The 461,373-nt window shown below is 43.5% G+C and carries 335 protein-coding genes, 2 tRNA genes, 1 other RNA gene, 8 pseudogenes and 1 riboswitch (1 of these 347 only partly in view); of the genes and pseudogenes, 170 read left to right on the top strand and 176 right to left on the bottom strand.

What is annotated here, in order from left to right; genetic code table 11:
* A protein-coding gene (locus IP510_RS09270; RefSeq protein ID WP_194364492.1) for a M20 aminoacylase family protein crosses the window boundary here: on the top strand, window positions 1–75 show its end. 1,089 nt of this gene lie to the left of the window's left edge; the window shows 75 of its 1,164 coding nt (coding positions 1,090–1,164); its start codon lies off the left edge, out of view; its stop codon occupies window positions 73–75.
* Between the two features lie 49 nt (window positions 76–124).
* The gene (locus tag IP510_RS09265) at window positions 125–1,441 is read left to right on the top strand and encodes a DUF3100 domain-containing protein (protein WP_227669615.1); all 1,317 of its coding nucleotides are present in this window, start codon (window positions 125–127) and stop codon (window positions 1,439–1,441) included.
* Between the two features lie 83 nt (window positions 1,442–1,524).
* Here IP510_RS09265 and IP510_RS09260 read toward each other — a convergent pair whose 3' ends face one another.
* A complete protein-coding gene (locus IP510_RS09260) occupies window positions 1,525–2,430 on the bottom strand; it encodes a LysR family transcriptional regulator (RefSeq protein WP_194364491.1) in 906 nt (301 codons plus the stop codon).
* A gap of 346 nt (window positions 2,431–2,776) precedes the next feature.
* The gene (locus tag IP510_RS09255; RefSeq protein WP_194364490.1) at window positions 2,777–4,156 is read right to left on the bottom strand and encodes a PLP-dependent aminotransferase family protein; all 1,380 of its coding nucleotides are present in this window, start codon (window positions 4,154–4,156) and stop codon (window positions 2,777–2,779) included.
* A 265-nt stretch (window positions 4,157–4,421) separates the two neighbouring features.
* Between IP510_RS09255 and IP510_RS09250 the strand changes: the two genes are divergently transcribed.
* Entirely contained in the window at window positions 4,422–5,603 is a 1,182-nt protein-coding gene (locus tag IP510_RS09250; protein ID WP_194364489.1) for an MFS transporter, read from the top strand.
* A gap of 883 nt (window positions 5,604–6,486) precedes the next feature.
* On the opposite strand, the gene IP510_RS09245 is transcribed toward IP510_RS09250, so the two are convergent.
* A complete protein-coding gene (locus tag IP510_RS09245) occupies window positions 6,487–6,696 on the bottom strand; it encodes a hypothetical protein (protein WP_194364488.1) in 210 nt (69 codons plus the stop codon).
* Here IP510_RS09245 and IP510_RS09240 point away from each other — a divergent pair.
* Window positions 6,679–6,996 (top strand): PepSY domain-containing protein, encoded by a 318-nt coding sequence (locus IP510_RS09240; RefSeq protein WP_265087581.1) that lies wholly within the window; start codon window positions 6,679–6,681, stop codon window positions 6,994–6,996. The genes IP510_RS09245 and IP510_RS09240 overlap by 18 nt on opposite strands.
* A 169-nt stretch (window positions 6,997–7,165) precedes the next feature.
* On the opposite strand, the gene IP510_RS13975 is transcribed toward IP510_RS09240, so the two are convergent.
* The 3 genes and pseudogenes from IP510_RS13975 to IP510_RS09230 form a co-directional block, all read right to left on the bottom strand.
* Window positions 7,166–8,101: an ATP-binding cassette domain-containing protein gene (locus tag IP510_RS13975; protein WP_413786476.1), complete on the bottom strand. Its 936-nt coding sequence runs from the start codon at window positions 8,099–8,101 to the stop codon at window positions 7,166–7,168.
* Between the two features lie 66 nt (window positions 8,102–8,167).
* Window positions 8,168–8,914: pseudogene (locus tag IP510_RS13970) on the bottom strand (ABC transporter transmembrane domain-containing protein); the annotation flags it as partial.
* A gap of 147 nt (window positions 8,915–9,061) precedes the next feature.
* The gene (locus IP510_RS09230; RefSeq protein ID WP_194364486.1) at window positions 9,062–11,383 is read right to left on the bottom strand and encodes a TonB-dependent receptor; all 2,322 of its coding nucleotides are present in this window, start codon (window positions 11,381–11,383) and stop codon (window positions 9,062–9,064) included.
* Window positions 11,384–11,780: 397 nt separating this feature from the next.
* Between IP510_RS09230 and IP510_RS09225 the strand changes: the two genes are divergently transcribed.
* The 7 genes from IP510_RS09225 (at window position 11,781) to IP510_RS09195 (ending at window position 19,807) form a co-directional block, all read left to right on the top strand.
* Window positions 11,781–13,097, top strand: a complete 1,317-nt coding sequence (locus IP510_RS09225; RefSeq protein WP_194364485.1) for a flavin-containing monooxygenase — start codon at window positions 11,781–11,783, stop codon at window positions 13,095–13,097.
* The gene (locus IP510_RS09220; RefSeq protein WP_194364484.1) at window positions 13,094–13,981 is read left to right on the top strand and encodes a bile acid:sodium symporter family protein; all 888 of its coding nucleotides are present in this window, start codon (window positions 13,094–13,096) and stop codon (window positions 13,979–13,981) included. Before IP510_RS09225 ends, IP510_RS09220 begins: the two co-directional genes overlap by 4 nt.
* Window positions 13,974–14,936 (top strand): SDR family oxidoreductase, encoded by a 963-nt coding sequence (locus tag IP510_RS09215; protein WP_194364483.1) that lies wholly within the window; start codon window positions 13,974–13,976, stop codon window positions 14,934–14,936. Before IP510_RS09220 ends, IP510_RS09215 begins: the two co-directional genes overlap by 8 nt.
* A 26-nt stretch (window positions 14,937–14,962) precedes the next feature.
* Window positions 14,963–15,757, top strand: coding sequence for an SDR family oxidoreductase (locus tag IP510_RS09210; protein ID WP_227669614.1), 795 nt, complete (start codon window positions 14,963–14,965; stop codon window positions 15,755–15,757).
* Between the two features lie 560 nt (window positions 15,758–16,317).
* On the top strand, window positions 16,318–17,499 hold the full coding sequence (locus IP510_RS09205; protein ID WP_194364482.1) for an alpha/beta fold hydrolase: 1,182 nt from the start codon (window positions 16,318–16,320) through the stop codon (window positions 17,497–17,499).
* A 121-nt stretch (window positions 17,500–17,620) separates the two neighbouring features.
* Window positions 17,621–18,805: an L-lactate dehydrogenase gene (locus IP510_RS09200; protein ID WP_194364481.1), complete on the top strand. Its 1,185-nt coding sequence runs from the start codon at window positions 17,621–17,623 to the stop codon at window positions 18,803–18,805.
* 24 nt (window positions 18,806–18,829) lie between these two features.
* Window positions 18,830–19,807 (top strand): dihydrodipicolinate synthase family protein, encoded by a 978-nt coding sequence (locus IP510_RS09195; protein ID WP_194364480.1) that lies wholly within the window; start codon window positions 18,830–18,832, stop codon window positions 19,805–19,807.
* Between the two features lie 8 nt (window positions 19,808–19,815).
* Here IP510_RS09195 and IP510_RS09190 read toward each other — a convergent pair whose 3' ends face one another.
* Window positions 19,816–20,424 carry a Crp/Fnr family transcriptional regulator gene (locus IP510_RS09190; protein WP_194364479.1) on the bottom strand — a complete coding sequence of 203 codons (609 nt, stop codon included), beginning with the start codon at window positions 20,422–20,424 and terminating at the stop codon, window positions 19,816–19,818.
* A gap of 320 nt (window positions 20,425–20,744) precedes the next feature.
* The gene (locus IP510_RS09185) at window positions 20,745–22,394 is read right to left on the bottom strand and encodes a BCCT family transporter (protein ID WP_194364478.1); all 1,650 of its coding nucleotides are present in this window, start codon (window positions 22,392–22,394) and stop codon (window positions 20,745–20,747) included.
* A 326-nt stretch (window positions 22,395–22,720) separates the two neighbouring features.
* On the opposite strand from IP510_RS09185, the gene IP510_RS09180 reads away from it, so the two are divergent.
* From IP510_RS09180 to IP510_RS09155, 6 genes are all read left to right on the top strand, one after another.
* The gene (locus tag IP510_RS09180; RefSeq protein ID WP_194364477.1) at window positions 22,721–23,914 is read left to right on the top strand and encodes an aromatic ring-hydroxylating oxygenase subunit alpha; all 1,194 of its coding nucleotides are present in this window, start codon (window positions 22,721–22,723) and stop codon (window positions 23,912–23,914) included.
* Between the two features lies 1 nt (window position 23,915).
* Window positions 23,916–25,346 (top strand): aldehyde dehydrogenase family protein, encoded by a 1,431-nt coding sequence (locus IP510_RS09175; protein WP_194364476.1) that lies wholly within the window; start codon window positions 23,916–23,918, stop codon window positions 25,344–25,346.
* Between the two features lie 26 nt (window positions 25,347–25,372).
* A complete protein-coding gene (locus IP510_RS09170) occupies window positions 25,373–26,728 on the top strand; it encodes an FAD-dependent oxidoreductase (RefSeq protein WP_194364475.1) in 1,356 nt (451 codons plus the stop codon).
* Between the two features lie 10 nt (window positions 26,729–26,738).
* The gene (locus IP510_RS09165; RefSeq protein WP_194364474.1) at window positions 26,739–28,055 is read left to right on the top strand and encodes an NAD(P)/FAD-dependent oxidoreductase; all 1,317 of its coding nucleotides are present in this window, start codon (window positions 26,739–26,741) and stop codon (window positions 28,053–28,055) included.
* 19 nt (window positions 28,056–28,074) lie between these two features.
* Window positions 28,075–28,425, top strand: a complete 351-nt coding sequence (locus IP510_RS09160; RefSeq protein ID WP_194364473.1) for a cupin domain-containing protein — start codon at window positions 28,075–28,077, stop codon at window positions 28,423–28,425.
* Between the two features lie 280 nt (window positions 28,426–28,705).
* Entirely contained in the window at window positions 28,706–29,629 is a 924-nt protein-coding gene (locus IP510_RS09155; RefSeq protein WP_194364472.1) for a LysR substrate-binding domain-containing protein, read from the top strand.
* A gap of 336 nt (window positions 29,630–29,965) precedes the next feature.
* On the opposite strand, the gene IP510_RS09150 is transcribed toward IP510_RS09155, so the two are convergent.
* Window positions 29,966–30,370 (bottom strand): contact-dependent growth inhibition system immunity protein, encoded by a 405-nt coding sequence (locus IP510_RS09150; protein ID WP_194364471.1) that lies wholly within the window; start codon window positions 30,368–30,370, stop codon window positions 29,966–29,968.
* A gap of 338 nt (window positions 30,371–30,708) precedes the next feature.
* On the opposite strand from IP510_RS09150, the gene IP510_RS09145 reads away from it, so the two are divergent.
* Together IP510_RS09145 and IP510_RS09140 are read left to right on the top strand one after the other, a co-directional pair.
* Window positions 30,709–33,129: a type I restriction-modification system subunit M gene (locus IP510_RS09145; protein ID WP_194364470.1), complete on the top strand. Its 2,421-nt coding sequence runs from the start codon at window positions 30,709–30,711 to the stop codon at window positions 33,127–33,129.
* Entirely contained in the window at window positions 33,129–34,490 is a 1,362-nt protein-coding gene (locus IP510_RS09140) for a restriction endonuclease subunit S (protein WP_194364469.1), read from the top strand. Before IP510_RS09145 ends, IP510_RS09140 begins: the two co-directional genes overlap by 1 nt.
* Window positions 34,491–34,578: 88 nt before the next feature.
* On the opposite strand, the gene IP510_RS13965 is transcribed toward IP510_RS09140, so the two are convergent.
* From IP510_RS13965 to IP510_RS09125, 3 genes are all read right to left on the bottom strand, one after another.
* Window positions 34,579–34,812 (bottom strand): HNH endonuclease, encoded by a 234-nt coding sequence (locus IP510_RS13965; RefSeq protein ID WP_194364468.1) that lies wholly within the window; start codon window positions 34,810–34,812, stop codon window positions 34,579–34,581.
* On the bottom strand, window positions 34,805–34,969 hold the full coding sequence (locus tag IP510_RS09130; RefSeq protein WP_194364467.1) for a hypothetical protein: 165 nt from the start codon (window positions 34,967–34,969) through the stop codon (window positions 34,805–34,807). Before IP510_RS09130 ends, IP510_RS13965 begins: the two co-directional genes overlap by 8 nt.
* Before the next feature lie 120 nt (window positions 34,970–35,089).
* A complete protein-coding gene (locus tag IP510_RS09125; RefSeq protein ID WP_194364466.1) occupies window positions 35,090–35,326 on the bottom strand; it encodes a hypothetical protein in 237 nt (78 codons plus the stop codon).
* Between the two features lie 320 nt (window positions 35,327–35,646).
* Between IP510_RS09125 and IP510_RS09120 the strand changes: the two are divergent.
* A pseudogene (locus tag IP510_RS09120) lies at window positions 35,647–38,936 on the top strand (type I restriction endonuclease subunit R).
* Window positions 38,937–39,244: 308 nt separating this feature from the next.
* Here the strand turns inward: IP510_RS09120 and IP510_RS09115 are convergent.
* From IP510_RS09115 to IP510_RS09075, 9 genes are all read right to left on the bottom strand, one after another.
* Window positions 39,245–41,989 (bottom strand): DUF927 domain-containing protein, encoded by a 2,745-nt coding sequence (locus IP510_RS09115; protein ID WP_194364465.1) that lies wholly within the window; start codon window positions 41,987–41,989, stop codon window positions 39,245–39,247.
* Between the two features lie 106 nt (window positions 41,990–42,095).
* Window positions 42,096–42,470 (bottom strand): hypothetical protein, encoded by a 375-nt coding sequence (locus IP510_RS09110; protein ID WP_194364464.1) that lies wholly within the window; start codon window positions 42,468–42,470, stop codon window positions 42,096–42,098.
* Complete coding sequence (locus tag IP510_RS09105; protein WP_227669610.1) at window positions 42,463–42,747, bottom strand: hypothetical protein; 285 nt, start codon at window positions 42,745–42,747, stop codon at window positions 42,463–42,465. The genes IP510_RS09110 and IP510_RS09105 overlap by 8 nt, the downstream gene beginning before the upstream one ends.
* A 2-nt stretch (window positions 42,748–42,749) precedes the next feature.
* Window positions 42,750–43,052, bottom strand: a complete 303-nt coding sequence (locus tag IP510_RS09100; protein WP_194364463.1) for a helix-turn-helix transcriptional regulator — start codon at window positions 43,050–43,052, stop codon at window positions 42,750–42,752.
* 132 nt (window positions 43,053–43,184) lie between these two features.
* On the bottom strand, window positions 43,185–44,291 hold the full coding sequence (locus IP510_RS09095; protein ID WP_194364462.1) for a hypothetical protein: 1,107 nt from the start codon (window positions 44,289–44,291) through the stop codon (window positions 43,185–43,187).
* A 154-nt stretch (window positions 44,292–44,445) separates the two neighbouring features.
* Window positions 44,446–45,912 (bottom strand): tyrosine-type recombinase/integrase, encoded by a 1,467-nt coding sequence (locus tag IP510_RS09090; protein WP_194364461.1) that lies wholly within the window; start codon window positions 45,910–45,912, stop codon window positions 44,446–44,448.
* A 213-nt stretch (window positions 45,913–46,125) separates the two neighbouring features.
* Window positions 46,126–46,201: transfer RNA gene (locus tag IP510_RS09085), tRNA-Arg, on the bottom strand.
* Between the two features lie 73 nt (window positions 46,202–46,274).
* Window positions 46,275–47,075 (bottom strand): hypothetical protein, encoded by an 801-nt coding sequence (locus tag IP510_RS09080; protein WP_194364460.1) that lies wholly within the window; start codon window positions 47,073–47,075, stop codon window positions 46,275–46,277.
* Window positions 47,076–47,138: 63 nt separating this feature from the next.
* Window positions 47,139–47,669 carry a hypothetical protein gene (locus IP510_RS09075; protein ID WP_194364459.1) on the bottom strand — a complete coding sequence of 177 codons (531 nt, stop codon included), beginning with the start codon at window positions 47,667–47,669 and terminating at the stop codon, window positions 47,139–47,141.
* Window positions 47,670–48,202: 533 nt separating this feature from the next.
* Here IP510_RS09075 and IP510_RS09070 point away from each other — a divergent pair.
* From IP510_RS09070 to recD, 3 genes are all read left to right on the top strand, one after another.
* Window positions 48,203–52,735: an exodeoxyribonuclease V subunit gamma gene (locus tag IP510_RS09070; protein WP_194364458.1), complete on the top strand. Its 4,533-nt coding sequence runs from the start codon at window positions 48,203–48,205 to the stop codon at window positions 52,733–52,735.
* Window positions 52,736–52,899: 164 nt separating this feature from the next.
* Window positions 52,900–57,420: a UvrD-helicase domain-containing protein gene (locus tag IP510_RS09065; protein ID WP_413786475.1), complete on the top strand. Its 4,521-nt coding sequence runs from the start codon at window positions 52,900–52,902 to the stop codon at window positions 57,418–57,420.
* Between the two features lie 102 nt (window positions 57,421–57,522).
* On the top strand, window positions 57,523–59,769 hold the full coding sequence (recD, locus tag IP510_RS09060; protein ID WP_194364456.1) for an exodeoxyribonuclease V subunit alpha: 2,247 nt from the start codon (window positions 57,523–57,525) through the stop codon (window positions 59,767–59,769).
* Between the two features lie 113 nt (window positions 59,770–59,882).
* On the opposite strand, the gene IP510_RS09055 is transcribed toward recD, so the two are convergent.
* A complete protein-coding gene (locus IP510_RS09055) occupies window positions 59,883–60,446 on the bottom strand; it encodes a hypoxanthine-guanine phosphoribosyltransferase (RefSeq protein WP_194364455.1) in 564 nt (187 codons plus the stop codon).
* A gap of 102 nt (window positions 60,447–60,548) precedes the next feature.
* Window positions 60,549–61,217 (bottom strand): hypothetical protein, encoded by a 669-nt coding sequence (locus IP510_RS09050; protein WP_194364454.1) that lies wholly within the window; start codon window positions 61,215–61,217, stop codon window positions 60,549–60,551.
* Window positions 61,218–61,536: 319 nt separating this feature from the next.
* Between IP510_RS09050 and IP510_RS09045 the strand changes: the two genes are divergently transcribed.
* From IP510_RS09045 to IP510_RS09035, 3 genes are all read left to right on the top strand, one after another.
* The gene (locus tag IP510_RS09045; protein ID WP_194364453.1) at window positions 61,537–63,228 is read left to right on the top strand and encodes a carbon starvation protein A; all 1,692 of its coding nucleotides are present in this window, start codon (window positions 61,537–61,539) and stop codon (window positions 63,226–63,228) included.
* Between the two features lie 115 nt (window positions 63,229–63,343).
* Window positions 63,344–63,637, top strand: a complete 294-nt coding sequence (locus tag IP510_RS09040) for a cory-CC-star protein (protein ID WP_194364452.1) — start codon at window positions 63,344–63,346, stop codon at window positions 63,635–63,637.
* Window positions 63,638–63,702: 65 nt separating this feature from the next.
* Window positions 63,703–64,746: an ArsA family ATPase gene (locus IP510_RS09035; RefSeq protein WP_194364451.1), complete on the top strand. Its 1,044-nt coding sequence runs from the start codon at window positions 63,703–63,705 to the stop codon at window positions 64,744–64,746.
* Window positions 64,747–64,797: 51 nt separating this feature from the next.
* On the opposite strand, the gene IP510_RS09030 is transcribed toward IP510_RS09035, so the two are convergent.
* From IP510_RS09030 to IP510_RS09020, 3 genes are all read right to left on the bottom strand, one after another.
* Complete coding sequence (locus IP510_RS09030; protein ID WP_194364450.1) at window positions 64,798–66,474, bottom strand: DUF3482 domain-containing protein; 1,677 nt, start codon at window positions 66,472–66,474, stop codon at window positions 64,798–64,800.
* Between the two features lie 240 nt (window positions 66,475–66,714).
* A complete protein-coding gene (locus IP510_RS09025; RefSeq protein WP_194364449.1) occupies window positions 66,715–67,686 on the bottom strand; it encodes a sterol desaturase family protein in 972 nt (323 codons plus the stop codon).
* A gap of 145 nt (window positions 67,687–67,831) precedes the next feature.
* Entirely contained in the window at window positions 67,832–69,217 is a 1,386-nt protein-coding gene (locus tag IP510_RS09020; RefSeq protein WP_194364448.1) for a DUF2868 domain-containing protein, read from the bottom strand.
* A 204-nt stretch (window positions 69,218–69,421) separates the two neighbouring features.
* On the opposite strand from IP510_RS09020, the gene IP510_RS09015 reads away from it, so the two are divergent.
* Entirely contained in the window at window positions 69,422–70,213 is a 792-nt protein-coding gene (locus IP510_RS09015; RefSeq protein ID WP_265087580.1) for an SDR family oxidoreductase, read from the top strand.
* A gap of 38 nt (window positions 70,214–70,251) precedes the next feature.
* On the opposite strand, the gene IP510_RS09010 is transcribed toward IP510_RS09015, so the two are convergent.
* From IP510_RS09010 to IP510_RS08950, 13 genes are all read right to left on the bottom strand, one after another.
* Window positions 70,252–71,796, bottom strand: a complete 1,545-nt coding sequence (locus tag IP510_RS09010) for a bifunctional 2-methylcitrate dehydratase/aconitate hydratase (protein WP_194364447.1) — start codon at window positions 71,794–71,796, stop codon at window positions 70,252–70,254.
* Between the two features lie 143 nt (window positions 71,797–71,939).
* Window positions 71,940–72,566, bottom strand: a complete 627-nt coding sequence (locus IP510_RS09005) for a GNAT family N-acetyltransferase (protein ID WP_194364446.1) — start codon at window positions 72,564–72,566, stop codon at window positions 71,940–71,942.
* A 71-nt stretch (window positions 72,567–72,637) separates the two neighbouring features.
* Complete coding sequence (locus tag IP510_RS09000; protein ID WP_194364445.1) at window positions 72,638–74,491, bottom strand: ABC transporter ATP-binding protein; 1,854 nt, start codon at window positions 74,489–74,491, stop codon at window positions 72,638–72,640.
* A gap of 38 nt (window positions 74,492–74,529) precedes the next feature.
* Entirely contained in the window at window positions 74,530–75,783 is a 1,254-nt protein-coding gene (gene prpF / locus IP510_RS08995; RefSeq protein ID WP_194364444.1) for a 2-methylaconitate cis-trans isomerase PrpF, read from the bottom strand.
* Window positions 75,784–75,863: 80 nt separating this feature from the next.
* The gene (locus tag IP510_RS08990; protein ID WP_194364443.1) at window positions 75,864–76,124 is read right to left on the bottom strand and encodes a Txe/YoeB family addiction module toxin; all 261 of its coding nucleotides are present in this window, start codon (window positions 76,122–76,124) and stop codon (window positions 75,864–75,866) included.
* A 35-nt stretch (window positions 76,125–76,159) separates the two neighbouring features.
* The gene (locus IP510_RS08985; RefSeq protein WP_194364442.1) at window positions 76,160–76,465 is read right to left on the bottom strand and encodes a type II toxin-antitoxin system Phd/YefM family antitoxin; all 306 of its coding nucleotides are present in this window, start codon (window positions 76,463–76,465) and stop codon (window positions 76,160–76,162) included.
* Between the two features lie 213 nt (window positions 76,466–76,678).
* On the bottom strand, window positions 76,679–79,312 hold the full coding sequence (acnD, locus tag IP510_RS08980; protein ID WP_265087584.1) for a Fe/S-dependent 2-methylisocitrate dehydratase AcnD: 2,634 nt from the start codon (window positions 79,310–79,312) through the stop codon (window positions 76,679–76,681).
* A 61-nt stretch (window positions 79,313–79,373) separates the two neighbouring features.
* Window positions 79,374–79,544 carry a hypothetical protein gene (locus tag IP510_RS08975; protein ID WP_194364440.1) on the bottom strand — a complete coding sequence of 57 codons (171 nt, stop codon included), beginning with the start codon at window positions 79,542–79,544 and terminating at the stop codon, window positions 79,374–79,376.
* A 76-nt stretch (window positions 79,545–79,620) separates the two neighbouring features.
* Complete coding sequence (gene prpC / locus IP510_RS08970) at window positions 79,621–80,748, bottom strand: 2-methylcitrate synthase (protein WP_194364439.1); 1,128 nt, start codon at window positions 80,746–80,748, stop codon at window positions 79,621–79,623.
* Between the two features lie 96 nt (window positions 80,749–80,844).
* Window positions 80,845–81,498: a DUF2059 domain-containing protein gene (locus tag IP510_RS08965; protein WP_194364438.1), complete on the bottom strand. Its 654-nt coding sequence runs from the start codon at window positions 81,496–81,498 to the stop codon at window positions 80,845–80,847.
* A 93-nt stretch (window positions 81,499–81,591) separates the two neighbouring features.
* Window positions 81,592–82,485, bottom strand: coding sequence for a methylisocitrate lyase (gene prpB, locus IP510_RS08960; RefSeq protein WP_194364437.1), 894 nt, complete (start codon window positions 82,483–82,485; stop codon window positions 81,592–81,594).
* Window positions 82,486–82,868: 383 nt separating this feature from the next.
* On the bottom strand, window positions 82,869–84,155 hold the full coding sequence (locus IP510_RS08955) for an NRAMP family divalent metal transporter (protein WP_194364436.1): 1,287 nt from the start codon (window positions 84,153–84,155) through the stop codon (window positions 82,869–82,871).
* Window positions 84,156–84,440: 285 nt separating this feature from the next.
* Window positions 84,441–85,466, bottom strand: coding sequence for a LysR family transcriptional regulator (locus IP510_RS08950; protein ID WP_194364435.1), 1,026 nt, complete (start codon window positions 85,464–85,466; stop codon window positions 84,441–84,443).
* A 258-nt stretch (window positions 85,467–85,724) separates the two neighbouring features.
* On the opposite strand from IP510_RS08950, the gene IP510_RS08945 reads away from it, so the two are divergent.
* Both IP510_RS08945 and IP510_RS08940 read left to right on the top strand, forming a co-directional pair.
* Entirely contained in the window at window positions 85,725–86,753 is a 1,029-nt protein-coding gene (locus tag IP510_RS08945) for a hypothetical protein (RefSeq protein ID WP_194364434.1), read from the top strand.
* A gap of 174 nt (window positions 86,754–86,927) precedes the next feature.
* Entirely contained in the window at window positions 86,928–87,356 is a 429-nt protein-coding gene (locus IP510_RS08940) for a hypothetical protein (protein ID WP_194364433.1), read from the top strand.
* Between the two features lie 87 nt (window positions 87,357–87,443).
* Here the strand turns inward: IP510_RS08940 and IP510_RS08935 are convergent, their stop codons facing one another.
* Window positions 87,444–88,355 (bottom strand): LysR family transcriptional regulator, encoded by a 912-nt coding sequence (locus IP510_RS08935; protein WP_194364432.1) that lies wholly within the window; start codon window positions 88,353–88,355, stop codon window positions 87,444–87,446.
* 163 nt (window positions 88,356–88,518) lie between these two features.
* Here IP510_RS08935 and IP510_RS08930 point away from each other — a divergent pair, with 163 nt between their 5' ends.
* The gene (locus tag IP510_RS08930) at window positions 88,519–89,703 is read left to right on the top strand and encodes an MFS transporter (RefSeq protein WP_227669609.1); all 1,185 of its coding nucleotides are present in this window, start codon (window positions 88,519–88,521) and stop codon (window positions 89,701–89,703) included.
* Window positions 89,704–89,772: 69 nt separating this feature from the next.
* Window positions 89,773–90,912: an MFS transporter gene (locus IP510_RS08925; protein WP_194364431.1), complete on the top strand. Its 1,140-nt coding sequence runs from the start codon at window positions 89,773–89,775 to the stop codon at window positions 90,910–90,912.
* A 122-nt stretch (window positions 90,913–91,034) separates the two neighbouring features.
* Here IP510_RS08925 and IP510_RS08920 read toward each other — a convergent pair whose 3' ends face one another.
* From IP510_RS08920 to IP510_RS08910, 3 genes are all read right to left on the bottom strand, one after another.
* Entirely contained in the window at window positions 91,035–92,201 is a 1,167-nt protein-coding gene (locus IP510_RS08920) for a TauD/TfdA family dioxygenase (RefSeq protein ID WP_194364430.1), read from the bottom strand.
* Window positions 92,202–92,457: 256 nt separating this feature from the next.
* Window positions 92,458–95,235, bottom strand: coding sequence for a phosphoenolpyruvate carboxylase (ppc, locus tag IP510_RS08915; RefSeq protein ID WP_194364429.1), 2,778 nt, complete (start codon window positions 95,233–95,235; stop codon window positions 92,458–92,460).
* Between the two features lie 258 nt (window positions 95,236–95,493).
* Complete coding sequence (locus IP510_RS08910; RefSeq protein WP_194364428.1) at window positions 95,494–96,762, bottom strand: tyrosine-type recombinase/integrase; 1,269 nt, start codon at window positions 96,760–96,762, stop codon at window positions 95,494–95,496.
* A gap of 709 nt (window positions 96,763–97,471) precedes the next feature.
* On the opposite strand from IP510_RS08910, the gene IP510_RS08905 reads away from it, so the two are divergent.
* From IP510_RS08905 to IP510_RS08895, 3 genes are all read left to right on the top strand, one after another.
* Complete coding sequence (locus IP510_RS08905) at window positions 97,472–97,921, top strand: MarR family winged helix-turn-helix transcriptional regulator (RefSeq protein ID WP_227669606.1); 450 nt, start codon at window positions 97,472–97,474, stop codon at window positions 97,919–97,921.
* Window positions 97,922–98,038: 117 nt separating this feature from the next.
* Window positions 98,039–98,833, top strand: coding sequence for a siderophore-interacting protein (locus tag IP510_RS08900; protein WP_194364427.1), 795 nt, complete (start codon window positions 98,039–98,041; stop codon window positions 98,831–98,833).
* Window positions 98,834–98,867: 34 nt separating this feature from the next.
* On the top strand, window positions 98,868–99,353 hold the full coding sequence (locus IP510_RS08895) for a DUF2798 domain-containing protein (protein WP_194364426.1): 486 nt from the start codon (window positions 98,868–98,870) through the stop codon (window positions 99,351–99,353).
* 273 nt (window positions 99,354–99,626) lie between these two features.
* Here IP510_RS08895 and IP510_RS08890 read toward each other — a convergent pair whose 3' ends face one another.
* The 3 genes from IP510_RS08890 to IP510_RS08880 all read right to left on the bottom strand — a co-directional run bounded on the left by IP510_RS08890 (window position 99,627) and on the right by IP510_RS08880 (window position 102,844).
* The gene (locus IP510_RS08890) at window positions 99,627–100,559 is read right to left on the bottom strand and encodes a homocysteine S-methyltransferase family protein (protein WP_194364425.1); all 933 of its coding nucleotides are present in this window, start codon (window positions 100,557–100,559) and stop codon (window positions 99,627–99,629) included.
* 349 nt (window positions 100,560–100,908) lie between these two features.
* The gene (locus IP510_RS08885) at window positions 100,909–102,036 is read right to left on the bottom strand and encodes a zinc-binding dehydrogenase (protein WP_194364424.1); all 1,128 of its coding nucleotides are present in this window, start codon (window positions 102,034–102,036) and stop codon (window positions 100,909–100,911) included.
* 130 nt (window positions 102,037–102,166) lie between these two features.
* Window positions 102,167–102,844, bottom strand: a complete 678-nt coding sequence (locus IP510_RS08880; protein WP_194364423.1) for a glutathione S-transferase family protein — start codon at window positions 102,842–102,844, stop codon at window positions 102,167–102,169.
* 185 nt (window positions 102,845–103,029) lie between these two features.
* Between IP510_RS08880 and IP510_RS08875 the strand changes: the two genes are divergently transcribed.
* The 3 genes from IP510_RS08875 (at window position 103,030) to IP510_RS08865 (ending at window position 105,886) form a co-directional block, all read left to right on the top strand.
* On the top strand, window positions 103,030–103,932 hold the full coding sequence (locus tag IP510_RS08875; RefSeq protein WP_194364422.1) for a LysR family transcriptional regulator: 903 nt from the start codon (window positions 103,030–103,032) through the stop codon (window positions 103,930–103,932).
* 175 nt (window positions 103,933–104,107) lie between these two features.
* Window positions 104,108–105,115: a hypothetical protein gene (locus IP510_RS08870; protein WP_194364421.1), complete on the top strand. Its 1,008-nt coding sequence runs from the start codon at window positions 104,108–104,110 to the stop codon at window positions 105,113–105,115.
* Between the two features lie 30 nt (window positions 105,116–105,145).
* Complete coding sequence (locus tag IP510_RS08865) at window positions 105,146–105,886, top strand: hypothetical protein (protein ID WP_194364420.1); 741 nt, start codon at window positions 105,146–105,148, stop codon at window positions 105,884–105,886.
* Window positions 105,887–106,274: 388 nt separating this feature from the next.
* On the opposite strand, the gene cueR is transcribed toward IP510_RS08865, so the two are convergent.
* Entirely contained in the window at window positions 106,275–106,667 is a 393-nt protein-coding gene (cueR, locus tag IP510_RS08860; protein ID WP_194364419.1) for a Cu(I)-responsive transcriptional regulator, read from the bottom strand.
* 106 nt (window positions 106,668–106,773) lie between these two features.
* Window positions 106,774–109,236 carry a heavy metal translocating P-type ATPase gene (locus IP510_RS08855; RefSeq protein ID WP_194364418.1) on the bottom strand — a complete coding sequence of 821 codons (2,463 nt, stop codon included), beginning with the start codon at window positions 109,234–109,236 and terminating at the stop codon, window positions 106,774–106,776.
* A 385-nt stretch (window positions 109,237–109,621) separates the two neighbouring features.
* On the opposite strand from IP510_RS08855, the gene IP510_RS08850 reads away from it, so the two are divergent.
* On the top strand, window positions 109,622–110,071 hold the full coding sequence (locus IP510_RS08850; RefSeq protein WP_194364417.1) for a hypothetical protein: 450 nt from the start codon (window positions 109,622–109,624) through the stop codon (window positions 110,069–110,071).
* Window positions 110,072–110,278: 207 nt separating this feature from the next.
* Here the strand turns inward: IP510_RS08850 and IP510_RS08845 are convergent, their stop codons facing one another.
* Together IP510_RS08845 and IP510_RS08840 are read right to left on the bottom strand one after the other, a co-directional pair.
* Complete coding sequence (locus tag IP510_RS08845; RefSeq protein WP_194364416.1) at window positions 110,279–110,782, bottom strand: hypothetical protein; 504 nt, start codon at window positions 110,780–110,782, stop codon at window positions 110,279–110,281.
* A gap of 242 nt (window positions 110,783–111,024) precedes the next feature.
* Window positions 111,025–111,498: a winged helix-turn-helix transcriptional regulator gene (locus IP510_RS08840; protein ID WP_194364415.1), complete on the bottom strand. Its 474-nt coding sequence runs from the start codon at window positions 111,496–111,498 to the stop codon at window positions 111,025–111,027.
* 102 nt (window positions 111,499–111,600) lie between these two features.
* Between IP510_RS08840 and IP510_RS08835 the strand changes: the two genes are divergently transcribed.
* The 4 genes from IP510_RS08835 (at window position 111,601) to IP510_RS08820 (ending at window position 115,693) form a co-directional block, all read left to right on the top strand.
* Complete coding sequence (locus IP510_RS08835; RefSeq protein ID WP_194364414.1) at window positions 111,601–112,329, top strand: SDR family oxidoreductase; 729 nt, start codon at window positions 111,601–111,603, stop codon at window positions 112,327–112,329.
* A 57-nt stretch (window positions 112,330–112,386) separates the two neighbouring features.
* Complete coding sequence (locus tag IP510_RS08830; RefSeq protein ID WP_194364413.1) at window positions 112,387–112,980, top strand: 2-hydroxychromene-2-carboxylate isomerase; 594 nt, start codon at window positions 112,387–112,389, stop codon at window positions 112,978–112,980.
* A gap of 233 nt (window positions 112,981–113,213) precedes the next feature.
* The gene (locus tag IP510_RS08825) at window positions 113,214–114,170 is read left to right on the top strand and encodes an alpha/beta fold hydrolase (protein ID WP_194364412.1); all 957 of its coding nucleotides are present in this window, start codon (window positions 113,214–113,216) and stop codon (window positions 114,168–114,170) included.
* A gap of 809 nt (window positions 114,171–114,979) precedes the next feature.
* Complete coding sequence (locus tag IP510_RS08820) at window positions 114,980–115,693, top strand: DUF6977 family protein (protein ID WP_194364411.1); 714 nt, start codon at window positions 114,980–114,982, stop codon at window positions 115,691–115,693.
* Window positions 115,694–115,877: 184 nt separating this feature from the next.
* On the opposite strand, the gene IP510_RS08815 is transcribed toward IP510_RS08820, so the two are convergent.
* Window positions 115,878–117,185, bottom strand: a complete 1,308-nt coding sequence (locus IP510_RS08815) for a siderophore-interacting protein (RefSeq protein WP_194364410.1) — start codon at window positions 117,183–117,185, stop codon at window positions 115,878–115,880.
* Window positions 117,186–117,359: 174 nt separating this feature from the next.
* Here IP510_RS08815 and IP510_RS08810 point away from each other — a divergent pair, with 174 nt between their 5' ends.
* From IP510_RS08810 to IP510_RS08750, 13 genes are all read left to right on the top strand, one after another.
* Window positions 117,360–118,124 (top strand): ABC transporter ATP-binding protein, encoded by a 765-nt coding sequence (locus tag IP510_RS08810; RefSeq protein WP_194364409.1) that lies wholly within the window; start codon window positions 117,360–117,362, stop codon window positions 118,122–118,124.
* 51 nt (window positions 118,125–118,175) lie between these two features.
* Window positions 118,176–119,168, top strand: a complete 993-nt coding sequence (locus IP510_RS08805) for an ABC transporter substrate-binding protein (RefSeq protein ID WP_194364408.1) — start codon at window positions 118,176–118,178, stop codon at window positions 119,166–119,168.
* Window positions 119,165–121,336 carry a Fe(3+)-hydroxamate ABC transporter permease FhuB gene (fhuB, locus tag IP510_RS08800; protein WP_194364407.1) on the top strand — a complete coding sequence of 724 codons (2,172 nt, stop codon included), beginning with the start codon at window positions 119,165–119,167 and terminating at the stop codon, window positions 121,334–121,336. The genes IP510_RS08805 and fhuB overlap by 4 nt, the downstream gene beginning before the upstream one ends.
* Before the next feature lie 357 nt (window positions 121,337–121,693).
* Window positions 121,694–123,043 (top strand): diaminobutyrate--2-oxoglutarate transaminase family protein, encoded by a 1,350-nt coding sequence (locus IP510_RS08795; protein ID WP_194364406.1) that lies wholly within the window; start codon window positions 121,694–121,696, stop codon window positions 123,041–123,043.
* A 114-nt stretch (window positions 123,044–123,157) separates the two neighbouring features.
* On the top strand, window positions 123,158–124,669 hold the full coding sequence (locus tag IP510_RS08790; protein WP_194364405.1) for a pyridoxal phosphate-dependent decarboxylase family protein: 1,512 nt from the start codon (window positions 123,158–123,160) through the stop codon (window positions 124,667–124,669).
* Window positions 124,666–126,495 carry an IucA/IucC family protein gene (locus IP510_RS08785; protein ID WP_194364404.1) on the top strand — a complete coding sequence of 610 codons (1,830 nt, stop codon included), beginning with the start codon at window positions 124,666–124,668 and terminating at the stop codon, window positions 126,493–126,495. Before IP510_RS08790 ends, IP510_RS08785 begins: the two co-directional genes overlap by 4 nt.
* A 103-nt stretch (window positions 126,496–126,598) precedes the next feature.
* The gene (locus IP510_RS08780; RefSeq protein WP_194364403.1) at window positions 126,599–127,993 is read left to right on the top strand and encodes a lysine N(6)-hydroxylase/L-ornithine N(5)-oxygenase family protein; all 1,395 of its coding nucleotides are present in this window, start codon (window positions 126,599–126,601) and stop codon (window positions 127,991–127,993) included.
* Between the two features lie 77 nt (window positions 127,994–128,070).
* On the top strand, window positions 128,071–128,673 hold the full coding sequence (locus IP510_RS08775) for a GNAT family N-acetyltransferase (RefSeq protein WP_194364402.1): 603 nt from the start codon (window positions 128,071–128,073) through the stop codon (window positions 128,671–128,673).
* A complete protein-coding gene (locus IP510_RS08770; protein WP_194364401.1) occupies window positions 128,673–130,157 on the top strand; it encodes an MFS transporter in 1,485 nt (494 codons plus the stop codon). The genes IP510_RS08775 and IP510_RS08770 overlap by 1 nt, the downstream gene beginning before the upstream one ends.
* Window positions 130,158–130,277: 120 nt before the next feature.
* A complete protein-coding gene (locus IP510_RS08765; protein ID WP_194364400.1) occupies window positions 130,278–132,182 on the top strand; it encodes an IucA/IucC family protein in 1,905 nt (634 codons plus the stop codon).
* Between the two features lie 4 nt (window positions 132,183–132,186).
* Window positions 132,187–134,259, top strand: coding sequence for an IucA/IucC family protein (locus IP510_RS08760; RefSeq protein WP_194364399.1), 2,073 nt, complete (start codon window positions 132,187–132,189; stop codon window positions 134,257–134,259).
* Window positions 134,260–134,287: 28 nt separating this feature from the next.
* Window positions 134,288–134,944 (top strand): RraA family protein, encoded by a 657-nt coding sequence (locus IP510_RS08755; protein WP_194364398.1) that lies wholly within the window; start codon window positions 134,288–134,290, stop codon window positions 134,942–134,944.
* A gap of 185 nt (window positions 134,945–135,129) precedes the next feature.
* The gene (locus tag IP510_RS08750) at window positions 135,130–137,538 is read left to right on the top strand and encodes a TonB-dependent receptor (RefSeq protein ID WP_194364397.1); all 2,409 of its coding nucleotides are present in this window, start codon (window positions 135,130–135,132) and stop codon (window positions 137,536–137,538) included.
* A 163-nt stretch (window positions 137,539–137,701) separates the two neighbouring features.
* Here the strand turns inward: IP510_RS08750 and eutC are convergent, their stop codons facing one another.
* From eutC to eat, 3 genes are all read right to left on the bottom strand, one after another.
* The gene (gene eutC, locus IP510_RS08745) at window positions 137,702–138,646 is read right to left on the bottom strand and encodes an ethanolamine ammonia-lyase subunit EutC (RefSeq protein WP_194364396.1); all 945 of its coding nucleotides are present in this window, start codon (window positions 138,644–138,646) and stop codon (window positions 137,702–137,704) included.
* Between the two features lie 43 nt (window positions 138,647–138,689).
* Entirely contained in the window at window positions 138,690–140,084 is a 1,395-nt protein-coding gene (locus IP510_RS08740; RefSeq protein WP_194364395.1) for an ethanolamine ammonia-lyase subunit EutB, read from the bottom strand.
* 186 nt (window positions 140,085–140,270) lie between these two features.
* Window positions 140,271–141,713 carry an ethanolamine permease gene (gene eat / locus IP510_RS08735; protein ID WP_194364394.1) on the bottom strand — a complete coding sequence of 481 codons (1,443 nt, stop codon included), beginning with the start codon at window positions 141,711–141,713 and terminating at the stop codon, window positions 140,271–140,273.
* 1,013 nt (window positions 141,714–142,726) lie between these two features.
* Window positions 142,727–142,892: riboswitch (FMN riboswitch) on the top strand.
* 114 nt (window positions 142,893–143,006) lie between these two features.
* Here eat and IP510_RS08730 point away from each other — a divergent pair.
* Window positions 143,007–143,936, top strand: a complete 930-nt coding sequence (locus IP510_RS08730) for a DMT family transporter (RefSeq protein WP_194364393.1) — start codon at window positions 143,007–143,009, stop codon at window positions 143,934–143,936.
* Window positions 143,937–144,012: 76 nt separating this feature from the next.
* On the opposite strand, the gene IP510_RS08725 is transcribed toward IP510_RS08730, so the two are convergent.
* Window positions 144,013–144,381, bottom strand: a complete 369-nt coding sequence (locus tag IP510_RS08725) for an HPP family protein (protein WP_194364392.1) — start codon at window positions 144,379–144,381, stop codon at window positions 144,013–144,015.
* A 636-nt stretch (window positions 144,382–145,017) separates the two neighbouring features.
* Between IP510_RS08725 and IP510_RS08720 the strand changes: the two genes are divergently transcribed.
* The gene (locus tag IP510_RS08720) at window positions 145,018–145,398 is read left to right on the top strand and encodes a hypothetical protein (protein WP_068408622.1); all 381 of its coding nucleotides are present in this window, start codon (window positions 145,018–145,020) and stop codon (window positions 145,396–145,398) included.
* Window positions 145,399–145,588: 190 nt separating this feature from the next.
* Here the strand turns inward: IP510_RS08720 and IP510_RS08715 are convergent, their stop codons facing one another.
* Window positions 145,589–146,119: an SMI1/KNR4 family protein gene (locus tag IP510_RS08715; protein WP_194364391.1), complete on the bottom strand. Its 531-nt coding sequence runs from the start codon at window positions 146,117–146,119 to the stop codon at window positions 145,589–145,591.
* A gap of 263 nt (window positions 146,120–146,382) precedes the next feature.
* Between IP510_RS08715 and IP510_RS08710 the strand changes: the two genes are divergently transcribed.
* A complete protein-coding gene (locus IP510_RS08710; protein WP_194364390.1) occupies window positions 146,383–147,102 on the top strand; it encodes a tetratricopeptide repeat protein in 720 nt (239 codons plus the stop codon).
* Window positions 147,103–147,205: 103 nt separating this feature from the next.
* On the opposite strand, the pseudogene IP510_RS13910 reads toward IP510_RS08710, so the two are convergent.
* Both IP510_RS13910 and pqqA read right to left on the bottom strand, forming a co-directional pair.
* A pseudogene (locus tag IP510_RS13910) lies at window positions 147,206–147,666 on the bottom strand (MBL fold metallo-hydrolase); the annotation flags it as partial.
* Window positions 147,667–147,734: 68 nt separating this feature from the next.
* A complete protein-coding gene (gene pqqA, locus IP510_RS08700) occupies window positions 147,735–147,809 on the bottom strand; it encodes a pyrroloquinoline quinone precursor peptide PqqA (protein ID WP_075107140.1) in 75 nt (24 codons plus the stop codon).
* A 456-nt stretch (window positions 147,810–148,265) separates the two neighbouring features.
* On the opposite strand from pqqA, the gene IP510_RS08695 reads away from it, so the two are divergent.
* Together IP510_RS08695 and IP510_RS08690 are read left to right on the top strand one after the other, a co-directional pair.
* Window positions 148,266–148,694 carry a DUF2231 domain-containing protein gene (locus IP510_RS08695; RefSeq protein ID WP_194364389.1) on the top strand — a complete coding sequence of 143 codons (429 nt, stop codon included), beginning with the start codon at window positions 148,266–148,268 and terminating at the stop codon, window positions 148,692–148,694.
* Window positions 148,691–149,989, top strand: a complete 1,299-nt coding sequence (locus IP510_RS08690; RefSeq protein WP_194364388.1) for a PQQ-dependent sugar dehydrogenase — start codon at window positions 148,691–148,693, stop codon at window positions 149,987–149,989. The genes IP510_RS08695 and IP510_RS08690 overlap by 4 nt, the downstream gene beginning before the upstream one ends.
* A gap of 703 nt (window positions 149,990–150,692) precedes the next feature.
* Here the strand turns inward: IP510_RS08690 and IP510_RS08685 are convergent.
* Window positions 150,693–151,493 carry an alpha/beta fold hydrolase gene (locus IP510_RS08685; protein ID WP_194364387.1) on the bottom strand — a complete coding sequence of 267 codons (801 nt, stop codon included), beginning with the start codon at window positions 151,491–151,493 and terminating at the stop codon, window positions 150,693–150,695.
* A gap of 432 nt (window positions 151,494–151,925) precedes the next feature.
* Here IP510_RS08685 and IP510_RS08680 point away from each other — a divergent pair, with 432 nt between their 5' ends.
* Window positions 151,926–154,799, top strand: a complete 2,874-nt coding sequence (locus tag IP510_RS08680) for a helix-turn-helix transcriptional regulator (RefSeq protein ID WP_194364386.1) — start codon at window positions 151,926–151,928, stop codon at window positions 154,797–154,799.
* Window positions 154,800–154,844: 45 nt separating this feature from the next.
* On the opposite strand, the gene IP510_RS08675 is transcribed toward IP510_RS08680, so the two are convergent.
* Window positions 154,845–155,588, bottom strand: coding sequence for an SDR family NAD(P)-dependent oxidoreductase (locus tag IP510_RS08675; RefSeq protein WP_194364385.1), 744 nt, complete (start codon window positions 155,586–155,588; stop codon window positions 154,845–154,847).
* Window positions 155,589–155,966: 378 nt separating this feature from the next.
* On the opposite strand from IP510_RS08675, the gene IP510_RS08670 reads away from it, so the two are divergent.
* Complete coding sequence (locus tag IP510_RS08670) at window positions 155,967–156,476, top strand: 2,4'-dihydroxyacetophenone dioxygenase family protein (protein ID WP_194364384.1); 510 nt, start codon at window positions 155,967–155,969, stop codon at window positions 156,474–156,476.
* A 726-nt stretch (window positions 156,477–157,202) separates the two neighbouring features.
* Here IP510_RS08670 and IP510_RS08665 read toward each other — a convergent pair.
* Complete coding sequence (locus IP510_RS08665; protein ID WP_227669604.1) at window positions 157,203–157,694, bottom strand: hypothetical protein; 492 nt, start codon at window positions 157,692–157,694, stop codon at window positions 157,203–157,205.
* Between the two features lie 242 nt (window positions 157,695–157,936).
* Here IP510_RS08665 and IP510_RS08660 point away from each other — a divergent pair, with 242 nt between their 5' ends.
* On the top strand, window positions 157,937–158,605 hold the full coding sequence (locus IP510_RS08660; protein WP_194364383.1) for a hypothetical protein: 669 nt from the start codon (window positions 157,937–157,939) through the stop codon (window positions 158,603–158,605).
* A 144-nt stretch (window positions 158,606–158,749) separates the two neighbouring features.
* On the opposite strand, the pseudogene rhuM reads toward IP510_RS08660, so the two are convergent.
* From rhuM to IP510_RS08640, 4 genes and pseudogenes are all read right to left on the bottom strand, one after another.
* Window positions 158,750–159,745, bottom strand: a pseudogene (gene rhuM / locus IP510_RS13960) (RhuM family protein).
* Window positions 159,746–159,818: 73 nt separating this feature from the next.
* Window positions 159,819–160,562 carry a zinc-dependent peptidase gene (locus IP510_RS08650; RefSeq protein ID WP_194364382.1) on the bottom strand — a complete coding sequence of 248 codons (744 nt, stop codon included), beginning with the start codon at window positions 160,560–160,562 and terminating at the stop codon, window positions 159,819–159,821.
* A gap of 174 nt (window positions 160,563–160,736) precedes the next feature.
* Window positions 160,737–162,791, bottom strand: coding sequence for an autotransporter domain-containing protein (locus tag IP510_RS08645; RefSeq protein ID WP_194364381.1), 2,055 nt, complete (start codon window positions 162,789–162,791; stop codon window positions 160,737–160,739).
* Window positions 162,792–162,988: 197 nt separating this feature from the next.
* Window positions 162,989–163,585 (bottom strand): TetR/AcrR family transcriptional regulator, encoded by a 597-nt coding sequence (locus IP510_RS08640; protein ID WP_194364380.1) that lies wholly within the window; start codon window positions 163,583–163,585, stop codon window positions 162,989–162,991.
* Window positions 163,586–163,704: 119 nt separating this feature from the next.
* Here IP510_RS08640 and IP510_RS08635 point away from each other — a divergent pair, with 119 nt between their 5' ends.
* Both IP510_RS08635 and IP510_RS08630 read left to right on the top strand, forming a co-directional pair.
* Entirely contained in the window at window positions 163,705–165,144 is a 1,440-nt protein-coding gene (locus IP510_RS08635) for an NAD(P)-binding protein (protein WP_194364379.1), read from the top strand.
* A 50-nt stretch (window positions 165,145–165,194) separates the two neighbouring features.
* The gene (locus IP510_RS08630) at window positions 165,195–166,277 is read left to right on the top strand and encodes a DUF2855 family protein (RefSeq protein ID WP_194364378.1); all 1,083 of its coding nucleotides are present in this window, start codon (window positions 165,195–165,197) and stop codon (window positions 166,275–166,277) included.
* A gap of 148 nt (window positions 166,278–166,425) precedes the next feature.
* On the opposite strand, the gene IP510_RS08625 is transcribed toward IP510_RS08630, so the two are convergent.
* Entirely contained in the window at window positions 166,426–167,064 is a 639-nt protein-coding gene (locus IP510_RS08625) for a GDSL-type esterase/lipase family protein (RefSeq protein ID WP_194364377.1), read from the bottom strand.
* A 230-nt stretch (window positions 167,065–167,294) separates the two neighbouring features.
* Here IP510_RS08625 and IP510_RS13905 point away from each other — a divergent pair.
* The 7 genes and pseudogenes from IP510_RS13905 to IP510_RS08590 all read left to right on the top strand — a co-directional run.
* A pseudogene (locus IP510_RS13905) lies at window positions 167,295–168,881 on the top strand (circularly permuted type 2 ATP-grasp protein); the annotation flags it as partial.
* A gap of 956 nt (window positions 168,882–169,837) precedes the next feature.
* Window positions 169,838–170,623 (top strand): transglutaminase family protein, encoded by a 786-nt coding sequence (locus IP510_RS08615; RefSeq protein ID WP_194364375.1) that lies wholly within the window; start codon window positions 169,838–169,840, stop codon window positions 170,621–170,623.
* Window positions 170,624–170,657: 34 nt separating this feature from the next.
* Window positions 170,658–171,398 carry a peptidase gene (locus IP510_RS08610; RefSeq protein WP_194364374.1) on the top strand — a complete coding sequence of 247 codons (741 nt, stop codon included), beginning with the start codon at window positions 170,658–170,660 and terminating at the stop codon, window positions 171,396–171,398.
* 594 nt (window positions 171,399–171,992) lie between these two features.
* A complete protein-coding gene (locus IP510_RS08605) occupies window positions 171,993–175,391 on the top strand; it encodes a BRCT domain-containing protein (protein WP_194364373.1) in 3,399 nt (1,132 codons plus the stop codon).
* 70 nt (window positions 175,392–175,461) lie between these two features.
* Window positions 175,462–183,207 carry a HEAT repeat domain-containing protein gene (locus IP510_RS08600; RefSeq protein ID WP_194364372.1) on the top strand — a complete coding sequence of 2,582 codons (7,746 nt, stop codon included), beginning with the start codon at window positions 175,462–175,464 and terminating at the stop codon, window positions 183,205–183,207.
* Entirely contained in the window at window positions 183,204–185,456 is a 2,253-nt protein-coding gene (locus IP510_RS08595; RefSeq protein ID WP_194364371.1) for a hypothetical protein, read from the top strand. The genes IP510_RS08600 and IP510_RS08595 overlap by 4 nt, the downstream gene beginning before the upstream one ends.
* Window positions 185,457–185,459: 3 nt before the next feature.
* The gene (locus IP510_RS08590) at window positions 185,460–186,860 is read left to right on the top strand and encodes a reverse transcriptase family protein (protein ID WP_194364370.1); all 1,401 of its coding nucleotides are present in this window, start codon (window positions 185,460–185,462) and stop codon (window positions 186,858–186,860) included.
* A gap of 112 nt (window positions 186,861–186,972) precedes the next feature.
* Here IP510_RS08590 and uvrA read toward each other — a convergent pair whose 3' ends face one another.
* The 6 genes from uvrA to yghU (IP510_RS08560) form a co-directional block, all read right to left on the bottom strand.
* Window positions 186,973–189,540: an excinuclease ABC subunit UvrA gene (gene uvrA / locus IP510_RS08585; RefSeq protein WP_194364369.1), complete on the bottom strand. Its 2,568-nt coding sequence runs from the start codon at window positions 189,538–189,540 to the stop codon at window positions 186,973–186,975.
* 276 nt (window positions 189,541–189,816) lie between these two features.
* Window positions 189,817–191,043: an acetamidase/formamidase family protein gene (locus IP510_RS08580; RefSeq protein WP_194364368.1), complete on the bottom strand. Its 1,227-nt coding sequence runs from the start codon at window positions 191,041–191,043 to the stop codon at window positions 189,817–189,819.
* A 191-nt stretch (window positions 191,044–191,234) separates the two neighbouring features.
* Window positions 191,235–192,479 carry a DUF819 domain-containing protein gene (locus IP510_RS08575; RefSeq protein ID WP_194364367.1) on the bottom strand — a complete coding sequence of 415 codons (1,245 nt, stop codon included), beginning with the start codon at window positions 192,477–192,479 and terminating at the stop codon, window positions 191,235–191,237.
* 189 nt (window positions 192,480–192,668) lie between these two features.
* On the bottom strand, window positions 192,669–194,336 hold the full coding sequence (locus IP510_RS08570; protein ID WP_194364366.1) for a DEAD/DEAH box helicase: 1,668 nt from the start codon (window positions 194,334–194,336) through the stop codon (window positions 192,669–192,671).
* A gap of 602 nt (window positions 194,337–194,938) precedes the next feature.
* Window positions 194,939–196,219, bottom strand: a complete 1,281-nt coding sequence (locus tag IP510_RS08565) for a DUF1176 domain-containing protein (protein ID WP_227669602.1) — start codon at window positions 196,217–196,219, stop codon at window positions 194,939–194,941.
* Window positions 196,220–196,455: 236 nt separating this feature from the next.
* Window positions 196,456–197,286 (bottom strand): glutathione-dependent disulfide-bond oxidoreductase, encoded by an 831-nt coding sequence (yghU, locus tag IP510_RS08560; RefSeq protein ID WP_194364365.1) that lies wholly within the window; start codon window positions 197,284–197,286, stop codon window positions 196,456–196,458.
* A gap of 442 nt (window positions 197,287–197,728) precedes the next feature.
* On the opposite strand from yghU (IP510_RS08560), the gene IP510_RS08555 reads away from it, so the two are divergent.
* The gene (locus tag IP510_RS08555) at window positions 197,729–199,105 is read left to right on the top strand and encodes a DHA2 family efflux MFS transporter permease subunit (RefSeq protein WP_194364364.1); all 1,377 of its coding nucleotides are present in this window, start codon (window positions 197,729–197,731) and stop codon (window positions 199,103–199,105) included.
* A 183-nt stretch (window positions 199,106–199,288) separates the two neighbouring features.
* On the opposite strand, the gene bfr (IP510_RS08550) is transcribed toward IP510_RS08555, so the two are convergent.
* The 3 genes from bfr (IP510_RS08550) to IP510_RS08540 form a co-directional block, all read right to left on the bottom strand.
* Entirely contained in the window at window positions 199,289–199,768 is a 480-nt protein-coding gene (bfr, locus tag IP510_RS08550) for a bacterioferritin (RefSeq protein ID WP_194364363.1), read from the bottom strand.
* A 65-nt stretch (window positions 199,769–199,833) separates the two neighbouring features.
* A complete protein-coding gene (bfr, locus tag IP510_RS08545; RefSeq protein ID WP_194364362.1) occupies window positions 199,834–200,322 on the bottom strand; it encodes a bacterioferritin in 489 nt (162 codons plus the stop codon).
* Between the two features lie 380 nt (window positions 200,323–200,702).
* A complete protein-coding gene (locus IP510_RS08540) occupies window positions 200,703–200,894 on the bottom strand; it encodes a bacterioferritin-associated ferredoxin (RefSeq protein ID WP_194364361.1) in 192 nt (63 codons plus the stop codon).
* A 365-nt stretch (window positions 200,895–201,259) separates the two neighbouring features.
* Here IP510_RS08540 and IP510_RS08535 point away from each other — a divergent pair, with 365 nt between their 5' ends.
* A complete protein-coding gene (locus IP510_RS08535; protein ID WP_194364360.1) occupies window positions 201,260–201,589 on the top strand; it encodes an ArsR/SmtB family transcription factor in 330 nt (109 codons plus the stop codon).
* A gap of 164 nt (window positions 201,590–201,753) precedes the next feature.
* Here IP510_RS08535 and IP510_RS08530 read toward each other — a convergent pair.
* From IP510_RS08530 to IP510_RS08510, 5 genes and pseudogenes are all read right to left on the bottom strand, one after another.
* A pseudogene (locus IP510_RS08530) lies at window positions 201,754–202,473 on the bottom strand (sulfate/molybdate ABC transporter ATP-binding protein); the annotation flags it as partial.
* A 38-nt stretch (window positions 202,474–202,511) separates the two neighbouring features.
* Window positions 202,512–203,450, bottom strand: a complete 939-nt coding sequence (cysW, locus tag IP510_RS08525; protein ID WP_194364358.1) for a sulfate ABC transporter permease subunit CysW — start codon at window positions 203,448–203,450, stop codon at window positions 202,512–202,514.
* Window position 203,451: 1 nt separating this feature from the next.
* Entirely contained in the window at window positions 203,452–204,336 is an 885-nt protein-coding gene (gene cysT, locus IP510_RS08520; RefSeq protein ID WP_194364357.1) for a sulfate ABC transporter permease subunit CysT, read from the bottom strand.
* Between the two features lie 264 nt (window positions 204,337–204,600).
* Entirely contained in the window at window positions 204,601–205,692 is a 1,092-nt protein-coding gene (locus IP510_RS08515; protein WP_194364356.1) for a sulfate ABC transporter substrate-binding protein, read from the bottom strand.
* 268 nt (window positions 205,693–205,960) lie between these two features.
* Entirely contained in the window at window positions 205,961–206,998 is a 1,038-nt protein-coding gene (locus IP510_RS08510) for a sulfate ABC transporter substrate-binding protein (protein WP_194364526.1), read from the bottom strand.
* Between the two features lie 427 nt (window positions 206,999–207,425).
* On the opposite strand from IP510_RS08510, the gene IP510_RS08505 reads away from it, so the two are divergent.
* On the top strand, window positions 207,426–207,983 hold the full coding sequence (locus tag IP510_RS08505) for a hypothetical protein (RefSeq protein ID WP_194364355.1): 558 nt from the start codon (window positions 207,426–207,428) through the stop codon (window positions 207,981–207,983).
* Window positions 207,984–208,117: 134 nt separating this feature from the next.
* Here the strand turns inward: IP510_RS08505 and sat are convergent, their stop codons facing one another.
* Window positions 208,118–209,368 carry a sulfate adenylyltransferase gene (gene sat, locus IP510_RS08500; protein WP_194364354.1) on the bottom strand — a complete coding sequence of 417 codons (1,251 nt, stop codon included), beginning with the start codon at window positions 209,366–209,368 and terminating at the stop codon, window positions 208,118–208,120.
* A 348-nt stretch (window positions 209,369–209,716) separates the two neighbouring features.
* Between sat and IP510_RS08495 the strand changes: the two genes are divergently transcribed.
* From IP510_RS08495 to IP510_RS08470, 6 genes are all read left to right on the top strand, one after another.
* Entirely contained in the window at window positions 209,717–211,408 is a 1,692-nt protein-coding gene (locus IP510_RS08495; RefSeq protein WP_194364353.1) for a nitrite/sulfite reductase, read from the top strand.
* On the top strand, window positions 211,401–212,021 hold the full coding sequence (locus tag IP510_RS08490) for a DUF934 domain-containing protein (RefSeq protein ID WP_194364352.1): 621 nt from the start codon (window positions 211,401–211,403) through the stop codon (window positions 212,019–212,021). The genes IP510_RS08495 and IP510_RS08490 overlap by 8 nt, the downstream gene beginning before the upstream one ends.
* 84 nt (window positions 212,022–212,105) lie before the next feature.
* The gene (locus IP510_RS08485) at window positions 212,106–212,744 is read left to right on the top strand and encodes a phosphoadenosine phosphosulfate reductase family protein (RefSeq protein ID WP_194364351.1); all 639 of its coding nucleotides are present in this window, start codon (window positions 212,106–212,108) and stop codon (window positions 212,742–212,744) included.
* Between the two features lie 288 nt (window positions 212,745–213,032).
* On the top strand, window positions 213,033–214,673 hold the full coding sequence (gene cysG, locus IP510_RS08480) for a siroheme synthase CysG (RefSeq protein WP_194364350.1): 1,641 nt from the start codon (window positions 213,033–213,035) through the stop codon (window positions 214,671–214,673).
* Between the two features lie 170 nt (window positions 214,674–214,843).
* Window positions 214,844–216,457: an exonuclease SbcCD subunit D C-terminal domain-containing protein gene (locus IP510_RS08475; RefSeq protein WP_413786474.1), complete on the top strand. Its 1,614-nt coding sequence runs from the start codon at window positions 214,844–214,846 to the stop codon at window positions 216,455–216,457.
* An 88-nt stretch (window positions 216,458–216,545) separates the two neighbouring features.
* Window positions 216,546–220,478 carry an AAA family ATPase gene (locus IP510_RS08470; protein WP_194364348.1) on the top strand — a complete coding sequence of 1,311 codons (3,933 nt, stop codon included), beginning with the start codon at window positions 216,546–216,548 and terminating at the stop codon, window positions 220,476–220,478.
* 150 nt (window positions 220,479–220,628) lie between these two features.
* Here IP510_RS08470 and IP510_RS08465 read toward each other — a convergent pair whose 3' ends face one another.
* The gene (locus tag IP510_RS08465) at window positions 220,629–225,476 is read right to left on the bottom strand and encodes an NAD-glutamate dehydrogenase (RefSeq protein WP_194364347.1); all 4,848 of its coding nucleotides are present in this window, start codon (window positions 225,474–225,476) and stop codon (window positions 220,629–220,631) included.
* A gap of 454 nt (window positions 225,477–225,930) precedes the next feature.
* On the opposite strand from IP510_RS08465, the gene purD reads away from it, so the two are divergent.
* On the top strand, window positions 225,931–227,259 hold the full coding sequence (gene purD / locus IP510_RS08460) for a phosphoribosylamine--glycine ligase (RefSeq protein WP_194364525.1): 1,329 nt from the start codon (window positions 225,931–225,933) through the stop codon (window positions 227,257–227,259).
* 552 nt (window positions 227,260–227,811) lie between these two features.
* The gene (locus IP510_RS08455) at window positions 227,812–229,206 is read left to right on the top strand and encodes an ABC1 kinase family protein (protein WP_194364346.1); all 1,395 of its coding nucleotides are present in this window, start codon (window positions 227,812–227,814) and stop codon (window positions 229,204–229,206) included.
* Between the two features lie 274 nt (window positions 229,207–229,480).
* Here IP510_RS08455 and IP510_RS08450 read toward each other — a convergent pair whose 3' ends face one another.
* Window positions 229,481–230,158, bottom strand: a complete 678-nt coding sequence (locus IP510_RS08450) for a DUF938 domain-containing protein (RefSeq protein WP_194364345.1) — start codon at window positions 230,156–230,158, stop codon at window positions 229,481–229,483.
* 313 nt (window positions 230,159–230,471) lie between these two features.
* Between IP510_RS08450 and IP510_RS08445 the strand changes: the two genes are divergently transcribed.
* Entirely contained in the window at window positions 230,472–230,663 is a 192-nt protein-coding gene (locus tag IP510_RS08445) for a DNA gyrase inhibitor YacG (protein WP_194364344.1), read from the top strand.
* A gap of 42 nt (window positions 230,664–230,705) precedes the next feature.
* Entirely contained in the window at window positions 230,706–231,887 is a 1,182-nt protein-coding gene (locus tag IP510_RS08440) for an aspartate aminotransferase family protein (RefSeq protein WP_194364343.1), read from the top strand.
* Between the two features lie 324 nt (window positions 231,888–232,211).
* Here the strand turns inward: IP510_RS08440 and IP510_RS08435 are convergent, their stop codons facing one another.
* From IP510_RS08435 to IP510_RS08410, 6 genes are all read right to left on the bottom strand, one after another.
* Window positions 232,212–233,111: a LysR family transcriptional regulator gene (locus IP510_RS08435; protein WP_194364342.1), complete on the bottom strand. Its 900-nt coding sequence runs from the start codon at window positions 233,109–233,111 to the stop codon at window positions 232,212–232,214.
* Between the two features lie 252 nt (window positions 233,112–233,363).
* Window positions 233,364–235,346, bottom strand: coding sequence for a DNA polymerase III subunit gamma/tau (dnaX, locus tag IP510_RS08430; protein WP_194364341.1), 1,983 nt, complete (start codon window positions 235,344–235,346; stop codon window positions 233,364–233,366).
* 399 nt (window positions 235,347–235,745) lie between these two features.
* A complete protein-coding gene (locus IP510_RS08425) occupies window positions 235,746–237,011 on the bottom strand; it encodes a hypothetical protein (protein ID WP_194364340.1) in 1,266 nt (421 codons plus the stop codon).
* Between the two features lie 116 nt (window positions 237,012–237,127).
* A complete protein-coding gene (gene lysS, locus IP510_RS08420) occupies window positions 237,128–238,666 on the bottom strand; it encodes a lysine--tRNA ligase (protein WP_194364339.1) in 1,539 nt (512 codons plus the stop codon).
* A 152-nt stretch (window positions 238,667–238,818) separates the two neighbouring features.
* Entirely contained in the window at window positions 238,819–239,913 is a 1,095-nt protein-coding gene (prfA, locus tag IP510_RS08415; protein ID WP_194364338.1) for a peptide chain release factor 1, read from the bottom strand.
* 241 nt (window positions 239,914–240,154) lie between these two features.
* Window positions 240,155–241,300 (bottom strand): beta-ketoacyl-ACP synthase III, encoded by a 1,146-nt coding sequence (locus IP510_RS08410; RefSeq protein WP_194364337.1) that lies wholly within the window; start codon window positions 241,298–241,300, stop codon window positions 240,155–240,157.
* A gap of 294 nt (window positions 241,301–241,594) precedes the next feature.
* On the opposite strand from IP510_RS08410, the gene pnuC reads away from it, so the two are divergent.
* The 4 genes from pnuC (at window position 241,595) to creD (ending at window position 245,259) form a co-directional block, all read left to right on the top strand.
* Complete coding sequence (pnuC, locus tag IP510_RS08405; protein WP_194364336.1) at window positions 241,595–242,305, top strand: nicotinamide riboside transporter PnuC; 711 nt, start codon at window positions 241,595–241,597, stop codon at window positions 242,303–242,305.
* Entirely contained in the window at window positions 242,256–242,855 is a 600-nt protein-coding gene (locus IP510_RS08400) for an AAA family ATPase (protein WP_194364335.1), read from the top strand. Before pnuC ends, IP510_RS08400 begins: the two co-directional genes overlap by 50 nt.
* Window positions 242,856–242,961: 106 nt before the next feature.
* The gene (locus IP510_RS08395; protein ID WP_194364334.1) at window positions 242,962–243,486 is read left to right on the top strand and encodes a TIGR00645 family protein; all 525 of its coding nucleotides are present in this window, start codon (window positions 242,962–242,964) and stop codon (window positions 243,484–243,486) included.
* A gap of 159 nt (window positions 243,487–243,645) precedes the next feature.
* Window positions 243,646–245,259 carry a cell envelope integrity protein CreD gene (creD, locus tag IP510_RS08390; protein WP_194364333.1) on the top strand — a complete coding sequence of 538 codons (1,614 nt, stop codon included), beginning with the start codon at window positions 243,646–243,648 and terminating at the stop codon, window positions 245,257–245,259.
* 157 nt (window positions 245,260–245,416) lie between these two features.
* Here creD and IP510_RS08385 read toward each other — a convergent pair whose 3' ends face one another.
* A complete protein-coding gene (locus IP510_RS08385) occupies window positions 245,417–246,100 on the bottom strand; it encodes a DUF421 domain-containing protein (RefSeq protein WP_194364332.1) in 684 nt (227 codons plus the stop codon).
* Window positions 246,101–246,419: 319 nt separating this feature from the next.
* On the opposite strand from IP510_RS08385, the gene IP510_RS08380 reads away from it, so the two are divergent.
* Both IP510_RS08380 and IP510_RS08375 read left to right on the top strand, forming a co-directional pair.
* Window positions 246,420–247,361, top strand: coding sequence for a DMT family transporter (locus IP510_RS08380; RefSeq protein WP_194364331.1), 942 nt, complete (start codon window positions 246,420–246,422; stop codon window positions 247,359–247,361).
* Between the two features lie 270 nt (window positions 247,362–247,631).
* A complete protein-coding gene (locus IP510_RS08375; RefSeq protein WP_194364330.1) occupies window positions 247,632–248,306 on the top strand; it encodes a hypothetical protein in 675 nt (224 codons plus the stop codon).
* A 140-nt stretch (window positions 248,307–248,446) separates the two neighbouring features.
* Here the strand turns inward: IP510_RS08375 and IP510_RS08370 are convergent, their stop codons facing one another.
* Window positions 248,447–248,860: an organic hydroperoxide resistance protein gene (locus IP510_RS08370; protein ID WP_194364329.1), complete on the bottom strand. Its 414-nt coding sequence runs from the start codon at window positions 248,858–248,860 to the stop codon at window positions 248,447–248,449.
* Window positions 248,861–249,026: 166 nt separating this feature from the next.
* Between IP510_RS08370 and IP510_RS08365 the strand changes: the two genes are divergently transcribed.
* From IP510_RS08365 to IP510_RS08355, 3 genes are all read left to right on the top strand, one after another.
* Window positions 249,027–249,881 (top strand): AraC family transcriptional regulator, encoded by an 855-nt coding sequence (locus IP510_RS08365; protein ID WP_194364328.1) that lies wholly within the window; start codon window positions 249,027–249,029, stop codon window positions 249,879–249,881.
* Window positions 249,882–249,966: 85 nt separating this feature from the next.
* Entirely contained in the window at window positions 249,967–250,755 is a 789-nt protein-coding gene (locus IP510_RS08360) for a DUF2071 domain-containing protein (RefSeq protein WP_194364327.1), read from the top strand.
* 254 nt (window positions 250,756–251,009) lie between these two features.
* Window positions 251,010–251,339, top strand: coding sequence for a hypothetical protein (locus IP510_RS08355; protein ID WP_194364326.1), 330 nt, complete (start codon window positions 251,010–251,012; stop codon window positions 251,337–251,339).
* A gap of 70 nt (window positions 251,340–251,409) precedes the next feature.
* Here the strand turns inward: IP510_RS08355 and hrpA are convergent, their stop codons facing one another.
* From hrpA to IP510_RS08335, 4 genes are all read right to left on the bottom strand, one after another.
* Window positions 251,410–255,684 (bottom strand): ATP-dependent RNA helicase HrpA, encoded by a 4,275-nt coding sequence (hrpA, locus tag IP510_RS08350; protein ID WP_227669601.1) that lies wholly within the window; start codon window positions 255,682–255,684, stop codon window positions 251,410–251,412.
* 206 nt (window positions 255,685–255,890) lie between these two features.
* Window positions 255,891–256,481, bottom strand: a complete 591-nt coding sequence (locus IP510_RS08345) for a DUF1543 domain-containing protein (protein ID WP_194364325.1) — start codon at window positions 256,479–256,481, stop codon at window positions 255,891–255,893.
* Between the two features lie 71 nt (window positions 256,482–256,552).
* On the bottom strand, window positions 256,553–257,572 hold the full coding sequence (locus IP510_RS08340; protein ID WP_194364324.1) for an alpha/beta fold hydrolase: 1,020 nt from the start codon (window positions 257,570–257,572) through the stop codon (window positions 256,553–256,555).
* Window positions 257,573–257,822: 250 nt separating this feature from the next.
* Window positions 257,823–259,244 carry an SLC13 family permease gene (locus tag IP510_RS08335; RefSeq protein WP_194364323.1) on the bottom strand — a complete coding sequence of 474 codons (1,422 nt, stop codon included), beginning with the start codon at window positions 259,242–259,244 and terminating at the stop codon, window positions 257,823–257,825.
* Window positions 259,245–259,631: 387 nt separating this feature from the next.
* Here IP510_RS08335 and IP510_RS08330 point away from each other — a divergent pair, with 387 nt between their 5' ends.
* On the top strand, window positions 259,632–259,784 hold the full coding sequence (locus tag IP510_RS08330; RefSeq protein WP_194364322.1) for a hypothetical protein: 153 nt from the start codon (window positions 259,632–259,634) through the stop codon (window positions 259,782–259,784).
* A gap of 92 nt (window positions 259,785–259,876) precedes the next feature.
* Here IP510_RS08330 and IP510_RS08325 read toward each other — a convergent pair whose 3' ends face one another.
* Both IP510_RS08325 and IP510_RS08320 read right to left on the bottom strand, forming a co-directional pair.
* Window positions 259,877–260,572, bottom strand: coding sequence for a YoaK family protein (locus IP510_RS08325; protein ID WP_194364321.1), 696 nt, complete (start codon window positions 260,570–260,572; stop codon window positions 259,877–259,879).
* A gap of 137 nt (window positions 260,573–260,709) precedes the next feature.
* Complete coding sequence (locus IP510_RS08320) at window positions 260,710–261,519, bottom strand: enoyl-ACP reductase (protein WP_194364320.1); 810 nt, start codon at window positions 261,517–261,519, stop codon at window positions 260,710–260,712.
* Between the two features lie 380 nt (window positions 261,520–261,899).
* Here IP510_RS08320 and folE point away from each other — a divergent pair, with 380 nt between their 5' ends.
* Window positions 261,900–262,496, top strand: coding sequence for a GTP cyclohydrolase I FolE (folE, locus tag IP510_RS08315; protein WP_227669600.1), 597 nt, complete (start codon window positions 261,900–261,902; stop codon window positions 262,494–262,496).
* Between the two features lie 123 nt (window positions 262,497–262,619).
* Here the strand turns inward: folE and IP510_RS13900 are convergent, their stop codons facing one another.
* The 13 genes from IP510_RS13900 to ffs all read right to left on the bottom strand — a co-directional run bounded on the left by IP510_RS13900 (window position 262,620) and on the right by ffs (window position 281,311).
* Window positions 262,620–264,848: a YadA family autotransporter adhesin gene (locus IP510_RS13900; RefSeq protein WP_320154190.1), complete on the bottom strand. Its 2,229-nt coding sequence runs from the start codon at window positions 264,846–264,848 to the stop codon at window positions 262,620–262,622.
* 207 nt (window positions 264,849–265,055) lie between these two features.
* Window positions 265,056–266,276, bottom strand: coding sequence for a peptide-methionine (S)-S-oxide reductase MsrA (msrA, locus tag IP510_RS08300; protein ID WP_194364318.1), 1,221 nt, complete (start codon window positions 266,274–266,276; stop codon window positions 265,056–265,058).
* Window positions 266,277–266,606: 330 nt separating this feature from the next.
* Entirely contained in the window at window positions 266,607–267,893 is a 1,287-nt protein-coding gene (locus IP510_RS08295) for an iron-containing alcohol dehydrogenase (protein ID WP_194364317.1), read from the bottom strand.
* Window positions 267,894–268,068: 175 nt separating this feature from the next.
* Complete coding sequence (locus tag IP510_RS08290) at window positions 268,069–269,751, bottom strand: dipeptide ABC transporter ATP-binding protein (protein ID WP_194364316.1); 1,683 nt, start codon at window positions 269,749–269,751, stop codon at window positions 268,069–268,071.
* A 1-nt stretch (window position 269,752) separates the two neighbouring features.
* Window positions 269,753–270,838 (bottom strand): ABC transporter permease, encoded by a 1,086-nt coding sequence (locus IP510_RS08285; protein WP_227669599.1) that lies wholly within the window; start codon window positions 270,836–270,838, stop codon window positions 269,753–269,755.
* A 3-nt stretch (window positions 270,839–270,841) separates the two neighbouring features.
* Window positions 270,842–271,912, bottom strand: coding sequence for a microcin C ABC transporter permease YejB (gene yejB, locus IP510_RS08280; protein ID WP_194364315.1), 1,071 nt, complete (start codon window positions 271,910–271,912; stop codon window positions 270,842–270,844).
* Window positions 271,913–271,996: 84 nt separating this feature from the next.
* Window positions 271,997–272,776, bottom strand: a complete 780-nt coding sequence (gene gloB / locus IP510_RS08275) for a hydroxyacylglutathione hydrolase (protein WP_194364314.1) — start codon at window positions 272,774–272,776, stop codon at window positions 271,997–271,999.
* 153 nt (window positions 272,777–272,929) lie between these two features.
* On the bottom strand, window positions 272,930–274,762 hold the full coding sequence (locus IP510_RS08270) for an extracellular solute-binding protein (protein WP_194364313.1): 1,833 nt from the start codon (window positions 274,760–274,762) through the stop codon (window positions 272,930–272,932).
* Window positions 274,763–275,018: 256 nt separating this feature from the next.
* Complete coding sequence (gene serC, locus IP510_RS08265) at window positions 275,019–276,155, bottom strand: 3-phosphoserine/phosphohydroxythreonine transaminase (protein WP_194364312.1); 1,137 nt, start codon at window positions 276,153–276,155, stop codon at window positions 275,019–275,021.
* Window positions 276,156–276,268: 113 nt separating this feature from the next.
* Complete coding sequence (locus tag IP510_RS08260) at window positions 276,269–277,147, bottom strand: hypothetical protein (RefSeq protein WP_194364311.1); 879 nt, start codon at window positions 277,145–277,147, stop codon at window positions 276,269–276,271.
* Between the two features lie 244 nt (window positions 277,148–277,391).
* Window positions 277,392–280,253 (bottom strand): M48 family metalloprotease, encoded by a 2,862-nt coding sequence (locus tag IP510_RS08255; protein ID WP_227669596.1) that lies wholly within the window; start codon window positions 280,251–280,253, stop codon window positions 277,392–277,394.
* Window positions 280,254–280,398: 145 nt separating this feature from the next.
* A complete protein-coding gene (locus IP510_RS08250; RefSeq protein ID WP_194364309.1) occupies window positions 280,399–280,995 on the bottom strand; it encodes a LemA family protein in 597 nt (198 codons plus the stop codon).
* Window positions 280,996–281,214: 219 nt separating this feature from the next.
* An RNA gene (ffs, locus tag IP510_RS08245) (signal recognition particle sRNA small type) lies at window positions 281,215–281,311 on the bottom strand.
* A 258-nt stretch (window positions 281,312–281,569) separates the two neighbouring features.
* Here ffs and IP510_RS08240 point away from each other — a divergent pair.
* On the top strand, window positions 281,570–282,286 hold the full coding sequence (locus IP510_RS08240) for an SIMPL domain-containing protein (RefSeq protein ID WP_194364308.1): 717 nt from the start codon (window positions 281,570–281,572) through the stop codon (window positions 282,284–282,286).
* A 114-nt stretch (window positions 282,287–282,400) separates the two neighbouring features.
* Here IP510_RS08240 and IP510_RS08235 read toward each other — a convergent pair whose 3' ends face one another.
* Together IP510_RS08235 and glnA are read right to left on the bottom strand one after the other, a co-directional pair.
* Window positions 282,401–283,159 (bottom strand): DUF4124 domain-containing protein, encoded by a 759-nt coding sequence (locus IP510_RS08235; protein WP_194364307.1) that lies wholly within the window; start codon window positions 283,157–283,159, stop codon window positions 282,401–282,403.
* Window positions 283,160–283,382: 223 nt separating this feature from the next.
* Window positions 283,383–284,792 (bottom strand): type I glutamate--ammonia ligase, encoded by a 1,410-nt coding sequence (gene glnA / locus IP510_RS08230; RefSeq protein ID WP_194364306.1) that lies wholly within the window; start codon window positions 284,790–284,792, stop codon window positions 283,383–283,385.
* Window positions 284,793–285,682: 890 nt separating this feature from the next.
* On the opposite strand from glnA, the gene IP510_RS08225 reads away from it, so the two are divergent.
* The 5 genes from IP510_RS08225 to IP510_RS08205 all read left to right on the top strand — a co-directional run bounded on the left by IP510_RS08225 (window position 285,683) and on the right by IP510_RS08205 (window position 290,151).
* Window positions 285,683–286,306, top strand: a complete 624-nt coding sequence (locus tag IP510_RS08225) for an anthranilate synthase component II (RefSeq protein ID WP_194364305.1) — start codon at window positions 285,683–285,685, stop codon at window positions 286,304–286,306.
* Window positions 286,307–286,417: 111 nt separating this feature from the next.
* Window positions 286,418–287,539: an anthranilate phosphoribosyltransferase gene (gene trpD, locus IP510_RS08220; RefSeq protein ID WP_194364304.1), complete on the top strand. Its 1,122-nt coding sequence runs from the start codon at window positions 286,418–286,420 to the stop codon at window positions 287,537–287,539.
* Window positions 287,540–287,618: 79 nt separating this feature from the next.
* Window positions 287,619–288,512 (top strand): indole-3-glycerol phosphate synthase TrpC, encoded by an 894-nt coding sequence (gene trpC / locus IP510_RS08215; RefSeq protein WP_194364303.1) that lies wholly within the window; start codon window positions 287,619–287,621, stop codon window positions 288,510–288,512.
* Window positions 288,513–288,605: 93 nt separating this feature from the next.
* Window positions 288,606–289,337: a Smr/MutS family protein gene (locus IP510_RS08210; RefSeq protein ID WP_194364302.1), complete on the top strand. Its 732-nt coding sequence runs from the start codon at window positions 288,606–288,608 to the stop codon at window positions 289,335–289,337.
* A 181-nt stretch (window positions 289,338–289,518) separates the two neighbouring features.
* Window positions 289,519–290,151: a DNA-3-methyladenine glycosylase family protein gene (locus tag IP510_RS08205; protein WP_194364301.1), complete on the top strand. Its 633-nt coding sequence runs from the start codon at window positions 289,519–289,521 to the stop codon at window positions 290,149–290,151.
* 355 nt (window positions 290,152–290,506) lie between these two features.
* Here IP510_RS08205 and IP510_RS08200 read toward each other — a convergent pair whose 3' ends face one another.
* Window positions 290,507–292,408 (bottom strand): mechanosensitive ion channel family protein, encoded by a 1,902-nt coding sequence (locus tag IP510_RS08200; protein ID WP_413786473.1) that lies wholly within the window; start codon window positions 292,406–292,408, stop codon window positions 290,507–290,509.
* A 491-nt stretch (window positions 292,409–292,899) separates the two neighbouring features.
* Between IP510_RS08200 and IP510_RS08195 the strand changes: the two genes are divergently transcribed.
* From IP510_RS08195 to IP510_RS08160, 8 genes are all read left to right on the top strand, one after another.
* Entirely contained in the window at window positions 292,900–294,843 is a 1,944-nt protein-coding gene (locus IP510_RS08195) for a TonB-dependent receptor (RefSeq protein ID WP_194364299.1), read from the top strand.
* 348 nt (window positions 294,844–295,191) lie between these two features.
* A complete protein-coding gene (ahcY, locus tag IP510_RS08190; RefSeq protein WP_194364298.1) occupies window positions 295,192–296,616 on the top strand; it encodes an adenosylhomocysteinase in 1,425 nt (474 codons plus the stop codon).
* Between the two features lie 23 nt (window positions 296,617–296,639).
* The gene (locus tag IP510_RS08185) at window positions 296,640–297,488 is read left to right on the top strand and encodes a methylenetetrahydrofolate reductase (RefSeq protein WP_194364297.1); all 849 of its coding nucleotides are present in this window, start codon (window positions 296,640–296,642) and stop codon (window positions 297,486–297,488) included.
* A 275-nt stretch (window positions 297,489–297,763) separates the two neighbouring features.
* Window positions 297,764–298,630, top strand: coding sequence for a 16S rRNA (uracil(1498)-N(3))-methyltransferase (locus IP510_RS08180; protein WP_194364296.1), 867 nt, complete (start codon window positions 297,764–297,766; stop codon window positions 298,628–298,630).
* A 153-nt stretch (window positions 298,631–298,783) separates the two neighbouring features.
* On the top strand, window positions 298,784–300,496 hold the full coding sequence (locus tag IP510_RS08175) for a putative bifunctional diguanylate cyclase/phosphodiesterase (RefSeq protein ID WP_194364295.1): 1,713 nt from the start codon (window positions 298,784–298,786) through the stop codon (window positions 300,494–300,496).
* A 544-nt stretch (window positions 300,497–301,040) separates the two neighbouring features.
* Window positions 301,041–302,834, top strand: a complete 1,794-nt coding sequence (locus IP510_RS08170) for an acyl-CoA dehydrogenase C-terminal domain-containing protein (protein ID WP_194364294.1) — start codon at window positions 301,041–301,043, stop codon at window positions 302,832–302,834.
* 305 nt (window positions 302,835–303,139) lie between these two features.
* Window positions 303,140–304,924 (top strand): acyl-CoA dehydrogenase C-terminal domain-containing protein, encoded by a 1,785-nt coding sequence (locus tag IP510_RS08165; RefSeq protein ID WP_194364293.1) that lies wholly within the window; start codon window positions 303,140–303,142, stop codon window positions 304,922–304,924.
* Between the two features lie 253 nt (window positions 304,925–305,177).
* Entirely contained in the window at window positions 305,178–307,619 is a 2,442-nt protein-coding gene (locus IP510_RS08160; RefSeq protein WP_194364292.1) for a site-specific recombinase, read from the top strand.
* Between the two features lie 86 nt (window positions 307,620–307,705).
* On the opposite strand, the gene IP510_RS08155 is transcribed toward IP510_RS08160, so the two are convergent.
* The 4 genes from IP510_RS08155 to IP510_RS08140 form a co-directional block, all read right to left on the bottom strand.
* Window positions 307,706–308,545 carry a symmetrical bis(5'-nucleosyl)-tetraphosphatase gene (locus tag IP510_RS08155; protein ID WP_194364291.1) on the bottom strand — a complete coding sequence of 280 codons (840 nt, stop codon included), beginning with the start codon at window positions 308,543–308,545 and terminating at the stop codon, window positions 307,706–307,708.
* A gap of 45 nt (window positions 308,546–308,590) precedes the next feature.
* Complete coding sequence (rsmA, locus tag IP510_RS08150; RefSeq protein WP_194364290.1) at window positions 308,591–309,454, bottom strand: 16S rRNA (adenine(1518)-N(6)/adenine(1519)-N(6))-dimethyltransferase RsmA; 864 nt, start codon at window positions 309,452–309,454, stop codon at window positions 308,591–308,593.
* A gap of 252 nt (window positions 309,455–309,706) precedes the next feature.
* On the bottom strand, window positions 309,707–310,585 hold the full coding sequence (locus IP510_RS08145; protein WP_194364289.1) for a DMT family transporter: 879 nt from the start codon (window positions 310,583–310,585) through the stop codon (window positions 309,707–309,709).
* A 14-nt stretch (window positions 310,586–310,599) separates the two neighbouring features.
* On the bottom strand, window positions 310,600–311,304 hold the full coding sequence (locus IP510_RS08140) for an SDR family oxidoreductase (protein WP_194364288.1): 705 nt from the start codon (window positions 311,302–311,304) through the stop codon (window positions 310,600–310,602).
* A 122-nt stretch (window positions 311,305–311,426) separates the two neighbouring features.
* Here IP510_RS08140 and IP510_RS08135 point away from each other — a divergent pair, with 122 nt between their 5' ends.
* Window positions 311,427–312,302, top strand: coding sequence for a LysR substrate-binding domain-containing protein (locus IP510_RS08135; protein ID WP_320154189.1), 876 nt, complete (start codon window positions 311,427–311,429; stop codon window positions 312,300–312,302).
* 919 nt (window positions 312,303–313,221) lie between these two features.
* Here the strand turns inward: IP510_RS08135 and pdxA are convergent.
* On the bottom strand, window positions 313,222–314,322 hold the full coding sequence (gene pdxA, locus IP510_RS08130; protein WP_194364286.1) for a 4-hydroxythreonine-4-phosphate dehydrogenase PdxA: 1,101 nt from the start codon (window positions 314,320–314,322) through the stop codon (window positions 313,222–313,224).
* 447 nt (window positions 314,323–314,769) lie between these two features.
* Here pdxA and dnaB point away from each other — a divergent pair, with 447 nt between their 5' ends.
* The 3 genes from dnaB (at window position 314,770) to argF (ending at window position 318,537) form a co-directional block, all read left to right on the top strand.
* A complete protein-coding gene (gene dnaB / locus IP510_RS08125; protein WP_194364285.1) occupies window positions 314,770–316,173 on the top strand; it encodes a replicative DNA helicase in 1,404 nt (467 codons plus the stop codon).
* 129 nt (window positions 316,174–316,302) lie between these two features.
* Window positions 316,303–317,409: an alanine racemase gene (gene alr, locus IP510_RS08120; protein ID WP_194364284.1), complete on the top strand. Its 1,107-nt coding sequence runs from the start codon at window positions 316,303–316,305 to the stop codon at window positions 317,407–317,409.
* A 204-nt stretch (window positions 317,410–317,613) separates the two neighbouring features.
* Window positions 317,614–318,537 (top strand): ornithine carbamoyltransferase, encoded by a 924-nt coding sequence (gene argF, locus IP510_RS08115; protein ID WP_071001655.1) that lies wholly within the window; start codon window positions 317,614–317,616, stop codon window positions 318,535–318,537.
* A 118-nt stretch (window positions 318,538–318,655) separates the two neighbouring features.
* Here argF and rpiA read toward each other — a convergent pair whose 3' ends face one another.
* Window positions 318,656–319,315: a ribose-5-phosphate isomerase RpiA gene (rpiA, locus tag IP510_RS08110; protein ID WP_194364283.1), complete on the bottom strand. Its 660-nt coding sequence runs from the start codon at window positions 319,313–319,315 to the stop codon at window positions 318,656–318,658.
* A gap of 394 nt (window positions 319,316–319,709) precedes the next feature.
* Here rpiA and ilvA point away from each other — a divergent pair, with 394 nt between their 5' ends.
* The 8 genes and pseudogenes from ilvA (at window position 319,710) to IP510_RS08070 (ending at window position 326,609) form a co-directional block, all read left to right on the top strand.
* Entirely contained in the window at window positions 319,710–321,263 is a 1,554-nt protein-coding gene (gene ilvA, locus IP510_RS08105; protein WP_194364282.1) for a threonine ammonia-lyase, biosynthetic, read from the top strand.
* Window positions 321,264–321,615: 352 nt separating this feature from the next.
* Window positions 321,616–321,774, top strand: a pseudogene (locus tag IP510_RS13845) (excalibur calcium-binding domain-containing protein); the annotation flags it as partial.
* Between the two features lie 196 nt (window positions 321,775–321,970).
* Complete coding sequence (locus IP510_RS08095) at window positions 321,971–322,390, top strand: RNA-binding S4 domain-containing protein (RefSeq protein ID WP_194364281.1); 420 nt, start codon at window positions 321,971–321,973, stop codon at window positions 322,388–322,390.
* Window positions 322,391–322,611: 221 nt separating this feature from the next.
* Window positions 322,612–323,109, top strand: a complete 498-nt coding sequence (locus IP510_RS08090) for a low molecular weight protein-tyrosine-phosphatase (RefSeq protein WP_194364280.1) — start codon at window positions 322,612–322,614, stop codon at window positions 323,107–323,109.
* A 162-nt stretch (window positions 323,110–323,271) separates the two neighbouring features.
* Window positions 323,272–324,420 carry a UDP-N-acetylmuramate dehydrogenase gene (murB, locus tag IP510_RS08085; RefSeq protein ID WP_194364279.1) on the top strand — a complete coding sequence of 383 codons (1,149 nt, stop codon included), beginning with the start codon at window positions 323,272–323,274 and terminating at the stop codon, window positions 324,418–324,420.
* A complete protein-coding gene (locus tag IP510_RS08080) occupies window positions 324,410–325,183 on the top strand; it encodes a YdcF family protein (protein WP_194364278.1) in 774 nt (257 codons plus the stop codon). The genes murB and IP510_RS08080 overlap by 11 nt, the downstream gene beginning before the upstream one ends.
* Before the next feature lie 72 nt (window positions 325,184–325,255).
* Window positions 325,256–325,573: a cbb3-type cytochrome oxidase assembly protein CcoS gene (ccoS, locus tag IP510_RS08075; RefSeq protein WP_194364277.1), complete on the top strand. Its 318-nt coding sequence runs from the start codon at window positions 325,256–325,258 to the stop codon at window positions 325,571–325,573.
* Window positions 325,574–325,712: 139 nt separating this feature from the next.
* The gene (locus tag IP510_RS08070; protein ID WP_194364276.1) at window positions 325,713–326,609 is read left to right on the top strand and encodes a sulfite exporter TauE/SafE family protein; all 897 of its coding nucleotides are present in this window, start codon (window positions 325,713–325,715) and stop codon (window positions 326,607–326,609) included.
* A gap of 120 nt (window positions 326,610–326,729) precedes the next feature.
* On the opposite strand, the gene IP510_RS08065 is transcribed toward IP510_RS08070, so the two are convergent.
* Together IP510_RS08065 and IP510_RS08060 are read right to left on the bottom strand one after the other, a co-directional pair.
* Window positions 326,730–327,884, bottom strand: a complete 1,155-nt coding sequence (locus IP510_RS08065; RefSeq protein WP_194364275.1) for a DEAD/DEAH box helicase — start codon at window positions 327,882–327,884, stop codon at window positions 326,730–326,732.
* Window positions 327,885–328,355: 471 nt separating this feature from the next.
* Window positions 328,356–328,571: a cold-shock protein gene (locus tag IP510_RS08060; RefSeq protein WP_194364274.1), complete on the bottom strand. Its 216-nt coding sequence runs from the start codon at window positions 328,569–328,571 to the stop codon at window positions 328,356–328,358.
* Between the two features lie 549 nt (window positions 328,572–329,120).
* Between IP510_RS08060 and aroQ the strand changes: the two genes are divergently transcribed.
* Together aroQ and IP510_RS08050 are read left to right on the top strand one after the other, a co-directional pair.
* Window positions 329,121–329,657, top strand: a complete 537-nt coding sequence (aroQ, locus tag IP510_RS08055; protein ID WP_194364273.1) for a type II 3-dehydroquinate dehydratase — start codon at window positions 329,121–329,123, stop codon at window positions 329,655–329,657.
* Window positions 329,658–329,822: 165 nt separating this feature from the next.
* Window positions 329,823–331,127 carry an ABC1 kinase family protein gene (locus IP510_RS08050; RefSeq protein ID WP_194364272.1) on the top strand — a complete coding sequence of 435 codons (1,305 nt, stop codon included), beginning with the start codon at window positions 329,823–329,825 and terminating at the stop codon, window positions 331,125–331,127.
* A 27-nt stretch (window positions 331,128–331,154) separates the two neighbouring features.
* On the opposite strand, the gene IP510_RS08045 is transcribed toward IP510_RS08050, so the two are convergent.
* Window positions 331,155–331,985 carry an ion transporter gene (locus IP510_RS08045; protein WP_194364271.1) on the bottom strand — a complete coding sequence of 277 codons (831 nt, stop codon included), beginning with the start codon at window positions 331,983–331,985 and terminating at the stop codon, window positions 331,155–331,157.
* Between the two features lie 320 nt (window positions 331,986–332,305).
* On the opposite strand from IP510_RS08045, the gene IP510_RS08040 reads away from it, so the two are divergent.
* The 3 genes from IP510_RS08040 (at window position 332,306) to feoB (ending at window position 335,604) form a co-directional block, all read left to right on the top strand.
* Complete coding sequence (locus IP510_RS08040) at window positions 332,306–333,055, top strand: YebC/PmpR family DNA-binding transcriptional regulator (RefSeq protein WP_194364270.1); 750 nt, start codon at window positions 332,306–332,308, stop codon at window positions 333,053–333,055.
* 200 nt (window positions 333,056–333,255) lie between these two features.
* Complete coding sequence (locus IP510_RS08035) at window positions 333,256–333,594, top strand: FeoA family protein (protein WP_194364269.1); 339 nt, start codon at window positions 333,256–333,258, stop codon at window positions 333,592–333,594.
* Between the two features lie 90 nt (window positions 333,595–333,684).
* A complete protein-coding gene (gene feoB, locus IP510_RS08030; RefSeq protein WP_227669592.1) occupies window positions 333,685–335,604 on the top strand; it encodes a ferrous iron transport protein B in 1,920 nt (639 codons plus the stop codon).
* Window positions 335,605–335,887: 283 nt separating this feature from the next.
* Here feoB and IP510_RS08025 read toward each other — a convergent pair whose 3' ends face one another.
* Both IP510_RS08025 and ftsY read right to left on the bottom strand, forming a co-directional pair.
* Window positions 335,888–336,454 (bottom strand): methylated-DNA--[protein]-cysteine S-methyltransferase, encoded by a 567-nt coding sequence (locus IP510_RS08025; protein ID WP_194364267.1) that lies wholly within the window; start codon window positions 336,452–336,454, stop codon window positions 335,888–335,890.
* Window positions 336,455–336,508: 54 nt separating this feature from the next.
* On the bottom strand, window positions 336,509–337,420 hold the full coding sequence (gene ftsY / locus IP510_RS08020; RefSeq protein WP_320159125.1) for a signal recognition particle-docking protein FtsY: 912 nt from the start codon (window positions 337,418–337,420) through the stop codon (window positions 336,509–336,511).
* A 923-nt stretch (window positions 337,421–338,343) separates the two neighbouring features.
* Here ftsY and IP510_RS08015 point away from each other — a divergent pair.
* The 3 genes from IP510_RS08015 (at window position 338,344) to IP510_RS08005 (ending at window position 341,705) form a co-directional block, all read left to right on the top strand.
* Window positions 338,344–338,496: a hypothetical protein gene (locus tag IP510_RS08015; protein ID WP_194364266.1), complete on the top strand. Its 153-nt coding sequence runs from the start codon at window positions 338,344–338,346 to the stop codon at window positions 338,494–338,496.
* A gap of 58 nt (window positions 338,497–338,554) precedes the next feature.
* On the top strand, window positions 338,555–340,057 hold the full coding sequence (locus tag IP510_RS08010) for a M16 family metallopeptidase (RefSeq protein ID WP_227669589.1): 1,503 nt from the start codon (window positions 338,555–338,557) through the stop codon (window positions 340,055–340,057).
* A gap of 67 nt (window positions 340,058–340,124) precedes the next feature.
* Complete coding sequence (locus tag IP510_RS08005; RefSeq protein ID WP_194364265.1) at window positions 340,125–341,705, top strand: M16 family metallopeptidase; 1,581 nt, start codon at window positions 340,125–340,127, stop codon at window positions 341,703–341,705.
* A 191-nt stretch (window positions 341,706–341,896) separates the two neighbouring features.
* Here IP510_RS08005 and IP510_RS08000 read toward each other — a convergent pair whose 3' ends face one another.
* Together IP510_RS08000 and IP510_RS07995 are read right to left on the bottom strand one after the other, a co-directional pair.
* Window positions 341,897–342,478, bottom strand: coding sequence for a hypothetical protein (locus IP510_RS08000; protein ID WP_194364264.1), 582 nt, complete (start codon window positions 342,476–342,478; stop codon window positions 341,897–341,899).
* 431 nt (window positions 342,479–342,909) lie between these two features.
* On the bottom strand, window positions 342,910–343,869 hold the full coding sequence (locus tag IP510_RS07995) for a D-Ala-D-Ala carboxypeptidase family metallohydrolase (RefSeq protein WP_194364263.1): 960 nt from the start codon (window positions 343,867–343,869) through the stop codon (window positions 342,910–342,912).
* Between the two features lie 299 nt (window positions 343,870–344,168).
* Between IP510_RS07995 and rodA the strand changes: the two genes are divergently transcribed.
* The gene (gene rodA, locus IP510_RS07990; protein ID WP_194364262.1) at window positions 344,169–345,311 is read left to right on the top strand and encodes a rod shape-determining protein RodA; all 1,143 of its coding nucleotides are present in this window, start codon (window positions 344,169–344,171) and stop codon (window positions 345,309–345,311) included.
* A 1,129-nt stretch (window positions 345,312–346,440) separates the two neighbouring features.
* Window positions 346,441–346,782 (top strand): annotated as a pseudogene (locus IP510_RS13955) (septal ring lytic transglycosylase RlpA family protein); the annotation flags it as partial.
* A gap of 309 nt (window positions 346,783–347,091) precedes the next feature.
* On the opposite strand, the gene radA reads toward IP510_RS13955, so the two are convergent.
* From radA to IP510_RS07930, 11 genes are all read right to left on the bottom strand, one after another.
* A complete protein-coding gene (radA, locus tag IP510_RS07980) occupies window positions 347,092–348,531 on the bottom strand; it encodes a DNA repair protein RadA (RefSeq protein WP_194364260.1) in 1,440 nt (479 codons plus the stop codon).
* Window positions 348,532–348,769: 238 nt separating this feature from the next.
* Window positions 348,770–349,549 (bottom strand): LPS export ABC transporter ATP-binding protein, encoded by a 780-nt coding sequence (gene lptB, locus IP510_RS07975; protein WP_194364259.1) that lies wholly within the window; start codon window positions 349,547–349,549, stop codon window positions 348,770–348,772.
* A gap of 74 nt (window positions 349,550–349,623) precedes the next feature.
* Complete coding sequence (gene lptA / locus IP510_RS07970; RefSeq protein WP_194364258.1) at window positions 349,624–350,202, bottom strand: lipopolysaccharide transport periplasmic protein LptA; 579 nt, start codon at window positions 350,200–350,202, stop codon at window positions 349,624–349,626.
* Window positions 350,203–350,298: 96 nt separating this feature from the next.
* On the bottom strand, window positions 350,299–350,883 hold the full coding sequence (gene lptC, locus IP510_RS07965; RefSeq protein WP_194364257.1) for an LPS export ABC transporter periplasmic protein LptC: 585 nt from the start codon (window positions 350,881–350,883) through the stop codon (window positions 350,299–350,301).
* Between the two features lie 11 nt (window positions 350,884–350,894).
* Entirely contained in the window at window positions 350,895–351,446 is a 552-nt protein-coding gene (locus IP510_RS07960) for a KdsC family phosphatase (RefSeq protein WP_194364256.1), read from the bottom strand.
* 120 nt (window positions 351,447–351,566) lie between these two features.
* A complete protein-coding gene (locus IP510_RS07955; protein WP_194364255.1) occupies window positions 351,567–352,559 on the bottom strand; it encodes a KpsF/GutQ family sugar-phosphate isomerase in 993 nt (330 codons plus the stop codon).
* 247 nt (window positions 352,560–352,806) lie between these two features.
* Window positions 352,807–353,349, bottom strand: a complete 543-nt coding sequence (hfq, locus tag IP510_RS07950) for an RNA chaperone Hfq (RefSeq protein WP_194364254.1) — start codon at window positions 353,347–353,349, stop codon at window positions 352,807–352,809.
* Between the two features lie 426 nt (window positions 353,350–353,775).
* On the bottom strand, window positions 353,776–354,933 hold the full coding sequence (miaA, locus tag IP510_RS07945; RefSeq protein ID WP_194364253.1) for a tRNA (adenosine(37)-N6)-dimethylallyltransferase MiaA: 1,158 nt from the start codon (window positions 354,931–354,933) through the stop codon (window positions 353,776–353,778).
* 54 nt (window positions 354,934–354,987) lie between these two features.
* On the bottom strand, window positions 354,988–356,763 hold the full coding sequence (gene mutL, locus IP510_RS07940) for a DNA mismatch repair endonuclease MutL (protein WP_194364252.1): 1,776 nt from the start codon (window positions 356,761–356,763) through the stop codon (window positions 354,988–354,990).
* 50 nt (window positions 356,764–356,813) lie between these two features.
* On the bottom strand, window positions 356,814–357,359 hold the full coding sequence (gene tsaE, locus IP510_RS07935; RefSeq protein WP_194364251.1) for a tRNA (adenosine(37)-N6)-threonylcarbamoyltransferase complex ATPase subunit type 1 TsaE: 546 nt from the start codon (window positions 357,357–357,359) through the stop codon (window positions 356,814–356,816).
* Window positions 357,359–357,979, bottom strand: a complete 621-nt coding sequence (locus IP510_RS07930; protein ID WP_194364250.1) for a 6-pyruvoyl trahydropterin synthase family protein — start codon at window positions 357,977–357,979, stop codon at window positions 357,359–357,361. Before IP510_RS07930 ends, tsaE begins: the two co-directional genes overlap by 1 nt.
* Window positions 357,980–358,393: 414 nt before the next feature.
* Here IP510_RS07930 and IP510_RS13840 point away from each other — a divergent pair, with 414 nt between their 5' ends.
* Window positions 358,394–358,516 carry a hypothetical protein gene (locus tag IP510_RS13840; RefSeq protein WP_265087577.1) on the top strand — a complete coding sequence of 41 codons (123 nt, stop codon included), beginning with the start codon at window positions 358,394–358,396 and terminating at the stop codon, window positions 358,514–358,516.
* A 271-nt stretch (window positions 358,517–358,787) separates the two neighbouring features.
* On the opposite strand, the gene IP510_RS07925 is transcribed toward IP510_RS13840, so the two are convergent.
* Genes IP510_RS07925 through IP510_RS07915 form a run of 3 tightly spaced genes read right to left on the bottom strand, consistent with a single transcriptional unit; the run spans window position 358,788 to window position 360,617 of the window.
* Entirely contained in the window at window positions 358,788–359,120 is a 333-nt protein-coding gene (locus tag IP510_RS07925; protein WP_194364249.1) for a YnfA family protein, read from the bottom strand.
* Between the two features lie 6 nt (window positions 359,121–359,126).
* Complete coding sequence (locus IP510_RS07920) at window positions 359,127–359,948, bottom strand: PhzF family phenazine biosynthesis protein (protein WP_194364248.1); 822 nt, start codon at window positions 359,946–359,948, stop codon at window positions 359,127–359,129.
* Window positions 359,949–359,981: 33 nt separating this feature from the next.
* Window positions 359,982–360,617: a hypothetical protein gene (locus tag IP510_RS07915; RefSeq protein ID WP_194364247.1), complete on the bottom strand. Its 636-nt coding sequence runs from the start codon at window positions 360,615–360,617 to the stop codon at window positions 359,982–359,984.
* Window positions 360,618–360,783: 166 nt separating this feature from the next.
* Here IP510_RS07915 and htpX point away from each other — a divergent pair, with 166 nt between their 5' ends.
* Window positions 360,784–361,698, top strand: coding sequence for a protease HtpX (gene htpX, locus IP510_RS07910; RefSeq protein ID WP_194364246.1), 915 nt, complete (start codon window positions 360,784–360,786; stop codon window positions 361,696–361,698).
* Between the two features lie 368 nt (window positions 361,699–362,066).
* On the opposite strand, the gene IP510_RS07905 is transcribed toward htpX, so the two are convergent.
* Together IP510_RS07905 and IP510_RS07900 are read right to left on the bottom strand one after the other, a co-directional pair.
* Complete coding sequence (locus IP510_RS07905; protein ID WP_194364245.1) at window positions 362,067–363,341, bottom strand: saccharopine dehydrogenase family protein; 1,275 nt, start codon at window positions 363,339–363,341, stop codon at window positions 362,067–362,069.
* Window positions 363,342–363,652: 311 nt separating this feature from the next.
* Window positions 363,653–364,894 carry a carboxynorspermidine decarboxylase gene (locus IP510_RS07900; protein WP_194364244.1) on the bottom strand — a complete coding sequence of 414 codons (1,242 nt, stop codon included), beginning with the start codon at window positions 364,892–364,894 and terminating at the stop codon, window positions 363,653–363,655.
* A 99-nt stretch (window positions 364,895–364,993) separates the two neighbouring features.
* On the opposite strand from IP510_RS07900, the gene IP510_RS07895 reads away from it, so the two are divergent.
* The gene (locus tag IP510_RS07895) at window positions 364,994–365,659 is read left to right on the top strand and encodes a DUF924 family protein (RefSeq protein WP_194364243.1); all 666 of its coding nucleotides are present in this window, start codon (window positions 364,994–364,996) and stop codon (window positions 365,657–365,659) included.
* 118 nt (window positions 365,660–365,777) lie between these two features.
* Here IP510_RS07895 and IP510_RS07890 read toward each other — a convergent pair whose 3' ends face one another.
* The 3 genes from IP510_RS07890 to lpxB all read right to left on the bottom strand — a co-directional run bounded on the left by IP510_RS07890 (window position 365,778) and on the right by lpxB (window position 369,471).
* Window positions 365,778–367,022, bottom strand: coding sequence for a CAP domain-containing protein (locus tag IP510_RS07890; RefSeq protein WP_194364242.1), 1,245 nt, complete (start codon window positions 367,020–367,022; stop codon window positions 365,778–365,780).
* Window positions 367,023–367,260: 238 nt separating this feature from the next.
* The gene (locus IP510_RS07885; RefSeq protein ID WP_194364241.1) at window positions 367,261–368,172 is read right to left on the bottom strand and encodes a ribonuclease HII; all 912 of its coding nucleotides are present in this window, start codon (window positions 368,170–368,172) and stop codon (window positions 367,261–367,263) included.
* 51 nt (window positions 368,173–368,223) lie between these two features.
* The gene (gene lpxB, locus IP510_RS07880) at window positions 368,224–369,471 is read right to left on the bottom strand and encodes a lipid-A-disaccharide synthase (RefSeq protein ID WP_227669622.1); all 1,248 of its coding nucleotides are present in this window, start codon (window positions 369,469–369,471) and stop codon (window positions 368,224–368,226) included.
* 485 nt (window positions 369,472–369,956) lie between these two features.
* Between lpxB and IP510_RS07875 the strand changes: the two genes are divergently transcribed.
* Window positions 369,957–371,039, top strand: coding sequence for a 3-deoxy-7-phosphoheptulonate synthase (locus tag IP510_RS07875; protein ID WP_194364239.1), 1,083 nt, complete (start codon window positions 369,957–369,959; stop codon window positions 371,037–371,039).
* Window positions 371,040–371,170: 131 nt separating this feature from the next.
* On the opposite strand, the gene pepN is transcribed toward IP510_RS07875, so the two are convergent.
* The gene (pepN, locus tag IP510_RS07870; protein WP_227669621.1) at window positions 371,171–373,771 is read right to left on the bottom strand and encodes an aminopeptidase N; all 2,601 of its coding nucleotides are present in this window, start codon (window positions 373,769–373,771) and stop codon (window positions 371,171–371,173) included.
* A 387-nt stretch (window positions 373,772–374,158) separates the two neighbouring features.
* On the opposite strand from pepN, the gene IP510_RS07865 reads away from it, so the two are divergent.
* From IP510_RS07865 to IP510_RS07855, 3 genes are all read left to right on the top strand, one after another.
* On the top strand, window positions 374,159–374,761 hold the full coding sequence (locus tag IP510_RS07865) for a DUF6231 family protein (RefSeq protein WP_194364237.1): 603 nt from the start codon (window positions 374,159–374,161) through the stop codon (window positions 374,759–374,761).
* A 151-nt stretch (window positions 374,762–374,912) separates the two neighbouring features.
* The gene (gene pal / locus IP510_RS07860; RefSeq protein WP_194364236.1) at window positions 374,913–375,431 is read left to right on the top strand and encodes a peptidoglycan-associated lipoprotein Pal; all 519 of its coding nucleotides are present in this window, start codon (window positions 374,913–374,915) and stop codon (window positions 375,429–375,431) included.
* A 186-nt stretch (window positions 375,432–375,617) separates the two neighbouring features.
* Window positions 375,618–376,460 carry a 4'-phosphopantetheinyl transferase superfamily protein gene (locus IP510_RS07855; RefSeq protein WP_194364235.1) on the top strand — a complete coding sequence of 281 codons (843 nt, stop codon included), beginning with the start codon at window positions 375,618–375,620 and terminating at the stop codon, window positions 376,458–376,460.
* Between the two features lie 123 nt (window positions 376,461–376,583).
* Here the strand turns inward: IP510_RS07855 and IP510_RS07850 are convergent, their stop codons facing one another.
* Window positions 376,584–377,498 carry a hypothetical protein gene (locus IP510_RS07850; RefSeq protein WP_194364234.1) on the bottom strand — a complete coding sequence of 305 codons (915 nt, stop codon included), beginning with the start codon at window positions 377,496–377,498 and terminating at the stop codon, window positions 376,584–376,586.
* 604 nt (window positions 377,499–378,102) lie between these two features.
* Between IP510_RS07850 and IP510_RS07845 the strand changes: the two genes are divergently transcribed.
* Window positions 378,103–378,861, top strand: a complete 759-nt coding sequence (locus IP510_RS07845; RefSeq protein ID WP_194364233.1) for an IclR family transcriptional regulator — start codon at window positions 378,103–378,105, stop codon at window positions 378,859–378,861.
* A gap of 156 nt (window positions 378,862–379,017) precedes the next feature.
* Here the strand turns inward: IP510_RS07845 and mmsB are convergent, their stop codons facing one another.
* The 8 genes from mmsB to IP510_RS07805 form a co-directional block, all read right to left on the bottom strand.
* A complete protein-coding gene (gene mmsB / locus IP510_RS07840; RefSeq protein ID WP_194364232.1) occupies window positions 379,018–379,962 on the bottom strand; it encodes a 3-hydroxyisobutyrate dehydrogenase in 945 nt (314 codons plus the stop codon).
* 107 nt (window positions 379,963–380,069) lie between these two features.
* Window positions 380,070–381,335, bottom strand: coding sequence for an enoyl-CoA hydratase/isomerase family protein (locus tag IP510_RS07835; RefSeq protein WP_194364231.1), 1,266 nt, complete (start codon window positions 381,333–381,335; stop codon window positions 380,070–380,072).
* A gap of 55 nt (window positions 381,336–381,390) precedes the next feature.
* Window positions 381,391–382,173 carry an enoyl-CoA hydratase gene (locus tag IP510_RS07830; protein ID WP_194364230.1) on the bottom strand — a complete coding sequence of 261 codons (783 nt, stop codon included), beginning with the start codon at window positions 382,171–382,173 and terminating at the stop codon, window positions 381,391–381,393.
* 32 nt (window positions 382,174–382,205) lie between these two features.
* A complete protein-coding gene (locus tag IP510_RS07825) occupies window positions 382,206–383,366 on the bottom strand; it encodes an acyl-CoA dehydrogenase family protein (protein ID WP_194364229.1) in 1,161 nt (386 codons plus the stop codon).
* A 225-nt stretch (window positions 383,367–383,591) separates the two neighbouring features.
* The gene (locus tag IP510_RS07820) at window positions 383,592–385,076 is read right to left on the bottom strand and encodes a CoA-acylating methylmalonate-semialdehyde dehydrogenase (RefSeq protein WP_194364228.1); all 1,485 of its coding nucleotides are present in this window, start codon (window positions 385,074–385,076) and stop codon (window positions 383,592–383,594) included.
* 348 nt (window positions 385,077–385,424) lie between these two features.
* Window positions 385,425–387,446: a propionate--CoA ligase gene (locus IP510_RS07815; RefSeq protein ID WP_194364227.1), complete on the bottom strand. Its 2,022-nt coding sequence runs from the start codon at window positions 387,444–387,446 to the stop codon at window positions 385,425–385,427.
* Window positions 387,447–387,767: 321 nt separating this feature from the next.
* On the bottom strand, window positions 387,768–389,438 hold the full coding sequence (locus IP510_RS07810; RefSeq protein WP_194364226.1) for a fatty acid--CoA ligase: 1,671 nt from the start codon (window positions 389,436–389,438) through the stop codon (window positions 387,768–387,770).
* 216 nt (window positions 389,439–389,654) lie between these two features.
* On the bottom strand, window positions 389,655–390,818 hold the full coding sequence (locus IP510_RS07805) for an MFS transporter (RefSeq protein ID WP_320154191.1): 1,164 nt from the start codon (window positions 390,816–390,818) through the stop codon (window positions 389,655–389,657).
* Between the two features lie 655 nt (window positions 390,819–391,473).
* Here IP510_RS07805 and IP510_RS07800 point away from each other — a divergent pair.
* A complete protein-coding gene (locus IP510_RS07800) occupies window positions 391,474–392,220 on the top strand; it encodes a hypothetical protein (protein ID WP_194364225.1) in 747 nt (248 codons plus the stop codon).
* A gap of 98 nt (window positions 392,221–392,318) precedes the next feature.
* Entirely contained in the window at window positions 392,319–393,065 is a 747-nt protein-coding gene (locus tag IP510_RS07795; RefSeq protein WP_194364224.1) for a hypothetical protein, read from the top strand.
* A gap of 150 nt (window positions 393,066–393,215) precedes the next feature.
* Here the strand turns inward: IP510_RS07795 and IP510_RS07790 are convergent, their stop codons facing one another.
* From IP510_RS07790 to IP510_RS07775, 4 genes are all read right to left on the bottom strand, one after another.
* A complete protein-coding gene (locus IP510_RS07790) occupies window positions 393,216–393,731 on the bottom strand; it encodes an Rrf2 family transcriptional regulator (protein ID WP_194364223.1) in 516 nt (171 codons plus the stop codon).
* Window positions 393,732–393,830: 99 nt separating this feature from the next.
* Window positions 393,831–395,078, bottom strand: a complete 1,248-nt coding sequence (locus IP510_RS07785) for an NnrS family protein (RefSeq protein WP_194364222.1) — start codon at window positions 395,076–395,078, stop codon at window positions 393,831–393,833.
* Window positions 395,079–395,277: 199 nt separating this feature from the next.
* Window positions 395,278–395,715, bottom strand: coding sequence for a DUF3429 domain-containing protein (locus IP510_RS07780; protein WP_194364221.1), 438 nt, complete (start codon window positions 395,713–395,715; stop codon window positions 395,278–395,280).
* A 69-nt stretch (window positions 395,716–395,784) separates the two neighbouring features.
* Window positions 395,785–397,167 (bottom strand): DASH family cryptochrome, encoded by a 1,383-nt coding sequence (locus tag IP510_RS07775; RefSeq protein WP_194364220.1) that lies wholly within the window; start codon window positions 397,165–397,167, stop codon window positions 395,785–395,787.
* A gap of 217 nt (window positions 397,168–397,384) precedes the next feature.
* On the opposite strand from IP510_RS07775, the gene IP510_RS07770 reads away from it, so the two are divergent.
* The gene (locus tag IP510_RS07770; RefSeq protein ID WP_010201084.1) at window positions 397,385–397,633 is read left to right on the top strand and encodes a hypothetical protein; all 249 of its coding nucleotides are present in this window, start codon (window positions 397,385–397,387) and stop codon (window positions 397,631–397,633) included.
* Window positions 397,634–397,757: 124 nt separating this feature from the next.
* Here IP510_RS07770 and IP510_RS07765 read toward each other — a convergent pair whose 3' ends face one another.
* Window positions 397,758–399,242, bottom strand: a complete 1,485-nt coding sequence (locus IP510_RS07765) for an aldehyde dehydrogenase family protein (protein WP_194364219.1) — start codon at window positions 399,240–399,242, stop codon at window positions 397,758–397,760.
* Window positions 399,243–399,594: 352 nt separating this feature from the next.
* On the opposite strand from IP510_RS07765, the gene IP510_RS07760 reads away from it, so the two are divergent.
* From IP510_RS07760 to IP510_RS07730, 7 genes are all read left to right on the top strand, one after another.
* Window positions 399,595–400,194, top strand: a complete 600-nt coding sequence (locus tag IP510_RS07760; protein WP_194364218.1) for a TetR/AcrR family transcriptional regulator — start codon at window positions 399,595–399,597, stop codon at window positions 400,192–400,194.
* Between the two features lie 313 nt (window positions 400,195–400,507).
* Complete coding sequence (locus IP510_RS07755) at window positions 400,508–401,719, top strand: iron-containing alcohol dehydrogenase (protein WP_194364217.1); 1,212 nt, start codon at window positions 400,508–400,510, stop codon at window positions 401,717–401,719.
* A gap of 159 nt (window positions 401,720–401,878) precedes the next feature.
* Complete coding sequence (locus IP510_RS07750) at window positions 401,879–402,928, top strand: NADP-dependent oxidoreductase (RefSeq protein WP_194364216.1); 1,050 nt, start codon at window positions 401,879–401,881, stop codon at window positions 402,926–402,928.
* A 307-nt stretch (window positions 402,929–403,235) separates the two neighbouring features.
* A complete protein-coding gene (locus IP510_RS07745; RefSeq protein ID WP_194364215.1) occupies window positions 403,236–403,913 on the top strand; it encodes a type 1 glutamine amidotransferase domain-containing protein in 678 nt (225 codons plus the stop codon).
* A gap of 44 nt (window positions 403,914–403,957) precedes the next feature.
* The gene (locus IP510_RS07740) at window positions 403,958–404,587 is read left to right on the top strand and encodes a glutathione S-transferase family protein (RefSeq protein WP_194364214.1); all 630 of its coding nucleotides are present in this window, start codon (window positions 403,958–403,960) and stop codon (window positions 404,585–404,587) included.
* A gap of 413 nt (window positions 404,588–405,000) precedes the next feature.
* The gene (locus IP510_RS07735) at window positions 405,001–406,689 is read left to right on the top strand and encodes an MFS transporter (RefSeq protein ID WP_194364213.1); all 1,689 of its coding nucleotides are present in this window, start codon (window positions 405,001–405,003) and stop codon (window positions 406,687–406,689) included.
* A gap of 89 nt (window positions 406,690–406,778) precedes the next feature.
* Window positions 406,779–408,047, top strand: coding sequence for an HlyD family secretion protein (locus IP510_RS07730; protein WP_194364212.1), 1,269 nt, complete (start codon window positions 406,779–406,781; stop codon window positions 408,045–408,047).
* A gap of 136 nt (window positions 408,048–408,183) precedes the next feature.
* Here IP510_RS07730 and pdxH read toward each other — a convergent pair whose 3' ends face one another.
* The 5 genes from pdxH to cysS form a co-directional block, all read right to left on the bottom strand.
* Window positions 408,184–408,855 carry a pyridoxamine 5'-phosphate oxidase gene (gene pdxH, locus IP510_RS07725; protein WP_194364518.1) on the bottom strand — a complete coding sequence of 224 codons (672 nt, stop codon included), beginning with the start codon at window positions 408,853–408,855 and terminating at the stop codon, window positions 408,184–408,186.
* 52 nt (window positions 408,856–408,907) lie between these two features.
* Window positions 408,908–410,278, bottom strand: a complete 1,371-nt coding sequence (glmM, locus tag IP510_RS07720) for a phosphoglucosamine mutase (RefSeq protein WP_194364211.1) — start codon at window positions 410,276–410,278, stop codon at window positions 408,908–408,910.
* Between the two features lie 215 nt (window positions 410,279–410,493).
* On the bottom strand, window positions 410,494–411,966 hold the full coding sequence (guaB, locus tag IP510_RS07715) for an IMP dehydrogenase (RefSeq protein ID WP_194364210.1): 1,473 nt from the start codon (window positions 411,964–411,966) through the stop codon (window positions 410,494–410,496).
* 335 nt (window positions 411,967–412,301) lie between these two features.
* The gene (locus tag IP510_RS07710; RefSeq protein WP_227669586.1) at window positions 412,302–414,293 is read right to left on the bottom strand and encodes a mechanosensitive ion channel family protein; all 1,992 of its coding nucleotides are present in this window, start codon (window positions 414,291–414,293) and stop codon (window positions 412,302–412,304) included.
* A 265-nt stretch (window positions 414,294–414,558) separates the two neighbouring features.
* Complete coding sequence (gene cysS, locus IP510_RS07705) at window positions 414,559–416,019, bottom strand: cysteine--tRNA ligase (RefSeq protein ID WP_194364209.1); 1,461 nt, start codon at window positions 416,017–416,019, stop codon at window positions 414,559–414,561.
* Window positions 416,020–416,235: 216 nt separating this feature from the next.
* On the opposite strand from cysS, the gene IP510_RS07700 reads away from it, so the two are divergent.
* Entirely contained in the window at window positions 416,236–416,832 is a 597-nt protein-coding gene (locus tag IP510_RS07700) for a cob(I)yrinic acid a,c-diamide adenosyltransferase (protein WP_194364208.1), read from the top strand.
* A 138-nt stretch (window positions 416,833–416,970) separates the two neighbouring features.
* Here the strand turns inward: IP510_RS07700 and IP510_RS07695 are convergent, their stop codons facing one another.
* Window positions 416,971–417,921: a hypothetical protein gene (locus tag IP510_RS07695; RefSeq protein ID WP_194364207.1), complete on the bottom strand. Its 951-nt coding sequence runs from the start codon at window positions 417,919–417,921 to the stop codon at window positions 416,971–416,973.
* A 342-nt stretch (window positions 417,922–418,263) separates the two neighbouring features.
* Here IP510_RS07695 and IP510_RS07690 point away from each other — a divergent pair, with 342 nt between their 5' ends.
* From IP510_RS07690 to IP510_RS07660, 7 genes are all read left to right on the top strand, one after another.
* Entirely contained in the window at window positions 418,264–418,992 is a 729-nt protein-coding gene (locus IP510_RS07690; protein WP_194364206.1) for a glycerophosphodiester phosphodiesterase, read from the top strand.
* A 472-nt stretch (window positions 418,993–419,464) separates the two neighbouring features.
* Window positions 419,465–420,643, top strand: coding sequence for an acyl-CoA desaturase (locus IP510_RS07685; protein ID WP_194364516.1), 1,179 nt, complete (start codon window positions 419,465–419,467; stop codon window positions 420,641–420,643).
* A 325-nt stretch (window positions 420,644–420,968) separates the two neighbouring features.
* Complete coding sequence (locus tag IP510_RS07680) at window positions 420,969–422,435, top strand: protein adenylyltransferase SelO (RefSeq protein ID WP_194364205.1); 1,467 nt, start codon at window positions 420,969–420,971, stop codon at window positions 422,433–422,435.
* Window positions 422,436–422,768: 333 nt separating this feature from the next.
* Complete coding sequence (locus IP510_RS07675) at window positions 422,769–425,090, top strand: NADP-dependent malic enzyme (RefSeq protein ID WP_194364204.1); 2,322 nt, start codon at window positions 422,769–422,771, stop codon at window positions 425,088–425,090.
* A 307-nt stretch (window positions 425,091–425,397) separates the two neighbouring features.
* Entirely contained in the window at window positions 425,398–426,585 is a 1,188-nt protein-coding gene (locus IP510_RS07670; protein ID WP_194364203.1) for a tRNA nucleotidyltransferase, read from the top strand.
* A 31-nt stretch (window positions 426,586–426,616) separates the two neighbouring features.
* A complete protein-coding gene (locus tag IP510_RS07665) occupies window positions 426,617–427,429 on the top strand; it encodes a pteridine reductase (protein ID WP_194364202.1) in 813 nt (270 codons plus the stop codon).
* Between the two features lie 94 nt (window positions 427,430–427,523).
* A tRNA-Ile gene (locus IP510_RS07660) sits at window positions 427,524–427,600 on the top strand.
* 159 nt (window positions 427,601–427,759) lie between these two features.
* Here the strand turns inward: IP510_RS07660 and IP510_RS07655 are convergent.
* A complete protein-coding gene (locus IP510_RS07655) occupies window positions 427,760–429,442 on the bottom strand; it encodes an NAD-dependent malic enzyme (RefSeq protein ID WP_010199744.1) in 1,683 nt (560 codons plus the stop codon).
* Between the two features lie 565 nt (window positions 429,443–430,007).
* Here IP510_RS07655 and IP510_RS13950 point away from each other — a divergent pair.
* The 4 genes from IP510_RS13950 to IP510_RS07635 all read left to right on the top strand — a co-directional run bounded on the left by IP510_RS13950 (window position 430,008) and on the right by IP510_RS07635 (window position 433,282).
* Window positions 430,008–430,232: an IS3 family transposase gene (locus IP510_RS13950; RefSeq protein ID WP_413786472.1), complete on the top strand. Its 225-nt coding sequence runs from the start codon at window positions 430,008–430,010 to the stop codon at window positions 430,230–430,232.
* A 74-nt stretch (window positions 430,233–430,306) separates the two neighbouring features.
* A complete protein-coding gene (locus tag IP510_RS07645; protein ID WP_194364200.1) occupies window positions 430,307–431,002 on the top strand; it encodes a VIT family protein in 696 nt (231 codons plus the stop codon).
* Window positions 431,003–431,159: 157 nt separating this feature from the next.
* A complete protein-coding gene (locus IP510_RS07640; protein WP_194364199.1) occupies window positions 431,160–431,861 on the top strand; it encodes a DUF1003 domain-containing protein in 702 nt (233 codons plus the stop codon).
* Between the two features lie 509 nt (window positions 431,862–432,370).
* Window positions 432,371–433,282 carry a haloalkane dehalogenase gene (locus tag IP510_RS07635; RefSeq protein ID WP_194364198.1) on the top strand — a complete coding sequence of 304 codons (912 nt, stop codon included), beginning with the start codon at window positions 432,371–432,373 and terminating at the stop codon, window positions 433,280–433,282.
* 168 nt (window positions 433,283–433,450) lie between these two features.
* Here IP510_RS07635 and IP510_RS07630 read toward each other — a convergent pair whose 3' ends face one another.
* Both IP510_RS07630 and IP510_RS07625 read right to left on the bottom strand, forming a co-directional pair.
* Window positions 433,451–434,035, bottom strand: a complete 585-nt coding sequence (locus tag IP510_RS07630; protein ID WP_194364197.1) for a TetR/AcrR family transcriptional regulator — start codon at window positions 434,033–434,035, stop codon at window positions 433,451–433,453.
* Window positions 434,036–434,169: 134 nt separating this feature from the next.
* Window positions 434,170–434,850: a glutathione S-transferase family protein gene (locus IP510_RS07625; RefSeq protein ID WP_194364196.1), complete on the bottom strand. Its 681-nt coding sequence runs from the start codon at window positions 434,848–434,850 to the stop codon at window positions 434,170–434,172.
* A gap of 219 nt (window positions 434,851–435,069) precedes the next feature.
* Here IP510_RS07625 and IP510_RS07620 point away from each other — a divergent pair, with 219 nt between their 5' ends.
* The 7 genes from IP510_RS07620 to IP510_RS07590 all read left to right on the top strand — a co-directional run bounded on the left by IP510_RS07620 (window position 435,070) and on the right by IP510_RS07590 (window position 441,032).
* Entirely contained in the window at window positions 435,070–435,360 is a 291-nt protein-coding gene (locus IP510_RS07620) for a putative quinol monooxygenase (RefSeq protein ID WP_194364195.1), read from the top strand.
* Between the two features lie 477 nt (window positions 435,361–435,837).
* Window positions 435,838–436,392, top strand: a complete 555-nt coding sequence (locus IP510_RS07615; RefSeq protein ID WP_194364194.1) for a carboxymuconolactone decarboxylase family protein — start codon at window positions 435,838–435,840, stop codon at window positions 436,390–436,392.
* A gap of 126 nt (window positions 436,393–436,518) precedes the next feature.
* A complete protein-coding gene (locus tag IP510_RS07610; RefSeq protein ID WP_194364193.1) occupies window positions 436,519–437,172 on the top strand; it encodes a DsbA family protein in 654 nt (217 codons plus the stop codon).
* 85 nt (window positions 437,173–437,257) lie between these two features.
* The gene (yghU, locus tag IP510_RS07605) at window positions 437,258–438,133 is read left to right on the top strand and encodes a glutathione-dependent disulfide-bond oxidoreductase (protein ID WP_194364192.1); all 876 of its coding nucleotides are present in this window, start codon (window positions 437,258–437,260) and stop codon (window positions 438,131–438,133) included.
* Window positions 438,134–438,311: 178 nt separating this feature from the next.
* Window positions 438,312–438,854 (top strand): peroxiredoxin-like family protein, encoded by a 543-nt coding sequence (locus IP510_RS07600; protein ID WP_194364191.1) that lies wholly within the window; start codon window positions 438,312–438,314, stop codon window positions 438,852–438,854.
* A 344-nt stretch (window positions 438,855–439,198) separates the two neighbouring features.
* The gene (locus tag IP510_RS07595; RefSeq protein ID WP_194364190.1) at window positions 439,199–440,173 is read left to right on the top strand and encodes an acyltransferase; all 975 of its coding nucleotides are present in this window, start codon (window positions 439,199–439,201) and stop codon (window positions 440,171–440,173) included.
* A 115-nt stretch (window positions 440,174–440,288) separates the two neighbouring features.
* A complete protein-coding gene (locus IP510_RS07590) occupies window positions 440,289–441,032 on the top strand; it encodes a hypothetical protein (protein WP_194364189.1) in 744 nt (247 codons plus the stop codon).
* 146 nt (window positions 441,033–441,178) lie between these two features.
* On the opposite strand, the gene IP510_RS07585 is transcribed toward IP510_RS07590, so the two are convergent.
* From IP510_RS07585 to IP510_RS07555, 7 genes are all read right to left on the bottom strand, one after another.
* A complete protein-coding gene (locus IP510_RS07585; RefSeq protein ID WP_194364188.1) occupies window positions 441,179–442,348 on the bottom strand; it encodes an HlyD family efflux transporter periplasmic adaptor subunit in 1,170 nt (389 codons plus the stop codon).
* Window positions 442,349–442,350: 2 nt separating this feature from the next.
* Window positions 442,351–444,678: a type I secretion system permease/ATPase gene (locus IP510_RS07580; protein ID WP_194364187.1), complete on the bottom strand. Its 2,328-nt coding sequence runs from the start codon at window positions 444,676–444,678 to the stop codon at window positions 442,351–442,353.
* A gap of 72 nt (window positions 444,679–444,750) precedes the next feature.
* Window positions 444,751–446,295: a TolC family protein gene (locus IP510_RS07575; RefSeq protein ID WP_194364186.1), complete on the bottom strand. Its 1,545-nt coding sequence runs from the start codon at window positions 446,293–446,295 to the stop codon at window positions 444,751–444,753.
* Window positions 446,296–446,660: 365 nt separating this feature from the next.
* Entirely contained in the window at window positions 446,661–451,580 is a 4,920-nt protein-coding gene (locus IP510_RS07570) for a CapA family protein (RefSeq protein WP_194364185.1), read from the bottom strand.
* Window positions 451,581–451,757: 177 nt separating this feature from the next.
* Window positions 451,758–456,533, bottom strand: a complete 4,776-nt coding sequence (locus IP510_RS07565; protein ID WP_194364184.1) for an Ig-like domain-containing protein — start codon at window positions 456,531–456,533, stop codon at window positions 451,758–451,760.
* Between the two features lie 1,506 nt (window positions 456,534–458,039).
* Window positions 458,040–458,708, bottom strand: coding sequence for a cupin domain-containing protein (locus tag IP510_RS07560; protein ID WP_194364183.1), 669 nt, complete (start codon window positions 458,706–458,708; stop codon window positions 458,040–458,042).
* Window positions 458,709–458,786: 78 nt separating this feature from the next.
* The gene (locus IP510_RS07555) at window positions 458,787–459,650 is read right to left on the bottom strand and encodes a universal stress protein (RefSeq protein ID WP_194364182.1); all 864 of its coding nucleotides are present in this window, start codon (window positions 459,648–459,650) and stop codon (window positions 458,787–458,789) included.
* A gap of 426 nt (window positions 459,651–460,076) precedes the next feature.
* On the opposite strand from IP510_RS07555, the gene IP510_RS07550 reads away from it, so the two are divergent.
* Window positions 460,077–460,610 (top strand): DUF2058 domain-containing protein, encoded by a 534-nt coding sequence (locus IP510_RS07550; RefSeq protein ID WP_194364181.1) that lies wholly within the window; start codon window positions 460,077–460,079, stop codon window positions 460,608–460,610.
* The last annotated feature ends 763 nt before the right edge of the window (window positions 460,611–461,373 follow it).

Genomic DNA, 461,373 nt, shown 5'->3' with positions numbered 1-461,373 from the left:
GACGATGCTATTGAGACAGGAATCAAAGTATGGGTCTCTTTAGTTGAGTCTCAGCTACCAAAAATTTCTGCATAAACCAAATCATCAAAAAACGTAGGCATCATAAAATGCAAAAGGAACTGCTATGAATAATACCACTATACTATCAAGTACAATGACGAAGCACTTATTTGATTGGAAGCTGCATTTACTAGTAATTATTACATCGCTATTTGCAGAATGGATAGGGATCATTAAGATACCTATTGGTATTGGTACACTAGTCTTACTGCCTTTGCTATACGCATTCATATTTACACTACTATTGAATCCCAACGTTATACCTTCAATGAAAGCGGTAATTTCTAGAGACCGAGCAAAATTTGCAAGCTACGCCGTTCTCTTGAGCATCATGCCATTCATTGCAAAATTTGGTGTTGGTGTCGGTCCTAAGGTCGAAGAAATCATAGCCGCAGGTCCCGCCCTTTTGCTACAAGAGTTGGGGAATGTAATGACTGCTCTTATCGCCTTACCCGTTGCGGTATTGGTATTTGGAATGGGGAGGGAGGCTATTGGTGCCACTCACTCAATTGCTCGTGAACCTAATATTGCGCTCATTGCTGATAAGTATGGACTTCAGAGCGCCGAAGGTATCGGTGTCATGGGTGTCTATGTAATGGGTACCTTGTTTGGCGCAATTTACTTTTCATTAATGGCAGGTATTATTGCTTCTATGGATATCATGGATGTTCGAGCGCTCGCTATGGCTTGTGGTATTGGTAGTGGTAGTATGATGGGTGCCTGTTCAGCAGCGCTCGCAGAAACGGTACCTGCTCAAGCGGAAACTATTACTGCCTTTGCGGCGACTTCTAATTTATTAACTTACGCCACAGGGCTGTTCGTCAGTTTGTTTGTGGCCCTACCATTCACAGAGTTTTTATATAAAGTTATTAACAAATTTAAGAAGAATAATGATATTAGTACTGCCACACAAAAAGGTTTTGGTTTAAAAGTGCCAGAGCAATCTATTTTATCAGTAAAGCAGTCTTTATCCCTATTGGCGGTTATCTGTATCGTTCTATTACTCAGTAATTGGGTAGGGCAAGGCGTTGATCCTATCTCTGCTTTACCTGCCATGTTAATTCTGTTCGCTTGTTGTATCGTTGGTGTCTTATTGAAAGAAGTCATTCCTGTCAATGTCCCCGCTATTGCTTGGATATCCATAGTGGCTATTTTGATATCTCTACCACAGTTTCCAATGAGTGAGTATGTCTTAGTAGAAACAGAAAAGCTTGGTGTATTACAGCTTATTACGCCAGTACTTGCCTACGCAGGGTTTGCCATCTCTCAGATGGAAGTAACTTTGTTTAAAAAATCTGGATTTAAAATCGCAGTGGTTGCGCTGCTTACTTTTACCGGCACTTTCTTAGGTTCTGCCATAATAGCCCAGGCCATGCTTTAAAAGGTGCGAAGCCGTTCAGTTCTACGTTAATAGCTATTTCAAAACAGCATCCAGCAACTCAACGTTGCTGGTATGCAGTCCGCTTACAAAGCTTTCATCCATGACTTCATATGCTGTAGTAATTCATTAGGGCCTTGGGATAGATGACGACCCAATCGAGTGACGATATGAGCTTCACCGCTTGACAGTAGCGTATTGTCTATAGGGATAGCTATCAAATGTCCGTCTTTCACTTCTTTGGACACTACAAAATACGGTAGAAAGGTAAAACCCATATTTGAGCGAGCAAAATTCTTTAGCACCGTGAATGAGTCAGTGGTTAGGATAGGGTCAAATCGAATTTTTTGTTGAAATTCGGCCATCGCTAGTAACTGACGCACGCCAAAACGACTTTCAGCCAGCCCCACTGGATATTCCAAAAGCTCCTTTAACTGCATAGGTTTACTTCGATTGGCCAACGGGTGGTCGGGCGAAACAATAATATACATTGGCTGACAACTGATAACCTGTGAGCGGATGCGCGGATGACTGCTAGGATGGAATACTAGGCCGATATGCACTTCATCTTCCTCAACCTGACGAATCACCTCGTTTGATCCACCAGTACTGATTGAAAGTGTTAGCGCCGGATATAAACGGGAAAACTCAGATAATGGACCCAGCATCAAATCCCCAACAAAACCATCACCCATTGCTAGCTTTATATGACCCCGCTGTAATCCTAACAACGCCTGTAATTTGGAAACACAAGTCTCCTCAGCGGAGAGTGATTCCCGATAAAACTGTAAGAGAATACTACCAGCTTCTGTTGGTGTTACTCCTCTGCGGTGCCGTTCAATAAGAATGCATGCTAATTCTTCTTCTAACAGAGATATTTGTCGGCTGATGGCTGAGGGAGCAATATCTAGCTTATCTGCTGCAGCCCGGATCGTCCCCATAGTTACAGCCTCATAAAGATAAGATAACCGCTTTCCATTGATCTCTGTCATTGCTTTCTCTTGCCCTGTTCTTGGTTTCATTGAATAAGTGCAGCACTTTGACCCATGGATGTAGCAATGAGGGCCATTATCGGCATACTACTTAGAGAAACCTATAAAAGTGCCCATGATGTATCAAAAAGTATACCTTAATAAAAATAAACAGTGACCTAGACTTTTTTAAAACGATAAGCTCCCAAGTTTACTTGTACGGTTTCTTCAGCATAGCTCAGAGTATTGTTATTCATTTTCGGAAGTGATTAGATTTGATTGTGTTTGGCTGATGTTTATGCTTAGAATTATAGTCGAAAGGTCACTATATAATAAGACGGTACTAGCACTATAAATCTTCGACTAGTCAGTCTAACGATTGAGCCAATACCTCGAAAACTTTTGAATGACTCATCTGCGCCACATTGAACCGCATAAAGTTCTCAGCATTGTCCGATTGACTAAAAACATTGCCCGGCGCTAATACCACACCCTGTGATAAACAGCGATTGGCCAATTCGGTCGCATTATTATTCTCAGGTAATCGGCACCATAGGAACATGCCTGCTTGTGGGAGCAGCCACGGTACGATGCCTAATTTAGCCAATCGTGGTAGCGTATGAGTACGCGCGCTTGCCAGCCGAGTATGGATATCATTCATATGTTTACGGTAGCCGCTATCAGTCAACGCTGAGAACACAACCGCCGCTGCTAACTGACTGCCACCAAAGCCAGTCGCTATCTTTAAATCTACCAAGCTCTCGACCCACTCTGTAGGCGCTGCAATATAACCACAGCGTAGGGATGCGGATAACGTTTTAGAAAAACTGCCGATATAGAATACTCGTGATAACCCATCTAAAGCCGCCAATCTCGCTGCAGGCTTAACTTCAAAGTCTGCAAAAATATCGTCTTCGATGATGTACAAACCAGCCGCTTGGGCCAACTGTAATACACGGTATGCCGTAGCAGGTGATAACGTTGCGCCCGTAGGATTATGGATGGCAGCGTTGGTAATGTACAGGCGCGGCTTATGCTCATCTAAAATCGCTGCAAAGGCATCTACATCTGGCCCATTTGGCGTATAAGGGACGCCAACTACTTTCACCCGATGGGCAAGCAGCTGTGCTCGAAAGTTAAAATAGCAAGGATCATCTACGATGACCGTATCACCCGGCGTCAGCAAAAATCGAAAAATCAAATCTATTGCCTGAGTGCCTGAATCCGTCAATATGACCTGTGACGGTTCTGCATTGATACTCAATCCTGCCATACGCCGTGTGAGTAATTGGCGCAATGCTAACAGTCCTAGCGGCGTTGCATACTCACTGATAATGGACGCGTCAGCCTTTGCCACATTTCGTAGACCACGGCGTATACCTGCCTCAAACAGCCAATCCGCTGGTAACCAGCCGCAGCCTGGCTTTAGCGCACCATTGGGTGGTTCCAGCGACTGCCGTGATACCCACAATGGATCTACCACTCGATCAATTTTTGGTGCTATATCTGTCAGTGATAGCGGCGCTGTTGTTTCTGCCACATAGAATCCTGCACCAGGCCGAGAGTAGATAACCCCCTCAGTTTGCAGGCGCTCGTAGGCTTCAACCACGGTCGATGGTGAGAACCCATAATCTTTGGCAGCGGCACGGACGGAGGGTAGTCGCGACTCTGGCATGTAGATAACGGTCGCTATTTTCTCTTTTACGTCAGCCATGACAATTTCGATGCGTGTTAACTTTTTATTCATATTTTTTACAGTTTTTAGTAGGTCAGATTCTATGAGGTCTCGTCTCAAAATTATAGATGAGAAACTACATTGATTTGATCATCCGAACTGTATGGGTTCTATAGACCAAACAGTTCTGTCTAATTGTACTGGATTGTATATAGATAACCTACTGCGCTTTTGTTTTAATCATTGAACGTAAACGATGTGGAGGTAGGTGTGTTTCTATTGTGAATCGCACTTACCTCAGTCAATTCAACGATTATTCTTCAAAAAGCAGCGATATATGACCACGAAAAAATATAATAAATATCTGGCTTTTGCCTTATGCGTGATAACGACAAGCGTCAATATTCAAGGCCCACTTTATGCCGTTTACGCACACAATGATGGCTATGGTGTACTAGCAACTACGATAGCGTTTTCCTTTTATGTATTGGGTGTCATACCTATATTGTTAGCTTTTGGTGGATTGTCTGATCGCATCGGACGGCGCAAGGTGATTTTAATCTCTCTAGCCCTATCGATAGCAGCGACGGCTCTTATGTTGTTTTATCCGTACACGCGAGCATTAGCAGTAGCACGATTCGTACTGGGTGTGGGAACGGCTCTGATGGCTGCTACGGCGACTGCCTATATGATTGAGCTGCTTGGCTCATCAGATACGATGCGTGCGACAGCGTGGGTGACAGCCAGTACAACGATAGGTTTTGGCCTTGGCCCTGTATTGACGACGGTTTCTTTGATGTTTTATGAAACCGATCAGCCAGCCAGTTTTTTCTTACTGCTAGCGAGCGGGCTGTTCGCTATGTTTTTGTTATATCAATTACCAGAGACAGCACCTAAACGCACTAATTTGCCCACCTCTATGCTACGGCTACCTTATTTTAACCGTGAGGTCATCTGGTATGGCAGCGGTATTTTGATTTGTTGGGCGACGACAGGTTTGGTACTGTCAGTTATTCCCTCAGTACTGGCCACGCATGGACTCGCTAAGTATGCAGGGATATCCTCTATGTTAGCCATCAGTTGTGGATTGATCGTTCAGCCAATCGCCCGAAAACTTGACCCTCAAGTTTCAAGCAAGCTTGGTCTTCTGATCTTACTACCAGCTTATGCTTTATTGGCTTGGGGGACGTTGAATGCCAATCTACCAGTGATTCTTTTGGCGGCATTTTTGGCCAGTACTAGTTGCTATGGCTTTGTCTATTTGGGCGGTATGTTAGGAGTCGCAAAATCTGCTGGAAATGAGCAGGCACGTGCGAGTGCAGGCTATTTTCTGATGGCATATATAGGGTTTAGTGTCCCCGTCATCTTTACTGGTTTGATTGTGGATCGGTATGGTGCTGCTACTGCATTCTACGCCTTTGGTGTGTTTTCATTAGTTGGTGTGATTGTCTTGTTTGCCAGCCAGCCTATGTTGAAAGTTAGGCGTCATTCGAACAATAATATGCGTAGTGTTACTTAAAGTGAATTACCCGACTATATCTGAGGATGATTTACTTCTTTTATCCAAGTTATTTGCTATAACGTCCGTTATGGGAATAATCGAGGTTTTAGTGTTGTTAGCAATAGCTTAAAAAGCTTAGTATATTCAGACTTAATTATGCATTTATAAGCATGCACTTTGTTAATCATAGTCATTCTTCCTCTCATTACAGCTTTAGCCATACCTATGTTGATATCCTATTTTCTGTTTAAGTCTAAAGGGTTGTTTTTATTAATGATTTGGCTATTTATAGCTACTGAGTTCACTCTATCTTTTTTTTATTCAAATCTAGTAATCTCTACCATGTCAAAGTCAGTCAACTAAACAGTATGTTATGACTATATCTTGCATATATTTATTTTATTAGCTTGTAGATATCATGCGACTGAATAATCACAATTTAAATTGTAATCTAATAAAATTTAACACGCATTTAGGTGCGATATTTTTGTAGTATTTTTACCGTCACTCTATTGTCAGATTATACTGAAAACATCAACAGTAAGTCTTTAAATGATAAATAAGCAGGGTTTTCCATCGTTTGGTATTTGGCGGAATGTGATAGGAGGGCCAACTGTTACTTTTGAACTCGGGAGACTATGCGATTAAAGATAGTATTCACTATGTGGCATTTGAGGCTTAAGCAATTTACTAGGATTCAAATTATAGGATGCTAAGTAAGATATTGTTTTACTATCATTGCTCGCTTGATCGATTACTATTTCTCAAGTTATTTTCTAGGGTAGTGACAGCATAGATCAAGCCGGTTATGGCTGAGAATAAAGTGACTGACATTAAGGGCAAAAGCCTCTGCTACGATTACAATCAGTAGCAGAGGACTATTTGATACATATAAAGATATCTACAGAACCGCTTTGGTCGCGCCAGCCGCCCGTTCGATCAATAAATCCACAGGAGCATCAGGACTTAATGTACCAAAAGCTAGCCCATGCTCATTCCCAATCCTAGAACGACAAAATGCCTGCGCGATCTCCATATGTTCAGTCTGTAGTAGTATCGAAGCTTGTAGCATCAATGCTAGGCGCTCAATCACATGGCGGCTGGTATCCATATGGGCACGCTCGGATGGTGGAGCGTACTGGCTAATGTGCTGTTTTGCCTAGCAGTAATCGCTATTTGTGTCAGTGGCTATATCATGTGGTGGCAGCGTCGCCCTCGTCATGCGAGTGATAGCGCGGGATTAAACCCACCAGCTCGCGGCTTGAATGTTTCCGTCTGGTGGCTGCTTGCTATTCCATTATTAGTTGTGGCTATCATATTCCCGACTGCTATCATCACGATTGTGGCTATCGCGCTATTAGACTTCTTGGTGATTTCTCGAGTTGGGTTTTTGCAGAAATGGTTAAAATAAGCGAACGGTAAGATATCGTTGTTCTCGATATAGCAAAGGAGCGTCTTGTAGTAAGGCGCTCCTTTTTTTGCTTAAAAATTGCTCAGATTAACTGCTACTTAGCTTAAAATTGATCAAACGTTTTATGGGATTGAAATAGCCCGGTTCATGCTAGTAGTTAAAGCATTGCTTACTTAAGCATAGCAATGGCATCTTTACTGGCGCGCTGTCGCTCTTCAGCATTTAGCTCAATGAGACGGCCTTCTTTCATCAGTAATAATCGATCAGCATGCTCAAAATAACCGTCATCATGACTAATAATAAATAGTGTCTTACCCATGGCTTTTAGCTCAGGGATGAGTGTCTGGTAAAATACGCGGCGAAAAGCAGGGTCTTGATCGGCTGCCCACTCATCGAGCAGTAATATGTCCTTTTGTTCAGCGACGGCGATTAGCATGGCCAAGCGTTTTCTCTGACCTTGTGACAACTTATCTGTAGAGAGCTTATGGTCAGACACACTCACTTTTTCTTGTAGGTTGAGCTTATGCAGCCAGTCAGATACTAGGGCCGCATCAGGTTTATTACCCTGATATCCAATCAACTGCTTAAATAAATGTTGGTCGCTAAAAATCGCAGAAAATAGCTGTCTAAAATCGGCATTGTTCTCTGAATTAACGCTTTGTCCATCGACTTGTACCGTTCCTGTAGTAGGAGTAAAGATACCAGTAATGATTTTGGCAAGGGTGGATTTACCGCTACCATTCGCACCGATTAAGAAAACCACGTCACCTCGGCGCAAGGTTAGATTGACTGACTTTAAGATATTATTGGAAGGGTTCAGATTGTTATCACTGTTATCACTGTTATCACTGTTATCACTGTTATCACTATTTTGAGCATTATCATTAACCGCTGTGTCTGATGCATTACTACTATGACTATTACTGCCTATATAGCGATAATTGATATTATTCAAAGTTATGGATTGCCAGTTCTGGGCAACAGTACCTGTCGCAAAGCTTGGCTGATGCTCGGCCAACTCTAAAGACTGTATCTTTTCTAGCGCAACTTGAGCGGTCTGAAATGTTGGATAAGCACCAACCGCATGTAGGAGCGGCGATTGCATAAACAAAATCGTCAAAGAAAAGGTAGTAGCAACTCCCATCGGTATATCGAGATAATTGGCCACTGCAAACACGATACCAATCGATGCGAACATCATAATATTGGACCAGTTCACCGCTGATAAATGAAAAGTATCAGATTTGGTTACGGTCTTCTCGTACGATTTAGCATGAGCCAAGAAATCATCTGTATACAGTTTTTCTGCTCGGTGTTGGTTAAGAGCCAGCTCTTTACGACCTTCTATTATCGATTGATAATCCTGATATAACGCGTCATTAACCTCTCTCAATTCGGTCAAATGTGTGTAGACATGCTTGACTAAAATGGTACTTATCCAAATCGTCATCACAATCCAAAACATGACAATAAACAATAATGGCAACGACAACCAGCCCAGATATAGCCCAACGCCAATAGATAGAATAATACCTTGTACCAGCTCTGGCATGCGGACAAAAGCGACGGTAATTGATTGAATGTCTGAAGACAAGCTGGCAAGTAAGCGTGCGCTACCCAAATGGTCTATCTGAGGAACGGTAGTATCGATGATTTGTTTGACCAGTTTGGTTCTAAGCTCATAGACAAATCTATGTCCCAATCGCGTCAAAGCATATTGCGATAAAAAAGTCGTCACTAGCAGTAATAGTACGAGCAGTGAAAACTGCCCCAAGCTGAGCCAAGATAAAGTATCAAATACTGGCTGACTAATAAAGGTGTGATTGATATAGGCAATAATACCCACACTGACAGCGGCATTGACCAGATTTAGCAGAATGACTTTAAGAAACGGCAGACGATAATTCACCCAAATCATATGATATAAAGAAGCGGTCGTACGAGAGGACGCTGTGGCATGAGAAGACATAGTAACTCAATAATAAAATAAATTTTTGATAGTAGAAAAGGGAGTAGGCCTCGCCTAATCCCTTTTCTGGAACCTAATAAAGCATACTAACAAAGCTTAAAAATCGAACGTTGCCGATACTTTTAAGGCTGTTGGTTCACCTGCATTTAAATAGCCATAGCCTGGTAATCCACCTACAGATTGCCAGTAGTCTTCACCTGTGACATTAGTCACCATACCTTTTAGAGTAACGTCTTGCCCTGCTAGCATAGTGCGATAGCGAGCACCCAAATCTAGGGTAGTATAGCCATCAACTTTTAAGGTATTGGCAGCATCGGCATAACGCGCACCTGTATGGATGATATCGCCCGTTAAAGTTAATCCTTCAACGGCGGCCAAATCATACTCTAGGTTGACGTTACTCTGTAAGGTAGGAAGGCCAATGACGCTGTTGCCATCTAATGCACTATCGCCAGTGTCTTTTTGCTTAGCACTTAAATAGGTAACACCAGCATTGAGACGCATGTTTTCGCTTGGACTACCAAAGACAGTCAGTTCAGCACCTTGATGACGGTTCTCGCCAGTTGCGGTAAAGGTATTATTGTCATCGATATAAGCTCGTGGCTCATCAGTATGGAATATGGCAAAACTGCTACCGATCACGCCATTGTCGTATTTCACACCCAGCTCAGCTTGTTTGCTTACATAGGGATCTAGGTTTTGTCCTGCATTGGTTATTGCATTGCCAGAATTATCAACCAATGGTGCAGCGGCACCTTTGGCAAGATTTTCAATATAGTTGCCATATACAGACCAGTCCATCGTTGGCTGATAAACGATACCGACGCTTGGTGTCCATGCGCTTTTATCATAGCTAGCTGTTTTGGCTTGGGTATTATAGTCATAGCTGGTTGTTTTGATATTTTGATGACGTACGCCTACCGTAGTTTTTAGCTTATCGTTGAACAGTGAGAACGTGTCTGCAAGCGCAAAACTCTGTAATTGAGTTTTACTCGTTCGCTTAGGATCATCAAAACGTCCGCCAAAGAAAGCGGTATCTGACCAAGCATTGTCATAATTTGTCGGACGGTACAAATTGGTCGCGAGTTGGTTACCAAAGTCAAAAGCGTAAGCGCCTTTTTCCTCTTGATCATAAAGATCGGCGGCTAGTACCCAGTTGTGATCAATCTTACCTGTTTGCCATTGACCACGCAGACCAAGCTCAGCACTTTGTACTTTATCTTCTCGAACATTATCAAAGCGGTAGGTTGAGCCAGTGCCATCTGCGTCAGATACTGTAAGGTTGGCTAGCGAGTTGTCCTCATCACCATGTCTGATACCGTAGGCACCATAACCAGTAATGTTGTCATTAAAATCATATTCTCCGCGAATCGTACCAAAGACATCCTCTTCGTTCGAATAACTCCAAGGCTGCGCCCAGTTTTTTGAGCCGTCTGGTGCTTTTGGTACATGAGAGACGCCAGCAAGCGTCACACTAGGTCGAGTCTCTGACAGCTTATTGTCTTGCCAGCCCAAATCGGCTGATAAACGATATTGATCCCCTCTATAGTCCAAACCAAGTGCAGCCAAACCCAAGGTCGATGACTCATCGTCGATAGCGCTGTCACCATCTTGATAAGCAGCATTAAAACGAACGCCAATAGCATCATCGCTACCAAAGCGATCACTGACATCGATTGCGACCTTACCTTGGTCGCCTTGACCATAGCCAACCGTTAGCTGACGTAGCGGCTCATTATCCGCTCGTTTGGGTAATAGGTTAATTGTACCGCCTGCGTTACCACCACTCGGTGCTGCGCCATTTAACATCGCTGAGGCACCGCGCTGTACTTCGACGCGCTCGAACAATTCAGTTGCGATATATTGTCTAGGTAGTATGCCGTATAGACCATTGAACATCGTGTCGTCTGAGGTGGTCACAAACCCACGCATAAAATACGCTTCTTGAAAATTACCGAAACCTCTAGCCACACGCACAATAGGATCTTTTTTGAGTAGGTCGCCCACACTATGTGCTTGTTGATTGGTGATATATTCATTGGTATATGAGGTGGTAGAGAACGGCGTGTCCATGATGTCTTGATTGCCCAAGAGTCCGACGCGGCTGCCTGTCGCCACCTGTCCACCTTCATACGCGCTAGGTAACCCATCTGCTGACGCATCAGCACTACTGGTCACGACGATAGTATCAAGTACCACATTAGGAGTGGTTTGAGCATATACATCATCTACTAGCGCCCATGCCGAGTGACTTGTGGTTAATACGATGACAGAAGTAGATAGACAGGTTGAGCATAGTGTCTTTAAAGAGAGTGATTTCGTCGATACCAATCGCGAGGGTATAGATGCTAATCGTAGAGAAGAACCAGATACATTCGAAAGATTAAATAACGCAGCAGATAAGCGAGATAGTTGCATGAATATTTCCAGCATGTAAGTTAAATGCTTATTATAATGATAATCATTTCTATTACAATGAATTGCTGAATCAATTTTAAATATACTTTTTTTGAGTAAAGTACCGCTGTCGCTTGATAAGGTGCCAATAGCATCATCTATAAATATGACAGTGCTGCTACATTTGGGCGTAGGGTGGGCTCTTTAGGATCAGTAAAAAAGAAGTATAAAGCAGAGGATGGGTTTACCTATTATAGGTAGTTTGTGTGGACAATTTATTCATTTGAGCCAGTTCATGTATCAATGTATGCTATTGTTTTATCATGGGCGTGGAGTATGCTGGTATCGCCCACCAAAGGGGCAGTCAAACGGAATTGACTGATTTATATAATTGAAATGGATTTTTAAGGTGGCGCTTATGTACGCAGTAATTGGAGCAGGTCCAATGGGGCTCGCTGCAGCCCGAAATTTGCAAAAACTCAATATTCCTTTTGTCGGCTTTGAGCTACACACAGATGTAGGGGGACTATGGGATATCGACAATCCGCATAGCACCATGTATGAAAGTGCCCATTTGATTTCGTCCAAGCGTATGACGGAGTTCAAAGAGTTTCCTATGAGTGACTCAGTCGCGGCGTATCCTCATCATACCCAGCTCCGTCAATACTTCCGCGACTTTTCAGATACGTTCAATCTAAAATCACACTATGAATTCTCCACGCGCGTGGTCAGCACGGTGCCTGAAGGGGACGGCTGGCGCTTAGTTAGCGAGTGCAATGGTCAAAAGCAATCGCGACTGTTTGATGGTGTGCTCATGGCAAATGGTACTTTGCATACCCCCAATATGCCAAGTTTGCCAGGTACGTTTGCAGGCACGTTGATGCACTCCTCTGAATATCGTAGCCCGTCAGTGTTTAAAGACAAACATGTGTTGATCGTTGGCTGTGGTAACTCGGGCGCTGATATCGCTGTTGATGCGGTACATTATGCCAAGTCGGTAGATATCAGTCTGCGCCGCGGCTACTACTTTCTTCCCAAATTTATCAAGGGTCAACCGATTGACACACTAGGCGGAAAACTAAAGTTACCGCGTCCAGTCAAGCAGCGCATGGATGCAGCGATGATTCGTATGATCATTGGTAAACCTTCTGATTATGGACTGCCAAACCCAAACTATCGCATGTATGAATCACACCCTGTGGTCAACTCATTAGTGCTGCATCATTTGGGTCACGGCGATATTAAGGCGCGCCGTGATATTCGCCGCATCGATGGGCATACGGTGAGCTTTAGTGATGGTGAAAGTCAGGATTATGATTTGATTCTTATGGCCACAGGATACCTGCTTGATTATCCATTCATTGAGCGCGCTCAGCTTAATTGGCCTGCTAATCAAGATGCTCCGCAGCTTTATATGAATGTCTTTCATCCTGAGCATGATAATTTATTCATGATGGGTATGGTGGAGGCAGCAGGGTTGGGCTGGGAGGGTCGAAATCAACAAGCACGGCTTGTCGCATTATATATTCAGCAGCGTCAGCAAAATACAGCAGCCGTTAAACAGTTCAATAAAGTGAAACGTAAGCGAGCTGGCAAGACACTTGATGGTGGTTATGATTATATTAAGCTTGCACGTATGGCATATTACGTGAACAAAGATGAATACTTAGAGACGCTGTCCAAGCATATCGCTGAGCTCGAAACAGAACAGCCTGTATTGGCATCAGAGGTATGATAGCGGCAGTGGCGTTTGAGCCACGGAGCTTGATTCTACTCAATCTCATCTTGGCGCTGATGATGTTTGGCGTGTCATTGAGTTTACGTCTCGAAGATTTTAAGCGTGTCGTTTTGTCTCCCATTGCGCCGATAGCGGGTCTGTTTGCTCAATTCTTTCTATTGCCCCTAGCCACGTGTCTGTTTACGTGGGCGTTGAATGTCGATCCCGAGTTGGCGCTAGGAATGATTTTGGTAGCGTCTTGCCCAGGTGGTAGTTTTTCCAACATTATGACTTGGCTGGCACGCGGTAATGTCGCGGTGTCAGTCAGTATGACTGCAGTATCAAGTCTCGCTGCTGCTATATTAACACCAGTCAATTTTGCTTTTTATGGTTGGCTTAACCCACACACGCGTGAGTATCTGACAAAGATAACGATTGAGCCTAGTAGTATTCTGATACTGGTTCTATTAGTGTTAGCGTTACCTTTAGTGCTAGGGATGGTAACGGGGCGACGCTTGCCAGATCTGGTCGTACGTATCCAAAAACCGCTACGTATTTTCTCCCTACTCGTGCTGATGGCTTTTGTGGCGATTGCTTTTTCTAGCAATTTCGCGCTATTTTTAGAGCGTTTTCATAGCTTTTTTTGGCTGGTCGTTGGCCATAATTTATTGGCGCTTTCGTTAGGTTATGGCATGGGGCTGATGCTCAAGTTGCCAGTCGCGGATCGGCGTGCGGTGACTTTAGAAGTAGGAATACAAAACTCAGGGCTAGGATTGGTTATTTTATTTACTTTTTTCCCAGAGGCAGGTGGCATGATGCTGATCACGGCGTTCTGGGGTGTATGGCATTTGGTGTCAGGACTGACACTTTCACAAATTTGGGCACGGATACCCTATGAATAAAAGCGCAATAAATAAAAGCATAGTGAATAAACGTATATTAATCACTGGTGCTGCAGGTTACATCGGCCATCAGTTGGGCAATCGTCTGGCTGCTCATTATCATGTAGTAGGCACAGATATTCGCAAGCGCGATGACCTAGACTTTCCAATTCACGTATTAGATGTGCGTGATGAGAGTTTGGCAGCGCTACTAAAAGAAGAGGATATCACCCATGTCGTGCATCTCGCATCTATCTTACAAGCATCAAAAGATTGTGCTCGTGACTATGATATCGATGTCAATGGCACGCGCAACGTACTCGATTGCTGCATCAAAGCAAATATTGCACATATAACGCTCACCAGTTCGGGTGCTGCCTACGGCTATCATGCTGACAATCCTGAATGGATTGATGAGCAAGATGCACTACGCGGTAATCCTGAGTTTGCCTACTCGGATCACAAAAGACAAGTCGAGGAAATGCTTGCAGAATTCCGCGAGCAGCATCCACAATTACAGCAGCTGATTTTTCGACCTGGCACAGTACTAGGCGCTGATACGCGCAATCAAATTGCCAGTCTGTTTATGGCACCGCGCGTGCTTGCGCTCAAAGGTAGTGAGTCGCCTTTTGTGTTTATTTGGGATCAAGACGTGATCGGCGCTATGGAAATGGGGATTCGCGAGGATAAATCTGGTATCTATAACATGGCAGGCGATGGCGCACTGACGATGAGGGATATCGCAAACCGACTTAATAAGCCACTGTTGACCCTGCCAGTGGGTTTGGTTAAAGCTGGCTTACAAGTGGCAAAGTGGGGTGGTAAGCCAACAGGGCCAGAGCAGGTTAATTTTTTGCGTTATCGCCCAGTACTGAGTAACAGGCGACTCAAAGAAGAGTTTGGTTACTCTTTGGCAAAAACGTCTGCCGAAACCTTTGAGTACTTCATCGAATGTAATGGATTGCGTAAACCTTGATAGGGAGATAATCATCGATGCCATCAATGTCATCAATAAATGTTACTTTAATCACTGGTGCTGCATCAGGACTTGGTTGGGCGATGGCACGGCACTGGTATGACGCTGGGCATCACTTAGTACTGGCTGATATAGATGAGCAAGCGCTGACTGCACGCGCTCGTGAGTTAGAAGATTCTGCTAGAGTCATAACAGTCGTCACTGATATCACTCAAATCGATGATATTGCTGTCCTTATTGAGCAAGTTAGCGAACGCTTTGGCCGTCTTGATCTATTGGTGAATAATGCTGGGATTACCCATCGATCACCAGCGTATCAGACTGATCCTGCGGTGTTCCGCAAAGTAATGGCGGTAGATTGGCAGGGGGCAGTGGAGCTGACTATGGCTGCGCTACCGATGCTACGAGAATCTAAAGGTCAAATTATCTGTATCGGCTCAATGGCTGGCTGGATGCCAGTTCCTGGACGGGCAGCATATTGTGCGGCAAAAGGTGCGCTGACACAGTTCTTTGAAGTACTGCGCTTGGAGCTAGAATCTGAGGGTATACATATCCTTATGGTCTATCCCAGCTTTCTTGATACACCTATCGAGAACCACGCGCTCGACCGTGATGGCAGTATCGCAAAGCATCCACGCTCAATGATCGGTAATATGCGTAGTGCTGAATGGATGGCCGAACGGATCGATCAAGGTTTGCAGCGGCGCAAACGTTGGATATTGCCAGACCCACTCTCGCGCTTTGGTAGTTTACTGTGGCGTATCGCGCCAGCTTTGTACTTGCGTCAGGTGAGTAGACGCTTTAAAGGCGAGCTACGATAATCTTTACCATGTCGATCGACTAGACACCTTGTTATGACAATATCTTACATGTGCCTATATTATCGGTCTACAGATATTAGACGATTGAATAAACACAATTTAAATTCTAATCGAATAAAATTTAACACGTATTTAGGCACTGTATTTTCACAGTATTTTTACCTGCGCTCTATTATTAGTTTAGACCGAAAATACCAACAGTGAGTACCTAAGTAATTAAGTAGAGCCTTCTCTCGCTTGATATTCAGCGAAAGACAACAGGAGGGCTAGCTACTATTCTTGAGATGGATACAGTGATCGAAACTATAATTTTGGGGATCGTATTTAGGATTTCAGCATTGACCGTATTTTATTTTCTAAGAACAAACCTGAAAAACAATAAAAGCATCATTCATAGTCTTATTTCCAGCTCCTAAACGTATTTATCTCTCATTTATTGAGGAATTGTCGTGTGCGCGACAAACTTCTAAGCGCTGTTATGAAATTATAGTCTGTAAGCAAGGAATGTCGTCAACGACAAACCTTAACTTATCATTAAATGAATTAATCAGGGATGAATGATGAATAGTAATCAAAATGCTTATGGTACCGATAAGCTTGATCCAAAAATCAGATCGCGTTTTGTTGATAACAATAACGGCTTGAATGTTCATATTTTAGAAGCAGGGTTTGAAGAAACAGAGTCTGAGAAAGGAAGCCGACCAGTTGTGCTGCTTTTGCATGGTCATCCAGAGCTGGCCTATAGCTGGCGCAAGCAGCTGGTGCCTTTTGCTGACCAAGGCTTTCACGTAATTGCGCCTGACTTACGCGGTAGTGGCAGAACGACAGGGTGGGAAACAGGTTTCGACTGTAATCTTGACCAGTTTAGTTTATACAATAACGTGCAAGACATGATTGGGCTGGTATATGCATTAGGCTATAAATCAGTCGCAGCCGTTGCAGGCCATGACTTTGGTTCTCCTGCGGCAGCTTTATGTAGTTTTATCCGTCCTGATATTTTCAAGTCTCTAATCATCATGAGTACACCTTGGTCAGGCACGCCACAATTTCCATTTAATTCAGCCAATCTACCAAAAGATGCCACAAACTATGATCCAACCTTGACCAAAAGTATGGAAGAGCAGCTAGGCTCTTTAGTACCACCCCGCAAACACTATCAGATGTATTTTGCCTCGCCTCATGCTAACGATGAAATTATGAATGCACCTCAGGGAATTCATGATTTTATGCGAGCATACAATCATGCCAAGAGTGGCGATTGGCAAGAGAACAATCCGCACAATCTACAAGCTAAAACGCTTGAAGAGTTTTCTAAAATTCCAAAATACTATGTGATGGATCTGGATAAAAGCATGCCTGAGCAAGTCATGGAGTTTATGCCAACCCAAGCGCAAATAGATGCCTGTGAATGGTTACCCGATAATGAGCTAAAAGTATTCTCTGACGAATTCACCCGCACGCAATTCCAAGGCACTATGAATTCTTATCGCTGTGCCACCAATCCAAAATATTTCCATGCGATAAAAACCTTCAGTGGTAAATCTATCGATGTGCCCGTGGTATTTATAGCAGGCGAAAAAGACTGGGGGCCGTATCAAAGCTATGGCAACTTTGAAGCGATGAAGGCGAGTATCGCGCAGCTAGAGATTCACTTTGTCAAAGGCGCAGGACACTGGGTGCAACAAGAGCAGCCTGAAGCAGTGAATGACATCATGATTGAATTTCTCAAAGATAAAAAATAACAGCGCAAATACTTGGCATTGCAGTTCATTATTTGAATCTGCAATGCTCACTACGTGGCTGATTTTGAATATGGCTGGCTTTAAAGGTAGCAGGCTTTAGAAGTAGCTTTGGAGAAAAACAATGAGTAAATATGATGTCGTGGCTATTACGACCAATGATTATAAAAAACAGGCCAAACAACGCTTGCCTAATTTTTTGTTCGATTACATAGAGGGCGGCGCAAATGCTGAGCAAACATTGCAAGCGAATACAGCAGACTTTAAAAGATATACGCTAAGACAGCGAGTCATGCGAGACGTGTCAGCCGTTGATACCTCAACGACTCTTTTTGGAGAGTCTCTGTCTATGCCGTTGGCACTAGCACCTGTCGGCATGGCTGGACTGTTTGCAAGGCGCGGAGAAGTGCAAGCGGCGAGGGCGGCAGAAAAGAATGGCATACCGTTTACGCTGTCTACCGTAGCGATATGTTCGTCTGAAGAAGTGCAAAGTGCGACCAACCAGCCTTTTTGGTTTCAGCTATATATGCTGCGTGATAGGGCACTTGTGCTAGATATGTTGCATCGTGCTGCTGCATCAGGGTGTAAAACGCTGGTATTCACGGTTGATTTGGCGCTACCTGGTATGCGATTAAGAGACTATCGAAATGGCATGTTAGGTGGCTCTAATAAAGGAAAAGTCTCTTATCTAACACAGTTATTCATGCGGCCAGGATGGTTGCTCGATATTGGCATTTTGGGAAAGCCACATAGTTTAGGCAACCTGAAACACAAGGTTGAGAGTGCAAGTGACCTTGATCGATACAAAGCGTTTGTAGAAAGCCAGTTTGACCCGAGCGCCACATGGAAAGATATTGCATGGCTTCGTAATAATTGGAGTGGCAATATTGTCATTAAAGGCATCATGGATGCAGATGATGCGAAAGCAGCGGTCGACGCAGGTGCAGATGGCATTGTTGTCTCCAACCATGGCGGCCGTCAGCTAGATGGTGTCTCGTCTACCATTGATAAATTGCCGAGCATAGCGAACAGCGTCGGGCAGCAAACCAAAGTTTTATTGGATGGTGGCATACACAATGGTGTCGATGTCGTGAAGGCCATAGCACTTGGGGCAGACAGTGTCTTGATAGGGCGCTCTTGGGTATATGCCATGGCAGCTCAAGGAGAGGCTGGTGTGAACAAGCTGTTGGCTCTTTATCAACAGGAGATAGCTGCGACGATGGGATTGATGGGGGTAAGCCGTATCGAAGAGCTCAATAGCGATGTCATCGAGCGATTCAATCAATCGCTTAGTAATCCGCTCAGTTAAATACCCTCTATTTGGAGAAGCCACATGACTTGCATGACGACTAAGACTAAGACCATGACACATGGCATATATCCCGTTGTTCATACGCCATTACATGAAGATGAAAGCATTGATTTTGACGGTTTAAACGCGTGTTTAGAGTATTACAATCAAACAGATTTACCGGGCGTTACTTTGCTTGGAAGCGGTGGAGAGTTGCCTTATTTTTCAGACAGTGAGCAATATGACATTATTAAGGCAGCTTTTAATTATCTAGATGGTAGCAAGATGATTATTGCTGGTGTCCACGCATATAGCAGTACGCAGGCGATAGAAAAAATAGCCTCATATAGCGCTTACGTTGACTACATATTGCTATTGGTTCCTGATTATTATCAAAGCACTTTTGAAGATTATCTGCAAACACTAGAATGCATTGCGCAACACTCTGCAAGACCTATCTTGTTTTATTATTTCCCGCAAATCACTCAAAAGTCATTTACATCAGATCAGTTGATTGCCATTCTTTCAATTGACAATATTATTGGTATCAAAGACAGCTCTGTACATATTCCAACGGCCAAACGCATCTTGTCTAATGTACCTGACGCACTATATTTTAGCGGGCTTAGCTTGTTATTAGAGCCTTTGATAAAGCTAGGCGCAGCAGGTGCGATTTGTCCTATTGCCTCGGTACTGCCACAGCAAGCACATGAGTATTTTTGTGCCATTAAAAACAGCGATAAAAATCTCACAAAATATAGAGCACCATTAAAGCGTATGTTGCCAATTGTGAATACATTAAATATATCGGAAAAAACCCAGTATCTGGCGTTAAGTCTGCTTAGTGCTAGCCCCGTCAAGTTAATAAAAAATGTGACCAGCTCTCACGCTAAAATCAAAGAAGTTTTGAGATCTAAGGGTTTGCCTATTCAAAGAACAGTTAGAGCGCCTTTACCCAGTCTGTCTGATACAGAAGCTAAAAAAATTGCGCTAATTATGGATAATTTAGCATCGCTTTGATCGACTGTTTAACTAGCATCGTGATAGGCTTTTGAGAGATTTTCCATATTGTTAATAACGATTTTTCCGTATTGAATACAGATAAGCTTGTCCCTCTCCATCTGTTTGAGCTCTTTACTGACGCTCTGCCGAGAGACACCTACCATCCTTGCCAAATCTGCGTGTGAAATAGTAATTTCTAACTCATTATTTTGCGCCATTTTTGAGCTTTGATTGACCACTATCCTATATATGCACCGTGCTAACCTTTGATGTAAAGGGAGCGTCAGATTGTCAGTATTTATCTCAAAGGCCACCCGCATTCGGTGAGAGAACATGATTAGGAGCTGAGTATTTATCTCAGGGTGCTTATGGTTAAGCCGAAAAAAATGCCTCTTGCTCAATACATTAACGACAGAATCACCTACTGAATAGGTATTGGTCGCTCTAGGCAACTCATCTATCAGTCCCTGCTCACCAAAAGTCTCTCCTGACAACAGCGTACCGATGACAACTTCTGTGCCATCTTGGCTATATATATTGCATTTTATTTTACCCGATACTACTTGGTAAAGCTCGTTCGATGCTTCTTGTATACGAAACAAGGCTTCTCCGTCAGATAGCGTTCGCTGAGTCATCGCTGAACGAATGTCCTCTTGAATATCTGCATGGAGTTTTTCAAACCAGTTATAAAATATTAACGTATTCAGAAGAACGCCCTCATGTGAGTTGAGACTATTAATTTAACATGTTTTGATTCAGACATTTCTATTCGTTTATACGAGAGAAGGTGGCGCTGATTTTTATGCAAAAGAGAGATTTGCTTTGGTCTGTCTAGTAGTTACTCTAGGTAGTAGTCGTTTCAAGTAACAGCAATTCTAAGTAACGGTTATTTTAGGTATCAACCAAAAAAATAGAAACTCCTAAGAGTTTCTATTTTAATAAGATAAAGCAGATTTTATGATGATGCTTTTGTTATATCTTGATCCACAGTCTTAACGTTTGAATTGAGAGCATTATAAGTCTCTATCCTGTCTGCTTCTTTGTTTAAGCTCTTATATAGAGTGATACACATGATAAAGAGGAAAATTGAAATCGGGAAGCCAGCAATAATAGAGGCTGTTTGCATAGCCTTTAGCCCGCCAGCATAGAGTAACCCACCAGCAATAATAGCGATTAACACCCCCCAAACAACCCGCATTTTTTTAGGGGAGGTCTGCGCACCTTCTGCATCTAGAAAGCATAAAACATAAGTACCACTATCAGCGGAAGTAATTAGGAACGTGGCAAGTAATATACAAGCTAGAATGCTCAATACCTGTCCGATTGTGTCGCCACCCACACTATCAAACATAGTAAACAAAGCAAAGGTGGTGTCTAGCTGGACAGCTTCAACGATAGGTCCACCAATAAAAGCTTCTTGAGTAGGTAGGCCTGATTCAACCAATGCTGCCGCTTGCGTTTCATAAACGTGGCGAGCATCTTGCTCAACTTTTAGGGCAGAGCCACCTACGACTGACATCCAGATTGCTGTGATTAAAGTTGGCACGAGTAGTACGCCACCAATTAATTCACGAATAGTACGTCCCTTGGAGATACGGGCGACAAACATCCCAACGAATGGTGCCCAAGTCATCCACCACGGCCAATAGTAAGCCGTCCACCAGTTCTGCCAGCCTGAGTCTTTTTGTGCGTCACTCCATAAACTCATGCCTATGATATTTTGAGTGTAGTTTCCAGTGGTTTCGAGCAGTGTATGTAGGATATAGCGAGTTGGGCCGATGACAAGCAGAATGACAATTAAAGAGAGTGCTAATAGCATGTTTAGGTTAGATAAGTACTTCATTCCTTTGTTGACGCCTGTTACTGCAGAATAAGTCGCAATCGTACATAGCACACCCAATAGAAGAAGTTGATTAGATAGACTGTTGTCGATACCAAACACTTGGCTTAGGCCTGTGTTGATTTGGAGCGCACTCATACCAAGAGACTGAGCAATTCCGAACGCTGTAATGACAATAGTGAAGATGTCAATCACATGTCCAATAGGTCCGTAAATACGGTCTCCAATGACTGGATAAAGTATGGAGCGTAAACTAAAAGGCAATCCCTTTCGATAGCTAAAATAAGCCAATGCTAGAGCCGTGATACAGAATATTGCCCATGGATGTAACCCCCAGTGAAAGAAGGTAAGCTGCATGGCCATACTTGCAGACTCATCGCTCAAATTAGCAGCGAAAGGATTACTCATATAGTGATAGATAGGTTCGGCTGCAGACCAAAAAACTAGGCCAACCCCCATACCACCAGAAAACAGCATGGATATCCAGCTGATAAAGCTGAACTCTGGCTCCTCATCGTCTTTACCTAAGCGTATATGCCCAAGACGGCTGAACATCACGAAAAAAAGAAAGCCAACAACACTAGTCATTAGAAAAATATAAAACCACTTAAAATTTTGCAACAGCATAGTTGAAAAGCTTTCAAATACCACACCTGCCTGTTCTGCTTGGAGCGCACAGAACAATACGAAAGCAATAACCAATACTTTTGAGACAACCGTTATGGTTGGATTTAGTCCTTTAAAAATGCCTGATGTAGCTAGCATGATCACTCCTTGAATACGTTACAACAGCCAGATTTCCATAGCCAGCTGCCTGTTTGGGTCATTCAGAGTAGTGCTATGTGCCAGTACCTTTCAACCTATTTATTATCATAAATGCATGAGTTTTATTAATAGAAAACAATTGTAGATATTAGATACAGAGCCTTTCCATAAAATACATGACAAAAACTCATGAATATCTAGCATAAAAGTCGTTTGTCAAACCCCGCAATGTCTAGCAGAATCTTCATCAAGCAGTACACATTACTCATGAATGGCTACAGCCAACGCAAGGAAGTATGCGTCATTTTATTACATGGAGATTCAGCATGAACCAAACTAACCACAATCGCATCTCAATCCAACAAGTAGACAGTGTTTTGCACCCCATCACTGAAGCAAGTGGTATGCCTAATACTGCTTATGTCAGCGAAGAGTATTTCAATTTTGAACGCGATAACATCTTAAGCAAAACTTGGGTATGTGTCGGGTTTGCCTCTGACCTTATTAAAAACGGCTACATCAAACCTGTCGAATTTATGGGATTGCCATTATTGATGATGCGTAATCGTGAAGGTAAAGTGCAAGTGTTCCATAACGTGTGTAGTCACCGTGGTATGAAATTGGTTCATGAAGAGGGCGTGGTACAGGGCGTGATTCGCTGTCAGTATCATTCTTGGAGCTACGATTTAGACGGAAACTTAAAAGGAACGCCGCACGTAGGCGGTATAGGCAAACACAAAGATGAGCGTTTTAAATGCGAAGACCATGGTCTACGTGCATTACGTTCTAATGTTTGGATGGATATGGTCTTCGTAAACATATCAGGGGATGCCGCACCGTTTGAAGCGCATATCGCTCCTTTATTAGAGCGTTGGAAGCCGTTTTGGGGAGAGAATGGCGTCGATCAAATCCACCGTGTGGATATGAGTGAAGGTTTAGAGATTGAGGTAGATAGTAACTGGAAGTTGACGGTCGAAAACTACTGCGAAGCCTATCATTTGCCTTGGGTGCATCCAGCATTGAACACGTACTCAAAGCTAGAAGACCATTACAATATTATGTTTGAAGACCGTTTTGCAGGACAAGGTAGCTATAAATACAACTTGTCTGATACTCAAGGCACTCATTTACCTAAGTTCCCAAGTTGGCCAGAGGATAAGTTGCGTCATGCTGAATATGTGGCTTTGTTTCCAAACGTACTGTTGGGCATTCAGGCAGACCATGTATTTGCAATGATGATTGATCCCATCAGTGCCGAAAAAACAACTGAAAAACTCCGCTTGTACTTTGTTAGTGATGAGTCTGCCAAAGACATTTATGCAGCTTGTCGTACAGCGACGCTAGAGTCTTGGCGTGTGGTATTTAGTGAAGACATTACGGCGGTCGAAGGTCTACAAAAGGGTCGTCATTCTCCAGGGTTTGGTGGCGGTGTGTTTTCACCCGAGATGGATTTACCAACACATTTCTTCCAAAAATGGCTAGCCACACAAGCGAAAGCTGCACTAGAAAAGGAGGCATAAGATGCAACATTACCTTAATTATATCAATGGTGAATGGAAAAACTCACACTGTCAACTGACTGTGATGAACCCTGCTACTGGTGCACCCTATGCCACTGTTGCTCAAGCAAGTATCGAGGATGCTGATCTAGCAATGGCTGGAGCAAGGCATTGTGTGAGCCAAGGGCTGCTTACCGATATACGCCCAGCGCAGCGCCTTACTTGGATGCTCAAGGCAGCTGAGGAAATTCGTAAAATTACGGAAGAGGCCGCTTTAGTGCTGTGCTCAGAAAACGGTAAAAACTTGGATACGGCTCGTGATGAGTTCATCGAAGCAGCCCGTTACTTTGAATATTACGCTGGCATCGCAGACAAAATTGAAGGGATATCTGTGCCATTGGGCAAAGACTACATCAATTTTACTCAATACGAGCCAATGGGTATATCAGTACAGATTGTCCCTTGGAATTTCCCTGTATCAATTTGCGCGCGTTCTTTGGCGCCAGCTTTAGCCGCTGGCAATGCGGTGGTTGTAAAATCTCCTGAGATTTCGCCCATCGCTATGACATTGTTATTTAAAGCTATCGAAAAAGCTGGTTTTCCACAAGGTGCGGTGAACTTACTTTGCGGCAAAGGCTCAGAGGTTGGCTCGCACTTAGTCAAGCATTCAGAAACCAATCAAATTGTATTTACAGGTTCAGTGCCAACTGGGCAACGCATATTAATAGATGCTGCTGAACGCGCAACACCTTCGGTGATGGAACTGGGAGGAAAGTCTGCTGCCATCGCACTAGCAGATGTGGATCTAGACACGTTATTGAGCAGTGTCAAGGTCGGTATTTTCTACAACTCTGGGCAAGTATGCTCAGCGATGTCACGCCTACTGGTACATCGCAGCCGTTATGAGGAAGTAAAAAATGCAGTCGTTGATTTGGCACAGAGCTTAAGTATCGGAGTAGGTGAAGATAACTCTGATTTAACGCCTGTGGTATCTAAGAGTCAACAGCAGCAGATTCTAAAAATGATTGAGTCTGCTCGTGAAGAGGGCGCATGTATTTTGACAGGTGGCAGTGCACCTGACTTAGATGGTTATTTTGTATCGCCAACGATCATCGAGGCCAGCCATGAGATGAGTATCACGCAGCAAGAAGTCTTTGGACCTGTCTTAGTGATAATGCCATTTGACGAAGAAGAGCAAGCGATTGAGATGGCCAATGGTACAGAGTTTGGTTTAGTGGCTGGGGTATTTGGCGAAGGGTTAAGTCAGACTTTACGGGTGGCAAACAAACTGGTTGCTGGGCAGATATTCATTAATGAGTGGTTTGCAGGCGGGGTTGAGACGCCTTTTGGCGGCGTAGGATTGTCAGGTTTTGGTCGAGAAAAAGGGCAGGAAGCCATCTATAGTTATGTTCAGACGCGCAATATTGGTATTCGTTTGAGACACAACAAGTAGTCACAGAGTAAAAGGGAGTAGGCACAATGAAAAAATGGTTATGTATTGTCTGTGGTTGGGTTTATGACGAGGCGAAAGGCTGGCCTGCTGATGGAATCGCACCTGGCACAAGATGGGAAGACATTCCAGAAGATTGGTTGTGCCCTGACTGTCAAGTGACAAAAGCTGATTTTGAGATGCTCGAGATTACCGATGAAGAAGAGGAAAGTATTGGCAACGCTATCGTTGATAATACTATTGAACCAGTCGTTATTATCGGAAGTGGTCATGCAGGTTATCAGTTGGCGTCAGCATTGCGTAGCCAGTCTCCAGATTTGTCTATTACCTTATTCACCGCCGATGATGGATCGGTCTATAGTAAACCCGCATTATCTAATGCGCTTGCCCTAGGCAAAAGCGGTGATGATCTAGTGAGAGAGTCTGCGCTGAGCTGGGAGCGACGATTAGATATTCGTGTATACGCACACACTCGTATCAACAAAATTGATCGTTCACAAAAAAGACTCTACACCACAATAGGTGAATATACCTACGGCCGCTTAGTATTAGCGACTGGTGCAACACCAATCATCATTCCGGTAGAAGGTGAGCAGTCCGCTCTATTCAGTGTGAATGATCTAGCAGATTACAAACAGTTCCGCTCTCATCTAACCGATAAAAAACATATCACTATTTTAGGTGATGGCTTGATTGGTTGTGAGTTTGCTAATGATCTAGCAGCACATGGTATTGCTGTCACAGTGGTAGGGTTGGGCAAATGGCCTATGGAGCGACTAATCCCGCAGCAGTTGGGTAGTGCATTGCAACAAGCATTGAGCGGAATTGGTGTGGAATGGAAGCTGGAGAATAGTATCCGCTCTGTTCAATCACGCGGTGATCGTTATCAGTTAGCGCTACAAGATGGGCAATGTATAGAGACAGACTTGGTACTCAGTGCCGTTGGCTTGAGACCAAATATTGCATTGGCTCAAGCAGCAGGTTTGGTAACAGGCCGAGGTATCCAGACCGATTTAAATCACCAGAGTAGTGACCCTGCGATATATGCATTAGGGGATTGCGCTGAGGTGGATGGTGAATGGGCACCTTATATCAATCCTATTAATCAGGCGCTACCTGCTTTGGTAAATAGCCTATTAGGGAAGCCGACGCCAGCATCATTGAAAGCGACACCCATTATCGTAAAGACGCCTGTTTTACCGCTGAGTATATTGCCAGGGGTCGGCGCTGGGGATTGGAGGGTTGAGCAGTATGGGCAAGAGTTGGCTGCGGGTTTTTATGATAAGGCAGGCAATCTAAAAGGCTTTGCACTACTTGGTGCGACACTGCAAAGCCAGCGCAATCAATGGCTTGAAAAAATCACGCTCAATAAAACGGCAGCTTGAGGAAATAATAATGGTTAATTTACCGAATGATGACAAAAGCTGTGGTTGGTATTCCGTATTACCTACGCCAGAACCTGCCAAAAAACTGCTTGGAACACAAAAAGCCGATTATGCGATTATTGGTGCAGGCTTTGCTGGCCTAGCGGCCGCAAGACGATTGGCTGAGCTAAAGCCAGAGGCGCGTATTATATTGGTAGATGCGCAGCGTGTAGCAGAAGGAGCCTCAGGGCGTAACTCAGGCTTTGTGATAGATTTGCCACATAAGTTTTCATTAGAGCACCCAGATCCTGAGCTTAAGAAAAAGCTATTGCACCTAAATAGAACCGCCATATCTCAGTTGCAAGGATTGGTCGAACAGCACAACATCGATTGTCAGTGGTCGGCAGTAGGTAAGTACCAAGGCGCAGTTGGCGAACGTGGTGAGGAGCACCTAAAAAATTTTGAGCATTTGATGAAAAATCTAGGGGAGCCTTATCACTGGGTAGAAAAAGCAGAGCTCAGTAGCGTTCTTGGAACCAATTATTATAGCCGTGCTATTTTTACGCCTGGCTCATGCCTCATGCAGCCTGCCGCTTTAGTACAAGGAATGGGTAACAATCTACCTGAGAATGTAGAACTGTTTGAAGAATCACCAATTACAGACATACAGAAATTAAATGGTAATTGGGTACTGACCAGTAATAAAGGAACAGTGATTACACCTAAGTTATTACTGGGCACCAGTATCTTTACGCGAGAGTTTGGCTATCTCAAAAATCGTCTATTACCCGTGATGACTTTTGCCAGTTGGACTCGTCCACTAACTGATGAAGAGATGAAGATATACAAAGGTGACTTAAACTGGGGATTAACACCAGCTGACCATGCTGGTACGACATTACGCATGACTGCGGATCGCCGCATTCTTATTCGCAATACCTACAAACATGTACCAAAATATGGCAAAAGCATCAGTGATGAAACACGCCAATGGGTTCAGACGGATCATCGAAAAGCATTCTTAGCCCGTTATCCTGAGCTAGCAGGTGTGCCTTTAACCCATACATGGGGAGGTGTTTATGCCATTTCACGCAATTTTACGAACTTCTTTGGTGAGTTAGAAGATGGCGTGTATGCCAGCGCGTGTGACAACGGTGTTGGTGCGGCGTGGGGAACCATTTCTGGAACGCTACTCGCAGATCTGGTGGTAGGAGCAGACTCCCAAGATTTGCGTGATATTCAATATGTGACTGATATGCCAAGCTTAAACCCACCAGAACCATTTTTAGGACTGGGGGTTAAGTTCCGCATCAATCTTGCAAAATGGCAAAGTCGCAGTGAACTATAGCAACCGCTAGGAGATGATCATGAGTGAAGTAAGATTAATAGATAGTAAGAACCTAGAATTTAGTGTACGTGGCGACTCTCCAGGCATGGCTTATGTTGCTAGGGCATTAACGCCTGACGTTTCTCCAAATATGGGGATAGGTTTTGCTCGTTGGGAAGGTGCGGAGGTCGCATGGCAAGTACTCTACGATGAGGTTGTCTTTGTGATAGAAGGCTGTTTTGAGTTGACGGCTAATGGTCAAAAGTACGAAGTGCGTCCAGGACAGATGCTTTGGATTCCTGAGGGAACAGAGCTTATATACGGTGGCCATGCCTTATTTGGCTATGTTGTGCACCCTGGTAACTGGAAAGAAATCCATGGATTGACATAAATGCGATATTTAAGAACAAAGCTCTTTAAGTCTTAGGATTTAAAGGGCTTTGTTCTTTTATAACCGTTCTTATAAATATTGATATTAGAGTCAATAACAACGCATTTAAGTGATAATGATTAACACACATGTATCTTAGTGTCCTTACTTTTGAAGTGTTGAACACCGCGATCAGTTTTTAAGACTTCTAATGATATACTCAAGCTTTCAGGTGTCTCTATTTACGTTCTAATCTAAGGAATAGATTAGTTATTACTAAGATGACAAGCTAGGAGTGTCGATGAAAATCAAGCCATTACCCCCGATGAACAGCCTTATTATGTTTGAAGTAGCAGCACGCTACCAGAGCTTTACCTTAGCTGCTGATGAGCTAAACGTCACGCAAGGAGCCGTCAGTCGTCAGATACGCCAATTAGAAGAGTATCTTGGCAAAGAGTTGTTTATTCGAGCCAACCGTAAGATTTCTTTATCGCCTACTGGATTGCAGTATTATCAAAGCATTTATGGTGCGCTGATTAATATTGCCCAAGCGACCGGAGAAATCAAAAAATGGCGCGGTGAAAATCAAGTCACAGTAGCCACCACACATGCCATGGCAGCACTTTGGCTATTGCCTAAGGTTGCACGATTTCAGCAAGAAGAAGGCATAGACCTGAGAATACTAGCAACTGATAATGTTGTGGATTTGCATAGTATGGACTGCGATTTGGCTTTGTTTTACTGTCGGGTACCACCTGCAGGAATGGAGGTGACCCCTCTATTTCCAGAAGAAGTCTTTCCTGTCTGTAGTCCGGATTATTTGGTGCAGTTTAATAATGATAGATCGCTAGAGAAAATATTTGGTGGCACTTTATTGAATCTTGATGAAGCACGAATAGACTGGATGACTTGGCCTGAGTGGTTTAGTGAAGTAGGTTATCCTACTATTACGCCTAAAAATAAAGTTCATATCAATAATTACACGATGTTGCTTCAGGCTGCAATCAATGGTCAAGGTATTGCTTTGGCGTGGGGCTCACTTGTAGATGACTATCTGAAAAGCGGTGCGCTAGTGCGCCCAGTGGATACCGTTTTACGTACTGCAGAAAACTTTTATATGTTGGAGCCTTTAGGTCGACATAACACATCAATGAGTGTGACCAAATTCCGGAAATGGCTACTACAACAGCTTCCGGAGATTGTAGGAACAAAAAGCTTAGATTAAAGAGCAACTATTTTGTACTATCAACAACAACCTCACTGCATAATTAACAACAAAAAATGACGTTGCATATTATTTATCAACATTAAGGAGGTGTTAGTAGGTAATGACGAGTGTTTAAAGGGTTTGAGGTAATGCGAGGTTATGTCTAAATACAATAATTGGTGCGCCCACCAAGAGTGGGCTATGACTCTAAGAGTCTTTAATGCCAACCTATACAGCAATTTTATAATTAATTTTAACAACATATTTAACAACATTTTATTATCGTTACTCTATGTTTGCGAGGTAGAAAAAGATTGTAGCTGCTTACAAAAGAATCATGCTAGTAAGCACAAATTATCTGATTTCAGCAATCAATGTCTCATAAGCTGATTCAATCCATGCATGCTCATTAGCATAACCGTTTAATACTGGATCGAAATCAAAGCTGTTACTTTCAAAAATAATCTCTGCAAGATTATTCTCTAGCATATATTCAAGGTCTTGAACTAAGCTTTCTAATATCTCTATACTTTCCTTACTCGCAAAACGTATGATTACATCTGTGTCGTTTGCTCTATGATCGGAGTACTCTGCCTGCCAATCTTGATAGAAGTAGGCATTCATTAAATATATAAATGCATCAAGCATAATATTTCTCCATACCTTATCTTTATAGTCGTCACTTTCGTCACTTTCGTCACTTTCGTCACTTTCGTCACTTTCGTCACTTTCGTCACTTTCGTCACTTTCGTCACGCATTTATACTTATATCGTCACTTTATGATTTTACCTAATCAGTAGTATATACATAAGTGTTTGTATTATATGGCTTTATTTTAATAAATATCTTTTTTATATGCGCAAAATAGGCCTCTAGGGGTGACGAAAAATGACGAAAACACCGTGATGTAAGACTTAGTCACTATGAATATTATCCATGCTATCTTTATATTGATTTGATTTTTATCAACAACACCTGCCATGCCTGTAACTCACCTTTAAATCTGATATAGTTCTCAGTATCTTACTGGACATTTATTTGTTCTAGCTTTTTATAACATTATTCAACCTTGCCAAACAAACAATAAGACGAACCCATGACCAAAAACTTCTCTCAAACAGCGGCTTTCATCTGGTCTGTCGCTGATCTATTACGTGGTGACTTTAAGCAGTCTCAATACGGCCGCATCATCCTGCCATTCACACTACTGCGCCGCCTAGAGTGCGTATTAGCAGACACCAAAGCGGCTGTGGTTGCCGAGAGTGAGCGTATCGCTGAGAAAGGTCTGCCAGAGGAAGCACAAGAAAAGTTCATCATACGTGCCAGCAAGCATGCGTTTTATAATACCTCGCCCATGGATTTGAGCAAGATGGGTCAGAGCGATATCAAAGATAACCTAAACAAGTACGTGCAATCCTTCTCTAAAGACGCGCGTGAGATATTTGAACACTTCAAGTTTGAAGAGTTTGTTGGGCAATTGGCCGATGCTAACTTGTTGTATAAAGTGGTGCAGAAATTCGCCACTACCGATCTTAGCCCTGACGCTATCTCTAACCATGAAATGGGCTTTGTGTTTGAAGAGTTAATCCGCCGCTTTGCAGAGAGCTCAAACGAAACTGCTGGGGAGCATTTTACCCCGCGCGATATTGTGCGCCTGACTACTTCACTGGTATTTATGGAAGATGATGACGCATTGACCAAAGACGGCATTATTCGCACCATTTATGACCCAACAGCAGGGACGGGCGGCTTCCTATCCTCTGGTATGGAATACGTGCTAGAGCTGAACCCTGATGCGGTCATGCGTACCTATGGGCAAGAGCTCAACCCTGAGTCTTATGCCATCTGTAAAGCTGACATGCTGATCAAAGGGCAAGAGGTGAATAACATTAAGCTGGGCAATACCTTGTCTAGCGATCAGCTGGTCGCTGAGAAGTTTGACTATATGCTATCGAATCCACCTTTTGGGGTAGATTGGAAAAAGATATCAGGTGAGATCAAAGACGAACACGAGCAAAAAGGCTTTGATGGTCGCTTTGGGGCTGGCTTGCCGCGCGTGTCTGATGGCTCGCTATTATTCTTGATGCATCTGATTAGCAAGATGCGTCCGATCGTTAGTAACGAGCAAGGTGGTGAGCAAGAAGCTAGTAATGGTCAAAACAGTAACCAAGGCAGCCGTATCGGTATTATCTTAAATGGTTCACCGCTATTTACAGGCGGCGCAGGAAGTGGCGAGAGTGAGATTCGCCGTTATATCTTAGAGGCTGATTTACTAGAGGCCATTATCGCCCTACCTACCGATATGTTCTACAACACGGGTATCGCTACCTATGTATGGGTATTAAGCAATAAGAAAGCGCCTGAGCGTAAAGGCCATGTGCAATTGATCGATGGCAGTAACCTATACGGCAAGATGCGTAAATCACTTGGCTCAAAGCGTAACGAGATGAGCGATGATGATATCAAGACCATTATCCGCAGCTTTGGTGACTTTGAGGTAGTCGATGCGCGCGTGCTAGATAAGCCTGAAGAGGTGAAGTCTAACCGTGGCCGTCAGTCTGCTAATCCTAAAGCTGAGCCTGCCAAGACTTTTGCCAGTAAGATATTTGCCACTCATGAGTTTGGCTATCGCCGTATCACCATTGAGCGTCCGCTACGTCTATCCGCTCAGCTATCCGACGATTCCATCGAAACCTTACGTTATGCCTCTAAACCGTTTGATATGGTCATGCCAGCGCTGTATGAAGCATTTGGTAGTAACTGGACAACTGATAGCGACAGTAATGACAGTAGTAAAAGCTACGGCGACTTATCAAACGTCACGTTAGAAGCTCGGGCAATGATTAAGGTAGACTTTAGCGAGCTAAAAGAAAAGCAAATTAAAGACGTGCTCGATGCAAAGCTCTGGCAAGATCAGCTTGAGATTATGAATAAAGCCAAAGCCTTGCAAGCGGCTATCGGTGAAAAACAGTTCGATGACTTTAATGAGTTTGAGAAGGTGCTCAAACAAGCGTTAAAAGAGGCTGATGCCAGTTTAGATATTAGTCTTGATGCTAAAGAGAAAAAGCAGCTGATGGATGCCATCACTTGGAAAAATCCTGAAGCAGAACCCGTCATCAAAAAAGCGCTTAAGGTTGAAAGTCCGCTCTATGGTGCGTTTAGCTATAAACCTACCGCGACTAATCAAAAAGCAGACAAGCCAGCCAAGATTGTAGAGTTCCAAACAGACAGCGACTTGCGCGATTATGAAAACGTACCGCTTGACCCAAGCCTGACCACCACCGAATTAATTGAGGCATACTTTGCTCATGAAGTGCAGCCGCATGTGCCTGATGCGTGGATCAATAGCGACAAGACAGATGCCATCGATGAAGAGATCGGCATTGTGGGTTTTGAGATTCCGTTTAACCGTCACTTCTATGTGTACGAGCCACCGCGCGCGCTTGCCGATATCGATGAGGACTTGGATGCGGTTAGTAGTGAGATTATGCAGTTGTTGGGTGAGGTGCATTCGTAATGGCGAAGTATCAACAATATGAAGAGTATAAGGACTCTGGGGTTGAGTGGTTGGGTCAAGTTCCTAGCGAGTGGAGTGTTTCACCACTTAAGCTTTATCTAAATACACGAAAAGGAGTTGCTTTTAAGTCAGCTGATTTCACTGATATAGGTATAAGGGTAGTAAAAGCAAGTGATATTAAAGATAAGACTATTCGTCAGTCAGAAGTATTTTTGCCATCTTCTTTTTCCGAGATATATCCTAAATCTGTACTGAAGGAAGGAGAGATAATAATAAGTACTGTAGGAAGTACTCCAGATGTTAAAAATAGTGCCGTTGGGCAGATTGGTATATTGCCATTCGAGCTTGATGGTAGTCTGTTAAATCAAAATACGGTAGTGCTTTCACCTAAGAACAATGTCCTAAGTAATTTATTTCTATTCTATCTTATACAAACTGATGTTTATAGAGAGCATTTAGATTTAAACGCTCATGGTACAGCCAACCAAGCTAGTTTAAATATTTCGGATATACTGAATTTCACTTTTGCGCGTCCTACTATTCAAGATCAAGCTCAAATCGCCAACTTCCTCGACCACGAAACCGCCCAAATCGATACTCTAATCGAAAAACAGCAAACGCTTATCCAACTATTAAAAGAAAAGCGCCAAGCGGTGATCAGTCATGCCGTGACCAAAGGCTTAAACCCTGATGCGACGATGAAAGATTCAGATGTTGAATGGTTAGGGGAAGTGCCTGAGCATTGGGAGGTAAAAGGTATTAAACGTTTATCTGAGATAAAACGAGGTGCTAGTCCAAGACCTATCGCTGACCAAAAATATTTTGATGACGAAGGTGAGTATGCTTGGACACGTATTGCAGATGTTTCTAGAGCGGGTATGTACTTAGATACGACAACACAGCGTCTGTCTGATTTAGGCGCTTCTTTAAGTGTCAAGTTAGAAGCAGGTGAGTTGTTTTTGAGTATCGCGGGTACTGTAGGCAAGCCATGTATAACAATATCAAAAGCATGTATTCATGATGGATTTGTTTATTTTCCAACTTTAAAAATTAATAATAAGTTTCTTTTTTATATTTTTGAAGCAGGACAAGCTTATTTAGGTCTAGGGAAGATGGGTACTCAGTTAAATTTAAATACTGAAACTGTTGGCGGTATCGAAATAGGTTTACCACCTAAAAAAGAGATAGAAGCAATCATCAAATATATAGAAGATGAGAAAGCTAGATTTAACCATCTAATATATAAAGCAGAACAAGCCATTCAACTCATGCAAGAACGCCGCACCGCTTTAATATCTGCTGCGGTTACGGGTAAGATTGATGTGCGGGGCTGGCGGGCGCTTAGTATTGAAGCTTTTTAGGTCTCATTTTTTATACTTTTAAGATATAGTTTAATTTGAATTTTGGAAGCTGCCATACATTCTATATCTTAAATAATTATTATAAAAATCAGAACCTATATATATCAATTTTTAATTTCCCATTATGATATTTTTTATGACAATCGTTACATAGAGTGACAAAGTTAATAATATTAGAGCTACCATCTTCAGAGTAAGGTATAAGATGGTGTCCTCTAGCTTCTTTTTTTTCAGTATTCCAACAGACGATACAGAGATGAGCTTGTAATCTCTTTATTTCACGTTGCTGCTTAGTGTGTGAGTAAGGTCGACTTTTACTCATCACATTGGTCTTCTATTGAAGAATGTATAGCCTTTATCTTACTTGGAAGTTCGCTGCTTTTGCCTTCTACTAGTGTAGCAATGACACTGTCAGAAGTTTCTTTTTTCTTTAATTTGACTATTTCTGAGTGCATTCTGTTTTGTTCGTCTTCTGTCATATTATCAAGTCTTAAAATAAGTGCTCTATCCCTAGGTAAGTTGTTCTCTAGATATAAGGCTTGACATGTGCGACGGTTATGTCCTTCTTGACCACAATTACTACATTTCATTTCATCACCTCAGAATGTAGAGATCTTCAAATCACCTTTACTAACTACCACTTCATTATCACCCTCACTTATCGTCCAAGTAGATGTAATTTGTGGTAAGCCTTCATCTGATTGATTGAGTAGTATAATATCAACGTTACCTTTTTTTCTTTTAACAGATATTGCCATACCATCCATATAGTTAAAGACACTTGATACCTCATCCCCTTTTTTTAAAATTTTTATTTCAATATTCTTTTTATTCATTTGTATTCTCCGATTAACTAACGAAAGCTAAAGTAATAGAATTATTTTTACATCATAAATATTATTGATATTTATTCAGAATATTCTACGCCAAATTTTGACAATTAACATGTGATAGTAGGAGATATATTGTTTAAAGCCAAAGTTTGCGAACATCTATCAAAGGGTGCTATCTTTTCGTAGGGGCATCAGACTGTCATTGGCGCTTTCTCATTTATGAAAGCCAATAGAAGAGTTCAACACAATATTAATGGTTGTAACTCTTTTATCTTATTTCATATAAAATTTATTAAAACCACTAAATAATTAAGTAAATTAATATGACCGACACAACCCACGAATCTGTCTTCCAAGCCGATATTGTCACTCAGATGCAAGCGCATGGCTGGCAAGTAGGTCATGCCAGCGGCTATCAGGCAGAGACCGCACTATACGAGCAAGACGTGCTCGACTTTGTGCAGACCACCCAGCCACAGGAATGGGAGAAGTTTTGCCGCACCTTTCCTATCGATTCAGAGCGTCACTTTGTCGCCGCACTGGTTAAGCAGCTCAATAAGGCCGATGAGCACGCTACCGATAGAGCCTCGCGCACCTATGGCACATTGGGCGTCTTACGTCATGGCCTAAAGATTCGTAACGCACGTTTTGACTTATGCCAGTTTAAGCCTGAGCACAGCCTTAATCCTGAGACCATGGCACGCTATGAGGCCAATATCTGCCGTGTCGTTCCTGAGGTGGTTTATAGCCCTCATACCAGTATAAAAGACAGTACAGACGGTAAAGTCGCTAAGCGTAACCGTATCGATGTGGTGCTGTTCGTCAATGGCCTACCTGTCACAACGATGGAGCTAAAGTCTGAGTTTAAGCAAGCAGTACAAAATGCGATTACTCAGTATAAGAAGACACGCCTGCCAAAAGACCTTGATACTAAAAAGCCTGAGCCGCTGCTGACGTTTAAGCGTGGCGCATTGGTTCACTTTGCGGTCAGTCAATATGAAGTCTATATGACAACTAAGCTGGCAGGCGATAGCACGTACTTCTTACCATTTAACAAAGGCACCAGTGACGGCGGCGCGGGTAACGATATCCCTGACGATATCAGCCAATATGCCACTGACTATCTATGGAATGAAGTACTCACACCAGAGAACTTACTCGCCATCCTCGGCCATTTTATGCACTTGCAGATCGATGAGGAAGAGGACGCTATTGGGCGCAAGTCCAAAAAAGAGATCATGATGTTCCCACGCTATCATCAGTGGGACGTGGTAACCAAATTGGTTAATGCCGCTATTAATGAAGGCGCTGGTCAAAAGTACCTCATTCAACATAGTGCAGGCTCAGGTAAGTCTAACTCTATCGCATGGACTGCCCATCAGCTATCGACCTTGTACAACAGCGACGGCGATAAACAGTTTCATTCAGTCATTGTCATCACCGACCGTACCGTGCTTGATGACCAATTGCAGGACACCATCTATCAGTTTGAACATGCCGATGGCGTGGTCGGTAAGATCAATAGAAAAGAGAGTGACGGCTCAAAGTCTGAGCAACTTGCGGCCGCATTGGTAAACTCTCAGCCGATTATTATCGTGACCATTCAAACCTTTCCGTTTGTACTCAAAGCCATTGAAGACTCAAGTGTGCTCAAGTCGCGCCGTTATGCCATCATCGCCGATGAAGCACACTCATCACAGACAGGCTCTACCGCACGCCAGCTTAAAGAAGTGTTGGTATCAGGTGATATAGAGAGTAAGCAAGGCGGTACTGTTGATAATGCTGCCGAGAATGATGCGCCGCTATCTAGCGAAGACATATTGGATGCCACGCTTGCCGCACGCCGTAGCAGTCCAAACCTCAGCTACTATGCCTTTACCGCCACGCCTAAGCCAAAAACCATTGAGCTGTTTGGACGCTTACCTAACCCTGACTTGCCAGCCTCTAAAGATAACCTGCCAGCCGCTTATCATGTCTACTCAATGCGCCAAGCCATTGAAGAGGGTTTTATCTTAGATGTGCTCAAGAACTACACCAACTACAAAGTGGTCTATCAGCTCAAGCAAAAGCTGGCCGCTGCTGATGATGAAGTGGATACTCGCCGCGCCAAGATTAAGCTCAATAACTGGGTACGCTTGCATGAACACAATATCGCGCAGAAGGTTAAGATCATCATTGAGCACTTTAATGACAACATTAAAGGTTTATTAGGTGGCCAAGCCAAAGCGATGGTAGTAACAGGTTCCCGTAAGGAAGCAGTACGCTATAAGCTAGCCTTTGATAACTATATCGCAGAGAATGGCTATCATCGTATCAACGCCATGGTCGCGTTCTCAGGGGAAGTCACCTTTAATGACAATGACCCTGATAGCGGCGCATTACTTGGCGAGAAGTTCACCGAGCATAATATGAACATCGGGTTAAAAGGCCGCGATCTGCGTAAAGCTTTTGACAGTGATGACTATCAAGTGATGCTGGTGGCTAACAAGTTCCAGACAGGCTTTGACCAGCCCAAACTGTGCGCCATGTACGTGGATAAGAAACTGACGGGCGTGGATTGCGTACAGACGCTTTCACGGCTGAACCGTACCTATAGGGCAAAGCAGAGAGCGGCACGTTTGTGCTCGATTTCTTTAATGATCCTAACGATATTCTTGAAGCCTTCCAGCCATACTATGAGACCGCAACCTTAGCGGATGTGTCTGACCCTGATAAGGTGTTTGATCTTTCTGAAAGACTGCGTGCACCTCAAATTTTCTTATGGCATGAGGTCGAGCAATTCGTTGAGGCCTTCTATAGTAAAAACAAGTCTAACGCCGCCATTAGTAATATCTGCAAGCCAGCAGTTGAGCGTTGGCAAAAGAAGTACAAGCTGGCACGTGAGCAAGCACAGCACGCCAAAGTGATGCTTGAGCGTACCAAAGCAACGGGCGATGTGGTGCTGATGACCAATGCTGAGAATGACTACAAAGGTTTTAAGGCCGATCAAGACGCGCTAGAAATATTCAAAAAGGATTTAGGCACCTTTACCCGCCAGTATGAGTTTATGTCGCAAATCGTGGACTATGACGACAAAGAGTTAGAGAAACTGAGCCTATACGCTCGTAACCTACAGCCTCTACTACGTGAAAGCGTGGACAATGAAGATGAGGTTGATCTAAGTAACATCGTCATGAGTCATTATCGCGTCTCAAAGTTGCATCAGCAGGACTTAAAGCTACAAGAGGGCAAGTCTGAGTATCAATTAGATGGTGGCAGTGGAGCAGGTACAGCAACACCCAAAGATAAACAAGAGGCGCTACTGTCTCAGATTATTGATAGATTAAACGAGGTTTTTGCTGATGAGGACTTTACCGATAAGGACAAAGTGAACTTTATGAATACCATTTGGGATAAGGTCACGGAGAACGAGATTGTGGTCAAGCAGTTCACCAATAACAGTGTTGATCAGATTATGCTGGGCGGCTATCCAAACGCTGCCGAGGACGCTATGTTTGATGCCAAGGGTACGTTTGAAGACATGACCATGCATTTACTGTCGAACCCGAATCGGTTTAAACAGTTTATTCGATTGATGCTTGATACGAAGCTGGGTGCTGAGGCAACGATGTAATATTTCAGATTAGTTTTAAGAAGCGTCCTCTCGCTATAATCGTACCAAAGTGGTTCCATTTTTCCAGCTTTTTTTTGGTTCCAAATTTATCTCTGGTTCCAAGCTGAATCACTTTCCATGACTGGGCTAAGAGTGGTTTTTTATGTTGGAACCAAAGAGAAAACAGGCGTGTTTTGGTTCCAAATATCCACAATTTGGCTGTTTTGGTTCCAATATTTTTCTTTGCTGTCATCAGAGTACAAACAGTAAGAAAGGCATGCGTATTAACGTATGCCTTTCAATATTTCAGTCGTCGAGATAGTTGTCAGCTATGCATAATTGGCTATCATACCAAATGGTGGTATCTCGTTATCTGGCTCAGAAATAACATTAGCTGCTGTAACTGCCTTTTCAGTGTGGGACACTTGGGACAACGGTACAGCGACTCTGATTACTGGATTCGTGGCTGTCCCAGTACTTTTTAGGGCTTGGGACGAATGGGACAAATTAGCAGGTTTATATTTACTTTGTCCCACCTGTCCCAATAAGACTTTGATACTTGGGACGGTCTTTAGCTCTTTCGTTGTATGGTCTGTCCCGTTCGTCTCCGCTGTCCCAGTACTTCTATTGATGTCATAACTTAAGATATTACCTGTAACTGCATAGAAGGGGTCACGCTCTATAAAAAGTGTTTTTGGTGATTTATATGCTTTACGATCTCCTTGATTACGCATTAAAAGATTGGCATCATCCAAAACTTGCAAGACTTTTTTAGCATTAAAAGGTGGGCAGACTTCCTTTTCAAAGGTGTTCATTAAGAAATAATAGTCACCTGTATTAGTATTGCGATAGCCTACACGGTTAGAAGTTTTAGGCTCAAAGTCTGGGCATCGGTGACTATGGCGCGGCTCAAAACGACTTGATCCATGCTGTTCAATAAACGACTGAATATGTTTGATGATCTGGCGCTGCTCATGCTCACCATCGCGGCCATAGTTATCAAGCCAATTATCAAGGCATGTCATAACGGCTGTGGTTGCTTGTCCTGCTTGCCAGCCTGTTATCTCTGCCTGAGTTGCCATCTCACCAGCTGCGGCAACAATAGCGAACCGTTTAGCCACTCTATGTGCTTGTGGTGCAAGGTCGCTATACTTACTCATAAAGTCTGTTACAAGCTGCTTAGCGGTGGCTGTGGTCGCTGCCTTATCAGTGGTGATATGTTCAAGCCATGCTATGCCAGCCACACCATGATAAGCGTGTGATAGCTCGTTGATCTTATCGGCTTGCGCTGCGCCTGTGGGTGCCAATACCAAACTATCAAAAGTCTTTAAGCCTTTGCCAGCATCAGCATCTATATGTGCTACCCGAACCTCAATACCTGCATTGGTTTTCTGTCCTGCTTGCGCCATGATGTTTTGCAGCGACTCTTCACCATTGGATAAAAAAATAATGCGCCATTCTTTGGCTATGCGGTTGTGTCCTGTAGTCGTGCTTCTACCTTTGCCGTGACCATTACCTAGCATATAAACGGCTTTGCCTACTATTTTGGGGGCACATTCGCTGATCTCATCAAGTGGCAGAAAACTGTCGTTATGCTCGCTTGCTGTGCCCTCAAGTGCGTTATCAGTGCTGCGCCATGTCTTAACATACTTATCAGGATTGCCCCATACACTAGCAGCCAACTTAAGCGATAAAGATTTACCCATGCTTGATGAGCCTAAAAGGTGGAAACCACCCCCGTCAGATTCTAATAGCGAAAGTAATTGACCAGCAAAAGCGCAAGCAATAGAAAAAACCAAGCGGCTTTGCTCTGCTAGTGGTCTGCATAACTCATCACGCCATTGAACTAATGTCCCTTTTTGGGATAAAGTACTATTAATTGCATTAGCAGACTGATAGACAATCAACTCCTTGCCATCGCTACCTATCGTCCCATTAGGTAATATGTATTGCTCCTTATGCCAGCCCAACTTATCCACGCATAATGCTCGTTTGTGAATAGGGTAGTCCTGAATATAAGCATCTAAGTAGTTGCGCTGCTTGCCATTGGTAGTAATGCTTAATCCTTGACTGGCAAGCTCACGGCGATACTCACGGGCATCACCTTGCAGTAACGCTAACGGCATTGACCACGTATGTAACACGCTGTCATCATCATGCCATTGCAGTAACCGCCCCCATGTAGCGCTGCTTGTGTCCCGTGTTTTAGCAATAATCTCTATGGGAGAACAAACAAACATTTTTTGCTTATATAGAATATTGCTAGGATCGCTGTCATCGTACTTCACGAAAAACAGACCATCATGGTATAGCTCAAAGCGACCATCATCATAAACCATAGGCGTATTCAGTTGCGGTACTTTGTCGTCGCGCCATTCAGGATAGTAAGTGGTATCTTTTAAATTGATTAGCTGGGTATCATCAGCGGCCAGTATCGCCTCATAGCTATGATTAGCATGTAGCATCGTGACCATATCAGCCACGGTAACCAATGCCCTAGCATTCACGCCTGCCAGTAGATTTATCATCCCTTTGTTATCTATAGTCATCGGTATGGTGACCTGTGATCCGCTGCTCCAATGCTGCACCATCTTTTTAAAGCACTGCTTTGTTCTTTGAGGGCTGATAATAATAGTCTTGTCACTAGCCATCAGGCACGCATAAGTATCAATACCGTTATCCAAATTATCAAACGCAAGCACCTCATTAGCTTTATTCGTGTCACCAATGACGATAGCTCCATACCCTGTAGGATCAATGACAATAAGCGTAGCTTTGCTGTTTGGTGTGTAGAACACAGCGCCTACGGGTTGCTTTTGTCTGTCGGTGATTGCTATAGCTATTGTGCCAGCTGTCGCTTCAGTTTTGCCAATATCATCACCATGATATATAGTAGTGTCGTCTGTAGAAAATAGCAGTCGCTCAGGTTCTACCATGCTGTAAAGCTTGGTCAAGAATGGACAGTTTGCCAGTTGTTTCTCTGTAGCTGGCTTGCAACCTTGTAAGAGAGTATCAGCGCCCATGTTGTCAGCATGGGCTTTTTTATTGTCTATCGTTTGTGGTGTAGGGGTCATCTTTTACCCCTTGCTGGCGACTGGTTCGGCTTGCGTGTAGCTTGATATTTCTTGTAGTAGCTCTTACGCTTGGAATACTTACGGCTTTGCTTTGGTGGGTAGCTTCTCACTGTGCTACCTCCTTGCCGTAACGAGTCAATGCTAAGGTTTGATTGACTTTCTCTAATCTTGCATTTAATAGATTCATCCATGTATTGACAGAATCATTTCTTAAATGTGACATATTTACAATGATATGTGGCTGCATCTTGGCATGGTGAACAAGAGATAATAGATGCCCAATATCATTCAATGCAGCGACGACTCCTTCAATATCACAGGCAATATCTGATAGATCATGTGCTGATAAGACAACGACTTCTCTATCATTATCAGTGGTCATATCAATTATTTTGCGCTGGCTAGTTTGGCTGATAGACAAGGCGTTATCAGGTAAGCCGCTAAGAGCTTCTAGCTGGGTTTTATTGTCATTACTATTCATGGCTTGATACCTCGACTTCAGGCAATGAGACAATATCTCGCATGATGCCTGAGCTCAATTCGCTGGCATGTGTACTGATAGCGAGTAAGGCGGATCTCACCGCTACTATCACACCCTTTGACGCTGGGTCGTCTGCTTCAATTGTATTAAGTGCATAAGCCAAGCTTTCGCAGTCATTGGAATAGTTTTGAATGAGTTCATCGATGTAGTCTAACTTATGACTGTCAACTGCTACTAGGCGTGGTTTTAAAATCTCAATGGGTTTTGATGTCATCATGACTAAGCTCCCATTAGATTATTGGATTGATTGTCTGAGTCTGGCTGTTCGTTGTGAGAATTTACCCAGTGATTAATATCAGACAAACGCCATAAGCTCGCACGTCCAATTTTTATGGGCGTTGGGAATTGATTTTGACTGATGAGATGGTAGATGTGTTTAGCAGAGAATCCGATTATACCGCGTGTAGCATTCTTAGCAGTGACGGTGCGCTGTTGTCCTGATTGAGTCGTATAGGTCTTGGCGATGCGTCCCGATTGGTTAGCAAGGTCTGCCATTCTTAGATATTGATCGTTGAGTTTCATAATATTCACCTCATAGCGGTTAGAGTGATTGCCGGTAATGGCTGGTTGCTATGAGATAAATGATAGGCATGTTGAAGGTCAAAGAAAATATGGCAACTTAGGTTCATCTATATAAACCTAAGTTGCCATACATTATTTTTCGTTTGGTCTCCCTGCTTCACTAGCATAATCAGGTATCAAGCTAAGCCATTTCTTTAAAGTAGCTTTCCTTTCAGGAAGCATTTCACTATGTTCAGTATCAATTAAATAGCTCCATATAAGCTCGCACATCTCACCAATTCGGATTTTTTTATCATAGTCTTTTGACCACAAATATTGTGCGTGCGCATTAGCAACTAACTTTGCTTTCAGTAGTTTTGGGCTGACGCCTTTCCTTTTAAATTCCGAAATCTCATCTATAGGTTGTTGGTAGTCAATAATATGCTTTTCTAACTTTTCTAAATCTTTATGTAAAATTAAAACATCTTCATTTGTTACTTCTAAATTTAATACGATCGTATCTTTGTTACTGTAAATAATGTTTGAGCCTTCATAACTTTCAATTTGGTAGTCTTTGAAGTGGTAATGTTCTAACACAGTTAGATTAATTCTTTTTAATGCTTTTTGAAGTCCTATGTCATCAATATATTCTTTCGGTAAAATTGGTAAGAATGTGCTTCGCTCTACTTTGATTTTATTGAATTTATAGCCGTCGTCTCTATTATTTCTAGGGATGAAATTAGGTGTCAAAAACTCTTCAGTATCATTAGGATTAGCGTCAAGTCTATCTTGAGGTAACAAACCTTCAAGATCTGCCCATTCATCACTAACTTCAATACGATTTGAAAACACAAGTTGCCCTATCATTCTCTTATTTAGCTTCATAAATAAACCATTGCCTATACAGTGCATTGAAGGCATAAAGTCACAGAATATTAAATAAGAATCTATTTTATTAATATAATCTTGGAGGTTTTCACTTCCTTCATCTAAGTCATCCAAATTATTTAAATTATCTAAATTATCTAAATTATCTAAGTCATCTAAATCATCTAAATCACTTATAGAATGTGTTCCAAGTAAGTAAAAACCTTTTCCGTAAAAATAGCTGTCTACATCAAACTCATAGATTCTTTTTAGTATCTTTTTAGGTGTTATATTATCAACATTGTATTTGGTGTTCAGATACTCACTAGCTTCTTGCATGCTGTAATATTCTGCAGTATTAAAACTTAAAGCTATATTTTTATGCACATTCATACCTATACACCCTTAAAATAAAATAGAAGCAAGACATCAACAGCATAAGGGTGCGGTGGCTGGAGTTCGGATATTAATCCTAGTCTTACGTTTGTGATGACAGCGCATAACGCTATAAAATTTGATATGTCAGAGCAATACTGAAGATGTAATATTAGGTTATTTGGCCGGCGATCTGAGCCAATAAGTCAGGCGATATACCTTGAGCTTGCAAGCTTTTTATTAACGTTTCTTTATCATGTAACTCTATATCTGTGGCCTGTACCCTGCGACTGCCTATCTCGCTCGATACCTCACTAGGCGTTAAAAGGTCAAAGCTAACCGCTTTTCCAGCTCGCAAGTCGTCTAAGTGGTCTGCCCAACGGTTCATCATAATTTGACGTTCTGCTAAGTGGGCTGAGAGGTCGTATCGTTTTTTAACACTGGATTGTTCAAGGTGGGCTAACTGGACTTCAATAATGTTTTCTGGAAACTGCAGCTCATACAATCCTGTGCTCGCAAGCTGTCTAAATCCGTGTCCCGTCATTTTAGGGTAGGGATCACCTGTGTAGCCCATGCGCTTTAATGCTTGATTAAACCATACTTCGCTATATGGATTACTGCGCTCAAAGTTGTAGAAAACATAGCCTGTCCGCTCAGTTATGGGACGCATACGCTCGATGATAGCCATAGCTTGTGGTGATAGGGGGATAATGTGATCCTGACGCATCTTCATCTTGTGCGCTGGCACTCGCCAAACGCTTTTATGATAATCAATCTCTGACCATTCAAAAAACCTCAACTCTTTTGTTCTAACAAAACACAGCGTCATTAATTGCATGCCCGCGACGGTCTGTTCATGAGCATTTGGATTATCTACACTGTATTGATCAATATTACGCAGTAGCTCAGGGAATTGGTGTTGTTCTACTGCTTTCATACGCTCAGCCTTATGAGGTCTCAGCGCTCTACTGCGTCCATGAGCAATATTAATAAGATCATAACCTAGCGTGTTGATAGCATACTCAAAAACCGAACTGATAAACGCCACGCACTTGTGTGTTGTGTCAGTCGTCCACTTACCTTGCTTTTCAAAATACGTTTGAATTGCTAATCCAGTTTTAATAACATCTTGAGCAGTAATAGCATTTATAGGATAGTCACCTATATGTGGTGAGACATGCTTGTCTAAATAGGTATGCAGCTTTTGAATATTCTTGGGCGTGGTTTCTGACTTGTCATTGATATAACTGTTAGCAATAATTTTAAATAAATCTTTCTGCTCAAAGTTATTTTTATGAAGGTTTTTTTGGTCGGTAGGATCAATACCGTCGTCAAGTGATGATTTAGCTTTATCACGTGCCAATCGTGCTTGTTTTAACGATACTTCTGGTTTGAAGGAGGAATCTATATCTAGTTTGGCTGGTTTGTAGATACCTATCTGATAGGTTTTTTGCTTAGGTTTGAGATCTTTATTAGATTGATAGCGATAAGCCATTTGCCAAAATAGGGAACCGTTTGGATGTTGTATTAGATATAGATTATTGCCATCACCGTGGCGTGTAATTTTACTAGGTGGTGATTGTTTGGCAATAGATTTTACGCCAGCATCCGTCAACTGGTAGTCTTTTCTCTTTGTCATGACTTGGCCTTAAAGGCGTGGAGAGGTTTTAACAACAAAACCTAAGAGAATTTAACAACAAATAACGCTCTTGTTGAATATTTAACAACATATTTAACAACAGTGTAGTGGTGCTGCTAGGTAATGACAAGTGATGCAGGAAGACGTAATGTAAGTCAATTCGGGGGCTGTAGCGGATTGGGGTAATGCGAGGTTATGTCTGAATACAATAATTGGTGCGCCCACCAAGACTCGAACTCGGATCGATCGCTTAGGAGGCAACTGCTCTATCCTGTTGAGCTATAGGCGCATTATGGAGTGACATTGTAGGAAAAAGCAGTCGTAAAAGCAATCAACAAAAGACAAATAGAGACAATTTATCATTACTCACCATTGCTAAGGGCATCAGCGACATCTACGGGATTATCACCTGTTGCTTTTTTAGCACGTGACGTTGGTTTGAACAAGTCATTCACACTGTTTTCATAACCATTAATATTATGATAATTATATTTTTCTAATATTTCTTGACCCGTACTTGAAAGTAGGAAGTTTCGAAAGCTAATAGCAGTCGTACTGTCTGTCAAAACAATCCCTTGCAGCGCTTTTTTATCTTCAATCGCATAGTCAAAAGCACTGATGGTTTGTATTTGTTTACGGTTGTTTTCGGCAGTATCTATGTCTTTATTTTCAGCGTTAGAGACATCAGCATCAGCTGTATTGACAGTTGTCTGTTGCCGATTTTCTTTTTGGAGAGTCGATTCTATGTTTGCTTGTAGTGGTGCAATGCGTTCTATAGATAGATCCTCATTAGCGATAATTATATCTGTATCAAAGACAGCATGGAGCTGACTGTCTTTAGTCGCCTCGTTTTTTGATACAGCCAAAAGTACATTGGCAGGTACATAGCTTGCCGAAACCTGTATTCGAGGATAGCGAGACTTAAAACTAGCAATAATGTCATCTAAAGGGGCTTGTAGGTTTTCTTCTGCTCGGATATAGAGTGTTTGATTCAAAGCTTCATCGCCACCATCCTCTACAGTCGTAGATTCGTTTGTGCTTACCATGACAGGTAACGGGTCTGTATTTTTGCGGTTGTTGATCCATAGCCAGGTAAAGATGGCAATAAAAGCGGTCAATAATAGCAAAATCAGTCCAGCCAGTAGCAGCTTGTAGTCTTTCATATATTACTGCTCTTTTATTAATGGATTCATTTTAATGGTTACGCGATATTTTGTATTGAGATATCAAAGCTTTTGATCGAGCACTTCCTCTGTCAATACTGCCAACATATCTGCAAACACATCTTCTTCTATGGCAGGTGTTGAGGCTTGTACGCTACCCCTGTGACTGAACTTTTTATTATCGCTGGGTAGAGAAGGGTGAGAGTCTGAAGGTAAGGTAGGTGGGTTGTCAAACATTTTTGACAGTGGGTTGGTGTGGTGCGCCGCTAACGGCGACTCACCAGTGCTCAGCCTATCTTTTAGCCAGCTAAAACCCTGTGCTTCCCACCATGCTTCAAAACGCGCTAACGTACTACCCCGTACGGCAGTAGGTAAGTCTAATGTTCGTAATTTCTGCGCGAGTACGGGATCGCTAATAGACTGATGAATACTTAGGTAGAGTGAGCTATTGTCATCTGTGTAGGGTTTTCTGTTTTGCCACGATCTGTCATCAATCTTCATACGTGGCAATCGCCACAGCTCGCCGCGATAATAGACAACATACAGACGTTGCTTTGGGTGAACAAATATGGCATCAATGGGGCGCAATGGCATAATATTACATGCTCTCGTTAATTAGACTTGTTGGTTAAAATAAATCGTCAGCGCTGATCTGTCTTAAAGAGACAGAAAGCGAGATTCTCTTCTATAGACACACATATAAATAGTACTATAGAGCGACACTGAATGTCGTAAAGTATTACAATACCCGTAACTATACTAGTAAACGATCACCATCAATGGCACACTGATAGCCGGCTTTGTTTGGCCATCTTTGAGTGGTTATGTATGGTTTAAGACAAACATGCTAGCAGAAATGCATCATCGTAACGACAACCAAGTATGCATTGGTGAGTATAGTCAAGTCTATATAAGTCCGCTACATCGTCATCCTCGCTAAGCATACTAATGTATAACTTGCACTCGGTTTCCTTGTATCGAAATTATATTGAACTGACTATATCAATGGTTGCTCGGGTTTTTTAGCGCTTCTATTTTTAGCGCCTTCAAAAGTGTCAACGATACCGTATCTACGCCACCTTTATAAGCCAAAGTATTTTATTCCTATTTTAATCAGATAATTGTCTATGTTTACCATTATTCAGTCGCACCGTACCGAAAACCTCGTCGATAAATTGCTTGAACAATATCAGTCAAAGAACCAGTCGGTCTTTGCACCTTTTATTGTGATTGTGCCCTCAATGGTACTTGGGGATTGGTTGGACAAAACCATTGCCAGTCGTGCAGGCATCAGTACATTAGTGCGTACCAAGTTTTGGGGTCAGTATCAATGGACGCTGATGCAGGATGTGCTAAGTCGCCATAATGCGCATTTGTTACAGACAGACCCAACAGCGATTACATTGAATGTGCCAGAAGTGGCTGTGTTGTCACCAACGGTGATGCAATGGCGGTTATTTGGATATTTGACCTACTATCAAGCAGCCATTGTTGCAGATGAAAAACATCCAGTAAACCCACTGCTGGCCTCTTTAATTGATGAGCCGGATGCAGAGGCGCAACAAGGCAATGCACAGCAAGATAATTTACAGCAAGACAATGTGCGACAGGATAAGGCACAACAAGATGCCCGCATTTGGCAGCTGGCAAGTGATTTGGCACGAGTGTTTAACCGCTATTTAACCCACCGTGAAGATTGGTTGGCAAAGTGGTCGGATGACAGGCCGCTCAATGTGGATGAGATGATAGCTGAGAAAGATGCTTTGTCACTGCGCTTTGATAAGTATGCGCGCGGCACGCCTGATTGGTTGGTGGCGCATTACGCGGAGCTCGAGATTGCTCAGCGGTTTCTATGGTTGCAGTTGTTTGCTGATGTGCATCAGCACCGTGTGGCGCTCGAAAAAACCTTTTGGTCAGCTTTAGACAGTAACCAAGCAAATGAACGTGCGCAGCTGCCCACTGTTCTGCGCATTTTTACCATTCAGCAATTGCCACAGACCGAGCTGGATTTCTTGCAGCAGCTATCAAAATACATGAATATCACACTGCTGCACTACAACCCATCAAAGCTGTTTTGGGCAGATATTGTCGATAAGTCCTGGTTGCAGCGCCAGCAGATTATCAATCCTGAAAGCGTGTTTTTGCGCGATTATGGGCACAGCTTGCTATCGCGTCTGGGCAAGCAATCGCGGGATGCTTTCGCCATGCTTGCTAACTTGTCGGGTAATGAGCAATACGACGATGCACTGGTAGAATGGCAAGATGATTTTGATGATACGCTGAGCGTTGGCTTAAATAGTGATCCTACTGATGCTGATCAGACTAACAATACTCAGAATATGCAACATAGCCCAAGTCTGTTAAGGCGCTTGCAAAATGATGTGCTGATGCTTGATGAGACAGCCACTCAGCAAGCAACAGCGGCAAAAGTCTCTCAAGCAGTGAGTCAGCAACTAGAGCCAAGTTATGATAAAGAGTCGCAAGCCGCCGCTTGGTATGAAGATGAGGCACTAGAGAATAAGCGCTTTGAGATAGACCGTTTTTGGGCAATGTCTTCGCAAGACAATAGCCTAAGCATACATTCATGTCATAGTCTGCAGCGTCAGCTCGAAGTGCTGCGTATCATGATTGGGCGCTGGCTTAACGAACCCATCAAACGCGGTGAAAAAAATCGCCATATATCTGACATTGTTGTGTTGCTACCCGACGTAGAGCGCCATCATGCGCTCATTAGCTCTATTTTTGTCAATGGTAAGGGTCAAGATGGTTTGACATTGCCTGCCAAAGTGACTGGTGTCGTCGATGCGGATATTCGTCAATTATGGGAAGCCATTATTGGATTTTATAAGCTGCTGGGCAGCCACAGCGCCCGTTTTGAGGCGGCAGAGGTTTTAGATTGGCTGATGCTGCCGCCATTGTTTGAAAGTTTTGGTCTAACCCGCGAACAAATGAGCCGTGGGTGTGATTTGTTGATAGAGGCAGGTTTTATCCGCGGTTTTGATGAGCAACATCTTAAACAAACCTTAGATGCCAATGACTTTGACTATCGTTTTAGCTTTGCACAGGCACTGGATACATTGACTTTGGGTTTGGTGATGCCAGAGGCTGGTTTGAGCGATTGTTTGTATCCTTTAACACCAGATGAGTGGCCGAGTACTGCATTGCCAGAGAAAACCATACCGCTGCTTCAAGTGAGCCTAAATGATGCGATTATTGTTGAAGCCCTTTGCCGTATTTATACTGGCTTGACTGCCCGCCGTGATGATCATACCCAAAAGATGAAAGCTGAGGACTGGCTCGATCAGATTGAGACCCAAGTCATCCATCGTTACTTTGGCGATGTGGATCAAACGCGTACCATGCGCGCTATCTATAATGCCATGAACGGCTTTAAATCCAGCTTACGTGCCAACCGTCATTATAAACAGTACTCTAGTGGCGATATCGCCAACAGCGAGGTCGAGCAGAGGCTGGCAGGCGTGGAGCAGTTACCGCTTAAACTGAGCTTTATGCTAGACAGTATTGAGGCGGAGCTTGAGAGTCAACAGGTCAGTGCTGAGCCGACGGGTGTGATTACTTTTGGGCGATTTGGCGCACTGAGAAATGTGCCTTTTAACTTAGTGGTGATGCTCAACATGAATCTGTCTGAGTTTCCTGCACGCGACCGTGACAACCGATACGATTTGATGAAAGCCACCAATGCTCGTCGCGGTGATAGAGTGAGTGAGGATGATGATAATGGGGCGTTTTTGGATGCGTTACTGTGCGCGCGTAGTGCTTGCTGGATATTCTATAATGGCCAAAGCTTGACAGACACGCATGAGCATTTGCCAGCCAACCCTGTTAGTGAGTTATTACAGTTTTTGCAGGGTGAGGTACAGTGGCAAGTCAACTCGCTCGACACTTTGCCTGATAATATTGACTCAACCACCGACAGTCTAAAGCGCTATTTGCCCAAATTGATTAAACAGTGGCTCGTGACAGAGCATCCTGCGTTACCCTTTCATAAAAGTCTGTTTGAAACAGAGATTGAAGCTGCTGATGTGTTTGACCAAGCGTCTACTGATGCCAGTGTCAGTATTAATGTCGGTGTCGGTGTCGGTGTCAATGCTCAGGATGACAGCCCTGTTGATATGATTGACGAGCTAGACGCTATGCTAAATACAGCCATGCGCAAAACCAAACTGGCACAAAAAAAGCAGTTCCCGCCAGCGCCACTTTGGCAGGCTGTGTTTGATACTTTAAAAGGTCGAGTTGCCAGTGAGCACGCGCAGCTGGTTGGTTTACCTACAAAAGCGCAATACAAAGCAGTCGCTCAGGTACTGGGTCAAGGGTTGGGTAAGCTGGGTCAAATAGATGCACAAACGCTGCCTGTATTGGTCGAGCTTCTATCGCTAGAAACAGGTAGTGTCAACAAAAATGACACTGGCGATATCAAGCATCTGACTGAGATGCTTACTCAATCTATATTTGATACACATGAAATAGATATTGAAGGAGCATTGGTGTATCAGGTGCGCCATCCTGCCAAAGCTTTTCTGCGGACTCAAAAAGTACATGTGGTGCAAGGCGAGGAGGCGATGGCGCATCAAGAGCCGTTGTTTTTAGACAATTTAACGACTTACCAAATTAAAGCGCATCTAATCAATGGCTTGGCCTCTAATACTAACAATAGCATCGATGAAGAAAGTGCGACGGATATCAACAGTGCTGCCATGCAAGACAGCCAAATTCTGATGTATCAAAAGATCATACCAGCAGGTGTCGCTCGCCAAACCACCATTCCCAACCAACAACAGAAACTACAACAGCAATGTTTGGCGTTCAAAGAGCAGTTAATAGCCAGTGGTTTTGATGAGGCAGAAGAAAATACCACTGGTTTACAGTTATTGACGCCCACCACCGAGCATCCTGTTCAGATAGAACTGGCGACGGTCTTAAATGACGCTGATCACGAGATGCTGTACAAGCTACTGCCCAACATGATTAAGATGAAAGGCTCAGTACCAATACCAGTACCGATATCAGCACCATCATCAATGCCAATAGATGGCCATCACCATAAAGCACATATTCAGACAGACATGTCTTATGCCAAGCAGTCACCCACGCATTGGTTAAATATATTACCTAGCTCTGCTGGTCCCAAGCATTTACTCAAGTTTTGGTTGTCGCATTTATATTGGCAAGTGGCCAGACGCACTACTGCCGAGCAAGTAGCATCCAATGACGGCGTGAGCATTTGGCGTTTTAATAAGCCCAGCTCGCAAGTTGATGCATACGACAAAGTAATCGCATTTAGACTCAGCCCTATCCTATATAACGACGCAGTGATTGAGCTGATAAAGTGGGCAGTTTTTGCCAATTTATCGGGTCAAGTGCCTATTACCTTACTGCCTGAGTATGCACTCAGTTATCTTGATAAGTGCGCAAATGTCGAAGAGGGTGTGAGTTATTGGCCAAAACGCGCAGACTTCTCAGACTGGTTAAGGCCGAGTTATTTCTCAGACACGCTATACGATACGTGCTCGCAGCATGCCATCTGGCAGTATGTGTTGCGTGATCAAGATGCTTTTAAGGCCTTATCAGCCTCATTGACCACCTTAGCACAGCCGTTATACGCACCAATGTTTGCGGCCTTAGAAGGCTTAGATAGTTAGAGCATTTCGATAGCCAGGTAGTTGCCAGTCGTTAGACCCATAAATAATAATTAAAAGTGTACGCCCCTATGACAGACTTGCCCAACACCACTTCTCTTAACGAAGCTGCTCATCAGCTGCATGTGCTCGATGGGCACTCACATCAATTGCATAATTCTGCTGATATGTCGACTTATACGACTGACAGTGAGCACATGAGTGAACGCAAAACAGGTGTGATACCTGCGGTTGATGTTGATCTAATGGGCAGACACTTAATTGAGGCCTCGGCAGGTACTGGTAAAACGTGGACACTTACGGGCATCGTACTGCGCCTACTGATTGAAGCGAGGCGTGCACCAGAGCAAATCATTGCCACGACCTTTACGCGAGCCGCTGCTGCCGAGATGCGTCAACGTATTCATGATCGTTTGGTGGATTTTTATCAATTGCTGCAATGGGTGAATAGCCTAAGTACAGATCTTAATAATAAGGACACTTTATATCCTGCCGTATTGCAAGTGATGCCTGACACTGGTAAACCGGCCAACATAGACAAGCAGTCTGATTCAGTCATGAGTACAGATGCTGATACAGGCACTGAAGCTGGCGCTGACGATACCAATCAAGATCTCGCTTATGAACATAACAGTGATGAGCAGAACCAAAAAACAGCGGCGAGAAAACGTAGTCAGGCCAAAACTACGCGTGAAGAATGGCTGATTGATCAGGCCAAGTACGCTCGTTTAGATAGCATCATGCAAGATCCCATCAACCTACATCTGGTCGGTTATTTGCTGGATCATGTATACAGCTACCCAATGACAGAGGCTATTAGGCGTACCGCATTGGTGTTGACCACGCTGGATAAACTGTTTGTGGGCACGCTCGATAGCTTGGCGCAAAAATGGTTGACGGAATACAGTAGCGAGACCGGTCATCAACAAGGCATGGGCATTATTGAGGACAGTAGTATTGAGCAGGTGACCAACAGTATTGTTCATGATGAGCTGCGACAGTTTCAAAGCCGCTTATATAGTGAGCAGCCCAAACTATATGCATTGATGGATCAGCAAGGCAAGTTGACTGCGGCTAACGATCATAAAAAGTATGTGACACGTTCGCTTAACTTTATCTCTGCGCCGATTGATGCGGTGGTAGTAAGTGATTTCTCTTTCGAAGGTTACGAGCGCTTGATCAGTGAAATTATTAAGCGCAGCGCTGAGCTTGATGCTTTCTTTGAGTCTGACGGTGAATATTATGAGGTTCCTAAAGGGCAGCTTCAAAATAATAGAGATTCATGGCCTAAAATTATTCAAGCATTAGAGGATTATGGACCGGCGGCTTATAAGTTCATATCTGATAAAAACAATAAAACAGGAAAATTGATTGAGGCTTTTCAAAAGACAGATGATATCGGTAAGCAGTTCTATAAGCCAAAGGACGGTGAGAGAGTTAACTTAATATTTAATGAGTTGCCAGTCGTTCGTGACTTCAAGCGCTATGTTGAACAAAGCAACAAGCTTGATGAATACATCATTACGGTATTGGCCAATCTGAATCGCCATATTGTGCTGGCCGTACGTGATAGGTTGCCAGTTATCCTAGAAGAACGTGGTGAGACGACGTTTAGCTTGCAAATGGTGCGTCTAAACCAAGCATTGACTGGTCGTCAAGGAGAGAAGCTGGCACGTTATATTCGTCACCACTATCCGGTAGCACTGATTGACGAGTCGCAAGATATCAATGGTGAGCAAGCCATTATGATTGAAAGCATTTACTTGCCAAAGAATAAATCTAAACTGTCGGACAGTGATAAGCAGTCAACCACTAGGAGGGCCAATCATGAATTTCTGCTATTGGTGGGTGACCCCAAACAGGCTATTTATGGGTTCCGTGGTGGCGACGTAGCCAACTACAACTATATGAAAGCCCAGTTCGATAAAAGCACTCTTTGGACGCTGGATATCAATCGCCGCTCAAATGCCAGCTTGATTGATGCGCTCAATTGTTGGTTTGGCATGGCTGATGCAACAACTGCTGAGAATAAACTGTCGCAGCTAGGTACTGGTATTTATTATCAGCATATTAAAGCGGCAAAGCCAGAGAACCAGTTGTCTTGGTCTAATGAGCCAGATGCTCATAGCAGCACCTTAGTGACGGATGTATTGTCTGCCCAACCAGTAAGCGTATTGCACCTGCCTTACGATAGAGACAAAGAGCTTGAGTATGATGAGTTTGAGATCACAGCGCGCCATATTGCGACCGTTCTTAACAGTGGTCAGACACTAAAAAATATTCCAATTAAGCCCAGTGATATTGGGGTGCTCGCACGTACCAAAAAAGATCTAAAGCGGGTGGAAGATGAGCTAGTCAAACTCAATGTGCCAACCTTGACCACCAGCGACGTCAGTATTTTTGAGACCATCATGGCAGAAGATGTGGCAGCGCTACTCAGTGCCATGCTATACCCATACCGTCATGACATGATCAATCGGGTGCTAACCAGTCACCTATACGGCCTCAGCATCAAAGATATCAAAATCATGATGACGGATCATGAGTCAGGGATGATAGACGATCATAATCCTAATGGTACTAATGCAGCAGCGATAAATAATAAAAAAAGCTACCAAGACTTTATTACCTATCTAAAAGAGGGCGCGCAGCGTTGGCAGCACTTTGGTATTTTATCGGCGTTGCATTATTTGCTAGATAAAAACCCTGTGCAGCCACAAGGTGTATGGCAAGCATTGGCCGCTCATCCAGAAGGCGACCGTCACATCATGGATTTACGTCACATCATGGATGTGCTGGCGCAATACGGCATCGATATGGGTGAGCATGAGCTCTTGGCTTGGTTTAGACAACATATAGATGCCTCGCCCAACAGCGATTGGGCCAAGCAATATCCGTTGCCTACAGAGTCTGGTGTGCAGCTGATGACCATTCACAAGTCAAAAGGGCTTGAGTTTCCTATTGTCTATGTATTAGGTATGGGCGATGCCAGTAGAAAATCAGGCACCAATGAGAAGTATGGCCTGTATCTATATAATGCCCAACAATCTCCCTCGGCATTGATAAATTCAGTATTGGTGCATCAATCGACAGCGGATCAGACGCCAGAGAGCGAGTCGTTAAGTAGTCAAGCGATTGGCAATCAACGCCGTTTCTCACCGGTACAAGGTTCTGCTACCAAAAAGGATTACTACACCGACATTGAGACAAAAGAAGATTTTGATGAGATGCGACGACTGGGTTACGTGGCATTTACTCGAGCCAGTGAACAGCTTTATGTAGTGTTAAAAGAAGCCTATAGAAACACTGATTGTGCCTTAAGACCAGTATGCTATTGGTTTGAATCCGAAGAGGCCAAGTTTGAACTGCCTGATAGGCTTAAGGGCACTATCGGGATGATACGCGCGCATAATGTGCATGCGTTATACGACAACACTGGCGCCAATAATAATGACAGTGACTCTAGTGATGCTAATGCAGTCGGTTCAATGAGTCATGTCGCGTTTGCCACAAACCTATCAAGTCTTAATGCGCCTGCAACAGAAATGATTGAGTACATGGCTTTTTCAGATGTCATGAAAACCAACTATTTCTACGGCTGGGCTAAAACTAGTTTTACCGCTTTAGCCCGCCAATTAGATGAGTCTATGCAGGCGATGGCAGTAGTAGATGAGCGTATTGACGATGCCATAGACATCGATATGACAGATGTTTCAGCTTTTAACCTATCATCAACCCATATTAATGAATGGCTTGAATCAGTGACTGAGTTGAGTCTAAAACCAGAAGATGACATTCGTTTTGCCTTTGTGAAAGGGGCCAATACAGGTACATTTTTGCATGAAATATTTGAAAAAATTGATTTTAGCAACAAGTCACAGTGGCCTCAGGTGATTGATAGAGCCATCAGCAGCTATCAGTTGCCATTGGTCTATAGCAGCGTGGAACAGCAAAGCCGTATACTGCAGGCAAAAAATAAAGCAGATAGCCGCCCGTTTAACCCGGACTCAATAGACGCGACTAAACATGAGGCTTTGATTAACTGGATTGAGGAGGTGCTACAGGTGCCATTATTGGCATCGAATCAGCCGCTCAATGCTATTGATACAGAACAGCGGTTTGCCGAGCTAGAATTTAATATGGGACTGTCAGAGACGTTTAGAGCACAAGACATTAATAGGCTGTTTCAGCAGTATCTGCCTGATGACGTAGACAAGCACATCAGCTTAGTGCCACAAAATAAAGCGCATTTGTATCGTTATCTGCGCGGCGAGATTGATTTGGTGTATGAGCATGCTGGCAAGTATTATGTGGTCGATTATAAAAGCAACTTTTTAGGAAATAGCCTAAGCGATTATAGCGAAAACACCCTCAAACAAGCGATGTCAAAAGCAGGGTATTGGTTACAAGCTGCAATCTATCAGGTAGCGTTACATCGGTTCCTTGCTATAAGAATTGACGACTATATAGGCAATGAACACAAGTACCTTGGCGCAGTGGAGTATATGTTTTTACGAGGCACGTATGTCTCAAACTATCAATCTACTGACATATTGGCTGACTCTACTGAAGCCAATGATAGCGGCTCAAGCAGTAAGGGCCAGCATAACCGTTATGGATTGGTGACTTGGGACATTCCAATCGACTTTATCAAGGCTTTGGATGCACTGTTTGGCTTGCCAAATTAGTAGGCTAACCTCATTTAAGAGGTGCTAAGCCAAACTAACCTAAAGAATTAATAGAATATTCAGCGTGTGATCGTCAAATAATAAACATAGAGAAAATACACAATGAGCAATAACAACAGTAAGCATAAGGTAGCCGTTGGCGTACAAGAAAGCTGGGCCAGCAATATCAGTGATTATATATTGCTGCGTCGTCAGCAAACGCAGGTTGCATACAGCACGCCAGATACAGCATCTAATATCCATGGCAAACGGATTGACAATACAGAAGAGCGTCATTTGTTTTCGGCTTTATTCGTGGTGTTAGCCACTCATTTAGAAGAGGGGCATACGGTGTTGACCATTGAGGCAGTTGAGAGCGAGCAACCGTTACAAGGTCACGTGAATGGTGAGTCAGTCACACTATATGCGTGGCAGCAGCAGTTGTTAGAGATGCTAGCGATGCCAGTCTTAGCGTTGATTGATACCCAATCGAATCTGAAAGCCGTAGAGGTGCAGGCGACAGAAACAGCAACAAGCAGTGGGATAGATTTGCAAACAGCAGAAAATCTTATAGTAGAACCCTCACTGTTTGATTTGTTGAATACATTATTTGCTCGGCGTGCGCAGCTATGGACACAGCTGACACTGACCAATCACGAAAAAGAGATATTGACCAAGCGTTTTAATACGATAGTTGCCCTTTATGAGTACCTAAAGAACACAGATTTACGCTCTTTTACTCAGTCAATTTATGAGCATAGGCTGTTTGCTGATGTCAATTCAGGAATGATGCATGATAATAATAGCCTAAGCAAAAATAATCAGCCTATTATTTATCAGATCAATGAAGATGAAAACGACTCGACAATTTCACTCACTTTTTGGCTACACCGCGCATGGCAAGCAGAGCTCAACTTGGCACAGCATATCAATACTATTCTAAATCAGAAAATATCCCCATTAGCTATCAATATACCCGATACGCTAAATCCGCAGCAGGTAGCGGCCATTAATGTCTCGAACAATAATGCATTTAGCATCATCACTGGCGGGCCAGGCACCGGAAAAACTTATACCGTAGCTCAGCTAGTGATTGCACTGCAACAGGCCACAGAGAGTAGGGCAGGTAAGCAGGAACAGATTAAATTCAGTACAGACAGTGCGAGCCTCGCATTAGCAGCACCGACGGGTAAGGCGGCCCAGCGAATGCAAGAGTCTTTACAGGCGGCACTTGATGCTGCGAATGTAGAATTGCAATTGCAAGAGGCCAAAACGATTCATCGCTTGTTAGGTATTGGCCGTACGGGTAAACCTCGTTACGATGCAAAAAACCCACTCGGCGAAGATATTATCATCGTTGATGAGGCATCAATGCTCGGGGTAGAGTTGGCTAATTATTTAGTAAGTGCTGTAAAGCCCGGTGCACGCTTGATACTACTGGGTGATGCAAACCAGTTAGCAGCGGTAGATGCAGGGGCTGTATTGGCCGATTTGTGTCGTATTCCTTTATTGCAACCCATTCACGCAGAGCTGACTGAAAGCCGTCGTTTTAGTGCAGACTCTGGTATTGGCAAGCTTGCGTACCAAATAAACAAAGCAGATGTAGATATTAGAGCGATCTGGCAATTATTGAAACATGATAATGCACTGAGTTTTCAATATGTGAATACACCACAAGCAGCAGATCTATTAGATGACAAGACAAAAAATAGCCTAAGCAATAAAAAAATTATTGAAAAAATGTCAAAAAATTACCATTTATATCTACTTAACATTAAAAATTATCAAGAAAATCCAATAGAAAAATCCATGCCAAAATCGGTAAAAACTATAATTACCTCATTAATGGAAACCTTTAATCAGTTCAGAATTTTAACTGCGGGCCACAATGGTGAATGGGGCGATCACTATATTAATAATTACTTGACCCAGTGGCATCTTGCAGAATTAAAGCTGCCCTTGGGTCAAAACACGTGGTTTCATGGACGTCCTGTTATGGTGCTACAGAACAATTACGAGCTAGGACTCTTTAATGGGGACATTGGCTTTTGCTTGCAGACGAGTGGTGAAAGAAACCAACTTGAAGTGTTTTTTGAAAATAAAACGCAAGGTATCGCTGTTAACCTGCTAAATGAGGAAGTGATGGCGACGGCATATGCAATGACCATACATAAATCGCAAGGGTCTGAGTTTGATCATGTGGCTATTACTTTTGATAACAGTCATGCAAGACTACTTAGTAAAGAGCTTATCTATACAGCGGTAACTCGTGCTAAAAAGCAAGTGACCATCTATAGTACAAAACATGCATTAGAAAAAGCCGTACAAACACCTACTGAACGGCATACGGGTTTGGCATTACAGTTTTAATCATTATCATGCCATTCATTACCATTGTTGGTTTTCTCATTCTGAACACAATAAAAAAGCATCCAAATAGGATGCTTTTTTATGATTTAGATTTAAGCGCTTAAATCTAAACGTTAAACTTTGTCTTCTTTGATTGCATAGATACCAGGCAAATGGCGCAGGTAACCATGAAAGTCCATACCACAACCATAAACATAACGATCTGCCACGTTGATGCCCACAAAATCCACATCAAACCCTTGAACCTTACGGTCATGTTCTTTGTTAAGCAACACACAAGTTTCGATAGACAGTGGTTTTTCTTTGCTGAGTTCTTCCACGACTGCTTTTAGAGTAATACCTTCATCAAAAATATCATCAATCAGCAATACATGCTCACCTTCGATATTAACATCTGGCTTAAATTTCCAATCAAGATCATTGGTGCCTTGGTTATCACGATATCGAGACGCATGGATGTAATGCATACGATGATAGAACGTCAGGTGTGTCAGTAGCTGACCCGCTGGAATCAGTCCGCCATTCATGACGACCATAACAATAGGGTTAAGCCCAACATAGTGTAGGTTTAGCTGAGCGGCCAAACGCTCATAAGCAGCAGCAACTTCGATACTGCTAATAAGGCACTCTGAGTTGCGTAATGTTTTTTCAATTTCTTGGTTACTGATTTGGGTCATCGGATGCGCCTTTGGTAAAAAGTGCCGCTTATTTTAGCAAATTTTCGTGAATTTTCCCAACGTCATATGACTTTTGAGACAAAATTAATCCGATTTAAAGGGTTATTCTGGCTTTTGAATAATAAACGGACGGTAATAGTTGGCCAAGCGGTTCAATGAGTCGTTTGGTAGGTCGGGCAACAGCTTATTAAGTGCCATACTCATGCCTTTATCAATGGCTGATTTGGCGACTGGTACGGATTTTCGCTTAATCATGCCAAGCTTCAGTGTTTCAGCGTAGCGACTGACAAAGTGAGTTAGTGTCGCCTCGTTCATAGTTTCGAGTGCTGTTTTAAATTTGGCTTTATCGACGTGTTCTGGAGTGATAGCAGCAAACCCTTCATCGATTATTTTTGCATCTGTTTCAGACAGCTTAAATCCCACACGTTTTACGCCTTCATTATCTATAAAGGTTGCATGATCTCGCAAAAAATTAAAACTTGGCATCACTTCTTCATTATTCTCTTTACCAAGTAAAATATTGAGTAGGGTATCAGTAGCACGTTCAATTGTCACAACGATTTTTCGCATAGAGGCTTGACGCTCAGGATTTGGGATAATGTCTACCAAACCAACCAACAGATTATCCGTCAGATCACGTGCGGTCTGATGAGTGAGCGCATCACGATACGGGTAATAATCTACTTGCTCATCTGAAGCAATGACCTGTTCGGCCTCACTGATTTGTGCTTTTAGTTTGTCTGAGGGTACGAATCCAAAATAATGTGCCATTGTACTTCCTTTATTTGTTGTTTTTCAGGTCTTACTTACGTTACATTTGTCGTCAAATCGGTTACTATTCAACCAGAATTTTAAACAAAGGCTCACCACACTATATGCTGATTAGTGACGTGCTCTAATTTTACAGTGCAAAGGTTTATTGATTGATGATTAATTTACAATCTTCCTAAGATATTATCCTATATAGGATTTGTCTAATCTCAGGTGAGATGAGTCACTCACCGCACACTAATTTAGCATATTTTTCATATTTTGATTCAAAAAGCTTGAACTTATAAGGCTATCGACTACTTGTCTAGGGAGAGATAAGATGAATAGTGCTATTGTATTGGTATTCGCTGTAGCTGCTATGTTTTGCGGCTACTTGTTTTACTCAAAATTTATTGCCACTAAGATTTTGGCATTGGACAACAGTCGTCCAACGCCTGCACATACAATGAAAGATGGGGTGGATTATGTGCCCACCAACAAATATGTATTATGGGGTCATCATTTTACCTCAGTCGCTGGCGCTGCACCGATCATTGGTCCTGCTATTGCTGTAATTTGGGGCTGGGTGCCTGCCATCATTTGGGTGGTATTTGGCACTATTTTTATGGCTGGTGTACACGATATGTCGGCCATTTGGGCAAGTATGCGCAACAGAGGCCAGTCGATTGGTTCTATCGCTGGTAACGTCATGGGCACACGTGTCCGTAGCTTGATGATGGTCGTTATTTTCTTATTGTTATTAATGGTGAATGCTGTATTTGGTGTTGCTATTGCTAATATGATGATCAAAACCCCATCTGCAGTATTACCAGTTTGGGGTGCGTTGGTTGTTGCCTTTATCATTGGTCAGTGTATTTATCGCTACAAAATGAACTTGGTTTGGGTATCCATTATCGGTGTTGGTGCCTTATACGGACTTATCTATCTTGGACCTATGTTCCCGATTGTGTTGCCTGAAACCATCATGGGTTTACCTGATAACGCTGTCTGGATTCTTATTTTGTTTGCTTATGCAGCGGTCGCCTCATTACTGCCTGTCTGGATGCTGCTTCAACCACGCGATTATATCAACGGTTTGCAGCTATTTGTCGGTTTGATTCTGCTGTACGCGGCTATTTTTATTGCGACACCAACCATTGTCGCCCCAGCAATCAACACGGCATTACCAATCGGCACGCCTTCACTGATGCCGCTATTGTTTGTCACAATTGCTTGTGGCGCAATTTCAGGGTTCCACGGTCTAGTGGCAACTGGTACGACATCCAAGCAGATTGATAAAGAAGAAGACGTTCGTTTCGTTGGCTACTTTGGTGCGTTGGGTGAAGGTATGCTCGCACTCGGTGCAATTTTGGCGGCAACGGCAGGTTTTGCTACGCTTGGTGATTGGCAAGCGGTTTATCAAAAATTTGGTGACGGTTCTATCGGTGCTTTCATCGATGGCGGCGCGACCATCTTGAATGCTGGTGTCGGTATCGATATGGTGCTATCACAAACGATGTTGACAGTAATGGCTGCGCTATTCGCTGGTACTACGATGGATACTGGCGTACGTTTGCAACGTTATATCTTCCAAGAATTTGGTGAGATTTATAAATTGCCTGTATTGAGTAAAAGTGTCGTCGCAACGTTACTAGCAGTCGGAAGCTGTTTGCTATTGGCATTTGGTGCCGGTGGTATCGATGGTGCTGGTGGCATGATTATCTGGCCACTATTTGGTACAACCAACCAGTTGATGGCAGCGCTGACTCTGATGATTGTCACTGTTATTCTGTTGCGTAAAGGCAAGCCTGTTTGGTATACCTTAGCACCATTGTCATTCTTGTTGGTTATGACCGTATTTGCACTACTGATTCAGCTCAAAACCTTCTTCACAGATGGCAATTGGCTACTTATCATTATGGACATCATTATCTTGGTGGCCACGATTTTAGTGACATTTGAGAGTCTCTCGGTGCTACGCAAAGAATGGTCGCTACACAGAGGTAACGGCAACATCAAGGACGATACCTAACGCTAGTGAAGTTCATATATTGCACAGAATCAAAAACGCTAGCAGCAATTGCTGGCGTTTTTTGTATCGGATAGGCATGATGGATTATAAGTATTAAATAAAATAAGAGGTCATTATGGACGACGAAAGCACCCCAAACGAGCTAGAAAATACCCAACCATGGTGGCAACGGTTTGTGGCTGGATTGAATGAGTTCTACCATGCGCCATATCGACAGACGATGGCGCGTGCTGCCCGTGATGAAGAAGATTTTTTTATGTTGCTCATGTTTGCCGAGAGTTTGGGCATTGATAACCCAGCCAGCTTTTATACACTAGAGCTACAGCCGTTGTTTTTAGAAAACTTCCATGAATGGCACACGCGCATGGGTATGGATAGATGCCCCTTTGATCACGTTGGTTGCTGCTAATAATAGCAGTGATAAAAATAAGCTAAACATTGATTGCACAATGAGACAAAAGACGAGATAACAACATGGCATTACACCCTTTACATGGATTGGTAGAGCAGCTGGCGACGCAGCCGATTATATTTATCGGAGGGAAGGGCGGCGTGGGGAAAACCACCACTGCTGCTGCACTAGCGAGCTACTATGCAAGCCAGCAGCAAAAAACCTTAATTGTTTCAACTGATCCAGCACATAGCTTGGGCGATGTACTCAATACGCGTCTAAAGAACGAAAAAACCACGATATCACCTTATCTGGATGCCATTGAGTTAAATCCTGACGTGATTGTCGATGAGCATTTTGCCCAAGTTGAACGCACAATTAAATCCTATGCCAATCCAGATATGATGCCAAAAATTCGTGAGCATCTGCGATTATCTAAATCAGCACCTGGTGCCCAAGAAGCCGCGATGCTTGAGTCTATGTGCCATCACTTAGTCGAGGCGGCAGAGGCTGGTTATGAGCATGTTATTTTTGATACTGCACCGACAGGACATACCTTGCGACTGCTCATACTGCCTGAGATGATGGGTGCATGGACGGACGGTCTGCTCGCTCAGCAACGAAGGCAGGCCAAACTGCGCTCGGTGGCGACGCATTTGGACAGTCATAATCAAAAAGGCGATCAAACAGATAGCCTCAAAAACGATGTTGCTAATCCGTTTGCCGCAAAGAAATCCGATCGCTGGGAGCAAGCCGTATCAGTACTGGAAAAGCGCAAGCAGTTGTTTCGTCAAGCAGGATTATTGCTGCATGACCGTGCCCAAACGGCGATCGTATTGGTTATGACCGCTGACGTCTTACCGTTGGCTGAGACCAAACGAGCTATCGAGCAGTTAGAAGACAGTAAGCTCACGCCAGCAGCAATCGTCATCAATCAGCTGATAGCTCCCACGCAGTCAGATGATTTCTGGCAGCGTCGGGCAGATAGGCAGCAGCAACTCATGCAAGATATCGAGCAAGGCTTTACCAAGTACCCGTTATATCCAATTTATCTGCAGCAAACAGATATACGTGGCACAGAGGCATTGAGTGCACTGTTAGGTACAGTAAATCAACCGCATGGTTAGTAATTACTAGTGAGTAGTCATGCCGTGATTTAGGAATATAGCATTAAATAATCATGAATCACGCTTATACGACTGCAATTTACCTGACAGTGACCATGCCATGTCTGTGCGCAATAACTGCGCTTGTTCAGACTTCCCGCTGCTGAGCGATGACCATTGCGGTTTACCTCGGGCTTTTTTGAGCTCACTTGGTAATTTATGAGCCGGCCATACAGTAATTGGATTATTGTCTTCATCAGGATTATTATCACCTCCTGACGTTTCAAGGCTATTTTTCTCGCCTTTATACAATAACTGAGTGGCGTCCGTGGCAGCATGACCACGGTGACGAAGTGCAGTTAGCAGGTCTAATGCTCGCGTGGCTAGTAATGTTAACGTCGCAGGATCAATATACAAGCGTTTTACCCCAGTAATCCTATCTGCAATACTGCTGGTGTTTGATAGTAATCCACCTGCGATACCACCTATCGCAGCGCCCAACCCTAATGTAGTGCCAAGTGCTGCCGCATCAATCCCCAATCCGAGCAGCGCACCAGCAGCGGCACCAGACGTCGTACGGATGCCGTAACTTTTGAGTAACTCAGGGTCGAATGGGTCTTGTTGATAGGCTTGTAGCTCAAGCGGTGTTGCCGAGACAGCATTATCATAGAACTTATAGAGGTTAAGTAAGTTGTGCTGCATCGCACGCTCACTTTGTCTAACGGCTTCTTGCATTTGTTCTAATACAGGCAGTGGGTCGTCGTCATCATTGATCTCGCGTACAAAGGCGGCGACATTCAATAAAAAGTCAGCAATGATGATATTGGCTTCATCATACAGCTGAGCCCAGTCTTCCGTTCGACGTTGCATCAGCTGCTCAAGCATCTCAAAGTGGGTGAGCATGGTGGCTAAGTTTTTCCATAGGCGCATTTCATCCTCAAACTCAAAAGCAACTGAATCAAAACGCGTTGAGATATGCAGATTACGTCTTGCCAGCATCGTTTGCCAGTCGTCGATATTGGCATTCTGGCTGTCTGTAAAATTAAAAACAGGCATCACGGGGATAGCAGCCCAAGACAAAATCGCTAGCTCATCTTTATATTTACCCAATACAGGCTCACGAGCATCTACCACGTAGATAGCCATATCACTTGTCAGCAACTGACGGATTACTTTGGCTTCTTGGCTATAATCATAGGGCAAGTCATAGCTGTCTGCACCTTGAGCGATATCCGCCGCCAAAAACTGTTGCAAGCGCTCAATACCATCGCGGCGACTGGCAGTGTTGTCCTCTAGCCAGTCCATAAGCCCTGATGCATCCTCCAAACCAGGTGTATCGTATAATGCTACCAGCACCTCACCAGTGCGACTGTCTGTCAGCTGTGCCTGCTCGACGTGACGTGTGGTTGCAGCTTCGTTTTTGACTTCACCAAAATATACGTCACGCAATAAGGTGCGCAATATAGAGGTTTTACCCGTATTAGTATGACCGACAACGGCTAATTTGAGCGGTTCACCACTGGCAATCGTTTTCTTTGTTACCCTTGACGCTGGTGCTGTCGTTGCTGATGTATCGGTTGATACAGGTTGATTATCCTGAGTAGCTATTGACTGAGCTACTGTAGATTTTGAGGTGTTGTCTGAAGGAGTGCTTGAGACATCAGGGGTTGGCTCATAAGCCTTGTCTGCAAAGAGACCTGCAGGCTTATTATTCTCATGATTATTGTTATTGTTATTGTCATTATTCATAGTAACGTCTTATATTTATTGATGGCAAAAACACATAGTAGCCATTTATTGTAAAACAAATCTGACTGGGTATCGGTTATGAATGCGTATAATCCATATCATAAATCGTAGTCCACGCATTTATAATCATGCTCTAGTCGGTTCAATATAGTTTGAATACAAGGAAGACGAGTGAAAGCACTACAAGTAGTAGGCTAAGCGAGACTGACACCGTATCCAATTTATAGAGGATTGACTATATTAGACAGCACTAGGTGGACGCAGCAGTACCTTTAGCTTTTTCTTAAGCCCTTTGGCACGAAAAAAGCGCTGCCACATCCGGTAAAAGACCCCAAATATCAGACTAATAATATTGTCATGGCTGGTTTCGCCAACCGCACCGTATTGGACGGGGTTATTGACGGTATTTTCTTCTACATAAGTGCCAAACCAGCGATCAAAAATAATGAGAACACCGCCGTAATTTTGGTCAATATATTCGTCGTTGGTGCCATGATGGGCGCGGTGATTGGATGGGGTATCAAAAACATACTCAACCCATTTTGGAAATTTTCCGACTGTTTCGGTATGGATAAAGAATTGATAAATCAAATCTAAGGCGTAAAAGAAAAATACCCACACAGGATGTACGCCCAACATCATCAGCGGAACAAAAAACAACCACCAACCCGTCACAGAATATAACAGGCTTTGACGCATGGCAGTGGATAGATTCATAAGATCGTCTGAATGATGCACGACATGCGCTGACCAAAACCAATTCATACGGTGTGACGCGCGATGGAACCAATAATAGCTAAACTCAACCGCGACGAATATAGGGATGGCAGTGAGCCATGTCACCTCAATAGTGAATAGTCGGTATTGATATAACCATAAGCAGATAGGTATGACGATAAGCGCTTGGACAATCAATTCAAACCCTAAATAAGAGCCACCTAAGCTAAAATTGGTCATCGCACGGCGCCAACTAAAGCTTTTACCATTGCCACGCTTGGACTGATAGAACCATTCTGCTAAAAATAATAAGAAAAATGGGCCACCAGCCAGCGGTAGCAGCCACTCTTGCCAATATGCAGGTAGAATGCTCGCCAGCATTGGCTGCCATGACTCTGGCGCAGCCGTTAAGATACTTTGGTTTAATGCCTCTCTGTAACCATCCAATAGTTGACCATACTGACCTAGGGCCATAAGGGAGTTGTCTGCTGCCATCTTGGGCTCCTAGCCACTATAAAACATCCTTGTCATCTTAATATGACGTCACAGCTATTAAGACGTATAATATTTATTTATTGTAAATCATGCTAGTCATAATGATAAGTTAAGATATGAGTAACAGATTAAAAATTAGAATGTGTTAAGTATCTATCTCAACCAAGCCAATCTTTCGTGCAGAGAGCGCCGTTTGCCACTGCTGATAACGAACCGCTTGTTTGTCTGATGGCTCATCATCGGTACGTGCGTCAGTTAATCCCGTAGAAACGCTGTTATTACCAATCAGCTGTACGATAAGCCCATCTTTGGCGTGAGCAGCGATTTGATCGAGTTTACGTAGCGTGCCGCGATCAGGTAGCGCTTTGCTATGAATGCCAAGCAAAACTTGCACAGAATGACTGTCTAAATACGTCTTTAACCGTGCCATATCGTCACGATCATCTAATATGCCAAAATTTTCCACATCGCCTTCAAGTGTATTATCAAGACCTGATTGCCACCATTTGTCCTGATCTGCAGGGTATTCAAGCAGCGCAACTAACTTCTTGCCCGCACTGACCGTCGCTTTTGGAGCGATAGGGGCTGGTGCTTCTGTAAAGTCATCAGCATCCACCACGTGCCGCTGCCAAAAGTTTAGGATTTTTTGATAATAGGGCTGTTTGATATCCAAACGCATTTTTTTGCGGCGGAACATCAATGCACAGAACGCCCATGCTATAGCTCTAGGTACAATGCCGTACATTAGCAAGCTACCGATTAGTAACCCTGCCCATTGCCTTGCAACAGACAGCGGCATCGCTTCGGTGACAAGCCTGCTCTGTGCGATCGCTGTACTATCTGGCACACCAAATCCCACCATACTAGGTAGCCAGCCTAATACCTGAGTCAAGCTTACAAGCGCTTGATCAGAGAGTAAGGTTGACTCCCAGCTAAAGCTATACTGACGTACAACCAGCAAAAATATAATCGCAAGTAGCATACCGGTCAATGTCGCAAGCCATAACTGATGGCTAAACCGCCCCAAATACCAACGCATACCGCTGTGCTGCAACTGCCGCTCATACAGATCGACGGCAGCCTTGGTCACATCGTCCTTACCACGTATGAGATAACTTGGACTGACAAAGCTCGCAAACCAACTGGGCGATTGCTGATCTCGATTGACAAGGGTCATGACAAGCCAGCCACCAAGCATAATGGTATGAAAACCAAGTAGACAGACCAACACATAAAAGAAGTTCACAACATTAGACTGCAATAGCGTGAATAACCCCAAAAACCCTGAGATGCACCACACCACGCTCATAACGATCATGATGCCCTTTATACGGCCGTCAATCTTACCCAGTACACGTGCAAGCGCCCCGTTGCTGTCTATACGTGACGCCCGTCGATGCAGCTTTTGGATAGGCGTGCCATCCTCGCCCTGTAGCTTTTCCGTGATTAATAACGGGTCAGTGGCAAAGACGTGCTGATCGGTCTCTAAGGCTCGTACCAGCTCGGTCAGTTGATCTTGGGGTAATAGCATAATGCGATAATATCCGTATGAAGGCGTCAATATAAGAAATAGCAATCCGAAAACAGTCGCTTTAATCGTTATAGATTATTGTAGCGTATATAGAATAAGGATGACTTGTATTATTTTTATCATAGTAAACCCTCATAAAATCAGCCAAAATAAATATAAAACCAAATCTTGTCAAAAAGCGTATCAAAAAAAGGAAGGTGCCATATGAATAACGAAATGAATAATAAAACCTATCTTATCATCGGTGGAACAGGCGGCATTGGTCAGGCCATGGTGCAGCAGCTAATACACACAACGACTGCTAATCAGACGGACAATCAATCTCATCAAAGCCATCGCACACAAGTATTTGCTACTTATCATCGTAATGAGCCAAACATTGAAGCAGAAAATCTACATTGGCTGCCAATGAATGTCAGTGATGAGGATAGTATTAAAAAAGCTGCCGATACCATCAAACAGACAGTCGGTCATGTGGATTGGGTGATAAACTGTGTGGGGTTATTGCATACAGGGACAGCGCAGCCAGAAAAGGCCTTGCGACAGATGGAAACGGAGTTCTTTTTGCAAAACATGCAAATCAATGCCCTAGCCAGTTTGCTGATAGCAAAACACATCAAACCGTTACTCGGCAAGGCTAATCGCAGCGCCAATCATCCTGCTATTTTTGCGACCGTATCAGCCCGCGTCGGTAGCATCACTGACAATCAGCTAGGCGGCTGGTATAGCTATAGAATGAGCAAGGCCGCTCTTAATATGGGGATGAAAAACCTGAGTATCGAATGGAGCAGATCACTTAAAGATGTGTGCGTGGTCGTTATGCAACCAGGCACTGTCAACACTCAGCTGTCCGCGCCGTTTCAAGGCAATGTCGCTGAAGGGCATCTGTTCTCGCCAGCGTATAGCGCGGAGTGCTTATTGGAAGTACTCTCAGGGATGACGGCAGCCCAATCAGGCAGTTTTGTCGATTGGGCTGGAGAGTCAATACCTTGGTAGTATAATAAGTAATACCATGATAACGTCAAAATACTAGACTAATGAGCCATAAACAGCGCCATAAACTCATTAACAGGCGTCTGTTCTAGTCTTTCTTGATCGTCGCATAACTCAACGATCTGCTGACAACGACTTTCGATAAAGCGAGTGGCCAGACTGGCGCGGAACTTTGCTTCCAGTACAGGAATGCCCTCAGCTCGGCGGCGTTTGTGGCCAATAGGATATTCAACAGCCACTTTTTCTGTACTGCTACCATCATTAAAAAATACTTGAATGGCGTTGGCAATAGAACGCTTACTTGGGTCATGATAGTCTTTTGAATACTGCGCGTTTTCTTCTACAACCATCTTGCTGCGCAGCTCATCGATTGACAAATGCTGTTCGTGATAGTCATCCTCGTAGTTCTCTGCCATCAGATCGCCTGTCAACAACGGCACAGCCACCATATACTGCAAACAGTGGTCACGATCAGCCGGATTGGCAAGTGCGCCTTCTTTTGAGATGATGCGAATCGCTGAGTCATGGGTGGTTAGGACAATTCTCTCGATATCGTCGATTCTGTCTTCGATGTGTGGGTGTAGAATCACCGCGGCTTCACAAGCAGTCTGCGCGTGAAATTCAGCAGGAAAGCTTATTTTAAATAAGATATTTTCCATCACGTAACTACCGAAATCCCGCTGGAATTTAAAACGACGATCACCTTCAGGCTTGGTCGCTAGATCCTTATTGGTATGGCTAAATAGCACATCATAGAATCCCCACTGCGGTGCAGTTAATGCGCCAGGGATACCCATTTCACCACGAGCCGTTATATCTACCAGACGTACCGCACGACTGGTCGCATCACCTGCCGCCCATGATTTTCGGCTGCCAGCATTGGGTGCATGACGATAGGTACGCAGTGCCTGACCATCGACGATGGCTTGTGAGATCGCTGCCATGATACGCTCACGTGGTAGCTTATAAAGTTTGGCGACGACGGCTGTTGAAGCCAACTTGACCAAAAACACATGATCAAGACCCACACGGTTGAATGAGTTTTCGAGTGCCAGTACACCTTGAATCTCATGCGCCATGATCATGGCTTCAAGCACTGCTCTCATGGTTAATGGTGCTTGTCCTTGGCTGATGTTTTTCTGACTAATATAGTCCGCGACCGCCAAGATACCACCCAAATTATCAGAAGGATGGCCCCATTCGGCAGCAAGCCATGTATCGTTATAGTCAAGCCAGCGCACCATACAGCCGATGTCAAAAGCGGCTTTGATGGGGTCTAGCCTATAGGATGTGCCAGGGACGCGAGCACCATTCGGTGTTATTTGATCGGGACAATCAGGCCCTAAGTGCTTGGTACACTCAGGGAAGCGCAGCGCCAATAGACCACAGCCAAGCGTGTCCATTAGACAGTGGCGCGCAGTATTCCACGCATCAGCAGGGTTGGGGGACTGCTCGTCTATTGAATAATTGAGAACGTAATCGGCGATTTTTTGAATTTCATCGTCATATTCTGGACGAACGTTGCTCTCTACCGTTGCATCGTTAATATTTGAATTGGCTGTGTCTACATTGGTTATATTTGACATGGTTGTTACCTCATCCTGAGTGTACTACTTCCTTGACTGATTATCTCAGCCATCGTTTTAAAGGAGTCATCATTTAAAAGTAGCATACTCAATATGGAACAACCAATTTGAATTATGTTAAGAATTAAGACCTTACAAGCTGTCTAAATCATTAAATATAGCAAGCCTAGAATAAACATTGCTGCCAAGATAAAGAGTAGAGAGCTTAAAACTTTGTTTGTGGTTGACGCAGTATCCGTGCTCTCTTTTTTGATTTTGTTTTTCTTAGCAACGTATAGCACCATCTTCACATGTTCGATATTGTCCTCGAGATAATGTTCTCCTTCAGGTACAAAACCCAAAGACTCATAAAAGCTAAGTAAGTAAGCCTGTGCAGAGATAATAATCGGTCGCTTCTTACCATAGTTTTTTCGGCAGTGTGCAATGGCCTGAGTCATCATCTGCCGTGCTAGGCCATCACCTCTGTGCTCTGACAATACCAGCACTCTACCGATGGCAGGCATAGTAGTATGGTTGGTTTTAATCGTAGGGTCAGCAACCGATAGATTGGATTTCAGCTTATTAAATTCAGGCGGGACGATACGACAGTAACCCACTAACGCTGCATTTTGATGAGCGATCAGGTGCAAGCAATCGAAATCCACTTCGTCCATATCTTGATACGCACAGTTTTGTTCGACGACGAACACTTGCGAGCGTGCTTTTAGGATATGGTAAAGATCAACTGAAGTCAGCTCGTCAAAGGTTTTTAAGGAAAATTCACAATTCATAATAGTCTAGCTTCTGGCGATAGGCGGTAAAATAGGGGCATTATAACGATTTAGGCACACATTAACCATTCCTAACCGTTTAGGGTTTGGCTGATTTTGTCCAAGTTTAGGCTATCAGACATGGCGCTAAAGATTTCAAAATATTTGCCGCGCTGGGCATAGAGTGCCTCGTGCGTACCTGTTTCAACCACTTCGCCATTTTCTATCACCACGAGATCATCCGCATCAATGATTTGGGCAATATTGTGCGAGACCATAATGACGGTACGGTCTTTTTTGATCAGATCTAGGCTCTTTTTGACCTGCTGACTGGCGATAGCGTCTAGACTGGCGGTTGGCTCGTCCAAAAATACAATGGGCGGGTCTTTTAAAAACATCCTTGCCAATGCAATACGCTGCTGCTGACCGCCTGATAAGGATTTGGCGGTACTCTCGTAGCCATCTGGTAGAGACATGACTTGCTCGTGGATAGAGGCCTTTTTTGCCGCCACGATGATGTCATCTTCGCTGGCATTCATATCACCATAGCGGATATTTTCACTAATCGTACCTGAAAAGATATGATTGCTCTGTAGTACCAACCCGATGCGCTGACGCAATTCGTGGGTATCACAGCCAGCCAAATCATGTCCATCTAGGCAGATCGTGCCAGCATCTGGCGCATAGAATTTAACCAATAGATTGATGATGGTGCTTTTGCCAGCACCAGAGAGACCAACCAGTGCAGTGATACGATTTGGCTTGATAATAAAGCTGACATTCTTTAGCGCTTGTGTGCCATTCGGGTAGGTAAAATCAACGTTTTTAAGCTCGATATGGCCTTTTAGGTTTTCGCTACTGATGCCATCGATGTTTTCGACTTGCTTGTCATCTTCTAAAATATCAAAAAAACCTTCGGCATAGGTCAGCGCATTATTGATTTGATCATAGATGCGATGCAATTGACGAATAGGAGCGGCGACATTCTGAAATAGCATGACATGAAACAAAATCATACCAATGGTCATCTCGCCTTGTAGCACAAAATAAGCGGTGAGAAGAATGATAACCACCACACCAATCTGCTCAATAAAGGTTTTGATGGCATCATAAACAAAACCAATACTGCGAATGCGCAGTTGATTGTCGGTCATTTCCTTTTGAATGGCTAAGTGCTTTTCAGCCTCAATGGATTCACGGACAAAGGATTTAACCACACTGATCGAATTAATCAAAGAGATAACCAAACCGCTTTTGGCTTCTCGAAACCCCCGCATCTGCCGACGAAAACCTTGCAGGCGGCGTGCTTGCTTTTGGCTGATAAAAAAGTAAATAGGTATGATAATAAGACCGACCATGCCAACCCAAAAATTGGTCGAAAACATGATAATAAGCGCCACGATTGCGTTGGCAAATAACGGCAGCATGTCGATAAAGAAGTTCTGCACTAGGCTTGTAAGACTGCTGACCCCATAATCAATGCGTGTTTGCAGCTTGCCACTGTCGTTCTCACTGCTGGTATAAAACGCCATGCGATAGGTAAGGATGCGTTCAATGATTTTTTGGGACAGGTCGCGAGATAAGTTGATACGAATCTTTTCGCCAAAAAAACGCTGACCAAAAGAGATGAATATCGACAGTATCTCTTTGGTCAGGAGGACCGCACTGATAATCCCTAGCATACGTAAACCCGCTTGCCATGGATCGGCAAGCGTGTCAATTTCGGTCAAGGTATCGACGGTATAACGCAGCACAAACGCATTGACCTGAGCGGTAAAGGATCCTAGGGCGGTCAGCACTAAGGTAGCAATGATAAGTACGCGATAAGGTTTAGCAAATACCGCCAGTTTTTTTAGAATATCCCACAGCAGCGCCCGTCGTTCTTTTTTCTCGACGGGAGGTTTTTTGTCTAATTGCACACGGCGTGGCTGGGGAGATGTTGGCATAAAACTCTATCGTAAATTAAAATACGCCATGACTACGTTTAAAACGCATCCGCTGGCACAAAAACTTCACCCACCATGATACGCCTTGCTGAGCGGCTCATCGACACTTTTTTGGCTTGCCAACGCCCATCGACCAGTTCGGTTTTTCCGCCTACGAGTAATGTACCTGATGGATGGCCAAAACGCACCTCTGTCAGCTCGCCATCGCCTGCTGCTTGATTGACGAGTGTGCCTTGTGTGGTTGCTGCGGCGGCAATAGCGACTGCTGCTGTGCCCATCATGGCATGATGCAATTGACCCATACTCATGGCACGTACGACTAAGTCAATCTCTCCTGCATCGACCGACTTACCACTAGAGGCCGTATAGCTCTGTGCTGCGCCAACCCAAGCGACTTTAGGAATGTGTTGACTGGTCTGTGCTTCAGAGACATCTTTAAACAATCCCATCGCAACGCCGCCTGTGGCACGGATTTTTTCAAGCTTGGCAAGTAGCTCACCATCGCTATTGATGTCGCCTTGTAATTCAGTACCCGTAAAGCCCAAATCTTCTGCTTTCATAAAGATGGTGGGGATGCCTGCGCTAATGAAGGTGGCTTGGACGCTATCGGTATTTAACCCGCAGCCAGTAACATCGAAGTCATCGACCAAGTTGCCAGTAGGGAACATGTCGCTTGTGGCATCAACAGGATCGATAAACTCAATTTTGACTTCAGCCGCTGGGAAGGTCACACCATCTAATTCAAAGTCGCCCGTTTCTTGAACTTGTACTTTGTCATTTGCGTCTTTATAGACGGGAACATGGGCAATAATCGTCTTACTGATATTTTCTTGCCAAATGCGTACTTCACAAATACCGCTTTCAGTATCTTCGTCGATACTATTAGCAATTTTGTCGGCATCGACCAAACCTATATTAATGGCACAGGCACCAACGGCTGCGGTTAAGTTGCCACAGTTACCCGCCCAGTCAATCATTGGTTTAGCGATATTAACTTGTCCAAACAGATAATTCACATCGTGATCTGGTCTGTCAGAGGCTGATAAAATAACCGTTTTTGACGTACTAGAGCTACCATTGCCCAAACCATCAATCTGCTTGCCGTAAGGATCTGGGCTGCCGATGACCCGTAATAGGAAGTTATCACGTGACTTGCCAGCGACTTGGCAACGCTCAGGTAAATCAGATAATTTAAAGAAAGTGCCTTTTGAGGTACCACCGCGCATATAGGTAGCAGGAACGGATATTTGCGGGGCAAAAAAGGGTTTTGATTGAGAGTTAGTTTGGGCCACTTTATTAAGTCCTTTTTATATTGTTATAAGATTGGGTGTAGTGTAATCGACAAACAAACCCAAACGACTAAGAGCGCTCGTCAATAATGATAGCGGCAAGAAATAATCGTGAGGTAATTATCATCGACGGCATATACCAAACGATTAGCGTCATCAATGCGTCGGGACCAAAATCCTGATAGGTTTTCTTTTAGAGGTTCAGGTTTGCCAATGCCTTCAAATGGACTACGCCTACATTCGGTAATGAGTTTGTTAATGCGTTTGATTGTTTTTTTGTCTTGTGTTTGCCAGTACAGATAGTCCTTCCACGCAGCATCTGTCCATGCTAGTTGCTCATTCATTATCAGACCTTTTATGTTCATTAAAGCCTTTGAGCTCAAGCATTTTCAATGTTGCTATCCGTATGCTCATTATCATCACTGTCATCTACCATATCAATTAACTCACGCGTAACAGTCTTGCCAGCTTGGTATTGAGCAATAGACTTTGCTAAGTGAGCCGCATTGGCAGGAGATTTTAATAAATGAACGGTTTCCATCAGGCTATTGTAATAGTCTAGTGACATTACAACCGCATCATCGGCGTCACGGCGGGTCACGATAGTGGCGTTGGCATCATCATTTACCGTGTCTAGGACGGACTTTAAGTGCTTTCTGGCTTCTGAAAAACTAACGACTCTCATGGCTTACTCCTCTCAAGACATACTTTATAACTTGTACAATATATCGTACATATTACGCTATCGGTGAAGCAAACTCAATATTTAGCTATAAGTGAGAAAAACCAATGTGTAGAACGCAAAAGAAAATAAAAGCCGATGTCATATAAACAGGTTATACAACATCGGCGACTTTTATACTTTGCTACTTATCACACTAAAAACTACAGGATAGCCTTAGACAATATCGAGCGTACCTTCGATAAACTCTTTAGCAAAGCGTTGTAGCATACCGCCAGCGTTGTACATTTTGACTTCGTCAGCAGTATCTAAACGGCAGATAATTGGCGTCTCAGTAGTGGTGCCATCAGTACGATGAATAACTAGTGTCATCAACCCGCCAGCAGAGACTTCGCCCGTTACATCAAAAGTTTCTGAACCACTAATATTGAGCGTATGACGATTGGTGCCTTCTTCGAACTGTAGAGGTAGAGCACCCATACCGACTAAATTTTGACGATGAATACGTTCAAAGTCTTCAGCAACGACAGCTTCTACACCAGCGAGACGGACGCCTTTGGCAGCCCAGTCACGGCTTGAGCCTTGACCATAACCATCACCTGCGATGATGATAAGCGGCTGCTCACGGTTCATGTAGGTCTCAATCGCTTCCCACATACGCATGACTTGACCTTCTGGTTCAACGCGCGCCAGTGATCCTTGGATGACTTCACCGCTGTCGTTGAGTACCATCTCGTTCAATAGTTTAGGATTGGCAAAAGTGGCACGTTGCGCAGTTAAATGGTCGCCGCGATGGGTCGCATAAGAGTTATAGTCTTCAGCAGGCAAGCCCATAGTATCGAGATATTCGCCAGCTGCCGATGCACCAAGAATAGCATTCGACGGTGACATATGGTCAGTGGTGATGTTGTCACCCAATACTGCTAATGGACGCATACCTTTTAGTTTGTTCATCGCTGCCATTTTGCCTTCCCAATACGGTGGGCGGCGAATATAGGTCGTCATTTCACGCCAGTCATATAGTGGGCTTAACGCTTTACCTGTGTCTTTTTTAGCTTCGTCAAACATTGGGATATATACAGCATTGAATTGCTCAGGCTTCACGGCAGCAGCGACGATAGCATCAACCTCATCATCATCAAACCAGATGTCTTTTAGGTACACGTCATTGCCGTTTTGGTCTTTACCCAATGAATCTTTTTCGATATCAAAGCGGATGTTACCAGCGATGGCGTAAGCGATAACCAGTGGCGGCGAGGCTAAAAATGCTTGCTTAGCATACGGATGGATACGACCATCAAAGTTACGGTTACCAGATAGCACTGCCGTGGTAAATAAGTCGTTATCAATGATTTCTTTTTCGATATCAGGGTCGAGCGCACCGCTCATGCCATTACACGTCGTACAGGCAAAACCAACCACGTCAAAGCCAATTTCTTGCAATTCTGGCATCAGACCAGCTTCTTCTAGGTACATTTTGACGGTTTTTGAGCCGGGTGCTAGTGAAGATTTCACCCAAGGTTTCCGTAACAAGCCTTTAGCATTGGCGTTACGGGCAACGAGGCCTGCAGCAACCATGTTGCGAGGGTTTGAGGTATTGGTACAACTGGTGATCGCCGCGATAATAACCGCGCCATCTGGCATCAAACCGTCTTTTGGTTCAGGTAGCTTTTGATCAGGAGCGTGGGCGATACCTTTGGCAACCAAGTCAGTAGTCGATACACGGGCATGTGGACGCGATGGGCCTGCCATATTCCGTACCACTGCTGATAGATCAAACTCAAGCACGCGGGCGTACTCGGCTTTTTCCATACCGTCAGCCCAAAGACCTGTTTGCTTGGCATACTGCTCAACCAATTTGATCTGAGCCTCAGAACGACCAGTCAGACGTAGATAGTCAGTGGTTTGCTCATCGATATAGAACATCGCGGCAGTGGCACCATATTCAGGCGTCATATTGGAGATAGAGGCACGGTCACCGACGCTCAGTTGACGTGCGCCTTCACCAAAGAATTCGATATAGGTAGAGACCACACCTGCATCACGTAAAAACTCGGTCATCGCAAGTACGAGATCCGTACCGGTAATGCCTTTTTGCAGTTTGCCCGTTAATTTTACGCCAACGTAATCAGGTAGGCGCATATATGATGGGTTGCCTAGCATCACACTTTCGGCCTCAAGCCCGCCAACACCGATTGAAATAACGCCTAGTGCATCGACCATCGGCGTGTGGCTGTCGGTACCGACTAACGTATCGGCAAATGCAACTTCTTCACCCGCTTTATTATGCACGACCTGTACGACAGGCGACATTTTTTCTAGGTTAATCTGATGCATGATGCCGTTACCCGGTGGCACGACGTTCACATTATCAAAAGCGTACTGACACCAGTTGATAAAGTGAAAACGGTCATCGTTACGGCGTTCTTCGATAGCACGGTTTTTCTCAAAGGCATTTTCTTCAAAGCCTGCATGCTCAACAGCTAGTGAATGATCAACGATGAGCTGAGTAGGAACGATAGGGTTTACTTTAGACGGGTCACCGCCTTGCTCAGCGATGGCATCACGTAGGCCCGCCAAATCAACAAACGCCGTCTGACCCAAGATATCATGACAGACCACGCGGGCAGGGTACCAAGGGAAATCAAGGTCTTGCTTGCCTTCAATATGCTGCTTTAGCGCATCCGTTAACTCTTCTGGTGGGCAACGACGTACTAGGTTTTCACACAACACTTTTGATGAGTACGGCAGCTTGTCATACGCGCCAGCCTCAATACTCTCGACAGCCTCACGTGTGTCAAAATAATAAAGATCAGTACCTGGAAGCGGCTTTTTAAATTGTTCGTTCATTGGTTGTACTAGGGCGTTGTCCATAAGTCACCTTTGGCGGTTGGCTGATTTAAATGAATAATTAAGCGTCAATATTGGGTAAAAAAGTCATTCCTTTAGCAAAATCATCGTTTGTTCTTGTAGGTTTTGCTAAAAAAGCGATATTGGAAGTTAGTGAAACATGATTTATATAACTGAGAATGAGCATATAACGATCAAGCCTAAACAGATAATAGCAAGGCTCAATCATCATACCTTATACCTTTATCAGCTAGCATTGCCGCTAGCTGATAATGATTGTTCAGCAATAAGCAATGAAAAACAATTACTTAACGCGCACTCATATCTGGTACAGGACGTAACTCTTCACCTGTATATTCCGCACTTGGACGAATGATACGGTTATTAGCACGTTGCTCAAATACATGAGCGGCCCAACCTGTCAAGCGTGAACAGACAAAGATAGGGGTGAACAGTTTGGTTGGGATGCCCATGAAGTGATAGGCAGAAGCATGGAAAAAGTCAGCATTACAGAACAGCTTTTTCTCGCGCCACATGACCTCTTCACAGCGTACCGATACTGGATATAACACTTCATCACCAACGTCCGCAGCTAGCTTCTCAGCCCAACCTTTAATCACGACGTTACGCGGATCTGACTCGCTATAGATGGCATGACCAAAGCCCATGATTTTGTCTTTACGTGCTAGCATGCCCATCATTTCTTCTTCGGCTTCATCAGGTGAGCCAAAGCCTTCAATCATGTCCATCGCCGCCTCGTTAGCACCGCCATGCAATGGACCGCGTAGTGAACCGATTGCGCCAGTGATACAAGAATGAATGTCAGACAAAGTAGACGCACACACGCGAGCAGTAAAGGTCGAAGCATTAAACTCATGCTCTGCGTACAAGATAAGCGAGACGTTCATGACTTTTTCGTGTAACTCATTTGGCTTTTCGCCTTTGAGTAAATGCAAGAAATGACCGCCAATAGTAGCGTCATCCGTATCGGTCTCGATACGTACATTGTCGTGGGTAAAGCGGTACCAGTAGTTAATGATCGATGGGAATGTTGCCAGCATACGGTCGGTTTGATCATTCTCTTCATCAAAACTCATCTCGGTCTCAAGGTTACCGAGCATAGAGCAACCTGTACGTAGCACGTCCATTGGATGCGCATCGCTCGGGATGCGTTCAAGCACATCTTTTAACGCTTGTGGTAGGCCGCGAAGGCTTTTGAGCTTAGCTTGATAGGCATCAAGTTCACTTTGAGTAGGCAAGTTGCCGTATAGCAGCAAATAGGCCACTTCTTCAAAAATACATTTATCTGCCAGCTCTGATACATCATAACCGCGATAGGTCAGACCAGAGCCTGATTTGCCAACGGTAGAGAGAGCGGTCTTGCCAGCGACTTGACCGCGTAGACCTGCGCCTGAAAGTTCTTTTTGTGCTGCCATGTTTACATTCCTTTTGTGGGTAGCTTTTTTGGGTGAAAACGGTGTTTCTAATAATAAATTTATCAGTTGATGACTGACTATAGCGCCAGTCTAGCGTTACGCAGGCTGTTCAGGCTGCGGGCCATCTAAATCAACCTTACAGCGCGCAAACTCAGCTTCGATAGGGCCATTTAAGACTTCCATCGCGCTGCCTTCGCCTTCTGCATTATTGATCTTCATATATTTGACACCCAGTGGTGACTCCATGAATGTCTGAATCTCAGTCATCTCTTCTGGAGTAGGATCAGCCATTGGTGTTGCAATTTCTTCACCATTCATGACGCGCAGTTGCTCATTGCCAAACGTAATCAGCTTTTTCCCTACCTCTGACGTATAAAAGCCATCTAGCTCTTTTAACTCTGCATCGGTAAACTGACTTTTATAGAAGCTATCGACTTCGGCTTTACCCAAGTCTTTGTCGCGTGATTCGAGGCAGCTGACTTGCTCTGCACTGAGTGCACCGCTATTGATAACCGGTGCAAAAAGTAGGCTGTTGACGGTATCTAGCGTAATCGTCGTCATGACCAAATCATCTTGAGTGGCAGGTGCAGGAGCCTCTTTGGTAGCATCAGCTTCAGCAGTGCTTGCAGCACTGGTCGTATCGTCGGCGGTTTCTGGTGTTTTATCACAGCCCGTCATGAATAACAGCGCAGCAAGTGCACTGCTAAGTAGTGACGTTTTAACAACAGTATTAGACGTAAAAAATGGCATAAATAACCTAAAGGTAAGTGAAGACGGATTTCGAAAAGATAAAGCCTTCAAAGATGATTTATCTTTTCAGTGTTGCCAATGACTAATGATTGACTATTTATTATTAGCAAATAGCTTGTCTAGCATTTGCTCAAACTCGTGATAGTTTAAGAAATCGTAGAGATCCATACGGGTCTGCATGGTATCGACGACTTTGTCTTGCGTGCCATCATCTAATAAATGCTGATAAACGTTCAACGCTGCTTTGTTCATAGCGCGGAAGGCTGATAGTGGATAAAGCACCATCTCGACACCCACACTATACAACTGGTCAGTGGTGTATAGATCTGTCTGACCAAACTCTGTCATGTTTGCCAGTACTGGAATGTCGAGTACATCAGTGAACTTACGATACATTTCGATATCGGTTAGCGCTTCTGCAAAGATCATATCTGCACCCGCTTCTTGAAAGGCAATGGCGCGCTCGACAGCAGCGTCCAAACCTTCTACAGATAACGCATCTGTACGTGCCATCACCACAAAATCAGGGTCAGTCTTGGCATCCAATGCGGCTTTTAGACGATCAACCATCTCTGAGATGCTAACGATTTCTTTGTTTGGGCGATGACCACAACGTTTTTGCGCCACTTGGTCTTCGATATGTACCGCTGCGACGCCTGCTTTTTCCATTTTTCTAATGGTTTGGGCGATGTTAAACGCGCCACCAAAGCCAGTATCGATATCAACCAATAGTGGCGTATCAACGGCATCGGTGATACGGCGAGCATCTTCTAGTACATTATCAAGACTGGTCATACCAAGATCCGGCAAACCAAATGAGGCGTTTGCCACGCCAGCACCAGAGAGGTACAACGCTTGATGACCAACTTGGGTCGCCATCATCGCTGTGTAGGCATTGATAGCGCCTGCAATCTGTAATGGTTGGTTATTATCGTTTTTTTGAGTGAGAGCACTGCGAAAGCGCGCGCCAGCTGAAGATGAAGTCATGTGATAATCCTTACATGGAGGGAGAATATTCTAATTGTTGTAGCTGATTATACTCAATTATTCATGCTTGAAAAGTTTGGGTTTTTAACAATTGATTAATTTATTTAATAAACTTATTTAATAAATTTAATATTATTCATAATTCAAATAGCACTATGCAATTAATGGTATTTTCTCACCATAAGTATTCATATTACTTAAAATCTCAGGTTTTGGAACATTATAATTTTTACATTTAGTTACAATTACTCAGGTTATTGCTTCATGGTTACTGTTTCATTAATTTAATGACACCTATCAAAAAGCCCCAACAGCTGAGCTATTAGGGCTTTTTTATATTCGTATAGGACGATTAAGCTTGGAGTCTTATATCAAGCAAAAGGTTAAGCAAATAATCCTGCAAGATTAGCCAAGAACAATAAGGCAAAACCTGCCAAGAATATCAAGCCTGCGATAGACAGTGCATTCATACCGAACGACAGTTTTTTATGCTTTGTGACCAATGAGTAGTTTAACCAACCAAAAATAGGCGCAGAGACGAACGCTGATATCATGGCAAACTTAAGCATTGAGCCTAGCTGTCCGGTAAAGAACGTGATAATCACTAGCCCGCCACCGATAGCATAGGTGGTCCAAAAAGCGACTTGCTTTTTGTTGATTTCACTTTGACCTTTGAGCAAGCGCCAGCACTCAGCATTAGCACGGCCGTAACCATCTGCACAGGTGATCGTGGTGCCAAACATACACATAAAGGCGACGAAAGCGACCAGCAGTCTCGACCATTCACCAATGGTGGCGGTATACATATTAATCAACTGATTGATATAAGCGCCGCCGACTAGCTCGATCTCTTGTCCTGACCCATATTGGACAAACACGCCTAGCGATAAGAAGAACAATGCCAAAATCGCTGAGACGGCATAGCCCACGTTAAAATCTAATAAGCCTTGGCGATGGGTAGTGTGATCCGCTTTAACTTTGGCGGAGGTCCACATAGAGGTAATCGCCGCAAACTCAAGTGGTGCTGGCATCCAGCCCATCAGTGCTACGATAAATCCCAATGTGGCTAAGTTCCAAGGAGAGGCGGCGACAAAATCCACTGCCATGACGGTTGGCTTACCAGCGGCAATAACGACCGCTGCTACCGTTGCTGTGGTAAGCGCAATCATAATCCACTTGGTCACGCCATCGAGCAATTTATAATGCCCTGCAATCAAAAAGAACCAAGAGACCGCGACGATAATGAGAGATAACGCCATCGTCGACAGACCGAGTGAGGCGGGCAGCATAAAGCCTAAGATCACAGCGGCAATGAGTGAGACCGCACCCGTACTAATAACGGCTGACAAGATAGAGAGAATGAAATATACCCAAAGATATACCTTTGAGCGTTTGGCGTAGCCTGCAATCAAACTCTCGCCTGTATCATAAACATAATCGGTTGCGAATCGAAAAAATGGATACTTAAACACGTTGGCTAAGATAATCATAATAGCCAACTGCCAGCCATAGATAGCACCGGCCTGTGTTGATGAAATCAGATGCGAGCCACCAATGGCAGCAGTCGCCATCAAAATACCTGGGCCAAAGATGCGCCAACTAAAGCCTTCTTGCGGTACGCCTGCGCTATCCTCAGCGGTACGTAAATTGTTGAGTGGTTGTGTGGTCATGAATACCTCGAAATGTTTAGAACGGCAAATTATCACTTACCTGTGTCAGCTTGCCAATGATCAGTAGAAAACCATCTTATAATACACTCAAATATAAAATGATTCATATTGTATCGACTTTACCACAGCAATACTGTCTAGGAGAATGATTATTCTAGTTATTATTACTATTTGTTTGCATTGCCATTCTTGTTAGTTAGCATATTTATAAAATAATATCAATATTTAAAACCAATTATTTTTGGCGGTTCTTTATAACATAATATTCACAAGATATCTGCCCATTTAGGCCTGTGACACAAAATTTTGCTGCCGATAAGTGATACCTCGTTGTTCGTAGACATGATAGATGGCCGTGAGCAAGTCCGGTATGTTTGGATGTACGAAGTCTTTAAGCGTATGCAAGTAGATAGGAGAGGTCACATTTTCGTGAATCAAGCGTTGATAACTGATCTGTTCGGTACGCACCGTTTGAAGGCTGGCAGGCACAAGCGTAATGCCTTCGCCTGCCGCAACCAAACCTAATGCCACTTGCAAATCACTCACCGTCGTGGTCATAAAGGGTGAGATGCCGTATTGTGCAAACAGGTGTAGTAAAGGCTCGGTGATGGCCTCGCTAGACAATGATGTTTCGTGAGTCGCACGGTTTACTGTACTGGCAGACAACTCGTCGCTCGCTTGGGTTACTATCTCTGTCGTCACAGTTGACGATACTGGCAAATGCGTTTGATGGTATAAAATTAAGCGATTGTTCGCCAAGTCTATCAGGCGCTGCTTGCGTACATTGGCGAGCGGGTGCGATTTTGGCAATGCCACCACATATCGCTCATGACGTAAGAGTATTTGTTGAATCCAAGGGTCTTGATGAGCAAATCGGCCAAAGCCAATGTCAATCTCACCAGACTTGAGTGCGTCCATCTGCTGATATGAGCTGATGTCTTTTAAATTAACGTCAATATCGGGACTGAATTGTTTAAGCGTGGCGATGATTTCGGGAAGCAGTCCATATAACACTGAAGGCACAAACCCAATATTGAGTGCGCTACTGGGCGCAGATAAGCGCTGGGTCATGCTAGTCACGGTATCAATTTCTGTTAGTATCGTGCTTATTTTGTCATAGAAAAATGAACCGGCTTCAGTCAGATTCAAAGGCCTGTGGTAGCGATCAATAAGCACCACGCCCATGTCAGTTTCAAGCTGTTTTAGCAAGCGACTCAAACTGGGTTGTGACAGTCCTGTCTTTGCGGCAGCTGCGCTAAAGCTGCGTAAGTCTGCAACCGCAATAAACGCATTAAGCTGTTTTAAATCCATATCATTAAACCTGCTATGCTAACGATGTTAGTTATCTAATAAGTACGGTTGTTATAGAGTCAATTTTAACGTCTATTTAGTGAGTTATGCTAAGAGGCCTACATAAATTAGCGATATCGGACAAATTGTGCTTGAAGATAAGAGGTTGAGCAACTATATTGGGAGCTCACAATACTGTTACACTTTAGCAAGAAATATTACCTCTTCATTCCAGCAGTCATTTAATACCAGTAGCATACACTGGTTTGGTATCCCTTTATGAGCGACGACGATAAAGACATCAGTACTGATTTTGAAGAGGCGCTGGCAAAAATTGTCAGCCAAAAGGCGCGTACGCGTCATAATGATGATATTTATGAGCGTTTCATCAGTCGGGTGCAGATCGCTGACAGTGACAATTCCAGTAATGACAACGATGACTCGCTAGCGCTTGAAAGCGCAAAAAAACTTGCTGCATTTGAGCCTTTGAGTGCCGAGGAACTACAACTGTTTGAAGAAGAGAGCAGTCAGCAGGCGCAATCATTAGAACTGGTAGATATCACGACAACCAACGCTACGTTTGATTTTTCCAACAAAAATACGCCTGTACCAAACAAAGTACCGACGGCAGATGAGCCTATCAATAGCAATCAGGCTGATAGCAGTTTGCGGGACACTGCATCAAACCATCATATCCTAGATGATGAGGCAGAAAAATCATTGTTTATCGATACTGATGAGCAAGAAGCTCTATCATCGAGCATGCCGATATCGATTAAGTCTGACGATGACTTGTTAAATACTGTAGACGTATCTGCGGATTTAAATACTGATAGTATCCAAACATCTCTAAAGTCACTAAATAAGCCGGCACGTCGCAAAAAACCGCTTATGGTTATGGTCGTGGGTGGTTTATTGTTGATAGCAGCGACCATACTGGTGCTGGTTTTCACTGGTGTTTTAGCGACTCCCACACCAGATAATACAGCATCAGACGATATAACTAATAGTGCAAGTAGCAGTATAGTGTCAAAGATGACAGTAGAGGATACACAAGCCTCCAATCCCAATACTGAGCAAACACCTACTCTTAACGATGCCCCATCTGCTAATACCACGAGCCAATCTACATCTGCACAGCAAGCAACTGACTTAAATGGTGATCAGCAAGACGCGCCAGCTAGTAGTGCAGCAGCAGAAAGCACAGAGCTGACCGACAGTGCGCCACCTAATTCAGAAGCTGTTATTACTTATGAAGACTTTAGGCAGGAATCACAAACCACGTTGTACCGCGAAACCAACGATTAGAACAGTGATTAAAATGGTTAAAGTTTGATTGAGTTTAATCAATGAAATAACCGTCTATCAACCTATTCTAGACGCTCATTCCAGATTATGTTGCAAAACAACATATAATTGGTATCATTATGTAAAAATGCGGTTATTTACCGCTGATGATATGAATTGGGTTGGTGCGCAACTATGAATGACTCAGAAAACGTTAGTGAGTATATGGAGCTGAAAGGCATCAGACCGCGTAGTCTTGTTTTCGCTATCATCAGCGTGATCTTCATTGTTCTAATGTCTACCTTTTATATGTCTAATCGTATTTCTTCCACGCTATCTCAAGCATCGACCACTAGCAACGGTCTGACAGTGAGCAATATCACTAAAAATAGCCGTTCTATTCAGCTACCACCACATAAACTGAATGATCAGAACATAACTACAGTCTTTGATATAAAAGATAGCAGTGCCATTAGCTATAACAATGTTGAGCAAGAGGCGCTATTCCGTGAGGAAGAAAATATCATACCAAAGTACAGCACGCATAGTATGGTATCTGTGGTTAGTGTTGAAGACTTTAGAGCAGCAGTACATAAAATGTTGTATCGTGAATCCAAGTATTAGAAGTGCACGGACCGTCACGAGCTGATATATGAGTAGTATTAAGCCTCATTTCTCTGATATACAGATAAATGGGGCTTTTTTGTGGGTTTAATACGCCATACTTTGCTGTATGTCATCTGTTGCGTTTAATGCTACCGCGACGAAAGCGGCAACCGTCGCACTGTTATTGGTCTGCTTGTATTGGATATGCACGGGTATGTGGGTGCTGACATTGTTTAGCGTCATAAAGTGACACCCGCCACTATAAAGCTTGCGCACACAATAGGGCGCAATCGCCACACCTAAGCCTGCAGCTACCTCGGTCACCAATGTCTGCATGTGCTTGGGTTGACTGATGATATTGGGCGAAAACCCAGCTTGTTTACATAGCATGATGGTTTCATCAAATAGACCAACCGCTTCATCACGGTTAAAAATAATAAACTTATCATCTTTTAGCTGCGCCAAATCAATGGTTTTTTGATCGGCTAAGGCATGGCTCTGGTTCACAATCGCCACCAATTTATCAATATAAATACTGTGGCTAACAAAATCATTAGCAATAGCGCTTGGCAATGGCCTAGAAAAACCAATATCGATGCGGTCATTGTTGAACGCTTCTATCTGTTCGGTTACCGTCATCTCAAATAATGACACATGCACGTGCGGAAATTTTTCTTTATAACTGCGTACCAGTTTAGCCATAAAGGTTAGGCAGGCCGAGCTTAGATGCGCAATATTGAGCGTACCTACCTGTCCGTCATGTGCTCGTTTAACTTGTGTTTTCGCTTGCTCTGCTAAGCTCAAAATAACAGCGGCGTCTTTCAGTAGTTGCTCGCCAGCGGGCGTGATAGTTACCTCACGAGAGGTGCGGTTAAACAGAACAACACCCAATTCTGTCTCTAACGATGAGATATGGCGACTGATAGCAGGTTGTACGGTATACAGCTCACGCGCCGCTTCCGAAAAGCTCTGGTACTTGGCCACTGCCATAAAGCTTTTGAGTGTTTTTATATCCATATCATTAATTCCTTTTATTAATGTCTTTCATCAAAATCTTGCTCAGTCTTAAATTTTTTATCTATACAGTATTTGCATGGATTCAATCATATATTATCATTTTTGTTATTGATTAAGGCGCTTTATAATCACCACATGATTGATTAAATGATTAGAGATAAAAATGAATAAGCCCGTACCAAGCCAATCGTCAAGCCAGTCGTTAAGCAGATTTATTTTACTGTTAATGACCGCAGCGATTGCCGCAACCGCCGCCAACCTTTATTACAATCAGCCGATTTTACCGCTCATTGGCCATGAGTTTGATTTGACTGACTCACAACTGGGTAGTATTCCGGCATTGACGCAGTTTGGTTATGCCTTTGCTTTACTGTTCCTCTCACCATTGGGCGATTCGATTGCGCGTAGACGCCTGATTGGTATTTTATCCTGCTTATTGGTGGCAGCATGCGGCTTTGCTGCCATGTCACCAAGCTTGCCTATACTATTGCTATCAGTATTTTTGATTGGTGTCAGCGCCAATATTACCCAGCAGCTTATTCCTTTTGCCGCATCCATGGTGTCTCCTGAAAACAAAGGCGCAACCCTTGGTACCCTGATGATGGGATTGACCATAGGTATTCTATTATCCAGAACCTTAAGTGGGTTTGTAGGGGAGCAGTTCGGTTGGCGCCGCGTGTTTGTGATGTCTGCAGCACTTGCCGCTATCTTTGGGGTATTACTGCGGGTATTTTTGCCAACCAATACGCCGCAAACCACATTGCGTTACTTTCCGCTTATCAAAAGTAGCTTGTCACTATTTGTAAAACACAAATCCCTGCAAAAATTCACCTTGGCTGGCGCATTTTGGTTTGCTTCATTCAATGTGCTGTGGGCAACGCTCGCGATTTATGTCAGTGATGCGCCTTTTAATTACAATGCACAGCAAGCAGGATTGTTTGGTGTGATTGCGCTGGCAGGCATGATAGGGGCTAAATCCTCTGGCAAATGGGTCAATAAACTGGGCTCTAAAACCTTAGTGATGATCGCATTGGCACTGGCTGCTACAGGTTTTGCTATTACAGGATTGTTCGCAGGTAATTTGGTGTCGCTGATTGTCGGTATTATTTTAATCGACTTTGCTGTATTCAGCGCGCAAGTGGCCAATCAGGTTCGCGTCTTTAGTATCGATTCAGCCGCCCAAAGCCGGATCAACGGTATCTATATGTTGGGTTACTACACAGGTGGGGCATTGGGGTCGATGGCGGGTGTCAAAGCTTTTGCCTTATACCAATGGCCAGGAGTGGTGGTGGTCAGTATCGTCTTTATCATCATCAGCGCAATATTTAATGCATTCGCCAAAAAATAAGTGATATCAGTACAGTTATATCAATAAAGTTATATTCGTACATAGATATCGAAACGACTAGGGACACATATGAACCAATTAAAAACCGCAGGTAGTTTAACCTTACTGTGTATTGCCAGTTTGACCATTATGGTCGGTACGTTACTGGCACCCGGCTTGGTCAGCATTTCGGCAGGCTTGGGCATTACCGACAACAGCGTGCTGTTAATCACCTTGCCGTCATTGGGTGCGGTGGTATTTGCGCCACTGGCTGGCAAGTTAATCGATAAATATGGTGCGTATAAACTCTTGATGATTGGTTTGTTTTTATACGGACTTGCAGGTGCCAGTGCTTATCTTCTACATGGACCAGCACAGGTGTTTAGCAATCGGTTTCTATTGGGCGGTATAACGGCAGTCGTCATGGCGAGCTGTACGGTACTAATCTCCACGTGGTATCAGGGGGAGGCTCGCTTAAAGATGATTGCCAAGCAAGGTATGTCCATTGAGCTGGGCGGGGTCATATTCTTATTTTTAGGTGGCTTGCTGGCTTCACAGTTTTGGGCATTACCGCTATCGATTTATTTAGTAGCGTGGGTGTTTTTAGCCATGCTGCTACTGTTTGTACCACGGCATCATGTAACTGCTGTAAACAACGATCAGATTGCCGAGGACGATAGCAAAACCATCATTAGTGGCTTATCGCTAAAAAATGTGTATCTTATCTCAACCCTAGCGATGACCATATTTTTTACCTCAACCGTGTTATTGCCCATCACCATGCATGAGTTGAGCTATAACGAATCACAAATTGGTCAACTGCTGGCCTTTATCTCTTTGGTGGCGGTCGTTACCGCAGGCTTTATGCCAAAAATAATCAAATGGTTGAATGAACCAAAAGTATTGGCACTGGCATTTTTAGCATTTGCGTTGTCGTATATCTGCTTTACGCAAGCCAGTACCTTGCTATTAGTATTAGGCGCGCTATTGATTGGTATTGGATTTGGTTTTAGTATTCCGCTGTTGAACCACATGACCGTCGAGCTAAGTGCTGCTAACGTACGAGGACGCAACTTATCTTACTTTACGATGGCAGTGTTTTCGGGTCAGTTCTTCACATCATTTATGGAGTACATGCCAGGCGGCGCGCACAACGTGTTTATTATGTGCAGCGTGTTGAGCGTCATTATTAGCATGGTTTTATTTGTGAAAGGTCGTAAATTTGCTTGATAGATTGCTATAGTGGGATAGAGATAAAGTAGAAAAAGGGAAGGGGCTAATAATCCTTGGCCAACCCTCGTCAAACCGTCTGATTCTGTATTACCAACAGCATCAGACGGTTTTCGTTTTAATTAAGCCAGTTGCTTTTTAAGCGTTCGTAAACGGCTTTTGAACTCTGAGCGGTCAACATAACAGCCTTTGAGACGACGCTCACCGACGTTTTCATCAAATGCATTACGTCCGTGCAGGACGCGGCGGTTATCAAAAACCACCATTTGACCCGCTGCTAATTTTAATTCAATCTTATAGCGACTGTCTTTCAATCGAGCCATCAGCTCTCGATAAGCAAGATAGTAGTCGTACATAACATCACTTGGCAAATCAAAAACATCTGCAAGATGGGCGTTGTATTTGATTTCGACAATGTTGCCAAAGTTGTCTAGATTGATAACAGGGTGGTGCTCACGGATATCATGGGCAGTGTCATGAAAACGAAAGGGGATGGCATACTCGGCAAGCAAGCGAAAATACTCAGGCTGCTCTTCTCGTAACCCTTCTAACACCTTTAATCCGTCTACGAAAGTAGATTCGCCACCTATGCTTTCATTACTCAAAAAATGCAAAAATTGATAGCCTGGAGGCAACTCCTGATTTGGCAAGTCGGTATGCAAAGGTAATGAGAGTGACGTATAAGCCAAATTAATCGGCGATTTTTCTGATATCACATCAAAGGTCATGCCAAAATTAGTCTGCCGTAAATAGTCGACTCGCATGGCTGTTTGTACACCAGCGTCAGAATCGTTCGGCATATTATCAATAATGGTAAGCCCATATTTATCTAGCGCACTCATCCACTCATATAAAGCACTGTCACTGGTCATGATGCTCTGTTGGTCATACATGGGGATGTGGTCAATAAACGTGCCATCCCAGCTTTCATAAGGACTGCTATGGTCCTTGGCCAATGTACTAGAATAACCAAACTCACGTAACCAGCTTTGTTCAAAGTGGCTGATATGTGCTTGTTCTGACCATTCAATCGTCAGCGTTGTCTCATCAAAAGAGACGCATAGTGGATGGATATCTTTTGAGATACTCAGCAAATCAAAGCTACGCTCGCCAGTTTGCGGATGAAAAGCCGACGGGCAGTTGTCACGCAGCCAGATATAGTGGTACGTACTGTCGATACCATCATTCCAGCGTATTTGAATGGCGCGGTCAATGAGCGCAACGGATTCTATTTGAAAGTCATTTGCTACGGCAATGTCTAGAGATGGTGTTGCTTGAGGCGTTTCCATTGGAGCAGACCCTACATATACATGAAGTAAAAATATATTTTACGGTATCTTGTTAGGATCGGTTATTCAAACAATGAATTACGAATCACCTAATAGGTAATATCAATCAACCAGTACTAAATCGTGATTTGGATTTAGTGTGCTATTTTTTGAAGGGCTTTAAAAGATTTGAGGCTTCGCGAACGAAACCTCAATATTTAGCGACAATTATTATAAGTGTTCTATCTATCTCAAAACTACTTAGCGAAAAGCTACCCTAACCAGTATTACGTAAACCAGCTGCTAGTGCATTAATACTACGGATTAATGGGTCTTCTACATTAATGTCGCCATGTGCCGAATCGTTCGGGGTATCCTGTTGTCTAGAACGCTTCAACAGCTCAATCTGTATATAGTTGATCGGGTCTAGATAAGCGTCGCGCCATTGCAGGGATGAAGCAAGGTTTTGCTGATTAGATAATAAAGAGTCTTGCTCAAGCAGAGAGTTTAGGCCTGAATTGGTCAGCGTGTGTTCATCGGTGACCGCTGTCATGATTTTTTCGCGTAACGGCTTATCATCACATAGTTGGCTATAGGCTTTGGCAATATTCATATTGGCTTTGGTAAAGGCCATTTCAATATTACTGATAAACACGCTAAAAAACGGCCAGTGCTTATTCATCTCTTTCATTAACGCCTCATCAGCTTTGACACTATGCAGCGCACTACCTACACCATACCAAGCAGGTAGGGTAAAGCGTGCCAATGACCAGCCAAACACCCAAGGAATCGCTCGCAAGGTGGTCTTACTTGGTAGGCCTTTTTTGCGATGGGCGGGACGTGAGCCAATGTTTAATAAAGAGATTTCTTGTACAGGGGTGACCTCGGAATAGAATTTATAAAACCCTTCCGTATGATCGGTCAGCTCGCGATAGCGTTGTTCACCTGCGTCTGCTAAGCGTGCGAACAGCGCTTCGTAATTTGGCAGCTCAGTAGGTTGCACCACAAATCTGGACGAGCAGGCTTTGAGTGTGCCCGTGATACCCATGGTCAGCTCAAATACAGCGGTATCAGTATTGGCGTACTTGGCATATAGCACTTCGCCTTGTTCAGTCACTTTAATCTGACCATGTAGCGTGCCAGCGGGCTGTGCGGCGATGGCATTATGCGTTGATCCACCACCACGGCTCACAGATCCGCCGCGACCATGGAACAGTCGTGTTTTGATGCCATATTGCTTAGCGATATGGTTGATGGTCTGCTGCGCGCTATAAAGCTGCCATGCTGAAGTGATGATGCCGCCATCTTTCGATGAGTCTGAGTAACCCAACATGATCTCTTGCGTGTTATCGGTATTCTGTAACAGTCCACGATACAGCGGATTGTCTAACACGGCAGGCAAGATTTTATCGATGTTTTTAAGATCTTCAATGGTCTCGAACAAGGGTGCGACAGGTAGGTCAGCAGACAATTGACCGTCATCATCAATCCTGCATAAGCCTGCAAACCGCATCAATAGCAACACTTCTAGTAGCTGACTGGCATTATTGGTCATGGAGATGACGTAACTGCCAAAGGTGTCTTGACCAACCAGTTTGCGTAGGGTGGCGACTGAGTTCATCAGTGCCAACTGCTCGCGTGTTTTGTCTGCTAGGTTGTCAGTATAGATGAGAGGCGTGCCCGGTTTTTCCAGCAAGCGTGTCAACCAGTCACGGCGTTCTAGCTCACTGAGCGCTTGATAGTCTGGTAGGTTAGAAGCACTGGCAAAGATATCGGCAATGACTTCACTATGATAAGACGACTCCTGACGGATATCGAGCGCTGCCAAATGAAAGCCACAGGTCTTGACCAGACGAATCACATCTAGTAGTAATCCATCTGCATGTGCTGTGTCATGAGTGTTGACGCTATGACGGATAATGCGTAGGTCTTCTAGTAATTCTTCTGGGTTGGCATACGCATCTTTTTCAGCCTCAATATCAGTGCCTTTGCTTTGGATACGGCGATTGGTGGCTTTGACTTTAGTCAGAATGATAGAGAGCAGCCGACGATAAGGCTCATTACTGTAATCATCGAGATTGTAGTCAAATACCCGCTGATCGAGCTCATCATAACTTTTGATCTTTGCATATACGTCAGAAGATACGGTCACAATAGTGTCGCTATGAATAAGCTGTCGGCGCAGTTTTTTGAGTAATACTTGATAGTGACGCAGCACGGTATCCGCATGCATCAGTACAGCACGTTCGGTGGTTTCAAAAGTCACAAAAGGATTGCCATCTCTATCGCCACCGATCCAAGAACCAAAGCTCATAAAGGCAGGTAATGGATAATCGGTCAGCTCTGGGTAGATATCGACGATGGCTTTTTTGATATTGCGATACACTTTAGGAATGGCATTAAACAAGCTGGCATTAAAGTAGTGCAGGCCGTTATTGATCTCATCATATACCAATGGCTTACGTGTACGCACTTCATCGGACGACCATAATAGATCAATCGTCTGCGCAGTTTGAGCCTTTGCTTGCTCGTAGGCAAAACTGTTTTGGGTATGGTTCAAACCGTCGCTATGAGTGAAGAGACTTTGTAATATATTCATCGTCGTACGGCGCCGCGCTTCGGTAGGATGCGCGGTAAATACGGGGATAAATTTTAGCTGGTCAATCAGCTCTTTCATCTGAGCGGGCTCAATATTTCGCTCACGACACTCAAGCAAGGTACGACGGAACGAGCCTTCCCAGCTATGTTCTGATTGCATACGCTGGGCGTGGCGTTGCTCACGCAAGTAGTTTTCTTCACTTAGATTGGCTAGGAAAAAATAGATAGAAAAGCCGCGTATGACATTTTTTAAGGTTTGATTGTCCAAAGAGGCAATAAAGTCGATAAGCTGCTGCTTATGCGTGTCATTAGGCTCACGGCGTTGCTGGATAAACCCTTTACGTAGCGTCTCGATCGTATGTAGGGTGTGTTCGCCAGATTGGCGAGAGATTGCTTCGCCCAAAAAAGAACCCAATAAGCTGATGCGTTCACGTAGTACATTGTTATCTAGAGTCATCCTTAACCTTCCTATCAAATGAGTGGGAATTACATCGTGCTGTCTGCTTTATAACCTATCTTGCTTATGCTCATATACTTGCTTATGTAATCGTTTAAATAAACCGCTTTAGTTCGAGCACACCCTAGGATAACGTCTTTTAGAAAAAACGTCTTGTTATTTCTATACAAATAAGTGCGCATCTATAGATAGTGATAGTCAGTCCAAAATAAAAGTGATACCAACGTTCATCGTGTTCTGCTGGTATCAATTTCCTAGTTAAGGATGGTTTCGTAGCTCATCTATATAATCTGCCCAGTCTTGCATCATCTGTACTCTGGTCTCGATCTCATCGAGACGATTATAAGCACCGCCATGGGTGTCTTTGATACGGTGACCCAGCTGTAACTCTGTCACGATATCTGAATAGCGCAGCTCCGGTTGCTCCATGAGCAAGGTCTTGGCAGAGGCGCGAAATCCGTGGGCACACTGTACATCTTTGTATCCCAATCGATGAAACACTTGTACGAGCGCAGCTTTGCTGATGTATGCATTGCTCGAAGCACGCATCGATGAAAACACGTATTCGTTATGTCCTGTGATTGTCTGCATGTCTCGCAAACGCGCAATGACTTGTGTCGCTAGCGGCACGACCAAATGCGACACCATGTCTTCACGACCTTCGCCTTTGGTAGGCGAGAATGACCATACATGGTTATCCCAATCGATATCATCCCAGCGCATCGAGCGCAGATCGATACTACGCACAAACACATAAGGCAATAAATTCATTGCCGCGAGCGTCGTGCTACTGGCACCATTAAAGACGGCCATATCTTTTAGAAGCGTCGCAAATTTTTCAGGCTTAGTGATGGCGGGCAAGTGCTTACCTGAGTTGGCAGGGGCCAGCTCGCCGCGAGTATCGATAGCCACATTCCTGTCACACAGTCCGCGTGCGACCGCAAATGAAAATACTTTTTCCGTATATAGCCGAGTGCTCGCACCAACGAAGGTCGCTTGGTTCTTGTTGTTTTGAATCGACTCGCACACGGTCAGTATGATTTCACTGGTGATGTCATTCATTCGTAGATCACCAATCTCTTGACACATATAGCCCAAACACAAATCCCAAAACTTGAGCGTTGATTCACTAAATGCCGCTCTGTTGGCTTTACCTTTACCGCGCCCTGCTATCTTGTTAGCGCGCCATGCCTGAACCACTTCAGCAAAAGGAGCGTTTTTTAGATGGGCGTATTTATTGGTTTTTTCTTGTTGATGACGCGCTTTAGGATCGATACCTTTTGCGACTAGCTCAAGTATCGACTCTGCTTGGTATTTGACCTCATATAGACTGAGGTCTTCCACATTACCCAGCATCATTTTGGGACGCTTGCCCGTCAGATGTGGATGGCTATAGCGCAGATAATATGTCTTTTTGCCATTGGGAGAAACCCGTACACTCAGACCGGCAATACCCGGCACATTGACTGAATATTGCTTTTGCTTAATAACAAGGCTATTGATATCGCTAAGACTGTGGATTGGCATTCATTATTCCATGATGGTTATATAGTCGGTTTAAGACCATTTGTCGTTAAATAAACACACAACGGTATATATTAAATGTGGTAGTAAATAACTGAATGTCTTGCACAGTATAGGCTTAGCGTTAGTAAATTAACGTATGACATCTGCTTTATCTCTATACCCACTTATTATTTCTCAATGGACACCAATAAGGACACCTGTTTTTTAATTGTTTAATATAATATTATTTTTATCAACTAGTTAACTATTAATCATCCCCAAGTTACCCTTGGGGATGATTATATCATAATTGGCAAAATAATGAGCTGATAGGGCACAGACTAAGAGTAAGCCGTGCATTTATTGGCTTATATGCGATTATCGCTAAATTTTATAGACATAAGTAATGGTGGTAAATAACGCTAACCCCTTACTCATTAAGGATTTTATGAGATTTTTGACATAAACAGTGCTCGTGTACGCGCACAGAATAATAAAAGTAGGGTCATAGTACTACTCTGTGCAAATTTAAAAACCAGTTTTTATCGTTAGTCGGTAGCGATAACGAAAGTGAGTACCATCATTGGTGATGGCGACTTGGTGTTTAGAAACAGAAACAGAAGCTACATGACTGAAGCTACATAACCGAAATTTGAAATATTAGAATATGGTTGACAATATCAACCATATTATATATAGTTGCTTATATCAACTATATATAGAGGGTCGTATGTCTAAGAACTCATTGAGCGAAACATTGCATCAACTGATGCACACTTATACCAATCTATTGCTTGAAGGTATTAAGCGTCAAAAGCTGGAATTGTCAGTGACACATATCAGAACCCTAAAAAGCGTCTATTACAATTCTGAGAGTACAGCCAAATCCATTGCGGAGCGTATTGAGCGAGATAAGGCACAAATCACACGTGCATTGAATGATTTGCTAGCCGCTGACTTAATTGTCAAAAAAGCCAATCCGCTAGATGGTCGTAGCCAGCTGTTACAACCAACCGCTAAAGGCGAGGCAGTGATGGAAAAGCTTAATGCAGCAGAAGACTGGGCGCGTGGGCAACTGACAAAAAATCTCACCATCGTTGAGCTGTCACTGTTTTTTCAAGTTAGCCGTACGATGATCGACAATGTCAAAAACAGCGCAAGCAATAGTGTGGGTGAATAAGTAGTCGTTATGAATTAACCCTCACTTGCCACAATGTCAGTAGCAATGATTGAAAAATTTCGATTAACGATATCCAAATCTAAATAACAGTTAATAGCTGCAAAATGGAAAAATATTATGAATAATACGATTAGCCAAACACCTGTACGAGAAGTCATGATCGTGGCTGATAAGCAAATGCTGACGCCGCATTATATTCGCATTTATCTGACCGCACAGCCTGATACGATTGCCAATATTGCCACCATGACCGTAGGGGCAAACAACAAAGTAGCCATTCCTATCGATAAAACCCAAGCCCTTGACCTCAATGATAAATCCAGCTTTGTGATACGTACTTATACTCATCGCGGCGTAGATGTCGAAAAACAACAGATCTGGATTGACTTTGTTGCTCATGGTGATGCAGCTCCTGCCTCAGGCTGGGCCACCCATACTCAAGTAGGTGATGAGCTGGGTGTGATGATGAAGCCAAAAAACAAGGCGCTGTGCCCTACCACAGATCATATATTATTAGCGGGTGATGCCACTGCCATACCAGTGCTTGGCGCGATACTAGAGAGTCTGCCTGCTACGACTAGCGGCCACTGCGTCATCGAAGTGCATGGGCTCGAGGACGAACAAGATCTGCCAACGGCCGCCAATATAAAAATGACATGGCTACACAACGCAGACCCGATGCAAGACAGTCAATTGATTGATGCCGTAAAAGCGCTCACGCTACCAGATGCCGCGCAAAGCCGCTTTGCTTATGTGGCGAGTGAGTTTGAATCAGTCAAAGGCATTCGTCAGTATTTAAAAGGTGAGCAGCAGTGGTCGAAAGACGAGCTGTATGCTTTTTCTTATTGGAAAGCAGGTGTGGCTGAAGATCAGTCCGCAAACGCTCGCCGCGAAGAAAAAGACGCAGAGTGATTCAGACGATATTGGTTACGATAGGAAGGTAATAATGGCTTTGCAAAACAGTTTGTTGCTTAATACGAATGGCAAAAAAACACCGCTACTTCATAAAGTGTTGGTAGTACTCGCTATAATGACGGTTATGGGCGGGTTATTGACCGGCATTATGACTTATATGAATGTGGGGTATACCAGTAGCTTTTTTAGCGATTGGTCTAAAGCCCTGCTATCCGCTTTTGCGGTGATGCCCATTGGTATTCTACTCATTGGGTTGATAACTAAAGGTGTTAACCGGCTGCTACCTGATATGAAAGCACATAAGCGTAATCTCATCGTTGGCGTACTGATGGCTTGCGCTATGGAGTCTATGCTGGCTTTTAGCACCGCGACCAATACTATTGGTTTTTCGGACACAGCAGCCTTTTTGCATGGTTGGCTAGTAGGTTTTTTAGCGGCTCTGCCGGTTGGCGTGACATTGATGATCATTATTTCTCTGACCATCAAACCAAAGATTGAGGCCTTTTTAAAGAGTTAAAAACGAGCATTGCAAACAGTCATACTAGGTCGTGTCTTCAATTCACTCGATAGTTATCTCAATGGGCTAAAAATGGCTAAATCTTGCCAAACATCGTCAAACAGCTGGTTAATATCCCGATATTATCTGCGCTATTTTCCTTGTTTGACGGCAATTTATCTCATTTTTATCACCATTTTTTAATTGAAGACACGCCCTAAAATATTCGACTAAAAAAGTCCAAAAAACGCTAGTTTTTTGGACTTTTTATTTATTTTGGCGTTCTATATTATGTTATTTCGATGTTATCGAATCATCTGTGAAGTGTTGGCTCAACGCCTGAATATGCTCAGGGCCAATACCGCAGCAACCGCCAATCAATGATGCACCTTGCGCGTGCCATTTTTGCGCCCAGAGCAGATATGCAGGCGGGGTGAGATCGTCACGCACATTATTGAGCGTATCATTTGCAGCGGCATCTTTTGGTTGTGGCGGAAAGGCATTGGCATATGCCCCTAGCTTGATATGCGCCGCGTCTTTTTCTTGCAACACGTTTTGGGCAGTTTCTAGCGCCTGATCGATCACTTCAGGCTGGCAACAGTTAAACAGTATCGCCTCGATATCAAGGTCGGCCATTTTTGCCACCGCTTCTTGCACCGTCTCCCCTGAGCGCAGACGAGGTACGTCGATATCCATATTGTCTTCTAAAGTAAAAGCAACCCACAGTGGCTTATTGTCCTTATCTAGTGTGCTCAGTAGCTCACGAACTGCCACAGACTCTGCGATTAGGCTTTGGGTTTCAGCCAGCCAAAAATCCACATGCGGACTCAACCCTTTTATAAGCGGGGTGCCAATATCTTCTACGTGGTCAGCATCAAATAAATCTGCGCGATATGAGCCAAATAGTGGCGGGATAGAGCCTGCTACTTTGGTCGCAGTACCTTCCATCGTGACTGCTGCACGTGCCATCTCTCCTGCCGATGCAGCCAACGCTTGAGCTTGATCAGCAAACCGCTCTGCGCCAATATGAAAGGGGACTAGGGCATAGCTGTTGGTGGTAATGACATCTGCACCGCTTTGGATATAAGCGCGGTGTACGTCACGGACAATTTCGGGTGCTTCTATCATCGCGAGCGCCGACCATTCAGGTTGACGAAACGGTGCACCGCGCTTGGCAAGTTCTCGTCCCATGCCACCATCAATAATTGTGGTTGTTTTAATTGGCATAATAAGTCCCTCTTTATTGTGAGTAGCTGAGCCTACTATGGCTCGATAATCGATCCGATATGAAAGACGTATGTCAAATAGGGTGTCTTTCAACTGACAGCTGATAAATCGACTATGTTTTAAAAAATAGAATGATATTATGGGGCAAGATATTAGGCGCAATGGCAGATAGATGCAACCAAGAGTTTGGTAAATTCGTAAATTTTAATCTTAAAACTTAAGCCTCAAAACTGGGTACTTAATCTTCTTATCTAATTATTCTAGATACGTCATTATTATCAAACACAAAAAAGCAGATATCATCGATATCTGCTTTTCTATAGTTCAGAATCACTCATACAAGCAATAATTAGCCCTGAGGCGTGATCAAGTACTTCTCACCAGTGGCTTGTTTGCCATATTTGGCGATTGACTTTAATTGTAAGGCTTCTTCTAACGTCACTTCATGCGTATAGCTGCTTGCAAAGGTAGTGGTGATCTCTTCTGCAACTCTTTGACGCATTGACATGACTGTTTTGGTACCCAATTTGCCTAGCGCATTGAATAATAAGAAACCATTCACACCCCAAGAAAAACCAAAGTTACGATTTAGCGTGATAGGACCACGGTTTAATGCCCCATAGACATAGGCTTGTTTGAAGGTGTTTGAGCCATAGACGCTATATTCTTCTACATCACGGGTAATGGCCGCTTCCATGCAGTTCAAAATATCGCTGGTTAATTGACCGCCGCCGATAGGATCGAATGAGATAGTGGCGCCTGTTTCGACAATCGCTGCCGTCAAGTCCTTGAGGAACGTATCACTGCTTGAGTTGACCACATATTTTGCACCCATATCACGTAGTAGTTTTTCTTGCTCTTCCTTACGCACGATATTGATCAAATCAACACCGTCGGCCATACAGATGCGGTTAAGCATTTGACCAAGGCTAGATGCTGCCGCTGCATGAATAATGGCTTTGTGGCCTTCCGCACGCATGGTTTCGACCATCGCTAATGCAGTAAGTGGATTCACAAAAGAAGAAGCCCCTTCTTTAGCCGTCGTGCCTTCTTTTAATACCAAGCAGCTTTTGACATTGACACAGTGGTACTGACGATAAGTACCTCCACCGATGACGGCAACCATCTTGCCCATCAATGCTTGCGCTTCAGGCGATGAGCCTGCGGCAATCACAGTACCAGCACCTTCATTACCTACTGGTGTGTCTTTACCAACGCGAGTTTTGAGTGATGGCATATACTTGGCTGGCACGTCAGCAGTAACGACTGGGCTTTGCTCGGTGCCTGACTGTACTGCAGTCGACATGTCAGCCGCGCTGAACATAACCCCAAAATCAGAAGGATTCAATGGTGCCGCTTCAATACGAACGACGATTTCATCCGCGCCCGGCGTTGGCATATCAATGTCTTGCAAGCTTAGGGTCAGTTTGTTGTCATCACTAACCGTTGAAATAAGTTGTAAGTTTTTATCTATCATAAAGTTTGCTCCTGCAAATCGTTATAGTTATTGAACCAATGACGGTATTGTATTGGCTCTCTTTTTAATCATTGAATAAAGGTCGTTCTGTAGTTAAATACTTTTTAATCTTGAACCAGTTAGCATCGAACTAGCCAGCGTTTGCGGCTTTAATTTGGGCGGTCACATGCTGCATGAATTCAGGCATGTTCGCTTGGCTATCTGCCTGAACGCTTTGTGCGATGTCGGTTTTACTCATGGCTTTGTTCCATTCTTTCATGCCGTCCACTTCCGCCAGTACATCCCACTCAAGCTGAGTAGATCCAAAAGCGTTGACAATGGTATTGACGTGATGCACATAGATGTCAGCCATGGTGAATTGCTCGCCTGCAATCCAAGGCGAGAATTTACATAGGCGATTCATGGCAATAATACCGCGGCCCAATACTTGGCGTACTTCATCCTTGATAGCGTTAGGCGCATCAGTGCCAGAAAACACATAAGGGATCAAACGGCGACTTGGTAGCTCAAAATACAGCTCTGCGATTTTCATTATTTGACGTACGGTGGCACGTTCTGCTGCATCTTTGGGGTAAAGCGGTTTTTCAGGGTAAGTCTCTTCTAAAAAATCACAGATCACGCTCGACTCTGACAGATTAAAGCCGTCAGCTGTGGTGATAGCAGGTACTTTGCCCACTGGGCTAACGGTGAGTAGATCATCACTACCAGCGTATAGCAGGTCTTCTTGGAATGGCAGTTCTTTGTATAAAAGGGTGTGTTTCACGATATTGTAATAGTTGCTTGCGGCAAAACCATGCAAAGTAATCATAAGTCCATTTCCATTATTAGAGTAAAAGTTGTAGTTTTTAATTTAAACACATTATTACTGGTTTTAATGTGGTTATATATAAGGGAAAACGTGAATCACTATTGCTTTTTAAGCAACAATAAGACCAAAATACTTAAAAGTAGTGATTAATCAATGATCAACTAGCGATGAGATGGAGAGGTTAATTGGATCAATTACGGGCAATACGCTATTTCAGCAAAGTCGTCGAGACCGGCAGTTTTACTAAGGCGGCAAGTGCATTCAATGTACCGCCATCCTCACTATCGAGACGAGTATCTGATTTAGAAAAGAGCTTGGGCGCGACATTATTAAAGCGTTCGACCCGAATCGTTAAATTGACCGAAGTAGGGCAGGTCTATTATGACGATATGCAGCAAGTATTGGATCAGCTCGAGCAAAGCAAAGAAACAGTACGCAGTTATCAAACGACACCAATGGGGCGGTTACGCATCAGCTCTATGGTGGGTTTTGGTGAAAAAATACTGCTACCACTGTTGGATGAGTTCGGTGAGTTGTATCCAGAGATTGTGCTGGATGTCAGTCTCAGTGATGAATTATCCGCATTGGGACGTGACGATGTCGATATTGCGATTCGCGGTGGTTATGCGCCAAATGAGCGTGTGCTTGCCATTAGGCTCATGGATAATGGGTTTATACCGGTTGCGTCGCCCAGTTATTTAGAGATGCATGGCGCACCTAGTCATGTGATGGAATTAAAGGAACATAAAGGCCTGTATTTCAAAGCCCCAAATGGGCCAACACCTTGGCTCTGCTATGTGGACGATCAGTGGCATGATGTCTCAGGGCCAGCAGTCGCAATTTCAAACAATGGACCATGGCTTGCCAAAAAGGCTTGTGACGGGGAAGGTATTTTGATGTCCACTCGATGGGCACTATCCTCATACCTTGAGTCAGGCGCATTGCAAGAGATTAAATTTGAGCATCCATTAGCAATCACGCAGCACGCTGATATGGCCGTATATCTGCTGTATCAAAAGCAGCGCTATCTAGTGCCTAAGGTAAAAGCCGCCGTCGATTTTTTGGTTGAGAGGATAAAGGGTGGCTGAAGTGAAGGTTTAGTGATTAGTTTATTATAGTTGTAGTTTTTCAAATAAGATTATCAAATGCTTTTTAGGTACTTTATAAAAAATATAATGTATCTTATTTTAAGATATTATAAGTCATCAAATGAGAAATGTAAGATATCACACTTAAATCATATCGATCAGGATTACGTAGTCTATGTTAAGAAAGCTAACGCAAAAAGAAGAGCAGCCTATAGCTGATTTCGAAAACAAACAACCTGAGGTTCACCAACATCCTATGATCTGCTTGTTCGATTTTGATGATGATGTGCATCAAGAGCTTAAGCGATTGAAGTTTAATTGTGTTAAGGGGAATCTGGGATCTAGCATTAAAGTAAACAATCAGCCATATACTGAAAGGTTAATAAGGCTGAATTATGACTCTCCGAAAAATTTGCATGAGTTTGATATAGTCATGTTAGACATGACAGGCACTAAAATAGAAAATTATTCAGCTAATGATCACAGTCTAGAAAATGCTAAAGGCTCCAAAGCTTACGCTTTTCGTAGCCACTTTCCTGAACAGGTTTTTGATCCAAGACCTATCACTGTAAACATAATATCTAAAGAAATTAAAGATATAGTAAAAAAGCGATCGATCATCATTGCCTTCTTTGGGCAAGAAAATAAGGCGGACTATGAATTTGTCGAAATTACATCTCGTGGTAGCGTAGTAATAGATAGACCTTCTTACTCTAATTTAGATTTTTATAGCTCAAATGTTTTTAGAGTGGAAAGGCATGGAAGTAAAGCCGTTGCTGTAAGAAATGAAAAAATATCTTCGATTCTTGAAAAGCACCTGAGCGAAATTGAGTACAGTAATGTTTTTAAGCATCCTACTACATGGAGAGACGGCACAAGTCAAAAAATTGAAGATTTTATTCCACTACTACTAAATGATCGCGAAGAAATTATAAGTTATGCTCATTTGGTTAACAACTGTTTGATTTTAGTTTTTCCTGACATGAAAGAAAAAAGTCAGTTTATCAGTGAGCTTTTTAAAACATATCTTCCTGATGTAATGCCTGATATTTTTCCTTACCATGGTGAGTTCGGATGGTTGAATAATGGAGAGTATTTACTGCCAAATGAAGGTGCATTATTAAGACAAAAGCTTGAGCTGAGTGTTGAATATAGAAAAAGCCTTCAAAACATTGAACAATAGATTGAAGAGACAAGAGAACAATACCGTTTTTTGCATGAATTAATTTTTCAAACTGGTGATGAGTTAGTTAAGTCTATTCAAAAATATATGGATTGGCTCGGTTTTGATTCAATTGTGGATATGGATGAAAAAGTAATAGATGTATTTGAGGAAGATCTTCAAATTGAAACAGATAAAGGGCTTCTTGTCATTGAGATCAAAGGCATTGGTGGAACATCAACAGACAAAGCTTGTTCGCAAATCAGCAAAATAAAATATAGAAGAGCTGAGCAACGTGGAAAGTTCGATGTATTTGGCTTATATATAGTCAACCATCAACGATATTTAGCTCCGGAAAATAGAGCAAACCCACCATTCACCGAAAATCAAATTAATGATGCTAAGCTTGAGAATAGAGGGCTTATCACTACTTGTAGCTTGTATGAAGCATATTTTTTGATTGAAGATGGGATTATAACTAAAGAAGAAGTTAGAAATAGTTTGTTCGATTGCGGTTTAATCACGCTAGAGCCAAGTAACACAACATCGATTGGGATTTCAAACGAAATATTTAAAAATGGCAAAGTAGCAATTTTAAATCTAACTGATACATGCACTATAAAAATAGGTTCAACGTTAATTGGTAAAAAAGATGGAAAATTATCAAAACTAGCTATAAATTCAATTCAGCTTGATGGATATGATGTCGATGAAGCAACTATAGGAGAAGTAGGAATCGCCTTGAATTTGCCGATAAAAAAAGGAACAGAGCTTTTTCTGCAAGAAGTGTAACAAAGCAATTGATAGAAAAAGCAGTTGGATTTTTTCTATTTCTTCCTCAAGTTAGTTCCATTAAAAGAAAGTGATAAGCCTTAAAGTACAGTTTCCTGCATAAATCAAAATGAACAAATTTAAGCCGGCTGCTATCCATAGTGCATACCAACTCAAAGGTTCATTCTCCCAAATAGCCAAACTAAGCCCAAATGGAATACCCACTAAATTGGTCAAAAACAATGCTTGTGCAACGGTGTGATTCGAAGGTGGCTTAACCAACGTACAAAATGCAAGTTAACCAGCTAATTAGTAAAGATTCAGAGTAGTTTTAACTAGTGATTTAATTCGTTTATTGGACTAATCGTAATGCTTTAGGCCCTACATATATATAACTAACTCATTTACTTTATTGACCCTGTCCTAGATCCTCTAAGATAGCGCAATCTGCATTGTCATCGCCTGCACAGTGATCAAAAGAGTTCTGTAGCGAGTCGACCATCTCCTGCAATTGCACGATTTTTTGGTTTAACGTTTCGATATGCTCTTGTGTCAGTTGCTTAACATCTGCACTCTGACGATTGGCATTTTTACGCAAGTACAGTAACTCTTTCATTTGCTTGGATGAGAATCCCAAGTCGCGAGAATGTCTTAAAAAGCATAAGTCGTCTATATCGTCTTTAGAGTACAAGCGATAACCTGAGTTCGAGCGATTTACTGTTTCTAGCAAGCCAATCTGCTCATAGTAGCGAATCATTTTGGTAGAAATACCTGATTGCTTTGATGCTTGACCAATATTCATATTTATCTTCCTAACCTAGAAAGGGTTTAAGCATTAATGTTTAAACCCTATATGGATATCCTTTACGATTCTACATTCACTCTGTAGCGGTTTAGTAGTTCGCTGACTATACTTTAAAGTACTTAAGACGTAACGCATTACCCAATACGAACACAGAAGACAGTGCCATGGCCCCTGCCGCAAAAATAGGTGAGAGCAGGATACCAAAGGCGGGATACAAGACACCTGCGGCAATCGGGATTAAAGCAACATTATAAATAAATGCCCAAGCCAGATTTTGTCTGATATTACTGATGGTGGCTTTACTCAAGGCAATTGCAGTAGGCACGCCTTGCAAGCTACCTGACATTAGCACCACTTCAGCCGCCTCAATCGCTACGTCTGTGCCTGTACCAATGGCCAATCCAACATCGGATTGAGCCAATGCAGGGGCATCATTGATACCGTCACCAACAAATGCCACTCGGCCATATTGTTCTTGCAACTGGCGTATTGCATCCACTTTGCCTTCGGGCAATACTTCTGCCACTACCTGATCAATATTTAATGTTGCGGCAATCGCTTGGGCGGTATGGCGATTATCACCTGTAATCATGGCCACTTTTAAGCCTAACTGATGTAGTGCGGCGATGGCGGCATGAGTCGTCTCTTTAATAGGATCGGCAACGGCGATGATAGCAGCCAACTGCTGGTCAATCGATACATAGAGCGGGGTTTTACCTTCTTGTCCCAAACGTAGCGCATCTTGTTCAAAAGGCGCAACATTAAGCCCCAATTGCTGCATGTAACGATCAGCCCCAATGTGGATCACTTGGCCTGCCACGTTTGCTTGAATACCCAAACCTGTTATCGCCTCAAAGTCAGTGATAGGTAGCAGTTGAATATTCTGTTCTTCTGCGGCTTGTACAATGGCCAAGGCAATGGGATGCTCAGATTTTGCTTCAACCGATGCCACCACACGTAAGACTTGTTCTTTCTCAAACCCTTGTTGGACTTGGAAATCCGTTAGGGTAGGTTTGCCTTCAGTCAATGTGCCTGTTTTATCAACGGCCACTACGCTCACATCCTGAAGCATTTGTAGCGCTTCACCTTTACGGAATAATACACCCAATTCTGCACCGCGACCCGTACCGACCATAATAGAGGTGGGAGTGGCCAATCCCATTGCACAAGGGCAGGCCACAATGAGTACGGCAACCGCATTGATTAAGCCAAAGGTCAAGGCAGGGTCAGGGCCAAAAATCAACCAAACTATAAAGGTCAATGCTGATAAAAACATCACCGCTGGTACAAACCACATGGTGACTTTATCCACCAATGCTTGAATCGGTAATTTAGAGCCTTGGGCTTGTTCTACCATACGAATGATTTGTGCCAATACGGAATCTTCACCAATGGCCGTTGCTCGAATATTCACAGTGCCGTTTTGATTGATAGTACCACCGACCACTTGATCGCCTGCTTGTTTTTTCACAGGGACAGGTTCACCCGTAATCATAGATTCATCAATATAACTGTGACCGTCAACCACCTCGCCATCAATAGGCACACGCTCGCCTGGACGAATCTCAACTATCATCTGTGCGGTGACGTCCTCTACAGGGACTTCAATGACTTTGCCATCTTGCTGTACACGGGCAGTCTTTGCCTGCATGCCCACTAAATGCTGAATGGCCCCAGAAGTACGACCTTTAGCCTTTGCTTCAAAATAACGTCCTAATAATATCAAGCTTACAATCATGGCAGCGGCTTCATAATAGACGTGCACCGTGCCTTCAGGTAACGCTTGCGGGATAAAGGTCGCTATGAGGGAAAAGCCGTACGCTGCGATAGTACCAATCGCCACTAGCGAGTTCATATCTGGCGCAAAACGCAATAAGGCTGGCACGCCTTTTTGATAAAAGCGTCGCCCTGGAAAGAGTAATACCAATGTGGTCAAAACAAACTGTATCAGCCAACTTTGCTGAGTACCGAGGTTATTCACCACCCACATATGAAAGGCGGGAATCATATGCGAGCCCATTGCTAGAATGAATACGGGCAGTGATAATAGCGCAGAAAGTCCCAAATCTCGTTTAAGCTGATTTTGCTCCGAAGCTTTCTTATCTTGTCGATCACTTTGGGCTTGTTCTACCAGTTTGGCCTCGTAGCCCGCTTTTTTAACGGCCTCAATCAATTCACTCGTTTGTATTTGCGCATCACCTTTAATCCAAGCGCGTTCAGTCGCAAGGTTTACTGTGGCTTGTTGCACGCCAGCGACTTTGGCCAAAGATTTTTCTACCCGCCCAACACACGAGGCACAGCTCATGCCTTCTATGGATAGCTCGATAGGCTTGGTTTCAGTCACTTTATAACCTGCGCGCTCTACCGCTTTGTTCAACTGGGCAACATCTACAGGCTGAGATGAGTAAACAGTCGCCTGTTCAGTAGCAAGGTTTACCTCGGCATTTTCAACGTGTTCAATGTTTTTTAATTGTTTTTCGATACGCCCAACACAAGACGCGCAACTCATGCCTTCAATGCTCAGCACTTCATGATAAGTAGGGGCTTTAGTATTTTTTGTTTTCATAACAACCTCTGTCGTTTTTAACTATATTTTTAATCTTATTTTCAAATCTATAGCTACAGCATATAGGTTGACATCATGGTAAGGTCAAGCGTATTTCTATAATATTTTCAAGAAATTACTCCTAAGCCTTGCTGTGATGACGAAGTAAGGGGGCGGAAGGTTAAAATGAGAGAAGTTGTAGATAACAAAGGAGGGTATTGCCGATAACTTATCTCATGGAAACAAGGGCGGTTCCCTAGTGAAGATTTGAATACTTGGCTGTGTACATGTAGTGAGCTTTTCGATGTTGAATCGCATTACTGCTACTTGTATTAAATAATTTAGCAGGTAGCCTGATGGGTACTACACTAGTAGTCACCGTAATTAATTTTCAAGAGCAATAAAAATGAGTAGCTTAGTCAATTATGATAAAAACATATCCATTCAGCTTGCACCAGTTTCTTATAATGAGTTTGGCGTAATGTGCAGCTTGGAAGTAAAAACAGAGCTGATATGCTTGGATTTTAAAAATGTTAATGAAGTAAATAGATATATGTCATATGAGAATATAACTTATCTGAAAAAACAACTTACAAAGCTGGATAATTTAGATCAGTTTGAAGATGAGGATGAACTAGTCTTTTCTATCTATCCTATTGATATGTTCTTCACTATGGATATCTTTAAATCAAATGACTACTTGTTGTTTATCAAGCTAAGAGTGCCTGTTGGAGTTTATACAAACGGTAAAATTACAGGATATGACTTTGGTTTGGATTTTTCCGTTAGGGCAAGTGCTTTTAAATTATTTTTAGAGGATTTTCTCAATGAATGCCAAGAAATTTCGATTTCTTAATAATCTATCTGTAAGTGAGGTGTCCTTATGGCGAAACAATCAGGTACTTCCACTGGTTCGGTACCCTAGTGAGGACTCGAAACTTGGGCTGTAGGCTAATGGTATCAAGGTTTTGAATTATTGTGATAACTGTAGTGTACTTCATGGTGTACTGTTTGAGCTACTCAAGATTATTTAAGTATGATGGTATCTATACTCAAATATTTATCACTTGAAGTTATAATTATAGACACGTACTACCCCAATAGTAGCATCAGGATTATCTATCACCTCTTCGCCACCGGCGAAAAAGAATATTCCATCAATGAACTGTCCTTTATCATCTGCTAAATAGTGTGCATCTTCTGTATCATCCAAAACTAACGCATGGTCTATATCTCCGATACGACTGCCAATTTTGATACCACCATCAAAGATTTCGCCTTGATAACCTTCACCAACTTCAATGAAGATAAGCGTACCTTGTTCAGAAAAACTAAGCTCTAGTGTAGGATTTTTAAAGAATATTGCGTATCCGTTACCGTATGACGAACCCCATTTATATAGTAAGACTCCTTCATTATTGTTTACCAAATCAACATTCCAAGGAATTTTATTGCCATCTACACTCTCATCGACATAATGCAAAAAACTTTGCAATTTTTCACCTAGTGCGAACCCTGCTAAGGATTTGCCAATCTCTGCTTTAGCATGTAAATCCAAATGAGCCATTTATTTAGTTAACCTTATATTGATTAATAAGCTTTACAAGCCCAAAAATAGTATTAAATCGTGATCGGTGCGCTATACAGGCATCGAACTGCTAGTGTTAGATAAGGATTTAATGATTATGGAATTGTCAGAATAGCTCATTACTTTCCATGATCTCAATTCTGTAATGGTTCATAGGTAAGTGCTAGTTCAAAGTGTGTGGCAATTCCCTTGGCTTGCATTTTTTTAGCAGAACCCTCTCTTCATATACCAAACTCATCCTTACCTATCCATTTAGGCCCTATCTCAACCTCAATATCACGTGCAGTAATAGACTCAGAGCACTCAGAGCATACTGTCACAGGATGCATAATCTGACCGCATGTCTTGTGTCTATGTAGCAGCGGTGCCCCACGTTCATCAGCCATGTATTTATCACCCCAACTGACCAATGCCAGTACGATAGAGTGCAAATCTAACCCGCGCTCTGTCAGCCTATATTCCTCACGTAGTGGTTTTTGCTGATAGGCGACTTTTTTTAGGATATCGTATTCAACCAATTTTCGAAGACGATCAGACAGGACATGGCGTGTAATACCTAAGCGTTGCTCAAATATATCAAATCGTCTAACACCTAAAAAACAGTCACGTAAAATCATGAGCGTCCAGCGATCACCAATGACTGCCAAAGTGCGAGCCACCGAGCAAGACTGTTGATCCAGTTCATCCCAACGCATATGTTATCTCCTTCATCTTTGAGTCATAGGTTAGCTTGACAGGGTCTAAAAATAAAGCTATATTTTTGTTAGTTCTAAAAAGGAACCTACAAGGAAATAGACATGGATAGAGCACCCGTAGCAGTTGTAATCGGCGCAGGCGATGCCACTGGCAGCGCTGTTGCCAAGCGTTTTGCGAGAGAAGGTTTTACCTTATGCGTGATCAGAAGGAATGTTGAGAAGCTGAGCGCATTAGTCAGTGATATCGAAGCAGCTGGAGGAGTAATTAAGCCATTTGGTTGCGATGCGCGCGTAGAGCAGGAGATGGTTGAGCTGTTTGCTCATATTGAAAAAGATATTGGGCCGATTGAAGTGGTGGTATTTAACATCGGTGCAAACGTTCATTTCTCTATTGTAGATACTACTGAAAGGGTCTATCGAAAAGTGTGGGAAATGGGTGCCTTGGCTGGATTTTTGACAGGGAGAGAAGCGGCCAAAGTCATGATTCCACGCAAGAAAGGAACCATTATTTTTACTGGCGCGACGGCTTCTTTGCGGGGCAGCAAAGGTTTTTCGGCTTTTGCTAGCGCTAAGTTTGCTCTGCGGGCACTGGCACAAAGCATGGCTCGAGAGTTAGGACCAAAAGGCATACATGTGGCTCATCCTATTATTGATGGTGCCATTGATACCGCCTTTATTCGTGACAACTTTCCTAAGCGTTATGCGCTTAAAGATCAAGACGGTATCTTGAATCCAGAGCATATCGCTGAGCAATATTGGCAATTGCATTGTCAGCCAAGAGATAGCTGGACGCACGAGCTGGATCTACGCCCGTGGATGGAAACTTTTTGATTCTATCTAATTAACAATATCCGAAATTTTCTAATATACGTTGCAAGGAATGCAAAGATGAGTAAACAAGTAGAGTTTTTCTTTGATGTGGGCAGCCCAGCCAGTTATTTGGCATGGACACAATTAGCGAGTATCGCACAGCGTCATAACGCTGAGATCGTTTGGCGACCTATGTTACTTGGAGCGGTTTTCCAGGCTGTTGGCAACACCTCACCAGCTGCAGTACCTGCTAAAGGGGCTTATATGCTCAAAGACCTTAAGCGTTTTTCAACTATCTATGACGTGCCTTTTCGCTTCAATCCGTTTTTCCCATTGAATACCATGCAGCTCATGCGCGGTGTTACGGCTTATTTGGGTACGCCTGAATTTGAGAGTTATCTATCGGCTGTCTTTAACGCGCTATGGGCTGAAAAATTAAATATGGAGTCACCAGAAGTCGTCGCTGAAGTTCTGTCTAAAGCAGGCATTGACGCGACTGATTTTATGGCGCGTATTAGCAAACCTGAGGTCAAAGAACACTTGAAATCTAGCACCGAAGAAGCGGTAGCACGAGGTGTATTTGGTGCGCCGAGTTTCTTCGTAAATAGTGAGATGTTCTTTGGACAAGATCGTTTGAACTTTGTTGAGACTGCTTTAAAAGAGTGGTCTTAACTAGCAAGGGTATAGCATGAGTTGAAAGCGTTTAGACTGTGCTCTTTCCTAATGATGACAAAGACCATTGCCGTAACGTCTCTATCACAAAACTGCTGCCACGCATTAGCAATGATTTATCACTCTTCAGCTACCTTTTTTCGGATTTAAATATTACTGACTCATCGCAAATAGTAGTCAATCTTTGCTAATGAAGTGGATCAATAAAAACAAAGGAATATTAAGGTATATTTATGGACGACACTCTCTCATCATCTTTTGAAAACCTAAAGCCACAAGGCGATATTATAGCAGCGACTACTGGCGCTGATATCAAGACTGAGATAGAAGTTTATTCACTGAGCATTCTGACCGATCGGAATCAAGCGCTGGCAGCAACCGTGTATCGTCCTAAAAGTGCGGTGAAAAAAGCGATTATGATGGCACCTGCAACAGGTATTAAACGTCAGTTTTATCATAACTTTGCCACTTACTTAGCAGAAAATGGCTTTGGTGTCCTAACCTATGACAATGAAGGTATTGGCGACTCGCTTACTACCGATCTGGCAAAATCTGACGCATCATTGATAAGCTGGGGACGATATGATATGCCAGCCGTGCTTGATACCTTGCAAGATGAATTTTCTGATGCTTCTTATCATTTGATTGGTCATAGCGCGGGCGGTCAACTGATTGGCTTGATGCCAAATTATGAGTCTATCGCCTCAGTATTTAATGTCGCTTGTTCATCAGGTCGCATTAAAAATATGAGGATGTCCCATAAACTTAAAGCTAAGTTTTTTATGGACATATTTATTCCCTTAAACAACCTCATGTTAGGTTATACCGCTTCAGATAAAGTGGGCATGGGTGAGCCTTTACCTAAGCATGTCGCTCGTCAATGGCGCGAGTGGTGCAATGGCGCAGGTTATATCAAAACGGCGTTTGGTAAAAGTATACACACGCATTTTTATGACGACATTGCCATGAAAGCACTATGGTTAGGCTTTAGCGATGACGACATTGCCAACAGCAAAAACATGGATGACATGATACGAGTGTTCAGTCAGATGCCAGTAGAAAAACGCTTTTTTGATCCTAAAGAATTTGGTCTCGATAACATAGGCCATATGCTTTATTTCAGCCGTAGAACGAATAAAAAAGCACCCGAGCTATGGCAGATGGCTGTTGACTGGCTTAAGGCCTCTTAAGTATTATCTTCCTTTGCTAAGTGTGGTGGCAACTTCAAATAACTTACCATTTGAGATAGCTGCCCTATTCTTTAATCGCTGTGCAATAGTTTTGGCACTATTTTAAATATAAATGACATGATTAAAAATCATTGAGCCGAGATCATTTAGACATGTTCTTAGACTGTACTGAACATATTTTTTGGCTATACCCCAAGGGAACCAGCTATTTCACCCTTCAAACCTATTAACAGACTACTTAAAACAGACTGGTATAATGGAACCACTAATAATAGACCGCGAGCCTTGATACTCTAGATCATCCTTAACTAGACGTTTCTCAAATTGTGAAGCGTCCTTAGAAAATTGTTTATCAATGCATATTATGCGGAGATTATCATGGTTATTCTACGCATTCTACGTGTGTAGGCGCATGTTCATGGAAATAATAGCGTATCTACGTTTCGGTGCGGTAATAAAGAACAGCCATTAATTTGACTGCGATCAGAATGAAGTAAGACGAATACAGGTCAAATACACTGCTTATGTTTACACCATACAAGGCATTGATGCAAAAAACTCAGTAAGGTTATCAATAACCTTGAAATAGGGTAGGATAAATGACTAAGAATAAGATAAACTGCCTCCGCGAGCGTTGACTCGGTTCAGCGCATTTCAGATTGAGCAGCGATATTTTATTACTAGAAAGTAAAACCCCAATAATAAAGAACGCTGATAGCAGTGACAGAATCAACTGTCATAAGCATTTTTGCTAGATTAATGATGAAAGAACACTTTATACAAGACCATTGATATTAAGGCACATTACTATGGAAGAAGTACCAAATACTATAGAACAAAGACCCGTATTCATGCCGAAAGTCAACAGTGACAATTTGGTAAAAACGGATATGGTTATGTTTGAGCGGCATGTGGGGTTTGCGAGCAGACAAAAGAAAAAGTCCATCAATGACCTACAACAAGTCATTCGCAAAAAGTATGGATTTAAGCAAGTACTCGAGCTCTCTAGCAAGTCTGGCAATAAGCTAAGTTTTCCGCTAAGCCCGTTCAGCTTACAGATTACGGATGAGCATGATGGCAATCCATACAGTGTCGAAAATGCCTTTCAAGCCAGCATGATCTTTGAAGATGGTGGTCCTTACCTTGATTTGTTGACAGTAGCGCCAAGACAAGCCCGCAAAGATGAGCGACTCACGACCTCAGGCGAGCTCATTGGTTATAATTATTTTGGTATGGAGTGGGGCGTAGAGCCATTGACCACGTTTTATGACTGGCTGTACGTGAATGCTCTAAAGCAAAACCCTCAGCTACATGAGGAAGTGATTCAATATCAAGGGTTCACTGATATCACCTTCAATCCTAAAAAGTCCATCCATAGTGCGGCGTATGCGTTAGCGTTATTTGTGGCGCTGCATAAACGAGAGTTGCTCGAAAATATTGAAGATCCGATGACGTTTTATGACTTATGCAACGGTTTCAAAATCAGTAATACTGAGCATCTATTGGAAGATGGTTGGGTTTAATGCTCAGCCCACCGCTCAATTTAGCATGAGATCTTTTATTCACACGCTAAAAATTATAGGCTCAAATTTGTGCGTTAATGCCACGGACAGTTGACCGATAAGTACGCTATCGCTCAACTGCTGGGTATCTTTATTGCTGATCAAGATACCCATCTCAAACGCTGTAGAAAACCAATCGGCAAATCTAGGCCGTATGCCGCCAGTATGCCTTAATGATGACATCCGCTCGGCTCAAATCAAACCGCGCTCTTAGCTTATCTCGAACGGCCTTGACAGTACTAGCCTCTAGTGCACCCCACACCTTATCAATCTGTATAGCATGCCGGCTCACATAATCACTCAGTTTGTCATCAATCACTGTGGCCAAATCTTGCCCTAAGGTTATTTGGTTTGCAGTTATGTGTAGTACGGTCACGGCATCAGGAACGCAGTTTTTCATACCTTGAATCCTATCAGCACCTTCAAGACAGTCGTTACTACTAACGCGACTGCGCATTTTAACGTCATCAAAATAGCTCTGATCGGCTATGTCCTGCGTGACACAAATGATTAGTGGTGGCTTAGGGTTATTCCATAGCTCCAGCAGTCGTGCAGCTGTCGGCATTGATGTCTCATCGACAATCAGTACCGCTTGACCATCTCTTAAGTGCTCAACCTTTTCAGGAAACTCCCGTTTGGTCACTATGGTATCGCCTGCTTGTAGCGACTGAGCCCAGTTGCCACCCGGCGTATCTCCATGTAAAAAAACATCTACCCATGCTCGTATACCATCATCGGTATGCCATGCTTTTCTTAGCGTGTAATAACAGTGAGGACGAGTAGGGCGTACGTTATCTTTTTCACTGTCATTAACTGCATCGTCATCCGCTTTATTGTCATCAATGCTATCAGTCATCAATACCTTCGTTGTCGCATTGTGCTCTAAATCAAACAAGTACGCGTAACCCGCTTCGTTGATAGGTACTGACATTGCGCTTAGTGCGCCGTTAGTATTTCTTAATTGAACGTCATTTAATGACGGCATACTCAACTCAAGGCGCAGCATATTTTTGCTGATGTTATAACTGTTTTGCACATCAAATACTTGCTTGGTCAGTTTGATGGTTTTTTTGCCCAGCTTTTTGTCTGCTCTTTGTTTGAGCAAAATATATTGGGTTTGTAAGTCATCAGGATGGGTAATGGGTGCGACAAAAGTAATAAAGAAAGCTTGGTCACACAGGTTGTTATCTTGAGAGGCTAGCGGTCGCTCTAGGTGTTTTGGGTATGTTTGTAATGCGATACCTTCAGCGTAGATCGCTGTAATTTTTGCATCTACGTGATTTAATTCGGCTGTAGATATAGAGGTAAATGCACTCAAAAATCCAAGCAGCTCATCAAGATGCTCTTCATTGATATGAGCGATGATGTCGTCTATTTCAGGGGTATCCAATAGAGTATATGAATTGTTTTGCTTATAAAGGAGGTTTTCAGTAGGTAAGAGGATATTGGCCATTTTAATACTCATAAAGAACAGTAAGTTGAGAAGTGGAGCCTTCTATTGTAGTTAATGATAATTGTTTTTATTATCGTTTACGAGTAAAATCAACTTTTATTGTCGTTTTGGCTTTAATAAAGCGATTGCCATCGACCCTACTTTCTTCAATTTTTATCAAAAATGAGTGCTTATATGCTACGTGCAAACCAGCTGACCATCAGCCGTCAAGGAAATACTCTATTAGACAATGTGAGCTGTGATATTGATACCAATCAATTAGTGGCTTTGGTTGGGCATAATGGATCTGGTAAGTCGACCTTGATTAAAGCATTGGCAGGCGAGATGGCAAGTAGTAGTGGCGATGTCACATTAGACAAGCGCAGTATTAATGATTACGGCAGCAAGGAATTGGCACGGCAGATGGCATATCTACCGCAGCAATTACCTGAAGCTGCTGGATTCACGGTGCGTGAGCTGGTCATGTTAGGACGCTACCCACATCAGAAATGGCTACAAAAGCCAACTCAAATAGATAAAGAAAAAGTCGCGCAAGCATTAAAATTGACTCAAACTGAAGCGTTTGCTGATCGGATCACGGCCACACTATCAGGCGGTGAGCGCGCTCGTGCTTGGCTCGCGATGTGTCTGGCACAGGATACCCGTTACCTATTGCTCGATGAGCCACTTGCTGCCCTTGATATGCATTATCAAATCGAGGTCATTCAGCTTATTCGTCGTTTGGTGGATGAGCAAGGCTTGAGCGTGGTGATTATTATCCATGATATCAATTTGGCCGCGCAGTATGCCGATCGAATCATCGCCCTGAAAAATGGTCAAATATGTCACAACGGTGATATCGCCAGTACCATGCAACCTACCGTGCTACGCGATATCTTTAATGTCGATATGCAGCTGCTCAGTCACCCCATTACTGGACAGCCTGTCGCAGTCGCTTAACCTCTAGTTTCTGCTCCCTTTTTTTTAATTCGCCTACAAAGATATGCTTCTATGCCTCCCATTTTTTATACAGAACAATCATCGACGTCATTGACAACACTGAAATGGTTCGCGCTCTCATTGTGCTTGGTATTGACGGCCTGTAATAACCAGACGTCCACACAAAACAGTACCGATCAGCTCGATGAATTACCATCAAGCACTACCTCAGCAGCAGAAAACAGTGATAGAGATAGGATGAATATCGCCTCTCCTGACTGGGGCAATGCGGCGACTTTGACAGCGATGGGGCATGCACCAATTGCGACAGGTGATATAAGGGTTTGGGACAGATGGGTTGGTAGTCCCAAACTGCCATCATCAACCGTAGATTTGGGTATCCGCTATCAGCCCAACGCTGAGCTAATCGCCCAACTGCCTGTTGATATGGTTATAGACAATTACTTTTATGAGCATGCACGTAACTTATATGGTGATGTACCTGCAGAATCTGTGATGTCTGCGGCAAAAGGAGAGACAGCAACGTGGGCTGACTATACCGAACCAACGCGGAAGCTTGGCATGCTGATCGATAACCCAAAGATGGCTGAGGACTATATTGTACAAAGTCAAAAAGACATACAGCTGGCCAGTCAGCAATTGCAGCAGCGCTATCCAAGAGTCAAAAAGTTTGCGGTGGTGCAGTTTGCGGATGCTAATAACATGCGTATGTATGTGGCAAACAGCTTGTTTCAACCTACGTTAGAGCAGATGGGTAAAGAGCTTGTGGTATTGGGCAAAGGCAATAATTGGGGATTTGTGCCGATACGAATGGGAGATTTGGCGCAATTAGATGATGAGACTTGTTTATTAATTATCGATCCACTCAGTCCAATCACTAGAGCTGAAATTGATGACAGCCTTATTTGGCAGCGTTTAGGTTATGGCAATACCCGCTGTGTGGGTGAGTTACCACCAGTATGGATTTATGGCGGTATGTCGTCATTGGTAAGCCTAGCAAATAACTTGTCAGACGTTTCATTAAAAGGCGGGGATGTACTATGAGCGCCAATGCAAATACTCACAACAACCACAACAATAACACCGATAGTGCTCATACGATGACATCAGCTTCTGAAACCGTAACGACTCCAAAACCATTATCGTCGTCATCTTCATTGACGTCATCAAAACAGTCATCGCTGCCGTTGAATCTGCCACCCAATCAACCCAATTCCCAGACTTCTTTGTTTGCCAGTATGTCTTGGCGACTATGGACCATGCTCATCGGACTAGCGGCCTTGTCATTATGGAGCAGTTGGGTACTGCTAGATCAGCAGTGGACACGCCCAATTAGTGATTTGCTCATACCAAGCTCGCAGTTGGATATTGCCAGTATGGCGGTACAGCTACATATAGTGGCAACGAGCGTAGTGGCGTTGTTGGCTGGCGGGCTATTAGGCGTGGTCAGTATTCTACTGCAGCAATTGGTAAAAAATCCCTTAGCATCCGATACGACGCTAGGTGTGGGCGTGGGTGCACAGTTGGCTATACTTATCGTCACGTTATTTTTGCCAAGCTTGGCTATTTATGGCGGACTTTATGTGGCCTTTGTAGGGGCTATCATCAGTATGGGTCTGGTATTTGCCTTATCAGCACCCAGTAGATTTAATCCATTGATTTTGATATTGGCCGGTTTGGTGGTCAATATTTTGCTGGCCGCAGTGGCCAATGTACTGGTGCTATTTTTTGCTGAGCGTAGCAATGGCATGCTGTCATGGGCGGCTGGGTTTTTGGCACAAAACAGCTGGCATACCAGTATCGCGCTAGTCATCACTGCTATTTTGATGGCGGTTGTATGTCTGCCATTACTAAAGCCATTAACGCTGATGAGCTTAGATGACACGCAGGCAAAACGTCTGGGTGTGCCTATTAATGGCATTCGCGCACTTGTTGTATTGGTTGTCGCCGTTGTGACCGCCTTAGTGATTAGTGAAGTTGGTTTAATTGGTTTTATTGGTCTTGGTGCGGCAAGTTTGGTCAATGCGCTGGGCATCTCTGCGATTGGTAAGCGTTTGGCCACTGCCTTTGGGTTGGGAGCGCTGCTGTTGTTATTAACCAGTAATGTCGCGTTACTGCTTGAGCCGATACTTGATATGCAGATTCCAGCTGGTGCCATGACAGGTATCTTGGGTGCACCATTGATTATTTGGCTAATTTTGCGTCAGCGCCGCGCGCGGATAGAGACAGTGACGCCGATGCTTACAGGTAAACATACATCCATTGCATTTTGGCGATGGGGCGCTGGCGTGCTCGCTGTCATCATGCTGGCTTGTCTGTTTGTGCAAGATATCAATGGTTGGGTGCTCAGTACGGACTGGGCGCTCACGCAGCAGTACCGCTTGCCTCGTAGTTTGAGCGCTGCGGCCACAGGCTTGATGCTGGCAGTCGCCGGTGTACTACTACAAACATTAACGCGTAATCCTATGGCCAGTCCTGAGGTGTTGGGGGTCAGTTCAGGCGCAGCACTCGGGGTGATTTTAGGGTTTTTATTATTACCAAGTTTAGGGCTATCTGCTGGAGCAGGAACGTTGCTGATTTCAGGACTCTCAGGTGCGATGGCTGTTCTGCTATTGATTATTTGGCTAGCACGTAGGGTCAGCTCAGGTTATTTATTGTTAGTAGGTATAGGTATTGCCGCCATGATGGACGGGGTGATGCATATGGTCAAGCTCTCAGGAGACCCGCGTTTAGAAGCTATGCTCAGCTGGCTGTCAGGGACAACTTATAGCGCCCAGCCCAGTACGGTATGGTATCTCATTGGTATTGCCGCTATCTTATTTATACTCAGTCTACTGCTGATAAAACCCTTGCGCGTCCTTGGCTTAGGTACAGGTGTGGCGCGTAACCTAGGTGTGGCAGTTACGCCCGTTACCTTGTCACTACTGGCACTAGTAGCAGCGCTTAGTACAGCCAGCACGCTTGCCGTTGGTCCATTGAGCTTTGTTGGTTTAATGGTGCCACATTTGGCTACTTCGCTAGGTGCTGTAAAGCTTGAACGCCAATTGCCATTAGCTGCCCTCTTAGGGGCAGGGGTGATGGTGATAGCAGATTGGATTGGCCGTTATGTTATTTTCCCTTATGAGCTGCCTGCGGGCACGATTGCAGCGATTATCGGTGGTGGCTACTTCTTATGGCTCATTCGTAAGGTACCAGCCACAGTGAGTAGATAGCTGCTGTCTTTATATAGCTATTAATCAACGATATAAGTCAGCACAGATAATCCAAAACTATCTGTGCTGGGTAGCTGTGCGTCACTGACTGGTTAGTGGTCTGTGATGGTTTCCTTCATCTTTAATTCATCATGCTGAACTTCACGCTAACAGCTCTCTTTATCGTGTTCATCTACCGAAAAATTCGCATACTGGGTTGACAGTCAATCATTGCTAGTAGATACTACGCTCCATAAAAGATAATGATTATCATTTACATTATCATTCAATATAAATGAGTGGTGCTTTATGAAGTGAGTACCAACTATTACTTTTTAATGTTTATCCAAGACGACTGACAATAACAAGGCTGAAGCTATGGACACGATCCTTTTAGACGAACCACTTGATAACGAATGCTACTTACACCGTCAAGAACAATTTGAATCGAAGGTTCGTAGTTATCCACGTAAGCTACCTTTTGCGATTCAATCAGCCAAAGGGGCGTGGATTACTGATGTTGAAGGTAATGAGTATATCGACTGCCTATCAGGTGCTGGCACGCTGGCACTTGGACACAACCATCCCGTAGTCACAGAAAGCATCAAAGCGCTATTGGACAGCAACCTACCGATGCATACATTGGACATTACCACACCGTTAAAAGACAAATTTAGCGAGTTCATGTATAAATTGCTTGCTACCAATAGCGATGAGTATTGCTTGCAGTTTTGTGGCCCGACGGGTGCTGATGCGGTAGAAGCGGCTATTAAATTGGCCAAACAAGTCACGGGGCGTTCAGGCGTGGTTAGCTTCAGTGGTGGCTATCATGGCATGACGCATGGCGCTTTGGCTGTGACAGGGAACTTGGCACCTAAACAAGGTATCGAAGGCCTGATGAACTCGGTGCAATTCTTACCTTATCCCAATATGTATCGCTGCGCATTTGGCTTACCTTTTGAGCAAAGCATCCATGCCCATATGCGCTACTTTGAAAACTTCCTAAAAGATGTAGAGAGCGGTGTGGTAAAACCAGCCGCAGTCATTTTAGAAGTCATACAAGGGGAAGGCGGTGTCAACCCTGCGCCCATAGAATGGCTGAAGCATGTGCGCCGAGTGACAAAAGAGCTGGGCATTATGCTGATTATCGATGAAGTGCAAACAGGATTTTGCCGTACAGGACGTTGGTTCGCTTATCAATATGCGGATATCGATCCCGATATGATTGTGATGTCAAAGGCAATCGGTGGTGGACTACCACTTGCGGTATTGGGTATCAAAAAACAATATGATGTATGGCAGGCAGGCAATCATTCTGGCACGTTTAGAGGCAATCAATTGGCGATGGCGACTGGCCTTGCCACCCTTAATTACTTAAAAGACAATAACGTTGCTGACTATGTTTTAGAAATAGGCGCGTGGTTTATGGCGCAGCTAAAAATACGCCAACAGCGCTATCCAAAAATGGGTCAAGTCAGAGGGCGTGGTCTCATGATTGGCATAGAGATTATCAATCCCAGCCTACCTAAGCAAAATGATGGTAGCTATCCAGCAGACAGCGATGTGGCTGCCAAAATCCAACAAGCGTGTTTTAAGCATGGATTGGTGATTGAAAAGGGCGGTCGCGGTGGCACAGTACTGCGATTATTACCGCCACTCAATATAACCAAAGATGAGCTACAGCAAGTCCTCCAAAGACTTGATATGGCGCTAGAAGACAATCAATAGTCTTGCCAGCGCTTTAGCATGATTCACACATTTATAAAAACTCTGATAACTACTCTAATAATAAGTCACTTATTTGCGATTTATACCATCGTAGAATAAACAAGTGAGGACATTTTGCATTTATTAAATCAGCAAACCAGTGAGCAATATGTCACGCATATGCAAAAAACCAGCGCTGTCATCAAACAGTGGCTAGACGACAATAACGTGTACTTGGGCGGCACGCCGCAACAAGTGCAAGCGACCAATACCTTTAGCATTTGTGAGCAAGGCCGAGACATCGACACGATACTCGCTGATATTCAAAACAAGTTTTTACCCAGTTGTGTGTCGACGGCCAATGCGAATTGCTTAGCCCACTTACATCCGCCCACACTGGTTATTGGTCAGATTGCTGAGATGATTATCGCGGCTACTAACCAAAGTATGGACTCGTGGAATCAAAGCCCAGCAGCGACCTATATCGAAAAAGACTTAATCCATTGGCTGTGTCAACGTTGTCAGTTTGATGACATCTCTGATGCCCTCTTTGATGAACAAACAGGCAGTAACGCTGGTGGCGTCTTTACCAGTGGTGGTACGCAAAGTAATCTGATGGGTCTACTGCTGGCACGCAATCAATTCTATAAGGCTAAGGGCGTTGATGTGCAAAAGGACGGCCTGGTGGGTCAGTCTAGCGGCAGTATTCTATGCTCAGACCAGGCGCACTTTTCTATCGAAAAAAATGCGGCGCTATTGGGTTTAGGTCAACGTTCCGTCATTAAAGTAGCGACTGATGCATCAGGTGCCATGCTGATGTCTGACTTACAACATCAGATAGATAAGCTAGGTGCTGACAATGTGATGGCTATCATCGCAACCGCTGGCACAACGGATTTGGGTGCTATTGACCCTCTCATGGCTATTGGCAAAATTTGCCGTGATGCACAGATATGGCTACATGTCGATGCAGCATGGGGCGGGGCATTGCTATTATCACAGCGCTATCGACACTTGATTGAGGGGCTGAATCAGGCTGACTCTATTACCTTGGACTTTCACAAGCATTTCTTCTTGCCGATCAGCTGCGGCGCTTTTCTCTTACAAGACAATCGAAATTTTGAGAGCATTCGCCATCATAGCGAGTATCTAAACTCTGCTGATGACGAACAAGACAATATCCCAAACTTGGTGACGTACTCTTTACAGACCACACGCCGATTCGATGCCTTAAAACTGTGGATGGCGCTGGACTTACTGGGAACGGATGACTATGCAGCCTTGATTGATAGCTGTCTGGATACTGCTAAGCAGGCGGCACAGCTGATTGATGCAAATGAAAATTTTGTGCTGGTACATGAGCCCATTATCAGCAGTGTTTTGTTTTACTTTACACCCAAAGATACCGCGCTATCTGATGAGCAACTCGCACAGCTTAATCGCCACATCGCACAAGAATTATTGGTCAATAACATTGCCAATGTAGCCACCACACAGTTTGAGCAGCGCCTTTGCCTTAAATTCACCATTCTAAATCCCAATACCCAAATCAATGATATTGCAGACATCATTGAGCAGATGGCTATTGCTGGTTTTAACCGACTCAATTCTGACAACCTGAACGTTGATGGGGAAAAAATAACATGATGCAGCATAAAACGCTTGATCGTCTCACACTACAAAATCTAATCAATGCTTACTGTTTTGAGACTGGTCGCGGCGATATTATTGCCGTAGAGCAGCAGGATGATATACAGAAGCAGGCCTCACAAAACAAGCCTCTATTAGTGCTAATGCTATTGCCTTCGAACACGGTAATGGTCGTACCTGTCGATAGAGTGAGCCAATTGGGTCAGCATCGTTTGGCTGGCACGCCGCTTACATTGAATAAGCAGGTCAGCATACGATCAGACTCAACATTAGACACGCAACTGGACGACCCTTTGCAAAACAGCCTATGGATAAAATCCTCTGCTATGAGTTTAGCGTCTTTGATTATTGAAGACATCGTGCATCGTTATAAAGACAAAGCGACGCTAGATGCCAATGGCGTATTAAAGCGCTGGATTGAGAGTTATGAGGGGCTGCAGATTATTTTAGAGCATCGCAATGATGAGATTGATGACATCGTTGACTATCAGCAAGACTTTATTCAGACCGAACAAAACCTTATTTACGGTCATGCCATGCATCCTACACCCAAAGGCCGTGCCGGCTTTTATGGTGCCGAGTGGGCGAAGTATGCGCCCGAGACCAGTAGCAAAACCCAGCTGCATTACTGGCTAGTGCATCCTGGCTGCATTACAGAAGAATTCGTAGATGGCGAGAGCATTACCACAGCGCTCAAAGCAAAGGTACAAGCTGATATGAGTGGCTATCAGCAGCAACTTGTGGATGAGCATCCTGACTATAAGCTGTTGCCATTGCACCCTTGGCAAGCAAGGTTTTTGCAGCAGCAGCCGTGGCATCAAAAGCTGCTAGAACAAGGTCAATTGTTCGACTTGGGCGAGCTCGGTTGGTATTTGCATCCAACGACATCAGTACGCACACTAGCGGCCTTTGATGCGCCTTGGATGTTTAAACTGTCGTTGTCTGTGGCGATTACCAATTCGGTGCGGATTAACCTGCCCAAAGAATGCAAACGCGGTATGCATGCCTGCCGAATCTGGCGTAGCGACTATGGTACTCAGCTCAAGACCCAGTATCCTACGATTGCGGTATTGAATGATCCTGCTTGGATTGCCTTACGTGTCGATGGAAAAATCATTGATGAAACCATCTGTATCTTACGTGACAATCCTTTCACAGAGGATACTCAAGTCACCAATCTTGCCAGCTTAAGCCAAGACCATCCAACTCGTCTCACCAATCGCTTAGAGACATTATTTAAGTCTATCCATAGACAGACAGATGAGCCTTTAGAACAGGTGGCTGTCCAGTGGTTTGACACTTATTTGCAAGTTGGTTTTATACCGCTGGTTCATATGTACTATCAGCATGGTATTGGTTTTGAGGTACATCAGCAAAACAGTCTCATCGAGCTAACAGACGGCTATCCTACTAAGTTTTGGGCCAGAGACAATCAAGGGTTTGGCTATATTGCGGAGTACGCCACGCCGCTCATTGACGCTTATCCCGAGCTTATTAGCGAAGGAGAGTGCGTCATTCCAGAAGACTTTGCCGATTCACGCTTTGCCTATTATTTAGTTGGCAACAGTATATTTGGTCTTATTACTGCTATTGCTCGTACTCAGCTTGTAACTGAGGAAGCATTAATTACGACGTTTAAAGCATGTCTAATGGCGCTAGAGCAACAATACCCGCATCGTTCGTTATTTGACTTGTTATTGCGTAGCCCTACATTGCCGTTCAAGGGCAATCTACTCACCAGACTCTATGCACTCGATGAGCTGACCGCACCTGTTGAAACCCAGTCTATTTATGTCGATATCCCAAACCCTATGATGACATAGCAAGTCATATTGGAACGGCAAAGATAAGCACACAATAGAAATTAGGGTTCGATAGAAACGAACACCAGAATTAACGTAACCACCAAATCACTAAGGGGCGACCGTGTTAGATATTATTGGTATTGGCGTAGGGCCGTTTAATTTAAGTTTGGCGGCATTACTGACAAAGACCGACGTAACCGCAAAGTTTTTTGAGAAAAAGGCTGAGTTTAATTGGCATAAAGGCATGATATTGCCGAGCACCACACTGCAAGTGCCTTTTATGGCAGACTTGGTGACACTGATAGACCCAACCAGTCCGTATTCTTTTTTGAATTATTTGCATACCCAGCAGCGATTGCTTAAGTTTTACTTTTTAGAAGAGTTTAAAATTTATCGTAAAGAGTATAACCACTATTGCCAATGGGTAGCTGAGCAGCTGGATAGTCTGAATTTTGATGCGGCAGTGATAGACGTGGCGTTTGATGACAGTAATGATGGATTTGTAGTGACCGTCTGTGAGCATGGCATGCAAAACACCTATCATGCTAAAAATTTAGTTATAGGAACAGGAACACAGGCCACGCTACCACCATCGTTGCAAGACATTGCTAAACAAGCGCCTAACCGCTGTATGCATACCGCCCATTTTGCAGATAATTTTGACTTGGATAGCCTCAATCCTAGTAGCCTTGATCTGAATAGCACCAAGACAGACAACAAACTGACCAAAATATTGGTGTTGGGATCTGGGCAGTCCTCAGCAGAGGTGTATCGAACGCTGTTTGATCAGCAGTTTGATGGCGATGATAGTACTAATGACGATCCTAAGTTTCAGTTAGATTGGATGACGCGCTCGGCAGGATTTTTCCCCATGGAGTATTCCCCATTAGGTTTGGAGCATTTTAGCCCGGCTTATACAGACTACTTTTATGAGTTAGACTCAGCAACCAAACCCCAAGTCACTGCCAAGCAAGACCTGCTCTATAAAGGCATGGGCTTTGAGACCATACGCGATATTTATCATCGTCTCTATGAGCGCAGTATTACCAATCAAGATTTGTATTCGACGTTGCTGTCTAACTGTGAAGTGGTTGAGTCAACACTGACAACAATGCTAGAAGTGCCAGAGCCGACAGACACCATAAAACTGGTAGGTAGACAGCGTGAACAGAATCAAGATTTCACTGCTGAGTATGACTGTGTGATTGCTGGTACAGGCTATCGTTACGGTCTGCCTGAGTGCTTAAATACGCTACTGCCTAGCATTGCGCATGATGCGTTTGAGCAGCCAGTCATTGATAGAGACTATGCACTGAAATATGTGCTGACGCATCAAAAAGACATCGCGACCGATGGCAAGATTTTTGTACAAAACCAAGAGGTCCATACTCATGGCGTTGGGGCACCAGACTTGGGGCTGGGTGCTTATCGAGCAGGGTGTATCGTCAATCAGTTAACAAGTGAGCAGACTTACGATACCGATGCCTTAAAAGTATTTCAAAATTTTGGCGCGTAGTTTTTATAAGCATCGTATTTCATAAAAACCATATTAATCAAATAACAATATAACTCTATAACAATCAGGAGCAAGTCATGCCGACCATCACCCAAAACCTACCCGATACGTTTAGCATTGAAGCTTATCAAAAGACGTTTGCGTTGAGACCTGTCAAATACCCAGATGATATGCCATTGCTGTATAAATGGATGCATGCTGAGCATGTGGTTGATCAGTGGCAGCTACATCTCCCAATGCCGCAACTAAAAACACACTTTGAAAAAATGCTGGCCGATGACCATCAGCGTCTCTACCTTATCATTTGTGATGATAAGCCGATTGGTTATACAGAGATTTATGAGACGGCTCGCGACCGATTATCTCATTATTATAAAGCCAAAGAGACAGACATGGGCTGGCATATTTTGCTTGGCGATCCAGCGGTAGTTGGCAAAGGCTATCTAAAGCCAACAGGTATGATGATCAGCAAGTTTATATTTGAGCATACTGAGGCCAAAAAAATCGTGGGTGAGCCCGATAGCAAGGTTGAGGTGTATCAATGGCTAGCAGATAGCTTTGCCTATAGAGTACAACGCCTGATTGAGATGCCAGAAAAGACCGCCGCTTTGTATTTTTGCAATCGCGATGAGTTTTTGGAATCTAGAGGGTATCTCAATTTTTATGGTGCCACTGCTTAATGAGCAAAGCACCTATAAATAAGGCATCTACCAATGAGTCGCCTATAAACGAAGCCTCGAATAGTAATGGTAATGGCTTTACCGACAAACAGGTACAGCAGGTGTTACTGACACTACTGCTCGGCGGTACGGTGGTCAGCTTTAGTAATAGCGCGCTCAATCCAGCGATTCCTGTCTTTATGTCGGTGTTTGATGTCGATATCGTGATGGGCGGCTGGGTGCTAAATGCTTATGTATTGGCCATGAGTGTGGGGCTGATGCTGAGTGGCTACTTAAACAAAAAGCTTCCTTTTAAGCATGTTTATTTGGCGGCAATTTTTGGATTTATGCTGGGCTCAGTCATTGGGATGCTGGCGTCTAGTATGAGCTTTGTCATCATTGCCAGAGCCATACAAGGACTGAGTGGCGGTCTGATTATCCCGCTGTCTATTGGTATGCTATATCAGATTTATCCGCAGCAGCAGCACGGCAGAGTAATGGCGCTATGGGGCATTGTTATTATGATGTCGTTGGCGTTTGGCCCTTTGGTAGGTGCTTACTTGGTTGAGCAGTTTGCGTGGTGGACACTGTTTGCCATTACCTTGCCACTTAGTATGGTGGTCATGGCGATGGTGTGGTGGTTAATACCTGATATGCGCTCACATGATGAAAAAAGCCCTTTCGATACCATCGGGTTTATCAGCTTACTCACTTGGCTGCTTGCGATGATGGTTTGGCTGAGCACGCTGAAGATAGACTTTACTGGTGGATTGTTCAGTAGTGACGGATTATTAAAGATAGCCACGTTGGGTTTATTGTCTGTCGGATTTTTACTGTCCGCGATGGTTTGGTGGGCCTATGAGCGGCGTCAGCGTCATCCGTTATTAAACGTGCGCTTGTTCAATAATAAGACCTATTTGCACAGTAATATCATTAGCATTAGCCAAACAGTCGGTTTGATGCTGTGTCTCTTATTATTACCCGTATTGATACAAGACGTGATGGGCGAAAGTGCTTTATGGACAGGTGTTGTCCTGATGGTCGCGACGCTCGTGGCCAGTATCACCACACATTACGCTGGCAAGATGGTAGATAAGCAAGGTGCTAGAGGAATTGGCATCGTAGGAATTGCGATTAGTGCGCTATCTACCTTGATACTGGCATGGTGCTTGTATCAGCCCACGCTTTGGCTATTAATGCTCATTATGAGTATACGAGGCGTCGGAGTGGGTCTAGCATACCTACCAACCACTACCGTTGGGTTTAGCAGCTTACCCAAAGACTCAGTCACTGAAGGAGCCGCCCTTAATAACATCAGTCGCCGCATCATCTCTACCATATTTATCACGCTTTCCACCCTTTATATAGGCAGTCGAAGTGCGCAGTTATTAGCAGCAGGTAGTAGTGACGGCATGGCAAGCGCCATCCAAGAAATACTGGTAGTCATCGCAGTGATCTTATTATTCACGATTCCTTCAGCGTGCAAATTACCACGATCCCCATAAACAAATACCCCGTATCGGGGTTTACTTTAACTTATTAACGTAAATAATTATCATTCGCTTTAAATGCGTCTAAATTCATACTTTTATTTGATTCAATTTTCAGACAGGAAGCTTATATCTATGTCCAATAATCTAGCAAACTCTACCAAAAACAATAATAGTCATCATAGTACTGACGTTACTTATGCAACTAAACCGTGGCAAGCGCCTGTCGATTATAAAATCATGGCACGCGCTGAGCAACGAGTGATTAAGCAATTGCTACAAGCATTGTTGTATGAAAATATCATTGAGTTTGAATCTGAAAGTGCGAACACTGCTCACGACAGTGCTGATAATGAGGCGCTGCTGAATTTTATTATCAAAGTAGGTGATGATGTCTGTTATACCGCGCAAGGTTATATTCATTACAGTTTTGACATCATCCGTTTAAATGACTTGAATGTACAGCGAGTGGTTAATGGTGTTGCCCAAGACGCCATTCTTGAGCATGTAATCAGTGATATCTTGCTCAACATTGAAGGTGCAGAACTCAAAGACAGCTTTATCAAAGAGCTGCGTCATACCTTAGTGAACGAAACACAATCTCAGATACTGGCTTCTAACATACCTGTGCCTATTGATAAGCTCACTTATGAGCAACTCGAAGGCTATTTGACGGCAGGGCATCCTTATCATCCGTGCTTTAAATCTCGTATTGGTTTTGATTTGCAAGACAACTATGACTATGGCCCAGAGTTTGATCAAAACATCGACGTCGTGTGGTTGGCGGTCAAAAAACAGCTACTGGTGAGCAATACCACTACCGGCATCGATATAAATGAATGGGTGAAAGATTATGTGGGTACTAGTGAATTTGATGCACTTAATGCCAAACTCACAGAAGTACTTACAAGCACAAATGAGACGGCTAATAATTATTGCCTAATACCTGCACACCCTTGGCAATGGCAAAATACCTTAATTCAAGCATTACAACCACTGATTGCCACGCAAGAAGTTATCTACTTAGGTAGTGCGGGTCATCAGTACCGCGCTCAGCAGTCTATTCGCTCATTGACGATGCTTAGTGATACTGACGCCAGTAATAACAAAGCATACCTAAAGCTAAGTATGCATCTGATTAACACCTCAAGCACGCGGATATTAGCAAAGCATACCGTGATGAATGCCGCTGTTGTTACTACTTGGTTAAATCAATTGATTGCAGATGACCAGACAGCTCAAGTATTACCCATTGCATTTTTGGGTGAGACCGTTGGTGTCAGTTTAGACCATGAGGCGTTACGCACACGCGGCTACCAGCATCCAAATATGTATGGCGGGCTGGCTGCGATTTGGCGAGAAAACGTTAGTCAGTATCTATCAAAAAGTCAAACAGCATTTCCGCTCAATGGTGTCAGTTATGTCAATGCTGATGGCTCGCATCTGATAGCATCTTGGCTTGATAAATATGGTGTAGAGACATGGATTGCGCAGTTAATTAAGGTCACTGTCACCCCTTTACTACATATTCTATTTGGTTATGGTGTGGCATTAGAGTGCCATGCGCAAAACATCATCTTGGTACATGAAGATGGTTATCCTGTAAAAGTCTTATTAAAAGATTTGCATGACGGGGTTCGCTATTCACCTGAGCACTTAACCCAACAACACTTGCGTCCAGACTTTTATAGCTTGCCACCTGCACATGCAGCCTTAAATAGAGGCTCGTTCATCGAGACCGAAGATACAGATGGCATTCGGGATATGACGGTTGCTTGCTTATTCTTTGTGGCGTTGTCAGATATTGCGATTTTTATGCAGACGCATTATCACTATGCTGAAGTGGCGTTTTGGCAACAGGTCGCTGACTGCGTGACCGACTATCAAACCTCTCATCCAGAGCATCAAGTACGGTTCGACTTGTTTGATGTATTCGCTGAACAAACGCGCATTGAGTCATTGGCTAAGCGCCGATTATTCGGAGATAAAGCATTCCCGATTAAATACATCAATAACCCATTGTTTAAAAGTCAGGGGTAAGACGATGCATACATTATTTCCTGTACAAAATTCTGCGAAAAACAGCCACCTTGATGCAAACCCTGAGCTAGATGTCGAGGCTGTTCAATGGTCGCTGATTAACCATTTGGTAGAGTGTTTCTTATTAGAGCAGTGGGTGGATGAGCACCTTATTCAAGTGACAACCATCCATGAGTATTTGGCAAATCATAAAACGTCACAAGCTCAAGACGCGCATCAATTTTTAGCGTCGCTACTTTTAGCGTCACTGCCACAGCAGTATCAAGACTTCTTTGACCAAGATAACTCATTGATGGTGATGCAGGTTAGTCAAAATAGACAGTTGTTACTACTGGTAGAGCCTGCTTACGCTTCACCGTGGCGATTATCTAAATCTTGTCTGCCTGTCATACATAACCTTAATAGCAAGCGTCATGTAGATAGCGCTTTGCTAGAGCCAGTAGGCTCACCACAGCAGTTGTTAGATATGTTTTTATCAATGATGGATAGTGCTACGTTGTCTGATGTCGGTGTCTTAAAGTTAAAAGAAAGCTTAAAGGCTTCCTTTATAGCGCAGCAACAGTCAGCAGCGGCAAATATCACAACTACAGTGTGTCAGCACCCGCATTGGCATCAAACCTTGATTGCGGCGGAGCAGTGGGCCTCACTGATGGATCGTCCGTTTCATCCATTGGCAAAGGGCAAGTTGGGTTTTACTGCACAAGAATATAAACGCTATATGGCAGAGTTTAACCAGCCCATTACGCTGGTATGGGTCGCCATTGCCAAAAGCCATGTCATGGTGGCAGAGCATGTTCAAGACACAACAACGCAAAATCCAGCGAAATATCTTTTGGATACTACGCAGCAGCAGAGTTTGATGCGAGAGCTAGATGACAAAGGCATAGCGGAGACGCACATTGCGATGCCCGTACACCCTTGGCAAATGACTCATGTGATTGATGACATGTATGCTGAGGATCTTACCAATGGCACAGTTGTCGCCCTCAAGTTTGATACGCTCATCACTTATGCCAGCTCATCCATGCGCAGTATGTTAATTGATGCTGATACACCAAATAGCATTAAGCTGCCTATAGGTGTGTATGCACTGAACTCAAAGCGTTACTTGCCAGCCCTCAAGCTGATCAATGGTGAAAAAAACCAAGCCATATTGATGCAGGCAAGAACGTTAGACCCTGAGCTATCAGCACAGCTACGGTTATGGGATGAACGTCTGTGGTGGGGTTATATGTTGCCCTCTCATTTGCATGATAAAAGCGCTATCAATCCTTATTTTTATCAAGAAAAACCCACGCATTTAGGCGCGATGCTACGTCAACTGCCAGCAGATCTTTGTGACGATACGATTCAACTGTTACCCATGGCAAGCTTGGGCATGTTGGTCTATAAGCAAGGTGTCAGCCATCACATTTTTGACGGGATTGCTCAGGAGGGCATTCATAGTACTAGCCAAAACAGCTTTCAAGAAGGCTCGCCAAAGAATAAGAAACTCGCTGTCATAGCGTGCTTTAAAAGTCTTTGCGATATGTTTTTGGGGACGATGCTTCGCTGCTTACGCCTAGGGTTTGCGCCCGAGATGCACGGGCAAAATATTGTTATCGTATTAAAAGACAATCGTTTTACCAGTCTGTTATTACGTGATCATGATTCCGTACGTATCTATCCACCATGGCTGGCACGCCATAAAATAGCAGATCCTGAATATCTGAGCCCACCAGGTTTTAAAAATCGTCTATATCGAGAGACGCCGAAAGCGCTGATATTTTATCTACAGTCGCTAGGGTTACTGGTTAATCTTCGGGCGATTATCGAGTCATTGGTTGAGCACTATCATATCAATGAAGAGACTCTGTGGCACGAGGCAATGACTAGTATCGAGGAATCCTTAGTGACTATCGATTTTGATGATGATCAGCGTCAGATACTCCGTGATGGGTTATTAAACAGTTCACATTACCCGCATAAAACATTGCTATTGCCTGTGATTGGGCGTGGTTCTGATCCTCATGGCAGCATGCCAGCTGGAGAAAGTAAAACGATCAACCCATTCAAGCGTGTCAAGAATAGTGGTTAAAATTATGAAATACCATAATGAGAACATAATGAATGATATTGATATTCGCGAACTTATAGACAGTTATAAAGAGATAGGTACTTCTACCATTGGTCATCTGACTGGGAAAGGGTATTTACCAGATATAAAACCGCTTAATCCTTGCACAAATACTATAGTCGGCCGAGTGTTGACGGTGCAACTAATCTCGGACAATACAGATGTAATCAACCAAGCATTGATTCAAGCAACGCCTAACGATGTGTTATGTATTGATGCTCAGGTATTAGGCATCAAGGCATGTTGGGGGGCATTACGCACTTGCGCAGCTATCTATGAGAAGCTATCCGCCGTCATTGTCATTGGACAGGCAACGGACTCGGTACAAATTCAGCAGCTGGGCTTCTCTGTATTTGCACAAGGTATCAGTGCTGTGACCACATTTAAAAGCGATCACATACAAGGCACGCTAGCATCCGATATTGCCTATCGCTTTGGTGAGCAGACCACGACGATTCGTTCAGGTGATATCGCTATGATGGATAATGATGGCGTATTCATATTGTCTGTTGATGTAGCGCAGAAGTTATTACCAGATTGCCAAAAAAAGCACAAAGCAGATGAGATAAAGTTTCAGATGTTTTTTGAGGCCTATACTCATAACGCATTAGATGAAATGTTTAATAGCTCGTCAAATACACGATAGACAGTTAAACTTACGATTGTCACAGAGCATTACTTACTAGCAATATATAAATATATATAGAAATAGAAATGATTATCATTTAGAATGTGCTTCACAAAGTTAGTACACACAGTATCATTAGCTAAATATGACTCATACCACTGTCTATCTATCCAACTAAGTGAAATAACATAAGTGAAATAATCATGAAAAGCCATCATCAAGTTGCTCTATCTGTTCTCACCCTTTGTATTAGCCAGCAACTGTATGCTCAAACCAATGTCAATGAAGCGGATGCCCTATTAGATGTGCAGGCTTCGACAGAACTGACGTCAAACTCAGCAGCAAACTCGTCGTCAGATGAGACACCTAATGTGACTTTAGACACTATCAATGTCACGGCTAAAGCCAGAACGGGTACGGCGCTGGCTCAGAAGATTAGTGAGATGCCAGCCGTCACGCAAGTAATTACTGAAAGCGAGATTCAGATGCAGGCGACGGGCAACCGTACCACTGGTGACATCTTGGCACAGCTGATTCCGAGCTTGGGTACCAGTAGTGGTTCGACCAGTAACTACGGCACCACCATGCATGGCCGTCCAGTACAGTTTTTGCTAAATGGTGTGCCATTAAGCGGTTCACGCAGTCTTTCACGTGAGCTTAACAGTATTGATACGTCACAGCTTGAGCGGGTAGAGGTGCTTTCGGGTGCCACTAGTATCTATGGTGCTGGCGCGTCAGGTGGTCTAATTAACCTTGTGACTAAATCTCTGGTGGGTTATGGCCCTATTAGACAAACCAGAGTGGGCGTTAGTAGTAGCCGCGACTTTGACTCAGATTCATTTGGCTATAATGTAGGGCAAACCTTAGGATATGGCGGCGAGCGAGCTTATGGACGCTTAGATGTTGATTATGAGACCAAAGGTGGCAAGTTTGATAGCAAAGGTGACCGAGTTAGCCCAGATGTCAACCAAACGGATCAACAAGATACCGAATCACTAAGTGTGAATGGTAGCTTAGGTATAGAGCTAACGGATACCCAACGTCTTGATCTCGCAGCGACTTATTATAAAGATAAGCAAGACACTGACTACGGCCCAGATTATGGTGATAATTTACAGGTCTTGTTAAAACCTAAGGATGCACCACCGTCTTTGAAAGCCATCGATGGTGCCAACGTAGAAAACCAGCCTTATACCGAAAAAAGCTCCGTGAATTTAAATTATAGTGATGATGACTTCGTGGGTTCAGGGTCTAGCTTAAGTGTAACGGGCTATTATAGAGATGAAAAAGGCCGTTTTTACCCTTCTGGTAAAGATTTCCCTGAACAAGCGGGCGAAGTCTGGGTGGCTAATGGCCTTACCGATGAGAGTACGCTAAAAAAATTACTAGGCGGTGCAGTCGTCGTCACTCAATCAGAAGCTGACATCGAAGTAATGGGTTTGCGAGCAGCCATGCAAACTGAAACTGAAATCGCAGGCAAGAACACACTGTTTAGTTATGGTGTGGATGTCGAACGCGAAAACAGTGAGCAGACCTATTATGGTCAAGACTTAAATATATTTCTTGCTAGTAATGGCTTGACCGCCCAAACCAATGGGCTTACTTATAATGGTGGGCCAGATACCACCATCGATAAATGGGGTGCTTTTGTCAATGCAGATGTTGACTTGACCGATAAGTGGCATACCAGTGCTGGTGTGCGTTATCAAAAGCTAAAATCTGAGACTGATACCTTTACGCCCATTTATGAACAACTGCTTGAAGAGTACTTCAATAACCCTGCTATCAGTAACATAAGCGATGCTTATGGCATTGACTATCAAGCAGGCGACGTAGAAAAAGGCAACACAGACCATGACAAAGTACTTTTCAATCTTGGTACCAGCTATCAGATAACACCGAAAGATCAATTGTTTGCCAATTTTTCACAAGGTCTTGACACTGCAGATATACAGCGAGCACTGCGTGATGTGCGTGCCGGTTTCGTGGTTAATTCAGACAATGTTCAACCGATTGCAACCAATAACTACGAGTTTGGTTGGCAGGGCAAACACGGTGATACAGCAGCACGTTTGAGCGGTTTTTATAACGAATCAGATAAAGTAGTGCGCTTTACAGACAGCTATACTGTCGAGGTTGTAGATACTGATGAGCGTGTTTATGGCGTAGAAGGTTCACTTACTCATGACCTTAGCGATCAGTGGCAAGTAGGTGGTAGTGTGGCATATACCCGTGGTCAATATGACTATAATGGTGATTGGCTGGAGCTGGATGCTGTACGCCTAACACCACTAAAAGGCACCGCATTTGCTCAGTATAACTTTGATGAAGGCAGCAATATACGTCTGCAAGCATTGGCCGTTGGCGGTGATGACAGAGCCTCTAAAGATCAACAAAAAGACCCTGATTCTAGTGCATTGCCAGTTACGGGTTATATGACACTTGATGTGTTGGGACAAGTAGAGATGCCAGTAGGCCGAGTAGGTTATGGGGTTTATAACTTGCTCAATAAAGACTATTTAACAGTTTATCATCAGACCACGTATGGTGATCTGAACCGTTTACCTGCAGCAGGCACGACTTATGGCCTAAGCTATACCGTTGACTATTAAATCAACAGATAATTGAGTTCGAGTAATTTCGATATAAGTCAATCGAGTGCAGCTATACAGTAGTATGGTTAACGAGGATGGCGATGTAGCGGATTTATGTAGATATGACTATAGAAGAAACCTTTTAGGCTGTTAGTTAGCCTAAAAGGTTTTTTTTGCTTCATCACAGTAGCTTGATCGCTGTTTGACCCTGATCTAATACCGGTAGTTCCTGCTCATCTTTTAGCTCAACCCCAGATAGCTTAAGCTCATAAGACTTCTCCATTAATGCTAAGAGACGACTTGCCGCCACTCTGGTTGGCAGGCCAGCACTGCGCACATTAGAGATGCAGTTTCTCATAGCATCATGACTCGAAGATTGAGCGTCCCAAGTATAGTAAATACCTAAGCTATCAGGAGAGCTCAAACCTGGTCGCTCTCCAATCAGCATGACCAGCATTTTGGCATGAAGACGCTCTGCTACCTCATCACCTAAAGCGACACGGCTACCTGTCGCAATGACTAAGGGTGCGATAGTCCAACTTTTCTCCTTAAAAAGCGAGATGAGCTCTGCCACCAGTTTGGAAGCATTCTCGGCTATTGCTCTCGCTGATAAGCCATCTCCCATAACAATAGCAACATCGTAAGACTTGTCCTGACCAAATGTCTCCAATTGCTTAGCAGATTCGATACTAAGCAGTCTTCCCCAATCTGGCCGTTTAAGATATTCAGATTTATCTTGTGCTTGGCTCGTGACTCTCAATACGGTCAAGCTATCACTCATCTGATCGTCTTGGCTATTTATATGATCTAACCCATCTGTAACCAGTTTTAAATCTATCTCGACTATAGAGGAGCGGCAATGTTCAGACAGCTTCACAATTAAAGAATCAACATCCAAATCCTGCAATACAGCATCTTTTGCCTCAGCGTGGTCAAGCTGAAACTTCAGCAAAAGCTTAGTAGGGACGCTACAACCTACACGTCCTAAAGCAATTCTAGAGTCTGTGTATTGTTTTAACTTCTCCCAAGGGTCTAAATGCACTAAATCACTAGCACTGTTTGTATTCGATTTGACAGGATCTTTGACAGTCAATGATGTCTTATTTTGTGAGTAATCAATGGACATAGCATTTCTCTTTATAGTGTATCGACGTTTTCTATACTCTCGCTTAAGTAAGCTTACTACCCATTATCCCCGACAGTAAGGCTGATGGTTTATCTGACCAATTAATGCTATTGCCAGATTGAGTATAGATATCGTTATTACTCAGCCAAAGCGCAAATTCAGGGGCAGGGGAGAGACCAAGAAGTTGTCTAATATATAGAGCGTCATGAAATGAAGTCGTCTGATAGTTGAGCATGACATCATCTGAGCCCGGAATGCCCATGATGAAGTTAATGCCAGCATTGGCAAGCAACGTCAGTAACGTATCCATATCATCCTGATCGGCATCAGCGTGATTGGTATAACAAATATCACACCCCATGGGTACGCCAAGCAGCTTGCCACAAAAATGATCTTCTAATCCTGCTCGAATGATTTGTTTACCATCGAAGAGATACTCAGGCCCGATGAAACCAACCACGGTATTAACCAACAAAGGGTTAAACTCTCTAGCCACCGCATAAGCTCTGGCCTCAAGCGTCTGCTGATCAGCGCCAAAGTTAGCATTACTGGATAACGCACTACCTTGACCTGTCTCAAAATACATGACGTTTTGACCGACGCTGCCACGATTAAGACTCGTGGCAGCGTCATAGCCTTCTCTTAACATCGCTAAGTTTATGCCATAGCTGGTATTCGCTTTTTCACTACCTGTGATGGACTGGAAAACCAAATCGACAGGTACATTTTTATTGATTAACTGTATAGCGGACGTGATATGGGTTAAAACGCAAGATTGAGTAGGGATTTGATATTCGGAGATTACATGGTCTAGTAGTTTCAATAGTTCAGACAAGTTCTGAATGTTATCGGTAGCAGGGTTAATCCCAATGACCGCATCCCCATTGCCATACATCAATCCATCAATGATGCTTGCAGAAATACCCAATAGATCGTCGGTTGGATGATTGGGCTGTAATCGTGTAGATAGAGATCCTTCTAGACCGATGGTATTACGAAATTTAGTGACGACGCGACATTTTTTAGCTACCAAGATAAGATCTTGTACCCGCATTATTTTACTGACGGCTGCGACCATCTCAGGTGTAAAGGCATATTTTAATTCGAATATGGTCTCTGTGGTCGCTGACTCTCCCAACAGCCAGTCTCTTAAGTCTCCAACAGTAAAGCCAGCTATTTTAGAGAACGCTTGAGGGTCATGCTGTGCCACGATGAGGCGAGTGACTTCATCCGTCTCATAGGGTATTAAAAAGTCCTCTAAAAAATCAGTTAATAAGCAGTCTGCTAACGCCATTTGCGCTGCTACGCGCTCAGTTGCATCGCTGGCTGCTACTCCAGCCAGCTCATCACCCGAACGCCTCGGTGATGCTTTTGCAAGTAAGGTTTTTAAGTCTTTAAATTGGTAGCTTCGCTGTCCTACGGTATGTTTATATGCCATGTTAACCACCTTTATTGCGTAATCACATTGATTAGTTCTAATATGTGAGTTGCCAACGAAACTATGTATTATGTATTTCAAATTATCATGACCTTAAGTTTCAACCAAGTTAAAACTTAAAGTCATGTGAGAAGTTTCTGATGAGTTTATATAACATTATAATCAGTGACTTTATAATTAGTGCTTTTAACTCAATTCATCCGCTGCCGCTTCTATTTGCGCGAACTCTTCTTCTGGTGTACCACTGACTAAATGGTGCCGACTAAATATCACAAAATATAGAATAAGTACGACATAAATACCAGCTGCCATAAACCATACTTTAGGATCTACCATTAACCCTGCTATGACAGCAAGTAATGCCAATACTAAAGCCACACCTGAAGTAAAAATCCCACCAGGTGTTTTATAAGGGCGAGCAAGGTCAGGCCGAGATAGACGTAATTTGATGTGAGATGCCATCATGAGAACATATGACACAGTTGCACCAAACACAGCCATAAGGATAAGCAAATCACCTTCACCGGTAAGCGATAACAGAAAGCCTATAACTCCAGGAACAATAAGAGCCAAGTAAGGCGCTTTATTATTGTTGGTTAATGACAGTTTTTTAGGTAGATATCCTGCACGAGACAAGGCGAAGATCTGTCTAGAGTAGGCATAAATGATGGAGAAAAAGCTTGCAATTAAACCCGCCAAGCCAACAAAATTTACAAAACTTGCTAACCAAGAATTACTACCGTACACAGAAGCCAAAGCGTCTACTAAGGGTGCACCTGAGTCCTTCAATGCATCAGCACCAGCTGCTCCTGGTCCTAAAAATAGGATCAGAATGGCGAATGTTGCGAGTATCAACATCGAGCCAATCAGTCCACGTGGCAATGATTTAGCAGGGTCTTTGGCCTCTTCAGCAGCTAAGGGTACGCCTTCAACGGCTAAAAAGAACCAAATGGCATAGGGCACAGCCGCCCAAATTCCGACATAACCGTAGGGTAAGAAGGTGCTGGCACCGGCTTGATTGCCAACTGCGATATCAAAAAGATTTTTACTGTCGAAATGAGGAATCATGGCTACTATAAACACACCCAATGCGATACAAGCAATGGCTGTGATAATAAACATAATTTTTAAAGCTTCGCCAGCACCTTTCAAGTGAATCGCTATAAAGACAATATAACAAGCCAGATATACCATCCACCCACCAATGCCAAATAAAGACTCACAGTAAGCGCCGATGAATACAGCAATCGCAGCTGGTGCAATCGCATACTCGATTAAAATGGCTGTACCCGTTAAATAACCACCCAGAGGGCCAAAGGCGGTTCGTGCAAAGCTATAACCGCCACCTGCGGTAGGTAACATCGTCGCCATTTCTGACATAGATAAGCACATACAAAGGTACATGATAGCGACCACGATGGTGGCAACAAACATCCCGCCCCAACCACCCTGAGCAAGCCCAAAGTTCCAACCTGCAAAATCTCCAGAAATAACGTAGGCAACACCAAGGCCTATTAATAATACCCAGCCGACTGCACCTTGTTTGAGTTGTCTTTTAGCAAAATAATCTTTTTCAGCCTGAGTATTTCCTGCTACGCCATTTATCTGGCCATTAGCGTTTGTAGACATATCGTTCTCCGAAGCTCAGCCAATGAATAGTAAATTGGTAGGCTATTATCAAAATATATTAAGTGCTTTATAAGTAAAGACAACATACCCTTTTCGGTTAAAGCGTGACCAACATCGTCATACTTTCAGCAAAGGCAAATTCTGTGCCATACGAAAAACGGTCTTTTCCAATAAATCAGGTAGGAAAAGCACTATTTTGATACAACTATTTGCGTCATTTCGGTGCTGCAATATGAAAAACGCATATTTTTAGAGCACGTACTTTGAATGCAGAAACGTTTTATATTCATGTGGAGGGATAGCTCATATCAACCACTATCACCGGTACCTCAAACTCAAAATAAAAGAGGGGGTGATGGGCTTAAAGAATAATATATTAGCCGTTGAAAATGCCTTATCATCGATTGGACTGGAGTTAACAAAATATTCGCTATCGATGTAGGAAATTCATTCACTATTGATGAAGTTGTCGTATTTTTCGCGGAGGTAGACGGCACTGTTTTCAGTGTTGAAACTAGTATTGGAATTGGGGTATCGCATGGACTGCTCCCTGTCATGTAACAAAGGTATCTAGAACTACCTAAAATCAATCTTCCTGATCACGTTGTTATTTCATGCTACTGATATTTTCTTTCAAGTTAAAGCTATTTTTTACGTGATGCATTTCAACTATCTATTACTAAAAGTTATCTGTTGAAAGTAGTAAAATACGAAGAGGTAGAAGCCTGATAAAAATATATCGCACACGGATTTACTTTGTACATTTGATGCTCAAGTAAGCTGCACAAAACAAGGCCTATGAAAGACATGTAGAGAGGTTAGTGGCCACTTGATATAAGTGAATCAGCCTTCAATATAGGCGGGGCGGTTCAACACCGTCCCTAGAGCCTTTGTCGTTAGCATAAAGGTATGGCAAGCCGTCAGATTTTGTGCCCTCAATAAGCTTAAAATGCCTGTTAATTATTGCCTAAGGAAGCGGATGGGTTTAGAATTAGACGCGTAAATTTACATTAATCGAACTTCGGGGCGGGGCGAAATTCCCCACCGGCGGTATTTTTTCTTGGGTGACATCATCCAGTTAAACAGCCCGCGAGCGCCTTTTTCCTCATGAACAAGGGTCAGCAGATCTGGTGAGATGCCAGAGCCGACGCTTACAGTCCGGATGATAGAAGGATCGAACAAGATTTTGATGCGCCTAGCAATAGGGGCTTCATCTGTGCTTTTTTAAGCGCAGAGATTGGTACTATTTGTTCTCATCACCCCTGTACATCTTATTGATTGGAGAAAATCAAGATGGCAGGAACATTTTTTATCATGATCGCGTGTTTTACGTGGGCATTGGATACCTTAATCCGCTACCCGTTGTTAGGCGCCGGTTATTCAACCTTGCAAATCGTTCTTATCGAACACCTGACGCTAGTATTATTTGTCAGTCCTATGTTGTGGCGTTACCGCCATGTTTATCGTCATATGTCGATCAGCGGATTTTTCAGCTTGTTTTTTATCGGCGGCATTGGCTCGGCTGTAGGTACCTTGGCTTTTACCGAGGCTTTCCATTACTTGAATCCTACTGTCGTGATCTTGCTGCAAAAACTTCAGCCTATCGTTGCTATTTTACTGGCCTATTGGTTACTCAAAGAGCGTATTGAAGGGCGATTTCTACAATGGGCAGCAATAATTTTGCTGGGCAGCTTTGTGATGATGTGGCCAGATTTACGTACGTTGGGCAATGCTCAATGGCACTATTCGAGCGATACGATAAGTCTGTTCAAAGGCTACGGTTACACGCTGATTGCAGTGATTGCATGGGGCACTGCCACTGTGTGCGGTAAGTATCTATCCCATCAGAATATACCGGCAAATGCCATTATGTCGGGTCGATTTGTTGCTGGGCTGTTAGTTCTGTTGCCCATGGCCTTAGTGCAGTCAGATGGATTGTCGCTGATGACGCCGGTGGATCTGAGCCTTGTCGTCGTCATGGCCTTGCTAAGTGGCTTTATTGGTATGTGGTTTTATTACCAAGGTCTGAAAACCATCCCCGCGCAACTGGCTACCTTGGCCGAATTGTCTTTTCCTGTCTTTGCAGCTGTAATCAACTGGGTATTCCTCGACATGGGGCTGACAGGCTATCAAATCATTGGTGGCCTGATGCTTATACTGGGCAATATCGGCCTACGCATGAAACAAATGAGAATGAATGAGCTAAGCCCTGTTCTGCAATAAAATCGCAATAGATGAACCATATACAGCGTAAAAGTCTAATCAGCCCAGTTTTTTACGCTCTATCAATGTGAGATCATCACCACCAATACGTTGGATACTGTCTGTCTTTACCGACATTATTATAAATGAGCGCCACGATTACTAAAATGATAGCGCCAAGCAAAGTCGGTGTGATTAAAAAACTCCACTTTACTGCGCCCAGCATGACAATCAAAGGGTTGGAGCAAGCAGGTGGGTGCGGCATTCTAAATAACAACATCAACGCAATAGCAGTGTCTACAGCCGTTGCCAGACTCCACCAGTGAATACCGAATAACGCCATAAACGCTAATCCTGTGAAAGTAGCAATCACATGCCCGCCTATGACATTCCTTGGCTGAGCAAAAGGGCTGGCAGGATAGGCAAACATCAGTAAACAACTTGCGCCAAATGATCCTAGAATCATAATAATTTCTACTGAGTTTCCTAATTCAGATGTTTATAACTCAATTAAAAGCGTGCTTCGATAATGTTGATATTAAGGATGCAGCAGATAAGACATTATCGTTGCCGCGCAGACCGGTCAGGAGTCATTAACGTTAGATACTGAGTTTTTATATAGTATTGATTAGGTATTGTCCGCTATCATTATGCGTACCTAAAGTTAGGTTCACGAGTTAAAAGAGGTAATTGCGTAGTAAAAACAATGCCCTATAGTGCAGAGGAAAACAAATGGTTCATGAACCTTAATGTGTAACATATCCTGAGTACAACAGTTCTCATTTAAACTGTTGGTAGTCTTAACTGAGACACCTATAAGCTTTAGTATTAGATATATATATATATATATCAATTTCAATAAATTCAATTGTTTAGAAAACAACCCGTAACTATTTTAGGATTTTTAGTACAAGCTATTAGTTAGCTTTGTAATAAAGATCACATAGTTCTATGATGCGTAACGTAATAGATAAGACAGTTCAGCAGTTTGTTATAAGTAGTTCCATTATATCAGTCTGTTTTAAGTAGTCTATTAATAGGTTTAAGGGCTAAAATAGATGGTTCCGCTAGGGTATACCTTAAAATTCAAGGAGATGAATTTATGCAGTCAGTAAGTTATACAGATATTAGACATAGTGTACTTGATAGTTTTTACTCAAACTTAGTTTCTAAGCCAGAAACAGATCTAACTTATGATAAGGCGCTAGACTACGTTACTTACAGTTTTGAAGTTGGATTTTCAGACGTGGAAATGTTTGTTATAGATTTTGTGGTTTATGTGCTTTGTAGTGATTTCAAAGTGTCCGAAGAGCTCTCACTAATTCTTGAAAGAAAATTATTAACTATTATTAAATCTAAAGATTTTGATTGTTTGATATTTCAAATTAAGCAAGGAGAGGATGATAGAACAGATCTTCTTGCGGATATGTGTATAAAGGGTCTAATATCTCAAGAAAAAATGAATAGTTTGCTTGAAAAATAAAGAATTTTGGTTTGTGCCAAGTACCTATTATCATTGACCTGTGGGCTGAAAGCTTTATTTAATTTACTTGCTAAAAACTAACGTAGCTATAGCTATCTGACTCTAGTTCGAAGCCTGTATAGCGCACCGATCATGGATTAGTAGAAATGAATGCGACCATCAAAAATCGACCTTTATACACACTACTAAACTATATTTGAGGATTGTTCTTAGCATGCTGTAATCTCGCATAAAACTCTGGATCAGTATCCGCTAAGCTGTTTTCATACTCTTCTTCAGAAGTTAAGGACTCAATAAAACAATCAAAACTATCAGCTATTCTAATGAGGGTATCAATATCATCAGCGTAAGAGGACTCATGATCATAAAAGTACACTCCACCATAATGTTTGGGTAGCAAGTAAATACAAAAATAATTTCCAAATGTGTCATCAGAAAATGCAAGTAACCCTGTCTTTCTTATGCTGTTATCATCACCAAAGTTCGATTCTAATCTACAGTATTCAGGACCGTCATGTATACCTAGCATACTGTGTATTCTCGTTTCGCCTTCAGCATCTGATATACTGCAAACAGTATTAATAGGCTCTGCGCCATTAAAATCAAGGAGGTATTTGCGATAATCCTCTGGTAAACGATACTGTATTATTTGTTCAAAATCTTCTAATGTCTTGATGCTAAGCTCTCCATAAGGGTTAGCTTTTTGATACTTTATTTCCATGAATTGATGCCTTGATTTAAGTTGACCTTCCACATCTTACATTATCAAAATCTTAAGAAATAGGAAACACAATCAATATCAGGTGTATCTCTGTTATTTTCCTCGAAATATCAGCCATATGTACACTCACAAGTACACTGGAATTATTTCAATAACTCAAACTGTTGATACCATCATCCTACAGCTAAACATTCTAGTATTCACTAGAGTGCATAATTAGTTTTACGATCATAAGATATAGTCTGACCTAACCGAGATACCTCATGAAGATAGAGCATTTAGTATACAAAGGGATTTACAAATTAACCCTACTTATTTTTATGGCAAGTACATCTATGTCTATTTTGGCATACAGCTCTATAACTACTAAAACGTCAGTCGAACGGGAAAATATAGAAGCTCAAAATAATCTCGGTTCATTATATGAGTATGGTCAAGGTGTCCCGCAAAGCTATAATGAGGCTTTCAAGTTATATCAGGGAGCTGCTGAAAAAGGGTTAGCCTCTGCTCAATATAACCTAGCTGAGCTTTATTATGATGGTTTAGGCGTCAATCAAGATTATACAAAGGCGCTAAATTGGTATCAGAGGGCGGCTGATCAGGGAGTGGTAGAAGCACAATTTATAGTTGGACTAATGTATCACCATGGACGAGGTGTAGCGCAAGATTATAATAAAGCCCTTGAGTGGTATCTAAGAGCCAGCGATCAAGAGTATTCTAGAGCACAAAATAATATTGGAGATATGTATGAGAATGGGGTGGGAGTTGGCCAAAATTATGAAAAAGCATTCGAGTGGTACTTCAAATCAGCAAACCAGAAACAAGACAATTCTTTATCTCAGAATAGCTTAGGTATTATGTATGAAGAGGGTAGAGGCGTTCGAAGAGATTTATCTAAAGCAAAAGAGTGGTTTAATAAAGCTTGTAGTGATGGTATCGAGTCTAGTTGCGCTGACTATGATCGCTTAACAAAGTCTAATTGAGCCTAAATATTTGAAACTGACAAACTTGTTTTATCACTGCGGTGAAAAAGGTATGCAAGTATATTAATTTTTAGATTAATTCAGGATTGGTATAGAGCGATTTGTTAGGAAATACATCAACAGTTATAAAGGTCTGTTTACGACCAATCTGATGGTATTGCAAACCGTCATTCCAGTGCTTAAACATATTAAAAAAGGGACTCTCGTCGTTAGATTTTGATAGACCATTCTAGTACACCAAACAGGGATCGGACAACCTTCACATAGAGTTAATAACCTCGTCGCATGGTCCAGCTGACTGTCTATCAAGACCACATTAGTGATGCTAGCACCTCTCAGTTGACGTGCTAGCTGTAACGACTTAAATCCGAATATTTGCTGACTAATGTCAATATATAGATTGAATAAAATCTAATCTATATGATTTTATGATATGGCTATTGAAGATTAGGTGCAGGTCTTTTCTTGTATGCTTCCTAGCCAAATACCATGATAGTTATGGCAATTACAACTCTGGGGCAAAAAAATAATATCAGCAGCAGAATCTAAAACATAAGTATAAATAGATCAGTATTTTCAAAAAAAAGCCCTAGTCATCTAGGGCTTTTTTTTGGATGTAAGTTTAGCAAATTTTAACGGGCTTCGAAATACATCGTGATTTCGAAACCAATACGGATGTCTTGAAAAGCTGGTTTAGTCCACTGCATGGGATTGCTCCTGAATGAATATTCTTAGTTGATAGGCAATATTAGTAAAGGGAATACCTGATGCTATTACAATCTGACCCCTGATGTCAATTTGTTAGATGTTAACTTGGAACATTTTAGTTACGAAGTTTAGCGGTAATATTCTAGTATACTTATGTTTATAAATATAATGATTTACTGTGAAGTTAGTATTTGGAATTTATTGATGGAGCATGCTAATTATTAGACTTCAGATTTTGTGAGTTAGGAAAGGCTATGGCTAGTACTTATTAAAGAAAAAATAACCAGCTTATGTTCATTAAATAATTAAAAAAGGATTGAACAATTCTTTTGGCTTTGGTATGTTTCAAGCCATGTTTTCATTTGATAGGAATTGAATTCCATCATGCGTAGTTCGGGCCGGTACAATCAGTACGGTCAATCGAATCCTCGTCTACCATTAATAAGGAAATCGCCATGACTAGTGCTGTTGCCCGACACTCCGGCACCGCGCTGCACCCGCTGCATGCGTTTTTTTTGGCCGGAATAGTACCTCTGTTTATCGGAGTCTTACTTAACGATTATGCCTATTGGTCCAGCTACGAGCTGCAATGGAAGAATTTCGCTTCCTGGATGCTTATAGGTGCGCTGGTGTTCAATGGTCTGGCTTTGCTAGGCTCAATTTTATCTCTAGTCCGCGCTGATAAGCGCATGGGTACGCCAGTGGCTTATTTTCTGTTGCTACTGGCCACCTTTGTACTGGGTATCCTCAATTCATTCATTCATGCAAAGGATGTTTGGGCCAGTATGCCGACTGGGCTTATTCTATCCGTTATCACTGTCATTCTGGCCTGTATCGCAACCTGGATTGGCCTCACAAGCTGGCGTATTGGAGGTGCAAGATGAAACCACTCAATATTTTATCAATATCTTTTTTAGTCGCTGCTCTCTTAAGCGCATGTGGCGAAAACAATGTAAACGACGCGGAACAATTAGGTGCCAACCCGACCTTGCCCGAAGCCCAACGCGGTCTGTTACCCACTTTGAAAATCGCTGAGCCAGCAGGTTGGGGTGATAACCGACCCATAGTTCCATCAGGCTATAAAATCACAGCCATTGCCACTGACCTTAAGATTCCACGGCAGACGCTGGTCTTACCCAATGGCGACATACTGATTGCTGAGGGCAAGGGCGGTGGTGCACCCAAGCTACGTCCTAAAGACATTATTGCTACTTATTTCAAAGCCAAAGGCACTACATCCGTCAAAGGAGGCAACCGTCTGACTCTTTTGCGCGACAGTAATGGTGATGGTACTTACGAGACACGTACTGTATTCGCCGAGAATCTGAATGCGCCTTATGGTCTTGCACTAATCGAAGACCAACTGTACGTTGCCAATCAGGATGCGGTAGTGCAGTTCGATTATCAGCCCGGACAGACCACCGCTAGTGGACCGCCACGTAAACTCACCGATCTGCCTAGCATGGTCAATCATCACTGGACCAAGGCGATGACAGCCAGTCCGGATGGGCAATTCCTATACGTGGGCATTGGTTCCAACAGCAATATTACTGAAAACGGACTGGATGTAGAGGCGGATCGCGCCAGAGTTTGGGAGATAGATGCCAAAAGCGGTGCTCACCGACCTTATGCGACCGGTCTGCGTAATCCAACGGCGTTAGCTATCCTGCCTGGCACTAACCAGTTATGGGCCGTGATCAACGAACGTGATGAGCTCGGTCCACGACTGGTACCCGATTACTTGACCTCAGTTCAAGAAGGTAAGTTTTATGGTTGGCCCTACAGCTATTGGGGACAAAATGTCGATCCGCGGGTCAAGCCAGAGCAACCTGATATGGTAGCCGCCGCGATTGCTCCAGACTACAGCCTTGGGTCGCACAAAGCTCCTTTGGGCATAGCGTTCTCAACGACAACCATGGGCGGCAAGTTCAGCGAAGGCGCATTCATTGGTGAGCATGGTAGCTGGAACCGTTCAGACCCAGCGGGTTATGATGTAGTGTTCGTCCCATTTAGCAACGGTAAGCCAGCCGGAGACCCAGTTAATTTTGTCACTGGATTCCAAGGTGAAAATGGTAAGACCTTTGGTCGACCGGTAGGCGTGACAGTGGATCCAAAAGGAGCACTCATCGTTGCAGATGACCTGTCTAATACCATCTGGCGAGTGACTCCAACTCGATAATCGGCACGTAAAAAAACTCCTACGCGTGTTGCTTTAACTCGCGTAGGAATACCAAACAACAGCTGAGCTATGCTGAAAAAACTATAGAACCAAACTTGGTAAACTGACGACTCAATGAGGATTTTATCATGACTAAGAAAATAAGAACCTATAGTACAGCTTTCAAAGCTGAAGCCGTCAAAACAAGATGTCCGTGACGGCAAGCATCAAGTACTCTAATCGCTTCACAGACTTGGATGCCTTCAAGTTGTCTCCCTGCCGGATTCAGTGAAAATGGTTTACCTGTGGGTATGGAACTGATTGTTTTGCCATATCACGAGCCAGATTTATTCCGACTGGGTTATGCATTCGAACAGGTTAATAATGTACGTCGTAAGCCTGAATATTTATAACTTCTTAACTTTAAATAGTTACCTTAACGCTTTAAAATATAGGCGTTAAGGCGATAAAATATAGCCATTATTGAATGGAAAAGCTAAAGTTTTCGACGTTATTAAGTTGATTAATGTCAATGTATAGCTTAGTTACAGCATAATACTGCGGATAACGACAGACGATTTCTATTTCAAAGTTGGAAGTGTCAAGCACATAGACAAATTCACTAATGACATGAATAAACATGCTTTATTAAATTCCATTAAGTGAGTAAAACACTAAAATCTTAAGCTATTAAAATCTTAAGCTATTTGCTATGAAGTCCGCATTATGAATGTGCTGAAATAAAATCTGCAATATATCTATTAACGATTTCTGGTTGTTCAAGCGCTACCGAGTGTCCTGCTTTTGGAATTATGAACATCTGGCCATTCGCTACTGTTTTAGTAATATTTTCTGACAGAGGTACTTCATAGGCATGATCCTGTTCGCCTGCCAATACTAGCGTAGGTACTTTGCACCCTTTAAGCTCATCTAATATGCCAGTGCGATGAATAACGCCATTAGCACTGCGCGCGATGTCCGGTCCTAGTTTTAACATATGATCACGCCAGTACTCACGCTCACTTGCTCGAGTGGCATCTGCTAAATAGTCGTCGCCAAACATGATATACATAAGCGTATCGATAAATGGCTCAGTACCTTGTGCACCTAAGCCTTCAACCAAAGGCAAAAAATCGGCCAGTTTGTATTCAAGCTCTCCGCTAGACCCAAGTACAATACAACCCTTTAGCAAGTCTGGACGGCGAACGGCTAAACGTAGCGCAATGAACCCGCCCATAGAATTGCCAGCAAAAAAGCAAGGTCCTAGATCGAGTTCCTCAATTAATGCTATAGCATCGTTGGTATGAGTATCCATATCGACGCTTTTCAATTCTGAACGGGCACTTTGCCCTTGATCCCGATCATCATAGCTCACTACTCGAATGGTTTTAGATAGATGTTCTATTTGATGCGTGAACATTTTATGATCAAAAAACAGCGAGTGACTTAGTACCAACACCGGAGCGTCTTTAGGACCTTCATCGTTATAAAATAGGGTAGTTCCATTCACGTTAATATCTGGCATGATCTTTTTCCTTGTGTAAACACTATTGATCTTTATAACTCTTATAATAAACAGAGCGTGATATTCACCTTAATCCCTTAATACTTTTATCAGAATTTCTGAGGTATTGAAAGCGATGAATTGTGAGCGTATCGGTTGCTAGATAGTTTATTAATACGATAATTTTTAGCTCTCAGATATGCGTGCAGATGCTTAACATTATAGTGCTGTTTGATTTCAATATAAGCTGATTTACCACTCATTCACTTTGATTACAGTGTGTTTTTTACTCACTAATGTTACGATTCAACGAGTCATAATAGCTAGATGGCATGATGCATAATACGTGATACATGTTATAGCCTAAGGTTAATGTATTTCTTGCTATTGTGGTGCATAGTCATTAGAGCTACTCGCTATTTGGCAACCAATTATTAAAAAAATGAGGCAAGGATGCTGATTTTAAAAACAAAGATCGAACGACCACAATTGCAACAAGTCAGGCTGCTTGAGCGCCCCAAACTACTGCATCAGTTATTTGGAGATAATACTCATCGGTTGGTTTTGATACAAGCCGCTGCAGGGTATGGCAAAACTACTGTTATGTTACAGCAGAGCGAACAGCTAGAGATACGTCATCTCACGGTTGGTTGGCTAACTCTAGATAATGATGACAACGACCCTATACGTCTGTACCAATATCTGTGGACAATATTGACTCAGAAATCTGATGCACAATTATTAGTAGAAGACAGAATAACAAAGAGTCATATTCATCATTTACTGTCTCAGCTTAATACGACAACTTCCCATACATTATTTATTGATGAGCTAGAGGCATTATCCAATCCTGATAGCTTGAATATTATCTGGTGGCTATACCTATTTTTACCCAGTAATTACCATTTAGTTATTGCTTCACGTGCGCTTCCAAACTGGCCACTTGCAAAAGGTGAACTACAAGGATTGGTCCACATTATTAGAGCACATGAGTTGCGTTTGTCGGCACTTGATGCGCATATACTACAGCAGTACCTACACAGTAATTTGATACAAAATACCACGCTTACACCTTACATGGCAGCCAATCAGTCATTATCAGAGATGACAGTAGATGCTGCTAGCCCCTTAACTTTGATTGATAACGAGTTGGTATCAATGCTTATTGATAAAACGGAGGGTTGGCTAACAGGTATACAGCTCATTAATTTATGCTGTACGAATGAAAAAGATTTATACCAACTCGTACATCAAATGAGTGGCGCACAGCGGCAAATAGCTGATTTCTTAGCGGAGCAGATATTTTTACAATGTGATGCGCATGTCCAAAATCTTTTGTTAAATATTAGCGTATTGAGAAAAATAAATGCCAGCTTGTGTCACGCATTAACTGGTGCAACTGATGCGCAGGTCTTGCTGAAAAATTTAAGTCAACAAGGACTTTTTATTCAAGCGATAGATGATCAGTATCAGTGGTTTCGCATACACCAATTGATGAGACAGTTTCTGCAAACAAGGCTACAAAATCAAGCACCAGAAAAGTATTTTGTCACTCATTCTAAAGCAGCAGAATGGTATCAAACGAATAGTATGTTTTTGGAGGTGATCTACCATGCACAGTTAATCGGTGATAACACACTGATTTTGTCAGCTTTAACAGCAGTCAGTCATGATTTGATACTAGAGGGGCGGCTTTATAGTTTGTTAGAGCTGACTGAGTCTTTAACTGATAGTCAGCTGTGTCAACATCCAGCTTTGCTATATGATTTAATTTGGGGTTTGATTCTATCTCGTCAACATTATAAAGCAGCCCGTTATATAAAAGTGCTTGAGCAAGAAGAGCTTTATTTGTTAGATAATGACAACCAAACTTTTATTAGCCATAAAGATAAGCAGTTAGGACTGTCAGCAATGACTGCTTTTATTGCTGATGACTTACCCAAATCTTATCAGTTGGCGCAAATAGGTCTTCAACAACTGTCGCTAGAGGCGTATTTTTTTAGAGCACCGTTATTGGCCATCTGTGCTTTATATCAACTTAATAATGGCAACATCAGACATGCTCATTCGCTAATTTTTCAATCAAGAACTCTTTATATCAAGGATGATAATCCGTACGGCTTAACTTATATAGATAGTATTGATGCAACTTGTGACAGGCTATTAGGCGATATACCATCAGCCACTAAGAAATTTCAGCGCATTGGTATCAGTCCAGATTATGCTCAATTAGGGACCAATGATAGTAATCGCGATATGATGCTGAGTGTGGCAAGCAGTTTAAAAGCGAGCTTTTATTATGAGTGCAATCGTATTGAAGATGCCAGACAAGCACTTAGAGATTTCGACCAAGGTGAAAACATGGTCATCACAGATATGATTACGTTGGGTTTTTTGACAGAATTGAAGCTGGCATGTTTAGCAGGGATGGAGATTAGTGATCAAGATCTCTCAAAAGCCAATAGCAAAGCGGATGAATGGTTGCTCCCTCGGCTAACCAGTGATATACAACGATGGGTTGACGAGCAAGATTTGAAAAAAATAATGCCAGTAATGGTGACAGGAAAATACGACGATAAGAACGATCGGCTTGATTATCAAATAAAAAAGCGATCAAAAAGAGAGGAGGGTGAGCTTAGTGGTTTGACGTTGACTGAATTATTGACTGGACTGGATCTGTTACCATATCGTAAGGCGATATTTTCGGGTAATAGTCAGCAAGTAGCGGAAGTAGTGGTGGAGCTGAATCAACTTCTAAAAGCTGATCTACCCTTTGTGATACGTAATGCTCGCATAAGGTTATTGTTGGCAATGGCCTATCACGTGTTGGATCAACCTATACTGTCTTATAAGGGCTTATTAGATGCGCTGGAACAATTTAAATCAACACAAACACATCGAATCATACTCGATGAGCATCCGCTAATTTTAGTGCTGTTGAATAAGCTTTATCAGTATCAGGGAAATGAGGTTGCCGTATCGTCTGATATCCAAAAATATATAGTATCTATATTAGAAATAGGGGGTCGTGATTTTTATGAAGAAGGCAGTTTTTCATTGAAAGATAAGCAATCTCAAATAGAAAGCGCTATGCAGCTATCTAGTGATAATCAGAGTGATCCTAATAGTAGGATAGTTTTATCAGAGCGCGAAATTGAAATATTATTATTGGTTGAAAGTGGTTTGAGTGATGGACAGATAGCCGATAAGATTTTTTTGTCTATTCACACCGTAAAATGGCATTTACGTAATATTTATCATAAATTACAAGTCCGCTCCCGAACACAAGCCGTTGCGCAAGCACATCAACAGTATATTTTAAAATAGGCCAAGTCGTAACAGGTCATGACCTATTTTTAGAGCATTCACATATTAAACAATAGAATAGCCGCCATCGACGTTGACGATGGTGCCAGTAATCCAACTGGCTGCATCAGAAGCTAAAAATAAAACCACGTTAGCCACTTCTATTGGGTTACCAAACCTTGCCAGAGGCGTTCTTGCCATAATACCATCGGTAAAACCGTCTAATACTTTTAACTGTTGAATCATAGGGGTGTCAATCCAGCCGGGTGCTACAGCATTCACGCGAATGTTATCTTTTGCAAGGTAGATAGCATGAGATTTAGTCAATTGATCGATTGCGCCCTTGGATGATGCGTAAGCAGGCGTGAGTTGTGATCCAAATATAGAATACATAGATGAGACGTTAATAATAGAACCACTAGATGATTTTGCCAATAGTGGTGCCGCGCATTCACTGATATGAAAAACTGCCGTTAAATTAATATCAACAACCTTTTTAAACATAGGTAATTCGTGTTCTGTTGTTGAGCCAATACCCGCGCCATTAAAAAGCACATCAAGCTGATTTAAATTTTTGAAAAAATTAGCGACTTTATTTTCATCAGTGACATCTAATTCCACTGACTCAATATCCAATTGCTGTGGATACTGTGCCTCCTTACTATTTAATCCTAATGCCCAAACTTTAGCGCCTTTTTGTGCAAAGGCAATGGCAACGGCTTGTCCAATTCCTGAGGTTGCTCCGGTCACAACGACAACTTTATGAGCAAATAAATCTTTTGAAAATATATCTGATGCTTTCGTATCCATACGAAATACTCCTTTTATTAAACACCTATAACTTAAGTAGCTAGATAAACTAATAAACTTATTTTGCTGATATATGACCATGAAGCAGGTTAAACAGTTATTAAATATCTCTGTCAGAGTCTACTATCAGACATGCCCTAGTCATATTGATTAAAATTAGCATAAATATCGATAATAAAAGGATGGTTGTACTCAGTATTGTGTTTATAAAAAACCATTCTTTTGAGTGGTTGGCAGTAAGTTTTAGGCGAATATACTAATAGAGTATCTGCAAGAGTTAGGTGCAGTCACGGCTTAACTTGCTCACAACTAGCAGCATCTGAAGGAAACTGATGCTGACTCCGACTATTAATCGTATATCGCAAAAGGAATTGCATTATGTCTATCGGCACCCATCAAGACTATCTATTGACGCTAAATATGAAAAAGGAAGGCGAGATAAAAAATGCCTTGCCAGGCGTTCATATCACGCCCTTTTATTTGAACTCTGAAACAGGGGTATGGGTTATTTACGCCCGTTTTGAACCCAATACTCAACTGCCAGAGCATTTTCATACGGGGATAGTACATTTTTATACCACAGCAGGATCTTGGATGTATTTGGAGTATCCAGATGATGTGCAAACAGCTGGGAGCTATTTATTTGAACCAGCAGGGTCAACACATACACTCAGAAGTGATGAAGGTGCAGAGGGGTTCATCATGGTTGAAGGTGCTAATGTAAACTTCAATGAAGATGGCTCGCTTATGTTTATTATGGATGCTGGTTGGATTGAACAAATGCTACATACTGTTGCTAAAGAAACTGGACAAAAAATGCCCCGTTATATTAAGCCAAATGCTAATAATGATTTTAGTGATAAAGCTACGAATAATCCTACAGTCTAAATACCCATTTGATATCTACTAATAGTGAGAAACATCAAAAGTTATACTGTGATTTTAGCTTCGGGAATGACAATCGTCTTAATAAGACATCCTCTTGAGTCAGAGCGAAGCTATAGTAGGTCTTCATAAAATAATCCTTCTGAGTGATATGCAACTTAGAAGGGTTAATTCAACTCTAAAAAGAGCAGATCGCGAAGCACGCCTTTATCAAAGATAACAGGCGCTTTCTTAGTATTACTCGAATATGTCATATATTAGACGTGAAGCTATCAAGCTACTACGAGTGGGAAAGTTGTGGTATGAGCGCACAGCGCATATACCGTAACAAATGTGAGCTACTAGTTAAAGCAATACATAGTGAGAGAAAAAAACAAAAGATCGTCTACACGCATATCTGAGTTAGCAAAAGTGTAATATTAGCCAACACAGTCTAGAAGCGTTAAAGAACGTGGCATAAAATAGCTTTGGTACAATTTAATTATATTCCACGCATATGAGCTTCAAGTAAATTTCTATACAAGACTTTAATAAAAGTTATGGAAGAAAATAATATTATCATTAGATAAGTGTTTTATGTTTGTCATGACTGTTCTTCTATATAGACTTCATTTAACATAATATACATTATGCGAAAACAAGCCAATGGTTCTAGAAGGTTAGTACATAATAATTTACCGCATGTTATTTACACACTTTGCTAAGTTAAGTATCGATTTTAGCTTTCTACTAACGACAAGCCTCAAGCAAATGCTTACGCAACGTTTTACCATCGTCATCTAAGATTACGTCTGCGATTTGGCAATCTTTATCATTGTCATCACATGATAACTCATAATAAATATCGCTACCTTGCGCCAAGCTGACCTGAACCAAACCTTGCTCAGTCATCGAAAGCTTTTTGTCTTGTGTATAGTCAGGATCTTGAGAATCCCACAGCACATCATAATCAACATTGCATGACATTTGGTTTTTATCAAAATACGCTTGCTCAAGCGTCATCGCTGCTTGTAATTCAGTATTGGCGTACTGCTGTAGCACCGCAGGATTACTCATGCCTTGCTCATCTATGTCTTGTTGATACATTTTTGAAATGGTCGCAATTTTCATAGTTTCCATCGCAGATTGCTTCTGATCTGATTTTGTCACATCCGCTGTAGCAGTACCGACAGTCATCAGTGCTATGGTTAGTATCAATGTCAGCGATTTATATGTTGGCATGTCGTTCTCTACGAGCTTTTATCCTATGAATGTTACAGTCTATTACATCATAGCCATATTAGGACTCTGCTGTATTATCGTATCATTCAGGTTTACTTACTATTATCTCGATTACATAGCGTTTTTATGGTATTTCCTTATTTGTTCTCATGACAATTTATAGTGGTTTATTAATGACTGATTAGCTAGTGACACCTCTTTAGCTAATAACTTTCGCTAATAACTGTAGGAAGGACGATTTTATGACTATATTGCCTACTTTTTTTAAGGGAAAATCTACAACATGGGCCTCCAGTAGCCTTTTATTGCTCGCTCTGAGCGCAACTGGTTGCCAGTCTGCTTCTGAGTCCAGTGAGGCTATTGTCTCTCAATCTACCAGTATCTCGTCAACGCCTATTAGTGCTGATATCAGTCAACAAACCCTTAGACAGCAAGCGCTACGTATTCAGCGTGCACTGGCCAATAAGGACTTTTCTAGAATCACCAATGATATTCATCCCACACGTGGCGTTCGCTTTTCTATGTATGCTTATGTGCGGCCCGAGTCCGACAAAGTCTTTAGTCGCGGACAATATGCACAATATCTACAACAGTCCAATATTCGCTTTACATGGGGTGAAAAAGACGGCACGGGTGATGTATTAATCACGCCACTGCCAATGTACTTGGATACGTGGGTAGATGGTAAGAAGTTCAATAATGCCAATATCAGCATCAATGAATTCAAAAACAATGGCAATTCAATCAATAATTTAAAAGAAATATACCAAGCATCAGATGTTGTAGAGTTTTATTATAAAGGCACTGATGAATATGATGGTATGGACTGGCGGGTACTACGCTTGGTATTTGATGAGTATCAAGGTAAGCGTTATCTGGTGGCCATTATTAATGACCAATGGACGGTTTAGAGTGTATAGGAACGATTGACTGACCACTTTTATAGGGCGCGTTTAAAATGGCAGCCTACTCTATTTGATTATAAATATAATATATTCAAATATTAAGATGTAGTTTGCCAGTTATCGTTACTTGGTTTTTGATGACAAGCTTGTTTATTGCCCTTCTAACGACAACATATTCATAATCAGTTTGATCAAAGTCTCTTTTTGATTGGGGTCAGATTCAGCGACCAATAAAGTTAATGCCGCAAGCCCTGTATTGTTGATGACCATGTCGCATTTATCATTCAGCAGTCGGTGATTACGATGCAAAAAATCCACGAATAGAAACGCACCGCTGCGTTTATTACCATCAGTAAAAGGATGATTTTTCACCATAAAGTACAGTAGATGTGCCGCTTTACTCTCGATAGTTGGGTACGCAGGCTCACCAAAGACCGTTTGTTGTAAGTTACCCAATACACTATCCAAACCATCACCACGAGGTTTAGCAAATAATTCAGTCGCCTCACCCCTATCTATCAGCTTCGATTTCAAATCAGTTAGCGCTGCCATCGCCTCAGACGTACTAGGTAAGACACCACCATCTTATCCTGCAGGACTATCCAGTAGACCTTCATCATAGCGCTGCAACCATAAAAACGTCTGCGTGTAACGACTTATAATCTCAATCAGTCCGCGTCCTTCGTCGGTGTTAAGCTCGGGACTTTGTGCGGTCTTTTTGATTAGTTTTAGCGCTTGTTGCAATTCAGTAGAGTTTTTATCGAAGCGCTGTTGATTGAGTGTATAGCCTTGTACCAAGTACTCACGTAGGCGCTGTGTTGCCCAACGCCTAAATTGCACACCTTGAGGAGATTTTATGCAATAGCCTACTGATATAACCACATCTAGGTCATAAAAAGTCACCGGACGGTCTGAATTTGCAATATGCATTTTTTGCATATTGCTTTTTTCATCGATTTCTTCAGCTCTTATGGCATTGGCGATATGACGAGAAACCATTGATTGGTCACGACCAAATAATTCAGTCATTTGTGCTTGTGACAACCAAACGGTCTCTTGCTCGAAACGTACATCTACTTATGCCTTTCCATCAGCACTTTCATAGATTTCTACTTTTGCCACATTATCATTTATAGTATTAATCACCTCATCTTCCTAATTCCAATATGCTTATGCTGTCTTGAATACAGCTTACTGTCACCATCTCTATAAATATCACTCATAACGGTGTCTGACGAAAGAATTTCACCATAATCTCATAAATATCCGGATAAGCATCTACTAGCTTTTGCGGTGTTTCAAAAAACACTTCACTCAGAACCGCAAAAAATTCCGCAGGATTGGTCGAACCATAACGATCAAGCCCTGATTTACGATGCGTTTGAAAGTCCTCAAAATCTCGCGACATAATCTGTGTCCACCGAGCAGGATCCATATCAGGTTGCATCGGCGGAAAGCCATTGGCACGCCCATTTATCATATCGAGCTTATGCACAAACTCATGAATGACAACATTGTGTCCGTCACGTTCGCCAGAATGCTTAGCGTCCTTCCATGAGAGAATGACAGGCCCACGTAACCACGCTTCCCCGCTACGGTGCTGAGTGCCCTCATGGACGATACCGAACTCATCTACGATGGTGCTGTTGCTTTTATATGAACCCGGATAGATAATAATCGATGACCAGCCAGCATACCAATCGAGACTTAGGTTTAATATTGGCAGGCACGCTTGTAGTGCAATCGATTGTCTGACAGCATCAGTAATCTCAAAACCTTGTGCGCCTGTGATGGACTTATCAGCTAAAAACAATGTCGCGAGCTCGAATAAATGCGTCATCTCGTCAACACTCAATCTGTCGAGTATCACGATACGCTCAGCCGCTTGCATCCAATCGGCATGGGTAAATTCGCTATTATCTAGTATGCGCTGCTCACGCCAGTCTTTTATGATGCCAAACATACACGCCACCCCTATTCTTTTAATATTTCACATACATTGGCATTACTGAATCTGAGTATTTTAGCGGTAATCAGTAATACGCATTTATAATTAATATATTGACATGTATAAGCAAAAAACGCTGCTCATAAATGAATTATTGAGCAGCGCAGGCGTACATCTACACATTAATATTTAAAATTGATATTGCAAACCCAGCTGTACCGAGCTGTCTTTATCATCACGTGCAAAGGTGGTATCGCCATTTAGATACGCGTAGACATTGTTATGAACCTTGTTGCTCACACTCAGCTCAAAACGTCCATAGTCGTCGTCTTTATCTGTTTGGGTAAGACTAACGTTTCTTGTTTGACCGTCCGCTAAAGACGTTGTCGATAAACTGTCTGTTAAACCATCGTCGATAACATGCACGTAAGCGATTTTACTTTGAAGTTTGGCAGGCGTGCCCATCAAATCAAAACCGTACTGTAGCTGGTAACCAAGCTCTGAATCCCATGCTTCGCTAGACGTGCTATCAACCTTAAGCGCAGTACGAGAGTTGTCATTGCCACTGGTATAGCCATCTATGTCTATATCACTGTAATTGAGACCCAAAAAGACACCATGCGCGACGTTTTCCTTGATAAGAAAATTATACCCAAGCTCATTATATGCGCTAAACACATCAGCATCCGTATCACCGCGTTCGCTATTATTGATAATGTTGATGCCGTCATTACCATCCAGTTTTACAGTTCTATTAACGTCCAAGTCATGTTTAGATAAGCTCAGAGATGTGGTGTTCCACCAAGCCGTGTCTTTGCCGCCCAGTAATGAGTAGGCTTGAATGCCATAGCTCCTATCTTTTTCAATACCGTTTTCTACGCTTTTATTGTTTTGGTTAGCAGCTTGCACACCTACGCCAACGCGCCAGCTAGGCTGTACAATATACTCACCATATAGGCCAATATTGGCGAGAGTGCCTTCTTGTGCATTATCAGAATCTACATAGCTTTGAGAGCCATCTACCCAAACCTGAGTACGCGACTCGGAATCAAAAGGCTCCGCATCATCGAGAGTATGTAATGCCAAAGCATTGGCGCGTTCTAGCACTGCTGAGTGTGAGTCGGTGGCATTTATTTTTAACGCGGCGCCCATCGTATTTTGCAGATTGAGCGCACTTTTGGTTGATGCGATGATATCAGCATTGGTTTGCTCCACAATCAACCTGCTGATGATACGAGAGTAGTCGCGCATTCTTTGCGCTATGCGTTCTTCACCAAAGGCGGCAGTAAGCACTTCCTCATTGTCTAATGCAGGGTTATGCCACGTATAGCCGCCTGGAATATCTGGGTTTTCAGTTTGCGTGTAACCATCATAATCAGGCCCAAGGCCCCAGTTGGTTGCCTCAAATCCGACGACCTGCATCACACTATCAAAAGATTCCTGATCGCTGCAGCACCCAACACCATAAGGCTCGTAGGGTTCGGTCTCACCTGGTGCAATAATGGCTGTATTGACCTCTAGTGTAATACCAAGCTCTTTTGCGATGCGCAGCGCATTTTCACGCAAACTTACATTGGCAGCTACTTCATTGCCATCATCGTCGTAAGCATTTCGCCCTGCATTAGCGTACATTTTGTCGCCTGTAATCAGACTGTCTAAGTTAATCATGCCCAACGCTGTTGATTTTTCCGCGTCCGTGAGCTGATCAACAAATGCCTTTGAACCATTGAGACCTCCCTCCTCTGCACCAAATGCCACAAACTGAATGTCATGCTCTGTCTCAATACCCGTCAGGTTTTTTGTCAACTCAGTTAAGACGCCAGACCCAGAAGCGTTGTCATCCAATGCTTCTAGATTTTCGTAATTTGGATAGGCAACGGCAGAATCATAGTGTGCACCGACAAATAGCGTTCTGTTGGTGTCAGCACTGCCTTTTTGGGTCACAACAACGTTATTACTCGTTAACGTTTGACCTCTGAATAGACCACGAGGCGCTATAAAATCAAAAGTTTGACGATTGACTTGGTTGTTACTGCCATCGATGGTCATGCGCTGCTGCATATAATCAGCAGCTTGGACTTCTTTATCAGAACCTGTATAACGACCAGCATAGTCACGGGCAAGCGTCAGCGCCGTTTCTGTCCCATAATCACCGTAGTTGGCCTCTGCAAATACTTGCGAACCTGTAAGCAATGTCAGCGCCGCAACCACTGAAATCTTAAGCGGTGATAACTTAGTATCCAAACTGCTTCTCCTTGGTTAAAGAACTGTAATCAACAGTAAAAAATAACCTAAAATAATGCAGTTTACAAGATAAAAGACATATGTCTGCTTATTTGGTTTTTTAAGTAGTGCAGTGATTCACTAAAACGTTATTTATCTACCTGTATCCAATATTTACGAACTGCTGATTTATCAAGCCGTGTAGGAAGGCTTTACTACTACTGATGCTTAGCATTAGTTATTTCAGCTATGTCAATGGCATCCAACTGCACTGCTACCACTCGTAGCGCCATAGACTTCCAGTCTAAATTTATATCATCGGTAAATACCATGTGGTGACTGATACTGACGTATCCATGCACGATTGCCCAGATATCTAACGCTATTTGTCGACGTTCCGTTGCGCTAGCATTCTCTGACAAATAAGAACCCGCCACTCGTACCAATTTTGCAAAGGCGCTATCTCTGGCAGCAATGGCCTCGATTGAGGGCTGATACCCTGCATCAGATTCCCCAAAGATCAGCCGATAATGCGCTTCATACTTCTCTCCGACATTGAGATACCCTAGGCACGCCTCTAGTACTTGCTCTTTATTTGCCTTACCGTCTGGAATCACATCCATGGCTTCACGGACGAGATTGAATCCCTCTATGTACAGTGCATCTAGTATGCCTTGTTTGCCTTGAAAATGACTGTATATACCAATAGTCGACAGGCCTGCGCGTTTAGAGATACCACGCACGCTCAAGGCATCCCCACCTCCTTCTAAGAAAAGCGCTGATGCGGCATTCAATATTTTGGTTCTGGCATCCATTAGATTCTCACTATGTCTTGACAATTATAACAGTGTTATTCTAGTATATAACACTGTTATGTACAAACAATTATGGATTGATTGTATTGGTAAAAATTTAACTTAAGAGTAAGGACGCTATGAGTATTCAACAGCTAGAAACAGACTATCTAATCATTGGCAGTGGCGCGGTGGGCATGGCTTTTGCCGACGTACTACTTACAGAGACAGATGCCAATATCATTATCGTCGATAGACATCATAAGCCAGGCGGTCATTGGAATGACGCCTATTCGTTTGTCACATTGCATCAGCCATCATCGTTTTATGGTGTCAGCTCACGTGAGCTTTGTGGCGGCATGGTTGATGAAATTGGTTTAAATAAAGGCTTATCTGAGCTGGCATCAGGCGCAGAAATCATGGCGTACTTTGATAGAGTCATGAAGCATACGTTTTTACCAAGTGGCCGTGTGACATACTTCCCGATGTGCGAGTATCAAGGCGATGGTAAGTTTTCATCACTACTGTCTGATACCAGCTATGAGGTCAAGGTCAATAAAAAAATCATTGACGGCACTTACTTCAAAACTTCAGTGCCTGCGACTCATAACCCCAATTTTGAGATTGCTGAAGGTGTGAAATTTGGCCCGTTAAATGACTTGCCGAGTCTAACCAAACCCCGTGATGGTTACGTCATCATTGGTGGCGGCAAAACCAGTATTGATGCGGTTTTATGGCTACTAGAGAATAAAATTGACCCAGACGATATAACATGGATTATGCCTAGAGATGCTTGGTTTATCGATCGTAAAAATACCCAGCCTTCTCGTGATTTTTTTGTTCATACCATGGGGGCGCAGGCTACTCAGGCAGAAGCGATTGCTGAGGCAGAAAGCATCGAAGACCTGTTTAATCGTTTAGAAAAAGGCGGCGTATTAATGCGTATTGATCCAAACGTACGCCCGCAAATGTTCCATGGTGCTACCATTAGTAGTGAAGAACTTACGCAGTTACGTAGGGTTAAAAACATTGTGCGCAAAGGTCGCGTGACTCGCTTATATGCTGACAAGATTTATTTCGGTGATGACAGCATTGATACCACTCCCAACACGATGCATATCGATTGTTCAGCACGAGCGGTACCAGTGACAGAGACGTACGATGTGTTCAAAGGCAATACGGTGGTCATTCAAACGGTGCGTACCTATCAGCCCATATTTAGTGCTGCGTTTACCGCCCATATTGAGGCCAACTATGATGACGAAACAATCAAAAATGAGCTGTGCCGCGTGGTACCAATACCAAACCATGATACAGACTGGTTGGTTGGTGCTGTGGCACAAATGCAAAACCAAATGCGCTGGTCAAAAGAGCCTGAGCTACGTAAGTGGATGATTGGCAATCGCTTAGATGGTTTTACTAAACTGGTACAAGCCAGCGAAGATACAACACCTGAAGAGCTAGCCATTCTTAAGCGTCTAAAAGCAGCAGGGCCAAAAGCCGCTGCTAATATGCCCAAACTGATGGGTGAAGTTATGCAAATAACGGCAGCGCGTCAAGCCAACACCGCTAATACCTAAAAAATGACTGCCAATACTATTTATCAAGAACAACTATCAAGGAAGTGACTATGCTAGAATTTCAGACCAACAAAGCAAACCTAACCCAAGCTCGCCTGCAAGAGACGCCTATACACACTCTCGGCGATGGTGAAGTACGCGTCAAAGTTGATCGCTTTGCCTTTACCGCCAACAACATTACTTACGCGGTCATGGGCGACCAATTACGCTATTGGCAGTTTTTTCCGCCAAATGGGAATGAACCCGAAAAATGGGGCATTATTCCTGTATGGGGCTTTGCCGACGTCATCGAATCAAATAGCGAGGCGCTGCCCATCGGTGAACGACTATTTGGTTACTTCCCGCCTGCCAACGAATTAATTATTACACCTAAACGAGTCACGCAAACCAGCCTGCTCGATGGTAGTGCCCATCGTGCCGAGCTGCCACCCGGTTATAACCTATATCAGCGCGTTAACCACGAGCCGGGTTATGACCGTGCCAATGACAATCAGCGCATGCTACTGTTCGTATTGCACTTAACCTCATTCTGCTTGCATGATTTATTGAAGCGCAATGACTGGTTTGGTGCAGAGCAAGTGGTGATTATCAGTGCCTCTAGTAAAACCAGTATTGGCCTAGCTTATGGCCTCACTGATGATAAAGATGCGCCGCACGTTATCGGCCTCACCTCAAACCGTCATATAGATTTTGTTAAGTCAATTGATGCTTATGACAGTGTGCTTAGCTATGACACGCTTGAGCAGATTGACGCCAGCAAACCAACGGTCATTGTCGATATGTCGGCCAATACCGACGTGCTCAGCCGTCTACATAGACACTTAGGCGACAACATGCGCTACACTAGCAATGTCGGTATCACGCATTGGGACGAACCGCGCCATGTAGACGGTATCATTCAAGAACGCAGCCAACAGTTTTTTGCACCCAGTCATGTACAGCAATGCATGAAAGAATGGGGCCCTGAAGAATTTAATAAACGCTCTATGCGCTATATCATGAACAGCACCGCAAAAACCAATGCATGGCTAAAAATTAAAGAGCTTGATGAGATTAGTGACTTACTAGATATTTATCAAGATGTCTGTGAGGGCAAGATAGCCGCTGATGAAGGTCTGATCGTGGTTATGTGATACATGCTTACCATCATAAGCATCAGCTGAATCAAGATATTAGTAATGAATAACAAAGAGAGTTCAAAAGAGCTCTCTTTTTTCGTTTCGTTTCATAGTGTAGTAGGTTTTTAAACCAGATACCTGTTCTACTTACTCTTTCATAGCTCTAACGTGCCAAGCCTTGATCTGTTAAGTACTCATGTAGCCCTTCGGCGAACTGTCTGTAGCCTGCCGCATTGGCATGGATTTTATCAGATTTCAGCGCATCATCTGATAGCACAGTCGACCAACCATCAGAATATAGCGGTATGCCCTCAGCCTCCGCAATAGCTTCATACAATGGATTATCACTGGCTTTGCCAAATAACGCGCTGGTACTTAAATGCGGCTCAGCGATTAGAACAACATCAATATTTTTAGATTGTAAGGTGTCTATAGTTGCGATGATATTGGCCCGCGTCGTATCAGGTGCAATGCGCTGCAATACATCATTGCCGCCCACACCTAGCAGTACCAAATCAGGATTTTTCTCAGTAATCTCATTCACTCGAGTCAGTACATCTGCAGAAGTGTCACCATTGACACCCGCATTAATGACCTTCCATTTGCTTAGCTCTGCCAGTACCATGGGATACGCTGTTTCAGTATTTGCCCCATATCCATAGGTCAAAGAGTCACCAAGTGCAACCACTGTACTGCCTTCAGGCAAGACCGTTTGCGTTGGCTCACTACCACAGCCTGTCATGCCAATAGTAACTGCAAGTCCCATGCTTGCCAGCGCTAAAAACCTACCACCTAGATTCATATCTGTTCCACTCCTACATTCTCACCAATTGAGCTAAATTTATTTGCGTTAATAATTTGAGACTACTCAAAATCCATTATTTAACTTTTGTTGTATATCAATCAGTATACGTTGTATAGTTAATACAGGAGATAGATTACCTGTTGGGCGCAATACAAGTGCTACGCGGCTTAGCATAGACAGTGTATTCATCATAAAGTATAACTTTACCAAGGATACGTGGGGTATTTATGAATAAAACAGCATCTCAAAGTCAGTCTAGCAATAACACTCAAGACAAAGAAAACGCTGACAATCAAACCCAAAGTCAGAGTCAATCCATCAAAGCGCCCACTACCAAAAGTCCTGTTTCAACGACGGTCAAAGAGATTTTAGAAGGAAAAGAGGCTTTAGAAAAACCTGAGAAAAAAGCGAAAAGTTTCGATGAACTGCAAATAAGTAAGGGTAAGTATCGCCCAGTGGCACAAACCGTTGGCAACTGGCTTGATAACATCAACATGGATGCCCTTAACTATCTAAACGAACAAGCCGAAAACATCTTTTACCGTAAAGGCGTCACCTTTACCGTCTATAGCGATGCCAAAAACATCGAACGAATGATACCGTTTGACATTATCCCCCGTATTATCGCGGCAAGCGAGTGGCGTCTGATAGAAGCTGGTTGTAAGCAGCGCATCACCGCCCTCAATGCATTCTTGCACGATATCTATCATGACCAAGCCATCATGAAGGCCGACATCGTGCCTGCCAGCTATGTCTATGCCAGCGGCTGCTATGAGCCTTGGATGATGGGTATTGAGCTGGACAAACCCATCTACTCACACATCAGTGGTATCGATTTGATTCGTGATGAGTCTGGCAAGTTCTGTGTGTTAGAGGATAATCTACGTACCCCGTCAGGTGTCTCATATATGCTTGAGAGCCGTAAAATATCAGAGACGCTCTTATCTGATATGTTTTCTGACACCGATATTATGGGTATCAGTGATTACCCCATTCGTCTCAAAGCCTGTCTTGCCAGCTCAACGTCCAAATATGATCCACAAATCGTTATCTTGACGCCTGGCCGCTTCAATAGTGCCTACTATGAACATGCATTTTTAGCACACGAGATGAACGTGCCTCTAGTGCATGGTTACGATCTGGTGGTTGAGGACAGCAAAGTCTACATGCAAGGTATTCGTGGCAAGGTACAAGTCGATGTAATCTACCGACGCATTGATGACCCTTATATTGACCCGCTCGCCTTTCAGTCTGACTCGATACTGGGCGTCTCGGGGCTGATGAGCGCTTACCGTGCTGGTAATGTCGTTATAGTGAATGCGCCAGGTACAGGCGTGGCTGATGATAAAAGTCTATATCCTTTTGTACCAGATATGATCAAATTCTATTTAAATGAAGAGCCTATCCTACCCAATATAGAAACCTATCAATGCCGTAAGCCTGATGAGCTCAAATACGTGCTTGATAATTTAGATAAGCTGGTCGTAAAAGAAACCCAAGGCTCAGGTGGTTATGGCATGCTCATTGGCCCGACATCCACCAAGAAAGAGATTGAAGAGTATCGCCTGCGCCTACTTGAAAATCCAGCCGGTTTTATTGCTCAGCCGACTATCTCGCTATCTACCAACCCTACTGCTGTCAGCGATGGCATCGCACCGCGCCACATTGATTTGCGTCCCTTTATCCTCAGTCATGGCGATGGTTCGGTAGATATTGTGCCAGGTGGTTTGACTCGTGTGGCCATGGTTGAGGGCTCATTAGTCGTCAATTCATCTCAAGGTGGCGGTATCAAGGACACCTGGGTCGTCGATGACAGTCACCTGCAGTCTTCAACCAAAAAACCAAACGGCAATGGCGAATCAGGTAAATGCTCGCCTTTATCATCAGAGACCAATACCTCAGATCACGCCAACTATTATGATCGTGTACAGCCTAAAGAAGCTGGCTATGAGATGCTAGATGACGCACCAATGATCTTGCTACTCTCCACTGCCAGTCATCTAATATGGCTAGGCCGATATAGTGAGCGCCTGTATTACTATGATAATGTCATGAAGCAACTGGTCAAAGACGATCTCAAAAAGTCACAGCTTAAGCATTTAATCAGCCATTTAGGCTTTGACGCGAATGCCGATGAGTCATTCAAGACCATGAAAGCGCAGATGATGTCTGATTTGGAACAAAATATCATACCCAACATCGTTCAATCGATAGATGACAATGTACAGGAGGCCAAAGGTGTCATTGGTAAAGACACTGCTGAGCTATACAACTTGATTAAGCGGCTCTCAAGTGCTGGCACCTATCGGGCAGCGACCTTGCAGCTACATGCGTGTAATGCTGCGATGAAACAAGAGCACCCGACCGTGACTTGTTTTTGGCAATTAGGGCGTCATTTTGAGCAGCTTGAGCGGGCTGTGCTACTAGAGGAAGACTCAATAGAAGTCAGTCTTGAATTTAAATATTGGATCAATGAGCTGCCTGAAAACACACGCTGGCGTGAGCTGACACGTCTGGCCAATCAGATGATTAGATCTAAGAAATTTAGTGATTTTGAGCTGATTAGCAAGGAGTTCAATATCATCTTGCGTCAAGGTGTCTAGCCGCAAGATGATTACAGGCGCTAGTGATACAGTCGATTCAAAATAATTTGGAGAATAGAAAGGCGAGCACAGTACTACCAATAGTAGACTAAGCTCGCCTGACGCTCTATCCGATTTATACGGGATTGGCCATACATATGAAATAAACAGAAAAATAGGAAGCTATCATGAAACTTCAAATCAGCCATCAAACCAACTATTATTACGGCGAGCTTGCACAGCGCAGTGTCCAGTATATACGTATGACTCCCATGCAAATGCCGCACCAAATCATTCACAAATGGGAGGTGATGCTCCCCAAAGTGGCGACCAATCAAAAGGACGGCTTTGGCAATGACTGGCTCACGCTAAGCCGTAATGAGGCACATAATAACTTGCAGATGCAAGCGTCAGGTATCGTGGAGATTGATACAGAGACCAAACGTTTAGAGGATATGGCACATGTCCCCTATCTGCTCTTTACGGTACAAACGCCATTGACCAAATGCTCACAAGAGATGCGTGATTTTTCAGCGCCCTATCTAAAAAAACCCACTCATGACAGCCTAAAATCGATGGCCAATGCCCTCATCATGAAGATGCCGTTTGTGAAAGATGTGACTCATGTAGGTACGACAGCGACTGAGTCTTTTGCGACAGGCGCTGGCGTTTGCCAAGATCACACCCATGTGTTTTTAGGTTGCTTACGTGATCAGCATATCCCAGCCCGCTATGTATCAGGCTATCTATACGACGATACCGAAAACCATATGGCCAGTCATGCCTGGGCAGAAGTATGGCTGGACGGTTACTGGTACACCTTTGATATCTCAAATCAGCTGTTTCAACCAAGCTCTCATGTCTACGTCGCCATTGGTCGAGACTATTTAGATACAGCTCCTGTCCGCGGTGTTAGAATGGGCGGCGGTTATGAAAACCTTTACAGTCAAGTATTGGTTTCGAGATTATCATAGGCTATTTTTAAGCCTATTCTACTAAGGATCAGTTATGACTTATTGTGCCGCTATTCGTCTGAAAGAAGGGATGGTTTTTGCTAGCGACACACGTACCAATGCTGGGGTTGATCACATATCAACCTTTAGAAAGCTCTATCAATATGGTGTTGAGGGCGAGCGTTTTATTGTATTACAGACAGCTGGCAGCTTAGCGACATCGCAGGCGGTGTTTAACAAGCTGCAAAACGATATTGACCAACGTCTTGAGAGTAATCTCAACACGGTCCCGACTTTATTTGATGCCGCGCAAATGGTTGGTGAATGCATGCGTGAAAAGATGAACCATGCAAAAAAAGTCGCTAATGCTAGTGTCGATGGTGCCTTTACCAGCTCTTTTATGCTGGGTGGTCAAATAAAAGGTCAGCCGCCTGAGTTATACATGATTTATCCTGCAGGCAATTGTATCAAAGCCACTGAAGATACGCCCTTCTTTCAGTTAGGCGAAAGCAAATATGGCAAACCCATTCTAGATCGTTCTGTCAGCTACAATACAGACGTAAGGCATGCAGCCCGCGCGTTAATGCTGTCATTTGATTCAACCATTCAATCTAACTTGTCAGTGGGTATGCCAATAGATTTTGTACTTTATGACAATGACAGCCTGACCATGCCTAATGGCCGACGTATTGATGAAAATGATGAGTATTTCAATAGCATTCGTCATCAATGGTCAGAGGAGCTCCGCCGTATTTTGGTTGAATTGCCTAAATGTCCTGATGGTTATTGGGGATAAAATTTCCGTATAAAATCATATTTTCTGTACTAAAAAGCCCTTTGTGATAGACAAAGGGCTTTTCTTATAGCCAATAAAAAACCGGAGTAGCGCTGAATAAACAGCCCTACTCCGGTTTTGCTTTAAAGACCTTGAATGCCATCATAATGATGTCACACTCAATTGTTGTGTAATCTACCTCATGACCTGGTACATGGAAGACTCACTGGACTGCACCTAGATAAAGGCCCTAGTGCATTAGCTCAATCACGATTGCGTGATTGCGCCAGCGAGCTAATGACACTAGGGCCTTTATCTAGGTATTAGCAGGACTGAAACAGTCTTCCTTGGGTAAAATGTAATGGCTTGACTCGCGGACGACGCAACGTCGCCCCTCACCGTAAACGGTGAAACGCTAAATCTCACAACGCATTAAGTTTGCCTCATAACAGTTATTATTGTCAATACATAATTGCAAAACCAAATTATGTACGACACTAGGTGTCGCAGGCTATATACTTCCATACAAAAGTCCTTGATATTTTCTCTGAAACGCGCTTTTATGGGTCTACAAAACCACGCGCACCGACAAAATAAAAATTAAGGCAAATTGCTATGAGTCTGTCATTCTCACAAATTCAGCAAGCTTGGCAAGCCCAAGATCCCAGTTTGGTCGATAAACTATGTACATTGGCCACTCAAGCTGATGCGATTCCTGAGGCGCCCATCCCCGAGCACGAACTGACATTTGAGCGATTTTTGAACAAAATTCTAAGTCATCAGTTTCGGGAGCAAAACCCCGAAGTACAGTTTGCAGAGCGTGTGGCAATGATTGCCAAGCTTGAGGCAGACGAAGGCGTCTACCCTCTCCCTGATCGCTACAAAATCCACTTAATATTGACTGCACTGTGGGAAGATGGCAGCGCGTACTCTAGAACTATTCTAAAACAAGCCATTACAGCTTTGCCAGTCAGCTATGGTGTGTGGAAAGGATTGAAGCGCATTTATAAGCAAGCTGAATTTTCTCAAGATTGTGAGATATTTGGACAAATTGCCGCCAAGATCGATTTACAGCGCTTTAATCAAACCGCCAACTCTGCGGTCAGCCTAGCCACTAAAACCTATATGAGCCTCAGAGCATGGCGTTATCTGCGGCAGCTGGGTCAGCAAATGCCAATTGGCTACATTGATGCTGCCGTCTCTGTACTCGCCAGCTATGACGAAACCATGACGGCTGGCAGCCATGAACAAACAAGCAGCTGGGTACTCAATCATATTTGCTTCCATAACAGCCTTGATTATGGCGTCAATCGATTTAGCAGTCACTCACCTCGCAAGCTCTTTGATGCAAAAGGTCGCGCCTTCGCTGAGGCGTGGCAGCGAGACCCTGAGCCACTTATTGAGTTACTGGCTATCGCCAAAAATGAAGCTATCAGACAGTTTGCAACCGATAGCCTAAAACACGACTTTAAGACCCAACTACGTGATGTGAGTGGTGAGACGCTACAATATCTATCTGCTGGACAAGTGCATAGCAAAGCGCGTGATGAGATGATTGTTTGGCTATTAGAGAATGCACCGCATTTTGAAAAGTCTAAATTTCAAACATTGGGCTTGCATCAAGTCGTACTGCAGCTACTCCATTCACACTATCCTGCCGCCTATCAATATGCGATTGGCTATGCCAAAAGCTATGCTCAAAACTTATCTCTTACTGAGCTGATGCTACTGGCCATGTCAGATTATGAGCCTGTTAGAGCATTTGCCATCAACAATATCCTGAGTCGTGACCCTGTTGCTGATATCGGTGTCAACGGTTGGGGGCAGCTATTAGACACAGAGCATCACTATCAAACCGCGAGCAAGCAACTTAGCAAACACTTTACGCGACGTGACTTGACCCCTGAGTGGTTTTTTGAACGATTGACTAGCGGCAGAACACACAGCGTAAAGTTTGCGATAAAAAAACTGCCTGAGCTTTATAGTGCCAAAGAGCTGGGTGCTGAATACTTTATTCGCGTCGCCCAGCAGCTAGATATACCAGAGCAACAGGACTTCTCTGCTCATAACGACAGCGACTGCATGGACTTTGCGTTGGATCAGCTCAGACGTTTGGATTTGAGCCAAGTAAATGCGGCAATATGGCAAATGCTATTATTAAATCCACTATCGCAAGCGACTATTACCGATTGGTTTGATGAAGATGTACTGTCAGCAGCAACGCTTGATATGAGCTATTGGCATGCACTTGCCTATGAGCCTGATTGGCAAGTGAGTGAATATGTTGAACAATTAAAATCTGCTGACACTCCTATTAAAAACTGGCAAAAGCACTTGGCCTTTGATGAGTACTTAGCAGAAAACGTGAGGAATTGGCTGTCTGATGTGCGCCGGTTTGCGCCGATAGACTTAGGTTTCGACTGGCTTATGAATCTTGCGCATAGCGAACAAGCGCTCTATCGTGAATTTGCTATTGAGCGCATTAACAAAGGGTTCTTGCCTGCCGACTTTATCGCATATCTTGACAGTAATGAAGGCGCCTCTACTAACAATGCTTTCAGTAACGCTTCCAGTAATGGCACTGACAATAAAGACTCAAATAGCGATGCTGCTACTGAAGTAGATTTAACCGGCCAACGCTATCTATTCACAGGCAAGATGCAAAGCATGACTCGTGGCGAGGCCGAAAAAGTTGTGAAAGCGGCTAATGGTGCCATCAGTGGTGCTGTCAACGGCAAGTTAGATTACTTGGTCATCGGTGATGATGGCTCACCGTTATATGGAAATGGCCGTAAAGGTAGCAAGCAAGTTAAAGCCGAAAGCTTAATCGCTGATGGTGCGCCGCTAAAGATTATTTCCGAAACCGCCTTTTTACAGATGCTGAGTGGTCAATCGAGAGAGGTGTCTGAAGACGATACTTTTGCAGGTGCCAATGCACTGTGGCATATGGCAATAGATGATGCTACTGCACCTATCAGTGAGCTTGCGATCAGCTACCTCAGTCATCATCATGAACATATCTGCATGGCATTGACAGACAGACCAGTCGATCCCGATGCGATTATCCCTTCTTCGTTCTTTAATGCGGCGCGTGTCATTCCTTTGCTGCAACACCGTAACAGCCAGCTGCGAGAATTTGGCTTATTACTGAGTGAGTATGAGATGGCGATGTGGCAACCAACGCCAGCTCTATGGCTGATGATGGCAGAATCTCCCTATACTGAGGTCACGCAACTATTGAAGCGTGCGCTATTGGACAAGCCATCCGTTGCCAATCGACGTTATCACATCCAGTTAGCACAACTGAATGCTGGCATGTTGAATGCGTTGATTGAAAGCAAAGCGCGAGTCGCACGCCAAATCGGTATCGCCTTGCTGCAGCGTCATGCCAATTTCCAAGATGTGCAGTCTTTATATCGATTGACCCAAAGCACAGACCGTGAAGTCCGTTATGCCGCCGTAACCATGCTATGGAAACACTATAAGGCGCGTCACGTGTCTCCAAACTGGCAACCAACCAGTATCAATAAAGACGCTGTCAAAGACAGCATCGCTCAACCAGTCATAACAGAGCAGACAGATAAACGTTTGACAAGCTTACCTGCAGAAGTTGATCAGTTATTAATGCTGCTACGTCGTGGTCTATTCGAGTTACCACCTGGACGTCTAGGCGGTTCACAAGAGCCAAGTACTAGTGACACCAGTAAGCATAAGCAACAACGTTACTCAGATAAAACCTCAGCATCACCACAGTCATCAGAGCACGCTGAGTCAGATAGCAACATCATGCTAAAACCTATATCTGCGAGTCGTGCCAAACTGGCGTTGATTGAGACTTTTCGTGATGTGGCATTGGCTGACAGCACCTTTGCAGCGCTCATTATGCCCACACTGTTCACCTTTACGCACTCTGCAGGCAAGATGGAGCGTCATGCGTGTTTGGTTGCCGTCACACGGTTATTGCATCGCTATCCTGAGCTATCTAAAAATCTGCAGCCCGTGGCATCTGCTTGATGGCTTTTGCAAACAGATATAGATAAAAGATACTTAAAAAATATGACGTCACCTCAACTGAGATAACACCATGAAAACAATAACACTCCCCTATTGGGGTCAAATTATTGGCTTAGTCAGTAAGGCCAACAGTACTCAAGCGGCAATTCAAAAAACAAGCAAGCAAGATGGGCGCAGTCTTTTTATTACTCGCCAGCAGCAAGCATCTGCGACGGTCTTATACGTCCTCGATCAACAAGGTGAGCAATTTAGCTTATCGACAACTGCACTGCCTTGTGCGATGCAAGCCATCACTAAAATAGATGACAGTACGGTGGTAATGATTGGTGACGATGGTCATCTTTACCAAACGGATTGGCAAGCAAAGAAAGTTAAGAAGACCAGTGCTACATCCTTGCTTGACGCACCTGAAAATAATAACAGTGCTATAGGCCGTGCCATAGCAATGGCACCACTACAAGATGCACTGGCTATCTTATATCCGAAACATATCGTAGTATGGCCTTATCAGGACAGTCAAGCCAGCAGTACTGTCATCATTGAGCCTTATTCGTCTTCTATAGCAGCATCAAGTAAAGAATCCGCATTGACAGCGCTAGCAACCTCAAGTGATAGCTCGTGGTTAGTCATAGCAGATAAAACGGGAGATGTTAGTAGCTATCAATGGACCTCAGATGAAGCCCAGCTTAATCTAAGTAGCCGCAAACAGCTCCACCAAGGTAAAGTAAACGCGCTTTGTTTTGAGCCAGTCGGGCAGTATTTTTTTTCCGCAGGTGTAGATAAGTGCTTATACCGTACACATGTCCAAGGCGATCTACACCCTGTCGATAGAGCCAAGTCTAGCCAACACAGCGAAATGATCACGGCGCTTTGTGTCTCAGACACTCGGCTCTTCACTGCCGCCGATGACAAGAGCGTCAAATCATGGGCATTTGATAAGGGTCAACCAAATAGCTGTAAAGAGGATCTAACCAAAGGTCGACAGATCGTCTTATCTTCTTACGCTGAACAACCAACGCTCATCGTCGTCAGTGCTGATCAGAGCCTACGTTTCATACCTATTGACCATACTCAAAGTGCGTCACAGAGTAGCACCTCGCAAAATAGTAAGCTGCTGCCAGTTACTTATATCATCAAAGACGGCTATCAGAGAATCAGCCAGTTACTGACAGATGCCTCAAACAATAACGATGTGTCGTTTAAAGAAGGCCTAGCGCTGCTACAGGCACAAGCAGATAACCAAACGTTAGAGCTGGTTAAAAAATTACTTGCTGATAGCGACACACTCACGGCCAATCAAGCATTGCAACTGGTAGAGTGGATTGCGACAACAAAACTGGATAAAACTGCAAAGATTTTAGAGCAGCAACTAAGCTCGGCTCACAGTGCAAAAGTACGTCTTGCTGCTTTTCATGCCTTGGCCGACCGCGCAAGTACGGCGAAGCGCCCACTGCATTATCTAGAAGAAGCCTTTAAAAACCGTTACTACGAGGAAGTGGTGGCTTCTGCGTTACAAGGTTACCTAAAGGTCGCGATGAAGGATGCTACGAGCCAGCGCCGCATCTTACCTGTTTTAAGAGACGCTTTGTCACACAGTTTTGCGAATATTCGCAAGCAAGCATTGGCCTCGCTTGAGACACTATTGCCTGACAACAGTCCTCAAGCAGATTTGATGGCATTAGACTGCAATCAGTCAGACATTGTCCAATCAGGGTTAATTCGTCTGTATCAGCGCGGTATGCTAAACCATCTTGAAGTCTCGCGTCAGTTGATGCTGCTACAGAATCATCGTAATACAGAGATTAGGCAAACGGCGTTTTACGTCTCATTATTGTCTCAACCCAAGTTGATAGAGGCGTTAAAACAGCAAGGCGACACGCAAACATTACGTACCCTAACTGATTTTGATGACTTTCGCTTACTGCGCGGCACGCTACTAGATAATGCTAGCAGCACAGCGGTAAATGATAATAATGTTAAACAATCCGATGAGGCGATACGTTTAACCTTATCTACGCAAGATTTTATCTCGCAAGCAGATAGTACCCAAACATCTAAGTCTAAAAGTAAGGCTAAAACGGCCAAATCCAAGAAGTCTGCTACTGAATCTATAAATCTAAGCAATGACACGTTAGAGCCTTTATTACAAAGTTTAAGCAATAGTCATGAAGATATCAGTTTCCGAGCGGCTTATGCACTGGCCTGTCTACAAGACAAACGAGCGTTTGGCACCCTGATTAGCCTAATGAGCCATGATGACAGCGCCATCATCCGTGCTGGTGTCGCCACCGCGCTTGGTCATTTAAATATAGAAGACGCCAAAGCAGTCCTACCGACATTACTAGATGATAAGGACGCTGGCGTGCGCCAAGTGGCCATGCAAGCCTATGGTAAGTTGGCAGACAATGCATTGTCTTGGGCAGCGACAGGTTTTGCTTCTAAACATCAAGATATTCACGAACAATCTTTAGCGCTGTTTTTAAAGCATGTCGCACCAGATAGCTCAAATAGTGGTGATAGCAGTGATAAAAGCGCTCAGATGTCGTCAGAGATGACAGACATACTGCTACAGGCATTGAACAACCCTTTTACCAGCATTCGGTTAGAAGTGGTTAAAGTTCTATTAAACCGCCAATTTAAGCAGTCATCTGACAATGTTTCTAAAAACACTTCTGACAGTGCTATCGTTGACATCATCGAATTATTGCAGCAAAGCCTCTTTGAAGATGTGCATCAAGTTGCGATAGAAGAATGGCAACGACTTTTGCTAGCGATGACATCGAAGCATAAAACAAATAAAGTTGAAGAAACTGATAGTCAAAAGACAAATCAAGCTGTCTTAACCTTGTTTTTTGCAGATACGTTTGCCGCTATCCGTAAGCAAGCCTTTGACATCGCACTTAAGCAAAGCAAGCATTTAGGGTTTGCTGACGTCATGTTAAATGCACTTGCCAGCCCTTATGCTGATACCAAGCAACTGGCCCTTACGACAGTGCAAGCCAGAGCGAATACGACTCAGCTGACACAACTGATGCCAGCTCTCGTGGCCATGTTCGCTGATGACAGTATTGAGCTACGTAAACAAGCTTTGACGGTCGCTTTGGCGCTGACAGACTTACAGCCTACTATTTTAGCGGATCACAGTAGCCTAGATGATAGTAGTACCGATGATCAACCGAATCATCACGAAGCATTGATTACCGCGGCCCTCAACAGCCCTTATCCTGACATCCAGCTAACAGTCGCTCAACTACTGGCCAGCCAATCACGCCTATATGCTGACGAAGAACAGGCACAGCGGAGTGATGAACAAGCGTATCAAGTCTTTAAGCACTACTTAGAGTTGCCTATGCCCTCTCAAGGCAAGAAAAGTGACATCTATACCCAGTGGCACAATCATGTAAGCCAAGCACTGTTTGGTTTGTCTAAACTGGCATACCCATCAAAGCATGATGCACTAGGTTGGTATGCTAAATATCTACACCACCCTGATGCTGATTTTAAACCTCTTGCACCAAAGATTACGCAGATAGTTTCTTTTGAGGACATTGATCTACTGGTGAAATGGCAAAAATATGAGAAAGCCATTATTAGTCAATCAGCCAGTTTATGTTTGGCTATTTTAGGTGATGCTCGCGGGCAGTACTTCCTTACTCATGACATAAGAGACGAAACAGACAACCTTAGTACGCTTGTTGCACCGATGACGCCTACGCATTGGCTTCAAGCGCAGCACGGTTTAGGTATTACACATGCACGTCAACTACAGCCTTTGTTTGAGTCAGAGTCCTATGCCGTAGCAGCCAGACTATTATTGATATTTAATGATTTACAGAATGGCTTGCAAGTTGGCAGGCAAGCTCCTGAAACGAACGTTACCGGCACTGTCAGGCCCAATCGACTGATAGGAGCATTAAGCTTTGCGGATAATGACACGGCAGTAGTCTACGCCAACATACTCGCTCGTTACCCAAATGACGTACAACATCCTAATAACCAGCAAGCACTATCGTCAACGTGGCAGTACCTAAGTGATTACTTGTCACGTCAATTAGGCAGTGTTTTATCTTCTCACTCTGAAGTCATCACGATGATGATGGATGCCATACCAAACACGGTAGATAAAGGTGGTATTAAAAGACAGTCGCATAATACGGTCTCTATCCGAGCAAGTATTCTGACAACCGTCAGTACTGAAAACTTACAACAGCTCGCGAACCTTAGTCGACATCAGCAGCCATTGGTACGCGCGCAAACCATTAGTGTCATTTGTAACTTATCTGAATTACTCGCCCATGACTACTATGATGATGAGGACGATGTTTTTGAGACATTACAAAAATGGCAACGCAGTTTGCAGGCATTGTTAAGTGCTCACCCCGTTACAGCCATCGTTGAGGTAGTAGGCAGTGCGCAAACAGTCGGTAGCTCTCCTACTGACAAACAAGACAGCTCTGAGGTGCATTATCCATACCAGTCCCTTGCTTTTGGCGCTTGGATTGGCGTTATACGCGCAGACGATGATTATTATGCTAATAGCAGAACCACAGACCAAGCCATTCGAGGGCTAATGTGGCTTGCTACTCAATCATCGCAGCTTAACACTAATAACAACACTAATAACGATGAGGACTGGCGAGACAGTACCAGTCGCGTGTTGTTGCCACTACTCAACCACAGTAGTTTTGACACTCGTGAGTTGGCTTGGGCATGCTTGTATAAGCTGGACATGCCTGCCAAAAAGCTGGCTGACTATGCCATGAGCACGCCCTACCGTGATATGGTCAAACGCGGCTTGGATCTATTGCTAGATACCGCAAATAACAATGCCGTACAGCAGCAAAGCAAACCATCGGATACAGCGACTGTCAGTAGTAGCGCTGATCAACAACTCATTGATTTGTTAAAAACCAATAATCACACCTTAGCAGAAGAGACCTATCAGCTGCTAAAAGGTCGACTAGGCCATCTGCCAGCCAGCTTACTTGGGCTACATACCTATTGTCAGTCGTTACTGCCTCAGATCGTTGCTGAATGGAAACAAGTCATTGTCACGCCCTGTGCAAACAGTCAATCGCCGTCAGTGCAGCGCCAAGACAAACTGACGTTTTTGCTGCATGCCATCAAGAGTGATGATTGGAATGCAAAATATCAAGCACTGAGTCAACTGGTCGAGTTTCATGACGTACTCTTTGCGGACAGCACGCTATTTGATAACTTGTTTGATTTTGCTGAAGACGCTCAGTCCAGTAATGAGAAATACCGTAGCTGGAACTTACTCGTTGAGGCACTCACGTCGTACCAATTCATCAATAACAGCACTTTAGAGGGTCGCTTTGAAAGTGGTTTAGAGAGTAGCTTTGATATTGCTACTGCTGAACAAGTTGCTAATGAAGCGCACTTACGATTATTAGCCTTACTTGATGATCCACATATCAACAAACCTAAGCAGTTTATTTATAGTGATATCGCTGACCTACGTAACACGAATCTCGTGGCGCCATTACTACAGCGTTTAGAAAGTCTGTTTGAGCACACCCCGCAAAAAAATAAAGAAGAGCGTAAATATTTATTTGATACCTTAGTAAAAATCAGTGGTTACGATCAAAACATCGATGATTATTTGGACGAGCGTGAAGACACCCGCTGGTTACAACGTCAGCACCCTAGAGACTCGCAAGTCTTGTTGTCACTGTTTACTACGCTTATGAGTCATAGTGATTATGCGCTTGCCGCGCAGCTATTACCGTCACTTGCATGGGTACAATCAGACGACAGCGATTTATCCTCGCGCATTGATAGCGCTTTAGCGCGAGCCTATGAGCAGATGCCAGCTAAATATACTTTTAAATTGGTCGAGACACTGGCCTATCGTGCCAAAAGACGACATAGCAGCATTGCCTCATTACAAAATGCCCTGCGTAATAAAGACGCCGATGTGCAATTTGCCGCGGCTGAAGGACTCGCTAAATGTGGTCATGCTGATGGGGTCAATATCTTGATGGCAACGATAGATTATAACCCTGATGCTGAATTCCGCAGCTGCAGTGTATTAGCCATTGGCGAGTTGCTAGGCAGTAACAACCAAAGTCAAAATACTCACTCGCCTAATGATAGCTCGCCTGCGGACAATGCTGATAAAAACTTACAGGTTCATACCTTATACAAAGCCTATGATAAGTTAATCAAACTGGCCGAAGATGATGAGCACTACCTGCAAGACGTGGCTAGCGAAGCCTTAGGTCGCCTTGCACAAGGTGGTGACTTTGAACACAGCACGCATATCTTTGAGCTACTAAAATCGCATTTGTCGGACCCCGTATTGACAACAACCAACCCAGCTATTATTCATTGGTTAAATGGACTGCGCTGGTTGAATACAATGCCTGCTTGGGAACAAATCCGCAGCTATATACGCACTCATCTTGATAAAGCCATATTTTTCCGTCCACAAAGGCATGCGGTATGGCTACTGCAGATGAATAATAACGATGCCAATAAAGCATTAATATTAGATATTTTAAAGCAAAATAATTTAGACCATGTTGTGCTTATGGTGGCTTATACTGCGGCGCAGAAAACTTGGGGCAGTCTTGCGATGCAGGTTTATCCTTATGACTGGGCAGCCATCCAAAGCCATAATGATGACTTTATAGAAGAGACTGAGCATTTGAGTCTAAAGCGTATCATTGATAATAGCAGCATCGATGATCTGGCAGCATTTATCACCCAGCATGGCGCGCACTTACCATCCGACATCTTGATAGCACTGCAAAATGCCATTATGGCCAAGCAAGATATGCCAACATCACAGCTTACCGCGTTGATTACCAGTAACAACACACTGACACAGCATATTGGACTGTGTTATCTGACCCAGTATCCAACTAACTATTTAGACAAAGAAATGGTTGCGACATTACAGCAGCGTTTTGATACAGCTAGCGAGCAATGGCACACGCTGATCGATACCATCAACCGCAGTCCGACTACTATCAGCAACAACCAGTGGATCGAGATGGTTGAACAAGTAGGTAGCACCATCAAACAGTTGGTTTGGCTAATCATGCGTCATGTGGCCATTACAACTGCTAAAGGTTCTGTCGATAAAGCGGCTACTAAGCAGATCGTGGCAATGCTTGATTGGCTCAATGATGCGCGTCAACCATTGACCATCACCTCTATTCCACTGCTCTCTACGACTGTTAGCGGTTGGTGGCAGCAAGCGCTGTTAGGACTACTGGCCAGACCAGTCGCTGACGATAAGGTGTTATCAAATATAGTGCCAACATTGAGCAGCGTATCAACTACGGTTCAATCGCCGCTCACTTATGACAACCAAGCCTTGCTAGGAACTGTGATTGCTCGTATTGAACAAAGCGGTACATCTACCCAAAAATCCATACTAACTATAGTAAAGAATGCGCTAAAACATAAGGGCTCGTCTACCGAGATACCAATCAATCAACAGCTGCTACAGTGGATCAGAGCCAAAGACGCTGACGCACTCTATCATTGTGCGAGTAATGACAACATGGAGCTGACGGTTCGCATCCGTGCTATCGAAGCGCTTGGGCAGCTACATGATCCAAATATTGAACAATGGCTGACGACGCTCATGGCACATGAAAACTCAGACATTCAGAAGCTTGCTTATAAAGTACTACGCCGCTGGCAACGTGCCATGATACGAGCACAGCAAAAGCGTCCATTATCATCTGGCAATATGGAGGCGCAACCTAGCTCGACCATCGCAGCACAAAATAGTCAGGACAGCAGTCAAAAAAGCAATCAGGGTGAAGGAGACAGTCAATGACTATAGATAATCAATTAGACCGAGCATCAGAAACAGAGTCAGACGTAGTAGCAAACACTGATGGCCTGATGATGCAGTTGGACTACGCCGCACCTAGCCAAATCAGTCAAGTTAACGAATCGTCAGACTCACTGTCGGAGGCGCAAACGACCGAACACACTCAGCATGTGGCACTATTTGCTCAGCTGAATCGATCGGAGGTTAACTTCCACGGTAAGGTAAAGTCTCCCCTTGTCTTTCGTGACAGTTTGCTAGCGCTGTTTGATGTGGTGAGTAGTGATTATCGTTATGTGCCAAAAGACCGCTCAGCGTACACGGTATTTATGCAGATGCGCCGTGCCAGCAGCAATAAAAACCTATTTACTGCGCAGCGTGATTATTTCACGTGGTTGTTCGACAATGACCCACTGGCTTTTTGTATTTTGGACCCGATTATTCAGGTGCATGAGCAAGGTGTTAGCTTTGAGGTATTTAGTCGTGATGAAGGCTGCTATGCTCAATTGACCTTGACCAATGAGATTTTTGGGCAAAGTGCCGAAGCTACCCTTGGCACCACTAGTATTGATTACAGTGCGGCTTTGTTTAACGGTATTGAGAAAATTCGCGATCATCAACAAACGATATTAGACATTGGTCATGAAGCGGTCGGCTTACAATTACTCGAAACCATGCCAGAGACCGCTGAAGCAGATACTGATAGTACAGTGGCCACGCCCACCGTAAAAAAACAGATCATAGAAAAGCGCATCAATGTGCCCAAAAGCTGGGTCAGAGCATTGCTACAAGTTCAATCCGCAGGTCAATTACCACAAGATACCATCCATCTTGATCCTATCGCACTGTACAACGTGCTGTTTGAGCTGCGCATGCATGCTGATATCAAAGGCAAACGCCGTGGACTATTAATTGAGCTTAGACCTCAGCAGCTGCCAGTGATTATATTAGAACCTTTTGACATTACTGTCACCAGCCAAGTTAGCCAACAGCAAAAGCCCTATCAAGGTCAACAAGCGAAGCTGATTCGCTTATGGGGTCGCCGTCGTCTCAGCCTATTAAAACGCCTGTTGCCACATACTGACAGCGTTTCGGTATCTCTATTGGGTCAAGGCATGCCAAGCTATTGGACACTAAAAGGCAAAGGCTTTCATTTCACCTTTGCCATGACAGGCTTTAGCCAAGCCAATTGGTCACAGTCGTTAAACTTTGACTTGTTACTACCCAAGCGCCCACAGCAAAACACACTCAGCGCGGATAATAAGCAAGCACGTGAACAAGTAAGCAAGCAAGTAGCAGACAGTACTGATAGTGGGTTAGTAAAGGTAGTTGATAGCCTTACTCGCCGCCCAAGTACGGTAGATGCATTAACCCAGCAGCTAACAACGCAAGAATCAGAATTAAAAACAGCACCTATCACGCAAGCACAAGTGCGACAGTGGCTACTAGCAGGAACGCAGCAAGGCTTGATTCGTTATGATATTGCGCAAGGGAGCTATTATTATCGTCCATTGACGCAGACACCGCTTGATATGGCGCAGTTTGCTTACCATAATGAGGCAGAAAAACAGGCCTTTGATTTGATTGGCCGTGCGGATGCCGTGCAGAAGTTCTCTGTCGAGACTGTTGCCGTCAAAGGTATTACTATTCGTGCAGATATTCATGTCGAAGAAGACAGACGTACTTATCACAGCCAGCTGCAATTAGGCGATGAAGGGCTAGTCACTAAGGCGGAATGCAGCTGTCCGCAGTACTTGCAACATCGTCTCACTCATGGTGTGTGCGCGCATCTTATTGCGCTACGACTTAGATATAATCAATACGACCCAAATAACACGGGCAATGACAGCTGGCATGACACCCGCATATTGAGTCAGCGTGTGCCTGTTCGTCACCCTATTCGTCACTCTATTCGCCATTCCACTAAAGCTGCCACTCAGTATAAAAACGAGGCGATCACAGCATCTTCAGATTTGGTGATGGATTTATCTGCGTTGTCACAGCTATCAAAACCATCATTAGATAATAAGACAGACAGTATCAAAGACAAAGCGATTGCCACAACAGACGAGACCTGTATCACTTATATCTATCTGACCATCGCACATAAAAAAATAACGATTGAGCAGACCACGGGTGATGACAGCACACATCAGCATTTCGTGTTTAACCAACCTGCTCAAGCCAAAGCGGCTTATTTACAACATATTGCCAGATTTGAAGCCAAAGGCTTTATCGAAAACCAAGGGGTGTAAGGGATGACGACGCAGACAGAGCAGCAGAATGATTATATAACCCCTGTGCCTAATGCCACGCCCTTTGAGCGACAGTGGCAGCAACTATGGCAGGACATTGAGCTGGCAGGCGGACGTTATCAATACGTTCAGCAGCAGCTGGTCAAAAACGGCTTTATGGTAGATCGCCAACCTGTCGATAAAATGAGCCCAAAAGAACGGGATCGCTATAAAAAAGCCTTGAAAAAAGAGGCGGCAGAAGAAAGAATCCTTAAAAAATCAGCGTGGCAAGCCTATAAAGCCCACCATATTGTCCATCTTGGTCACCAAGTCTACTGGTCAGATGACACCAGTGCTGATAAATGGGATATCAAAGACGCGTCCAATCGCCTTATTGAAAATAAATTGCCACTACTCAACAAGCATACTGAGCTGGCAGACGCAGTTAACCTAACCGTGCCCCAGTTGAAAGGACTCTGCTATCAAAGGGACGTCGCAACCAATCTGGCCTACTCGCATTTTACTATTGCCAAACGCAATGGCACGCCTCGTCAAATTTGGTCACCCATACCGCGTTTAAAGTTTGTACAGCGCTGGATTTTGAATCAAGTCTTAAACAACTTAACGACGCATGATGCCGCACATGGTTTTGTTCGTGGCAAATCTATCGTGACCAATGCAGCTGTACATAGCAACAGTGAGCTGCTTATTAAGCTGGATGTCAAAGACTTTTTCCCTAGTGTCAGTTGGCGCCGCGTCAAAGGCGTATTCCGTCATGCCGGTTATCAAGAACAAATATCCACGCTACTGGCGCTATTGTGCACCGAAGCACCCAGACAAATCATCAAACAAGATGGCGTTACCTACTATGTGGCGTTAGGTGATAGAGCTTTGCCACAAGGTGCACCTACTAGCCCTGCACTATCCAATATCGTCTGCTTAAATTTAGATCGACGCTTAACGGGACTGGCTGACAAAATTGGCTTGCGCTATAGCCGCTATGCCGATGATTTAACGTTTAGTTTGCCAGTATCCAGTCAGAAATCCACCTCTGCAAAGAGCGATTCAGACACTAAGCACAACCAATTGATTGGTCAACTCTTAGGATCAGTGAATAAAATCTTACGAGAAGAAGGGTTTGCGCTGAATAACGACAAGACACGTGTGATTCGTACAGGTAATCAGCATAATGTTACTGGCATGGTCGTTAACGGTAGCGGTGTGCCAAGGGTATCACGCCAAATCAAGCGCATGTTACGAGCAGCCGTTCATAACTTAGAGTCAGGCGGCACATTACGCGCCGATGAGACTTTAAATACGCTGTCAGGATATGCTGCTTGGATAGCCTCGGCAGAGCCAGAGTTGGGACATAGTTATCTAGATAGAATTGAGCGTTTGCACGTGCAGCAAGAGACATCTGCATAGATATTTATTTATATTTATAAAAAATGAGTATTAGAAAAATTCTATTTCTAATACTCATTTTTACATCATTACATGTTACTGATGTAAAGACACTGATATAAATATAGCGCCATTACACCAATAAAAATGGTGCAGTACGGCTGTCTTTTGACTGAGAAACGTCATATGGCGTACCTTGGGCAACAATCATTCCGCCCGCATCTCCTGCCCCTGGCCCAATATCAATGATCCAATCGCTGTTGCTCGCCACTTGCATGTCATGCTCAACCATGATGACGGTATTGCCAGCATCGACTAGACCATTTAACTGCGTCATAAGCATAGATACATCAGCAGGATGCAAGCCTGTGGTTGGTTCATCCAATATGTATAGCGTGTCGCCTCGTTGCACACGCTGCAGCTCGGTGGCAAGTTTAATACGCTGCGCTTCGCCGCCTGACAGCTCTGTAGCAGGCTGACCCAAACGTAAGTAGCCAAGTCCAACTTGTAGTAACGCCTCTAATGCACGCAAAATAGGTGCTTCATCGACGAAAAATTCGTATGCTGCTTCCACTGTCAAGTTCAAGACTTCAGCGATGTTTTTGTCTCGATAAGTGATTGCCAGTGTTTCATCGTCATAGCGTTGACCATGACAAACCTGACAAGGCGCATAGACGCTTGGCAAAAACAACAGCTCAACACTGACAAACCCTAAGCCTTCGCAATTTGGGCAGCGGCCTTTGGTAGTGTTAAACGAGAACCTGCCAGCATCAAAGCCTTTTTCTTTTGCTTGCTTAGTCGCTGCAAACAGCTTGCGTACATAGTCAAACAAACCAGTATAGGTTGCCAAATTAGATCGTGGTGTACGCCCAATCGCTTTTTGATTGATATTAATAAGGCGACGGACGTGTTCCATGCCAGCGACGATTTCACCGCTGGTTACCGACTCAAGCTCCTGCTCAAGTAAGTCCGCCTCACCGACAGGCGCTTCTGTGACTGTTTTTTGCCCTAAGTCTTCATTGATAAGCTCTACCAACGCTTGGCTGACGAGGCTTGATTTGCCCGAGCCTGATACCCCTGTGACACTTGTCATCACCCCAAGCGGAAACTCAACGTCTAATCCTGTGATGTTATTTCGCTCAATGTTGGCAAGTTTGAGCCAGGCTGCTGGCTGCCTTGTACTAGATTTTGACTGTGCGTTAGACGTAGCATTGGCAAAGAGATATTGGCCAGTATGCGACTGCGTAACCTCACGAAGATCATCTACAGGCCCACTATAGACAATCTCGCCACCATGCGTGCCCGCCTTTGGCCCAACATCGACTACCCAATCAGCATGTCTAATAACACTAACGTCATGCTCAACGACAAACACCGAGTTACCAGCCGCGATTAGCTCATCCAACGCCCCTAGCAATGCTTGAGTATCAGCGGGATGCAGACCTGCCGATGGTTCATCAAGGACATATACCACGCCAAACAGCTGCGAGCGAATTTGAGTGGCTAATCTTAACCGCTGTAATTCACCAGGAGAGAGTGTCGGTGTGGTACGCTCAAGCGAGAGATAGCCCAAACCTAACCTTGTCAGCGCTTCAACACGAGAGAGAATATCACTGGCGATACGTTGGGCAACGATGGCTTTTTCGCGATTTAATGTGTCATCGGCTACCTTGGTACGAGCGGTTGCTTCTAATTTTTGTGCCATTTCAGTCAGTGTTAGCTGTGACAGTTCACCGATATCCAATCCTGCAAACTTAACCGATAGCGATTCTTTCTTTAGTTTTTTACCATGACATTCTGGACACTCAGATATCTGCATAAACTGCGAGACACGCTTTTTAGTACGCGGGCTTTGAGTAGTAGCAAAAGAGTGCAAAATGAATTTTTTGGCACTGGTAAAAGTACCCATATAGTTTGGCTTTTCGCCTTTTTCGATCGCATCGCGTGTTTGTTCGACGTTGTATTCAGGATAGACAGGTACCGTCGGCGTATCATCCGTAAACAAAATCCAGTCGCGTGTTTTTTTCGGCAGTGTGTGCCAAGGTTTATCGATATCATAGCCCAATGTAGTCAATATGCGGCTGAGGTTTTGACCTTGCCACGCTGGTGGCCATGCTGCAATCGCACGCTCACGGATGGTCTTGCTGTTATCTGGCACTAGCAACTCTTCAGTGACCTCAAACACGCGGCCAATACCTGAACAAGTCGGGCAAGCACCATCTGGCGTATTGGGGGAGAATGCATCTGCGTATAGAATTTCTTGATCTGCCGGATACTCTCCTGCGCGTGAGTACAGCATACGCAGACCATTGGATATCGTTGTTACGCTACCCACCGACGAGCGCACTGAAGGTGTACCCCGCTTCTGCTGTAGTGCGACTGCTGGTGGCAACCCTTCTATGGTATCGACATCTGGCTCATCGACCTGATCAATGAGTCGTCTTGCATAAGGGGATACCGAATCAAGATAGCGGCGTTGTGACTCGGCAAACAACGTACCAAATGCCAATGACGACTTCCCTGAGCCTGATATACCGGTAAAGACCACCAAAGCATTGCGGGGTAAATCAACATCAACGTTCTTTAAGTTATGTACGCGCGCGCCTCTGACCTGAATATTTTCTTGGTCAGGATTATAAAGGGCGTTCTTTACTGTGCTTGTTATACTTGTTTTTTCTTCTAATTTTTTTGGGTTTGTCATAGTGCTACTGTTCCTATTAAGTCGCTGTTTATTCCTAACATGCCTATTTGTCTTTATTCAATTAGCAGAAAGGTTAACACGTACTAATGCAAGGCTATGGCTAGGCTTACGTATCAATAGCATAGATAGACAAAACGATAACTCAAGTCACCCAATAATTAATAATAAAAAACCCGCATCAACGCGGGTTTTGTTTAGCAAAAAATACTATTAAGGTGCTATTAAGATAATGACAGCTTGCACATTAAGACACTACCAACCTCATCATTTAAGTACTTACTTAACGTCTTTTCCAAATTCCTTGAAATCTGACTTACGAATTTTTGCATGAACACCTTTGGTTTTATCAACCACTTGCGACACTTCAAAATCGGTGGCGGCGCTCAAATAAGCATAAGCTGTTGACTCATCGATACCATACTCCTGGTTCAAAAAACGAATCGCTTCACGAGTAGACTTCTTCATTGCCTCATCTAAATCTGCATCTAAGCCAGGAGTGATCCAGAAATCAGCATTTTCTGCCAATGGCTGCTCAATTTTTTTGCCAGGTACAGGGTCCTTTCCAGCTTTCAACAATGTGAATTTAAATGTTGCACGAGCAGATGCTTCTAATGCTGTCAGTGCCACCTCACCATCACCTTGTGCAAAATGACTGTCACCTGTATAAAACAAAGCACCATCTACTTGCACTGGGTAATAAACTGTAGAGCCAGCACCCAATTCATTAATATCTATATTACCACCATAAAGCGAAGGAGGTACTGAATGCACCTTTTCTGAGGTGTTAGCTGCAACACCCATTAAGCCCATAAACGGACTAAGCGGAAAACGAATAGATGGACCAGAAGCAGTCTCTAAGACACCTTCATAATCACCTGAGGCATTTTTTTCTATGGGTGTGAATACCGAAACATTACCATAGCGTTCAGGGTTGGCGGCAGAGGCACCTGCTTGGGGTGTCTTTTTGGGAAACTCTCCAGGTAAAGCACCCTTACCATGACGGTTAGAGATGACACCGTAAGGAACACGCGGCTCTACCTTTAACACCTCGACCTTTAATACATCACCAGGTTTCGCGCCCTTTATTTCAATAGGACCTGTCACAATATGAGGCCCATCTTTATCAAAATCGTGATCCAATGTAGATTTAGTGATAGCTTTTGCTTCATCTAAAATGAATGCCGCGTTAACCCCTTTTGAGGTGAAAAACTTTTCAGCGTCACGCCCCTGATCTTCAAGCAACCCTTCATGCGACACCGTATCAAATGTGACAGTACTACCAGACGCCACAGATAATACGGGCTTAGTATTTTTATTGGGCAAATAACCCCATGTAATGGTATCTAAAGTCGATGGTACGTAATAGTTCCCTTTGTAGTCGCCTTCTTTTAACTGAACAGGTTTGTTAGACATTTGCTTAAGCATAATAAAGCTGTCTGCGTAAGACGCTGAAGTACCAAGTGCGCTAAGAACAACCAAGGAAAGTACTGTATTTTTGAACATAAAAGATACCCTTAATAGTTAAATAGATTATAAGTACATCTATAACTCGGCAAGTTTTATGCCATCTCCCAAACGCCATTTTTGCTAAGAAAAGCACTGTTTTATGGCATCAATTTGACTTAATGTAGTGCATTGCTGAATAAAAAGAACCTCTTTAGCGCATTCAAGTATGTCAAATACACCCTAATATCTTAAGACACCACCAAGCGCATTAGCTGCGTGCTGATATAACCACCAAACGTGCCCACTGCATAACCTAAAATACCTAAGAATACGCCAACTGGAGCCAGTGATGGATGAAACGCTGTTGCGACAATTGGCGCAGAGGATGCACCGCCTGTATTAGCATTAGAGCCGACTGCTAAGAAGAAAAATGGCGCACGAATGATTCTAGCGACGGCAAAAATAATTACGACATGGATGCTCATCCATAACAGACCGATGAGCAGTAACCGCCACTGCGAGACGATACCGGCTAGATTAATTTGCATACCAATAGCGGCAATCAACACGAAGATAAATACGGTACCGATTTTTGATGCACCAACATGATCGAGTCTGCGAATCTTGGTAAACGAAAAAATGACGCCTATTACCGTAATAATCACCACCATCCAAAAAAATGCGCTGGCAAAGCTATATTGCACTGCCCATTGATATGGCGCAAAAAAATCAGCAATCTGGCCACCGACAAAGTGCGCTACCCCGACCATGGCAAAACATAAGCCAAACATCACCATCAAATCATTGATGGTGGCTGGGCGGGCATGATCACGCTCATAGCTCTCAACCGCTTTGACCACTTTATCGATGCTCCTAGTATCAGCGCGTAGAAAACGATCTATCTTTTCGCTGTGTTTTGCCATGACCAAAATAGCCAGTAGCCACAGTGAAGCATTGGTGGTATCGACCAAAATCATCATGCCAAATAAATCATCACTGACCCCGAACAGCTCTTTCATCGCTGCTTGGTTAGCCGCCCCGCCGATCCAACTACCCGCTACAGCAGAAAACCCACGCCATAGCGTATCATCAGTGAACATTTCAGGCGATACCCATTTGGCAATCCCTAAACTGATCGGACCACTAATGATGATAGCGATACTGGCAGCGAAGAACATCGCGATCGCCTTCCAGCCCAGCCCTAGTATTTTTGGCACATCCATTGATAGAGTCATCAGCAGCAAACTTGCTGGCAGTAGATACGTGGCAGTAAAACCATATATCTGTGAGCCAATACCGTCGGCGAACACGCCCAAACTGTTAAGCGTGGCAGGTATAAAGCAGCACAGCACAATACCAGGCAATACGGCATAGAATCTCTGCCAAAACTTGCCAGGCAGCCCTTGGGTATAAAAAACTAGGCCAATAATGGCCATGATGATACCGAACGCTAATGGTAGGCTATCGATTGCTAAGTTTGAGGCGTTAGGCATCAGGGTACTCCGAGAGATACAATGGGCAAAAGTGACTCAGTATAGACAAGCCAAAAAACTCATACAAGGATAAATACAGAATTATCAAACGCAAAAAAGCCAGATAACAAGTATCTGGCTTTTTGATGCTAAGTCATATGATTGATAGCCGGTTGTTTCACCCTCTATCAATCATTAACGATAGCGGTATTACGAGTTGTTACCACGGTTGCCGCCGTTTGGACGACCTTGGCCACGGCTGTCAGAACGACCAGCTGGACGACCTTGGCTGCCGCTTGGACGACCGCGACCTGTTGCAGCGCGCTCACCGCGTGGAACGCCAGTGCTATCACCGCGGCTTGGGCCACCAGTACGCTTACCTTGATACGGCTTGCCACCTGAGCGCTCATTTGGTTTGCCTGACGTGTCACGTGGCTTACCTTGATAACCGCTGTCATTGCTAGCACGTTGACCAGTTGCTGCGCTGCTGTCACTTGAGCGACCGCGAGCATTAGCAGGATTGCCTTGATAGCCACCACTTGAGCGACCACGGCCTTGACCATTACCACCGCCGTTAGAGCGACCACGACCGCGGCCACGACCATTACCTTTGTTTTCGCTAGGTACGTAAGTCTTCTTAGGTTCCATACCTTCGATGATACATACTTCCATTTTGCGATCTAGATAACGGTTGATGGCGTTTAGCTGTGGACGATCATCCATGCTACATAGGCTGATAGCCACACCAGTACGACCAGCACGACCACAACGACCGATACGATGGACGTAATCTTCAGTTTGACGTGGAAGATCATAGTTAATAACGTGCGAGATAGCTGGGATATCTAGACCACGAGCAGCAACGTCAGTCGCTACTAGGATTTTTACTTTGCCATTACGCAAATCTTGCACGATACGGTTACGCTTGCTTTGTGGCAAGTCGCCATGTAGGAAGCTGGCTTTATGACCGGCTTCTTGTAGCTGTTTGGCCAGTTTTTCAGTGCTACGTTTGGTAGCAGCAAAGATAATGATCTGTTCCATATCTTGCTGGCAAACGATTTTGTCAAGCAAACGGTTCTTATGTTCGAAATCATCACAGTAGTACACTTTTTCTTCGATGTGTGCAGATTCTACTTTGATAGATACACGCTCAGGGTTCTTAGTGAAGCTGGCAGCGATTTTACCTACTGGGCCATCCCAAGTTGCTGAACACATGATGGTTTGACGATCAGTAGGAGCAGCACGCAAGATGTCACTGATGTCATCAGCAAAACCCATGTCTAGCATACGGTCAGCTTCGTCAAGTACCAATACTTCTAGGTTTGACAAGTCAACGCGGCCTGCATTGATATGGTCAAGTAGACGACCAGGAGTCGCAACGATAACTTGAACGCCTTTTTTCAAAGCAGTGATCTGACCATTGTACGGTGCGCCGCCAACTAGTGGCACACAGAACAAACCGCGCATGTCTTTAGAATAAGTGCGAACGCTGTCATGTACTTGCTGAGCAAGTTCACGCGTTGGCGTTAGGATAAGTGCTTTGGTTAGTTTGTCAAAGCTAGTAGCACGGCTCAAACGGTCAAGAACAGGGATAACGAATGCAGCTGTTTTACCACTACCCGTTTGCGCTGACAATAAAAGGTCACGACCTGCTAGAGCAAAAGGAATCGCTTGTGCTTGGATAGGCGTTGGGTTGGTGTAACCACTGCGATCAAGTGCAGTTAGAATAGGTTTAGCGATGCCAAGATCAGTAAAAGTAACTTGGTTTTCGTCAACAGCGTCAGTAGCAGCCGCTTGAGTATTAGTGTCAGTGTTTGGGGTGTCAGTGCTTTCGATGATACCGTTTTCAGCGGCAATTGCAGATAAGATGTCAGTCATAGGAATCCTTGGTAAGTATAAGTTGCTGTAAATTCAGCAAACTTGATGCATACCACTGATAACCGTTCACCACGCTGCTTTTATCAAAGAATCATCGAACCACAAAAAGTGTCGATAACCAGAAGCTAAGCCAATAAAGCTCAGAATCTCTATAATAAATGCGTTCGTGCTGTCTGACGTATTTTGGTGGTAGTGCCGAGTGTCTTATCCTTGCTTGACATAAGCGCGTTATCAATGCTTTGTCCAAAGCAGATAAAGGCAAACAACAACCAATCTAGACCCTATTGATAGGCCAGTAGATAAGATATGAGTCAAAAATAACGGATATTTTTATAAAAGGTTATTTAAGTACACAAAATCATCGGCAACAATTACTTATGGTCATCCTAGACCCAAAATCGCAGGCGATGTTATCAATCTCATAATTCACGAAAGCTAAGCTAACGTGGCGACGCAGTATATCACAATAAAACGTTATGTGTAGCTATTTCTTTAACTACTGGGTAAATAATCCCCCTGTTACTGATAATCACTGATGATACATTCATTCAATTATCGAAATAGTAAGTATTCCGCATGCAAAGTATGGGCAGACTTTGTTACTAACGCCCTGTCTTGACCTCGGTGACATAGGTTGGCAGCTGCCATGCGCCGCCAATTTCAATCAGACGGCACAGCCCAGTGCTACTTTCATGACTCTTTTCAAACGCACGGCCAGTCCATAGCCAATCGACCTTGGACACACAGTCGCCGATACCGCGACCTTTTTGTACAGAAGCTATCTTCCCTTTGTCATAGCCTGTGGCACTGGTCGTCACTAGCTTTGGCTTATAAGGCTTACTGTCATTGAGCACCCAAACGCCTGTGCCTGCATTATAGGCGCCTGTCCAGCACTCATGCTGTATTAATACCTGTGAGCCATTTAAACGATTGATACGCCAAGGTGATTTGTCTGACAAGTTTGGACAGTCAGCATCCACATCTTTCATCGTGCCTCTCATTAATGATGCCAACTGAGAAGACTTCATGGCAAACTTCTTATCGCCGCCATTGTCAGCTTTGCCGTTAGGAATCACATAACGCAGTACAGGGGCAGATTTTGGTGGTAATACGCTGTCATTAGACTTAATGATATTGTCACTATTAATAAAGGCGCTTGATGTGCCTATGCGTCCTTGAAACTCATCAGCTTTTAGCATGACGGCACTCGCGCCTTTGTCGGATAGTTGCCAGCGCGAATTGCGTAATGATAGCGTGATTTTGCTAGACTTGGTCAATGCCTCTAGCAGCGCCGCTACCTGCGTCTGGGTCAGATCTGCATGGCCTGCAGCTGCTGAAAACGGTTTGGTCTCACCATAGTCTTTATCGTTGATCATGAGCGATATTCGGTGGCGACTGCCCAATTGTAACAGGGCTTTAGAGGAGCTGTCTTTGGCACCGCCAAGCTTTATCTTACCCTCTACAACCGCATTTGCACCAGCGCGGCGCACCAGTAACACCGAGACCGGAAACTCACTGTTGTTTTCTGCTTGATACCCTGCCAATCGGCAAGTACGGGTATTATCACAGGCCACTTGCCAATCTTGATTGGTCAACTCAGTTGATGCATGTGCCATACTTACTGTACTGAGTAGGCTAGCACTGACAGCAGCGAATATAGGTAATAACTTTTTATTTCTTTTCTTTAAAAAAGCCGCTATTTTTGTTTTTTTAGGCTGAGTCTTCAAATGTTTGTCGCTACCTACTCGGTTAAGATCTTTGTCAGATCTGATATTGTTGATATGGTGCTCAATACCTATCTCGTCGACGCTCAGGATATCTGTGCCTGTGCATTCTACGTCTATACATTGTGAGGTATGTTCCATATAGCTATTGTGCTTCATAATTATTACTCATCAATAGAAGAAGTATAAAAACCTGTCTACAATGGCGGTCGTCCCTATCTTAACGCACCAGTGTTTCTATCTGTTGTACTAATGTATCATTGTGTAAAGACAAAAGAAAGCTTGAGAGCAATATATTCATATTTTTGAATATATAAAAAGGCTGATAAGTTATTTACTTATCAGCCTCTATGTTTAAACTTCGCTGTTATGTCTTGAGCTAGTGCGTGTTCGTTTTAGCCGATTGGTTTTAACTCTAGCTCCACTGCACGTTTGACCGCTGGGCGCTCGGCAATAGCTTTAGCCCAGCGCTGCAAATGTTTATAATCTTCTACCTGTAAAAATTCTGCCGCATCATAGAGTTTGCCCAGTGCCAGCTGCCCGTACCATGACCAAACAATCATATCTGCGATGTTGTAGTCACTCTCATCATTGCCACACAGATAGGTATGGTCTTTTAGATGCGTGTCTAATACGTCAAGCTGACGTTTGGTTTCCATCGTATAGCGGTTGATTGGGTACTCTAGTGGCTCAGGTGCATAGGCATAGAAATGTCCAAAACCACCACCTAGGAAAGGCGCGCTACCCATTTGCCACATGATCCAAGACAGACAATCTGCTCGAGCTTTACCTGTGGCCAGTGGCAGAAAATTATCAAACTTCTCTGCCAAGTACATCAGGATTGCCCCTGACTCAAAAAGCGCGATCGGCTCGCCAGCAGAATGATCGACCAAGGCTGGAATTTTTGAATTGGGATTGATTGCTACAAAGCCTGAACCAAACTGCTCACCTTGAGAGATGTCGATTTTGTAGGCATCGTATGCCGCATCGCTGATACCGAGTTCTGCCAATTCTTCTAATAATATGTTTACCTTGACGCCATTTGGGGTATTAAGCGAATACAATTGTAGCGGCGCATCCCCCACTGGTAGCTCTTTATCATAGCGCGCACCTGATGTAGGACTATTGATACTGGCAAACTTACCACCACTCTCTTTGTCTTGTATCCAAACTTTTGGCGGTACGTATTTATCATTTTGTGTACTGTTGGTTGATTCATTACTCATAAATTGTCCTTGATGTCTGTTTTTTAGGTCTATTTTAGATATTGTTTATTCAAAGGAAGTTGCTTCAAGTACTGATACTGAATCAACTATATATCAATTGCTGACAAGGCTTTACTATACCGAGAACACACAACGACATTAAAGCCCTCTCTTGTAATCAATGTTGCATTTCTACTGCTCAATAACTCAAATAAAAATGGATAAATAAAGCATTACCGCTGAGAAACTTACCTTGTAGTTTTAGGTTGGCTATTCTCCAGTTAGTCATTTTCTGCTTAGCTACTGTCTACCTAGTCACTACCTACTTGGCCACTTTCGACTTCGTTACCTTGAGTCACTTTTATTATGATTCAGGCTTTCTTATACTACTCAGCTTGCATAGCGATCTGCTCGCAAATCCGCTATTTTCCTACCTCATAAACAGACGTTCAATGGGACTGACATGGTAACGCTCACCCCGACTCAAGATAAATACCTACCTTATGTACTGGCGGTGGCGCTGTTTATGCAAATCTTAGACGCCACTATTTTAAACACCTCGTTACCGCAAATGGCACAGGCACTAGGCGAATCACCGCTAAAGATGCAGTGGGCCGTTATCAGTTACGCCCTGACCTTGGCTATCTTCATTCCGATCAGTGGGTTTTTGGCCGATAAGTATGGCACCCGCCGAGTGTTCTTATCAGCAATTATCATATTTTGTATTGGCTCACTATTGTGTGCGGCGTCACCCACCCTAGACTTTTTGGTTGGTTCACGTGTGGTACAGGGCATTGGCGGTGCGATGATGACGCCTGTGGCACGGCTGATACTGGTCAAATCCTACCCGCGCAACAAGCTCCTGACTGTGATGAACTTTGCTGTCATACCGGCATTGGTTGCGCCCTTAGTAGGACCAGTACTGGGTGGCTATATCGTGCAGTACACCAGTTGGCATTGGATATTTTTGATCAACATACCGATGGGTGTGGCCGGATTTATCATGGGCAAAAAGCTGGTGCCCGCTTTATTTGAGGATACTAAGCGTCTTGATTGGACAGGATTTATGTTGTTTGCCGCTGCGGCGTGCGGGTTTACGCTCGCTGTCGAATTTGGCTCACACGCAGGCCGTGGTCTTTACGGTCTACTATTTGGGTTGGCTGCCAGTCTATTTATTGGTGCGTATGTCTGGCATGCCAAGCGACACGCAGCCCCTTTATTTCCACTGAGTTTATTTGATATTCGCACCTTCAAAGTGGGTATCACAGGCAACCTATTCACCCGCCTTGGCATCAGCGCCGTACCATTTCTATTACCCTTGCTGCTACAAGTGGTGTTCGAATACTCACCGTCGCAGGCAGGCTGGTTGCTTGCCCCTATTGCCGTGGGTGCTATTGGTATCAAACCTTGGGTCAGTAAAATCATTCAGCGATTCAGCTACCGTAAAGTGTTGGTCTATAACACGTTGTTTATGGGTTCGCTCATCATTGTGCTAGCGCAGTTCAATGATGCCTCACAGTGGCTCTGGTTTATCCCTATCTTGACTGTCATGGGCGCTTGTAACTCAATGCAGTTCAGCGCGATGAACACCATTACCATCGGTGATCTGCAAGGCGCACAAACCAGTAGTGGTAATAGCTTAATGGCCGTCAATCAACAGTTGGCCATTAGCTTTGGTATTGCTTTTGGCGCAGCTGTATTGAACATACTGCGTGAACGCTTGCAAATGGATACCCTAGCGGCGTTTCAAACCACTTACTGGATATTGGGGATATTGACGATTCTTTCAGGGCTATATTTCTTGCGCTTAAAACCTGAAGATGGGCGCGGTTTATACTAGGGCGTATCTTAAATCGAGACAAGTTTTCTATTAAGTGAGATTTTTTGTACGACTCACCACTAGCCCGTATAGCCAAAACATTACAAACACCCTAGCTATAGACACAAAAAAGCCAGTATGCGATTGAGAGTGCAATCTTATACTGGCTTTTCTTATGAAGACCCACATTAATGGTGAATACTATTATGCGTCATCATCGCTCATTTGCGATTGGATGTAGCGTTCTACACCAATGCTTTCGATCAAGTCTTCTTGTGTCTCTAACCAATCCTGATACTCTTCGTTGCCATCTTTTAAGATAACCAATAGCTGACGAGATACATAGTCAGATTTGGTCTCACATAGCGTGATGGCATCCGTGATGATCGAGAATTTCTGCTTCTCTAGACGTAAATTACAGTCCATCATTTCAGGCACATCTTCAGCGATGAACATCTTGCCATAATCTTGCAAATTCGGTAAACCGCCTAGCAATAAAATGCGTGCAATCAAATCATCAGACCATTTCATTTCAGCAATGGATTGCTTATAAAAACTTTCATTGAGTGCTTCTAGTCCCCAATGACGTGCAATGCGGGCATGCAAAAAGTACTGATTAATTGCAATCAATGATTGACCAAGTACTTTATTTAATGCGCGAATGACCTCTTTATCCCCTGTCATTATCTCTCTCCCTATTCATTTATTATGTAAGCTGAACATTATTCATCTACCTATCTAGCATGATGTTAGATGAGATTAGGAGTGACTTCAGCCATTTGGCTTTGTAGATAATTGGGCAGGCCAATCATATCAATCAAGCGCAGCTGTTGCTCAAGCCAATGCGCATGATCTTCTTCTGTGTCTTTTAGCTGAGCGACCAGCATCTCACGTGTGACATAGTCGTGTTCTGCTTCACAAAGGGCAATAGCATCTTTTAGATGCTTTTGTACTTGATACTCTAAATCAAGGTCGTATTGCAACATTTCAGGTACAGTTGCACCGATGTTGATGGCATCGACCGTCATCTTTGGCGTACCGCTAAGCATTAAGATACGACGGATAATATCCTGTGCATGTAAGGTTTCATCTGCCATTTCATGGTGAATGCGATCATAGAGTTTGCCATAGTGCCATTCAGCATACATCTCTGAATGAATAAAGTACTGATCGCGAGCGGCCAGCTCACCGCCTAACAAAAAATTCAAATAATCGATAACTTTTTGGCTGCCTATCATTATGTATGCTCCTCTATTTATTCTCACAAACCACTGTATATCCACAATTAAAAATATAACGCCAGCTCAATCATTAGACTGATCAGTTATGATCAGGGTCAATAAAAAGCCCTATATTCTTAGACAGATATAGTAGCATATGCAGGCTTTAGGGGATGTAACGTTATTAACTAAGAATAAGATGCTAGTTGAGAATCGTAATTAGATACAGTTAATCCCTAAGGTTAACAGCAATGATGCTCAATGATAGATAAGGCTGGGGTATGAGTGCGGTTATATGGACGCCTGCTAACAGCCCATTATGTATAATGAATAAAGATTAAATGCAAAATATTGAATATATTTCTGATGAACGGTGAGCGTATCAGGTGTACATATCATTAGACAGCATAAGCCAATACATCAAGTTTGGCGTGATGCTCGTCCAGATAATCATTAACCATTGGCTCACAACAGCCACAGCAGGTTGCCACATCTAAGGTATCTTTTAGCCCATCAAGCGTATCGACACCTGAGGCAATGGCTGCCTTGATTTGTTTTTCTTTTACGTTATTACAGATACATACGTACATGAATTGGCTCCCGTGACTATCACTACTCGATAACTGCCTTATACGGCTTATATATTTGCATCATGCATGAGGGACGGATAGAAAATTATTCTTTAACGCTCATGTCATGCTTACTACTTGCAGTATAATAACGATAATTATTATCATTTTCAATAACATTTGATATATTTATTGACCATGAAAAATTATTATCTTTGTAGCAAGTAGTCCATCTATGTAAGCGGATATAAGTATGCATGTAACAGGATATTGTGAAAGGTAGTAAATTAACGATGAACTGTAATTTTGCTTATTTTTTAATCGATTTTGAGGATAACTGCTGTTATATTGAACCCCTACTAACGAAGCCCTATTGGAATCATCCTATGTCTGATAATAATTTTACGATACGACCTATTGATTTGTTTAAAGTCTTATCTGATCCGACACGCCTGAAAATATTTCAAATTCTTTTTAAAAAAGAAGCACGCTGTGTGGGCGATCTGGTAGATATGCTTGATCAACCACAACCAACCATCTCTCGTCACTTGAACCACTTAAAAAAATTGGGTATTTTGAGCTGTGTTCGTGATGGTACTTGGATGTGGTATGAAGTGGCTGATGACTTGCCAGACTGGTGTCAAGACATTCTAGAAATCACCTATGAGCAAATCTCTCCAAGAGCGACAGGTCTAGAGATGTCAGACATTGCTTAGATAAAGCTTTCTGTCCCACTATCTACTCAAATTTCTTGATGGCCTCTAAGACAACCCCTCAAACCAAAAAAGACCTACTATAGCAAGTAGGTCTTTTTTATTGTTTAATATATTCTCTATAACTTTTGCAGCAATTATGATGGTTATACCAACTGTGTTAGCTATGCCAAATCTAGGAAGTCACTGATGAAAGCGCTGGCTGGCTGATGTATCAGCTCCTCTGAGGTGCCTACCTGCTCTACTCGCCCTTGGTTCATTACAACGATCTCATCAGAGACAGCGCGCGCCTCTTCTTGGTCATGCGTTACCATGATGCTCGTGATACCCAGCTCATGATGGATGTTCTTTAGCCATGTACGCAGCTCTTTACGTACTTTGGCATCTAGCGCACCAAATGGCTCATCTAGCAGCAGTAGCTTGGGTTTGACCGCGAGTGCCCTTGCTAGCGCAATCCGCTGACGCTGACCACCAGAGAGCTGATGCGGATAAGCATTGGCCACTTGTGGCAGCTGTACGAGCTCTAACAGCTCTGCCACGCGCTTATCGATATCAGCCTTACTCGGTCGGTCTTTTTTTGGCAGTAAGGTCAGTCCAAAAGCGACGTTGTCTGCGATATTCTTGTGACGGAACAGCGCATAATGCTGAAACATAAAGCCGATATGGCGCTTTTGCACAGGCGTGTTGGTCACATCCAGCTCATCAAATAATACCTGCCCAGAATCGGCGTATTCCAAACCTGCAATGATACGTAGCAGCGTGGTCTTGCCGCAGCCAGATGGGCCCAGCAGTGTGGTCAGTTTACCAGTCGGTACGGTAATATTGATATTATCTAACGCAGTAAATTGACCAAATTTCTTATTAACGTTGCGAATCTCAATGCTCATAATAGTATCTCTTATTATATCTTTTGTCGTATCGTGACTTATTTATCACTGCTATTTTTAGTCGTAGCAACCGTAGCATTCGCACTCACAGGTAGCTCAGGCGCCGCCGCCAGTCGCTCTGACTTGGCAAACTTACGCTCTTGCATCTTGGTCATGACTTGCTGAATCAGTAGCGTTACTAGAGCAAGTGCAGCCAATATACTCGATAAGGCAAAGGCGGCGGTAAAGTTGTAATCGTTATAGGCAATCTCAACCAGTAGCGGCATCGTGTTGGTCTCACCGCGAATATGACCGGACACCACACTGACGGCACCAAACTCACCCATGGCGCGGGCATTGGTCAAAATCAAACCGTATAGCAATGCCCATTTGATATTAGGCAGTGTCACATGCCAAAAAGTCTGCCAGCCACTTGCGCCCAAAGTCAGTGCTGCTTGCTCCTCAGAGTCGCCCTGCGTCTGCATCAAGGGTATCAGCTCACGCGCGACAAATGGGAACGTCACAAATAAGGTCGCCAAAATGATACCAGGAACTGCATAAATCACTTGGAAACCCATGCTCTCAAGCCAGCCACCCATGGTAGAGTTCAGCCCAAATAACAGTACAAACATCAGACCTGCGACAACAGGTGATACTGAGAATGGCAAATCAAGCAAAGTGGTGACCAACTGCTTACCTTTAAACTGGTAGCGCGTGACCAACCAAGCAATGGCAATACCCATCACCATGTTAATAGGTAGGACGACCGCTGCTGTGATTAACGTCAGTTTAATGGCTTGCAGCGCCTCAGGATCGACCAGTGAAGCGAGATACAGCTGCCAACCATTTTTAAACGCCTCGTAGAACACCGCCAATAAGGGTACAACCAACATGACGATCATAAACAGTACAGCGATGCCGATAAAGGTGCGGCGTATCCATGGCGTGTCTTTGGTCGCTGCGTTGCTTTGGTAGTCGTAGCTATTAGATATTTGCATATTAGCGAGCTCCTACGCGGCGTGACAGTTTCCACTGCATGATATTAATGGTCAACAAAATCACAAATGAGATGAGTAGCATAAATAATGCAACAGCAGAAGCACCCTGAATATCAAATTGCTCAAGCTTACTGATGATAATCAGTGGCAAAATCTCAGACTGCATCGGAATGTTACCCGCGATAAAGATAACGGAACCATACTCGCCTGTGGCACGAGCAAACATCATGCCTGCACCCATCAGCAGCGCTGGCAATAGCTCTGGCAGAATCACCTTACGAAAGGTCGTTAATCGATTGGCACCCAATACTGCAGCAGCTTCCTCAAACTCAACCGACAGCTCAGCAAGTACGGGCTGCACAGCACGAACGATGAAAGGAAAACTGACCACAACCAGTGCCAGCCAAATACCTATCGGCGTAAAGGCGACCTGAATATCGAACTTGGCAAACCACTGCCCTATCAATCCATTGGGTGCATAGAGCGTTGCAAGTGAAATACCTGTGACAGCAGTTGGCAACGCAAATGGCAAGTCAACCAAGGCATTGATCAGGGATTTACCCCAAAACTCATAGCGCACAAGCACCCAAGCCACCAATGTACCAAACACCATATTGGTGAGCATCGCCAAAAACGACATCCATAAACTCAGCTTGATGGCGGCAGTGACTTGTGGCTGGGTGATCGTCTCCCAAAAGCCCATCCAACCCATTTGGGTTGTGGTGTAGGCCATCATCGCAAATGGCAATACCACCAGTAACGATAAGCTAAAGACGGTAATACCCATGCTCAGACCAAAACCTGGTAACACATTGCGCTGACGCAAACGTGTCAACCAGCCTTTTTTATGGGCAGGTTTATTGGCAGAAGAAGGTGTTGCGCTCATAGTGATTCCTATTGCCTAACTGATGGTACGTAGGTGCTTTACGTAAGTACTTAGCGAGGATACTCACCGTAGGACCCTCACCGTAAGACTATGGTTAAATTCGTTATTGATTTTATTATTAAAATTATTATTGGTCGGCTTATAATATAAAGGACATAGTGCGTACGACCATGTCCTTTATGGGGTGCTTCATGACTGACTGCGTTAAGCATTAACCAGTTTCAGTGGTTAGCGCAGTAGCTGCTCTAAGCAATTGGCTAGTAATTACTGAGGCGCATTAATCGCTAATTGGTCAAACACACCGCCATCACTAAAGTAAGTGCTCATGATCTCATCCCATGTGCCAAAAGCATCGTTCGGACGGAACGTCTCAATTGGCGGTAATTTGTCACCGTTTTTATCAAGAACGCTTTTGACGCTAGGACGCAGATATAGATCGGCGGCTAGTTGCTGCGCAGGCTCACTCCATAAGTAATCAAGATACGCTTTGGCAGCATCTGTGGTGCCTTTCTTGTCTGTTACAGTCTTCACAATAGCCACAGGGCTTTCTGATTTGATCGAGTATTTTGGATAAACGATGTCTACTTGACCAGCGCCAAAATCAGTCGCTGCTAGGTTGGCTTCGTTTTCAAAAGTGACCAAGACATCACCGATACCGCGCTGTACAAAAGTCGTTGTCGCGGCACGTCCACCGTTTTCATAGACTTTGACATTTTTTAGCATGTCTTTTACGTAGCCTTTAGCTTTTGTTTCATCTTTATTAAAAGCATGCAGACCATAACCGTAAGCACCTAAGAAGGCATAGCGACCGTTACCCGTCACCTTTGGATTGGCCATAACAATCTCAACACCGTCTTTGGTCAAGTCTTCCCAGTCTTTGATATTTTTTGGATTGTCTTTACGTACCAAAAATACAATCGTGCTGGTAAACGGCACGGCATTGTCTGGGAACTTGCTTTCCCAATCTGACTCAACCAAGCCTTTTTTCTCAAGCAGCTCAATATCAGAGCCTTGGTTCATGGTGGCAACATCCGCTTGTAGACCATTGGCCACAGACAGTGCTTGTTTACTAGAGCCGCCATGCGACTGTTTTATCAAGATATTGCTGCCTGGGTGTTCCGCTTTATAATGCTCAACAAACAACGGGTTGTAGTCTTTATAAAAGTCACGTGCCACATCATAAGAAACATTAAGTAGCTCAATGCTTTGACCTTCTGTCGCCGCTGAACCGTCAGCTGCGGCATCGGTCGTTTCACTGTTGCTACAGCCAGCAAGACCAAGTGTCAAAGCAACGCCAGCGATACTCAAAGCACTAAAGGTTTTGCTTTTCTGATGATAACGAGCTACGTCTGTCATAAATACCTCAAAGATGTCTGTTGTGTAATGCAAGTATGCTAACAGCGCCATCTTATTATGTTTAATGATGAATATGCGTATGTTATTGCCAAAAGGGAATAACCAGAGAACAAAGCTAGATATATCAATAATTTATTAAAATAGGCTATATCTATAACTGACGGTTTACTCGTTGGTGACGTTAATGCTGGGATGAGTCCTACCTATCTTATACATCACTCACTGACAGCGGATAAGATAGACAGTTCTATAAACCAAAAACCAATGACTACTTAGCAATTGCCAACTGATCGAAACGCCCGCCATCTACAAAAAAGGCATCCATAATCTCTGTCCATGAGCCAAAGACAGCCACAGGCTCAAACGTTTCAATATCAGGCAAAGTATCTTTGTGAGCAGCTAAGATTTGCTCATCACTCGGACGCATGTACATTTTTGCCATGAGCTCTTGAGCAGGCTTATCCCATAACCCCTTCAGATAAGCACTTGCCGCCTCTGTCTTACCAGATTTTTCAGTCACTGCCGTTACGACTGCCACTGGGTTGGCAATCACAATCGAATAGCTTGGGTATACGATGTCGACTTTACCCTTTGCAAATTGCTGTGCAGTCAAATGTGCTTCGTTTTCGGTAGTGATTAGCACATCACCTAGACCACGCTGGGTAAAGCTGGTCGTCGCAGCGCGTGCACCATTGTCATAAGTGACGACGTTGGCCAGCAGCTTTTTGATAAAATCATTGGTTTTTACAGGGTTTTCATTACTGTTTTCTTTGAATTGGTGTAAGCCGTAGCCATAAGCACCCAAAAAGGCATAACGCGCGGTACCACTGGTTTTAGGGTTCGGGATGACCACATCGATATCATTACGTGCCAAATCTGACCAGTCTTTGATATTTTTTGGATTGCCAGCGCGGACCAGTAGTACCATAGTGCTGGTGTACGGCACGGCATTATTTGGAAGTGCTTGCTGCCAGTCAGCAGCCACCAAACCTTTTTCAACCAACAGATTCATATCACTCTCTTGGTTAAAGGTCACTACATCCGCTTGCAAACCGTTGGCAACAGAGAGCGCCTGCTTACTAGAGCCGCCATGCGACTGATTGATATTTATTTTGCTATTTGGATGAGATTTTTGATAGTCGGTGCTAAATAAAGTGTTGTAGTCTTTATAAAAATCGCGAGACACATCATAGGAGACGTTGAGCAGATCGATATCCTGCGTCTCGACACTGCCATTATTTGCCGCGTCATCTTGCGTCGCTTCTGTTGGACTGCAGCCTGTCATCATTATCGCTGCTGCAAGCATACCGCTGGTGGCAAGTACACGCGCTGTCGTCTGTTTATAGTTTATTGACTGGATGCTAGCAATGCTGATTTGTTTGAATTTTTTTTGCATGATGCTCTCGATAAAAGTAGTAGAAGCGTTTCGTCAAAATCTTGACCATCATCACAGGGCCTACAATCTTTTGAGTTCGGTTGTCGGGATGATGAAAGCTATGCTAGCAGCATAAATAGCAAACGCTTAGTGACGAATTAGCTTATCGACTAGTGAAGTTGGCATAAGTGGGGCTAGCAATCGTTTTGCAGCATCAAGCATAAAAGGAGGTAAATAACTGCTGGCAGGTTTATTAAGTAGACTATGATTTGGGTAGGCTGTACCATTATTTGTATGCGATAAACTTTATTCCCATACGATGCAAACCTTACCTTCCTACTTGACCAAAGGCCCTTATATGAATACTTCATACCGTCAATTTCGTTCTATTGTAGGGCTAATAATGATGACCTCTACCCTAGCAGCTTTAACAGGCTGTAATAGTGTGTCGCCCACTGTGAATAGCGATAGCCACAGCAAGGTCAAATCAGTTGCCAGTACAACATCTACTTTGCCAGCTATTCAAAGTAATATCTTGGGTGACAATGTCTCAGCAGATACGGTTTCAGCGGATTATGCTTCTGCCGACTACGACAAACGTGCCCAAGGCTATGATTGGGTTGGCGTGATAGTACGCGCAGAGAGTGATCGACAGATTGACATTAAAGTTCGTTCACGCAGCGATATTAAAAAACCTACTTGTCATTTCGATGGTAAGGCGACACTCATGGGGCAAGATACCGCTCACGGTACGATTTTTCAGGCAACGGTAAATGACAGTACGGCTTTTTTCCAATTTAAAGACGACAAGCTCATCATCGACAGCACAGATAAGTATGCGTTGAACTATTTTTGCTCAGGTGGTGGCTCGCTTGCTGGAGAATATAAAAAGCTGGCAGAAGATTTAGAGATTTAATAGTCAGCACTAGCATGTGTTAGGGTGTGTTTTCATTTTAAAATAGTGATAAAAATAAAAAGGTGCCAGACCATAAGTCTGACACCTTTTTTACGACTGGCTTAGTACGAGTTATTTATCCTGATGATCTGCCTTTATACTGCAGATGCACCCGTTAATTTAACTTCAGTACGCTCATCAATAGCGATACCAGCGTAATAATCACGCAAAATCTGTAGCACTTCTGGGCGGCTAAAGTTCTCTGGTACATCTTCATCTTCCGATAGTGCTTTACGCAGCTTGGTACCTGATACTTTAACGTGCTCAGAGGCATCATGCGGGCAAGTTTTGTCTGACGCCATCGCATTACAAGCGTTACACCAGAACGTCCAGCCAATTTTGAGCGGTTGGGTGATAAGGTCATCTTTTCCAACGTGTTCAAAAATCGTTTGCGCATCAAACGCACCGTAGTAATCGCCGACACCAGCATGGTCACGACCGACAATCAGGTGGCTACAGCCATAGTTTTGACGGAATAGCGCATGTAGTAGCGCCTCACGTGGACCGGCATAGCGCATATCCAACGGATAACCCGCTTGGATCACGGTATCTTGTCTAAAGTAGTTATCGATCAAGGTTTTAATAGCTTCTTGACGGACGTCTGCTGGGATGTCACCAGGTTTCAATGCGCCTAATAATGAATGAATCAACACACCATCACAGATCTCAATCGCAATCTTGGCCAAATACTCATGTGAGCGGTGCATTGGGTTACGCGTTTGGAATGCGGCCACTGTTTTCCAGCCTTTAGCATCTAAGATTTCACGCGTTTCTGCTGGCGTTTTGTAGATCTCTGGATATAGTGCTGGGAACTCACCTTCGCTTAATACTTCAACGCTACCGGCAATATTGACGGCTTCTTGGCTTAGAACTTGTTGAACGCCTGGATGCTCTGAATCCGTAGTCGTAAATACTTGCTGACACTCATGCTCTTTATCGATGGTATAAGTCTCTTCTACCGTCAAGATACCCATGACTTCGCCATCTTGAGCGACCAATGCTACTTTGTCGCCTTGGCTCAAATTATCCGCAGTCTCTTTTGGCGCAGACAAAGTGATAGGGATTGGCCAAAATAAACCCGCGTTGTCACCGCTTTGCAAGCGCATGTTGTCTACCACACCCTGCCAATCCGCTTGATTCATAAAACCATTTAACGGAGTGAAACCGCCGATACCGAACATGATTAAATCGCCGCGCTCACGTGAGCTTAAGGTAATAGATGGCAATGTGCTGGCAAGCTCTAATGCTTGAGCACGTGCATCATCATTTAATAGTAAAGGTTTAAGCACGTCACTACCATGCGGTGGAACGAGTTTTGACTGGGTCGGAGCTTGAGTTTGAGTCATATAATTTTTAAAACCTCTTAAATAAAAGCATGGTCGGAGAAAATAAGTTGCTGTAAAGTGTCGCTTATATAGGCGGCCACTAGCAAAAGCTAAATAAAGCAATAGTCATTAGAAGAGTGATAGCAATCAGGCATTGAATTCGATACGCATAGGCTACCTAACTTTCGTTATGAAAATTTATGCTGTGTTTGGATATGGATATGTCTGAAAGGAATTTATGATTTTGAGTACAAGCTTATATGATGTATAGCTGAATTATTTACATTGTGAACGGCAATAAAACCTATTACACACGCAAATCATTTTCGTCGCTGATTTTAAGATTAAAAACAAAACTGAGATTACGTCATGTATCAATATAATTACGCTGACCAGACTTTGGTAGAGGAACGAGTTGCCCAATTTCGCGACCAAACCGAGCGATTTTTGGCAGGTGAGCTGCCAGAAGAGCAGTTTTTGCCATTGCGATTGCAAAATGGCCTGTATATCCAGCGTTATGCGCCGATGTTGCGTATCGCCATTCCTTACGGTTTGCTTGCCAGCTATCAATTGCGCAAATTGGCCGAGATTACTCGTAAGTATGATAAAGGCTATGGGCACTTTACCACGCGTACTAATATTCAGCTGAACTGGCCAAAGCTAGAAGATGTGCCAGATATCTTAGCTGAACTAGCCTCAGTACAGATGCATGCTATCCAAACCTCAGGCAACTGTATCCGTAATACCACCACTGATCCATATGCTGGTATTCATAAAGAAGAAATCGCTGATCCACGTCCTTACTGTGAAATTATCCGTCAGTGGTCAACCTTCCACCCTGAGTTTGCTTTTTTGCCGCGTAAATTTAAGATTGCTGTCATCGGGACCAATGATGACCGCGCGGCAACTCAAGTACATGATGTCGGTCTACACGTAAAAACCAATGACGAAGGTGAGATTGGTTTTGAAGTATTGGTTGGTGGCGGTCTAGGACGTATTCCTGTCCTTGGTAAAGTTATCAATAAATTCTTGCCGCGTCAGCATCTGCTGAGTTATTTAGACGCCATCTTGCGTGTCTATAACTTGCATGGTCGCCGTGACAAAGGCAGTAAATACAGATCACGTATCAAAATTTTGGTCGAAAGCATGGGCGGTCCAGCCTTTGCCAAATTGGTCAATGCCGAGTGGGAGGCTCATACCAAAGATGGCCCATTGACTTTGACTGATGAGAACTTTGCAACAGCGACTGGTTTCTTTAGTGAGCCTGACTATGCATCGTTTGACGCACTACAAGTACAGTCTGAGCTACAACAGCAACTGAGCGCTGATAAAGATTTTGCCAACTGGTACAACCAAAACACCGTAGCACACAAAATAGCTGGCTATCGTGCCGTGGTTATTTCTCTCAAAGCAGGCTTGGTCGATGGCAAATATGTGCCATCCGGTGATGTCAGTGAGTCACAGATGGATGCACTGGCTGATCTTTCTGACAAATACAGCTTTGGTGAGCTGCGCGGTACTTATCAGCAGAATCTAGTATTTGCTGATGTGCAAACCAATAATCTTTATGAGTTATGGCAGCAGCTAGCAGAGTTGCATTTAGCGCGCGCAAACATCAATACCTTAACAGATATGATTGTCTGCCCAGGTTGGGATTACTGCTCGCTTGCCAATGCAACGACGCATAACATCGCTGAACAAATCGAAAAGCAGTTTGATGACTTAGACTATCTATATGACTTGGGTGAGATTCGCCTCAACATGTCTGGCTGTATCAATGCTTGTGCGCACCATCATACAGGCGATATTGGTATCTTGGGCGTCGATAAGAAAGGCGAACATTGGTATCAGATCAGCCTTGGCGGCAACTCTAGCGACGATGCCAAACTTGGTAAAATCCTAGGAAAATCTGTGCCTGCCTTTGAGGTCGCAAACACCATACAGCAGATCGTTGATGTCTATGTGGACTTACGTGCCAGCACTGATAACGATGTAGAGAGCTTTGGTCAATTGGTTGAGCGCGTTGGTATTGATCCATTTAAGGAGAAGGTCTATGGCTAATCACCATATTTTGGACAGTCATGGCGTCGATATTGGCAGTCAAGATACGTGGCATGTACTCACCACTGATGCGCTACCAGAGAGCATTGTATCGACTAACATTACGTTGCTTGAGCTACTACAAAAACAAGAAAAACCTGACGTCATTGTGCCGCTCGCTGATTTATTAGACGAATCAGGCGCACAAGCTGGTGGTCTGATCAAAGAAGTTTATGAGCTGATCGTGCAACACAGTAGCCGACTTGGATTGTGGGTTACTGCCGATACTGACGCTGATGCACTAGAAGGACTTAGTGAGTTCTTATCAAAGCAGGCGCTTATCGTGATTGATGTGCCAAAATTCGCTGATGGTCGTCACTTTAGCTTTGCACGTACGCTGCGCCAAGTTGGTTATACAGGCGAGATTCGAGTGGCTGGCGCGTTTGGCCGTGATCAAATTGCTTATATGCTACGCACGGGCGTTGATAGCTTTGTATTGAGCGAGCATGACCTAGAAGCAGATTCTAAGTTTGGCATTGAGCAAGCCTTTACTGCTCTTGCCAGTAGCTATGATGGTCGAAGCGCTTCAGATTTACCGATGTTTGCACAATCGTCAGAGACTTCAGTCGCATAGTTTTAGCGCTGACCATAATTTTTATAGTAATACCTAATATCTCTAATCAATAATTTTATATTAACAACCATTAAGGAACGTATTATGAGCCAATTACACCCAAGCCTAGACCTCGATCAAGCCAACCAAGACTTGCAAGGTAAGTCACCTGAGCAAATCGTTGAGTGGGCACTGACTCAAGCAAAAAACCCAATCATCACGACCAACTTCCGTCCTTATGAATCAGCGATTTTGCATTTGGTTGCTAAACAGCGCCCTGATATCACAGTATTGTGGGTAGACTCAGGTTATAACACTGATGCTACTTATCAGTTTGCCAACAAGCTGATCAAAGACTTGAACCTAAACGTTGTTACCTACATCCCTAAGCAAACCGCTGCGCACCGTGACGCGACGATGAATGGTATCCCAGGTATCGACAACCCTCAGCATGACGAGTTTACTGATCAGGTAAAACTAGAGCCATTCCGCCGTGCATTAGATGAGCTAAAGCCAGATGTTTGGTTCAATGCTATTCGTAAGGATCAAACTGAATTCCGCCAAGGTCTTGATGTACTTAGCCTGTCAAAAGACGGCGTGCTAAAAGTAGCACCATTGTTTGAAAAAAATGATGCTGATTTAGATGTTTATTTAGATGAGCATAACCTACCGAACGAGCATGACTACTTTGATCCAACGAAAGTAGAAGAAAGCCGTGAGTGTGGCTTGCATACTCAGCTATAGTAAGGCGCTGACTATAGCGATTGTTTGTTGAACAATAGCTATATAAATAAAAAAATCCCGCTTGGCTCTTAAAGAGTCGTTAAGCGGGATTTTTTTGTGCCGTGTTCTACCTGTATTCGATACTGACCGCTATTCCTATTATTAGCGAAAATAGGTATTAATATCTCAAAAACGAATATGTTAATGCCAATTCACTAGGTGAGCATAAGCCTGTGATACCTCATAATGGCGGCATTCCTTATATCTTTTCTACCTTTTATAATAAACAATTAAATATATGGTGACACTATGAACACCTTCCCGCTATTTTTTAAATTAGAAGACCGCAAAGTGCTCATCGTGGGCGGCGGCGAAGTGGCACTGCGTAAAGCGGATTTGCTCAGCCGTGCAGGTGCCTGTATCACGATACTTGCACCCGATATCAGCCACGAGCTACAAGCTTTGCTGACTGACGATAAGCACCAGTTTATCTATGAGAATTATAATAAAACTTATATGGCAGGCGCACGGGTAATCATTGCCGCGACTGATGATGAGACGCTCAATCATCAGATTCATGCAGATGCCACTGAGCTAAACATTCCAGTCAATGTGGTTGACACGCCGCATTTATGTGACTTTATCTTTCCAGCCATTATCGATCGTAATCCTATCGTGATTGGTATTTCATCAAATGGTAAAGCGCCTGTATTGGCACGTCTATTACGGGCACGTCTTGAGACATTAATCCCGCAAGGCTATGGTAAATTGGCTAAGCTGGCAGGTGACTTCCGCAGCGAGGTAAAAGCCAAAATACCAACGCTCACTGGACGTCGTCAGTTTTGGGAGCGTGCGTTTGAAGGTCAGGTCAGTCAGCTGATGTTCGCTGGTAATGAAACGGAAGCCACTGCTCAACTGCAAGCAGATTTGGATAGTACCGCCGCTGCTATCAGTAAGAAAAGCGACGATGCAAATGCGGTAAAAGAATCAGACACGATTGCTCCTACTCTATCTGATGAATCAGAAAAAGAGTTACCAGCCGTTGGTGAAGTATATATCGTTGGCGCAGGCCCTGGTGATCCAGAGCTGTTGACATTTAAAGCACTGCGTTTGATGCAACAAGCAGATGTGGTGTTTTATGATGCGCTGGTCTCACCGCAAGTTTTAGACTTATGCCGCCGTGATGCTGACAAGGTATTTGTCGGTAAAAAACGCAGTAACCATACGGTCGCGCAATTGGGTATCAATGAGCTGCTCGTCAATCATGCCAAACAAGGCCGCCGTGTCGTGCGCTTAAAAGGCGGCGATCCGTTTATCTTTGGTCGCGGTGGCGAAGAGATCGAAAGCCTGCGAGCAAACAATGTGCCTTACCAAGTCGTACCGGGTATCACTGCAGCCAATGCCGCTGCTAGCTATGCAGGCATTCCGCTCACCCACCGTGATCATTCACAATCAGTACGTTTTGTGACAGGGTTTTTGAAGGCTGGCGCACCCAACAGTAATTTTGAGAGTTTCTTAAATACTGATGAGACGGTCGTATTTTATATGGGTCTGCACTCGCTGGCACGTTTGACCGAAGGCTTGATTGAGGCAGGACGCAGTAGCGAGACGCCGATTGCCATCGTCTCTAATGCGAGTATGCCCAATCAGCAAGTATTGACGGGCACGCTTGCAACGATTGTGGCTCAGCAAGAACAGGCGCAATTGCCAACGCCTGCTCTACTCATCATGGGCGACGTGGTCAGTTTGCATCATGATTTGGCGTGGTATAATCTGCAAAATCAGCAGCATAGTCAAAACAGTGATGATATAGCCAAAAATTGGTTGCGTGAAGGATCGAGAGGTGAAGCAGTGAAACAACCGATAGATCAACAAGCGCATGCCCTATCGATGGTCGCAAATCTTGCAACGCAGCAAGAAGATGGTCTGGAGCAATTAATTGTTGACTAGTGCTTACTGCTAACCTGCAAAATGCTTAGTGTTAAAGAAGAAAACCCTACCAGTATATTATTGGTAGGGTTTTCTTTTGGCAACAGCGCAAACCTCAACGATTCTTGCTAGAATGAAGACTTTCTACTGCTCATACTTATAGTCTACTTATGTCCATATCCAACACTAGCATGTCCTCCTTACCTATGTCCGCCCCACTTACCATTTTGCACACATCCGACTGGCATTTAGGGCGCAGGCTTTACGGGCACATGCGCTATAACGAATTTGAATCGTTTTTAGGCTGGCTTGAGGAGACAATAACTGCCCAAAAGGTAGATATACTCATTGTGGCTGGTGATATCTTCGATACCATGACGCCTAGCAATAGAGCACAAGCGCTGTATTATGAGTTTTTGGGTAAGGTATCACGCTCCTGCTGTCAGCATGTGGTAATTGTCGCAGGCAATCACGACTCCCCGACTTTTTTAGATGCACCCAGCCAAGTGTTAAAGTTTTTAAACGTGCATGTCATTGGTACGGCTTGTGATAATTTGGACGATGAAGTATTGGTCTTGGGTGATGATGATAACAATCCTCATTGCATTATCGCTGCTGTACCTTACCTGCGTGATCGGGATGTGCGTAGCAGTAGCGCTGGCGAGTCTATGGACAGTAAAGACGCCAGCGTCATCAGTGGTATTTGCGCGCATTATGATGCGGTGGCGGCTATTGCCAAAGAGCATCAGCAAATCATTGCTAAATCCCACAATCAGCATATTCCTATTATTGCCACTGGTCATTTGTTTGCGTCAGGCGGTAGCACTACTGCCGATGATGGCGTTCGTGATTTATATATCGGTAATTTGGGGAAAATCTCTGCCGAGATGTTTGATGAGTGCTTTGACTATGTGGCACTAGGGCATTTACATGTGCCGCAGCGCGTGGGAGGCCGCGAGCATATTCGCTACTCAGGCTCACCGATTGCGATGGGATTTGGTGAAGCCAAGCAGCAAAAACAGGTCTTACTAATACAGTTTGGTGACACGTTAGAGGGTGTTAATACTAAACACAACAATGATCACATAGCCTCTGATATCTCTCAACTTATTAATGCAACTGCGAAGACAGATACATCAGTAGAGAAATCTGCGAACAAAAAAATAGCCAGCCAGAACACAGGATTTATGGATGACTTGTTCGCTTTTGAAGCAGAAGTAGAAACTGCACCAGAGCCAAAGCGAGAACAAGAAATAGAAGCACAATCACAGCGAAAAACCGAAGTAGAGGTGACTGTACCCGACTTCCCTTCTCTTACCGATTCAAATATTACCAATACGACCCCCAATTCAGATGTCACGCTGCTGCATCATGACGAAGCGCGTCAAATGCAGGTGCTCTCGTTACCCATCCCAAAATTTCAAAAACTGGCTCAAATATCTGGTGATTTGCTGGCTATTCAACAGACAATCGATAGCACTATCCAAGCTTTGGCACCGACCGAATCAGTTTGGCTAGAGATTATTTATACTGGCGACGATATCGTTAGTGATTTGCGCGAGCAGATTCAGGCCATAGTCACGAGCTTACCTTGTGAAGTGCTTAAAATAAAGAATACACGCACTTATAACAAGGTACTGAATCAAGAAGCGGCGTCCGAAACCTTGCAAGACTTGAATGAGATGCAGGTGTTTGAGCGCTGTTTGAGTGCCAATGAGGTGACAGATACGCAAAAGCTCATGCTACGTGATGCTTACGCACAGATTATTCATAACATTCATCATAAAGATACTCAGGCTGAATAAAACGCTTTGAGACTGATGCTTAAGTAAAACAAAAACCGTATCTTTGAATACCCACTTAATAACCATTACACAATAATAAGATCTTGCCATGCGACTGATTGAACTGCGACTTAAAAACCTAAATTCTCTAAAAGGCGAATGGCACATCGACTTTACAGATGCAGCCTTTATTAACGAAGGTATATTTGCCATCATAGGGCAGACGGGCGCTGGCAAGACCACTATTCTGGACGCGATTTGTTTGGCGTTATATAGCCGAACGCCTAGATTGGGTGATATCACTGGTTCAACAAACGAGATGATGACCCAAGGCACAGGCGAGTGCTCAGCTGAGGTGGTGATAGAGATTGGCGATAAACACTATCGCTGCTCATGGTATCAGCATCGGGCACGCAAAAAAGCCAAAGGTAACTTATTGCCTATCAAGCATGAAATCAGTGATGCACATAGCAGCAAAGTATTAGAAGAAAAAAAATCCAAAACAGCAGTATATATCCAAGATTTAATTGGCATGGATTTTAACCAGTTCACCCGCTCCATCATGCTGGCTCAGGGGAGCTTTGCCGCATTTTTAAAGTCCGATGTTGCCGACAGAGCCGCGATTCTGGAAAAAATCACTGGCACAGCGATTTATGCAGAGATATCCAAAAACGTTTTTGAAAAAAAACGACACGAAGAAAACCAGCTAGCCAAACTGCAAGCAGGCATTGATAGCTTACCGTTATTAAGCGCGGACGATGAAGCAAAGCTGCAAGCACAATTAACCACGTATAAAGACGAGCAAACTGTGCAGCGGCAAACACTTAAAACAGTGAGTAACCAGCTACAGTGGCTAGATAAAGTGACGGATTTACAGACCAATCTGACTCATTATGAGGCACTAGAGATCGATGCTGTGCAAGCCCAGCAAGGTTTTGTGCCAGAGGCTGCTCGTTTAGAGGCTGCCAATAAGGCATTGGAGATTGACAGCCCGTTTAGAGAACTGCTGTATAGCCGTAAAAAAGCGCACGATCTACGCACAGAACGAGAGGCGGTGGATCAACAACTGCCAATAGAGCAGCAGCAGTGTAAACAAGTCATGTCAGCATTAGAGGCTGCCGCTAGCGATGAAGTACAAGCAGCAACCGCGCTTCATGATGCCCTGCCCATTATCGCAAAAGTTCGTGATCTCGATAGCGAAGTCAACCAGCAAGCCCGTTCAATCAATGATGATACTGCCCATAAAAACAAATTGGCCGCTAACGTAGAAACCTTACGCCGCGATATAAAAGCGCATCAACAAACCGAAAGTAAGGCGAAAAACCAGCTGAGCGCTATAGATCAATTTTTTACTGATTACCCAGAGCTGGGTGACCTTGACACTGACATGGCCACTTTTGACAGCAACTGTGGCAGGCTGAGGACACTATTAGAAGATAATGCCAGCTTAGCAGTCGCTAAAATAACAGAGGAACAAAACACCAGCCAACTACAAGATAAAGCTGATGCACTCGCTCAGCGATTAGAGTTGGATAAGTCAATAATCACGCAGCAGCAGGCGCAGCTTACTAACTTACAGCAGCAACAATCAGCACTCATTAAACATCAATCCATTGCTAATATGCGTGGCGAGCAAGATCGCATTGGTCAAATAAGTAACCAAGTTGAACAAGTAGGCTTTAAGCTCGAGCGTTTGGCTGAACTGTCTGGCCAAATATACAAAAGCAAGCAGTTGATACCGACCTTAAATAAGCAATTAACTGCCCTAGAGGATTTGATGACACGTCATCAGTCAGACATCCAAGCGGCAAAATACCAACAGCAAGAAAAACAGGCACATTTGCAGCTACTACAAAAAGTGGCCAAGCTCGAAGATTATATAATCGAGTTAGAGGACGGCACGCCCTGCCCACTTTGCGGCGCGCATGAGCATCCTTATGGTACAAACCATCCACTGTTAGATCATCATACAAACAGTGAGACGTCTGATAGTAGTCAACCGTCTCAAGCCCAGCAGACTCAGCATAAAATCACTGAGATTCTGACGCTCATTGAAACTTTGGAGCAAACCTTAGCTGCTTACCGTGTCGATTATGCTACCAAGAAAGCCGCCTTAAGTAGTGAGCAGCAGCAACTAGAGAATCTGCAGGCGCAATCAAATACAGTCGCGAGTGATATTCACTCTGCTCTGTCCTCACTAATCCATCCTCAAAATGCGTATGATAAAGCATTGGCAGATACAATTCATCCGCTTGCTGAGCTTATGGATGCAATAGCGACTAGTATCTACGACACAGCGCGTGTTAACCAATTTATTGCTTTGTTAGACAGCGCTAAGCAGCAGCTCAATCAGCAAAAACAGGCTATTTATAAAGTCCTGACTGATTACGATGCCCGAGCCGAACAGATAGCCACCCTTAACAGCGCTATTGAAGTCGACGAAAAACAGCAACAGGCGTTAATTGACAGCATTAATAACTTGACCACTGACATCAAGCTTATGTCTCAAAAAAATGAAGGCATCACGGATAAAATCAATGCCAATTTCTCTGACATGTCTCCTATTATGGCGACTGTATCTACACAAGTAGATAAATATCCTACTGACAAATATGAAGATTATTTAAATACAGCACTTGACGCTGCAGAGGTTCAGGCAGCACTGATGCAGCTGCGCCGTAGTATTGAGACAAAAACAGTGTTATCTCAAGCTGAATACGACAATCATATTAACCCACTACGCCAACAGCGCGTTGCGCTTAACCTATTAAAGCAAACCTTTAATACTCAAATTGCCAAGCAACAGCAGCTCACTAACGATCTGAGTCGTTTGACGGCGCAGATTGGGGCCAAGCAGCAGCAGCTAGCATCTGATGAAATCTCGCTTGAACAGTTAGAGAACAGTCTTTTAGATAAAACGGTCGCGCATCAACAATCAAAAACGGACAGATATCATCTGTTTGCAGATAAAAACCCTGATAGCGAGAGCAATAGCCTGCACACAGCGCTAGATGAGGCCAAAAATAAAACAGCTATTTTGCAGCGGCAAGTAGACAATACTAGGCAAGTTTTCGAACAATCAAAAGTGCGAGCCGATCAATTAGCAGATGACCTCAATACTGCTACTACCGTACTCAATGAACAACAGACAACGTTTACGGCATTATTATCGGAATCACAGTTCGTGAGCGAGGCAGATTTTGAGCAGTCACTATTGCCAAAAGAGGCACGTGATGCGTTAAAAAATCGCCAATTTAGTATTGAGCAAGCCCTTAATCACGCCAAAGTACAGCTGCAGGCTACTCAGCAATCATTGAATGAACAGCTAGCGAACCCACTAACTGATGAGCCAAGAGACATACTCGCTGGCAAGTTACAAAATTTACAAACCGAGGTGGACACACGCTTTGGCGTGTTAGGGGCGATCGAGCAACAACTCAAAGCCAACGAACAGCAAAAAATCGCACAGAGCACGCAGAGTGTGGCCATTGCAGCACAGAAAGAGGCCATGCAAGTATGGCAACAGTTATATGACTTGATTGGCTCTAAAGATGGCAAAAAATACCGTACCTTTGCTCAAGGCTTAACCTTTCAGGTGATGATTGACCATGCCAATAAGCAATTAGGAAAAATGAGTGACCGCTACTTGCTGATTCATGATACAGACAATGCATTAGAGCTGAATGTGATTGATAATTATCAGGGCGGTGATATCCGTAGTACTAAAAATCTCTCAGGCGGCGAAGGATTTATTATCAGTTTAGCCTTAGCCTTAGGACTGTCGCAAATGGCCAGTCAAAACATTCGGGTAGATTCTCTATTTTTGGATGAAGGCTTTGGTACGCTTGATGAAGAATCATTAGATATCGCGCTCGATACCTTAACCAGCCTACAGCAAGAGGGAAAAATCATTGGTATTATCTCTCATGTGCAGGCTCTCAAAGAGCGAATATTGACTCAGATTAAGGTCGAAAAAATCTCTGGCGGCTTTAGCCAAATCAGTGGCCAAGGCTGTCGTAAGGTGGTCGCTGACGATGAGTAAGTATAAGGAGTCAAGTTGCTAGTGACTTCTTATACTTACTACGTTACGCTTATGACACTTAGTAAATCAACTAAAGACATAGCGTAAAACATAAAAAACCACCGAACATTAAGGACGGTGGTTTTTTTGTGAGACAGTTTGGGATTGATATTACTTAGTAACTAAACCACTAAGCTCACTCATCAATACTGACAAGGTTGAGAGACCGATTTGACCATCTTCATCACTACTGTGCAGATCATCTAGCTTTTGCATTTCTGTTGTCACTGCTGCAAGCTGATCAACGTGTCTGGCTCGCCACTCACTAAAGGCTTGCTTGGCATCTGGTTTTGAGAGTACCGCATCCATCAATAGACGCAAGCTGCGTGACAGCTCGTTCACTAGGGCGTGACGTGCACGGCGATCCCAGTAGTCTTGCTGTGGTAAATTGGCAATATTATCCATCATCCAATCTAGCTGCAACACCTGATATGCTTCAAAGTATAATGTGGCAATTTCATCAACAGGACGCTCGTATTGCTCAGCCAATAACGCCGCATCTAGGGCATCGACATGGTATGGCAGCATCGCAAATAAGGTAGCGTCATTATCAGACAGATCTTTTTGCATCAAACGAGTGGTATCTTCTTGTAGATACTGTGCAAACTGTTGCTCGATAAAGCCACTTGGCTTAGTCAGTTTTTCAACACTGTCACTAAAGCGGCCAATCATATCAGCGACTTGTAGGTTTTGACCAAAGGCGTTGATAAACCAGACCACACCGCGCTCAAGCGAATCACGTAGACGTAATTCAAGGTTGAGTAGTAGCTCAGCATCGACCTGATTGTCTAACGCTTCAAGCGCTTTCCATGCGCGTGATACATTGAATACATCACGGCTAATTGCGTAACCACGTACGATGGTCGCCAACGACTGATCCGTTTCTTCAAATAGACGGAACAGCGCTTCGATACCTAAGCGGTTGACCACACTGTTGGTCAAATACGTACTAATGATTTCGCGATGCAAGCGATGCTTGGTCATCTCATCAAAGAAGCGTGACGCGAGCTCATCTGGGAAGTACTTACGTAACTCATTGATGAAATACGGCTCATCTGGCAAATCAGATAACAATAGATTGTCATAGACCCACATTTTACCATAGGCTAAGACCACAGCCAATTCAGGATTGGTCAGACCTGTATCTGCTTTTTGACGCTTTGCAATCTCTTCATCTGATGGCAGATACTCAATTGCACGATCCAGACGACCTTCACTTTCCAGCATTTGAATAAAACGCTGATGATCACTTAGGTTAGCCGCTGCGCGAATATGGCTCAGCTCGATCGCTTGTGGTTGCAGATAGTTTTGACGCAGTACCAATTCAGCTACGGTATCCGTCATGCTCTCAAGCAACTCATTACGCTGCTTAAGCGTCATATCGCCTTGCTCAACCACTTTACCCAGTAGGATTTTGATATTGACTTCATGATCCGAGCAGTTGACGCCGCCTGAATTATCAATCGCATCAGTGTAAATGCGGCCACCCGTTTGAGCGTATTCGATACGGCCTTGTTGCGTCAGACCTAGGTTACCACCTTCCCCAACGACAGCAGCACGCAGCTCATTACCATTGATACGTAGCGCATCGTTCGCGCGATCACCAACGTCAGCATGCGTCTCGTTGGCGCTCTTAACATACGTACCGATACCACCATTCCAGACCAAATCAACCGGCGCTCGTAGTAAGGCGCTGATCAAATCATTAGGAGCCAGGCTGTCAGCTTGGATATCAAACAGCGATTTCATCTCTGGGCTGATGGCGATGGTCTTGTCTTGACGAGAGAATATACCGCCGCCTTGGCTGATGAGTGATGCTTCATAATCCGCCCACGATGAGCGTGGCAATTCAAACAAGCGCGCGCGTTCAGCATAAGAGGCTGCCGTGTCTGGATTAGGATCAATAAAGATATGCAAATGGTTAAAGGCCGCAACCAGCTTAGTACGAGTCGAGAGCAGCATACCATTACCAAATACATCTCCACTCATGTCACCGATACCGACAACCGTAAAGTCATCACGGTTTTGGATGTCCATGCCTTGCATACGGAAGTGACGTTTGACAGATTCCCAACCACCGCGTGCTGTGATACCCATGGCTTTATGGTCATAGCCTACTGAACCACCTGAGGCAAAGGCATCATCGAGCCAGAAGTTGTATTCTGCAGCTAAGGCATTTGCAATATCCGAGAACGTCGCCGTGCCTTTATCTGCCGCAACCACCAAGTAAGGATCATCTTCGTCATGTCTGACGGTGTTGGCTGGCGGGACGATAGTGCCATCGACGATGTTGTCTGTGACATCAAGCATACCACGCAAGAATGTCTGATAGCAGGCAATGCCTTCCGCTTGGAATGCTTCGCGACCATCAGCCATGCTTTTGGTTTTGACGATGAAACCGCCTTTAGAACCAACAGGTACGATTACCGCGTTTTTGACCATCTGTGCTTTGACGAGGCCCAGTACTTCGGTACGGAAATCTTCCATACGATCTGACCAACGCAGACCACCACGGGCGACTTTTCCGCCACGTAAATGCACGGCTTCAACGCGTGGAGAATAGACAAATATCTCAAACATTGGTTTTGGTTTTGGCAAGTTTGGAATGTCTGCTGCCAAGAACTTAAACGACAAGCGATCTTTACGCTGACCACTTTCATCTGTTTGATAAAAGTTGGTACGCACCATCGCATTGATCAAATCTAAGTACCAGCGCAAGATACGATCTTCATCTAAGCTATCGACATCAGCGAGTGCTGCTGTAATTTGCGCTTGGATTTGAGTAGTCTTCGCTTGACGATCGTCTGCACTATATTTGGGATTCATGCGTGCATCGAATAGACTGCCTAGTGCCACACTGATGTCGCTGTTTTTGACGACCGTCTGCTGAATGTAAGCACCAGAGAATGGCGCGCGTGCTTGTAGCATATAGCGAGACAATGCACGTAGTACCACCACATCATACGTATCGAGCTTAGTGGTCAGTACCAGCTCATTGAATGAATCACTCTCAACGCGTCCTGCCCAAATTTGCTTGAGGCTGTCTTCAAACTGACCACGTACCACTTGCATGTTGACGGTATCGACATGCTCTAGTGTCAGCTCATACTCTTGCATCCAGATAGGCTGCTCTGGCAGATCAAACTCATAAGTCTGTGCTGAGATAACCGAGACACCAAAATTCTCAAGTATTGGCAGTACTTTTGACAAGATAACAGGCTGCTCGCGACCATATAGCTTTAGATGTAGCTGATTGCTGGCATCGCCTGTTGACTGATACAAGTGCCAAAGCATTGGCTGCTCTGCTGTTAATCCAGCCAGACGCTTGGTATCTTCGACAGCGGTACGCGCATCGAAACGCTCTTGGTAAGCGGCAGGAATGTAATCTAAGAATCGACGATTTAAGGCATTGGCTTCTTGCTCGCCCACATTGTCGAGTAGCATTTTTTGATAATTATCATCCCATGACTGCATGAGTGCTGACAACTTGGCTTCAAGTGTTGCGATATTAACGTTATTCACTTGACCTGGCACAGTACGGACATGGACATGGACGCGAGCATGAGCAGATTCGTTGAACTCAGTAGTGAATCCTGATGAGGCACCGTTATAAGCGTCTTTTAGGACGTTTTGTACCTTGATACGCAGCTCAGTGTTGAACTTGTCACGCGGGATATAGACCAAGCACGACACAAAACGCTGATAATGATCGATACGGCTAAATAAGCGTAAGCTCTTTTTGTCTTGTAGCTGTGTGATACCTGAGACAATGGGGTATAACTCTTCCACGCTGGCTTGAAACAAGTCATCGCGCGGTAACGTATTGATCACATGCATCATTTTATGATGGGCATGGCCGTCACGTGGCAAGTCTGCCATCGCCATGATTTTATTGGCTTTTTCGCGTAGTAATGGTATTTGCTGTACTGTCAGCTGATACGCTTGTGATGTCAATAAACCAATAAAGCGATACTCACCGATCAAATTACCTTGATCATCGAATTTATGAATACCCAAAAAGTCCATATAGACCGAGCGATGTATCGGTGATACACGGCTTGATTTAGACAGCATCAGTACTCTTGGCTCAGTCAATAGCTGCTTTAACTCTTTAGGCAACTGACTAAAACTCTCTGAGAGCTTGTCTTCTTCAGAGCCGCGTAATAGACCAAGACCACTATTGCCAATGGCAAATAGATCCAAATCACTTGGTTCATTACTGACTGCAATTGCTTGACCACCTTCTAAGCGGTACTCACGATAGCCTAAAAATATGAAATGATCATCTAAGATCCAATCTAAAAACGCCTGAATTTCTTGTTGTGAGTAAAACACTTCTGGCAATGGCTTGGTAGACAGCTCAGTTTTGATGTCATTTAACTGTGCACGCATCTGTTTCCAGTCGCCCACAACGGTATCAAGCGTATCGATTTTAGACAGCAGCATGTTTTGTAGCGCATTCAAATCTGCGTTATCTTGATAGGCGATTTCGCAATGAATCAATGACAAATGCGAGGTCGCGCTTTCGTGTGCGCCTTCGACATACGTAATCTGACCATCATCGTCACGCTTAACACTGATGATAATGTTATAAGTGCGATGAACGTCGATACCTTCAGCTTCAAGGCTCATCAAAATCGTATCGACCAAAAACGGTCTGTCATAGGCAACGATTTGAATGACCGTGTGCGAGCTATGAAAATGCTGCTCTTCTGCGAGAGGGTTCAATACCGTCAGCTGCGGTTTACTGCAATCGTATTTTTTTAGCAGCGTGAAGTGGTGTAGCGCCATACCTGCTAAGTCGGCATTGCTAATAGACTCGGCCGTTTCTTGGTGCAGAGGCTGATAATAGCTATGAATGAAGTGATCAAATAAGGATTTGTCTTTTTGTACATAGCCGGTAGCAATATCGCTTATCTGGCTAATGCGCTCTTTTGCGATACTGAGGGAGTTTGGCATGTCCTGCGTCCTTTTTATAGGTTTGGTTTATCAATTATTTATGGGTTTTCATTAATATGTATTGGCTACTGATACCGCATATTTATCTTCGATTTATGTGGCGGTGGCAGTATATCCATTTATGCGATTTATTTCTCTGATTATGTCTAAAGATTTCTCCTTTTTTCTTATTTTTGTGAATAAATAGCCATTAGGATTCAATACCATCAATATAGTGAAGTGTAACGCAACTGCGGCGTGAGCTAAAGCGTACAACATCATTTCATGAATCAGCAACAATCCAATAACCTTTGCTCATGAGATAATAGGGATTAAAGCAGTAATATGGACGATTCGTGGCTGGCAGGTGGATACTCATAGTAATCATGGGTGTTTTTTTGTTAGAATATGGCGGTATATTTAAGAGCGTACGATTCGCTCATTATTAACTTTAATGCTAAGGGCAAAAAGCATGATGAATATTTTGGTGATTGGCTCAGGTGGTCGCGAACACGCATTGGCATGGCAGTGTGCAAAAGACGATAATGTAAAAAATGTCTATATCGCTCCTGGTAACGCAGGCTCTGCCCTTGAGCCAAAATGCCAAAATGTGGTCCTGACATCTGCTGAGACAGATGCGAGTGAACACAGCGCTGTCATCGCATTTTGCCAAAACAACGACATCGAGATGGTCATCGTTGGGCCAGAAGCACCTTTGGTCACTGGTATCGTCGATGCTTGCCGTGATGCTGGTATTAAAGCATGGGGCCCTACAGCATACTGTGCCCAGTTAGAAGGCTCTAAAACCTTTGCCAAAGAATTCATGGAACAGAACAACATTCCAACAGCCGCTTATCAAGGGTTCACAGAAGCAAACGCTGCCAAAGCCTATGTCGATAAGCAAGGCGCACCCATCGTCATCAAAGCGGACGGACTGGCGGCTGGTAAAGGCGTGATCGTCGCCGAAACCATTGAGCAAGCGCATGAAGCAATCGATGACATGTTGGCCGACAATAAATTCGGCGATGCGGGCAGCCGTGTGGTCATTGAGCAGTTTTTGCAGGGCGAGGAAGCCAGCTTTATTTGTATGGTTGATGGTGACAATATTTTGCCAATGGCAACCAGCCAAGATCACAAACGTGCTTTTGAAGGAGATACAGGGCCAAACACTGGCGGCATGGGTGCCTACTCTCCTGCCCCTGTGGTCACACAAGATGTTCATAATAAGGTTATGGCCCAAGTGATTCAGCCTGTGGTGGATGCCATGAATAACGCAGGTCACCCTTATACAGGGTTCTTATATGCAGGCTTGATGATTGACAAAGCAGGCGATCCTTACGTGATCGAATTTAACTGCCGTTTTGGTGATCCAGAAACACAGCCTATCTTGATGCGCTTGCAGTCATCAATGGCAGATTTGGTGGCTCAAGGGCTGGCTGGTCAATTGCCTAGCGAAGCCAAATGGGATGAACGTCCTGCGCTTGGTATCGTTGTTGCATCAAAAGGCTATCCTGAAACTTCATCGAAAGGCGATGTAATTACAGGCTTGCCAAAGCTAGACGCTAGCAACAACAATGCTGTCAAAGTTTTTCATGCTGGTACAGCATTCTCTGATAATGAAGCTGCGGACAATGAAAAAGAAGTGGTCACGAATGGTGGCCGTGTATTATGTGTGACAGCAATGGGAGACAGTATCTCTGAAGCTCAGCAAGCAGCGCTCGCAGTCACTGGCGCTATTAGTTTTGAGGGTGCACAGTATCGACGTGATATTGGTCATCACGCCATTGCTCGTGAAAACGTTTAGTCAAAGATTACTCATCTGACCATAAACTCTGTATTTGATGAGGGTACTATTTTTTAAGCCCATATCTTTTAAACCTATAGTCAAAGAAGTCTAAAATGGATACAAGGCAGCCGACCGAAGATTGTACAAGTAGTACATCTAGGGAGAATAACGCCGTAGCCGTTTAGCAGTTCTCTGACTATATCTAACTTTTTATACCTTATTTAGCTGATTATTAGACCTAGCATAATGCTAGGTCTAATTTTTTATATTGAAATATAAATATAAGCTGTCGCAGTTTCAGCATTGATCTATACATTGTCAGCAGTTGTTGACAAATTTATGCATGCAATAATTGTGAAAGTCATAAGACTTGTAGTCGAGTTCTCACTTATATTTTTTCTTAAGCGGCAGCCTGCGTTATAGCTTACAAAGTCACTATCAACGACTGACCTATGCTCGTAAACCCAGTACCTTTTATATGATACAATTTTGTACCCGTGCATCACATCTCCCTTGTATTGTAGGTTTCAAACCCGCAAATCAATACCAACTGGATGAATGATTATATTTATGGCAAATGATACGTCTAAAAAATTCAGCAACAAGCAATCAATCGATAACTTAAAAACCTCAGGGTTTGATCGTCGAATGTCGATTGCCAAAACTTCCCTAAACATTGGTCGTCGTTGGGCGGGTAATAGTGTGTCTGGCATGTTTTTGAATAAAGAAGCTCGAACAGCGCGTAATCAAGCATTCATGGAAGCACAGGCCAATTATCTTGCAGCAGAATTGGGTAAGTTAAAAGGCTCAGTGGTCAAGATCGGCCAAATGCTGGCCATATATGGTGAGCATATTTTACCGCCAGAGATTACACGGGCGTTGCAAACGCTTAATGATGACACGGCAACACTGACATGGCCGACCATTGAAAAAACGCTGCGCCAACTGTTGGGTAATAAGATGAGCGAGCTCGACATCGACCCCGTTCCTATCGGCACAGCCTCTCTTGCTCAAGTTCATCGTGCCACCGTACTCGCAACTGGTGAACAAGTTGTCTTAAAAATTCAGTATCCAGGTGTGGCAGATGCTATCAACTCTGACCTTGCTTTATTCAAGCAGTTATTGAAAGTCAGTAACATCGTTCCCCAAACGCGTGCCCTCGATGCATGGTTTGAAGAAATACGTGACCTACTCCATCACGAGGTTGATTACGAAGCAGAAGCCTCTACGACTGAACGCTTTTATGAGCATTTGAGTGGTGATCCGCGTTATATTGTTCCTAAAGTCAACCGAACTTATTCAAAAAAACGTCTGCTGTGCATGTCCTATGAGCCCGGTATCACTGTGGTCTCTGAGGCCCTACAACTTTTGCCACATGAGCGTCGTAACGCGATTGGTCAAGCTGCTATCGAAATTATGATGCAAGAAGTGTTTGTATGGGGTGAGATGCAGACCGATCCCAACTTTGGCAACTACCTTGTTCGAGTTAGCGAAAATGAAGACGATATCGACAAGCTGGTTTTGCTAGATTTTGGTGCTGTCCGCCAGTTTGATGGCAATCTACTTACGATTGCTCGCGGCTTATTAAGAGCAGGATATCGTCACGATCATAAAGCGATGACACTTGCGATGACAGGATATGACTTTTTTGATAGCATGAGTGATAAAGTGCGCTCTGATATCGCCTCATTATTCTTATTAGCGACTGAGCCCTTTAGTGATCCTGCACAAAATGATGATATTCCCACGGACTGTCTCGATGATCAAAATCGTTATATCTGGGCAAACAGCAAACTGCACTCACGGCTATCTACTAAAGCCACTCGCGCAATGCAATCTTTCGAGTTTAATCTACCACCAAAAGAGTTTATGTTCATTAGCCGTAAGTTTATCGGTGCTTATACCCTTTTGACGGTGTTAGATTCTTACACCAACTCGAATAATCTAGTTAAGCCTTATTTGTAAGCTTAAATAATGCACATTTTTGGCCGTCTTTTTGTGACGGCTTTTTATTTAATTCATTTTTATTTGCTTAGGCTATTTTATAATTATAGCTTATAACTACTGAGAACTAGCATCGATATAGCAGGTGCTACTGATATCCATTTTTCTTGCATATTACAGGCAGGCATGCAGAAGCTATGAATGAAATTTACCAATAGTCGCACAGTGAGCTCGTTCTATTTAGACTGTATTTTCTTATGAGTCACATAGATGATCCTTCATATTACTGCTTAGGCTATTTTTTGATATCCGGAGTGCTAGGCTGCCAATGATCAAATCTGGTTTTATACCATTTTGGTTTTCGGATACTAAGCTCCCAACACACCTCTTGCCTTGCTAGATACTTTACTTCAAAGTGAGTGCGTTGACTGTCTTTCGGAACTCGGTAACGAACACTTGGTAAGCACCATACCTTGGTTGCTTGACGCTCTGCATCATTCATATACGCTTCTATATTGGTGACCAGTATCACCTCTCCATCTACTTGTAAGCGTGACAATAAAAACTCAAAAAAAGGCATGTTTAACCATTGTTGATTGGGATTATGTTGTTCAGGATTGGGATAAAGAATAAATATTTTGGCCAGACTGTTGGGTTTGATAGCGTGTACCGTCCATGCAATCGCGTCAGCATGGATCGCATCTAAGTTGCGTAGTTGTTGTGATCTAGCCAATTTTGAAAAGGCCTCAAACTTGTTACGTGTTCGCTCTATCGCTATCAAATGCTTATCAGGATTCTGTAAAGCAAAGCTGAGTGCATGCTTGCCCTTCCCTGCCCCAATCTCTAATATTAATGGTGTTTCATCTTCAGTATCAGCGATTGTTTTTGGTATGATAAAATCTCGCGGTGCGCTGAGCTTTTGTGGTTGAAAGGCACGCTCTTGCTGATGCGTAAGCTCAATGTTTTCAGTCATTCGTTATCCTTAAAGCATTTGTCTTTTGTCATTATTCGGCCCCATGCTATTATATAGCCTATCTGATTGAATAGTAATATAGCGACAGCAACTACGTGTCACTCCATCGTCATTTAGGTGATAATCTATAGAATTTATCGTCTGTGATATGCGAATGATACTATCGTTAACCCTATATAAAAGAAGCATAGAAAAATTGAATAACAGCGCTATAAATAGCAAATGAATTAATCAGTAGCCTGAGCAAAACTGACTTATTTTATTTTTATAACCTTGACCAAATAATAACACTAAGGACGTATCCTACTTTATTATGACTGACTCTAGCCCACAAAAATCCCCCAAAACCTATCCTTGCCCGCGCTGCAGCACTCAAACCACATGGCAGGACAATAAGTACAAACCCTTTTGTAGTAGTCGCTGCAAGCTTATCGATTTAGGTGCTTGGGCAAATGAAGACTACACATTGCCTGCAGAAACCACGCCTTTCTCCGACGAGCTATAACTCATACCTTCTATACCATTTCTCATACCAAGGATGCCTTACATGTCTGCTACTTACCTGATGCCTACTTATAACCGTCAACCAATCAGCTTTACACGTGGTTCAGGCAGCTGGCTCTATACCAAAGATGACACTCCCTACTTAGACGCACTCACTGGTATTGCAGTGTGCGGACTGGGTCATTGCCACCCACAAGTGACTGAGGCCATTCAACAGCAAGCTGCCACGCTCGTTCATACCAGCAATCTATTTGGTATTGACTGGCAAGAGCGTGCAGGCGAAGCACTATGTACAGCAGCCCAGATGGACAGCGTATTTTTTGCCAATAGCGGTGCAGAAGCAAACGAGGCTGCATTGAAGCTGGCAAGACTGTACGCACATAAGCAAGGCTTTAAACGTCCCAAAGTCATCGTCATGGAACAGTCATTTCATGGCCGTACATTGCTGTCCTTATCAGCCACTGCCAATCCAAAGGCGCGCGAAGGGTTTTATACTTTAGATGATGATTTCATTCGTGTAGCTTTTGGTGATATTGATGCTGTTAAACAAGCCGCTTTGGATCATGACGATATTTGCGCTATTTTTGTCGAACCTATTCAAGGTGAAGGTGGTCTCAATACTGCGACCAATGGCTTTACCTACTTAGAGGAGCTACAAGCAGAGTGCGATGCTCATAACTGGCTATTTATGCTTGATGAAGTACAAACTGGTAATGGCCGTACTGGTAAATACTTCGCTTACCAGCACAGCAAGGCTCGCCCTGATGTATTGACGACTGCGAAAGGCTTGGGTAATGGCTTTCCGGTAGGAGCCTGTATGGTACGTGGCCGTGCCAATGGATTGTTTGGTGCTGGCAGTCATGGCTCCACTTATGGTGGTACGCCACTTGCTAGCCGTGTGGTGCATAGTGTGTATGATGTACTGACTAATAGCGACATTATGGATAACGCGGTCAGTGAAGGATCATTTATTCGAGAAAGCATGGTCGATACATTTGGACAACATGGCGTCAGTAGTCGCGGTGCAGGGATGATGATTGGTATCGTTTTGCCTGAAGATATGGACTGTAGCCAACTAGTAGATCGTGCACGTGATGAACAAAATATGATCATCAACGTTACTGGTAGCCATGTGATACGTTTACTACCGCCTCTTAATATGAGCCGAGATGAGAGCACACAGGTTGTCGAGCGTTTGACAGCTTTGTTAAAGCCCTCATTTTAGACCATAACCTAGTAATCATCGTAGAATAAATATCAAAAAAGCCTATCAATCATTAGTGATAGATAGGCTTTTTGCTAAGTGCAATTTAGAAAATATTGATTGTATTAAATATTTGATCATTATAGAAATAATCATAAGCATATAACTTGTAGTTATGACGCTTATCATGACTAATCTTATAGCTAATTCAAATATATCTATAGTCAAAGAAATCTAAAATTAATTCAATGCAGTCAACTGCAGATTGTACAAGTAGTACATTTAGGGAGACTAACACTGTAGCAGTTTAGTCGTTCTATGACTATACACCATCACTACATTGCCCTAACTTGCATGAAAGTATTTTTTCAGCACTTCTAAACAGCGAGTGATCTTAGCAGGCTGTTGGTCACGATTTAAAGTGACCGCATATAGTACAAAGCTTGGTAACTGATAACCAGGCAATACCTCTATCAACTCGCCTCTTTCTAGCTCTTTTTTGATATCCATCTCTAGCATTCTGACTAGACCATGGCCTTCTTTGGCCAATGTCGTCGCCATAAAAACATTATTAGTATAAATACGTGAGTTCATTTTTATACGGGTTTTTTTGCCTGTTCCTGTCTGAATCATATCCACTTGATTGGCTTCTTTCATGATTTCAATAGAGATCAATTGATGATTAGCCAAGTCTTTAGGCGTGTTTAGTTTTTCATGTTGACGTAGGTACTGCGGGGACGCAACGAGCAACTGACGCACATCTGTTAGTGGATGACTACTCAAGCTAGAATTATTCGCCGTTGGGCTCATACGAATGGCGATATCAATACGCTCTTCAATCATATCAACATAATGATTGTCTGCTAGATAAGTAACGCTTAGGTCATCATGCGCCGCCATCCAAGTAGAGAGTGCTGGTAGTATATGATTGACACCCAGCTCAGGCGTGGTAGACACTCGCAAGCTACCTGCTAGCTCATCGCGTAACTGGTTGACTTTAATACGACCTTGTTCCGCTGCACTAACCACATCTTTAGCGGCTTCATAAAAGCTCTCGCCCGCTTCTGTTAAGCTCAACTTACGAGTTGAGCGATGCAGTAGCACGACGCCCAGCTCGTTTTCTAGAGAACGAATCTGCTGACTGACTGCACTGGTGGTAATACCAAGCTCACGAGCTGAGCCACTAAACGAGCCATGTCCGACCACACTGGCAAACACAGCCATACCGCGTAAATTATCTAACATATTCTCACCTAAACGTCATTTCAGTTTTTAATATAACTTAACCATTATAACGACTTCCGATTGCTCTTATCGTTACTAAATATTTCTCTCTTAATCGAGAAAACCCTTTGACTCATAATAAAAACAAAAAATATCAAGGCGATAGAGTGATATCGTCTTGATATTTTATATAAAACCATACTGAGTCTATATGTGTATTTTTAAATAAATTTGAACACTAGTTTGTACTAAGCTTAGTATTAGTGATAACGCTTAATACAATTGTACTTTGCCCATTTTCCCTTCGCCACGGTCAGTCAGATATTGCATGACAGCCGTATCAAGGAGCTTGGCTTCGGCAACAAATTTGGCTTGTGCTAAACGCGTCTGCTGACGACGCTCAGGAGTTTTGTCCTCAATTTGCATGATACTGCTATCTATTTTCAAATCAATATCAGCTTGTGTAAACTGCTGTTGCAGCTTGGCAGCCAACTGCTGAAACGTAATTTGCAAATGCTTGCTGTCCACACTGGTCAAAAATATTGCCTTACCATTGCATTGACCGGTCATCGTACCTTGACGTGCTAGCGCCAATTCATCCTGTGCCAGAACCTCGTTTTCACGAGCCGTCTGTAGCCAGTAATCCCATTTTTCTGGGTTCCACTCGCCTGTTAACTCTTGTGGAGGACAGCGTAGTAACGTGCGCGGATCCTCATCAGATCGTACAGATAACTGAGAATCATTTGCGCTAGGCTCAACAACAGGTTCAGGCTCAACAACAGGTTCAGGCTCAACAACAGGTTCAGGCTCAACAACAGGTTCAGGCTCAACAACAGGTTCAGGCTCAACAACAGGTTCAGGCTCAACAACAGGTTCAGGCTCAACAACAGGTTTAGAGCTTACATGAGTCACTGACGGTGCTAAGTCATAAACTTGGTCACTGCTACTATTACTATTTGCGTCAAAGTCATTATTATCATAAATGTTACTCTGCAGCTCATCATGACTAGGTGTCTGGTAATCAACATCATAAGGCTGTATCAGCGCTGACGTTTCATTTGTAATCGCATTTGCAGGTGGTATCGAAACAGTCGACTCTATGACTGGCGTTTCTGTAGCAGAAACCTTGCTATCATTTGTATAATTCAACATTTCATCGACAGGCAGTGGACGGAAGGCCAGTAGACGTAATATACACATCTCAAGTGCTTGCATCGGTGTACTAGCAAGCTTGACGCCTTCGCGTGCTTGCACAACGATCTCATAATACAGCTGTAATACATCAGGACTGATATGCTGCGCAAGTATATTGATATTTTGTGCTTGCGCTTCATTCACATTCAAAGCAACTTCAGGTAATAATTGAGTCAGTGCCAATTGATGAAGTAATTCAGCGAGTCCATCGAACATACTGGTCGCATCTACCATTTGCGCACGCATTTGCTCAATATGAGCTGCGACAGCAGACTTATCATGGTTGTAGATATCAGTAATCAAACTGACCAAGTCAGCCGCATCGATCAGACCGAGCATCGCATTGACAGTGGCATCGTCCAATGCACCTTGACCAAAAGCAATGGCCTGATCGGTCAAAGACAAAGCATCACGTACTGAACCTTTGGCCGCACTCGCCAATTGCCAAAGCGCAGGCTGCGTGTAGCCAACTTGCTCTTGGGTCAAGATATTTGCCAAATGCTCACTCAGCAATGTCTGTGGTAATGGACGTAGCACAAACTGCAAACAACGAGAGATAATAGTGATAGGCAATTTCTGCGGATCAGTGGTCGCGAGCAAAAACTTTACGTGCTCAGGTGGCTCTTCTAACGTCTTGAGGAGTGCGTTAAAACTGTGGGTCGACAGCATATGCACTTCATCAATAAGATAAACCTTATAGCGACCCTGACTTGGTGCGTATGGGACATTGTCTAACAACTCGCGAGTGTCTTCAACCTTGGTACGCGAGGCAGCATCAATCTCAATAAGATCAATAAACCGTCCTTGATCAATGGCCACACAATTATCGCACACACCGCAAGGCGTACTGGTAATACCTGTATCACAGTTCAAGCATTTAGATAAAATACGCGCAATCGTCGTCTTACCCACACCGCGAGTTCCAGTAAACAGATAAGCATGATGCAAGCGGTTATAATCAATCGCATTAATCAACGCTTGCGAGACATGCGTCTGCCCAATCAGTTCATGAAAGTTTTTGGGTCGATATTTGCGAGCTAAAACTTGATATTGCTGCGTCATAGTAAATGCCAATGTAAATAATACAGGTAATGTAAATAGTACAAATAGAGACAGGGTATTAGGCCGTGCTCTATATTAAGTATAGATTATATAGGGCATGTCCTCAATTTAATCGATAGTCATCTAAATAGGTTAAAAATGGTTAAATCTTGCCAAACGGCGTCAAATAGCTGACTAATATCTCGATATTATCTGCGCTATTTTCCTTGTTTGACTGCCATTTATCTCATTTTTATCACCATTTTTAAAATGAGGACACGCCCTAGTCAGTTCAATATACTTTGAATATAAAAAGGCGAGTAAAGGTCTAACAAATCGTAACGGGTTTAGCAAAGCGATGACATCAATTGATATCAAGAGAACCTAATACTCTTTTTGATAGGTATTACATCAGATTGACTATAGCTGAGCTTTGAGCTGAGCCAGTCGTTCGTGTAAGCGCTTGGTATTTAAATCAATAAATGCGCCTTTTTGATGGAAAATATCCAAGTACACCTCAGTATTTACACTGTCTTCACAAGGCCTGAACTCTACACCAATCAAAAACAATTCATCCATTACGGGCGTTTGCATTTGCGCATTGAGATCTGACAATAAGTCTTGGTAAGACAGACGAACATTCTCTGCACTCAACGAGCTGCTCTCATTCTGAGCATAGAATACCATAAGGTATTGACGTCCAAAAATATGATAAGAGTGCGCATGACTAGTATAACCATCCCAGCGTGATTCTTGGTCAGCCTTTCTGTATGCCAATATTTTTTCTACCAGACAAGCATAAGTATACATTGACTCATCTGCCAAAATATCGACAGACTCAGGGGATAACGGTTGTCCCGCTTTGCGATAACGCTTGAGCAAGCTATTGAATAGCTGATACCACATGCGAGTATTTTTCTGAATCTCAGCCATTAATGCATTGGCAAATTCTATCTGATTGGGTTCTACAGCTTTAAGTAGGTGGGGCTCGATTTGATCGATTAGCTCAGCATCAACCAACTGCTCTTGTATCCTAATCGCTCTTTGGTGAAAATTGGGAGCTCGTAAAAATTGTGTCAGGAGTGTCGATTCATTTTTAAAAGATACAAAATTCGTTAACTGACCACGGTGAAAATCTAAAAACGTCGTCAGATCACTTGGTGTCACTAACTGACTGAGTATAGTGACGAAGTTTCGATGACTAAATATCTGCAAGACACTCAGCTCATCATCCAAGTCTAGAACACAGTCTTCAGCGAAGAACTGACTACCATATTCACAATCAACCGCATAAGAGGATGAGCCCAGTTCCTCGTCTGGATCTTCAAAAGACAGTGACGTCAAACCAATAAAATAAACCGCTTTATCCTCTATCGATGTCTTACCCTCTATCATCGACTGGTTATTTTTCAGATAAAGCTGAGTGTGACGTTTGATTAATGTATTAACCGCCTTTTTTTTCCACTCACGAACCTTGGCACTGTCAACCTCTTGCTTGTTCGCTTGCATCATCACATCATTGACGATCATGTAAATAGTAGCGCTAGAACACTCAAAAACGAAATCATAACCCTGAAGTTTTTCAGGGTCAGCCGTTATTTTGTCGTCAGGCAATTCATACAAAGATAAAGAAAATTGTTGAATCATCTGTCGCCATAATGAAAGCGGTGCTTGCTGAGTATCCATAACATTCCTATAAATGGGGACGCATAAAAAAGCTTAAACCCATTCTATTTCAATAAGTAAAAGCTTTCTTATATCCAATTCACTATCAATGTGGATTTATGGCAAGCAAACCCACTCTAACTATCGTTTTTGCGGCGCATATGCGGGAACAAGATCACATCACGAATACTGGCAGAGTCGGTAAATAGCATTACTAGACGATCGATACCAATACCCTCACCAGCTGTTGGCGGTAGACCATAAGACAATGCTTCGATATATTCTTCATCGAAGTGCATCGCCTCGTCATCGCCTGCGTCTTTTTCGGCAACCTGACCACGGAAACGCTCAGCCTGATCCGCTGGATCGTTAAGCTCACTAAAGCCATTGGCCAACTCGCGACCACCAACGAACAGCTCAAAACGATCAGTAATCTCAGGATTGTCATCACTACGGCGCGCTAGTGGTGATGTCTCAGCTGGATATTCAGTAATGAAGGTTGGTTGACGCAGTTGATGCTCAGCCGTTTCTTCAAAGATGATGGTTTGTAGTTTACCCACACCAAATACATCTTTGACTTGTTGCTTAAGTGTCGTTGATGCATATTCTGCTAGATATTCACGATCATTGATATATGCCATATCGAAGTTTTCGGCATATTTTGCAATCGCATCAGACATCGACAGACGGGCAAATGGCGCTTTTAGGCTGATGGCTTCTTCTTGATACGTCAGCTCTGTGGTGCCCAATACGTCGGTTGCAAGCTGGTTAAACAAACGCTCAGTCAAATCCATCAAATCATGATAATCAGCATAAGCCTGATAAAACTCAATCATGGTGAATTCAGGGTTATGACGGGTTGATACACCTTCGTTACGGAAACTACGGTTGATCTCAAATACTCGCTCAAACCCGCCAACTACCAAGCGTTTAAGATAAAGCTCAGGTGCGATACGTAGATATAATGGCATGTCTAACGCATTGTGATGCGTCTCAAACGGACGAGCTACTGCGCCGCCTGGAATCGGATGCATCATTGGCGTTTCAACTTCCATAAAACGCTCATTTAGCATAAATTGACGAATGCCGCTGACGATCTGACTACGAACCATAAAGGTATCACGAGTCGTCTCATTGGTCATCAAATCAAGATGACGGTTACGATAGCGCGCTTCGACATCTGACAAACCATGGAATTTGTTTGGCATTGGGCGTAGTGACTTGGTCAAGAGGCTAATCTCTTCGATATGTACATACAGATCACCTTTGCCTGAGCGACCGATATAGCCAGATACCCCAACGATATCACCCAAATCTAGTGATTTGATACCGGCACGCGTCTCTTCATCAAGCTCTTTACGCGCCACATACAGCTGGATACGGCCTGTCATGTCTTGGATAACAATGAATGAGCCACGGTTGAGCATGACGCGACCGGCCACATTGACCTGTGTCTTTTCGCCATTCGCCGCTTTTTCTTCAATTTCTTGTTTCGATACACCATCAAAAGCCGCTTGCAAGTCTTGCGCATAATCAGTGCGTTTGAACGTATTTGGGTACGGCTGTTTACCAGAAGCTGTGATGTCGTCTAGCTTGGCCTGTAGCTGTGCAATCAGCTCGTTAGCATCTTCTACCACTGGGGTTTGTTCTTGGATCTGATTATTGTGCTTTGACATAACACTCTCAATATTATTAGGTAATTAAATGGATAAACGAAAACAGAAAAATTAAATCAACCTGTAGAGCGTATTGAACCATCAACACGCCCTATCTTTATAAAAACATCATGATAAAAAAAGACATAACGCTATAGTGTACATAGAATTGGCTATTGCTCCCCGCCGCCAATACTAGCCATCAAGTCAGCCTGATGCTCACGCAACAATGAATCAAGAATCTCATTCAAGTCGCCTTCCATAATAGAATCAAGCTTGTATAAGGTCAGGTTGATACGGTGATCGGTCATACGGCCTTGCGGAAAGTTATAGGTGCGAATACGCTCACTGCGATCGCCACTACCGATTAAGTCGCGACGCATCGAATCAGCAACATCGACTTGTGCTTGCACCTTAACCTGCTGAATGCGTGAGATGAGCATTTTCATCGCTTGTGCGCGGTTTTTGTGTTGGCTACGCTCTTGTTGACACTCTGCTACTGTGCCTGTCGGAATGTGCGTCAAACGCACGGCTGAGTCAGTGGTGTTAACGTGCTGACCACCAGCCCCGCTTGAACGGAACGTATCAAAACGGATATCAGCTGGATTGAGCTCGACGGTATCATCAATCTCAACTTCAGGCATAACTGCAACAGTACAAGCTGAGGTATGCACACGGCCTTGGCTTTCGGTTTCAGGGACACGCTGCACACGGTGGACACCAGATTCAAACTTTAGGCGACCATAGACGCTGTTGCCTGAGACGCGAGTGATGATTTCTTTATACCCGCCATGCTCACCTTCGCTTGCAGACAGCACGTCCAATGTCCAGCCTTGGCTCTGCGCGTATTTTTGATACATGCGGAACAAGTCACCAGAGAAAATCGCCGCTTCATCGCCGCCTGTCCCAGCACGAATCTCTAGGAAAGCAGGTACTTTATCATTTGGATCTTTTGGTAGCATCATAAGATTGAGTGCTTCTTCCATCTGAGCGATGGTATCACGGGCGCTATCAATCTCATCGATCATCATCTCTTTCATGTCAGGATCTGTGGCATCAGCTAGCATCGTCTCTGCATCGGCCTGATCCGTTTCTGCACCCACGTAATTTTGCCATAACGTCGTGATTTCCATCAAGTCGCTGTGCTCAACAGACAATTCACGGAACTTGTTATTATCACTGATGACACTAGGATCTGACAATAAAGCGGTGACCTCTTCATAACGGTCTACCATCTGGTCTAAACGCAGGCGTAAGGATTCTTTCATAAAAGGACTTTTAATTGGATAAGAGGAGTAAGCCCGTGATTATAGCAAATTTTTGGGGGTAAATTAAAACCTCTCAGCATTCTTGTCGATATTCTAAGCAATCTTGTTGTTATCTTCTCAAACATCTCTGTCTATATCTAGATATCACGGCTCAATTTCAATAGCAAAAACGGCAGACAAAAAAATAGCTAAGAAGATTCTTAGCTATTTTTTTATCTATGAGGGGCATTTATTCAAAATACTAGACTTTGCGAACCAGTACCGACCCAATAGAGTACCCTGCACCAAACGAGCAAATAACACCCAAATCACCTGATGACAGGTCATCTTTGTGGCGATGGAATACAATCATAGGACTTGCTGAGCTGGTATTGGCAAATTCAGCGATGACACTTGGGACAATGGCTTTGTCCGCTTCTTTACCAATGACGGTACGTAAAATTAAATCGAGCATATTGGCATTTGCTTGATGCAACCACATCATTTTGACATCAGACGTTGCTATGTCATTTTCTTGCAAATGCTCGGTGATAATCTCTGACACTTTCGGACAGACTTCACGGAAAACTTTACGACCGTTTTGGAGAAAAAGCTTATCAGTGACTGGTGCTTTGATATCTGGATACATCTCAGTCTGAGCCGCTAGATACTCTGAGCGATCCATAAAGCCATATTCGTTTTTGATGTTGGTCGAAAACTGTGTAAATAGCTTAGAGTTCAGAATCTCGTAGCCTTTTGGCGTGTCGAGATCTTCAACGATAGACGCGGTCGCTACATCACCAAAGATGAAGTGGCTGTCACGGTTACGCCAGTTAAGATGCGCTGAGGTAATCTCAACGTTGACCACAGCGATACGCTTGGCCAGACCTGAGACGATAGAACCATGGGCTTGTGACAGACCAAAAGTTGCCGCACTACATGCAACGTTCATGTCATAAGCAAAGCCGCCGATCATACCAATCTCGTTTTGGATCTCGATGGCAACGGCAGGATAGGTACGCTGAAAGTTTGAGCAAGCCAGAATAATACCATCTAAATCATTGGCCTCAAGTCCTGCATCAGCCAATGCGTCTCTAAGCGCTGCTGCGCCCATCTCAGCCATGACTGACAGCTCTTCACCTAGATTACGGTACGCAATAACGGGTGCCATGATTTCAGTGTTTAAGATACCGTCTTTTTCCATCACGTAGCGTGATTTGATGCCTGATACTTTTTCGATAAACGCAGCCGATGAAGGCTCAAGCGCGGTAACCGTCTCTGCGGCTATCTCTTCGGCATGTTCAGTATTATAGTTTTCAACATACTGGTTAAATGATTCAACCAACTCTTCGTTACTGATGCTGTAAGGCGGAATATACAGGCCAGTGCCCGTGATACAAGTCGTCATGATAAGCTTCCTTGTCTACTACTGTGGTGCTTGGAATAAGCATAAATGTGGAAATAATAGCCATTCAATTTCAGTGAATAACTGTAAACTTAAAATCAGTGTGTTTATTATGCCTGAATATTATAATTTTTCTAATACTTTGTTACAAATAACCTGTTTGTTGCCATAAATAAGCAAAGACTGGCCGCATTTTTCGGTAGCTACGTTATAATTAGCATCATTTTATTCTGTATTATTCGTCGAACTATCTTAATTATTCAGAACATTGATACGCGCTCATACTTAGGAATACTAATGGCAGAACTTCTCAACTGGTTATTTGGTCAATACGCTGACTACTCTACGATATTCATTGTCCTTGAATTGATTGCTGTTGTCTTCGGTGTGGCCAGTGTCTTACTTGCCAGCAAAACCAATATCTTAGTCTTCCCTATTGGTCTGGTCAGCACTGCTATATTTGTGTATCTACTATGGAAGTGGCAGCTGTTTGGCGATATGTTCATCAATGCTTACTATACCGTGATGAGCTTGTATGGCTGGATTAACTGGTCAAAGAACAAGAAAAACCAGTCTATTGAGCATGGGGAATCAGATGCCAATAAAGTCCGTATTGAGCATTTGCATGCAGACGACATCCCTATCCTCTCTGCTTTGGCAGCAGCAACGGTAGCTTTTGTAGGATTGATTTATTACTTCCGTCCAGTGATTAATAATGGCTTTAGCCTCGACGGTGCGGTACTTGGACTGCATTTATTTACTTGGGTCGATTATACTGACATGCTCACTACTGCTTTATTTTTAATGGCGATGTGGCTCATGGCACGGCGAAAAATTGAACATTGGATACTCTGGATTATCGCTGATGCAATATCGGTACCGCTATACTTTTATAAAGGCTTTACTTTTACCGCGCTACAATATGTAGTCTTCACTCTTATCGCAATCTGGGCATACTATGAATGGCAACGACGCTATCGCGTACAACCTCGAGCAGCATACGCCTAAATCTGTTATCAACGTCGCGGTCTTAGGCGCAGAAAGTACGGGTAAGACAACATTATGCCGTGATTTGGCAGCTCATTTTAATAGTTCTTGGGTGTCAGAATATATGCGCACCTACTTACAAGCAAAGTGGGATGACGAGCGCCTGACTTGTACATGGGAGGATCTGCTCCCTATCGCACAGGGGCAAATTACACTAGAAAATACCCTAGCCAAACAGGTCGCTCAGATGTCTGATGCCAGTCATTATTTGTTTTGCGATACCAGTCTGTTTGAGCTGATGGTCTATTCCTATTGGTATTATGGCGATTGTCCTAGTGCCCTTGAGCAAGCAGCATTGGCGCATCACTATGATTTGATATTATTGACTGATGTTGATACGCCTTGGGTGGCTGATGACCTACGAGACAGTCCGCACCTACGTGATGAGATAAGTTCTTATTTTGCCAGTCAATTAAGCAAGCATCAAAAACCATTTCAGCGTATTGGTGGCGATAGAAAAGAACGCGTTAAGCAAGTAGTAGCGCAGCTCTCTGATATAGACAACATATAGCCACATCAGGGCTAAAGTGGCTATATCTATAAACTTACTCATATTTATGTCTTTAAATTTTTTTTGTCTTTAAGACTTTCGTGTCTTTAAAAATTAAGAGATACCCATGCTAAAGAAGCTTGAGCTTTACTTAGAAAAAACCATATTTAATAGCCGCTGGATACTGGCGCCTTTTTATCTAGGATTAGTGCTAGGCATTATTTTATTATTTATTAAGTTTGTCCAAAAACTATGGTATATGTTCGCTGACATTCTCACGGCCTCCGAGGCCAGTGTGATTGTAGACATATTGGTATTGGTTGATATCTCTCTGGTTGCCAGTTTATTGCTTATCATTATATTCAGTGGCTATGAGATTTTTGTCTCAAAAATCGATACTGGCACTCATGATGATCGTCCTAGCTGGATGGGCAAAGTAGACTTTTCTGGCCTAAAGCTCAAAGTCATCGGAGCGATCGTTGCTATCTCGGCGATTGATCTTTTGAAGTCCTTTATGGATATATCTAGTGGAATGAGTGAACTTGATGCTGACAAGCTCATGTGGAAGGTTATTATTCATATGACCTTTGTGTTGTCTGGCTTGTTATTCGCTATCATGGATAAAGTCGTTGGCGACACGAAAAAGCATTAACACTCAAAAATAATTATCCGGTAATATCAACTTTTACCCTTTCACAGTTATTCCATCTTTCCTGCACATCTTCTCTTCATACCCTCTCTATGATGTCTTTTAAAGCCACAGTCTGCTATCTCGGCAGCTGTGGATTAAAGGCACTTAGGAGGCGACAACATGCAAAAGACATTATTGACGAAATTATCTATCATTGTAGGACTTTGTATTATCTTTTCGATTGGACTCAGTATGATTGGCTCTATCATATACGAGAGGCAAAACTACGCAGCGTCAGTAATAAAAGAAATCACCGAGCAGCATGTCAATCCACAAGAAGTTATCACCCCATTTATCGCCATTCCTACAACAGTCACACCTGCCTGTCAGTCAGATGCAACAGATACACTAAATGTAAAGCGCAAATGCGAACCTTCATACTCGAAAACTGAGACGGTATTTGCCACTCAGACGCAAGCTGCACAAGACCTAAAAGTAAATACTGATACTTATAAACGCGGTATCTATAGCGCGACTAGCTATGATGGTCAGCTGACATTCGATCAGAGTTATACGTTTGCAGAGACTTTAGAAAATTTAGATCAGATTGGAACTACAATTGACGATGATGCAGATTCAGTCGGTACCTCTCCTAATGCAGATAACACGCAACTGGCTAAAACCATTACCCACTGGAATAAAGCAAAACTTATCATTCCTGTATCTGATTTACGCGGTGTCGCTACCCTACCTACCGTCACAATCAATCAAAAATCGATTAAAGCAAACTATCCGCAGATACCAATGATAGAAAACTTAACCTATGTTGAAGTAGATATTCCTAAAGACGTATTGAATCAATTGATCAATCCTACTAGCCAGCAGAATAAAGAACCTCGTGTTGTCGCAAGCTCAAAGGATACAAATCTAGATAAATCAGGGGTAAGTAGCCAGTTACCTAATCCTAAAAACAATCAAGCACTCAATATTGTGATCGACTTGCCGTTAGCTGGCATTAGCAATTTAACGACTGTACCAACTGGGCAGAACTTTACTCTGTCAATGCATAGTGATTGGCAGACACCAAACTTCATCGGTAAAGCATTACCAAATACAAAGAGCATTACCGCTGAAGGATTTGATGCCAGTTGGCAAAATCAGTATTTGACCGTCGCCAATAACCAATACCTCTCTCAGTGCATCAGCGCACCTAACCATCAATGTACTGTCATGAGTGAATCAACGCTCAATATCGATTTTGAGTCATCGAGAGGTCAGACGGCAGACAGCGTGACAGTGGCTGGCAGCAATCAAAGTGTTCTGCTGAACAGCTTTGGGGTTAGTTTTGCGAGCCCAAATGATGTCTATCTACAAACCGAACGAGCCATGAAATATGCTCTGCTATTAATCTTAGTATCGTTTGGCACTTTCTTTTTGTTTGAAGTGCTCAAATCAAGTCGCATCCACCCTATTCAGTATCTGCTAGTCGGTTGTGCGCTATTTGTTTTTTATGTGTTATTGCTACCGCTGGCTGAGCAGATAGTATTTTGGAAAGCGTATGCCATTGCGGCTAGCGCCTGTATCGGGCTTATTGGCTGGTATAGCTACTATGTATTTGGCGGTTTAAAACGTGCAGTAATCTTTACCGCAACACTTGCTGGACTATATGCTGCATTTTTTGGGATTTTAAGTACAGAGGACCTAAATCTATTACTGGGTGCGCTATTCTGCTTTGTGATACTTGCCTGCGTGATGGTGATGACTCGCAAACTTGACTGGTATAAAGTTACTTAAATAAAGTCACGTAAATTATGCAAGCCACTTAACCCATATTATTTATGAAACCAGTCAGACAAACTGTCAGTAAATGAGAGATTTTTATCTGATAATTTAAAAGAAGCACTTGGCTGCCTTAGCCTATCAATTGAGCTAAGTCAGCCAAGTGCTTATATTATTTGACTATCTCATTGTTTAACGCTTTAGCCCAATTATTGCAATTATCCGCGCATCTCGGGCAACACTGATTGGGGTCAGAGATTTCATCAACGTAACCGCAATACATACAAGCATAATAGACACCTGACTCTACTTGCTCGACAGGTCGATATTGCTTAGGGAAAAGCGGCATACCGTAATCTGTCTTTTCAGAGGTGTGCAATAAAATACTAAAGTTGCCATCTGTCTCGAGCAAACCAACACGAACTTGCCCTAAATGCTCAACGCCCTGCTGACGCATTTCAGCAAAAAACTCATCGTGTGACATCTCCCCTTTTTTGATTTTATCAAGTACTAGCATGCCATCCTCTACAATATAAAGTGACTTGCCTTCTAACAGGTCTTCAAAAGGCTGAAATTTCATCATTGCCCAAGTACAGAGCCTATAGAGCAAAATGACGGTACCCATGATTAATACTGCTTGAATGATGGGCAGGTCTTCGGTGAACATGGGATCACCTGCGATAGAGCCTAACGATAAAATGATGGTTAACTCAAAAATAGAAAGCTGACGGACACCGCGCTTACCAGTGAATCGCAAAAATGTGATAATCAATACAAACATGACAGTGACACGTATTAAGATTTCAACGGCAAACAACCAAGTTGTGTCATGAATAAAAATACTTGCCCAATCCATATTATCGTTTCCTATTTATCTGATTTATTGTGTTTAATGAATGGTGTTCAAATAGTTCGTTTGATGCAAAGCACATCATCCCTATATTTAGACCTTATCGTCAATACAACTATCGTTATTCTGATTTAAAAGAGACTTTTTGCCACAAGTACGACAAAATATCCTGTCTTGTGAGACAGCTATGAATTAGGTTGATAAGTTATCAATCTATTATTTTCGCTAAAAAATAAGCGATCGCTATAACAGCGTATCTAAAAACCTAAAATTGACATCTTATGCTTGCCTTTTTTGTGCCATTTATCCATTGTAGGAATTACTTTTGAAAGCCACTATTTATACCATTATTGCGTTAATTGCCTTTGCCGCAAACTCTCTGTTTTGCCGAATGGCATTGGCAGAAGGCTATATCGATGCTTGGAGTTTTACGATCATTCGTCTGCTCAGTGCGACTGCCTGTTTGATCTTTATCATGGCCATTCACGCATACAGACTGCGGCGCCAAACCTCCAATCATGATAGCGCTGCTGCTCACGCTATATTAAGTGATAAAGGCAGTTGGCTGAGTAGTGTCAGCTTGGTGATTTACGCACTATGCTTTTCGATTGCGTATGTAGAGCTTGATACAGGTACTGGTGCATTAATTTTATTTTCAGCAGTCCAGCTCACCATGATTGGCTGGGGCATCTATAAAAAAGAGCAATTAAGCGTACTACAATGGCTAGCATTTGTCGTCGCAGTGGCAGGGTTCGTGTATTTGATGTTGCCATCAGCTGCCATACCGTCACCATTGGCGGCAGCGTTAATGGCCATAAGCGGTGTGGCATGGGGAATATACAGTATACGCGGGAAATCATGCGTATCACCGCTTCGAGCGACAGGGTTTAACTTCGTGCGTAGCTTAGTCGCTGTGCCTATACTATTACTAGTAGGCATGACGTATTTGGACAATATGGGCTTAAAGAATATCAATTTACAAAGTATTACGACTGAAGGGGTACTACTCGCCTGTGCATCAGGAGCGATCGCCTCAGGGTTGGGCTACAGTATCTGGTATACAGCGATGCCTTTACTAAAGAATACACAAGCCGCTATCGTTCAGCTGTGTGTGCCTGTGATTGCTGCCTTACTAGGTGTGGTATTTTTATCTGAGCAGCTGACTATGCCATTTATCATTGCAAGCACGGTTATTTTGGGCGCGGTATTGGTGTTTACCTTAAATAAAAAAGTAGTCAATAAGAATACAGCTCAAGATAGTATATAGCGACTCATCATTAGTGAAAGTCAGACGTTTGACTACAGCACTTTTCGATGTTTTTTTACTTCAATAGCTTCTAATCAGTCTGTCATGGCTATAGAAAAAACTTTATGCATTACCGTTGTTACTTATGGCAGCTAATTCAGTAAATATAGAGAGGGAAAGCGCAAAAATTTACATCATACATTTACATTAATCTACTGAATAGAAGCGTTTACTGGCTTAATATCGAGTATCAATCTATTCCAATAAATAATACTAAAAAGGATAAAAATCATGTCAAACAACTCTTCTAATAATAATATAGAAAATGAGTCAGTAGAAGCTCCTAAGAATAGTGCTGTGACCTCTGTAGAAGTCTTAAAAGGTGATGATTTAATTTCTGAAGGTGATCACGACGCCAAAGACGACAAGTCTAATAAAGATGATATATTTGATAAAGATTTCAAGTCTGATGAATCTGACAAAGACAGTAAGCCGGATAAAAACGATAAGTCTGATGACAAGTCGGATAGCGATAAGTCGGACAAAGACGATAAGAGTGTGACGATAGCCAATATATATCAGTGGGCAGCTAAGCTAAAAGATGATTTTATATCTGATAAAGGCGATAAATCTGATGACAAAAAGTCAGAGGATGACAAGTCAGGTAGCGATAAGTCGGATAAAGAAGATAAATACAGCGCGGCCGTAGCCAATGTCTATCAATGGGCGGCTAAGTTAAAAGATGACCTTAAGTCTGAAGCTTCTGGCATGACATACGGGGTATCTGAAAAAGCCGTTGCTATGTTATTGAATAAACTGCTTGATGGTGTCAATGCAGAACTGGAAACTTTCGATAAAAAAGCAGAAGATTCTAAAAAATCAGACGCCAATGCAGAAAAAGAGCATAGCAAACTGGTTGGCAAAAAAGAGAAATATCAAAGTATTATTGATCAACTAGAGAGTTAATCAGCAGTTCACCTAATAAATATCAGAGGTGCATGGATCCAGTGTCAGACGTTTGCTTCAAACATCTAACACTGGATTTTTTTGTTTGGTATTTAGACAGATAAATTGGAGAAGGATATTCTTCTCAATCGAACAATACCTTAAACAACGGTAACTTCCAAGCGAGTCTCTACATTGCCGCGAGTAGCGTTAGAATACGGGCACACCTGATGTGTGGCTTCGATCAACTGCTGCGCCTGTGCTTCATCAATACCTGATACTTCTACAGACAATTCCACCTCTAAGTTATAGCTGCCGTCAGCTTTCATACCGATACCTACTTGTGCAGAGGTTTTTGAAGAGGTGACAGGCAATTTCATGTGCTGTGCAGTCATGCTCAAAGCGCTATCAAAACAAGCCGCGTAACCCATAGCAAAAAGCTGTTCTGGATTAACACCTTCTTTGTCTTGCTCTTGAAAAGATACCAAATCAAACCCTAATGAACCATCATCTAATCCAGTATGGCCAGAACGTCCACCAGTGGCTGTCGCGCGGGTTTTATAAAATATTTTCATGAGTAATTATTCCTTGTTTCATGTTATTAGAGGTCGTACTTACGCTGTTGCGATGAAATTATTATAGAACCCTTTGCATTTATGCGTTAGAACAGACCTCTATAACTCTTGCCTAATCCTACAAAATTTCATAGTATCAGACAGTCTTATAAAACAAGTCATCATCATGAACCCAGTAACCATTGAGCACCTTCTTACCGTATTGCCTAGAAATAAAACCATCGAGTCTGCTGTTGCAGGTTTGTTTTTTTACTGTGCAGACAGACCAAGCAAAGCCGTCAGTTATATCCAAGAGCCAAGCATTTGTATTGTACTTCAGGGTGAGCGAGAGATTTACTTAGGAGCTGACTGTCAAAGATTTGATAATAGCAATCTAATGTTTTGCCCCGTCAATATTCCGCTGAGCATGCACATCAAACACGCCTCAATCAAAAATCCTGTCATCGTTTTATCGATGAAACTAAACTTAGCCATGATTAGAGACGTCTTGGCAAAGATACCTTCCAATCAATCCATGGCAAGTAGTCATTTAGGAATAAAGTGGCAACTAGACGATACGATAATGGCAGCATTTGAACGGCTCATAGGCTTGCTTGATTATCCAAATAACATTGATTTTTTGGCTTCGTTGATTCAGCAAGAAATATACTATCGCCTGCTCTCAGCGGAGCAAGGAGGTAAGCTCAGGCAATTGGTTGTCGATGGTAGCCATACACACCGCATCGCCCAAGCGACTGACTGGATAAAGGCGCATTTAGATGAACCTATTATGGTTGAGAGCTTAGCTAGTAGATGCGGCATGAGCATCTCAGGGTTTCACCAGCACTTTAAAGAAATTACCCAATTAAGCCCATTACAATATCAAAAAAGCTTGCGATTAATGGAGGCGAGACGTTTGATTAAGATACACGGCGCGCAAATATCACAAATAGCCATGCAGGTTGGTTACGAAAGTCCTAGTCAATTTAGCCGCGAATATAAGCGATTATTTGGTGTGAGCCCAAGTAGTGAGTTGATGTGATAGCCATTTCATTATTTATATCTACAGCGAATACAAATCATAAGTTTTTTGAGTATCCACCATCATAACTATATAAGGAAATGTCGTGCAAGAATTGAGACGTTTTGAAGATTATCTACATGATAGGCCCAAGCCGACAGGACTCGATGTTACCTGCGGTCTAAAGCACTTTTCTATTATCACTTATGCGGTGCCAGCAGAGAGATTTGAGGGTATATTTCCCGATCGGTTCAAGCTTGATACAGTAATGATAGATGGTATAGAAAAAGGTTTGATTTCTGTTGTCCCATTTATTGACGTTGATTTTACCTCTGCCGTTTTTCCTTTTCCAACCTTCACGATGGGACAGACCAATTATCGTATCTACATCATAGATACAGAGACAGGCGAACGCTGTGTATGGTTTTTGGGTACGACCCTAGATTCTTGGACATTGGCAATACCTAGATATTTATGGAATCTGCCATGGCATAGTGCTGATATAACTTTCGATTGTCACTTTGATAATGAGATTGGTAGGTATACAAAATACTCAGTCACTGCTGATTCAGAATGGGCTACTGCCGAAGTATCTCTTGAACAAAAGGCAGAGGATGTTTTTGCATTTACAGGTTTTCCTGATACTGAGTCTGCTCTTGTTTACTTGACCCATCCATTGGCAGGATTTTACCATCGTCGTGATGGTAAGCTTGGGACTTATCGAGTTTGGCATAAAAGACTCAATGTCAGACCCGCTTCCCTTATCTCTGCCAACTTCAAGCTCTTATCAACCTTAGGTATTGTGACTCCTTCAGAGCAAAACCAGCCTTACAGCGTACTCATAGAGCCATTGAATGAATTTACCATTTATTTACCACCACAGATTATTGATTGACTACTATCTTTTGGCTACAAGAATTCATCTGAGTATCGAAACTCCCATTGATAACTAGGTTTTAAGGCCAATGCCTACTCAAGAGGTCTCTACACTTTCTCATTTTTTAGCCAAAAGAAATTTGTTGTTCAAGCAAAAAACAGTTGACTTTTACTATACATCCGTAATATAACATATAGTATATATTTAAAAAAATGAATGTATTCGAGCTGTTTTCAGTAGATGATATTTGCATAGATTGGGGAGGAGATAACATGATTCGTTTAAGTTACACTCTAAAATGCTGGGCGCTAGGCGTTGCTTTTTTCTTAGGGTTTTACTTTATAGTTGTCATGAGTGACCCAGGTTTTAACAAATATGTCTATATATTGGCTCTTAGTACGTTACTATTTCCCATTGCCAAGCGCTCTGTCGATGTGATGACTGAGTTTTTTACTCCAGATATTGAGCTGTTTGATGGACTCGTGCCTTCATTATTAATAAACATCGTGATTTGGGCATTAACCCCATTTATCGTGGCAATCACTGTGATTACGTTTGTGCTCTATAGTATGGGTGTGTTGACAGAAAAAATCAGTCATTAAATATTATCCAAATAAAAAGGCCAGATTAGCGATTGCTAATCTGGCCTTTTTATTTGGAACACCGCCTACTCTAACCCATCTTATCCCACATTTTGCTAAGACGCTTTGGTGATACTGCCATACGAGTTTTCATCGGTTGGGCAAACAGTTGAATGCGATACTCCTCAACCATCCAGCGATATTCACTAATGGTCTTATCACTAGCACGATTGCCAAGTCGCTCCATGTGAACATCCAGCGCATAGACACCATCGAGGTCAGCATCAAGGTTGTGCTCAAGACGCTCTAGTCGAATCTGCAGCGCTTCAAGATAACGCGGATACTGTTGCCAATGGCTATAATCCATTCGATAGACGAAATCTGCCAAATGTAGGTCTTCTAACTGATCTTCTACATCATCGATAGACTCACCGAATATCTCACGATCTAGCATCAATAACCCTTGGCGAATACGCTGCCAGCGAGTATAAACATTTTTAAGTGTTTTTATGACGCTCTGACCTGTTAATAAGAAGTTATTTAGTACGACGTCGAGCGTCTGGGTATACTCTTCAGGCGTAAATGGTAACTCCTCGCTCAATCCAACTGCGATATCGTCGGCGCTCTCAGGCAAATCCTCAGTATGATCAAATAAAACATAATGCTCTTCAAGAGCGGCATCTAGTGCAGCATCAATGACGATTGTTTTGAGTTTATCCATGTCGCCAAGTGGCGCAAATGCCAGCTTAAATATACTATCAACTTGACCAGTAAGCTGCTTTTTCTTCGCGCCAAGTTTGCTTTTAATTAAGCTCAACACCCCAATGCGATGTGCTTGAAGCGCTGCATTGACGTCCGTATATTGATGAATCGATACTGCTGTGCCTGCCTCATCAGTGACGAGCGCCGCAAACTGCTTCATGACGACACCTGCGCTATGATGATTTTTGCTAAAAGCAAAATGCTCAGGGAACTCGGTATGTACACCTTGCTGCTCAGTAACCGCTTGGCTAGTCTCAGATGCATGACGAATCTGTAGGGTTTGTAGGTCACGACCCTTTTCGATAATGCGGTTTTTATCATCAACCACACAGATTTGTGGCTGCAAATAACGGTCAATTGTAGAGGGGCTAAAGTTCTCTACCGTCACTGACATAATACCGCGACGATTGAGCGCTTGGCACAGCTGTTTCAATAATCCTTGTCCGCCAGCAGGTTGCAACTCATCAAACAAACTGTCAGCGGTGTCCGGTATCGGTACGATTTGACGACGTATCTCTTTTGGCAATGACTTGAGCAGCTGAAGTACCAGCTCATAGCGCCAGCCTGGCACACCCCACAACAGCTCAATCGCGTCAAGCTGCGGTAATGCCGCAAGCGGCACGCGTATGGTCACGCCATCATCATCGCTGGCTGGATCAAAGATATAACGAAGCGGCAGTTTTAGATCACCCAGCTTCCACACTTCTGGGAAATCGCCTGTGGTGGGTGCTTGGCTATTAAGCACATCATCATCAGTAAAGAATAGATGCTTGGTATCATGCTTCTCTACTTCTGCACGCCAATCTTCAAACGCTTTACGACTAGCGACATGCTCAGGAATTTTCTTATCATAAAACTGATAGAGTGTTTCTTCATCAACCAACAAGTCACGGCGACGTAACTTGTCTTCGATGCGTTCAACATGAGCAACCTTGTCCATGTTATGTTGCAGAAATGGCGCATTGCGACCAAAGTTACCAGTCACTAATCCATCACGGATAAATATCTCTCGTGATTCAACTAAGTTTACTTGCTCATAATTGGTCAGCTGCTTACTGATAATGATTAATCCAAACAGACTAATCTGTGCGTAAGCTTTGACTCGTCCTGTTTTCTTGGACCAATGCGGCTCAAAGTAATGATACTTTAGTAAATCGCCTGCCGCTGAAATAATCCATTCTGGTTCGATTTTGGCAACGGTACGCATAAAGACTTGTGAAGTCTCCACCATCTCAAATGCCATGACCCAAGATGGTATCTGTTTAAACACTGTACTGGCGGGAAATATCTTGGCTTTTTGCTGACGCGCAGCCAAATACTCACCGCGGCTTTCGGTCTTGTGCGCGATGATAGATAATAAACCCGTCAATAACGCTCTATGCAAATTGGCATATTTGACGGCTTTTAGCGCTTCGTCTTCGATCGCAGTTGGGTCATTATTGGGAATGCTCTGATCAGATGCTTTTGATTCATTGGCGTCAGTTAACTTCAGCTCAGTGACCATCTGCACCAATTGACGATGCGTCTGATGCCACTCACGCACACGTGGGAAGCTTAAATAGTTTTTCTTAGCGAACTGCTTACGCTGATTGCCAGACAGTTTATTACCGTCTTCATCCTTTTCAAACAGCGCTTTCCATAGACTCAAATAGAACAAAAAGTCAGAATCATCTTGACGGAAGATCGCATGCTTTTGATCTGCCTGCGTGCGCTTATTGGCAGGACGCTCACGGGGGTCTTGCACGGCAAGCGCGGCCACAACGATCAGCATCTCACGAATACAGTCAAAGTCAGAACCAGCCACCAGCATACGTGCCAGCCTTGGATCGATTGGCATGCGTGCCATCTGTTGACCAATACGGGTGAGACTTAAGTGGTCTAACCCTTTTCTTGCTTTTGGCTTATTGGTTTTATCTTGAGCAGTGGCGTCTTTTTTAGAAGTAATCGCCCCCAGCTCATCGAGCAGTTTGTGACCATCAGTAACCAATCGGCTATCAGGTGGCTCGATGAATTCAAAGTCATCCACGCTACCTAAACGTAGATTGGCCATTTGTAGTATGACTGACGCTAAGTTGGTGCGTAAAATCTCAGGCTCAGTAAACTCAGGACGACCACTAAAGTCCTCCTCAGAATACAGTCGAATACAAACACCTGGAGCAACACGGCCACAGCGACCTTTACGCTGATTGGCAGCGGCTTGCGAGATGGCTTCGATAGGTAATCTCTGTACGCGTGAGCGATATGAGTAACGCGAAATCCGTGCAAAACCCAAGTCAATCACATAGCGAATACCCGGTACGGTCAATGCGGTCTCAGCAACGTTGGTCGCGATAACAATACGTCGACCCCGACCCGATGGCTGAAATATACGCTGCTGCTCTTCATAAGTCTGCCGCGCGAACAGTGGCAACACTTCGGTATGGCGAGGGCCATGACGCTCAAGCACTTCTTGCGTTTCACGAATCTCTGCTTCGGTTGCGGCAAATATTAGGATATCAGCTTGATCGGCATGACCTTTATTCTGCGCGTCGCTAAAACACTCCTCGACCGCAGCAACCACTGCACGCGGTAGATTCTCTTCAAAATCATCATAGCTGTCATCGTCTGAGCTATTCACTGGCTCATCTGTTAGCGGACGATAGCGCACCTCTACCGGAAAGCTACGCCCTTCGACATTAAAAATAGGCGCAGGAACTTGCCGTTTGAGCTTGTTGTCATAACGGCTAAAGTATTCACTAAAGCGCTTGGTATCGAGGGTGGCTGACGTAATAATGACTTTGAGATCAGGACGTTTGGGCAACATCTTTTTGAGATAACCCATAATAAAATCGATATTTAAACTACGCTCATGCGCCTCATCGATAATAATCGTATCGTACTTACTCAAAAACCGATCATGACCAAGCTCAGCGAGTAAGATACCATCCGTCATGAGCTTTACAACAGATTGTGCTGTCCCTTGCTCATTAAAGCGAATCTTAAAGCTAACCGTATTACCCAGTGGCTCACCTAGCTCCTCTGCGATACGATTTGCCACGCTGCGAGCGGCTAGTCGTCTTGGCTGTGTGTGCCCTATCTGCCCAGTGATACCGCGTCCTGCCAACATCGCAAGCTTAGGCAGCTGTGTCGTTTTACCAGAGCCTGTTTCCCCAGCGACGATAATGACTTGATTATCGATAATGGCTTGAATTAAGTCATCAGCGCGTTGACTGACCGGCAGATCAAGATTTAATTTGGCAGGTAAGTCACTTGGAATGCTATCTATACGTGCTTGCACTGCTTCTTGAGAGCGTGTTTTTATTTTATCGTATTGAGCACGTTTTTTAGCAAGCACATCGTCTTGATTATTCTTCTGTTTAGAATCATGGTCAGATTTTTTATTTTTGGACACAGCGGTACGTGCCAGCTCTCGCTCAAGACGGCTTAAATAGTAGCTGTCTTTGGCAAGTACCGGTAAATCAGAGGCAATGCTAGGCTGAACAGGAGTTTTATCGTCGCTGGACTTGTTATTCGAACGGCTTTCATCTGAATTTGTTGTCTTACTTGTTTCTTCAACGCTGCTTTCACTAGGCATTTTTGGTTTATTCTCAGAATTATTGGACATATTTACTTAGGCTATTTATTATGTAGAAGTGTTTAGATTATGGGGGTAATTTAGATGTGATTCAAGTTGGTCGAGTGCTGATTGCTCCCATACTCATGATGTTTGAACTGTTACATACTATAAAATACACCTGAATTAAATATATCCATTGTTTTCATTTAATCAGGTATATATAAATCTACTTTTGTAAACTTTAGACAAACTTATTATAAAGCCAATTTTTTCAGATTCTTAATGCTGAGATAGCCCACGTACTCTTTGTCTTCGAGAGCATTCAACTCGCCTGTATCACTGATAGGTTCAATCAAAAGTTGAGCGTTTGAGAGAAGATCATTCACGTTATATATGTCATCTATACCTACTTCAAACTTATCATCGATATGTGAGGCAGCGTCAAAAGGCGATGCTTCATCTTTAAAAGTAAACTGCTTATAAAAGTCGCTTTTCTTTGCTTGTTTGATGGCATCCGCTTGATTAGGAGCAACGATAAGTAGCTTATAATGAAACTCTTCAAAGCTCCCCTGCTGATACCCCCCTAGATTGATAAAGAATAACTTCAAATCAGCAGAGTTCTCTACTTTCTCACTTGATTCAATCAACTTAATGGCAAAATTATCAATTGTAGTAATTGCTCGATACGAATCAATGTGCCATTTATTTTTTACTTCTGGCCAATGTTGATTGATATCATCTACCAGTTCGCTGACCTGATTGGCAACACCAAAAAATATATCGTGCTGCTCAATCAAACGACCTTTGGGACGACCCCCAAGTTGAACCATATATAGTGTTAGCATAAAATATTACCTTCTAAATGACTTTAGTCACCACCATTATTAATTTATCAAAGCACTTTTAAGTCTATTTTTTAATCACTCATCAGGTTATCCAGCAAAAACTGATGCACAACGCTAACCGTTGCCACAGGATCTTCTTCGTGCGGCACATGACCTAAGTCATCAAATACCTTAAGTTGGCTGTTAGGTATGTCTCTATGAAATAACGCTGCGTTTTCTACAGGAATAAGATCATCTTTTGCACCCCATAGGATTAAGGTCGGTAGAGCTAACTGCTTTATTTGCGCTTGATCGCTCTCATCATCAGTCTCATTCAAACGGCGACTCAAAGCTTGCCGGTTACCTTGGCGCAGTGTCAATTCATAATATCTATCAACCAAGCTATCATCAACTTTACTATCATCTGCATACACACTTAAGACGCTTTTCTCAACGACACTTCTAGGTAAAATACGGTTCAAAATCGGTGCCAATGCCGGATACCTAGCAAGTTTAAAGCCAATAGGGACATGTTTTGGCGTTGCAGGATAGCCAACTGCGTCTACCAATATTAGCCGTCCTACACGCTCAGGGTACAACGCTGCCGTACGCCAAGCAATCTTACCCCCTAGTGAATTACCCGCTAGCGTGACACGATCTAAGTTCAAATGATTGAGCACTTCAATGACAAACGCCGCATAATTTTCGCTGCTATATGCTGTGCTCTGGTCTGTATAAGGGCCTGTCAAACCAAATCCTGGCAAATCCATGCTCACGACGCAGTATTGATCAGACAGCGCCTTTGTCCAACCCTGCCACGTATGCAAGCTTGCCGATGTGCCATGCAACAAAACGATTGTGTCAACTGATGATGTATTAGTATCAATCGCCTTTTCGATTGGCACATTGCTATGATTCGAATGACATTTACCTGCCTGCACCACATGTGCCTGCATACCTTGTATGTCTATAAATTCGCTGTTGGGCAATTGCCATTTTTTTAGCTCAGACACCGTACGATCAGGTTCCCAGTATCGTGCTATCAGCACAGCCAGTACGCCGATAATGCCCAAAATAACAAAAATGGCTATTTTTAATAAATACGGTGTCATGCGATCAAATCCATTTAATAATATGACGTTAGTTGTGGGTGCTAACTTATAATTTTCTGCTACAGCCAACCGCAATCAATATGTAAAAGCAATGCTAGCACAATTGCTGCTCACGACCGTACAAGCTCAAACCATAGCTATTTTATACAGACATTATGCGTAATAAGAAATAAAAAACCCGATGTTTAAGTCATTCTTAAACATCGGGTTTGATTTTCTATGAATACATATATTTATATTGGCTACTGGATTATATCAAGAAAAAGTACGCCCATAATCCAACAACAATGGTTGCGATAATATTTAATATGATACCTGTACGAATCATCTCCGTTTGCTTGATGAGTCCTGTACCAAATACAATCGCATTTGGCGGGGTCGCAACAGGCAGCATAAAGGCACACGACGCACCGATACCAATGATCAAGACCAGCACTTCATGCGGTAGACCCATCTGCTCGGCAATAGCGGCAAACACTGGCACTAATAGTGCAGCCGAGGCCGTATTAGAGGCAAACTCCGTCAAGAAGATAATAAAGGCTGAAACGGCCAGCATCACAACGATGATCGGGGCAGAGGACAATGCGTTGGCCACAGTCTCACCCAGTACCAAGGATGCGCCAGAGACTTTCAAAATCGTGGACAGTGCAATACCGCCACCGAACAGCATAAGCACGCCCCAATCCGTATTGTCTGAGACTTGTTTCCAAGACACCAATCCTAAGCTGACAACTGCCGCTGCAGCAGACAAGGCGACGATCGCATCTGTATCTGTAATATCAAAAGCGGCACCTATCTGTTTGGAAAATATCCAGCTTAACGCCGTAATGACAAAGACGATGATGGTCACTACACGCGGTTTGTTCCAAGCGATTGGTTCATCTTCAACGAGTACGATTTTACGATTGAGATTGGGTTTTAAGAATAAGTACATCGCGCCCAACAGCAAGGGCAATAGTACCAGCATCATTGGGATACCAAACTTCATCCAGTCTACAAAGGCAATATCGAGTGCCTTTGCGGCAATGGCATTGGGCGGAGAACCCACGATAGTACCTAGACCGCCAAGGCTGGCTGAATAAGCAATACCCAGTAGTACAAACACAAAAGTACCGCGATCTTTTTCACGGTCAACTTGCGTCAAAATACCCAATGCCAACGGTAACATCATCGCGGCCGTCGCGGTGTTCGATATCCACATGGACAAGAATGCGGTCACACCAAATATCAAAAATACCGCTCTGCCTAGATTCCCACCAGACATCGATAATATCTTCAATGCTATTTTTTTATCTAGCTGCTGCACATGCAAGGCAGCTGCTAGGGCAAACCCACCAAAGAATAAATAAATAGTGGGATTGGCAAAGCTTTGCAGACCAATCTCGGCATCGAAATCCGGTATACCAACCAATGCGCCAATTACGACCACAAGCAATGCGGTGATCGTTACATGCAATGCTTCTGTAAGCCACAGTACGCCAATAAAGAACAATACTGCCAAACCTTTATTGGCATTGATATCGAATGGCAGTACATTGTAAATAATCATCGCGATAATTGCTGCAATTGCGACAACGATCAGCCCTTTACCTGTGCCTTTTGGAAAGGTATCGGTAAATAAATACTCATTGCCATCGTTAGGAAGATGGCTATCTAATTTTTGCTCTGACATAAAATGTCCTTATTGATCCAAAGACAGTGTGGAAACTCAAATATAAAGACACAGGTTGCGTATGAGTACGCCCTGTATCCTTATGCCTAAAAATGACTATCGGAATAAAAAATGGCTCAAATATAATACTTTTGTATCGATAATGATAATGATATCGATGAGTTTCGGCTTTATGTGATTATAAATTCCTGTGCTTAAAGTAACGCTTACACATAGTCACTAAACAAACCCATAACGCATCTGTACAAAGTATCGGCGATATCCCATACTAAATAGGTTAAGTGAAAATCATATACCAGAACAAGTATTCAAAAGGTTTAGTTACGACACTTATAGTAAAATCGAAGAATACAATGGAAATCGAATAAAAATATACTGGAGTAGCTTATGACAGACTCAAATAAAATCGATGCAACGACTAAGATGGCACCAAAAGACATCAACCAAGATAGTCTGGCCAAAGAAGACCAACAGCGTACTGATGATTCCATGCTAGATATGATGCAAGGAATGCACGAGCACGAAGATCATAAAGAGTAAATTCAAAGATAGCTTGCTGCTTTGGTATTTTGCTATTTTATACCTAAATAAGCTTTCAGAGGCTTAAGAATAAATACGATCGGCATTTATCATTATGATAAATGCTGATCCTTTTTTGGTTCTCTAACTTCTGGGAGATGATCTGAGACATAGTTGTATATAAAGGCTGCTGTCAAAACAATTGTGATGGGAACGAACAAAGCATCATAGCTGACTTTGGCAAACAAAAAAGCACCTACTGCACTACCACCGCAAAAGCAATACCAGATAATGGCTTGGAATCCTAAGGTTGGTTTACTAATAGATCGACCAGCAAGCCAATTACCGATTGCAGCCCCCATATCCGATGTCAGCCCTGTTAAATGAGTCGTACGAATGACCGCCCCACTATAAGTTGCGACCATCGCATTTTGCAATCCGCAGGCCATCGCTGCTGCTAATTGCCCTAAGTAATCATGTTGCTGGTATAGCCAATAGCTAATCAGCAATAATGCGGCTTCTAGATATAGCGCGCGTCCATAACGGCGGCCAAGCTTCAATGACGTCTGCCCAATGACAAACCCGCTCAGTATAGCGCCTGCCAAAAAAGACAGCAACAAGGTGCCAATATATAAAACACTACGCGCGTCTGAGTGCGCGATAGCCGCTGCAAACAGACTGACATTGCCAGTGACGTGCGACACTGATAAATTGGCAAAACCCATCAACGCAGTCGTATTCACACAACCAGCACTGAACGCCAGTACCGCTCCGCCCCATAGTATCCACTTTGGTAACTTGGTTATCATATCCCTCGTCCAAAGGCACGTAGCTAAAAAGGCGCATCGCTAAAAAAGCACGTGGCCAAAAAGACTCCTAGTATAACCAGAAAAGGCAGCCTACTGGCTGCCTTTTCTATCATCAAACGAATCGTTTATAACCATTATTATTTTGCAGGTTCATCAAGCATCATTAACTGCTCGCTGATGGCAACGGTATTAAAACCTGCATCGACGAACATAATCTCACCTGTGATACCAGACGCCCACGGAGATAGCAGGAACAATGCAGCATTACCAACTTCTGTTTGAGTAATATTGCGCTGTAGTGGTGCAATCTTTTCGCTGATATCGAGCATTTTACGGAATGATTTGATACCGCTAGCAGCAAGCGTACGAATAGGACCGGCTGAGATGGCATTAACACGGATACCTTCGCCGCCCATAGACGTCGCTAGATAACGGACGCTCGCTTCTAGACTGGCTTTTGCCATACCCATGACATTGTAGTTTGGCAATACTGAAATACTGCCTTCATAAGTCAAAGTCAGCATAGAGCCATGACGCATCGCTAATAATTCACGAGCCGCTTTGGCTAAGGCAACAAAGCTATAGCTTGAGATATCATGCGCGATGTGGCTACCTTCACGAGTAGTGGCATTGACAAAATCACCGTCTAGCTGATCCATTGGTGCAAAACCAATCGCATGTACCACACCATCAATACCATCACCCCAATGAGCCGCAACTTGCTCAAAACAAGCAGCAATCGAGTCATCAGAGGCGACATCACACTCTAGCACCAAATCTGCTTCGAATTTTTCGGCAGCCATATCCACGCGTTTTTTGATTTTATCGTTCGGATAAGTCAGGATCAATGATGCTCCTTCACGGTGTAGCGCTTCTGCGATAGCCCATGCGATAGAAAGCTTACTTGCGATGCCAGTTACGACGAATCTTTGCCCTTGCAATAGCATAATATTTCCTTTTGAATCGATAGAGATTATTTAGAATAAGAATTTATTTAGAGTAATTAGAAGATTTAGACTAATGAATAGTACAGATGAAAAGATGAGTTATTATACACGAATTAATTTAAGTAAACAGTCGTAAACTGTATAAGGCTACTGTCATTCTAATAAGCTCATACCAAAATATAGTCACTATGATTCATCTGATTGCATGTTTGACCCCTATCTATTGATTAAACACGCAGCGGCTTGCCACAGCAGTATGAAGTTGAGCAGATTTCAAGTATAATCACAGCCCTTCCCAGCTTGCACAATTTTTATAAGAATCCGGACTCGATAGGATTCAACGTTAAGCTACACCCACATTTTGGATGGCTGCCAAACTTATGAGTAAGACCCCTATAATAACCCCAGATTATAAAGAAAGTACCGAATCTTATCGTCAGTTGATTGCCTCTACTGGCGAAGACTTAGAACGCCCTGGTTTATTAGATACACCAGTTCGTGCTGCAAAAGCATTTGCTCATTTGACCCAAGGCTATCATCAAAGTCTAGAAGAAGTGGTCAATGATGCTGTTTTTCCATCAGCCAATCGTGAACTAGTACTGGTGCAAAATGTTGAGTTTTATTCTTTATGCGAGCATCACATGTTGCCGTTCCATGGTGTCGCTCATATTGGCTATTTGCCAGATGGACAAGTACTGGGTCTGTCGAAGTTTGCCCGTATTGTTGATATGTTTGCCCGTCGTCTGCAAATACAAGAAAACCTAAGTGAGCAGATTGCCCAAACGATTATGGATGTTACTGGCTGCCGCGGCGTCGCTGTGGTCATGGATGCGTCACATATGTGTATGATGATGCGCGGTGTGAATAAACAGCATTCAACCACACGCAGTACAGCGATGCTAGGTGAATACACACACAACAATCAAGCGCGTAATGAGTTTTTGGGTGCGGTTCCAAAGCGCCAGCCAGCATTTTAAGTTGTAGTTAATTGTTTAAGGTGTTGTGAATAACACCCAAATAAAAAGGACGCCGTAGCGTCCTTTTTATTTGGGTGTTATATATGGGCGAAGATTTAATTTATATAAATTAATCAGAAAATCTTATTGGCCAAATATGTAAGATACACCTACTCGTCCACCAAATCTTGAATCAGCAAAACCAAATGCACCACTAACTGATGTTCGACCATTATCTAACATAGTGGCAGCCCCAATAGCAACAGCGCTTTGTCCTTCATAATGACCCATGCCGCCAAACACAGCCACATTGCCTGGGCTGAGATTGGGAATAGCCTGCTGTGTCGCTAAAGAGATCGCCACACCACTATTTGCAGTTTTTTCCACATCATCAACTCGACGATTTACACCGTTAGAATAGCTTTGAAAGCTGCTATTCAAAACATCATATTTGTTATCAGTATAGGTATTAGCTTCGGTTACAGCATTGATTTTTGCGGTATTCAACTGTCTGATATTGGCTGCATCTGTATTCTGTGTTCCATCAGCTACATTGATCACCTGACGCTCACTACCTGCTGCGCCAACTGACACTGTGTTATCACGGGTTGATGTTGAATCACTTCCAACAACGACTGCGTTGTTGACTGCAGTACTAATGCCATTTCCTAAAACGACCGTGTTATTGCCAGTTACCGTATTATTATTCCCAAAGCTATAGCTGCCTGAACCACTGACTGTGCTTGGATCACCAATCGCGCCAGAATTTTTACCTGTTACCAAATTACCTACACCGATACTAATAGATTGACTGCCTTCAGCTACTGCGCCATTACCTATCGCAATGGCATCTTTGCCTGTCGCTTGGGCTGGTGTGGTTGTACTATTAGAGGTCTGTATAGCGACATTGATATTAGCATCCTTACCTGCTTCGCCTGTATCGCCCTTAGCGCCAGTATCGCCTTTCACGCCCTGAGCACCAGTCAGACCAGTTTCGCCTTGAATACCTTGGTCGCCTTTTGCGCCATTTAATCCAGCATCACCCTTAACACCTGTATCGCCTTTCACACCCTGAGCACCCGTCAAACCCGTGTCACCTTTAACACCTGTCAGACCGATGTCGCCTTTATCACCCTTAGCGCCAGTATCACCTTTCACGCCCTGAGCACCAGTCAGACCAGTTTCGCCTTGAATACCTTGGTCGCCTTTTGCGCCATTTAATCCAGCATCACCCTTAACACCTGTATCGCCTTTCACACCCTGAGCACCCGTCAAACCCGTGTCACCTTTAACACCTGTCAGACCGATGTCGCCTTTATCACCCTTAGCGCCAGTTTCACCTTTGGCACCAATCTCACCCTGTACACCTTGAATACCTTGGTCACCATTTAATCCAGCATCACCCTTGGCACCAGTAGCACCAGTCAAACCAGCGTCACCTTGGATACCTTGGTCGCCTTTTGCACCAGTTAGCCCAGCATCACCCTTAGCACCAGTATCACCTTTCAAGCCCTGAGCACCAGTCAGACCGATATCGCCTTTATCACCTTTGGTGCCAGTAGCACCTGTCAGACCGATGTCGCCTTTATCACCTTTGGCGCCAGTAGCACCTGTCAGACCGATGTCGCCTTTATCACCTTTGGCGCCAGTAGCACCAGTCAGACCGATATCGCCTTTATCACCTTTGGCGCCAGTAGCACCAGTCAGACCGATATCGCCTTTATCACCCTTGGCACCAGTCAACCCCGTGTCACCTTGGATACCTTGCTCACCTTTAACACCTGTCAGACCGATGTCGCCTTTGTCACCCTTAGCGCCAGTCAGGCCAGTTTCACCTTGGATACCTTGGTCGCCTTTTGCACCAGTTAGTCCAGTATCACCCTTGGCACCAGTAGCACCAGTCATACCTTGAGCACCATCCATACCGTTCATACCAGGCATACCCATAGGACCCATAGCACCAGTCATACCCTGGATACCCTGTTCGCCAGTAGCACCAGTAGCACCAGTCAAACCTTGAGCGCCTGTCAGACCAGTTTCGCCTTGATCGCCCTTGTCACCTTTGGCACCAGTAGCACCAGTCAGACCGATGTCGCCTTTATCACCTTTGGCGCCAGTTCCGCCAGTTGTCAGTTCTGCCAATTGTGTGTCACAAGTATCAGGACCACCCCCATAGTAGGTCCCATAACTGAATGTACAGTCGGCAATAGTTGTCCAATCTGCTGCTACAGCTTCTGCTGTTAGACATATGCCACTAATAGCTAACATACTGATTGCTAGATACGATGCCTTTTTACCTGCCTTATAATCTTCTTTGCAAATAGAAGTAACTACGGTTGTATCTACAACAGAATTCTGTGATTTTTTCAACATAGCTTGTGTCCTCTAAAGTTTTTTAAAGTTTAAATACTAAAAAATCAAAATTTAACTAAAAGTATACATTTAAGTAAGTATATTACAAAAAACATTTCAAAAGAACACGTTTTATTACTAAATAGCAAAGATATTGTATTAGGCAAAAAAATGCTCACTATGTCATTCAGACAATAGTGAGCGTTTTTTTGTATTAATAAATTAATATTAAGCAGCTGGCTTTACATCATCTACCCAATTACCATAACCTTCAGCTTCCATCTGTGCCAGTGGAATAAAGCGCATTGCCGCAGAATTCATGCAGTAACGTTTACCTGTTGGTGCTGGGCCGTCATCAAATACATGCCCCACGTGTGAATCTGCATAAACACTGCGGATTTCAGTACGGGTTCCAAATATTCCTCTATCTGGCTTTTCTACAACCAAGTTAGCATTCAATGGACGGGTAAAGCTCGGCCAGCCTGTTCCAGACTTGTATTGATCACGAGAAGAATACAGCGGCTCACCTGATACGACATCGACATATAATCCAGGTGCTTTATTGTCCCAGTACTCATTATCAAAAGCGCGCTCGGTACCTTCTTTTTGAGTGACTTTATACTGAATATCACTGAGCGATTTTTTTAGCTCATCTTGTGATGGTTTGATAAACGTATTTGGATTAAAGCCAGTACCTGCCTTTGTGCTTGCGATAGGCATTTTGCTCGCGACCGTTTTCTGTGCACTATCGGCAGTAGGTCTGAATTGACTGAAGTCAAGCTCATAATCTTTGCCATAGACGCTCTCGATAAATTGGTAGCGACCCGAATTGAACGTATATGCCTTATAGCGTAGCGGATTCTTTTTATAGTAATCTTGATGATACTCTTCTGCCGGATAGAAGGCACTGGCAGGAACGATTTCTATCACAACTGGCTTTTTGTACACCCCCAAATCTTGCAGTGATTGCTTGGCAGCTTCCGCTATCTGTTTTTCTTGAGCATTGTTATAAAAAATAGCGGGACGATACTGCGTGCCTCGGTCTACATACTGACCCTTGTCATCAGTGGGATCTGCGATGCGCCATAAAGCTTGCACGATACCGTTATAAGTAATTTTCTTAGGATCATAATATACTTGCGCAGCTTCTGTATGACCAGTACCACCTGCTGACACCTCTTTATAGGTCGGGTTTTCAGTGTTGCCACCAGTGTAGCCAGAAACCACTTCTACCACACCCGGTATTTTCTCATAACCTGCTTCAACACACCAAAAACACCCACCAGCCACTGTTGCCACAGCCAATCCAGGGGTTGTAGGTGCATAAGGGTTCGGTGCCATTGCATTTTTTACAGTAGTATTGCTTTCAGTGGAGGCACAGCCTGCATAAAATACACTGCTTGCCATGACAACGATAGCTGCTACTCTAGAGGATAATATACGACTCATAATGCTCTCCTAAGGGTAATCTCATTTAATACTTAATATCATTTAATCATCGTAATGCATATGTGTCACCGCAACATTCCTGCATTGTTACATATTTACAATTTATTAAGATAATTTTTATCAACTGAGTGTAATCACAAGATAAATTAAACGATGAAATGAGGGTTATCATTTACTTTAGTATAGCTAGCATGTGAAGATTATGGACAACATATAAAGTCAAAGCAGAGGTTGTAAAAAACTCTATTACCTTTAGTGTAATGAAAAAGCCCATCCTCAAAAGAGCGATGGGCTTTTATTTATCGTCAGTCTGTCAATGCAAACAGAAGATTATGATGCTTTTTGAGTATCCTTATTAGAATGCTCGTCACTTGCCTGCTTAATCTTCGTTAAGATTTCTTTGATTTCAGATGCTGAGAGATAGGTTGGGACGGCATAGGTGTCGCTAACTTCTTTTGCAGCGGCTTTTGCAATACTATCAAAATCGCTGGTTTGCATGCCGCCAACTGTCGGATCAATGTTTAAATCTGCAATCAAACCTCTGACTTGTGCGACAAGATGATCTGCTATTTCGCTGTCGCCATTACCAGCTTGACCATCCTGCACCATACCGGTTCTCTTTGCCAGTGCTGCCAGTCGTTTTTTACTTCCTTTACGATTGACATCAAGCACGTAAGGCAAGACGATAGCATTAGCGCGGCCATGAGGAATACTATAATACGCCCCTAATTGGTGAGCGATGGCATGCACATAACCTAGACCTGCTTTGTTAAAGGCGATACCACCGTAATGCGCTGCTACACCCATCTCCTCTCTTGCTTTTAGATTGCCGCCGTCTTTGTATACCAGTGGTAGATAGTGCATGACAGATTTGACAGCAGAGGCTGCATAGTAGTCTGTTTCCACACTTGCATTGGCGCTCATCCACGCCTCTAATGCATGGGTCAGTACGTCAATACCAGTATCCGCTGTGATGTGCGCTGGCATGCCTTTCATGATCACAGGGTCAATTGCTGCCGCTAACGGTACCATTCTTGGATCGATAGACAATGCTTTTTGATGTGTCTTGTCATCGGACACTACTGCACCAAGCGTGGCCTCTGAGCCTGTACCAGCCGTCGTTGGTACGCAGTATAAAGGAGTCGCAGGCTTTCTTGCTTTGAGAATACCGATCAGTTGCTGAGGTTTGCACTTATTGCCTTGAGACATGGCGATCATTTTGGCCGCATCAATCACTGAACCGCCACCAATGGCGATAATAGAATCGCAATTGGCGGCTATCGATTGGCGAAGTCCTTCTTCAACGACGCTAAAAGTAGGATCTGGCGTGATACCATCATAGACATGGTAATTGATGTTTTTTGCGTCGAGATAATCGGTGATTTTGGCAGGTATGCCCAGCTTGTTTAGTACGGCATCAGTGACGATAAACACATTGGTATTGCCTTCATTGATGAGCATGTCACATAGCTCGTCACAAGCAGACTCACCAACGAACAGCATTGGTCTTCTGATAGGTATCACATAAGAGACGGCTTTGAGTACTTTGGCACGAGTCTTGGCAATTGCCAAATAACCCGCATACTGGAGACTGAGTTTGCTACTTTGTTTTTTCATGGGCACAAAATCCTTTTCAATGATGATTTTAACCGCGATAACAACCGCTTTAATCAGCTGGTGATGCCTCATTAATGCTTGCCGATATCAGACTAGATAAATATGTGTGTAACAGAACCGATTATAGATCGGCGTTTAGACTGATTGTACCACTGACGTTTTTGGTATGTCGCTATTATTGTGCACTGCTCGCCTCTAATAATTGCTTGGCATACAGATGCTGCGGTTGAGTAAAGATATCCTCGGTGTGCCCCGACTCCACACACACACCTTGTTTTAATACCATAATATGCTGACACAGTGCGCGCACTACTTTGAGATCATGACTGATAAACACATAGCTGATGTTCATTTTTTCTTGAATTTCTCGTAGCAAGTTGACCACTGTGACTTGGGTAGTACTGTCAAGCGCCGAGGTAGGCTCATCCAATATAAGCAAGCTTGGCTGCATAATCAAAGCGCGTGCCAATGCCACACGTTGACGTTGTCCCCCTGACAGTTCATGCGGATAACGCTCTGCGAACGCGATAGGCAGATGTACAGTGGTCAGACTCTCCATCACGGCCTGCTGGCGCGCCGCCTTACCCACGCCTTGTACCAGTAGTCCCTCTTCTACAATCTGCATGACCGTCATGCGAGGGTTGATACTGGCAAATGGATCTTGAAATACCATCTGAATTTGCGAGCGAAAGGCGCGTAGATCTTTTTTGGAAAGCGCTGCGATATCTTGCCCATTGACGACTATCTGTCCTGTCACATCAGCTTGATTACTGAGCAACTGGCTAAGCGCAAGTGCCATCGTGGTTTTGCCAGAGCCTGACTCACCAACGATACCCAATGCCCGTCCCTTTGACAGTATCATATCGACATCTTTGACGGCATCAAACCAGCGCTTGGTCGTGCCAAATAGACTTTTTTCAATCGGAAACCGTACGGTAAGCCCTTTTACCTGCAATACATTGGGGGATTGGTCTACGTCAGCATTGATCAAAGTCAGCGCTTTGCCAAAGTCTTGCTTAATAAGCGTGCGAGTATAATCGGCTGACGGATGTGCGAACACAGTCGCGGTTTGACCTTGTTCAACCGTCTGCCCTTGGCGCATAACGATGACCTCATCACTATAGCGCCTGACTAGATTGAGGTCATGGCTGATGAGTATCATCGCCATATTGTGCTGACACTTGAGATCATTCAATAGTGCCAAAATCTCATGCTGCAGAGTAACATCAAGCGCTGTAGTCGGCTCATCAGCAATCAATATATCAGGCTGCTGCGCCAATGCCATTGCGATCATCACGCGCTGACGCTGACCACCGGAGAGTTCATGCGGATAGCGACTAAGCTTATCTACAGGGTCCGAGATATTGACGTCCTCTAGCAAAGAGATGGTAGTCTCTCGCCATTGCTTTTTGGGTACGCCGCTTAAACGCAGTGATTCAGCGATTTGTTTAGCGACCGTATGTAGTGGATTTAAAGCGGTCATCGGCTCTTGAAAAACCATGCCAATCCGCTGACCACGAATAGACCGTAGCGCAGTATTGCGTGACTTATTATTTGCTATCGGTAATTTGGACATATCTGATGTGCTTGCTAACTGAACGTCACCTGTGATGGTTAAACTCTCTGGTAGTAGACCGAGTAGCGCAAGACTGGCAATGGATTTGCCAGAGCCTGACTCTCCCACGATGGCCAGAGTCTGACCCTGTCTTAGCTCATAAGACAGCCCATCGACTAACTGAACGCCTGTAGTCGTCGTAATAGTGAGCTTGTCTACGGTTAGCATGAGCTTATCTTGTACATGATTGACACTGTCATTTGGCGCGTTTTTTTGCTCAGGGGCAATAGTATTTTCGGTCATATCAAGAGCGCCTCGGATCAAATGCATCACGCAGTGCTTCACCGACGAAGATGAGCAATGACAAAATAAAGATCAAGCTAAAGAATCCTGATAAAGCAAGCCAAGGTGCATCAAGGTTGTTTTTGCCTTGTACCATCAGCTCACCCAGTGAGGGCGAACCAGGCGGCAATCCATAGCCCAAAAAGTCCAATGCGGTTAGCGCAATGATATTGGCGGTTAAGATAAATGGTAATTGTGACAAGCTTGAGGCCAAAGCATTGGGCAAGATGTGCCGGAGCATGATTTGGCTGTCCGAAACACCCAGATTACGTGCAGCGCGCACATAGTCAAAGTTACGAGCCCGCAAGAATTCTGCTCGTACCAAACCAACCAGTCCCATCCAGCCAAATAGCAACATCAACGCAAATAACATGGTGATACTGGGACTAAATAAGCTGACCAAAATAATAATCATAAACAGCTGAGGCATACCGCCCCACACTTCCATAAACCGTTGACCTGCCAGATCGACCCAACCACCATAGTAGCCTTGTACCGCGCCGACAATAATACCAATCAAGGCACCAGCGAGCGTCAGGGCCAAACCGAACAGCAGCGACACGCGTAATCCATACAGTATTCTTGCCAACACATCGCGCCCTAGGTCATCTGTACCAAGCCAGTTCTGGCTATTGGGTGCCGCAGGATACGGTAGACCCAACTCAACATTTGGCGTTTGATCGGCAAAGGGAATGGGCGGCATCACATAAAACCCTTGCTCATCAATCAGCGTCTGCACGGCAGGGTCTTTATAGTTGGTTTCAGTCTCGAACACCCCACCAAAAGTCGTCTCAGGATAGGCTTTGACGACCGGAAAATAATAGTCGCCTTGATATTGCACCAGTAGAGGTTTGTCATTGGCAATCACATTGGCCGCCATACAAATGACAAATATCACTGCAAAGACAAACAGCGACACCATTCCAAGCCGATTTTGGCGAAATCGATTTAGACGCGCCTGCCAAATAGGATTTAAACGACGTTTTTTATTAGTCGACACAGAAGATAAAGTCGAGAATGACGATTGATCAGCTATTTTATTTGACATTGATTACCGCCCCTCAAAATCAATACGAGGATCAATGAGGTGATAGCTTAAATCACTGATTAATTGCAGCAATAGCCCGACTAAGGTAAAGATAAATAGCGTACCAAATATCACGGGATAATCGCGTTGCTGAATGGCCTCAAAACCAAGCAAACCCAAGCCATCAAGCTTAAAGATAATCTCAATCAAAAAGTTGCCCGCAAAGAAAATACCAACGATAGCCGCTGGAATACCTGCAATGATAATCAACATCGCATTACGAAATACATGGCCATATAGTACTTGGCGCTCACCCAAACCTTTGGCACGAGCAGTCAGCACGTACTGCTTGCCAAGCTCCTCTAAAAAGCTGAATTTGGTCAAATACGTCAGACCCGCAAAACCGCCCACCGTACTTGCCAGCAGTGGCAATGCCAAATGCCAAAAATAATCTTTTACTTTACCAAGCGCGCTTAGCTGATCGAAGTTTTCGGACGTGAGCCCTTGCAGTGGAAAAATGTTCCAGTAGCTGCCACCAGCGAAAAACACTAGCAATATCACTGCAAAGACAAACACCGGTATTGCATGCCCAATCGCAAGCAGCATTGCCGTGGCTTTATCAATGCCTGAGCCATGATGCATGGCTTTGTAAACACCCAGTGGAATGGCAATCATATAAATGAGCAGCGTACTCCATAGTCCAAGCGAGATTGAAACAGGCAGTTTCTCTACAATCAGTTCGGTCACGGATTGACCTTTAAAAAACGACTCACCAAAATCCAGCCGTACGTAGTTTTTCAGCATCAGCCAAAATCGCTCTGGGGCAGACTTATCAAAGCCATATTGAGCATTAATGGCAGCGACCATTTCATCAGAAAGACCACGCGTGCCTTGGTAAGTGCTGTCGTTACCCCCTGCACTGCCCGCGCCAATATTGCCACCGAGTGCTTTGTCTTTTGCGCCTTGTTCAATGAGTGCAAGCTGCTGCTCAACTGGCCCGCCAGGTGCTGCTTGTACAATCACAAAGTTAGCAAGCAATATCAAAAATAGTGTCGGCAATATCAATAGCAGTCTTTTTAAGATATAACGACCCATAATGGCGACTTCCTAAATAAAGAGAGATAGCAATGACGTTTAGCAGCGGATTGCTTTGTGTTGAAGAGGCGTACAAAAACATTTTTAAAAGTTATTTTTCAGCTCACGTAATGCCGCAAACACCGTTAATGACTTCTCATCGTCGATAGGCATTTTGGATTTCACCCCTGCAATCACGCTCGGCTCTTGCGTACGTAAAAACACATTTATTGCACGCTCATGCTCTAGTGTCACTGGCAGTGTTGGCAGACCTTGTTCAGTTTGCGCCTCTGCTTGTGCTAAGGCTTGCTGCATCGTTACGTTGACAGGTTCAATAGACAGACCAAAACGCAGGTTGCTCGCTGTATACTCATGCGCAGGATACAGTAGCGCCTCATGAGGCAAGCCGTTCAAACGTTTAAAGCTCTCATGCAATTGCTCAATCGTACCAGTAAACACACGCCCGCAACCTGCACTAAACAACGTATCACCGCAGAAGCAGTGCTTTTGCCCATCTATATCTAAGATATAGGCCATATGGCTAGCGGTATGCCCTGATACATCCCAGACTTGCGCAGAGCAGCCCCATGCACTCACCGTGCTACCATCCTTTATGGTTTGATCTTCATCAACGCCATGCTCACTATGTGCGACCAAATGAGTCATCGGATACGACTCCTGTAACTCTGCGACACCGCCGATATGATCATGATGATGATGTGTGGTCCAAATAGAGGTCAGCTCTAACTCGTTGATCTCTAAGTAATCCACCACTGGCTGGGCTTGACCAGGATCAATGACAATGGCTTGTTTATTATTATCATTGATTAATGTCCAAATATAATTGTCATTAAAGGCTTTGATTGGGTGAATACGGATAGTCATTTTACATCCTTACTGGTTGTTATTTTTATTACTGATATCTTTACTAGGGAATATTCATAATTTACAGACGCTTCTGTTTGCTATCTTAAGCGTAGAATACTGTTTTGAGTATTAAGCACTATTTTGAGCACTGGTCAGTATGTTGAGTATTAATCACTGTTTCAGATACTGATTAACACGTTTTTCTGCTTCTTTATCCACCCACCAATAGTCGATGCCGACGGCATTTGATGGTAGGTTTTCAGTATGACGGTATTGATCCCAATAAGCGACGTTGGTGCCAGATTTGCCATACAAGGGTACGACATAATGACCGGCTCGCAGCAGGCGATCAAGCACTTGTGTGTACAACACGATATCGTCGCGATTTTTGGCATTACCAAGTGATTTAACCACCCGATCAATGGCAACATTTTTGATACCAACGCTATTATGGTTACCCGGTTCATCAGCCGCAGCGCTGCCCCAAAATGCCGCTTGCTCAGCGCCAGGAGACAGACTTTGGGCAAACACATCAACGACCATATCATAATCGAAGCGGCGCATACGCTCATAGTATTGTGGGCCATCCACTTGGCGCAAAGAGACATCAAACCCCAAGCGCTTTAGGTTGCGAATATAAGGCAGCAATACACGTCCCATGGTCTCACCTGTCATGAGAACTTCAATCTGAGCCAACGTTCCGTCAGGCTGATACAGCTTCATATCTTCATAATAAAACCCAGCCTCTAGCAATAGCTGGCGCGCCTTTAATAACCCTTGACGATTAAAGCCGTTCCCATCACTGGTGGGTAGATGCCACTCAGCTAATGTCGCGTTACGTTGAATCGGTTCAAGCTCAGACAATAAAGGCGTTAACACCTGCATCTCTTTGTCAGAGGGTGTGCCAGTTGCTGCCAGCTCTGAGCCATGAAAGAAGCTTTGTAATCGCTCATATTGCCCATGAAATAAAGTCTTGTTCATCCACTCAAAATCGTACGCGGCTGTCAGCGCTTGACGCACTCTAATATCTTGAAAAATTGGGCGACGCATATTCATGACCAAGCCTTGCATCGGCACGGGGTTTTGACTGGCAATCGCTTCTTTTTTGATCAGACCTGCCGTGACGGCAGGAAAATTATAACCTGTTACCCAGTTCGATGCTTTGTTTTCAGGACGAAAGCGGTACTGGCCAGATTTAAAGCCCTCAAAGGCAATCTCATCACTTTGATAATACACAAATTTAATCATATCAAAGTTATAACGACCACGGTTGACCATCAAATCACGGCCCCAATAGTTAGGGTCACGTATGTAGCTTACCGAACGACCAGCATCAACACGCCCTAGTTTATAAGGGCCACTACCCATCAATGGTGTTAAGGTGATTTTTTCAAAGTTAGCGTCGATTGAAGATTTGGCAAAAATAGGAAACTGTCCAACGGTCAGTAAAATCTCTTTATTCTCAGTAGACTTAAAAACAAACTTTACTTGCTGCTCATCAATGATTTGGATGTCTTTGATATCGCCCAAATAACTGCGAATATACATGGGGCCTTTGTTTAATATGGCCTCATACGTCGCTTTGACATCACGACTGGTCACTGGCGTTCCATCCCAAAAGCGAGCGGCAGGATTCAAATGATAGACAATCCAACTGGTATCCTCTGGATCATACGTCACCTTGCTTGCCAGCTGCGGATACATGGTAAAGGCTTCATTCAATGAGCCCGTCATCAAGGTATCATAGAGATAGTCAGTGCCAATCATGGCTACACCAGTGGTCATCCACTTGTTGGCACTATTGAATGTACCACGAGTATCTAATGACAAAGTACCGCCTGATGGTGCCTGTGGATTGGCATATGGCAGATAAGGCGCATCGATATATGCTGTTGGACTGTTGTGACCAAGCGCTGATGTGGTGATAGGTGCAGCGATACTGCTTGGCAGCCAGCTGACAGTGAGGATTAGCAACACAGATTTTGATAGGGCGTTTTTTATCATGGTGTTATCACAAACCTTTATGCCAACCAATTTGGGGATCAAAACAAGAATACTGACGGAAAAACAGCCTGAGTGCAAAACTTTATCATAACAAAGTTGGGCTGTCTCACCTAATGGTTTGCTAGGTTATGTCTTATGCTTCCTGCATTATTGACCTCATAAAAAAAGCGCAACCGTTATCAGTTACGCTTTTTTTGTACATGACTGCATCCTAAAGCTTTATTGAAAGCTTATAGCCGAGGGGTTGCCCACTCGCTTAGCCATGCTTCTTTTCGAACGCTATCATAAAATCGACCAACTGCTGTACCCACTCAAGTGGCACGGCATTATAAATGCTAGCACGCATACCGCCCACATCGCGATGCCCTTTTAGGTTGAGTAACCCAGCTTCTTCTGATTCTGCCAAGAATACTTTATCCAGACTGCTGTCTGCTAAAGTAAACGGTACATTCATGATAGAGCGGTACTCAGTGGCAACTGGGTTGTTATAGAAACTGCTGTCATCGATGGTCTTATAGAGCAAGTCTGCTTTTTGCTGGTTGATTTTACCGATAGCAGCCACGCCGCCCTGTTCTTCTAGCCAATCAAACACCAATCCTGCTAAATACCAAGAGTACGTTGCTGGCGTGTTCGACATGGATTCTTTATCAGCTTGATGCTCATAATTCAGCAGCATAGGGCACCATTCGCTGGCCTTACCCAACAAATCTTCACGGACAATAATAATGACCAGACCTGCAGGGCCGATGTTCTTTTGTGCACCCGCGTAGATCATGCCAAACTTAGACACATCTATTGGCTGTGACAAGATACAAGAGGACATATCAGCGATGATGGGTGCATCGACTTGTGGTGGCTCAAATATCTGCAGGCCATGAATGGTTTCATTGGCGCAGTAGTGAAAATAAGCCGCACCTTCACTGATATTCCACTCACTTATGGCTGGCACATCTGTAAAATTACTGTCTTTACCTGTCGCGACCAAATTAATCTCGCCCAGACCAAGTGCTTCATAGCGTTTTGCTTCTTTGATTGCCTTGCCTGACCATGCCCCTGTCGTCAAATAATCGCCGCGGCCACCATTTAATAGATTCAATGGAATCGCAGAAAACTGTAAGCTAGCACCACCTTGCAAAAACAGTACTTTATAGTTATCTGGTATTTCCATTAGCGAGCGTAGCTTAGCTTCCGCTTTGTCAGTAATCGCTATATACTCTTTGCTGCGATGGCTCACTTCCATGACCGATACGCCGCGACCTTGCCAGTCAAGCAATTCGCTCTGGGCATGCTCGAGCACTGATGTTGGCATGGTGGCGGGCCCAGCACAAAAATTGGGTACGCGGCGCGGCGCGGTTGTGTTTGAAGAGGGAGTAGATGTTGGGTTGGTAGGCATAATCACAGTCCTAGATATAATGAAATAAAGGGGAATACTTTACTTCAGTTTGTTGAGAAAAACGTGTGTTAATACAGTAAATTTTTGATAAGGCAGGTTGGCTGTACTATAACTCAGAGAGCTATCTGATTCCACAGTTTGCGCTTTAAACCGCTGTCTTCTAGCATATCATCTAATATCGGCACCACTGTCAGCGTAGGATGTTCGATACCATCCGGTAATACGGTCAGCGCTGCGACTTTTATTTCTTCGCTTCGACCCATTCTAAACACATAACCTGCAAGACTAGCGTTGGCAAGCTCAGCAGTATCCATCCCTTCACAGATTGGAAATGATGTCGTCTCACAGGATATTGATAGCGCGCTTGTGATATTTTTCCACAATTTTTGACTGTCGCTAGTGAGTGCTTGGATATCCACCAGTATGACCCAGTCGCCATAGCGTCCACCTTGTAAAGTAAAAGGCGCGACCTTTTTTTGGCTTTCATTATGCGTGTTTTGATCAACATGACGCTCAAGAACAGGCGCAGTGGCTGACTGCACCGCCTCATCTATAAAGCTACTGGCGGTGCGATTGGCTGGTGATATAGTAGCGCTTTCATTATCAGGCGTATCTGAACTTAAACGGTCAAAACTATAAGTGACTGGACTTTGCTCATTGATAGTCTGAGTCTCTGTGAACTGCTCATCCATATTCCTAGCTGTACCAATAGATATGTTGATCGGCACCTCAGTAGCGACTGATTGAGCGCTTGGCGCTCCAACGTTTGGATACTCATCGCCTAGATATTCTGTATTAGGTAACGTAGTACTAGGCTGGTCAATGCTCAAATATTCAGCGTTTGATTGACTCGCTATATCCATAGCAATATCAGCAATATTGATGGTTTTTGATTCAGGCTGTATCCACTGATTGATGCCCATCATCGCTAGAATTTGGCGTTGCTGCGCACGGTGCTGCAATACAGTTAGCGGATCTTGGATATCACTCATACGACTTTACTATCCTACTTATTTTATTTGTATCATTGATAGATTGGCGAATTAACTGTCATCCGTTTACTATAAAAAACATGACATGGGAAAAATGCAACCCAGTTGCGTGTCATCACGTATCTATTCTATATAAGACTGACCGTCTATTTTATCCAGTATGCATCATGCTATCAGACATTTATTAAATAGTTATTTATCAGATAAGCAATAGTTAAACAACCACTTCCTAATCGATCATTTATCAAAAAAGCTGCCGAACACCCAGCCAGCGCTCTGACATAGTAGTCAGGCAATCATATTCATCTTGGCTGATTATCGTATCGTGTAGCATAACGGTATGCAAAGTACTGAGCCATTGTCGATACTGATGGTGTACAAGCTTGGCGGTGTCATGGTCATGGTCATTGTAATCTATTTGACCACCATCCTGTTGCCTGTCTTGATGATTATCACGATAATTATCGGTATTCGGAGTATCGACCATGTGAGTGCTTGTATACTGACTGGACACCGGAACCGCAGAAATAATCGCCAATAACTGAATACTATTTAGATGCTGGGTTGTGAGCAGTAACCACTGTAGATTAACATCACTTACTGTCACAAGATCAATATCAATCAAGCGCGCATGACGCCTCAAGTCTACAATATAATGTGCCACGCTCTCATCATTTTCACTCAATAACGATCGGTCATGCATTGAGATCATCTGGCCCTTAGCATCTTTTGACAGTCTATAAGCCAATAAGACAACCATTGATATTTGTGTAGTATCAAGACTATTAAACACCTGCATTGAAGGATCAAGCTGCGTACATATGTCTTCCATGCCAGCTTTTAATATCTGTGGCCATACAGCCTGCGCGGCTGTATCACGTAAAACCTCGGACAATATCGGTAGCAACTGCTGCAAATGTAGCGCTTGCCATAATGACAATATTGGCGATATTGGCGATTTTTGTGGTGCTCGTGCTGATGAGCTATTCAGTGCAATCGCGATTAAATGAGAGCTATCACTAGATATATTTTTATCTGACGAATCATAAGCTAGGCTTTTGGTTAAGTCGGATGTCAGCTGCTGGTTAAACAACTCAAATACACCTTGCTGATAGCGCAGCAACATCGTACGGCATTTCTCTTGTTTTACATAGTACTGATGACTATCGTGACGATGATCGTCATTGCTTTTGGGCTTTAGGTTTTCAATAAGTAATTCAGATAAATCATATTGACACAATTGGGTTAAGGCAAGCTCAATCAAAGCACTGTCCAAACGCCTATCTAGGCTGGCTATTATCGTCAGTAGCTTAGAATCTATCCTATGTGGTAACACTTGCTCATGGGAGGTCGAGTCAGTCGCTACAGAGAAACCACCATTCCAAATATCATTTAGACTATAAGTAGCAGTCGTTGATAATGGTTGATGCTGATGACAAAGCATAACCGCTTCGATCAGTGCTAATGCGCCTAAAGGATGATGACTATGATTAAGTATATACTGCGGTAGTGACACCTTTTGGATATCACTGACCTCAATCAATGTGTTTTTTGGTAGGTCAGCGTCAGGTTTGGCCTGCCACGGTTTTAACATCCCACAAGTATCTGTGTCTTCAGCCTGTACTTGAAACCGCCCGTCAACCACCATATCAGCTTCTACGGTAAACTCTAAACCGTCATCAACCTCTGATTCATCGCTCTCTCTGTTACGACCGTCGTTCCCAGACTCAACAGGAATTTTTCCGTCACTTGTCTGTTTATTGTCTTTTATATTAATCGTCGCGGCTGTTTGAGATCCAAGTAACGACGACTGCTGCAAGTTTTTTTCTGGGAAATATTTACTTAGGCTATTTTCTTTTGTTGCTCCCCAATCACCTAAGCGTCGTTGCCTATATATCTCTTTAACTTTTTGCTGATTTATTCGCTTTTCTTTGGCGACTTGTACCGCGAACTTATGATAAGCATCCGCATTAATAGCGCCCATACGCTCAGTCAAGCTTGGATGGGTGGCAAACCATGACACATCACCCAAGTCTGCCCCACTACTAGCAAAGAAAAAGTGACTGAGTCCATTGATATCGGCGATGCCAGACAAACGCGAGCCGAGCGAGTCTTGATTAATGGTTTTTAAGGTTTCGATAATCGCAGGCGTACGTGTCAATTGAACACTAGTGGCATCAGCGAGTAGTTCACGCTGACGGTTGAAGCTATGCTTAATCAACTGCGCGCTTGCCATACTAGAGAAGCTCAAGCCATGCAGTAACAATGTCCAGACACTACGCGGGGCTTGACGATCTATTATAGGTGGCGTTTGTACCCACTTAGACTGACGCTTAGCTGAGGACTGCTGTTGTTGTGATTGCTGCTGCCAGTAAGCGACCCACTCACTATGCGTGGTAAAATTGGCGGTTTGCGCTTCTGTATTACGTGCAAGCGTATCAACCTGCCTCTGTGATAGAGACTTTTGGGAGATATTATCGCTATCAAAGTGACTATAATTAGAGAGACGATTAGAGATTGGATCACTCCAGTCATATAGTATTTGCAAGCCTGCCAACACCACCATCAGCTGTAAATTGAACGTAGCATCACCGTGCAGTATATGGCCGTACTCATGACCAATGAGACCATACAATGCCTCATCAGACAATTTATCTAGTGCACCTTGGGTGACGACTAATACCATATCTGAGCTATGACGACCAGCGACGAAGCCATTGATACCCTGTTCATCAGGTAATACATATAAAATCGGTGTAATTAAACCCGAAGCAATAGCTAACTGCTGGGCTATTTCATAATAGCGACGATAGACGGGTGGAAAATCACGCTCATTGCGCACGGCTATATGACGCGCACTATAGCGAACTTTCTCTTTGGTTTCGTGTTGATGCGCGACCCCGTGGCTATGCTCCCATGCCTCCTGACTGCTATCGATAAATAGCCTAACCGCCCCTACTCGCTGAGCGATAGCACGGCCACCTGCTCGCAGACGTCGATACTCTAAAAAACTACCGCCAACGAAACTACCTAACGTCAAGACAATGACCAGAACCAGTACCCAGTGATATATACCGCCTGTAAATACTGTCAGCAATATAGACATGACAGCCAGTCCTACAGCCATATGAGCAAGTACAATCAGGAAAAACAGTCCATAAAGTAATAGACTGCGCCGCGTACGTATCCGCTGTTCACCAAAAAAATCCATCAGATCAGGCTACCTAGAGTTCGCCAAAATTATCTAAACCTTAGCCCATATTGACAATCGGTGCCTGAGCAATCGCTTCTCTATCTTCGAATACTAACTGACTGAGCGGACGAAAGCCAAAAGTCGTACTAACGAGGTTATTAGGAAATACTTCACGGTCGTTGTTATAGAACATCACGCTGTCATTGTAATGCTGACGCGCAAAACCAATGCGATTTTCCGTATTGGTTAACTCATCCATAAGCTCCTTGATCATGCTATCGGCTTTTAGCTCAGGGTATGCCTCAACGACAGCAGAAAACTGACTCAATGCTTTAGAAAGCATACCTTCTGCTTTTGCAAATAGTGCCATGTGCTCTAGTGAGTCTGGCTGATGCTTATTAGAGTCTTGTAGATCTTGAGCATGATTACGCGCACTAATGACTCGGGTTAACGTCTCTTCTTCATGGCTTAAATAACGCTTGGCGGTTTCGACCAAATTTGGAATCAAATCATGACGACGCTTCAATTGCACATCTATTTGAGCAAAGCCATTCTTTGCTTGGTTACGTGCGCGTACCAATTTGTTAAATACTGATACGCCAAACACGACTACTAGCACTATAAATGCAATGAATAGCCAAACAAATATCTTCATAATCAAACCCCAAAGTGTCTAGAATGTTAACAAAAGTTATTACATTGTATTTTAACTCATATTAATCAATGACGCTTTTAAATTGAATAGAGAATTAAATGGGTATCGAACGAAATTTTGGACAAAAAAAAGCCCTTTACAATGAAGGACTTGATACATCATAAGAGCGTCTTTAATACTTTTTGATGTAAATATCAAATTTCAGGCAAAAAAAAGCGACTCCAAAAGCACATCCTCGGCACACATCATAACTATTACCGTTGCTACCTTCCGGTCCTGGCGGGATTCATAGAACAATGTTGCGAGGCTACCAATGGAGCCACCAGATGCAGATTATACAAGGATTTTTTTATTTTGCAACCCCTGTGATAAAACTGTTTGTTTTGCGCGATAAATAGCCTATAGATTGGCTCACAAAATTGTCACAGTAACTTATACATATTTTGTTACTTTATAGAATGAAGCTAAGCAGCTGTTTTAATCTAAAAAATAACAGGCTTGGCTTTTATATAAAAATAAAGGTAGACACCATTCATATGGTTGCTAAACATGAAAATTCACTTAGGAGATAATAATGAAAAACACTTTATTAAATAAAGCAGCACTAGCTTCTGGTACAGTTTGTCTCATGACCGCCATGATGGGCAGCGCCCATGCAGAGCCAACAGGCTATGATCAACTGACATTTCAAACAGAAGTAAAAGAAGAAATCCAAAACGATGAAGTGCGCGCCAGCTTATACAAAAAAGCACAGGCAACAGACTCGAAGACATTGGCCACGATGCTCAGCACCTCTATCAATAACGCGATGAAAATCGCCAAGCGCTACCCTAGCGTGACCGTGAGCACAGGACAGCAGCGTACCTATCCACGCTATGACAAAAACGATAAGATTATCGGCTGGACAGGACAGGCAAATATAGATCTGAAAAGTACTGACTTTGCAGCAACCAGCCAGCTCATTGCTGACTTGCAAGAAACCTTGGTCATGGATAATCTAAACTTTGGAGTTTCAGACACCAAAAAAGACGCCCTTGAGCAAAAACTCATGACTGAAGCATCACGCGCCTTTCAGCAGCAAGCTAAGAATCTCACTCGAGCATGGGATGCTCGTAACTATCGTGTCGTGACGGTCAATCTAAACACAGGTAGCAACTATCCACGTCCGATGTATAGCTCTATGAGCATGAAATCGGGAATGGCAGACGAGTCAGTACCAAGCCAAAGCTTTGAATCTGGCAACAGTACGGTATCGGTCACGGCCAACGGCACCATTGAGCTAACCAAATAAGTCAACGTACTTCTAAGATCACCAATTGACATTAAAAAAGGCAAGCATCATCAAGGGTGCTTGCCTTTTTATTTGACCAACGATATCCATTATATTTAATCGTTGTCGTTATCCTTATTGAGACTGGGACTGAGCAACTTCTTTTTGAGTCATTTTTAACTTCATTTTTTGATACCAAGATAGCTTTTGATAAGCCAAAAGCTGCTGCGCGAGCTTTTTCTTGTTTTGTAATGTGGTATTGTTTTGAATCAAATAGATAGTAATGGCTACTTGCTCAAGTGTTTGGCCTGTCTCGCTTTGTATCACAGCTTTCACCGTATGAGCACCTGGCAACACATCAACCGTAGCAATCGATGTACTCAGCCCCTGTGCCACTTCCTTATCATCCAGATAAATACGCACGCTGTCACCTACTTGTAGCGCAGGCTTGATTTGCACCGCCACATCGATGCTTTGCACTGGGCGACGATAAGCTCTCTCTTTGCTGGGTTCAGCAATCGTTAGTTGATAGTTGACTGGTGCTTTCACTGTCGCAGTCGTTGTAGCAGTGGCAGGTACATTCAGTGTCTGTGTCGCCCCAACTGGCTGAGTGATGACATCAGAACTACTTGTTGAACTGCTACCTGCTGTATTAGCAACTCCTGAGCCATTCGTCTCATTGCCTGTTGTGATGGCTATTTGGCTGATTTGTTTACCAGTTTGCTGCTCATAACTTTGCGGACGATCGGTAAAGGTCACTTGACCGGTCTTTTCATCAACCACTTTATAGATGGGTGCAGCCTGTGCAAGCGTCATACAAAGACTGGTAGCCATTGTCAGAAGCCCTACCTTTACACCGCCTGTCAAAAAAGAAGATTTTGATAATAATGCCATAGTCAGTCAGCCTAATTAGTGTCTACTATTAATATGTTTTAATACAACCATTATGCGATACTTTTGTAGTGAAATCAGTAGTACTCGATATGAAATCGGCAGTAATATCAAAGAAAATCTCACCATAACGATTTTGATCTTTATAAAAAGACATAAAAAAACCAGCTAAGTTAACCTTAGCTGGTTTTTACGACTCAAAATAACTGAGTGCTTTAGCGACTAATTAGCAGCTGTAGTACATATCAAACTCAACTGGATGTACAGTCACGTTTAGACGTTGTACTTCTTCTTCTTTCAAAGCGATAAACGCTTCTAGCATGTCTTCAGTGAAGACATCGCCTTTTAACAAGAAGTCATGATCATCACGCAGTGCTTGCAATGCAACATCTAAGCTCTCTGCAACCGTTGGGATTTGTGCTTCTTCTTCTGGTGGCAAGTCATACAAGTTTTTGTCCGCAGCTTCGCCTGGGTGCATCTTGTTTTGGATACCGTCAAGGCCAGCCATTAACAATGCAGCAAACGCTAGGTATGGGTTAGCCGTTGGATCAGGGAAACGTGCTTCTACACGTACCGCTTTAGGGCTGCTCACGTGTGGAATACGGATAGACGCTGAACGGTTAGATGCTGAATAAGCAAGTTTAATAGGCGCTTCGTAATGTGGTACTAGACGCTTATAGCTGTTGGTTGAGGGGTTGGTAATCGCGTTCAATGCACGAGCGTGCTTGATGATACCACCAATAAAGTACAAGGCTGTTTCAGACAGACCAGCATACTCATCACCTGAGAAGGTGTTTACGCCGTCTTTTGAGATAGAGATATGCACGTGCATACCTGAACCATTGTCACCAACGATTGGTTTTGGCATAAAGGTAGCTGTTTTGCCAAACTGATGCGCCACGTTATGTACAACGTATTTCAATTGCTGAACTTCATCAGCCTTACGTACCATCGTGTTGAACGCTACGCCAATTTCAGACTGGCAAGACGCCACTTCATGGTGATGCACTTCAACTGAGCCTTCACCAACAATCTCTTCAATGCGTTCACACATAACGGCACGCATATCGTGTGAGCTGTCGATTGGTGGTACTGGGAAGTAGCCGCCTTTGACACGTGGACGATGGGCCATGTTGCCCCACTCGTAAGTCTCACCTGTAGACCATGCTGCTTCTTCAGCCGTGATTTTATGGCTCACACCTGACATGTCAACTGACCATTTTACATCATCAAATACAAAGAACTCAGGCTCAGGACCGAAATAAGCGGTATCACCAATGCCAGTAGATTTTAAGTACTCTTCAGCACGGCGAGCGATAGAACGTGGATCGCGATCATAGCCTTGTAGCGTTGATGGCTCGATGATGTCACAAGTCACTACTACGGTAACGGCATCGAAGAACGGGTCAAGAAACGCCGTCTCTGGATCAGGACGCAAGATCATATCTGACGCTTCAATGCCTTTCCAACCTGCGATAGATGAGCCGTCAAACATTTTGCCATCTTCCATCACATCTTCGTCGACGCTATGCGCTGGGAAGCTGATATGTTGTTCTTTACCGCGTGTATCGGTGAAGCGAAAGTCAACCCATTTAGCGTTAGAGGATTTGATAAGATCTAATAGTTTGTTCGACATGAATAATCTCCGTTGTGTTGATCACGTTATTGCGATTTAAAATTATTAGTACAAATTTTTTTAAGAATATCAGCTGTGCTGATACTACCAAATAGCGCATTCGATATTATGCTTATTATCAACACTATTTAGTATATTAGTCAAGACGCGCATCTAAAGCGCTCACTCAACCCAACCTATCATCGTTTCCGTACCACCATAAGTCAAATCAATTTTGATTATATGTGACTCATAATGCTGAATGCATTCATTAACAGCTATTTACGGATGAATATTTTATACCACGCTTTTGTGGCTCTAAATAATGACAACAGCGGTTATATAAGCAGCTGCAAAGGTTATGCCAATATTTATAGATGAAACGCTATAAAAACACAACAACTTATTTATTATTAATAATTACAATTACTTATAACACATACCTATTTATAAAAAATTTAACATCCTCATGACTCGATAATCTATCAGTCATGAAGCATCATTCGCAGCCATTAAATAGCACTAAAGTAGTGCATAAAAACATAAATAACCAATGTGTGTTTTAATTTGGTGCAACCTGCTCTATTTACGACTTACTCATGCAGTCAGCCTGCGCATTTGATGGTGGGTAAAATAGTGGTAAGATAACCGCCTATCAAAAAGCATGATAAGGCTGTAGCGCATGGCTAGAGCCGATACTAAATAAAATGGATACAGTATTTAATAATGCGAAACTGGTATAAATTTTTCTGGCTTGCTGTGCCTATGCCGACAGAGGCTGTAAAAAATTCATCCCAGTCCCGCTGTATCTTTTTCATATTAGACTGACTATATCTACGGATAACGATTGAGACATCGCTTGGGCGTGTCCTCATTTTGAAAACATAGAAAATCGATAAGTTGATACACTCATGATTCTGATGATCGATAATTACGACAGTTTTACGTACAATATCGTGCAGTACTTTGGTGAGCTACAGCAAGATATCACCGTTTGGCGTAATGATGAAGTCACTATTGAACAGATTCAGACGCTTGCGCCAGACATCATCGTTATTGGCCCAGGCCCATGCGATCCTGACCGTGCGGGCATTTCGCTTAAGGCCATCGAGGCCTTTAAGGGCATTATACCGATACTGGGGATTTGCTTGGGGCATCAAGCCATTGGACAGGCGTTTGGTGGTTCAGTTGTCAAAGCTGGTGAAGTGATGCATGGCCGATTGTCGGCAATTTACCATGACAATCAAGGTATATTTGCTGGATTACCCAACCCTTCACAAGCCACACGCTATCATTCGCTCGTCATTGACAAAGCCAGCTTACCTGACTGCCTTGAGATGACCGCATGGACACAGAATATTGATGGTAGTATTGAAGAAATCATGGGTATCCGTCATAAAACACTTGCCGTAGAAGGTGTGCAGTTTCATCCTGAGTCTATCTTAAGTGAAGTGGGTTATCAGTTGCTCAATAATTTTTTACAGACGCATGGTTTGGCAATATTAGCATCAGATGCGCTACCGCAAGTGGGTTGATTTTCCCTTGTAGCATGATTTGCTTTCATTCAAACCAGTCACCCATATTTCAAAAAATTTCTCAGTATTTCACACAAATCATCATAAAAAACAATATTAAGCGAGACCATAATGAGCGCAGAAGAAATAAAAGACACGCACACACCAGAGAGCATTGAAGCACTTTCTGATACAGAAACGCACAAGCTGCTAACGACCGCCTTGGGTAGAATCTTTCAGCACATTGATTTGACCTTTGATGAGATGTATCAAGTGATGCTGATTATCATGCAAGGCAGATGTAGCGACGCGATGATGGGCGCTATTTTGACCGGTCTACGCATGAAGGGTGAATCTATTGATGAGATCACCGCATCGGCCAGCGCTATGCGTGCATTGGCCGCCAATATCGAACCAAAGAACTGTGCGCATTTGGTCGATATCGTGGGTACTGGTGGCGATGGCGCCAACCTCTTTAACGTCTCAACGGCCTCGGCATTAGTAGCGGCAGCAGCTGGTGCGCAAGTGGCTAAGCATGGTAACCGCGGTGTCTCAACCAAATCGGGCAGCTCAGATTTACTTGAGCAGGCTGGCATCAGCCTGACGCTCACCCCAGAGCAAGCAAAAGACTGCATCGAGAACCAAGGTATTGGGTTTTTGTTTGCGCCTAATCATCACAGCGCTATGCGTCATGCCAATCCCATCCGCCGTGAGTTAAAAGCCCGTACTATCTTTAATATATTAGGGCCCTTGACCAATCCTGCTGGCACGCCTAACTTAGTCATCGGTGTGTTTACCGCGCAGCTATGTGAACCCATCGCCAAAGTAATGAAAAACTTAGGCGCACGCCATGTCATGGTTGTGGGTGCCAAAGACGGTCTGGATGAAATCAGTCTGGCGACATCGACTACTGTTGCTGAATTAAAAGACGGTGAGATATCGGTGTACGAGATGATGCCAGAAGATGCTGGTATCGAATCACAAACCCTCATCGGACTCGATGTCGACTCTCCAGCACAGAGCCTTGAGCTTATTCGCGCGGCTCTATCTGGTGCCGATACTCATGACCGTGCTGTGCTAAAAGCCCGTGATATGATTGCACTGAATGCAGGGGCAGCGATATATACAGCAGGGCTTGCCAGTAACTATGCCAATGGCGTCAGCCGAGCACAGCAAGTCATTCAAAATGGCGATGCGCTACTCAAGCTTGAGTCTTTGGGCAAGTACACACAGCAACTGGCTGCTCAGATTTAGCCAAGCATAAGTAAGCACCAATTCGGTGCAACACTCTCTAACGTTGTCTATTTACATTTAACACTATTCGGATACCAGCATGACTACGACTCACTCAGACATTCCCTCAGTACTACAGCGCATCGTCGCCACCAAAGTAGAAGAAGTAAAAGCGGCACGCGCGCGTCTTTCTCTTGAAGACTTGCAGGCAAAAGTCGCAGCGGATAAAAAATCACGCCGAGGATTTGCGGCAGCTCTACGCGCGGCTAGCACAAAAGAGAACGGTGTCGGCATCATTGCCGAAATAAAAAAGGCTTCGCCCTCTAAAGGCGTTATCAATCACAACTTCACGCCTGCTCTGTTCGCGCTACAATATGAGCAAGCGGGTGCCAGCTGTCTATCAGTATTGACCGACCGTGATTATTTTCAGGGTGATGATACGTATTTAATTCAAGCAGCCAATGCCTCAAGCCTACCGATATTACGCAAAGACTTTATGATCGATGTGTATCAAATCTATCAGTCTTACCTGATGGGTGCTGATTGCATCTTACTTATCATGGCCTGCTTAGATGATACCCAAGTTCAAACGCTGCATGCGCTAAGTATTGAATTGGGTATGGATGTACTCATAGAAGTACACACCAAGTCTGAGCTTGAGCGCGCACTACAATTGCCACGTTCGAACCGCAACATCTACGGCATTAACAATCGTGATTTAAATACGTTTGATGTCGACTTGCAAACCACGCTTGATCTAAAGCATATATTGATCGACGCACTGGTTGCTGACCCTATCGATACCACGGAAAGTGATAACGACGTACTAAAACCACTCATCGTCACCGAGAGTGGCATTCATAGTAGTAATGATATTCGTCTGATGCTAGATAATGATATTCAGCACTTTTTGATCGGTGAGCAATTTATGAAAACCGACCACCCAGGTCAAGCGTTACAATCCTTACTTGCAGGCGCTGCACTAGACGGGTAAAGTGATTCAATACAACTAGATCGCATTGAGTAATACGTGTGCTATACGGATTGCTCAACCAACCTTTCATCAATCAACGATACGTTAACTTTTATGTCAAATTCTCTATTTTCAAAAGAAATGCAAGACCAACTCAAAGAGCTAAAAGGCCAATTGAGTAAAGGCCGTGATACCAACTCACCTGATGGTGACAATCAAAAACCCACTGAGCCTGTGTCATTGCCCACGCAAAAGCAAGTGAACAAGACTGTCAAGCAAATGAACAGCGAACATGTTGATGATGATAAAGTGCTATTCATGCAGGCGATGCACGGTGTCAACCAACTAGAAGACAAAAACGTCCGCTCACCTGCCAATGCGAGCAAAGCGGGCAAACCTGATGCGACCACACTCTCTAAACGTGCAGCTGCCCAAGGTAGTGAAGCGAGTGACTTGAGTGCAGGCTTATCAGATATGCAAGCACTGCTAAACCCTGTCGCTGCGGAAGCCTTTTTATCGTACAAGCAGCCAACCTTGCAAAATAAAATCTTTGATCAACTCAAAAAAGGCAAGCTACGCTGGTATGATGCCGTCGATATCCATGGCTGTACGATAGAAGAAGCGCGCGTCGCCATGACTCAACTATTGAGCCAAGCCAAGCAAAAGAACGAAACCATGGTAAAAATCGTCCATGGTAAAGGCTCTGAGGCCATTCTAAAAACGTGCGTCAATGGTTGGTTACGTCAGTTGCCTGAGGTATTGGCGTTTTGCTCTGCACCACCAAAAGATGGTGGCAATGGCGCGGTATTGGTCTTGCTTAAAAAGCCGAAAGCAGATGGCGAGTAAACATCAGTATTAGCAATAAAAAAGGACTGCAAAGATGCAGTCCTTTTTTTATCTATCAATTTGATGCTGCTATGATAGTTCCTTATATAATAGTGGCTTACGACGTGGCCTTATCTATATATATTTTAACATTAGCATTAGCATCATCAATATACTCCCCTGCCATCAGAGCGATACCATCATGACGATACAAACTATCGAAAACACAGATCAGCTGCGCGAGCATATCACAGCGCTAATCGCTATTGAGCCCAAATTTGCGCCTATCTATACACAGGTTGGCATACCGAGCCTCAAACACAATTCAGGCGGCTTTGAGCAATTGATGAGAGCCATGGTCGGTCAACAGCTGTCTGTCGCAGCGGCAGCCAGTATTTGGCAACGGTTGGTTGATGCAAGCTTGACGACACCGAACGCAATCATTGAGGCAACGGACGAGACTTTGCGAGAAAAAGGACTGTCTAAACAAAAGACTCGCTACGTTCGATCATTGGTTGAGCATGATATCGACTTTGCCGCGCTACCATCCATGTCAGATGAAGCCGTTATCGCAACGCTAACGGCTGTGATAGGCGTCGGGCGTTGGACGGCTGAGATGTACTTATTGTTCTCACTGCAACGTGCAGATGTACTCGCGGTTGATGATTTGGCAATCAAAGTTGCGGCCATGGAGTTATTAGGCTTAGCAGATCGCCCAACACCCAAGCAACTCAAAGACCTAACTCAGCACTGGTCGCCTTATCGTAGTTGCGCTGGCCTCTTACTCTGGTCGTATTATGGAATATTACGCAATAAAACCGCTCTACCTTTATAGCAGAAAACCCTGATAGCAACTGGCACTGGCAATCATTATCCTTACTGCTTTAAAGTGATAGACTAGGGCGCGTTGAACATTCAAATATTTGGGCTGCTGATTGTTAAAATTGCACCAAACTAGGTGCAAACCGACGATAATGTCGAGACCTTAGCTAGGTTTGTAACAACGTTTGGGGTGATTTTAGCATCAGCCTTTCAGGGCAGTACTCTTTTTTGCCAATATATGGCGAAATTGTTTAACCTAGAATGACTAGGCATCAAAAATTTCACGGCATATTGTCTAAAAAATAGTCACTGCCAGCACCACATTTGAATATCAAACACGCCCTATCAACGCTTACTCAGCAGTCTGCTTAGTTCTGATTCCATATAGATAAGCCAGGTTTTCTCTTAGTATGTTTAAACTTGCTTTTTCTGAGCATGCGGCTTTTGTGCTTCAGCGCTTTCATCGCGCCACTTTTACTGACGGTTGCCAGAGATAAGTGATGGCTGTTGATACCGGCACTCTGTTTGGTTTCTTCACTATTTTTATCACTATCCGTTTTTTTATCAAGATCTCTACGGTCATGATTATAATCAATAGTTTCTTCTAAGCTGCCATTGGTGTCATGACTATCCATATCGCTACCGTTATCCGAGATGCCGTCCACGGTTTCAGCGGTGTTGTTTTCTATATGATGGTCAAGCTCAGTTTGATTGACGATGAGCTGCTGCGTTGGCAGAGCATGCTCGACCTTGTATTTGGCCACTTGGGTTAATATATCGACAAATAAAATATTCTGTTTGTCATAAAATTCAATAATATCCACGGCATTGACATAAGCCTGCAACTGAATGACATAGCAGTCTTGACGCAGCTCTAAAATATTGACCTGATTCCATTCCTGATTGGTCAAATCATGCGCTTTTATAAATCCATCCAAGTCATTGACCATTTTAAAGATGACATCAAGATCGGCAGTACGTTTAAGATATAGCTGATGAAAAAATCGGAACATGTCCCTTGAGGTAAAGTTTTCAATTTGCATGGACGAAAAATCACCGTTTGGTACCGTCACAACGGTACGGGTCAAGGTACGTACCCGTGATGAACGAATACCAATATCGATGACCGTGCCTTCATAAGCCCCAAATTTACAATAATCACCGATGCGTACTGGTGAGTCTGCAACTACAACGACACTACCAACAAGGTTTTCGATGGTTTTTTGAGCACCAAGCGCCAAGGCCAAACCACCGACACCTAGAGCGGCGATACCAGTGGTTAAATCAAATCCCAAATTGCCAAAGATAACGATGACGGCAAATATCAGTAGCAGTGCTTTGACGACTTTGCGAAGCAGCCCCAAGATAGACACACGCTCGGTATGGTTTCTCTTATAACTTAGATTGACTGCCCGAGTAAATATCGCATCAATCACGCGTAGCAGCAGCCAAGTGGTTGCTACCCATGAAGCAATATCGGTAAATCGATTGACTGGCTCACGTAGCGTCACTGATACGCCTGCATATACCATGACCTCGGATAATATCAGTGCCATAATAACGACAGCGAGTGGCAGTATCACTTTGTTCGGCAATGGCAATGGTGCACCGCGTACATAAGGATAAGTCATTCGCAGTAAATGGTACAACAGCCACACTGCGATATACGTCAGTACAAAGCTACTGATAATCATGGTTAGCGCAGCGACCAAATCAGCCAATTGGTAGCCGAAAAGTTTTTTACCATCTAAAGAGTCAACGGTATAGCGAGATACTAAGGTAGGTTCCGTGTTTTCTATCACTTCTGGCACTGAGCTGAGCGTATCACTCGAAAACTGCCAATATTGTTCGTCGTCTTTAGACACCACTCTTTCTAGTAGCAGTGGCACACTTCTCTCACCGACATTAATCACGCCGACATTTTCTTGGCTTGGTGGCAATTGATCCGTTAGATTGCCTTCAGGGGCATTGCTGATCTGTAAATCAGGCTGAAAACGTCCACCTGCATCCAGTGCCTGCTTGAACTGGCGAACTACTGTGGTCGGGTTGTCAGATTTTGATAAATTGAGGTAGTTGCTGGCGAGCAAGTAATCGTTTTCGCCCAGCGCACTGATGAACCCTTGTACAGTATGCCGCGGTGTATCGCGCCCAAACGAGTCAGGCAGGTTTGAGATAACAGACTCTCCGCTGCTATCGCCACCGACACCCAAAGCCCCTGCTTCAAGGGCAAATGCGCTGTTTGGAAGAAAAAAACCCATCACCATCGCCATCAACAATACTATGATAGTTAATGGCTTTTTGATGATAGAGCTGAGGGGATAAAGCGCCACACTGGGAGTCAGATCATGCTTGGTAGACAAAACAAACCTCTTATTTTTATAAACGGTACAATGGAGAACATTCAAGATTTGCACTATAGTAACAATTATTTATAACAGCAGTGCTTTTGATTACATGATTTTTGGTCAACGGTGTTGGTTTTCTATCTTTTGACACAGCATACCGGTCTGATAATGTCTGCTAAGAAAATATCCATCAATGAACAAACCATAGTCAGACGGATAATTAACAACTCTATAATGAATAACATTCAGCCTACCCTGAGTAAAAATTAGGTTAAAGTGGTTTATAAAGCCTGCCATATTGTAGATAATGTATATAGTTTTGCTTATATACATCTTTTTGTAACCTTTGACATGCTTAACGTCAGACTCGTTACCTTTTATTTCTGCCTTTTTATATGATTACTTTGGAATCAACTATGTCTTTATCACGTTCATCTTCACGTGCTTATCTTCGTTTGAGTATCTTAAGCGCGCTAGGTCTGCTCGCTGTGAATACCGCAATGGCAGCTACTTTTGAAAATACTTCCATCAACGATAGCGACCTACCACAAGTTGAGCTTGATAAAATTGTCGTAACAGCCACCCGTACTCCGACTAAGACCAGTAATATTATCGCTCAGACACGGGTAATCGATAAAGAAGAATTACAACGTTATCAAGGTCAAACCGTGATTGATGTACTAAAAAATCAATCCGGTATGAACATTGCTCAAAGTGGCGGTACAGGCACAGTCAGTAATTTTTATATGCGTGGCTACGATAGTAAGCAGGTGCTTGTAATCATTGATGGTATTCGCTACAGCTCTATTTCTACAGGCGCGCCAGCACTAAATCTATTATCTGCCGATCAAATTGACCGTATAGAAATACTATATGGCGCATCAGGTTCTAGTATTTATGGTTCTGACGCGATGGGCGGTGTCATTCAAATATTTACTAAAGGCAATAACGTAGAACAATCTAACGTTTCAACGACTGTTGGTTATGGTAGCAATAACCATTACCAAGTAGGCGTAACAGGTCAGCTTAAAAATGAGACTTCCTCATTGAGTTTGGGTGTCAGCCGCAACGAAACAGACGGTTTTAACGCGATTGCTAACCCTAGTTCTTATGATTACAATGCTGATGATGATGGTTTTAAATCTACAAATGCCAGTCTAGCATTACAACATAAGATTTCAGACTCTGTAAGTGCTGGACTCAGCGCATTATATTCTGACTCTACAACGGATATTGACTCTGCAGGCAACGCTTTTCCAAATGCTTATTCAGATCAAAAAAATGGCAGCGCCAATGTTTTTATTCAGCATCAAACACCATTAGCTGTCACTAAATTTAGCTATGGCCAAAGTATCGATAAATCCACTACTCATGATGCTAACTCTATTGATTATCAAGATGGCAGTCAATTTGATACCATTCAACAGCAGGCACGTTCAGAAACAAGTATCAATGCACAACCTGGTACCGTTATCATTGGCGCAGAATGGTTATCACAGAAATTAGAAGCATCCGATGTTTTAGATTTTTCAGGTTTTCCTGCACCTGCAGCTCAAACTGCTTACGATCCTGAAGATAGAACTGTCAAAAGTGGTTTTGTGGGCTATCAACTATCAGAAGATAGTTATGACCTACAAGCCAATTATCGCGTCGATGACAATTCACAATATGGCAATGAGGACACATACAACATAGGTGCCGCTATACGTCCATTAGATGGCTTGCGTATCGGTGCAAGCTATGCGACAGGATTTCGCGCACCAACCTTCAACGATTTATACTACCCTGGTTACAGTAACCCAGACTTAAAGCCTGAGACCAGTAAAAATACGGAAGTGTTTGTAGAGTACAATAAAGGAAATCAAATCTCCCGTCTGACTGGCTATCATACTGACGTTGATGACTTGATTGGTGGTAATACCAACACGAGTGAGGCACAAATCAAAGGATTAAGCTTGACTTCAGACTGGAGCGTTAGTTCGTTTGTATTCGGTTTGGGTTATGACTATCTAGAAGCCAAAGACAAAACCACCAATAGTACTAACTATAATAACGACCTTGTATACCGCCCTCAAAATAGCAGTTTGATTTATGTTGGTTATCAGCAACCTGCTTTTGATGTGCGTTTAGAAGCTAAATATACTGATGAAAGATTCTCTGATGCTGCAAATACTACTAAGTTGGATGACTACACTCTACTAAACTTAAGTGGCGTTATCTATCTGACGACCAATCTTCGTGCTAACTTGCGCGTTGACAATATCACTGATGAAGATTACACACTATCTAATCAATTCGGTACAGAATATGCCACTGAAGGCACTAGCTATTTTGGCTCGCTAACCTATGATTGGTACTAAACTCATCGAAAATTGAGATAGTATTTATTGCAAACAATAGAAAGGCCATCAATCGATGGCCTTTTTTTATTGCCATAAAAATCTGAAATCAAACATAACACTGCTGTCTATTATTTCTATTAGCCAGTAGGTGACATTTTATCTGTCATCTATTACAATGACACCCTCCGAGAGGTGTTGCGCCATAATAATTGATTATTGCATCTAGGCTTCAAAGCCATGCTAATCAATCATTATGTTAGGCTCGGTTAACTGTCGAGCGTCCTATTTTGGTCGCTCACAGAGCAAACAACGGCACCTGCGTTTTTATTCTTTTTATCATAAATTAACCACTGATAGGAGCATATTATGGACGCAGTGTCTAACACCCCATCTGCCCATACGATCGATCCCTCTTTCACTGACTATAAAGTCGCTGATATCAGCCTTGCTGATTACGGCCGCCGTGAAATCACCCTTGCTGAAGCCGAAATGCCGGCCCTTATGGGTTTGCGTCGTCGCTACGAAGCCGATCAACCGCTTAAAGGCGCGAAAATCGCTGGCTGTATCCACATGACCATCCAAACTGCCGTACTTATCGAGACACTAGTCGCGCTAGGTGCTGAAGTACGTTGGACCTCATGTAACATCTTCTCAACTCAAGACCATGCTGCAGCTGCAATTGCTGCTGCTGGCATCTCTGTTTATGCTTGGAAAGGCGAAACAGAAGAAGAGTACGAGTGGTGCTTGCGTCAGCAAATTCACGTTGGCGGCGAAGCGTCTGGCCAACTTTGGGATGCCAACCTAATTTTGGATGACGGCGGTGACTTAACTGCTTTGATTCATAATGATTATGCTGAGCTGCTTGATAGCATTCATGGTATCTCAGAAGAGACGACTACTGGTGTCCATCGTCTGGTTGAGATGCTTGCCAAAGGTACACTTAAAGTACCAGCAATCAACGTCAACGACGCCGTTACCAAGTCTAAAAACGACAACAAATATGGCTGCCGTCATAGCTTAAACGATGCTATCAAACGTGCAACTGACATGTTCCTTGCTGGTCGCCGCGCTTTGGTTATCGGTTATGGTGATGTGGGCAAAGGCTCTACGCAAAGCTTACGTCAAGAAGGCATGATCGTACGTGTATCAGAAGTCGATCCTATCTGTGCGATGCAGGCATGTATGGATGGCTTTGAAGTATTGTCACCATACATCAATGGTGATAACACTGGCGGCGCAGACAACATCAACACGCGTTTGCTTGAAGATACGGACATGATCGTTACTACCACTGGTAACTACCATGTTTGTGATCGTCATATGCTAGCAGCACTAAAGCCTGGTGCAGTCGTTTGTAACATCGGTCACTTTGATACCGAAATTGATACCCAATTCATGCGTGACAACTGGCGCTGGGTTGAGATTAAGCCACAAGTGCATCAAATCTTCCGCTCAGACGATGAGAACGATTATTTGATCTTGCTTGCTGAAGGTCGTCTAGTGAACCTAGGTAATGCGACTGGTCACCCATCACGCGTAATGGACGGCTCATTTGCTAACCAAGTATTGGCTCAAATGTATTTGTTCGAAGAAAAATTCGCAGACTTGCCTGCTGACAAGCGTACTGATAACTTATACGTAAAAGTATTACCTAAGAAGTTAGACGAAGAAGTGGCTGCTGCTATGGTTGCAGGCTTCAACGGTACTTTGACCAAGCTAACTAGCAAGCAAGCTGAATACTTAGGTGTCCCTGTTGAAGGTCCATTTAAGCCTGACGCTTATAAATACTAATCAAAGTACTGAGGAGCACGACGATGAGTAAGCCTGCTTTCTCTTTTGAGTTTTTTCCTGCCAAATCTGAGCAAGGGCACGAAAAACTGCTGAGTACTTATGATGATCTTAACGAGCTGGCACCTGCGTACTTTTCGGTGACTTATGGTGCAGGCGGCTCAACCCGTAGTCGCACCTTAGACATCGTGCAAGCCTTATGCGCGCGCGGTGACACTGAAATTGCACCGCACATCTCCTGTATTGGTGATGACAAAGTGCAAATCGCTGAGCTACTGACGCACTACAAGAGCTTAGGTATCAGGCGTTTGGTTGCCCTGCGTGGTGACTTGCCATCAGGACAAGTTGGCATGGGCGAGCTACCATTTGCACTTGATTTGGTTAAATTTATTCGCGAGCATTCAGGAGATCACTTCCATATCGAAGTGGCCGCTTATCCTGAAATGCACCCACAAGCACGCAGCTTTGGGTTCGATATTGATAACCTAGTGAATAAGTACCAAGCTGGTGCAAATGCGGCCATCACTCAGTTTTTTTATAATGCTGACAGCTACTTATATTTGCGTGATGCATTAGAGCAGCGTGGTATTGATACTGTTGCTAAGCCATTGGTTGCTGGCATCATGCCAATCACCAACTCTAGCAATTTGATACGCTTTGCTGACAGCTGCGGCGCTGATATTCCACGTTTTGTGCGTAAGCAGCTGGCTGACTTTGGTGATGATCGTAAAGCCATCCGCGAGTTTGGTTTTGATGTGGTATATCGTCTTTGTGAGCGCTTAATCGCCGAGGGTGTACCCGCCATGCACTTTTATAGCATGAACAAAGTTGAGCCCAATAAACGCTTGGTTGAAGCCTTGGGGTTGACTGCTTAGTCCCTCACCTCTACTGAACTTACCAATAAAAATGGCGCTCCTAGGAGCGCCATTTTTATTGGTAGAACTCTTATTGAGAACCATTCGTAATTATATTTGTACACTTCGTCTTATTTTATTATTAAAAATATCTTCACTGTGCAATAATATTGTTTTTATAAAAATAACCTTTATTAAGAAAAATTCTCATAAAATAAATGTCTTTAATTGTCTCAAGTGATATTCTACCAACCCGATAATAACTAAGCTTAATCAAATAATAGGAATAAGATAACGTGCGACGTTTTTTTTATAGCCATGGAAGTGCCAGCGCTGATACCTCGCTCTCAATCGAGCTAAAAGCGCTCTCAATAGGTAGTGAGCTTGAACTACCAGATAATATTGTTCATCATTGGTGCCGCGTATTGCGAGCAAGTGTTGGTGATCAAGGTATCTTGTTTGACGGGTTTGGCGGTGAATATCAAGTTCAGCTTAAGAGCATTAGCAAAAAATCGGCGACAGCCACATTGCTATCGCAAGTTACAGATGATAAAACCGCACCGATTATTTGTAAAATAGGTCTGGTCATGAGCCGCGGAGAGCGTATGGATTACGCTATCCAAAAAGCCACTGAGCTTGGCGTCACGGCCATCCAATTGCTTAGTAGCCACCATGGGGAAATCTCTCTAAAACCCGCTCAGGTAGACAAAAAACTCGCACACTGGCAACAAGTGGCTATCGCTGCCTGTGAGCAGTGCGGTCTCAACCGCCCACCGTTGATTCTCTCCCCTTTGTCTATTAATGACTGGCTAAAATCTTTCGATTCTGTTACTTCTAATAGACAGCTGACCGTCAGCCCCCTTGTTTCTCTGCTCAGTCAGGACGCTTATTATCAAGCCTTACTACAACCTGCAGACCTGTGTATGCAAATGAGTGTGCCAGCAGCGGGTCAGCCTGCAATGCCTGATAACTTACTCCAAATCCTTAAACAAGAAACCCCTTATATTAAATTACTGATTGGCCCTGAAGGCGGTTTAAGTCCTGATGAGCGTCAGCAGGCATCATCCGTTGGTTTTAGTCCTTGGCAAATTGGTACCAGAGTACTACGTACCGAAACAGCGCCTGTGGTCGCACTGTCTACCTTGCATGCATTAAGTGTTTGATAAAACTGGTAAATAATGGAATAACAATAGCATTTTAGATCATTTACACCTACTATCTAAGAGCCTGCTGTTTTTTATTTGTCACTGATTAAGCATGCCTTGATAGTTCAATTCTTATTTCCTATAAGCCATTCTCTTTTGTGAGATCTTATTATGAGCAATTTTGAACCCTTGTCAGTATTGACCAAACAACAATTAATGACCGAACTGTGCGAACGCCTCGAAGATGCCATATTTATATTAGATAGCAATTTACGCTATCTATCTGTTAATGCCAGCTATGAGCTTATGATAGGCTATAAAGAGGCCTTTTTGGTTGGTCGACCACTAGGTATTTATGCTGCTGAGTTTTTATCAGTTGAAGAACAGTCTATTTTAAGAGACATCCATCACAACTTAGATGAGCACGGGTTTTATGAGCTTGATTTTTCCATGGCCAATCGCTATGGACAGACATTAGATTGCCATATCACCTACCGTAGAATCCATATCGAGCAAGGCACCTACCATGTTTGTATGATACAAGATTTATCTTCGGCGGTGAAAGACCAAAAACAGCTCGCACATTTGCTCAACTACGATCAATTGACAGGACTGCCTAACCGAAAAGTTTTTTTGAATCAGACCAGCGATATATTATTAGACAGTTACCAAGAAGTGGTGGTGGTACGTCTGAATATCGATCGCTATCGCAATCTTTCGAGCTTGTTAGGACCTGAAGGTACCAATAAATTAATAAAGAACTTTGTCTCAGGTGTCGAAGCACTCAAATTAAAAAACCTACGATGTTTCTCCCACTTTGGTGGTGACGACTTTGCCTTGCTGTTTGAATATAATGACGCCAACCTAGTACGCCATCAGCTAGACACACTCATGCAAATGTGTGAACGTCCTTTTTCTTTGGGAAAAAATCAAGCTGCTGACAACAATATTTATTATCACGTATCTATTGGCGTCAGTTATTTTCCAAAAGACGATTGTGATGTCATAGAACTACTGACCAAAGCTGAGAAAGCCTTACAATATGTCAAACAACATGGCGGGGATGACATCCGCTGGTATGATGATGCCATTGAAGAGGATACTGCAGGCAGCTTACAACTCGAGGCTGAGCTTAGGCTGGCTACCACAGCAGGTCAGTTTGTCCCCCACTATCAGCCAAAATTCTCATTAGATACTGGTGAGATTACAGGATTTGAGGCACTCGTGCGTTGGCAGCATCCAACTCGCGGACTGTTAAAGCCCATACACTTCATCGATGCTATTCTCACTCATAAGCTGTCGTTTGAGCTGTTTTCACAAATGGCCATTCAGATTGCAAAGCAGCTGTCAATTTGGCAGCAGCAAGGATTTTCTCAGCATGTTTGTATCAATGCGGATGCCGCTGAATTTAGTCATCCTGAGTTTTTTTCGATGGTAAGTGGCTTGCTGGTGGAGCATGGTATTGCCGCACATCAATTACATATTGAGGTGACTGAATCTTCTTTGATTCAACGTCATGATAATGTCAGAAAACAACTAAATTTACTAAAAGAGTTGGGAATTTGTCTTGCTCTAGACGATTTTGGTACTGGCTATGCGTCTTTGAGCTACTTACAAGAGTATCCTTTTGACTTTATCAAAATCGATAAAAGCTTTATCTCAAATATTGATACCGATCGCACCCAGTATGCTATCGTCAAAGCCATTTTGGATTTAGCAGTTGCGCTAGACATGCAGGTCGTCGCCGAAGGCATTGAAACGGTGGAACAGCGTGATGTTTTATTGGACATGGGCTGTGAGAACGGTCAAGGTTATTGGTTTAGCAAACCAGTAACTGCTGATGCTGCGACCAAAATGCTAATGGAACAGTACGCTGCCAAATAGAACTGCTGTCAATATGCCCTATTGATGGTAAGCATGACATCCTATCAGACACAGTTAACAGAGGCGCCGCTGCAAATACAGTTGTAGCGGCTTTTTTAGAGCATCGCTTTAGTGTGGTTCAGTGCAATCAATAGCGGTCTAAATCGGCTAAAAAATGTAGCGCGCTAATGATGATAATTCTTAGCATCATGAAAGTTTTCATAGGGTTATTACGATGATTTTTTTGCGCCTAACGTTGATTGTATAATTGATGCAAGATAGGTTCATGACTTATCAGTCCTGTCACCAAACTTGTATAATTTCCTATGAACGCCTATCTTTTATAGTGAATTTGTTAGAACTCATTTAGTCGTCTATCGACTCTAACAATCATGATTTTTTCAATACTATTTTATGTCATCAATAACACAGTCAATCTGTTTTTATACTTACTGCTGGTTTAATTTTTAGCGTAAGTCAGGCCGAATCCATGCACCACATACCAGTGCAATTTTATGCCTAATACTGACTGTGATTGGTTACATTCCAAAAAGGACAGGAAGTTATGCAATACAAAGCGCCCTTACGTGATATTCAATTCGTTATGCATGAACTACTAGATAGCGAAAGCCACTACAAAACGCTACCTGCATTTCAAGAAGCGGACCGCGAGCTGATGGATAGCCTGTTTGAAATGGCTGCAAGCTTTGCTGAAAATGAGCTGTCGCCACTCAACCAAAGCGGTGATGCTGAAGGCTGTAAGTTTGAAAATGGTGTTGTCACCACGCCAAAAGGCTTCAAAGAAGCTTATAAAGCTTATTGTGAGCTTGGCTTCCCTGCTTTGTCTGCTGAAGAAGCATTTGGTGGTCAAAACATGCCGTTTTCACTGTCAACGGTCATCAATGAGATGGTTGGTACGGCTAACTGGTCATTCTCTATGTACCCAGGCCTATCACATGGTGCGATCCAAACCATCGAGCATCATGGTACTGATGAGCAAAAAAATATCTATTTAGAAAAAATGATCAGCGGTGAATGGTCAGGTACGATGTGTCTGACTGAAGCACATGCAGGTTCTGACTTGGGTATCATCCGTACCAAAGCTGAGCCTAAAGAAGATGGTAGCTATAGCATTACTGGTCAAAAGATTTTTATCTCAGCCGGCGAGCATGATTTAACCGACAATATTATTCACATTGTATTAGCGCGCCTACCAGGCGCACCTGCTGGCACAAAAGGCATCTCTTTGTTTATCGTTCCTAAAATGACGGTTCAAGAAGATGGTAGCGTTGGCGATAGTAACAATGTCGTTTGTGGCTCTATCGAGCACAAAATGGGTATTAAAGCCTCTGCCACTTGTGTCATCAACTTCGATGGTGCCACTGGTTACTTGATCGGACCTGAAAACCGTGGCCTACAGTGCATGTTCACTTTCATGAACGTTGCCCGTATCGGTACTGCTGTTCAGGGCTTGACTGCTGCAGAGTACGCATTCCAAGGCTCATTGACTTATGCCAAAGATCGTCTGGCCATGCGCTCTTTGTCAGGTACCAAAGCACCAGAAAAAGTAGCTGACCCGATCATTGTACATCCAGCGGTTCGCAACATGCTATTGACTGAAAAAGCCTTTGCTGAAGGTGGTCGTGCATTGGTCTATTATCTCTCACATTTTGCAGATACCGTCGCAAAAGGTGAAGGCGAAGAGTTGAAATTTGCTGACCAAATGCTGTCACTATTGACACCAATCGCTAAAGCATTCTTGACCGAGACGGGTCTAGAAGCGGCCAACCATGGCATTCAAGTCTATGGCGGTCATGGCTTTGTAAGTGAATGGGGTATGGAGCAAAACGTACGTGATACCCGTATCGCTTGTCTATACGAAGGTACGACTGAAATCCAAGCACTTGATCTATTGGGACGTAAAGTATTGGGTTCACAAGGTAAGCTGCTTGCAAACTTTGTCAAAGTTATCCAAGACTTCTGTGATGAAAACAAAGAAAATGATGAGATGGGTCAATTTATCCGTCCACTAGTCAAGCATCTAAAAGAATGGGGCGACTTAACAGCGCGCATTGGCATGCAAGCCACTGAAAGCCCTGAAGCAGTAGGCGGTGCAGCGGTTGATTACATGTACTTCAGTGGTTACGTGACTTTGGCTTATTTATGGGCACGTATGGCACTTGTGGCACAAACCGCTATTGCTGATGGCAGCAGCGAACCTGCGTTCTATGATGCTAAAATCAAAACGGCACAGTTCTATTTTGCCAAATTGCTTCCACGTACTACCACACACGTAGAGCGTATCAGCACTGGTGTTGAGCCGTACATGAGCATGGATGTTGAGCAGTTTGCCTTTTAATTAAAGACTTTATAAGTTAGCTAAGATACATGATCGGCAACATACCACGGTATGTTGCCGATTTATTTTGTAGCGCTGTTCATCTTGTTAGTACCCTACGTCAATGGTGGATTTAGCACTTGAGAGGTATTTCAGCATCACAATAGTCGCTACTAACTTTTGGTGCACGCACAATTCACGAACAAATACACTCGCTCACACGCTTATTTGTTAAACTTTGGTTATTCACCTCTAATGCTATATCAAGAGAACCATTAATAATCTCAAAGAATCTAATTTTATTCATTTGAATCAAAGGAATGTTTATGGCTGTTTATAATGCCCCTCTTAATGACATGCGCTTTATCTTAAATGATGTATTTAATGCGCCTAAATTTTGGCAAAATAATGAAAACCTCGCTCATGTCGATATAGAAACAGTCGATATGATATTAGAAGAAATGGCGAAATTGTCTAAAAACGTTCTATTGCCTATCAATCGCAGTGGTGATGAAGAAGGCGCAACCTTTCATGGTGATGGCGTTGTCACTACCCCAACAGGTTTTAAAGAAGCGTACAAGCAATTTGCTGAATCAGGTTGGGTTGGCTTAAGTGGTAATGCAGAATACGGCGGTCAAGGGTTCCCTAAAATGGTGACCATGCTGACAGAAGAGATGGTATTTACTGCAAACCAATCGTTTGCACTGTATCCAAATCTAACCGTTGGTGCGACGCTATGCCTAAACGCAGCAGCCTCTGAAGAGCAAAAACAAACTTATCTAGAAAAAATGTACAATGGTGAATGGGCAGGCACCATGTGCTTGACTGAACCGCATGCAGGTACTGACTTGGGTATTATCAAAACCAAAGCGGTGCCTAATAATGATGGCAGCTATGACATCTCTGGTACCAAAATCTTTATCACGGGCGGTGAGCATGACCTCACTGACAACATCATTCATCTGGTACTGGCAAAAACACCTAATGCACCAGAAGGCTCAAAAGGTATCTCGCTGTTTGTGGTACCAAAATTCTTGGTCAATGCAGATGGTAGCTTGGGCGAGCGCAATACATTAGCAGTTGGTTCTATTGAGCACAAAATGGGCATCAAAGCCTCTGCCACTTGTGTGATGAACTTTGATAATGCCAAAGGTTGGATGGTTGGTGCAGAAAACACGGGTCTGTCATCAATGTTCATTATGATGAACTACGAGCGTGTCACCATGGGTCTACAAGGCCTTGGCGGTTCTGAACTGGCTTATCAAAATGCGGCACTATATGCCAATGACCGTGGTCAAGGTCGTAGCGATACACAGCTTCAAAGCCCAGAAAAACCTGCTGATGCCATCATTCATCATGCTGATGTACGCCGTATGCTATTGAATGCCAAAGCCAATACTGAAGCCTCACGTTGCTTTGCGATGTACGTTGCCAAAAACCTTGATGAAGAGAAGTTTAGTACCGATCCTGCATCAGCAAAAGCGGCCGCTGCTCGCGTTGCTCTACTGACGCCAGTTGCTAAGGCTTTCTTGACTGACAAAGCTCTAGAAGCGACGGTTGATTGCCAGCAAGTTTTTGGTGGTCATGGCTATATCCGTGAATGGGGTATGGAGCAAATCGTACGTGATACCCGTATCGCTCAGATTTATGAAGGCACCAACGGCATTCAAGCACTTGATCTATTGGGTCGTAAAGTGGCTCGTAACAATGGTAAATACGTCACTCACTTCTTGGGTGAGATTCGTGACTTTGTCAATAATATGCAAGCAGATCACGGTATCAAACAAGCCACGCTAGATGCTGCAGATACGATTGAAGCGTTAACCAATACGGTGCTCAGCAATATTGGCGAACGCAAGAACGAAGTTAACGGCTGTGCAGTAGATTATATGCATGCTTTTGGTTACTTGTCTTATTCATACATGTTTGCGATGATGGTCGAAGCTGCTGATGGTAAAGAAGGTGATTTTTATACCAATAAAGCCAAGCTAGCCGATTATTTCGTCGGTCGTATATTGCCACGTATCGAGTCGCATGCACAGATGGTCAAAGCTGGTAGTGATCCAATGATGAACTTTGATCTTGATTACTTCGATGTACCTGCTAGCTAAATGGTCATCGCAAAGATTCTATAAAATTCTAATAAAAAGGACAGTCTTGTTACTGTCCTTTTTTTTGTCAAAATAACTGCTAACAAAATAATTCACTATCGATGTGTGGTTACGATTAAAATGATGCAGGACAAAGTGTTGCTAAAATAAAATTAGAACCTTACCAAATTTCAAAAACGCATTACTCCCCACTATGTAATGCATAGTATTAAATAATAAAAACGATTGAAACAACTATGATAAAGGGTGCGACGTGTCAGAATTAAAACGCATTTTACAACAAATTACCGCCCTCAGTGATGTGCCCGATCCTTCGGTGCTCAAACGTTTGATTGATGAGCTACGTGTCAGCGATAAAGAACCTGCTTTAGCCAATGAAAAAATCCAAGATCTCATTGATATTTTGCATCAGCATCCAGAATATGGGGACGGTCTGTCTAGCTTTGTGCTAAAACTAATTATCCAGTATCGACAAATCGCGCTGTATACCGATACGGGCATCATGTCAGATCAAGGATTCTTCAACAGTTTACGACGGCTGATCGGTCATCGTTTTTTGCCGATATTACCTCAAGACGACTCAGTGGTTGAACTGGTTGGTTATTTGTTTGACAAACGCTCTGATGAACGTTGGCTCAACAATATCGAAAAAGACAAATGGGATGATCTCGTCAAGCAGATCAAAGTAGAAGACAAGCACTTAAATTTAGTAGCGACGGCAAAAAACAGCATTTTGAATGCCATCATTATTCTATCGTATCGTATTAGTGGTCTTGGTTTGCATCCTGATTTGATGGACTCCTATCCGCAAATGCTGAATTATTCAGCCTCTTTTGTGGCACAAAACCAAGAAGCGGTACTGTTTGTCAATCAATACCGTCAAGCGCATGAATTGGATACCCTCACGGACATTACCCCTGAGCATGCCGTTGATCCAGCACCTTTACTGGTCATGTTAGAGCAATGCGAAGACATAGTAGCCACGGTACGTAAACGTATTTATAAAACCGGTATCTCTATTCGTTTGACCAATATGATGCTGCGTTTGGATCAAAGTTTGCAGCGGATACGGATTTTGACGGAGCTTGTGACCGATGACAACCAAAAGCGAGATCGGGCCGTTATTGAGCTGATACAAGCCCTGATTACCACTGCCAATCGCCGTTATAGTATCGGCTACCTGATTGATAACAACACCAAACTGCTCTCACGTAAAGTCACCGAAAATGCGAGCCGTGTGGGTGAGCACTATATCAGCACCGATAAAGCTGGCTATCAAAAGATGCTCAAAAAAGCCTCTATTGGTGGTTTTGTGATTGCCTTTATGGCAACCATAAAGATATTGGCTTATCATTTGGCACTTGCCCCTATGGGCCGAGCATTTATCAATAGTATGATTTATGGCTTAGGCTTTGTTTTCATTCATGTTATTCGTGGCACCGTAGCAACCAAGCAGCCCGCCATGACAGCAGCAGCCATTGCCTCTACCATCTCTGAAGGCTCTGGTAAAAAGTCTCACCAGCTGACCAAACTTTCAGAGTTGGTCGTTGATATTTTGCGCACGCAGTTTATTGCCATTATGGGTAACGTCATGTTGGCTATACCTGTTGCGCTTATCATCTCTTTTGCTTGGTTGCAGTACACAGGTGCGCCAATGATTGGCACTGAAAAAGCAGGTCACCTACTCCATGATTTAGACCCCTTTCATTCGTTGGCACTTCCTCATGCAGCCATTGCTGGTGTGTACTTGTTTTTATCTGGTTTGATTGCCGGTTATTATGACAATCTAGCCGTGTATAACAATGTTGGCGCTCGTATACAGCGCCATAGACTATTACAGTTCCTACTGCCAAAAGCATGGCTGCAACGCTTAGGAGGCTTTATAGAAGCCAATTTGGGCGCTATCATGGGTAATTTCTTGTTCGGGGTTTTCTTAGGCAGTACCGCAACGATTGGCTATTTATTTGGCCTACCAATTGATATTCGTCATATTGCCTTTGCCTCGGCCAACTTAGCACACGGACTATTTAACTCCTCGATTGATGATATAAACTGGAATATCATTCTGCTGTCCATACTTGGTGTGGCACTTATTGGTATGGTCAACTTGGTCGTCAGCTTTTCGCTAGCATTATTTGTTGCTCTGCGTTCTAAAGAAGTGCGCTTCTTTGAATGGAGTCGCCTCACAAAGCTCGTGTTTGGTCATATTATCAGCCATCCCTCTGACTTTTTTTGGCCACGCGATAAGCCCATGAAGTATGCACGGATTGATAGCCAAGGCCATATGATATTTGATGATACCTCGGCGCAAAAAAATGGCAAAGCCATACCAAGTAATTATGTGGTGCGCCGATTGTCTGATGTCAGAATATTGCCTGAGTCTAAGCAAACCACTCAAACGAGTACAGACATATACTATGACAATCAGCCAAACGGCGATTATACTCAGCCTCACACCTCTCCCAAAAAAGTCATGGATTTGGATGATGGCTTGGTAGATGATGAACTGAACAGCATGCCGTATACTGATGATATCCAGTATGATAAAGCCACTAAGACCATCAGTACCATTGATAGCGAGCACAATGATATTATCGCTGATGAGCATAGTGACACCGACCATGATGACAAATCTACTGGTGATGCCAAAAACCCTTTGCCAAAACCTAAAAAACCACCAAAGCTACCCAATTAGATGGGTGACTTTGGTGGTTTTGGTACATTGCCTGTTAATCTAATGTATCAACCACTAAAATGAACTGTAAGAACGGCTTTTATGCTTCAACTATCAATGTGGCAATGAGCGCTAGACGTGATTACTTGACCATTCCCCAACCGATAAGCCAATAAATGGTTGCCCCAAACACAGCCACCATCAAGTGCACGCACAGTTGGCAAATCAATCTCGGCTTTTAGAGCAGCCCAGTGGCCAAATAATATCTTACGCGTACGCGGTACTGGCCACTCAAACCAAGGAAAGAAACCGTCTGGCATCGGCTCATCTAACTCCCCTGAAAAGCTAAACTCAAGCGTTCCATCTTGCTTGCACAGACGCATCCGAGTGAAGTAGTTGGCAATCGCGCGCATCTTGGTAAAACCATTGATGCTTGCATGCCACTCGTCAGCTTCTTTGCTATACAAATTCGGTAGCAATCGATCGAGCTGTTTTAAGCTGCCTTGTAGTTGTGATTCTAGCTCCTGAGCGTGTGTTTCTGCCGCGTCAATAGTCCAGTGCGGTGGAATACCAGCATGTACCAGCACCGTATGATCATCTGGATAAGCCAGTATCGGCTGCCGACGCAGCCATTCGAGCAGCTCATCACAGTCATCAGCGGCAAAAATAGGTGCTGTTTTGTCTTTACGCTTAATTTTTGCAGCACCGCGCCATACCGCAATCAAGTTGAGATCATGATTGCCCAACACAGTGGCTGCAGCACCCTGCTCGCACAATGCCTTTACATCACGCAGCGTATTCAATGAATCTTCACCACGCGCCACCAAATCACCGGCAAACCATAGCTTGTCTTGAGCAGGATCAAAATCTAGTGTTTTTAGTAATTGCAGATAAGCTGCATGGCAACCTTGTAGGTCACCAATGACGTACTGATGGCGAAAACTCATAATACCTCAATCTTTTAGAGATGATAATGGCAGAAAAATCAGCACTTATACTTCTAAATGCCTTGAATGGTTGCTTAGATTGACAAAATCTGTGACGCTCAAGGTCTCAGGACGTGCTTGCGGATCAATACTGCACGCTGCGAAATCATCTTCGCTCAGCGTTGGTAACAGCGTTGATTTTTTAAAGATTGCGCGTAATGTCTTGCGGCGATGATTGAAGGTCTCACGTACGACAATGGCAAAATGTTCTTCGTCGTTCGCAACGATGGGCTTGTTGATATGCGGTGTCAGGCGAAAGACAGCACTGGTCACTTTTGGGGGCGGATTAAAAGCGCCTCGAGGCACTGTCAGCAGATAATCTGTATCACAGTGGTACTGCATGATGACAGACAAACGGCCATAGGTTTTGCTACCGACATCGGCCGTGATGCGCTCGACCACTTCTTTTTGCAACATAAAATGCATGTCTTGAATCACATCCGCATAACTAAGCAGATGAAACAAGATAGGCGTTGAGATGTTATACGGTAGATTACCCACCACGCGCAGCTTACCGCGTTCTTCACTGTAGAACTCACGATAATCTACATGCATGGCATTGTTTTTGACAATCTCAAAGTTTGGATGGCTATTGGCGCCGATACGAATACGTAAGCTGTCTGCCAAATCACGATCTAGCTCTACGACCGTCATCGCATCCACCTCTGCCAATAACGGCTCAGTCAACGCGCCCATCCCCGGCCCGATCTCGATTAAATTGTCATCGCGCTCTAAGCGAATACTTTCAACAATCTCACGGATAACACTACGGTCATGTAAGAAATTTTGGCCGAAGCGTTTACGCGGTTGGTGTTTAGCAGCACGTAGGCTATTAGAAATGGTTTGAGCATCAAACGAAGTTTTGGACATAAAAAGGGCTTCATGTATAAAAGAGAAATGGGCTATGGCAGCAATGTGCTGGTATTATAATGACAAATTATACCACAGCTCATAATTAGGCTGTGTTTTTGAGACATTTTATCGATAAAATGCCCATACTTTAGCGCAACCGAGCCGGTGGCTTTTTACCTCTAAACCCATTTACCATAAGACCCGTTATAAAAATAAACAGTAACTCTTAAGCTCCCTAATATTTTAATCGTTGACCTATACTTTATTGACTCACTTTACCTTCTTTCTGCCTGTCTGAATAAGCAATACGCCGTTAAGTATCAGTAGCAAGGCGACAATTTCTACATAAGTGATAGCCTCTCCTATAATCGCGCCGATGATCACAGCAATGATAGGTGCGATATACGTAGCACCAGCAGCACGCACAGAGCCTAAAGTCTCGATGATAAAGTAGTAAATCAAAAAAGCGGCGCCCGTTCCTAATATACCAAGTCCTAGTATAGTGCCCCACAGTGCTTGGGCATCTGTCGCTATATGAGTAATTCCGTCGAAATCAATGAGCACGGCAAGCGTCATCACCGCAATACCAATCTGCCATGTGGCTAATGCCAATGGCGGTAGCTTTAGATGCGATAAGAAACGACGTACGTATACGAATGATGCGCCAACACTCAAAGAACCAGCGAGCATCCATAAAACACCTATCAGAGATATATTTATACCGCCTTGCCATGGACGTGCACTCAATGCAATACCAGCAAACCCTAATGCAACCCCTAGCGCCATCTGTTTAGTGGGTTTCTCCTCTGGCAAAAAGAGCGCTGCTCCTACAAAAGTAAAGATAGGAATTGAGCCACTTAACAACCCCGCGATACTACTGGGCAATAACGCAGTACCCGCAATAAACCCATAATAGTAGAAGGAGGTTGCGAGCACAGACATGACGATAAAATGCGGCAAATACGCAAGTTGATCCCGAGTAATGACTTTATGACGCCATGCAATTAACGCTAAAGGTATAAACCCAAACAACACTCGTAGAAAGACAGTTTGAGAAGGCGTTATCAAAGCGGTGGCCCACTTCATAAAAATGAAGTTTGATCCCCAAATCACACCAAGCAATATTAGTGCTGTGTATGCTCTAAACATAGCATTGACCTTTATCAAATAGAGTGAGTTACACCGCCATCAACGCGTATGCTCTGACCAGTAATATATCCAGCCGCCTCTGATAATAAAAAGGCAATCGTTGCAGCAACTTCCTCAGCTTTACCGTAACGTCCCATCGGAATATTTTCACGGCGCTCATCGAATTCAGGCAAGCTGTCAATCCAACCAGGTAAGACATTATTAATGCGAACACCTTGTGACGCATAGTCATCAGAGAAAATCTTAGTAAAAGCACCCAGACTGGCTCGAAACGCCGTCGAGGTTGGGAAGGTTGCTGTCGGCTCTGTGACCCAAGTTGTGGAAATATTGACAATAGCACCGCCGCCTTGTGCCACCATGATCGGCGTAACTAAGCGAATCGGCCGCACCGCACTGAGAAAATAAACCTCCATACCTTGATGCCAGTCTTCATCGGTAATCTCTAAAATAGGCGCACGTGGACCGTGACCAGCAGAGTTTACCAGCGCATCAATACGGCCCCATTTATCCATTGCCAAATCAACTAAGCGCTGTACATCAGCATCTACCAAGTTAGAACCCGTGACACCAACCCCGCCAAGCTCTTTCGCTAATGCTTCTCCTTTACCTGAGGACGATAAGATAGCCACTTGATAACCATCCTGAGTGAGCTTGCGAGCGGTCGCTGCACCCATTCCTGAGCCACCTGCCATAATCAGAGCAACTTTTTCTATAGTCATGATTTTCTCCATTAGTGATTGTTTTACTTATCATAACTAATGGCTGCAGATATCTCGCATGATATTAAAAGATGCTAGACTGTAGAAAATCTATTGCCAGATTTATTATTTAAGGAATGGCTGTGTCAAACGTTTATCGCGCTTTACCCTCTTTGAATGCATTACGTGCATTTGAAGCGGCGGGGCGTCATTTGAATTTTCGTGCGGCTGCCGATGAGCTTTTTGTGACACAAGGGGCTGTCGCTCAGCAGGTGCGTATATTAGAAGAACACATAGGGTTTGCGCTGTTTCACAGGCTACAAAAGGGGGTGGCTCTTACTGGTCAAGGCGCAATCTACTTTGTAGAAGTCACGCGGGCGTTTGAGATTTTAAAAAAGGCCACCACTCAGATACTCAAAGAACCTAAGACGGTGACCATTAGTGTGACACCAACGTTTGCCACTAAAATTTTACTACCCAATCTTTCGGCGCTAGCAACTGCTGTGCCTGACATCGACTTACGTACTGTCGCTACTGAATCTATTGCAGATTTCGACCGTGATCAGGTAGACATAGCGGTACGGCTTACGCGTCCACCATTTCCCTCCTCTTTTGATACGCAGTTATTGTTCAAACAAAAACTGGTCGCCGTTGCTAATCCTTATTTTGTCGCTGACATCACGCTTCCTATGTCACTCAAGCAACTAAAAGAGATGCCACTGCTACATGATTCACATAACCATTGGCCACGTTTTCTTAACACGACAGATAAGCTGCCAGGCGCCGTATTTAACCAAACTGCGCTGGCGTTAGATGCGGCTTTGGCAGGACAAGGGATTGCGATTGCTTGTCAGGCGTTCGTACAAGCAGATCTGTCTGCGGGTCGTTTGCTACAAGTCAGTGAATTAGATTTAACCGTTGAGCCTGATTACTATCTTATTCGTAAACGCACATCGGTGTCACAACCTGCTGTCGATGCGATATGGGAGTGGTTTATTGAAAACTTAGTTGTTGGTTGATTAGTCTGTAATAGCTATACCTAAATTGCTATTACCTTTTAAAAGAGCTACTTTCCGATATATCTGGAGCGGTTCATAATCTCTTTGTGGCAAACCTAATATTATTCAGTATCTGCGCTATTTTCCTTGTTTGGCTGCAATTTATCTCATTTTTATCACCATTTTTAAAATGAGGACACGCCCTAATGTAATTATCCATAAGTTACTGATTCGCTTGCCTATCAAGTATTCATGGTCGAAAATTCAGATTAAGTAGAACATTTCATTACATTATTCACGCTAGTATTTAACTAAGTTACAACCAATACAACTAGCTTGAGATGCGTTAAGCGACGTTTAATACACGTAAAATAATGGATTAGATATGACCGAAAGAGTAACCAACAAAGCCATTTTCAGTAGTAGAATTTTTTCAATTAATTATGTCACCTACCCTACTAACCACAGCGTTATGAAACACTGTGACCCCGTGCAAAAAGGCCGTTATTACAAATTAAACTTTGTTTTAATTCAGCCTAAAGTTGGTGGTGTGTTCGAATGTTCAAACTGTATTATAAACCTGTTTGACAGAGTTTATTTATTTCGTCCTGATAAGCATGAGCACAGTGTTTCACGAATTCAGTCTGGTAAACGCGTGTTATTGAGTTTTGCTTTGAATATTTAGCCAAAGCTTATTAAAGCTGGGCAAACTGTCGAATTATTTTCCTTAAGGGAAAATATCTGATTGGTTTGCCCTAGGTGTACTTCAACGGAACCAGCTATTTCACCCATCAAACCTATTAACAGACCACTTAAAATAGACCGCTATAATGGAACCACTTATATTAGAGTATGTTTGATGATGCGATGATGCATAGATAGGCATTGCTGATATTAAAGTGACACAATACTGCGTGACAAATATCTCTAAGACATTAATTTATGCAAGAGGTCTATCAATAAGTGATTTGTCAGCCATCTCATTGGCCATACGCAGTGCTTGATATAAGCTGGTCGCACTTGCACCGCCGCTTCCTGCCAAGTCTAGCGCCGTTCCGTGATCGACCGAAGTACGAATATAAGGCAAACCTAAAGTCAGATTAACCGTATCACCAAACCCGTGCGATTTTAGCACTGGTAAACCTTGGTCATGATACATGGCGATAACGGCATCACAGTTTGCTAGATGTCTTGGGGTAAACAATGTATCGGCTGGCATCGCCTCTGATATATCCACGCCCGCAGCGATGAACTCTTGTAACACGGGATTAATAATATCAATCTCTTCCATACCCAGATGTCCGCCCTCGCCTGCATGAGGATTGAGGCCGCAGACTAAGATGCGAGGCTGCGTGAGACCAAATTTCTCTCTCATGTCATCAATAACGATTTGTACGGTTTGGCGTACATTTTCTGCTGTGATAGCGGCGGCTATGTCTTTTAATGGCAAATGCGTGGTAACCAGCGCGACTTTCATTGCTTGGTTGGCGAGCATCATGACGACTTTTTTACGATTGCTTTGCTGCATAAAAAACTCAGTATGACCACTAAACATCGTGCCATCTAACAGCTTGATATCGGCATCTATCAGCGCTGATTTTTGTAGTGGACCTGTGACGATAGCAGCGACTGTGCCACTGGTTGCGAGATTATGTGCAATCTCTAACTGCTTCGCCACCATCGCTGAGTTAACGATATTGATTTGGCCGCACACGACTGGTGCTGCACAAGGAATATTCAGTAAAATAAAAGCACTATCAACGTCTATATCTTGCTGTGATATCTGCATTACCAAGTTAACATCGAAGTTAGCGGCATTTATATCTGTATTGATAGTATGCCAACTAGGCGTACTTTCGAGCACGCCTGCTGCGACCAATTCATCTGCGCGAGTTTGCATGGCTTTAGCGTCAGCAGTCACCCACATCGGAAGAGCGAAATCTTGCAACTTACCCTCGGCCGCCAGTCCTAATACCACATCCATTCCAATGCCCGCAGGCTCACCTGTGGTAATCAATAGTGGTTTTTTTTCTTGTGTCATAACAATGGCCTTTTCTTATATTAAATCATTGATTCTATTGTATTTATAGTGGATCTTATTAATTTATATACTTGGATGTGGCATGCTTTTTCCAATTCATAAGGCTTGATAGTTTTTGATTTAGTTACTCATGAGGTCTAAAAAAAGCACATTATGTGTTAAACTTTCGCCTTTGATTGTAGCATTTACAGGCAGATGTGAGACCACGTTTTGGTACGTCTCTCGTAGAGAGATGCCATAGTTACTTTGCGATATTATTAAAATAAATACGGATACCGAATATCCGTTTATCTTCTTTTTTTATACCTTCTTTTATATAGTCAGTTCAATATAATTTCGATACAAGGAAACCGAGTGTAAGTTATACATTAGTATGCTTAGCGAGGATGACGATGTAGCGGATTTATATATACTTGACTATATCGACTTTTGACACATTAGGCACTCATGGCAGACAACGAAAAAACCGACGACTTACTCAATCAGACACCGCCGCACAATATTGATATTGAAAAAGCATTGCTCGCGTCTTTGATGAGTATCGAAGAGGCATATGACAAGATTGCAGATATTGTCACCAAAGACGACTTTTATGCTGGGCGACATCAGTATATTTTTGATGCCATTGCCCATTTGGCAGCAGTGAATGAGCCTTATGATACGGTCATGGTACACGACTGGCTAGAGGCTCAGAAACTACTCAAAGGCGCAGGTGGTGACGGTTATTTGGCCGATATTTTGAGCCAAAGTCCTGCAACATTGTTTAACCTGACCGCTTATGCCCAGCGTGTACGTGAGCTGTCCACCTTACGTCAGCTGATTACTACGGGTAACGACATGCTGACGCTTGCCTATAACCCAAAAGACCAAAGCGTCAGTGATATCTTGGACAATGTTGAAGGCAAGATTTTTAGTATCAATGAGCAGCATAACAAACGTGCTGAGCAGCGCGGCCCTGTCGGCATTACCTCTGTGTTGACCAATGTCATCGACAAAATTCAAGAACTCAAGTCAAACCCAGACGGCATGATTGGTTTGCAGACCCCATTTGCTGAGCTCAATAATAAAACCCAAGGCTTACAGGCAGGTGATTTAATCATTGTCGCAGCACGTCCTTCTATGGGTAAAACCACCTTTGCGATGAACTTGGCAGAAGGAATTTTATTCAATGAAGATTTGCCCGTTGTGGTGTTTTCGATGGAGATGCCTGCCGAATCTATCGTGATGCGTCTGCTCTCCTCATGGGGTGCGATTAACCAGACGCATCTACGCTCTGGACAAATGAATGAAGATGAATGGGCAAAAATGATGAATGCCATTCAGCACTTACAATCCAAACACTTATATATCGATGACAGTACTGCCCTGCCACCGTCTGAGATGCGTTCGCGCTGCCGCCGTATTGCCAAAAACCATGATGGCAAGCTTGGTGCAATCGTGGTCGATTATCTACAGTTGATGAAAGTGCCTGGCTTAGATGGCAACCGTGTCGGAGAAATTTCTGAGATTTCTCGTAGTCTAAAAGCGCTAGCACGTGAGCTTGAATGCCCTGTGATTGCCTTATCACAGCTTAACCGCAGTCTAGAAAACCGCCCTAACAAGCGGCCTATCATGTCAGATTTACGTGAATCTGGTGCGATTGAGCAGGATGCCGATTTGATTATGTTCATCTATCGCGATGAGGTTTATAATGAAAACTCAGATCATAAAGGTGTGGCTGAAATCATCATCGGTAAACAGCGTAATGGCCCTATTGGTACGCTACGCTTAGGCTTTGAGGGTCAATTTACCCGCTTTATCAATCTAACACCAGAGTACTATCAAAATGCCAGCTATGAAAATGATGAATAAAAGCTTTTTAAAGAGACAATATTCGTAAGATAGCGAACGATTTTTAATAAACTAGCCAGTGCAGCATTAGCCCAATTAATGTTGCACTGGCTTTATAACTTCATAATGTTACTTATAAAGAAGGCAATTATGCGCACGATTACTATAAAACCAAAAGCCATTACCCATAACCTCAATCAGGTAAAACAGCGCGCACCGCATTCTAAAGTGCTCGCCATGGTAAAATCCAATGCTTACGGACATGGCGTGGCGGCAGTCTTGCCAGCCCTGCAACAAGCAGATGGTATTGGCGTTGCTACCTTGACTGAAGCGCTAGAGGCTAGACAACTGGGTTGGAACAAAACCATAGGTCTCGTAGAGGGTGCATTTAGCGCTGATGAATGGCAACAAGCGATTGATCATGATATTAGCTGCGTGATTCACCACCGACCACAGCTAGAATGGGCACTACAAAATATCCCGCCTGCTGGCAGTGCCACTCGAGTGGCTTGGCTGAAATACAATACGGGTATGAACCGTTTGGGTTTCAATGCTGAGGAAGTGTTGTCAGTAGCAAAACGTCTACATGAAGTAGGATATCAATTAATACTGGCCACGCATTTTGCCAATGCTGACGAGCGTGAACACCCATTAAATGCAATGCAGATTCAGCGTTTCTCAAGTGTGCTGGCGACTTTGCAAGCGACTATTAGCCCAGACATTCAAGGCTCGTTGTGCAATTCAGCGGGTGTTGTTAATTTCCCAGAACATCATTATGACTGGGTACGTCCAGGTATCATTTTATATGGTAGCTCACCTGTCGTTGATAAAAGCGCACAGGAATTAGACTTGCAACCAGCGATGGATTTTAGTGCTCAGATTATTGCGCTACAGACTGTCAGTGCCAATGATGCTGTTGGTTACGGCAGTCACTGGCAAGCTCAGACAGACACCAGAACGGCATTGGTAAGCGTCGGCTATGGCGATGGTTATCCGCGTGTGGTCACAGGCGACGCTTATGTCACTGTCATCGATGCCGATAGCACCCAACACTACCGCTGCCCTGTGATTGGGCGCGTGGCCATGGATATGATTGTCATTGATATCAGTAACGCGCTTGAGAGTCTTGCTTTGGATAGCAAGGTGGTATTATGGGGCGATGCGCCACGCGTCGATGAAATCGCAGGACATGCCGGCACGATTAGCTACGAGCTACTGTGTCGCCTCAGCATACGTCCAAAGCGTGTACTAGCCTAGACATCGAAACCTGTCAAGATTTGATGGCTGGCCACTCTGTTTTAACGGATTTGGTGAGCCGTTGAATCTTGATAAAATTGCCCGTTTACATTGAAAGTAAATACGCTATACTAAAAGTTTGTTGTCAACCCAGTATACGCACTGACGCGATGCTATTGAACACTGATGACGTTTCACTGACTGCGATCGACTGCTAGGATTACTATGAGTTTGCGCCATTTTTTGACCTTATCTGATTTAACCAAACAAGAACTAGAAAACTTAATCAAGCGTGCAAGCGAATTGCGTAAGATGCAACATGCAGGCGAGATATACCAGCCTTTTGTGGGTCGTACGCTTGGCATGATATTTGAAAAGTCATCGACTCGTACCCGTATCTCGTTTGAGACAGGCATGGGTCAATTTGGTGGCAATGCCATATTTTTATCACCGAACGACACGCAGCTCGGTCGCGGTGAGCCATTAGAAGACTCAGCACGTGTCATCTCTAGCATGGTCGACATCATCATGATTCGTACCTTTGGGCACGAAAAAGTTGAAACCTTTGCTGAATACTCAAGTGTACCTATTATCAATGCCTTGACTGATGAGTACCACCCTTGTCAGTTGCTTGCTGATATGCAGACCTATTATGAGCATCGCGGTAGCATTGAAAATAAAATCGTGACTTGGGTTGGTGATGGCAACAATATGTGCTCATCATTTATGCAGGCTGCCAATCAATTTGGTTTTGAGCTACGTGTGGCAGCACCATACGGGTTTGAGCCTGATCCAAAACTCATGGAACGATTTTCACATTGCGTCAGTTTGGTAGAAAACGTGCAAGATGCGGCAAAAGACTCTAACTTAATTGTCACCGATGTGTGGGCAAGTATGGGTCAAGAGTCAGAGCAAAATACGCGCGCACGTCGTTTTGCGCCTTATCAAGTGACGCCCTCTCTATTAGACAAAGCCGATCCTGAAGTGGTGTTTATGCACTGCTTGCCAGCCCATCGCGGCGAGGAAATCTCCCATGACATGCTCAACGATCCGCGCTCTGTCGTTTGGGATGAAGCCGAAAACCGCTTGCATGCGCAAAAAGCATTGATGGAGTTCTTGCTCAAAGACAAAATCAAGTTGCCTGCATAACCTACTTTATAAAAAGAGAGTGGTGTAACGCATTAACAAGTTCCCAAATAAAAAAGTCGTCCAAATCTGGACGGCTTTTTTTTATGTATCAGTATCAATAACAGTTGTTTATAGTAGATTAACGCGTGAGCGTCGTTACCCCATTTGCACTTGCTTTTAGCAAAACGTCTGCTTGATTGGCTGCAAAGATACCATTACACACCACACCCACGATATTGTTCAGCTCTTTTTCCAATGCTATTGGATCACTCACATCCAAGTCATATGTATCTAGAATGACATTACCATAGTCGGTGACAAAGTCTTCACGGTAGACAGGCTCACCGCCCAGTCTGGCCAACTGGCGAGCCACATAAGATCGTGCTTGTGGCAATACTTCAATCGGTACAGGAAACGCGCGACCTAGTATCTCAACGCTTTTACTCTCATCAACCATACAAACGAACTTATTCGAGGCAGCTGCTACAATCTTTTCACGAGTCAATGCGCCGCCACCACCTTTGATCAATTGCAAGTGCTCATTGACCTCATCAGCGCCATCGATATAAACATCGAGCGTACCAGCGAAGTTCAAATCAACTATCTCGATACCAAGGGCACGAAGTTTGTCTTCTGTAACCTGTGAGCTGGCAACCGCACCAGCAAGCTTTACTGTTGGCAATAGCTCAATCAGACAATTAACCGTACTGCCCGTCCCTACTCCAAGTATCATACCATCTTCGATATAGCTTAGAGCAGCTTTGGCTGCGGCTTGCTTTTGTGCTTGCTGATCACTCATCATAAATCCTTGGAAAATAAACGGACAGTCAGTCCTATATAAACGGGATATGGCGCTCGTTAGGCTCGCTTAGACTACCACTGGTAGCACGTCCACTCGCCCACCTTGTATCCAAATTATCTTGAACTGACGATATCATTATAAAAGAGGTAAAATGCGCGGCTATTATAACCGATGATTTTGATGGATGTTAGCGCAATCATGACTCTAATTTTCTAGGTACAGAGCGTCTATCTTTCGCACATACCACTACTTTGTGTACATTCAGACCTGAAATCCTAAGAAAACTGCAATTGAGTGTTGCAAGACACTCAAAATCAGCATAGGCTAATCTATTTCGTTTTTGTATTCATTTATACTTTTATATTCATCTACATTTTGTTTAGGAATTACTATGCTGTCACACTGGGTACGAGCCATCTTACAAGCCACCGTCTATGACGTTGCTATTCAAACACCACTTGAAACGGCGCCCAAGCTGACCCAACGTTTTGCCAATGACATTCGATTTAAACGCGAAGACTTACAGCCGGTCAAATCCTTTAAATTGCGCGGCGCTTACAACCGTATCAGCCAGTTAAGCGATGAGCAAAAAGCGCGCGGCGTCATTTGTGCATCAGCAGGTAATCATGCACAAGGCGTGGCTTATTCTGCACGTAGACTATCACTAAACAATATCATCGTGATGCCAACCACCACGCCCGACATCAAAGTCGATGCTGTCAGAGCGCTGGGTGGTCATGTTGATCTGCATGGGGACAGTTTTGACCAAGCAAACCGCTATGCGATTGACCGCGCTGAGCGTGAAGGCCTCACTTTCATACCGCCTTATGATGATGAATTGGTCATTGCAGGACAAGGTACGATCGGACTCGAGCTGACCCAGCAGTGGCGTAATATGGACTACGTGTTTGTGGCGGTTGGTGGTGGTGGTTTGATTTCAGGTGTTGCCGCCTTCTTAGGTGAAGTGGCGCCGCACGTCAAAGTCATCGCGGTGGAGGCTGAGCAGTCCGCCTGCCTCAAGGCCGCACTAGAAACTGGCGAGCGCGTCAAACTTGAACAAGTTGGATTGTTCGTCGATGGTGTGGCAGTGGCTCAAATTGGCGAGCTGCCTTTTGATGTGATACGCACTCAAAAGAGCGATAATTCAGGCCCTATCGTTGAACCTGAAGTCATCACTTGTACCAATGACGAAGTCTGTGCAGCGATTAAAGACATCTTTGAAGAAAACCGCAGCATCGTTGAACCTGCTGGTGCATTGTCAGTCGCTGGCATGAAAAAATATCTGACAGCCAATAACATACAAGACAAAAACTGCGTTGGTATAATTTGCGGTGCCAATATGAATTTTGATCGTCTGCGTTATATCGCCGAGCGTACTGAGATTGGTGAGAAAAAAGAAGCCATCTTTGCAGTGACTATCCCCGAGCAGACTGGTGCATTCTTAAACTTCTGTCGCAGTCTGCATGGCCGTAACATCACTGAGTTTAACTATCGTGCGGACAGCAAAAAATCACCAGACTCGAGGGAGCCTGCCTCAATCTTTGTTGGTATTGCCTTAAAAGAAGGCGATAAAGAGCGTCAAACCATCAGTAATCAGTTGGCGGCCGATGGCTATACGGCGCACGACTTAACCGATGATGATATCGCCAAATCGCATATTCGCCATCTAATCGGTGGGCATGCTCATGTCGAAAATGAGCAGCTGCTGAGTATCGTATTCCCAGAGCGTCCAGGCGCACTACTGACCTTCTTAGAAAAATTGGGCGATGACTTTAACATCACCCTATTCCATTATCGCAATCATGGTGCTGCTGAAGGTCGGGTGTTGGTTGGACTACAAGCCTCAGAAGGCAATTCTCGTCAGCTACAAGATGCCCTTCTAGATATTGGTTATGACTGCACCATGCTCAATGACAATATTGGCTATCAGTTGTTTTTAAAATAGCAAAAGCGCGTTAGCAAGTCAGAGCATGTGAATAAAAACGCACTTAAAGTATCGTACGCGCTGGCAGTTTCTCGATTGATTGAAACTGCCAGCGTCAGATTAATCGTGATTATGAGCTAGTAGGTATGGCACAGTGATAAATAAAATATTAGTGATAATAACCTTACTGATTTTCGTGCTGATAGGTTATAGATTGCTTCAACCCAAACATACGATCAAGCAACCTGCAACCAATGCAGCAGCAAATGTTGTCACCCAACCTGCTCTTACCGCTACTGATATTGATGACATACCGCTTACCTACGTGGATGTAGACCCCTCTTCAGAGTCCACTATATCTCCTGTTCTGAATACCCAGCCAGCAGCTTCAGCGTTTTCATGTGACGGTAGACAACACTGCTCTCAAATGACATCCTGTGCAGAGGCCACTTATTTCATTAATAATTGCCCGAGTACAAAAATGGATGGCAATAACGATGGTATACCTTGTGAGCAGCAGTGGTGTCACTGATATAACCCCCTTAAAAGACAGATGAGGTATTACAAACGAAAGCCATTGCTAACGCTGTTGCTCATTCATTCACGTCAGCACTGTCCCTCATGTCATAGTCATAGTCATAGTCATAGTCATAGTCATAAAATCTATTTGCAAATATCAAATTTGCCCTAATATTAGTTAGTATAAAAACAAATACAGAGTGGCACTTATGAAGAACAATACTGACAACTCTCAAGGGTTGGTCAAAATCCGTCTCGATAAATGGCTGTGGGCCGCACGTTTTTATCGTACACGTACCCTTGCCAAGCAAGCGATCGAAAGTGGCCGAGTACACTATGCCGGTAGCCGCGTAAAGACCAGTAAGGAGATCTCAGTCGGAGATGAGCTTACCATTCGTCAAGGTTCAGCCACTGCCATGACGGAAAAAACCGTCACCGTTGAGGCCCTAACGGCACAGCGCGGCAATGCTGCTGCCGCCGAGGTCTTGTATTCAGAAACCAAAGAAAGTGAGACACGACGTGCTTACTATGCTGAACAGCGCAAACTTGCTAACCTCGCTCGTCCGGATAATAAGCCCAATAAGAAAGAGCGTCGTGATTTGCATCGCTTTAAAAGCAACCAAGAATAATATAGCCCTATCCTTGGTTGCTATTTCATTACATGATATTGCTATGCATAATACTGCGTCAAAACCATGACAAGTGACGCTATTGTTTAATCTCTATCCTTGCCATTCAAGACATTAGGCGTTACGCTAGCAGCTGATTCAATCGATTGCATGCTAATAAAAGCCGCGCTAACACTGTGAGCTTCTTATGGCATGTTTTTTTTGTTATAGAAGGTCACATTATGTTGATGAAATCCTGTACGCCCTCTTCTGTACTATTGGTTTGTTTAGGTAATATCTGTCGTTCTCCAACGGCCGAAGAGGTTTTTCGCCAGCAAGCGGCGATTGCCGGATTGTCAATCAAGATAGACTCAGCGGGCACCAGTGATGTGCACGTCGGTGATGCACCTGACAAGCGTTCACAGCGCCATGCAAAGTCACACGGCTATAAGATTAATAAGCTCATCGCCCGCCAGATAAATGCCAATGACTTTCAAAAATTTGATTTGATTTTGGCCATGGATGCGCAAAATTTGGCTGATCTACAAGCCATCAAAGATGGCATCACAGATACAGAAAACACTTTGGCAAAGCTCGCCTTATTCAGCGAAGAAGACCCTACCTATGGCGGTAATGATGTGCCAGATCCTTATAAAGGCGATGGTGATGATTTTGAAGAAGTGATTGAGCGCATCGAATCCAGTGCACAAGCTTGGATAGAAAGTTGGAAATATTGCTAAGATAGGTTATAGACATGCCCTGATTTTAAGGATGAGGACATGATTTTTAAGAATTAGGACATACCTTATCGATAAGAGCTATATTTTTACGACTTCTACGCGCTGTATCCTTTATAATAAATGTGATGTAATTTGTTATCTATTTGCCACATAGGCTATATTATGACCCAAGCTGCACCTCTTGATCTGAGTACTCAACCATTGACTGCAACTGGTTCTTCGATAGATCTACTAGCCAGCAGTTCAAGTGATCTGTCACAGGCCAATACCATGGCATTAGCCTGTCTCGCTGACACAGTTGTCACATTGACGGATGAGGCACAGCTTGACGATTTTATGACAACGTATGCTGAAGGTGCAGCACGTAAGCGCCCACTATTTGTGTTATCTGGTGGTAGCAATGTTCTCTTGCCAGCAGAACTAAACGCCATAGTATTGCAGCCAAAAATGCGCGGTATTGATATCGTTGCTCAAACGGATGATTACGTCGATATCGAGGTCATGGCAGGTGAAAACTGGCATGATTTGGTGGTACATACCGTCAATCAAGGGTGGTACGGGTTAGAAAACCTTGCGCTGATACCGGGTCTCACTGGTGCCGCACCGGTACAAAACATCGGTGCTTATGGAGTACAGCTAGAGGATTGCCTACAATACGTACGTGCATATCATCTACCCACCCAGACTTGGCACCACTTATCAGCGAGCGACTGTGCATTTGGCTATCGTGACAGTATCTTTAAGCGTACACCAAACACTTGGCTAATCAGCCGTGTGGGGTTCAGACTGCATACTGATCCAACCAATATTTTAGCCAGTTATGGTGATGTTCAAACCATAGCGCAGCGCTACGCTGATCAGCAAGGACGCAAGCTGCCCACCCCGCATGATGTGATGCAAGCGATTATAGATATTCGTCAACAGAAACTGCCTGACCCTAAGCAATTGCCCAATTGTGGCAGTTTTTTTCAGAATCCTATTATTGCTCAGGAGCAGTTTATGGCGCTGCAAGCCATTTATCCTACGATCGTTGGCTATCCAATGCCTGATGCGATGACGAAAGTGGCTGCAGGCTGGCTCATTGAGCAGGCAGGATTAAAAGGTGGCGGCGTTGCCCCTATTGTCACTCACCAGCAGCAAGCCCTAGTGTTAACCAATCATACCCCTTATCAAGCCACTCAAGAAGATGTCGCGATAGCGCAGCATTACATCGCTGACACGGTATATATAAAATTTGCGATTCAGTTATCGCGTGAGCCTGTATGGGTAAACGCTGATGGCTCGACTGGGTCTGCTGAGCATGTGGTTTAAACCATCATGGTCCAAACGTTTGTGGCGAAGCTATTTGCGTTCAGCTGAACGCTTAATAAAGCTATTTCGCATCATCAACGTCACCTTTATATTAGGCTCGACGTCTGTTATTTTAATGCTGATAAGCCTATTCACACCGCTGTTCTCACAAGCGGTCGTTTATGTATTGATGCTATTACCACTGCCCGCCATGCCTTCTGTCGCCACAAGCTCACCGCCTACCGCTTACGTCGTGCTAGGTGGCGGACTGACCAATGACAATAATAATCAGATCATTCTCAATCGCTATAGTCTCAACCGTGCTCGTACCGCAGCGGGTGCTTATCATGACCTGCCTCTACCCATTGTATTGAGTGGCGCTGAAGCCCCTTGGCTTGGACAATGGCTGATAGAGCATGGTATTGATGGACTGATCAGTGAAAACGCCAGCATGAACACCTGTGAAAATGCCCGTTTTACTGCCAAACGCATCCCACTACATCATGTCTACCTCATTACTGACAGCTACCATATGGCACGTGCTCGCAGACAGTTTGCGTTAAATGGTATCAACAGCACGCCTCTTAGTGCGCCTTTGCCTGTACGACGCGACTGGATGAAACCTGCACAAAACCTGAGTCATTCACGCCGTGCTGTTTATGAGATTGCCGCTTATCTACGGGATGTGATACGTCCGCAGATGAACTGTCGCCATGCCAATGACGTAACGGCGCAGCAGCTGCTCACTCCTAGAGGTAATGCGACAAAAACACCAAGTGAATAACGATTGACCTGAACTAAGTCATTTGACGTAATGATGGGTGTATAATAAGAGATTGCTACTAAAGAGATCGCTATGCTTAGTATATTTTTATTAATCCCATTGAGTCTTATGTTGTTTGTGGTTGCGATTTGGGCAGTACGCTACGCCGTCAAATCCAACCAGTTTGAAGACCTGGATAATGCCTCACAGCGTATTATCTTAGAGGATCGTCAAGAGCGTCGTCAAACCATGCAAGCGCATGAGCGTCCCGTATCAAGTGTATCACCTCATGACGTCCTGCTTGATGATGACCTCTATGATGACAGTGCTAATAATAGTGGGCATGCCAATACCGTGAAGGATGCAGACACTATCAGCCATTCTGACATAGATAAAAATGCCAAACGCTAAGCCGTGCTTATTAGGCTTAAAGCGCTAAAGACTACCGATAGCCAAAAAAGATGGTGCTATAAATATAGGCACATTGACTAACATTTTTTAATAATGATATTGATAGTTTTGCTTTTCACCATTTGTAGGAGATGCATTCATGACCACAGCTTTACTCGTTGCGGCATTATTCATGGGATTTTTTGGGTCACCGCATTGCTTAGGTATGTGTGGCGGGCTGGTGACAGCGTTTGGACTGTCTATGAAAGATGTCAGCCCCACTAAACGCCGCGCACTGGTTGCCACCTATCACATTGGACGCTTAACGAGTTATGCCACGTTGGGTTTGGTTGCAGGATTGATTGGTATTACTGTATTAGAGCCATTGATGCGCGGCAATAGTATGCCGCGCATCTTATTGGGACTGGTACTAGTATTTGTGGGTGTTACCATGCTTGGCGCGCCGTTTTTGACCAAGCTTGAGCGTTTTGGGATGCGCTTTTGGCAGTATCTTAGTCCACTACGTCAAAAGGTATTTCCGCTCAATACGTTTCCAAGAGCATTGACCGCTGGCCTGCTGTGGGGGTTTTTACCTTGTGGACTGGTTTATGGTGCCCTGCTGATTGCCGTGGTCGCTCATAATCCGCTGAGCGGTGCCGCATTGATGCTCGTTTTCGGTTTAGGAACTGTACCGATGCTAGTCGCCACACATGAGACAGTTGGTTGGTTGCGTGACAAGATTGGCCGTTTTCGCTTGAGACAGCTTAACGGTGCTGTCATGGTAATATCTGGGTTGGCAGTTGCTATCGTGCCCATCATGATGGCAGGTATGCATGGCGGGCATGATATGGCTGCCATGGATCATAGTAGTCATACTGCAATGATGTTGGATGCTGACATGGCAGAGAATCATGATATGAGCGCCATGCATCATGAAGGTCATGACATGGGGTCAGAGATGACGATGGATGAGGATATGGAGCATAGCATGCATGACATGAGTACCATGCCCGCTCATGCAGAAAACGAACAAGAACCAACAGCGCACGCACATTGAATAGTGACGAAGTAATCCAGATCAGTACTTAGCTGACAAGGTGTATAAAAGCCATAACAAAAGAGCCTGTAAAACATAATTGTTTTACAGGCTCTTTTTATTGTAAGGGTCAATATAGTACTATGGCTGCCACTGCTCTAATGCAAACTTAGTGTCCAAGTGCTTTTCTAATGCGGGTACATTAAAGGCATCATCCTCACTCACAAAACTGATGCTAATCCCTGTCTGGCCTGCGCGTCCCGTACGGCCGATACGATGTACATAATCGTCTGGCTGATCAGGCAGCGTATAATTGACCACATGGCTAATATCATCCACATGAATACCGCGTCCTGCGACATCTGTCGCGACCAAAATAGAAGCATGACCATCCTTAAAACGCTGTAAGTATTTCTCACGTTTTTGCTGGATCACATCACCTGATAACATGACAATGTTATGCGCTTGGCGCAGCTTGTGATACAAGCGCTTTACTTGATCTTTGCGGTTGGCAAATACAATCACTTTTTCGACTGCTTTATCACTGATAATACGCTCTAACGCTTCTAACTTTTGATCTTCTGTCAGTAAGTAAAAATGCTGATCGACCAATTCACTGGTTTTATGTTCTGGCTCGATTTCGACAAACTGTGGTTCATGTAACCAGCGATAAGCCAAGTTCATCACGTCTTGATTAAAGGTAGCAGAGAACAGTAGGCTTTGACGATCTGTGTTGGCTGGCATCCGACCAACCAAGCGTTTTATATCAGGAATAAACCCCATATCAAGCATGCGATCTGCTTCATCTAATACCAACACTTCTACGCGGTCTAAATAGACCATGCCTTTGTTGGCAAGATCAATCAGACGACCAGGTGTCGCCACCAAAATATCGACATATTGACGTTCAAGCTCATGCTGCTGAGTCTCATAGTTGGTACCACCCATGATACAGACACTATGAAGCGAGGTATATTTGGTCAACGTAATACAGTCATCAAATATCTGTTGCGCCAGCTCGCGAGTTGGTGCCATGATCACGGCACGCGGCTCACCCAAATAACGCTCTTCATCATGAGCAAAAGGACGCTTGAGCAACGCTTCCATGATGGTTATCAAGAACGTTGCGGTCTTACCCGTTCCAGTTTGCGCTTGTCCAATCGCATCTTGATGGGCCAATGTATGGGGTAATATTTTTGCTTGAATAGGCGTCAATGCAGTAAAGCCCAAATCACTCACTGCGCGTAAGGTCGCATCCGTAAGCGGCAGATCCGTAAACGTCGTAAAATTACTCAAAAAAATATCCTTTTAAATTAATTGCTTGTATTTTATTCATTCTAAACACGCTTTATATTCTCATGCATATTAAGGTCTGTTGAACCGTAACGGTCATGGTATCAAATCTACAAATATCGCGGCGTCACTTTAAAAGCGATACGATACTACTGATATCGATGTGTTGCCGTCTTTGATATGTCCCAACTTTGATATGTCCTAGCTTTAATATACTTCAGGCAAACATGCTATAAAATTTATAACCAGAGCATATATCTATTGGTCTCTCGACTTTATTGCAAACCGACTACCGTCTTTCTAATTGCGGATAGACATAAGACCGACAAACATAAAAAAAGCCAAGCCCAAATCTGACCCTACCAAATATGCTGCCTTTTTCTCAGCATAGGTAAGACAAGATGGGCTTGACTTAGTAGTATATCAGTAGTTCGTACAGACATTATCACTAAACCGCGCTAATGCCTGAATAGATTACTCTTCTGTCTTTCTGACTTCTTCAGCTTGTAGGCCTTTATCGCCTTCTACCACACTGAATTCAACCTTTTCACCATCTTTTAGAGAGCGATAGCCATCACCCTGAATCGCACGGAAATGGACAAAAATGTCTTCTCCGCTGTCACGTTGAATGAAACCAAAGCCTTTTGAATCATTAAACCACTTAACGGTACCTTGTTCACGAGCTGACATAATATTACTTCCTAAAAAAGTTCGCTTAGTCCCAAATTCCTTTGCAACATTGCATATAAACGGGATCTAAGATTGTGAAATCAAAAACTTAACAGTCTGACGTTTATTACTCATGCTTATATTAAACATCAGTAACAAACTTGCAATATATATTGCATAAAAAATATCATAGCACGGGTTTTTAGCAACATAAAGACTTTTAACATGCTTTTTGCCGCCTAGGTGAATTTTTCGTGTAATTTTTTTATACCGCAGCCTGCGAGCTGTTATGATAAAGCGCTGAGATAAATCACTTGCTGCTATTTAGCAAAGAAATACATCATCTGATTAAAAAGAGAAAAGTCAGCTGAAATGATAGATTCATAGACGAAGGCTTTGTGATACTAGGTCGTGTTATCAATTAAGAGATCTTTATCTTAGACGCCTGTATTTTTTAATATGCTTGTATTTTCTAAAATAGAGTACCTAGTATATAGTCACTAACGTATCGACTTTGTTTTGAATCCACCATGCATGCCCTCTTAACCAATTATAATTACCGAGACCATTATGACGCCATCTACCCCCGCTAACGAAGTAGAAAAGCCAACTGACCAACGTACTGAGCAGGCGCTTACCCATAAATTACTGTTGGTGAATGGGGTTAATCTAAACTTACTGGGTAAGCGTGAGCCTGAAATTTATGGTTATATGACGCTCGCAGACATCGAAAACAGATTGATCCAGCGTGCAGCCGAACACGGTATCGAGCTGATGTGTATACAGTCTAATCACGAGGGTAATCTGGTGGATGAGATACAGCATCATGGCTTATTGGCAGAAAAGCCTGCCCAAGTGGATGCGATTATTATTAATCCTGCCGCATTTACGCATACTTCTGTCGCCTTACGCGATGCCCTACTGGCCACGCAAAAACCCTTTATAGAAGTGCATTTATCCAATGTCCATGCACGTGAGTCTTTTCGACAGCACTCTTATCTAAGTGATATTGCCGTTGGTGTTATTTGCGGTTTGGGGCATATGGGGTATCAGATGGCACTAGACTACTGGTTGAGCAACACCTACTCGATCGATTTGGATCATTAATAGGAATCTGATGATAGGTTTTGACAGCTCATTGACTTTAGGCAGAACACAGCAACGTTATGATTCAGAAAAATCAGGCTGCTATCACACAGTAGTCAAACAGTAATTTTATACTGAAAATAATAGAATTGTGACTGAAAAACAAACCACTATATGGTGACATGAATGGCAAAATCTTCTGGAAAGCGCTTTATGAAACTTGCTGGCATGACAGCGAGCATTGCCGGAAAAGCCGCTAAAAACTCATTTAAGCATCTCTCAAGTGATGAAGAAAAACGGATACAAGCTCGTTCAGACTTGATGCAAGATGTGGGTATTCAGATTGCTGAGACCTTAGGTGAGATGAAAGGCGCGGTGATGAAAGTGGGACAAATTGCCTCACAGTATAAAGACGTGTTCCCTCCTGAAGTGGCCACTGCTTTAGAGAAACTGCAAAAAGATGCCCCGCCGATGCCCTATGCGCAGATACGAGCACAAGTCGAACGGGAGCTCAAAGCCCCTATAGCAGAACTGTTCCTTGAGTTTGAACAGACCCCATTTGCTGCCGCCTCAATCGGGCAAGTGCATAAAGCGACGCTACCCTCTGGACAAAAAGTGGTGGTCAAAGTTCAGTATCCCGATGTCGATGAAAACTGTGACAGTGACCTCAAACAAGTACGCATGGCACTTAAAATCGCAGGCGTGCTCAATATGAGTAAGCAGCTGCAAGAGCAGTTGTTTAATGAGATTCGTCAGAGCCTGCATGACGAGCTGGACTATGTCAAAGAAGCGCATAATTTGCGCGTATTCGGCGCCTTTCATGCAGAAGACGAAGGTCTCATCATTCCTAAAGTAATCAGCAGTCATTCCTCTAGGCGTATTTTGACCTTGACCGAAGAGATGGGCGATACGTTGACAGTGGCTGCGACATGGGACAATGACACCAAGCAAAAGATAGCTGAGCGTTTGTTTCATTTTACCGCTGGGCAATTATTTGGCTTGTACCGTATGCACTGTGACCCACATCCAGGCAATTTTGCTTTTCGCCATGACGGTAGCGTCGTGGCTTACGATTTTGGGGGTATTCGAAGTTATAGCCATAGCGAAGTACAGTTGTTTCGCCGCTTTGCCAAGCATGCTATCAAAGGTGATGTCACGGCGCTCGAGCAAGATCTTGTGGCATTAGACGTTCGACGTCAAGATGACAAAAACATCCCAGGTGAGTTTTATGAGAAGTGGCTATCCATTGGCTTAAAGCCTTTGTCTATCAGTCCGTATCAAGAAGGGGCGTTTGATTTTGGTAGTAGTCAGGTACATCATGAAGCCATTACCCAAATGCGTACCTCATTAAAATACTTTGGACAGTTTCAACCCTCTGCCATGACCATGATGCTGGACCGTACTGTATCAGGTCAGTACTGGAATCTGGTCAATTTAGGCGTTGAGATTGATTTGTCTGCACTGGTTCATGAGTACACTGAGGCATCATAAAAGACATGTTTAGAATGAGGACACACCTTAGATATGCAGCGCGTGTCCACAACGATCACAAAAATCTGCGCCTAGCGCGTGACCGAATTTGCCGCAGTTTGGACAGGTAACCGGATTGAGCTGAGGACGCATATTACGAGCCAGCTCAGAGGTAAAGATACCCGTCGGAACCGCGATAATCGAATAACCGGTGATCATGACCATGGTTGCAATGGCTTGTCCCAGTGGCGTTTTAGGTGACATATCACCATAACCAACCGTGGTCATCGTAACAACGGCCCAATAGATAGACAATGGAATACTGGTAAAACCGTTTTCAGGGCCTTCTACCACGTAGATAATTGACCCAAAGATGGTGACCAATAAAACCAAGGATAAGAAAAATACGGTGATTTTTTGCTGACTGGTCTTAAGCGCTGAAGCCAAAAACCCTGCTTGTTGCATGTAAGCTTTGAGCTTGAGCACTCGGAACACGCGCAAAATACGTAAGACACGTATCACGAGTAGATACTGTACACCCACAAACATCAGACTCAAATAGCTTGGCAACACGGACAATAAATCTACGACGCCAAAAAAGCTAAAGATATAGCGTAAGCGGTTGGGTGCTGAAAACAATCTGAGCGCATATTCAATCGTGAATAAGATGGTAAAAAACCATTCTGCATAAAAAAACAGCACGCCATATTGCAAACGCATATAGAGCACACTGTCTAGCATAACAACAGCCACACTGGCTGCAATCGCAATCAGCAACACAATATCAAACAGCTTACCCAATCGGGTATCAGTACCTTCAATGATGATATGCGTGCGGTTACGCAGATGTGTAATGGCTTCAGCAGTTGATTGCTTCATAGGATCAGTAACTTTATAAACTCAATGACTTGATGACAGTCAGTGACTTAAAATAGGATGAATAAGGGCAAGTTGGTGAAAACAGTCAAAACTGGTTTATAATATTGCTCACTTGTCGTAGCGAAGACAATCTATAAGTTGCCACAGTGTAACAAAAAAGCACTCTGAACAACATACAAATCGTCAACGCATGAGTAGCGCTATTACCTCAAAATGACAAAGTAATGATACTATAAAGACAAGTAATCACAGACCTAAGGGTGTTCTTGATCACCCCTTTTTATACATAATAATTGATACCTAGAACTTAAGGATGTTATATGGCAGGCCATTCAAAATGGGCAAATATCAAACACCGCAAAGCCCGTCAGGATGCAGTAAAAGGTAAGGTATTTACCAAAATTATCCGTGAAATCGTTTCTGCTGCCAAGCAAGGTGATCCTGATCCCGACAAAAACCCACGCTTACGTGCTGTCATTGAAAAAGCCCTATCAGTCAATATGACGCGCGACACGATCAATCGTGCTGTCGACCGTGGTACAGGCGGCGGTGATAATGAAAATATGGAAGAAGTCAGCTACGAAGGCTATGGAGTTGGCGGTGTGGCGGTACTGGTCGAAACCATGACTGACAACCTCAATCGTACGGTCAGTGAAGTGCGTCACGCTTTTACCAAATGCGATGGCAATCTCGGTACGTCAGGCTCGGTTGCTTATTTATTTACTAAGCGCGGTGAGATCTCCTTTAATGATATCAACTTAGAAGATGAAGTCATGCTAGTCGCACTAGATGCGGGCGCCGTTGATATTGAAAATGACGGCGAAAGCTTGCTCGTTATCACTGAATGGGAAAGTTTTGGTCAAGTCCAAGATGCTCTCAATGCTGCAGGTCTCATCTCTGACAATGCTGAAGTTACGATGTCACCATCTACCACAGCTGAGATCGACAATGTCGATGATGCCGAAAAAGTCCTAAAGATGATTGATATGTTAGAAGATGCTGATGATGTGCAAGAAGTTTATACTAACGTTAACTTCTCTGCTGAAGTCATGGCTCAGCTTGAGGGTTAGCTAAAACAGCTTCCCATATCAAGGGCTCTAGATATCGTACGATAAAACCAGACAGTTGCTTATTGCTTACTTACTGTCTGGTTTTTTTATCATACAAATAACACTTTATACCGATTGTTTTTCTTATAGACGAGGCATATAATCACACAAAAATCGTAATGGTTATCATTTGCACGAATGCAAATAACTAAGGACTCTCTATGAGTGTGACAATTACACCTTCTTATCCTACCTCAACTCACTCTCCTACTCTTTCAGATCAAAACCTATTACCTTTGTGCTCATTATTAGACCTCAATAAACGTCAACCTGCCATGATTGAAGATATTGTCTCCAATAAACGGTTTGGCGAGATAGATGGTGCTATCAGCCAAAGACTAAAGGACTTAGGATTCTTGCCCAATACGTTGATTCATATTGTTGCCAAAGGACTCTTTGGTAAGCCGCCTTATGCTGTCCAGCTGAGTACAGGTGCTCAGTTTAGCTTACGCGCTGATGAGCTGATTAAAATTAGATGCCGAGTGATATCGTCAGTATAAGGATAAGCGATAGTCTTGCACTGATTGCTCGATACTGACCTGCTTTATCCAACCTCCCCATATAAATCTTCAGAAGTGATGCATAAGCCTATGTCCTCTTCATTATCCTTTTCAATACCAATCGATCAAGTAAAAGAGCGTACAACGCCTATCACGTTGGCGTTAGTTGGTGCACCCAACTGCGGTAAAACGGCGACCTTTAACGTACTGACAGGCTCCAAAGCCAAAGTCGCCAACTATTCTGGCGTCACCGTTGATAAGCGCAGTGCTGCGCTGCTTGGTCACGATAATGTCAGCATTTTAGACTTGCCCGGCACCTATAGCTTAAAGACCGCCAGCTTAGATGAAGAGGTCACTCGCAAAGTCCTATTTGGTCAAATGCCTGGTGAATCTATCCCTGATGGCATCATCTTTGTGGCAGATGCGACCAACCTACGCATGTCCTTAAGAATGCTGCTTGAGCTAAAACACTTAGGCTTACCAATCATTGTCGCACTCAATTTGAGTGATGTGGCGCATAGTCGCGGGCTAGTAGTAGAAGCATCAGTATTGTCAGAGGAGCTCGGTGTACCCTTTGCCAAGACTGTTGCTATCAAGCGTAAGGGCTGTGATCAGCTACTAACCTTGGCTGACGAGCTGATTGATTATATTGGTAATAATGATAAACCCATTCATTTCTTTGGTGGTGATAGCGACACGCATATCATGTATCAACAAGCGGATGATATTTTGAGCCGAGCGGTCACGAGTGCACAACGCTTGCCAAAGTGGCATGAACGTTTAGATCAGCTGACATTACACCCTGTCATAGGGGTTGTTATTTTGTTGACGATTCTTTTTGTCATCTTTCAGGCAGTCTATGCATGGGCTGCACCTTTGATGGATGGTATTGAATGGCTGGTTGGTAGCGTAGGCATACTGCTGATGCAATGGCTACCAGATGGTATCTTACAGAGTCTTATCGTAGATGGTATCGTGGCTGGTGTGGGTAGCGTCATTGTATTCATACCTCAAATCACGCTGCTGTTTTTGTTCTTATTAATATTAGAAGACTCAGGATATCTACCGCGTGCGGCGTTTTTGTTAGATAACTTACTCGCAAAAGTGGGACTTTCTGGACGCTCATTTATTCCACTGCTCTCAGGGTTTGCTTGCGCTGTACCAGCTGTGATGTCAACTCGTACGATTCCAAGCCATAAAGAACGCTTAATGGCGATTGCCGTCCTACCCATGTTGACTTGCTCGGCTCGTCTACCGATTTATGCGCTCATCATTGCAGCAGTCATACCTAGCCAAACGGTGCTCGGTGTATTCAATCTGCAGGGCATCACTTTATTTACATTGTATGTGGTTGGCACTTGCTCAGCGGCATTTGTCTCATGGTTATTCAAATGCTTTCATAATGCCAAATCAGAATCATCTGCTTTTCCTTTGTTGATGGAGCTGCCTACTTATCGCATGCCTAATGTTAAGCATATCGCTGGTGAGCTTTGGGATAAGGTAAATGCCTTCTTAAGAAGAGCAGGTACGGTTATTTTCACTTTGTCCGTGGTGCTATGGGCATTGGTTACCTTTCCATCTGCACCTGCTAATGGGACTGGCCCTGCTATTGATTATAGCTTTGCTGGCATGCTTGGGCATTTGATTGAGCCTATTTTTGCCCCTATTGGTTTTACGTGGCAGATGTGTATTTCTTTGATTCCAGGACTGGCCGCTAGAGAAGTCGTCGTAGCAGCGCTGGGTACAGTCTACGCGGTGGGTAGCGTTGGTGATGAAGCTGTCAATCAAACACTTATCCCTATTATTCACGCCCAATGGGGTCTGGCCACTGCATTCTCATTCTTGGCGTTTTATGTGTATGCCCCCATGTGTTTGGCCACTCTCGCTGTGATTCGCCGTGAGACCAAGTCTTTTAAGCAGACCTTTGCCATTACGGCCTATCTATTTGTCTTGGCTTATTTAATGGCTTGGGTTGTTTACCGAATCACTGGAAGTATTTTTGGATTTTAAGAAACTCACAAAGGAGTCAACAATGAATACAGCGGTAGAATACCTCATCGTTTTTATGATCGTAGCGGCCTGTTTTTACTACGTATGGACAAAGATTATATTCAAGAAATCAGCAGGGTGCTCGGGCTGCAAAAAATGCAAGTAGCAATCAGTAGACAAAACCCTTAGCTATAGTAACAACCTACAATACTGTGACTTATTCTCATATAAAAAAACGCCAAACCCTGATATGGGTTTGGCATTTTTTATAGGCTCAATCATCAATAGACAGCGTTGACATGCTCTAACAGTCTACCCCTTCTAAGCCTAACAAGAATCTCTTTTTATCCAATCCGCCGGTATAACCACCAAGCGTGCCATCGCTCGCAATGACTCGGTGACACGGAACAATGATACTAAAAGGGTTTTTGCCATTGGCCTGCGCAACCGCGCGAAACCCTTTTGGACTGTCCACACGCTTTGCTAATGTGGCATAGCTAATCGTTTCGCCATAGTTGATGTCTTGCAATGCTTGCCATACTCTTTGCTGGAAATCAGTGCCCATAGAAAAATCTAGAGGCAAATCCAACGTCTTACGTTTACCATCAGCATAATCTTTGAGCTGGAAAATGGCTTCTATTAATAATGCTTGAGTAGCATCATTCATGCCTAGGCTATTACTGTCTATAAAGGTAAAGTCTTGATCTACTAGACCATAATACTTTTTAAGTTTAGGCACAGATTTTGAGCTATGCCATGAGTTACCTGCCAGCAGCCAATTGGCTTCAACGAGCATAGGGTGACCATGCTCGTTGACACGGGCGATTAGCGTTAATCGATGTGATCCGAAGGCTGCTGTGGTAACTATCATGGCTTCTACTTCCAAATTATCTTAAAAATGATTTACTAGCTGAAACTGGCTATCTTATTCTTTATCATCGGTCTCAAATAAGGCGGCGACAAACTGCTTCGGACTAAAAGAACGTAAGTCATCAATCGATTCACCCACACCAATATAGCGAATAGGCACGTCAGTCGTTTCAGCGATATTAAATACCACACCACCTTTAGCCGTACCGTCTAGCTTCGTAATAGTAATACCTGTCAGCGGCACAACCTTATTAAACAGCTCAACTTGATTAATAGCATTTTGACCCGTGCCAGCATCCAGTACAATCATACCTTCATGCGGCGCGCTCGGATCGGCTTTTCGCATCACACGGACGACTTTCTCTAACTCTGCCATCAGATGTGTCTTGTTTTGCAGACGTCCAGCGGTATCGGCGATGAGTACATCAATGTTTTTTGCTTTGGCAGACTGCATCGCATCAAAAATGACTGAAGCACTGTCAGAGCCATGACCTTGCGCCACCACTGGGATATGATTGCGCTCACCCCAGATCTGTAGCTGCTCGGTAGCTGCCGCACGGAACGTATCGCCTGCTGCCAGCATGACTGATTTGCCCTCGCCTTGTAAGCGTTTGGCAAGCTTGCCGATGGTTGTGGTTTTGCCCACACCATTGACGCCTACGACTAATATAACAAATGGTTTTTTGCTGGTATCAATCACTAAAGGTGCAACTTTTGGTGTGAGGATATCAACCAGCTCACTTTGCAATGCTTTATATAGTGAGTGTGCATAAATCAAATCACCACGGGCGGTCTGCTCGGTGAGGCTCTTGATAATACGATTTGTCGCGTTGACACCAATATCAGCCACCAATAGCTGATCTTCGACTTCTTCTAATAGCTCGTCATCGATCTCTTTACCACCGATAAGAATGCTGACCATACCTTCGGCTAAGTTCTTACGTGACTTACTCAGCCCCGTCTTCATGCGATTAAACCAGCTGCCCTTCTTTTTATTTTCTTGAGTCTCTTGTGACTCTACTGCCGGCTCTTTTGGAGTAGCCGTTTGTGCATCATTACTCGCAACTGGACTCACGCTTGGTGTATCCCCTAATTGCGCTTGCAGTGGCATGGTCGGCGCAGTATTGGCTTTGCTCGTAGCGTCTGCTTCTTTGGCGTTTGAGAAACTTTCGGAGTTACCTTTAGGTACGTTATGTTCTTCTGTCATGACAATCGGCGTCGCCAAAGCAATATTTTCTGCTGCATCATTGCTTGAGACGTCTTGATTTACCGTACTGTCCTTTTGCGGCGCGACACTCTCAGCATCATCAATGATGGGCACAGATTGCACCGGTAGACTGGGTAAGGTAATATCGTCGTCATCTAAGTCGTCAAGACCATCATCCAAGTTGATGACCACACGATTGCTATTATTTTGGTTATTCATAAGTTTGCCCTAAAAATTATCACTATCAATTATTTGTTTATTATCAGTGGATTTGTAGATTGTCATGAGTTTTCCGGTGACATGACAATTCGTTTTAGCCCATTTTAGCATAATTCAAGTCGTGCTCAGCCCCTACCATTATAGACTAGGGCGCGTCCTCATTTTAAAAATGGTGATAAAAATGAGATAAATTGCAGTCAAACAAGGAAAATAGCGCAGATAATATCGAGATATTAGCCAGCTATTTGACGCCGCTTGGCAAAATTTAGCCATTTTTAATCCATTTAGATGACCATCGGTTGAATTGAGGACATGCCTTAGCATCAAAATTTGTCCGCTCAAAAAATTTCTAAACGATTTGAGAAAGTCTTGCTTAAGGTTTGGACACAAAAATCTGACCCGCAATAGACTGAACTTAACTTAATCTATGAAGCTATATTTATAAAAATTATTAGGAATCACCCATGAAAGTATTATCAAGCCATAGCAAAAGACTTACCGCGATTAGTATGCCTATGCTACTAACAGCGATTGTTCTGTTTACAACCGGTTGCAGTACCACGCAAGAGTTTAGACCGACCGCTAGTGTCTTGGTTGGCGCGCAAACCTCTTTGTAATACCTTTTATTGCTATCGTCAATATTTTCAGTCATTGTTTATATAAGCAGACCATACCATGTCATTGTCCTTACCACTCTATGCTACTCCCTTACGCATTGCCTATGCCTTAGCATTAGCCACCACTCTTAGCGCCTGTCAGACCACGACGACCACGAAACAGTCTCATTCTGCTATGGCAGCTAAAAGCACAGTGGTAGAGGCATCGACTAAAAATATTTTGGATGAACACAGCACAAGCGCAGAGGCTCAGCCATCAGCATTGGCAATGGATATGTCGGGTCGACATGAATATCAGTTAGAAAATGGTCTAAAAATCGTCATAAAAGAAGATCACCGTGCCCCAGTCGCCATGACCCAGATCTGGTATCGGGTAGGTTCAGCAGATGAGCCACTTGATAAAGGGGGCATATCTCACTTGCTCGAGCATATGATGTTCAAGGGTACGACGAATGTATCAAGCGATGATTATGAGCGGCTTATTGCTAAATTTGGCGGAGTAAACAACGCGTTTACCAGTTATGACTATACTGGTTACTACGAGCTATTCCCAGCCAATCGAATGCCTCTAGCACTAGAGCTTGAGGCAGATCGCATGAAAAACCTTATCTTTAATGATAAAGAATTTGCCAAAGAACACCAAGTCGTTATGGAGGAACGTCGTCAACGTACAGACGATAACCCTCTCGCCAAAGCCTATGAGTCATTTCGATTACTCGCACTGCCTAACAGTCCAAAAGGCGAGTCTGTCATCGGACCTATGAACGAGCTGCAATCCATCACGCTGCCAGACTTAAAGGACTGGTACAAAACATGGTATGCGCCAAACAATGCCACCTTGGTGATCGTAGGTGATGTACAACCTGAAGAAGTATTAACTCAAGTCAAACGTTACTTCGGTGAGCTTGCGCCAAGCAACCTACCCAAACGTGCCGCTGTCAGTCAAAAAGGCTTTCGCGGTTATCAAAAAGTAGACTCGGAACAAGCGGTACAGGTGCCTGTTTTACTTATGGGTTACAACGTACCGAGCCTTATCACGGCGGGAGCCAATGATACGAAACAAGCGTATGCCCTGTCGTTGGCGCAAGACGTACTCGATGGTGGGCTAGCTGCACGCTTAGAGAGTCGCCTGATACGTGAGCAAGGCCTACTAACGACCGTTGGTACTTCTTATGACTTGCTTGATCGTGGCGATGGGCTGTTTTTGATTCAAGCAACACCGCGAGAAGGTGTCAGCTTAGAACAAGCACAACAAGCCATCACGTTAGAGATAGAGAAACTTAAAACAGATCCTATTGCCGCAGACGAAATCAGCCGTGCGAAAACCAACGCGGTCACGGGTCTGGTCTATGCGCAAGACAGCATGGAAGGACAAGCCCGCATGATTGGCTCATTACAATCTATCGGTCTAGATGATAGGCTACTTGCGACGCTACCGACCAAACTCGATGATATCAGTGTGGCTGACATTCAATCCGCTAGCAAAAAATACTTGGTTAAAGATAACTTGACGGTGATGCATATCGTGCCGCCCAAAGAAAACACAGCAAAAGTAAAATAGCTGTCATCTATTATCAGACGTCTAATAAAAATGACGATAAAACCGCATTCTCAATAAGAAGAAAATCATGACTCAGAATCAATATGGTGTGCAAACAAGATCAGCCGCTTCAAATGTTGCCCGACTGACCCAAAAAAACAGCACCATCTCCTTTAAAAAGTTATCTGTCCTTAGTACTGGTGTCTTTTTTGCCTTGAGTTTATCTATGAATACGGCTCAAGCAGACATTGCTAGCGCTGAAGACGCTCGTGCGCCTTCCATCGTCGATACGAGTGCGCCCATTGCTGCCCTAGCTACACTGACCAGCATTGATGATAGCAAGCCTTTAAAAGTCACGGTGCCAAACATTCAATCCTTTAAAACCAAGGCTGGCGTCACCGTACTTTTTGTACAGACCACGGCGCTGCCGATTGTTGATATTGATCTGCGCTTTAATGCTGGTAGCGCGCGCGACGATAGCATTAGAAAAGACGGTTTTGGTATTGCCAATATGACCGCGACCATGCTTGAACAAGGCTCAAAGAGCCTAGATGAAAATGCATTCACTCGTGCCGTTGAAACATTAGGCATCAACCTAAGCAGTAACGCGTACAAAGACATGTTTATCGTCTCCCTACGCAGTCTGTCTGATGACAAACATCTATTACCTGCTATTGATTTAATGACCCAAATGGTGAATGAACCTGCATTCAACAATGAGGTGCTAGCCCGTAATAAAGCAAGGTTACTGGTCGGCTTACAGCAGCAAAAACAAGACCCTAACAGCCTTGCCAGCATTGCTTTTGACAATGCTTTATATGGCAGCCATCCTTATGCGCATCCATCCGTCGGCACACTAGAGAGCATCCCTACTATTGAGCAGCAACACCTGATAGATTTTAAGAATCGCTATTTGGTTGCAGCCAATGCTTCACTCTCTATGACTGGTAATCTGACATTGCAGCAAGCGAAAAAAATGGCTGAAGACATCACTGATCAACTGCCTGCGGGTCAAATAGCTGCCAAATTACCTGAGCCTGCACCATTAACCCAAGCAAAACATATCCATATCCCATTTCCAAGCACTCAGACTACCGTACTGATGGGACAATTGGGCAGTCAGCGAGCGACTGACCCAATCGCTCAGCAGCAGCAGACCAACTTTGCAGTGGGTAATGAAGTGATGGCAGGTAGTGACTTCAATGCTCGATTAATGACTGAAATTAGACAGAACTTGGGATATACCTATGGGATTTCAGGTTCAATGAGCCCGATGTTGGCGCGAGGCCCTTATCAAATTGGGTTCTCGACACGCAATGATAAAGCGCGCGCGGCCATCGATGCCAGCTTAGACGTCATCGATAAAACGTTAGCAACTGGTATCACCAAAGATGAGATGCGCCTGACGACAGACAATCTTAAAAATAGCTTTCCGATGGGGTTTTCGAGTAATGCAGGAATCAATGGGCTACTGGCAATGATGAATTTTTATCAGCTGCCTAGCAGCTATCTGGCAGATTATACTGATCGTATCGATCAAGTCACGCTTACAGGGGTTAATAATACCCTGCGCAGTACGCTACAGCCTGATAATTTTTTGATTGTGACCGTGGGTCAAGAAGATCCTTGGACAAAAAAGACGTCGGCAAAAAATTCAAACAAACAATAAATCAATAATACAGGGTATCGTAAACCAACTCGATGCAGGATAAGTGTCAGTAAGTCATACTGTTCACAATATTGATGCTGACGCTGATCATCATTGGCACATTTGATACATTATGATATTTGTCAGTCATAGGCTATCAGGCGTTTTCAAGTCACTGTCTTTTAGTTGACCACTAAAGACAATGGCTACTATTATAAATACTGTTTATCAGATAACTTGATAGCAACATTATAGGTAAGTGATTCAGGCTTGTGCGTTGCACCGTTGTAGCTCAGTCGAACGACATGCTTATCATATGACGTTACCTGATAATTGCCATTGGCAAAATTATGCAGCGTCGGTACGATGAGCAATGTTTCTATTTGATTATTATCAACTTTGACAGAAAGCTCTTGACCCTCTTCTGGATATAAAAAATAATCACAGTAATCATTTACCATGACTTCAGAGATACGCTCAATCGTTTGACTTCTTTGCTCATCTTGTAGCAATTTTGGACAGACATCAGAGCGTTTTGAGGCCAAACGAGCATAAGAATTTTTGATGCTTTCTTCTATATTGGCAGAGCTCTGTATGTTTGCGTCTAAATGTTGAATGGAAGGGTCTGTGACTAGGGCACTGTTATCAGTAGATGCCTCTGAGCTACAGCCACTCATGAATAGCATAGACAAAAATGCCGCTCCTAGCAACGCACTGTTTATGGCATGTGAACGCGGCAGATGTCGGGGGATTTTATCTCGCTTGCTGTATCGGACCAAATGATAATTTTTCATAGATTTCGCTTACCATAAACGTGGACATATTCCTTTACGTACGTCAAGGATACAAAGGTAAAGAATGATCTTAGGATATTAAAGCACACTTTTATAATTCTAAACAAATTTTCAGTGAACTTGTGTGTTCAACTCTGTATTTTACCTTTTTTTTAACCATTATCAAGTAGGTAGGTATATTATATTCAAAATATGGCATTTATATGAATGCCTAATACTTAGCTGTTGCCACCTTGATTTTGATCAAATTATTTTCATTTACCAAGTATCTACTCGCTTGCTAAGCCACTGCCTACTTGCTACTTAGATTGATTGACGATAGTCGGTTCAATATAATTTAAATACAAGGAAGCCGGGTGAAAGTACTACAGATAGTAGACTAAGCGAGACTGACATCGTATCTAATTTATAGAGAATTGACGATAGTCGGTCTAGTAGCGGCAAGAAGAGCTACTACTGGCATGATTAAAACCCCATTTACGATAGCCGTCCGTGTCTAGATGAATGGCACCCGTCGCATATAGACCTAGGCCAAAATTATAAGGCTGTCCTTGATATTGCCAAAATTGACATAGACCGTCTTGCATCGTGCTCAGACGCCATGAGTTGTCTTCGTACTCTGGCACCCAAATATCTATCGCACTTGCATTCATATGTTTACTACTATCAGCGCCGCCTGCACACTGATTGAGTCCAGGACTGCGATATACTGAGCGTATCTCACTGCTCAGTGGCAAAATTCCTTGGTTTTTGAGTTCGCTATACAAGCGTAAAGTGGGTACAACATTCTGCCACAGCTCTTGCGGTGGTAACTGATATGGCTCGTAACCACACTTATCCCAACTGCGCGCAGTGCTCAATAATTGCTCCAGCGGTGGTACGTTCTGTGCCCCAATTCGTGATCCGAGATAACGCTGATATTCTGAGACTTGCTGAGCACGGTAGCTATTACTGTTGAGCCATGCGGTAAAGTTCATATCCATAGCATTGTTCTGAGTACGGTTATAGGTATTATTTGGCGTACTGTAGCTGCCATTATTACTATAGACCGTGTTATAAGTAGGTGTTCGTCTCACGACGTTGACACGCTTACTCTCTTCGATAGACAAACGAGCATCCAACTCAAAATCGCGCTGTTTTTGCACAATTAAGCTTTGCATACTATCGCCACTAGCAGTATTTGTGTCGCTCAGTGTAGTGGCCGCAGAGCGTGGATTTGAGGAGTTACTCGGTGAGCTAATATAAGCATTACTGCCTTGACGTATTTGAATACGGCGTTCAGTATGGTCACTGACGAGATCAGCATGAGCAGAGATACTGCTCGCGCACACAACGAATGTGATAATAGGCTGAGTGATGTACCTACGGGCATGGATTTTTGACTTTATCATTGCAAGAGACTACCGCTAAAAACGTTTTATCGATACTATCAAATTTTTATCAAGCAGGCTAAACTATCGCCTATAATCAGAGGCCTAATATTCGTAATTAACACTTATCCTCATTATGGTTATAATTATGTGACTTTATTACCTGAGCGTGAACCATCTGCTTATTTTATTGTCTGTGCACTTTTATTTGACTCATTGTAGCCTTCTAATTTCTGATGGTATTTGCATGATACGCTCATTGATACCGAATTTTCAGATCGCGCGCTTCTCTTACACCAACTGCCAGCCAAACTCTGCCTATGTCATCTAACCCGCAATATCGTTTTTCACGCCAAAGCCATCACTTAGGCCAAGGTCATGCGCCAACACTCTGGCAACGTATCCATATTGATCCATGGTTAACCCTACTCCTGCTGACCGTTTGTTGCATTGGTTTGACCATTTTATACAGTGCCGCTAGTCAAGATATTGGCATGGTCATACGTCAGATGGTCAGCTATGGTGTGGCATTTGTCGTTATGTTCATCATGGCACAGATACCGCCAAGCCTTTATCGTAGCTTTACGCCCATATTTTATGTGCTAGGACTTATCTTGTTGATATTGGTCGACATCATTGGTGAAGTGCGTATGGGGGCTCAGCGCTGGATCAATTTACCTGGATTCGGTAGCGTCCAACCCTCAGAATTTATGAAGCTTGGTATGCCAATGATGTGTGCTTGGTTTTTGTCAAAGCGTGATTTGCCGCCATCAGCCTCTAGTATCGCGATCACTTTGGCATTGATTGTCGTACCCGTATTATTGATTGCCAAAGAACCAGATCTTGGTACCTCATTACTGGTCGCTGCGAGCGGCATGTTCGTCTTATTTTTGGCAGGACTGTCTTGGCGTTTGATTTCTGCTGCTGTCATTTTAGCAATACCTTTTGTCGCTTTTGCATGGAATTTTTTATTGCATGACTATCAGCGTACGCGCGTTCTTACCCTACTCAACCCCGAAGCTGATATACAAGGTGCTGGGTGGAATATCATTCAGTCAAAAACTGCCATTGGATCAGGCGGATTAACGGGTAAAGGGTATTTGGAAGGCACACAGTCACATCTTCATTTTTTACCAGAAGGTCATACCGATTTTATTATTGCCGCTTTTTCCGAAGAGTTCGGTCTATTTGGCGTGATGCTTCTCATGTTTATTTATTCTTGTCTGCTGACACGTGCATTATATATTGCGATCACGCATCCTGATATTTATAGCAGATTATTGGCAGGCGCAATTTCTATGTCTTTCTTCGTTTACATCTTTGTCAATGTTGGGATGGTTGGTGGTATTTTGCCTGTGGTTGGTGTTCCATTACCGTTCATTAGCTATGGTGGTACTGCTATCGTGACGCTCATGGCAGGGTTTGGTTTGCTCATGTCTATTCACACCCATAAATCGGGCTGACCCTATATTAGGGCACATTATAAAGCCTCCCTGAGCAAGAACTTTGCTCCAATATTGTTCCTTATGTGCCCTAAAATAGCCTGTGAAAATTCTGAGTCAGAATAGAATTTGAACCACATTCATCTCATTCATATCTTGTTACTTTTAACAAATACTACATAATCTGCCTTACGCATCACTCTCATTGTAGTCACAAAGCTGACATAAGTAATTGTTATTTAATTGCTTATGTCTTAATTTTATCGAAGATAAACTACTTATCCTCTAGTGATTGTCAATCCTAGCTGAAATATTTTATTCCTTGTTTTTTACAAAAAATTGCGTTAACCTCTTTTAACTGTACATTGATACACAACCCGTACACAGTCACTAATAAACTTTGCACTTAATTATATTTTGGTTGTAGCTTGGCCGTATAGTTAGCATCTTGTAGATTTCACGCTTTCAAATTCACTACTTAATTAACGGTTTAATAACAAAGCATTACTTTAGACGATTAATTACATAGTGTAGATAGCGGGTTTATTGAATACTTGATAAATACAACATATTCAGTAAATCGTACAGTGACACTGGTACTCGATTTTTATTCTAAAGCAAAATATTAGATGAATGTCGCTAACGATCATTTGAGGGTATCACCAGTAATTTTGGCCGTTATGCCTATTGCTTGTGATAATAAAATGAACACTATCATAGATTGAAACCTATAGAGACCTTTGTATTAATCCCCAAAAAAATAAAAGATTAATATAAATGCTCTAAAGTCTGCGCCACTACTGGATTGATCCAATATTGTCACATTCTATCTGAAGTTTTAGCATTAGGTTTTGATGTATAAGTTATAGAGGTATTTATGAATAAGCGTTTATCTGGTTTACTTACAATGTCAGCAGTTTTGTTTGCTGGCTCTGCAGTTGTTACAAATGCAAACGCTGTAGAACCAAAAACCTCCCTTGCGATCATGTCGCAAGACAACGCTTCCCATATCGACCGTGTACTGGGTGAGCTTAGCCGTCAACATGACGGTGCATCTAGCTTGGTAAAATCAGCTCGTCAACCGACATCTCTTGCACTTAATAGCTCTTTGCTCGCTAGTGATACCTCACAAGTGAGTAATGATGAAGATGTATTAGAACGCCTAACAGCAGTCGCTTCTAATTCAGTGAGCAAGTTTAAGCAGACAGGTCTTGCCTCTTGGTATGGTCGTAAATTCCATGGTCGTAAAACAGCCAGTGGTGAAACCTTTGATATGAACGGTTTGACAGCAGCGCATCGCTCACTACCGTTGAACTGCTATGTAAAAGTAACCAATAAAACTAATGGTAAGAGTGTCGTGGTAAAAGTAAATGATCGTGGTCCATTCCATGGTAACCGTGTATTAGACTTATCTTATGGTGCTGCTAAACGTTTGGGCATCACAAGCAAAGGTGTTGGCAACGTCGCGATTGAGCGTGTTTCAGGACCTTAATCCTAGGCTTAATATATAAATACTCAGAGCGCCACCTCGCTAGAGTAAAATAAATATGACACCATAAAAAGCGCCTAACTCACTTGTAGTTAGGCGCTTTTTTGTGGCTGAATTTTATGCTTTTCAGTCGAACCATATTTATTGTGCATTAAGGAAAAACATTACAGAATCAATCATTCAATTTAAAAACAATACCATGCTTCTGGGATGAATCTTACGAAGCCTCTGGAGTGCGAAGCGCACAGCAAGAGAGCAAAATTTATCCTAGCAGAACGCTATTTCTAACGTACCTCTTTTAAACTGAATCAACTATAGCTCAAACGCACTTTCAATCGCCTCATCAAGACGCTCGACCGCGATTACATTGATTCCCTTAAACTGAGGTGCATTCTTAGTAGGCGCATTGGCCTTTGGAATAATCGCATGTTTAAACCCATGCTTCATTGCTTCTTTTAGGCGCTCTTGACCATTAGGTACTGGGCGAATTTCACCAGATAAACCCACTTCACCAAACACAGCCAATGATGAGGGCAATGCTCGCTCTTTAATACTTGATGCGCACGCCAATAGCACGGCTAAGTCAGATCCAGTTTCTATGACTTTAACACCGCCCACCACATTGACATAGACGTCCTGTCCACTGGTATGAATACCGCCATGACGGTGCATGACTGCCAATAGCATCGACAAGCGCTGAAAGTCGAGGCCCAATGCCATACGTCTGGGCGAGCCTTGAGAATCATCAACCAAAGCCTGCACTTCGACCAATAAGGGACGCGTCCCTTCACGGCTGACCATCACTACAGATCCTGCAACAGGTTTGTCATAACGACTCAAAAATATCGCTGATGGATTGGCAACTTCCTTTAGACCCATATCGGTCATGCCAAATATCCCCAATTCATTGACTGCCCCAAAGCGGTTTTTGACTGCTCGAATCATTCGAAATTTAGAGTCTGACTGGCCTTCAAAATACAGTACCGTGTCAACCATATGCTCAAGCACGCGTGGCCCTGCTAAGGTACCTTCTTTGGTCACATGGCCGACCAAAAACAGAGCCGTACCCGTTTGCTTCGCGTAACGCGTCAAAATCGCTGCTGACTCTCTGATCTGGCTGACCCCGCCCGGTGCAGAATTGATAGCGTCGGTGTAGATAGTTTGAATAGAGTCAATAATGGCAATGGCTGGCTGCTCTTGAGTCAATGCTGCACAGATGGTTTCCACATTGGTCTCAGCCAGTACCCTGAGCCTATCAGCAGGCAAATCTAAGCGCTTAGCTCGCATCGCCACCTGTGCAAGCGATTCTTCACCAGTTACATACAGAGCACTCCCTGCCAGTGAATCTGCTCGTGCCATGTTAGTCGCTGTCTGCAATAGAATAGTCGATTTACCGATACCAGGGTCACCACCGATCAACACCACAGACCCGGCCACTAAACCGCCACCAAGCACACGGTCAAACTCACCAATGCCTGTTGGCAAGCGCGTGTCCAATCCTATGCTGACCGCATTGAGCGGCATAACCGCACTATGTGTACCTGCATAGTTACCAGCTGGCGTGCCACCTGATGCGCGAGGTGCTGCTCGATTTGCGGCGGGCTTAGAAGCGGTTTTGTTATGATGCGGCATACTGACGTTGGGGGCTTCAACCAAACTGTTCCATTCACCGCAATCTGTACACTGCCCTGCCCATTTACCAAAATGCGCGCCGCAATGCTGACAGACATAACTGCTTTTATTTTTTGCCATGACTTATGAGCCTTATTCAGATGATCAGTCGAGAATAATGAATAGAATATGATTATTTTTGTGAGAGCAAATTGATATGAGAGCGAATGTAAGAGTGCTGATGATGAGCAGTCAGCCATCAGTATGACAGGCTATCTTTTAGATAAAGGAGTATATTCTGACTGGCTTTATGCATTTATCGCAACTATAAAGCCAGCAGTCAGTATATATATGAGAAAAATTCAACAGTATTTCTGGATTATACTTGGAAATCTTTACCTAAGTAGACAGATTTTACCAAATCATTTTCCAAGACTTCAGATGAGGTGCCTTCAGCAATGATAGCGCCTTCTGAAACGATATAGGCTTTTTCACAGATAGCCAAAGTGTCACGAACATTATGGTCAGTGATTAACACACCAATACCGCGGTTTTTTAGCGTCAAGATAACATCTTTGATATCGCCAACAGAGATGGGATCAACCCCAGCAAAAGGCTCATCTAACAATATAAATTTAGGGTCGGCTGCTAACGCACGTGCGATTTCACAGCGACGACGCTCACCGCCCGAGACACTCATACCAAGTGAGCTACGTACATGTTCTAAATGGAACTCACCGATCAATTTTTCAAGCTCTTGCTGCTGTTCAGCTTTGCTCAATTCTGTACGGGTCTGCAAAATAGCTAAAATATTATCTTCGATAGACAACTTACGAAAAATCGATGCTTCTTGCGGTAAATACCCGATACCTGCACGAGCACGCTCATGCATGGCATATTTGGACAAGTCCATTTTTCCTAGCGTGACACGGCCTTTGTCCATATTGACTAGACCAACTACCATATAAAAACTGGTCGTCTTACCTGCACCATTAGGGCCTAGCAGTCCAACCACTTGCCCTTGGTCAACAGAGAACGAAACATCTTTGACCACCCAACGCTTACCATAGCGCTTGCCCAAATTTTGCATTGTCAGTCGAGCGACAGGCGCTGTGTTAGCACTTGACACCAATGGATCTATGTTTTGATTATCGCTCATAACTTACTCTTACTTTCACAAAATTTAGGCACTATTAAAAACACACACGCCTCTACTATAGACTGATGGCTAGATTAGCGCACACCACTCTGGCTGTTGCTGCTACTAGGCGGGAATACCAACTCTACTCGCTGGTTACCACCAGCAGTGGCTTCTACATCACCTGCTTTTAGGCTATAGCGAATCACATTACCCGCAAAGCTTGCACCATTCTGAACCAACTTGGCGTTTCCTGTTAAAGTAATGATGCCAGATACTGCATTATAATCAATTTTATTGGCTTGGCCTTTTGCTAAGCCTTTTTCTTGAGTCACGATTTGCTGCATGGTGGCTGGACGACCTGTCGCTACGGCAGAATTGATACTACGCTGCTGCGATAGATTGACCGTGATATTGTCGGCCGTCATTTTAAAGGTACCCTGAGTAATAACAACACCACCTGAGTAACTTGTGATACCTGTACGCTCGCTGTAAGTGGCCTTGTCCGCTAGCAATTTTATTTGCTGATTGGCATCTGACGGTAATGCATGACTATACAATGGCAATGCGATTAGCAGACCCACTGGCAAAGCACGTAATGTAGATAAGCTCGGTGCGGCTTGACCCAAACGTACTGCTAATGAGCGCAAAGTAGGCAAAAATTTAGGTTTCATATAAATGACTCGTTTCATAATTGGTGATAGGATTTGCAAACTTCATGCTAATGGTGGTTATGTCATATAACAGATAAAAGAGATCTTGGTTTTTGGCTAAAACAACGCTTTGTCTTTACGATCAGCAGGCATAAAATCGACGGCAACTTGACCAAACTCATACTCTCCTGTCTCAAGATTGGCAGTCATACTAGAGGCTTCGAACCGGTTCATCCCTTGCTCAATCTTCACAGGTGCTTCACTATATACTTTACCTGACTTTGTATTACCCTTCAGAGCGCTACCAGTTACTTTTATTGGTTCCACATCAGGCTTGTCTTTATTGCCTTCACTGACGAGCGTAAAACCTCCGGACAGACTGAGCTCTCCTGTCTCCTGACTGATAGCAGCACTACCAGCCTGAATACGGTAGCGCTGTTCTGGTGAAGGCTCCCAATTCATAGTAATGCCTGACATTTCATCCTCATTGGTCTCAGGATTGTGCGTCAAAGAATCCGCCGTTAGCTCATACTCAGTTTCGCCTTGATCGTTTGTTTGAACGGCTTTTATGTCCGTGGCCTCATAATCAACATCAGTGCTTTCAATGTTGACTGGCGGTGTTACGTCTCCTTGCTGCTGAAAGAACCAACCAGCAATCCCTGCAATGATTAATGCGAGTACAATTAAAACACGTGTGTTCACGATAGTTTATCCTAGTTTGGGGTCTCATCCAGTGTATAGTGCGAGATAAAGTCTTGATATTCTCCGTGACCTTTTAAGATAAGGTCACATACCTCACGTACCGCGCCAGTGCCACCTGCACGAGTGGTCACCATATGGCTACGCTTGATCACTTCTGCATGAGCATTAGGCACTGTGGCCGCAAACCCCACTGTTTGCATCGCTTTAATATCTGGTAAATCGTCACCCATATACGCACAATCAGCAGCGCTAATATTGAGCGCCGGATCAAGAGAGGATAATAGCTCATTCAATGCGACAAGCTTATCATCACGTCCTTGTACTACATAGTTAACACCCATCTCGAGGGCACGTTTATCTACCATAGCACTGCTACGACCAGTAATAATCGCGGTCAAAATACCATAACGAGCCAGTGATTTGACACCCACGCCATCATGTACCGAAAATGCTTTGGTCTCAATACCGTTGGCATCATAAATGATTTGACCATTGGATAAAATACCATCGACATCCATAACCAATAGCTTTACTTGTCCTGCTTTTTTTATCAAATCTTGCATGAGTCATCTCTTATTATAGGCTGATAGTCTGAGTGGTATCTGCGCGTAATTTATCATTCAATCATGAATAATACTCTAACGGTTAGAGCATATTGAAAATTTAGCAATCTCAAGCAGACGCTATTTTACGCCAGCTTGTAGCAAATCATGAACCGTAATAATGGCTTCTAGACGATCTTCATTATCAATAATCAATAGCTGACTGATACCATTTTCATTCATCACACTTAGCGCATCTGAGGCGCGCATGGTTTTACTGATACTGCGTGGATTTCTGACCATGACCTCACCCATCGTTGTCTGGAGATCGATCCCTTTTTCTAAGCCACGGCGCAAATCACCATCGGTAAACACGCCAACCACTTTATCAGTATCGTCGGTCACTACCGTCATACCTAGGCGCCCAGCAGACATGGTAAACAAAGCTTGTTGGAGGGGCGCTTGCTGATGAATTAAAGGCAGATCATCTGATTGGGTATGCATGAGATCTTCGACACGAGTGAGTAGCTGACGCCCTAATGCACCGGCCGGATGTGAGAGTGCAAAGTCTTCAGAGGTGAAATTGCGTGCATGCACAAGCGCAACTGCCAACGCATCACCAAGTGCCAAGGTCGCCGTCGTGCTTGACGTGGGTGCAAGATTGAGCGGGCAAGCTTCTTGTGACTGACCAAGCGTCAACACGATATCTGCGGCCCGTGGCAGCATCCCGCGCTTATCACGACTGATACTGATCAGTGGAATTTGCAGATGCTTGACCACTGGTAACAGCATTTTAATCTCATCTGACTCACCAGAGTTTGAGATAGCAAGTAGTACGTCGCCTTTCACTAGCATACCCAAATCGCCATGCCCAGCCTCACCTGGATGCATAAAGAAAGCTGGCGTACCAGTCGATGCAAAGGTCGCTGCTATCTTGCGTCCGATTAATCCTGATTTACCCATACCAGTGACGACCACTCGACCCTTGCAAGCCAAAATAATATCGCAGGCCTGCGCAAACCGATCATCTATCTGCTCGGTCAGCAATGCCAATGCAGATATTTCAGTATTAATGGCCTCTATAGCGGTGGTAATAAATTGCTCATGGGTTAGGTTGTTTTTAGTATCACTCATGAATGTGCTCTATTTTTATAATGAATCCAGTATTTTACTATACTATGCTTCATATTATTTTATATTGTTTCATATAAACAACCATCTACAGCCATGCTTTCTACTGCCATATCTTGATCGCTGTTCGATACGCTTATTGTTGACAATATATATGAATCTATACAAAAAAAACCCACTGTATCAGTAGGTCTTAATCAAATATATCAATGCTATCATCTTAGACAATACAGTTGCCACATGCCATTATCTAGTTGTCACCGTCATTAGACCCATCATTCGGCTTAGCTTCGAAACCTGCTCCATCTGCTGGCATATCAAAACCACGATCTTGACCGAAACCACCACGCTCAAAACCACGATCTTGACCTTGGCCAAAGCTACCACGTTCAAAACCGCGCTCTTGACGCTCTTGACCTTGGCTAAAGCCGCCGCGATTGAAGCCACTACGATTAGAGGCAAAACCACGTTCTTCAAACCCGCCAGCAGCTGCTGGATTGCCACCACGTTCAAAACCGCCACCTTGGTAACCAGTTGGCGGAGTGCTTTGAGATTGAGGCGTACTGCCAGTCGCTGTTGTGCTACTACGTGGGTTACGGGCTGGCACTACAGTTGAGATGGCATGTTTGTAAACCATTTGACTAACGGTGTTTTTGAGAAGTACCACATACTGATCAAATGATTCAATTTGGCCTTGTAATTTAATACCATTGACCAAGAAAATAGAGACAGGAATGCGATCTTTACGCAGCGAGTTCAAGAACGGATCTTGTAAAGTTTGTCCTTTCGACATGAAATCTCTCCTAAATATTATATAATTATGTTTTAAGTGCCAATTATTTTACGTGTTAATTTAATTATAATGGCTAAAAGGTAGATACAATAATATGTTTTATTTATAAAACGTATCTAAACGGATATTCGCTGATGTTAAGTAATTCCACTTTATCGCGAATACATTATTATTGTAAATAATTAAGTAACTACTTGTTTCATTGATTGTTATTTAACAAAATAAATCAATACTTGTTGAGAAAATCACTATATCAATGTCTATCTATTCTATATAAATACTCTCTTGCAGTATTAAGCCTACTATTTCAGCAGTTTTAAATTATAGCAGTTATCTATGCGATATTTTGAAACTAATTGTGATTACTGTTTTCAGACCTTCTATAGGTATCTACAAAGCACTTATAACAGAAATTTTTATGACACTTTACGACAGATAATCTCTGGCCTGTTGCATCGTAGTAAAGGTTTTAATCGTCAGATTTGCCGTGTCATTATCAATGTGTTCAGATCCAGCAATGCTATCTGTTGATACGCTAGGAAGCTGCACAACTTTGCGTAGCCAAGTATACTGGCGCTTTGCCAGCTGTCTTGTAGCATATAATGCCTTATTTTGCATTTGCTGACAAGCAAGCGCCTTGGTCTCATCATCAGGCACCGCTGATCGTTGAAAGTCACTGATTGGGTTTTCTCGCTCATCGCTTGCATCTTGACTCACTGCAAAAGCGTCATAAAACTGTGCTTTATCTAAATGCGACAGCTCAAATACGGGGTGCGCAATATGCACAAGATATTCTAATACCTGACGGTAGCCGACACAGCGCATAGACGCCAAGTTGGGTGTCAATGGATATTGCTCAAGCAGCTCAATTACCTCAGTAACCAGTCCTTCATGCCACATAATATCTAAACGTTGCTCTATACGCTGATGCAGCCACGGGCGATCCGGCATGACTGCCAATGCATGCCATTGCTGATTTGGATTGTGTGCTAGCGCCTGCTTTGGCTGACGCTGCCAGTCACTTATCGGTATGTCTGTTTGCAGATACACTTCAACCGCTCGCGTGATACGCTGAGTATCTGTCGCATTCAAACGCTGATGGCTAACTGGATCAACGCTACCCAAATAATCATACAAGGCATCGATGCCTTTATCTTGTCGCCACTGCTCTACGCGCGCGCGTACGCTATCATCACTATCAGGCACAGGCGATAGTCCATCAAGCAGCGCCATGTAATACATCATGGTCCCACCGACTAGCAATGGAATTTTCCCGTTTTGATGACACTCATCAATCAGGCGCGCCACATCACTGACAAACTCAGCCACGCTATAGCTTTGCATAGGATCAATGATATCGACCAGATGGTGCGGATAACGTGACAATTCTGTTGCTGTTGGTTTGGCAGTACCTATATTCATATCACGATATACCAGTGCTGAATCTACCGAAATCAGCTCATAGCGCCCTGTATCATATAGCTCATATACCAGTGCTGTTTTTCCGCTGGCCGTGGGTGCCATCAAGCACACCACACTATTATCTGTTAGCTTATGAGATAAACCCTCAGACGACTGTCCCATAGGATTGCCTTTAATCATTGTTCATAAAAAATTGACTAACTTTTAAAGCAAAGGTTAGTTTATAAAGGGTTCGGACGTAGATGAGAGCATTGACATCACCAAACGCTCACTATCTATTACTTTGATGGCATGTTTTGTCAGCAATGCTGTCATATCTGTAGTAAAAACCACCGAGTCTTGGTCAGACATCTGGGCATTGACCATGACAAGTTGCTGGTTAATTTCGTTGGCACTATTTGGGGTTTGGGCTTTAGCTAGCACGTCACGACCAAAAACTTGTGATTCAAAAAGTTGGCCTACCTTTTTATACCAGTCATTTTCAGCAATTAGTATGCACTTCCCCTGATGATAAAACAGTAGCCAAGGCAGCATTTTATCATCGAGATTTTGATCAATCACAACGCCCATTGTATTAGCATTCAAACTGCTGATAACATCTAAGCATATTGGTAAAGGTGTCGTGGCTTTAGGTGCGTTATTTAGAACAAGAGTATTTAGAAGCGTGCTCTTACCATCCAAAACATCTTCAACACTAGAGGTTATTGACTGTTGGAATGAGGATTTTCCTGAAAATGGCTTGCTTGAAGCCGTTTGATAGGACTGGCTAGGCGCTTGTACTTGCTGATTTTGTCTTGAATGGTCTATAGCCAAAGTATTTGCTAAATGCGTGTCTGACAGCGTTCTTACAGAACCATCCTCTTTTGATGTGTCTAAAATGTCGGAGCTAGTCACTTTTACTGTATTAGCATTGAGCATTTTTAACTGTGAACGAATCGCATGATTTAAGTGTGCCATGACATTGTTTAGCGGACTGATCTTGATGCGCTGTTTGGATGGATGGACATTGATGTTCAACCACTGCGTTGGTAAATCAAAATAAAGGGCGTAACCCATCCCTGCTAGCTCTGCACCCTGTGCCAGTTGACGCAGTTGATTACTAATTAAGAGCTCTTTCACGAGCCTACCATTGACATAAATCAGTTTTGGTAGTGCCGTTTGCTCATCGTGCATGGGCCATAACCACCCGCTAATCGCTGCTTGCCTAATAACACTGTCATTATCATACTCTATAGACTGCTGCATCAGACTCGATAAATCTATGGAGATCTCCAATGCACTGTCCGTTAATGGTATTCCAGTGGCTTGTTCTAGACGCGGCAATGGCAAACGGTTGACAGTATCATGACTATTACTTGTAGTGCTGGCAGATAATGACAAGCGTTTTTTATTATCATGAAACAGCGTAAGGGCAACATCGGCTCGTGCAAGCGCCACATCACGAACGATGGCTTCGATATGACCGAACTCAGTGGCGATAGACTTCAAATTACCACGGCGTGCTGGCACATTAAAATATAAGTCTTTCACCATAATCGTGGTGCCACGACCATGCACCACTGGTGTCAGTTTTGGTGTGTCATCCAATACGCCAGCAACCTGTAACTGACGACCCACACCGCTATCATCATGACTACTGGTCAGGGTCAGACGGGAGACCGCTGCCATCGCGGCCAATGCTTCACCGCGAAAACCCAACGTCGTGATGCCATGTAAATTGGCAACATCAGCGACCTTGCTGGTCGCATGACGGGTGATTGCCATGACCATATCATCAGGATAAATCCCTATACCATCATCGATCACTTCGATCATGCCCATGCCGCCTTGGGTGATTCGCACTTCAATATTGGTCGCGCCAGCATCGATCGTATTTTCGAGCAGCTCCTTGACCACGGCTGCTGGACGTGTCACGACCTCACCTGCTGCTAATTGATTAATAAGCAGCGGCGATAGTTTTTTGATGCGGGTATGGGTGTGATTATCTGGCATGGATGACTTTCATATTTTTAGCTGGTTTGGAAGTTAGTAATTGACCCTATTCAGAGGGTGAGGCTTGATAAATCGATACCTTGTGCTTGTCCTGCTATCGATAGTCGCAGCACCACTTGACGAGATTCATTACTTGTACCACTGGTCTCTGCATCATCGCGCTCACTTTGCGTCATATCGATGAATAACGTTGGCAAGGGTAAATAGCCATCCGCGCGACTGGCCCATTCGATGATGACCAATGCATTAGGCTCGTCTAGATACTCATCAAAGCCGATGAAAGATAACTCTTCTGGATCTTGGAGACGATACAAATCTGCATGATAGACAGGCTTCACCGAACCGTTATTTTGCTCGATACTATAGGGCTCGACCAAGGTATACGTCGGGCTTTTCACCGCGCCTGTGTGACCCAGTGCTTGTAGCCAGTAGCGTGTCAATGTGGTCTTACCTGCACCCAAGTCACCTGCTAGCCATACGCTGCCTGTAAGTGGCAATGTCGCTAATTGCTCAGCCAATGATTGAGTGTCTTTCTCAGAGTTTAATATCAGAGTCTTTAGGTATTCGCCATTTTCTATAGATTGATCCTCACGCATCAGACTGAACCTGCTTGTACTTGCTCTGTCTGTACCTGCATGGTCACAGTCGGGTTGGTAAAGCTCTCACCACGAATTAGCTTGGCGTACAGCTCAGAATCACTCCATTCAGCACTGACTTGCTCGCTAAATTCAAAGTCCTCTAAAACCAGCTTCCCCATTTGGTCATTGGCAACATCTTCAGCGAAACACTGCGCGTAACCTGTTGCTGTCTCATGGGCAATCACTGAGTAAACACTGACATCAGCTTCACCATTTTGCATTTGTGTCTGACGCAGTATCTCCTGCGCCCAAAAGAATATCACTCGCGAAAACTGCTCGGCTGATGGTGATACTGGCAAACTTATCCAGCGTGCACTAAATTTCTTACAAGCTGCAACGTACTCTGGATCATCTTTGTTCCAAAAACAAATGGCGTGATCGAAGCTGTCAATGATGTCTTTGATAGAGGATTTGAGCAAGCCAAAATCATAGACCATTTGTCCATGGTCTAAACGGTTGGCCTCTAAAATCAGCTCAATCTGATAACTGTGACCATGAATAGAGTGCTTGCAACGCTCAGAGCTACAGTTGCGAACGATGTGAGCATTTTCAAATTTAAATAGTTTACGAATACGCATAATAATTTGACCAAAACAGTGAGCAGCATAGTGCTAGATGTGAATAAGTAAGGGTTTGCCGCATTTATTAATCGGTTTATCATTCATTATAGCAAATCGTCAGGTATCCGTAAGTAAGCACTTATTAACATGATGATTGATTGAGCGAATCTATTGATCTTTCATCGCTACGTCCATTTATATAAGCCACGTTATTTTGATAAAAGACCACTTAGCCCAAACCACTTATTCATATTACTTAGCCAACAGCCTAGGACGATTAAATCGTAAATGAATTATGCGAGTGCTATCTATTATTAATGCTTAGGCCTATACTCAATTTAGTAAACGACTATGTTAGTCGTAACCATATCGCCTCAAGCCAGCTCAGTTTGGCTTAGAGAATCATATGCGTTGTCTAAAGAGGAAACCACCATGAGTAAAGGTCAAGACAGTAAAAAGAATGTCAAAAAGAAGCCACTTTTGACCGCGAAAGAGAAAAAAGCCGCCAAACAATCAAAGAAAGATGGCAACAGCAGTATTTTAGGTAATCACTAATATTTTATGTATATAAATATTAAGTAAATAGCTATTAGGTCAATAAATATTAATCTCATAGAACGGCTCATCATTAGATTTGATGAGCCTTTTTTTTGACTAGGACGTGTCCTCATTTGAAAAATGGTGATAAAAATGAGATAAATTGCAGTCAAACAAGGAAAATAGCGCAGATAATATCGAGATATTAGTCAGCTATTTGACGCCGTTTGGCAAGATTTAGCCATTTTTAACTCATTTAGATGACTATTGATTGAATTGAGGACCCGCCTTAGCCACTGCGCGGTGCAAACATAATAATCGCCATGCCTAGCAGTGCAACTACTGAACCTACTATATCCCAGACGGTTGGGCGAATACCATTGACTGTCCACAACCATAAAATCGCCATACAAATATAGACACCACCGTAGGCTGCATAAACTCTACCTGCAGCAGTCGGATGTAGTGACAATAACCAGACAAACGCTGCTAAGCTAAGTGCAGCGGGAATCAGTAACCAAATCGACTTACCTTCTCGCAGCCATAAATAAGGCAAATAACATCCTGCAATCTCAGCCAATGCTGTCAGCGCAAACAAGCTAACCGTCTTTAATTCTGTCAAACTTACCTACTCCTCAATCGTGATAAACCCAGTCAGATACTGTACAGCATGGCCAGAAATATGTACCCTATTACCTGTTACTACACAATCGAGTACCCCACCGCGACTAGAAGCTTGGTAAGCAAGCAATTCATTTTTCTCCAAACGCTCAGCCCACAATGGTGCTAAACCTGTATGCGCAGACCCTGTCACTGGGTCTTCATCACCACCATTTGCTGGCCAAAAGTACCTCGATATAAAATCGTAATTATGATAGTTTTCTGACTTTGCCTGACAAGTCACAGCCACATCATAAGGTGCTAGCTGCTTTAGGGCGTCATTATCACGTTCTACTGTTAAGACGTCAGCTTCAGAATTATAAATCACAAAATACGCTTGAGCATTGCGATAAACGTCAACAGGCGTAATAGAGAGACCCGCCAATAAATCATCAGGAATATCAGTCACCTTTTCAGGCTTTCTGTTTGGAAAATCCATTTGTATTTTGCCAGAATCCATCTGCACAACGGTTAACACCCCCACCGCTTTGGCTGAAAGTTTAATCGACTTGAAAGTCGGATTTTTCTTAAACAACACAAAGGCTGAAGCCAAGGTCGCATGCCCGCAAAATGCAATCTCAGTAAACGGTGAAAACCAGCGGATATGGTAAATATCTCTGTCATCAGTTTTATCTAAAACTAAAAAAGCCGTCTCGGATAGATTGTTCTCCATCGCGATAGATTGCATCAGCGCATCGGACAACCAACTGTCTGTGATAATAACCGCGGCTGAATTGCCCTTAAAAACGTGATCAGTAAAAGCATCGATGACATTCATTTCTATTTGCATTTTATATTCTCGTTTTTATACATTTTTTAAAGATTAGTTTTGGTCATCGTCTGATTCCGAGAAGTCAAAATACAGAATATTTGACCAGAGTCCAAGGCCGAGATCGTAGATAGCTTGTTCTGGGTTATTCGCGGACAATGCTTTTGGCGGTGTTGAGCGACGACCGAACAGTTTTGCCAAGAAGCCAATAGGTTTAGGCTGCTCGCTCACTACTGGCGCAGGTGACAACAGTGACTGATATGCCGCTGCTATCTCAGGCTGCAGGTTCTGCACTTGATTAAGAAGTGACAGGTTTTGTACCTCTACTGGTGTTTCACTCATCTCAAAGATCTCACCACATTCTAAAATAAAATACTGGCTTTGATTTTTTGGGTCTTTTAAGAACTCAAGCGCCTCAGCAATAGGGACTTGTGCCTCAGGCAAGACAATTTTGGCTAAGAATACCTCAAGGTTTTGCACACCACTGGCATAATCTCCAATGAGAGCAATCTTTTCAGGGCTATCCCAAATTACTGATGTACAGGCTTGCGGATTACCAGAGAGCAAAATTTTAAAAACGATCGGAATGTCGTAATTATATTCTGAGATACCAGTTAGCACACGGCTACTCTCATTTTGATTTGGTTTGGGGATAATGTTGGTCGAATAAAGATAGCTACGGTTTGCCATAACACTCATTCCTATTGCGGTTAGCGCCATTATTGACTATACAATATGCCCTCATTAAACTGACACTATTGATATAAAACCAAAGTAAAATCTATCATATCAAATAATCCTCTGAGATAACGCTCTGTTGAGGCACTACCGATCTATTGAATAGGAATTTAACGTAATGATGCGTATTGGCTTGTTTTTGTTGACCAACTTAGCCGTTATTGTAGTGTTTAGCATTGTATTTGGCATACTATCCAGATTTTTTGGGATTGGCGGTGTGCACAGTGCAGGTGGTCTTAACTATATCAGTCTTACCGTTATGTGTGGTATCTACGGTATGGTTGGCTCGATGGTGTCGCTATTTATATCAAAGTGGATGGCTAAAAGATCAACGGGTACAGTGGTGATAGAATCCCCTCGTAACTCGACTGAGCAATGGCTAGTCGATACAGTAGCCAAACAAGCGCGAGCAGTAAATATCGGTATGCCTGAAGTCGGTATCTTCAATAATTCGCAGCCAAATGCTTTTGCGACTGGTTGGAATAAGAACAAGGCGCTGGTGGCGGTATCGTCTGGTCTATTACAGAATATGACAGCCGATGAAGTCGAAGCGGTACTGGCGCATGAGATTGGTCATGTAGCCAACGGTGATATGGTAACCCTTGCCCTTATTCAAGGCGTGGTGAACGCCTTTGTGATGTTCTTTGCCCGTATTATCGGTAGCTTCGTTGACCGTACTGTGTTCAAAAACACCAGTGATCGCCCAGGTATCGGTTACTTTATTACCAGTATTGTGATGGATATCTTACTTGGATTTTTGGCATCTGCCATCGTGATGTGGTTCTCACGCTTACGTGAATTCCGTGCAGATCAAATGGGCGCAAAGCTTGCCAGCCGCGAAAAAATGATCAGTGCGCTTGATGCACTTCGCCCTTCTGCACAGCGCCCCGACCAAATGCCTGAGAGTATGAAAGCATTTGCGATCTCATCAGGACAAACTCAAGGCTTTAGTATTGCTAATCTATTCCGCTCACACCCCACGCTTGATGACCGTATTGCGGCGTTAAGGAATTATAATCCTAATCAAGACTGACTTGAGTTGCTGTTCTATGATGAGTTCTGGGCGTAATTTATAGTTCGATTTAATGGTCTATAAATTATGCTGTGGTATGAAATTGAAAACTCATTCAATCTAAAAGCAACATCAAACCAGTCTAGCTAAAACCTCGTCCATATCCATATCCATATCCATATTTAATCCTATTTCTCAAATACCAGAGAGCTTTCATAAATATTGTTCGCTATATATCAACCTTGAAAATACTCAGCTCTTTATCATAGTTAGTAGTATCTAATCACCCCCAATAAAAATAGTGAATCAAGCTTCTCTTTTTTACAATACAATCAGACACAAAAAAGCCTATCTATAGAAGATAGGCTTTTCTAAATCAAACTCGTTATTTAAATATCAAACTCTAGTGCTCTATCGCCTTCGCTATCTTTGATACGCGTTGGCAAACCAATCTTGTTTAATAGATTGATAAACGGCTTGGCATCTAGCTCTTCGACGTTGACCATCTTTCCTGCATCCCATTCGCCAGTCGCGACTAGTATCGCAGCAGCAACAGGTGGTACGCCTGCGGTATAAGAGATACCTTGGCTACCAACTTCGTTATAAGCGTCTTTGTGATCTGAGACATTATAGATAAAGACTTCGCTATCAACACCGTTGATCTTGCCTTTGACTTTATCACCAATACAGGTCTTGCCTGTATAGTTCGGTGCAAGCGAGCTTGGATCTGGTAGTACTGCTTTGACCACTTTAAGTGGCACAACTTCTTGGCCTTCAGCAGTCATCACTGGCTGCTCAGATAGCAATCCTAAGCTCTGTAGGACGGTGAAGACATTGATGTAATGCTCACCAAAGCCCATCCAAAAGCGAATGTTTGGCACATCTAAGTTGGCTGACAATGAATGAACTTCATCATGACCACTCAGGTAACTATTCTGTACGCCAACCACTGGCAAATCGTCTGTACGTTTGACTTCAAACATTTTATTAGACTGCCACTTGCTGTCTTGCCAAGAGTAAACGGTACCAGTGAACTCACGGAAGTTAATCTCTGGGTCAAAGTTGGTCGCAAAGTACTTGCCATGGCTGCCCGCATTGATATCAATGATATCGATATCGGTAACTGAACCTGCATCCATCATGTCATAGCCAAGACGCGCATAAGCATTGACCATACCAGGATCGAACCCTGCACCTAAAATGGCAGTGACATTGTTGTCTGCACAGCGCTCTTTACGTTGCCATTCGTAGTTGTTGTACCACGGCGGCGTCTCACAAATCTTGCGTGGATCTTCATGAATCGCCGTGTCAATATAAGCAACACCTGTCTCAATACAGGCTTCTAATACCGTCATATTGATAAATGCCGAGCCGACATTAATGACAATCTGAATCTCTATTTCTTTGATCAATTGCACCAGCGCTTGGCTGTCCATCGCATCGACTTGATGCGTGTGCAAGACCGCAGCTTGCTTAAAGCTGTCTTTTTCTTTTACGCTTTGCGCGATATCATCGCACTTGTCTTTGGTACGTGAGGCGATATGAATCTCACCAAGCACATCATTATGCATCGCACATTTATGCGCGACCACTTGAGCGACACCGCCTGCTCCGATGATGAGTACGTCTTTTTTGTTGGGCTTAACTGGTTGGTTTGTGTTCAATGAACAATCCTCCTTTGTGTCCCTGTCGATACCATTGATTGTGGCTATGCAAAACAGAAACGAGTGAATGATATGCGTGAATTAAAAAGGAAGACCGAGGAAAACCCACGCACCCGTCGGGCAAATACCACTCTAGTATTTGCCCGACGCGATTATAACAATTTTTATAACATCATCGGTAAAAAAAATGTATAAAAAACACAGATGCTAAAATATTCACCAATATAAGCTAAGCCTTTGTTTTTAATTACTTAAAAATATAAAAACTCGACAATAGCATGGTAATAAAAATCAAGCACTGGTGTTAAGCATTAAGATAGGCTGGCTTTGTAATCTTGATAGTCAAACTCGCGCTGCACATCAATCGATCCATCAAGGCGACGAATCACAATGGCAGGCATGTTGACACCATTGAACCAGTTTTTCTTAACCATCGTATAACCTGCGGCATTACCAAAGGCAATCTGATCGCCTATCTGTAAATCACTTGGCAAATCATACTCACCAAAGATATCCCCTGCTAGGCAAGAACGGCCATAAATGAGCGTACTGTCTGTACCGTTTTCGAGCGTCGGTTCTGACGTCTCAATCACTGAATGGCCGATAGGAGCGATATCCACCGCTGTATTATTGATAGCGGCAATGGGTGCTGACTCACGATAAATCAGTAAATCAAGCATATGCGCCTCAATAGAGGAATCAACCACGGCAAGGTTTTTTTCATTGTGCATGGTGTCCAAAACGGTGGTAACCAATGTGCCAGCGCCATGAATGCTCGCCTCACCTGGCTCAAGGTAGACTTGCACACCATAGGTTTCGCTAAACGATTTTAAGCGTTCGGCCAGCTTCTCTAGCGGATAGTTAGGAGCGATGAAATGAATACCGCCGCCCAAACTGACCCACTCAAGCTGCTGCAAAATATCACCGAATCGTACTTCGATATCAGCCAAACTTTCGCTAAAATCCTCAAAACTGTCGTTCTCACAGTTGTTGTGAATCATAACGCCCGTAATGTCGCCAAGCACCGCTGCAATTTTGTCTTTATCATGCTCGCCCAAACGACTAAATGGGCGCGCAGGATCCGCAATGATAAAAGATGAATTGCTGGTTTTCGGGTTAAGTCGTAGTCCTACAGGAATGTTTTTCGAACGTGCTTGCGCACTAAAAGCATTGAGCTGCGAGATTGAGTTAAAAATGATCTTATCAGCGTATTTTAATACTTCAGGCATCTCATCGGCACTATAGGCTACGCTATAGGCATGAGTCTCTTTTTTGCCTTGGCTATTAGCATCGTCATTGTTGCCAAAAGTTTCATACCCCAGTCTGACTTCATTGAGTGATGATGAGGTTGTACCATGCAGATACGGCTGCATGACATCAAACACGCCCCACGTAGCGAAGCATTTTAGTGCCAATAATGCCTTGGCACCAGACAACTCACAGAGCCGCGCGATGATTTTCATGTTGGCCACGATCGCGGCTTCATCCAATACATAGTAAGGCGTTGGTGGCAATGATATGCCGACGAATTGTTCTAAATTTTTTGCATTCATAATAGATTACCTAATAGAAACTCTGCTGTTGGTATCTTGACAGACAGACATAAATATTTGCGCTATAGTAGACTAAACTCATCATAATTAGAATATTTTATGTCATTATCAACGGATTATTCTACTCCTGCTAGTCGATCTCATTCACCGCAGCTCGATTCAAAAAGTATAAATCTGACGCATCTCGATGCTGACGCATGTGCTGTCTTGGATTTTTGGTTCGATAAAGACAGTGAGCCTTATTGGTTTGTACAAGACGATCGCTTTGATCAGCAGATAAAAGATAAGTTCGGCGATATTTGGCAGGCAGCGATACAAGGTGAATGCGTAACGTGGCGTACGGCGATGTCCTCCTTGGATGGTAATAGCTCAATCACCGCTTTGGCAGGACGACTGGCCGAGATTATCGTATTGGATCAGTTTTCACGTAACCTATGCCGCGGACAAGCCAATGCCTTTGCGCAAGACAGTATGGCATTGGTACTGGCCCAAGAAGCCATTCAGCAGCCCTATTTTAATACGTTACCGATGCAGTGGCGCAGATTCATTCTTATCCCATTTATGCATTCTGAATCAGCGCTGATTCATACACGTTACTTGCCATTGTTCGAGCAGTTAGACGACGCCACCACCTTAGATTTTGAACATCGTCACAAAGCAATTATCGATCAATTTGGTCGTTATCCGCATCGTAATGACACACTGCATCGCGAGTCAACAGAGGATGAGAAAAACTTCCTCAAACAACCAAATTCATCCTTCTAAAAGATTCCCAGTTCAATTAAGAATCCTCTAAAATGACTCAAAAAAATGGCTGAACCAGTGATATGATTCAGCCATTTTTTGTGTGACTTTGACGATGCAATCTAAATAGCCACTTACTCTAGTAATTGACATTACCTGTGGTAAAGGTAAATGATTGCTGCTTTAACGTTTTATTATCAACTAATACATCAAAACTTACTTGGTATTGAGTATTGCCATAGAGTCCGCAATTGCCGCCTTTTTTGCTACCTACCTCACAGCTTTTGAGGGCATCGGTCATCGGTAAAATAAATGCTTCATTCGCAGGTAATGCATAGTTGGTATTGAGATAAGGATCATTGTCGACATCAATGAGCTGACTCGGTACATCTGTCGCCCGTTGCAGATCTCGAAATTTGACATTGCTGACCTTGATGCTCTTAGCAGTTGGCATACTGATATAAATAGGCTGCCCGATAGGGTCAGTACGTAAATTGCGCCCAGTACCTCTCACTGGATTTGGCGTCTCATTATATAGTGCAGTCACTGTGCCTGTCACATTCTGACATGGGTACGTAAATACTCCTGAGAACGTATTGTCTGCTGACGCTTTTGTCGCTGACGCATTGCTCACCAGTACATAGCCCCGATTGTTAGCAGCGTTTTTACCATTGGGGTTATAAGTGAGCATCCCCGTCCCCACTAAAACAGAGGCTGGCATCATGAGCGAACGCAGGTGATAAGGCGCTGATAGCAACGATTTTGCCATCGAGCCTGCCACCATCTCTGAGCTTAAAAAATCGCCTGCTGAACTATAATAGACAGATTGCGCGATGTTTTCGGTGACACCATATTGTGAATTAAAATAGTTTGCGTTGATTAAACGATCTGCTAGATCTAATCCATTAAAAAAAGGATTATTGGCACCTGTCACATTTGCGATATCGGCAATTTCATTTTCAAAGTGGGAGTTAAAGCTGGTCGGTGTACTGTTTGCAAACACGTGCTTGATATAGTTGGCATGCTGAATCGCAATGTCATCGAGATCCGTATCAACAGACAGACCTTTTAGGCCGCAGCTCGTTCTGGCAATACTGAATTGATTGTTGGCACTGAGCGCGGCCTGTGCGTTATTGTCTGGATTATTATCCTTGTCAACTGGTACGCTCGGGGTATTTCCATCATTATCAGGTGTTTCGATGATTGGTGCTGATAGTATGGGTTCTGAGGTTGTTGGTTTAGGAGTGCTCTCTGCTTGAGTAGCTGGTGATGGGTCATTAGATACAGGCGTACTATCAGAGTCTTCGCCGCTGCCACCACAAGCCGTTAGGAACACTGCAATAAACAGCAGTGCCGCTAGATTTTTTTGGGAAGTGTTGGCCATTATCTCTTATCCTTAAAAAATAACTTATAAAAAACAACCTATACAAATTGTGATGAAAATGGAAATCCTTTATGTGAGTATTGGTAGTCGGTTCACCTTTTGCTATTTCGATACAATCTTTATTGTATTATAAACTAAAGGCTTTTGCTTTCTAACTTACAAATAAAAACCTGCTACTCGTTATCAATGAGTAGCAGGTTTTTTATTCGAGACAATATCTTTATTTCGCTTAGGCTATTTAATTTATTCGCTCACTTGCTGATGCATGCTCGAGTGCTCTTTTCACCGGTGCAAAACTGCGTCTATGTTCAGACAAGACACCATGTTTTTCAATCGCCTCCATATGCGCGCGCGTCGGATAGCCTTTATGTTTGGCAATGCCATACTCTGGGTGCTCGGCATCGAGTGTATACATGGCTTTGTCACGGCTCACCTTTGCCAATATACTGGCGGCAGCGATACTGGTATGACGGGCATCGCCCTTTACCCACGCTTGGCAGTCAATGGCGCTGGTCTCTATACCTAATGCATCAAATATTGATTGGTTCAAATCAGGACAGCGATTACCATCAAACAATACCTGCGTCTGTAACTGACTTGGCTGATTATCTATAGCTTGTAAGGCCAGTGCCTTGATAACTGTTTCTAGCAGCACTTCTGTACATAGCCTCATACCGAGCATCGTTGCTTGTAGAATATTGACCTGATCAATGACCGCTGCCGGTATCTCCGCAATGATATAACCCACTGCATGCTGTTGAATCAGTGGATAAAGCAAGTCTCTCTTTTTTTCACTCAATTTTTTGGAGTCTGTCAGTATTGATAACGGTGTTTCCTTAAGCAGCTGCGCTTCAATCAATCCCGACCAAGTGGCTGGTAATATCGCTGCTGCCACATTGACGCTACCCAGTAGCGGACCACGTCCGGCTTCATCTACCCCAATCTGTAAGACTGACGGCGTTGAACCTTGCTTACTCTGCATTGGATACTGAGCCTGCAACTGGGAGACGTTTAATTGTCCAAATAAGCGGATAGGTGTGGCCAACTCGATATACTGACCTTTAATATCGATTTTTTCGATATCCGCACCAATTGGCTTAATCGTGTTTTCTAGCTTAATAACATTTTCTATTTTGGACTGAGTATTCATAGCGCTTTGCTGTCTGTCTTATTGATAATAAATGAGAAGTCGTTGGCTGTGTTAATCATGCGTTTGAACAAAGAACTGGTCAATCACACTATTGGCAGGCTCGTGATTGCTCTGCTGCTGCAAGGCTTGCTTGGTGGTGATAAGGTCTTTTAGCTGCTCAGCATAAGCGCGTGGCTGCAATAAACGCATGACCGTACGGCAAATATTATCTCCACTCGCCTGCTCTTGTATGAGTTCAGGAACAATAGCCGCACCTGCTAAAATATTGGGCAGCGCCACATAAGGGACTTTTACCAATCGTTTGGCAATCTGATAGGTCAGCTGGTTCAGCTGATACACCACCACCATCGGTCGCTCGAGCAGCAGCGCCTCTAATGTGGCGGTACCAGAGGCGAGCATAACGATATCTGACGCGGCCATCGCGTGCTGGCTAAATTCTGGCTGTGTATCATCGTAGACGACGACAATGGCTGCACGCAGTTGCTCTGAGCACCGATCAATGACGTCTTGGACAATGTATTGATGGTTTTGATCGACCGTTGGAATAATAAAGCACAATTTTGGGTCTAACAGTATGAGCTTTTGAATTCCATCCAGCATCAATGGCAAAATCGCTGTGATTTCGCCGCGGCGTGAGCCTGGCATCACACAAATGAGCTGGCTCACATCATCAAAGCGCTCGATAAAAAACTGCTGTAGACCGTCATTGTGCCAAACGAGCTCACTGCGGCGCTGATTAATCGGCACCTCTATCAGCGCCTGATCGATGGTTCGTAGCAGCGGATGCCCCACGCAGATGGCTGGATGGTTGTGACGCTCATAGACCGACAGCTCAAAGGGAAACAAACACAAGACCAAGTGGGTCGCCGCTTTGATATTATGGATACGTGACTCGCGCCACGCCCACACGGAAGGGCTAACATACTGTACACAATATATACCTTGAGGCTTGAGCTTTTTGGCCACGCGCAGATTAAAATCAGGCGCATCAATACCGATAAACCAATCGATATTGGCCACCTTAAAGGCACTTAATAGCTCTCGGCGCGCTTTGAGCAAATCAGGCAGCTGCGCCATGACCTCGACCAAACCCATCACGGCCAGACGCTCCAATGGAAAAATACTCTGTAATCCTTGCGCCTGCATTTTTGCGCCGCCCACACCTACCCAGACGATGTCATCGCGTAGGTTATTCATCTGCTGCATAAAATCTGCGCCCAAGCTATCGCCTGACACCTCCCCTGCGACAATGGCGATCACTAGCGGCTCGACATCTGTTTTGGCCGCTTGGGCATGCATCTGGGTCTGGTAAATCAGCTCAGCTTGTTGATGAGACATCGCAGAATCTGTCATGATAAGCTCTCAATATTAAAAACATACAAATAAAATAAAAAGCCGTGATTGTGAAATACAACACAATCCATCGGCGATAGCATCCTATGAATAATAAACGTTTTGCGCCTTTATTATTTTAGCGGTCTACTGTTAGGGTGTGTCTTAATGTTGCTATCATACGTGACCATGATACAAATAGCTAAATTCGTCTATAAAATCTAAGCATTGACGGCGTCCATGTGTCACCAAACCTTATAGTTAAATAGAAAAACCAAATGCTAAAGCGGCATTTAAGACACTAAATATCATGCCAAGTACTTATAAGTATAACTAAGTTTTGGTTTCCTCATTCCAGTTATCAGTCAATTAACTGCTCGACTACCCTTGTCAACCAACACTTTTGTCCGCATAATGATTGTTCCTATAAATCAGCTAGACGATATATAACCATGACAACATCAGTTACCCATAATGTAGATATTGACGACGTGAATATTGAAAAATTTATTCCTTTGATTACTCCCGATGAGCTAAAAACCGAGCTACCTCTATCAGATGAAGCCTATAAAACTGTACTAAACGGTCGAAAAACCATTCAAAACATCTTGGATGGTAAAGACAAGCGTCTGTTTGTGGTCATCGGACCTTGCTCTATTCATGATATTAAAGCAGCTCACGAGTATGCTGATCGCTTGGCCGTATTGGCAAAAGAGATCGAAGACAGCGTGTTTGTTGTGATGCGCGTTTATTTTGAAAAACCGCGTACCACCGTCGGCTGGAAAGGCATGATCAATGACCCTGACATGAATGACAGTTTCGATATCGAAAAAGGCTTGCGTACTGCTCGTAAATTACTTCTTGATCTGAATGAAAAAGGTCTACCCTGTGCGACTGAAGCACTGGATCCAAATACCCCGCAGTACATGCAGGATTTGATCAGCTGGTCAGCAATTGGCGCTCGTACCACTGAGAGCCAAACGCATCGTGAAATGAGCTCAGGCTTATCTTGCCCAGTTGGGTTCAAAAACGGTACTGATGGTGGTATGACGGTAGCAGTCAATGCGATGCAAGCGGTTAAGGAAGGTCATAGCTTCTTAGGTCTATCCTCAGATGGTAAAGTATCAATCATCAAATCTAAAGGCAACCCTTACGCTCACGTGGTACTACGCGGTGGTAATGGTAAACCGAACTATGATGAAACTGCGGTTGCTCAAGTCGAAAACGAGCTAGCAAAAGGCAAAACCAATAGTAAAATCATGATTGACTCAAGCCATGCCAACTCAGGAAAAGACCCGTATCTACAACCGATGGTCATCCAAAACGTTGCAGAACAAATTCAAAATGGCAATAAATCAATTATTGGCATGATGATTGAGAGTCATCTAAAAGGCGGCAATCAAAAGCTGACTGCTGATTTAAGCCAGCTTGAGTATGGTAAATCTATCACTGATGGTTGCCTAGACTGGGACAGCACTGTCGTAGCCATGCGTAGCTTACATGCGATGGTAAAAGATGTACTGCCAAATCGTTAATATCGATTGCCGATTGTTTGCGTTTTAGAACTTTGCATTTTAGAACACAGTCATATCAGCAAATAACAAAAAGCCCGTTTGGCACTAGTTATAAAGTGCCAAACGGGCTTTTTTTGTTCGTGTCTCTTTAATTAACTATCTGCAGCACCTAATACGCTGTCTAAGCTTTCAATGACATGTTTAGACGTCACGTTCTGCTGTAAATCTATCAGCTGATCCTGTGCTATTTGACGGTGCGGCTCCGCCAAGGTATTCCAGCGTGCCAGCACTTGAACCAGACGCGAGGCTAATACTGGATTGGCATCATCCAGTTTTTTGATCACATCGGTATATATTTTTAGACCCTCTGCTGTCCATAATACCGTTGGCTGTGAGCTAAAGGCGCTGATCACTGAACGGACACGGTTTGGTGTATTCCAGTCAAAATCTGCATGCTTAAGCAATGATGTTACTTTATCAGGGGTTACATCGTCAGCGGCAGCTTGTACGCTGAACCACAAGTCAATCACCAAATCATTGGCTTGAAACCGCTCATAGAAGTCCGCCAAGTAGTCGTCAGCTAGATCCAGTTGATGGTTGACCATTGCTTTTAGTGCGCCAAAACGTTCTGTCATACAGCTGGCATTGTCATATTGCTGCTGCGCCCAATCGGCTGCTCCATCCACATCGGCAGTCAATGCCATATCAAGCACGACATTACGCAAAGCACGAGTCCCGCGAGCCTCAGCACTGTCTTTATAAGACTGCATTGGCAGAGTCGCATATAAGGCGGCTAACTGATCTTTTAGGGTATCAGCTACTTGCTTATATAAGCTATTGCGTTGGTTTTTGACCAATGCGGGATCATAGTCTTTGTGAATGGCAGAAGCCAGCTCTTGCGCGGAAGGAATATCAAGCAACCTTGCGGCCAGCATCGCATCATCAGCCGCCAAGACGGGCAATGTCTGTGCCAATGCTTCTAAGTATACATCAGGGCTGCTTTTCGCACCTTGACCTTGCAGCAAAATACGATTCACCAGCATCTGAGTCACTTGCCAGCGATTGAAGCCATTGGTCTCATGCTTGAGCAAAAATGCCAAATCTGCGTCTTGATAATCGTAGTTGAGCTGCACTGGCGCACTAAAGTCTCGCAGTAAAGACACCACAGGCTCACTTTCGACATTCTCAAAGACAAAGCTCTGGGCAGCTTGATCGAGCAGTAGCATACGCTCAGCGACGATATCGCCAGACTCTTTATCAAACAGTGCAGTCGCCACCGGTATCGGCAACGGTTTTGGCGCGTCAAAACCACTAACATGGCGAGTCTGCTGACTTAAGCTGATAGTCAGTGTTTTTGCAGCGCTGTCATGGTTTTGATGACCCGAAACCACTGGTGTACCAGGCTGACGATACCAATCAATGAAATCCTCGATTTTGTCATCAGTGATACTGAGTGCTGATAGAAAATCCTCAACCGTCACTGCTTGTCCATCGTAGCGGCGGAAATACTCATCCGTGCCCTTACGGAAGTCATCTGGCCCTAAGGTATTGGCAATCATCCGCACAATTTCAGCGCCTTTCTCATAGACGGTGGTCGTATAAAAGTTATTAATCTCAACAAAGCTCTCTGGGCGTACTGGATGTGCCAGTGGGCCTGCATCCTCGGCAAACTGATGGGCACGTAACGTTGCTACATCATCAATACGCTGTACCGCACTCGATTGCTGATCCGCTGAGAATGATTGGTCGCGGTAGACGGTAAAGCCTTCTTTTAGGCACAGCTGAAACCAATCACGGCAGGTGATGCGATTGCCTGTCCAGTTATGAAAATACTCATGAGCGATGATGGCTTTGACGCTAAAGCTACGCGCATCGGTGGTCGTCTCAGGACTAGACAACACGCAGGCTGTATTGAAGATATTGAGGCCTTTATTTTCCATCGCACCCATGTTGAACTGACTGACCGCAACGATCATATAACGATCTAAGTCATAGGCTCGGCCATAATTGACCTCATCCCATCTCATGGCGTCTTTTAGCGCTTGCATGCCAACATCACATTTATCGATATCAGCAGATTTTGCATATATTTCAAGCAAAACCTCTCGACCTTCACTGGTTGTGTAAGTATCCGTCAACACATCCAAATCAGCGACGACACAGGCAAACAGATAGCTTGGCTTATTGGTTGGATCATGCCAAATCGCGTAGTGACGATCTGGTGCATCGGCCACCTCACCTGCTTCAACTAAGTTCCCATTGGCCAATAGCGTTGGGTAACGCTTGTCTGCTTCGAGTCGAGTGGTAAATATCGCGAGTACATCAGGGCGATCAGGATAAAACGTAATCTTGCGAAAACCTTCTGGCTCACACTGCGTCACAAACATCGTATCAGCGCCACTACCTGCCATATATAGACCCTCAAGCGCGGTATTGGTCTGCGGACAAATACGTACCTGAATATCCAAGGTAACTTTATCAGGGGCATCATGAATCGTCAGCTTACCCGCTTCTTGGCTGTAATGCTCAGCTGCTAGTTTGTCACCATTCATGGTAATAGACAGTAGCTCTAAATCTTCGCCGAACAGGACAACATCACTCGCTGTCTGACGCGTCATTTCAAGCGTACTATTAACCTGCGCATGATCATCAAACAGCTTAATGTCTAAGTGGACAATATCAACATCAAAACTGGGCTTTTGATAGTCTTTCAGATTAATTTTGCTTGGCGAATGTGGCGGTACATCAGGCATGTCAGGATTGATAATTTGAGCATCCGTTTCAGCAGTAGACATAAGGTTTCCTATTATTATTGGTGATATGGTTGATAGCGTCAACACTACTTTAAGACGGATACCTATCAAAGGGTCAAACACGCTTTAGCGCATGTTCTAAGATATCGACTCTATATTGAGCTGACAATCATGATTGTGATATTAGTAAGCGAATTGTTATAACTAAATTGACCTAAATCGCCAAATTTCAAGTGTGCCGATGCAGATAATTGCGTTTATAATCTACGTGGTATTTAGACATTGCACCATGGCACTGCTGTTTACCCTTTATCGTAGATTGACTATCTCATCGAACATGATTTAATAGTCATACCAATGCTTCCTATTGAACCGACGGCCTATTCTATGACAACACCTACGACCAAACACTCAAAGATTACTTTACCGCTATTGATAGAGTATGTCGATGCACTGCTGCCTTCACTAGATATCCAAGTGCCGCAGACCGCAGAGTCAACCAATGATACCACTGAAGTGCTATGGGTGGCGCAGGACAAAGCAGCATTATCAGCACTACAAATACAGTTAAAACACAAGATGGCCTCGGCAGATGCTGCGACAGCTGAAACATGGGATATCTCAATACTGTCAGCACTTATCAAGCAACCCTCACTCAAGCGTTATGAGCTGGTTTGTTTTTGGCTACCCGCTCTATCACAAGAGCAAATACAGCAATATGTGCCACTACTCATGCGCTATCGTGATCTGTATGCAGCGCATCTACTCGTCGCACTGGACGATTCTATCAACTTACAACCTTATGGCTTTACGCCATTTGATATCCTAAGTGAGCCCTCTTTAAATATAGAGGCTATGGCCGCGATTACCTCATCGACCACATCCGCGACGCTCTGGCAGTTTAATCTATATGATTATAAGCAATTGCCAAACTGGCTCAATGCTGATTACTGGGCCAATCCTGAAAACTGGGGCAAGAGCCGTTGGTGATTTGCAGTATATCTATATGTAAATTCTAAGATAATTTACAGTAAAACTAATTACATAAAGTAACATCTAGTATATTATAGACAGCAATTGCCTAATTTTTATCGTGAGCAGTTTAAAAAAACAAATGTAATTAAAATTTTAGGAGCTCGTCATGTCAATCAGTTTTTCTAAGATCGCTGTTCTTGCTGTATTATCAAGTGCTGTGGCTATCACCACAGGTTGTGCTACCAAGCGCGCCACTTCTGAAGTCGTTGTCGCGCCACTAGGTATCCCAGGTGGACAAGCTGGCTATAATGGTGCTGTAATGGTTGGCAATTCAAACGCTGTCATCACTGGTGCTGAGAACATACAAGCAGTGGTTTACTTTGCTTTTGATAGCAGCGAAATCACTACACAAGCAGCGAGCGTCCTTAACCAGCACGTAAGTTTGCTAAACTCAAACCCATCAGCTGGTGTCGTTGTCGCAGGCCATACCGATGAGCGCGGTAGCCGAGAGTACAACATGGCCCTAGGCGAGCGCCGTGCACAAGCAGCACGTGACTATCTGGCAGCTCAGGGTGTCGCTGCCAACAACATCCGTGTCATTAGCTACGGTGAAGAACGTCCTGCTGCCGCTGGCAATGCTGAAGATGCTTACGCACAGAACCGCCGTGCTGAATTGTCTTACTAAGGTATCCTTCTAAGACACGCATTAAATGCAAAAAAGCCCAGTAATAGTAAATTACTGGGCTTTTCTGTATTATTTGTTCAGATAAGGAACGTGTTTCTTATATCAATATACTTCAATTATGACCTAGCTATTGGCTTAATGCTAACAAAGCCCTACTCCTAAAACCTATAATAAACAGAACCAACAATGCCAACGATACCGTTAACTCATATCCAGCATACCCAGCTCAACCCGACGACATGGTGTATGACCGCACGCGTTAGTGCTGCATCTTTTGCTATAGACAGTATAGATATATGGAATCATCTATCATGGGCATACTTCTTTAATACGGTATCTATAGACACCATCAGGCTTGATAATGTTGACTGGCATTTTCATAGACAGCAAACACGCCCATCAGCACGCCGTATTGCCCATACTCAGCGTCAACAGCAGCGCCAAGGGGTGCGACAATTATTACAAATGCTGCTACATAAGCTAGAGATTGATGACACTTTGGATGAATCGAGCTTTCCTTATCGATTGACTAACAGCAGATATTACGTTTGTTTCAGCCATACAGCTGCCAGTCATAAAAACAATACTGATGAATCATTAGATGAAAAAATCAGCAAAGTTTCCTACAATCAAGTAGCAGTGGTTATCAGCCATCATCGCCCTGCTGGGATCGATGTGGAGACCAGTAATATTGCGTGGCATGTAGTGACCCGCTTCTATTCAAACAATGAAATTGCCCTTTTACAAGCGATGCCAACGAGTCAGCGAGATATGACGGCCAAATTTCTTTGGCAGATAAAAGAAAGCTTTATCAAAATACATCAATATACCTTGGCTCAAGGTTTAGGTAAGGATTATGCCTATCTTATTCCTAGCCTATCGAGCACTAACTTGCCTGCGCTTGATGTATTTAGATCCAATAACCACCAGCATGCTATAGAGCACCTCTATACAATAGATAGTACAGAGCATCAAACCCCTTACCGGATTTCCGTATTATTATCCCAGCAAACCGTCATTGTATTTTAAGTTGGCCTTTTATATTGCTGTAGAACCTTATCGTCATATTTTAGACATAAAAAAACGACCCGTTTAGGGTCGTTTTTTTATGCTTACTTTTCTTCTAACAACAGTACTTAAACTGTGATTAGATTAGAAACGGTAAGTTGCACCAACTTTAACGATTGGGAACCATTCTAGGTAATCTTTATCTTCAAGCTCTTGCTCTGCAGCTTTAGCAACGTCTTTACCTGTAACAACAGTAGTAGAAGTATTATCACTGTTTCCAGATACAGCTGTAACTACACCATCTGGGTTGCTTGAGGTAACAGTAGCGTCTGTTTTACCCATGTAAGCGGCACCAATTTCACCAAATACACCGAAGTTATTGGTGATGTTAGGGCGGAAACCGATAGTTCCGTAAGGTGCTAGCTTGTTACGATGCTCGATCGTACCTGATAACGTACCAGTCTCTGAAGCGTTATAATCAACATCATTGATTCTGAAGTTCGGACCTTCTGAGTTAGCACGTACATCGATATCGTTATCAGGAACAATGATACCAGCACCTACTGTGAACCAGTTAGCCATAGGACGTACTTGTACGCCTAGGTACGGGTTGCTGAAGTCTGAATCTACATCATAGTTGATGTCGTTTGCATCAAAGTCACCGCCGAAAAGGTCAGCAACATCGCCACCTGCCCAACCAGCTTGCAATTCAGTTTTGTCATTGATTGACCAACCGATGTTAGCACCATAACCTAAAGTACCCGCTTCAGCGCTAACAGATGCTGGGTTAATAGCTGTTTGGAACAAAGTCTTAGTACCACCAAAGATAGCACCAGTAGTGTTACGAACTGCACCTGTCGTTTTACCGATGATGCCAGTGTTAGTTTCTTCTGCTTCATAAGCAACTGCAACTGGTTCAGCTTGATAAGCTACCGCAACTGGCTCAGCTTCGTATACAACTGCGTCATTGTTATCAACAACGATAACTGGCTCAGCTGCTAATGCAGCAGTTGATGCCAAAACTGCAGCAGAGATTGCTGTTAATTTAATAAATTTCATAGTTACGCTCCTAAAGTGTGAAATAAAACCCGCCCGTAAAAAATGATAATTCTGCTTTTTTTAGACCATCATTTTGTTGAGCGAATTAAAACAATTTTGGCATCAAAAGTCACCCCTAGTGATGCTCTTTTTATTTGCCATTATGTAAAGATTGCATAGATACTGTAATAATTGCTACACCAATCTGCAAAACTCTGTGTTTGAGTTACACAACGCTCTCAAAGTAACCGAACAGTGTAAACATGAATATCGAGCTGCTTAACGTTCATGTAAGGGTATTACAAAATATGTCTGTATAGTGACCAAAATTACGATGAGACTCAATGACACTTATATAGCTTATTACTACAGAGTGTTGCATTCTGTGAATGGGTGTATCTAATGTTACTTTTGCGAAAAATCAGGGGTTATTGGTTAAATCAGATAAATGTGCTCATAAAGGCATACTAAGCCTTGTCTCAGCTGCATATTGTGCTAAATTAGAGATAACTGAAAGATAACAACGAACTCGTCATAAGGCTTCAGGTTTATGACTGTTTGTCTTATTTATGAACACTATGAACACATTGTAATGTGCCTTTCTTACTACTACTGAGCCATGTATATGCCTAAAGTATCGTCGATTACCCGTGTGCTGGAGATTATAGAAGCCGTATCTTATGCCGCAAAACCACTCTCTCCCCTTGAGCTATCACAAGAGCTGGATATCCCAAAACCGACCATCCATAGACTGATTCAAAATTTGGTCGATGATGGGTTTTTAACCGTTGATATTGGTGGCGGCATTATTCCTGGTAAGCGAGTACGTAACCTAAGCGTTGAGCTCTGGCAACAGCGTCTGTTTTTTAATGAGCGACAGATGATTTTGCAAAAACTCGTTGATGAGCTCAAAGAAACTTGTGGTATCGGTATTCCTTATCATATGAATATGATCTACACCAACCGAGCACAGACGACGTTACCGCTACAAATATATCTTCCTGTAGGTGCAAAATCTCCGATGTGGTGTACCGCGACAGGTAAGCTTTATTTGAGCCAATTGTCTAAGAGCAGCCGTATGAAAATACTGCAGGGTTTGCCATTAGATAAGTTCACCAAAAACACCATCACTGATATCGATGCATTGAATATCGAGCTGGATCATATCGCTGCCACTGGCGTCGGTATCGATAATGAAGAATTTATATCTGAGATGGTGGCAGTCGCTGTACCTATCTTGGATAAAAAGCAACGCTATCTGGCCTCACTCTACTTACATGCGCCCACCATACGCGTCTCATTAGATGATTTGCTGACGCACGTACCAAGACTGCAAGAAGCAGCACAAGATGTTCAGAGTCTCGTATATGACCTACAAAGCTAATGTCTTAATAGACAAGTCACAAAAAAGGTCTGCGCTCTAATGAGAACGCAGACCTTTTTGTTATTATCTAATTTTATGTTTATAGAACATTTTTAAAATAGAGAATGTTTAGATAACACTTGTCACTAGCAACTTTATATGAATTTGACGATAGCACTAAGACAATAACGAGACATCATGACGTCCTATGATACTAGAGAAGTCTTTATCACCATTCTCTATCGTATGTGATGCATATAGCTCCGTCGCTTTTGCCCCCATCGGTGTATCCACCTGCGTATCTTGAGCCGTTTGCATTGCTAAATTCAAATCTTTTTGCATCAGCTTACTCATAAATCCGCCTTGGTAGCCATTGCTAGATGGCACATTTTCCATGACTTTTGGATAAGGGTTATAAACTTCTAATGTCCAGTTACGCCCTGAGCTCTGTAGCATGATATCTGATAGCACTTTGGGATCTAGACCGTTCTTGACTCCTAGATTAATCGCCTCTGCCGTGCCTGCCATCAGAATACCTAATAGCATGTTGTTACAGATTTTTGCCACTTGTCCTGCGCCGTGCTCTCCAGCATGAAAGATGTTTTTCCCCATGACAGCGAGAATAGGCTCAGCCTTGGCAAAAGCTTCAACGCTACCGCCAACAATAAAAGTCAAACTACCCGCAATTGCTCCGCCTGTACCACCAGAAACTGGTGCATCCAAAAAGTCGATCCCTGCTTTACTTGCCGCCTCTGCCACTGTCCTTGCATCAGCCGCCGCAATCGTACTACTATCAATCACAAGCGTTCCTTTTGGCAGTTCTGCTAGCAGACCATTAGATCCGCTATCACCCAAGTACACCGAATGCACGTGCTGACCTGCAGGCAACATACTAATCACAACTTGAGCATTACTTGCAGCATCTTTAGGACTTTTTGCGACGCTGGCCCCTGCTTGTGCTAAGCGCTGGGTTGCAACCTCAGACAGATCAAAGACAGATAGCGTGTAACCTGCCTTTAATAAGTTCTCTGCCATTGGTGCACCCATATTACCAAGCCCAATGAAGGCGATATTTGGTTTAGAGTTATTATTATCCATCGTACTTGTATCCTTTGTACCCATCTCATCACTCCTTGATGATTTATGATGTAGCTATTGCTACATACTATTTAACAGTATTTATTAGTAAATCTTGCTTATGTTCTACTTTATAAACTGCTTTTAAACAGCTAGCGGACATACTGACTACCCAAGGCGTCATTACTTAACCAATCGTCTAAAGGGTGCTCACCTGTCGCATAAGGATTGACAAAGTGTTTATCGATATACGCCTGCCCTTCTATACTGAGACAGTCTACTAATGAGCGTGACCATTTAGGACTTCTATCTTTATCGATTAATAGTGCCCGCACGCCTTCTCTGAAGTCAGGATTGGCTGCACAATGTACTGCGACATTAGTCTCTAAATACAGCACTTGCTCGATCGATAGGTCAGCGACTTTATAATAGAGCGCATAGGTCAATGCTGCCGTCACTGGGCAGCCATGGCGATAAGTGGCGACTGCGCGCTGCGTCCAGCTGTCTTCTGCAAAGTCTTGGTTTAGCTGTGCGAGCGCAGTATCGCTTTGTAGCAGCGCATCGATATCAGCCAGACCACCACTATTCATCAGTTGCTGAATAGGTTGCCAATATGTTGCAAGCTTACTATCTGGCAGTTCGGCTACTGGCAACTCAGCAAGCGCACGGCTGACAATACTATGCGCACTATTGTCATGGCATTTATTTGAACTGCTCGTGTTATCGACTGCCTGCCAGTCGCTCTGTCTGAGGCGCTGCATGACGGTATCATAATCCTGACTGGCAACGGCATACTCTGCCAGATTGGCCAATAGCGCATCGCTGCCATTACACATCGCGCCAGTTAGACCTAGAAACAAACCCGTCTTAGCAGGCATGCGCTGCAAAAACCAGCTGCCAGAAGCATCGGGAAACAGTCCAATGGTGACCTCAGGCATGGCAAAACGTGTGCGCTCAGTGACCAGACGATGACTACATCCTGCCATCAGCCCCATACCGCCACCCATGATGATGCCATCGCCCCAAAGTATTAATGGTTTCGGATAAAAGTGCATTTGACGATAGAGACGATACTCATGACTGAAAAACTCAGTAGCATAAGGGTTTGGCATTGGTGCACTGGTAGACATACTGTCATAGAGCTTACGAATATCGCCGCCTGCACAGAACGCTTTATCCCCTGCGCCTTTTAATACCATTGCCACCACTTGATCATTGGCTTGCCACTGCTCTAGCTGCGCTGAGAGCAATTGGCACATATCGACGCTAAGCGCATTGAGCGATTTGGGTGTGTTAAGTGTCATAACCCCAATCAAGTGTCCGCAATCCGTCGGTTCAGTATTGAACAATACAGACGCTTCTTGGGCTGCATTATGTACTGATGCTTGGGGGTTGGTATCGTTTGTCGCTGCTGTCATAAAAGTGACCTACAAAATTAAATAATAAAGATGGCTAAAGTGTTTTTATCGCGGCTTATTTATTTTGCCAACTGGGTTTACGCTTATCTAAAAAGGCTTGTACCCCTTCGCGCTGATCCATCGTGTCAAACAATTTCACGAAAGCTTCACGCTCATGTATGAGATTTTGTGCAGGCGGGGTGTGTCTAGCCGCTTGGATAAGCTTTTTAGAATAACTGACGGCAACGGGTGATTGCTTAGCGACTTTCTCTGCTAAGGCCTGAGCGATTTGCAACCCTTCACCTTTTGACGCGACCTCTTCAACCAGACCGATACGCAATGCCGTATCTGCATTAACACGCTCACCGCACAGTATCATGCGCTTAGCCCAACCCTCTCCTACTAACATAGCTAGGTTCTGTGTGCCGCCAGCACATGGCAGTAACCCAACGCCTGTCTCTGGCAATGCCATCTGTGCGTGATCTTCTGCGATACGGATATCACATGCAAGCGCACATTCTAATCCGCCGCCCATCGCGTAGCCATTGATAACTGCAATACTGACACCACGATAGGCAGACAATGCTTCAAACGCCTCACCAAATGCAATTGCCATGCTTATTGCGCGACCTTTGTCACCGTCTGAGAAGTTGTTTAAATCTGCACCGGCTGAAAAGAATTTTTCGCCATCTCCATGCACGATTAACGCATAGATATCGTCATTGGCATTGAGATCTGTGATGAGCTGCTTAAGCGCATGCAAACTGTCCATCGTCCACGTATGCGCAGGCGGGTTGTTCAACGTCAATGTTGCGGTATGGCCATCAATTGATAGCTTTAGATTGGTATAATCTGTCATAAAACATCCTTGTTTCAGTAAATCAAGATAAATTAGCGCAGTTGACTTAACCCTTCATCCTGTAAAACTTGACGTGAAATAATCACTCGCATGATCTCATTAGTGCCTTCCAAGATTTGATGGACACGTAAGTCTCGTACGTGGCGCTCAAGTGGATACTCATTTAAATAACCATAGCCGCCGTGCAACTGTAGGGCTTCATTAGCAACATCGAAACAAAGATCCGTAGATAGACGTTTTGCCATTGCGCAATAGGTAGACGCTTGTCCATCATTATTGTCGACTTTGTCAGCTGCTAGATACAGCATTTGGCGCGCGGCAATAGTCTGAGTCAGCATATCAGCAAGTTTAAACTGTACTGACTGTAAGCTAGCAATTGGGCTACCAAACTGACTACGCTCTTGTACGTAACTGGTTGCCGTCTCTAATGCAGATTGTGCCGTTCCTACCGCACAAATACCGATATTAATACGACCACCATCTAACCCTTTCATAGCGATACGAAAGCCTTGGCCTTCCTCACCTATCAAGTTTTCTACTGGTACTTTTACATCTTTAAAACTAATTGTCCGTGTTGGCTGTGCTTTCCAGCCCATTTTATGCTCGTTTTTACCATATTCGATGCCAGCACTATTGGCATCTACCACAAAAGCGGATACGCCTTTTGGCCCTGCCGCGCCAGTACGCGCCATGACCACCAATACATCGGTTGAGCCTGCGCCTGAAATAAAGGTTTTTTCACCATTCAGCACATAATAATCGCCTTGCTTATCCGCCTTGGTGCGTAATGATGCGGCATCTGATCCTGCATTCGGTTCTGTGAGACAGTAACTGCCCAGCCACTCACCGCTAACCATATTAGACAAATACTTTTTACATAAGGTATCGCTACCATACTCACCAATCATCCATGCCGCCATATTATGAATGCTCATATAAGCGGCCACAGCCGTATCGCCCCATGCCAGCTCTTCAAATACCATTGCTGAGTCGAGTCTTGGTAAGCCTAAGCCGTCATATTCTGGATTGGCATACAGCCCTAAAAATCCAAGCTCACCAGATTTTTTGATCACATCTACTGGGAAGTGCGAGTTGCGATCCCATTCAGCAGCGTTTGGCTTGAGCTCTTTTTGCGCAAACTGACGGGCCGTTTGGCGAAAGGCGACTTGGTCATCGGTCAATGAAAAATCCATCGGGTCATCCTTGTTCTTTTAGATCAAATAGAGGGTCTTGTCTTTCAGAGAAGCTTTAATACAAGCGCTCATAAGAGTATTGGTAAGTAATTTTATGAGACAAGAGTGCCATATAATAGCGGCATAACGATAATAAAGTGCGTTTAGTGGTACCGCAACTCATCTTAACGTTATGCCGTCAGCGTAAGCACAACGCATCATACCGAAAATACAGTGAGCTGACGATTAAATTGAAATCGTCGTATTAACACCGCGGCTCGCTTCATCATCAAACCAACGTGCCGTCACAGTCTTTGTCTGAGTATAGAACTGCACCGCTTGCTTGCCATAAGGACCTAGGTCACCAAGTTTACTGCCACGTGACCCTGAGAATGAGAACATAGGTAGTGGCACAGGGATTGGCAAGTTAATACCAATTTGACCGACTTGAATGTCTTGCTGGAACTTATGTGCGGCTGCGCCTGACTGGGTAAATATCGCGGTGCCATTGCCATGTGGGTTGGCGTTCAGTAGTGCAATCGCTTCATCTAAGCTCGCAGCACGCATGATACACAGTACTGGGCCAAAGATTTCTTGTTGGTAGATTTGCATGTCGCTTGTGACGTTATCAAAGATAGTTGGGCCAACGAAGTTACCTTTCTCGAACCCTTCGACGGTAATGCCGCGACCATCTAAAATCAAGCTCGCACCCTCTTCTACCCCAGTCCCAATCAAGTGCTCGACACGGGCTTTTGCCACAGGCGAAATCAATGGGCCCAAATCCTTGTCATTTTTGCCAGCTGAGACCACTAAGCTTTCTGCTTTGGCTTTAATCTCATCAATCCACTCACCTGCTGCGCCTACTAGTACGACGACCGACAGCGCCATACAGCGTTGACCAGCTGCACCAAATGCTGCGCCTGCTAGCTGATTTAGCGTTTGCTCTTTATTGGCATCTGGTAGGATAACGCCATGGTTTTTCGCGCCCATCATACACTGTGCACGCTTACCTGATTGGCTGGCACGCTCATAGACGTGTTTGCCTACATGAGTAGAGCCCACAAAAGAGACGGCTTTGATATCTGGATGGTCACAGATAGCATCGACGGTTGCTTTGCCACCATGTACGACGTTTAGCACGCCTTCTGGTACGCCCGCTTCAATCGCTAGCTCTACCAGACGCATAGTCACCATCGGATCCTGTTCAGACGGTTTTAGGATAAATGTATTACCCGTAGCAATCGCCATTGGGAACATCCACAAAGGAATCATCGCTGGGAAGTTAAAGGGTGTGATACCAGCGCAAACGCCGAGTGGCTGCCAAATGCTATAAGTATCGACACCTGACGCAACGTTTTCTACAAAGTCGCCGATTTGCAGATTGGCGATACCAGCGGCGTGTTCGACCACTTCTAGACCACGGAACACATCACCGCGCGCATCAGCAATCGTCTTGCCTTGCTCTGCGGTCAAGATTTCTGCCAGCTCATCCATATGATCACGAATCAGAGACTGATACTTTAAAAAGATACGCGCACGCGTGGTGATTGGCGTTTTGCGCCATGTCTCAAACGCAGTCTGTGCAGCTGCGACTGCTTGGTTAATCTCATCATTGGTAGTTTGCGGAACTTTAGCAATGACTTCTTGCGTCGCAGGATCGGTGATATCAATCCATTCGTCGGTGTTTGACTGTACGAACTGACCATTGATGAGCTGTTGAACGTGGTGCATAAGATATCCTTATCTTTTTTGCAAGACTACCGTGTGACGGCACCTAGATATTTATTGGAAAAATAAAAGCGATGAGTGTTTGTCTATAAAACATTGTTAAAAACTGAATTTTAAAATGATTTATTTTGTATCGTTATTGACTATAACAATAAATCATTTTTACGGTCAAGCGCTTTATCAAACTTTTATATAAACGTATTTTTATAAACCATATTCTGGTTGACTCATAAAACCAAAAAAGCCCATGATTACTCATGGGCTTTTATAAAATAAATCTATTTGTTATGTGAAATAACGATCATTGCTGACTTATAGATGATTGGCTTATAGATCGATACATTGTGCCAATCAATAGTCCTTCATTGCTTGCTTGATCGCATCGATGGCCGAGGGATTATCAAGCGTTGACATGTCTCCTGCTGGCTGGTCTTCCGCTAGCGCACGAATTGAGCGACGTAGGATTTTACCCGAGCGTGTCTTTGGCAGTGCCTGAGGGAAATAAATAGCAGCAGGTCGGGCAATGCCGCCCAAAGATTTGACAACAGCGCCGATGACTTGCTGCTCAATACGGAAGCGGTTTTCGGTAGTTTCAATTTTTGTCTGATCCTTTAGGACGCAGAATGCAATAGGCAACTCACCTTTTAGCTCGTCTTGAATCCCTACCACAGCACACTCTGCCATCTCTGGATGCATACTGATGGCCTCTTCAATCTCTTGCGTGCCTATTCGATGACCTGCGACGTTTATCACGTCATCCGTACGCCCTAAGATATAAAAATAACCCTCTTCATCGGTCACCGCATAGTCTGAAGTTGAGTACTGCTGACCATCAAACAAACCAAAATAACTGCTGACAAAACGCTCGTCATTACGCCACACTGTGGTGAGACAACCAGGCGGCAGTGGTGCTTTGATCGCAAGTAACCCTTTTTCACCCGCCTTGCAAAGTTCACCCGTCTCTTCATTGATGACATGTGCCTCATAGCCATACATGGGATAACCAGGCGATCCTTGCTTGTGCGGTTTATGATTGAATTTTGGCGTATGACTGAGGATGGGCCAGCCAGATTCAGTTTGCCAATAGTGATCCAAAATTGGCACGCCTAGATGCTGAGTCAGCCAACTGGCCGTTGACTCATCTAACGGCTCACCTGCCAAAAAGAACGACTTAACGCTAGAGACATCGTAGCGCGTCATCCAGCTCTCATCTTGCTTTTTAAGCATACGCACACCTGTCGGGGCCGTAAACAAGATATTGACTTTATTGGCCTCAACAATACGCCACCAGATACCTGGGTTTGGTGAGTGCGGTAATCCTTCATACATAACACTGGTCATGCCAGCCAGTAATGGCGCATAAATGGTGTAAGAGTGGCCAACTGCCCAGCCAATATCTGATATTGCCCAAAACGTCTCGCCCGCTTTGCCGTCATAGACATAGTCTATCGATGTCGTCAGGGCCACCGCATGGCCACCGGTATCACGTTGCACCCCTTTTGGTGTGCCAGTCGTACCAGAGGTGTACAGTAAATAAGAGGGAGTATTGGACTCAAGCCAAACGGGCTCTACTATCGCCTGTGCCTCACAGCTGAGTCGGCGTTCAGTGGCATAATCAACATCGATTGCTTGTGCCTCAAACGGTAAGATACCGCGATTGATGACCAATACGTGATCAGGTTTTATGGTGGCTTGCTCAACACCTTGGTTGACTAAGCTTTTATAATTGACGACTTTACCGCCGCGTAATCCTGCATCCACTGTGATGACCATTTTTGCCTCGGCATCATCCATACGAATGGCCAAGTTGTGGGCAGCAAATCCACCAAAGACAACAGAATGTACCGCACCGATACGCGCACACGCCAGCATCGCATATGCCGCTTCTAAAATCATCGGCATATAGATAACCACACGATCACCGGTTTGGATGCCATGACGTTGTAGTACATCCGCAAAATAATTCACTTCTTTATATAGGTCATTATAAGTCAGACGACGCTTGGCATAGTCTGTATAAAACTCGACGTTATTGCCCAAGTCTGTAAATGCATTTGTGACGCCTGGAAAAGTCTCTATCAGCTCTTGGTTGATCTCTGATGACACCCACACAAACGCATCTTGCTCTGCACGGTCTGCCAAATGACGATCGACGCAGTTGTAGCAAAGATTGGTTTCACCGCCAACAAACCACTGCGTAAAGGGCAAGTTACTGTCATCAAGGATTTTTTCAGGGGCTTTATGCCAATAGATGCGTTTTGCTTGCTCAGCCCAAAACTGCTCTCGGTCAGTAATCGACGCATGATAGATATCAGCAAATGTGGGTGTATCTGTCGTTTGGGTAGAAACTGGGGATTTGGAATGGTCGCTCATAGTAGCTGTCCTTAGCATAAACGAGAAATGGGGCAATGTTATTTTATAATCGAGATATTTATAAGCTGGTGAGGTATTGGCCTCGCTTTATACGTTATCCGTGTGCGATTACCACTACTAACTCTACACTGATTTTATGGTAGTAGACAGTGCCTTTATAAATACTGGTCATCCTTGCCAGAAGTCAAAAAACCGATACATAACGTATCGGTTTAAAATGTAGCAGAGCCAACGGTAAAGGTCAACTCTTAAGCGAGCAATGCGCTATGAGATGCCCATTTTTAAGTAAAAATCCTGTGATCATCAATAATACGAACTGTTTTATATTTCAGTCTGATCAGCATAGATTTTACGCATGGCTTTTTTGTCATGCTTGCCAACGGAAGTTTTTGGCAACTCATCTACGAACTTAAACTGACTTGGCACGCCATATTTAGGAATAATGCCTCGCTCTACTGCTTTCTCTGCCAGTGCTTTGATATCGTCAGCACTGGTGTCCTTAGCATCAGGCTTTAGCACTACCAATGCGAGTGGACGTTCGCCCCACTGCTTATCACGTACCCCAATCACGGATACGTCGGCTACGGATGGATGCAATGACAAGATGGTCTCAATCTCGAGCGACGATATCCATTCACCGCCCGATTTAATCACGTCTTTTAGGCGATCCGTGATTTTGATATAGCCATCAGGACGTATATAAGCAATATCTTGGGTATGCATATAGCCGTTTTCCCACAGCTCCTTGCCAGCATCGTCGTTTTTGAGATAGCTTTGGGTCAACCAAGGTGCTCGTAGTACCAGCTCACCTGTATTGTCTGGTCCTGTACCTACGGATTTGTTGCCCTCGCCCCATACTTGAGCATCGACCATCAATACTGGTTGACCCGTCATGCAGCGACGTTCAATATCCTCTTCTTCCGTCATTTCTGGCTCATCTAAGCTAAAGTGGGTCAAACTGATGAGCGGTGCAGTCTCTGACATGCCATAACCTGTATAGACTTCGATACCTTGTGCCATTGCCGTTTTAGCTAGACCTTCCGTCAATCGTGAGCCACCAATGATCATCTTTAGCCCATTGAAACTGGCGTCACGATCTTTGGCTTCTTTGAGCACCATTTGCAAAATCGTTGGTACACAGTGGGTGATACTGACCTTTTCATTGATGATCAAATCCATCAACGTATCGGGCGCATAACGTCCTGGATAGACTTGCTTTAGACCGACCATCGTCGCCGTAAATGGAAAACCCCATGCATGTACATGGAACATTGGCGTCATCGGCATATAGACATCGCCATAGCTGACGCCCTGCTTATCAGGCAGCATACCTAGGGTCGCCGCCTCTGCTAAAGTGTGTAATACCAACTGGCGGTGACTAAAGAACACGCCTTTTGGATCCCCTGTCGTACCTGACGTATAAAAAGTCGTAGCGATGGTATTTTCATCAAAATCTGGGAAATCAAAATCACTACCAGCTGACTCTAGTAAGGCTTCATACTCGCCTGTGACACGGCTTTGATTACTACCAAAGATACCTTCAGCAGTGACACCGTTGTCATCAAGCCAGATAATATGTTCAATGCTTGAGTTTTCAAACTGATAGTCTTTGACCAGTGGCGCAAACTCAGAATTGAGCATCAGCACTTTGGGCTTAGCATGGTTGATGGTATAGAGGATTTTTTCTGGTGATAGTCGGATATTGACGGTTTGTAAAACGTACTCTGACATTGGTACGGCAAAGTACGACTCAAGGTAGCGATGACTGTCCCAATCCATCACTGCCACCACATCACCTGCATCAAGATTCAGACTTGCCAATACATTGGCCAAGCGATTGATACGCTCAAACAAATCTTTATAAGTCAGACGTTTTTTGTCCGCATAAACAATCTCTTGGTCTTGCGATACTGTTTTGGCACGGCTCAATAATTGCTTTACAAGTAATGGATAATCATAGGCCGAAGGGGCACTGTGGTAAATATTTGACATAGATCTGACGTCCTTGTTGGTCGTGCTTATAAGTTATAAATAGTCATGATAAGTAGCAGTGAAAAATACCGATGCAAAATCAAACCATCTCATTATTTTACTTTTTATAGTAATAACATCGTTATTGATAGTAAGAAAAAATCAGTGCCATGTAAAGCCGCCTTACATTAAGTAGCACAAGTTAGTCACTAGAAAAACTATACGCAAGTTTAACGATCAAGCAGCACGTAATTTTGTTTTAACCATACCAAAACTGGCAACGAGCAATGCCAATATCTGCACAAATAAAAGCAGCCATACCGTCAGCGACCATTGCCCTTTTGCATAGGCAATACCGCACAGCCATGCTCCTAGCGTCCCACCTGTGTAATATCCCAGATAATATAACCCCGATGCCAGTGAGCGTCCTTTTTTGACATTAACAGCGATATAACTGATGGTCGCCGCTTGAGTCACAAACACACCGGAGGACATGATGGCCAGCCCTACCACCACGCCCCACAATGGCGTCACGAGTGTTATTAACACCCCTATCATAGAGATAAAAATAGCCACTCGCACTGTACGCGCCGATCCAAATCGACGTAACAAAGTGGTCGATAGTGGCGTAATGACAACGCCTATTAAGTAGACGGCAAAAATATTGGCCAGCGCGCCAGTGCTCAGCTCATAAGGCGTATTGGCCAGATGTAGATTGATAAAGGTAAAACAGCCTACCAGTGAAAACAACACACAAGCACCAAGCAGACAGGCCGTCACGACGTAACGATTGATCAAGTGCTCACCAAGCGTCTGTATCGCAGCGCGAAAGTCCGGATTGGCAGAAAACTGCCGCGATGCGGGTAGCATTTTCCAAACCCATATTGCACCGATAAGGGTCATGACTGCCATCACATAATACCCTGCACGCCAGCCAACGACCTCATGTAAATGCCCAAGCAAAAACCGACCAAGGAAACCACCGAGGACGCAGCCCGACACATAGAACGACATCAGATCGGTCACCGCTCGCCCTTCAAACTCCTCACCGATATAAGCAATCGTCACGACCGTAATACCAGGTACCGACAAACCCTGCATAAAACGCCATAATCCTAGCCAGCCAATACTCGGACTCTGAGCGATTAAAGCCGTGGGTATCGCCAAAAACAATAATGCCCCAACGATAAAAGGTTTGCGCCCTACTGCATCAGAGAGCATACCCAAAAATGGTGACATAATAGCAATCGCCATTATCGTCGCCCCAACGATCATACCAGCTTGGACTTCGGTCGCTGAAAAGTCCATCATCAAAACAGGCAAGACGGCTTGGATAGAATACACCTGCAAAAAAGCAAACATGCCTATCAGCCCAATCGTGAGCTTTAAGATCCATGAGATCGACTGGTGAGGAGTGTGTGATGGTTTTGATACCAGATTTTGAGTTTGAGCGGTAGAATGATTCACAGGGGATCTGACTATATTGGTTATGCCAGGACGGTAAGAGGTCACTGGCGTGGATGATAGAGATATATAACGTCAAATCACGCTACATTTGTAAAATAAAAACACCGTTATCGACTGATAAATGCGCAGCATAATGACAAAAAATCATGTTAGCACATCGACTGAAATACTCAGGTGTCAATGTGTTATTAATGATGGACAAAAGGCACTAGCTGCACAAGAACATTTGACAGAACTATAGACACTTTTTTACTCATACGTTTAATGCCGATGCTATGTTCAGGATACATAGCTTTTTATGAGTAGACGCATGGCCATCATTGCCCATAGTGACATTTGAATAACAACTCTTTTTTATTTTTACACATCTACATTGCTTCTATCTTTTTTCTTACAGACATTACTGCCATAAAAATCAATAATCATATAGTCAATCCTCTATAAATTGGATTCGGTGTCAGGCTCGCTTAGTCTACTATTTGTAGTACTTTCACTCGCCTTCCTTGTATCCAAATCATATTGAACTGACTATAGAGTGCTACAAACAAGTAAAACGATTGAATAAATGAACAATTAAGGAGTAATGTTGATGACTGATGAAATTTATGATCTAGGGGCAGGGTTTTGGAGTATTCGAGGCTCATTTATAAAGAACGGCATACTTGATATCGGTGTCCAATGTGCCCTCATAAAACTACCATCAGGACGATTTATATTCTTAGATAGCTATACGTTAAAAAATGACGTTCGTCAGCAAGTAATGGCACTGACCAATGATGGTCGAGATGTCGAAGCCGTGCTCAACGTTCATCCGTTCCATACGGTATACTGTGCTCAAATGGCGAAAGACTTCCCGCAAGCGACATTTTATGGCAGTAGCCGACATCCAGAACAAGTACCTGAAGTCAATTGGGCAGAGGATTTGGTAGAAAGCGATGCCGTTGCTGCGCGCTACCCTGAACTTAAATTCTCCTTGCCTCAAGGCATCCATTACATCTCACCTGATGAAACGGTTCATGCCAGCTCGCTTCTGGCCTACCACCCTGCTAGCCAAAGCATTTATGTCGATGATACTTTTGAGATACCACCTTCCAAGCGATTCAATGCCGTACAGCCTAACCTAGGCTTACATCCAACCACCAAAAAAGCGCTCAAAGATGACGCTAATGCTAGTAAAGAGTATTGTGATTGGGCAATAGAGCTGGCACATGAGTGGCGCAGTGGCCGTCATTTTTGCGGCGCACATTCAGGCTTAGTGGTGTTTGAGGAAGGTCAATTTGAGGCAACACTCTTGTCAGTCATTGATAGCGCTCGTAATGAGCTTGAGTCTAAGTGATTTTAGACGTTACTATATTAAGAGCGAAAGTTAAAGATTAGCAACAGAAAAGCATGGTTATTTTTTTAACTCAATATATAAAATAAGGAAAACTATAAATGTCAGATAAAATTCATGATTTAGGGGCAGGGTTTTGGAACATACGCGGCTCATTTCGTATTGGCGGCGTGTTGAACATTGGTACCCAGTGCTCGCTGATCAAGCTATCTTCGGGAAAATTTATCTTTTTGGACAGTTACACTTTAACAGATGAGGTTCGAGACAAAGTCATGGCGCTGACCAATAATGGTCAGGATGTTGAAGCCGTGCTCAATGTTCATCCCTTCCATACGGTACACTGTGCCCAAATGGCAAAGGACTTTCCGCAAGCAACATTCTATGGCAGCAGTCGTCATCATAAAAAAATACCAGAAATCGATTGGGCAGATGACTTGGTAGAAAGTGACGCAGTCGCTGCACGCTATCCTGAGCTCAAGTTCTCAATGTCAGAGGGCATTTACTATATCTCGCCCAATGAGATGATTCATGCAGGCTCTCTATTGGCCTATCACCCTGCCAGCCAAAGCTTGCACGTAGATGATACTTTTATGAGTCCACCAATTAAGTTATTAGAAGCGGTATTGCCTGAGCTAATACTGCATCCTACGACCAAAAAAGCACTGAAAAACGAACCAAACGCTGGCGCGCAATACTGCGACTGGGCGATTAATTTGGCTCATGAATGGCGTGACGTACGCAATTTCTGTGCTGCGCATTCTTACCTCGTTCAGTTCAAAGAAGGCGAGTTTGAAAAGGCCTTATTAAAAGCCATTAAGAAAGCTCGTCCAAAGTTAGAAACCGCTTAGTTTTTAGCGTATTCTGACAACTATCTTTGCTAAACATAAAAACGGGTCGCTATTACTGTGTTTACTAATGTAGCGACCCATTTTTGTGAGCTGATCATAGTGATCGTAAAATTATTATCGCAGCCACTATCGACACTATTATCGAAGCTGTTACCGAAACAGCAAAGTAGCCAACTCATCTTCATTATTAAGAATATCTGCTAATGTATAACGCTCAAGCACAGTAATAAATGCGGTGAGCGCTTCAAAGAACACGCTTTTTAGCTGACAGGCTGGACTAATCACGCAGCCTAGTGATTTATTCTTTTTTTCCTCAATGAATGTCACTGGCAAATCCGCCTGATGAGCATCCTGCTCACTATCATTGCGGGTCACTGGTACTGCGAAGCACTCTACCAGATTAAAATCAGGCTCTATCTGTTTGATCAATACGCCCAAATTAATATCTTTAGGTGCACGTGCCAATCGTATGCCACCGTTTTTGCCACGTACACTTTCTATATAACCAAGCTGACCCAGCTGATGAATAATTTTGGTCAAATGACTTTTGGAAATACCATAGCTGTCAGCAATATCGCTAATATTAGCCAATAGTGATGGATCTGGTCGCACGGCTAAATAAATCAATGAGCGTAGCGCGTAGTCACTATAGTTGGTCAGTCGCATGTACTTGCGCTCCTATTTTTATAAAATTTATATATTAAGCTCGACAAAGTAAGTCGCATTTTTGGTAATTGCATTTGAAAACAGTATCGTTAGCCCGCTTTAACCAAATAAACCATCTGGCCGAGGACGTGCCAGCATGGGCAGATAACTGATGCAAAATAGCATAAAACAAGCAATCCAAGCACTTTGCGCCATCATAATCCACATTAGGTAATGATTCATATCTACTAGCGGTAATAGTACGCGGCTAATAAATACTAAGACCATCAAACCGTACATAACGCTTACCGTTTTTGGCGGTTGATGAATACTGCGACCCGTATGTCCCAGAGATACTCTAGTCATCATTGCTAACGTCATCATACCAACACCAGCAATCGCCATTCCATGCATAGCGATGCTATCCGGATAACCGAGCCAAGGCTGTAGTGCATACAATAAGAAACTCAAACACATACCTAAAAACGCAATATACAACGACCAAAGTAATGGTTTTTGCCAAATACCGTGATGATACCACCCTATCAGACGAACGATATTAATCACTGCCACGCCAAGTGCGATCACCGTCAGCAAATACTTATTTGGATAAAATACATCACTAATAAAAAAGGCGAAGAAAAACACTAAGCTTGCGATATCTTGTGTCTTACTATTATGTAGTTTAATGGGTTCTGATGTTCCCATATCTATACTGAGACCACGTTCAATAAAAAACGGCACTACGCGTCGGCCAATCGTTAGCACTAGCCCAATGATCAAGTAGAACCCAAAATAAATGCCTATCTTGGTTGTGTTCATATCAGCATTGATAATGCCCCAATAGCAGAGTCCGTTGCCAAAGGTCAGCAGTGCCAGTTTTGCCAAGATACCCATTTGCTTGTATTGCTTAACTTGCCATACTGCTCGACATATCACATATGCCATCGAGGCGACAAATACCATATCGAAAACGGCTGCTATATATAGCCACGATATACTATCACCTATGAGCGTTATGCCAAGCCCAAAACCCAACCAGCTCAGACGAGCCAGCAACCAACAGACAAAGATACCTAGCAGTTTATAACCATGCGGCATCATCACCCCTGTCCATGTTTTGACCGCGGTTAGCAAAAACCCGGCTACCACTGCTAGGGCATAACCATACACCATTTCATGGCCGTGCCAGTATAACGGGTTCAAAACCTGTGCATCGATATCCGTGTGACCAGTGAACACAAACGCCCATAGCAGCATCGTTACTACGGCAAATAGCGCAGCAGCACTAAAAAATATGCGAAAGCTTAAATTAAGGATAGGATTCGGAGAGCTTGGTCGTTTGCTAGGTAACTTGATAGATTGCATAGCCATCTTCTTAGAGGAGTATAGATGGCTTTAATTATAACATTCATTTTAAATGAACTTTATTAGTCTTTAGTCTAACTATCAAATACTTTACTCACCGAAGTGCGGCGCTTGCGGAAATCTCTAAAATCAATGTCCCAGTTATAAAAATAGAGAAATCAGGCTGGCTGTTCTTTAGCCATGACTTAGTCAATATCACTTACAACTGTAATGCCGCGATGACTAACGATACGACCACTATCGCCGTGACATACTGCCTTACTTTCAAGTAAGCATGACTGATAATCTGCGCTAGATGCAGACTATAATCAATAACCAACAGACTTATAAACCCAATCACTAATAGCCAAATAAAACTAATGGCTGATAAGATTAAAAAACCAAGCCAAAGGCCAAGCGCAATGACGTTGCTATATAGTGGAAGCCTAAAAGCCCACTTATTGTCATCAGATAAATCTAAATGATTACCCCAATGCGCACCTGCCATGAATGAGCCAATTACTAGACCATAAGCACTTAAGACATCGACTACTGAGCCAAGTATAGGCACGTTAACAACGTCTATTATCAGCAAAAATGCACAGGCGACAAACGGAATAGCACCTGCAAAAGTGAGATAAGGACTGGGCTTTTTCATTGTTTAAACCTATCTTATAATTAGTCTAATAATAGTTGTCACCTGTTGAGTGGAAGTTTTCAACATACATTAATCACTCTTTTGAGTGTTGCCTTGCCACTGACGGATAAATTCACCGTTTGGATCGTATTGCTGAGTTTGCTTGTCGAGATTAAACTGTCTGCATCCTCTTGGATCAGCACCCACGCCTGCCAGATACTGCCAATTACCCCAATTGCTACCAACATCGTAATCAATAAGATGTTGCTCAAAGTAAGCTGCCCCGTAACGCCAATCAAGCCCTAGCTCATGGATAAAGCAGCTAGCAACCAGTTGTCGCCCGCGATTCGACATATAGCCTGTCGTACTCAATTGATTCATGCAAGCGTTGACGATAGGATATGGGGTTGTACCTATTTTCCATTGCGCCAACAGCTGATTGTCCAATTGATTCGATGGCGTATGCTGTCCGATGCCTTTGAACCAAAATAACCTTGCCTGATGAGTGACAGCATACCAGTAGAAATACTCACGCCACAGCAGCTCAAACCATATCCAGTAGGTAGAATCATTTGCGATGATATCGCGCTCATAACGACGTAGACGATTTAATACTGTGTTTACAGATAGTGAGCCGTTTGCAAGCCAAGCGGAGAACTTCGTAGAATGTGTCCAGTCATCTAGCGCGTTTCGGGTTGTTTTATAAGTGCTAGGTGCATCGGAGTCAAAATAGGTATGTAAGTGATTCAGGCCATTTAACTCACCACCTCTAAAACTGGATAGCTGCTGTGATGGCTTATCATGCCCTGCCTCATTAGACAACTGAGATTCAAAAAAGTACTCGTTCCTACTCAGCATATGCTCAGGCAATGGAGCAAGTGATTCTGGCGTTGGATAAATTACTATATCTTTTTCTGCATGTAGCAAATCATAATCAGTTTCTATTTGTTTACGAAACTGCGTAAAGCTTTTGGGCAACTGCTCTAACGGCAACTCATCAAACAAAGTTGCCGTTGTTTGAATATGCCACTGTATCTCGGGATATTTCGCCTGTAGAAGGCCATATACTTTGTTTTGATTATAATCTGCCGTTTGACTGATGCAAATATCCATCACTTGTTGCTGCTCTATTAGATAACTCAACTGAGTAAAGACGTCCAATGCTTCATCGCCTTTCTGTAAATACAGCAATCTATTACCACGCTGTATCAATGACGTATTTAAATCAGCTAAGCTCTCATACAAAAACTGCTGACGAGCTTGCCCCATAGCCTCATAACGATAGGCATCGTAATGCTCTTTATCATTCAGTATATCTGTCAACGATGACGCATAAACCAATAGCAGCTTTCCATTAATGGATATCTTAGATGCTTTCAATAAAGTGGCATTGTCCGCCACTCTCAAGTCATTATGAAATAGTACCAATGTGACATTATTGTTCTCTGAGCTGTTCACTGCTTGATTTGACATACCCTATCCTTCTGGCTGTTTAGCGCTTATTTATTACTTTTAAACTTTAATCTCAAAATATCATATACGATGTAAAACATACTTAGGGCGTATTGAACATTCAACCATGATGCGAGCCTAATACTTGTAAGGCAATGCGCTCAGCCCCAGAAACCACTTATAAGCATTGACTCTCATGTGTCTGACTGCTTAAATGGCTTACCTCTAGGAGAACACCATGACTCAAAATAATACTACGACTGAAGAAAATAAATCAGATGAAAAGCGTAAACTTATCAATCGATTTTTGATGAGACTGACAAAAGAGCAGCCTCAAATGTATTACGCGACTACCTCTGAGATATCGCGGAGTATTCATACGATGATAAAAGAACACACAAATCGCTTGTCAGTAGAAGAACAAGCACTGGTAAGACGCATGACTATTGAAGAGATTGAAGGATTACTGGGCTTTCATGCCAGATGAGTAATTGACCAATTTCAAATACATTATGCTCAGTAAAATGCTGAACATCACACAAAAAAAGACCGCTATCAAAGCGGTCTTTTTTATTAGCTATCAGCTAGATGTAATAATTAGTTTAAGACAATTAGAATGGATATTCACGTGGCTCATTTTGCATTGAGATCCAATGTGTTCTAGTGAACTCTTCTAGTACCCATTCACCGTTGAAGCGGCCGATGCCTGAGTTTTTCTCCCCACCAAACGGCGTGTTGCTTTCATCGTTGACTGAGATGTCATTGATGTGAGTCATGCCAGCTCTGATACCGCGAGCGAAGCGCAGACCTTTTTGCATATCAGCAGTGAACACGGCACTAGACAGACCATACATAGAATCATTGGCGATCGATAGTGCATCGTCTTCGTCTTTGGCACGGATGATACCGACCAGTGGTCCAAACACTTCATTACGTGATAGGTCCATTTCGCGAGTCACTTCAGTAAAGATATGCGGTGGTACGACTTGGCCTTCAATCTCGCCACTTAATATCATTTTTGCGCCTTCTTCCTGCGCTTTAGCGATTTTTTCTTTGAGTGATTTGACTTGTTTTTCGTTGATGATTGGACCAACAGCGGTGTCTTGCTTATTAGGATCACCGACGTTCAATGTTTTGACGTGTGCTAAGAAACGCTCTACGAAATCATCATATATCTCGTCTTCTACAATGACTCTGTTAATCGCGATACAGATTTGACCTTGATGCAAAAATTTACCAAAGGCAGCTGCTTTTACTGCTTGTTCAATATCAGCATCTTTTAGTACAACAAATGGACTGTTACCGCCAAGCTCAAGCGCCACTTGTTTGATGTACTCACCACCATTGGCAAGCTCACCGATATGTTTGCCCACCGAGGTCGAACCTGTGAACGACACTAGACTTGGCGCTTTGTGTTCAACGATTGCATCGCCTATCTCACTACCTGAGCCGACTACTACGTTTAATAGACCTTTTGGTAGACCCGCTTCTTCAAACACTTTTGCTAGCAGTAGACCACCAGTCACTGGCGTATCGCTAGCAGGTTTTAGTACCACTGCGTTACCAAGTGCTAGGGCTGGTGCGATAGAGCGCTGGGTTAAATGTAGCGGAAAGTTCCATGGGCTAATGACTGCTACCACACCGATAGGCTCACGATAAATGAAGTTCTCTTTACCAGGAGTGTTCGATGGGCGAATCTCACCATGGACACGATTAGGGAACGTCGCTGCTTCAAGCGTAATCGCGCGTGTTGCACCAAACTCAACCATTGCTTTAATACGTGTACTGCCAGACTCTTTAATCAGCCAATCAACGATTTCTTCTTGGCGCTGATCCAGTATGTTGACCACTTTGTATAATACAGCAGCACGTGTTGCAGGCGTTTGCTTCGCCCACGCTTCTTGGGCTTGTGTTGCGGCATCATACGCTTCATTAAGCTGATCTTTGGTCGCTTGCTGAATCTCTACGAGCGTATCGCCATTGTAAGGATTGGTATTGGTATTAGTGCTATCATCTTTACCTTTTTGCCATTCGCCTGCGATGAACTGCAAGTGAAAATCATTGTAGGCACTGTTGTTACTATCGTTGGTTGACATAATCATCCTTATTTTGCTTTGTTGTTTGACGAATTTATTGTTAATAATCTAAATAGAGTGGTTAAAGCTATCTTGTCAGTAGTAGGTTTAAAGTCTTTATTAAGCTATGAGATAAAATAAATATCTAACCAGTGACTGATGAGAATAAAACCTACCTTGCTAGACGACTGGTCTAATGCTACCATAGCTATTAATAAAACAAGACTACTTTGTCAGTGAATATTGTTGATAAAACGTAACACATATAACTATATCCTATTACAATACGCCATCAACATGACGTTCAAGTGAACGCTAACTGTTTCGACTGACTACTTAATACACAGAACCATCAAGGGAGACAATCCTATTTATGTCTAATACAGACGCTACTACATCAGACACCAAAACGCACTTACTTGCGACTGGTTATCAATTAATAGCCCAAAAAGGCTTTACCGCTGTTGGGCTCAAGCAGATTCTAGATACCGCAGGTGTGCCCAAAGGCTCTTTTTACCATTATTTTTCTTCTAAAGAAGCTTTTGGTGAATCGATCATTAATCACTACTTTGGCTTATATAAGACGCGTTTAGATGTCATCGACGCACAAGACGTCAATGCTCAGCAAAAGCTATATGATTATTTTCAGAACTGGTACGACACTCAGCAGAACGGCTGTGACCATGAGAAATGCTTGGTTGTTAAGCTCAGTGCAGAGGTGGCGGATATGTCAGAGACCATGCGTAAAGCACTTGATGCAGGCTATCAGCAAACCACCATGTGGCTTGCTGAGCAGATTAAGGCAGGCTGGACAGACGGGTCTGTACCCCGTCTCGACAATATTTCAGCTGAGAGTATGGCCAAGCGCTGGTACTTTGCTTGGCTCGGTGCCAGTCTAATGGCTAAAATCAGTCAAACCAACACGCCTTTAGCAGAAATTTGGCATATGACGACCACCCAGATGGGACGTTAACTCTTTTTAAGCAAACTAGCCTCAAGCCAATTATTTCTAAGCAAGTGAATCTTCTTTAGGGCGTGTTGGCTAAGTTCTCAACCGCCGCGCTCTATCATAGCTTGCCATTTGACATCCGCATTTAAACCAGTCTTATCAGTGATAGCAAAAAAGGTTTTGTACGATAGTTTTGTAAAAATCACTAGACGACTGGTCTAATTGGTGTACAATGCGCATCAAGCTTTAGAGCAAATGCAAAATAAGCATTGCTTATCATCCTTTGTTCAACGTCAAAAAATTTGATAGAACCATTTTTATTAACATTAGGAATTTTATGAATAACTTTCAATATTACAACCCAGTCCGCATCGTTTTTGGTGAAGGTCAAATCGAACAACTATCAACACTAGTCCCTACTGAAGCTCGCGTTCTTATTACTTACGGTGGTGGTTCAGCACAACGCACTGGTACATTAGACGAAGTAAAAACAGCATTAGCGGCGAGCGGTAATCGTACTGTATTTGAGTTTGGCGGTATCGAAGCCAACCCAGAATTCACTACGCTACTTAAAGCCGCTGACATGGTGAATGAGCACAACATCGACTTTTTATTAGCTGTTGGCGGCGGCTCAGTGATTGACGGCAGTAAATTCGTTGCACTCGTCTCTTCATTAACTGAAGAAGACGGCACTGTCTCACGTGATAAGGCTTGGGATGCCCTAACTGGCTATTGCAAAAACATCGACTCTGCTGTGGACTTAGGTGCTGTATTGACCATTCCAGCAACAGGTTCTGAGATGAATTCAGGCGGCGTTATCAACTATAGCGAACGCCAAGCAAAACTACCGTTTGGTAACCCACTTGCTTTCCCTAAATTCTCAATTCTAGATCCAATCAAAACGCTAACACTGCCTGAACGTCAGGTTATGAATGGTGTTGCTGATGCATTCGTCCATGTGATGGAGCAGTATCTGACTTATCCCGTCAATGCGAAAGTTCAAGACGCCTTTGCTGAAAGCTTGCTTAAAATCCTTGTCGATGAAGGCCGAATTGTTAAGCAAGATCCAGAAAACCTAGAAACACGTAAAAACATTATGTGGACAGCGACCATGGCATTGAACGGTCTGATCGGTACTGGTGTACCACAAGATTGGACAACGCATATGGTTGGTCATGAGCTCACATCGCTACATGCTATTGACCATGCACGTACGCTAACCATCGTTTTACCATCAGTCATGCGCGAGCTAAAAGAAAGTAAAAAAGAAAAACTGCTTCAGTATGCTCGTAACGTCTGGAACCTTACCGACACTGATCAAGACGACGATGCCATCATCGAAACTGCCATTGTTCATACCGAAAACTTCTTCCGCGAGCTTGGCTTGCCAGTTAGCCTAGAAGACGTTGATTTGACTGAATCAGCCATTGATCCAATCATCAAACAGCTTGAAGTACACAACATGGTCAAACTGGGTGAACACGGTACAAACGATTTAGAAGTATCTCGTCGTATCTTGCAGCGTGCTGTGACCAGCAAAGCGTCTTAATAAGAACTGCGCAAAAACAACCTTAAGAAAAATCAAAACAGTAACAATAACTACATATCGTTATGCTATCTATAGTAGTTACTCAGCTGAGTGCCGAGTAGCTACTACATCTAATACTTCTATAATAATCACAATGAATAAATATAAAGGAGTCCTACCATGAGCTTCGACAAACAACAGAACCAACAAGTAAACCGTCAAATCAAACTTGCCAGCCGCCCTAACGGTGAACCAACCGCTGACAATTTTGATATGGCAACCAGCGACATCCCAACGCCAAATGCGAATGAGATGCTGCTGCGTACCGTATATCTGTCATTAGATCCATATATGCGTGGCCGTATGAGTGATGCCAAAAGTTACGCTGACCCATTAGCCATCGGTGACGTCATCATGGGCGGCACAGTCGCTCAAGTCGTCGATTCCAATATCGATGGATTTGCTGTCGGTGATTTGGTGGTATCAAATTCAGGCTGGCAGGACTATAGCGTCAGTGATGGCGAAGGTATCCTTAAGCTTGATAAAAATATGTCAAACCCGTCTTATGGTTTAGGCGTGTTAGGTATGCCAGGCTTTACTGGATATATGGGTTTAACCGATATCGGTAAACCGCAAAAAGGCGAAACCTTAGTTGTCGCAGCGGCCACTGGTCCTGTTGGCGCAACAGTCGGTCAAGTGGGTAATCAGTATGGTCTACGCACCATCGGTGTGGCAGGCGGTAAAGAAAAATGCGATTTCGCGGTCAATGAGCTTGGTTTTGATATCTGTATCGACCATAGAGCTGACGACTTCGCTGAGCAATTAAAAGCTGCGTGCCCAAATGGTATCGATATCTATTACGAAAGCGTTGGTGGTAAAGTATTAGACGCAGTCTTGCCATTATTAAATGACCATGCACGTATCCCAGTCTGTGGCTTAGTTTCGCAGTACAACGCAACTGACTTGCCTGATGGTAAAGATCGCCTAGGTATGTTGATGGGTCTTATCCTAAGCCAGCGTTTAACAGTCAGAGGCTTTATCATCTTTGAAGAGTATGGCGACCATTTCCCAGAGTTCTTAGCAACCATGAGCAAATGGGTAGAGTCAGGTGACGTCAAAACCAAAGAATATATCGCTGACGGTCTAGACAATGCACCAGATGCCTTTGTAGGTATGCTAAACGGTGATAACTTTGGTAAAACCGTGGTTAAAGTATCTGACGTTATATAATTCATCGTTATATAGCTCATCATTATGTAGCTTACGCTACTTAAATGACTTGTGTTAAATAACCCATGTTAAATCACGGATGTTAAGCCATTAGCGATAGATAATGACCGTTGTTAATAACCACTTAACAACACAACTTGCTAAGATCACTATTGAACATTACGTTCGGAGCAGGAATAATGTTAGCAGTCATCGGTTGCATGAATATGGATTAGCCTCTTAAATAGCATCTATATTTATGCAGATAAAGAAATGTGGCTGCTAATCACTTGCTTCACTCTTATATAAATAATAAACAAGGATAACTATGAATATTTTAATGGTACTAACTTCACACGATAAATTAGGCGATACTGGTAAAAAAACAGGCTTTTGGCTAGAAGAATTTGCTGCACCTTACTATGCTTTTCTTGATGCTGGCGTTAATGTAACCCTAGCCTCTCCAGCTGGCGGCCAGCCACCACTAGATCCTAGTAGTGATACTGAAGACACGCAAACTAAAGACACCACGCGCTTCAAAGAAGACAAAGACGCTCAAGAGCATTTGGCCAATACTAAAAAGCTTGCTGACGTGAAAGCTGAAGATTTTGATTCAGTATTTTATCCAGGTGGCCACGGTCCATTATGGGATTTAGCAGTAGATAAAAACTCTATCGAATTGATCGAGACTTTCGTCAAGCAAGACAAACCTGTTGCTTTTGTTTGTCACTCTCCTGCAGCGCTTAAAAATGTCAAAATCGATGGTGAATATTTGGTAAAAGGCAAAACTGTGACTGGTTTTACCAACTCAGAAGAAGATGCAGTTGGCCTAACAGACGTCGTACCGTTCTTGGTAGAAGACGCCCTTAAAGCCAATGGCGGTAACTATGAAAAAGCGGCTGACTGGGAATCGTTTGTGGTTGAAGATGGTTTATTGATTACAGGTCAAAACCCAGCATCATCAGAAGAAGCGGCTACGCGTTTAATCGCAAAGCTCAAAGGTTAAGACTCAACAGTTAACAAATCACACCACGCAATAAGGTCGATACCATGGTTCGCTTACATCATCTTAATCAATCACGCTCATTACGTACGCTATGGCTCTTAGAAGAGCTAGGTGTACCTTATGAGGTTGTCAGTCATCAACGCGATGCCAAGACTCATTTAGCACCAGACTCTTTAAAAGCGGTACATCCACTCGGTAAATCTCCGGTTATCGAGATGGATGGACAAATCTATGCTGAGTCAGGGGCCATTACTGAGTTATTGATTGAACGATTTGCGCCAGAGCGTCTGCGCCCTGCAACGGGTAGCTCAGACTACGGCCATTATCTAGAGTGGATTGATTTTGCCGAAAGCTCGCTCATGTTGCCATTAATGCTAGAGCTATTTACCAACAAAGCAGGCATCAATGATAATGCGTTTTTGAACGGGTATATCGAGACAGAAAAAACCAGATTGTTTAAATATCTGGATACCTCTGTTGAGGGTAAGTCTTTTATCGTAGGTGATACACTCAGTGGTGCTGATTTTATGCTGTCATTTGACTTGATCATTCTTGCTAAGCGTCAAAAGCTCGATGCTTATCCACATATTAAGCAATATGCGGATAAGTTGGCTAGCCTTGAAAGCTATCAGCGTGCGATGCAGTTAGAAGCAAAGTATGACGAATCAATTTAATATTAACTAGTACTATGTGTTAATTGAAATGCTATCTATTAACTGATCCATCAATTGTTTGATAGACAGAAACAGCTCTCTATAGAGCTGTTTTTTATGCGTGCTCTATTTTGCACTTGCACTAATAGCAACCAGATCGTATGAGTTCATATCATATGAGAGAATAAAAATCTAGCACAAGTAAACAATGAGTGAGTAAAATTACTGCACGTGGCCTATGATTTACGTGTGGATGACAATAGCACCATAAAAGTTATGATAAAATTGCTCCTGTATTTCTTGGGTTATCTCTCACATTCCATCAGTGAATCGACAGATTTTTAGCGCTATAGATATCAATTGCACTGACCTGACCTCTTATCTGAAATCTGTCCTATGTCACTTTATTTTCTTATACAGATTGTGGTACGCCCATGAGTAACGAATACCAGTTTAAGCCCCACGAACAACCAATGATGGTGGGCTCTCCAGCCAACCCTGACCATCCTGCACGCCGTAAAGTATTTTATTTGCTGATTGGCATTTTCGTTGGTCTCACAGCCAGCTTCCAAAATGGTCTACTTGTCGCAAATCTCACTCAAATTCAAGGCCAATTGGGATTAACGCCCGCCGAAGGGGGTTGGATATCTGTCAGCTACAATATGACCAATGCCTGTATCACCGTTCTACTGTACAAAATTCGCCAACAATTTGGCATGTCACTGTTTAGTAAAATTACCCTATTTTTTCTGTTAGCCGCCACGAGTCTACAGTGGCTGATCAGTAGTCACTTATTAGATACGCCCAACATTGGCATCGAGCCCTATTACCTAGAGATTGTCGCAAGGGGACTTAGCGGTATGGTGGCCAGTGGCATGACCATATTGGGCTTATTTTATTGCTTGCAAGGTATGCCAACCGTCAAACGTACTAGTGGCCTCATATTGGGCTTTGGCTTGGTGCAGTTCGGTATTCCACTGTCACGCATCATCTCGCCCTACCTCACCATCGACGGTCAGCTTGAAAACTTGTTTTTATTTCAATTTGGTTTGGCGCTGATTTGCTTTGGGCTGATTAATATCTTGGAGCTACCACCGGGTAATACCGAAAAAGTATTTGAGAAACTCGATTTTCTCAGCTTTGGGTTTTTTGCGAGCGGTCTGGCTGCATTAGCGGTCATTTTGGTGCAAGGTAGGATTTTATGGTGGACGACGCCTTGGCTGGTCTATCCACTGATGATTGCCATGGTTGGAATCAGCATCGCCTTATGGATCGAAACGCATCGCAAAAACCCAATGCTACAAGTTCGCTGGATGCGTAGTCGCAATATTATCGCTTTTATGATTACGGGCGCGGTCATGCGAATTTTGCTGTCTGAGCAAAATGTCGGTGCGGCAGGATTACTTGCCAACTTAGGCTATGGTAATGATCAGCTGGTTACTTTTTATGCGGTCATATTGGCTGCCAGTGTGTTGGCTTTGGTGATTAGTATTTTTAGCACCAATCCGATGGATTTACGTCGACCCGTTATTTTTGCCGTGGCATTGATTGCATTAGGCTCTTGGATGGATGTGGGGGTGTCTATCAATTCTGCGCCCTATATGTTTTATCTCAGCCAATTTTTGATTGCATTTGCCGCGGTATATTTTATGGGGCCGCTGGTTTTTGAAGGATTTTTGCGTGCGATTGCCAGTGGTCCTGCCTATATTATTAGTTTTTCCGTTATTTTTGGTATTTCACAAACCGTGGGCGGCTTGGCAGGTGCAGCGGCAATTCAGGCATTTACAACCATTCGTACGCAAGTGCATTATGCCGATATGGTCAGCTCAATGAATTTGGGGGATCCTGCATTCAGCGCTCAAATTGCCGGTACTCGTAGTGTATTGTCAAACCAAACGACGGACGCAGCGCAAGCGAATGTAGCTGCAATGAGCCAAGTATTACAAGGTATTCAGCGCCAGGCAACGGTCTCCGCTTATGGTGATTTGTTTTTTATCATGGCCATTCTATCAACTGTGGCTACTGCTATGTTATTACTCAATTATTTTTACTATCGTTATCACAAACGCAATCCTCTGGCCAAAGAGCTTGCTGTTATTGCAAAAATGCGTGAACCAAAATAACGCCTTTTATTGCATGAGTGATTTTTCACTTTATTGATTTATCGCCACACCATTTAAGTATTTGCTAATTAAACATTTAGGAGCGCGTCATGAGCCAAGAGAAACCCAGTGAACTGAATCAAACACCTCAGACGTCAACTGATGCTCCCATAACAGACGCACGTATTGCGTCAAATACCGATACCAATCAGGCCGAAAATCCTACAATAGAGCAAACGGATACCTCTGAGACAAATCCAGCTACTGACATACAAAAAGGCTCACGTGATGAGACGCCTATGCCACCAAAAGAACCTATCGCAGCGGCTACTGGCTGGTCCCCAAAGAAAAAATCCTATCTGAATTTAGGATTATTGGTTGTCATGATTGTCATTGGTGTGGCATTGATTTTGTATGCATGGAAGCTCCCACCGTTTACCCCAACGGTACAGCAAACCAATAACGCCTTTGTCAAAGGCCAGACGACCATTATCAGCCCACAAGTCTCTGGCTATGTCACCGAGGTAGCAGTACAAGATTTTGCCAATGTCAAAGCCGGTGATCTATTGATAAAAATAGACGATCGAACCTTTCAGCAGCAGCTCGAACAAGCACAAGCCAATACTGAAGTGGCTGTCACCAACCGCTCTAGTAATGATCAAGACACGCAATCTAGTCAAGCACAAATTGAAGCACGCAAGGCTGACCTATATAGTGCCAAAATCAATGTAGAGAGTGCTCGTGAAGATGTAAACCGCTATCAAGGCTTAGATGCTATCGGCGCTGTATCAAAAGCAGAAGTGGCTCACATCAAGGCACAACTTGCTCAAGCACAGGCAGGTGTGCAACAAGCAGAAGCCAACCTACAAGCTGCTCAAGAGAATCGTGAAAAAACCAGTGGTAGTCGCTCATCCCTAGATGCGAATATCAAAAATGCTGAAGCAGGGGTTAAGCAGGCGCAAATCAATCTGGACAATACCATCATCACAGCACCTGAATCAGGGCAGTTGAGCCAAGTCAGCGTCAAAGAAGGTCAGTATGTTAGTGCAGGCACACAGCTCATGTATATCGTGCCAAAAGGCATCTGGATTATTGCGAACTTTAAGGAAACCCAAATAGCCAGTATGGCCGTCGGCGAGCCCGCTACTATCCATGTAGATGCGCTTGGCGGTGCCAAATTTACTGGTCGCGTCAGTAATATCTCACCAGCGACTGGCAGTGAGTTTAGTGCAGGGGCAGCCAACCCTGCGACAGGTAACTACATAAAAATTGCTCAACGCATCCCTGTACGCATCGATTTAGATCAAAACCAGCCTGAACTGGCACGCTTACGCCCTGGTATGTCAGTCTCAGTGGATGTCGATACCGAAGTTAAATAGAAAGTTAAATAAAAAACAGTGTCAAATAATGCAAATGACTGACATAAAAAAAGCCACTCTACAAACCAGAAAAACTGGATGTAGAGTGGCTTTTTTATACTTTCAAATACTCTAGGATTTCAAAATAAGACAAATACTATGGTAACAGACGCTTGGTTGTCCAACTGACGCTGTCTTCATTACCTTCACTGTTGTCGCCGCTAACCTGTGTATAGACAATTCGGTCATGCATGCGATTGGCCCGACCTTGCCAAAACTCAATCTTTTCAATGGTAATCTCATACCCACCCCAAAACTCTGGCGTTGGCACAGTGCTATTGTCTGGATGCTCCGCTTGTAGCTGTTCAAACGTTTGCTCCATGACAGCACGATTGGCCACTTCACCACTTTGTGGCTGACTGACCCAAGCACCTACTTGGCTATCGTGTGGACGCTTTTGGAAGTAGGCTGCAGATTTATCGGAAGCGATCTTAGCAATACTACCGCTGATACGAACTTGACGCTCAAGCTCATGCCAAAAGAACAGTGCTTCGGCATTGGGATTCTCTTCGATATCATGCCCTTTCGCGCTTTCATAATTGGTATAAAAGACAATACCTGTATCCGTAATTTCGCGTAACAAGACAATACGGACGCTGGGTTTATTGTCTGCACCGCATGTTGCTAGACTCATGGCGTAAGGCTCTTGCACCTTTTGTACCAAGGCCTCACTCATCCAAGCTTTGAAAAGCTCGAATGGTGACGTTGGTACTGATTGCTGATCCAGCTCACCTTTCTCATAGGAGAGGCGTTGATCGGTAAAGTCCATACTCATGATCATTCCTTATTTTAACGTTGTTGTCTTATTATATGAACTGATCTTAGCCTAGTACCGATTTTATATGATTAGCCAGATCATTTGCCATCACATCACACTCTATTTCGTCATCTGACTCGACCATTACTCGAATCATCGGCTCTGTACCTGACTGACGTATCAGTAGACGACCACGACCTTCTAAGGTTGCCTGAGCTTTATCAAAAGCTGCAACCAGCTCTTCATGCTCAAATGGGTCTTGCATCTTAGACAAGCGTACATTGACCAGCTTTTGTGGCAATACCTCAAAACCTTCGACAAGCTCACTTAAGGCACGTCCTTGCGCTTGCATCACTGCCAGCACTTGCAAGCTTGCGATGATCGCATCCCCAGTACGGCTCTTATCTAAGCATAAAATATGTCCTGATGGCTCTCCACCCAATATCCAACCATTTGCTTCAAGCTCATGCATCACGTAACGATCACCTACTTTTGCACGAGTGAACTCAATGTCTGCCTCTTTCAGCGCCAGCTCTAATCCCATGTTACTCATGAGTGTACCAACAACACCTGCAGCTCTGTTTAAACCCTTGGTTGCGAGTACATACAAAATACCATCACCATCAACAAGCTTACCGGTCTCATCAACCATCACAATACGATCGCCATCACCATCCAATGCGATACCGACATCTGCTTCGTGCTCAACCACTGCTTTTTGTAGACTCTCAGGATGAGTAGAACCGCAATCAGCATTGATGTTGATACCATCAGGTGTATTGTGAATAGCAATCACTTTAGCGCCCAATTCACGCATGACTCTGGGTGCAACACTATAGCCTGCACCATTGGCACAGTCGACCACAATGGTTAGATGACTGAGATCGTACTGATAAGGGAAGCTGCCTTTGCAAAACTCAATATAGCGGCCTTTTGCATCATCGATCCGATTGTTCTTCCCCAGTTGTGCTGGGTCTAAAATCGGCATCATCAAACTGCTGTCACTGCTATCGATATTCATGATGGTTTTTAGCTTATCATTGATGGCATTTTGCATCTCATCAGTCAGCTTTTTGCCATCACCTGAAAACAACTTGATGCCGTTGTCATAGTAAGGATTATGCGACGCTGAGATAACCACGCCAGCATCGGCATTAAAACTGCGCGTCAGATGCGCGATGGCTGGGGTTGGCAGTGGGCCAAGCATATGCACATCGACGCCTGCTGCATTAAATCCTGCTTGTAATGCGCCTTCAATCACATAACCTGACAGGCGTGTGTCCTTCCCAATCACCACACTTGGCCTACGTGCAGGATTATCGTTTCTTTCTACCAGCACCTGTCCAGTAACATAGCCCAATTTTAGAATAAAATCTGGGGTAATGGGTAGCTTACCAAATTTTCCGCGAATACCATCAGTACCAAAGTAGCTCATTATGTCTGCTCTCCAAGTTTTAAAATTCGTGATATATCAAAAAGTAAAAGGCCCGATATATACTCAGGCAATACTGTCATTATAATAATTTATTTCTATATTTTACAAAAAAACAGCCAACAATAGCAAAGCATTGTTGGCTGTTTCTATTTTAAAGTCAATGCAGCTCTACAAACCAGCTATCATTAACGCAATACAGAGCGATCAAACACAGTCTAATCTACTCGGTAGTTAGGCGCTTCTTTGGTTATTTGTACATCATGCACATGCGACTCTTTCATGCCCGCTGACGTTACTTTGATAAATTGCGGATTGGTACGCATGTCTTCGATGGTTGCAGAACCTGTATAGCCCATTGATGAACGTAAGCCACCAACCAACTGGTTGACAATACCAGCGACTGGACCTTTATAAGGGACGCGGCCTTCGATACCTTCTGGTACCAGTTTTTCAACGCCATCTTTGGCATCTTGGAAGTAACGGTCTGATGAACCATTTGATCCTGACATCGCACCTAAGCTACCCATACCGCGATAAGCTTTGTAGTAACGACCTTGGAACAGCTCAACCTCACCTGGCGCTTCTTCTGTACCTGCCATCAATGACCCGACCATGATGCATGATGCACCAGCAGCAATGGCTTTTGCCATATCACCTGAATAGCGGATACCGCCATCAGCGATCAATGGAATACTGTCTTTTAATGCACTAGCAACGTTATCAATTGCTGAAATCTGCGGTACACCGATACCGGCGATGATACGCGTGGTACAGATAGAACCAGGGCCAATACCCACTTTTACTGCATCGGCGCCTGCATCACGTAATGCCAGTGCCGCATCACCTGTGGCAATGTTGCCACCGATTACTTGTACATTTGGATAGTGCTTTTTGATCCAAGCAACTTTATCGATCACCCCTTTTGAGTGGCCGTGTGCGGTATCCACTACGATGATATCGACATCAGCTGCAATTAATGCTTCAACGCGCGCTTGCGTATCTGCGCCAGTACCGACTGCCGCGCCAACACGTAGGCGACCTTGCTCATCTTTACAAGCATTTGGGTTGTTTTCAGCTTTAGCAAAGTCATTGACCGTAATCAAACCGCGCAAACGGAATTGATCGTCAATGACAATGACTTTTTCGATACGGTGTTCGTGTAGCAAGCGTTTGATATTTTCGTTGCTCTCACCTTCGTGTACCGTGACTAGCTGATCTTTTGGTGTCATGATTTGGCTGACTGGTAGTGACAGATTGGTCTCAAAACGCCAATCTCGGTGAGTCACAATACCCACCACATTATCAGTGCCTCTCTCTACCACAGGGACGCCTGAGATGTTATTGTCTTGAGTCAATCGCAACAACTCACCAATCGTCATCTCTGGATGTACTGTGATTGGATCAACTACCGTACCCGCTTCAAACTTTTTGACGCGGCGTACTTGAGTGGCTTGCTTAGCGATATCCATACTTTTATGCAGGATACCCATGCCGCCTAGCTGTGCCATGGTGATGGCCATTTCAGACTCAGTCACTGTATCCATAGCCGCAGAAATCAGTGGTAAATTCAGTGTGATATTTTTGGTCAAACGGGTCGTCAGATCGGCAGTTTTTGGCAAGACTTCAGAATAGGCTGGCAACAATAAAACGTCATCAAAGGTTAAGGCTTCATCGACAATTCGCAACATACAGACCCCTAGTGGTGGTTATTTTGATGGGTGGGATTTTTGCATTAAGACAATCAATATTGCTGATACAAATCATTGATCAAAAGCTGGTTACACTAAACGCTTTAGGATCGCAATTGATTGATGGGTCGTTAGTGGATAAAATATAATGTCGAAACAAATATAGTATCGCTTCACGCTTAATGACTCATTTATCCCTTAAAAATAACGCCACATTATAACAAATAAGCGCACAAATCACATGCTATATTTGTCAGATTATTTTACAAACCTAAATATAAAAGCAATTAGAAAGTCCTCGACCTAAAAGCAGTACCTTATCGCATCCTGATGACTCACTCATCATTGTCTTTTAATATATAACGTTCTGTCGGTAAATACTTATTCTGCTGCTGATGCAAGTAGCCCAGCATCTGCTCACGTACCTCACAGGCCAATGTCCAAGCCTCTATGGGGCCTACCGCTGACACGGCACCACGCAGTTGAATGGTTCTTTCAGTCACTTCTACCACAAAAATTTCAGGCTCGGTCTTCTCATCCCAGAGCTTGTTATCCTTGGTCACCGATACAAATTGCTCACGAATGGCATCAATATCTGCCCCATAATCGATATACAAAAACACCGGACAAGTCTGGTGTACTTCTGTATGTGACCAGTTCTCAACCGTATCAGTAATCAATTGGCGCATTGGCACGATTAATCGGCGCTCATCCCATGTTTTTAGGACCGCATAGGTATAACGCAGGTCTTCAATCGTACTAAAGTTACCGTCCATGATCACACTGTCACCAATCCTAACAGGCTGCGTCACTGCCACTTGTACTCCAGCAATGATATTACCCAGTATCGGTTGAGCTGCGATACCAATAACCACGCCCGCGATCCCAGCCGATGTAAGTAACGTTTTGCCAAGACCTTCCATGTTGGCAAACTCACTCAGACCTATCCAGATACTGCCCAATATCATGACAAAGATGAAAACTCGGCGAAATATCGAAACATAAGTACGGCGTTGTCGCACTTTATCAAAGTGCTCCTCTCCTAGATTTTCAATCTGCATGTCTTGATAGCGATTGGCAAAAAAGTTAATCGCACGTATGCCAAACCACATGGTGCTAAACACCAAGCCAATCCAGATAAGCGGACGAGTCGACGAGGCAACCGCATCCAAATAAGGAAATCCGCCCGAAACCAAGGTAAAAACCAGTGAAAAACTGATGGTAAATGTCAGCGGTACCGTCAGCTTACTGACCAAATCTGCTATGCCGTTGGTACTGCCGACGTACATGGTGTATTTTTCATCATCAATATAACGGCTGATGAGCTTTTCCGTGCCTTTACTGAGTAGCCAGCCCACACCCATGGTCAATAAGAAAAACAGCAATAACGAGGCAAACTCCCATAGCGCAATCCCAAAAAATTTGAGCTTAAGCCATGTAGGTAAATAACGCTCGAATTCTGCTGGATGATATTGCTCATACAGGTTGTCAATATTGCCTACCGTCTGCGCAGAAAATACCCAAATAGGTGCCCCGTCCCCTACTCGTACTCGCTGCAAATAAATAGGCACGCGGCGCTCTCGGTAATCGATATAACCCAATTGAATAGAACGTCTCGCAATCCCCATGATACTGCTGCTATTGCCAAGCGGTGGCTCGATGAGGCCGTCAGGACGATCTGGCATATCATCGAAAACATACAGCTCTTTTTCAGACAATAAAAAATCCAGCCGTTTCGTTAAATCAATCGCACGGCTACGTTGGGTAGTCTCATCAATCAAATTCATGTTCAGTGCATAAGAAGCCAAATCGTATTGCTGCTTCATAACTGCTGATTGAAAAAACTCTAAAGCGGCAAGTGGTGTCTCTAGGTTGGGTGGCTGAGCCAGCGGTGGCAGCCCTCTATTGAGCGTGTCGAGTAAATAGTAGCCCTCATTAAACTCTCCGGTCAGTGCAGAGTCACCCTGTAGCGTGCCTGCCTGCTCCACTGCACTGCGCTCAGTAGGATCAAAAATCTCTTCCGCCACAGCAGAGAGACTGATATTTGTGTTTTTTAGCGTGTCCACCTGTTGGGCGGCATATTCCGTTAAACTGTCAGGTTTGTCCGAGGATGAGGATGTCGCTTGTTCATTGCTACTTATCTCATCGTTATTGCTTGCAGCATTGACGGGCATACCAATCGCCATCATAGCAACCACCATATATCCGAGCAGTAATTGCCAAGCATGGTAGAAAATATGACGTGGCTCTTTATTTAGGTCATGATTGTGGTCAGAACTCGTGGTCGTTCTATGACAATCAATAGGGCTATTTTTAAAAGTTTTCATATTTTATCAATCACTGGTTTGCGAGAAATGATGGGACAAAGCTGCACTGAATAAAGCTTAACTTAATTTAAGGTCTATTTCATATTCAACTATTACGCAAAAAAAAGCCAGCGCAACGCTGACTTGATTCATTAAGATAAAGGTAAAGCGCATATATATTTTATCACTCACATTTGCGCATTTAAGGAAGAAACGTTAGAAATAGCACTTTAGACAAAACGATATCAATCACCGTCAATGATTGCCTTTTTCAGTCAGCCATGTTTTAGGCGCGGCGCCATGTCGTACCAGCACGACTGTCTTCAAGCTCAATCCCAGCTTCTTTTAGCTGCTCACGCACCTCATCAGCACGCGCAAAGTTTTTGTTAGCTTTAGCTTCTGCACGCTGGGTGATTAGTCCATCAATGGCCGCATCACTCAAACCGTCTTCTGCCTGTTCCCCAATCACGGCTTGCAAAAACTGATTCACAGGCTGCTGCAAGATATTGAGCACTTGCGCCAATGCCTTTAGTTGCTGTGCCGACTGCCATGCGGTATCTATTTCTTCAGCTTTGATGGCTTTAGTAATATCTCGTGCCAGCCCAAACAAGACACTGATCGCGGTTGAGCTATTAAAGTCATCATTCATTGCTTTGATAAAATCTTGCCCAGCTGCACTACTATAGGCTTCAGTAGTCAGCGCTTCGTCGATTATTAGCGTCTCACCCTTTAGCTGTTCAGCCAATTTTAGAACGTTATATAGTCTGCTTAGGCCATTGTGTGCTTCATCCAATGCGCTATCAGAGAAATTGACTTGGCTACGATAGTGACTCGATAATAAGAAAAAACGTACCGTTTCTGGCAGGTATTTTGCCATCACGTCGCGAATGGTAAAAAAGTTACCTAGCGATTTAGACATCTTCTCACCATCGACATTGATAAAGCCGACATGCATCCAATTACGGGCATACTCACAGCCCGTTGCTGCCTCTGACTGGGCAATCTCATTCTCATGATGCGGGAACTGCAAGTCATGACCACCGCCATGAATATCAAACGTACTGCCTAGGCACTTGGTTGACATGGCAGAGCATTCAATATGCCAGCCTGGACGACCTTGTCCCCATGGTGATGCCCACTGCGGCTCATCAGGCTTTGCCGCTTTCCATAGTACAAAGTCGAATGGATTACGTTTGTCGTTTTCGACATCGACGCGCGAGCCTGCCTGCATCTCATCAAGATTACGCTTGGATAATTTGCCATAATCAGCAAAACTGTCGACCGCATAATAGACATCGCCATTGTCGCCTGCATAGGCATAGTCGCCGGTGACTAGCGTCTCAATCATATCTTGCATATCATCGATATGATCGGTCGCGCGCGGCTCAGCATTTGGCATCTCGCAGCCAAGGGCGGTCGCGTCTGCGTGCATGGCTTCAATAAAACGCTGCGTCAACGTACCAATCTCTTCGCCATTTTCAGAAGCACGCGCAATAATCTTGTCATCGATATCGGTGATATTACGAACGTAATTGACGTTATAGCCCAACTGCGTCAGCCAGCGCACTGCCATATCGAACCCAACCATCACACGTGCATGCCCAATATGACAATAATCATAAACGGTCATACCGCACACATACATGCCGACTTGTCCTGCTTTGAGTGGTACAAACTGACGTTTGCCGCCAGTGAGTGAGTCATGAATGGCAAGCTGAGACATCGCATCGGCAAGTGGTGTGGTCATAGTAAAAAAGCCTTTTTAACAATAGGTAAAATAAAAATAGGTAAACAAAATAAACGAAAGTAATGACATGAGCAGCACTCAATCAATCATCGATAGCGACAACTGTGATAATCATCATAAAACGTAACCCATTATCTTAGCGAAAAGCGCTGTAAAATACTACAATGAGCACGCAACTAACACCATTCAATGGTAAAAACCGTTAAGGATATAGACATGGGCAATCGCTTGAGCAAAATATATACGCGTACTGGAGATGATGGCAGCACTGGTATGGCTGATGGTAGCCGCGTCAGCAAAGCGGACAATCTATTCAGTGTCATGGGTGATATCGACGAGCTCAACTCACACATTGGTCTAGTACGGGCGCAACTAAAAAGAAATAAAGGGCAATCTATTGAAAAGGAGTTTTCTGAAGCCTTAGTTATCATTCAGCACTTATTGTTCAATATAGGCGGTGAACTTGCTATGCCAGAATACGAAGGCGTGAATGCCACCCATATTGAATGGGTAGAGCAGCAAATTGATGCAATGAATACCACTCTGCCACCGCTAAAAGACTTTATTCTGCCAACAGGGTCAGTATTGGTGAGTCAGCTGCATGTCGCACGTAGTGTCTGTCGCCGTGCTGAGCGCCAAGCCGTACTATTGCAGCAGCAACGTCCAGACGCCATTCGCCTGACTGCGGTAAGCTTTATCAACCGTTTATCTGATTGGTTGTTTGTCGCCGCGCGCTTTTGTACTGATCCCGAACAAGTCTCTGAGGTGTTGTGGGACAGTCAAGCATTGCAGTCATTCGCTAAAAACGGCTAATGACAAAGACTAGATAGCGGCTATTGATACTCTTAAACGCATAAAAATCCCGCGACATTGCTGTTGCGGGATTTTTGTTATTTAGCATAGTGATTAAGATTATTAGCTAATAATTAAATGCTACTAAGGGGATAAAAATTAATAAGTAGCGCTGTCATCTTCAATAATCACCATATCGATGCTGTCATCTTTTGGCACCATCTTAGGGACAGCAGGCGTTGCTGGTTTTTTAGGCTCAGTACTGGTAGCCGCTTGGCTATTGTCTGCTGAGCTGCTTTGACTACTGGTCGGTTTGTTAATAGTTGGCGGCGTTGCAGGCTGAGCAGGAGGCGTCGGCTCAGTTGGCGTGACTATCTTAGGCTGGCGAACTGGTGCTGGTTGGGTTCTATTATTTTGCGTAGGCGCAGGACGCTCAGCGGCGCGTTGTGCACGCTGTGCATCCATTGCACCTTTGAGTACAGAACCGGCCACCACATCTGCCACAACTGTCATTAGGGCTGGCTGTCCAGCAATACGTGTACGTACTTGACCGCCCTGAGTACCAACGATATAAGTAAAGGCATCATCAACGAGCATATTGTTATTGATACGGATGTTATCTTGTGCCAAACGTGACTGTAAGCTTGGCTGATTATTAGCCGCTTGTACTTGGCTGGCTTGATACAGATCTTCGCTTGGCAGCGTCATACTGACACTTGCCTGACACGTGGTCATACCATTGTCATTGGCTTGCTGTAGGATAGCGGCATTCTGCACATCAATGACGATACCATTGGTTTTTTCGGTAATAGTGCCACTGTCTAGACTGATCTCTGCCTCATTGGCATAGTTGGCAGCCGATGACTGTGCTTGTTGATTCAGGGTGTTTCGTAGTGCTGTCTTTAGGCGATCTTGTACCATTGGGTCGTCACAGCTAACGGCAGGAGCAACAGCGGTTTCAGACTCTGCAGCGTCCTGCTCAGTGAGCTCTGCTGCCTCAGTAGACTCTTCTTTATCTGAGCGATCACAGCCTGCAAGCACCAAACTACATACCAACCCGATTCCAGCAACTTTATGCCACTTGCTTAAACTTATATTTGCTACGCTCATACTTACTCTACTCCCAATGTTCTGATTCGTACCGTCACTGACTGACAGTGTTTGACATTCAACTGTCGCTTAGCCTCACAAGCGCTTTACACGACGAATTTGAAAACCATACTATTATACGGTGTTTGGATGAAATGGTCATTAGTGTAGCTCATGGATGTACAAATAGCGTCCCTCATTCTATGAAAAACAGTGCTTTTGTTGCAAAAACATAACAAACATCGAAAAATAATTTTTTGGAAAATGACACTTAAATCTGAGTATTGGTGTCACAAATTTCATTAGACGCTGAGAATATGACCCTATATGATGACGTACAAAACCGATCGATAGTCATTTGATATGATAAATTTTAGAAACACGCAGTTATTGGGGCATCGCGGCGCACGTGGGGAAGCCTTAGAAAATACCTTTTCAGGCTTTGAGCACTCTCAAAACCTAAAATTAAAGGGTTTGGCAGGCGTTGAGTTCGACGTACAGCTGAATGCTGATGGTCATCTGATCGTGTTTCATGATGATAATTTAGAGCGGATGTGCGGTCAGCAGTCACGTATCGATCAGCTGTGTCTAAATGAGGTGCAATGCCGTCTGCAGTTTGGACAACCCATCATGACTCTAGCGAGTATCGTGCCCTTGCTAGCAGGGTTTAAGGTGATTGAGCTCGAGATTAAAACGCATGATCGCACTAACTATGCAGTGTTAATCGAGGCACTGGCTCGCGAGGTCATCAATACACCTATTGCCATCTTGCCTGTGGTATTGACCAGCTTTGATACAGAGCTGCATATTCGACTACAACGTCACAAACTACTATCTCGCATACCACGAGGCTTGCTGATTCGTACGCCAGAAGCCTTAGCGAGAGCGACAAATACAGCGCTGCAACTTGGCTGTATTCAATTGGGTATTCACTATCCACTGTTGAGCCAATCAGTGATTGAGCACAGTCATCGATATGACTTACCGGTAAGCGCTTGGACAGTCAATGATATTGCTACTATAGATCAGCTCATTAAATGGAAAACAGATGTCATCATCACCGATTTTCCAACGTCCTTACTGTTGCCTTAAACGACTGATAGATGTTTTACTGTCGCTCAGTAATTTGACTAAGCGTCCTTCAAGTCCCCTACATATCTATCATGTTACTTACATATTCACGTCATGCCTGATAAGTCAGCCATTATTTTGACCAATACAGTCTATAATTCATACAAGTTATTGTTATTTAGCAATATTTTTATAGTGTATAAGTGTTCACTTTATACAGTTTTTCAGGTACTATGGGGACTTAAATTAATACCGTTAAGGATATTATATGATTGCAAAAAAAGCACTTGGCTTGCCGCTTAAAGGCGTACGTTTCGCTATCAAATCTGGCGATGCGTTGATAAAGACTGCCAATAATCAAGTAACGCGTTTCAAAACCCGTTTTGATGAAAAAAAGGCGCAAGCTGCTTTTGATGAGCAACCTATAGCAAAACGCAACTATGCCAAAGCTCCTGAGCAAACTGATGCTCTCACAAAAGAGCAAAGCATAGATATGCGTGAGTTTGAGTTTACAAAAGCACCGATTAACTGGATTCCAGCGACTATTTTGGTTGCGACGCCTATTGCTGCCGCGATTATTACGCCATGGTATCTGTTCACTCATGACGTGAGCGCACCTGTGTGGGGCGTGTTTGGTGCCTTTATGGTATGGACAGGCATGAGTATCACAACCGGTTACCATCGCCTATTGGCACATCGTGCTTATAAAGCGCATCCAATTGTCAAAAACTTCCTATTGCTTGGTTCTACTTTAGCGGTACAGGGTTCAGCGTTTGATTGGGTATCAGGTCACCGTACTCATCATCGTCATGTAGATGACCGTTTAGATGATCCATATTCAGCAAAACGCGGTTTTTGGTTCAGTCATATTGGTTGGATGCTACGCAACTACCCTAGCGGCAAGTTTGACTACAAAAATATTCCTGACTTGACCAAAGACAGAACATTACAGATTCAGCATAAATACTACGGTCTATGGGTCGTTGCCTTGAATGTTGGTATGGTCGCCGCTATTGGTTGGTTATTGGGTGATGTCTGGGGTACGCTGGTTATAGCTGGTTTGCTACGTTTGGTATTGACGCATCACTTTACGTTCTTTATCAACTCGTTATGCCATATGTTTGGTAGCCGTCCTTATACGGACACTAATACAGCCCGTGATAACTTCTTCTTGGCCATATTTACGTGGGGTGAGGGTTATCATAATTACCATCACTTCTTCCAGTACGATTATCGTAATGGCGTAAAATGGTGGCAGTATGATCCAACCAAATGGTTGATCGCAGGTCTATCAAAAATTGGTCTGACTAGTGAGCTGCGTACTGTTGATGACACCACCATCAAGCATGCTGAAGTTCAAATGCAGTTCAAAGCAGCACAGCAACAAATTGATACAGCCACAGTTGGCGGCATTGACTTGCCTCATGCAATGAAAAGCTTCCAGGATCGTATCAAGTTTGAATATGATGCCTTTATGCAAACCGTTGAAGAATGGCAAGCGCTCAAAGCGAAAACCATTGAGCTGAAAAAGACAGAGTATGCAGATCGCTTGCATGAAGTTGATGACAAGCTAAAGCACGATTATGCGAAGATTGAAGAAAAAATCCTTGAGCATAATAGCAATCTGAAGACAGCGTTCCGTTCTATCGGCGCAAATCAAAAAGCTGCTTAAGTCAGTCCATGATTCATATTGAATCATCGTCTTAATCGTAACGTTTCTCCTCCCCTTTATCTTTAGAGATAGAGGGGATTTTTTTGCGTTATTTATAGCATATGCTGTTGTAAGTCGCTTTTTGTCATAAATAATACGTGGTCATAAATGTATCATCAGGATGCATTTTATTATTCTATTTTGAGACTAACATAGGCCTAATATCGTCCTGATAGCGACTGTTTTTTGACTGGATATTACAAGAGATGGACAGAGCGAAATGATGGATGATGAGAGCTATGTTATAGTGAACACTCTCTCTTATATATTAATGGACACGGCCTGTATGCGTTATCAAAACACCTATGTCAACCTAGACACACGCCTCTATCATGAGCAGCCACCCACGTCACTAGACAACCCACGCGCTGGTCATTTCAATACACACGTTGCACAGCAATTAGGCTGGTCAGACGACGATGATTTGATGTCCAACTGGGTTGGGATTTTGGCTGGTCAATACGTGCCAGCCGACTTCAAACCACTGGCAATGGCATATGCAGGTCATCAATTTGGACAGTGGGCAGGACAGTTGGGTGATGGGCGCGGCTTGCTTATGGCACAAGTACTCGATCAAGATAATCAACCAAAAGATTTGCATCTTAAAGGTGCTGGCCTGACGCCTTACTCGCGGATGGGAGATGGACGGGCAGTGTTGCGCAGTACCATTCGTGAGTATTTATGCGGTCATGCATTGACGCAGCTTGGCATCGCCTCCTCTAACGCATTGGCCTTTGTGGTCTCTGATACAAGGGTACGCCGTGAGCGTATCGAAGCTGGTGCAGCACTAATGCGTGTGGCTGACAGTCACATTCGGTTGGGTCATGTTGAGTGGATTGCCAGCTTTGCGCCTGATGTATTGGGTGAGTTTACTGACTATATGATCGATACTTATTATCCAGAGTGCCGTGATAGTGAGACGCCGGTATTGGCGTTTTTGACCGCCGTGGTTGAGCGTACTGCGCGGATGATTGCCGACTGGCAACTGATTGGCTTTGCTCATGGGGTTATGAATACGGATAACTTGTCGATTACAGGTAGCACGTTGGACTTCGGGCCTTTTGGCTTTATGGAGCGCTTCAACCCTGCTTGGATCAATAACCACTCTGATCATACTGGGCGCTATGCTTACCAAAACCAGCCTGCTATCGGTCATTGGAATCTCAATGTTTGGCTACCGCATTTTATGCGCCTACCAGGTGTCACTCGTGAGACCCTCGCTGAGTGCTTGGCGCCTTATGAGGCGAGCTTTATGCAGCACTATCAACAAGGACTGTGCCGCAAACTTGGCTTGCCGCACGAATCTGAAAGTTTGCGTCTAGCCTTTGAATGGTTGACCTTGTTAGAAGATAACTTGCTCGACTATACCAATAGCTTTCGCGCCCTACTAGGCCTAGTCGCGCCAGATGACCATCCCTATGAGAAACAACTACTGTCTGTTCTGACCACTGAACTAAATGCAGAAGCAAGCCTAGTTTGGCAAGAGTGGTCAACCCGTTATTTGGCACAGATTGAGCAGCAATCCCGCAAGGAAGCTATCTTATCCATGCAAACCAACAATCCTGTTTATATTCTGCGCAATAGCATGGCGCAGCGTGCTATCACTGCTGCAGAACAAGGTCAGTTTGAAGAAGTGGATCGGGTGTTCCGTTTGCTATCTCATCCTTATACTGTTCAAGATATTGCTACTGAGCTTGATAGTGCCGCGCCTGCACCTGATGTTGCGCAAATGCCTATTAGCTGCTCGTCTTAACTTCTCTATATTCTGTAACATTTTGAAATATATTCAAATTAAGGTTGATATTTACCCTTATTCTTTGGCATTATTAATCAGATAAATAATGAATATCATTTCATTATATTATTCTTACAAATCACTGCTGCTGACTAGGCAGTGATTTGTCAATAGTGCTAGAATAACTGTCTTTTCTAGCCTGTTTTTTGACCCAATCCCTAACCCATCGTGATGTTTTTGGTCATTAACACCCAATGTTACCTTACCCTTTGATTATTATCATTTAATAATATTTAAGGGCGAGTCATTATTTTTATCACCATTTAATTTATTCCAACCATGGCAATTATTATGAATGACGATACCAATTCGAATACGGATAAGCTTAGTACCGCACAAGAGCAGTTTGAACAAGCTGCCCTGCATTACCATGAGTTCCCACGTCCAGGTAAAATCTCAGTCACACCGACCAAACAGCTTGCTAACCAACGTGATCTAGCACTCGCCTACTCTCCAGGTGTTGCTGTGCCTTGTCTCGAAATTGAAAGAGACCCGACATTGGCAGCCAAATATACGGCACGTAGTAACTTAGTCGGCGTCATCACTAACGGTACTGCGGTACTGGGTTTGGGTAACATTGGCCCATTGGCATCAAAACCTGTCATGGAGGGTAAAGGCGTACTATTCAAAAAGTTTGCAGGTATCGATGTATTTGATATTGAAATCGCTCAAAACGATCCTGACAAATTCATCGAAGCGGTTGCCTCTCTTGAGCCAACTTTCGGTGGTATCAACTTAGAAGACATCAAAGCACCAGAATGTTTCAAAATCGAGCGTGAACTTCGCGCGCGCATGAACATCCCTGTGTTCCATGACGACCAACATGGTACATCAATCATCGTTGCGGCAGCGATGCTAAACGCGCTATTGATTACTGGCAAGAAAATCGAAGAGATTAAAATTGTTTGTTCAGGCGCAGGCGCAGCAGCCATTTCTTGTTTAGATATCATTTGCGCCCTTGGTGTGAATAAAAACAATATCATTGTTTCAGACTCTCGCGGTATCATCAGTACCAGCCGTGAAAACCTTGATGAAACCAAACAGCGCTATGCTCGTGATATCACGGCTACTTCTATCGAAGAGGTCATGGACGATGTCGATATGTTCCTAGGCTTATCAATGCCCGGTACACTATCAGAAGATATGGTTCGCCGTATGGCAAAAGACCCTATCGTCTTTGCACTTGCCAATCCAACACCTGAAATCATGCCAGAATTGGCACATGCGGTACGTCCAGACGTCATCATGGCAACTGGTCGCTCAGACTATCCAAACCAAGTAAACAACGCCTTATGTTTCCCATACATCTTCCGCGGTGCATTGGATGTTGGCGCAACAACTGTCAACGAAGAGATGAAAGTTGCCTGCGTAAAAGCAATCGCTGCGATGGCGCACGTCGAAGCCACTCCAACTACCAGCGCTAGAAACATCGAAAAGATGCAGAGTTTTGGTCGTGACTATTTAATCCCAGGCCCTCTAGAGCCAAATCTAATCATTGAGATCGCGTCTGCTGTAGCCAAAGCAGCGATGGATTCTGGCGTTGCCACGCTACCGATCGATGACATGCAAGCCTACCGTCAGCGTCTGTCTGAGTTTGTTTATAACTCAGCGTTTGTCATGAAGCCAATATTTGCTCGTGCTAAAGCCGATCCAAAACGTATCGTGTACTGTGAAGGTGAAGACAACAATATCCTGCTCGCTGTGCAAGTGGTCGTTGATGAGAAACTAGCACAACCTATCTTGGTTGGTCGCCCTGCTGTGATTGAAGCCAATATCGAAAAACTGGGCCTACGTTTAAAAGCTGGCGAGAATATTACCATCGTTAACGTTGATGACGATCCTCGTTATAAAGACTACTGGCAAGGCTATTACGAGAAAAACAAACGCCGCGGCGTAAGCATTGAGCTTGCTCGTCGTGATGTTCGCCGTAAGACGACTCTGATAGGTTCTTTGTTAGTCGAAAATGGTGCAGCGGATGGTATGGTATGTGGTACATTTGGTCATTACCAATTGCATCTGAAATATGTCGAAAGCGTCATTGGCAAAAAACAAGGTATGAACGACTTCTATGCGATGAATGCCGTATTGATGCAAGATCGTAATATCTTTATCGCAGATACTTACATCCACGAAGATCCCACCGCTGAACAGTTGGCTGAAATGACGGTATTGGCTGCAGATCAGTTACGCCGCTTCGGTATCACGCCACGCGTCGCGCTCGTTTCTCATTCAAACTTTGGTGCTTCAAACCGTACCAGCGCTGTCAAAATGCGCAAAGTACATCAGCTACTGACCGACATGAATGTAGATTTTGAGTTTGATGGCGAGATGCAAGGTGATTCCGCTTTGAATGAACATATCCGCTTAAACGATATGCCATCAAGCCCATTAAAAGGCGCAGCGAACTTGCTTATCTTGCCAACGCTTGATGCATCAAACATCGCTTTCAACCTGCTGAAGACAGCCACTGGTAGTGCTTCTATTGGCCCTATCCTATTAGGTACCAATAAGCCAGTCCACATTTTGACGCCATCAGCGACAGCACGTGGTATCGTCAACATGACTGCATTGACCGTCACTGAAGCTCAAGATTTAGAAAACGAAGCTCAGTAGTCGAAGCTTAGTAGTCAATGATATCTCGTATTCAGTAACAATGCGTGATTAAGGCAGTCGCTGTTATCCATTAACAAAGCCCGTCTGCTATACTAAAAACAGTCAATGCGACCTATAAAGCATTGGCTGTTTTTTTTGATATATCGTTGGAGAACTACTTTTACAATCTGTAGTCGGCTGCCTTGTAGCAATTTTAGATTTCTTTCACTATAGAAAAATTGAGCAGATGATATGTTGATAAGTACAGTGGTGATAAGCACAGCAATAATAAGTACAGTAACATTTTGCTAAATAAATAGAGGCTTTTATGCAGATTTACCTTGTGGGCGGCGCGGTACGTGATCGACTCCTGAAACGTCCGATCAAAGATAAAGATTTTGTCGTCGTTGGTGCCACCGTGGCAGAGATGATTGACGCAGGGTTTCAACAAGTCGGTGCTGATTTTCCAGTGTTTTTGCACCCGACCAGTCACGAAGAATATGCCCTAGCACGCACAGAACGTAAGCAAGGCTCAGGCTATAAAGGCTTTAGCATAGATGCCAGCCCTGATGTGAGCTTAGAGGATGACTTACAACGCCGCGACTTGACCATTAATGCCATGGCAATAGAAGTCACCAGCCTAAATGATGATACCCCTATCAATGGTGACGTCATTGACTATTATGGTGGACTGGTTGATTTAGAAAGAAAAACTTTGCGCCATGTATCCACTGCATTCAGCGAAGACCCATTACGCGTGCTACGAACGGCTCGTTTCTATAGTCGTTACTATGATTTGGGGTTCAGTATCGCAGAGGATACCTTGACGCTAATGCGCCAACTGGTCGATTCAGGTGAGCTGACACATCTAAGTAGCGAACGCATTTGGCAAGAGTCCAGCCGTGCGACTATGCAATTATCGCCCCAAGTCTACTGGCAGCAGCTGTTCGAAATCGATGCACTGACAGAGTATTTTGCACCATTGCATCAGGCTTGGGCTGATACTTCAATACGAGAGACCGTACATACTGCGCTATATTTCGCAGGGCAAATGAAATTGAACTTGTCACAGCGTTGGGCACTGCTAATGAGTAGCCTTAATCCATCTCTATTTACCTCAGAGCCTATAAACAAAAACGCGAACAAAGCAGCCAATATAAAAGGCATCAACGATATAGGCAACATGACCAAGGTACCAAAAGCACACACCCAATTTGCCAATTTGTTTGTAAAACAAGCCGAAAATCTCAGCAAGATAAATAGCCTGAGCGCTGCTGGAAAAATCGACCTGATACAAACTTGCGGGGCTCATAAAGAGCCTGATAAATTGTCTCAATTACTCGTGTGTAGTCATGTATTACAACTGGCCTTACAACACCGTCAAATGATGATAGCGCTAAACAGTTTTCATGCAGTTAATATGGCTGATATTGAGCCAGATCTGCGCGGCCCAGCGATTGGTGCAGCGCTGCGCCAATCTAGAATTGAGCATTTGCAAGCGCAGCACTTATATTAAAAAAGCTTAAAAAGTAGGTAGGAATGTCATCATGAGCCAAGATTTAAATGGGTGTTCATCAGAGCGTACTGACGCTAGTGCACCCGTCATGCTTGTCACAGGGAGTGCCAAACGTATTGGTGCCGCTATCATTACAGCTGCTCATAGCAAAGGTTACCGCGTCATTATCCATTGTCACCGTAGCATAGAGGACGCTACTATCTTGGCTGACCAACTCAATGCATGTCGTGCTAATAGTGCTTTAATCGTTGTTGCTGACTTAAGTATCGTCAATGACGACAGCGCCTTGGATCTGTTTGTTCAAAATATTATGGACGCCTTTGGCCAGCTCGATGTACTGATACACAATGCATCGCGATTTTATCCCAGCCCGCTTGGTCAAATTACCCATGCACAGTGGGACGAGCTGATGTTGACCAATGCCAAAGCGCCTTTACTGTTGAGCCAAGCACTACTACCCTATCTTAAACAGCAACGAGGTTGTATTGTCAGCTTATTAGATATTCATGCGCAAGACAGACCCTTTAGCAATTATGCTGTCTATAATATGGCAAAAGCGGCTCACCGTATGATGGTACAGTCGTTAGCATTAGAGATGGCACCAGATGTACGTGTAAATGGCGTCGCACCAGGGGTGAATATTCTTCCTGATGCTAATAGCGATCAAGCGATTGCTGAGGCGCAGCAGCAAAATATCATCGCCTCTATTCCTATGCAGCGCGTCGGTACACCTAATGATATTGCTCATGCTGTGCTGTATTTGGTGCAAGCCAATTATGTCACTGGTGAAATGATTACTGTTGATGGGGGTCGCAGCCTGACATTGGCTGGTGGTCAGGTTTGATAAAAAATAGCATTTTATAAAAAATATCTTGATAATGGCCCATTTTTTGCTTGAAAAATTCAAAAAATAAGGTATCATTGTCCGTCTAGCGTTAGGGCCCATAGCTCAGTTGGTTAGAGCAGAGGACTCATAATCCTTTGGTCGTAGGTTCAAGTCCTACTGGGCCCACCAAATTTATAGTGCAAAAAAAATCAGGCTTGTTCGCAGCGATGCGGCAAGCCTTTTTTTATGGGTTTTGAACGATATAATATATTCATGACACCCTATAATAAAAAAGCCAAATGCTACCTCTAACGGTAACATTTGGCTTTTTGTGTGTACTTTATAAAATTAGAAAGAGGTACGGCGATAATTACGGTATGTCGGTAACCAAAAATTGGCTTTTAATTGACGCTCTAAATTCTCTGCAGTGACAGGTAGTGCCAATTTATCTTCAATCGCTTGTTGTGCGACTGCATAGGCTATTTTTTCACTGATCTCTCTAATAACTCTAATTGGCGGTAAGATGGCACCTGGTGCTTTTTCGTGTTCCATAGATATATCTGCAAGTGCTTGGCTTGCCGCCATCAACATATTATCGCTAATGCCCGTCGCACGTGCTGCTAAAACACCCAAACCAATACCGGGGAAAATATAGCTGTTATTACACTGCGACACCTCAAAAGTCTGACCCTCATAAGTGGTATGAGGAAAGGGGCTACCAGTTGCAATAATTGCCTTACCTTTGCTCCAATTAGTCACTTCTTGCGGCGTTGCTTCCACACGAGACGTTGGGTTTGACAGCGGTAATACAATCGGATGTTCCGTATTAGCACATAGCGTTTCGATCACTTCTTGGGTGAATAGACCTTTTTGTCCACTGACGCCGAATAATACGGTTATTTTTGCTTGTTTAACCACTTGCGCTAAACCAAGTTTCTTACTTCTATCCCAGCTTGCAATAGCGGATTCTTTTTGCACTAACGGCTCTTGGAATTTTTGTAGCTCTGTCATGCCATCAGTAAGCAAGCCATAACGATCAACCATAAAGACTTGGCTGCGAGCTTGCTCTTCAGTCAACCCTTCACGCTGCATTTGGCGAATAATATGCTCAGCAATACCGCAACCAGCAGATCCTGCGCCTAAAAACGCGATATTCTGTTGGCTAAGCTTTTGACCTTTATTCAAGCACGCGGCAATCAAGGTACCGACTGAAACAGCAGCAGTGCCCTGAATATCATCATTAAAGCAGCATAATTGGTCACGATATTTATTCAATAATGGTGTCGCATTCTCTTGGGCAAAATCTTCAAATTGTAATAATGCCTCAGGCCAGCGGCGCTTAACGGCTTGAATAAACAAATCTACAAACTCATTATATTCATCACCCGAGATGCGTGGATTTCTCCAACCCATGTACATAGGATCGTCAAGCAACTGTTGGTTGTTGGTGCCGACATCTAACAAAATTGGTAGGCAATAAGCGGGGCTGATACCACCACAAGCCGTATATAACGACAATTTACCAATGGGAATACCCATACCGCCAATGCCTTGGTCGCCTAGGCCTAATATACGTTCACCATCGGTGACAACGATTACTTTCACGTTTTGTTTGGTGGCATTTTGCAGCATGTCATCGATTTTGTGACGCTCAGGATACGAGACAAACAAACCACGTTTGCGGCGATAAATCTGAGAGAATTTTTCACACGCTTGCCCAACCGTTGGTGTGTATATGAGCGGCATGACCTCTTCGATATGCTGTTCAATCAGATGATGAAATAAGGTCTCATTGGTATCTTGGATGTTACGCAAGTAAATATGCTTATCCATATCATTAGTGAATGAGCGAAGTTGATGATAAGCACGTAATGACTGCTCTTCAATCGTCTCAATATTATGAGGCAATAAACCCGTTAAATTAAAGCTATCACGTTCTTCTGATGAAAAAGCACTGCCCTTATTTAATAAAGGGGTTTCTAACAATGCTGGTCCAGCAAAAGGGATATATAACGGACGTTTGGTTTGCATAATAAAATCTTCTTATTAATTATTGAAGGTATATGAATAAAATTTAATGATTTGAATGGTTTGACTATTTCATCGAACTCACAGTCATTATTCAAGTTGATTGAGCGATGCTAAAACAATCGTGGCAGTACAATGGATTGATCAACCCACCACTTGACAGCAAGTGTATCACGAGCAAGAAAGTACAGAGCGCTAATACGAAATTCAAAGTCGAATCAATCAATAAGACAGCGACTAATAATGCGCACTTAAGTACAAATCTTTGGTAGCCAGAAGTAGTGACTGAAGCATCATCTCATTGGCAGAATAAAGCCTGTCAAAGCACGCTTTTCACCGCAGCACCCTATTATACTGGAGTTATGGCAATTCTTGAAGCAATCAAATAAATCACACGTCGATTAAATCAAGCGATAACAGACAGAAACAACCTCAAAGATGGGATTTACCATAGCGATAGAGATGGTCAGTATCTGTTCATTCGCTACCCTTCTAGTATGACTCACTCTGGCATTATTGCTTCAATGCATTGACTAAAATGGTCAATGACCTTTATTAGACTAAAGTAATTCATTATTTAAAAGAGAACTGCAATAGCGTTAACGATGTTGAATTGGCAGTTCTTGAATGGGTAGACTGCCTCAATAAGACTCGTCTACATAGTAAGGTTGGTTATGTGTCACCTTTTAAGTTTGAAAAGCGCTATGATGATCATTTAACCCTGTCAGGCATTGCTGCTTGCCTCAAGTTAATCAGCCTCCGACAAAGTCGGGGCGGTTCAGTATTCTCTTAGACCTCTGTATGCAGAATGTATGTTAAAGAATTTGAATAATGCTGAAATCCATATATTAATATTTAAGGGTATTTATGAATCACTCTATTCATAATGAGGCACACCTAAGTAATCGTAATCATTGGTTGCGCGCGGCGGTGTTGGGTGCAAATGATGGACTGATCTCAACTGCCAGTTTATTAGTTGGTGTTGCAGCGGCAAACCCAAGCAGTCAGACGTTATTACTGACAGGGATGGCTGCACTAACCGCAGGTGCGCTATCGATGGCTGCTGGCGAGTATATTTCAGTGTCCTCACAAGCAGATACTGAGAAGGCTGATTTAGAAAAGGAGCTTTACGAGCTGACTCATAATGCTGAACGCGAGATGCTTGAGCTGACGAAAATTTATGAGACTCGTGGACTTGATCATGCCTTAGCGCATCAAGTTGCCATCGCCTTAACAGAGCACGATGCGCTTGAAGCCCATGCTCGTGATGAGATAGGCTTGACCGATCTTAGCCAAGCAAAGCCGATTCATGCCTCAATTGCTTCAGGCTTGTCATTCATCGCAGGCGCTATACTACCTATTCTTGGTATTTTGATATTGCCAGCGCAATCACTAGTCTGGTCGTTAGCGTCTATAACTTTATTGGGATTGATATTACTAGGTGTAGTGTCAGCACGCTTGGGCGGCGCGCCTATCATTCCGGCTACTGCTCGAGTAGTGGTTTGGGGTGTGCTTGCCATGCTAGCCACATCGTTGATCGGACGCTTATTTGGCGTAGCATAAATACATTTATATAAAACCCTGTACTTTATAATTAGAGTAGGATGCTAAGGGTCAGAACTTTTCAAGCAATTGAAAGGCATAAATACCAAACATAACGTATTTTGAAGTATAAAAATTATAAGTTTAGAAGACTATAATGATGACGAAGAGTGTAGCTATGAGCGAAAACAATGAGTTGCATCAATGTATTATATGCAAACTAAAGTATCCGATAGACAGCCTTATACCTCTAGGCACCGTACGGAAAGTGGTTATGGCAGAGATTTCACATGACTTTCCAGAATTTTCATCAAAAAGCTATATTTGTCAGACAGATTTAAGCAAATATCGCATGCAATATGTCCACTCTTTATTAAAATCAGAGAAAGGAGAAGTAACTGATCTTGAGTACGAATTGATCAAAAGTATGCAAGAGCATGATTTAATCACCAAAAATACTGACAGCACGCTAGATCAAAACTGGACTTTGGGTGAACGATTGGCAGATAAAATTGCAACTTTTGGTGGTAGTTGGTCTTTTCTCATTTGCTTTGCTGTTTTTATAACGGTTTGGATTACTTTTAATACGATGGTTATGGTGACACGTCCAGCTGATCCTTATCCCTTTATTCTGTTAAATCTAATACTATCGTGTATTGCAGCTATTCAGGCGCCGGTAATTATGATGAGCCAAAATAGACAAGAATCAAAAGACAGATTGCGCTCAGAAAACGATTATCAAATTAACCTCAAAGCCGAACTTGAAATTCAGCATTTACATGAAAAATTGGATCACCTGTTGATTCATCAATGGGAAAGGCTGGCTGAAATACAAGAAATACAGCTCGATTTATTGTCTGAGATGGGCAAAAAAGATTAGGATAATGCGCACCTTCCTATAGTTGATTCAGTTTAAAAAAGAGTCAAGGCAACCGAGTACAGATGTATAGGTGATACTTCAAGCGAGGTTGACGCTGTCACTCTTTTATAAAGGATTGACGATATTTGAGATAACTCTGAATCCATGTCAAGTAAGTAAAAGCTTCAATGTTTAACGATGACCTATGCAAGAGCGCTAATATTAAAGACGTCACACAATATCCAGACGATTTAGAATAACTGAATAAAAACGTATACCTCTGAAATCAAAGAACGGGCCGTCCACATGCTAATGGTTTGCAGTGGCCAAGGTTTATACGCTATAGTCTTCATTGATGGTATCTGATAGCCAGTGACTTGCATATAATACAAATAGCCTTTTAGATCCTAATCTCTACTCTGTCAGTGCTGTGTACCTACAAACATGAGCGTACCAGCATCCATTCTTCAACCAATTTTTTGACATCCGTGCGAGAACGCACCGTTATTTATCCCACTCAAGGACGATATATGAAAGCACTTAGGACACCTGATTCGTGTTTTGCTAACTTGCAAGATTACGATTTTGAACCGAACTATCTGATGGTCGATGATACTGAAGGCGGTGAGCTGCGGGTGCATTACCTCGATGAAGGCCCAAGCGATGCTGACCCTATCTTGCTATTACACGGTGAGCCTTCTTGGTCTTATCTGTATCGCAAAGTCATTCCGATATTAACAGCAGCAGGACACCGTGTGATTGTGCCAGACCTTCCTGGTTTTGGACGCTCAGACAAGCCCGCCTCACGTACTGACTATACGTATCAGCGCCATGTTGACTGGATGCAATCGGTGCTCGATCAATTAAATTTAAAAAACATCACGTTGTTTTGTCAGGATTGGGGCGGTTTAATTGGTCTACGCTTGGTAGCAGCACATCCTGATAAGTTTGCTCGGGTAGCGGCTGGTAATACCATGCTTCCTACTGGTGATCACGATCCTGGCGAAGGGTTTCGTAAATGGCAGCAGTTTTCGCAAGAGACGCCTCAATTCAATGCAGGAGCGACTATCAAAAGTGGTACCACAACGACGCTGTCACAAGCCGTACTGGATGCTTACGATGCGCCATTCCCCGATGAGTCTTATAAAGAAGGCGCCAGACAGTTTCCGTTGCTTGTGCCCACTACACCAGATGATCCCGCTTCAGCAAACAACCGTGCCGCTTGGGTCGAGCTGAGCAAGTGGATAAAGCCTTTTATCACACTGTTTAGTGATTCTGACCCAGTGACTGGTGGCGGTGATCGAATCATGCAAAAGCTCATTCCGGGTACCAAAGGTCAAAACCATACGACCATTGTCAACGGCGGTCATTTTCTGCAAGAAGACCAAGGCGAAACGTTGGCTGAGCTGTTGCTGAAGTTTATCGAAGATAACCCAGCCTAATACATCTTATTCATCACTGTCTTGATATATTAATAGGTTAAACATAGCATCAAAAAACCGCACGCTGTTTAGCGTGCGGTTTTTTATGAGGCATATAACTACTTTTGTAAGAGAAAGAATTATATTGATGAGAAAAGCAAATTTGTGGTCGATATAGTAGTAAATTTCTTACAACATGTTCTTAAAAATACCGTCAATATATCTTTCTACTGCTTGTTGATCACTCGTCACTTGAGCATAAGTACGTAGACCGATGATTTGAATCTGAAGATAACGTGCCAGCTCGATCGGGTCTTTATCTTTGCCAATCTCGCCACTATCGACAGCTTGTGCAAACAGCGTGGCAAATGATGCCTCAATACCTTCTAGAATGCTAGTGGCATGAGCCAGCAATTCTGGACTGTCATTCTGAGTGAGCTCAGCGACTGTCTTTACAATCATGCACATACCACTTGGCGCCGTGGCTTTATTACAGACAATCACTGTATGAATAAAATACTTTAAGCCGTCAAGTACCGTGTCTTTTTGCGCCATGCAATCAGCCAAGCGCTTGGCACCTTCTACGGCATAACGATTGAGCGATTCTGTAAACAATTTGTCTTTACTGCCGAAAGCTGCATAAATACTACCCGGGTGCATGTTCACCACATCTTGCAGGTTTCGCATTGAGGTTGCGTGATAGCCTTTTTCCCAGTAGAGATTTTTTGCTTTTTCAATCACCTCATCACGATTGAACTTTATCGGAGCACTCATAATTTTCACCTTAATATCTTTGCCTTAACATCTATGTTAAGGCAAAGTTTGTAGAATCAACCTTAGGGCATGCCCCAATCATTGGTTTTAATCACTTTTTATATTATAAGACTTATTCAGCTTTTTTGCTGTGATTAGCTGTTTTTGTCAAAGTTTTGCGGATAAAGCGCGCGTGCAGCCACGTCATCAAAATCAGTTTTGAAATCAATACCTTTAGGGATATCACGGGCTTTTTGCACGGCAGGACGGGCATCAATACTAGCAAACCAACGCTTTAGATTCGGGTAATTATCTAAGCCGCCCTCGCCCAATACAAATGTCGCCTTATCAATCCAGCCCCAAGTAGAAATATCAGCAATTGAATAGCTATCGCCGACCATATATTCACGGCCTTCTAAATGCGTGTCTAGCACTTCGTAGTGACGCTGTGCTTCACGCAAATAACGATTGATGGCATAAGGGATTTTTTCTGGCGCTTTGTGTTGAAAGTGTACCGATTGACCAGAAAAAGGACCTAGCCCTGATGCGACAAACAGTAGCCATGACAGCATCTCACTACGATCTTCTGGCTGCCCTGCCAGCAATCCTGTTTTTTCAGACAAATACATCAAAATAGCGGTAGAGTCGAAAACACGTTTGCCATCATCTTCAAGGGCTGGCGTTTTGGCATTTGGGTTAATAGCACGGTACTCAGGCGTATGCTGCTCTCCTTTTAGCGTATCTACTGCCACAAGCTCGTAAGGCAGCCCAGTCTCTTCGAAAAACAGTGCTACTTTCATTGGATTTGGGGTTTGATGGAAATACAACTTAAACATAATCTTATCCTATTAATAAGTGGTAGTCTGATGACTATAAAAGGGGTAAGAGATAACAAAAAATAGGCATCGTGATCTGAAGCATTTTCTTATTGTCTGACAAATACTATAGCCATAAATGAACGTACGTTCAAGTAGTAATATATTGATATGATCAATTATGTACCCATACAGGCTGCACTACCCATCCTATTAATGAATGATAATAAAGGATTAAAAATGTCTACATTAACGGTTATTGCCCATATAACGGCAAAAGACACTAGCATCGCCCTCGTAAAGTCTGAGCTCGAAAAACTGATACCAGTGACACGTAGTGAAGAAGGCTGTATTCGTTATGACCTATTCCAAGATAACGACGAACCGACTCACTTTATGTTTCATGAGAGCTGGGCGACGCGCGAGTTATGGCAAGTACATATGCAAAACCAATCTCTAAAAGACTTTTCAGCTGCCACAGAAGGTAAGGTGGAATCATTTGTTCTACATGAGATGACACAAGTTAATTAATATCGTCTCGATTCCTTGAGTATTAGAGTCACGATATATCGGTAACCATAAGGAGAGCGATACCCTGCTCTGTTTTTCTGTTTCCTTACTAACACTTTAAGAGGGCAGTTCGATTAACTATCTGAACATTATCAATCTTCTCAACGCCCAATAATAACTTTTCTCTTGTTATTTTCATGTCATTACTTACACAGTGTTACTTTATTAAGTCATTGATATTTATAGCATAACTATAATAAAACTGAGAAGTGTAATCGCACCATTACAATTTACTTGAATGATTACTCAAATAATTATTGAGCGACTGCTCAATATCCTTTATAGTAGTCTCTATTGACTCGCTTACTAAGCAAAAAAGTCGCTGATTTTGAGTAATCACTCAAGCCAATCAGTACATTGAAATTGGTGACTGCTTTAAAGCTGGCATGAAAACTCTAAAACAAACCAAATCTTACACCTATTATTAGGAATAATATTATGACCGACTTTACCCTTCACGATAAAGACAGCGCCCCAGAAGAAAGCAAAGCACTACTTGACGTATCTATCAACGCTTTTGGTATGGTGCCGAACCTACATGCAGTCATGGCTGAAGCGCCAGGTTTACTAGAAGGCTATCAACGTCTGCATGAATTGTTTTTAAACAGCAGCTTTGACGATGAAGAAACCACTGTCGTATGGCAAACCATCAACGTTGAACATGCTTGCCATTACTGTGTACCTGCGCATACTGGTATTGCCAAGAGCATGAAAGTAGATGACGCTATCACTGATGCACTACGTGATGAGACACCACTACCAACAGCACGCCTAGAAGCCCTTCGTGATTTCACGCTTTCTGTGGTTCGTGGTCGTGGTAACGTTGATGATAGCGCAGTTCAAGCGTTCTTGGATGCTGGCTACACCAAACGTCAGATTCTAGAAGTTATCCTAGGTGCTGCTCAAAAAGTCATGAGTAACTACACAAACCATCTGGCCAATACCCCAATCGACAAACCATTCCAAAAATTCGAATGGCACAAAGCTGACTAATCTATTTAGCCGTTTACGATAGCTCAATTTACGGTAATATAGTTTATTTGATGTTTTCATACTGTTGTTCGAAACATCTTCGGGCAGCAGTTTTTTCGTTTTAACTTATCGCTAATGAGGGATCATATGCAGCATTCAGAAAAACCATTACAAATAGATATTGTGTCAGACGTTGTATGCCCTTGGTGTGCGATCGGTTATAGCCAATTGGCTGAAGCATTAAAGCAAACCAACACACCTTATGAGATACACTGGCATCCGTTTGAGCTAAATCCTAACACGCCAGCTAAAGGACGCAACTATCGTGAGCACATCATGGAAAAGTACGGCAACACCGCTGAAGACGTTCAAGAGAACCGAGATAGAATGACAGCAGCAGGTGCAGAAGTCGGTTTCAACTTTCAATTTACCGATGACTTTCATACCTACAATACATTCAACACCCATCAGTTGCTACATTGGGCAGATCAGCAAGGGCGCATGCATGACCTAAAACAAGCATTGTTCATCGCACATTTCGTCGATAATCGCAATGTAGGTGACAGCACTGTGCTTGCCGATGTTGCCGCCAGTATTGGACTCGATCGTACTGAAGCGCTCGACGTCATCGAAGATCAGCGCTTTGCTGAAGACATACGTCAGTCGGTACAACACTCCAAGCAGCAAGGCATTCAAAGCGTACCATCCGTTATCTTTAATGGTCGTCATTTGGTGAGCGGTGCCCAAGGAGTCGAAAATTATAAAAACATTCTAAAGCAATTGGCGGACATGCCCGACTAGCGTTGGCATTCAAAAAACCAAAGCTAAAACCACCCGTTCGCACCTATCTCATACTGCACCTATCACTTAAAAAGGTATCATAATTATGTCAAATTCTACTCATTACGAGCCGCCCAGCGTTTGGACATGGGATGCAGAAAGTGGCGGTAAATGGGCCAGTGTCAATCGCCCTATTGCTGGCCCAACGCATGAGGCAGCTTTGCCTCGTGGCAAACATCCTTTGCAGATCTATTCAATAGGAACACCCAATGGTCAAAAAGTGACCATCATGGCGGAAGAGTTGCTAGCGTTAGGCGTCACAGAAGCTGAATATGATGCGCACCTTATCCAAATTGGTGAGGGAGATCAGTTCTCATCAGGATTTGTGGATGTCAATCCAAACTCAAAAATCCCTGCCTTGTTCGATACTGATACCGGTAGCCGTGTATTTGAGAGTGGTGCCATCTTATTTTATTTGGCTGAAAAATTTGGGAAATTACTGCCCAAAGATGCCGCCGCCCGTACCGAAGCAATGAATTGGTTGTTTTGGCTGCAAGGGTCTGCGCCTTATCTAGGTGGCGGTTTCGGACACTTTTACTTTTATGCGCCAGAAAAGTTTGAGTACCCTATCAATCGCTTTACGATGGAAGTCAAACGCCAATTAGACGTATTGGATCGAGAGCTGGCAGAGAACCGCTATTTGGGCGGAGATGAGTATACGATTGCTGATATCGCCACTTGGCCTTGGTATGGCAATCTGATATTAGGTGAGGCATATAATGCAGCCGAATTCTTGCAAGTTGAAAGTTATAAAAACGTGCGCCGCTGGGCAACCGAGATTCTTGAACGTCCTGCTGTACAGCGCGGCCGCAAAGTAAATCGTACGTGGGGCGAACCATCCGAGCAGTTACATGAACGTCACGATGCGTCAGACTTTGAGTTAAAAACCCAAGACAAGATAGATGCTCAAACAGATAAATAATATTTTATATCAAGCAATAGCCACCTAGTTTAAATAGATTTATTAGGTGGTTTTATAACCAATGTTAACGTTTTCCATGACTACTTTGGATTACTGTAAACATTCAATACTTTTACATTTATGACTGTTAAGGTATGAATGTAAAAATGATAAAAACACCACTAAAAAGGATAATATTATGTCAAACGATTATGCACAAAAAATTCAAGCTGGCGCTACTTTCCCTGAAATGGAAGTGCAAGTGCTGAACGGAGAAATGACTCAGTTAGGTCAGCCTAAAAATGGTCATGATTGGAAACTGGTCGTGGTCTATCGCGGCAAGCATTGTCCAATTTGCACCAAATATCTGAATACGTTAGAGACTGTTCTGCCTTCATTTTATGACAACGGTGTTGACGTGATTGCCGTATCTGGTGACAGTAAAGAGCAACTAGAAGGCCATTTGAATGATTTAGACATCAGCTTCCCTATTGCTTATGGTCTCACTGTCGAGCAAATGAACACGCTAGGTCTATATGTCTCTGATCCACGCTCAGAAAAAGAGACAGATCATCCATTTGCAGAGCCTGCTGTCTTTGTCATCAATGGTGATGGTAAGATTCAAATCGTTGATATCTCAAATGCGCCTTTTGCAAGACCGGATCTTGAAGCATTGGCAAACGGCTTGGTTTTTGTTAGAAAGCCAGAAAACAACTATCCAATTCGCGGTATGCACCAATAAGTACTATTAGTTTGATAATAAATGGCCAGACATAGCACCTTGTTATCTTTGACTGTTTGGCTAATGCACAAATAAGTAAGTAAAAAACGATAAGGGCGTATTGAGGAGAATTCTCAGTACGCCCTTATTTTTGCCTGTTTTTTCGCTATTCTTTTCTTATCTAGGATTTATCATTGGACAACCTATCTATTTTATTCTAGATGGACTATAAGATATCTATTATATAAGATAATCTGTTGTGTATTATTTGTTGTCAACAGTCGTACACTGAGATTTATTTCTGCTAAAATCATACCGTGATATTCTCAACACCTCATCCGCAGTATGAGCAAAAAGGATTTAATATGCGATTGAAATCGATCGTTCAAAAACTACATGAACGTGCGCCTATATTGGGCAAAGCTGCCTCACTTACCACCGCCACTAGCGTTATTACCTTTAATAGTATGCTGGCTGGACTGCCTATCTGGGTGATGGGTACAACCAAAGCCATCACTGGTGCTGCCATTGCGGATAAAGCGGTCATCGATGTGACCAATTACTGGATCAATAGCAATAATGCGCTGATCGATAACGTATTGCCAAAAAAAGACTGGCGCATCAGTTTGCCTGACGACGTGCATATAAATGGTAAGTATTTACTGATGAGTAACCATCAGTCATGGGTCGATACTAGCATCGTGCAATATATCAGCGAAAAACGTTTGCCATTGACGCGGTTTTTTACCAAGTTTGAGCTCATCTATATTCCAGTCATTGGTCAAGCTTTTTACTTTCTTGATTTTCCAATGATGCGCAGACATTCTAAAGAAGCCGTTGCCAAAAATCCTGCATTAAAAGGCAAAGATATCGAAGAGGCAAAACGTGCCTGTGCATTGCTAAAAGACAAACCATTCACACTATTGAATTATTTAGAGGGCACACGCTTCACTCCTTCTAAAAGCAAACAACAGAACTCACCTTATACCCACTTACTCAAGCCACGTGCGGGCGGATTGTCACTTGCTATCAGTGCATTGGGCGAAGAGATTGATGGTATTTTGGATATGACGATTGTCTATCCTGATGGCGTGCCTACTTATAGTGACCTGTGGAAAGGCAATATCAAACGTCTGGGCGTCGATGTACGACATATCGAGATACCTCCAGCGCTATTTACGGCTATTAAAGAAGGTGGCTATGAAGCAGACGAAACCATAAAAGCGCAAATGTTTGAATGGGTCGAACAGATATGGCAGCAAAAGGATCAACTCATCACGGACATGCTTGCCGAATTTGAAACCACAGATGAGACTAAGGGTGCAGCCAAAAGCGCCTAGCAGATACTAATGGCCATCTACTTTATTGTTTGATAACCTTATAATATGCTGCTTGTTTGTCTCTCTATGGGCTAAATAATGACAAGCCCTAGCTTAAACAAGGTGACGCCATACAATGATAAAGTTCCGTGAAAAATGGTTTTGGGCATTATGTCTGGCTGTATTGGTACATGTAGCCGTTTTTTTCATTTTTTATATGAACATGAATAAGACAGACTCGTTAGACGTTGCTAGCAGCAGTATAAATAAAGACGAACCCTTGGCTATTAACAGCCAAGACTCGTCTGTTCCAGATAAAATCTATACCACCACACTCAAAAGTACGACAGCACCTGACAGTACAGGCTCTGACAGTGGTGATACTGCTGTCAATGCTGCTGATCGTACAGGTACTGACACATCCAGCCGTACCGAACTGACGAGCAGTAACAAAGAAACATCTGCTAGCACGTCAAGCAGTATTGAAGATAACGCTCAAAAACCAGCATCTACTGCTAAAAAAACTGCTCAAGAAAATGATCTCCCTACTCAAAAAAGTGCACGTCAAAACAACAAGCTTCTAGAAAACCAATTGAATGAAAACACTCAATCTATAGTGACAAACTCTAATGAAACCCTAGAGACGTTCAGAAATAATGCAGGACTATTGGATATCGACGTTCCCACACGCCAAAGTAATGTCAAACTGGATAAAGACTATTTGTCTGCAAAATCTGAAGTAGAGGAAATCAACAATCAATTAAGCTCAGCCATCAATGAAGTCAAAAAACGCAATCAGCAAAAAATTGATAACAGGCAAGCGTTACGAGATGAGACAATCATTCAAAATAATCAAAACTCGATAGAAAGTTCTGAATGAAATTCTTAGTTTCAAACGTAGGATGCGTGCTCAGTTTACGCACATAATGCCAGTCTATATAATGCAAAAGCCCCAGTCACTGACTGGGGCTTTTGTTATATCTGTTCAGCGTTTATAGCTTTAGCAATTAAGCACTTATCCTTGTACTATCGCTCACCCAGACCCTCTGATAAGGTCTTAGTGATCGGCTTAGTTAGGTAAGACAATACAGTTCGTTCCATCGCTTTGATATCCACTGATGCCGTCATACCAGGCTTGATGACAATTTCATCACCGCGACCTTTAAACTCAGCACCATTAATCACGATCAGTACGCGATAGTAAGGCTCTTCTCCTTTTGGCGTTTGCTCCATCAATGTGTCTGGACTGATATAGTTGACCGTGCCCCTCATCGCCCCAAAAATAGAATAGTCATAGGCATCAAGTTTGACCGTCGCATCTTGCCCTTCTCTAACATAAGCAATGTCAGCAGGGCTGACCTTGGCATCGATAACCAAATCACTACTGGTCGGTAAAATCTGCATAATGACCTCACCTGGCTTGACCACACCGCCGATAGTAGTGACATTGATATTCTTAATTTTCCCATCTGTGGGCGACATCAAACGCTTTTCTTCTAAAACTTGCGCGCGGTCTCGTAACTGTTCAAGCTCAGTATCTAATTCCTCCTGAGCTTTGGTCATCTCAGCCTGTGCTTCTTCAAAGTACTTGTTGCGCTTGTTATTAATCTGCGCTTCGATATCAGCAACTTGGCGGCTCAGCTTGATGACATCAGCCTGACTGACATCGCCATACTTGAGTAATGGCTCATTCATGCTCAGCTCTTGTCGAGCCAGTACTAGCATTTTTTCAAGAGAAGACACCTCTTCATTGATGGCCTGACGGCGTCGATTGTAGAGCGCTCTTTGGTTTTGTACATATTCAGGATATTGCTGTACCCCTTTAGGAAACACCAATGGTTTTTCGAAAATTTCAGCATTTAATCTCGCCAATTTCGCGGTCAACGCCGCTGTTTTAGACGCTGAATTATCGACAGCAGCTTTGGCACGTTCTTCTTCTAAGACAACCAATAGCTGCCCCGCTTTGACCTCTTGGCCTTCTGAGACCGCAAGCTTGGTCAATACGCCGCCCTCTGATGCTTGAATCTCTTGCGTGCGAGCGCTGGCAATGACGGTTGCTTGTGCGCGAGTGACTTGATCAATTTTGGCAAATGATGCCCAAACAATCAAAGCAATGATACCAATCAAAGCGATCCAAATACTCAATCTTGAACGATCAACTTTGGGCTTGGTGGGTGTGTACTTATACTCTGACATGCCTACTTCCCTTGATCGTCTGTTGGTTTTTTAGCACTGATGGGTTTTACACTGATGCTTTGCACTCTAGATCTAGTAGGCGTTGAGTCATCAGCACCCTCTTTTGTCGATTGTTTGGTCTTATCAACGATTTTGTCTTTTTGCTGTATGGTCGTCTTGTTTTTTACTTGATCATTTTTTCGGAGTTCATCGAGTACCGCCTGTTTTGGGCCATCGATAATAATACGCTGATTGTCCATGATAATAAGACGGTCAACCAAATCCAGTAATGCGGTTTTGTGGGTAGACACGATGAATGTCTGCCCCTTCGTCAACTCCTGACGCAGCACTTGTAGGCAGCGCTGCTCTTGGCGATTGTCCATAGAAGCGGTGGGCTCATCTAATAAAAACACATCAGGTTTGGTCAATAGTAATCGGGTGAATGCCACCAGTTGTTTTTGTCCTCCTGATAGACCTTTACCACCTTCACTAATTGGTAAATCAAGGCCGCTTGAGTGGCTAGACACCAAGTTAATCAGCCCCGTTCTATTCAACGTATCTTGTAGGATATCATCGTCGGGTGCAGCCATACCAATCAATAGGTTCTCACGCAGGGTTCCTTGAAACAATCGATGGTCTTGCTGCAAATATCCCAAACGTTCGCTCAGCGTATCACGGCTGATTTGGTGGATATCCAACCCATCCAATAACACTCGACCTTCTGTAGGCGCATACAGACCTGCTAGGACTTTGAGCAATGTAGACTTGCCTGAGCCAATCGGCCCAAGTATCGCTATACGCTCCCCTGGTTTGATCACTAATTTTGGCACATTGATGGCTGGTCGATCATTGCCTTGGTAGTTGAATGTCATGCCATCACACTGATAGGCACCTTTAATATGTGTGGGCGACAACGGGTAGGCAACGCCTTGATTGTCTTGCTCTAAGGCAAATAAACTCTCGATATTTGATTTGGCCGCCTTAGCATGTGCATATTGTACCAACAGACCTGGTATGGCCATCACTGGTGCGAGCACCCTACCACCGAGTATCGAGCAGGCAATCAATCCGCCCATGGTCATATCGCCTTGCATCACGACAAACGACCCGACGATCACGATACCGACATAACTGGTTTGCTGTAGCATCTGCGTAAAATACGTCAGATTGTCGTTGGCATGCTTCATGTCCAGATCATTTTTGATCGTGACATCCATCACATTGAGCCAACGCGACAGAAACTTCCAACTGCCCGCGCCTGCTTTTATGGTTTCAACGCCTTCCACAGCCTCGACGAGTAAGCCTGTTTTGTAATAAGAAGCCTTGGCACCTTCTGCTGCAATCGCATCAATACGTTTGCGTGCGATCAATCCCATCGTGATAGCGATGACCGCAGCAATCACCGGTACGACTGCAACTAAAGGAGAGCCGATAAAAGCGATCAAACTGATAAAAATAATGGTCATGGGCAAATCGACCAATCCGAACAATGTACTGGCCGTAAAAAAGCTGCGTACTTGCTCATAACCGCGGAGCTGCGCTGCCATTGAACCTACTGACCCTGGCATCTGATCGATACGGACTTTAAGTAGACGTTGAAACACTTCTCGAGACAGATACTGATCGAGCCCAACGACCACTTTATCCATGATGCGTGAGCGTGAGAATTTCATGAACGCTTCGAATATAATGACCAAGAACACGCCACTTGCCAAAATAATAAGTGTGTATTCGCTACGTGTCGGTATCACACGGTCATAAACCTGCATCGAAAATAGCGACACAGCCAGCGCGAGCATATTGATCAAAAATGTTGCAATAACTGCTTCAACAAGGATGCCTTTATAGTTGCCTAAATCAGACTTGAGCAAATCAGAGAATGAGGCTTTTCGCTGCTTAACATGGTCGTCTTGTAGACGAATACGTAATACCAATGACAGCTCATCGACACGCGTATGCACTTGCTTATCTGCTTGTCTAAAATTCCAGATTTTTTGCGGGGTTTGGCTGTCGATCACGCCCCAACCGATATCTGAGCGATAAGCCAATAACGGCAGAAACGCGGCATCAGGCTGCTCTAATATTTCAGGCGTATCTGTGATACCAATACCTTTGAGTACTGCAATGACACCGCCCAACTCATGAATGCTTTGGCCTTGTCTATCCGATAGCTCACTGTGGCGCTTAACAACATCATGAAGCCGTATGTTATCGACAGGATAACCTTGCTGCCCAAGCAAATGTTTAATAGCATCTGTCAGCGTCTCGGTAAAATTCGGCTCACTTGACTGTGGCAATGCGTCATGATGACTCACAGGCTGAGAGGATGTCGTTTGTAAAGGTGCACTCATATGAATCACTTATTTGATATTTGAGATAATTGCGTATCCAAGATACTGTAGACGATCTTATATGACGTTTTTTTAATTGTTTGCCATATCGCCTTGGTCGGTTATCGGTGTAATACTATAGTCGTCATTTAACATGAGGTATTCGCCATTATTCAAACTTTGCTCTGCCGTCTCAGGTAAGTTAATCTCAACATACTCTTCTGCTGTGTTTTTACCATAGCCAAAGTTTTCACTAGCCGCAGCCGCGTGTTTGTCTTGCTTCTGCAACCATTCTTTGACAGAGGCTGTCGGGCTAAATAAGGTTACAGGCTTACGATTATGAGAGAACTGTTGCCACGGCATCAGACCAAAATCTACTTGCAACCGATAAAAAGCACCGAGTATCTCCGCACGAGTCTGTACCAGTTGCACCTGATAATCATTGTGCTCACGCACCGCATTGAGTACCTCAAGCCATGACTTACGTCCTGCAATGAACTGTCTGCGATAGGAATTCACCACAATCTGTGCCCCTGCAACCGCAGCCACCAGCGAGGTCTCTCGATCCTTGGCGCTCACAAATTGCTGGTACTGTACTTGAATTTCCTCTATGACATTACGGCGAGCTGCTTCTTGAGACTGTATCAAGCTATTGACTTCTGCTTGTGAGGCACGGGCGAGCGCAAAGTTAGAAAACCCTGCCCCTGGTGCATAGCTTAGCCCCAATGAAAACTGACCATCGTTTTCTTTATTTTCGTGATAGTAAGCATGTTCATACTGAGCATAGACGGTCGGGTATCGAGACGCTTGCTGCGATTCGACACCTTGTTTAGCAGATTCGATTTGAAAGTGCTCTTTTACAACGGTGGGATTATAAAACCCCACCCGATCAAACGCCATTTTCTCAAAATCAACGGCCTGTCTCTTGGCCTCACTCACCAATACTTTGATGTTTGGTACGCTCGTCGAGCTCAATTGAGACAAGGGTTGACCGATGATTTGCTCAAGCCTAGCAGCGGCAATTCGTTGCTGCTCGACTGCCGCCTGATAAGACGTTTGCTCTTGTAAGATCCTATTGGTCACCAGATCCAATTCGATACGAGCGGACACGCCTTGACCCACGCGGCGCTGCATCATGGCCTCAAAATCATCAAGCTCTTTTAAATTATCGATATGCACTTGTTGCTTGTTGACGGCTTGAATGTAGCTTTGCCAAGCCTCAATAGTCGTTTTGGCCACGAGGTTTTGTTGCTCATAGACATACTCTACCGCAGCTTTGTCATCAAATATGGCTTGATTGACATCTGCTGTGAGCTTCCCCCCTGTCCATAACGGCTGACGAATGGTCACCTCTGAGACAAAGTCATTGTCTCGATCGTAACCTGAGCTCACGCTTGGCGTCGGTAAAAGATTCAATTTGGCGGCATTGATTCCTTCCGTGGTCGCTTGTTGGCTCGCTCTGGCCGATCCAACTAAAGGGTGCATTTGAACTGCTTGAGCAACCAGACTGTTGATCTGCAAATCTTGTACTGCCGCTTGCGCTGTCATAGTAAAGCACATACCAGCCACCATAATCGCGATATGATGACGCACTGATAGGCTACAAAATAGCTGCTTTTTATTTAACAATTTTTTCATATGAAGTTTCAGTGGTTGGCCTTGTGAAGGTGCTTTTAACGAGATGTTTAGTGTTTATGCAACAAACCTTACTAAATTTGACTTGATAAGGCAACGAGAGAATCAATCAAACGATGTTCGCTATATTATTCATCATAAAATAAACGTGATGGATTTTTGATATAAATATACTAAAACCTTCTTTCACTTAATAATTTTGCGAAAAAAGATAAAGCCATACTCAGTAAATGATAGAAAAAATATTGACTCTGATACTGTTAGAATTATCGTGATAATGAAATTATACGCCATATCAAGGGTATCAATATCATAGGTGCCAACATAAAAAGTACCAGCGATAGCATCTGACAAAATCTTCTCTGATATCAGCCTTGTAATAATGGAGATAACCCAACAAAGTCACTACCAGTGCGCGAGCCTTTGATCAAAATAACGTCATTCGGTTGCCATAGACTTTTTATATAATTAGCCAAATCATCAACATTGTCAAAATGTGCGCCTAGCATGTCTTTAGGTAGTACCTCGCGTAGATACTTCATTTCTTCACCATGAGTGATAACAAGGTCAGGTTTACTCTCTAGTATAGGCACTGACAAGCTTTGGTGCATCTCTTTGGTTTTTTCACCCAAATCAACCAAGCGTCCCAATACAAAGATAAAGCGTTTATCTGCCTCTTTTTGTGCGCCAAACAATGACAGCGCGTTGACCATAGACTCGTATAGGGCATTCCAGTTGTCATCGATAATAGTCACCTTACCGCCAGTTACTGCAACCTCGTGTGTTAACAGCCGTCCTTCGATAGATTGGTATTGACCAATGTTCTGACAAGCCTTGTCCAAGTCTTCACCCAGCGCATACATCACTGCAAACGCTGCGATGGCACTTTTTGCCATACCTGCTGTTGGCATTGGTATAGAGAATGAATAACTTCCGCGATTGGTATCAAACGCCACCTGACTGCCAAAATAGGTGCTTTCTATGTTTTTTATACGTATTTCACTATCTACATGGTCGCCATATATAAGGACGCTTTTTGCGTGCTTACGGGCATAGCCTAGCACCTGATCAAAGTGCGGTAAATGAGCCCCAACGACTGCAATAGCATCACCCACCAGACCATCAAATACCTTACATTTAAAACGTACTGCCCGCTCTAATGTTTTAACCATCTCAATTTGTGAGATACCAATTTCTGTTATGAGTGCCACGTTAGGACGCAAGAAACGCGTGATGGGTCCTCGGTTCATCCATAGGGCGCTTTGAGCCACCTCTATGACAGCTGCATCATGATTTGGTGATAAGCTTGCGAGCATACCAAGCACACCCACACGAGAGTTATAGTTCGCTAATGAGGTCAACACATGCTGGTCGTCACCCATCATGGTTCGTATCATATGGCAAGTACTAGACTTACCCACTGTACCTGTGACTGCTACAATTGGCTTGGCGAATCGAGTACGAGCAGCAATGCCTATTTCCATCCAAGCTTTTATTGGGTCATCTACCTGCAAGATAGGAAAATCAGGATGCAAATTTTTTGCAGGATGATCAACAATAGCACCTGCCAAACTGTCTTGAAGTTTTAACAGAAAATCATGTCTATCAAATGGTTTTGGTTTTTTTATGCTGTTTTCATGAGCGGCTCGGTTGTCATTATTGTTAGCAACAAACATGACTTTACCAGAGGCCAGACCTACATGACTCCAACCAGCGACGAGAGAATCCACATACCAATCAGCAGGCGGTGCAACCAGCCATTTTCCACGCGTAATTAACGCCAGTTGTTCTGCATTCCACGTACCATTGGTATGATTGTCATAGACTTTATCAGTAAAAGCTTGACGGTAATGCATGTGCTTGGCCAGCTGATCAGAATACTTGACCTTATCAGCTGACAATACAAAATGAAATGGCAATGCCACAAAGGCATGCTGCTTTTTATTGTCTACGATACCCACTTCCAACTGTAGAACACCATCCTCCCATGCGGCCATAAAAGGTGGACGTAACCCGTAAAAGTCGCGATATACCTTATCAGTACGCCAGTGTGAGGTTGGGATGAGCCAGTCACAAGGATCGTGATCAGATCCAACACCCCACGGACGCATTTTTTCAGTAGCAAAGGTGGGTTTTGCCCTAAAACGTATTCGAATATCCTCTGATAATACTTCAGTGGTTTGCCAAAAACTCTCTATCCATAACATGCGGCGGCGGTTAAAAAATCTTGGGCTGGCCCTTACACCTACCAATTGTAATGCACCAAAATGAATCGGCTCAATGCGAGCATCTGCCGGTACCTCATCAAAGACTAAAGCACTACGCTCTTGTGCTGACCACCGAGCATAATTGATACGCGGCTTTTTCAAAGGAAGGATGTTCGCTTTTGGGTTGATAGACGCGGTGCTTGTTTCTTTTTTTAAGCTTGGCTCAATCACCAGCGACAAGCTACCATCTTCATGCAATGACACCTGACTACCCATTGCCGCACACATAGAAGCAAAGTCACGACTGATAGCCACAGCTTGTTCACCCGTTGCAGGTTGCGTTTGACCGTATCCCACGTGTACAGGATAAAACCTGATACGCTCAATACCGCTTAGGCCAATCTCTAGCTGAAAAACACCGCCAGCTTTAGGTGTAGAAACCATAGCATCAAACAGTAGGTCGCCTGCATCATGTATGATCGGCTTAGACTTATAAACCTCTATTCCTTGTAACTGATGAGCGGACGCACCTAATACAGCATCGGCGCCTGCGTCTATTAATCGATGCCCAATTTCTATTTCATCCAAATCAGGTCGATCCACTCGATTGGCACCCCAATGGATCGCAACCAAAACCAAGTCTGATTGCTCTTTGACTAATTTAAACAAAGGCGTGTAAGTGTCTGACCATAGCGGATGATCTTTAGGATCAATATACGCTGCACCCGCAGTATCTTCAGTCGCCGCAAAATACGAAATGGTGGCATCTACCGACAAGATAGCCACACGAATGCCATTGGGTAGTTGATGATACAAAGGGGCGAAAGCGGTTTCTTTATTTTTGCCAGCACCAACAGAGTCAATGCCTGCTGCTGCCAATATCTCTTGCTGCTGTAACAGTGCTACTGCACGGTAATCACCGCTATGATTGTTTGCGCAAGCCACTGCATTTATGCCAGCAGTACACAGTATCTCGACCATTTCGGGACGCGCACGATAGTAGTAATGTCCACCCCTGCCTTTCGCTCTGCCTTGATTACCCAGTACCGAAATCACGCACTCTAAGTTCACAATGGTAAGATCTGACTCTTTTAAGGCGGCTATATCCAATACATTGTCTATACCATAACGCTTGGTTAAAAAATGCTGTCGTCGCCCTAAATTTACATCACCACCCCATGCTATCGTAGATTTATTTGACTCTTTTGCGATTACTGGGACAAGTGGTTGCTCAGTGACACGATTTATGGTCGAGAGAATATTGGGATAAGTATTATTATCAAGCAGCTGTTGATATGCCACTAGCCCTGATAAATAATGCTCTACATCATCAATTCGTACTCTAAATGAGTGATGACGGATAAAAAACCCATGCAAAATGGTTTGTGGCGCTTTAAAAAACATCGCCATCTCTGGAAAGAAAAAACCATTCATCAAATGATTGGCACGCGCATGTAGCGCTTCATAAAACCCTTCAACATCAAAACCTGCTAATACATCTTGAAATTCAGGATGCTCATCTAGTTTCAAAAGCATTTTGTGAAACGCCATAGACAGCTCAAGCAATGTCGGAAACGTAGTAATACGAGTTTTAATAAAGTCGGTATAGCCTCTAATATTATCGACTGCAAACTGAAAGTACTTTTTTTCAGGTTTATATATAATCAGCTCGTTTGAGCAATATGATAACCAGTGATCATGTGCCTCATGATGATTGGCTGCAATAAAGTAGTCAAAAGCCCGAGTGACACAATTAATCCAACGTGTATCTTTAGTCAAACCATATAAACGCATTAATGCAAAAGCTGCCTCACCATCATAATAAATGATACGGTTTTTGGCTTTGAGTGATAAATCCTTACTGTGCAATACATGGGCGAAGCTACCATCCTCTTGTTGCATCGCGATAATACCTAACGCTAACTTGGTTGCTAGCTCATGATATTTACCTGCGAAAGGCGTATCCTCAAATACTTGTAAATACTTCACCAGTGCCAGTATCGCAACCGCATTGGCACCTAGCTTAATCTCTCCGCCTGTATCTATCACATATGCTTTGTCATCATAAATTTGAATAAGCTCATCAATCACATAGCCCATCGCATTGTCAATATTGTTCCGCATATCAGCCAAAGCAGTTGTCGTATCATCGTTACGGGCGGTATAAAAACCACGGTAGGCTTCATAGCCTTCTATCAATGCATAAGTACTACTGGCATGGCGCAGGCTATTGTACGTATCAATGGTACGGTCAAAACAAGGAAAGTGACCATACACGTACTGACCAGAAGGCTTTACCTGCCTAGCAAGGTAATGCGTGGCCTGCTCAATAATGGGTTGGGTGCTGCTTGCCGACAAGGGTCGTAATTTACGGTGGCCCTTATGACGAGGTTTGGTTTCGAGAGTATGGTACTCACCTGTCTCTATATTTATAAATACACCAGCGGTATTAAAGCTAACAATAGGCAGATCATTGTGAAAGTTGGGGATTTGGCTGCTGCCATGACGCGCCTTTAGATACACGTTCAGGTTATTAGCATTGACCCCTGCATGAGAAACAGTATTCCCCATATAAAGGCAAGCATTGGCATTCAATTCCATTTCAGTTAATAATAACCACGGCTCACGCACACCTTCAAATGCGATACCAGAGCGATAATAATTACGCTTAAATCGTTTTAAGCTTTGCTGAAAACTTGACCAAGTGGTAAGCGTGGCTTGATTAAGCCATTCGAGCCGTAGCCACATAATGGGGGCATCAAATTTTGTGGAGAGCTTGTCTAGCTTTTCTATAATTATAGGCAATATTCGTTCAAAGTCAGAGAAGCTATTAGTGTTATGTATTTCATTCAATAACATTAAATCATCAACGATAAAAGAGACGGTTTTGGCTTTTTTGATACCATCAGATACCGACAACACAAAAGTATTTGCTAAAGTATCCAGCGCTGTATTGTTTAGACTCTCGCCTTGCTGATCATTCATTCGAGTGATACGTGTCTGTATCCAGTTATCATAAATAGCTGGTAAATTTTTTTCCAAATAGTTCACTAAGAGATTCGATTTTATATATTCATCCATGTTTTTATTGTCCTGTACAATCTTGCACTTTGTCATATTTTAATTATAAACATACAGCACTTATATTAAGTCTATATTTTTAACTCTATTCATTACACCTCAAAACAATTAGATAAACATTGTAAAAAACGCCTCCGTTTCGGAAGCGTTTTAAAATTGGAATTCGACTAGTCGGTGTTAGATAATATTGGTGATATCCGTATCGATATAAATTTGCTTAGTGGTATCATTCCCTAATTGCCATACATTGTATCCAGTATCAGGAGCAGCTCCGACGTTTGACCAAGTACCATCTACATCACTAAGATCATTGCCATTACTACCCAAATTTACTGTATCATCACTATTCCCTCTTACATAGATAGGATTCGTGGTTCCTGAGTTGGTAACATCTGCTGCCTTGACGGTCAGCGTATTGGCACCAGTACCGCTAATATCGAGCACTTCCGTTTGGAAAATATCAGATAGACTTAGCGTTTGGCCTGATCCAGTTAGGTTGATAGTATCTACTCCATCACCGCCTATAATAGTAGCATTCAAGGCCGAATCAATATTAACAACATTATCAGTGTCATCTATAATGTATTGCATCTGAGCAGCATTGTTTGAAATATTGATAGTATCGTTACCATCAAGCATATCAACTGTATAAACCAGATCAATCACTAAATCTGCCTTATCACTATCACCAGTGACATTATCAAAAATAGTATACGTGAATGTATCTGACTGACCTGATGATGCATAGTCTCCATTAGCCGTATAAGTATAATCACCATCCGCGTCAATCTCTAAAGTTCCGTATTGACCAATAACAGTGATAATACCAGTGTTGATATCAGCTGAAACACCATTTACCTCAGTTACGTTGGTATTAGAAGTAACAATATCTGCAACTAGGCCATCGTCACCTACATCAGGAGCGATTACATTACCCGTTATCTCTATATCCATATCAAAACTATACGTAGTGAGATTACCTGTCACTTGAACGTTACTAAACAGTGTTAAAAGAGAGTCCTCGAGTATGCCAGTAGCAGTAGCAGTAACCAAATTAACGGTATCGTTAAGTAACCCTCCAGCTAAAGGAACACCACCAAGAGCGCCTTGTAGGTCACGAATCAGGTCTCCAGTACTTATACTTCCTGTCACAGGGCTAAGAATACCGAGAATCAAGCTATCAAGCCCTAGAAAACTAAGTAAGCCCAAGTTTAGACTATCTAAGATAATATCTAAACTATCAGACCCTAATACGACATCGTTTACTAACTCAGCAACCGCGCTCTGAGATTTACCAACGACAACTGTGTAATTGCCTGGAGCTAAATTGGGCAAAGTAAAACCGAAACCTTCCTCACCGCCTGTGAGACCGAGTAGCTCTATCCCAAGAACATTGCCTACAAGAGGAGGTGTGCCTGTACTAGCAAAGTAAGCAAGATTTCCATTACTGTCGTAGATCTCTACACCGACTGCACCAGATACTAAGTCTATCACTTCATCAACTTCAACTTTAATATCTATACTACCAGTCGTCCCTACAGGCACATTAAATGTTTGGCTGGGATCGACAGGGCCAGAGATTACTCCCAATAAATCAACTGTGGTATCCAAATCGAAATCTACTACTGGGGCAGTATTCAGCGTAATTGCTAAGTCACCTAAGTCAAGAGTATCTAGATCATCTCTTGCATCGATAACAGGGGCGTCAATATCACCAACCGTGGCAGTTGCTTCGCCAGATGCTGATCTATTACCCGCTTGATCGGTCACCGTGGCGGTCACGGTCAACACCTCACCTTCTGCTGGTGCAGGTACGGTGGTATCATAACCGTCCGTCAGCATCGCAGCGGTCACAGTGACGTCAACACCATTGATAGTTAAAGTGTCATCCACGACTGCGTCAATAGGTAGGCTCACGTTCACTTGAACCTCACCATTTGCGGCCAAGTCAAAGCCATTGACGGTGGCATCACCATTACCAATTGTGACACTTGGCACGCTAGGCGCTACCGTGTCACGTACCGCCTCAACGATGTCCGAATCTGATTCGTTACCAGCAGGATCTTTGATCGTTGCTGTCACTTCAAGCTCAGCACCTTCAGCTGGAGCTGGGACGTCAACCACAATGCTACCAGCGGTGATGTTCGCTGGGGTGATCTCGGTTTCAACACCGTTGACCACAAGCGTGTCACCCGCCACAGCATCTGTTGGCAGTCCAACAGTGACCGCAACGTTGCCATCCACATCAATCTCGTCAGCGGTAATGAAGCCATCGCCATTGCCAATTGTGACACTTGGCACGCTAGGCGCTACCGTGTCACGTACCGCCTCAACGATGTCCGAATCTGATTCGTTACCAGCAGGATCTTTGATCGTTGCTGTCACTTCAAGCTCAGCACCTTCAGCTGGAGCTGGGACGTCAACCACAATGCTACCAGCGGTGATGTTCGCTGGGGTGATCTCGGTTTCAACACCGTTGACCACAAGCGTGTCACCCGCCACAGCATCTGTTGGCAGTCCAACAGTGACCGCAACGTTGCCATCCACATCAATCTCGTCAGCGGTAATGAAGCCATCGCCATTGCCAATTGTGACACTTGGCACGCTAGGCGCTACCGTGTCCACCACGATATTGACCGTGCTGCTGGCGCTTGGCAAGTTACCAGCGGCGTCCGTGGCAGTGACGGTTAGGGTTTCGTCCCCTTCACCCATGACGGTAACCTCTGCTGGGGTCACAGCGACACTCCAGTTGCCATCACCATCAACGATTGCAGAAGCACCAATCTGACCCTCTGCGCCATTGGTTAAGGTGATGATGTCACCTACCGTGCCTGTGCCGGTCACATTAAACCCAGCACCTGCTTCAACCGCATTGATGATGTCATCGCCTGTGACTGCATTGATGACGGGCGCATCAGCATCAGCATCAGCATCGGCATCGGCATCAGCATCAGCATCAGCATCAGCATCAGCGTCGGCATCGGCATCGGCATCAGCGTCTGCATCGGCATCAGCGTCTGCATCGGCATCGGCATCAGCGTCTGCATCGGCATCAGCGTCTGCATCGGCATCGGCATCAGCGTCGGCATCAGCGTCGGCATCAGCGTCGGCATCAGCGTCGGCATCAGCGTCGGCATCAGCATCGGCATCGGCATCGGCGTCAGCGTCGGCATCAGCATCAGCATCAGCATCAGCATCAGCATCAGCATCAGCATCGGCATCAGCGTCTGCATCAGCGTCGGCATCAGCGTCTGCATCAGCGTCGGCATCAGCGTCGGCATCAGCGTCGGCATCAGCGTCTGCATCGGCATCGGCATCAGCGTCTGCATCGGCATCAGCATCAGCATCAGCATCAGCGTCGGCATCAGCATCGGCATCAGCGTCGGCATCAGCATCAGCATCGGCATCGGCGTCAGCATCAGCGTCTGCATCGGCATCAGCGTCGGCATCAGCGTCGGCATCAGCATCAGCATCAGCATCAGCATCAGCATCAGCGTCAGCATCAGCATCAGCATCAGCATCAGCGTCAGCGTCAGCATCAGCGTCAGCGTCAGCATCAGCGTCGGCATCAGCGTCAGCGTCAGCATCAGCATCAGCATCAGCGTCAGCGTCAGCATCAGCGTCAGCGTCGGAATCAGCGTCAGCGTCGGAATCAGCGTCGGAATCAGCGTCAGCATCAGCGTCGGAATCAGCGTCGGAATCAGCGTCAGCATCAGCATCAGCATCAGCATCAGCGTCGGAATCAGCGTCAGCGTCAGCGTCAGCGTCAGCGTCTGCATCAGCGTCGGCGTCAGCGTCGGCGTCAGCATCGGCGTCAGCATCGGCGTCAGCATCGGCGTCAGCATCGGCGTCAGCATCGGCGTCAGCATCGGCATCATCTATGTCCGGCGCCATCATACTAATTGGATCGCTTTCATTACCCGCAGTATCAACAACAATAGCCGTAATCGTTTCACCATCTATCAATGGGTTACTGCTCGTATCAATACTATAATTACCATCACCATCGATTACAGCGGTATAATCGGGTTCACCATCATCGTCAGTGTCTACTTCGATCGTAGCACCAGGCTCTCCAGTCCCTGTAATCTCCATTCCATTTTCATTAATTTCGAGAGTCGGTGTGGCAGGCACCATCGTATCTACACTGATATCTATAGTCGTAGGGTCGCTGACATTACCAGCAGGATCTGTTGCAGTTATGGTTAACTGCTCTGCCCCTTCACCCATCGCGTCCACATCATCTTGATCAACCGGAATACTCCACGTACCATCTGCACCAACGGTAGCAGTCCCAATAACGTTGCCATTACCATCTTTTAAAGTAATCGTATCACCAGTAATACCTGTACCAGTGACATCAAAACCATCTGTTGCTTCGCTGCCATTGATGATGTCATCTCCTGTGATAGGATCGACAGTTGGTGCATCAGGAGCGGTATTATTGTTATTGTTATTGTTATTACCACCGCCAGAGAGTGCAGCACCTGCAATACCTATACCCGCTAAACCTAATAGCCAAGGTGTGGCATTAGAGCCATTTGCAGCGCCTATCCACCAAGGAGATGCTTGTGAGTCTCCACCAAGTGTCTGCCCCTCAATATCACCGGGTTGCAACTCAGTCACCGCATCTACTGCTTCGCCAGTGTTTGGCACATAATAGGAGTAGCTACCATCTTCCGTGATACCTATCAATGCACTATCAATACCGTCATAGAACCCTTCAATAATCAGGTCAGAGTCGATACTTTCATTTTCAAATGAAATATGAAGATCTTTACCCATACGTTTAGTGACAATATTTTTTGGTGCTTGCCCAGCGTCCAGATCAAAAAGCTCATAATTGGTTTTATCGACAGCTTGAATAACTTTAGCAGCACCACTTTGCGTAGCAATTTGATACTCAGCAACTGTCTCAACTTGACTATTAACTTTAACCATTATATTTTTCATAATATCTTCCTTGATTAGTTAATTAATCTTGCATGAGTGTCATTAAAGCCGTTCGATAGACGACAGCTGATTTGACAAATTGAATGAGGTAAGAACAGCGTTCTACTAACTAATATTTTTTGAATGAAAACGAGATTGCTTTTAGGCAAACATGCTATTGAGCATGTTTTTATGAGAGAAAGAAATTGATGGTTTTTAGAACAAAAAGCAGCATGACTACTTATCTTTTTAGGCATTGTTTTGAATGAGTCGATCATACTGGAGTTAAGCAAATCCATATTTGCCTGCGTCGCTTCACAACCTACTAAATTGGCTCTTTTAGCCGATAATAGTACGGCCCTGCTGTTCATAGTACGGTACTCCCTGTACACATGATATAAAGTTACAAATGCATGCTCTGGTTTACTAGAAATCTAAATCAAAAATAAACAGACATACATTACAAAGATAATAATTCGCTTATCATTTTCATTACCCTATCTTCATAATAGCTATATTTGTTTATCGTTCAATATAATTAGTTTTATATATATGTAAATTATATTTATGATAATAAATATAATTTACATATTAAATTTATTGGATATTGGGCATTATATTTGAATTTTTCAGCTAGTAATCAAGCCATGAAATATGCCACATCCCCTTAGAAGTAACCGCTTAATCTCTTGTAATAGTTGGTAAAGTTATTTGTTATAAGATGGATGCTATCTACTCATCCCAATAAATTAGGCATTTCAAATAAACAGCTACAGAGCCTCACTATTTAATAATACTTAACTGCGTTTAATTTTTATTAAATTTAAAATATATCAAAAATTGAATACATTATAAAAAATTAACAAAAAATATCTTTACCTGCATTTTATTAGATGAAATTGGAAAAATTAGATGATTTTCTGCATTATTTTTGGCTCGAAAAGCTGATTTTTGATACCTATTTAGTGACATGTACTTAAATTAATCATTCTAGGTAAGCGATTATCAATCGACAAAATTACACTTACTGTTTGAATGAAAAAACGGTGCTGTAGGTACAAATAATGTGACCACACTTCTGCATCACTGAGCATCAATGGATATCGAGGCAGTTTAAGAGGTGGGTGATTGAGTTTTTAATTAAGCGGAGATACTTCAAAAGAGGAAATGAAAATAGATTTTTTCTCAACCATAGGCTGAGCCCACAAAAGATAGCCAACGACTGAAAAGTAATTGATATAACTGACTTACTTCAAAGTCGAGTCTGTGCTGCTGACACAAGTATTTGCAGATTATCTCTATAGCAGCAAAGTACATAAGAAAAATCTGTACGAGTAGCACATTAATAAAGGAGGCAATCTGAATTGATTGTCTGAATGGACTAAAAATAGCGAATGCATAAAACATATTGAACCTATCCGCTATGTGGTCGGTTCAATATTATTTAGACACAAGGAAGCCGAGTGAACATATTACAGATAGTAGGTTCAGCGAAACTGACACCGTATCTAACTTATGGAGGATTAACTATAGCCCGATCACTTGATCGAGATGCCCTGTCTTGAGATACAGCGTAGCGCCTTCTAGGCCTGCTTTGATCTGCGGATGCTCATCGGTAGGCAGACGTATCCACCCACCACGCGAATACACTTGCCCACCATCTATGAGTATACCTGCCAGCACCAAAAGCTCCGCCCCGCCACTGACAGGTTCATTAAATAGCTGCTCGTCTGCATTGATACGTTGTAAGCTCACCTGCTCATTATCATCTAAAAACAAAGGGCAAACCTCACGGGTACCGTGTTGCTGCCAATGAGCGCTATCTTGGGTATCGATCGCCACATAGTCAGATTCATCCGAGGACATCTGACGCAGCTTAACAAAAATAACTGCACCCTCATCACTATAAGGCGTGTGACCTGAAGCGGGTGGATTACGCAAGTACCAGCCTGCTGGGTAATGCTGGTCATCTGCAGAAAAAGTCCCAGACAACACCAAAATCTCTTCACCGCTCGGATGTAAATGATGCGGGAAGTAAGAGCTGGGCGCATATCGTACCAAGCTGGTAGCGCGGGCTTTCTCTTCTCCTATTCGATCGAGCATGATGCGCTCGACACCATTTTGAGGAGATTTTACCCACTGATGGGATTCAGGTGCTAGAGACGCGCGTTGTGAAAAATCTGCATTGAGACGCATAAAGTATTCCAAAGATATTAGAGCGCGTTCTTAATTAAAAGATAACAACACGCCTTAGAGATGGTATTTATTGAGTGTTTATCGTACTAAGATTACAGGAGACAAGGTACTGGCGATGATTTCTGTCGTGGTACTACCTAGAAACAATTGCTGCCATTTAGAATGACCATACGCCCCCACTATCATAATATCGATATCATACTCAAGTTGAAACGTTAACAGTCCATCAACGGCATCAGCAGCAGATATATGATGCGCTTCGACAATGAATCCTGCATCTTCTAGTTGCGCCGCTGCCGCACTCATGCTTTGCTTGGCGGCATCATTATGGTTACCTACCATGACAATATGACCTTTCAAGCCTTTTAATAATGGACTTTTTCCCACCATCCATGCAGCCTTAATAGAGGTTTTGCTACCATCAAAGGCAATCATATAAGAGCTTGGCTCTTCAAATTTCTCTGAGCAAATAAGTATCGGCACCTCTGAGCCGCGGGCAACGGTTTCGATTTGGCTGCCAATATTGATCCGACTATTCTTATGATCTTCTCCGCGGCGTCCCATCACAATGGCACGGTTTTCATCTTTGAAATGCTCGATACTGGGCAGCAATTTGCCATGACGTTGATAGACACGAACACCCACCTCTGCAAAGCTGCTCTGAACATGGCTTTTGGCATCTTGTACCAATGCATTGCTATAGCTGTTGACCACTTTGGCGCGTTGTTCATCTAATTGGGACAGCTCCTCTAACAAAAACTGGCGGCTGTTTACCCCTATCGCTCCTGATAAGTCTCGTCTGCTCGATGCCGGTATGTCGCTGACGTGTAATATCCCAACAGGCAAATTGAGCTTGCTGGCATACCATGCTGCATAGTCACAAACGGATTCAGTCACTGCCGAGCCATCAATACAGGCCAAAATGTGCTGTGATGTTGTCATAATCTGTCCTTAGATTGAGTTATTTAATCCTATACAGCTGGTCATACTTAACCAAGCTAGGCCTTTTATTGGGGAGACATTCATAGAAAATATATTCCTTAATTCGATGATAACCAATTTAGGCGGCTTCATCCAGTGATGTATACGCTTTTGCCATCATCAGAAATGTGCTAGTCCTAGCATTACTTATGGTTTACAAGAGTATAGTCAATCAATGTTAAAAATGGTACAAGGCGGACGAGCGCAAGTACTACAGTAGTAGGCTAAGCGAGTTTAACGCCGTAACACTTTAAGAGTGGTTCGACTATATTATATTGATGCCTCTATAAACTCTGGTCATTGTCTAACCACAAGCGCTGGTAAAGTTTGCTACAATATGTTTTTTAGCATTTGTGATTTAACTATCGTTATTTAGGTGATTGGATTATGGCAAAAAACGCCCTACAAGCTCAATTATTAAAGGCTGGATTGGTTGATAGCAAAAAAGCCAATAAAATCAGCAAGCAAACTCAACATGCCAAACGTACGGGCGATTCAGAAAGCTTAGAGACGAAAAAAGCACTGGCAGAGGCACAAGCAAAAAAACTGGAGAAAGATCAAAAGCTCAATCAAGAAAAACAGCAGGCACTAGAAGAAAAAGCCCTAAAAGCCAATATTATCCAAATGATTAAGCAGCATCAAATTACGGATACACAAGGCGAGGTCAGCTATCAGTTCGTCGATGAGTCTAAAGTTAAAAAGATTGCCATTACCCAAAAGCTATATGATCAAATCGTGGCAGGTCATGTGGTGATTGCACGCTTAGAGGACAGCTATGCACTGCTCCCTCGCCCACTCGCTGACCGTATTGATTCAAAGATGGAAGGCTTTATGGTGGTGTCTAATGATACTGCCGAAGAAGCATTGGCAGAAGACGATCCTTATGCCGCTTATGTCATCCCAGATGATTTGATGTGGTAATCAGGTATTTGTCTACCTTTTCCTTGTCTTTATGCGGAGGCAATACTGACCCACAGTACAGCCTTCGCATAAAACTATTTTTTGCCTCACCAATACAGTCATCATGACTGGTATAGTCAGTTCAATATAATTTCGATACAAGGAAACTGAGTGCAAGTTATACATTAGTATGCTTAGCGAGGATGACGATGTAGCGGATTTATATAGACTTGACTATAGCTTATGTAAAATACCTTTTAATGACTACTATTCAATAGCGCTTAATCGATTTCAAAATTCCAAATCATTTTATTTCATTGTGTCATACAAAATATTTAGACAGAACATCTTTTGTTTACCTCTAAATACTGGTAATCTACGCACTTTAATTTATCCATACATCAGCCTCTCGTCAAATGCTAGCCTATAAATGTTAAAAACTTGCAATGATGAATGGTTATTTTCCAATATTCCATGTTTAAATTGAACCAAATATTTATTGACTCTTAATATTTTATTTTTTGTATGGTCAGAGAACACTTTCCAAGCCACTTTGCACCTTGCGATCAAAAACCAAGAAACTCAACGTAATAGTCAGCTATAGATCAGCCCTTACGCATAAAGGACTGTCCTATATTGATTGGTTTTATGAGCACACACAGTGCGCAAACCGTACCTTGAACGAAATCACGCCTTACGCTTACCTTTTGACTTCCTCCCCTCCCTAAAAGTGAAGGGGATTCCTACTAAAGACGGTCAAGCCCGACCGCGAGTATATTTTTGG

This window comes from Psychrobacter sp. NG254 (assembly GCF_015277735.1).
In the GTDB taxonomy this organism is placed as follows: Bacteria; Pseudomonadota; Gammaproteobacteria; order Pseudomonadales; family Moraxellaceae; genus Psychrobacter.
Note: the sequence above shows the minus strand (reverse complement) of the source record. Positions and strands in the feature narration are given on the sequence as shown.

Coding starts and splice junctions, on each gene's coding strand:
- IP510_RS08870 (WP_194364421.1), top strand. CDS start 104,108: ATGTTAAGAAAGCTAACGCAAAAAGAAGAGCAGCCTATAGCTGATTTC.
- gloB (WP_194364314.1), bottom strand. CDS start 272,776: ATGACTATCCGTATTCACCCAATCAAAGCCTTTAATGACAATTATATT.
- IP510_RS08540 (WP_194364361.1), bottom strand. CDS start 200,894: ATGTACGTATGTATCTGTAATAACGTAAAAGAAAAACAAATCAAGGCA.
- IP510_RS08035 (WP_194364269.1), top strand. CDS start 333,256: ATGAGTGTGACAATTACACCTTCTTATCCTACCTCAACTCACTCTCCT.
- lptB (WP_194364259.1), bottom strand. CDS start 349,549: ATGAGCGATAATCAAAACATAGATCCATTGGTGTCAAGTGCTAACACA.
- IP510_RS08515 (WP_194364356.1), bottom strand. CDS start 205,692: ATGACAGACGTAGCTCGTTATCATCAGAAAAGCAAAACCTTTAGTGCT.
- IP510_RS07785 (WP_194364222.1), bottom strand. CDS start 395,078: ATGCAATCTATCAAGTTACCTAGCAAACGACCAAGCTCTCCGAATCCT.
- IP510_RS09230 (WP_194364486.1), bottom strand. CDS start 11,383: ATGCAACTATCTCGCTTATCTGCTGCGTTATTTAATCTTTCGAATGTA.
- IP510_RS08835 (WP_194364414.1), top strand. CDS start 111,601: ATGGATAGAGCACCCGTAGCAGTTGTAATCGGCGCAGGCGATGCCACT.
- IP510_RS08320 (WP_194364320.1), bottom strand. CDS start 261,519: ATGCTATTGCAAGGGCAAAGATTCGTCGTAACTGGCATCGCAAGTAAG.
- IP510_RS09115 (WP_194364465.1), bottom strand. CDS start 41,989: ATGACCCCTACACCACAAACGATAGACAATAAAAAAGCCCATGCTGAC.
- IP510_RS08475 (WP_413786474.1), top strand. CDS start 214,844: ATGTCCTCCTTACCTATGTCCGCCCCACTTACCATTTTGCACACATCC.
- IP510_RS08060 (WP_194364274.1), bottom strand. CDS start 328,571: ATGTCAGCTCGTGAACAAGGTACCGTTAAGTGGTTTAATGATTCAAAA.
- IP510_RS07570 (WP_194364185.1), bottom strand. CDS start 451,580: ATGGATGAATATATAAAATCGAATCTCTTAGTGAACTATTTGGAAAAA.
- IP510_RS08880 (WP_194364423.1), bottom strand. CDS start 102,844: ATGATTACTTTGCATGGTTTTGCCGCAAGCAACTATTACAATATCGTG.
- hrpA (WP_227669601.1), bottom strand. CDS start 255,684: ATGTCCAATAATTCTGAGAATAAACCAAAAATGCCTAGTGAAAGCAGC.
- IP510_RS08455 (WP_194364346.1), top strand. CDS start 227,812: ATGGCAAATGATACGTCTAAAAAATTCAGCAACAAGCAATCAATCGAT.
- IP510_RS07885 (WP_194364241.1), bottom strand. CDS start 368,172: ATGAATACTCAGTCCAAAATAGAAAATGTTATTAAGCTAGAAAACACG.
- IP510_RS08345 (WP_194364325.1), bottom strand. CDS start 256,481: ATGCTAACACTATATATGGTTCAACTTGGGGGTCGTCCCAAAGGTCGT.
- IP510_RS07750 (WP_194364216.1), top strand. CDS start 401,879: ATGAGCTTCGACAAACAACAGAACCAACAAGTAAACCGTCAAATCAAA.
- IP510_RS08010 (WP_227669589.1), top strand. CDS start 338,555: ATGTCATTGTCCTTACCACTCTATGCTACTCCCTTACGCATTGCCTAT.
- IP510_RS08355 (WP_194364326.1), top strand. CDS start 251,010: ATGATTCGTTTAAGTTACACTCTAAAATGCTGGGCGCTAGGCGTTGCT.
- cysG (WP_194364350.1), top strand. CDS start 213,033: ATGAACACCTTCCCGCTATTTTTTAAATTAGAAGACCGCAAAGTGCTC.
- IP510_RS07780 (WP_194364221.1), bottom strand. CDS start 395,715: ATGAAAAAGCCCAGTCCTTATCTCACTTTTGCAGGTGCTATTCCGTTT.
- sat (WP_194364354.1), bottom strand. CDS start 209,368: ATGACTCAAACTCAAGCTCCGACCCAGTCAAAACTCGTTCCACCGCAT.
- IP510_RS08565 (WP_227669602.1), bottom strand. CDS start 196,219: ATGAAGCACAATAGCTATATGGAACATACCTCACAATGTATAGACGTA.
- IP510_RS07915 (WP_194364247.1), bottom strand. CDS start 360,617: ATGGCAAACCGTAGCTATCTTTATTCGACCAACATTATCCCCAAACCA.
- pepN (WP_227669621.1), bottom strand. CDS start 373,771: ATGCCTGATGTACCGCCACATTCGCCAAGCAAAATTAATCTGAAAGAC.
- IP510_RS08825 (WP_194364412.1), top strand. CDS start 113,214: ATGGACGACACTCTCTCATCATCTTTTGAAAACCTAAAGCCACAAGGC.
- recD (WP_194364456.1), top strand. CDS start 57,523: ATGAGCAATAACAACAGTAAGCATAAGGTAGCCGTTGGCGTACAAGAA.
- msrA (WP_194364318.1), bottom strand. CDS start 266,276: ATGAGTCGTATATTATCCTCTAGAGTAGCAGCTATCGTTGTCATGGCA.
- IP510_RS08285 (WP_227669599.1), bottom strand. CDS start 270,838: ATGTCAAATAAAATAGCTGATCAATCGTCATTCTCGACTTTATCTTCT.
- IP510_RS09125 (WP_194364466.1), bottom strand. CDS start 35,326: ATGAATAAAAAGAATATTGAAATAAAAATTTTAAAAAAAGGGGATGAG.
- IP510_RS08885 (WP_194364424.1), bottom strand. CDS start 102,036: ATGATAGATAAAAACTTACAACTTATTTCAACGGTTAGTGATGACAAC.
- IP510_RS07835 (WP_194364231.1), bottom strand. CDS start 381,335: ATGACAGCAGCGACAAACGATACCAACCCCCAAGCATCAGTACATAAT.
- IP510_RS07620 (WP_194364195.1), top strand. CDS start 435,070: ATGTCTACATTAACGGTTATTGCCCATATAACGGCAAAAGACACTAGC.
- IP510_RS07560 (WP_194364183.1), bottom strand. CDS start 458,708: ATGCGTCTCAATGCAGATTTTTCACAACGCGCGTCTCTAGCACCTGAA.
- IP510_RS07670 (WP_194364203.1), top strand. CDS start 425,398: ATGCAGATTTACCTTGTGGGCGGCGCGGTACGTGATCGACTCCTGAAA.
- IP510_RS08335 (WP_194364323.1), bottom strand. CDS start 259,244: ATGTCAGAGCAAAAATTAGATAGCCATCTTCCTAACGATGGCAATGAG.
- IP510_RS08250 (WP_194364309.1), bottom strand. CDS start 280,995: ATGAAGATATTTGTTTGGCTATTCATTGCATTTATAGTGCTAGTAGTC.
- IP510_RS08765 (WP_194364400.1), top strand. CDS start 130,278: ATGTCCAATAATCTAGCAAACTCTACCAAAAACAATAATAGTCATCAT.
- pdxA (WP_194364286.1), bottom strand. CDS start 314,322: ATGACACAAGAAAAAAAACCACTATTGATTACCACAGGTGAGCCTGCG.
- IP510_RS08720 (WP_068408622.1), top strand. CDS start 145,018: ATGCAGTCAGTAAGTTATACAGATATTAGACATAGTGTACTTGATAGT.
- IP510_RS08330 (WP_194364322.1), top strand. CDS start 259,632: ATGACAGACTCAAATAAAATCGATGCAACGACTAAGATGGCACCAAAA.
- rpiA (WP_194364283.1), bottom strand. CDS start 319,315: ATGAGTGATCAGCAAGCACAAAAGCAAGCCGCAGCCAAAGCTGCTCTA.
- IP510_RS08685 (WP_194364387.1), bottom strand. CDS start 151,493: ATGCCAGATATTAACGTGAATGGAACTACCCTATTTTATAACGATGAA.
- IP510_RS07585 (WP_194364188.1), bottom strand. CDS start 442,348: ATGTCAGAGTATAAGTACACACCCACCAAGCCCAAAGTTGATCGTTCA.
- IP510_RS08940 (WP_194364433.1), top strand. CDS start 86,928: ATGAATGACTCAGAAAACGTTAGTGAGTATATGGAGCTGAAAGGCATC.
- IP510_RS09110 (WP_194364464.1), bottom strand. CDS start 42,470: ATGAATAGTAATGACAATAAAACCCAGCTAGAAGCTCTTAGCGGCTTA.
- prpB (WP_194364437.1), bottom strand. CDS start 82,485: ATGACTTCATCTTCAGCTGGCGCGCGCTTTCGCAGTGCTCTCACTCAA.
- IP510_RS08290 (WP_194364316.1), bottom strand. CDS start 269,751: ATGACCGAAAATACTATTGCCCCTGAGCAAAAAAACGCGCCAAATGAC.
- trpC (WP_194364303.1), top strand. CDS start 287,619: ATGACTACGACTCACTCAGACATTCCCTCAGTACTACAGCGCATCGTC.
- IP510_RS09160 (WP_194364473.1), top strand. CDS start 28,075: ATGAGTGAAGTAAGATTAATAGATAGTAAGAACCTAGAATTTAGTGTA.
- IP510_RS08295 (WP_194364317.1), bottom strand. CDS start 267,893: ATGAAAAAACAAAGTAGCAAACTCAGTCTCCAGTATGCGGGTTATTTG.
- IP510_RS07770 (WP_010201084.1), top strand. CDS start 397,385: ATGACTCAAAATAATACTACGACTGAAGAAAATAAATCAGATGAAAAG.
- glmM (WP_194364211.1), bottom strand. CDS start 410,278: ATGAGCTACTTTGGTACTGATGGTATTCGCGGAAAATTTGGTAAGCTA.
- IP510_RS08945 (WP_194364434.1), top strand. CDS start 85,725: ATGAGCGACGACGATAAAGACATCAGTACTGATTTTGAAGAGGCGCTG.
- IP510_RS09025 (WP_194364449.1), bottom strand. CDS start 67,686: ATGGCAGCAGACAACTCCCTTATGGCCCTAGGTCAGTATGGTCAACTA.
- IP510_RS08895 (WP_194364426.1), top strand. CDS start 98,868: ATGGCTTTGCAAAACAGTTTGTTGCTTAATACGAATGGCAAAAAAACA.
- IP510_RS08255 (WP_227669596.1), bottom strand. CDS start 280,253: ATGTCTATATTGCTGACAGTATTTACAGGCGGTATATATCACTGGGTA.
- IP510_RS09055 (WP_194364455.1), bottom strand. CDS start 60,446: ATGACCCAAATCAGTAACCAAGAAATTGAAAAAACATTACGCAACTCA.
- IP510_RS09180 (WP_194364477.1), top strand. CDS start 22,721: ATGAACCAAACTAACCACAATCGCATCTCAATCCAACAAGTAGACAGT.
- IP510_RS07640 (WP_194364199.1), top strand. CDS start 431,160: ATGAGCGAAAACAATGAGTTGCATCAATGTATTATATGCAAACTAAAG.
- IP510_RS09075 (WP_194364459.1), bottom strand. CDS start 47,669: ATGCCATTGCGCCCCATTGATGCCATATTTGTTCACCCAAAGCAACGT.
- IP510_RS07995 (WP_194364263.1), bottom strand. CDS start 343,869: ATGATAAAGTCAAAAATCCATGCCCGTAGGTACATCACTCAGCCTATT.
- IP510_RS07800 (WP_194364225.1), top strand. CDS start 391,474: ATGACTGATGAAATTTATGATCTAGGGGCAGGGTTTTGGAGTATTCGA.
- IP510_RS08505 (WP_194364355.1), top strand. CDS start 207,426: ATGAATACTTCATACCGTCAATTTCGTTCTATTGTAGGGCTAATAATG.
- IP510_RS09045 (WP_194364453.1), top strand. CDS start 61,537: ATGAATAGTGCTATTGTATTGGTATTCGCTGTAGCTGCTATGTTTTGC.
- IP510_RS08000 (WP_194364264.1), bottom strand. CDS start 342,478: ATGAAAAATTATCATTTGGTCCGATACAGCAAGCGAGATAAAATCCCC.
- IP510_RS08490 (WP_194364352.1), top strand. CDS start 211,401: ATGGCTAATCACCATATTTTGGACAGTCATGGCGTCGATATTGGCAGT.
- IP510_RS08015 (WP_194364266.1), top strand. CDS start 338,344: ATGAAAGTATTATCAAGCCATAGCAAAAGACTTACCGCGATTAGTATG.
- IP510_RS09145 (WP_194364470.1), top strand. CDS start 30,709: ATGACCAAAAACTTCTCTCAAACAGCGGCTTTCATCTGGTCTGTCGCT.
- IP510_RS09095 (WP_194364462.1), bottom strand. CDS start 44,291: ATGAATGTGCATAAAAATATAGCTTTAAGTTTTAATACTGCAGAATAT.
- IP510_RS08680 (WP_194364386.1), top strand. CDS start 151,926: ATGCTGATTTTAAAAACAAAGATCGAACGACCACAATTGCAACAAGTC.
- IP510_RS08810 (WP_194364409.1), top strand. CDS start 117,360: ATGCTACGTGCAAACCAGCTGACCATCAGCCGTCAAGGAAATACTCTA.
- IP510_RS09240 (WP_265087581.1), top strand. CDS start 6,679: ATGGCGGCTGGTATCCATATGGGCACGCTCGGATGGTGGAGCGTACTG.
- IP510_RS13975 (WP_413786476.1), bottom strand. CDS start 8,101: ATGCAATCGCCGCTCCTACATGCGGTTGGTGCTTATCCAACATTTCAG.
- glnA (WP_194364306.1), bottom strand. CDS start 284,792: ATGTCGAACAAACTATTAGATCTTATCAAATCCTCTAACGCTAAATGG.
- IP510_RS07655 (WP_010199744.1), bottom strand. CDS start 429,442: ATGCAAACCAAACGTCCGTTATATATCCCTTTTGCTGGACCAGCATTG.
- cysW (WP_194364358.1), bottom strand. CDS start 203,450: ATGCAAATATCTAATAGCTACGACTACCAAAGCAACGCAGCGACCAAA.
- IP510_RS07710 (WP_227669586.1), bottom strand. CDS start 414,293: ATGAAAACTTTTAAAAATAGCCCTATTGATTGTCATAGAACGACCACG.
- aroQ (WP_194364273.1), top strand. CDS start 329,121: ATGACGCCATCTACCCCCGCTAACGAAGTAGAAAAGCCAACTGACCAA.
- IP510_RS08465 (WP_194364347.1), bottom strand. CDS start 225,476: ATGCCAAACTCCCTCAGTATCGCAAAAGAGCGCATTAGCCAGATAAGC.
- IP510_RS09200 (WP_194364481.1), top strand. CDS start 17,621: ATGAGTAAATATGATGTCGTGGCTATTACGACCAATGATTATAAAAAA.
- eutC (WP_194364396.1), bottom strand. CDS start 138,646: ATGTCCATTGATTACTCACAAAATAAGACATCATTGACTGTCAAAGAT.
- IP510_RS07765 (WP_194364219.1), bottom strand. CDS start 399,242: ATGTCAACCAACGATAGTAACAACAGTGCCTACAATGATTTTCACTTG.
- IP510_RS08095 (WP_194364281.1), top strand. CDS start 321,971: ATGAAGAACAATACTGACAACTCTCAAGGGTTGGTCAAAATCCGTCTC.
- acnD (WP_265087584.1), bottom strand. CDS start 79,312: ATGAACGAACAATTTAAAAAGCCGCTTCCAGGTACTGATCTTTATTAT.
- IP510_RS08205 (WP_194364301.1), top strand. CDS start 289,519: ATGACGATACAAACTATCGAAAACACAGATCAGCTGCGCGAGCATATC.
- IP510_RS08965 (WP_194364438.1), bottom strand. CDS start 81,498: ATGCCATTTTTTACGTCTAATACTGTTGTTAAAACGTCACTACTTAGC.
- IP510_RS08890 (WP_194364425.1), bottom strand. CDS start 100,559: ATGCCAATTAAAACAACCACAATTATTGATGGTGGCATGGGACGAGAA.
- IP510_RS09050 (WP_194364454.1), bottom strand. CDS start 61,217: ATGGCACATTATTTTGGATTCGTACCCTCAGACAAACTAAAAGCACAA.
- IP510_RS08910 (WP_194364428.1), bottom strand. CDS start 96,762: ATGCCAATCCACAGTCTTAGCGATATCAATAGCCTTGTTATTAAGCAA.
- IP510_RS07890 (WP_194364242.1), bottom strand. CDS start 367,022: ATGGCCAACACTTCCCAAAAAAATCTAGCGGCACTGCTGTTTATTGCA.
- IP510_RS08600 (WP_194364372.1), top strand. CDS start 175,462: ATGAAAACAATAACACTCCCCTATTGGGGTCAAATTATTGGCTTAGTC.
- IP510_RS07760 (WP_194364218.1), top strand. CDS start 399,595: ATGTCTAATACAGACGCTACTACATCAGACACCAAAACGCACTTACTT.
- IP510_RS09255 (WP_194364490.1), bottom strand. CDS start 4,156: ATGAATAAAAAGTTAACACGCATCGAAATTGTCATGGCTGACGTAAAA.
- IP510_RS08785 (WP_194364404.1), top strand. CDS start 124,666: ATGATGCAGCATAAAACGCTTGATCGTCTCACACTACAAAATCTAATC.
- serC (WP_194364312.1), bottom strand. CDS start 276,155: ATGCCTACCAACCCAACATCTACTCCCTCTTCAAACACAACCGCGCCG.
- IP510_RS08325 (WP_194364321.1), bottom strand. CDS start 260,572: ATGATAACCAAGTTACCAAAGTGGATACTATGGGGCGGAGCGGTACTG.
- purD (WP_194364525.1), top strand. CDS start 225,931: ATGAATATTTTGGTGATTGGCTCAGGTGGTCGCGAACACGCATTGGCA.
- dnaB (WP_194364285.1), top strand. CDS start 314,770: ATGGCAGACAACGAAAAAACCGACGACTTACTCAATCAGACACCGCCG.
- cysS (WP_194364209.1), bottom strand. CDS start 416,019: ATGACCACACCACTTGCCGATGCGATGTCTCAGCTTGCCATTCATGAC.
- IP510_RS07920 (WP_194364248.1), bottom strand. CDS start 359,948: ATGCAAATAGAAATGAATGTCATCGATGCTTTTACTGATCACGTTTTT.
- IP510_RS07555 (WP_194364182.1), bottom strand. CDS start 459,650: ATGACAACATCACAGCACATTTTGGCCTGTATTGATGGCTCGGCAGTG.
- IP510_RS08535 (WP_194364360.1), top strand. CDS start 201,260: ATGTCTGATAATAATTTTACGATACGACCTATTGATTTGTTTAAAGTC.
- creD (WP_194364333.1), top strand. CDS start 243,646: ATGCAAAAGACATTATTGACGAAATTATCTATCATTGTAGGACTTTGT.
- IP510_RS08610 (WP_194364374.1), top strand. CDS start 170,658: ATGACTTATTGTGCCGCTATTCGTCTGAAAGAAGGGATGGTTTTTGCT.
- IP510_RS07930 (WP_194364250.1), bottom strand. CDS start 357,979: ATGCGTATTCGTAAACTATTTAAATTTGAAAATGCTCACATCGTTCGC.
- IP510_RS09250 (WP_194364489.1), top strand. CDS start 4,422: ATGACCACGAAAAAATATAATAAATATCTGGCTTTTGCCTTATGCGTG.
- yejB (WP_194364315.1), bottom strand. CDS start 271,912: ATGGGTCGTTATATCTTAAAAAGACTGCTATTGATATTGCCGACACTA.
- IP510_RS08930 (WP_227669609.1), top strand. CDS start 88,519: ATGAATAAGCCCGTACCAAGCCAATCGTCAAGCCAGTCGTTAAGCAGA.
- IP510_RS08820 (WP_194364411.1), top strand. CDS start 114,980: ATGGAAGAAGTACCAAATACTATAGAACAAAGACCCGTATTCATGCCG.
- IP510_RS08375 (WP_194364330.1), top strand. CDS start 247,632: ATGTCAAACAACTCTTCTAATAATAATATAGAAAATGAGTCAGTAGAA.
- folE (WP_227669600.1), top strand. CDS start 261,900: ATGAGTAAGACCCCTATAATAACCCCAGATTATAAAGAAAGTACCGAA.
- IP510_RS07790 (WP_194364223.1), bottom strand. CDS start 393,731: ATGCGACTGACCAACTATAGTGACTACGCGCTACGCTCATTGATTTAT.
- IP510_RS07700 (WP_194364208.1), top strand. CDS start 416,236: ATGGGCAATCGCTTGAGCAAAATATATACGCGTACTGGAGATGATGGC.
- IP510_RS09030 (WP_194364450.1), bottom strand. CDS start 66,474: ATGAATAATGACAATAACAATAACAATAATCATGAGAATAATAAGCCT.
- IP510_RS08775 (WP_194364402.1), top strand. CDS start 128,071: ATGCCGACCATCACCCAAAACCTACCCGATACGTTTAGCATTGAAGCT.
- ilvA (WP_194364282.1), top strand. CDS start 319,710: ATGCTGTCACACTGGGTACGAGCCATCTTACAAGCCACCGTCTATGAC.
- IP510_RS07685 (WP_194364516.1), top strand. CDS start 419,465: ATGCGTGAGTTTGAGTTTACAAAAGCACCGATTAACTGGATTCCAGCG.
- IP510_RS09020 (WP_194364448.1), bottom strand. CDS start 69,217: ATGCTATTACCCCAAGATCAACTGACCGAGCTGGTACGAGCCTTAGAG.
- IP510_RS08660 (WP_194364383.1), top strand. CDS start 157,937: ATGACTATATTGCCTACTTTTTTTAAGGGAAAATCTACAACATGGGCC.
- IP510_RS08425 (WP_194364340.1), bottom strand. CDS start 237,011: ATGGATACTCAGCAAGCACCGCTTTCATTATGGCGACAGATGATTCAA.
- IP510_RS08730 (WP_194364393.1), top strand. CDS start 143,007: ATGGCAGGAACATTTTTTATCATGATCGCGTGTTTTACGTGGGCATTG.
- IP510_RS07550 (WP_194364181.1), top strand. CDS start 460,077: ATGGCAAAAAACGCCCTACAAGCTCAATTATTAAAGGCTGGATTGGTT.
- trpD (WP_194364304.1), top strand. CDS start 286,418: ATGAGCGCAGAAGAAATAAAAGACACGCACACACCAGAGAGCATTGAA.
- IP510_RS08900 (WP_194364427.1), top strand. CDS start 98,039: ATGAATAATACGATTAGCCAAACACCTGTACGAGAAGTCATGATCGTG.
- IP510_RS07635 (WP_194364198.1), top strand. CDS start 432,371: ATGAAAGCACTTAGGACACCTGATTCGTGTTTTGCTAACTTGCAAGAT.
- IP510_RS08185 (WP_194364297.1), top strand. CDS start 296,640: ATGAGTAAGCCTGCTTTCTCTTTTGAGTTTTTTCCTGCCAAATCTGAG.
- IP510_RS08950 (WP_194364435.1), bottom strand. CDS start 85,466: ATGGATTTAAAACAGCTTAATGCGTTTATTGCGGTTGCAGACTTACGC.
- IP510_RS09080 (WP_194364460.1), bottom strand. CDS start 47,075: ATGAAAGACTACAAGCTGCTACTGGCTGGACTGATTTTGCTATTATTG.
- IP510_RS08920 (WP_194364430.1), bottom strand. CDS start 92,201: ATGGAAACGCCTCAAGCAACACCATCTCTAGACATTGCCGTAGCAAAT.
- IP510_RS07625 (WP_194364196.1), bottom strand. CDS start 434,850: ATGTTTAAGTTGTATTTCCATCAAACCCCAAATCCAATGAAAGTAGCA.
- fhuB (WP_194364407.1), top strand. CDS start 119,165: ATGAGCGCCAATGCAAATACTCACAACAACCACAACAATAACACCGAT.
- IP510_RS09245 (WP_194364488.1), bottom strand. CDS start 6,696: ATGGATACCAGCCGCCATGTGATTGAGCGCCTAGCATTGATGCTACAA.
- IP510_RS07590 (WP_194364189.1), top strand. CDS start 440,289: ATGATAAAGTTCCGTGAAAAATGGTTTTGGGCATTATGTCTGGCTGTA.
- mmsB (WP_194364232.1), bottom strand. CDS start 379,962: ATGGGTACAAAGGATACAAGTACGATGGATAATAATAACTCTAAACCA.
- IP510_RS07665 (WP_194364202.1), top strand. CDS start 426,617: ATGAGCCAAGATTTAAATGGGTGTTCATCAGAGCGTACTGACGCTAGT.
- IP510_RS08695 (WP_194364389.1), top strand. CDS start 148,266: ATGACTAGTGCTGTTGCCCGACACTCCGGCACCGCGCTGCACCCGCTG.
- IP510_RS08755 (WP_194364398.1), top strand. CDS start 134,288: ATGAATGATATTGATATTCGCGAACTTATAGACAGTTATAAAGAGATA.
- dnaX (WP_194364341.1), bottom strand. CDS start 235,346: ATGACGCAGCAATATCAAGTTTTAGCTCGCAAATATCGACCCAAAAAC.
- lpxB (WP_227669622.1), bottom strand. CDS start 369,471: ATGCATGCCCAAGCGGCCAAAACAGATGTCGAGCCGCTAGTGATCGCC.
- alr (WP_194364284.1), top strand. CDS start 316,303: ATGCGCACGATTACTATAAAACCAAAAGCCATTACCCATAACCTCAAT.
- IP510_RS08770 (WP_194364401.1), top strand. CDS start 128,673: ATGAGCAAAGCACCTATAAATAAGGCATCTACCAATGAGTCGCCTATA.
- IP510_RS08670 (WP_194364384.1), top strand. CDS start 155,967: ATGTCTATCGGCACCCATCAAGACTATCTATTGACGCTAAATATGAAA.
- IP510_RS09005 (WP_194364446.1), bottom strand. CDS start 72,566: ATGAATTGTGAATTTTCCTTAAAAACCTTTGACGAGCTGACTTCAGTT.
- IP510_RS08975 (WP_194364440.1), bottom strand. CDS start 79,544: ATGATGATTGAGCCTTGCTATTATCTGTTTAGGCTTGATCGTTATATG.
- IP510_RS08040 (WP_194364270.1), top strand. CDS start 332,306: ATGGCAGGCCATTCAAAATGGGCAAATATCAAACACCGCAAAGCCCGT.
- IP510_RS08070 (WP_194364276.1), top strand. CDS start 325,713: ATGACCACAGCTTTACTCGTTGCGGCATTATTCATGGGATTTTTTGGG.
- ahcY (WP_194364298.1), top strand. CDS start 295,192: ATGGACGCAGTGTCTAACACCCCATCTGCCCATACGATCGATCCCTCT.
- IP510_RS08905 (WP_227669606.1), top strand. CDS start 97,472: ATGTCTAAGAACTCATTGAGCGAAACATTGCATCAACTGATGCACACT.
- IP510_RS08435 (WP_194364342.1), bottom strand. CDS start 233,111: ATGTTAGATAATTTACGCGGTATGGCTGTGTTTGCCAGTGTGGTCGGA.
- IP510_RS07755 (WP_194364217.1), top strand. CDS start 400,508: ATGAATAACTTTCAATATTACAACCCAGTCCGCATCGTTTTTGGTGAA.
- IP510_RS07795 (WP_194364224.1), top strand. CDS start 392,319: ATGTCAGATAAAATTCATGATTTAGGGGCAGGGTTTTGGAACATACGC.
- IP510_RS07810 (WP_194364226.1), bottom strand. CDS start 389,438: ATGTCAAATATTTACCACAGTGCCCCTTCGGCCTATGATTATCCATTA.
- ccoS (WP_194364277.1), top strand. CDS start 325,256: ATGCTTAGTATATTTTTATTAATCCCATTGAGTCTTATGTTGTTTGTG.
- IP510_RS08400 (WP_194364335.1), top strand. CDS start 242,256: ATGAATGGCAACGACGCTATCGCGTACAACCTCGAGCAGCATACGCCT.
- IP510_RS08165 (WP_194364293.1), top strand. CDS start 303,140: ATGGCTGTTTATAATGCCCCTCTTAATGACATGCGCTTTATCTTAAAT.
- IP510_RS08200 (WP_413786473.1), bottom strand. CDS start 292,408: ATGGCGATGGTGATGGGTTTTTTTCTTCCAAACAGCGCATTTGCCCTT.
- IP510_RS07820 (WP_194364228.1), bottom strand. CDS start 385,076: ATGCACCACGTTCAACAGCTCATCAATGGTCAGTTCGTACAGTCAAAC.
- IP510_RS08370 (WP_194364329.1), bottom strand. CDS start 248,860: ATGAAAATATTTTATAAAACCCGCGCGACAGCCACTGGTGGACGTTCT.
- IP510_RS08615 (WP_194364375.1), top strand. CDS start 169,838: ATGAAACTTCAAATCAGCCATCAAACCAACTATTATTACGGCGAGCTT.
- IP510_RS08795 (WP_194364406.1), top strand. CDS start 121,694: ATGGACACGATCCTTTTAGACGAACCACTTGATAACGAATGCTACTTA.
- IP510_RS08090 (WP_194364280.1), top strand. CDS start 322,612: ATGTTGATGAAATCCTGTACGCCCTCTTCTGTACTATTGGTTTGTTTA.
- IP510_RS08240 (WP_194364308.1), top strand. CDS start 281,570: ATGAAAAACACTTTATTAAATAAAGCAGCACTAGCTTCTGGTACAGTT.
- htpX (WP_194364246.1), top strand. CDS start 360,784: ATGATGCGTATTGGCTTGTTTTTGTTGACCAACTTAGCCGTTATTGTA.
- cysT (WP_194364357.1), bottom strand. CDS start 204,336: ATGAGCGCAACACCTTCTTCTGCCAATAAACCTGCCCATAAAAAAGGC.
- IP510_RS08570 (WP_194364366.1), bottom strand. CDS start 194,336: ATGACTGACATCTTATCTGCAATTGCCGCTGAAAACGGTATCATCGAA.
- IP510_RS09205 (WP_194364482.1), top strand. CDS start 16,318: ATGAATAGTAATCAAAATGCTTATGGTACCGATAAGCTTGATCCAAAA.
- IP510_RS09040 (WP_194364452.1), top strand. CDS start 63,344: ATGGACGACGAAAGCACCCCAAACGAGCTAGAAAATACCCAACCATGG.
- IP510_RS07680 (WP_194364205.1), top strand. CDS start 420,969: ATGCGTTATCAAAACACCTATGTCAACCTAGACACACGCCTCTATCAT.
- IP510_RS09015 (WP_265087580.1), top strand. CDS start 69,422: ATGAATAACGAAATGAATAATAAAACCTATCTTATCATCGGTGGAACA.
- IP510_RS08225 (WP_194364305.1), top strand. CDS start 285,683: ATGATTCTGATGATCGATAATTACGACAGTTTTACGTACAATATCGTG.
- IP510_RS09185 (WP_194364478.1), bottom strand. CDS start 22,394: ATGCTAGCTACATCAGGCATTTTTAAAGGACTAAATCCAACCATAACG.
- IP510_RS07690 (WP_194364206.1), top strand. CDS start 418,264: ATGATAAATTTTAGAAACACGCAGTTATTGGGGCATCGCGGCGCACGT.
- IP510_RS07695 (WP_194364207.1), bottom strand. CDS start 417,921: ATGAGCGTAGCAAATATAAGTTTAAGCAAGTGGCATAAAGTTGCTGGA.
- IP510_RS08445 (WP_194364344.1), top strand. CDS start 230,472: ATGACTGACTCTAGCCCACAAAAATCCCCCAAAACCTATCCTTGCCCG.
- IP510_RS09090 (WP_194364461.1), bottom strand. CDS start 45,912: ATGACAAAGAGAAAAGACTACCAGTTGACGGATGCTGGCGTAAAATCT.
- IP510_RS07580 (WP_194364187.1), bottom strand. CDS start 444,678: ATGAGTGCACCTTTACAAACGACATCCTCTCAGCCTGTGAGTCATCAT.
- IP510_RS09000 (WP_194364445.1), bottom strand. CDS start 74,491: ATGCCAACATCTCCCCAGCCACGCCGTGTGCAATTAGACAAAAAACCT.
- IP510_RS07615 (WP_194364194.1), top strand. CDS start 435,838: ATGACCGACTTTACCCTTCACGATAAAGACAGCGCCCCAGAAGAAAGC.
- IP510_RS08175 (WP_194364295.1), top strand. CDS start 298,784: ATGAGCAATTTTGAACCCTTGTCAGTATTGACCAAACAACAATTAATG.
- eat (WP_194364394.1), bottom strand. CDS start 141,713: ATGTCTACAAACGCTAATGGCCAGATAAATGGCGTAGCAGGAAATACT.
- IP510_RS07595 (WP_194364190.1), top strand. CDS start 439,199: ATGCGATTGAAATCGATCGTTCAAAAACTACATGAACGTGCGCCTATA.
- prpC (WP_194364439.1), bottom strand. CDS start 80,748: ATGGCAGCACAAAAAGAACTTTCAGGCGCAGGTCTACGCGGTCAAGTC.
- IP510_RS07875 (WP_194364239.1), top strand. CDS start 369,957: ATGACAACATCAGTTACCCATAATGTAGATATTGACGACGTGAATATT.
- IP510_RS08365 (WP_194364328.1), top strand. CDS start 249,027: ATGAACCCAGTAACCATTGAGCACCTTCTTACCGTATTGCCTAGAAAT.
- IP510_RS08195 (WP_194364299.1), top strand. CDS start 292,900: ATGTCTTTATCACGTTCATCTTCACGTGCTTATCTTCGTTTGAGTATC.
- IP510_RS08690 (WP_194364388.1), top strand. CDS start 148,691: ATGAAACCACTCAATATTTTATCAATATCTTTTTTAGTCGCTGCTCTC.
- IP510_RS09195 (WP_194364480.1), top strand. CDS start 18,830: ATGACTTGCATGACGACTAAGACTAAGACCATGACACATGGCATATAT.
- IP510_RS08740 (WP_194364395.1), bottom strand. CDS start 140,084: ATGGCATATAAACATACCGTAGGACAGCGAAGCTACCAATTTAAAGAC.
- rodA (WP_194364262.1), top strand. CDS start 344,169: ATGTCATCTAACCCGCAATATCGTTTTTCACGCCAAAGCCATCACTTA.
- IP510_RS07960 (WP_194364256.1), bottom strand. CDS start 351,446: ATGCAAGATTTGATAAAAAAAGCAGGACAAGTAAAGCTATTGGTTATG.
- ppc (WP_194364429.1), bottom strand. CDS start 95,235: ATGACTCTAGATAACAATGTACTACGTGAACGCATCAGCTTATTGGGT.
- IP510_RS08855 (WP_194364418.1), bottom strand. CDS start 109,236: ATGAAAACAAAAAATACTAAAGCCCCTACTTATCATGAAGTGCTGAGC.
- IP510_RS07575 (WP_194364186.1), bottom strand. CDS start 446,295: ATGAAAAAATTGTTAAATAAAAAGCAGCTATTTTGTAGCCTATCAGTG.
- IP510_RS09100 (WP_194364463.1), bottom strand. CDS start 43,052: ATGAAACTCAACGATCAATATCTAAGAATGGCAGACCTTGCTAACCAA.
- IP510_RS08410 (WP_194364337.1), bottom strand. CDS start 241,300: ATGACGACTTGTATCACGGGCACTGGCCTGTATATTCCGCCTTACAGC.
- IP510_RS08555 (WP_194364364.1), top strand. CDS start 197,729: ATGGTAACGCTCACCCCGACTCAAGATAAATACCTACCTTATGTACTG.
- IP510_RS07830 (WP_194364230.1), bottom strand. CDS start 382,173: ATGACAGATTATACCAATCTAAAGCTATCAATTGATGGCCATACCGCA.
- IP510_RS08650 (WP_194364382.1), bottom strand. CDS start 160,562: ATGTTTGGCATCATAAAAGACTGGCGTGAGCAGCGCATACTAGATAAT.
- IP510_RS09225 (WP_194364485.1), top strand. CDS start 11,781: ATGTACGCAGTAATTGGAGCAGGTCCAATGGGGCTCGCTGCAGCCCGA.
- IP510_RS08925 (WP_194364431.1), top strand. CDS start 89,773: ATGAACCAATTAAAAACCGCAGGTAGTTTAACCTTACTGTGTATTGCC.
- IP510_RS07815 (WP_194364227.1), bottom strand. CDS start 387,446: ATGAGCGACCATTCCAAATCCCCAGTTTCTACCCAAACGACAGATACA.
- IP510_RS08270 (WP_194364313.1), bottom strand. CDS start 274,762: ATGATAAAAAACGCCCTATCAAAATCTGTGTTGCTAATCCTCACTGTC.
- IP510_RS08715 (WP_194364391.1), bottom strand. CDS start 146,119: ATGGAAATAAAGTATCAAAAAGCTAACCCTTATGGAGAGCTTAGCATC.
- IP510_RS08580 (WP_194364368.1), bottom strand. CDS start 191,043: ATGTTCAAAAATACAGTACTTTCCTTGGTTGTTCTTAGCGCACTTGGT.
- IP510_RS08935 (WP_194364432.1), bottom strand. CDS start 88,355: ATGGATATAAAAACACTCAAAAGCTTTATGGCAGTGGCCAAGTACCAG.
- pal (WP_194364236.1), top strand. CDS start 374,913: ATGTCAATCAGTTTTTCTAAGATCGCTGTTCTTGCTGTATTATCAAGT.
- IP510_RS08990 (WP_194364443.1), bottom strand. CDS start 76,124: ATGAATGAGCAACTAGCATGGACAGATGCTGCGTGGAAGGACTATCTG.
- IP510_RS08850 (WP_194364417.1), top strand. CDS start 109,622: ATGAGTAGCTTAGTCAATTATGATAAAAACATATCCATTCAGCTTGCA.
- IP510_RS07745 (WP_194364215.1), top strand. CDS start 403,236: ATGAATATTTTAATGGTACTAACTTCACACGATAAATTAGGCGATACT.
- IP510_RS08235 (WP_194364307.1), bottom strand. CDS start 283,159: ATGGCATTATTATCAAAATCTTCTTTTTTGACAGGCGGTGTAAAGGTA.
- IP510_RS13900 (WP_320154190.1), bottom strand. CDS start 264,848: ATGTTGAAAAAATCACAGAATTCTGTTGTAGATACAACCGTAGTTACT.
- IP510_RS08025 (WP_194364267.1), bottom strand. CDS start 336,454: ATGATAGTTACCACAGCAGCCTTCGGATCACATCGATTAACGCTAATC.
- IP510_RS07735 (WP_194364213.1), top strand. CDS start 405,001: ATGAGTAACGAATACCAGTTTAAGCCCCACGAACAACCAATGATGGTG.
- IP510_RS09210 (WP_227669614.1), top strand. CDS start 14,963: ATGTCATCAATAAATGTTACTTTAATCACTGGTGCTGCATCAGGACTT.
- IP510_RS07845 (WP_194364233.1), top strand. CDS start 378,103: ATGCCTAAAGTATCGTCGATTACCCGTGTGCTGGAGATTATAGAAGCC.
- miaA (WP_194364253.1), bottom strand. CDS start 354,933: ATGGGACAGTCGTCTGAGGGTTTATCTCATAAGCTAACAGATAATAGT.
- IP510_RS07675 (WP_194364204.1), top strand. CDS start 422,769: ATGAATGACGATACCAATTCGAATACGGATAAGCTTAGTACCGCACAA.
- tsaE (WP_194364251.1), bottom strand. CDS start 357,359: ATGCGTGAGGATCAATCTATAGAAAATGGCGAATACCTAAAGACTCTG.
- IP510_RS08340 (WP_194364324.1), bottom strand. CDS start 257,572: ATGACACCGTATTTATTAAAAATAGCCATTTTTGTTATTTTGGGCATT.
- IP510_RS08045 (WP_194364271.1), bottom strand. CDS start 331,985: ATGAAGCAATCAACTGCTGAAGCCATTACACATCTGCGTAACCGCACG.
- IP510_RS08510 (WP_194364526.1), bottom strand. CDS start 206,998: ATGCTTGCAGCAGCGATAATGATGACAGGCTGCAGTCCAACAGAAGCG.
- IP510_RS07850 (WP_194364234.1), bottom strand. CDS start 377,498: ATGAAATTTATTAAATTAACAGCAATCTCTGCTGCAGTTTTGGCATCA.
- IP510_RS08750 (WP_194364397.1), top strand. CDS start 135,130: ATGAAAAGCCATCATCAAGTTGCTCTATCTGTTCTCACCCTTTGTATT.
- bfr (WP_194364362.1), bottom strand. CDS start 200,322: ATGATAGGCAGCCAAAAAGTTATCGATTATTTGAATTTTTTGTTAGGC.
- ftsY (WP_320159125.1), bottom strand. CDS start 337,420: ATGAAGACGGGGCTGAGTAAGTCACGTAAGAACTTAGCCGAAGGTATG.
- IP510_RS08450 (WP_194364345.1), bottom strand. CDS start 230,158: ATGACTGAAAACATTGAGCTTACGCATCAGCAAGAGCGTGCCTTTCAA.
- IP510_RS08385 (WP_194364332.1), bottom strand. CDS start 246,100: ATGGATTGGGCAAGTATTTTTATTCATGACACAACTTGGTTGTTTGCC.
- IP510_RS07565 (WP_194364184.1), bottom strand. CDS start 456,533: ATGAAAAATATAATGGTTAAAGTTAATAGTCAAGTTGAGACAGTTGCT.
- bfr (WP_194364363.1), bottom strand. CDS start 199,768: ATGACAGGGGATAAAGAGGTCATTCGCGCATTAAATAAAGTACTTGGT.
- IP510_RS08005 (WP_194364265.1), top strand. CDS start 340,125: ATGACTCAGAATCAATATGGTGTGCAAACAAGATCAGCCGCTTCAAAT.
- IP510_RS09190 (WP_194364479.1), bottom strand. CDS start 20,424: ATGACTCAGCGAACGCTATCTGACGGAGAAGCCTTGTTTCGTATACAA.
- IP510_RS08210 (WP_194364302.1), top strand. CDS start 288,606: ATGTCAAATTCTCTATTTTCAAAAGAAATGCAAGACCAACTCAAAGAG.
- IP510_RS08050 (WP_194364272.1), top strand. CDS start 329,823: ATGGCAAAATCTTCTGGAAAGCGCTTTATGAAACTTGCTGGCATGACA.
- murB (WP_194364279.1), top strand. CDS start 323,272: ATGACCCAAGCTGCACCTCTTGATCTGAGTACTCAACCATTGACTGCA.
- IP510_RS07855 (WP_194364235.1), top strand. CDS start 375,618: ATGCCAACGATACCGTTAACTCATATCCAGCATACCCAGCTCAACCCG.
- IP510_RS07825 (WP_194364229.1), bottom strand. CDS start 383,366: ATGGATTTTTCATTGACCGATGACCAAGTCGCCTTTCGCCAAACGGCC.
- IP510_RS08605 (WP_194364373.1), top strand. CDS start 171,993: ATGAGTCTGTCATTCTCACAAATTCAGCAAGCTTGGCAAGCCCAAGAT.
- IP510_RS13840 (WP_265087577.1), top strand. CDS start 358,394: ATGAGTAAAGGTCAAGACAGTAAAAAGAATGTCAAAAAGAAGCCACTT.
- lysS (WP_194364339.1), bottom strand. CDS start 238,666: ATGTCAAAGCACAATAATCAGATCCAAGAACAAACCCCAGTGGTAGAA.
- IP510_RS07900 (WP_194364244.1), bottom strand. CDS start 364,894: ATGAATGCAAAAAATTTAGAACAATTCGTCGGCATATCATTGCCACCA.
- IP510_RS08625 (WP_194364377.1), bottom strand. CDS start 167,064: ATGAATCTAGGTGGTAGGTTTTTAGCGCTGGCAAGCATGGGACTTGCA.
- IP510_RS09170 (WP_194364475.1), top strand. CDS start 25,373: ATGAAAAAATGGTTATGTATTGTCTGTGGTTGGGTTTATGACGAGGCG.
- guaB (WP_194364210.1), bottom strand. CDS start 411,966: ATGTTGCGAATTGTCGATGAAGCCTTAACCTTTGATGACGTTTTATTG.
- IP510_RS08485 (WP_194364351.1), top strand. CDS start 212,106: ATGAGCCAATTACACCCAAGCCTAGACCTCGATCAAGCCAACCAAGAC.
- IP510_RS09165 (WP_194364474.1), top strand. CDS start 26,739: ATGGTTAATTTACCGAATGATGACAAAAGCTGTGGTTGGTATTCCGTA.
- IP510_RS09010 (WP_194364447.1), bottom strand. CDS start 71,796: ATGTCAAATATAACCAATGTAGACACAGCCAATTCAAATATTAACGAT.
- IP510_RS08595 (WP_194364371.1), top strand. CDS start 183,204: ATGACTATAGATAATCAATTAGACCGAGCATCAGAAACAGAGTCAGAC.
- IP510_RS07775 (WP_194364220.1), bottom strand. CDS start 397,167: ATGTCAAATCAAGCAGTGAACAGCTCAGAGAACAATAATGTCACATTG.
- IP510_RS08440 (WP_194364343.1), top strand. CDS start 230,706: ATGTCTGCTACTTACCTGATGCCTACTTATAACCGTCAACCAATCAGC.
- IP510_RS07630 (WP_194364197.1), bottom strand. CDS start 434,035: ATGAGTGCTCCGATAAAGTTCAATCGTGATGAGGTGATTGAAAAAGCA.
- IP510_RS08725 (WP_194364392.1), bottom strand. CDS start 144,381: ATGATTCTAGGATCATTTGGCGCAAGTTGTTTACTGATGTTTGCCTAT.
- IP510_RS08845 (WP_194364416.1), bottom strand. CDS start 110,782: ATGGCTCATTTGGATTTACATGCTAAAGCAGAGATTGGCAAATCCTTA.
- IP510_RS07865 (WP_194364237.1), top strand. CDS start 374,159: ATGACAACACCTACGACCAAACACTCAAAGATTACTTTACCGCTATTG.
- IP510_RS08760 (WP_194364399.1), top strand. CDS start 132,187: ATGCATACATTATTTCCTGTACAAAATTCTGCGAAAAACAGCCACCTT.
- IP510_RS07895 (WP_194364243.1), top strand. CDS start 364,994: ATGTCATTATCAACGGATTATTCTACTCCTGCTAGTCGATCTCATTCA.
- prfA (WP_194364338.1), bottom strand. CDS start 239,913: ATGAAAGAATCCTTACGCCTGCGTTTAGACCAGATGGTAGACCGTTAT.
- cueR (WP_194364419.1), bottom strand. CDS start 106,667: ATGAATATTGGTCAAGCATCAAAGCAATCAGGTATTTCTACCAAAATG.
- IP510_RS08985 (WP_194364442.1), bottom strand. CDS start 76,465: ATGAGAGTCGTTAGTTTTTCAGAAGCCAGAAAGCACTTAAAGTCCGTC.
- IP510_RS13965 (WP_194364468.1), bottom strand. CDS start 34,812: ATGAGTAAAAGTCGACCTTACTCACACACTAAGCAGCAACGTGAAATA.
- IP510_RS07645 (WP_194364200.1), top strand. CDS start 430,307: ATGAATCACTCTATTCATAATGAGGCACACCTAAGTAATCGTAATCAT.
- IP510_RS08710 (WP_194364390.1), top strand. CDS start 146,383: ATGAAGATAGAGCATTTAGTATACAAAGGGATTTACAAATTAACCCTA.
- argF (WP_071001655.1), top strand. CDS start 317,614: ATGAGTTTGCGCCATTTTTTGACCTTATCTGATTTAACCAAACAAGAA.
- mutL (WP_194364252.1), bottom strand. CDS start 356,763: ATGCCAGATAATCACACCCATACCCGCATCAAAAAACTATCGCCGCTG.
- IP510_RS08590 (WP_194364370.1), top strand. CDS start 185,460: ATGACGACGCAGACAGAGCAGCAGAATGATTATATAACCCCTGTGCCT.
- IP510_RS09260 (WP_194364491.1), bottom strand. CDS start 2,430: ATGACAGAGATCAATGGAAAGCGGTTATCTTATCTTTATGAGGCTGTA.
- IP510_RS08155 (WP_194364291.1), bottom strand. CDS start 308,545: ATGAGTTTTCGCCATCAGTACGTCATTGGTGACCTACAAGGTTGCCAT.
- uvrA (WP_194364369.1), bottom strand. CDS start 189,540: ATGACAAACCCAAAAAAATTAGAAGAAAAAACAAGTATAACAAGCACA.
- IP510_RS09265 (WP_227669615.1), top strand. CDS start 125: ATGAATAATACCACTATACTATCAAGTACAATGACGAAGCACTTATTT.
- IP510_RS07955 (WP_194364255.1), bottom strand. CDS start 352,559: ATGAGTGATACTAAAAACAACCTAACCCATGAGCAATTTATTACCACC.
- IP510_RS08080 (WP_194364278.1), top strand. CDS start 324,410: ATGTGGTTTAAACCATCATGGTCCAAACGTTTGTGGCGAAGCTATTTG.
- IP510_RS08470 (WP_194364348.1), top strand. CDS start 216,546: ATGCGACTGATTGAACTGCGACTTAAAAACCTAAATTCTCTAAAAGGC.
- IP510_RS08805 (WP_194364408.1), top strand. CDS start 118,176: ATGCCTCCCATTTTTTATACAGAACAATCATCGACGTCATTGACAACA.
- IP510_RS08495 (WP_194364353.1), top strand. CDS start 209,717: ATGTATCAATATAATTACGCTGACCAGACTTTGGTAGAGGAACGAGTT.
- IP510_RS09220 (WP_194364484.1), top strand. CDS start 13,094: ATGATAGCGGCAGTGGCGTTTGAGCCACGGAGCTTGATTCTACTCAAT.
- IP510_RS09035 (WP_194364451.1), top strand. CDS start 63,703: ATGGCATTACACCCTTTACATGGATTGGTAGAGCAGCTGGCGACGCAG.
- IP510_RS08395 (WP_194364334.1), top strand. CDS start 242,962: ATGCTAAAGAAGCTTGAGCTTTACTTAGAAAAAACCATATTTAATAGC.
- IP510_RS08170 (WP_194364294.1), top strand. CDS start 301,041: ATGCAATACAAAGCGCCCTTACGTGATATTCAATTCGTTATGCATGAA.
- hfq (WP_194364254.1), bottom strand. CDS start 353,349: ATGTCGAAAGGACAAACTTTACAAGATCCGTTCTTGAACTCGCTGCGT.
- feoB (WP_227669592.1), top strand. CDS start 333,685: ATGTCCTCTTCATTATCCTTTTCAATACCAATCGATCAAGTAAAAGAG.
- pdxH (WP_194364518.1), bottom strand. CDS start 408,855: ATGGACTTTACCGATCAACGCCTCTCCTATGAGAAAGGTGAGCTGGAT.
- IP510_RS08955 (WP_194364436.1), bottom strand. CDS start 84,155: ATGACCACACAACCACTCAACAATTTACGTACCGCTGAGGATAGCGCA.
- yghU (WP_194364192.1), top strand. CDS start 437,258: ATGTCAAATTCTACTCATTACGAGCCGCCCAGCGTTTGGACATGGGAT.
- IP510_RS08815 (WP_194364410.1), bottom strand. CDS start 117,185: ATGGCCAATATCCTCTTACCTACTGAAAACCTCCTTTATAAGCAAAAC.
- IP510_RS09065 (WP_413786475.1), top strand. CDS start 52,900: ATGTCGACTTATACGACTGACAGTGAGCACATGAGTGAACGCAAAACA.
- IP510_RS07730 (WP_194364212.1), top strand. CDS start 406,779: ATGAGCCAAGAGAAACCCAGTGAACTGAATCAAACACCTCAGACGTCA.
- IP510_RS07610 (WP_194364193.1), top strand. CDS start 436,519: ATGCAGCATTCAGAAAAACCATTACAAATAGATATTGTGTCAGACGTT.
- IP510_RS08635 (WP_194364379.1), top strand. CDS start 163,705: ATGAGTATTCAACAGCTAGAAACAGACTATCTAATCATTGGCAGTGGC.
- IP510_RS08145 (WP_194364289.1), bottom strand. CDS start 310,585: ATGTTTAGAGCATACACAGCACTAATATTGCTTGGTGTGATTTGGGGA.
- IP510_RS08665 (WP_227669604.1), bottom strand. CDS start 157,694: ATGCCAACATATAAATCGCTGACATTGATACTAACCATAGCACTGATG.
- IP510_RS09140 (WP_194364469.1), top strand. CDS start 33,129: ATGGCGAAGTATCAACAATATGAAGAGTATAAGGACTCTGGGGTTGAG.
- IP510_RS07740 (WP_194364214.1), top strand. CDS start 403,958: ATGGTTCGCTTACATCATCTTAATCAATCACGCTCATTACGTACGCTA.
- IP510_RS08630 (WP_194364378.1), top strand. CDS start 165,195: ATGCTAGAATTTCAGACCAACAAAGCAAACCTAACCCAAGCTCGCCTG.
- IP510_RS08675 (WP_194364385.1), bottom strand. CDS start 155,588: ATGGATACGAAAGCATCAGATATATTTTCAAAAGATTTATTTGCTCAT.
- IP510_RS09215 (WP_194364483.1), top strand. CDS start 13,974: ATGAATAAAAGCGCAATAAATAAAAGCATAGTGAATAAACGTATATTA.
- IP510_RS08575 (WP_194364367.1), bottom strand. CDS start 192,479: ATGCCTAACGCCTCAAACTTAGCAATCGATAGCCTACCATTAGCGTTC.
- IP510_RS09175 (WP_194364476.1), top strand. CDS start 23,916: ATGCAACATTACCTTAATTATATCAATGGTGAATGGAAAAACTCACAC.
- yghU (WP_194364365.1), bottom strand. CDS start 197,286: ATGAGTAATGAATCAACCAACAGTACACAAAATGATAAATACGTACCG.
- IP510_RS08640 (WP_194364380.1), bottom strand. CDS start 163,585: ATGGATGCCAGAACCAAAATATTGAATGCCGCATCAGCGCTTTTCTTA.
- IP510_RS08140 (WP_194364288.1), bottom strand. CDS start 311,304: ATGACTATAGAAAAAGTTGCTCTGATTATGGCAGGTGGCTCAGGAATG.
- IP510_RS09105 (WP_227669610.1), bottom strand. CDS start 42,747: ATGATGACATCAAAACCCATTGAGATTTTAAAACCACGCCTAGTAGCA.
- pnuC (WP_194364336.1), top strand. CDS start 241,595: ATGGCAGAACTTCTCAACTGGTTATTTGGTCAATACGCTGACTACTCT.
- IP510_RS07600 (WP_194364191.1), top strand. CDS start 438,312: ATGTCAAACGATTATGCACAAAAAATTCAAGCTGGCGCTACTTTCCCT.
- IP510_RS09070 (WP_194364458.1), top strand. CDS start 48,203: ATGTTTACCATTATTCAGTCGCACCGTACCGAAAACCTCGTCGATAAA.
- radA (WP_194364260.1), bottom strand. CDS start 348,531: ATGGCAAAAAATAAAAGCAGTTATGTCTGTCAGCATTGCGGCGCGCAT.
- IP510_RS08840 (WP_194364415.1), bottom strand. CDS start 111,498: ATGCGTTGGGATGAACTGGATCAACAGTCTTGCTCGGTGGCTCGCACT.
- rsmA (WP_194364290.1), bottom strand. CDS start 309,454: ATGTCCAAAACTTCGTTTGATGCTCAAACCATTTCTAATAGCCTACGT.
- IP510_RS08830 (WP_194364413.1), top strand. CDS start 112,387: ATGAGTAAACAAGTAGAGTTTTTCTTTGATGTGGGCAGCCCAGCCAGT.
- IP510_RS09155 (WP_194364472.1), top strand. CDS start 28,706: ATGAAAATCAAGCCATTACCCCCGATGAACAGCCTTATTATGTTTGAA.
- IP510_RS09130 (WP_194364467.1), bottom strand. CDS start 34,969: ATGACAGAAGACGAACAAAACAGAATGCACTCAGAAATAGTCAAATTA.
- IP510_RS09150 (WP_194364471.1), bottom strand. CDS start 30,370: ATGCGTGACGAAAGTGACGAAAGTGACGAAAGTGACGAAAGTGACGAA.
- lptA (WP_194364258.1), bottom strand. CDS start 350,202: ATGAAACCTAAATTTTTGCCTACTTTGCGCTCATTAGCAGTACGTTTG.
- IP510_RS08260 (WP_194364311.1), bottom strand. CDS start 277,147: ATGAGTGATATCCAAGATCCGCTAACTGTATTGCAGCACCGTGCGCAG.